312 protein-coding genes, 8 tRNA genes, 7 rRNA genes and 7 pseudogenes (1 of these 334 running past the window's edge) are annotated in these 357691 nt (G+C 40.8%); 180 read left to right on the top strand and 154 right to left on the bottom strand.

All coding sequences use genetic code 11. The features are described 5' to 3' along the window. Positions 1 to 131 precede the first annotated feature (131 nt). Both gppA and rhlB read right to left on the bottom strand, forming a co-directional pair. Complete coding sequence (gene gppA / locus AC6H44_RS15980; RefSeq protein ID WP_500736712.1) at positions 132 to 1625, bottom strand: guanosine-5'-triphosphate,3'-diphosphate diphosphatase; 1494 nt, start codon at positions 1623 to 1625, stop codon at positions 132 to 134. Positions 1626 to 1669: 44 nt separating this feature from the next. Beyond that, on the bottom strand, positions 1670 to 2947 hold the full coding sequence (gene rhlB / locus AC6H44_RS15975; RefSeq protein ID WP_500736711.1) for an ATP-dependent RNA helicase RhlB: 1278 nt from the start codon (positions 2945 to 2947) through the stop codon (positions 1670 to 1672). 91 nt (positions 2948 to 3038) lie between these two features. Here rhlB and trxA point away from each other — a divergent pair, with 91 nt between their 5' ends. Then, the gene (gene trxA / locus AC6H44_RS15970) at positions 3039 to 3365 is read left to right on the top strand and encodes a thioredoxin TrxA (RefSeq protein ID WP_500736709.1); all 327 of its coding nucleotides are present in this window, start codon (positions 3039 to 3041) and stop codon (positions 3363 to 3365) included. A gap of 188 nt (positions 3366 to 3553) precedes the next feature. Then, positions 3554 to 4813: a transcription termination factor Rho gene (gene rho / locus AC6H44_RS15965; protein ID WP_500736708.1), complete on the top strand. Its 1260-nt coding sequence runs from the start codon at positions 3554 to 3556 to the stop codon at positions 4811 to 4813. A 71-nt stretch (positions 4814 to 4884) separates the two neighbouring features. Here the strand turns inward: rho and AC6H44_RS15960 are convergent, their stop codons facing one another. Next, on the bottom strand, positions 4885 to 7707 hold the full coding sequence (locus AC6H44_RS15960) for a tetratricopeptide repeat-containing hybrid sensor histidine kinase/response regulator (RefSeq protein WP_500736706.1): 2823 nt from the start codon (positions 7705 to 7707) through the stop codon (positions 4885 to 4887). A 167-nt stretch (positions 7708 to 7874) separates the two neighbouring features. Here AC6H44_RS15960 and AC6H44_RS15955 point away from each other — a divergent pair, with 167 nt between their 5' ends. Beyond that, on the top strand, positions 7875 to 8456 hold the full coding sequence (locus AC6H44_RS15955) for a DNA-J related domain-containing protein (protein WP_500736704.1): 582 nt from the start codon (positions 7875 to 7877) through the stop codon (positions 8454 to 8456). Between the two features lie 8 nt (positions 8457 to 8464). Here the strand turns inward: AC6H44_RS15955 and dbpA are convergent, their stop codons facing one another. Together dbpA and AC6H44_RS15945 are read right to left on the bottom strand one after the other, a co-directional pair. Next, positions 8465 to 9853, bottom strand: a complete 1389-nt coding sequence (dbpA, locus tag AC6H44_RS15950) for an ATP-dependent RNA helicase DbpA (protein WP_500736703.1) — start codon at positions 9851 to 9853, stop codon at positions 8465 to 8467. Positions 9854 to 9921: 68 nt separating this feature from the next. Continuing rightward, on the bottom strand, positions 9922 to 10107 hold the full coding sequence (locus AC6H44_RS15945; protein ID WP_500738454.1) for a hypothetical protein: 186 nt from the start codon (positions 10105 to 10107) through the stop codon (positions 9922 to 9924). A 142-nt stretch (positions 10108 to 10249) separates the two neighbouring features. Here AC6H44_RS15945 and AC6H44_RS15940 point away from each other — a divergent pair, with 142 nt between their 5' ends. Continuing rightward, entirely contained in the window at positions 10250 to 11191 is a 942-nt protein-coding gene (locus AC6H44_RS15940) for a tetratricopeptide repeat protein (RefSeq protein WP_500736702.1), read from the top strand. Between the two features lie 15 nt (positions 11192 to 11206). Here AC6H44_RS15940 and AC6H44_RS15935 read toward each other — a convergent pair whose 3' ends face one another. Then, a complete protein-coding gene (locus AC6H44_RS15935; RefSeq protein WP_500736700.1) occupies positions 11207 to 12127 on the bottom strand; it encodes a DUF808 domain-containing protein in 921 nt (306 codons plus the stop codon). A 191-nt stretch (positions 12128 to 12318) separates the two neighbouring features. Between AC6H44_RS15935 and AC6H44_RS15930 the strand changes: the two genes are divergently transcribed. The 5 genes from AC6H44_RS15930 (at position 12319) to AC6H44_RS15910 (ending at position 17795) form a co-directional block, all read left to right on the top strand. Next, entirely contained in the window at positions 12319 to 14349 is a 2031-nt protein-coding gene (locus AC6H44_RS15930; RefSeq protein WP_500736698.1) for a methyl-accepting chemotaxis protein, read from the top strand. A 71-nt stretch (positions 14350 to 14420) separates the two neighbouring features. Beyond that, positions 14421 to 15887 (top strand): 4-hydroxy-3-polyprenylbenzoate decarboxylase, encoded by a 1467-nt coding sequence (ubiD, locus tag AC6H44_RS15925; RefSeq protein ID WP_500736697.1) that lies wholly within the window; start codon positions 14421 to 14423, stop codon positions 15885 to 15887. Positions 15888 to 15973: 86 nt separating this feature from the next. After that, positions 15974 to 16687 (top strand): NAD(P)H-flavin reductase, encoded by a 714-nt coding sequence (fre, locus tag AC6H44_RS15920; protein ID WP_500736695.1) that lies wholly within the window; start codon positions 15974 to 15976, stop codon positions 16685 to 16687. Between the two features lie 130 nt (positions 16688 to 16817). Continuing rightward, complete coding sequence (mntA, locus tag AC6H44_RS15915) at positions 16818 to 17210, top strand: type VII toxin-antitoxin system MntA family adenylyltransferase antitoxin (RefSeq protein ID WP_500736694.1); 393 nt, start codon at positions 16818 to 16820, stop codon at positions 17208 to 17210. A 171-nt stretch (positions 17211 to 17381) separates the two neighbouring features. After that, positions 17382 to 17795 carry a CBS domain-containing protein gene (locus AC6H44_RS15910; protein WP_500736693.1) on the top strand — a complete coding sequence of 138 codons (414 nt, stop codon included), beginning with the start codon at positions 17382 to 17384 and terminating at the stop codon, positions 17793 to 17795. 47 nt (positions 17796 to 17842) lie between these two features. On the opposite strand, the gene add is transcribed toward AC6H44_RS15910, so the two are convergent. The 8 genes from add to cyaY form a co-directional block, all read right to left on the bottom strand. After that, positions 17843 to 18844, bottom strand: coding sequence for an adenosine deaminase (gene add / locus AC6H44_RS15905; RefSeq protein WP_500736691.1), 1002 nt, complete (start codon positions 18842 to 18844; stop codon positions 17843 to 17845). A gap of 121 nt (positions 18845 to 18965) precedes the next feature. Continuing rightward, complete coding sequence (locus tag AC6H44_RS15900) at positions 18966 to 21632, bottom strand: ATP-binding protein (protein ID WP_500736690.1); 2667 nt, start codon at positions 21630 to 21632, stop codon at positions 18966 to 18968. A gap of 52 nt (positions 21633 to 21684) precedes the next feature. Next, the gene (locus tag AC6H44_RS15895) at positions 21685 to 22794 is read right to left on the bottom strand and encodes a heme biosynthesis HemY N-terminal domain-containing protein (protein WP_500736689.1); all 1110 of its coding nucleotides are present in this window, start codon (positions 22792 to 22794) and stop codon (positions 21685 to 21687) included. Beyond that, positions 22791 to 24629: a uroporphyrinogen-III C-methyltransferase gene (locus tag AC6H44_RS15890; RefSeq protein ID WP_500736687.1), complete on the bottom strand. Its 1839-nt coding sequence runs from the start codon at positions 24627 to 24629 to the stop codon at positions 22791 to 22793. Before AC6H44_RS15890 ends, AC6H44_RS15895 begins: the two co-directional genes overlap by 4 nt. Then, positions 24629 to 25567 carry a hydroxymethylbilane synthase gene (hemC, locus tag AC6H44_RS15885; RefSeq protein ID WP_500736686.1) on the bottom strand — a complete coding sequence of 313 codons (939 nt, stop codon included), beginning with the start codon at positions 25565 to 25567 and terminating at the stop codon, positions 24629 to 24631. Before hemC ends, AC6H44_RS15890 begins: the two co-directional genes overlap by 1 nt. A gap of 26 nt (positions 25568 to 25593) precedes the next feature. Continuing rightward, positions 25594 to 26496, bottom strand: a complete 903-nt coding sequence (locus tag AC6H44_RS15880; protein WP_500736685.1) for a DUF2914 domain-containing protein — start codon at positions 26494 to 26496, stop codon at positions 25594 to 25596. Between the two features lie 23 nt (positions 26497 to 26519). Then, positions 26520 to 27176: an alpha/beta hydrolase gene (locus AC6H44_RS15875; RefSeq protein ID WP_500736684.1), complete on the bottom strand. Its 657-nt coding sequence runs from the start codon at positions 27174 to 27176 to the stop codon at positions 26520 to 26522. After that, the gene (cyaY, locus tag AC6H44_RS15870; protein WP_500736683.1) at positions 27173 to 27496 is read right to left on the bottom strand and encodes an iron donor protein CyaY; all 324 of its coding nucleotides are present in this window, start codon (positions 27494 to 27496) and stop codon (positions 27173 to 27175) included. Before cyaY ends, AC6H44_RS15875 begins: the two co-directional genes overlap by 4 nt. Positions 27497 to 27642: 146 nt before the next feature. Between cyaY and lptM the strand changes: the two genes are divergently transcribed. The 7 genes from lptM (at position 27643) to AC6H44_RS15835 (ending at position 32656) form a co-directional block, all read left to right on the top strand. Next, the gene (gene lptM / locus AC6H44_RS15865) at positions 27643 to 27822 is read left to right on the top strand and encodes an LPS translocon maturation chaperone LptM (RefSeq protein ID WP_500736682.1); all 180 of its coding nucleotides are present in this window, start codon (positions 27643 to 27645) and stop codon (positions 27820 to 27822) included. Further along, positions 27823 to 29076 (top strand): diaminopimelate decarboxylase, encoded by a 1254-nt coding sequence (gene lysA, locus AC6H44_RS15860; protein WP_500736680.1) that lies wholly within the window; start codon positions 27823 to 27825, stop codon positions 29074 to 29076. It begins immediately after the preceding gene. Positions 29077 to 29140: 64 nt separating this feature from the next. Continuing rightward, a complete protein-coding gene (gene dapF, locus AC6H44_RS15855; protein ID WP_500736678.1) occupies positions 29141 to 29971 on the top strand; it encodes a diaminopimelate epimerase in 831 nt (276 codons plus the stop codon). Then, positions 29968 to 30579, top strand: coding sequence for a DUF484 family protein (locus AC6H44_RS15850; protein WP_500736677.1), 612 nt, complete (start codon positions 29968 to 29970; stop codon positions 30577 to 30579). Before dapF ends, AC6H44_RS15850 begins: the two co-directional genes overlap by 4 nt. After that, the gene (locus AC6H44_RS15845) at positions 30576 to 31520 is read left to right on the top strand and encodes a tyrosine recombinase XerC (protein WP_500736675.1); all 945 of its coding nucleotides are present in this window, start codon (positions 30576 to 30578) and stop codon (positions 31518 to 31520) included. Before AC6H44_RS15850 ends, AC6H44_RS15845 begins: the two co-directional genes overlap by 4 nt. Before the next feature lie 10 nt (positions 31521 to 31530). After that, entirely contained in the window at positions 31531 to 32244 is a 714-nt protein-coding gene (locus AC6H44_RS15840; protein WP_500736674.1) for an HAD-IA family hydrolase, read from the top strand. Positions 32245 to 32299: 55 nt separating this feature from the next. After that, on the top strand, positions 32300 to 32656 hold the full coding sequence (locus tag AC6H44_RS15835; protein ID WP_500736673.1) for a HopJ type III effector protein: 357 nt from the start codon (positions 32300 to 32302) through the stop codon (positions 32654 to 32656). Positions 32657 to 32673: 17 nt separating this feature from the next. Here AC6H44_RS15835 and AC6H44_RS15830 read toward each other — a convergent pair whose 3' ends face one another. Together AC6H44_RS15830 and AC6H44_RS15825 are read right to left on the bottom strand one after the other, a co-directional pair. Beyond that, positions 32674 to 33093 carry a GNAT family N-acetyltransferase gene (locus tag AC6H44_RS15830; RefSeq protein ID WP_500736671.1) on the bottom strand — a complete coding sequence of 140 codons (420 nt, stop codon included), beginning with the start codon at positions 33091 to 33093 and terminating at the stop codon, positions 32674 to 32676. 41 nt (positions 33094 to 33134) lie between these two features. Next, a complete protein-coding gene (locus AC6H44_RS15825) occupies positions 33135 to 33440 on the bottom strand; it encodes a DUF6482 family protein (RefSeq protein ID WP_500736669.1) in 306 nt (101 codons plus the stop codon). 99 nt (positions 33441 to 33539) lie between these two features. Between AC6H44_RS15825 and AC6H44_RS15820 the strand changes: the two genes are divergently transcribed. After that, complete coding sequence (locus tag AC6H44_RS15820) at positions 33540 to 34229, top strand: pseudouridine synthase (RefSeq protein ID WP_500736668.1); 690 nt, start codon at positions 33540 to 33542, stop codon at positions 34227 to 34229. Here the strand turns inward: AC6H44_RS15820 and AC6H44_RS15815 are convergent. Next, a complete protein-coding gene (locus AC6H44_RS15815) occupies positions 34219 to 34602 on the bottom strand; it encodes an MAPEG family protein (protein WP_500736666.1) in 384 nt (127 codons plus the stop codon). The genes AC6H44_RS15820 and AC6H44_RS15815 overlap by 11 nt on opposite strands. A gap of 321 nt (positions 34603 to 34923) precedes the next feature. Between AC6H44_RS15815 and AC6H44_RS15810 the strand changes: the two genes are divergently transcribed. After that, positions 34924 to 35805, top strand: coding sequence for a DMT family transporter (locus tag AC6H44_RS15810; RefSeq protein WP_500738449.1), 882 nt, complete (start codon positions 34924 to 34926; stop codon positions 35803 to 35805). A 39-nt stretch (positions 35806 to 35844) separates the two neighbouring features. Here AC6H44_RS15810 and AC6H44_RS15805 read toward each other — a convergent pair whose 3' ends face one another. Both AC6H44_RS15805 and AC6H44_RS15800 read right to left on the bottom strand, forming a co-directional pair. After that, positions 35845 to 36162: a DMT family transporter gene (locus AC6H44_RS15805; protein WP_500736664.1), complete on the bottom strand. Its 318-nt coding sequence runs from the start codon at positions 36160 to 36162 to the stop codon at positions 35845 to 35847. Further along, entirely contained in the window at positions 36162 to 37694 is a 1533-nt protein-coding gene (locus AC6H44_RS15800) for a GNAT family N-acetyltransferase (RefSeq protein WP_500736662.1), read from the bottom strand. Before AC6H44_RS15800 ends, AC6H44_RS15805 begins: the two co-directional genes overlap by 1 nt. A gap of 379 nt (positions 37695 to 38073) precedes the next feature. Between AC6H44_RS15800 and ycaO the strand changes: the two genes are divergently transcribed. The 5 genes from ycaO (at position 38074) to folX (ending at position 42688) form a co-directional block, all read left to right on the top strand. After that, a complete protein-coding gene (gene ycaO / locus AC6H44_RS15795; protein WP_500736660.1) occupies positions 38074 to 39834 on the top strand; it encodes a 30S ribosomal protein S12 methylthiotransferase accessory factor YcaO in 1761 nt (586 codons plus the stop codon). 232 nt (positions 39835 to 40066) lie between these two features. Continuing rightward, positions 40067 to 40903 carry an NAD(+) synthase gene (gene nadE / locus AC6H44_RS15790; RefSeq protein ID WP_500736658.1) on the top strand — a complete coding sequence of 279 codons (837 nt, stop codon included), beginning with the start codon at positions 40067 to 40069 and terminating at the stop codon, positions 40901 to 40903. 125 nt (positions 40904 to 41028) lie between these two features. After that, on the top strand, positions 41029 to 41748 hold the full coding sequence (gene folM, locus AC6H44_RS15785; protein ID WP_500736656.1) for a dihydromonapterin reductase: 720 nt from the start codon (positions 41029 to 41031) through the stop codon (positions 41746 to 41748). 25 nt (positions 41749 to 41773) lie between these two features. Further along, positions 41774 to 42328 carry a GTP cyclohydrolase I FolE gene (gene folE / locus AC6H44_RS15780; protein WP_500736655.1) on the top strand — a complete coding sequence of 185 codons (555 nt, stop codon included), beginning with the start codon at positions 41774 to 41776 and terminating at the stop codon, positions 42326 to 42328. 3 nt (positions 42329 to 42331) lie between these two features. Continuing rightward, positions 42332 to 42688: a dihydroneopterin triphosphate 2'-epimerase gene (gene folX, locus AC6H44_RS15775; protein WP_500736653.1), complete on the top strand. Its 357-nt coding sequence runs from the start codon at positions 42332 to 42334 to the stop codon at positions 42686 to 42688. Here folX and AC6H44_RS15770 read toward each other — a convergent pair. From AC6H44_RS15770 to AC6H44_RS15745, 6 genes and pseudogenes are all read right to left on the bottom strand, one after another. After that, entirely contained in the window at positions 42662 to 43105 is a 444-nt protein-coding gene (locus tag AC6H44_RS15770) for a YqaA family protein (protein ID WP_500736652.1), read from the bottom strand. The two genes, folX and AC6H44_RS15770, sit on opposite strands and share 27 nt — an antisense overlap. A gap of 77 nt (positions 43106 to 43182) precedes the next feature. Beyond that, entirely contained in the window at positions 43183 to 43548 is a 366-nt protein-coding gene (locus tag AC6H44_RS15765; protein ID WP_500736650.1) for a DUF4870 domain-containing protein, read from the bottom strand. Positions 43549 to 43680: 132 nt separating this feature from the next. Continuing rightward, positions 43681 to 44190 (bottom strand): annotated as a pseudogene (locus tag AC6H44_RS15760) (prolyl oligopeptidase family serine peptidase); the annotation flags it as partial. Positions 44191 to 44210: 20 nt separating this feature from the next. Then, on the bottom strand, positions 44211 to 45416 hold the full coding sequence (locus AC6H44_RS15755) for an IS4 family transposase (protein ID WP_500735106.1): 1206 nt from the start codon (positions 45414 to 45416) through the stop codon (positions 44211 to 44213). Between the two features lie 91 nt (positions 45417 to 45507). Further along, a pseudogene (locus AC6H44_RS15750) lies at positions 45508 to 47178 on the bottom strand (S9 family peptidase); the annotation flags it as partial. Between the two features lie 129 nt (positions 47179 to 47307). Further along, the gene (locus AC6H44_RS15745; protein ID WP_500736649.1) at positions 47308 to 50775 is read right to left on the bottom strand and encodes a S8 family serine peptidase; all 3468 of its coding nucleotides are present in this window, start codon (positions 50773 to 50775) and stop codon (positions 47308 to 47310) included. 224 nt (positions 50776 to 50999) lie between these two features. Here AC6H44_RS15745 and AC6H44_RS15740 point away from each other — a divergent pair, with 224 nt between their 5' ends. Next, complete coding sequence (locus AC6H44_RS15740) at positions 51000 to 51470, top strand: DUF2721 domain-containing protein (protein WP_500736647.1); 471 nt, start codon at positions 51000 to 51002, stop codon at positions 51468 to 51470. A gap of 77 nt (positions 51471 to 51547) precedes the next feature. After that, the gene (locus tag AC6H44_RS15735) at positions 51548 to 52000 is read left to right on the top strand and encodes a c-type cytochrome (protein WP_500736646.1); all 453 of its coding nucleotides are present in this window, start codon (positions 51548 to 51550) and stop codon (positions 51998 to 52000) included. A 46-nt stretch (positions 52001 to 52046) separates the two neighbouring features. On the opposite strand, the gene AC6H44_RS15730 is transcribed toward AC6H44_RS15735, so the two are convergent. Continuing rightward, positions 52047 to 52703, bottom strand: a complete 657-nt coding sequence (locus tag AC6H44_RS15730; RefSeq protein ID WP_500736644.1) for a cytochrome b/b6 domain-containing protein — start codon at positions 52701 to 52703, stop codon at positions 52047 to 52049. A 101-nt stretch (positions 52704 to 52804) separates the two neighbouring features. Between AC6H44_RS15730 and AC6H44_RS15725 the strand changes: the two genes are divergently transcribed. The 3 genes and pseudogenes from AC6H44_RS15725 to AC6H44_RS15715 all read left to right on the top strand — a co-directional run. Further along, positions 52805 to 53506 (top strand): AzlC family ABC transporter permease, encoded by a 702-nt coding sequence (locus tag AC6H44_RS15725; protein ID WP_500736642.1) that lies wholly within the window; start codon positions 52805 to 52807, stop codon positions 53504 to 53506. Next, positions 53506 to 53805: an AzlD domain-containing protein gene (locus tag AC6H44_RS15720; protein ID WP_500736641.1), complete on the top strand. Its 300-nt coding sequence runs from the start codon at positions 53506 to 53508 to the stop codon at positions 53803 to 53805. The genes AC6H44_RS15725 and AC6H44_RS15720 overlap by 1 nt, the downstream gene beginning before the upstream one ends. Positions 53806 to 53826: 21 nt before the next feature. Further along, a pseudogene (locus tag AC6H44_RS15715) lies at positions 53827 to 54003 on the top strand (glutathione peroxidase); the annotation flags it as partial. Between the two features lie 75 nt (positions 54004 to 54078). Here AC6H44_RS15715 and AC6H44_RS15710 read toward each other — a convergent pair. Further along, positions 54079 to 54264: a PA3496 family putative envelope integrity protein gene (locus AC6H44_RS15710; protein ID WP_008108975.1), complete on the bottom strand. Its 186-nt coding sequence runs from the start codon at positions 54262 to 54264 to the stop codon at positions 54079 to 54081. Between the two features lie 387 nt (positions 54265 to 54651). Between AC6H44_RS15710 and AC6H44_RS15705 the strand changes: the two genes are divergently transcribed. The 5 genes from AC6H44_RS15705 (at position 54652) to AC6H44_RS15685 (ending at position 57423) form a co-directional block, all read left to right on the top strand. Continuing rightward, on the top strand, positions 54652 to 55449 hold the full coding sequence (locus tag AC6H44_RS15705) for a YggN family protein (RefSeq protein ID WP_500736639.1): 798 nt from the start codon (positions 54652 to 54654) through the stop codon (positions 55447 to 55449). A 753-nt stretch (positions 55450 to 56202) separates the two neighbouring features. Continuing rightward, the gene (locus tag AC6H44_RS15700; RefSeq protein WP_500736638.1) at positions 56203 to 56343 is read left to right on the top strand and encodes a hypothetical protein; all 141 of its coding nucleotides are present in this window, start codon (positions 56203 to 56205) and stop codon (positions 56341 to 56343) included. A 223-nt stretch (positions 56344 to 56566) separates the two neighbouring features. Beyond that, positions 56567 to 56657, top strand: a tRNA-Ser gene (locus AC6H44_RS15695). 53 nt (positions 56658 to 56710) lie between these two features. Next, positions 56711 to 56803, top strand: a tRNA-Ser gene (locus AC6H44_RS15690). A 134-nt stretch (positions 56804 to 56937) separates the two neighbouring features. Next, entirely contained in the window at positions 56938 to 57423 is a 486-nt protein-coding gene (locus AC6H44_RS15685) for an RNA-binding protein (protein WP_500736637.1), read from the top strand. On the opposite strand, the gene AC6H44_RS15680 is transcribed toward AC6H44_RS15685, so the two are convergent. Next, positions 57407 to 58531 carry an aminotransferase class V-fold PLP-dependent enzyme gene (locus AC6H44_RS15680; RefSeq protein ID WP_500736635.1) on the bottom strand — a complete coding sequence of 375 codons (1125 nt, stop codon included), beginning with the start codon at positions 58529 to 58531 and terminating at the stop codon, positions 57407 to 57409. The two genes, AC6H44_RS15685 and AC6H44_RS15680, sit on opposite strands and share 17 nt — an antisense overlap. A gap of 1 nt (position 58532) precedes the next feature. Beyond that, positions 58533 to 59702: a PrnB family protein gene (locus AC6H44_RS15675; RefSeq protein ID WP_500736633.1), complete on the bottom strand. Its 1170-nt coding sequence runs from the start codon at positions 59700 to 59702 to the stop codon at positions 58533 to 58535. A 204-nt stretch (positions 59703 to 59906) separates the two neighbouring features. Between AC6H44_RS15675 and AC6H44_RS15670 the strand changes: the two genes are divergently transcribed. Further along, positions 59907 to 61046, top strand: a complete 1140-nt coding sequence (locus tag AC6H44_RS15670) for a GNAT family N-acetyltransferase (RefSeq protein WP_500736632.1) — start codon at positions 59907 to 59909, stop codon at positions 61044 to 61046. Here AC6H44_RS15670 and AC6H44_RS15665 read toward each other — a convergent pair. Then, positions 61023 to 61613, bottom strand: coding sequence for a DUF938 domain-containing protein (locus AC6H44_RS15665; RefSeq protein WP_500736631.1), 591 nt, complete (start codon positions 61611 to 61613; stop codon positions 61023 to 61025). The two genes, AC6H44_RS15670 and AC6H44_RS15665, sit on opposite strands and share 24 nt — an antisense overlap. 202 nt (positions 61614 to 61815) lie before the next feature. Here AC6H44_RS15665 and AC6H44_RS15660 point away from each other — a divergent pair, with 202 nt between their 5' ends. The 3 genes from AC6H44_RS15660 to AC6H44_RS15650 all read left to right on the top strand — a co-directional run bounded on the left by AC6H44_RS15660 (position 61816) and on the right by AC6H44_RS15650 (position 64223). Continuing rightward, a complete protein-coding gene (locus tag AC6H44_RS15660; RefSeq protein WP_500736629.1) occupies positions 61816 to 63195 on the top strand; it encodes a class II fumarate hydratase in 1380 nt (459 codons plus the stop codon). A 97-nt stretch (positions 63196 to 63292) separates the two neighbouring features. Further along, complete coding sequence (locus AC6H44_RS15655) at positions 63293 to 63811, top strand: hypothetical protein (protein WP_500736628.1); 519 nt, start codon at positions 63293 to 63295, stop codon at positions 63809 to 63811. Between the two features lie 10 nt (positions 63812 to 63821). Further along, positions 63822 to 64223: a hypothetical protein gene (locus tag AC6H44_RS15650; protein WP_500736627.1), complete on the top strand. Its 402-nt coding sequence runs from the start codon at positions 63822 to 63824 to the stop codon at positions 64221 to 64223. 15 nt (positions 64224 to 64238) lie between these two features. Here the strand turns inward: AC6H44_RS15650 and AC6H44_RS15645 are convergent, their stop codons facing one another. From AC6H44_RS15645 to AC6H44_RS15585, 13 genes are all read right to left on the bottom strand, one after another. Next, complete coding sequence (locus AC6H44_RS15645) at positions 64239 to 64424, bottom strand: hypothetical protein (protein WP_500736626.1); 186 nt, start codon at positions 64422 to 64424, stop codon at positions 64239 to 64241. 64 nt (positions 64425 to 64488) lie between these two features. Next, on the bottom strand, positions 64489 to 64809 hold the full coding sequence (locus tag AC6H44_RS15640; RefSeq protein ID WP_500736624.1) for a hypothetical protein: 321 nt from the start codon (positions 64807 to 64809) through the stop codon (positions 64489 to 64491). Then, entirely contained in the window at positions 64806 to 65444 is a 639-nt protein-coding gene (locus AC6H44_RS15635; protein WP_500736623.1) for a hypothetical protein, read from the bottom strand. Before AC6H44_RS15635 ends, AC6H44_RS15640 begins: the two co-directional genes overlap by 4 nt. A 70-nt stretch (positions 65445 to 65514) precedes the next feature. Further along, a complete protein-coding gene (locus tag AC6H44_RS15630) occupies positions 65515 to 66207 on the bottom strand; it encodes a PspA/IM30 family protein (protein ID WP_500736622.1) in 693 nt (230 codons plus the stop codon). A 30-nt stretch (positions 66208 to 66237) separates the two neighbouring features. Further along, positions 66238 to 66651 (bottom strand): YjfI family protein, encoded by a 414-nt coding sequence (locus AC6H44_RS15625; RefSeq protein ID WP_500736621.1) that lies wholly within the window; start codon positions 66649 to 66651, stop codon positions 66238 to 66240. Between the two features lie 80 nt (positions 66652 to 66731). Beyond that, positions 66732 to 68453 (bottom strand): polyamine aminopropyltransferase, encoded by a 1722-nt coding sequence (locus AC6H44_RS15620; protein WP_500736620.1) that lies wholly within the window; start codon positions 68451 to 68453, stop codon positions 66732 to 66734. 4 nt (positions 68454 to 68457) lie between these two features. After that, complete coding sequence (locus AC6H44_RS15615; protein ID WP_500736619.1) at positions 68458 to 69357, bottom strand: DUF350 domain-containing protein; 900 nt, start codon at positions 69355 to 69357, stop codon at positions 68458 to 68460. 25 nt (positions 69358 to 69382) lie between these two features. Beyond that, entirely contained in the window at positions 69383 to 70315 is a 933-nt protein-coding gene (locus AC6H44_RS15610; protein WP_500736618.1) for a CHAD domain-containing protein, read from the bottom strand. A 596-nt stretch (positions 70316 to 70911) separates the two neighbouring features. After that, positions 70912 to 71026: ribosomal RNA gene (rrf, locus tag AC6H44_RS15605) — 5S ribosomal RNA — on the bottom strand. 170 nt (positions 71027 to 71196) lie between these two features. After that, positions 71197 to 74184: ribosomal RNA gene (locus AC6H44_RS15600) — 23S ribosomal RNA — on the bottom strand. A 303-nt stretch (positions 74185 to 74487) separates the two neighbouring features. Further along, positions 74488 to 74563, bottom strand: a tRNA-Ala gene (locus AC6H44_RS15595). A 111-nt stretch (positions 74564 to 74674) separates the two neighbouring features. Beyond that, positions 74675 to 74751: transfer RNA gene (locus AC6H44_RS15590), tRNA-Ile, on the bottom strand. 76 nt (positions 74752 to 74827) lie between these two features. After that, positions 74828 to 76363: ribosomal RNA gene (locus AC6H44_RS15585) — 16S ribosomal RNA — on the bottom strand. Positions 76364 to 76986: 623 nt separating this feature from the next. On the opposite strand from AC6H44_RS15585, the gene AC6H44_RS15580 reads away from it, so the two are divergent. Continuing rightward, positions 76987 to 77526: a gamma carbonic anhydrase family protein gene (locus AC6H44_RS15580; RefSeq protein WP_500736617.1), complete on the top strand. Its 540-nt coding sequence runs from the start codon at positions 76987 to 76989 to the stop codon at positions 77524 to 77526. 19 nt (positions 77527 to 77545) lie between these two features. Here the strand turns inward: AC6H44_RS15580 and AC6H44_RS15575 are convergent, their stop codons facing one another. Continuing rightward, positions 77546 to 77800, bottom strand: coding sequence for a DUF1488 family protein (locus AC6H44_RS15575; RefSeq protein WP_500736615.1), 255 nt, complete (start codon positions 77798 to 77800; stop codon positions 77546 to 77548). Continuing rightward, a complete protein-coding gene (gene aroE, locus AC6H44_RS15570) occupies positions 77797 to 78621 on the bottom strand; it encodes a shikimate dehydrogenase (RefSeq protein ID WP_500736613.1) in 825 nt (274 codons plus the stop codon). Before aroE ends, AC6H44_RS15575 begins: the two co-directional genes overlap by 4 nt. A gap of 52 nt (positions 78622 to 78673) precedes the next feature. On the opposite strand from aroE, the gene AC6H44_RS15565 reads away from it, so the two are divergent. Continuing rightward, positions 78674 to 79111, top strand: coding sequence for a group II truncated hemoglobin (locus AC6H44_RS15565; protein ID WP_500736611.1), 438 nt, complete (start codon positions 78674 to 78676; stop codon positions 79109 to 79111). A gap of 101 nt (positions 79112 to 79212) precedes the next feature. After that, positions 79213 to 80817 carry a methyl-accepting chemotaxis protein gene (locus tag AC6H44_RS15560; RefSeq protein ID WP_500736610.1) on the top strand — a complete coding sequence of 535 codons (1605 nt, stop codon included), beginning with the start codon at positions 79213 to 79215 and terminating at the stop codon, positions 80815 to 80817. A 46-nt stretch (positions 80818 to 80863) separates the two neighbouring features. On the opposite strand, the gene hemF is transcribed toward AC6H44_RS15560, so the two are convergent. The 6 genes from hemF to AC6H44_RS15530 form a co-directional block, all read right to left on the bottom strand. Continuing rightward, complete coding sequence (gene hemF, locus AC6H44_RS15555; RefSeq protein ID WP_500736608.1) at positions 80864 to 81781, bottom strand: oxygen-dependent coproporphyrinogen oxidase; 918 nt, start codon at positions 81779 to 81781, stop codon at positions 80864 to 80866. A 1-nt stretch (position 81782) separates the two neighbouring features. Continuing rightward, positions 81783 to 82346, bottom strand: a complete 564-nt coding sequence (gene tsaC, locus AC6H44_RS15550) for an L-threonylcarbamoyladenylate synthase type 1 TsaC (protein ID WP_500736607.1) — start codon at positions 82344 to 82346, stop codon at positions 81783 to 81785. Positions 82347 to 82369: 23 nt separating this feature from the next. Beyond that, a complete protein-coding gene (locus tag AC6H44_RS15545) occupies positions 82370 to 82945 on the bottom strand; it encodes a DNA topoisomerase family protein (protein WP_500736606.1) in 576 nt (191 codons plus the stop codon). 91 nt (positions 82946 to 83036) lie between these two features. Then, positions 83037 to 83510 carry a DUF494 family protein gene (locus tag AC6H44_RS15540; RefSeq protein WP_500736604.1) on the bottom strand — a complete coding sequence of 158 codons (474 nt, stop codon included), beginning with the start codon at positions 83508 to 83510 and terminating at the stop codon, positions 83037 to 83039. Between the two features lies 1 nt (position 83511). After that, positions 83512 to 84603, bottom strand: a complete 1092-nt coding sequence (gene dprA, locus AC6H44_RS15535; protein WP_500736602.1) for a DNA-processing protein DprA — start codon at positions 84601 to 84603, stop codon at positions 83512 to 83514. Positions 84604 to 84631: 28 nt separating this feature from the next. Next, positions 84632 to 85753, bottom strand: coding sequence for a LysM peptidoglycan-binding domain-containing protein (locus AC6H44_RS15530; RefSeq protein ID WP_500736600.1), 1122 nt, complete (start codon positions 85751 to 85753; stop codon positions 84632 to 84634). Positions 85754 to 85872: 119 nt separating this feature from the next. Here AC6H44_RS15530 and def point away from each other — a divergent pair, with 119 nt between their 5' ends. The 5 genes from def to AC6H44_RS15505 all read left to right on the top strand — a co-directional run bounded on the left by def (position 85873) and on the right by AC6H44_RS15505 (position 92446). Next, the gene (def, locus tag AC6H44_RS15525; RefSeq protein ID WP_500736599.1) at positions 85873 to 86379 is read left to right on the top strand and encodes a peptide deformylase; all 507 of its coding nucleotides are present in this window, start codon (positions 85873 to 85875) and stop codon (positions 86377 to 86379) included. Between the two features lie 28 nt (positions 86380 to 86407). Then, on the top strand, positions 86408 to 87361 hold the full coding sequence (gene fmt, locus AC6H44_RS15520) for a methionyl-tRNA formyltransferase (protein WP_500736598.1): 954 nt from the start codon (positions 86408 to 86410) through the stop codon (positions 87359 to 87361). Next, on the top strand, positions 87354 to 88649 hold the full coding sequence (rsmB, locus tag AC6H44_RS15515; protein WP_500736597.1) for a 16S rRNA (cytosine(967)-C(5))-methyltransferase RsmB: 1296 nt from the start codon (positions 87354 to 87356) through the stop codon (positions 88647 to 88649). Before fmt ends, rsmB begins: the two co-directional genes overlap by 8 nt. A gap of 75 nt (positions 88650 to 88724) precedes the next feature. After that, entirely contained in the window at positions 88725 to 90101 is a 1377-nt protein-coding gene (gene trkA, locus AC6H44_RS15510; RefSeq protein WP_500736595.1) for a Trk system potassium transporter TrkA, read from the top strand. A 356-nt stretch (positions 90102 to 90457) separates the two neighbouring features. Further along, the gene (locus AC6H44_RS15505; protein WP_500736594.1) at positions 90458 to 92446 is read left to right on the top strand and encodes a TonB-dependent siderophore receptor; all 1989 of its coding nucleotides are present in this window, start codon (positions 90458 to 90460) and stop codon (positions 92444 to 92446) included. Between the two features lie 61 nt (positions 92447 to 92507). On the opposite strand, the gene AC6H44_RS15500 is transcribed toward AC6H44_RS15505, so the two are convergent. From AC6H44_RS15500 to AC6H44_RS15470, 7 genes are all read right to left on the bottom strand, one after another. Continuing rightward, the gene (locus AC6H44_RS15500) at positions 92508 to 92723 is read right to left on the bottom strand and encodes an EF-hand domain-containing protein (RefSeq protein ID WP_016900039.1); all 216 of its coding nucleotides are present in this window, start codon (positions 92721 to 92723) and stop codon (positions 92508 to 92510) included. 63 nt (positions 92724 to 92786) lie between these two features. Continuing rightward, complete coding sequence (locus tag AC6H44_RS15495) at positions 92787 to 92999, bottom strand: EF-hand domain-containing protein (RefSeq protein ID WP_500736593.1); 213 nt, start codon at positions 92997 to 92999, stop codon at positions 92787 to 92789. A gap of 529 nt (positions 93000 to 93528) precedes the next feature. Continuing rightward, the gene (locus AC6H44_RS15490) at positions 93529 to 93666 is read right to left on the bottom strand and encodes a hypothetical protein (RefSeq protein WP_500736591.1); all 138 of its coding nucleotides are present in this window, start codon (positions 93664 to 93666) and stop codon (positions 93529 to 93531) included. Between the two features lie 31 nt (positions 93667 to 93697). After that, positions 93698 to 95149: a TrkH family potassium uptake protein gene (locus AC6H44_RS15485; protein ID WP_500736590.1), complete on the bottom strand. Its 1452-nt coding sequence runs from the start codon at positions 95147 to 95149 to the stop codon at positions 93698 to 93700. A 93-nt stretch (positions 95150 to 95242) separates the two neighbouring features. Then, a complete protein-coding gene (locus AC6H44_RS15480) occupies positions 95243 to 95857 on the bottom strand; it encodes a YigZ family protein (RefSeq protein WP_500736588.1) in 615 nt (204 codons plus the stop codon). A 97-nt stretch (positions 95858 to 95954) separates the two neighbouring features. Next, positions 95955 to 97277, bottom strand: coding sequence for a Xaa-Pro dipeptidase (gene pepQ / locus AC6H44_RS15475; protein ID WP_500736586.1), 1323 nt, complete (start codon positions 97275 to 97277; stop codon positions 95955 to 95957). 117 nt (positions 97278 to 97394) lie between these two features. Then, positions 97395 to 99281 carry a transglycosylase SLT domain-containing protein gene (locus AC6H44_RS15470; protein ID WP_500736584.1) on the bottom strand — a complete coding sequence of 629 codons (1887 nt, stop codon included), beginning with the start codon at positions 99279 to 99281 and terminating at the stop codon, positions 97395 to 97397. Between the two features lie 299 nt (positions 99282 to 99580). On the opposite strand from AC6H44_RS15470, the gene fadB reads away from it, so the two are divergent. The 3 genes from fadB (at position 99581) to tusA (ending at position 103395) form a co-directional block, all read left to right on the top strand. Further along, on the top strand, positions 99581 to 101740 hold the full coding sequence (gene fadB / locus AC6H44_RS15465; protein ID WP_500736582.1) for a fatty acid oxidation complex subunit alpha FadB: 2160 nt from the start codon (positions 99581 to 99583) through the stop codon (positions 101738 to 101740). Positions 101741 to 101744: 4 nt separating this feature from the next. Next, a complete protein-coding gene (gene fadA / locus AC6H44_RS15460; protein ID WP_500736581.1) occupies positions 101745 to 102914 on the top strand; it encodes an acetyl-CoA C-acyltransferase FadA in 1170 nt (389 codons plus the stop codon). 241 nt (positions 102915 to 103155) lie between these two features. Further along, the gene (gene tusA / locus AC6H44_RS15455; RefSeq protein WP_500736580.1) at positions 103156 to 103395 is read left to right on the top strand and encodes a sulfurtransferase TusA; all 240 of its coding nucleotides are present in this window, start codon (positions 103156 to 103158) and stop codon (positions 103393 to 103395) included. On the opposite strand, the gene AC6H44_RS15450 is transcribed toward tusA, so the two are convergent. The 8 genes from AC6H44_RS15450 to dnaA all read right to left on the bottom strand — a co-directional run bounded on the left by AC6H44_RS15450 (position 103329) and on the right by dnaA (position 113572). Then, complete coding sequence (locus AC6H44_RS15450) at positions 103329 to 103781, bottom strand: REP-associated tyrosine transposase (RefSeq protein WP_500736579.1); 453 nt, start codon at positions 103779 to 103781, stop codon at positions 103329 to 103331. The two genes, tusA and AC6H44_RS15450, sit on opposite strands and share 67 nt — an antisense overlap. Before the next feature lie 97 nt (positions 103782 to 103878). Continuing rightward, a complete protein-coding gene (locus tag AC6H44_RS15445; RefSeq protein ID WP_500736578.1) occupies positions 103879 to 104328 on the bottom strand; it encodes an early set domain-containing protein in 450 nt (149 codons plus the stop codon). A 73-nt stretch (positions 104329 to 104401) separates the two neighbouring features. Next, the gene (glyS, locus tag AC6H44_RS15440) at positions 104402 to 106471 is read right to left on the bottom strand and encodes a glycine--tRNA ligase subunit beta (RefSeq protein WP_500736577.1); all 2070 of its coding nucleotides are present in this window, start codon (positions 106469 to 106471) and stop codon (positions 104402 to 104404) included. 2 nt (positions 106472 to 106473) lie between these two features. After that, positions 106474 to 107376, bottom strand: a complete 903-nt coding sequence (gene glyQ, locus AC6H44_RS15435) for a glycine--tRNA ligase subunit alpha (RefSeq protein ID WP_500736576.1) — start codon at positions 107374 to 107376, stop codon at positions 106474 to 106476. A 141-nt stretch (positions 107377 to 107517) separates the two neighbouring features. Beyond that, complete coding sequence (gene gyrB / locus AC6H44_RS15430) at positions 107518 to 109944, bottom strand: DNA topoisomerase (ATP-hydrolyzing) subunit B (RefSeq protein ID WP_500736574.1); 2427 nt, start codon at positions 109942 to 109944, stop codon at positions 107518 to 107520. A gap of 12 nt (positions 109945 to 109956) precedes the next feature. Beyond that, positions 109957 to 111051: a DNA replication/repair protein RecF gene (gene recF, locus AC6H44_RS15425; RefSeq protein ID WP_500736572.1), complete on the bottom strand. Its 1095-nt coding sequence runs from the start codon at positions 111049 to 111051 to the stop codon at positions 109957 to 109959. A gap of 15 nt (positions 111052 to 111066) precedes the next feature. Further along, entirely contained in the window at positions 111067 to 112170 is a 1104-nt protein-coding gene (gene dnaN / locus AC6H44_RS15420) for a DNA polymerase III subunit beta (RefSeq protein WP_500736570.1), read from the bottom strand. Positions 112171 to 112183: 13 nt separating this feature from the next. Further along, a complete protein-coding gene (gene dnaA / locus AC6H44_RS15415) occupies positions 112184 to 113572 on the bottom strand; it encodes a chromosomal replication initiator protein DnaA (RefSeq protein ID WP_500736569.1) in 1389 nt (462 codons plus the stop codon). A gap of 506 nt (positions 113573 to 114078) precedes the next feature. Here dnaA and rpmH point away from each other — a divergent pair. The 31 genes from rpmH (at position 114079) to creD (ending at position 149805) form a co-directional block, all read left to right on the top strand. Next, entirely contained in the window at positions 114079 to 114213 is a 135-nt protein-coding gene (gene rpmH, locus AC6H44_RS15410; protein WP_008112968.1) for a 50S ribosomal protein L34, read from the top strand. 7 nt (positions 114214 to 114220) lie between these two features. Continuing rightward, on the top strand, positions 114221 to 114646 hold the full coding sequence (rnpA, locus tag AC6H44_RS15405) for a ribonuclease P protein component (protein ID WP_500736567.1): 426 nt from the start codon (positions 114221 to 114223) through the stop codon (positions 114644 to 114646). Positions 114647 to 114772: 126 nt separating this feature from the next. Beyond that, a complete protein-coding gene (yidD, locus tag AC6H44_RS15400) occupies positions 114773 to 115048 on the top strand; it encodes a membrane protein insertion efficiency factor YidD (protein WP_500736566.1) in 276 nt (91 codons plus the stop codon). An 8-nt stretch (positions 115049 to 115056) separates the two neighbouring features. Continuing rightward, positions 115057 to 116691 (top strand): membrane protein insertase YidC, encoded by a 1635-nt coding sequence (gene yidC, locus AC6H44_RS15395; RefSeq protein ID WP_500736565.1) that lies wholly within the window; start codon positions 115057 to 115059, stop codon positions 116689 to 116691. 131 nt (positions 116692 to 116822) lie between these two features. Next, positions 116823 to 118187 (top strand): tRNA uridine-5-carboxymethylaminomethyl(34) synthesis GTPase MnmE, encoded by a 1365-nt coding sequence (gene mnmE, locus AC6H44_RS15390; RefSeq protein ID WP_500736564.1) that lies wholly within the window; start codon positions 116823 to 116825, stop codon positions 118185 to 118187. Positions 118188 to 118577: 390 nt separating this feature from the next. Continuing rightward, positions 118578 to 120191 (top strand): IS1634 family transposase, encoded by a 1614-nt coding sequence (locus AC6H44_RS15385; protein WP_500734997.1) that lies wholly within the window; start codon positions 118578 to 118580, stop codon positions 120189 to 120191. Between the two features lie 714 nt (positions 120192 to 120905). Beyond that, positions 120906 to 121355, top strand: coding sequence for an FMN-binding protein MioC (mioC, locus tag AC6H44_RS15380; RefSeq protein WP_500736563.1), 450 nt, complete (start codon positions 120906 to 120908; stop codon positions 121353 to 121355). 428 nt (positions 121356 to 121783) lie between these two features. Then, a complete protein-coding gene (mnmG, locus tag AC6H44_RS15375) occupies positions 121784 to 123673 on the top strand; it encodes a tRNA uridine-5-carboxymethylaminomethyl(34) synthesis enzyme MnmG (RefSeq protein ID WP_500736562.1) in 1890 nt (629 codons plus the stop codon). A gap of 15 nt (positions 123674 to 123688) precedes the next feature. Then, complete coding sequence (rsmG, locus tag AC6H44_RS15370) at positions 123689 to 124309, top strand: 16S rRNA (guanine(527)-N(7))-methyltransferase RsmG (protein WP_500736560.1); 621 nt, start codon at positions 123689 to 123691, stop codon at positions 124307 to 124309. A gap of 14 nt (positions 124310 to 124323) precedes the next feature. Next, on the top strand, positions 124324 to 125109 hold the full coding sequence (locus AC6H44_RS15365; protein ID WP_008112117.1) for a ParA family protein: 786 nt from the start codon (positions 124324 to 124326) through the stop codon (positions 125107 to 125109). A 20-nt stretch (positions 125110 to 125129) separates the two neighbouring features. Continuing rightward, the gene (locus tag AC6H44_RS15360; RefSeq protein WP_500736558.1) at positions 125130 to 126056 is read left to right on the top strand and encodes a ParB/RepB/Spo0J family partition protein; all 927 of its coding nucleotides are present in this window, start codon (positions 125130 to 125132) and stop codon (positions 126054 to 126056) included. Between the two features lie 142 nt (positions 126057 to 126198). Beyond that, entirely contained in the window at positions 126199 to 126579 is a 381-nt protein-coding gene (locus AC6H44_RS15355; RefSeq protein ID WP_500736556.1) for an ATP synthase subunit I, read from the top strand. A gap of 15 nt (positions 126580 to 126594) precedes the next feature. After that, positions 126595 to 127452, top strand: a complete 858-nt coding sequence (gene atpB, locus AC6H44_RS15350) for a F0F1 ATP synthase subunit A (RefSeq protein ID WP_500736555.1) — start codon at positions 126595 to 126597, stop codon at positions 127450 to 127452. 53 nt (positions 127453 to 127505) lie between these two features. Then, positions 127506 to 127748 (top strand): F0F1 ATP synthase subunit C, encoded by a 243-nt coding sequence (gene atpE / locus AC6H44_RS15345; RefSeq protein ID WP_006793954.1) that lies wholly within the window; start codon positions 127506 to 127508, stop codon positions 127746 to 127748. A gap of 41 nt (positions 127749 to 127789) precedes the next feature. Continuing rightward, positions 127790 to 128260 carry a F0F1 ATP synthase subunit B gene (gene atpF, locus AC6H44_RS15340; RefSeq protein WP_013466265.1) on the top strand — a complete coding sequence of 157 codons (471 nt, stop codon included), beginning with the start codon at positions 127790 to 127792 and terminating at the stop codon, positions 128258 to 128260. A gap of 16 nt (positions 128261 to 128276) precedes the next feature. Further along, the gene (gene atpH / locus AC6H44_RS15335) at positions 128277 to 128810 is read left to right on the top strand and encodes a F0F1 ATP synthase subunit delta (RefSeq protein ID WP_500736552.1); all 534 of its coding nucleotides are present in this window, start codon (positions 128277 to 128279) and stop codon (positions 128808 to 128810) included. A 14-nt stretch (positions 128811 to 128824) separates the two neighbouring features. Then, positions 128825 to 130366, top strand: a complete 1542-nt coding sequence (gene atpA, locus AC6H44_RS15330; protein ID WP_500736550.1) for a F0F1 ATP synthase subunit alpha — start codon at positions 128825 to 128827, stop codon at positions 130364 to 130366. 59 nt (positions 130367 to 130425) lie between these two features. Next, a complete protein-coding gene (atpG, locus tag AC6H44_RS15325; protein WP_500736549.1) occupies positions 130426 to 131286 on the top strand; it encodes a F0F1 ATP synthase subunit gamma in 861 nt (286 codons plus the stop codon). Between the two features lie 33 nt (positions 131287 to 131319). Beyond that, positions 131320 to 132705, top strand: a complete 1386-nt coding sequence (atpD, locus tag AC6H44_RS15320) for a F0F1 ATP synthase subunit beta (RefSeq protein WP_500736547.1) — start codon at positions 131320 to 131322, stop codon at positions 132703 to 132705. 13 nt (positions 132706 to 132718) lie between these two features. Continuing rightward, the gene (locus tag AC6H44_RS15315; RefSeq protein ID WP_500736546.1) at positions 132719 to 133141 is read left to right on the top strand and encodes a F0F1 ATP synthase subunit epsilon; all 423 of its coding nucleotides are present in this window, start codon (positions 132719 to 132721) and stop codon (positions 133139 to 133141) included. A 641-nt stretch (positions 133142 to 133782) separates the two neighbouring features. Continuing rightward, positions 133783 to 134988, top strand: a complete 1206-nt coding sequence (locus AC6H44_RS15310) for an IS4 family transposase (protein WP_500735106.1) — start codon at positions 133783 to 133785, stop codon at positions 134986 to 134988. Positions 134989 to 135384: 396 nt separating this feature from the next. Beyond that, positions 135385 to 136533, top strand: coding sequence for a group II intron reverse transcriptase/maturase (gene ltrA, locus AC6H44_RS15305; RefSeq protein WP_500736545.1), 1149 nt, complete (start codon positions 135385 to 135387; stop codon positions 136531 to 136533). Between the two features lie 338 nt (positions 136534 to 136871). Next, a complete protein-coding gene (gene glmU / locus AC6H44_RS15300; protein ID WP_500736544.1) occupies positions 136872 to 138230 on the top strand; it encodes a bifunctional UDP-N-acetylglucosamine diphosphorylase/glucosamine-1-phosphate N-acetyltransferase GlmU in 1359 nt (452 codons plus the stop codon). A gap of 143 nt (positions 138231 to 138373) precedes the next feature. Further along, positions 138374 to 140158, top strand: a complete 1785-nt coding sequence (locus tag AC6H44_RS15295) for a choice-of-anchor I family protein (protein ID WP_500736543.1) — start codon at positions 138374 to 138376, stop codon at positions 140156 to 140158. A 665-nt stretch (positions 140159 to 140823) separates the two neighbouring features. Then, positions 140824 to 142357: ribosomal RNA gene (locus tag AC6H44_RS15290) — 16S ribosomal RNA — on the top strand. 299 nt (positions 142358 to 142656) lie between these two features. Further along, positions 142657 to 145644 (top strand): 23S ribosomal RNA (locus tag AC6H44_RS15285). Positions 145645 to 145778: 134 nt separating this feature from the next. Further along, positions 145779 to 145893, top strand: a 5S ribosomal RNA gene (gene rrf / locus AC6H44_RS15280). Positions 145894 to 145955: 62 nt separating this feature from the next. Continuing rightward, positions 145956 to 146070: ribosomal RNA gene (rrf, locus tag AC6H44_RS15275) — 5S ribosomal RNA — on the top strand. A gap of 213 nt (positions 146071 to 146283) precedes the next feature. Then, positions 146284 to 146964 carry a response regulator gene (locus AC6H44_RS15270; protein WP_500736542.1) on the top strand — a complete coding sequence of 227 codons (681 nt, stop codon included), beginning with the start codon at positions 146284 to 146286 and terminating at the stop codon, positions 146962 to 146964. After that, on the top strand, positions 146951 to 148432 hold the full coding sequence (gene creC / locus AC6H44_RS15265; RefSeq protein WP_500736541.1) for a two-component system sensor histidine kinase CreC: 1482 nt from the start codon (positions 146951 to 146953) through the stop codon (positions 148430 to 148432). The genes AC6H44_RS15270 and creC overlap by 14 nt, the downstream gene beginning before the upstream one ends. A gap of 77 nt (positions 148433 to 148509) precedes the next feature. Continuing rightward, positions 148510 to 149805: a cell envelope integrity protein CreD gene (gene creD, locus AC6H44_RS15260; protein ID WP_500736540.1), complete on the top strand. Its 1296-nt coding sequence runs from the start codon at positions 148510 to 148512 to the stop codon at positions 149803 to 149805. Positions 149806 to 149833: 28 nt separating this feature from the next. Here creD and AC6H44_RS15255 read toward each other — a convergent pair whose 3' ends face one another. The 6 genes from AC6H44_RS15255 to AC6H44_RS15230 all read right to left on the bottom strand — a co-directional run bounded on the left by AC6H44_RS15255 (position 149834) and on the right by AC6H44_RS15230 (position 155705). Beyond that, positions 149834 to 150055, bottom strand: coding sequence for a hypothetical protein (locus AC6H44_RS15255; protein WP_500736538.1), 222 nt, complete (start codon positions 150053 to 150055; stop codon positions 149834 to 149836). 167 nt (positions 150056 to 150222) lie between these two features. Then, entirely contained in the window at positions 150223 to 151428 is a 1206-nt protein-coding gene (locus AC6H44_RS15250) for an IS4 family transposase (RefSeq protein ID WP_500735106.1), read from the bottom strand. A gap of 88 nt (positions 151429 to 151516) precedes the next feature. After that, positions 151517 to 151813 carry a hypothetical protein gene (locus AC6H44_RS15245; RefSeq protein WP_500736537.1) on the bottom strand — a complete coding sequence of 99 codons (297 nt, stop codon included), beginning with the start codon at positions 151811 to 151813 and terminating at the stop codon, positions 151517 to 151519. A 37-nt stretch (positions 151814 to 151850) separates the two neighbouring features. Next, positions 151851 to 152669 (bottom strand): LysM peptidoglycan-binding domain-containing protein, encoded by an 819-nt coding sequence (locus tag AC6H44_RS15240; RefSeq protein ID WP_500738448.1) that lies wholly within the window; start codon positions 152667 to 152669, stop codon positions 151851 to 151853. Positions 152670 to 152955: 286 nt separating this feature from the next. Continuing rightward, positions 152956 to 154272 (bottom strand): sensor histidine kinase, encoded by a 1317-nt coding sequence (locus AC6H44_RS15235; protein WP_500736535.1) that lies wholly within the window; start codon positions 154270 to 154272, stop codon positions 152956 to 152958. Positions 154273 to 154274: 2 nt separating this feature from the next. After that, positions 154275 to 155705, bottom strand: a complete 1431-nt coding sequence (locus AC6H44_RS15230; protein WP_500736533.1) for a sigma-54-dependent transcriptional regulator — start codon at positions 155703 to 155705, stop codon at positions 154275 to 154277. Between the two features lie 224 nt (positions 155706 to 155929). Between AC6H44_RS15230 and AC6H44_RS15225 the strand changes: the two are divergent. The 9 genes and pseudogenes from AC6H44_RS15225 (at position 155930) to AC6H44_RS15185 (ending at position 167725) form a co-directional block, all read left to right on the top strand. Next, positions 155930 to 157183, top strand: a pseudogene (locus tag AC6H44_RS15225) (efflux RND transporter periplasmic adaptor subunit). Positions 157184 to 157194: 11 nt separating this feature from the next. Next, positions 157195 to 157899 (top strand): ABC transporter ATP-binding protein, encoded by a 705-nt coding sequence (locus AC6H44_RS15220; protein ID WP_500736531.1) that lies wholly within the window; start codon positions 157195 to 157197, stop codon positions 157897 to 157899. A 1-nt stretch (position 157900) separates the two neighbouring features. Further along, complete coding sequence (locus AC6H44_RS15215) at positions 157901 to 160297, top strand: ABC transporter permease (RefSeq protein ID WP_500736529.1); 2397 nt, start codon at positions 157901 to 157903, stop codon at positions 160295 to 160297. A gap of 83 nt (positions 160298 to 160380) precedes the next feature. Continuing rightward, a complete protein-coding gene (locus tag AC6H44_RS15210; RefSeq protein ID WP_500736527.1) occupies positions 160381 to 162795 on the top strand; it encodes an ABC transporter permease in 2415 nt (804 codons plus the stop codon). Positions 162796 to 162887: 92 nt separating this feature from the next. Continuing rightward, positions 162888 to 163913 carry an ABC transporter permease gene (locus AC6H44_RS15205; RefSeq protein WP_500736525.1) on the top strand — a complete coding sequence of 342 codons (1026 nt, stop codon included), beginning with the start codon at positions 162888 to 162890 and terminating at the stop codon, positions 163911 to 163913. A gap of 17 nt (positions 163914 to 163930) precedes the next feature. Further along, a complete protein-coding gene (locus AC6H44_RS15200) occupies positions 163931 to 164212 on the top strand; it encodes a hypothetical protein (RefSeq protein WP_500736524.1) in 282 nt (93 codons plus the stop codon). A gap of 63 nt (positions 164213 to 164275) precedes the next feature. Further along, positions 164276 to 165481, top strand: a complete 1206-nt coding sequence (locus AC6H44_RS15195; RefSeq protein ID WP_500735106.1) for an IS4 family transposase — start codon at positions 164276 to 164278, stop codon at positions 165479 to 165481. Positions 165482 to 165526: 45 nt separating this feature from the next. Beyond that, the gene (locus AC6H44_RS15190) at positions 165527 to 166630 is read left to right on the top strand and encodes an ABC transporter permease (RefSeq protein ID WP_500736522.1); all 1104 of its coding nucleotides are present in this window, start codon (positions 165527 to 165529) and stop codon (positions 166628 to 166630) included. A 102-nt stretch (positions 166631 to 166732) separates the two neighbouring features. Next, entirely contained in the window at positions 166733 to 167725 is a 993-nt protein-coding gene (locus tag AC6H44_RS15185; protein ID WP_500736520.1) for an REP-associated tyrosine transposase, read from the top strand. A 147-nt stretch (positions 167726 to 167872) separates the two neighbouring features. Here AC6H44_RS15185 and AC6H44_RS15180 read toward each other — a convergent pair whose 3' ends face one another. After that, on the bottom strand, positions 167873 to 168400 hold the full coding sequence (locus AC6H44_RS15180) for a sugar O-acetyltransferase (RefSeq protein ID WP_500736518.1): 528 nt from the start codon (positions 168398 to 168400) through the stop codon (positions 167873 to 167875). Positions 168401 to 168560: 160 nt separating this feature from the next. On the opposite strand from AC6H44_RS15180, the gene AC6H44_RS15175 reads away from it, so the two are divergent. Next, positions 168561 to 169322 (top strand): DeoR/GlpR family DNA-binding transcription regulator, encoded by a 762-nt coding sequence (locus tag AC6H44_RS15175; protein ID WP_500736517.1) that lies wholly within the window; start codon positions 168561 to 168563, stop codon positions 169320 to 169322. Between the two features lie 114 nt (positions 169323 to 169436). Beyond that, positions 169437 to 171257: a glutamine--fructose-6-phosphate transaminase (isomerizing) gene (gene glmS / locus AC6H44_RS15170; protein WP_500736515.1), complete on the top strand. Its 1821-nt coding sequence runs from the start codon at positions 169437 to 169439 to the stop codon at positions 171255 to 171257. A gap of 506 nt (positions 171258 to 171763) precedes the next feature. Here the strand turns inward: glmS and AC6H44_RS15165 are convergent. The 5 genes from AC6H44_RS15165 to AC6H44_RS15145 all read right to left on the bottom strand — a co-directional run bounded on the left by AC6H44_RS15165 (position 171764) and on the right by AC6H44_RS15145 (position 175810). After that, on the bottom strand, positions 171764 to 172771 hold the full coding sequence (locus tag AC6H44_RS15165) for an RES family NAD+ phosphorylase (RefSeq protein ID WP_500736514.1): 1008 nt from the start codon (positions 172769 to 172771) through the stop codon (positions 171764 to 171766). Between the two features lie 13 nt (positions 172772 to 172784). Next, on the bottom strand, positions 172785 to 173714 hold the full coding sequence (locus tag AC6H44_RS15160; RefSeq protein ID WP_500736513.1) for a sce7725 family protein: 930 nt from the start codon (positions 173712 to 173714) through the stop codon (positions 172785 to 172787). A gap of 27 nt (positions 173715 to 173741) precedes the next feature. After that, the gene (locus AC6H44_RS15155) at positions 173742 to 174632 is read right to left on the bottom strand and encodes a sce7726 family protein (protein ID WP_500736512.1); all 891 of its coding nucleotides are present in this window, start codon (positions 174630 to 174632) and stop codon (positions 173742 to 173744) included. 195 nt (positions 174633 to 174827) lie between these two features. Beyond that, positions 174828 to 175358 (bottom strand): PIN domain-containing protein, encoded by a 531-nt coding sequence (locus tag AC6H44_RS15150; protein ID WP_500736511.1) that lies wholly within the window; start codon positions 175356 to 175358, stop codon positions 174828 to 174830. After that, a complete protein-coding gene (locus AC6H44_RS15145; protein WP_500736510.1) occupies positions 175358 to 175810 on the bottom strand; it encodes an excisionase family DNA-binding protein in 453 nt (150 codons plus the stop codon). Before AC6H44_RS15145 ends, AC6H44_RS15150 begins: the two co-directional genes overlap by 1 nt. A gap of 254 nt (positions 175811 to 176064) precedes the next feature. Here AC6H44_RS15145 and AC6H44_RS15140 point away from each other — a divergent pair, with 254 nt between their 5' ends. Then, positions 176065 to 177363: a DEAD/DEAH box helicase gene (locus AC6H44_RS15140; protein ID WP_500736509.1), complete on the top strand. Its 1299-nt coding sequence runs from the start codon at positions 176065 to 176067 to the stop codon at positions 177361 to 177363. 81 nt (positions 177364 to 177444) lie between these two features. On the opposite strand, the gene AC6H44_RS15135 is transcribed toward AC6H44_RS15140, so the two are convergent. The 4 genes and pseudogenes from AC6H44_RS15135 to AC6H44_RS15120 form a co-directional block, all read right to left on the bottom strand. Then, positions 177445 to 179670, bottom strand: a complete 2226-nt coding sequence (locus AC6H44_RS15135) for a tetratricopeptide repeat protein (protein ID WP_500736508.1) — start codon at positions 179668 to 179670, stop codon at positions 177445 to 177447. Continuing rightward, complete coding sequence (locus AC6H44_RS15130) at positions 179657 to 180817, bottom strand: ATP-binding protein (RefSeq protein WP_500736507.1); 1161 nt, start codon at positions 180815 to 180817, stop codon at positions 179657 to 179659. The genes AC6H44_RS15135 and AC6H44_RS15130 overlap by 14 nt, the downstream gene beginning before the upstream one ends. A 163-nt stretch (positions 180818 to 180980) precedes the next feature. Continuing rightward, positions 180981 to 182366 (bottom strand): 5-methyltetrahydrofolate--homocysteine methyltransferase, encoded by a 1386-nt coding sequence (locus tag AC6H44_RS15125; protein ID WP_500736505.1) that lies wholly within the window; start codon positions 182364 to 182366, stop codon positions 180981 to 180983. 32 nt (positions 182367 to 182398) lie between these two features. Next, positions 182399 to 184812: pseudogene (locus tag AC6H44_RS15120) on the bottom strand (TonB-dependent receptor). A gap of 112 nt (positions 184813 to 184924) precedes the next feature. On the opposite strand from AC6H44_RS15120, the gene AC6H44_RS15115 reads away from it, so the two are divergent. The 3 genes from AC6H44_RS15115 to AC6H44_RS15105 all read left to right on the top strand — a co-directional run bounded on the left by AC6H44_RS15115 (position 184925) and on the right by AC6H44_RS15105 (position 186840). After that, positions 184925 to 185341, top strand: a complete 417-nt coding sequence (locus AC6H44_RS15115; RefSeq protein ID WP_500736503.1) for a MerC domain-containing protein — start codon at positions 184925 to 184927, stop codon at positions 185339 to 185341. A gap of 73 nt (positions 185342 to 185414) precedes the next feature. Further along, a complete protein-coding gene (locus tag AC6H44_RS15110) occupies positions 185415 to 186245 on the top strand; it encodes an alpha/beta hydrolase (RefSeq protein ID WP_500736501.1) in 831 nt (276 codons plus the stop codon). A gap of 70 nt (positions 186246 to 186315) precedes the next feature. Then, a complete protein-coding gene (locus AC6H44_RS15105; RefSeq protein ID WP_500736499.1) occupies positions 186316 to 186840 on the top strand; it encodes a P-loop NTPase fold protein in 525 nt (174 codons plus the stop codon). A 2-nt stretch (positions 186841 to 186842) separates the two neighbouring features. Here AC6H44_RS15105 and AC6H44_RS15100 read toward each other — a convergent pair whose 3' ends face one another. After that, positions 186843 to 187976: an ISAs1 family transposase gene (locus AC6H44_RS15100; RefSeq protein ID WP_500736497.1), complete on the bottom strand. Its 1134-nt coding sequence runs from the start codon at positions 187974 to 187976 to the stop codon at positions 186843 to 186845. Between the two features lie 51 nt (positions 187977 to 188027). Between AC6H44_RS15100 and AC6H44_RS15095 the strand changes: the two genes are divergently transcribed. Then, positions 188028 to 189047 (top strand): KAP family P-loop NTPase fold protein, encoded by a 1020-nt coding sequence (locus AC6H44_RS15095; RefSeq protein WP_500736496.1) that lies wholly within the window; start codon positions 188028 to 188030, stop codon positions 189045 to 189047. Between the two features lie 107 nt (positions 189048 to 189154). Here the strand turns inward: AC6H44_RS15095 and AC6H44_RS15090 are convergent, their stop codons facing one another. The 3 genes from AC6H44_RS15090 to AC6H44_RS15080 form a co-directional block, all read right to left on the bottom strand. After that, positions 189155 to 190057, bottom strand: coding sequence for a homocysteine S-methyltransferase family protein (locus AC6H44_RS15090; protein ID WP_500736494.1), 903 nt, complete (start codon positions 190055 to 190057; stop codon positions 189155 to 189157). 166 nt (positions 190058 to 190223) lie between these two features. Then, a complete protein-coding gene (locus AC6H44_RS15085) occupies positions 190224 to 190469 on the bottom strand; it encodes a DUF3297 family protein (RefSeq protein WP_500736493.1) in 246 nt (81 codons plus the stop codon). Positions 190470 to 190492: 23 nt separating this feature from the next. Beyond that, on the bottom strand, positions 190493 to 190708 hold the full coding sequence (locus tag AC6H44_RS15080; protein ID WP_500736492.1) for a hypothetical protein: 216 nt from the start codon (positions 190706 to 190708) through the stop codon (positions 190493 to 190495). A gap of 80 nt (positions 190709 to 190788) precedes the next feature. Between AC6H44_RS15080 and AC6H44_RS15075 the strand changes: the two genes are divergently transcribed. The 6 genes from AC6H44_RS15075 to AC6H44_RS15050 all read left to right on the top strand — a co-directional run bounded on the left by AC6H44_RS15075 (position 190789) and on the right by AC6H44_RS15050 (position 199523). Continuing rightward, on the top strand, positions 190789 to 192378 hold the full coding sequence (locus AC6H44_RS15075; protein ID WP_500736491.1) for an alkaline phosphatase: 1590 nt from the start codon (positions 190789 to 190791) through the stop codon (positions 192376 to 192378). An 11-nt stretch (positions 192379 to 192389) separates the two neighbouring features. Continuing rightward, entirely contained in the window at positions 192390 to 194183 is a 1794-nt protein-coding gene (locus AC6H44_RS15070; protein WP_500736490.1) for an alkaline phosphatase, read from the top strand. 117 nt (positions 194184 to 194300) lie between these two features. Further along, positions 194301 to 195026: a hypothetical protein gene (locus tag AC6H44_RS15065; protein WP_500736489.1), complete on the top strand. Its 726-nt coding sequence runs from the start codon at positions 194301 to 194303 to the stop codon at positions 195024 to 195026. 301 nt (positions 195027 to 195327) lie between these two features. Beyond that, positions 195328 to 195984 (top strand): ABC transporter ATP-binding protein, encoded by a 657-nt coding sequence (locus AC6H44_RS15060; protein WP_500738446.1) that lies wholly within the window; start codon positions 195328 to 195330, stop codon positions 195982 to 195984. Continuing rightward, positions 195977 to 198406, top strand: coding sequence for an FtsX-like permease family protein (locus AC6H44_RS15055; protein ID WP_500736488.1), 2430 nt, complete (start codon positions 195977 to 195979; stop codon positions 198404 to 198406). The genes AC6H44_RS15060 and AC6H44_RS15055 overlap by 8 nt, the downstream gene beginning before the upstream one ends. A gap of 7 nt (positions 198407 to 198413) precedes the next feature. After that, positions 198414 to 199523 (top strand): lipocalin-like domain-containing protein, encoded by a 1110-nt coding sequence (locus AC6H44_RS15050; protein WP_500736487.1) that lies wholly within the window; start codon positions 198414 to 198416, stop codon positions 199521 to 199523. Positions 199524 to 199552: 29 nt separating this feature from the next. Here AC6H44_RS15050 and AC6H44_RS15045 read toward each other — a convergent pair whose 3' ends face one another. The 5 genes from AC6H44_RS15045 to AC6H44_RS15025 form a co-directional block, all read right to left on the bottom strand. After that, complete coding sequence (locus AC6H44_RS15045) at positions 199553 to 200443, bottom strand: DUF4097 family beta strand repeat-containing protein (RefSeq protein ID WP_500736485.1); 891 nt, start codon at positions 200441 to 200443, stop codon at positions 199553 to 199555. A 199-nt stretch (positions 200444 to 200642) separates the two neighbouring features. Next, complete coding sequence (locus tag AC6H44_RS15040) at positions 200643 to 201485, bottom strand: DUF4198 domain-containing protein (RefSeq protein ID WP_500736484.1); 843 nt, start codon at positions 201483 to 201485, stop codon at positions 200643 to 200645. Positions 201486 to 201521: 36 nt separating this feature from the next. After that, positions 201522 to 202025, bottom strand: a complete 504-nt coding sequence (locus tag AC6H44_RS15035; protein ID WP_500736482.1) for a DUF2271 domain-containing protein — start codon at positions 202023 to 202025, stop codon at positions 201522 to 201524. Then, the gene (locus tag AC6H44_RS15030) at positions 202025 to 202657 is read right to left on the bottom strand and encodes a PepSY-associated TM helix domain-containing protein (RefSeq protein ID WP_500736481.1); all 633 of its coding nucleotides are present in this window, start codon (positions 202655 to 202657) and stop codon (positions 202025 to 202027) included. Before AC6H44_RS15030 ends, AC6H44_RS15035 begins: the two co-directional genes overlap by 1 nt. Positions 202658 to 202934: 277 nt before the next feature. Further along, entirely contained in the window at positions 202935 to 203417 is a 483-nt protein-coding gene (locus AC6H44_RS15025) for a MarR family winged helix-turn-helix transcriptional regulator (RefSeq protein ID WP_500736480.1), read from the bottom strand. Between the two features lie 376 nt (positions 203418 to 203793). On the opposite strand from AC6H44_RS15025, the gene AC6H44_RS15020 reads away from it, so the two are divergent. The 4 genes from AC6H44_RS15020 to AC6H44_RS15005 all read left to right on the top strand — a co-directional run bounded on the left by AC6H44_RS15020 (position 203794) and on the right by AC6H44_RS15005 (position 209684). Further along, the gene (locus tag AC6H44_RS15020; RefSeq protein WP_500736479.1) at positions 203794 to 204648 is read left to right on the top strand and encodes a D-hexose-6-phosphate mutarotase; all 855 of its coding nucleotides are present in this window, start codon (positions 203794 to 203796) and stop codon (positions 204646 to 204648) included. Positions 204649 to 204663: 15 nt separating this feature from the next. Then, positions 204664 to 205209, top strand: a complete 546-nt coding sequence (locus tag AC6H44_RS15015) for a PH domain-containing protein (RefSeq protein WP_500738445.1) — start codon at positions 204664 to 204666, stop codon at positions 205207 to 205209. After that, positions 205199 to 206746 (top strand): PH domain-containing protein, encoded by a 1548-nt coding sequence (locus AC6H44_RS15010; protein WP_500736478.1) that lies wholly within the window; start codon positions 205199 to 205201, stop codon positions 206744 to 206746. Before AC6H44_RS15015 ends, AC6H44_RS15010 begins: the two co-directional genes overlap by 11 nt. A gap of 112 nt (positions 206747 to 206858) precedes the next feature. Then, on the top strand, positions 206859 to 209684 hold the full coding sequence (locus tag AC6H44_RS15005) for a TolB family protein (RefSeq protein ID WP_500736476.1): 2826 nt from the start codon (positions 206859 to 206861) through the stop codon (positions 209682 to 209684). A gap of 81 nt (positions 209685 to 209765) precedes the next feature. Here the strand turns inward: AC6H44_RS15005 and AC6H44_RS15000 are convergent, their stop codons facing one another. Further along, complete coding sequence (locus tag AC6H44_RS15000) at positions 209766 to 210899, bottom strand: PepSY-associated TM helix domain-containing protein (RefSeq protein WP_500736475.1); 1134 nt, start codon at positions 210897 to 210899, stop codon at positions 209766 to 209768. A 272-nt stretch (positions 210900 to 211171) separates the two neighbouring features. On the opposite strand from AC6H44_RS15000, the gene AC6H44_RS14995 reads away from it, so the two are divergent. Together AC6H44_RS14995 and AC6H44_RS14990 are read left to right on the top strand one after the other, a co-directional pair. Continuing rightward, the gene (locus AC6H44_RS14995; RefSeq protein WP_500736474.1) at positions 211172 to 211786 is read left to right on the top strand and encodes a PQ-loop domain-containing transporter; all 615 of its coding nucleotides are present in this window, start codon (positions 211172 to 211174) and stop codon (positions 211784 to 211786) included. Positions 211787 to 211858: 72 nt separating this feature from the next. After that, positions 211859 to 212647 (top strand): PhzF family phenazine biosynthesis protein, encoded by a 789-nt coding sequence (locus AC6H44_RS14990; protein WP_500736473.1) that lies wholly within the window; start codon positions 211859 to 211861, stop codon positions 212645 to 212647. 54 nt (positions 212648 to 212701) lie between these two features. Here AC6H44_RS14990 and AC6H44_RS14985 read toward each other — a convergent pair. Next, a pseudogene (locus tag AC6H44_RS14985) lies at positions 212702 to 213946 on the bottom strand (DUF5117 domain-containing protein); the annotation flags it as partial. 191 nt (positions 213947 to 214137) lie between these two features. Between AC6H44_RS14985 and AC6H44_RS14980 the strand changes: the two are divergent. The 3 genes from AC6H44_RS14980 (at position 214138) to AC6H44_RS14970 (ending at position 220645) form a co-directional block, all read left to right on the top strand. Beyond that, the gene (locus AC6H44_RS14980; RefSeq protein WP_500736472.1) at positions 214138 to 215316 is read left to right on the top strand and encodes an efflux RND transporter periplasmic adaptor subunit; all 1179 of its coding nucleotides are present in this window, start codon (positions 214138 to 214140) and stop codon (positions 215314 to 215316) included. Positions 215317 to 215330: 14 nt separating this feature from the next. Continuing rightward, positions 215331 to 218462: an efflux RND transporter permease subunit gene (locus AC6H44_RS14975; RefSeq protein ID WP_500736471.1), complete on the top strand. Its 3132-nt coding sequence runs from the start codon at positions 215331 to 215333 to the stop codon at positions 218460 to 218462. Between the two features lie 110 nt (positions 218463 to 218572). After that, entirely contained in the window at positions 218573 to 220645 is a 2073-nt protein-coding gene (locus AC6H44_RS14970) for a S9 family peptidase (protein ID WP_500736470.1), read from the top strand. An 82-nt stretch (positions 220646 to 220727) separates the two neighbouring features. Here the strand turns inward: AC6H44_RS14970 and AC6H44_RS14965 are convergent, their stop codons facing one another. After that, complete coding sequence (locus AC6H44_RS14965) at positions 220728 to 221201, bottom strand: Dps family protein (protein ID WP_500736468.1); 474 nt, start codon at positions 221199 to 221201, stop codon at positions 220728 to 220730. Between the two features lie 372 nt (positions 221202 to 221573). Between AC6H44_RS14965 and AC6H44_RS14960 the strand changes: the two genes are divergently transcribed. Further along, positions 221574 to 221729 (top strand): hypothetical protein, encoded by a 156-nt coding sequence (locus AC6H44_RS14960; protein ID WP_500736467.1) that lies wholly within the window; start codon positions 221574 to 221576, stop codon positions 221727 to 221729. Here the strand turns inward: AC6H44_RS14960 and AC6H44_RS14955 are convergent. Both AC6H44_RS14955 and AC6H44_RS14950 read right to left on the bottom strand, forming a co-directional pair. Next, positions 221726 to 222328 (bottom strand): PGAP1-like alpha/beta domain-containing protein, encoded by a 603-nt coding sequence (locus AC6H44_RS14955; RefSeq protein WP_500736466.1) that lies wholly within the window; start codon positions 222326 to 222328, stop codon positions 221726 to 221728. The two genes, AC6H44_RS14960 and AC6H44_RS14955, sit on opposite strands and share 4 nt — an antisense overlap. 20 nt (positions 222329 to 222348) lie before the next feature. Further along, a complete protein-coding gene (locus AC6H44_RS14950) occupies positions 222349 to 222885 on the bottom strand; it encodes a YaeQ family protein (protein WP_500738444.1) in 537 nt (178 codons plus the stop codon). A 388-nt stretch (positions 222886 to 223273) separates the two neighbouring features. Here AC6H44_RS14950 and AC6H44_RS14945 point away from each other — a divergent pair, with 388 nt between their 5' ends. The 6 genes and pseudogenes from AC6H44_RS14945 (at position 223274) to AC6H44_RS14920 (ending at position 233270) form a co-directional block, all read left to right on the top strand. After that, positions 223274 to 224824: a type I restriction-modification system subunit M gene (locus AC6H44_RS14945; RefSeq protein WP_500736464.1), complete on the top strand. Its 1551-nt coding sequence runs from the start codon at positions 223274 to 223276 to the stop codon at positions 224822 to 224824. After that, positions 224821 to 225960, top strand: coding sequence for a restriction endonuclease subunit S (locus AC6H44_RS14940; RefSeq protein ID WP_500736462.1), 1140 nt, complete (start codon positions 224821 to 224823; stop codon positions 225958 to 225960). The genes AC6H44_RS14945 and AC6H44_RS14940 overlap by 4 nt, the downstream gene beginning before the upstream one ends. A 1-nt stretch (position 225961) precedes the next feature. Beyond that, positions 225962 to 227011: a virulence RhuM family protein gene (locus AC6H44_RS14935; protein WP_500736460.1), complete on the top strand. Its 1050-nt coding sequence runs from the start codon at positions 225962 to 225964 to the stop codon at positions 227009 to 227011. Continuing rightward, positions 227011 to 227982, top strand: a complete 972-nt coding sequence (locus AC6H44_RS14930) for a Fic family protein (protein WP_500736459.1) — start codon at positions 227011 to 227013, stop codon at positions 227980 to 227982. The genes AC6H44_RS14935 and AC6H44_RS14930 overlap by 1 nt, the downstream gene beginning before the upstream one ends. A gap of 156 nt (positions 227983 to 228138) precedes the next feature. Next, positions 228139 to 229092 carry a ribosome biogenesis GTPase YlqF gene (ylqF, locus tag AC6H44_RS14925; protein WP_500736458.1) on the top strand — a complete coding sequence of 318 codons (954 nt, stop codon included), beginning with the start codon at positions 228139 to 228141 and terminating at the stop codon, positions 229090 to 229092. A 726-nt stretch (positions 229093 to 229818) separates the two neighbouring features. After that, a pseudogene (locus AC6H44_RS14920) lies at positions 229819 to 233270 on the top strand (PAS domain-containing hybrid sensor histidine kinase/response regulator). Positions 233271 to 233285: 15 nt separating this feature from the next. Here the strand turns inward: AC6H44_RS14920 and AC6H44_RS14915 are convergent. Continuing rightward, complete coding sequence (locus AC6H44_RS14915; protein ID WP_500736456.1) at positions 233286 to 233948, bottom strand: response regulator; 663 nt, start codon at positions 233946 to 233948, stop codon at positions 233286 to 233288. A 97-nt stretch (positions 233949 to 234045) separates the two neighbouring features. Next, entirely contained in the window at positions 234046 to 236334 is a 2289-nt protein-coding gene (locus AC6H44_RS14910) for a TonB-dependent receptor (RefSeq protein WP_500736455.1), read from the bottom strand. Positions 236335 to 236601: 267 nt separating this feature from the next. Here AC6H44_RS14910 and AC6H44_RS14905 point away from each other — a divergent pair, with 267 nt between their 5' ends. The 6 genes from AC6H44_RS14905 to fusA all read left to right on the top strand — a co-directional run bounded on the left by AC6H44_RS14905 (position 236602) and on the right by fusA (position 243552). Then, the gene (locus AC6H44_RS14905; protein WP_500736454.1) at positions 236602 to 237903 is read left to right on the top strand and encodes a GntP family permease; all 1302 of its coding nucleotides are present in this window, start codon (positions 236602 to 236604) and stop codon (positions 237901 to 237903) included. A 9-nt stretch (positions 237904 to 237912) separates the two neighbouring features. Then, a complete protein-coding gene (locus AC6H44_RS14900) occupies positions 237913 to 239094 on the top strand; it encodes an E22 family MetX-like putative esterase (protein WP_500736453.1) in 1182 nt (393 codons plus the stop codon). 4 nt (positions 239095 to 239098) lie between these two features. Beyond that, complete coding sequence (locus AC6H44_RS14895) at positions 239099 to 239860, top strand: 3-hydroxybutyrate dehydrogenase (RefSeq protein WP_500736451.1); 762 nt, start codon at positions 239099 to 239101, stop codon at positions 239858 to 239860. An 8-nt stretch (positions 239861 to 239868) separates the two neighbouring features. Then, positions 239869 to 240576, top strand: coding sequence for a CoA transferase subunit A (locus AC6H44_RS14890; protein WP_500736450.1), 708 nt, complete (start codon positions 239869 to 239871; stop codon positions 240574 to 240576). Between the two features lie 10 nt (positions 240577 to 240586). After that, on the top strand, positions 240587 to 241249 hold the full coding sequence (locus AC6H44_RS14885) for a CoA transferase subunit B (protein ID WP_500736448.1): 663 nt from the start codon (positions 240587 to 240589) through the stop codon (positions 241247 to 241249). Positions 241250 to 241467: 218 nt separating this feature from the next. Then, complete coding sequence (gene fusA / locus AC6H44_RS14880) at positions 241468 to 243552, top strand: elongation factor G (protein WP_500736447.1); 2085 nt, start codon at positions 241468 to 241470, stop codon at positions 243550 to 243552. A 140-nt stretch (positions 243553 to 243692) separates the two neighbouring features. On the opposite strand, the gene mdoH is transcribed toward fusA, so the two are convergent. Next, complete coding sequence (gene mdoH, locus AC6H44_RS14875; protein ID WP_500736446.1) at positions 243693 to 245657, bottom strand: glucans biosynthesis glucosyltransferase MdoH; 1965 nt, start codon at positions 245655 to 245657, stop codon at positions 243693 to 243695. After that, a complete protein-coding gene (locus tag AC6H44_RS14870; RefSeq protein ID WP_500738443.1) occupies positions 245629 to 247182 on the bottom strand; it encodes a glucan biosynthesis protein G in 1554 nt (517 codons plus the stop codon). Before AC6H44_RS14870 ends, mdoH begins: the two co-directional genes overlap by 29 nt. A 169-nt stretch (positions 247183 to 247351) precedes the next feature. Here AC6H44_RS14870 and AC6H44_RS14865 point away from each other — a divergent pair, with 169 nt between their 5' ends. Beyond that, entirely contained in the window at positions 247352 to 248557 is a 1206-nt protein-coding gene (locus tag AC6H44_RS14865; RefSeq protein ID WP_500735106.1) for an IS4 family transposase, read from the top strand. A gap of 309 nt (positions 248558 to 248866) precedes the next feature. Here the strand turns inward: AC6H44_RS14865 and AC6H44_RS14860 are convergent, their stop codons facing one another. From AC6H44_RS14860 to AC6H44_RS14805, 12 genes are all read right to left on the bottom strand, one after another. Then, on the bottom strand, positions 248867 to 251530 hold the full coding sequence (locus AC6H44_RS14860; protein WP_500736445.1) for an ExeM/NucH family extracellular endonuclease: 2664 nt from the start codon (positions 251528 to 251530) through the stop codon (positions 248867 to 248869). 127 nt (positions 251531 to 251657) lie between these two features. Further along, positions 251658 to 252668 carry a porphobilinogen synthase gene (gene hemB, locus AC6H44_RS14855; RefSeq protein ID WP_500736444.1) on the bottom strand — a complete coding sequence of 337 codons (1011 nt, stop codon included), beginning with the start codon at positions 252666 to 252668 and terminating at the stop codon, positions 251658 to 251660. A 3-nt stretch (positions 252669 to 252671) separates the two neighbouring features. Further along, positions 252672 to 254540, bottom strand: a complete 1869-nt coding sequence (locus AC6H44_RS14850; RefSeq protein WP_500736443.1) for a sensor domain-containing diguanylate cyclase — start codon at positions 254538 to 254540, stop codon at positions 252672 to 252674. Continuing rightward, the gene (locus tag AC6H44_RS14845) at positions 254540 to 255325 is read right to left on the bottom strand and encodes a TatD family hydrolase (RefSeq protein ID WP_500736442.1); all 786 of its coding nucleotides are present in this window, start codon (positions 255323 to 255325) and stop codon (positions 254540 to 254542) included. Before AC6H44_RS14845 ends, AC6H44_RS14850 begins: the two co-directional genes overlap by 1 nt. Then, positions 255325 to 255837, bottom strand: a complete 513-nt coding sequence (locus tag AC6H44_RS14840) for a hypothetical protein (protein ID WP_500736440.1) — start codon at positions 255835 to 255837, stop codon at positions 255325 to 255327. The genes AC6H44_RS14845 and AC6H44_RS14840 overlap by 1 nt, the downstream gene beginning before the upstream one ends. A 1-nt stretch (position 255838) precedes the next feature. Beyond that, on the bottom strand, positions 255839 to 256579 hold the full coding sequence (gene tatC / locus AC6H44_RS14835) for a twin-arginine translocase subunit TatC (RefSeq protein ID WP_500736438.1): 741 nt from the start codon (positions 256577 to 256579) through the stop codon (positions 255839 to 255841). 45 nt (positions 256580 to 256624) lie between these two features. Beyond that, positions 256625 to 256957, bottom strand: a complete 333-nt coding sequence (tatB, locus tag AC6H44_RS14830; RefSeq protein ID WP_500736436.1) for a Sec-independent protein translocase protein TatB — start codon at positions 256955 to 256957, stop codon at positions 256625 to 256627. Between the two features lie 5 nt (positions 256958 to 256962). After that, entirely contained in the window at positions 256963 to 257223 is a 261-nt protein-coding gene (tatA, locus tag AC6H44_RS14825; RefSeq protein WP_500736435.1) for a Sec-independent protein translocase subunit TatA, read from the bottom strand. Between the two features lie 77 nt (positions 257224 to 257300). Next, positions 257301 to 258902 carry a ubiquinone biosynthesis regulatory protein kinase UbiB gene (gene ubiB, locus AC6H44_RS14820; RefSeq protein WP_500736434.1) on the bottom strand — a complete coding sequence of 534 codons (1602 nt, stop codon included), beginning with the start codon at positions 258900 to 258902 and terminating at the stop codon, positions 257301 to 257303. 17 nt (positions 258903 to 258919) lie between these two features. Next, the gene (locus AC6H44_RS14815; RefSeq protein ID WP_500736433.1) at positions 258920 to 259579 is read right to left on the bottom strand and encodes a ubiquinone biosynthesis accessory factor UbiJ; all 660 of its coding nucleotides are present in this window, start codon (positions 259577 to 259579) and stop codon (positions 258920 to 258922) included. Positions 259580 to 259591: 12 nt separating this feature from the next. Continuing rightward, positions 259592 to 260347, bottom strand: coding sequence for a bifunctional demethylmenaquinone methyltransferase/2-methoxy-6-polyprenyl-1,4-benzoquinol methylase UbiE (ubiE, locus tag AC6H44_RS14810; RefSeq protein WP_500736431.1), 756 nt, complete (start codon positions 260345 to 260347; stop codon positions 259592 to 259594). A 107-nt stretch (positions 260348 to 260454) separates the two neighbouring features. Beyond that, entirely contained in the window at positions 260455 to 261414 is a 960-nt protein-coding gene (locus AC6H44_RS14805) for a diguanylate cyclase domain-containing protein (protein WP_500738442.1), read from the bottom strand. A 344-nt stretch (positions 261415 to 261758) separates the two neighbouring features. Here AC6H44_RS14805 and AC6H44_RS14800 point away from each other — a divergent pair, with 344 nt between their 5' ends. Then, the gene (locus AC6H44_RS14800; protein ID WP_500736429.1) at positions 261759 to 263537 is read left to right on the top strand and encodes a DUF885 domain-containing protein; all 1779 of its coding nucleotides are present in this window, start codon (positions 261759 to 261761) and stop codon (positions 263535 to 263537) included. Between the two features lie 77 nt (positions 263538 to 263614). Further along, positions 263615 to 265096, top strand: a complete 1482-nt coding sequence (locus tag AC6H44_RS14795; protein WP_500736427.1) for an FMN-binding glutamate synthase family protein — start codon at positions 263615 to 263617, stop codon at positions 265094 to 265096. A 42-nt stretch (positions 265097 to 265138) separates the two neighbouring features. Here the strand turns inward: AC6H44_RS14795 and mtnK are convergent, their stop codons facing one another. Continuing rightward, positions 265139 to 266356 carry an S-methyl-5-thioribose kinase gene (mtnK, locus tag AC6H44_RS14790; RefSeq protein ID WP_500736426.1) on the bottom strand — a complete coding sequence of 406 codons (1218 nt, stop codon included), beginning with the start codon at positions 266354 to 266356 and terminating at the stop codon, positions 265139 to 265141. A 132-nt stretch (positions 266357 to 266488) separates the two neighbouring features. Here mtnK and mtnA point away from each other — a divergent pair, with 132 nt between their 5' ends. Next, positions 266489 to 267517, top strand: a complete 1029-nt coding sequence (gene mtnA / locus AC6H44_RS14785) for an S-methyl-5-thioribose-1-phosphate isomerase (RefSeq protein WP_500736425.1) — start codon at positions 266489 to 266491, stop codon at positions 267515 to 267517. Here mtnA and AC6H44_RS14780 read toward each other — a convergent pair. From AC6H44_RS14780 to AC6H44_RS14765, 4 genes are all read right to left on the bottom strand, one after another. Further along, complete coding sequence (locus AC6H44_RS14780; RefSeq protein ID WP_500736424.1) at positions 267514 to 268578, bottom strand: RelA/SpoT domain-containing protein; 1065 nt, start codon at positions 268576 to 268578, stop codon at positions 267514 to 267516. The genes mtnA and AC6H44_RS14780 overlap by 4 nt on opposite strands. A 138-nt stretch (positions 268579 to 268716) precedes the next feature. Further along, the gene (locus AC6H44_RS14775; protein ID WP_500736423.1) at positions 268717 to 269259 is read right to left on the bottom strand and encodes a 1,2-dihydroxy-3-keto-5-methylthiopentene dioxygenase; all 543 of its coding nucleotides are present in this window, start codon (positions 269257 to 269259) and stop codon (positions 268717 to 268719) included. After that, positions 269256 to 269942 (bottom strand): acireductone synthase, encoded by a 687-nt coding sequence (gene mtnC / locus AC6H44_RS14770; RefSeq protein ID WP_500736422.1) that lies wholly within the window; start codon positions 269940 to 269942, stop codon positions 269256 to 269258. Before mtnC ends, AC6H44_RS14775 begins: the two co-directional genes overlap by 4 nt. After that, positions 269939 to 270556, bottom strand: coding sequence for a methylthioribulose 1-phosphate dehydratase (locus tag AC6H44_RS14765; RefSeq protein WP_500736421.1), 618 nt, complete (start codon positions 270554 to 270556; stop codon positions 269939 to 269941). Before AC6H44_RS14765 ends, mtnC begins: the two co-directional genes overlap by 4 nt. 90 nt (positions 270557 to 270646) lie before the next feature. On the opposite strand from AC6H44_RS14765, the gene AC6H44_RS14760 reads away from it, so the two are divergent. Genes AC6H44_RS14760 through AC6H44_RS14750 form a run of 3 tightly spaced genes read left to right on the top strand, consistent with a single transcriptional unit; the run spans position 270647 to position 274033 of the window. Beyond that, a complete protein-coding gene (locus AC6H44_RS14760; protein WP_500736419.1) occupies positions 270647 to 271789 on the top strand; it encodes a methionine aminotransferase in 1143 nt (380 codons plus the stop codon). Further along, positions 271777 to 272550, top strand: a complete 774-nt coding sequence (locus tag AC6H44_RS14755) for an amidohydrolase (protein WP_500736417.1) — start codon at positions 271777 to 271779, stop codon at positions 272548 to 272550. The genes AC6H44_RS14760 and AC6H44_RS14755 overlap by 13 nt, the downstream gene beginning before the upstream one ends. Before the next feature lie 58 nt (positions 272551 to 272608). After that, positions 272609 to 274033, top strand: coding sequence for a mannose-1-phosphate guanylyltransferase/mannose-6-phosphate isomerase (locus AC6H44_RS14750; RefSeq protein ID WP_500736415.1), 1425 nt, complete (start codon positions 272609 to 272611; stop codon positions 274031 to 274033). 130 nt (positions 274034 to 274163) lie between these two features. Here the strand turns inward: AC6H44_RS14750 and AC6H44_RS14745 are convergent, their stop codons facing one another. From AC6H44_RS14745 to AC6H44_RS14735, 3 genes are all read right to left on the bottom strand, one after another. Further along, on the bottom strand, positions 274164 to 276320 hold the full coding sequence (locus AC6H44_RS14745) for a response regulator (protein WP_500736413.1): 2157 nt from the start codon (positions 276318 to 276320) through the stop codon (positions 274164 to 274166). Between the two features lie 69 nt (positions 276321 to 276389). Continuing rightward, a complete protein-coding gene (locus tag AC6H44_RS14740; RefSeq protein WP_500736411.1) occupies positions 276390 to 277046 on the bottom strand; it encodes a helix-turn-helix transcriptional regulator in 657 nt (218 codons plus the stop codon). Positions 277047 to 277258: 212 nt separating this feature from the next. Further along, entirely contained in the window at positions 277259 to 277630 is a 372-nt protein-coding gene (locus tag AC6H44_RS14735) for a histidine triad nucleotide-binding protein (RefSeq protein WP_500736409.1), read from the bottom strand. 92 nt (positions 277631 to 277722) lie between these two features. Here AC6H44_RS14735 and AC6H44_RS14730 point away from each other — a divergent pair, with 92 nt between their 5' ends. Further along, entirely contained in the window at positions 277723 to 278316 is a 594-nt protein-coding gene (locus AC6H44_RS14730; RefSeq protein ID WP_500736408.1) for a DUF2057 domain-containing protein, read from the top strand. A gap of 47 nt (positions 278317 to 278363) precedes the next feature. Here the strand turns inward: AC6H44_RS14730 and AC6H44_RS14725 are convergent, their stop codons facing one another. Beyond that, positions 278364 to 280205 (bottom strand): M1 family metallopeptidase, encoded by a 1842-nt coding sequence (locus tag AC6H44_RS14725; RefSeq protein WP_500736406.1) that lies wholly within the window; start codon positions 280203 to 280205, stop codon positions 278364 to 278366. Positions 280206 to 280347: 142 nt separating this feature from the next. Between AC6H44_RS14725 and murB the strand changes: the two genes are divergently transcribed. The 8 genes from murB to tuf all read left to right on the top strand — a co-directional run bounded on the left by murB (position 280348) and on the right by tuf (position 284894). Further along, positions 280348 to 281358 (top strand): UDP-N-acetylmuramate dehydrogenase, encoded by a 1011-nt coding sequence (murB, locus tag AC6H44_RS14720; RefSeq protein ID WP_500736404.1) that lies wholly within the window; start codon positions 280348 to 280350, stop codon positions 281356 to 281358. Further along, positions 281355 to 282347, top strand: a complete 993-nt coding sequence (gene birA, locus AC6H44_RS14715) for a bifunctional biotin--[acetyl-CoA-carboxylase] ligase/biotin operon repressor BirA (RefSeq protein ID WP_500736402.1) — start codon at positions 281355 to 281357, stop codon at positions 282345 to 282347. The genes murB and birA overlap by 4 nt, the downstream gene beginning before the upstream one ends. Beyond that, positions 282344 to 283042, top strand: coding sequence for a type III pantothenate kinase (locus tag AC6H44_RS14710; protein WP_500736400.1), 699 nt, complete (start codon positions 282344 to 282346; stop codon positions 283040 to 283042). The genes birA and AC6H44_RS14710 overlap by 4 nt, the downstream gene beginning before the upstream one ends. A gap of 125 nt (positions 283043 to 283167) precedes the next feature. Then, positions 283168 to 283243 (top strand) — tRNA-Thr (locus AC6H44_RS14705). A gap of 39 nt (positions 283244 to 283282) precedes the next feature. Next, positions 283283 to 283367, top strand: a tRNA-Tyr gene (locus AC6H44_RS14700). A 46-nt stretch (positions 283368 to 283413) separates the two neighbouring features. Further along, positions 283414 to 283488, top strand: a tRNA-Gly gene (locus tag AC6H44_RS14695). 11 nt (positions 283489 to 283499) lie between these two features. After that, positions 283500 to 283575, top strand: a tRNA-Thr gene (locus AC6H44_RS14690). A 134-nt stretch (positions 283576 to 283709) separates the two neighbouring features. After that, complete coding sequence (gene tuf, locus AC6H44_RS14685) at positions 283710 to 284894, top strand: elongation factor Tu (RefSeq protein ID WP_500736398.1); 1185 nt, start codon at positions 283710 to 283712, stop codon at positions 284892 to 284894. Positions 284895 to 285127: 233 nt separating this feature from the next. On the opposite strand, the gene AC6H44_RS14680 is transcribed toward tuf, so the two are convergent. From AC6H44_RS14680 to AC6H44_RS14645, 8 genes are all read right to left on the bottom strand, one after another. Next, positions 285128 to 286321 (bottom strand): dipeptidase, encoded by a 1194-nt coding sequence (locus AC6H44_RS14680; protein WP_500736396.1) that lies wholly within the window; start codon positions 286319 to 286321, stop codon positions 285128 to 285130. A gap of 60 nt (positions 286322 to 286381) precedes the next feature. Continuing rightward, positions 286382 to 286627: a YheU family protein gene (locus AC6H44_RS14675; protein WP_500736394.1), complete on the bottom strand. Its 246-nt coding sequence runs from the start codon at positions 286625 to 286627 to the stop codon at positions 286382 to 286384. After that, positions 286624 to 287628: a hydrolase gene (locus tag AC6H44_RS14670; RefSeq protein ID WP_500736392.1), complete on the bottom strand. Its 1005-nt coding sequence runs from the start codon at positions 287626 to 287628 to the stop codon at positions 286624 to 286626. Before AC6H44_RS14670 ends, AC6H44_RS14675 begins: the two co-directional genes overlap by 4 nt. Before the next feature lie 896 nt (positions 287629 to 288524). Next, positions 288525 to 288902 carry a hypothetical protein gene (locus AC6H44_RS14665; protein ID WP_500736390.1) on the bottom strand — a complete coding sequence of 126 codons (378 nt, stop codon included), beginning with the start codon at positions 288900 to 288902 and terminating at the stop codon, positions 288525 to 288527. A 267-nt stretch (positions 288903 to 289169) separates the two neighbouring features. Then, complete coding sequence (locus AC6H44_RS14660; protein WP_500736388.1) at positions 289170 to 289643, bottom strand: RES family NAD+ phosphorylase; 474 nt, start codon at positions 289641 to 289643, stop codon at positions 289170 to 289172. After that, the gene (locus AC6H44_RS14655) at positions 289643 to 290086 is read right to left on the bottom strand and encodes an Xre family toxin-antitoxin system antitoxin (protein ID WP_500736386.1); all 444 of its coding nucleotides are present in this window, start codon (positions 290084 to 290086) and stop codon (positions 289643 to 289645) included. Before AC6H44_RS14655 ends, AC6H44_RS14660 begins: the two co-directional genes overlap by 1 nt. A 431-nt stretch (positions 290087 to 290517) precedes the next feature. Then, entirely contained in the window at positions 290518 to 290931 is a 414-nt protein-coding gene (locus tag AC6H44_RS14650) for a TIGR02444 family protein (protein ID WP_500736384.1), read from the bottom strand. Beyond that, entirely contained in the window at positions 290915 to 292840 is a 1926-nt protein-coding gene (locus tag AC6H44_RS14645; protein ID WP_500736383.1) for an ATP-binding cassette domain-containing protein, read from the bottom strand. The genes AC6H44_RS14650 and AC6H44_RS14645 overlap by 17 nt, the downstream gene beginning before the upstream one ends. Positions 292841 to 292974: 134 nt before the next feature. Here AC6H44_RS14645 and AC6H44_RS14640 point away from each other — a divergent pair, with 134 nt between their 5' ends. Next, on the top strand, positions 292975 to 293178 hold the full coding sequence (locus tag AC6H44_RS14640) for a YheV family putative zinc ribbon protein (protein WP_500736381.1): 204 nt from the start codon (positions 292975 to 292977) through the stop codon (positions 293176 to 293178). An 11-nt stretch (positions 293179 to 293189) separates the two neighbouring features. On the opposite strand, the gene AC6H44_RS14635 is transcribed toward AC6H44_RS14640, so the two are convergent. Beyond that, entirely contained in the window at positions 293190 to 293405 is a 216-nt protein-coding gene (locus AC6H44_RS14635) for a SlyX family protein (protein ID WP_500736379.1), read from the bottom strand. After that, positions 293392 to 294390 (bottom strand): WD40 repeat domain-containing protein, encoded by a 999-nt coding sequence (locus AC6H44_RS14630; protein ID WP_500736378.1) that lies wholly within the window; start codon positions 294388 to 294390, stop codon positions 293392 to 293394. Before AC6H44_RS14630 ends, AC6H44_RS14635 begins: the two co-directional genes overlap by 14 nt. 196 nt (positions 294391 to 294586) lie before the next feature. Here AC6H44_RS14630 and fkpA point away from each other — a divergent pair, with 196 nt between their 5' ends. Then, complete coding sequence (gene fkpA, locus AC6H44_RS14625; RefSeq protein WP_500736376.1) at positions 294587 to 295339, top strand: FKBP-type peptidyl-prolyl cis-trans isomerase; 753 nt, start codon at positions 294587 to 294589, stop codon at positions 295337 to 295339. A gap of 66 nt (positions 295340 to 295405) precedes the next feature. Here the strand turns inward: fkpA and rsd are convergent, their stop codons facing one another. Then, positions 295406 to 295876 carry a sigma D regulator gene (rsd, locus tag AC6H44_RS14620; protein ID WP_500736374.1) on the bottom strand — a complete coding sequence of 157 codons (471 nt, stop codon included), beginning with the start codon at positions 295874 to 295876 and terminating at the stop codon, positions 295406 to 295408. Positions 295877 to 296380: 504 nt separating this feature from the next. Between rsd and hemE the strand changes: the two genes are divergently transcribed. Next, positions 296381 to 297445: a uroporphyrinogen decarboxylase gene (hemE, locus tag AC6H44_RS14615; protein ID WP_500736372.1), complete on the top strand. Its 1065-nt coding sequence runs from the start codon at positions 296381 to 296383 to the stop codon at positions 297443 to 297445. A 125-nt stretch (positions 297446 to 297570) separates the two neighbouring features. Next, on the top strand, positions 297571 to 298776 hold the full coding sequence (locus AC6H44_RS14610) for an IS4 family transposase (RefSeq protein WP_500735106.1): 1206 nt from the start codon (positions 297571 to 297573) through the stop codon (positions 298774 to 298776). Positions 298777 to 298861: 85 nt separating this feature from the next. Here the strand turns inward: AC6H44_RS14610 and AC6H44_RS14605 are convergent, their stop codons facing one another. Genes AC6H44_RS14605 through AC6H44_RS14595 form a run of 3 tightly spaced genes read right to left on the bottom strand, consistent with a single transcriptional unit; the run spans position 298862 to position 301831 of the window. Continuing rightward, complete coding sequence (locus AC6H44_RS14605) at positions 298862 to 299224, bottom strand: DMT family protein (RefSeq protein WP_500738441.1); 363 nt, start codon at positions 299222 to 299224, stop codon at positions 298862 to 298864. A gap of 29 nt (positions 299225 to 299253) precedes the next feature. Further along, on the bottom strand, positions 299254 to 300684 hold the full coding sequence (gene sthA / locus AC6H44_RS14600; protein ID WP_500736370.1) for a Si-specific NAD(P)(+) transhydrogenase: 1431 nt from the start codon (positions 300682 to 300684) through the stop codon (positions 299254 to 299256). A 13-nt stretch (positions 300685 to 300697) separates the two neighbouring features. Beyond that, positions 300698 to 301831 (bottom strand): acyl-CoA desaturase, encoded by a 1134-nt coding sequence (locus tag AC6H44_RS14595; RefSeq protein ID WP_500738440.1) that lies wholly within the window; start codon positions 301829 to 301831, stop codon positions 300698 to 300700. A 130-nt stretch (positions 301832 to 301961) separates the two neighbouring features. Here AC6H44_RS14595 and fabR point away from each other — a divergent pair, with 130 nt between their 5' ends. From fabR to leuD, 5 genes are all read left to right on the top strand, one after another. Beyond that, on the top strand, positions 301962 to 302573 hold the full coding sequence (gene fabR / locus AC6H44_RS14590; RefSeq protein ID WP_500736368.1) for an HTH-type transcriptional repressor FabR: 612 nt from the start codon (positions 301962 to 301964) through the stop codon (positions 302571 to 302573). 402 nt (positions 302574 to 302975) lie between these two features. Next, positions 302976 to 304529: a 2-isopropylmalate synthase gene (leuA, locus tag AC6H44_RS14585; RefSeq protein WP_500736367.1), complete on the top strand. Its 1554-nt coding sequence runs from the start codon at positions 302976 to 302978 to the stop codon at positions 304527 to 304529. After that, positions 304526 to 305602 carry a 3-isopropylmalate dehydrogenase gene (gene leuB / locus AC6H44_RS14580; protein ID WP_500736365.1) on the top strand — a complete coding sequence of 359 codons (1077 nt, stop codon included), beginning with the start codon at positions 304526 to 304528 and terminating at the stop codon, positions 305600 to 305602. The genes leuA and leuB overlap by 4 nt, the downstream gene beginning before the upstream one ends. Positions 305603 to 305677: 75 nt before the next feature. Then, positions 305678 to 307078, top strand: coding sequence for a 3-isopropylmalate dehydratase large subunit (gene leuC / locus AC6H44_RS14575; RefSeq protein WP_500736363.1), 1401 nt, complete (start codon positions 305678 to 305680; stop codon positions 307076 to 307078). Further along, positions 307078 to 307677, top strand: a complete 600-nt coding sequence (gene leuD / locus AC6H44_RS14570) for a 3-isopropylmalate dehydratase small subunit (RefSeq protein WP_500736362.1) — start codon at positions 307078 to 307080, stop codon at positions 307675 to 307677. Before leuC ends, leuD begins: the two co-directional genes overlap by 1 nt. A gap of 97 nt (positions 307678 to 307774) precedes the next feature. On the opposite strand, the gene AC6H44_RS14565 is transcribed toward leuD, so the two are convergent. Next, complete coding sequence (locus AC6H44_RS14565) at positions 307775 to 308791, bottom strand: Abi family protein (RefSeq protein ID WP_500736360.1); 1017 nt, start codon at positions 308789 to 308791, stop codon at positions 307775 to 307777. Between the two features lie 261 nt (positions 308792 to 309052). Here AC6H44_RS14565 and AC6H44_RS14560 point away from each other — a divergent pair, with 261 nt between their 5' ends. Further along, complete coding sequence (locus AC6H44_RS14560; protein ID WP_500736358.1) at positions 309053 to 309649, top strand: hypothetical protein; 597 nt, start codon at positions 309053 to 309055, stop codon at positions 309647 to 309649. Between the two features lie 64 nt (positions 309650 to 309713). On the opposite strand, the gene AC6H44_RS14555 is transcribed toward AC6H44_RS14560, so the two are convergent. Next, positions 309714 to 310094, bottom strand: a complete 381-nt coding sequence (locus AC6H44_RS14555; protein ID WP_500736357.1) for a hypothetical protein — start codon at positions 310092 to 310094, stop codon at positions 309714 to 309716. Between the two features lie 95 nt (positions 310095 to 310189). Here AC6H44_RS14555 and AC6H44_RS14550 point away from each other — a divergent pair, with 95 nt between their 5' ends. After that, on the top strand, positions 310190 to 310633 hold the full coding sequence (locus AC6H44_RS14550) for a tellurite resistance TerB family protein (RefSeq protein WP_500736355.1): 444 nt from the start codon (positions 310190 to 310192) through the stop codon (positions 310631 to 310633). A gap of 16 nt (positions 310634 to 310649) precedes the next feature. Here AC6H44_RS14550 and AC6H44_RS14545 read toward each other — a convergent pair whose 3' ends face one another. After that, positions 310650 to 311219 carry an NADPH-dependent FMN reductase gene (locus tag AC6H44_RS14545; protein ID WP_500736353.1) on the bottom strand — a complete coding sequence of 190 codons (570 nt, stop codon included), beginning with the start codon at positions 311217 to 311219 and terminating at the stop codon, positions 310650 to 310652. 114 nt (positions 311220 to 311333) lie between these two features. On the opposite strand from AC6H44_RS14545, the gene AC6H44_RS14540 reads away from it, so the two are divergent. Continuing rightward, positions 311334 to 312230 carry a LysR family transcriptional regulator gene (locus AC6H44_RS14540; RefSeq protein ID WP_500736351.1) on the top strand — a complete coding sequence of 299 codons (897 nt, stop codon included), beginning with the start codon at positions 311334 to 311336 and terminating at the stop codon, positions 312228 to 312230. Positions 312231 to 312306: 76 nt separating this feature from the next. On the opposite strand, the gene norR is transcribed toward AC6H44_RS14540, so the two are convergent. After that, a complete protein-coding gene (gene norR, locus AC6H44_RS14535) occupies positions 312307 to 313893 on the bottom strand; it encodes a nitric oxide reductase transcriptional regulator NorR (protein WP_500738439.1) in 1587 nt (528 codons plus the stop codon). A 400-nt stretch (positions 313894 to 314293) separates the two neighbouring features. Here norR and AC6H44_RS14530 point away from each other — a divergent pair, with 400 nt between their 5' ends. Together AC6H44_RS14530 and hmpA are read left to right on the top strand one after the other, a co-directional pair. Beyond that, on the top strand, positions 314294 to 315526 hold the full coding sequence (locus AC6H44_RS14530; protein ID WP_500736349.1) for an NnrS family protein: 1233 nt from the start codon (positions 314294 to 314296) through the stop codon (positions 315524 to 315526). A 21-nt stretch (positions 315527 to 315547) separates the two neighbouring features. Beyond that, positions 315548 to 316729 carry an NO-inducible flavohemoprotein gene (gene hmpA / locus AC6H44_RS14525; RefSeq protein WP_500736348.1) on the top strand — a complete coding sequence of 394 codons (1182 nt, stop codon included), beginning with the start codon at positions 315548 to 315550 and terminating at the stop codon, positions 316727 to 316729. 8 nt (positions 316730 to 316737) lie between these two features. Here hmpA and AC6H44_RS14520 read toward each other — a convergent pair whose 3' ends face one another. Together AC6H44_RS14520 and AC6H44_RS14515 are read right to left on the bottom strand one after the other, a co-directional pair. Further along, positions 316738 to 317391, bottom strand: a complete 654-nt coding sequence (locus AC6H44_RS14520; protein WP_500736347.1) for an endonuclease — start codon at positions 317389 to 317391, stop codon at positions 316738 to 316740. Positions 317392 to 317648: 257 nt separating this feature from the next. Beyond that, positions 317649 to 318854, bottom strand: coding sequence for an IS4 family transposase (locus tag AC6H44_RS14515; protein ID WP_500735106.1), 1206 nt, complete (start codon positions 318852 to 318854; stop codon positions 317649 to 317651). Between the two features lie 115 nt (positions 318855 to 318969). Here AC6H44_RS14515 and AC6H44_RS14510 point away from each other — a divergent pair, with 115 nt between their 5' ends. Further along, positions 318970 to 319350, top strand: a complete 381-nt coding sequence (locus AC6H44_RS14510; protein WP_500736346.1) for a hypothetical protein — start codon at positions 318970 to 318972, stop codon at positions 319348 to 319350. Position 319351: 1 nt separating this feature from the next. Here the strand turns inward: AC6H44_RS14510 and AC6H44_RS14505 are convergent, their stop codons facing one another. Next, positions 319352 to 319795: a PaaI family thioesterase gene (locus tag AC6H44_RS14505; RefSeq protein ID WP_500736344.1), complete on the bottom strand. Its 444-nt coding sequence runs from the start codon at positions 319793 to 319795 to the stop codon at positions 319352 to 319354. 62 nt (positions 319796 to 319857) lie between these two features. Continuing rightward, entirely contained in the window at positions 319858 to 321471 is a 1614-nt protein-coding gene (locus tag AC6H44_RS14500; RefSeq protein ID WP_500736343.1) for an IS1634 family transposase, read from the bottom strand. A gap of 290 nt (positions 321472 to 321761) precedes the next feature. Here AC6H44_RS14500 and AC6H44_RS14495 point away from each other — a divergent pair, with 290 nt between their 5' ends. The 6 genes from AC6H44_RS14495 (at position 321762) to AC6H44_RS14470 (ending at position 328264) form a co-directional block, all read left to right on the top strand. Beyond that, positions 321762 to 322967 (top strand): IS4 family transposase, encoded by a 1206-nt coding sequence (locus AC6H44_RS14495; protein ID WP_500735106.1) that lies wholly within the window; start codon positions 321762 to 321764, stop codon positions 322965 to 322967. A 126-nt stretch (positions 322968 to 323093) separates the two neighbouring features. Then, a complete protein-coding gene (gene lexA, locus AC6H44_RS14490) occupies positions 323094 to 323711 on the top strand; it encodes a transcriptional repressor LexA (RefSeq protein WP_500736342.1) in 618 nt (205 codons plus the stop codon). Between the two features lie 378 nt (positions 323712 to 324089). Further along, complete coding sequence (coxB, locus tag AC6H44_RS14485) at positions 324090 to 325238, top strand: cytochrome c oxidase subunit II (RefSeq protein WP_500736341.1); 1149 nt, start codon at positions 324090 to 324092, stop codon at positions 325236 to 325238. Further along, complete coding sequence (gene ctaD, locus AC6H44_RS14480) at positions 325231 to 326823, top strand: cytochrome c oxidase subunit I (protein ID WP_500736340.1); 1593 nt, start codon at positions 325231 to 325233, stop codon at positions 326821 to 326823. The genes coxB and ctaD overlap by 8 nt, the downstream gene beginning before the upstream one ends. Further along, on the top strand, positions 326823 to 327353 hold the full coding sequence (locus tag AC6H44_RS14475) for a cytochrome c oxidase assembly protein (protein WP_500736339.1): 531 nt from the start codon (positions 326823 to 326825) through the stop codon (positions 327351 to 327353). Before ctaD ends, AC6H44_RS14475 begins: the two co-directional genes overlap by 1 nt. A gap of 35 nt (positions 327354 to 327388) precedes the next feature. Further along, positions 327389 to 328264, top strand: a complete 876-nt coding sequence (locus AC6H44_RS14470; RefSeq protein WP_500736337.1) for a cytochrome c oxidase subunit 3 — start codon at positions 327389 to 327391, stop codon at positions 328262 to 328264. Here the strand turns inward: AC6H44_RS14470 and AC6H44_RS14465 are convergent. Beyond that, entirely contained in the window at positions 328167 to 328475 is a 309-nt protein-coding gene (locus tag AC6H44_RS14465) for a DUF2909 domain-containing protein (protein WP_500736335.1), read from the bottom strand. The genes AC6H44_RS14470 and AC6H44_RS14465 overlap by 98 nt on opposite strands. A 12-nt stretch (positions 328476 to 328487) precedes the next feature. Here AC6H44_RS14465 and AC6H44_RS14460 point away from each other — a divergent pair, with 12 nt between their 5' ends. The 13 genes from AC6H44_RS14460 (at position 328488) to AC6H44_RS14400 (ending at position 340923) form a co-directional block, all read left to right on the top strand. Next, positions 328488 to 329228 carry an SURF1 family protein gene (locus tag AC6H44_RS14460; protein ID WP_500736334.1) on the top strand — a complete coding sequence of 247 codons (741 nt, stop codon included), beginning with the start codon at positions 328488 to 328490 and terminating at the stop codon, positions 329226 to 329228. Next, positions 329218 to 329712: a transmembrane cytochrome oxidase associated protein gene (locus AC6H44_RS14455; RefSeq protein WP_500736333.1), complete on the top strand. Its 495-nt coding sequence runs from the start codon at positions 329218 to 329220 to the stop codon at positions 329710 to 329712. The genes AC6H44_RS14460 and AC6H44_RS14455 overlap by 11 nt, the downstream gene beginning before the upstream one ends. Positions 329713 to 329724: 12 nt before the next feature. Beyond that, positions 329725 to 330714, top strand: coding sequence for a COX15/CtaA family protein (locus AC6H44_RS14450; RefSeq protein WP_500736332.1), 990 nt, complete (start codon positions 329725 to 329727; stop codon positions 330712 to 330714). 12 nt (positions 330715 to 330726) lie between these two features. Beyond that, positions 330727 to 331656, top strand: coding sequence for a heme o synthase (gene cyoE / locus AC6H44_RS14445; RefSeq protein ID WP_500736331.1), 930 nt, complete (start codon positions 330727 to 330729; stop codon positions 331654 to 331656). After that, positions 331653 to 332270, top strand: a complete 618-nt coding sequence (locus tag AC6H44_RS14440) for an SCO family protein (RefSeq protein ID WP_500736330.1) — start codon at positions 331653 to 331655, stop codon at positions 332268 to 332270. Before cyoE ends, AC6H44_RS14440 begins: the two co-directional genes overlap by 4 nt. Positions 332271 to 332432: 162 nt before the next feature. After that, positions 332433 to 332705: an STAS domain-containing protein gene (locus AC6H44_RS14435; RefSeq protein WP_500736328.1), complete on the top strand. Its 273-nt coding sequence runs from the start codon at positions 332433 to 332435 to the stop codon at positions 332703 to 332705. 8 nt (positions 332706 to 332713) lie between these two features. Beyond that, the gene (locus AC6H44_RS14430) at positions 332714 to 333076 is read left to right on the top strand and encodes a response regulator (protein WP_008465588.1); all 363 of its coding nucleotides are present in this window, start codon (positions 332714 to 332716) and stop codon (positions 333074 to 333076) included. 14 nt (positions 333077 to 333090) lie between these two features. Next, the gene (locus AC6H44_RS14425; protein ID WP_500736327.1) at positions 333091 to 335184 is read left to right on the top strand and encodes a chemotaxis protein CheA; all 2094 of its coding nucleotides are present in this window, start codon (positions 333091 to 333093) and stop codon (positions 335182 to 335184) included. Continuing rightward, positions 335166 to 335645, top strand: coding sequence for a chemotaxis protein CheW (locus tag AC6H44_RS14420; protein ID WP_500736325.1), 480 nt, complete (start codon positions 335166 to 335168; stop codon positions 335643 to 335645). Before AC6H44_RS14425 ends, AC6H44_RS14420 begins: the two co-directional genes overlap by 19 nt. Before the next feature lie 38 nt (positions 335646 to 335683). Further along, positions 335684 to 338383 carry a methyl-accepting chemotaxis protein gene (locus AC6H44_RS14415; RefSeq protein ID WP_500736324.1) on the top strand — a complete coding sequence of 900 codons (2700 nt, stop codon included), beginning with the start codon at positions 335684 to 335686 and terminating at the stop codon, positions 338381 to 338383. A gap of 68 nt (positions 338384 to 338451) precedes the next feature. Then, positions 338452 to 339282, top strand: coding sequence for a CheR family methyltransferase (locus tag AC6H44_RS14410; RefSeq protein WP_500736322.1), 831 nt, complete (start codon positions 338452 to 338454; stop codon positions 339280 to 339282). Continuing rightward, positions 339266 to 339883 (top strand): chemoreceptor glutamine deamidase CheD, encoded by a 618-nt coding sequence (gene cheD / locus AC6H44_RS14405; protein WP_500736321.1) that lies wholly within the window; start codon positions 339266 to 339268, stop codon positions 339881 to 339883. The genes AC6H44_RS14410 and cheD overlap by 17 nt, the downstream gene beginning before the upstream one ends. Before the next feature lie 8 nt (positions 339884 to 339891). Further along, positions 339892 to 340923 (top strand): protein-glutamate methylesterase/protein-glutamine glutaminase, encoded by a 1032-nt coding sequence (locus tag AC6H44_RS14400; RefSeq protein ID WP_500736320.1) that lies wholly within the window; start codon positions 339892 to 339894, stop codon positions 340921 to 340923. A 3-nt stretch (positions 340924 to 340926) separates the two neighbouring features. On the opposite strand, the gene AC6H44_RS14395 is transcribed toward AC6H44_RS14400, so the two are convergent. Beyond that, positions 340927 to 341952, bottom strand: a complete 1026-nt coding sequence (locus AC6H44_RS14395) for a polysaccharide deacetylase family protein (protein ID WP_500736319.1) — start codon at positions 341950 to 341952, stop codon at positions 340927 to 340929. Here AC6H44_RS14395 and AC6H44_RS14390 point away from each other — a divergent pair. Then, positions 341932 to 343266, top strand: coding sequence for an MATE family efflux transporter (locus AC6H44_RS14390; protein ID WP_500736318.1), 1335 nt, complete (start codon positions 341932 to 341934; stop codon positions 343264 to 343266). The genes AC6H44_RS14395 and AC6H44_RS14390 overlap by 21 nt on opposite strands. 4 nt (positions 343267 to 343270) lie before the next feature. On the opposite strand, the gene AC6H44_RS14385 is transcribed toward AC6H44_RS14390, so the two are convergent. Next, positions 343271 to 343540 (bottom strand): hypothetical protein, encoded by a 270-nt coding sequence (locus AC6H44_RS14385; RefSeq protein ID WP_500736317.1) that lies wholly within the window; start codon positions 343538 to 343540, stop codon positions 343271 to 343273. A 13-nt stretch (positions 343541 to 343553) separates the two neighbouring features. Then, on the bottom strand, positions 343554 to 344129 hold the full coding sequence (nfuA, locus tag AC6H44_RS14380; protein ID WP_500736315.1) for a Fe-S biogenesis protein NfuA: 576 nt from the start codon (positions 344127 to 344129) through the stop codon (positions 343554 to 343556). Positions 344130 to 344275: 146 nt separating this feature from the next. On the opposite strand from nfuA, the gene AC6H44_RS14375 reads away from it, so the two are divergent. After that, positions 344276 to 346825, top strand: coding sequence for a M14 metallopeptidase family protein (locus AC6H44_RS14375; protein ID WP_500736313.1), 2550 nt, complete (start codon positions 344276 to 344278; stop codon positions 346823 to 346825). Positions 346826 to 346837: 12 nt separating this feature from the next. Here the strand turns inward: AC6H44_RS14375 and AC6H44_RS14370 are convergent, their stop codons facing one another. Beyond that, a complete protein-coding gene (locus tag AC6H44_RS14370) occupies positions 346838 to 347521 on the bottom strand; it encodes a ComF family protein (protein WP_500736311.1) in 684 nt (227 codons plus the stop codon). A 57-nt stretch (positions 347522 to 347578) separates the two neighbouring features. On the opposite strand from AC6H44_RS14370, the gene bioH reads away from it, so the two are divergent. The 3 genes from bioH (at position 347579) to AC6H44_RS14355 (ending at position 349581) form a co-directional block, all read left to right on the top strand. Further along, positions 347579 to 348316 carry a pimeloyl-ACP methyl ester esterase BioH gene (gene bioH, locus AC6H44_RS14365; RefSeq protein WP_500736310.1) on the top strand — a complete coding sequence of 246 codons (738 nt, stop codon included), beginning with the start codon at positions 347579 to 347581 and terminating at the stop codon, positions 348314 to 348316. Between the two features lie 92 nt (positions 348317 to 348408). Then, positions 348409 to 348717 carry a hypothetical protein gene (locus AC6H44_RS14360; RefSeq protein WP_500736309.1) on the top strand — a complete coding sequence of 103 codons (309 nt, stop codon included), beginning with the start codon at positions 348409 to 348411 and terminating at the stop codon, positions 348715 to 348717. Positions 348718 to 348723: 6 nt separating this feature from the next. Further along, complete coding sequence (locus AC6H44_RS14355; protein WP_500736307.1) at positions 348724 to 349581, top strand: putative metalloprotease CJM1_0395 family protein; 858 nt, start codon at positions 348724 to 348726, stop codon at positions 349579 to 349581. A 62-nt stretch (positions 349582 to 349643) separates the two neighbouring features. Here AC6H44_RS14355 and AC6H44_RS14350 read toward each other — a convergent pair whose 3' ends face one another. From AC6H44_RS14350 to greB, 4 genes are all read right to left on the bottom strand, one after another. Continuing rightward, entirely contained in the window at positions 349644 to 351968 is a 2325-nt protein-coding gene (locus AC6H44_RS14350) for a Tex family protein (protein WP_500736306.1), read from the bottom strand. A 168-nt stretch (positions 351969 to 352136) separates the two neighbouring features. After that, positions 352137 to 352715: a CBS domain-containing protein gene (locus AC6H44_RS14345; protein ID WP_500736305.1), complete on the bottom strand. Its 579-nt coding sequence runs from the start codon at positions 352713 to 352715 to the stop codon at positions 352137 to 352139. Between the two features lie 56 nt (positions 352716 to 352771). Further along, the gene (locus tag AC6H44_RS14340; protein WP_500736304.1) at positions 352772 to 353077 is read right to left on the bottom strand and encodes a hypothetical protein; all 306 of its coding nucleotides are present in this window, start codon (positions 353075 to 353077) and stop codon (positions 352772 to 352774) included. Positions 353078 to 353201: 124 nt separating this feature from the next. Beyond that, positions 353202 to 353675, bottom strand: a complete 474-nt coding sequence (greB, locus tag AC6H44_RS14335; RefSeq protein ID WP_500738438.1) for a transcription elongation factor GreB — start codon at positions 353673 to 353675, stop codon at positions 353202 to 353204. A gap of 183 nt (positions 353676 to 353858) precedes the next feature. Between greB and ompR the strand changes: the two genes are divergently transcribed. Further along, positions 353859 to 354578 carry an osmolarity response regulator transcription factor OmpR gene (gene ompR / locus AC6H44_RS14330; RefSeq protein ID WP_500736302.1) on the top strand — a complete coding sequence of 240 codons (720 nt, stop codon included), beginning with the start codon at positions 353859 to 353861 and terminating at the stop codon, positions 354576 to 354578. 5 nt (positions 354579 to 354583) lie between these two features. Continuing rightward, positions 354584 to 355900, top strand: coding sequence for a two-component system sensor histidine kinase EnvZ (gene envZ / locus AC6H44_RS14325; protein ID WP_500736301.1), 1317 nt, complete (start codon positions 354584 to 354586; stop codon positions 355898 to 355900). Positions 355901 to 356045: 145 nt separating this feature from the next. Here the strand turns inward: envZ and AC6H44_RS14320 are convergent, their stop codons facing one another. Beyond that, positions 356046 to 357023: an ion channel gene (locus AC6H44_RS14320; RefSeq protein WP_500736300.1), complete on the bottom strand. Its 978-nt coding sequence runs from the start codon at positions 357021 to 357023 to the stop codon at positions 356046 to 356048. Positions 357024 to 357287: 264 nt separating this feature from the next. Then, positions 357288 to 357691, bottom strand: partial view of a TonB-dependent receptor plug domain-containing protein gene (locus AC6H44_RS14315; RefSeq protein ID WP_500736298.1) — the 3' portion only. It continues 1684 nt past the right edge of the window; only the last 404 of its 2088 coding nucleotides appear in the window; its start codon lies off the right edge, out of view — the gene reads right to left on this strand; it ends in the stop codon at positions 357288 to 357290.

Here is a 357691-nt window from a genome sequence, read left to right as displayed (position 1 = left end):
TCGCATTATAGGGAGATCCAAAAACAGATCAACCCTTTTTTGAAGAAAACTTAAAAATAACGGCTGTTCGAACAAAATTACAACTAAACGCTTATTTTAAACACTAAGTACTATGATAAAAAGCGGTTTGCTTAGCTTACTTTGAGTTTCCAACCGCACTTTTTCTGATATTTAATCTCTTGGTTTAGCTCACTTGCCATTAACGGATGACTTTTTAACCAATCATTTTCAAATTGAATCGCTAACTCTTCATTTTCAGCAATTATCTTAAAGTTAGGTAAGACATCATCTTGTCGACGCATAGATAAAATAACAGCGATACGTAATAGTCTTACAATATATGCTGTCATCGTGCTATTAACACCTAGGTGATCTAAGCATCCTTTTTGAAGATCTGAACGATGACAATTCGCAATCGCAACGATCGCTTTATGCTCTGATTGTGAAAAACCGGGCATATCGGTATTCTTTAAAATATAGCCAGTATGTTTGTGATACTGCTTATACTCTATTAACAATCCAATTTCATGGAGTTGCGCAGCCGCATGCAATAGCGGCAATCCACCTAATGCTTTAATAGGCCAATACTCATTAACCTCATTGGCTAAAAGCAGTGCTAAGCTAGAAACCCGTAACGCTTGCTTTTGATCAACATGATAACGATTCATAAAGCCATCAATAGTTCGTTTACGAATGTCGGTATTATGCAGCTCTGGTAGCATACTGTACAAAACACCTTCACGTAATGCACCACCCGCAAGGCCCATCTGCTCTATTTCAAGTGACTCGAATAAGGCAATTAAAATAGCAAGTCCAGATACAAACACTAAACGGCGTTCTTCGCTTAATCCGGGTAAATCGAGTTCAGCTATAGCTTTATAAGCAATAGATTGTTGTTTAATGGTGTATAGCTTTTCCAGAGTAAGCATTTCATTTAAATTTTGTGCCACCATAATTTCTTGAATAGCTTGAACTGTACCTGACGCACCTGAGGCAAGTTGCCAACCAGTCGCTTTAAACTCGGGCGCTATTTCATCAATAACACACCGTGCTGCTTTTATGGCAGCATTAAAGTTTGCTTCATTTAACTGGCAATCTTTAAAATAACGCTCCAAGTAGGTTACACATCCAATATTAAGGCTTTTATAATGGCGTGCTTCGAAGCCTTGGCCAATGACAACCTCGGTACTCGCACCACCAATATCAATAACTAACTGTTTACCTGTGCATGAAGAAGTGTGCGCAACACCTTTGTAAATAGTTCGCGCTTCAAGTTCACCACTAATAACATTAACTTTATGCCCTAATATTTCTTCAGCACGCAGCTTAAAGTCGTTGGCGTTGGTTGCTAGGCGAAGTGTTGCAGTGGCAACAATGGTGATGTTTTGCGTGGGAATATCTTGCAAGCGCTCCGCAAACAAGGCTAAGCACTCCCAACCTCGTTGCATTGCCTCTAGACTTAATAAGTTATTATCATCAAGCCCTGCTGCGAGTCTTACTTTGCGTTTAACACGACCTATTGTTTGCAGGCCACCAGCCATTGACTTGGCAATAAGCATATGAAAGCTATTTGAGCCCAAATCAATAACTGCATAAACATTTTTTTGCGGTTTAAGTTGCCCCACCGTTCAAAAACCTCTAGTTACAAATACAATGAAACTACGGTCAGTTAAGACCGTCCTTTTTGGTAACCATTATTTGGGCGACGTCCGTTGTTATTACTACGATTACGTGGACCTGTAGAAAAATTACGTTTTCTGTGAATAGTTGGCTTAGTTAAATCATCTAGCAACGCACTTTTATCATAATGTGATAAAGGAATGCTGTGCTCGATGTACTCTTCAATTTCATGAAGATTATAAGCATACTGCTCACACGCAAAGCTAATTGCATGGCCTGAAGCGCCTGCGCGGGCTGTACGACCAATACGATGCACATAATCTTCACAATCATCGGGCAAGTCAAAGTTAAATACATGACTTACCTCTGGAATATGTAAACCACGCGCTGCGACATCAGTGGCGACTAAAAAGTCTAGTTCGCCTTTACTAAATTGTTCAAGTATTGATTGGCGTTTCTTTTGATTTACATCGCCAGTAAGCATACCCACTCGATGCCCATCCGCTTTTAACCACGCATAAACAGTTTCACAACTGTGTTTAGTATTTGCAAAAACAATGGCTTTCTCTGGCCATTCTTCTTCAATTAAGGTTAATAACAGCTTAATTTTATCCTCTTGTGAAGGATGAAATAGCTCTTCTTGAATGCGTTTACCCGTTTTTACATCGGGCTCTATTTGCACATGCTCTGGATTAGTCATGTGTTCAAACGCAAGCTCTTGTACACGGTACGACAGTGTTGCAGAGAATAGTAAATTTAAACGTTCTGAGGTATCTGGCATACGACTGAACATATAACGAATATCTTTAATAAAGCCTAAATCGAACATGCGATCAGCTTCATCTAGCACGACTACCTCAATTTCATTAAGGGTGTAACAGCCTTGCTTGTACAAGTCGATAAGCCGGCCTGTAGTACCAATTAAAATATCAACGCCTTTTTCTAGTTGTGCACGTTGTTTTTCGTAATCTTCGCCACCATATACTAAACCTAAGTTAAGATTACAGTGCGGCGCTAAAATTTTTGCATCTTTGTGTATCTGAATCGCAAGCTCCCGAGTAGGGGCCATGATCAGGGCTTTTGGGTGTTTACTAGGTGCTTTGCTAGATTGTAATAACCGATGGCATGTGGCAGTTAAAAACGCCAGTGTTTTGCCTGTACCCGTTTGTGCTTGGCCCGCAATATCGCGCCCTTCACAAATAAAAGGTAGGCATTTAGCTTGAATGGGTGTGCAATATTCAAACCCATTTTCGGTTAAACCGGCGACCACTTCCGGTGCAATAGCAAAGTCTGAAAACTTTTTATCGGTCAAATGTGTCTTAGTCATAGCGTTTAAGCATAACGTTTAAACTTGCAATAAGAAACAAGAGTGTTTAAATACGCACTAAATATTTCGCCTAACTAAACCGGAGAGCGCAATGAGCGAGAAAATAATCCAAATTACCGACGATAGCTTTGAAGCTGATGTATTACAATCAGATAAACCTGTACTAGTAGACTTTTGGGCTGAATGGTGCGGACCATGTAAAATGATCGCCCCAATTCTAAGCGAAGTTGCTGAAGAATTTGATGGCCGTGTGACTATTACAAAATTAAATATCGACCAAAATGCGGGCACCCCACCTAAATTTGGTATTCGTGGTATCCCTACACTTCTACTTTTTAAAGATGGTCAAGTGGCTGCAACTAAAGTTGGCGCACTATCAAAAACACAATTAGTTGAGTTTTTAGACAGCAACATTTAAGTCAGTGTGGACGTAAAAAAGGGCATTTGGCCCTTTTTTTCAATTTATTTTACATAAACACTGGACGCTGAGGTAATCACCTGCTAGTTTATAAAGCCAACTAATCCTTAGTTATATTCAACAAACCTCACTCAACAATCTAATAAAGCGATTCTGAGTATGACAACTGTAATAAAGAACCCACCAATATGCATTTACGCGAATTAAAAGACAAGTCCATAAAAGAGCTTGTAAACTTAGCTGAGTCCATGGGGCTCGAAAACGTAGCCCGCTTAAGAAAGCAAGACATCATTTTTGCTATTCTTAAAAACCACGCCAAAAGCGGAGAAAATATCTTCGGTGGTGGTGTACTAGAAATTTTGCAAGATGGTTTTGGCTTTTTAAGATCATCAGAAGCTTCTTATTTAGCTGGCCCAGATGATATTTACGTATCTCCGAGTCAAATTCGCCGTTTTAGTATGCGTACTGGCGATTCTATTTCAGGTCTAATTCGCCCGCCAAAAGACGGCGAGCGTTACTTTGCCTTACTTAAAGTAAACGAAGTTAACTTTGATAAACCTGAAAACTCTCGCACTAAAATCCTTTTTGAAAATCTAACCCCATTGCATGCAAACGAACGTTTTCGCATGGAACGTGGTAACGGCAGTAAAGAAGATATTACGGCGCGCGTTTTAGATTTGGCATCACCTATTGGCCGAGGTCAACGTGGTCTGTTAGTAGCACCGCCAAAAGCGGGTAAAACAATGTTGCTACAAAATATTGCCCAATCAATCACGCATAATCATCCTGATGCAACATTAATGGTTTTACTTATTGATGAACGCCCAGAAGAAGTAACTGAGATGCAACGCCTGGTAAAAGGTGAAGTAATTGCATCCACGTTCGATGAACCCGCTTCTCGTCACGTGCAAGTTGCAGAAATGGTTATCGAAAAAGCAAAACGCTTGGTTGAACATAAAAAAGACGTTGTTATTTTGCTTGATTCAATTACCCGCTTAGCGCGAGCTTATAACACCGTTATCCCATCATCTGGGAAAGTATTAACGGGTGGTGTTGATGCTAATGCACTGCATAAGCCTAAGCGTTTTTTTGGTGCTGCACGTAACGTTGAAGAAGGCGGCAGCTTAACCATTATTGCAACAGCACTTATCGACACGGGCTCAAAAATGGATGAAGTTATCTATGAAGAGTTTAAAGGGACAGGTAACATGGAATTACACTTAAACCGTAAAATTGCGGAAAGACGTGTTTTCCCAGCTATCGACTTTAACCGTTCAGGTACTCGTCGTGAAGAGTTGCTAACCAAACCTGATGAGCTTCAAAAGCTGTGGATTTTACGTAAAATAGTCCATGACATGTCAGAAATTGATGCGATGGAGTTTTTAATCGATAAACTATCAATGAGTAAAACCAATGATGAGTTTTTCGATTCAATGAAACGCCAATAAGCATATACTCAATTCACCTCTAGGTAGCTTGAGTATAAGTAAAAAAGACACTAATCAGTGTCTTTTTTACTTTAACTGCATTGTTTAAATAATCGCTGTAAGTTAGATACCTGTGAAGTTATCTGTGACTTATTAATTTGTGGCCGCAACAATTCATCATCTAATGCTTTTGCCGCGAATGCTATTTCGTGTAATCCAAACATTTGCGCAGCACCTAAAACCCGATGACTATCTTTTTGCAGCGCCTTATAATCTTCGGCTTTAAAATGCTGTTCAATAAGCTCACTTTCTACAGACAAACTTTGTTTAAAACTAGTTATTAAATCACTCATATCAACATCTATGTTTTCAGTCGATAATTCATCGCTTTGAAAGCTCAAGTATTTAGTTAAAACAGCATAGAAAGATTCTTTATCTATTGGCTTTGCTAAATAATCACTAAACCCAAGTGATAAATAATGATCAATTTCATGGCTCATCGCATTGGCAGTTAATGCTAAAATAGGTTGCGTATAACCACACTTTTTAAGTAGTTCAAACGCGGCAATACCATCCATTACTGGCATTTGAATATCTAAAAGTACCAGATCAGGGTATAATTTTAAGCTTTGCTCTACCGCTTGTTCACCATTTTCAACGGCAATAACTTCGAGCCCAATAGAGTGTAAATAGCGGCTGATCAGTTTACGATTATCACTGTGATCTTCAGCAAGTACCACTTTGCCCGATAATAATCTATGTTCATTATCCAGCTTAACGTGCACGTCATCATGACAAATTTGCTCTGCTACCTGAATGCATGGCAAATAAAATGAAAACTCACTGCCTTTTTTATATTCACTCTGCACACTTATATAGCCACCCATCATTGCTGCTAGCTGCTGTGATAGGCTCAAACCTAACCCTGTACCACCAAAACGCCGACTGATACTGTTGTCGGCTTGGCTGAAACATTCAAAGATAAATTTAAGCTGCGATGAACTCATGCCAATGCCAGTATCTTTAATTAAAAAAAGTAATCCTTGCGGTGTTTTACTCACACTGATTGTCACTTGGCCCTTGTGAGTAAACTTAATGGCATTGGCACATAAATTAATAAGAATTTGTTTTACTCGGGTTGCATCTAGTCGCGTAAAGTAGTTATCGTCTAATTGACAATCTAAAACTAGCGACAATCCTTTCGACTTTGTTTGAGCACAGAACATAGCATGAATATCATCTATCAGCTGCACCATATCAAAACAGGTAATGTTAAGTTCTAGCCGATTTGCTTCGATTTTACTCAAATCCAACACATCATTAATAAGGCTTTTTAAATGCTCACTTTGACGTTGGATCACCCTAAGCTCATCTTGTAATTTTTCAGGCTCGTATAAACCACTAATCAGGTCGTCCGTTTGTGCCAAAATAGCCGTTAACGGGGTTCTAATTTCATGACTAATATTTGCCAAAAACTGACTTTTAACCTCATTGGCTTCACGCAGCTCCTGTGCAACACTTTGTAGTTCTTTGGTACGTTGCTCTACTTGCTCGGTTAGCTTTAACTTCGCTTGTTTTTCTGTGCGGCGCTTATAAACAGCAGTCACTGTAATTAAAATGAGTATCGCCACTATCGCTAATAAAAATGTAAGCTGTGATCGCTTTGCTATTTGCAACTCTTGTAAATATTGTTGTTGTTTTAATTGTTTGATTTCCTGGTTTAACTGTTTGGATTCAAACTGGATTTGAAACTGACTCACCGCTTTTGATGCTTCTTGAGTATTCACGCTGCGCTGATAATCAACATACTGCTGATGCAAATCAAAAGATCTTTCATAATCACCTAAGCTGGCATAAATTAGTGCCTCAATCCCTAACCCATCTTTTATCCGCATGCCATTATTATACTCTTTAGCTAGAGTAATTGAGCGCTCAGAGGTTTCCTTAGCATTTTGTGTATCGCCTTGAACAAATTGTACAGCCGATAACACATGCAAAGCAGCCGCTAATAATGATTTATTACCCGCCTCTAACGCAAACTGTTGACCTGCATTTGCATGATATAAGGCTACATCAAATTTATTTAATTTAAGATTAATAGAAGCTAAATTAGTGTGCTTAGTAGAAAGCTGAAAGGCATTATTAATACTTTGATAATACCGAAGAGCAAGCTGGTTATAATGTAATGCAAGTTGATATTGCCTGGACTCAGTGTACGCTACCCCCATATTGCCATAAACTTGGGCAACACCATCTTCATCGCCAAGCTCTTGAAAAACTTTTAAAACCTCACGGTACATCTCCAAAGCAGAGTCATAGCGAGAAAGTCGAATATAGATGCCAGCAATATTATGTAATATATCAGCCTTATCTTGTGCACTTCCCTCTTTCTCATAAATGACTTTTGCTTGCTGATAGTAATCGAGCGCCAACTCCATGTTATACATATCAAAATAGGCTAACCCTATATTACTGAGTAAGTTTGCTTGTTTGATTGGGCTTTTAAGCATAACGGCTAAATTTAAAGCACGATTATAATCAACCACTGCTTGCTGCACTAAACCTTGATAATAAAGTACCACGCCTTGCATTTTAACTGCGCGAAAATGCAATTTTGGCAACTCCCTTACCGTGCTATTGGCCTCTAGTAACTTGAAATACTTTAGTGCGTTTACTAAATCATTTTCAGAAAATGCTAATTCAGCTAAATCACTATAGATAGCAACTCGCTGAGAGTTAGGAAGATCAGCGCTAGACAATATATTGGTTGCTAGGCGATGTTTTTCAGACCATGTTTGCTCAAGACTAAATTGATCAAATAAACGGCTCTGATCATTTGATAAAGCGTAATTTGATACACTACTCAATACTGCCATAAGGCCAATAAAGCAGCTATGCTTTAACAAAGTCAGCATAAAATATCCTTAAATCCTTACTAGCTATGAAAATAATTTCCAAAAATTGGAAAACATTTAATTTAAACCGAGTTAAACAGAGGCACTCACGCCAACCTTTTGGGGTTTAATGTTACTTGGGTGTATGATAATTTATTTAAGATACACTAATTATTAGATTGTAAACAATGCTTAACCCACTGATAGATGAGATTTTTGAACTATTAATGAATAAAAAAGTGTGGATGGTTCATACTTTAGCATCTGAATTAAAGCAACGTGGGCTAATAGATACATTAGCCGCTGATCCTGAACGCGATTTGTTTAAGCGTAATTTTTTAATTATGAATGCACTTTATCAGTTGCAACAACAAGTCATGCCAAAACAGCAACTTCTAGTTAAAAGTCTACACATTGAGCTGGTGAGCGACCCCAACAATAATCAGCTAAGCCCTAATGATCCTTTGCGTGAGTATTACCTAAATTGGCAAAATTTTGAGACATCCACGGCAGAAGTTAAGACCTTATTAGATAGCTTTTGGCAACGCTTTAATAAACCAAAACAAAATGAAGTACCTCTAAACGCACAGCAACAACAGCAATTGCTGGCTAGGTGGCAATTAACACAACCATTTACATTAAAAGCATTACAGAAACGTTGGCGACAACTCGCTGTGCAACATCATCCAGATAAACAAGGAGGAGATAACGAAGTGTTTAGACAATTAAAAATAGAGTATGAGCAACTCAAAGCAAATTGCTCATCTTAAATATAAAATTAGCGCGTCAGACGACGAGCGCGAATTTTACGTCCTTTAATATTGCCTTCGGTTAATTTACGCAGTGCTGGCTTAGATGAATTACGCTCTACAGCAACAAACGCAACGTTATCAAGTACATTAATTTTACCTACTTGACGCCCTGCAATACCGTCTTTTCCGGTTAGTGCGCCTAAAATATCACCCGCGCGTACTTTTTGCTTTTTACCCGCGTCAATCATCAATGTCACCATTTCAGGTTTGTAAGGTGGTTTATCAAGTAAATTATACGATGGCATAGGCTCAGGTATAAAATCACGCTCATAATGATCACCTATTTGAGCCACTTTAAATTGCTCAGCATCACCATAAATTGAACACGCAATGCCCTTTTTGCCCGCTCGTCCTGTTCGCCCAACACGGTGAACATGCGTTTGTGGATCGTGGGCCAAGTGATAGTTAATCACCATGTCCATATCATCAACATCTAAGCCGCGCGCGGCAACATCGGTAGCCACTAAAATAGAGGCGCTCTTATTTGAAAAATGAATCAAGGTGCGCTCTCTATCTCGCTGCTCTAAATCACCGTGCAACGCAACAGCACTAAAGCCTTCGTCAGCTAAATCGTCACATACTTGCTGCGTTTCTACTTTGGTATTACAAAAAACAATACAGCTTTGCGGCGTAAATTTAAGTAATAGTAATTTAAGGGTTGGATAACGCTGTTTGTTATTATCCATTTTATAGAAGTATTGCTTAATAGTGCTTTGTTCTTGTTGCTCTTCTACTTTAATCATTTCGGGATTGCTCAAAACACGTTTTGCAATCGCTTCAATTGATTTTGGAAAAGTAGCACTAAATAGCAAAGTTTGACGATTTGTTGGTATACGCTCAATTATGGCATCGAGTGTATCTTGAAAACCCATATCCAGCATTTGATCGGCTTCATCAAGTACCAGTGTTTCAACATCATCTAAACGCAATGTGCCTTTGCGAATATGGTCGTCCACTCGCCCGGGTGTACCCACGATAATATGCGCACCATGTTCAAGCGATCCAATTTGTGGACCAATTGATACTCCACCACATAACGTTAATATTTTAATATTATGAATACCACGTGCTAATTTACGCATTTCAACCGCCACCTGCTCTGCAAGCTCACGGGTTGGGCACAGCACTAACGACTGAATACGAAAGCGTTTTACATTTAGTTTGGCTAAAACGCCCAGACTAAATGCCGCTGTTTTACCTGAGCCTGTTTTAGCTTGGGCAATAATATCTTTGCCACTTAAAACTGGTGGTAGGCTTTGCGCCTGTACAGGAGTCATTTGGGTGTAGCCAAGGGTCGATAAATTATCAACTAACCCAGAAGGTAAGGCCAACGATGAAAAAGCAGTTGCAGTCACAGTAAATTCCATAGCAAAAAAATAACTTGAGAAAAGTCTCAATAAATATGCAGCTAATAATAGCAGAATTAACAATTAGCAACCATTAACAACGCACTTTTAGCAAGCACCTCTGCAAATGTATTTGCCAACACCGCAAATATAGAGCGTATTGAAGTAAAAGGCAGTAATAAAACAAAAATATACCCGTGTTGATGTTGGCGCAACATACGCACTAAGGTAAGTAATACAGATATTAACCTGCGTTTAAACATTGAAAACTTATTCGATTAAAACAACCATTAAACCAAAAGCACTTACTACAGAGTAACTGACATAATTACTTACAGTTTGCTGCTTTAACTAATACGCTCATTGTTTTAACTTAAAAAGAATTAAAACAGGGAGCGTATTTTCATGCTACTTTTCAATACCAGTCAGTCTTTTCCTCATTTTACACAAATACAGTGCTGTCCTAATTGCAAAAGTAACAGCTATCACTTGGTTAACCAAAGCCGTTTTTTGCGCTTTACTATTTTTCCCGTATTTCCACTAAAACTGAGTTATAAACGCGAATGCTATGAATGTGGGCATTGTGAGCCTATAAGCATTAAAAAACTACCCCTGTTCGAAAAGCTAAGCCTACCCAAATACTGTATTGGATTAGTTTTATTACTGTGGGTATTATTATTTTTTTATCAAAAACACCTTAATGCTGAGGCGCTAAAACAAAGTTATTTAACCAACCCCAAAGCCTATGATACCTATTTAGTAAAAGCCGATAAATTCACTCATGAACCGTGGACACTGACTAATTTAAAAGTAGCGCAAGTGCTGAGCTTTGATCAGCAATTTATAACGTTTCAAGTAAGTAATTATAGCTATAAGCGCAGCAGCGCCATAACCACAGCAATGCGTGCAAGTTTATTAGTGCAGAGAGATTACTTTTCATCTAAAACCATCACCCTACCTCGTAATGAAATAAAACGCTTATACAAGGATGACATTATATTCGACGTACTGCGCCCCTATGCAAATAGTTTATATGGTGGATTTGTGATGTTTCCGCCACAACCAAAACCTTTATATAAAGGAGTAAAGCTCGATAAAAATAATCAACAAGGAATTATGTACCACAAAGATGGGCAATACGATGAGGCGCTAGAAAGCTTTACACTTGCAGCGCAAACAGGTTCTCAATGGGGACAACTAAATCTGGCGCAAATGTATCGCGATGGGCAAGGCACAGAGAAAAACGCCCCACAAGCTATTTATTGGTATAAAAAAGCCATTGCTCAAGGTAATAGCAAAGCTAAGCTTGAGCTTGAGCAATTATGTAAAAGTGCACAGTGTGAATAACGTAAAATAGCGCGATTACGCCGCGCTACGATGGGTTTTAAAGAGCTTTGTATAGGTTATATGCATAACAACAATAACCAAGCCCGCAACTACACCAAGTAAGCCATCAAATACTAAAGGAGCTAGCATCTCACCTGCCCCACCTAAGGTTGACTGCGCGTAATGTGTGATATCAATCTGTGTATGATGCAGTAACTCAACACCATGCACTAAAATTCCACCCCCCACTAAAAACATGGCGATTGTACCTGCAAAGGCTAAAAACTGCATAAGTCGGGGAGCTGCTGCAAGTAGGCCTTTACCCAGTAATTCTTTAAATTTATTTGCAGAGAGTTTTGATTGGTTAAGTAAATACAATCCAGCATCATCAAGTTTTACAATCCCAGCTACCAATCCATAAACACCAATTGTCATGATGATGGCAATAACACTTAGCACCAGTGCTTGATTCATTAACGTAGCCCCAGCCACAATACCTAAGGTAATTACAATAATTTCAGCGGAAAGAATAAAGTCAGTACGAATAGCACCTTTTACTTTTTGCTTTTCATATTCAACTAAATCTAACTTTTCATCATCATCTATCGTTTCCTCATGGTGAGGTAAAAAGCGAGCAAATACTTTTTCAGCGCCTTCAAAACATAAAAATAAACCACCTATCATTAAAAGTGGCGTAATTAACCAAGGCAACCACACACTAATTAATAACGCAGCCGGGACTAATATCGCTTTATTTAAAAACGACCCTTTTGCCACCGCCCATACTACCGGCAGTTCCCTATCGGCAGTGACCCCTGTAACTTGCTGCGCATTGAGCGCCAAGTCATCTCCCAGTACCCCTGCCGTTTTTTTAGTCGCAACTTTACTCATGGTCGCAATATCATCAAGTAAGGTCGTTATATCATCAAGTAATGTTAAAAGGTTAGTGCCAGCCATGATATTCCCTAGCTAAAGATAAGAGCTCAAACATAACGTAAAGCCTTATTTTCACCAACGGTTAATTTAGCTATGCCAATAATTAATGGTAAAAGTATCACTGCACAATCAATTAACCATTAACTAACACCAAGTTAAAAACACTGCTACAATAATCAAAGTTTTACTGCCTTAATATTGTTGATAAAGTTATGCGCTCTCTTGCTATTAAACATAAAATAATTTTAGCCTTTTCATCCATTGGGTTGTTAATGCTTACTAGCAGTTTGTTTTTTTACTGGTCGTTAAATCAAATTAGCACAACTAACTCGCGCATAGAAACACTCGCCGTTCCGGTACAACAAGCGAGTAAAGATCTTCGCTTGTCACTACTTTCTATCACTAAATTTAACGCCATTGCATACAGCCAGACCACTCTTAATTTAATGCAACAAAATAAAAACCAAGCCCAGGCTGAGCAAACACAGTTTTTTGGTAAGTTAGAAATACTAAAAGAACAAGTAGCTGAACAACAAGGTATGCAAACACTGCTTATTGCCATTAATAATAACTTTACCCAGCTAAGTACAATAAGCGACGAAATGTTGGCCGCAAAAGAGCAGCAATTTAAAGCACAAAATACCACTGCAATACTCACAAATACGTTTAACGAACAGCTTCGCGAACTCAGTAATCGCTTGCTTGATATAGAGCTTATAAACGTAACAGCTGATCAACAATCGCTTTTAAACTCCCTATTTGGTACTGCGACTCGAATTGACGATTTATTATTTACTTTAAACAATAATGTAAAAGGCATTGGACAGATTATTACCTCAGAAAATATAAATGCCCATCAACAAGATACCTCTTTTTTACTTGATAATATTAAATCTAATCTTAGCTACTTAGAGCAACAAGCTACCCCAATTGCAAGTAAACTCGATGCCAATGAGCTTACAGCTAGGTTTAATGATTTAAGTAATTTGTTAAATAATTCAGAGGGGCTTTATGCTCAGCAAAATAAAGCACTTGATAGCAAAGCAAAAGTTAATCAGCGATTTGAAAGCTTTCAAAAAGCCTTTATTACCATTGAAAACCAGTTAATTAAACTCAATAAGCTTGCTGATACGCGCTTTAATACCCTACAAGAAAGTGCAAAATCGGCAATTAATACCGGCACTAGCTTAGTGATTACACTTGCTTTTGTTTTAATTATGTTATTAATTATTATTTCGGTATTTACCACGAACGCCATGTTAAAACCGCTTAAAAAGGTAAATAAAGAGCTTGCACGCATAGCCTCGGGCGACTTTTCAAAGCGAAGTAAACCGCACAGTAAAGACGAATTTGGTACCTTACTGCATAATACTAATAAACTATGTGATGACTTAACTCACCTAATAAAAGCGATTAGTAACGATGCCTACGAACTAGATAATTCAGCCATTCAAACCAGTGAAAAAGGCCAACAAATGACCATAGTTGCTAAGCAACAACTGGAACGCAGTGCACAAGCAACCACATTAGCGCAGCAAATGCTACAAAGCTCACAAGCCGTATACGAGCAAGCGCAGAGCACCTCTGATGAAATTACCAATGCTTCTCAATTTGCAAATGATGTTAACGCCATTGCAAACAACAATAGCCAGAGTATTGAAGCACTTTTAAGCCGCTTAGATAAAGCAGTCAGCAGCACCGAAGAGCTTGCACAATACACCCAACTGATTGGTGCCATTGTCGATACCATTAGCAGTATTGCAGAGCAAACTAATCTACTGGCGCTTAATGCGGCCATTGAAGCTGCAAGAGCCGGTGAACATGGTCGAGGGTTTGCCGTAGTTGCCGACGAAGTTCGATCGCTCGCGGCCCGCACACAAAGCTCTACCAGCGAAATTACTACCATGATCAACACACTGCAGCAACATACTCAAACAACCCAAACTGAAATAAATGATGGTCAACAACAGGCTAAGCATTGCGTTGAAAACAGCACTGAACTAAATAGTGCCGTTGAGCGTATTAAAAGCACGTTGGTGTCGGTAAATACAATGAGTAAAGAAATTGCCCATGCCTCGCATGAGCAACTTGAAAATAGCACCGATATCCAGCAAATAATGGCTAAGGTAACCGATCAAGCCACCTTAAATGCCAACAATGCAGCGACCCTAGCAAGCGAAAGTGAGGACGTTAATCAACTTGCACACTCTTTAAAAGGTGCAGTAGAACGCTTTAAGTTTTAAGTGTAAATAATGACTTAGCTTGCATGAACTGGGTATAATACTTTTAACTTTTTGCTAAGTAACGGCCCACAATGAAATACAAAGATCTACGCGATTTTATCGATTTACTTGAAAAACGAGGCGAATTAAAACGCATCAGCCAAGAAATCGACCCGTACCTTGAAATGACCGAAATTGCCGACCGTACACTGCGTGCTAAAGGCCCTGCCTTATTATTTGAAAACCCTAAAGGGTATAATATACCTGTTTTAGCAAACTTATTTGGTACACCTAAGCGTGTAGCAATGGGCATGGGCCAAGAAGATGTCAGTGAGTTGCGTGAAGTCGGTAAGTTACTGGCCTTTTTAAAGGAGCCTGAGCCACCTAAAGGCATTAAAGAGGCGCTAGGGCAAATTCCGGTATTTAAGCAAGTACTCAATATGCCTGCCAAAGAAGTTAAAAAAGCGCTATGCCAACAAGTGATTTTACAAGGTGACGAGGTTGATTTAACTAAACTCCCTATTCAACATTGTTGGCCTGGTGATGCGGCACCTTTAATTACTTGGGGCTTGACCGTTACCAAGGGGCCTTATAAAAAACGTCAAAACTTAGGGATTTATCGTCAGCAGTTACTTGGTAAAAACAAAATTATTATGCGTTGGCTATCGCATCGTGGTGGCGCGCTTGATTTTCAAGAGTGGTGTAAAGAACACCCTGGCGAACCCTACCCTGTTTCGGTAGCATTAGGAGCAGATCCGGCCACTATTTTAGGCGCTGTTACCCCTGTTCCTGATACATTAAGTGAATATGCATTTGCGGGATTACTACGCGGTAGCAGAACGGAAGTAGTAAAGTCGGTTTCTAACGATTTACAAGTGCCTGCAAACGCCGAAATTGTCCTTGAAGGTCATATTATGCCAGGAGAAGTGGCACCTGAAGGCCCGTATGGCGATCATACCGGTTACTACAATGAAGTAGATGACTTTCCAGTAATGACGGTCACCCACATGACCCATCGTAAAAACCCTATTTACCACAGCACATTTACAGGCCGCCCACCAGACGAGCCTGCTATTTTAGGTGTTGCATTAAACGAAGTATTCGTGCCAATTTTGCAAAAACAGTTCCCAGAAATCGTTGATTTTTATTTACCGCCAGAAGGCTGCTCGTACCGCATGGCCGTAGTGACAATGAAAAAACAATACCCGGGGCATGCTAAACGCGTAATGATGGGGGTATGGTCGTTCTTGCGCCAATTTATGTACACAAAATTTGTTATTGTTTGCGATGATGATATAAACGCACGAGACTGGAACGATGTAATATGGGCTATTACCACCCGAATGGATCCTGCGCGCGACACCACCTTAATTGAAAACACGCCAATAGATTATTTAGACTTTGCATCGCCTGTCTCTGGCCTTGGCTCAAAAATGGGCATGGATGCAACCAATAAATGGCCTGGCGAAACAACCCGTGAATGGGGCGAGCCGATTGTAATGAACCAAGCCACTAAAGATCGTGTTGATGAACTTTGGGATAGCTTAGATATTCTTTAACGGCGATGCTTTAGGCTATAAACTCACTCTGCGGATATGCTACTATTGCTCAAATAAAGTGCTTATCCGCTAATTTAAGGTAAAACATGCAAACATTACATGCTGAAGTTGTCTCTATTAACCCACTAACCGAATTTGTTCACAAAGTCATTTTAAAACCCGCACAAAGCGTTACTTTTGAAGCTGGTCAATATTTACAAGTTGTGCTAGGCGAGAAAGACAAGCGTGCTTTTTCAATTGCTAGCCGCCCTTCACAATGTGATGAGCTAGAACTCCATATTGGCGCATCTGCAGTTGATTCATATGCAATGCAAACTTTAGAGCATCTTCGCCAAGCCCATGCTGAGAAAACTCAGGTGTTGATTGAAGCCGGCTTAGGCATTTCACAGTTGCGCCTCCAATGCGAACGACCAATTATTTTACTCGCTGGCGGCACTGGGTTTTCATACGCAAAATCTATGGCTGATCATTTAAGTGAAATCGGTTGTGAGCGTCCGGTATTGTTCTATTGGGGTGTGCGTGAAGAGTCAGCCTTGTATGCCCATACTGAAATGCAAACATGGGCCGATAGCCGTGAAAACTTTACTTTTATACCAGTAGTGGAAAACCCAACAGCTAGCTGGACAGGCCACACAGGCTACGTACATAAAGCCGTCATGAGCGATATAGTGTCTCTTGCTCCATACGATATTTATATGGCAGGGCGTTTTGACATGATAGGTATTGTACGCGATGATTTCCTAGCACATGGTGCAATACGCGAAAACATGTATGCCGACGCCTTCGCGTTTATCAAGTAACTGAAAAAATATAGAGTATTTAAAGCGCTAAATAGCGCTTTTTTATATTGACTTACCCCGACTAAATATACAAATCCCATACATTAAAGTTATACTCAATTTACTTAATAAATATAATCAGTGCCATTTTATGACTTCAGCAATTGAGCAGCGTATCGTGACTTTTTTACTTAAACAGCTTGAAGGCATAAAGCTGATCTATTTATTTGGCTCGCACAGTAAAGGAACAGCCAACAAAAATAGTGATATTGATATCGCTATTATGTCACTACAACCTTTAGATAATGTCCTGCGTTTTAATATTGCTCAACAACTTGCAATAGAGCTAGATAGTGATATTGATCTCGTTGACTTAAATTCCGCGTCAACTGTATTGCAGATGCAAGTTATAACCTCTGGTAAAAAATTATTTGGTGAATCTGCATTTGATATTGCATACGCCGCGCAAATTTACAGTATGTATGGTCGCCTGCAAGAAGACAGACAAGCAATTGTTGATGATTTCATAAATGAGTATAACTAATATTAATAACCATCTCTCAGACTTTGAAATATATAGTAAAGAAGTTGCCCAGCAAACATTAATTTAAAGCTGCGATTGTTATTACCTATCAGCATAATCAGCATAAACAATTTCCTAAAATTCAATATATAAACCATACTTTGTATAGAACAACGAGCGGGAGAGACCCAGATGCTAAATACAAAAGTAAAAGATTTTATGCAACACAAGTTGCCTCATATCACCCCGAATACAGAAATGACCACTGCTATTGCAGAACTACAAAAATTTAAACTGCTTGGTGCACCGGTATTTGACGATAATAAGCTGCTAGTTGGCTTTATTTCTGAGCAAGAGCTGCTAAGACCCCTAATGCAAAGTAGTTATTTTTGTGACGGTATGGTTAAAGTATCGCAATTAATGCAAACCGAGGTTGTGACTGTGGGTGCGGATACGAATATTATGGAACTTGCAGAACAAATGAAGCCAGGTAAACCAAAAAATTACCCAGTGGTTGATGGTGCTGTGGTGGTTGGTATGATCAGCCGAGGCGATATATTAAAAGCACTTTATAACAATTATGTGAGCTGTAAAACGCACATATAAATAAAAAATGCCACTGTGGTAAGTGGCATTTTTAATAATTTAAACAATTAACGCAGTGCAACTTTGGCTTTAAGCGCTTGTTTATCTGCGTCAGTTAAATACGCAATTTCAAGTGCATTAGCTTGGGCTTTTTCCATATCGGCTTGTGATAAACCAGCTTTTGGCGCGGCAATTGTGTATTCGTACTCAATTTCAATCCCTTCAACGGCTGGGTCATCGGTATTAATGCTGGCTAAAATTCCATGGTCTAAAAACTGTTTAAGTGGGTGTTTAGTTAAATCGTTTACTGTACTGGTTTGAATGTTACTGGTTAAGCACGATTCAATACCAATGCGGTTATCGCGTAAATAATCCATTAGTTTTGGATCTTCAATCGCTTTAACGCCATGGCCTATTCTGCTTGCGCCCAGCTCGTTTAATGCTTGCCAAATACTTGATGCACCTAAGGCTTCGCCGGCATGTACAGTAACCGCTAAATAGGCATCACGTACTTGTTTAAAATGATCAACAAATAATTCACCAGGGAAACCAATTTCATCACCAGCTAAATCAACCGCCACTAAGTTATTTTTAAAGGCAAGCAATGCATCCAGCTCTTGCTGACACGTTTTAACCCCGTAAGTACGAGACAAAATACCAATTAGGTTGGCTTTAATATCAGTGTCCTTTGTTGCACTTTGAATACCATCCACCACGGCTTCAACTACGCCTTGCGGGTGTAACCCTTGGCTTTGAGCCATGTAATAAGGGCTAAAACGAAGTTCAACGTAATCAAGCCCTTGCGCTTGGGCATCTTCAATGTTTTCTATGGCAATTCGTTTACAGGCATCGTAGTCACCCAATACGTTGACCCCCCAATCAAGCTTTTGTAAAAATGCCATTAGGTTTGGCTCAGGATCAATAACTTGAACATGGGGAGTAAGTGCTTCAACATTGTTTGCTGGCAACCTAATATTAAATTGTCGACCAAGTTCTAGTATGGTTTGCGCACGTACATTCCCATCTAAATGACGGTGAATATCTAGCAAAGGTATTTTTCTATTGATCATAATAGCTACTCGGTTGAATTAAAATTGCGCGAATGATACGCAGGTATCGCCATATTTCAAGTGTAGAATAGTTAAATGAGCGCTTTAAGGTCTTATGTCTGCCTTTTATGGAAAAAATGACCTAATGTGGCAAATAAAACCACAGCATTTTGAATAACGTATCGGCATCAATAGGCTTTGTAAGGTAATTATCCATACCTGCATTAAGCGCTTTTTTAATATCTTCTTCATGTGCATTAGCTGATAGTGCGATAATGGGTAAATCTAAATACCCTAACTCACTACGAATTACTTGTGTCGCTTTTAAACCATCCATTTTAGGCATTTGTACATCCATTAATACGAGGTCGTACTTATGCTCACTTAACATTTTTAAAGCTTCAAGCCCATCATTGGCAATATCTACAACTCCTTGTTTTGTTTCTAAAATAGAATGAGCGACGTGTTGATTTAACGGGTTATCTTCAACGAGTAAAAGCCGGTAGTTTGTAAGTGAAATATTACTTATATCCACTTTATCGAACTGTTCTAGGTAGTGCTTTACTTTTGGTAGCGGTGAATGAAGCGGTAGACTAAAAGTAAATGTTGAACCATGCCCTTCACAACTTTTTAAATCGATTGACCCTCCCATAAGCTCAACTAATTTTTTACAAATACTCAAGCCCAAACCTGTGCCACCGTATTGGCGTGATGTTGAGTTATCTACTTGAGAAAATGGGTTAAATAACTGTTTTTGCGCTTTTTCACTAATTCCTATACCCGTATCATTAACGCTAAAATAGGTCATTTTAGATGATTGCCAAATTTTTAATCTTACAGAACCTTCAGGGGTAAATTTAACCGCATTGTTAAGTAAGTTAAGCAATACTTGTTTTAAACGGATTGGATCGGTGTTAATAACCAAAACAGTGTCATGCTCATAGTCTAACTGAAGCGATAAAGACTTACTGCTTGCTTCAAACTGCATTAAGCCTATTACCTCTTGCGCTAAAGACTTCAAATCAACAGACTCTTGTATTAATTCTAACTTGCCTGCTTCTATTTTCGAAAAGTCGAGTACATCATTAACCACTCTTAATAATACACTCACAGCGCTATCCGCTTGCTCAATATAGGTTCTTGCCTGCTGCCAATTGTTTTGCTGCAGCGCTAAATAGTGCATTCCTTTAATGCCATTTATCGGTGTTCGTATTTCATGGCTCATATTAGCTAAAAACTGGCTTTTAATTTCACTCGCTTCATCGGCTTTTTGCTTTTCTTTTCGTAGAATCAACGTTTGTTTCGCTACTTGTTCACGTATGCGAATATTCGTAGAGACCACTGAAATTAAAAACATAATGAGTAACCAAACAAATAGCATGCCTACAATCTGTGCCAACCAATAGATTAACCATGTTGATTCAGCCTTTGGCAGATATAAGTCGACTTGCCATAAACGATGACCAATTAAAAGTTGATATGTTTTTAATAACTTCATTGATTGATGTTCTGCAAAATAAAGTTCTTGCTGGCTTTTCTCTGCATTTATATCGGTAAAGCTAATAGCAACTTGCCCACTTGCATCAAATGATAATGACTTCGAAAGTTTATTTAAACTCACCAGTGCAATCACAAATCCCTTAAAATCGCCCTCAATAGCGGGCTCGGCAAATACTGGAAAAATAAATAACACATCAAATTCGTCATTTTCAGGTATCAGCTTTACGGGTTCACTTAACACTAGCTGATTTAGCACTCTAGCCTTATTGAGAGCATCATACATATGTGTATTTGAGCCAAGATCAAAGCCTATAATATGCTGCATATCTTTAAAGGAATAAATATACTTTATTGGGTAGTAAACATCCCTAGAGCGTGCTTTTTGCCATTGACCATTGGCCGATTTTTGTTTTATAGGTACGGACTCATCCCATTCAGAAAGCGTATTAATACCGCTTTTATTAATTTTAGGCGCCCATTTAAGTGCTAAAATTTCATCATTAAAGCTTAGCTGTTTAGAGGTAAATTGATTAAACTCATCAACACCAACATGCTCATTAGTTGCCATAAAGGCCGCGAGTAAAGACAAATGAGCAGCCACTTTATCTAACTTTTGATTAATTGCGTTTTGTGTCACGAGTAGTTTAGCTTCTTGTTTTTGAATGTCTTTTTGTTTTTTAACACTCGCCGCACCATAAAAACTAACACTAAGAATGGCGTAAATAAGCAATGCGGGCAAAATAACTTGCAGTCGATGACGCAGCAGAGAATAATTAAACGCAGCCAACACTAAAGGAGTAAAAACAAGTACACCAATACTATCGCCCACCCACCAAGTAATAAAAGTGCTGAGCACCTCAGATAGACTAATTAAATTATTAAAAACTAATAAACTTGTACCTGTAGCCGCTGCAATCACACAGCATAAAGGACCACCAACTATTAGGCTTTGTATACTTAGTTTAAGTGAAGATAAATTCGGAGGTGACTTTATGACTTTGGTAATAACAAATGCAGCCAGCCATGCCTGAAAAAAAGCAGCAATGCTAACCCCAAGAGCTTGAAGTAATACGGGCCAATTTAAAATATCAGCGGCGCTGTCTAAATGAATTAAATTAACACAAACAGCACCGACAAAAATCCCCACATATGCGCGTTGTTTCCACAATAGAAAGCTTGCTAGCGCAATACCTGCCGGAGGCCATGAGGCAACGGCATAACCATCAACGGCAAATAAAAGATTACTTAAATAACCGCTAAAAAAATAAGCGCACGCAAGGCTAAATGAGAGTGTAAATGCATTTTTCATAGCCTTCGCTCCTGCGCTTTTGCTTATTTATTGATTTATAAAATATAATCCATTATTGGGAGAGCACAAGTGCCTTGTCTAATTGTGCGCTGTGCTTATAGCTTAGTATAGCTTGTTGTCGATATTGTGACTTATTATCGCTATTGAGCGCTTTGTCAAACACACGGGCAGCTAAATCATAGTCACCTTGTGCATTAGCTAAACATGCCAACGCTAATAATAATGCGTTATTATGTTCATCTTTTTTAAGTCGTTCTTGAATGCTTGATTGTAGTTTATAAGCATTACCTGGCGCAGCTTCACTTAAAATGTTGGCCAGCTCATTGTAATGCTTAGTGTGCTTGAGTAATTTAATTAACTCACTTTCAATACTTGCCAACTGCCCTGTTTTGGCCATTTGAGTTAAATACGCAGAATGCGCGTGCACTTGTAATTTTTTACCCAATTGCTCGTATTTAACTGTTAACTCATCACTTGCCCAAGAGGCAAAGTAAGCTAAAAACACTTGCTGCCACTGCACATCACTCAAGGCATTTTTACGTAATAAGCGCGGTAAAAAATCTTCAAGTAGTGTAAAGTGTTGTTGTTGCACTAACACTTCGGTGTACAGTTTTAGATCAAGTACCGTGGCTTTTTTAGATTCAGCAGCAACGCGTATTTGCGGTTCAATAACACGACTATCGCCACTGGCTAACCATAACTTAGCCGCTTTGAGCTGTTGCTCAGGGCTTATTTCAAACAAATATTCAAGCGCTTTATTGGGTTGATTATTTGCCAGCGCCGCTTTTGCAAGTAACGCTAAACGTATATCGTCAAATTTATCTGGCACGCTATTGCTCGATAGCGCATTTTCTACTTGCTCAAAATCATCGTTGATAACACTCCACAATGCTTGCTCTATAGCGGCATGTTTGCGCTCTTGGCTACGTGCAAAAAAACTATGCTTGGTATTTCTATAAATAGATAAACAGTAACGCACTAACTTATACATTAAATACAAGGCTGCTGCGCTCAGTGCCGCCATAATACAAAACGAAACAATCGTGCCCTCTATAGTGGTGTTATTAAATGAAATAAGCACATACCCTTTTTCATCTAACACAAAGGGGGTGATCGCCAGCACCAATACAATAGCGACAATGAAAATAATCAGTCCTATCATTGTGCCCACTCCTTGACTTGCTCAGTACTTTGCAATGTCACTTCAGGGTTAAAGTTAAGTGGCTCTTTTTCAAGGTTTGCTAAGGTTTGTAATACCACTTTTGTCGTGGCATCATCTTGCTTAAAGTATTCATTAAGCAAACGTTTTATATCATTTAACGCGTTAAAATAAACACTTGCCTGCTTACTAAGTAGGGCGTCTTGCGCCTGAGTAATCGTAAGTTTTATGCGTTGGGTAATTAAATGGCGCTCTCTATCGGTCAATAGCGGCTCAATTAATATGCCATCGTGATGACGAATAGTGATAAAACTATCAACTATTTTATTCCAACTATTACGGATGTTTTGCTGCCAATCACTCATATCTTCAGATAGCGCATTTTCATCGCTTATAACCGCTTCCTCTGGCAAATTAACCGCATTAAATACCAAGTTATCAATATTATTTTTTACACTATTTAATTGTAAATAAATAGCTTCTACTGCAACGGGTTTAATGGCATCGAGCATTTGTATATCTTGAGTAATTGCTTGGCGCAACTCAAGCGTACCAGGATGATCGCTTAATAATGAATTTAAACGCTTAAGCACCGCACTCGTGCCCGCATAATCTTGCTCTGCCCACAGTTTAAACTCAGCCATACGTTGTAAGCTGGTTACTTCTTGTGGATTTAATATATTGCCACTTTGTTGTACTTTTTGCAGCGCGGCTTTTAATGCTTGTTGGTTTTTTACAGCGTTTTCATTGAGTGCCATAGCAATTTGATCTTCGCTATTAATTAACGCTTGTTGCAAATTCAGCTGCTCAGATTTTAGCGTTTGCAACTCTTGTTGGAGTACTTTATTTTGTTCAGTTAGTGTATTAACCGCTAGGCTCTGTACTTTACCGGCATTCAGTTTTTGATAAAATTCATAACCCACACCGCCGGCAACAAGCAACGAAATCACCAACGCAAGGCTGCCCACTTTACTCACTTTTTGAGGATTATTTTGCTTTTGATTATTCGCTTTTACGGGGTCACTCTTAGCGGTATTGGAGGTGTTATTTGCTGTTGGCTGTGGCGTTTTTTCTACTTTTGACGTTACTGACTGTTCGCTCATTTTGCTACCTTGCTGATTTATGCAGGTAAACATAGCGTGATCGCTCGCTCCTGCGGCAGTATGTATATGTGTCGAATTTATTTTTTGCTGTTGTAAATAAGCGCCAATGCGCTCACTTGCAACATAAAACTCGCACCGTTGTAACCATGTTAATTGTGCCGCCGTAGAGGTATTAAATATAGCATCAACTGCGGCATTACTTGTAATGACTATACCGTGTACATTTTGGCTTTGCCAGTGGTCTATCCAGTTAGCGGATTGTTGTTCAACTGGCTCGCGCTGATACACCACACAATTATTTAAAAAGGCACCGCGCTGTTTTAAGGTTTGTGCGATTTCAGGTCGCCCGCCAACCCCTTTAACTAACACAATATTAATGCCATCAACCTCAGCTAACGACTTAAGCGCCAGTAACCCATCAGAGTCATGTTGTTTTGGCAGTGCGGCACGTACCCCAAACACTTCGTAAATAGTATCGGCTGTTTGTTGACCCACCCCATAAAACTGCGCCTTGGTATTAATTGCCGGTTTAAGTGCGCTCAGTGCATGCACTGCATCTTGTGAAACAAAAATAATTTTGTCGGCATTAAGCAGTGGGGTTAGCTCAACGCTTGCTGGCGTTAAATACGTTATTTTTAAAACAGGAAATAAAGACGCTTGATAACCCGCCTGCTCAAGTTGCTGTGCAAGGGCTGCGCCTTTTCCTTCGGGCCGAGTTATCAAGATATGTTTCATTATGCGTCTCGATATACGTCGGCAAGGATTTTATCGGCACCTTGTGCTAAAAGTTTTTTAGCCAGCTCTATGCCTAATTTTTCCGCATCATCAACGTGCCCGCTAATTTCATCGCGTAAAATTTCGCTGCCATCAATCGCGCCCACTAAACCACGTAAATGCACTTGCTCACCATCAACCAATGCATAGGCACCAATAGGCACTTGGCAGCCCCCTTCTAAGTGGCGGTTCATTGCGCGCTCGGCATTAACACGAATACGTGTTTCACTGTGCTCCAGCGGTGCTAATAAGGCTTTAGTGACTTCATCATCTATACGGCATTCAATACCTACAGCACCTTGGCCATTAGCAGGTAGAGACACTTCGGGTTCAATAAAGTCACGAATACGTTCGCTCATTTCTAAACGAATTAGCCCAGCCGCTGCGAGTATAATGGCATCGTATTGGCCGCTGTCTAGCTTAGCTAAACGTGTGTTTACATTGCCTCGTAAGTCACGGATTTCTAAGTCAGGGCGCAACGCTCTAATTTGGCATTGGCGACGTAAGCTTGAGGTGCCAACAATCGCGCCTTGCGGTAACGCATCAATATTGGCAAAATTATTTGATACAAATGCATCACGTGGGTCTTCACGCTCACAAATAACGTGCAACTCTAAATCATCTGGAAATTCTACAGGAACATCTTTCATTGAATGCACTGCAATGTCTGCTCGCCCATCAAGCATGGCTTGCTCAAGCTCTTTTACAAACAAGCCTTTACCGCCAATTTTAGCCAGTGGCGTATCTAAAATAATGTCTCCTTGAGTCGACATTGGCACCAGCTCTACACGTACGTCATTATGAAAATGCTCTAGCTGTGCTTTTACAAATCCAGCTTGCCACAGTGCCAATGCACTTTTACGAGTGGCAATGCGAACTAACTTTGTTTTTTCAGTCATAAAATATCCATTAATAATTATTAGATTTAATCAGCTAAAACTCTAAATTCTTTTTGCGCAATCAGTAGTCCGTGTTCATCAACCACATCAACGCGCCATTGCCCCACTTGGGAGTCCATAATATTTTTAGTTGAGTACGTTCTATAGCGCACAGATGTGATTTCAAGCGCAACCTCCGCCATGACCTCACCTTCAAATAACCACACATGTTTAACTTGCTGACCTTGTAAATTTTTAAGCTCACTAAAAAATGACAGCGACCCTTCAAACTGATTTAAACGGACATCGGCAGCAAATACATTGGTTGGTTCACGATCATTGACACTGCGCGTCAGTACCGCACGACTGATAGTGGCTGTATCTATTTTTGCTCCAATGGCGACACTCGCAACCTGTGCTGAAGCAGCAAATTGTTTTTGCTCAGCCGGTTTTATACTGGCAGTTTTGGTTTCAGGCACTTGAGTATGCATTGCCGCAATAGCTACTTTTTCAGGTGCAGCAGTGATTGTTGGCTCTACTTCTTGCTCAATAATACTTTGTTGAACTTCAAGCTCTGGTAATACTTGTTCAGTAATCGGAGCTAATTTTTGCTCACCTGAGGAAAGGGTTTCAAAATCGGCAATTGTGGCTGTATTTACCGGTTTTTCATCAGCATCCGTTGCTTTTTCACTCTCTGCTGATGCTACATCATCGCTTAGCGATATCATTGCCGTTGGTTGCACAGTTAAATCGAGCTGCTCATTAAGATGCGGCGCTCCTTGTTCAGCATTCACAGCGCTAGACAGGCCGTAAATAATCGCTGCAGAGATCATAATCACCAACATAGAAATACTCACAATCCGACGCCAATGCCAATCATAGCTCACGCTGGGTTCGCTAACTTGTGGTTCACGTTTTACATTTGCTGTTATTACTATTTTTTGACTCATTTTGACCCTCAGCGGCTGCTAAACTAACTTAGGCGAGACATTAACCATTGGCGCACAGCGTGTAACTCTTGAGTACAAACCTCGTGCCCCATTGGGTATTCTTGCCAGCTTACATCCATGTTATGCGATGATAATACGTCAAACGCACTTCTACCCGCGCTATGCGGCACAACGCCATCTTGGCTACCATGAGCCATAAATATATTTAACTGTGTTTGCTTTGCTTCCTCTGCCAATTTATGCGGCACACACATATAGGTTGATAGCGCCATCACACCCGCAAGCTTGTACGCTAAACGCGGGGCTAAATGAAGCGATATCACCCCACCTTGTGAAAACCCCGCTAAAATGATTTTGTTAGCCGGTATGCCGCCCGCAATTTCTTGGGTTATTAGTTGCTCAACTTTTGCTGCAGACTCCCTAACCCCTTGTTCATCTGCACGTTTGTCTAAATCCATCGATTTAATGTCATACCATGAGCGCATTTGCATACCGCCGTTAATTGTAACGGCCTGCATAGGCGCATGCGGAAATACAAAGCGCACCCCTAATTCACTGGGCAAGTCAAGTTGCGGGGCAACCGGTGCAAAGCCATCACCTGAGTCACCCAAGCCATGTAACCAAATAACCGTGGCTTTATGTAAACCTTGCGCTGGATACTCTACAAACTCTAAACTCATAGCGATGATTGCCACTTAATTTCTTGACCCGCTTGACGTGTTGACGCTTCATTAATGAAGCGCCAAAACTCGGCGCCAGAGCGATTATCAATCCATTGACCATCACGCATTTCAAAATGATGGCCATTAAATTTTGTTGCCACCCACACTTGGTGCAAAGGTGCTTGCTTATTAATCACAATTTTACTGCGATCTAGAAAAATAATTTCTAAAATACCTTGAGCCGATTCATAATCTAAATCGGCTTCACAATCATCAATTTGTTCTTCAATAGTGAACATAAGCGCTTCTGCTAATTGGTGATATTCGTGATCAGTCATGGTTATTTCCTTTACAGGCGAGGTGCCTAAATAATGGTGCATGTTTGTACAGCTAGTGTAACAGGAATAAAATCATCCGCGAATAGCTGCATTTTTTAGATATTCTGTTACTCTGCGATTATAAAGCCAGCAACCGTATTAATCTAATGAAAGCGACATATACCTTACAATTAAAACAACTATTAATCGGCACTATTTTGTTGTGTGCGTTAGCTGGCTGTGGCCAAAGCGGCGCGCTGTACTTACCAGAGCAGCCTGCTGAACAAACTCAGCCAACAAACACCCCTAATAAGCAAACACCCGTCGAGCAACAACAGGAGCAGTAAATGGATTTTTTTAATTATAAAAACAATCAACTATTTGCTGAAGATGTCAGCGTAGCAACCATAGCCCAACATTATGGTACACCGTGTTATGTGTATTCAAGAGCCACCCTTGAACGCCATTACTTAGCGTTTGCTAATGCAGCTAAAGATCATAAAAGCCTAGTTTGCTACGCCGTTAAAGCAAATTCAAATATTGCAGTATTAAACATACTGGCAAGACTCGGCGCGGGTTTTGATATTGTTTCTAAAGGAGAGCTCGCACGTGTTATTAAAGCCGGAGGGGCTGCCAATAAAGTGGTGTTTTCTGGGGTTGCCAAAACCGCTGACGAAATTGCTTATGCGTTAGAGCTAGGTATTAAGTGTTTTAATGTTGAGTCAATCTCAGAACTGGAACGCATTTCAGAAGTGGCTTGCGAGCTTAATTTAAACGCACCAATCTCTATTCGCGTTAACCCTGATATTGATGCTAAAACACACCCGTATATTTCCACTGGGCTTAAAGAAAATAAATTTGGTATTAGTATTGAAACTGCGTTGAGTGTTTATCAACATGCGGCAGCATTACCAAACTTAGATATTGTGGGTGTTGATTGCCATATTGGCTCACAGCTTACCCAAACCAAACCGTTTTTAGAGGCGCTAGATAAACTACTGGTATTAATTGATGAGTTAAAAAATACAGGCATTGAACTGAGCCATTTAGATATTGGCGGAGGGCTTGGGGTAACTTACGATAATGAGCAACCACCACACCCAAGTGAATATGCAGCCCAAGTAACGGCTCGGCTTGTCAATTACCGCCATCTCGAACTAATTTTTGAACCTGGCCGTGCCATTGCTGCTAATGCCGGTATTTTAGTGACTCAAGTTGAGTTTATTAAGCAAAATCAAGACAAGTATTTTGCGATTGTTGATGCGGGTATGAACGACATGTTAAGGCCGTCACTGTATCAAGCATGGCAAAAAATCATTCCGGTCTCTGTGCGTGATGATGAAACCCCGACCCATAATTATGATGTGGTTGGGCCGGTGTGTGAAACAGGTGACTTTTTAGGTAAAGATCGCCCTTTAGCACTAAAACAAGGGGATTTATTAGTACAACGTAGCGCAGGAGCCTATGGTTTTACTATGAGTTCAAATTATAACTCACGTCCACGAGTTGCCGAAATAATGGTCGATGGTGAACAACATCATCTTATTCGCCAGCGCGAAACCATCGAAAGCCTATACCAAGGTGAGAAAATTTTACCATAAACGTTTTTGTTACCTAGCTGCTCTGTGGCATGATTGGCACAGAGCAAAACCGAATTAGAGCGCTATGTTAGTTAATTTTTCCAAAATGCACGGCTTAGGTAACGACTTTGTGGTGATTGATAATATTACACAAAACGTTTTCTTATCTCGTGATCAAATCAAAAAGCTGGCCGATCGCCATTTCGGCATTGGGTTTGACCAATTACTCATGGTTGAAGCCCCTTACTCACCCGAACTCGATTTTCATTATCGTATTTTTAACGCTGACGGCCACGAAGTTGAACAATGTGGTAATGGTGCCCGTTGCTTTGCCCGCTTTGTGCGCATGAAAGGCTTAACCAATAAACATAAGATTAGCGTTTCAACCAAATCTGGTAACCTCACCCTGTATATTGAAAAAGATGGCCAAGTGACCGTTAATATGGGGCACCCTAATTTTGAGCCGAGTAAAATCCCGCTCAAAGCAACCAAGCGTGAGCTTACCTATATTATTCGCGCACACGAACACACTGTATTTAGTGGCGCCGTATCTATGGGCAACCCTCACTGCGTAATGGAAGTAGACGACATTGAAACTGCGCAGGTTGATATACTTGGTCCATTACTTGAAAACCATGAACGTTTTCCACAGCGCGCCAATATTGGCTTTATGCAGGTTATTTCTCAAGAACATATAAAACTCAGAGTGTGGGAGCGTGGCGTAAACGAAACGCTGGCCTGCGGTACGGGCGCGTGTGCCGCTATGGTGGTTGGCTTCATCCAAAACAAACTCACCAGCACAGTGCAGGTTGATTTACCTGGTGGTAGCTTACAAGTTCGCTGGAGTGGCGAAGGCCATCCTGTGCGTATGACCGGCCCTGCCGAACATGTATTTGATGGACAAGTTGCTCTATGAGTGAATTAACTAAACAGCAAGTAATAGATTACTTACAGCAATACCCCGATTTTTTAGTGCAGCATCCAACGCTATTAGGACAACTTGAGTTAAAACAGCAAGTTCAAGGTGCGACTTCGTTAGTACATATTCAGCAGCGCCAACTACGTGAACATAATACTCAGTTAAAAAATCAAATCGAGACAATGACTAAACATGCGATTCAAAATGAGCTTGTGTATCGTTTGTTCAGCCAATGCCATCGCCAGCTGTGGAGCAATTACGATTTTAATACTCTGGCGAGTAACTTACGCAATATCATTTGCATGAGCCCAACGATTAATGAGTGTAGGTTAGTTCGTTACAATAGTGTTTATGAAGAACTCGTGCAACATCGTCTCTCAGATAGTAATCATTATTTAGGCCGCGTAAATCAGCAAGAAAGCGATTTACTCTTTAACAATGAGACCCAATCAAGTGCACTTTATTTAATTGGTGAACCCAGTAATCCTTATGCCATTTTGGCGTTTGGTAGCCATGATGAAAACCACTTTGAGCCCTCACAAGATAACTTATTTGTATTAGATTTTGTACGCTCATTACAAATACGGTTACTGGAACTAGCATGAGCGACAACGCGCCAAATATAAGCGACTTAAGCGATAGCTGGCGTACACCCATCATGTTGTTTAGTGATTACCTAAAATTTGAGCGCCAGTACTCGGCGCACACAGTTAATCAATATGTTAGCCAATTAGGCTTTGCCGCCTTGTATTTTAATAAGCTATGCGACACTTGGTTTGCGGTACAAAGTGAGCATATTCGCCGCTACAGTATGGCACTGCGCGCAAAACAATTAAGTGGCAGAACAATCAGCTTAAAGCTAAGCTGCATTCGCAGTTTATATAAATTTTTAAAAGCAAAAAATATTGCTGAGCAAGCGCATTACCACAATCCTGCACAAGGAATAAAAGGCCCTAAATTTGCCAAGCCTTTACCTAAAAATCTTGATGTTGACCAAATGGCCCGCTTACTCGAAATACCCGATGACGATCCACTTGCCATCCGTGATAAAGCCATGATGGAACTGATGTATTCATCAGGATTGCGCATTAGTGAGTTAGTGGGTGCCAACATACAAGATATAAGCCCCAGCAATGGGGAAATACTAGTACGCGGTAAAGGCGCAAAAGAGCGCCTAATACCGGTAGGCTCAAAGGCGCTTGCGGCATTAAAAAATTGGTTAGCAATTCGCCCACTATTTGTTGGTTTAGATGAACACGCGGTATTTTTAAGTAGTAAAAAAAACCGTATTTCTGTGCGTCAAGTGCGTTTACGTATGCAGCAATGGGGCATTAAGCAAGGTATAAGTTCACAGGTGCACCCGCATAAGTTACGCCACTCATTTGCATCGCATATTTTGGAATCGTCTGGCGATTTACGCGCAGTACAAGAGCTACTTGGCCACAGCAGCTTATCAGCTACCCAAGTTTATACACATTTAGATTTTCAGCACTTGGCTAAGGTGTACGACAACACCCATCCACGAGCTAAAAAACGAACCGATTAGGATAGTAATCATGATCCGATTTAATCGCGCAATTTCTCCTTTTTCTGTACTAAGTTTTGACCTAGACGACACCTTGTACGACAACCGCCCTATAATAACAGCGGCGGTCAACGCGCAAAATGATTACTTAAATACCTTGCCTGGCTATAAAAAACAGGGGCCGCAGTTTTGGCAGCAATACCGTGAAATAGCAGCTTTGCAGCAACCAGCGCTCATTGATGATGTAACCCAATGGCGTAAACATACTTTGTGTTTAGTTTTGTCTGAGCTTGGTTATAATGACGATGAAATTGAGCACCATGCAAACTGTGCCTATCAGGCATTTGCTGATGCGCGAAGTAATATTAAGGTCGACAAAGACGTGCTGAGTCTGCTCGATAAATTAAATAAACATTACAGGTTAATCGCCATTACTAACGGCAATGTTGATATTGAACGATTTAACTTAAAAGGTAAGTTTGAGTTAGTACTGCAAGCAGGCTTACACGGTAAAGCAAAACCCCACCCGACCATGTTTGATCAAGCGGCAATACAATTAGGCATTAAAAACAGCGATATTTTACACATTGGCGATAGCCTAGATAGTGATGTGCAAGGCGCTAATAACGCCGGCTGCCAGTCTGTATGGTTAAATAATCAAGCACAGGCTTGTGCCTACAAAGGGCTGGCTGACATTGAAATAACCAACATCCATGCATTAACTCATTTAATTGGCAAATTGTAATCTATACTTGGTTAGTTATTAACTTAACGACATACCACAACAACAAGGATAACGCATGACACTTACCGACTATTTAACCACGCTCGCGAATGAACCTAAAAGCATCAGTTTTGCTGATACCATGGCCGTCATTGATGCGCATTATGCTTTTAGTGCCTGTAATTTTAGTAACCATGGACTATTAAGCTCTGCGAGTGAAAATAATGGTTCATGTAAAATTTTTGCGTTTGCCAAGCTAAACGGTCTTAGCAAACAAAATACCTTGGATTGCTTTGGTCAGTTTTATCGTGAGGACGTATTAAACCACCCAGATGCGCACGATCATATGAATATTCGCACCTTCATGTTGGCTCCCGAAACAACCCCATTTTTAGGTATTAGTTTTGACGGCACGCCGTTAATGGCAAAGTAATAAAACTCAGAGTTGCGTTATTGAGCCGCTACTAGCGGTTTTTCCATAAAGTAGCGAGTGCCATGGAGTGGGTAATTATTAAGTTGGTATTTAACTTGATAACCGCGCTTTTCGTAGAAAGGTTTTGCTTGAAAATCTAAGGTGTCGAGCTGGGCTTGAACGGCCCCAAGTTCAATTGCCGCCTTTTCAAGTGACGTTAATAACGAATTAGCTAAGCCATTTCCACGTACAGATTCATCACACCATAACCAGCTTATTAGCAGCCAGTTACCAAAAACATGACCACTTATACCGGCAATTAATTGACCTTGTTTATCGAGGTATTTAAATCCAAGCGCTTGACGTTCTGCGTCAAAGTGAAGAGCATTAAATTCAAGCATGCTAGAACGCAGTGCTTGGTTTAAATGCTCAGAATTATCAGAGTGTAATAGGTGCATTGGGCTATCCCAAATAGACCTATGTTAGCAAAGTATAGATGTTAATACAGGTTGTTTTGCCCAAAAGGAACTTCCAACATATTACTGGAAATTTTTTCGGGTTGCCCACACATCTCATCATAAGCGCTAGTATGCCTGAGCATCATTTGTACGTAGGCGATGTCTTCAAATCGCTTTTGAATATGCAGTGGGCTGCGCGCCTTAACAAATTCGCCATCACTTTCTTGTACGTAATATTCAACGTTATTGATAACCACAGACACTTGGTACAAGGCCATTTCCAGTGAATGAACCACCACTTTTTGTAATGGTTGATGTTTTTTTAATTCTGAAAACTGAATACCCATATTAACCTGCCCAATGTTAAATTAACTGTCCAAGTAATCAATACGCAGCTTTGCTATAATCGCGATCAATATTTTTTTGTTTGTTAATTACACGGCATTATGAATACAAAAATTCGACTCGCTAAATATATTGCTCATGCCGGTATTTGCTCACGTAAGCAGGCCTCGCGTTTAATTGATGAAGGTGTGGTAACTGTAAACAATCGCCCAGCGAATCATATAGATCACGTTGATGACCAAGACACAATAATAGTGAACGAAAAAGAAATTAAAGGCCCAGCCGATTTAGTCTACTTTGCCTACCACAAACCAGTCGGGATTGACTGCAAACTCAATCAACATGACTCAAGCAGCCTTATTCATCATCTACCACAATTAACACGGGTATATCCTATTGGTCGCCTTGATAAAGACTCCCGTGGTTTACTTATTTTGACCAACGATGGGGATTTTTGTAATCAGCTGATCCATCCTCACTTCCACCAGCCTAAACATTATTTAGTCACCGTAGATAAACCTTTAAATAAGACCTTTTGTGCAGAAATGGCAGCAGGCGTTCCAGTCGACAAGCAAATGACCTTACCGTGTGAAGTAACTAAAATAACCGATAATCAGTTTAGTATTATTTTAAAACAAGGACTCAACAGGCAAATTCGTAAAATGGCGCATTACTGTGGCTATACAGTCATTGACTTACACCGCGTACAAATAGGTGAATTGGCATTAAATAACTTAAACTTACCAGAAAACCACTTTATAAAAATCAATAAAACCGACGTTATAAACTGACGGCGATCATGCCAATAGCAGTTCCCATTCCCACCAGCCAAGTTATCGAGCGAATAATATCGAGATTTAAGTAATAAAAAACACAAAATAAAATACGCGCAACAATGTGCGTCATCGCTAATGTCTCGGTTACTGCATTTACATTATTTGTGCCCAACACTGCCGCAAGCGCGACTGCAAACACCGCTAACGATTCAAAACAATTTTGATGCGCAGCCAATGCCCGCGCACCTAGCCCTGTAAGTTGGGTTTGTTGTTGGCGCGGGTGTTTATTATCGTATCCACCAAGCTTATTCATTGCCATCATCGCGGGAATTCTTGCAACATAAGGCATGATCACTGCTATTAAGGCGCAAACCAATAAAGTTGTCATTATGTTTCTCTCATTGATATTGATGATTTAAAATAGCATAGTGAGTACGAAAAAGCCGCCGAATATAAGTAACATACATTTGACGACCAACAGTATACTCATACTACCTCACGATACAGAACTCAGCGTTTCACAAAGGCATAATATCAAGGCGTTACTTTGTAACAATGGCAGCGCCTTTTAAAAAATAGCAGCAATGAAAGCGAGTGCGTCTGGGTGGCAAATTATCGCCGATGATGAATATTCATTATACCCTCTTACTATTCGCTTTAGCGTCATAGTATTGCTAAATTAACACTTTTTTCTTTTGAGTGATTTATGATGATTTGGATTTTGCTCACTATTTTTGCCGCATTTATGCAGTCATGGCGTAATGCGCTACAAAGCAAATTAAGCACTCATGTAAGCATTGCTGGCGTTACACTCGCCCGCTTTATTGTCGCAAGCCCTATTGCTGCACTCTATTTATATACGCTTTATTATTACCACGATGCACCTCTCCCTTCATTTAACTCTTTATTTATTAGCTATATTATTGGCGCCAGCGTGGTGCAAATTATTGCTACAGGGCTCATGGTAAAGTTGTTTAAAATGAATAATTTTGCTGTAGGTGCTGGCCTTGCTAAAAGCGAAGCACTTATGGCGGCTATATTAGGGTTACTATTTTTTGGTTCGGCGCTTTCATTTTTAGGTTGGATTGGTGTATTTATTGGCGCACTCGCTGTATTGCTATTAAGCGGCATTGCTAATGTAAAACATTTTAACCTAAAAACAGCATTAACTGGACTTGCCTGTGGCACCTCGTTTGCGTTGTCATCGTCATGGATCCGCGAAGCGAGCTTAAGCTCGGGTATCGACTTTCCTTATGCGCCAGCTTGGGTGCTATTACTCATTATTAGCTTACAAACACTGATGTTATGTATATATATTGCTTTGAAAGAACGCCATACCTTTAAGGTTATGTACCAGTATAAAAGAATGACCAGTGCAGTGAGTGTATTTAGCTGCTTGGGGTCGATTGGTTGGTTTAGCGCCATGAGCGTAGAGCATGTCGCCTATGTAAAAACGCTCGGTCAAGTAGAAGTATTTTTTACCATGTTAATCTCGATTTTATGGCTAAAACAGCCGTTAAAACGCCAAGACAGCGCAGGGCTATTATTGATTGCAGTGGCTGCTATATTGGTTATGCTGCCGAGCAGCTAAAAAAACGCAGGTATAAAACCTGCGCTTTTTTTATAACAATTAATGACTAATTTTTAAGGTGATCACACCACATATAATCATTAATACGCCGGCAATACGGCCAAACGTAGCGGCATCGCTATAAAATAATATGCCGACTAAAAACGTCCCCGCAGCGCCAATGCCTGTCCATACTGCATAAGACGTTCCCATGGATATTTGCTTTTGCGCCAACCACAACATAAAGCCACTGGCCACCATAAACATAATTGCAATTGCAATCCCCTGCCATCGAGTATCTGGGTTTTGTGATATTTTTAAGCCTATTGGCCAACCAATTTCAAGCAACCCAGCGATAATTAAGTACATCCACGCCATTAAACATCTCTCTTTTTCAAGATCACTTCGTATAAATCACTGCGGCGATCTTTTAAATTACGCACAGTACCTTCACTGTGAAGTATTTTTAATTTATCCATATCCAAGTCGCTAAATAATAACATTTCGGTATTAGTGGTTGCCTCATTTAGTGTGGCATCGTGTGGAAATGAAAAATCCGATGGTGTAAGTACAGCCGATTGTGAGTACTGTACGTCTAGGCTTTCTACCTCAGGTAAATTACCTACAGAGCCGGCAATAACCACATAACATTCGTTTTCAATAGCGCGCGCTTGAGCACAGTGCCTTACCCGTAAATAACTATTTTTAGTATCAGTCCAAAATGGTACAAATAAAATATCGAGGCCTTGCGTTGCCAAAATGCGCGATAACTCGGGAAATTCAACATCGTAACAAATTTGAATACCCACGCGCCCCGCATCGGTTTCGAATACCGCTATTTTATCACCCCCTTGAATCACCCAGTCATTTTGCTCATGGGGTGTGATGTGAATTTTACGTTGTTCGTCTATTTTGCCACTGCGATGACATAAGTAACTGACGTTATAAATTTTGTCGTCTTCAGCAAGTGGCATTGAACCGGTAATAATATTTGCGTTGTACTCTATTGCCATTCGTGACATTGCATTTTTAAATGTTTCCGTGTGCTCGGCTAAATAACGAATAGCTTCGGTTTGATTGTTTTGCTCGATTAGCCCCATCAATGGTGCATTAAAAAACTCGGGAAACAATATAAAGTCGCTTTTATAATCAGACACGGTATCAACAAAGTATTCAACTTGCTTTAGCATTTCTTCAACCGATTCAACACAGCGCATTTGCCATTGCACCGCCCCAACCCGCACAATAGATTTAGTTGATTCAATAACAGTATCTGTTGGTTCAAACATAATGTTATTCCACTCAAGCAGCGTGGCATAACCTACCGACTCCTGATCTTCAGGTAAGTATTTTTTCAATAATCGCTTAACCTGAAAACCGTTAGCTAGTTGAAAGCTTAGTATGGGATCGTACAGCTCTTTTTGATTCACCTTAGCAATGTATTCCATCGGGGTCATTTCACTGCTGTGATTATAATAACGTGGAATACGTCCACCGGCTAAAATGGCACGTAAGTTATACTGACGACACAACTCTTTACGTGCATCATAAAGACGACGCCCTAAACGCATACCTCGGTACTTTTCGCTTATGGCTACATCTAAACCGTACAGTGCATCCCCTGCTGTATCGCTAAATACACGGTCGTGGCCGTCGGCAATATCTTCATAAGTATGAGGGTTTGAAAAACGCGCATAATCAACTTGTACACTCAAAGCTAAGCCCACCAGCAAACCGTCATCCACAATCCCTATTTGCCCTTCAGGAAACTGATCGATGAGTCTAAAAATAGTGTGGCTTGGCCATGCGCCGCCTAAGTCGGGATATGCTTCATCCATCAAGGTTTTAATTTGTGGGTATTGTTCTCGAGTTAAATTACAAATTTCAAGATGGGTTTTTTCTGCCGTCATACACAACTCCTGGGGCATGTAAAAATCAAAAAAGCTGAACACATGCTCAGCTTTATTATTGGTTTATGTTTTTCGTTCGCATTGTACGCTATTTTAAGTTGCGATAAAAAAGCGCGGTTACGCACTCTTTAGGTAACCAGTTAGCATATTCAAGGCCAAGTTCTAACAATGGGTCTGCTTTAAGCATAACATCTTTGCTTATTTAGCTCACGCTGTGTTCAACGTTAGTCGCTCGAGACGATTTCAATAAACTATTATTAGCATATATTCATAATCGTTCTATTAAAAACATGCTCAATAGCGGGTAAAGGGTGAAATAAACATCAAAATCCACGATAATGCTCAGTCCATGTATTGTGCAGACCTAGTTGAGATCAAAATGACTGAAAAAACATTTATTAAAGGTAAAGACCGCGATTTAGAATCGTCTATCTCTACCATGCAAAACAAGCTAAAAGCGCTGAATATTAATATTGAAGAAGCACTGTGGCTTAACCCTGTAGCAAACTGTTATTCAGTTCATATAAAAGATAGCGACTGCGGTGTGATGTTTACTAACGGTAAAGGGGCCACTGATAAAGCCTCAATCGCCTCTGCGTTAGGGGAATATTTTGAGCGTTTAAGCTGTAACTATTTTTTTGCTGACTTTTACTTAGGCGAAGAGTTTGCTAATGGTGACTTTACCCATTACCCGAATGAAAAATGGTTTAAAGTAGAAGACGATGAAATACCCCAAGGCATTATGGATGAAAGCTTATGGGATTATTTTGACCCAGAGCGCGAATTAACCGCGTCACACCTTTATGACTTTAATTCTGGCAATTTTGAGCGTGGTATTTGCACTGTGCCATATACACGTCAACGTGATAATCAAGATATTTATATTCCAGTAAATGTAATTGGTAATATTTTTGTATCCAATGGCATGAGTGCTGGTAATACGAAATTTGAAGCCCGCGTTCAGGGATTATCTGAAGTATTTGAACGTGCTATTAAAAACCGTATTATAGCCGAAGGTATTAGTTTACCAATCGTGCCTGAAGAGGTGGTAAAACAATACCCTAAAATTCATGAGGCCTGTGAAGAGCTTCGCAGCCATGGCTTTCATTTACGTATTGCAGATGCCTCACTTGGTGGTAAATACCCAGTAATGAGCGTCACGCTTATAAACCCTGTTGATGGGTCAGTGTTTGCCTCTTTTGGTGCGCATCCTTCATTTGAAGTGGCACTAGAGCGCACCGTTACTGAACTACTACAAGGCCGTCGCTTAGATCAACTAGACGTATTCCAACCTGCTACATTTGATAATGACGAAGTCGCCACGCCTGAAAACATTGAATTGCACTTTATTGATTCAAGCGGTTTAATTTCACATGACTTTTTCCGCGCTGAAGCAGACTTTGAATTTGTACACTGGGACTTTAGTGGCTCCACTGAGCAAGAATATAACTTCTGTACAGATTTAATTCATAGCATGGGCCACGATATCTACATAATGGATTACACCCACTTAAACGTGTATGCATGTCGTATTTTAGTGCCGGGCATGTCTGATATCTATCCAGTAGATGAGCTAATTTGGCGCAATAATAATGAAGGGGCTAAATTTCGCGAAGACTTCTTATCGCTTGATCAATACGATAGCGAGCAATGGATGGAAATCTACAACAACCTCGAAGAAGCAGGCCACAGTGATATTACACGCGCGGCTGAATTCATTGGCTTAGCAACCGATGCTGACACCCCTTGGCACACACTGCGTATTGGTGAACTTAAAGCACACTTATGCTTAGCGGCGGGTAATGAAGAGGCGATTGACTGGGTTGATTGGATTTTGCATACCGGTCAAGTAAACGAAGACGCCATGCGCCACTTTCGTTGCTTAAAAGCGATATTAGAGATTAAGTACGATGACGAGCGCGAATATGCAAGCTATCAAGATGCACTTGGGCTTATGTTTGGCGCTAATAATGTAACACTTGCCATTGAAATTGCTGAAGGGCGCAAATTATTTAACGGCTTAACTTTCCCTGGTTTATCACTTGATAGCTTTAAAAAACACGCAGCCTTACTTGATGGCTACCGCAAATTACATGTGGCAAAGCAGCAACACTGGGCACGCGAAGTAAGCGACTCATAATAGTTCTAAACGTTTAATTACCAAAATAAAATGGCGCATACTTAATTGCGCCATTTTTGTTTAGTTGAACTATGCATGCCAAATAATAATGAACTATTCGCTGAAATTGACGAACTAAAAGCTCAAAATAAACAAATAAAAGAGTAGATAGGGCTTTAATTATGAAATGTGACATCACATAATAACCATTCTTTAATTGGGCATTAAAATTTTTTAATTTAAGGAGCGAGCTATGCGCGCCGAAATTATGGCTGAAATGAAAGTTCAGCCTAGTATTGATGTAAACGCGGAAATGAAACGTCGCGTAGATTTTATTAAAGCCCGTTTAAAAGCAGCATACGCGACCTCACTGGTGCTAGGTATTAGTGGTGGCGTAGACTCATCAACCTGTGGCCGACTATGTCAAATAGCGATTAATGAGCTAAATCAGGAACAACCAGATACACAGTATCAGTTTATTGCGGTGCGCCTACCTTATGGCATTCAAACTGATGAAAACGAAGCGCAGATGGCTGTTGATTTTATTCAGCCAAGTCAGCGGATGACAGTAAATATTCAGCCAGCAACCGATGCACTGCATGAGCAGACAATGGCGACCTTAGCAGGCAATAACCAGCCACTGCCAACGCAAGATAAAATTGACTTTATTAAAGGCAATGTTAAAGCACGCCAACGCATGGTCGTGCAATATGAAATAGCAGGGTTTTGCCAAGGTTTAGTGGTGGGTACCGATCATAGTGCCGAAAATATTACTGGCTTTTACACCAAGTTTGGTGATGGTGCCTGCGACCTAGCGCCTTTATTTGGCCTTTCAAAACGCCAAGTACGCGCACTCGCAACAGCATTAGGTGCTCCTTCGCTGCTAGTTGAAAAAGCACCCACTGCAGATTTAGAAAGTGAACGCCCAGGCCTGACTGACGAAGAGGCGCTTGGCTTAAGCTATGAGCAAATTGATGACTTTTTAGAGGGTAAGCCCGTTTCAAAACATGTTGAGCAAACACTGATTGCTATTTATCAGCGAACTCAACATAAGCGCCAGCCTATTCCAACCATTTATGATACTTTTTAAATCAATACTATAAGTGTAATTTAACTGATCGAGCCGTATATATATTACGTAAAATAAGCGTAAAAATGAACGGCTCAAATTTAACTATTAGCCGTAATGCTTGCCAACAGAGAGTTTACTATTTTATGACACCCCCTATTTTAATTACGGGTGCGGGACAGCGTATAGGCCTTGCCCTTGCACAGCACTTTATAGCCCAAGGGCAAGCGGTCATTATCACTTATCGCACCCGCCATGCGGCTGTTGACTCTCTAGAGCTGCAAGGGGTTACCTGCATTTATGCTGATTTCAGTACTGATGCAGGTATCAATGCCTTTATTACATTACTTAAACAACAGACAGAATCACTCAAGGCAATTATTCACAATGCATCTAGCTGGGATTGTGAGGCGAACAACTCTCAATTTGAGCAGTTGTTTGATAATATGATGCGTATTCATGCAAAAACGCCTTATTTAGTAAACTTACATTGCACTGATTTACTGCTGAACTATCAAAACAAATTTAATCTACCAGCTGATATTATTCATCTCACTGATTATGTAGTGGAAACAGGCAGCCCTAAACACCTTGCTTATGCTGCCAGTAAGGCCGCGTTAGATAATTTAACCAAATCATTTAGCGCTAAATTTGCACCAAAAATAAAAGTAAACGCTGTCGCTCCATCGCTCATTATTTTTAATCAGCATGACGATGCGCAATATCGAGAGAAAACATTAAAAAAATCATTAATGGGCATAGAACCTGGATGCCAAGAAATTATCAATAGTATTGACCTACTACTTAATAGCCGTTACATCACAGGCCGCGCTTTACCTGTTGATGGTGGTCGCCACCTAAAGTAAGTCACTTAAACGAGCAGAGAAACTTATGCATAACGAATTAAAAGAAAGCTACCAAAAAATTATAACCGCAGTGGGTGAAGATGCCGAGCGCGAAGGATTGCTAGACACGCCTAAACGTGCAGCAAAAGCAATGGAGTACCTTACTCAAGGGTATCGTCAAACGCTTAACGAAATCACTAACAACGCAGTGTTCACCTCTGACGCTGATGACATGGTGTTAATACAAGATATAGAGCTTTACTCTATGTGTGAACATCATTTATTGCCTTTTATTGGCCGTTGCCATATTGCTTATATTCCTGATGGTAAAGTGTTGGGCTTATCTAAGTTTGCCCGTATTGTTGATATGTTCTCACGTCGTTTTCAAATTCAAGAGCAACTTACCCATCAAATTGCCAAAGCAGTAGAAGAAGTTACTGGCGCAAAAGGTGTGGGCGTGATTGTTGAAGCAAAACATATGTGTATGATGATGCGCGGGGTGGAAAAGCAAAACTCAAGTATGCGCACTTCCGTAATGCTAGGCAACTTTAGAGCCGACTCAAAAACGCGTAATGAGTTTTTACAGCTGATTAAAGGGTAATGTATGGCAAACGCAATTATCAATGTAACTAATTTACGGCTGCGCACGTTTATTGGCTTTAACCCTGATGAACGTGAAAAAAAGCAAGATGTGGTGATCAATTTAGAAATTCACTACCCCGCTGTTAAAGCCTGCGAAACAGATGAAGTGGATCAAGCACTTAACTATAAAGTAATCACTAAAGAGGTTATTAGCTTAGTAGAACAAGGCCACTTTTTATTGTTGGAAAAGCTAGTTGCTGAAATTCTTGCTGTTTGCCACTCTCATCCTAGCGTGAACTATGCCAAAGCACGCGTAGATAAACCCCATGCACTGCGCTTTGCCGACTCAGTTTCACTGACTCTCGACTGGCACAAATAACCCAACGGCGAGGGCTACCACCAGTAAATAGCGTAGCCCTTTACCAATTGTTACCAGAATTAAAAACGTACTAAAACGAACTTTAAAAACGCCACCAATAACAGTTAATGGGTCACCTATTATTGGCAGCCATGCAAACAATAAGCTATATACGCCATATTTATTAAATTGTTTTTGGGCTTTTTTAAGTCCTTTTTCGGATACAGGAAACCATTTTTTATCTTTAAAACGTAACGCCTGTGTCCCGAGCCAATAGTTAACACAACTGCCCAGTACGTTACCTAAGGTTGCTGCAAACCAAATTAACCATAAATTAGCGTTACCTTGCATGATAATGCCCGCCATTAACACTTCTGAAGAGCTAGGTAATAATGTAGCCGAAATAAAGGCGGTAAAAAATAAGGTGATATACAGCATGATGCCCTTTTGGCTAACAAATAAACCCAGCAATTAGCTAGGTTTAAGCACTTTATTTAGCTTAAATAACAAGGTGGTTACTTTATCAGGTTGAAACTAAAGGGGTAGTTAAATTCCTTACCATCGTTAGCTTTAACGCTGGCAATAATAATCATCACAAACGAAAAAATGACCACTATTGGTAATAATATTAAACCAATCACAGCAAAAACAAGTAAAAAGCAAACGAAGTAGGCAATAGCCATAGTGATCTGAAAATTAAGCGCTTTTTTGCCATGTATATCAACAATTGGCATCTCATCTTTTTTAATTAGCCAAATAATAAGCGGGCCTAATATTGAACCAAATGGCACAATAAACCCTGCCAATGCACTTAAGTGACACAACATAGCCCATGTTCTACCGTCTTTGCTAATAATTTGAACCTCTTGATTTTCTTCCATTACATGCTTCCTGTTGTTCTAAGCAATATAGATTATTACTATTTTAGCCCAATGCCAAGCAGCTTAAGTATGTAGCAGTATAAACAAAAAAAGCGCAGCATAAAGCTACGCTTGCTATGTAATCACTTACTATTATTTATTTATACCGGCTAAATCAAGCATAAATGCGTAATTGAGAGCGGCATCTTCTAAGCGCTTAAAGCGGCCTGATGCACCACCATGCCCCGCTTCCATATCAATTTTAAATAATAGTTTATTATCATCAGTTTTATAGTCACGAAGCTTGGCTACCCACTTTGCAGGCTCAAAGTATTGCACCTGTGAATCATGTAAGCCCGTTGTCACTAACATATTAGGGTAATCTTGTTTACTCACTTGATCATACGGTGAATACGATAGCATGTAATCATAGTACTCTTTTTCATTTGGATTACCCCACTCGCCGTATTCGTTGGTTGTTAGCGGAATACTTTCATCTAACATGGTGGTTACTACATCAACAAACGGCACCTGCGCAACCATGCCTTTATAAAGTTCAGGTGCTTGGTTTGCCACCGCCCCCATTAACAAGCCGCCGGCACTGCCACCTTGAGCAAATATTTGCCCCTTAGCGCCATACCCGTGTTCAACTAATGATTTAGTACTGAGAGATCCCCACGAATTTAGCCTAAATTATCAATTTGTATAGTCAGAAGTGACAACTGGCTATACACATAAATAATGAACTGCCCATCAGGCTCATACCTAGGATCATCAACCACTTCTTTGCCAAGATAAATATAGGACAATACTCGTCGTTTTTTCTCTGTATTCGCTTGTAATGCCGCATCCCCTTGTTGTGCCGACACGGTGTACCCTATGCACCATAAGACAAACAACATTAACGCCGCTATGAGCAATAAATTATCAAACCTTTCTGCGCTTCTTGAATTTGCAAAGGCTAAACTAATGCCAAGTTTTGCATTCTTAGTGTCTCTGAAACTTTCTTCTATTTGCATACGTTGTTTATATAAAGTCACAATCCGTTGAGGCTTATCTGTAAATTGTGTAGGTAAATTAAACACAAGTAGCCAAGGCTCTTTGGCCTTTTGTTGTTGGTATTTAACCGTTGTACATTGAGATTGCCCACCCCGTTTTTTGATTTTTTTACGTCCCTTGTTTTTCCCTCTAAACAAAACACCTTGGCACGCGAAACGAACTGTTTTTCCGTAGTAAATCTGTGTCAGAAGGTGTGGTTTATCTGTTGCTTGCTCAAACCATGATTTACAATTTCGCCATGTCTCAAGGTCGCTAGATAAGGTCACATTGCCTCTGACGCGCCCAAGCCAATACCAGCCTTTATCTTCTATGGCTTTAAACCATGGCGTTCTAAAAATAGCATCAGATAAAATAATAGGCTGACAATCTGCAGGTAAACACTGTGCCAAGCTATCGAGTAAGTGTTGATGAGCCGCTTCGGTATTTAATTCGCTTTCAGGATACACTTTTTCATAGAGCGTTAACGCTCTTCCCCCCATTGGTATGCTTGCCCTGAGCACTTGAAATATTTCGCCGCCATTAATAGGTGACCAGTCAACGATAATAAGTGGGTGTTGTTGCTGGCCTACTAAGCATTCGGTCATATGTTCATAGAAACAAAGACGTTCTTGATGCAGGTTAGCATTACCAATCAAACGGTCTGCGCGTTTAATATCATGTTTTTTATCGGTATTAGAAAATGATTTTAATCCGCGGCCTAGGTAAGTGACAGTAACGCGCTGGTCACGCAAGCCTGAGTTAACAAACGTAAAGACTGTATTTAAACGTGTTTTATGAATTTCAGGGTAGGCAATGGCAATATCTTTGTGTAATATTTCGGTGGCTTTCATGATTATGAGTGAGTTTTTTTATAGTGAAAAAATTTGATCACAAATAATCATGAGAGTCTACCATTAATTTTTATTTTGTGGGGATTCGTCAGGATTTAGTAACATCAACAAAATCGTTAAAGGTATTCTTTTTAGTCAGTAATTTACCTGCATCATACCAAGGGCGGCCCAGCATTTGCGAACCACGAATATGCGCAATGGCAAATACAAAGCCTCGGTCAAGTAAGCTTAAACGCGCACTAGAAAATGTAGGATCCATTGTTGCACCATAGGAGCCGTATGCGTATTGCAGCAACGGGTTAGTGCCATCTTTTTTAAACATGTCTTTACGATAGACTAAGCTAACAGGGACTTTTACTCCATCACGAGCTGTTACAAACAGTCGCTCAGATGCGTAGTTGTCAGCACTGAAATCACCCAATACTTTTTGCTGCTTGAGTAATGTTTTATCACCCGTAGCTAAGTTAACATCGTACGATGAGCCCGGCGTTGTCATGCTAGTATAATAAACACGCAACGTATCACTGTTTATTTCATTATTACCGTAAGCACTGACAGTGTAAGCACTGTCGTTAAAACTTAGCGGTAATTCTTTACCTGTTTTTAAGTGACGAGCAATCAATGTTGATTGCCCCATTTCTCGCTGCTGATAAACCAAATAGTCGTTAAATAAATCAATCCCTTCGAGTTTTACATCATCGCGAGCAGGGATCACCGTTTGCCAGTTCGCTTTATTATGCACCTGCTCTTGCGTCGCTTTCATTAGCTGAAAGTTTACGGCATTTAAATTAGTCACAATGTAATAGGTGTCTTTGAGCTTAGCTATGCTGTACTCATGATTTGCTTGGCGTTCAACCAAACGTTTTGGCACTGCTTTTGGTTCGTCTGCGTTAATTAACGACACGCCTGAAGCATTAGTGCTGCTGTGCCATATGTATATTTGTGAACCATCTTTACTTTTACTAATTCCCGTATAATAGCTACTGTCGGCTTCTTCATAAACAAGCTCATCTTCTGACTGAGACGTCCCTAAAGTATGACGAAACACTTGATAACCGAGTAACGTTTGTGAGTCTTTTTTAATGTAATACAAGGTCGTATTATCATTAGCCCAAACAACACTGCCGCTGGTGCCTTCTAAAGTATCTGCTAATAATTTTCCTGAACTTAAATCTTTCACTTTAATGGTGTAAACACGGCGGCTCAATGTGTCTTCACCGTAAGCCATTAATTGCGTATTTGGACTGACATTTAAACCACTCACCGCAAAATAGTCATGGCCTTTAGCCAATTCATTTACATCTAAAATAACTTGAGAATTGGTGCCTGAAAAATCATCGCTGCGTAAATAGGTTGGGTATTCATTGTCACCACGAGTTTGAGAAAAATAATAAAACGTTCCTTTTTTAACTGGCACAGAATCATCATCTTTTTGAATGCGTCCTTTAAGCTCTGCAAATAATGACGCTTGCAACGCTTTTGTGTGCGCAAGCATTGCATCGGTATAAGTATTTTCAGCCTCTAGGTAACTAATAACCTCAGGATCTTTTCGCTCATCATCACGCATCCAGTAATAATTATCTGTGCGAGTATCACCATGTATCATCATTTCATGTGGTATTTTTTTAGCCATTGGTGGTATTACTGAGGCTTGAGAAGCCGCACTTTTAGTCACCGCTAATTGCTCTACGTCAGGCGTTTGATTACATCCCCCTAAAATAGCTAACGATATAAAGGTAAGAATAAATGGAGTATGTTTCATTAGATTAAAATCTCTGTTGTTTTTATTTTTATCAAATATACCGAATATTTAATACTTCGGGAATTTAGTTTGTGAAGCTATGTAAAAAGGGAGCCGAAGCTCCCTTTAATTAACATATAAGAGATTAAATTACTTTTGCTTACGGCGACGCATAAATGCAAATGGCGCCACTAATAATGTTAACCAAGCTAGTGAACCTGAAGAGCTTTTCTTAACAGGCTCTGGTGTTACAACCGGTGGTGGTACTACTTTTGTGATACTGATAGTAACCGTCGCAGGCTCTGATACATTACCACGCACATCAATGGCAACAACGTCTATTTCAGCCGATGTATCACCCGCTAATAAAGTGGTATCTGCAACCACAATTTGACCTTCAGCATCAACAGCAAAGCCAAGGTTTGTATTTGATTGTACGTAGTACTCTGAAACAGCTAAATCCAACGCTGACTCTTCAATAGTAAACGTACCAACAACCGTTCCGTTCGCTGCATCTTCAGAAACACTAAATTCACCACCAACAAGCTTTGGCGCTTCAACAGCAGGGAGCTCTAAGTCTTCACTGGCCATTACTTTAATAATGTTAGTGCCTGAATCTTGCGATAGTGCAAAAGGTCCACTTGCAGAAACAACCGCTTTCTCACCTGGTTTGATTGAAGTAATAGCTTCACCCGTTTCAAGCGAAGTAATTTGCACAGCAGGCTGTACACCAAACACTGTTGAACCTGTTACGCTGTCTGTTTCACTGAAAACACCCGTTTGATAGCCAGGATAACCTACAGATACCTTAAAGTTCATTGGCTCATCAATAAGCGACTCATCGATATTCATTAGCTCAGAGCAACCAGAGAATGTAATTGTATCTTCACCCGCTGAATGATAAAGCGGAGTTACCCACATTAATGAATCATTACCTGCACCATCTGTGGTACCAATAACCGTTCGGCTTCGTCCAGGAAATGCTGTTGTACGGCCTCTATCGTTATAGTTTTGCATTAACTGATCGGATACACCGTCATTATCAGTGTCAATTTCCAATCTGTAACCTGCTTGGAAGGTATGCGTTAGCGGGTCACGTAATTGAATTGAAGAAGTAATAAATATACCCGAATCACAAACTTCAGAGTTAAATGCTGAAAAGGTAGTAGAAAGAATATTAAACTCAGCATCTTCAATTGATTTTTCAGTACCTGTTGCAATTATGCTCTCAGCTTGCGGTGTAATCTCTGTTTGACCCGTATTTTCAATAACCAATGCAACTTCGTTATTAACAATTTCAGGTGAGTAACTCAGCTCAGTCGCAGCTTTTGGCATGGCGTGATATACAAGGTGTAAATCGTGGTCGCTATCTGTAGATGTATCATTAAATACTAATGCACCATCAAACTCAACAGATGTTAGCGCTGCGCTTCTTGCTGCAATTTCTTCGGCGCTAAATGGGTTTTCTAGCTCCCATGCAGGTAGTTTACTTGGATCAACCGTCATCGTAATATCAAAATTAATCACTTGACCGGCAGGAACAGTTATAGAGTCAGGGAAATCCCAGCTAACCGCACCTGTATCGATGTCATTTTGATAACGCGCTTCGGTTCGAAGATTGTAAGTTTTTGCATCTGCAGAAAAGTTTTTAACGGTTACGGTTTTAGTAATTGAACCCGTTTCCGCTAGGCTCACTAAACCATAAGAAAGAGCTGCTTGCTTAGTATTAAACTCACCATTGTGAACCCATGCTGCAACTGGTAAATTAACTGCCTTCGCCACATCAACTAAACCCGCTCCTATCATACTAATAGGTGCAAGCTCTGAATCAGGGTTAATAGCGAGTGGCTCATTGGTTACGTTTAAATTAGCCGCATTCATAATAGTTGCTTTAATCTCAAACGCGTTGCGATCTGGGTGTGCTTCACGAATCATTGCAACAGCACCGGCTGTAATTGGGCCAGAAAAAGAGGTGCCCGATACTGGGGTTGTGCCTGTTTGTGTACCTGCAGCAGCCACATCAATACTTGTGCCTGGCGCTGTAATTTCTGGTTTTAATAAACCATCCATTGAAGGACCACGAGATGAGAATGTTGCAACCGCTCCTATTGTCTCTTTAAATTCAACGCTAATATTAAATGTAGCCGGACCACCTGCCGCTAACTGTGCCTTTAAAGCCTCACCTGCCGCAAAATTAATACCTACATTTTTAATAGTAACGGCTGCATCAAAACCACCCATAGATGCAGGTGTACCATCATCGACGTTGTTAGCAATCATTACAAATTCAGCACCATTAGCCTGAGCATGTAAGACTTTATCCGTAAAGTCACATGCACCTCGGTCAATTAATACTGCTTTACCAGTAAAATCTACTTCCGCAGCGAACGCATCACAACCATTCTGATTTGCTTCAGGGTAAACTAAGTCAATATCGGCACCCGAAATAGTATATGCCTCTTGAGGACCAAAACCTGATGGCTGAATGTTACCTTCAACACCCGCAACAGTACCTGTTGCAACACCAATTTCAGTTGTTGGATGAGTCATAGCGCCAACAGATAGTGCATTAGGTGTTGTGCTTGGGCCACCAATACGGAATGGGTTATCACCATCATTACCAGCAGAAATAACCATATTTACACCTAATTCAACCGCACGTTGAATTAAATATTGTGTACCACCGCCAGTGTAAGTGTCACCAAACTCACCACCCAATGACATGTTCATCACATCAACACGGTCTGAAATATCACCGTCGCCATTAGGATCCATTGCAGCTTCAAGAGCCGCCGCTTGTGCATCGCCAGGACAACCGCCGCCACATACTGAATATGCGTATAATTCAACCTCGGGTGCAATACCATTTACTGAGTTTGCAGAAGATGTACCGTGGTTTGTTGGATCGCCTGTTGATGGCGAATTAGCGGCATCATTTTCAATTGGATCCGCATCATCACGAATAAAGTCATAACCGCCTTGCACAATACCTTGTGGCCATGAAACGGATGTAGGGTCAGACTGCGCTGCTAAATATGCTGCAACAGTGCCTTCACCACCAAATGCTTTGTGTGTGTAATCGATACCGGTGTCAAGTACTGCAACACGTTGACCTTTACCGCTTACAATACCATCAGTAATAAGTGGTTTAGCATTAATATAATCAGCGCTTGCTGCAACATGCAGTTCACGGTCAAACATAGGCAACACTTTAGCAACGCGCGGATCTTTTGCTATTTCGGCCAAAGCCTCTGGTGTAGCCTGAACAATTAAGGTAGGCGCTAATATTTTAGTATTGCCTATTACTTTTGCATTAAAATCTAAGTTACTTAGTTCTACAGCCATCGTATTTTGTAACTGCTCAACTTGTGCTGTTATTTCTCTATTACTTGATACCTGATAAGTACCGGCTGCAACCGCATCAACAGCTGTATTTGCTCTTAAAACAATCATATGTGAAGAAGGTGCTTTTTTTTCAGCTACAAGCTCATTTACTCGCTCTGCTTGTTTATGGTTAATTGTCGCGTTTGGTAAAGTCACTGCATTGGCAAGCGTTGCCACAAATGCACTTGATACAGCGGTAGCGATTGCTGTTCTTTTAATTATATTTTTAGACATTGTTTCCCCTAGGATAGGTTATGTATTATTGTAATGATTAATTTTTATTTAATAATGCTGGCTAATATAAATCGTTAACCTTTGCTTAAGCAACGTTATTGCTACATTTAAGTTACAAAAAAGATAGGGGCTATCAAGAAAACCTATTAAGCAGTTGATTTTAAAATTAAAATCAACAAATGATAAATTGTAAAAGTTTGTAAATAAAAGATTTTGAGAAAATAATGAACAACGACGTAATTAATATTTTAACCATGGCTAAGGTCATCCAAACAGCGGTTGCACCCGTTTTTTTAATTACCGGTATTGCCGCAACACTGGGGGTTTTATCAAACCGTTTAGCACGTATTACAGACAGAGCAAGACAACTAGAGCGTAAATTAAAAGTCAGTACGGATGAAGAGTTTAACTTATCTTTGACTACCGAGCTGAGAGCTCTGCTTAAACGTTCTCGCTTTATACACATTGCATTTAGCTTAAGTGTGCTCAGCGCGCTGCTAGTATGTGCCGTAGTTATGTTGTTGTTTTTATCACACATTCAGTCAATAAATTTAGGTGTCACCATTGGCAGCTGTTTTGTCGGCGCCATGGCATTGCTGATTTGCGCGTTTATGTCACTACTAGGCGAGGTATTTTTAGCAACCCGCAGCATGCGCCGAGGGATGATATTTGCTGATATTGATATAAACGATTAAGCCGAATATCTGAGCTTAATTTAAAAACTAACTAATATACAAAGATAATCAAATAACCGTTACAGGAGTAAGATAGAGTGAAATTAAAGCAAATATTTATTGGGGCATTACTGTCAACATGCGCGCTAAGCGTATCTGCAAATTCGGCATTTAAAGAGCCAAGTGATGCAATTAAATACCGCCAAGCTGCATTTTCTATGCTTTCAGTACAAATTGGCGACATGGGCGCCATGATGAAAGGCAAAATACCGTTTGATGCTGAACAATTTAAACAACGTGCAAACAATGCCGCAGCACTTGCAAAAATGCCATGGGAAGCATTTTATACAGGTACCGACAAAGGTGATACATCGGCATTACCGGCTGTATGGTCAGAAAACGATACCTTTATGAAAAAAGCGACGGCATTTCAACAATATGCTGATGAACTAGCTATTGCAGCTCAATCTGGCGATAAAGCAATTATTGGTAAAGCATTTGGCGCATGGGCTAAAGGCTGCAAAGATTGCCACACGCAATTTAAAGACTAATAACACTGTGTATTAAATAAAAATGGCGCTGCATTAGCGCCATTTTTTAACTCAATAAATAACGTAAATGCTCACTTCCCCACGTAGTCATTAATATAACCAGTAAAATAATAAAAATACCCCATGCAAGCCATGGCGACTTGGTATTTGGCTCTGAGCTTTGCGTTGTTAGTGTTTTATTGCCGGTGATCATGGCTTTAACTAAAGGCTTGCCCTTTATCTTATAAGCAATAATAGCCACAACGTGTAAAATAATCGCATAAAACAAAATATCAAAATTGCTACGGTGTAACCAATTGGTAAAATCAATGGTATCACTCGATACATACTGTGCTAATGGGCCGTCAGTTAAAATGCCATCACTGCTCATCAGGCCACTAACTAACTGGGTAATAATTAATACAAAAAAGAGCAACACCATATAACTACCAGACGCAGAATGACCCACATCATCTAGTTTATCGCCCCTAAAATAAGTAAATACCGTTTTAGGGGAATACAGTAATGCTTTTATTTTAGCGGTTTTGCTGCCTATGAGGCCCCATATAACCCGCGTTGAGATAAGCGCTAAAGTAAAAAAACCTGCTAAAAAATGAAGCTCTATCATGCCCTCTTCTATACTAAAATAAAGTACGGCAATACTCAGCACTAATAACCAATGAAAGCTTCTTAAAAAACCATCCCATACTTTTACTTTGAACATTGCACCTTCCCTAAAAAAAACAGTATCATCTAAAACGCTAACTATTTTAGCATTTTAAGGTATCCTAATGAGTCTTTCTACCGTCACACAGAGTAAAACACATGCAGTCAATTAAAAAACCATTATTAAAAGGCTTTTTAGATATGTTGCCATTGTGCTTGGCGGTTATCCCTTGGGGCATCTTATGTGGCTCATTAGCCATACAAAATGGCTTTAGCCCGTTTGAAACTCAAGCCATGTCGCTACTGGTATTTGCAGGTTCAGCGCAACTGGTTGCGATTGAGTTGATAGCAGGCAACACGCCACTACTCACTATTTTGTTTACTACATTTATTATTAGCTCTCGCCATTTTTTATATGGTTTGGCAGTACGCCATAAAGTAATTGAACAGCCCATGCGCTGGCGCTTACCTGTCAGCTTTGTGTTGACCGATGAGCTATTTGCCTTTTCGCACCACCCTCGCGCCTATCGTACTAAAACGCGTTTAATTTACGCACTGAGCGCAGGTTTTAGCTTTTATATTGCGTGGAATATTTGGACTCTTATCGGTATTATTGCCGGTACTATGCTGCCAGATCTCACCAATTTAGGGCTCGATTTTGCAATTGCTGCAACCTTTATTGCTTTAGTGATCCCAGGAATAAAAAACTTAGCCACACTTGTCACTGTTATCGTAGCAGGCATAAGTGCCACCCTATTTAAAAGTACAGGCTTTGAGCTGTGGTTAGTATGCTCAGCGCTATTAGCAATGAGCGCAGGCTATACTGTTACCAGAATAACAAAAAATAAGGACGCCAAGTAATGATGATAACTATTTTACTTATGGCGTGTATTACTTTTTTTACCCGCTATTTATTTTTACATCGCGCTCTACCATTTAAAGTAGGGCCTAAAATGCAGCAATTTTTAAGCTTCAGTGCGCCCGCTGTTTTAACCGCTATTTGGGTGCCAATTGTATTTATAAATGACGAAGGCATTAATCTAAACTGGCAAAATCCTTACCTTAGTGCAGCGATAGTGGCGATTATAGTTGCTTATAAAACGCATAATATTTATCTAACTACACTGGCTGGCATGGGGCTATTTTTAGTTTTAAATTAACAAAAAAGTAATGGCGGTGTTCGCTATTTAAAATCTGTATTACCCGGATTTTTAACACGAAAAATTAAGTGGAACTTTACCAAGTTTTTGATTGCCGCAGACGGCGCACCAATTAAACGCTACGCACCTTTTACTAAACCTGAAAAGCTGGAAAAAGTGATTAAAAAAGCATTGCTGGCCGCTAAAGTTTGCGACTAAAAATTATAAAGAGGCTTAAAGCCTCTTTATTACCAACTATATAAAACCAATATGTTGGTATCAATTTATACTAGCTCAATCAATGTAATCGTTTAAGTCATCTTCACCTAGGTTTTTACGCAAACGTTTTTGCTCCAGGTAATCCTCTAACTTTCTTTTTACCTTTTGCTTTTTCTTGTCGTGTTGATTACGCCCGACCATTTCGTATTCGTCTTCAACAAAATCATCATCTAGCGCATCATAACTAAATGTCTTACCCACAACCCACTCCATAAAGTGTTTGAGACCAATCACGGATACTTGTATCGCGATAATTGGTGAAATTAAAATGTTCGACATAAATTTACTGTACAAATTTACGTCAAAATAAAGCCACATCGCTATCTTAAATAGTCTCTGTGTCAGTATTGTGAATAAGTAGCGCTAAATTTGAATTGTGGAAAGTGAGAGTTTTTTATCGTATCGATAAATTTTACTTATTAGTATTTAATTATTGGTTATTTTGACCAAATTTTAGCTTTTTAAATGACTGTGCTTTCAGCTTCAAAGCACCTTTAAAACCACAACTCACTGTTTTTAAATACTAAAAACTATTGGCACCAAATTTGTTATAAGTTAATTATCATCAACAAAAAACAGAGAATAAACATGAAAGAATTATTATTAGTTAGCGCAATTATGTGCAGCCCCGTCGTAATGGCTCATAACGATAACAGCGCCTCAATTTCATTTAGTAACGACGAGTGTAAAGTTGAGTTTAAAAATGATGTACGCATCAAGCCAAATGAATTGGAAATTTTTACAAACGCTGATCAGCGTATGTTATTTACTACCCAAGGTAAGTTGTCCATCAATGGCGAACACATAGCATTAAATAGTACACAGCACCAAGCATTGCTCGACTACACCGATAATTTACGCGCAAAATTACCTGAGGTAGCTAATATTGCACTTGATGGAGTTAAAATTGCAGGCGTTGCATTAAAAGAAGTCGCCAATGCATTTAATATTGATGGTCTCGATAACATTTCAACTTTAATGGACGATATTCAACAAGAAGTAGAGGGTACATTTTATCAGCAGGGTGCATTTGTAATGGGCCAGCAAAGCTTTACTCAGTTTGGTGAAAACTTTGAACAGCAGTTTGAACAACAAATAGAAACGGCCGTTGAGTCGGCCGTGATGCAATCAATGGGCAGCATTTTAGTGGCCTTAGGCTCTGAGCTAATGGGTTCAGGTGGCGACATGCAAGCGTTTGAAGAGCGCATGGAAAATATGGGTACACAAATAGAAGAAAAAGTAGCGCACCATACAAAAAAACTTGAGCAACGTGCAAATACACTGTGTGATGACTTTGTTGAAATCGCACAACAAGAAACCCAACTTGCTGCACAAGTGCCTGCATTAAAAGGCTATGAGTTATTCACTATAAAACAGCAGCACTAATAGAATAATACGCTACATTGACATTAATCTCCCTTTGCGGCATGTGCTTTTAAGCTATGCCGCATTTTGCGTTTTTACCCCCACCAGCACCATTTAACTCAAATAATAGTATGTTGAGCGGATCTGCTCTTGCTGTGCAGAGCCATTTTGTGGCTTTATAGTAAAAAATAAAATCTTCACTTGTCTTATATGGCTTAAAATATCGTACGAGCTAATGTTTATAAGCCCTAATTGCAACCCATTAAAACCACCTCTTTTAAGTTTTATATCCCTGAGGCGGTTCAATCCCCAGTTAGAAGCGCTTAAATACGCTACTAACTCCAAAGTGCCTAGTAACCTAGGCACTTTTTTTATAATTTAAACACTCCGCAACACTATTTTTTATAATTTATTTAATGCTCTTCTCTGACAAATAATTAACCAGCTATAAATAGCATGTTAAATCTTTGAGCAAAGCAAAATAAAACCTAATAAATACAAAATAATTTAATCTGAATAACTATTCAAAAAATTCTTTTTATAAACAAATTAAAATTAAAATAATCGAAAAACACCCATATAAAAGCAATATAGCCAATTATTAAAATGAATAAATATACAATTTTAAAAAAATAGTCATTAATATAGTAAGTTAAAAAACCTTTCGGATTAAAAAAACTAATACTTCACCAGTAATTTTTATCGCTTTATTTTTAACCAGCCCACGGGCAAAATGTACATGTTTTCAACAGACACAACCTTGGAGCGAATACAATGACCCCAATTAATACATTAAATCAAACAGCCACAACTCACGTTGCAGTTAAACCAACTAATCGCAAAGCGAAAATGTTAGCTAAACTTAACCGTTACGGAAAAAAATTAGCACTTGGCAGTGCCATTCAATACAAATAATCACCAACCATGATTTTTGTATTGTTGCAGCAAACACCCAACCACTGAAGAACATCCCTTCTTTAGCTCCACTTGTTTGCTGCAAACCCCTTCAGAGTTACAAAATCATCTTAAACTTCCATAATTTATAAAAAAAACCTTATTTACGCTCGCTTTTTAAGCAAACGATCTTTTTGCTATTTACACAGGCAACTCTCCTAAGTATTATCCTGCATCACGACGTGGAGAGATGGCAGAGTGGTCGAATGCACCGGTCTTGAAAACCGGCAGGGGTTTATAGCCCCTCTAGGGTTCAAATCCCTATCTCTCCACCACTTATTTGTATTAATTGGTTTTTTCCGATTGATAGCATGCTGAATAATGCGTCGGAGAGGTGTCCGAGTGGCCGAAGGAGCTCCCCTGCTAAGGGAGTATAGAGTTTGTAGCTCTATCGAGGGTTCGAATCCCTCCCTCTCCACCATTACTAATTATAAGCCACTTAGTTGTGGTTTTTTTGTGCCTAAAATTTAGCGCACGTTAATAAATTAAACAAATTGTAAGCTCTTACAACTTAGTGCATTATAAATGGCACTTTAAACCAGCTTAGGTTTAACCATGGCAAAGCGACTATTACTACTGTGTTGTTTGAGTACCTGCAGTGTTAACGCTGCAAATGAAGTGACCGTTTATAAATGCATCATTAAAGGAGTAGCTACTTTTAGTCAAACCCCTTGTGCAAAAGACGCTCAAGTGATCACACTTACAAACGTCAACATCATGCAAACGAATACATCACATGAAAACACACAACTTGCCGATACTTCTGTTGCAGACTATCTTGAAGTGCAGCAAATAGAGCGCGATATTAAGCAGCTTGAACTTAAAATTAAACAATACCAACAACAATACACAGAAAAAAAACAGCAAATCGATTACATTACCCAAGATAAAGCAAATCGCTTAGGGGCCCGCTCAATTGCAGATGCGATTGCCACTGAAACGGCGGCACTTAAACAAAAATTTGATCCGCAAATAAAGCAAGCGCAACAGCAAATAACAGCACTTATTCAAAAAAAGCAACAGCTTAGTCAGCAGCCTTAAGCACATTTTTTACGGTATCTATTAAGGTTTGTATTTCTGACGACGTATTATAAATATGCGGTGAAACACGCATACCAAGTTTTCGCACATCTACGCTTATTTTTGTGGCTTCTAGGGCTGCTAATACAATCTGCTGATGCTCAGCAAAATCTAAAATAGCGGTACCGCTACATTGCTCTTTAGCGCTAGGTGATATTAAAAAAGCGCCCAATTGCTGCTGAATTAACTCAAGTAACATCAAGTTGTGCAATCTCACTTGCTCAACGCCAAATTCAACAATGGATTCAATACTATGAGCGGCAATAATATAAGGAAGTACCGAGGGCGTACCGCCCCAAAACTTAAGCGCTTTAGGGTGATATTCAAAATGCGAAATATCAAACTCAAAGGGGTTTTGATGTGAAAACCAGCCAACATCTTTTGGTTCGCACTGTGTTATTTGCTTTGGATTTACCCATAAATAAGCAGCTCCAGGACCGCCGCATAGCCACTTAACACTTGAGCCAATCATAAAATCAGCATTTAACATCGTTAAATCTAATGGGATCACACCTGCAGATTGCGCCACATCAATAATTGAGAGTGTATTCGTGACTTTACTCAGCGCCACAATATCGCTTATGGGCGCTTGCACCCCGGTATTTGAATAAACATGGCTAACAAATACCCCATCAATCTCTGAAGTTAAATAACGCTGCCATACTTGTATATCACTCAAGTCTTCATCCTCAGGGATGTAGCGTATTTTTGCACAGTCAGGCAGTGCTTTTTGCATTACAAACCCCATACTGGGAAAATCAGCCTGCGCCATTAATACCGTACACTGTGGTTTATTAAATATAGGGTGTGACATCACCAATTTAGTTAAACCACTGGATAAATTAACCTGAGGGCAAAATTGCTCACTGGGAGCATTAAACAGCTGCCCTAATGCATCAGTAAACTGCGTAACAGCAGGCAGCCACTGTTGCCATGGCTCTTTTACACTTTCTTGCCAAGGAGTAAAAAAGTGTTCAGTGGCATTTTCTAAGCTCGTTTTTAATGGGCGGCCAACAGAGTGGCTTAATAAATAACAACCCTGTGGCATACAAAAATCATTTTTAGCCATATTAATTAATCCACTGTTTTAGCGTGTTTAAATCATCAAAACGCGTATTAATATCGTCACGCTTAGCCGCTGCGCGCCTATCTCTTAACTTAGCTAATGAATCGAGCAGTACCGGTAAAGGAGGTCCACTGGCGGTTACTTTACTCATATGCTGTTGCTGCATGTGCTGTGATGGCTGAGCAATAAACTTTTCTACCAGCTGATTATGATGACCGATAGCGGTGTTGCCATGTAATTTACACACTTGAATAAATAGTTTGCCATTTTTTTTAAACCACGCTGTGTGTTTATATTGCTCAGCCTCTAAAAAGTCATCCATTAAGCTTTGCATACGCATGGCTTCACGCAGTATTTGTTGATCCTCTGGCATCATATATAAAAACTTATCCACCAGCATTTGTGAGTAACTCGGCTCATTGGCACTGCAAAGCCCTAGCAGCATATCGATAACATTAATACCGGCAAAATCGCCTGCATTTGCACCACGATAAACTTCTTTTCCTACTCTGTATGGCTTGTAATACGGGCGCACGCAATTAAAAAAGCGCTTGGTGTCTAGTTGTGTGTACAAGGCATTATTCGACGCTATTACATCCATTAATGCCTTTTTAACCACCTCAAGTAGTTCGGCTGTAACGGGGTGAGAAATACCCAAGGGCAATATCTTTAATAACGCATCGCTCGAGCGCTTATACGCTAAAATGCCTTGGGTGTTGTAATCTAAAAAAAGGGCTTCATCATCAAGATTTGTAAAGCGTTTATAGGTACCATTAATGGCTTTATTATGGGTGGTTAAATGCGCGGTGGCAAAACGAGGCGTTACTCCAATAGAAGCGCCAATGTGCATAGCAAGTGCCGATGCCTCTATCAACGGTGAAGTACTTTCTCTGCTTGGCTCTGTAATTTCATGCCGACGACAAGCCGCCATAAACAAACCAACATTACCAAGCAAATCGAATGCACTATCAAACCCCTCATCAGTATTACCCTCGGCCAATAAATTACTGATAAATGCATTGCCCTGCTCTTTCAATGCCTGCTTTAAATTATCACCCACGCCTTCTACATTCGCCTTATCGGCTTGTTGCCAATATAACTGCTCTAATTGAGAGTTTAAGATAACAAACTCAGATCTAATCCAACCATCAAACTCAGTAGTGTAAGAACTCATGACTATATCCTGTTATTATTATTTGTTAACAAAGCGCTCAGCCAGTAATAGTATTGTTAATCAATATCTTGCAAAAACACTTAAACGCGATAAGCTCATAGACTTTCTACCTTAGCACTGAAAGAACAAATGAAAAACACGCCGCGTATTTTAATAACAACTCTTTTACCCTTTAAACTCAACATATAAATTAGGCCTGTCATTATGAGTTACTTTTCACACCAATGGTTTAATAGCATCGATCAAATTGATGCAACACAGTGGCACTGTTTTTTTGGCAATGAACCTTTTACTCAGCATGCTTTTTTATATGCATTAGAGCAAAGCCAATGCGTAAGCGCTCAAACAGGTTGGCAACCCCATCACTTAGCTATTTATGAGGACGATATACTCATTGCGCTTGCCCCAGGTTATTTAAAAGAACACTCCTATGGAGAATATGTATTTGATTGGGCATGGGCTGAGGCTTATGAAAATAATGGCCTAGATTATTACCCTAAATGGTTATGCGCAATTCCCTTTAGCCCCATTGAAGGGCAAAGAATAAGTATTGCGCATAGCAACCCAAAGTTAGTGTATCAATACATAACAGAGCAACTTAATATTCACAGTAAAGAACAAGCATGGTCAGGCTGGCACGTAAACTTTTGCGATAAAACGCAAGCCACAGCGCTTAATGATGCAGGTGCCATGCTAAGAACCGGCGTGCAGTTTCAATGGTTCAACAACAACTTTAAAGATTTTGACGACTTTCTAAAAACCTTTAATGCCCGTAAACGCAAAGCCGTCAAAAAAGAACGCGCTAAAATTACAGAGCAAAACATCAGTATTGAATGGCTTAAAGGCGAGCAAATTACCACCGCCACTATGGAGCTTTTTTGTGAGTTTTATCAACGAACTTACTTGAAACGTTCGGGCCATTTAGGCTATTTAAACAGTGAGTTTTTTGGTTTGTTACAGGCTTTAATGGCTGACAAATTACTCATTATGCTAGCCAAAAAAAACCAACAAGTGATTGCTGCAACATTAAGCTTAATTGGCGAAAACACTCTTTATGGCCGCTATTGGGGTGCCAGTGAAGACGTTGATTCACTTCACTTTGAGCTGTGTTATTACCAAGGAATTGAATACGCGATTAAGCATAATATTCACTGTGTTAATGCTGGCGCACAAGGGGAGCATAAAATAGCACGTGGTTTTCAACCTGTTACCACTTTCTCAACCCATCACATTATTCATCCTGAGTTTAATAATGCGATTAGCGACTACTTAAAACGCGAACGCCAGCATATACATATTTATAAACAGCAATGCACTACACTATTGCCGTTTAAAAACGAGTAATTGATTATTAGCTGGCATGGCATTATCACTCACCAACGAAAGCCCCGCATCTTTAGCTAGTTGCGCAACCGCTTCAAAATCGCGAATACCACTGAGAGGATCGCGACTTTGCAATAAACTATTAAACTCGTTATTACTGGAACTAGTAAATTCCCCTTTATATTTAAAAGGCCCATACACACATACAATTCCTTGCCCGTTCAAATGCAGTTTTACCGCGGCAAAAAAACGCGTAATTAATTCCCAGCTCACTATGTGAAAGGTATTTGCTGTATAAATTGCATCAACCTTGCCCACTGGCCAAGCCTCGTTAAGATCAAGCAATAAAGGCGAATGCAAATTTGCAAGTTGCACCTCGTCATGCCACAGCTTTATTCCTTGATGGTTAACCTCACGATCGCTGGTATACCATTGTAAATGTGGTAATTGTTGGGCAAAAAAAACACTGTGCTGACCAGTCCCTGAGCCTATTTCGAGTACCGATGCTGCATTTTTCAAAGTAGGTTTTAACACTTCAAATATGGGTTTTTTATTATTTTCACAGGCTTGCGAGAATGGTTTGGTCATGTTGATGCACCTAAATTACAAATCAATGCACAGTAGTAGAACAAATTTCAGCTATTTTGTCGTGAATAAATTAACCATGAAAGTAAATATGAAACAGGCCACATTTTCATTTTTGACTATACCGTTGTAAATAACAATAACAGCACCATATCTTTTTATATTGCGCAGTTTAATGTCGCACATTCTCTTTTTAGGAGTACTCATGAGTAACTTTAGAACAGAATCAGATAGCATGGGCACACTCAACGTCCCTAAAGATGCACTTTATAAAGCACAAACCCAACGCGCCATTAATAACTTTACGATTAGCAGCCTCACTATGCCTCAGCAGTTTATTATTGCCTTAGCATATATAAAGCAAGCAGCTGCGCTAGCTAATCTAAAATTAGGCCATTTAGATAAAACCAAGGCAAACGCAATCGACCATGCCTGCCAAGAAATTATTGATGGCAAGCATTATGAGCACTTCCCCGTTGATGTTTTTCAAACTGGCTCAGGCACTAGCTCAAATATGAATGCTAATGAGGTCATTGCAAGTTTAGCCTCAAAACACGCCAACCAAGCTATTCACCCAAACGACGATGTAAATATGGGGCAAAGCTCGAATGACGTCATTCCCACGGCCATTGCTTTAAGTAGCGCAATAAGCGTTAAGAAAAAATTACTGCCCGCATTAGCAAACTTAATAGACGCCTTAGAGCAAAAAAAAGCAGACATTGGCCATATAGTCAAAACCGGACGCACACATTTAATGGATGCCATGCCAGTGACCTTTGAGCAAACACTCAGCGCATGGCAATCGCAGGTAATGCATGCAGCCAGCGGTATTGAAGATGCTTTAAAGCGTGTATGCAAGCTAGCACAAGGTGGTACAGCAGTAGGAACGGGTATTAATGCCGACCCGCAATTTGCAGCGCTATTTGCTCAAACACTAAGTGAAAAGGTAGAGATTCAATTTACCCCCAGTGATAACTTTTTTTATAATATTGGCTCGCAAGACGCGATTGTTGCTTTATCTGGGCAATTGAAAGTCTATGGCGTTGCGCAAATGAAAATAGCCAACGATTTACGTTGGATGAACTCAGGGCCGCTCGCAGGACTTGCCGAGATAGAGCTTGAAGCATTACAACCCGGATCATCAATTATGCCAGGCAAAGTAAACCCGGTGATCCCAGAAGCTGCGGCAATGGCTAGTGCGCAAGTAATCGGTAACGACGCAACAATTACAGTAGCAGGCCAAGCTGGTAACTTTGAGCTTAACGTAATGCTCCCGGTAATTGCTTATAATATTCTGCAAAGTACAGAAATACTTGCTAACAGCGCGCAGGCATTAGCAGATAAAGCAATTGCTAGCTTTAAAGTTAATCAAACCCAAATTGACAAAGCATTAACTAAAAACCCAATTTTAGTGACGGCACTCAACCCTGTGATTGGCTATGAAAAAGCAGCAAACATTGCCAAACAGGCTTACCAACAAGCCCGCCCAATTATTGATGTAGCTGAGCAAGAAACCGGGCTATCTCGCTCAGAGTTAGAAAAACTACTTAACCCAGCTAAATTAACCCAAGGTGGATTAATGTAAAATAACGCTTTAATATATTGATAGTAGAGTTTTTATTGCCGTAATAAATGCACCGTGTATGATAGTGATGAATAATTCATCACTCTTGGGAACGACCATGCGTACTTTATTACTCGCTCTACTTTTACCGCTTTGTTTAACAGCGTGCCTAGAAACAACCTCAACTAAAGCTGAACAAACTAAAACTAATGCGGCAGAAAATACCTCTACACCTATTTCGCAGCAAACGCTACCACAAACAAAAGTGGAGCATAAAGGCGCACAGCAATTACCTATTGATGCTACAAAAGAGGTGTCACTTGATGATATTAAGGCGGCAAAAAACAAACTAAACAGCCTCATAGCTGATAAGCAATGTGCAACTAGCTCGCAGTGTAAAGTAAATGCAGTTGGTAGCCGTGCCTGTGGTGGACCAAGTGATTATATTGTGTACTCTACTCAAAGTGCATCGCAAGAACAGGTATCAGCTTTAAGTGATACCATTACTTTGCTTGAAAGCACTTTCAATGCGCAAAAAGGGATGATCAGTATTTGCCAACATTTAACTGCACCCAATACTCAGTGTGTTGAAAATAAATGTGTTAAACTTGAAGGCTCTGCGGTAAGTGTATTTTAAGGATTCGATTATGAGTGGTTTGTTATCCGTAATTAAATTATTAGCAGTCGGCGCTACTATGAGTATGCTGCTTAGCGGTTGCAGCAGTACACTAACACCAAGTGCAACCCAAAACGCTAACGTCTCGGCTTTAAACACCCAGCTAAGCGAGCTTATAAATAACAAAAGCTGCACGGCGAGTTATCAATGTAAGGTGTTAGGTGTGGGCTCTCGTGCCTGTGGGGGGCCCAGTAAGTATGTTGTATATTCAACATTAAACAACTCTCAAGAGCACACCGAGCAATTAGCGCAAAAAATAACTCAACAAGAGCAACAAAATAATGCACAACGTGGAGTAAATGAGTGCTCGCCAGTGCTTGAAGTACACTCTTTGTGTATTGATAACCAATGTAAAACCGTTAATTACCGGTAGCAGCTGGTTTCGGTGTTAATAAAATAATGATATTAACACCGAAATAATCACCACCATAAAAATACACACGCCGGCCTTAAAAATGTATTCCAGTGGCATTTTTTTCTGTACCCAATAAGCATATATAAAACGCACAAAGTAACTTGCCGCCGTGCCAAATAAAGCAAACATAAGTAAGTAAGCAATCAATATAATATTCACAGCAGCACTTCTTTAGAAAATAATAACCCCAGTGTAAGTATTTTGCATAAAGAAGGCAAAAAGCTTACTTAGCCTTTTTTGTATGCTTAATGAGTAGCTCTGCCACCTGTTGCTTTACCGCTCTTTTATCATCTACTGCAACTGCAAATCGGCTAGCCAATTGCGCTATTTCGTCATCATTTAAATTAAATGATAATCGTTGTCGTGTTTTTTTTGACTTTACATCTAAACCTAAGATTTTGCGGATCATATCCGATGGCGTGAGCTCTTGATCAATGGCTTGTTTTTTTATCGACTTTTGCACTTCACTGCTAAGGTCAAATGCCATTTGCGTCGCTCTTACGGCTTGCTCTTGGCGTAACCACTTATCTTTAGCATCGCTCACTGCGCATCTCCAGGAAACAGATCGACTATATCAGTGATAGGGCGAGTTAAAGTAAGTGACACTTCCGTTTCCCCACCGTCCCAAATTTCAATATTAAGACCATGGCTTTCATCACTTGATTCGAGGCAGATCATTTCACACGGCTCACCACCTTCTTGCTCATACTGAGGCAGTGCTTGATTACGATAATCTTTATTATGGAAATAACACACAAACGGGGTTTCAGTTTGTTGGTAGCTGTTACCTAAAAACTGCATATAACGTTCTGGAGTATTTTTCACTTCAATAAAAGTTAACTGTTCTTCATCAAAAATACGCGCAAATTCATCAAGGGTGAAAATTTCGTCCACTTCATCGCGCTGAATTTTTATTGAAAAATTAGCCCACTCTTCACCATCACTGCGCTCAATTTGCAAAAATATAACTTTACCAGCATCACTTTCAAGTACTAGCTCATAGTCAGCACTATGCTGATATTGATACGTTTGTACATCCGTAACACGCAGCGTTTGCCCTTTTAGCCAACTTGGGTAAGCAAACGAATCAATTACGGTAAACATATCACCGACTCTCAGTTCACTTGGATGATTTAATTGACGTTCAGGGACTTTTTTTGATTTAAAGAAGTTAAACATAGACTGCCTCATAAGCAAAAAAGGTAACCAAACATTGCTCGGTTACCTTTTTAATAATCGTAATATCGCGTTAGCCGTTTTGCTTAGCTTTAATACGCGCTAGAATATCTGCACTTTTTGGACTGCTGTCACCAATTCCGGCTTCAGCCATTTTTGCTTTTAAGTCATCGCCGTTAACATCAGCCTCAAGCTCTTTGGCAGCTCCTAGCTGATCACTACGATCTTGCTGACGTTGCTTAATACGCTCAAGTGACTGACGAGCCGATGTCATAGATGAGCTATTGGTGTTCAACGTGCTATTTACAGCCATAGTTGCTTGCTGAACACTTTCTGTGGTTTTAACCATAGTAAGCTGACGCTGGTTCTCTTTAATTGATTTTTCAGCATCTTTTACTTGCTGCTTTAAAGTTACAATATGGTTGCTAAAGCCCGCTAATACTTGTTCGTTTTCAGCCTTTTCAGCTTCAAAATCACCAATTTTCTCAGCAATTTCTAACGCTAACGCCTCATTACCTTTTTCAAGTGCTTGGCCTGCATACGCTTCGTGCTCTGCAATTGATGCATCTACCGCGCTGATTTTACGCTTGGTTTGCATTTCTTTAGCCATTACTTCTGTTAAGCTTTTTTTAGCGCGGTGCAGTGCATTTTGTGCATCGGCGATTTCTTGCTCAAAAATGCGAATACCATTGGCATCCACAATTGCTTCGCCTGCTTCACGCGCGCCACCACGTACTGCTGTAAATAATTTTTTTAAAATACTCATAATCTTAACTCCACGTAAAATAGCTAGCTATTAATCGTTTAAATAAATGGTTACGGCTTCTAGTGCATCTATAGCGTTATCAGCTAATGTCACTAGTTCGTGGGTAACATCATCTAATGATGAATTTACCGACAGTGCACCAAAAATCGCATATTTATTATCGATCTTAGCAAATGCACTCAGTGGAATTGGCACGTTTAAACGTAATAATGTTTCGTTTAACTCGTTGCGTAATTCACTCTTTACTTCATCTTCGTCAAACAAGTAGCTAATACATAGTAGCTGCTCTTGTGTTTGCGTAACAAAAATTGGAAGCTCGTCATTTCCATCAACAATGACTTGTAAAACATCTTGCTCACCTGGATTGGCAATCAAGAAAGACTCAAAGTTAGCACCCTCAGTTTCAAAAGACGCTAATTTTATTGAAAGTTCATTTAATTCCATGTCTCTGCCTTCTTGTCGTTTGACATATTATGTCTGAGTTAAGATTCGCACAGCTGACATATTATGTCAACCATGTTTTATTAATTTTTATACAATTCACTTTCTTCTTGCCAAGCTGCTCGGTAATAGTCATATAAGCGACCAGTTCCTAGTCTATTGATTTCAATGTCGTTCACTTGTTCAAAATAGTTATTAGGAAATGCAAAACTCGCTAATAAATAGTTTTTACTAATCCACCGAGATGGCACTGGCATATCAGTTATATTGTTAATACGTGCACTAGCTGATTGCCCCATTTTAGTAGCAATAGTCCACCCCCACTGACCAAACGAAGGAATATTTTGCTGATACTGCTCTACATGATCAAAACCCGCAGCCTTCACCGTTTTAGCAATACTTAAAAATGCCTTTTTAGCATGAAAAGGTGATGTTGACTGTACCGCCATAGCCCCGTCAGGCGCCAATAATTGGCGTACATGATTATAAAAGTAATCACTGTACATCTTATTTAAATCGGGGTGATTTGGATCTGGCAAATCAATTAAAATAGTATCGAACTGCTTAGACTGATCCAATAATTTTTCAACTTCTAAAAATGCATCGCCCACAATAATATTTGCTCGCGGGTCATGCATCGATTCATTATTGAGTGCTAAAAGCCGCTGACTAATATCCTCAGGAGCTTTGTATTGGCTGTCTTTATGGCCAAATAAATTCAGTAGCTGCCCATCTAAGTCAATTAAAGTAACTTCTTCAACTGGCCACTTTAATACATCACGCATAGCCAGTCCGTCACCGCCACCAATAATCAAAATACGATCATGTCGATTAGATGCCAGCATCGCCGGATAAACGAGCATTGAGTGGTATATTTGCTCGTCAATACTGGAAAACTGCAAGCGACCATTTAAATATAAATCAGTGATTGGCTGTGGCTGGTTTTTACTCAAGCGTTCAGTTAACACAACATGTTGATACTTCGTCGCTTGAGAATAAATAACCTTATCTTTGTAAAGTACGTTGCTTAGGTTATCCATCCAGTTACTACCAAACTGCAAAATGAAAGCAAATAAAACCAGCAGTAATATATGGCAAACCAGTAGCAACTTAGCAAAACGTACATGGCTATGGTAGCGCCATAAAAAGGCAAGCCCAGCAATAATATTAAATAATGCAGTCCAAGCGGCGGCTTGCATTATTGGCATTGCTAACATAATACTCACCCAAATTGCTGCACCAATACCAGCACCAATATAATCGGCGCCGTAAATAGTACCGGCGTTGTTTTCTAAAAAACGCCCATAAACATGCTGGCGGATTCGTGCAATAAGCGGAATTTCCATACCAATAAACAAGCCAAGCACAAAGCCGAATACATAAGGTAAAAACCGTGACCACGTTTGCAACTTTTGAAATACAAAGCCATTGAGTATTACATCTGGAGGTAAATTAAAGATATTTGAGAACAAATGAGGGAGTGAATAACTCACGGCAATAATACTGGCAATAGCTAAAATACTGCCCATGCCAATTAAGGCAACAATACTCTCAAGCCATGCAAATGCAGTAAAAGCATCTTTGAACCATCGCGCTAAAAACGCACCAATCCCCATCGCCACTATCATTATTCCGATCATGGTATATATGGCACTTTCAACAGAGCCTAGTACTCTGCCAGCATAATGAGAAAGTAAGTATTCGTAAATAAGGCCACACCCAGCGAGTACGGCCATAACTGTAATAAGTAATATATCATGCCCAAGTAAATTAAATTTACTTGGGGAAGCTTGAGTTGATGACACGTGATTATGCACCCAGTAGTGTGGCCATAGTGATCCCGACAGCAAATGACACAGCGGCAGAAATAGCGGCAACACCTACGTTTTTTTGACGATTCACTTCATCTGAAATATTACAGCCAGAAAGAATGATTTTAATAGTCACTAAGTGCAATAAAATGAAAGCAACCAGACAAATAACAGCGCTTAGCGCCCAGTAAAGTAAACTTGCATTAATGTTATCGGCTACATAAGGGGCAATACCTGTTGCAGCAGTCATTGCTAATGCGCTACCAATTAAAAAGCCTGCATAACGAATGCCTACGGCTAAATTACCATCAACAATAGCTTGTTGTAGGCAGTCGCCCCCTTTATTTGTGCGCTTAAATAACTGTACTCGGTATTGGCTTACTAAAAGCAATACCACACTACCAATCACAAACGCGGCAATAACAATAGGAATGCCATGCCAGCCCTCTGTAGCGACCCATAAAAGTGCAGAACGAATCACCACAGCAACACTTACTACATGGCCAAAATCAATAATTGATGCAGTAACATTACCTTTGACTATTTCGCTATGTAGACTCACTTTACGCAGTGCAACTTTGTCTTGGAAAAAATGGCCCAGCTTTATAAGTAAAATAGCCAATGCACCATAACCTAACATTAATAGCGCTTCTTTTTGTAACGTGGCAGCAAACGCCCCACTACTAACACCCATCAATACAATCGCAAGCGCAACCAAACCAGCGGCAAAACTGATTCCAAATGCAAAGTTATCACGCTCTGTAATTTCATCATTGGCGTGTAAATTAGACACCCAGCCTTTGATGTACTTTAAGCTAACAAAAAGTAAGATGATGATTGCAAAATCCACTGCCAATGCCTGCAAAGACCACATAGTTATTCCATTAAATTCATACATATTATTCTAACTCCAACGTTATTCTTTACTTACCACGACTCACGCCACGCGAGGTTCTGCTACTGCTGTTACGAACCGACCCTGAATTATTACTGTAACTACTTGCTCTTGAGTAACTGCTGCGACTCTTAGGCGGTGTGTAACTGCTACGACTTAAACCTGATGCACCGGCCTTTTTACTCGCATAAGGGCTAGTAAATTGCTTGCCTTGGCGTTGATAAGTTTGTCGTGTGCGTGCATCGAGAGCACTCTGGCTTTTTATTTGTTTAGGGCTTGAGTAACGCTCTCGGCCGTAGTCGTTATAGTAACTATATTTTCTACCTCTACTCCAACCACCATAATCGACACGGCCAACTACATCACCAAGCATCCGGTACATACCATACCATTGCCAAAAACTGATGCCATTGCTATTGGTTTGCCAATTCCCGTAATTAGGGTTACCTACCATTTGGTTACCAACACCTTGCCCTTCAGCTTGTTGGCTTATAGCACCAACTCGTGCCAAAGAACCATTCGACATATCTGCAAGCATATTAATGGGATCGGTTAAGGCATCAGAAAATAACGTCGGCTTTGCCGCTTCACGCAATAAATCAATATTGTATAACGTATCTTCATAAGGAGGGATTAAGTAATTACCCTTAATATCATCAAGACGTTTGGTTAAACCACTATAGAGTGCTCCCTGACGTGTGGCATCAAGACTCACTACATCAACAACCTTACTTAGATCAGGTTGCTGTTGTTTAAGGATACGACTGTATTCTTTAAGAATAGTCGCATTACGTATACTGCCATTATCAAGCGCTTTACCAAGCTGAGTAAGCTCGACATCGGCCTTTTTAATAGACTCTTGAATTGTTTGTTGTAGTTGCTCTTCTTTAGATTGACAACCAATCAGAGCTGTAAACAAACAAAACAGGCTGAGAAGTTTCCAAGCTTTTATATTCGACATTCATGTCACCTGATTTACTAAATTAACCTCACTAGTTTTACACAAGACAGTTATTAAACCAACAATGAAATTGCAACAAGATGATGATTTAGGAACTACTTCAGAGGTGTAAGGTAAATGGCTAAGATCAGTAAAGAGCCACAATGCAAATAGGATACTATCATTGTGTCGGGGCGGCCTTGTGCGAGGCTCGCCGTCGCGCTGTTTTGTTTGATGTATAGGAATACAAATGCCGTGGAGCACAGGATGTGCAAGAGCAGCCACTACTGAGTTCGGCATGGGCTCTTGGCTATTTTTATTAAATCCTAGACGGCAAAAAACCCGCTACATTGCTGCAACGGGTTTCTCTTATTTGGAGCCTGGTAATGTCGTAGTGCCCACAGCGGTAGAGAGTCACATAGCAAATGGGATACTATCATTGGTCGGGGCTCGCCTTCGAGCTGTTTTGTTTGATGTATAGGAATACAAATGCCGTGGAGCACAGGATGTGCAAGAGCGGCCACTACTGAGTTCGGCATGGGCTCTTGGCTATTTTTATTAAATCACAAACAACAAAAAACCCGCTACATTGCTGTAACGGGTTTCTCTTATTTGGAGCCTGGTAATGTCCTACTTTCACATAGCAAATGCTACACTATCATCGGCGCTGTTTCGTTTCACTACTGAGTTCGGCATGGGGTCAGGTGGGTCCAAAACGCTATTGTCACCAAGCAAATTTGGTATTAATCCGCTCTTTCGAGCCAATTAATTAAAATTTGAAAATGCTGATAATTGTTTTCTTACCGCTGAAAGCTTATCGCTTGCAGCTGCTAGTAAATCTACTTTAGTTATATTAACTTCTGCGCTTGTTTCACTATCACATAAAACGCGTTTGGCGTTGTATGGTTAAGCCTCACGGGTAATTAGTACAAGTTAGCTTAACATGTCACCATGCTTCCACACCTTGCCTATCAACGTTGTAGTCTTCAACGGCCCTTCAGAGACTTTAAAAGTCTAGTGAGAACTCATCTCGAGGCCTGCTTCGCGCTTAGATGCTTTCAGCGCTTATCAGTTCCGAACGTAGCTACCGGGCAATGCCATTGGCATGACAACCCGAACACCAGCGGTTCGTTCACTCCGGTCCTCTCGTACTAGGAGCAACCCCTCTCAATTCTCAAACGCCCACGGCAGATAGGGACCGAACTGTCTCACGACGTTCTAAACCCAGCTCGCGTACCACTTTAAATGGCGAACAGCCATACCCTTGGGACCGACTTCAGCCCCAGGATGTGATGAGCCGACATCGAGGTGCCAAACACCGCCGTCGATATGAACTCTTGGGCGGTATCAGCCTGTTATCCCCGGAGTACCTTTTATCCGTTGAGCGATGGCCCTTCCATTCAGAACCACCGGATCACTATGACCTACTTTCGTACCTGCTCGACGTGTCTGTCTCGCAGTTAAGCTGGCTTCTACCATTACACTAACCGTACGATGTCCGACCGTACTTAGCCAACCTTCGTGCTCCTCCGTTACTCTTTGGGAGGAGACCGCCCCAGTCAAACTACCCACCAGGCACTGTCCGTAACCCCGATTCAGGGGCCAACGTTAGAACATCAAAACTACAAGGGTGGTATTTCAAGGTCGACTCCAACAAAACTAGCGTCTCATCTTCTAAGTCTCCCACCTATCCTACACATGTAGGTTCAATGTTCAGTGCCAAGCTGTAGTAAAGGTTCACGGGGTCTTTCCGTCTAGCCGCGGGTACACAGCATCTTCACTGCGATTTCAATTTCACTGAGTCTCGGGTGGAGACAGCGTGGCCATGGTTACACCATTCGTGCAGGTCGGAACTTACCCGACAAGGAATTTCGCTACCTTAGGACCGTTATAGTTACGGCCGCCGTTTACCGGGGCTTCGATCAAGAGCTTCTCCGAAGATAACCCCATCAATTAACCTTCCGGCACCGGGCAGGTGTCACACCGTATACGTCATCTTGCGATTTTGCACAGTGCTGTGTTTTTAATAAACAGTCCCAGCCACCTGGTCACTGCGGCTCCAATTAGCTCAGGGAGCAAGTCCCGTCACCCATCGGAGCGTACCTTCTCCCGAAGTTACGGTACGATTTTGCCTAGTTCCTTCACCCGAGTTCTCTCAAGCGCCTTAGTATTCTCTACCTGACCACCTGTGTCGGTTTGGGGTACGATTCGGTATAATCTGAAGCTTAGAGGCTTTTCCTGGAAGTATGGCATCAGCAACTTCATCACCTTAGTGACTCGTCTCGTGTCTCAGGTTTAATGTTTGTCCGGATTTACCTAAACAAACGCCCTACTCACTTTCACATGGACTACCAACGCCATGCTTGCTTAGCCTGCTCCGTCCCCCCATCGCAATTATACCAAGTACGGAAATATTAATCCGTTTCCCATCGACTACGCCTTTCGGCCTCGCCTTAGGGGTCGACTTACCCTACCCTGATTAACATGGGATAGGAACCCTTGGTCTTCCGGCGTGCGGGTTTTTCACCCGCATTATCGTTACTCATGTCAGCATTCGCACTTCTGATACGTCCAGCATGCCTCCCGGCACACCTTCAACCGCTTACAGAACGCTCCCCTACCACTTGAGCATACCCCGAAACTATCTCTATCATCATCGACTCACGTTTAGGTGACGCTTGAACGCTGGGCGCTTCGCGCTGTCAACGTTAATCAAAATAGCTTGGGTGGTATGCTCAAATCCGCAGCTTCGGTGCATAGTTTAGCCCCGTTACATCTTCCGCGCAGACCGACTCGACCAGTGAGCTATTACGCTTTCTTTAAAGGATGGCTGCTTCTAAGCCAACCTCCTGGCTGTCTGGGCCTTTCCACATCGTTTCCCACTTAACTATGACTTGGGGACCTTAGCTGGCGGTCTGGGTTGTTTCCCTCTTCACGACGGACGTTAGCACCCGCCGTGTGTCTCCCGGATAGTACTTTACGGTATTCGGAGTTTGCAAAGGGTTGGTAAGTCGGGATGACCCCCTAGCCTTAACAGTGCTCTACCCCCGTAAGTATTCGTCCGAGGCTCTACCTAAATAGATTTCGGGGAGAACCAGCTATCTCCCGGTTTGATTAGCCTTTCACTCCTAACCACAGGTCATCCCCTAACTTTTCAACGTTAGTGGGTTCGGTCCTCCAATTGATGTTACTCAATCTTCAACCTGCCCATGGCTAGATCACCGGGTTTCGGGTCTATACCTTGCAACTATTCGCCCAGTTAAGACTCGGTTTCCCTACGGCTTCCCTAATCGGTTAACCTCGCTACAAAATATAAGTCGCTGACCCATTATACAAAAGGTACGCAGTCACCTAACAAGTAGGCTCCTACTGCTTGTACGTACACGGTTTCAGGTTCTATTTCACTCCCCTCACAGGGGTTCTTTTCGCCTTTCCCTCACGGTACTGGTTCACTATCGGTCAGTTGGGAGTATTTAGCCTTAGATGATGGTCCACCTATATTCAGTCAAAGTTTCACGTGCTCCGACCTACTCGATTTCACTTAAAATGCGTTTTCATGTACGGGACTATCACCCTGTATCGTGGCGCTTTCCAGCGACCTTCCATTAACACATAATAAGCTTAAGGGCTGTTCCGATTTCGCTCGCCGCTACTCTCGGAATCTCGGTTGATTTCTTTTCCTACGGGTACTTAGATGTTTCAGTTCTCCGCGTTCGCCTCGTTAACCTATGTATTCAGTTAACGATACCTGCAAGCAGGTGGGTTTCCCCATTCGGAAATCCTAGTCTCAAGTGCTTTTTACTAGCTTGACTAGGCTTATCGCAAGTTAATACGTCCTTCATCGCCTCCAACTGCCAAGGCATCCACCGTGTACGCTTAGTCACTTAACCATACAACCCAAACGGGTCTTTGTTGTGTGACAGTTTAACTTCGCCAGAAGTTAATATTGAATACTAAAGTAGATACCAATCAACAAACGAAACGTTCATTAAATGGCACTGAATGATACTGCTATCATTCTTTTTTACTTTTGAAAACTCTGTACAAATAACAATGTTATTCATACGAATTTTATTATCAGCTTTTCCAAATTTTTAAAGAGCAGAGAATCAAAAACTTCTCAAAATTAAACACACTTTATTCTCAGGTGATGTTGCTACCCGATGAAGAATATTTATTTTTAAGAAGTAAAGTGGTGGAGCTAAGCAGGATCGAACTGCTGACCTCCTGCGTGCAAGGCAGGCGCTCTCCCAGCTGAGCTATAGCCCCACATATGCTGGTCTTACTGTTTGTATACCGACTTTGTTTCCAGACAAGGCATGGTACAACGACGTTTAGTTCACTAAACGAGGCGTGCCATAACGAAGTATGGGAGCAAAGTGGTGGGTCTGAGTAGATTTGAACTACCGACCTCACCCTTATCAGGGGTGCGCTCTAACCAGCTGAGCTACAGACCCAAACAATAAGTGTTGTTCTCTTTACAATTAACAATCATCTGTGTGGACACTACGAACAAATAAGTTCTAAATCGTATAAGGAGGTGATCCAGCCCCAGGTTCCCCTAGGGCTACCTTGTTACGACTTCACCCCAGTCATGAATCACTCCGTGGTAAACGTCCTCCCTAAGGTTAGACTATCTACTTCTGGAGCAACCCACTCCCATGGTGTGACGGGCGGTGTGTACAAGGCCCGGGAACGTATTCACCGCGTCATTCTGATACGCGATTACTAGCGATTCCGACTTCATGGAGTCGAGTTGCAGACTCCAATCCGGACTACGACGCACTTTAAGTGATTCGCTTACCTTCGCAGGTTCGCAGCACTCTGTATGCGCCATTGTAGCACGTGTGTAGCCCTACACGTAAGGGCCATGATGACTTGACGTCGTCCCCACCTTCCTCCGGTTTATCACCGGCAGTCTCCTTAGAGTTCTCAGCATTACCTGCTAGCAACTAAGGATAGGGGTTGCGCTCGTTGCGGGACTTAACCCAACATCTCACAACACGAGCTGACGACAGCCATGCAGCACCTGTATCTCAATTCCCGAAGGCACAGCAAAATCTCTTTCGCCTTTTGAGTATGTCAAGTGTAGGTAAGGTTCTTCGCGTTGCATCGAATTAAACCACATGCTCCACCGCTTGTGCGGGCCCCCGTCAATTCATTTGAGTTTTAACCTTGCGGCCGTACTCCCCAGGCGGTCTACTTAATGCGTTAGCTTTGAAAAACAAGTCCGAGGACCCGAGCTTCTAGTAGACATCGTTTACGGCGTGGACTACCAGGGTATCTAATCCTGTTTGCTCCCCACGCTTTCGTACATGAGCGTCAGTGTTGACCCAGGTGGCTGCCTTCGCCATCGGTATTCCTTCAGATCTCTACGCATTTCACCGCTACACCTGAAATTCTACCACCCTCTATCACACTCTAGTTTGCCAGTTCGAAATGCAGTTCCCAGGTTGAGCCCGGGGCTTTCACATCTCGCTTAACAAACCGCCTGCGTACGCTTTACGCCCAGTAATTCCGATTAACGCTCGCACCCTCCGTATTACCGCGGCTGCTGGCACGGAGTTAGCCGGTGCTTCTTCTGTCAGTAACGTCACAGATGTGAGGTATTAACTCACACCCTTTCCTCCTGACTGAAAGTGCTTTACAACCCGAAGGCCTTCTTCACACACGCGGCATGGCTGCATCAGGCTTGCGCCCATTGTGCAATATTCCCCACTGCTGCCTCCCGTAGGAGTCTGGGCCGTGTCTCAGTCCCAGTGTGGCTGATCATCCTCTCAAACCAGCTAGGGATCGTCGCCTTGGTGAGCCATTACCTCACCAACTAGCTAATCCCACTTGGGCCAATCTAAAGGCGAGAGCCGAAGCCCCCTTTGGTCCGTAGACATTATGCGGTATTAGCAGTCGTTTCCAACTGTTGTCCCCCACCTCAAGGCATGTTCCCAAGCATTACTCACCCGTCCGCCGCTCGTCAGCAAAGTAGCAAGCTACTTTCTGTTACCGCTCGACTTGCATGTGTTAGGCCTGCCGCCAGCGTTCAATCTGAGCCATGATCAAACTCTTCAATTAAAAGTTTTTTCTTCCCACTCAATTAAGATATGAGACTGCTCAATGAATTCTGAATTTATTTAATATCTTTCGATATTGAATTGACTGTGCCGAAGCAACTTATAAATAAGTTACTTCTGTTGGTCACTCAGTTTCTCTTTCGAGAAAACACATTGAGACTCTAAATTTTTTGCCTTACTTAGTAAACTAAGCTTGGCTGTTAGAACTCAATCTGTACGAGTGCCCACACAGATGATTGCTTTATATTGTTAAAGAACGTTGCGACGTTGTCGCTAGGGATGCGTATATTACATCCTTTATTTTTCGAGTCAACACTTAATTTTAAACTTTCTTGCGATGATTTAAACTTAAGTTTTACTTAACTCTCTGATTAGCTTGTGCCTTGCTATGCGTTGTCTGCTGCGCATGGCCTCTGCCGTCTCAGTGGGGTCGCATTATAGGGAGAACAGATTTTTACGCAAGTACTTTTTAAAGAAAAACTAAAAAAACACGCTGTTCGGTCAGTATCTGAGCTAAAACAGATAAAACAGCTAGTTTTATAATCAAATCAGGCTTTGCTGGTACTTAAATAAGCGCTACTGTTACACTGAACTATTCACATTGTTTAATTTAAAGGTGCATATATGGCAATACGTTCTTATAAAGGAATAACTCCTGCGTTTAATGATTCTGTTTATATAGACGAGTCGTCGGTATTAGTCGGTGATATCACCCTAGGTGATGATAGTAGTGTATGGCCACTAGTTGCTGCCCGTGGTGATGTTAACCATATTCGTATCGGTAAGCGTACTAATATACAAGATGGCAGTGTTTTACATTTATCAAGGGCGACTAAAAGCAATCCTGAGGGTTACCCGCTTATTATCGGTGATGATGTTACCGTAGGTCATAAGGTAATGCTGCATGGCTGCGTTTTAGGTAACCGTATACTCGTGGGCATGGGCGCCATTATTATGGATAACGTGATTGTAGAAGACGAGGTGATTATTGGTGGTGGTGCTTTAGTACCTCCTAATAAGCGTTTAGAGTCAGGCTATTTATATGTAGGTAGTCCAGCGAAACAAGCCCGCCCTTTAACAGAGCAAGAGCTGAGCTTTTTAAAAGTGTCTGCCGATAATTATGTGCAGCTTAAAGATGAATACTTAGCCGAAGACGCGAATTAACCACAGCTTTTTTGCTTAATTAAGTAAGTAAACTCACTTCTATTTGCCCTGCCGAGTTATAGCTTTCGTCTTCGATTAGCTGCTCGGCACGTTCTTCATAATCAAAACGGTATTGCTCAAAATAACGGGTTGCATGACTCTCATCGGCTAAATTTAAACTACTGACAGCAATTATACACTCAACAAGCATGCCATTAACTTGTGCGAAAAACACTAATTGATGTGTTGGCTCTCTAAATTCGAGTCGGTCTATAAACTGTATTGCTTGATTCACTTAAGTACTCCCTGCTTTAGTGCAGTAACAACGGGAACAATGTCCGGCATTTTATTTCGCCATACATAATAAGCTTGTGCGGCTTGGCCTACTAACATGCCACTGCCATCTAATAGCTTAGCCGCTTTATTGTGTTCGCTCACCCAATTCATAAATAGCGTATTTTGCGTTGCATAAAACATATCGTAAGCCATTTCACATGCGCTTAAATGCTTAGAGCTTAGTGCAGGTAATTCATTATTCATACTGCTCGAGGTTGAATTTATAACCAACTGATAATCAACTTGAGGAAGTTCGTCAAAACCATACCCCGAAACATTGCCGTGCCCGATAAAAAGTTTTGCCAATGTTTGGGCTTTATGTGCCGTACGATTAACTATAATGATTTCTTTAGGCTGTTGCTCGAGTAAAGGTAAAATAACACCACGAGCAGCGCCACCCGCACCAATGATGAGCAGGCGTTTACCTGTTATTGTTATTTTATTCGCTAGTAAATCATTCACAAAACCTATGCCATCGGTGTTATCACCGAGTAAGGTACCATCATCGCGCTTTTTAAGGGTGTTTACTGCGCCTGCAAGTTTAGCCACTGGGGTTAGTTCATCGGCTAAAGCAAATGCCTGCTCTTTAAAAGGAACAGTGACATTTGCACCTTTGCCCCCTTGCTCAAAAAAAGTAGCGACTGTTTTTTCAAACTCATCGATAGGTGCTAAGATTGCGCTATAGTCGATTTGCTCTCCCAATGACTTAGCAAACTGCTGATGTATGCTGGGAGATTTTGAATGTTTGATTGGATTTCCAAAAACCGCATATTTGTCCATTTTAAACAACCTCTTCGCAGTTTTAGTACTGCCTATTAACGATGATAAAATTATGATTAAAAGATTCTTTTCAAGATCAAAGCCGTCTAAAACTACACAAGCACCTACGCCAGATAAAACCCCGTATGAAATCATCGGCGGAGAAGCGCCCACTCGTGCAATTGCTAATAGATTCTACAACATAATGGCCAGTGATGAATACGCTAAACCATTATATGATATGCATCCTCAACCATTAGATAGAATTCGCCAAGTATTTTTTGAGTTTTTATCGGGTTGGCTTGGTGGCCCAGACTTATTTGTAGAAAAACACGGCCACCCGATGCTGCGCAAACGCCACCTGCCGTTTCCTATTGATCAAGATTTACGTGATCAGTGGATGTATTGCATGAATAAAGCCTTAGACATAGAAATTGATAACCCCGTGTTACGCGAAGGGTTACGCCAGTCACTAGCCCAGCTTGCCAGCCATATGATTAACCAGCATTGATCTATCTCGTTTTTTAACTAGGGTTATTTGCGCTAAGTCAAAACCTGCTTTTCTAAAATAGAGATAATACCCTATCAAATAGTTAGAAAAGCGTGGCGCGTGTGAAATCAATCCAACATAAAATTTATGCTTTGTTAGCGTTAACCGGCATTATTGTACTCATAGCCAGTATTTTTAGTAGTGCGAGCCAACAGCGCACACTTGCACAAGATACGGTGGCAGAAAATATCAAGCTACTTGCCGACAATTACTTCGACTCAATAAACACCATGATGCTAACCGGTACAATGGCTAACCGTGAGCTCTTGAGTCAAAAGCTGCGTAAACATCCTAATATTGAAGACGCCCATATTATTCGCTCTGACATAGTCAATAAGCTGTATGGACCAGGCAATAAAAACCAAACAGCGAGTAATAATAGCGAACGCGACGCGCTGCAAGGTAAAGAAAGCTTATTTATAGAGCAAAGCAATAATAATCGCAGCATGACCTACTTACGCCCTATGTTTGCTAGCACAGACTACAAAGGTACAAACTGCTTAGGCTGCCATCAAGCGCAAGAAGGCGATGTACTGGGCGTGGTAAAAATTAGCTATTCCTTAGCTGATATTGATAGTGAGGTAACTTACAACACATTAATAACCACCAGCCTACTTTCTACTATTTTTATTATTGCCTTTGTGCTGCTTGGAATAGTGTTTAGAAAAATATTTATAGTGCGGCTTAAAAAGCTTGGCCATGCAATGCACTTAGCTACTACCAATAAAGATTTAACCTTACGCATTGAAGATAATGCCGAAGATGAACTGGGCTGGCTTGCCACTAGTTTTAACCAAATGATTGCCACATTTAAAGATAATATTACTCAGGTGTCTCACTCTTCAAAAGTATTAATCCACTCAGCAGAGAAAATTTATACCTCGGCCGATACCACTGAGCGCGCTATTTTAGAGCAAAAGAAAAGCACCGACTCGGTAGCCGCAGCAATTAATGAACTAGAAGGCTCATCAAACGAAGTAAGAAACACCACTCAGTTTGCCCAAGAAAAGTCTGAAAATAGTAACGAACTAGCACAGCAAAGTATGCAGGTCGCAGAGCAAACAGAGCTCAGTATAAATCAGTTAGCAGAAGATGTACGCCAAGCAGCACGCCAAGTTAGCCAACTACAAGAGCAAACCCTAGAAGTGGGTAAAGTGCTCGAGGTGATCAGCAGTATTGCAGAGCAAACAAACCTGTTAGCACTTAATGCCGCTATTGAAGCCGCTCGTGCAGGAGAAGCTGGCCGAGGCTTTGCCGTTGTTGCTGATGAAGTGCGTACCTTAGCCACGCGTACTCATGCATCAACCGATGAAATTCGCCGCACAATTGATAAGCTGCAATCAGAAGCAGCGCAAACCGTTAAAACCATGGGGGAATCCTGTGCAGAGGCAGACGAAAGAGCGCAACAAGTACAACAAGTTGCACAGGCTTTAAAAGATATTTCTGGGCAAATGAACGAAATAAATGAGCTCAATATTCAAATAGCCGATGCAACGCAGCAACAAAACCTAGCCGCCGAAGAAATAAATAGGAGCGTAATTGGTATCAGCGATAATGCAGAGCAATCGTTAGTGGATGCGGATGATAATCAAAAAGTCAGTGAAGAGTTACTCACTCTAGCTCGCTCACTAGATGAGCAGGTACGCAGTTTTAAACTTAAACAATAATCTTAAAAGCCAGTCAATTAATAGTTTATTGACTGGCGAACAATTTCTAGGCCAGAGCTAACCAATCACGTGGCTTTAAGAAATCGTTATATAGTAATGCCTCTGCGCTGTCTGCGGCTGGTGTATAGTTGTATTCCCAGCGTGCCAAAGGGGGCATCGACATTAAAATAGATTCTGTGCGACCACCGCTTTGTAAACCAAACAATGTGCCACGGTCCCAGACTAAATTAAACTCAACATAACGACCACGGCGGTATAATTGGAAGTCGCGTTGCTGCTCGGTATATTCATCATTTTTACGACGCTCAATAATAGGAACGTAAGCATCTAAAAAGCCATTACCCACCGATTGCATAAATGCAAAACTTTGTTCAAAGCCTAACTCATTTAAGTCATCAAAAAACAAGCCGCCCACACCACGCGTTTCATCACGATGTTTTAAATAAAAGTATTCATCACACCATTTTTTATATTTTGGATATACATCATCGCCAAATGGCTGACACACATCGTGCGCAACTTGGTGCCAGTGCACAACATCTTCGAGTACTGGGTAAAATGGGGTTAAATCAAAACCACCGCCAAACCACCAAATAGGCTCTTCACCTTCTTTTTCAGCAATAAAAAATCGTACATTGGCATGGCTTGTTGGTACATGCGGGTTTTTAGGATGAATTACCAACGACACACCACATGCATGAAAACTTCGCCCAGCAAGCTCTGGCCTGTGCGCAGTAGCAGAGCCTGGCATTGAGGCACCAAATACATGCGAATAATTAACCCCGCCTTGCTCAATCACATTACCATTGGTTATAACGCGAGTACGACCACCGCCGCCCTCTTCTCGCTGCCAGCTGTCTTCAACAAACTGTGCTTTTCCATCAGCCGCTTCTAAACCTTGGCAAATGGTATCTTGCAAAGCCATAAAGTAGGCTTTTACTTGTTTTAATAATTCGCTTTGCATATTAACCTCTGAATACATTGCCGGTCATGGCATCTTTAATGGTACTAGGTTGCGTATTACCGCCTAATGGTTGATCAACATAAAAACTAACCTGCTGTGCAAACTGCTGCTGCGCTTCAACAATACTTGTTAGCGTTGCTTGACCGGTTAAGTTAGCACTTGTTGATACTATTGGTTTACCAAACTGTTGGCATAAATGCTTTACCGTTGGGTGATTTGTTACCCTAACCGCAATAGTATCAAACTGTCCTGTTAACCACTTTGGCGTAGACTTCGCAGCAGGCATTACCCAAGTGAGTGCACCTGGCCAACTTGAAAAAATATAGGCGCGTTTGTCCATGGGCAGCTTAGCGTCATCGACATATTTTAATAATTGACCGTAATTGTCAGCAATTAAAATAAGCCCCTTTTCAACTGGGCGTTGTTTAATACTCAATAAACGTTCCACCGTCTGCTGATTGTCAGGATCGCAACCAAGGCCATAAACAGCTTCGGTCGGGTATAAAATAACATCACCATTTTCTAAGCTTGTTATTGCCGCTGATAAAGAAGAAAAATCAGACAAAATTGTCTCCAGAAATATTTACGTTATTCTGTGGCTGCAAATTTATGCATACAGCTTTTTTGTGGGCATTGTAACACAACCCCACTTGCAGTTTTTTTCTCAGTAACAATAGGCCAGTCACATTCTGGGCAAGCCTTGGCTACTGGCTTGTGGTTTAACGTGTATTTACAGCTTGGGTAACCGTCGCAGGAATAAAATACTTTGCCAAATTTATTACTGCGTGAAACTAAATGCCCCTTTTTACACTTAGGGCAACCAACCACAGGCTCTTCACTTGGCTTATCGGTATTTTCACTAGCAATATAATGGCACTCAGGATACCCAGTACAGCCAATAAACATACCGTAGCGGCCGTTTTTCACCACCAGCGGTTTGCTACATTCAGGACACTCGCTATCCTCAAGTACTTTAATCTCATTACTATCATGATGGGCAAGCGGGCGAATATAATCGCATTTAGGGTAGCTAGCGCAGCCTAAAAAGGGACCCGACTTACTATTACGAATAACGAGTTCTGAACCACATTGCGGGCATATCTCATATTCTTTTTCTAAGGCATGTTTATTCGCCGAGAAAAGTGAATGATCGATTTTACTCATGTAAATCCTAGTGGTTGGTGAATTTTCGCCTAATATACCCAAAACCTCTAAAGATACAAGGTATGGTAGAAGGTTTGTTTGTCCTTAAAACTTAATGCAACACCTCGCCGGGTATATCAAAAATCAGATCCTCCATTTGCGCATATGCCTGCTGAGAATCAGGAGCATTAAATAACACCATAAGAATTAACCATTTTAAATCTTCTAGTGTGATTACTGAGTTATCAAGCGCGGCCAGACGATCCATCACCATCTCACGAGTGGTACTATTAATTACTCCAGTTTGTTCAACAAACATTAAAAAACCACGGCATTCGGTATCGAGCACTTGGCACTCACTGTCGGTAAAAATACGCACTACGTGCTGTGGACTTGCTAATAAATAAGGCGACTCATCAGTGTATTGCAGTGCGGCAAGCTGATCTAACCAATCAATGGCTTTATTAATTTCGGGTTTGTTAAACCCGGCGCGCAGTAACTCATCAGTAAGTTTGTTTTGCTCAACAAATACATCGCTTTCACTGTGAACATAATTTTCGAATAGATACATGAGAATATCAAACATATTATCCTCCAGTGCTTAATTTAATGTAGCCGTCTAATACCCGTTCTATTTGATCGTCTAATTCTAAATCAAGCAATCGCGCTTGTACTTTATCAATTGGCCACTGCACTCGACGCATAATGTCGTCAACACTGGTCACCTCAAAACCAATACTGTTAAGCACCTCGCATTCTGAGGGTGTTGTATTGGTTAACTCTTTATAGTTTAGACCAGAAGGGTATGAAAAGTTCATCTCATCGAGAATATCAGTGACGTTTTCCACCAGCTTAGCACCCTGCTTAATTAAAAAGTGACTGGCTTGTGCCAAGGGGTTTTTAATAGAACCGGGCACTGCAAAAACCTCTTTATTTTGCTCAAGCGCATAACGTACCGTAATGAGTGAGCCACTTTTAATCTCGGCCTCAACAATTAAAACGCCTAAAGCAAGCCCTGAAATAATACGATTACGCCTTGGGAAATTATGCGCATTGGCGGCGGTGCCTGGTAAAAATTCACTCACTAACAAGCCTTTTGCTAATACTTGCTCTGTGAGTAACTTGTGGCGTTTAGGGTAATAAACATCAACCCCAGTACCCAGTACGGCAATCGTTTTACCATTTCCTGCCAGTGCCCCTTTATGAGCGGCTCCATCAATCCCTCGAGCCATCCCAGAAGTAACCGTTATACCCGCAAGCGTTAGCTGATGCGCAAACTCAGCGGCTATTTCAAGCCCCGTGGTGGTTGCATTTCGACTACCAACAATTGCAATTTGTGGTGAAGACAGCAAGCTGATATCTCCTTTGCAAAAAAGTAATAATGGCGCACTGGCTATTTGTTTTAGATGTTCTGGGTAAGCGGAGTCAAAAATACTGATAACAATAATATTGTATTGGCTAATCAGCTGCTCATAATGCGCAACTTGCTGCCAATTAGTGTTAAGTAAATTACTAGCTTGGTTAGCCGTTAAACCTAAGGTAACCAATTGAGTGTGAGGTAAAGAAAACAGCGACTCTAAGCTGAGTTGCTTAGCAAGGGCTAGTAACGTTTTAACTCCTAACCCTTTGCACAAGTAAAAGGCAAGCCAATGGCTTAGCTTACCATTTGATTGATCCATGTTCCCTCCTAGAACACCGACTCGCTACTTAATGAATTACTGCCATATCTCCAATGCGAATTGGGTGCTGGTTTTTAGTGATAAGTGCATAACTAACTTTGTCATACACTTTAAAAATAATTATTTCACCAACTTTTTCTGCTGGCATTTTCCAAGCAACGCTATTTTCATCATTTTCGGTGCCAAACAACTCACTAGTAGCCGATACCAGTTTTTCTAAACGGCTCGAATCTTCGGTATAACGCGGACCTCTGGCACCATCAATCACTTTAGGTGATTGGCGTTCAATATCCAGTACATGACCCACTTCAACTTGCTGCTCTGAGCCTAAGTTTAGCACCACCACATCCATCGTGCTAAATTCTCTCACTTCACGAGGTGAGGCTATTACATGGCCCTGTATTGGCTGAGTTGGACGATGCATATTAAAATACACTGGCAACATCTGCCCTTCCATTGCAGGTAATAAAAAATCTCCTTGTTTAATTTCACGTTTTACTGATTCAACTCTTACTGAGGCAGGCTCGCCATTGGCCATACCACCCGCCCTAAACGCACGTGCCATGCCCATATAAGACGCACGAATAGCTAACTCTTCACCCGTATTAGGGTCGGTATAAGGCGCGCCTTTATGATAAATAGCGTATGCCTGATGGCGCTTTAAGTTACCTTTTACATATAAAATATGGTCAATAGTTTGGGTTTTAGTGTTTTCGTTTGCACCCAAGATGTAAGGCTTTTCTTTTATGGTATCGCTATTAATAGCTTGCTCAAATGATAAATACGGTTTGATCACCTCAAGCGGTAATGTAGTAATAGCGTCTTTCCCTTTTGGTGTAATTCGCCCCGTAGGTGATAGCTTTCGATACGCTTTATTAATGACTAAACGGGGATTACCGTCTGTATCGTAAATTAATGCTAACGCATCACCTGGGTAAATAAGATGAGGATTGTCTATTTGCGGGTTCATTTGCCACAGCTCAGGCCATAGCCACGGCTCGTTTAAATATATTGCTGAAATACCCCAAAGCGTGTCGCCTTTTTTTACAACATATTGTTCAGGCGCATTTTTTTTTATAGTTAATACATCTGCTAGCACAGGAAAAGTAGCACCTAATGCAAGGATTATTGCAATTAATGGAGATTTCATTGAGCTTCCTCATAGTGTTTTTTTATTATTATCAACCAAAACCTGTTAAAGGGGAACGTGAATGGCTAAAATAAGGACATACAATACCCTAAATTAAAGCATAAGTGTAAAAGGTAACTATGGCTAGGCTAGAAGTTTTAAGATTCCCAGATGAACGTTTACGTACGATCGCAAAAGAAGTCACTGTAGTAGACGATAAAATACGTGAAATTGTCAAAGATATGTTAGAAACCATGTACGATGAAAATGGTATTGGACTTGCTGCAACCCAAGTTAACATTCATCAGCGTATTGTGGTGATCGATGTATCAGAAGAGCGCGACCAACCACTGGTACTTATCAACCCGCAAATTATCAAAAAAGATGGCTCAACCGTGAGCGAAGAAGGCTGTTTATCTGTTCCTAATTCGTATGCAAACGTTGACCGTGCTGAGACCGTAACCGTTGCTGCACTCAACGAAGAAGGTACAGAGTTTGTTTTTGATGCTGACGAATTACTCGCTATTTGCATTCAGCATGAGCTTGATCATCTTCAAGGTAAATTGTTTATTGATTATTTATCTCCATTAAAGCGCCAACGCATTCGTAAAAAGCTTGAAAAAGAAGCGAAGTTAGCTGCGCAATAAGCACCTTAGTAAATAATTAGGAAACTCAGTGACACAACCATTACGCATTATATTTGCCGGTACGCCGGACTTTGCTGCACGCCATCTGCAAGCACTCATAAATAGTGAACACCACATAGTGGGGGTTTACAGCCAACCAGATCGTCCAGCGGGTCGCGGAAAAAAACTAAAAGCAAGTGAAGTAAAAGCGCTCGCACTAAAACATGATTTACCCGTTTTTCAACCGCAATCACTCAAAACAGATGAGGCACTTGAGGAATTAAACAGCCTCAATGCCGATATCATGATTGTGGTTGCCTACGGTTTAATTTTACCTAAAGCCATTTTAGCTGCCCCACGTTTAGGGTGTTTAAATGTGCATGGGTCTATTTTACCGCGCTGGCGTGGTGCCGCGCCGATTCAACGCGCTATTTGGGCAGGCGATCAGCAAACCGGTGTAACCATAATGCAAATGGATGAAGGGCTAGATACTGGCGATATGCTGCATATTAGCCGCTGCCCTATTGATAATACTGAAACCAGTGCAAGTTTATACACTAAGCTTGCAGAACTGGGACCTGATGCACTAATAAATACTATAAATCGTTTAGCCAACGGTGATATAACACCTATGCCACAAAATGATGCCGATGCCAATTACGCTAAAAAGCTCTCTAAAGACGAAGCTAATATTGATTGGTCAATGGATGCCGAGCAAATTGAGCGTAATATTCGTGCCTTTAACCCATGGCCAGTATGCTTTACCCAAATGCGTGGTAATACGGTAAAAATATACCAAGCAAATGTGGTTGAACAATCAGGCGCAGCGGGCACTGTATTAGCAAGTGATAAAAACGGTATCGTTGTGGCCTGTGGTAAACACGCTTTATCTATTAGTGAATTACAACCACAAGGCAAAAAGCCAATGGCAATTAATGATTTTTTAAACGGCCGTAGCGATTGGGTCACACCCGCCACCGTATTAGGCGAACATAATGAGTAATGTAAGCAATGTCAGAGCGCTCGCCGCTGAAACTTTATATAACGTGGTTGATAAAGGCGCATCGCTTAATCAAGAACTCCCTTTTGCAAGCCAAGGCTTATCACCTAAAGATAAAGCTTTACTGCAGCAAATTTGCTACGGGGTATTACGTTACTTACCTAGCCTAGAAAATTATTGCCAGCATTTAGTAGAGCAACCACTTAAAGGTAAGCGCCGCATTTTTCAGTTTTTGTTGTATGTTGGCATTTACCAACTACAACACATGCGTGTACCGCCGCATGCAGCAATTAGCGAAACTGTAAACGCGTTACAACAATTACGCGCTCTTGGTTTAAAAGGGCTTATTAACGCCATTTTACGAAGCTTTCAACGTCAACAAGTTGAACTTGAAGAAAAAGCCAAACATATTCCGGTGTGCCTATATAACCACCCAAACTGGTTTATAAAGCAAGTAAAACAAGCCTACCCAGATAACTGGGAAGACATTTTAGAAGCAAATCAGCAGCAAGCGCCAATGTGGCTGCGAGTGAATCAATCACAGTTTAGTACGCAACAATACAGCGAAATGCTAACCGCTAACGATATTGAACATACGCTTAATCCAGACTTTATTGATGGCATTAAACTAAGTAAACCCCGCGATGTATTTTCACTTCCTGAATTTGATACCGGTGCCTGCTCAGTGCAAGATGCGGCAGCGCAGCTTGCTGCACGCTACCTAGACCCACAAAATGGTGATGTCATACTCGACGCCTGTGCAGCGCCTGGTGGTAAAACCTGTCATATTTTAGAGCTTGCCGATACTGATGTGCTTGCCCTAGATAGCGATGCCACACGGCTAGAGCGTGTTAAACAAAACTTAGAACGCATTGGTTTGGCCGCCGACTTACAATGTGGTGATGCATCGCAACCTCACACTTGGTGGGATGAAGAACAGTTTGATCGTATTTTGTTAGATGTTCCCTGCTCTGCAACCGGCGTAATTCGTCGTCACCCAGATATTAAATGGTTACGTCGCGCTTCCGATATTAACGACTTATCGACCCTCCAAGGCGATATACTTGATAGTATTTGGCCATTATTAAAACCAGGCGGTACATTAGTGTATGCAACGTGTTCGGTACTTCCACAAGAAAACCAACAACAAGTTGCTAAATTTTTAGCTAATAACGACGATGTAGAACACATTCCTCTACACAGCGAAGACACTAAAACCACACCAGGCTTGCAGTTATTACCGGGTGAGAGTGACGGTTTTTACTACGCTAAATTAGTTAAAAAAGCCTAGGCAATACATTTAGCTACTTCAGTTTAGAGGTAGCTAATATTTTGATGTAATTAGTATTAATAATACGGGTTCATAATGAAAATAATCATACTCGGTGCTGGGCAAGTTGGCGGCACACTCGCAGAAAACCTAGTGGGTGAACAAAACGAAATAACCGTAGTTGATACCGACGGTAACCGCTTGCGCGAACTGCAAGATAAATACGATTTACAAGGTGTTGCAGGCCATGGCGCTCACCCTGATGTGTTAAGCCGGGCCGGGGCTGAAGACGCAGATATGATTATTGCCGTAACCAGCTCTGATGAAGTCAACATGGTGGCATGTCAGGTTGCCTACAGTATTTTTAATACGCCCACCAAAATTGCCCGTATTCGCTCTGAACAGTATTTAAAATACCGCGAAAAATTATTCCATAATAATGATTTACCTGTTGACCATTACATTGCTCCAGAAGCACTCGTTACTAAGTATATTCGCCGCTTAATAGATTACCCTGGTGCATTGCAGGTGCTGCAATTTGCTGACGGCATGCTCTCTCTGGTGGCTGTAAAAGCGTATTATGGTGGTTTGCTGGTTGGCTATGCCCTATCCACTCTAAAACAACATATCCCCAATGTGGAGACCCGTGTAGCCGCTATTTACCGCCAAGGTAAGGCGATAAAACCGTTAGGCACCACAGTAATAGAAGCCGACGATGAAGTATTTTTTATTGCCGCGACCAAGCATATTCGTGCAGTAATGAACGAGCTACAAAAGCTGGAACGCTCATACAAAAAAATTATGATCGCTGGTGGCGGTAATATTGGTGCAGGCCTTGCCCGATCACTGGAAAAAAACCACAGTGTTAAATTATTAGAGCGCAGTAAAGAGCGAGCAGAGCAACTTTCTGAAATGCTCGATAACACCGTTATATTTTGTGGCGACGCCTCCGATCAGGAACTCCTTTCAGAGGAACACATTGAACAGGTTGATGTGTTTATTGCTGTTACCAACGATGATGAAGTGAATATTATGTCGGCCATGCTAGCAAAACGCATGGGGGCACAAAAAACCATGGTGCTTATTCAACGAGGCGCCTATGTTGACTTAGTTCAAGGTGGCGAAATTGATATTGCAATTTCACCCCAGCAAGCAACTATTTCTGCGTTACTAACTCACGTACGCCGTGGCGATATTGTAAACGTGTATTCGTTGCGTAAAGGGGCGGCAGAAGCCATAGAAGCAGTTGCCCATGGTGATGAAAACACATCTAAAGTAGTGGGTCGCGCTATTGCTGATATTAAATTACCAGCAGGTACGACCATTGGCGCCATCGTACGTAATGACGATGTGCTCATTGCCCACGACGATACAATTATTTTATCAGGGGATCACGTGATTATGTTCTTAATTGATAAAAAACACATTAACGTGGTTGAAAAGTTATTCCAAGTAAGCGCAATCTTCTTATAAGCAAGCCCTCTCCTTTTTATACACAGTAATTTTGTAGGTAAAAAGGAGAATAACCAAATCTAAATGAAAATCATTATCAAAACCATTTACTAATAAAGAAAAATCCTTTAGTCTCTCCTTGCGCGATTATCAAGCAGAAACATCTACTGATGTGAAAAGTTAATTTCACGTTTTTAAATAAAAATGGATTTCAAATGATACACCTACTCTCAAAGAAAACGTCCCTGATAACTCATTCCACCCTAGTTGGCATTTTACTCTCAACAGTTTCGACTCAGCCGCTCGCCAATACGAACAAAGAGATCGAAAGATTGACCGTTATTGGAGAGCAGACAAAAGGCTATAAAGTTAATTCCATGAGCTCTGCAACAGGCCTTGAGCTAACGCACCTGCAAACGCCGCAATCAGCCATAGCCATTACCAGCGACTTTATGGCAGAGCAACAATTAAACACCACAATTGAAGCGATAACCAGTGTAACGGGCATTAATGCTCGAGAAGCTGATAATGGTAAGTTTTCTATTTCAGCTCGGGGCATTAGTGTCACCAGTATACTTTATGATGGCATAGCAACCACCTATGATACTCGCTTTAATTATGGCGATAACCTAACCGATACCGCAATTTATGATCGTATTGAAATAGTTAGAGGGGCTACGGGGTTAATGCTAGGCGCAGGTAATCCTTCTGCAGCAATTAATTTGATACGTAAACGCCCGACAGTAAATACTCAAGTAAACTTTAGCGCTTCACTAGGCTCATGGGACTACTATCGTACGATGATAGATGTGTCGGGGAGCGTAAATGATAGTAAAAGTATAAGGGGACGAGCCGTTATTGCTTATCAAGACAAACACTCTTATCAAGATCGCTTTTCGCAAACTAGTCGCACATTATATGGCATTATTGAAGCTGATCTTTCCAACAGCACCTTGATGACTCTTGCTGTTGATAATCAATCGACAACCCCTAAAGGAACAATGTCGGGTGGTTTGCCTATTTTTTATAGTGATGGCTCCCGTACAGTTTATGACAGAGGCGCTTCAACAGCTCAAGATTGGGCGTCTTCTCAAACCGATGCGCTTAATGCATTTATTCGCCTTGAGCATTACTTTAACGCTAATTGGCAGCTAACCGCTAATTATGTCTATGCTGATAACGACCTAGACTATGATGTGTTTTGGGTAAAAGGAGAACCAGATCCTATAAATAACCTAGGAATGATACCGGGCTCCATAAACTATATTGATGCAAACAGAACGCAGGATACCTATGAGGTCGAACTCAATGGTCGGTTTAATTGGCTAGGTCAAAGCCATCAACTTTTACTTGGTTATAATAACCAAGAACAACAGTTTTCGACCCCTTATTATGCTAGTCAACAAAGTGACTATATTATTGGCGACTTTACTGACTCTGATTACAGCTTTGCGAAACCAACGTGGCAGTCAGAAGCAGCTTACGGCTCTTATGGTACAACTAAACAAGATGCGCTTTATATCGCCACACAATTAAATGTAACTGATGCTTGGTCTTTAATTGTTGGAAGCCGGTTAAATCAATGGCAAACCAATCAAGATAATTTTGGTAGCATGCATGATTATAAAATTAGTGATGAACTAACTAATTACTTTGGAGCGACTTACGAACTAACACAGAGCTGGGCTTTGTATGCTAATTACACTGATATTTTTACACCACAAAGTCGCGTTGATAAACGCGGTAACTATTTAGATCCCATTAAGGGCAAAAACTATGAGCTTGGTATAAAAGCATCTGTACTTGATGAACGTTTAGACATTTCAGTCTCAGGATTTAAAATTTATCAAGATAATATAGGCGAATACACAGGAGACACTATTGCTGAAACACTTCAGGCTATCTACCAACCCGTTGACGGCACATTAACTAAAGGCTACGAGCTAGAAATCAATGGGAAATTAACCGATCACTGGAACGCTTATTTTGGCTATACCCATAGTAAAGGCGAAAAGCCTGATAACACGGTGTTAAATACCACAAACCCAAAAGATCAATTTAAACTTTTTACTAGCTATCAACTGGCAGGTGTATTCAATACTTTAAAAGTTGGCGGAGGCTATCGCTGGCAAAGCAGTAGTTATGATGAAGTTAAAAACCCTATTTATGGTCCCGTTGAAGTGAACCAGCCCAGCTATGGCATTGCAAGCCTAATGGCAAATTATCAAATGAATGAGCAATTATCAGTTAGCCTAAATATCGATAACTTATTTGATAAGCATTATTACAGTCAAATAGGGTTCTATAACCAATATCGTTATGGCAAGCCAAGAAGTTTCTCTCTTCAACTTAAATATGATCTATAGAACAAATAAAAAAAAGCCGCTGACTATTAAGCGGCTTTAGTGGAGTATGATGGGTTAATACTTATTGTACTCTTGCAAACTCTTCTTTAGAAAGTTCACCATTTCCATCGGTATCTAAATCATCAAAAATGTTCATTAGTTGTTTGTTTGCGGCTGCTTCCTGCTGGCTAATTACACCATCGCCATTACTATCAAAAGAGGCAAAGTCTACTGCTGCGTAAGCCGCTGATGATGACGCTAATACTAAAATCGCAAGTGTTGTGTTTAATGCTTTCATAATAAGTCTCCTATAAGAGGGAAATCCTTTTCTGAACTTCCTGTAAAACGAAAAAATCAAAAATTAAAAGTTTGCAAATTCAGCTTTAGAAAGCTCACCATTACCATCAGTATCAAGCTCAGTAAATGCGGCAGTTAAATCAGCGTTTACAGCGGCTTCGCTTTGGCTAATAGCGCCGTTACCATCAATATCAAGCGTGTCAAAGTCGCTCGCTGCAAACGCGGCTGATGAAGAAGCCAATGCGATAAGTGCTAACGTTTTATTAATGCTTTTCATAATCAATCTTCCTTCAAAGTTTATGTTTTGTGCGATTAAGTGTTTTACTTTAAATCACGTTTCGTTCAATACAGCCTGACTATTACAACTTCGATGCCAACAATTAAAAGACTTTAACTTTCAATAACTTAATGTAGAGCTGGCTTTGAATAGCGTTATTTTATTCGCTATTTTGTTGCTTTTTAGCAACAGCAGAACAGGCAATAAAATTAAAACAATAAAAATCATAGGGTTGAGTTTAAGGAAAACACCACACAGTCGGTGAGCAACCGCTAAAAAAGAGGATTAAATAAACAAAAAGGAGGAGGAATTGAGTTTAATTTTGTTATAAACAAAAAATTAGAATAAAAAAACAGCTTTAACCCACTGTTTTTAATTGATTTATAAAATAAATTAAAAAAGACTTTTAAAAATAACAACACAACACCGCTATTTGTTGCAAAAGAGCGAAAATGTCAGGGCTTATCGACCTTTTAGGATTGTAATATATTCAACTTGGAAAAATAACGGGCCCTAAACTATTTCAACTTCAAGCGCTAGGGTCAATAAAATGCTCGCCCATCAGCGTTTTCATTTGCTCTTCATGCTTTGTATTTTCATCAAAAACGACAATGCAACGCATACCTTTAATATTATCGAGCTGTTGGGTTGTTTTAATATCAAACATAACACCCGTTAACGAAATATCCTTTATAACGTTATCCACGCCAAAATGTTGGAGTAAATAACACGAGTAAGGTAAATATTTCTAAACGGCCAAATACCATTGCTACGGTTAATATCCATTTTGCAGCATCGGTAATAGCACCATAATGAGAAGCGACATCACCCAAACCTGGACCCAAATTATTTAAACAGGCAGCTGTTGCTGAGAATGCTGTTATATTGTCTAATCCGGTGCCCATTAACGCTAACATAATAATAATAAAGACTAGCGCATAAGCAGAAAAAAAGCCCCACACCGCTTCAACTACTTTGTCGGGTAAAGCTTTACGCCCGAGCTTTATTGAATATATAGCTCGAGGATGGACTAAGCGATTTAGCTCTCGCACCCCTTGCAGGTAAAGCAAAAACACCCGTACTACTTTCATACCACCGCCGGTTGAACCCGCACAGCCACCAATAAAGCTCGAAAAAATAAGTAAAATAGGTAAAAACAACGGCCAAGCAGAAAAGTTATCTGTGGCAAATCCTGCGGTACTGCTTATAGATACCGCTTGAAACAATGCCTGATCGAGGGTTTCATCGCCATTGGCATAAACATCATGAGACGATAAAACGGTAAAGCAAATTACCACCAGCGCGAGCTGAATACATAGGAACACTTTAAATTCAGGATCGCGAATGTAGACACTAATATTACGACTCGCTACAGCCGCATAATGCAGTGAAAAGTTAATGGCGGCGATAATTAAAAAGAACACACAAATAAAGTTAATTACAGGGCTATCAAAATGCCCTATAGACGCGTCATATGTTGAAAAACCACCAATAGCCACCGTAGAAAAAGCATGACAAATTGCATCAAACCAGTTCATACCAGCGCTCCAATACGCCAAAGTACAAGCAAGGGTGATAGATACGTAAATATACCAAAGGTGCTTTGCAGTATCGGCTATACGTGGGGTCATTTTAGAGTCTTTTACGGGGCCCGGAATTTCAGCTCGGTACAACTGCATGCCACCTACGCCAAGCATTGGTAGGATTGCTACCGCTAATACAATGATCCCCATCCCACCAAACCACTGTAATTGCTGGCGATAAAACAATACCGATTTAGGCAAGTACTCAATGCCAGTAAGCACAGTAGCCCCGGTGGTGGTTAAGCCAGAAAAGGCTTCAAATACGGCATCGGCTAAAGAGAGGTTGGGTTCTTGTAAAAAGATCAGCGGTAACGACGCAAACGCCCCTAGTACCAGCCAAAATAAAACCACAATTAAAAAGCCTTCGCGCGCTTTTAGGTCGCCATTTTCATGCCTATTAGGGTAATAAGCCATTAAGCCAATAATAACGCTAAATATAAAGGCCAAAACAAACGGCACCCCTCCACCATCTTTATAAATTAAAGACACGAGTGCTGGTGGCACCATGGTAATACTAAATAGCGCGACCAGTTGGCCAAGAATTTTTATGATGGTACGAAATTGCATTGAGCGTATCGCTTTTTTATTAGTAAATTAAAGTAACTACTTTATGACTCGAAATTTAACCTTTACCCACTAAACGGGATGAGTGTAAGATTATTACTGTTTGATTATTAACTCAACTGCGCCGTGACTTAAATCAAAAATATCTTTGATTGCTTGCTGCACCTGGCGACTATCGATGGTAATAATCCACTCGATATTTGCAGTAAACTGCTTGTCAATATTAAGTACCTGAAAGTTGGTTTTTAAATGCTGCTCTATTACGCCTTGCATGTTGTATTCACTAAAACCTACCAGCTCAACACTTGGCACTTTTACCATAGTTTGTAATTTTGCTAAGGCATTGTTAAGCGAACCACCATAGGCGCGCACCAGCCCGCCTGTACCAAGTTTTATCCCACCAAAATAACGTGTTACCACGGCGGTCACTTCACCTAAGCCTGAGCCCACTAACACATTGAGCATAGGTTTACCTGCCGTGCCATTTGGTTCGCCATCGTCAGAAAAACCATAAACATGGCTACCGCCTGGGTTACCTGCAACATGTGCCCAGCAATTGTGGCGTGCATCACTGTATTTTTCTTCAATATTTTTAATAAACGCTTTTGCTGAGTTTAAATCGGGCGTGTGACCTATATGCACAATAAAGGTACTTTTTTTAATTTCTTCTTGATGAAACACAGCTTCGGCTGGGTATTTATATTCAGACATAGCGCTTACTTAGGCTTTAATTAAAAAAATGGGGCCAAAAGGCCCCTTTATATGCGTTTATTTTAGCGCGTATTGGTTAACTCGTCTTTATAAGGATTTAGTCGAGTAATAAATTACGCGTCATATTTTCTAGGCTATCTTCGTGAACAATAATATTATCCTCGATACGAATGCCGCCAAATGGTTTAAACGCTTCGACTTTTTCCCAATTAATAAACTGCTTATTGTCTGTTTGTGCTAAATCGCCCAATAAAGAGTCAATAAAGTACAAACCTGGCTCAATAGTAAATACTTGGTTTTTCTCAATTAAGCGAGTGCAACGTAAAAATGGATGGCCTTCTGGTGGCGCTTGATGCGCGCCTGTTTCGTCACGCATAAAGCCACCCACATCGTGAACCTGTGCACCTAAGTGATGCCCTAACCCATGAGGGAAGAAAGTTGAGGTGATTTGACGCTCAACAATTTCAGCAGCAGGTAGCTTAACAATATCAAAATCACTTAATAGCTGAGCAATACGGTTATGACAATCAATATGCAGATCGCCATACAGTACACCCGGTTTTAAGCTTTTTCCTAACTCAATTTGATGGGCTGTCATAGCGTTAACTAAATCAGCAAACTCACCTTGCTTTTTAAAGTCGTAGGTACGGGTAATATCAGCAGCGTAACCATTAAAATTAGCGCCCGCATCAATTAAAAACGAATTATGTGCTTGCGGTGCTTTTGGCTCAAAATGGGTGTAGTGCAAAATAGCGCAGTTTTCGTTAAGTGCCACAATATTACCATAAGGCATTTCATTTTCGCTTTGACGCGTTGCCATTAAGTAAGCTTGCTGAATATCGAACTCGCTACCACCATTAAAAAACGTATCACGCGCGGCTTTGTGGCCATCAACCGCAATAAGGTTAGCATTACGTAAGCACTCAAGTTCATACTGGGTTTTATAAGCACGGTGGTAATGAATGTAGTTAAGTACCGGCTCAGGGTTCATAATATTAAAACCAAGCGCTTGTGCTACTTCGAGGTATTCACCAATGTAGGCAAATTTAGCTTTATCGTAAGGAAGTAGCTTTTCAACCTGATCAGGTTGTAATAATAATTCAATATCAAAGTATTCAGCCCAAAAATCTCTTGGTTCATCAGGTACTTTGTGCCAAAAATCAATTGGTCGGTAAAAAATAAGCTTTGGTTTATCACTGCCGTTAACCACAATCCAGCAATGCGGATTATCTATAACCGGTAACCATGCTTTAAAATGAGGGTTAACTTTAAACGGGTAATACATATCATCTAAAAATTGGCGCTTAGCTTGGCCTGAATGAATGACTAATCCTTCTAACCCTTCTTGTTCACAAATAATGCGTGTGCGCTGCTGTAATGTTGCAATGTGTTCAGCAAATAATACGGCTAATTTTTCCATAATAAACCCATCTATTAAATTTAACTTGTTTTGAGTTTACCACTTATACACAAAGCGCTCAAAAAAGAGAGGCAATTAACCTGTAAAGCCTCCCTCTAGGGTGTAGCACTATTTTTACTACCCACCCATTTTCATCTCAAGTATTGGCGTAAATAAATTACCTTCACGACCAAGACGAGTGTGATAAACCTGTCGATACGCATATACATTTTTTACATAGTCTCGGGTCTCTGCATAAGGAATAAGCTCAACCCAGAGTTCAGCCGGCATTGCTTGCTCAGGCAGCCAACGTTTAATTCTATGATAACCTGCATTGTAAGATGCAGTGGCAAGCACCTCATTCCCCTGGTTCTTCTTTCTTAAATATTGTAAGTATCGGGTCCCGAGCCGAATGTTTGTGTTTGGTTGATACAAACGATAGTTAGACACATTGCCCTTGTTAATATATTTTGCCGTACTTGGTAATAACTGCATTAACCCTAATGCATTAGCTCGTGATCGCGCAGTGGGTGAAAACGAGCTTTCGCGACGAGCAATGGCAATACTCCAGGTAAAATCAATTTTACTGCGTTTACTATAACGCTCAAACATATCTTGAAACGCAAAGGGAAAACGTAAATCAACATAATCCCATGCTTTTATTTTTGCCAAGGTAAATATCGTACTATCAAACCAGTCAAGCTCTGCGGCTAAAATTGAAGCCGCTAGTTTTTCATTATCATCAGAGGTATTGGTTAAATAATTCCATTCACGACGAGCCGCCGTAAAACGCTTCAGCTCATATAATGCTTTGGCACGCTTAAAACCTGGTGCATTACTTACTTTGTTAAGCAGTCGCTTACTAACATTGACTGCTTGCTCATTTAAATCTACCGGCAAACCTAAGCGTGCGGCAGCTAAAAAGCCATAATAATCTCGGTTAGCGGCCACGTTAGTCCAAATAGCCTTGGCTTTTTTATGCTCAGCACGTTTTTCATAACTATAGGCGAGCCAATATTGCTGCCCTAAACTGAGATTTTTTTTCCCCGTAAAAAATGCAGCAATCCCTTCCCAATCTTGCGTTTTAAGCATATTAGCTAACTGCCATTGCATTAATTTTTGGTCTTGACGCTCTTTAGGCACTTTATTTAGATAAAAACTTGCTTGGCTATGGCCACTAGAGGCTAGTGAAAGTGCAAAAGTATAATATACGTCTGCTTTTTCATCATCGGAATAGTCAAACATACTCTCAATTTTTTGCCATGCTTTTAATGCCAACTCCTTATCACGCCAAATTAAACGTTTGATACCATAAAGCGCTATCTCTCCTTCTTTGGCGGTTTTGCGTTTATAGCGGTAAAGGCCTGCGGCAGCACTGGGGTCGCGTCTTACTTTTGAATATAAATCGGCTAGGTAGCGCTCATTAGCTGGTAACAATGTTTTTAAATAGGGCAATAAGCTATAAGACCCGCCTTGTGCAGCTAAAGTAATGCGCTGCCAAACAACATCGTCCGTTAAATACCCATCTTGACGCCAGCGTTTAAACAGCTCATCACATTCACTTGGCTGTGACTCTCCTACCGTCCATAAATCGGTAACTTGGTTAAATATAGCTTGTTCAGGCGCCCCTAAATTAAGCTGATAAATTAATTGAGTACAAGTTAACGCACTGTCCGATGTCTCACGATAATTTTTTATGAACGCCGCTTTGTTCTTTTTTCTTTTTAAGTAAGTTAGCCACGCTTTTCGCACTGGCCATTCCAATGGCGTATGCTCATAAATAGTGAGAAAATTTTCTATCTCTGTTTGGTACTTTAAACTGGGGTAACGTTGCCAATAAGCTTTTTCAACATACGGCTTAAGCGGATGAGATAGCGAGTCTACTGCCTCTTTAAAGTTTTGATAATTGCCATAACGTGCCTGTTTTTCGGCATCTAAAAATGCAGCATTGTCGTTATTAGCATAGGCAGAGGAAAACGAGAGTAATAAAGTCGCTGCCGCTACACTTAATACATATTTTTTCATAATGTCCTTCAGGGCATAGTAACCTTAGAGGCTGACTTAGGTGTGGTTAAGAGTAGATAAACGACCGCGTTTATACCGCAACCCTATTTACGTTGATAAAACTCACGTTAACTACCAAAACAGCACCATAAAATAAATAAAACTTTCAAATCCACCTTAACATCAAATCAGCTATATTTTAACCAGCTGTTTGTAACCGAGATAAATTTTTCGTTGCATTTTTAATTTAAAGCAAGCACACTGGACTGAATATGAACTCATCGTACCAGTCTTAGTTCATCAACTAGGGAGAATAATAAATGTTATATAAAAGCGATTCCTTTGAAGTTAGCTTCGTGAAGGAAAACATCGCCGAGTTTAAGTTTTGTGCTACAGGTTCTGTAAACACATTATCTCAACAAACTCTTTCAGATTGTGCGGCAGCATTAAAAGAATTAGCCGCGAATACTGATATCAAAGGCATGATTTTTACCAGTGATAAAGAGCACTTTATTATTGGTGCCGATATCTTCGAATTTTTACCTACTTTTACTAAACCTGAAACAGAATTAGTAACGTGGATCAAAAACGCAACTGACGTTTTTGATGCAATTGAAGACTTACCATTCCCAACACTGAGTGTTATAAACGGCTTGGCGCTTGGCGGAGGGTGTGAGTGGGCACTTGCTACCGATTATCGTGTTGCAAGCGATACAGCAAAAATGGGCTTGCCTGAAGTTAAGTTAGGCATTATGCCTGGTTTTGGTGGTACAGTGCGCCTTCCGCGCATTATTGGTGCCGATAACGCGATGATGTGGATCACCACAGGTAACGAAAATCGCGCTACTGACGCCCTTAAAGTGGGCGCGTTTGACGCAGTAGTTAGTGCTAACAAACTTCAAGAGTCTAGCATTGCAACGCTAGAATTAGCGATTGCTGGTAAACTAGATTGGCGCGCAAAACGCGACATAAAGCTACAACCGCTTAAATTAAATCGGGTTGAGCAAGGTATGAGCTTTGCAATGGCAGAAGGTATGGTAATGGGTAAAACCAAAGGCCACTATCCTGCTCCAATTATGGCCGTTCGCACTATTAAAGCAGCAGCAAATTGTACCCGCGCCGACGCAATGGCGATTGAAAATGCCAACTTTGCAAAACTTGCACGCACCAGCGAAGCAGCCGCTCAAACAGGTATATTTTTAGCGGATCAATACATTAAAGGTAAAGCTCGCAAGTTTGCTAAACACAGCGATGTAGAAATTAAACAAGCCGCAGTATTAGGCGCAGGTATTATGGGCGGCGGTATTGCATACCAGTCTGCTTATAAAGGTACACCTATCATAATGAAAGACATTCAACAGGATGCGCTTGATTTAGGTATGGGTGAAGCATCTAAGCTATTAGGTGCAAAAGTGAAGCGCGGCCACATGCCAATGGAAAAAATGCTCGCAACACTTAGCAAAATTAAACCAACGCTTAACGATGCAGACCTACAAAATGCCAACATTATTGTTGAAGCGGTAGTAGAAAATCCTAAAGTGAAGCAAGCGGTACTTGCTGATCTTGAAAAGAATATGCCAGAAGGCACAGTGCTAACGTCAAACACGTCAACAATTTGTATTGACCTACTTGCCGAGGCGTTGGAAAAACCAGAAAATTTCTGTGGTATGCACTTTTTCAACCCAGTACCAAAAATGCCATTAGTGGAAATTATCCGTGGTGCAAAAACCTCAGATAAAACCATTAACGCCGTGTTTGATTACGCTCTTAAACTAGGTAAGTCACCGATTGTTGTAAACGATTGTCCTGGCTTTTTTGTAAACCGCGTTTTATTCCCATACTTTGCAGGCTTTAGCAAATTAGTGGTTGAAGGCGCTAACTTTGCAAAAGTAGATAAAGTAATGGAAAACGTATTTGGTTGGCCTATGGGCCCGGCTTACCTACTAGATGTTGTAGGTATTGATACCGCTTTCCATTGTACTGGTGTGATGGCTGACGGTTTCCCTGAGCGTATGGCACGTGCAGAAAAAGACCCTGTAACTGTTTTTGCTAACGAAAAACGTTTTGGTCAAAAGAACAAAGCAGGTTTTTACAAGTATGAAACAGATCGTCGCGGTCGTCTTAAAAAGTCGCATGATGAAACAGCGATTGAGCTACTTGCACCAATTACAGACGCACCAAAAGAATTTGATAAACAAGAAATCATTGACCGTTGTATGATACCGATGATCAACGAAGTGCTGCTTTGCTTACAAGAAGGCATTATTGCTTCACCTCAAGAAGCTGATATGGCGCTTGTATACGGTGTTGGTTTCCCTCCATTTAGAGGCGGCGCGTTCCGTTACTTAGATCAAACAGGGTTAGCTAACTTTGTGGCAACTGCCGACAAATACGCTCACCTAGGTGCGATTTACCAAGTATCAGAGCAAACTCGCAAGTGGGCTGAAGAAGGCCGTGTTTTCTATAAGGTGGAAGGTTAATATCATGAATAATCCAGTAATTGTAGATTGTATCCGCACACCAATGGGTCGCTCAAAAGGCGGCGTATTTAAAAACAAACGTGCGGAAGATTTAAGCGCTCATTTAATGAAAGGCTTATTAGAACGTAATCCGGCAGTTGACCCTGCGTCAATTGACGATATTTATTGGGGCTGTGTACAGCAAACACTAGAGCAAGGCTTTAACGTTGCTCGTAATGCCTCTCTTCTTGCCGGCATTCCACACTCAGTGCCAGCAACCACAGTTAACCGTTTATGTGGCTCGTCAATGCAAGCATTGCATGACGCTGCTCGCGCTATTATGACTGGCGCTGGCGACACTTACCTAATTGGTGGTGTTGAGCACATGGGTCACGTACCTATGACGCACGGTAACGATTTTCACCCAGGCTTAGCAACATCAATTGCACAGGCTGCGGGCTCTATGGGCTTAACCGCTGAATACCTAGCAACACTTCATGGCATTAGCCGTGAGCAACAAGATGAGTTTGCTTACCGCTCTCATCAACGTGCTCACGCAGCCACGGTTGAAGGCCGTTTCCGCCGCGAAATTTTAGCAATGGAAGGTCACGATGCTGACGGTTCACTTATCCTAGTTGAAGATGATGAAGTAATTCGCCCAGAAACAACGGTTGAAGGTTTATCTCAACTTCGCCCAGTATTTAACCCTGCATCAGGCACGGTGACAGCGGGTACATCTTCAGCACTTTCTGACGGCGCATCAGCTATGTTAGTGATGAGCGAAGAAAAAGCAAAAGAATTGGGCTTACCAATTCGCGCGCGTATTCGCGCTATGGCCGTTGCCGGTTGCGATCCATCAATTATGGGTTACGGCCCAGTACCAGCAACTAAAAAAGCATTGGCACAAGCTGGCATTACTATTGATGATATTGACGTTGCTGAACTTAACGAAGCTTTTGCAGCGCAATCATTACCCGTACTTAAAGATTTGGGTTTAGCCGATGTGGTTGACGAAAAAGTGAATTTAAATGGCGGCGCTATCGCACTGGGTCATCCGCTGGGTTGTTCAGGCTCACGTATCAGCACCTCACTTATTCATTTAATGGAAGATAAAAACGCAAAATACGGTTTAGCGACTATGTGTATTGGTTTAGGCCAAGGCATCGCAACTGTATTTGAACGTGTTCAAGACTAATTAGTGTTGAATATGTAAAACCAGCTTGGTGATTAAAAAGGCGAACTAGCGCAAGTTAGTTCGCCTTTTTTATGCCACCAGCAATGGGGATTTTCTGCGGTTTATATTGTGTGATCGGGTGTAGTAAATTATTTTTAATAAAGCCGATTGATTTACACTCAGCAAAACAGTTAACCAACCGGCTGAATTACGCTAAACTATCCAACCTAACCAAGCCACGACTATTTTTACAGGTAATTTTATGAGCTTTGATAACCCCGATCACCGATTAGATGCCATCGGCCTGCGCTGCCCAGAGCCTGTAATGATGATACGCGCTGCTATTCGTAAAATGAGCGACGGTGAAACACTGCTAATTATTGCAGACGACCCCTCAACCACCCGTGATATACCCAGCTTTTGTACCTTTATGGATCACACGCTAGTGGCCAAAGAAGTTGAAGAATCACCGTATAGGTATGTGGTGAAGAAAGGGTTGTAGTGAATGTAATTTATATGATTCTCTAAATCTTGCTCATCCCGTATTTTGTGCTCCCAATAACGCCGCTGCCAAATTCCCCGCTCACCTTTTGCTATTCGACTATTGTTACAGAACTCTGTTGGGGAAAGTTTTCGAGAGAATCCTGACTTGATGAGTCGCCAACGCATTGCATAATTATCATCGTCTTTAGGTAATTGCCAAATAGCGTGGAGGTGATCGGGCATGATAACTATCGCAATAGTTTTAACTGGATGCTTTTTCACAACTTTTAAATAAACACGACGTAATAATTCTATATGCTCAACGAGCAATGGCCGAGTTCTATCTTCTAAATTTACCGTAAAAAAGTAACATGCGCCGGATTCTAACACTCGTCTATAACGCATGAGGACTTGCCTAAATAATTAAAAAGAAGCTAAAAGTATAGACGGGTTTTAAGAGTACATGTTGGGTTTCGTTTCACTCAACCCAACCTACGGAAATTTACTTCTTAGTTATTGTCACTTTCGGTTGATCATAGTCACTAAAATCAATACTCACGATATAGGTGCCTTTTATAGCTGGCGTATAGCTAAAGTAGTTATAAATGGTATTACAGTCGGCACGGGTTGATTGACCAAGTGTTAAGCTTTGCCCTGCTGGCTGTGAATCGCTGTAACCACAATTAAAACCTTCACTAAAATCTGCATCGGCTATTTTAAATTCGTACACTTTACTTGGGGTCGAAAACTTCACTTGTGCTTGGTAAAGCGCAGGGCCAACTTGTTGAAATTTGTATTGAGGTTCTGCATCCCATAATGTGAAGTCCCCTCTTAAATAAATGGTGCGATCTAACTCAGTTTGAGGTAACACATCATTAATTGAAATTTGGCTGGTACAGGCACTCAGTAAACCAACCAGTGTTAACGTTAAAATTCGTTTCATTGGGGTCATTTTTTATATCCTTTGCATACAGTGAATACTAAAAAGCCAGCATTATGCTGGCTTTTTAAATAGCTATTAGCTGTTATTTTTGTAGTACAGAAATATCTGCAATTTCTAAAAACAAACCACTTAGCTGACTTAAAAGCGCAAGACGATTTTGCTTAACCGCTTCATCGTCGGCCATTACCATGACATTGTCAAAAAAGTTATCAACACTGTCACGAATGCCTGCTAGTTGGCTTAATGCCTCTTGGTAGTTTCCGTCGCTATATAGTGGCGCTAAGTCAATGGCAAATTTTGCCACTTGAGAAGCCAGTACTTTTTCTGCGTCATCAGTTAATAAACGCTGATCAACATCACCTTGCGTAGTAATATTGTTTTTAGCCAGAATATTACTTACACGCTTATTAGCCCCTGCAAGCGATTCTGCGGCGTCTAATGTACGAAAATGACTTACGGCTTTAACACGGCGTTCGAAGTCTACAGGCTTCGTTGGGCGTCGCGCAAGCACGGCTTGAATTACATCGACTTCAATACCTTCATCTTGATACCAAGCACGGAAGCGCCCTAGCATAAAGTCAAACACATCGGTTGATACATTTAGATTAGTCAGCTTTTCGCCAAACAAGGTTTGCGACTTAGCAACCAGGTCTAAAATATCAAGCGGTAGCTGTTTTTCTACCATAATACGCAGTGCACCAATGGCCGCACGACGAAGTGCAAATGGGTCTTTATCACCTTTTGGTGCTTGGCCTATACCAAAAATACCCACCAGCGTGTCAAACTTATCTGCAATAGCAACTGCGCAGCTGATCAAATTAGTTGGTAAGTTGTCACCGGCAAAACGAGGCATGTATTGCTCGTTTTGTGCTACTGCGACTTCCTCTGCTTCACCATCGTGACGAGCGTAATGCATTCCCATTACACCTTGTACGTCGGTAAACTCCATTACCATTTCGGTCATTAAATCGGTTTTACTTAATAAGCCAGCACGCGCTGCTAGTGCTTTGTCGGCACCAAGTTGCTCTGCAATGTAACCAGCCAATTCACTAATACGCTGTGACTTATCTTTAAGCGTACCAAGTTGTTTTTGGAACAATACACTATCAAGAGATTCTAAACGGCTTTCAAGGGTTTTCTTTTTATCGGTTTCAAAGAAGAACTGCGCATCAGCTAAACGCGGGCGCACGACTTTTTCGTTACCAGAAATAACCACACTGGGATCTTTACTTTCGATGTTAGAAACAAACAAAAACTTATTTAAAAGTTTGCCGTCTTGGCCTAATAACGGGAAGTATTTCTGATCGTCCTTCATGGTATAAATTAGTGCTTCAGCAGGTACATCTAAAAATGCTTCTTCAAATGTAGCTGTTAACGTTACTGGCCATTCTACCAGTGAGGTAACTTCTTCAAGTAAATCTTCATCCATAGCTACAACGGCATTAACTGCTTTCGCTGCGTCTTCTATTTGCGCGCGAATTTGTGCTTTACGCTGTTCGTAGTCAGCTATAACGTAAGCTGATTTAAGTACGTCAAACACATCATCAGCATGGTTAATGCTAATTTTTTCTGGATGATGAAAACGATGGCCTTGTAGTTGATTGCTCACTTGCTTACCGAGTATCTCACCTTCTATTAGTTCACTACCGAATAAAATAGTTACCGTATGCACTGGGCGAATAAATTGTGTTTTATTTGCGCCCCAACGCATTGGTTTAGGAATAGGTAACTTAGCGAGTGCTTTGCTTATAGCGTCAGTCATTAACGTTTTGGTTTCTTGCCCTGCTACTTTAGCAATGTGCAATAACCATGCGCCTTTATCGGTTTCGAGTGTTTGCGCATCTTTTACTTCAATTCCACAACCACGTGCCCAACCCATAGCGGCTTTAGTTGGGTTGCCCTCAGCGTCAAATGCCGCTTTAGTTGCTGGGCCGCGTTTTTCAACTTCTTTGTCTTGTTGTTTAGCGTCAAGTGCTTTTACTTGTAAACCTAAACGACGAGGCGACGCATACCAGCTAACACCTTGGTGACCTAGTTCTAAGCTTTCTAATTCTGCTGTTAAATTTGCAGCAAAGGCTTCGGCTAATTTACGAAGTGCTTTTGGTGGCAACTCTTCGGTGCCAATTTCTACTAATAAATTTTCTGCTGACATGCTTACTTATCCTTACACAGCGGGAAACCGAGTGCTTCACGTGCATCGTAATAACTTTGTGCACACGCTTTTGATAACGCACGAACGCGTAAAATATAACGTTGACGCTCGGTGACTGAAATAGCATGACGTGCGTCTAATAAGTTAAACGCATGCGATGCTTTCATTACTTGCTCATAAGCAGGCAGTGGTAAGTTTGCTTCAATTAACTTTTGGCTTTCTGCTTCGCACTTATCAAACTGTGCAAATAAGTCTTCTACGTTTGCATGTTCAAAGTTATAGGTTGATTGCTCAACTTCATTTTGATGGAACACGTCACCGTAAGTTACGCGTCCAAATGGGCCATCTGCCCATACTAGGTCGTAAATGCTATCTACGCCTTGAATATACATTGCTAAACGCTCTAGGCCGTAAGTAATTTCACCCGTTACCGGTGAGCATTCTAAACCGCCCACCTGCTGGAAGTAAGTAAACTGCGTTACCTCCATGCCATTTAACCAAATTTCCCAACCTAGGCCCCACGCACCTAATGTAGGTGACTCCCAGTTATCTTCTACAAAGCGCACTTCGTCAGTTAGGGTATCAATACCTACAGCAGCTAAAGAACCTAAGTAAAGCTCTTGAATATTGTCTGGTGATGGCTTTAACACAACTTGGAATTGGTAGTAATGTTGTAAACGGTTTGGGTTCTCACCGTAACGACCATCGGTAGGACGACGACACGGTTGAACGTATGCGCTCGACATTGGCTCTGGGCCAATTGATTTTAAAAATGTTTGCGGGTGAAATGTCCCTGCGCCCACTTCCATGTCAAGTGGTTGAATAATGACACAGCCTTGCTGTGCCCAATAATCCTGTAAAGCCAGGATCAAACCTTGAAAGGTTTTAACGTCATATTTTTGCATATTTGGCTTTTTACTATCTGAGAAGTAGCGTGAAAATTACCCTCAGTATACCTTGTGCACACTCAGGTTTTAAGCAGTTTGTGCAATTGAAAAAATAAAAAAGGAGCCTAAGGCTCCTTTTATGTAATTACACTAATTTAATTATACGTCTAAATTAACCACACGCAGTGCATTAGCTTCTATAAACTCACGACGAGGCTCAACTTGATCGCCCATTAAGGTGGCAAATAATTGATCTGCAGCAACAGCATCTTCAATCGTTACTTGCAACATGCGGCGTGCGCTTGGATCCATGGTGGTTTCCCACAGTTGGTTTGGATTCATTTCACCCAATCCTTTATAGCGTTGAATATAGATCCCACGCTTAGATTCTGCGATCATCCATTCTAATGCATCCACAAAGTTATCAACAGGTTTTGTTTTTTCTCCACGTTGGATATAAGCACCCTCGGTGATGATGTTTGCTATATTTTTACCTGTTACAGCAATACGTTGGTAGTCTTTTGAGGTAATAAAGTCATAATGAAGTACATGCGCTTTATCCACACCATGCTGACGAATATTCACAACCGGATAATATAAATTACGCTCTGTATCATGCTCAGTTCCTGCATGGAAAATTGTAGCATCTTCATCACGTACTATTAAGTCATCAACCAGTTCTTTAGTCCAAGCAATGACCTTAGCTTCATCTAAAAGGTGTTCTTTTTTCAGTTCACTTTGGTAAATCAAACGATTCATAACCGTGTTTGGATATTTACGCTTTAAACGCTCAATAACTTTAACGGTATTTTGATAATCATGAACAATCGCTTCTAATGCATCACCATCAACGGCTTCAGCATTTTCACCTGTATATAAAGCAGCATTGCTAAGTGCTAAAGAAGTTAAGTAATCAACTAAAGCAGGATCGTCTTTTATATAACGCTCTTGCTTGCCTTTTTTCACTTTATAAAGTGGTGGCTGAGCAATATAAATATAACCGCGCTCAACAATTTCAGGCATTTGACGATAGAAAAATGTCAGTAGCAAAGTACGAATATGTGAACCATCGACGTCCGCATCGGTCATGATAATAATACGATGATAACGTAATTTTTCAGGATTATATTCGTCACGACCAATACCACAACCTAAAGCAGTAATTAGCGTTGCCACTTCTTGTGAAGACAGCATTTTATCAAAACGTGCTTTTTCTACGTTTAAAATTTTACCTTTAAGCGGGAGAATTGCTTGGTTTTTACGATTACGACCCTGCTTGGCTGAGCCGCCAGCTGAGTCACCCTCCACTATGTATAGTTCAGATTGTGCGGGATCTTTCTCTTGGCAATCGGCTAATTTACCTGGTAAACCAGCTAAATCCATAGCACCTTTACGGCGTGTCATTTCACGGGCTTTACGCGCTGCCTCACGCGCACGTGAAGCGTCAATGATTTTACCAACAACAATTTTTGCATCAACGGGATTTTCTAACAAAAACTCAGTAAACTTCTCTGCCATCGCTTGCTCAACTGCAGATTTCACTTCACTAGAAACGAGTTTATCTTTTGTTTGTGATGAGAATTTTGGATCTGGCACTTTAACACTTACAACCGCAGTTAAGCCTTCACGTGCATCATCGCCGGTTGCATTACTGGTTGTTTTAGCTTTTTTATTAAAGCCTTCTTTTTCCATGTAATTATTAAGCGTACGCGTTAATGCAGATCTAAAACCAGCTAAGTGAGTCCCCCCATCGCGTTGTGGTATGTTATTTGTAAAACAGTAAATGTTTTCTTGGTAAGCGTCATTCCACTGCATTGATACTTCAACACTAATACCATCTTCTGCACGTTCATGAGTAAAGTGGAACACCCCTTTATGAATAGGTGTTTTATTACGGTTTAAATACTCAACAAAGGCACGAATACCCCCTTCATATTTAAAGTGTTCTCTTTTATTCTCTTCGCGTTCATCACTTAAAATAATACTTACGCCTGAGTTCAAAAACGATAGCTCGCGTAAACGCTTAGCTAGAATATCGAAATGATAATCAAGGTTTGTAAATGTTTCGCCACTTGGCCAAAAACGTATTTCGGTACCGGTTGATTGAGAATCACCAATTACAGCCAATGGTGCGTCAGGAACACCCATGGTATAACACTGCTCATGCAATTTACCTTCACGACGAATAGTTAGTTTTAACTTTTCTGATAATGCATTTACAACTGATATACCTACGCCATGCAAGCCACCTGATACTTTATAAGAGTTATCATCAAACTTACCACCAGCATGGAGTACGGTCATAATTACTTCAGCTGCAGATATCCCTTCCTCTTCATGTATAGAAGTTGGTATACCACGGCCGTTATCTTTTACAGATACCGAACCGTCTAAGTGAATAGTGACATATATATCATCACAGTGACCAGCTAAAGCCTCATCGATAGAGTTATCAACGACCTCAAACACCATGTGGTGCAAGCCCGTACCATCATCGGTGTCCCCTATATACATTCCAGGACGCTTTCTTACTGCATCTAATCCTTTAAGTACTTTAATACTCGACGAATCATAATTCTCAGACATGGTTAATCCCACTTATCTTGTTATTAGGTTGCCATGTTTCACGTGGAACATTTTTAGTTCTCGTTTCATGGGTTCCACCACAGCAGAAATACTTTCAGACAAAATTGAAGAAATAAATATTTGAGAACTGCAATGTGTCAATAACTGACCCACTTTCCCTTTTGCATCTTCGCTTAACTCTGAAGGTAAATCATCTATTAGCAATATAGATTGCTTATCGGTCTCTGACTCAATTAAACTATTTTGCGTTACTTTTAACGCATACAACAACAGCTTTAATTGCCCGCGTGAAAATATATTTTCAACACTGCTGCCAGCGACACTAAAACTAAAATCAGCCTTATGAGGGCCCTTACTAGTAAAACCTTGGCGAGCATCTCGCTCAAAGCTTTGCTCTAAAGCGTCACTAAGAGATTCGCTATCTTTCCAACCCGCATTAAAGCTGATTTTTAAATCGCGTATTAGCGTTAATTCTGCACACATTTTATCAAAAAACTGCTGCTTAAACCTAGTTATATACGCGATTCTTAATTTATTTATTTGTTCAGCCAGTCTAACAAATTCTTTGTCCCAAAACTTGATTTGGTCAAAATAATTCTTAGGCTTAGATTTCAGCAATGCATTACGTTGTTTAAGCACTTTATTAAACGATTGCCACAAGAAAAAAAACTCATGATCCACGTGGAACAAACCTAAGTCTAAAAACTTTCTGCGTTCTTTAGGGCCTCCAAAAAACAGCGAATAGCTTTCAGGTGTAATTACTTGTACCGGCATCAGCTGAGCAAGTTCAGAGACTTTACGGCTCGCTTTACCCTGTATTTTTAAGTTAGTTTCGCCTGCTTGATTTTTGCTTATTCCTATGGGGATCGATAAATCGTATAACGATTTTCGGCCATGAATAACAAACTGATCTTGCTGGTGAGCTATAATGCTTTTGTGTTTAGAAGTTCGAAAAGATTTGCCGTGAGAAAGGTAATATATCGCCTCTAAAAGGCTGGTTTTTCCGCTGCCATTTTCACCATAAATTATATTAACGCCGTCAACGGGTTCTAGCGTCAGCGCCTCAATATTACGAAAATATTTGAGGCTCAAATGACTTAAGCTCATTATGTATTAATAATCTTATAAACGCATTGGCATAACAACGTACATCGCTTCTTCATCACCAGCACCTTCTATAAGCGCACTGCTATTTGAATCTGCAAGTGTAAATAATACATCTTCTGTTTTTAATGTATTTAATACATCAAGCACGTATGACACATTAAATCCTATTTCTAGGTCATCACCCTCGTACATAACCTCGACAACTTCTTCAGCTTGTTCTTGCTCTGGGTTATTGGCGGTAATTTTTAGTAAACCGTTTGATAAATTTAAACGCACACCACGAAACTTTTCATTAGATAAAATAGATACCCGTTGAAATGCATTACGCAACCATTCACGATTAGCCGTAATTACCTTATCTCCGCCGCGTGGTAAAACACGTCGGTAATCAGGGAATCGACCATCAACTAATTTACTGGTAAAAGTAAATTCAATATCAATAATACGAATATGGTTGGCACCAAACTGAATTGTCACTAATTCTTGATCGGCAACCATCAGGCGCATAATTTCCTGCACACCTTTACGCGGTATAATTAATTGACGCTGCGTATTTAATGACTGCCCAAGTTGCTTTTGAGCAATCGCTAAACGATGCCCATCAGTGGCTACTGTTTTTATATCGTTGTTATCAACTTCAAACGACATGCCGTTTAAGTAATAACGCACATCTTGGTTTGCCATTGAAAAGTGTGTGCTTTCAAGTAATTTACGCAACTCTAAACGCGTTAGTTGAAACTCAACCTCACCATCCCACTGCTCTAAATTAGGAAAGTCTTCGGCAGCCAATGTAGCCAAAGAAAAACGACTTTTACCACTAGTTAAAAGTAATTGATGGTCTTGCAAGCTCAAAGTAAGGTCTGATCCATCCGGTAAACTTTTACAAATATCGAGTAATTTTTTAGCCGGTAGCGTAAGCTTAGTATCAGCGATATCATCACCAACAAACACACTCGCCACTAACTCAATTTCAAGGTCGGTCCCTGTCATCGAAAGCTGGCCATTTTCTACCACGAGTAATACGTTAGATAAAATAGGTAACGTATGCTTACGCTCAATAGCACCCGATACTTGTACCAATGGTTTTAAAAACTGTTCTCTTGATATTGTTATTTGCATAATAAAGTCAGCCCTAAGATGACAATGTTCTTATTAAATTTTGATAATCTTCTTTAATTTCGTGGCTTTCGTCACGTAATGATTTAATTTTTCGACAAGCATGCAATACTGTTGTGTGGTCGCGCCCACCAAAAGCGTCTCCAATTTCAGGTAAACTATGATTAGTAAGCTCTTTAGAGAGTGCCATAGCGACTTGACGAGGCCTTGCTATGGAGCGACTACGGCGCTTGGAGAGTAAATCAGACACGCGTATTCTATAGTATTCTGCAACCGTACGTTGAATATTGTCTATAGTGACTAGTTTATCTTGCAATGCTAATAAATCGCGCAGTGCTTCTTTTACAAAGTCGATAGAAATTGGGCGGCCGGTAAAGTTTGCATTAGCAATCACTCGGTTTAATGCACCTTCCAGTTCACGTACATTCGAACGTAATTTTTTAGCAATAAAAAACGCCACTTCGTGTGGTAAATTAATTTTACTTTGTTGGGCTTTTTTCATCAAAATAGCAACGCGAGTTTCAAGCTCAGGCGGCTCAATCGCGATAGTTAATCCCCAACCAAAACGTGATTTAAGGCGGTCTTCAACCCCTTCAATCTCTTTTGGATAGCGATCTGAGGTTAAAATAATTTGCTGGTTACCTTCAAGTAATGCATTAAAGGTATGAAAAAATTCTTCTTGCGAGCGCTCTTTATTGGCAAAAAATTGAATATCATCAATCATGAGTGCATCAACACTACGGTAATAACGCTTAAACTCTTCTATCGCATTGTTTTGCAGTGCTTTAACCATGTCTTGAACAAAGCGTTCTGAATGCATGTATACAATTTTTGCATCTGGCTTATTAGCCATAATGCCATTGCCTACCGCATGTAATAAATGCGTTTTACCTAAACCCGTTCCACCATATATAAAAACAGGGTTAAATGCAGAGCCTGGGTTGTCTGCTACCTGAGTGGCGGCCGCTTTTGCTAATTGGTTAGACTTACCTTCAACAAAACTATCAAAAGTATAGTTTTCTTTAATATTTGATTTATATATTGATTTAGGTGCAGGCTCCACAACCGGTTTTTGTTCTCGTGGTTGTTGTTTTGCCGTTGCTTGCGTGCTTGACGTTGATTGTGTTTCAACTACTGACGAGACTTGTGCATTTAATAGTGGCTTGCTGCCAACATCAAAGCGTAATTCTGGGGCTTCTACACCACAAATTTCAATCAGTAGTTCATTTATTCGATTTAGATACTTTTCTCTTACCCAATCAAGTACAAAACGATTAGGTGCATAAATCGTCAAGGTATCTTCGGTACTTTCTGCTTGTAGTGGTCTTACCCACATACTAAATTGCTGCGAGGGCAATTCATCTTGCAATACATATAAACAACTTTGCCAAACCGACAGATACACAGTAAAACTCCCAGAGATATAATTTTTATTCCCGCACATCAATAATGATTACAAAATCACACCTATATTGCGTTTAAATGGCCCAATAAGCAGCCCAAGACCCACTATTATGAATGCACTTTATCCACAAGTAAAAGATTGATTTTTACAAAATTGTTGATATCGATGTATAAACATAGTAACAAGCTGATTTAAGTAGCTTTTTATTTTAAAGCTTGATTAGCGATCATAACAAAACTGGTCACAGATCGCGACAATAATTTATGATCTAATTGACTTTTCCCATGCTTTTATTCACTTTTTATACAGGGGCTGTGGAAAACTTCTTATTTATGATGATCCTATAAGATCATGAAAAATGATCATAAATAAACATGCCTCACGATGTGTATTATGATTGACTTTTCAACACTTCATCTATAATATCTCGCGCTCGCAATGGCACCTGTGTCAGGATCGCGACCTGCATAGGATGTTTTAACTTTAACCGATCGGATGAGATTGTTATGAAAAGAACTTTTCAACCTAGCGTTTTAAAACGCAAACGTACACACGGTTTCCGTGCTCGTATGGCAACTGTAAATGGCCGTAAAGTATTAGCTCGTCGCCGTGCTAAAGGCCGCAAAGTTCTTTCTGCTTAATATATAAGTGGAAGACTTTAGCTTTGGCAGGGAGTTACGTCTGTTAACTCCCTCGCATTACTCTCGCATATTTAACGAACCCGCTCGGGCTGCAACTCCTTTCTTTACCCTATTAGCAAAACCAAGTGATCAATCTACACCAAGATTAGGGCTTACCGTTGCTAAAAAACGAGTAAAAAAGGCATGTCAACGAAACCGTATTAAACGTCTTGCTCGCGAAAGTTTTCGTTTAAACCAACATACTCTCGATAATATTGATATTGTGTTGATGGTTAAAAGTGGCATTGATGAACAGTCTAATGAAGAACTAACCAAACAGTTAACAAAATTGTGGCGTAAAATTAATGAACGCTGCAAGCCTGGTGCCCCTAAACCGCCACCATTTAAGAAACGAGTAAACAAATCAGCTAAATCACCTAAACAAACCCAATAGCAATAGAATTATAGGGTTAATTAAGGTATCTTTAGCTCACCTTTTAATCATGCGTTTAAAATCTCATAGTGAGTCTTTAAATACATGGTATCTATTTACTAAACATAATGTAGGGGCATGAACAACATGAGGTTATTTAAACCACTTGCTGCTTTACCAACACGTTGTTTAGTTTTATTTATCCGCGGTTATCAAAAGTGGATTAGCCCGCTGCTAGGTCCGCATTGTTGTTTTAATCCAACCTGCTCTAGCTACGCTATTCAAGCAATTAATTTGCATGGTGCAGTAAAAGGCAGTTGGCTCACAGTTAAACGCATATTAAAATGCCATCCTTTACATTCAGGTGGAGACGATCCCGTACCTGAAAAATTAACCCGTATTAACCACCAACACGAGAAATAAGAGCTGTTATGGAATCGCAACGCACGTTTTTATTCATCGGCCTGATGCTAGTGTCGTTTTTATTATTTCAAGAATGGAATAATGACTACAACGCGCCAAAAGCCGATCCTAGTGCCACTACACAGACACTAAAAGAAAATTCACCAGAATCAGATGATTATATTCCAACGTCATCGGACTCAGGTTTACCTGCTTCAACAACTTTAGCCAAACGTTCTGTTATAAAAATTAAAACAGACGTTTTTAAAGTTAAAATCGACACCAAGGGTGGTGATATTGTTGAATCAGATTTACTCCAGTATGAAGAAGTAAAAGGCGAAGAAACGCCTTTCATGCTACTTGGTGAGTTTGATGGTAATCAATACTTTTCACAAAGTGGTTTGATTGGTTTAAATGGTCCTGATGCATCAGCAAATGGTCGTCCGACTTACCAATCAGAACAGACATCTTACACTTTAACCGGTGATGAGCTTCGCGTTCCTCTTCAGTTTATAGATAGCAACGGTGTAAGCTTTACTAAAACATATGTATTCAAAAAGGGTCAATATGATGTTGGCTTAGAATATAAAGTTAACAACACCACCAGCACGCCTATCCAGGTTCAGCTTTATACACAAATTAAGCGCACCGTCCAGGACAAAGGGAGTTTAGTTGATCAAAACTATTTAGGGGCTGCCTATGGAACTGATGAAGAAAAATACGAAAAGTATAGTTTTTCAGATATGGCTGATAAAAACCTAAACATAAATACCCAAGGTGGTTACGTTGCCTTTATTCAGCATTACTTTGTTAGTGCTTGGGTACCTATGCAAGATCAAGCTAATACACTTTATAGCTTAATTACTAAAAGTAATGCCGCTATTATTGGTGTGAAAGACGAAGCGGTAAATGTTCAAGCAGGGAGTGAGCAAATACTTACTGCTACTTATTACATGGGCCCTAAAGAGTCAGACAAACTTGAAGCGATTCATCCAAATTTAGATTTAACCGTAGATTACGGTTGGCTTTGGTTTATTTCTCAACCTTTATTTGTACTGCTAAAATGGCTATACAGTATTTTAGGTAACTGGGGTGTAGCAATTATTGCCATCACAATTATTGTTAAATCGTTAATGTACCCACTTACTAAAGCGCAATATACATCAATGGCTAAAATGCGTGCATTACAGCCTAAAATGAAAGCGCTAAAAGAAAAGTATGGTGACGACCGTCAAAAATTCGGCCAAGCGACCATGGAAATGTACAAAAAAGAGAAAGTAAACCCTATGGGTGGCTGTTTCCCTATTTTACTACAAATGCCAATTTTCTTAGCCTTATTTTATGTATTTTTAGAGTCTACCGAACTACGTCATGCTGAGTTTATATTTTGGCTAACTGACCTTTCTGCGAAAGACCCGTTCTACGTACTACCTATTTTATTTGGTTTAAGTATGTTTGTGACGCAAAAATTACAACCAATGACAGTAACCGACCCGATGCAGCAAAAGATGATGACCTATATGCCAGTTATTTTCTCTGTATTCTTTTTATGGTTCCCATCTGGTTTAGTACTTTACTGGTTAGTATCTAACCTTATTTCTATTGTCCAGATGTTGATCATCTATCGTGGCATGGAAAAGAAAGGTATTAAAGTAAGGGGCTAACTTAGCAACTACTTATATAAAGGCGACTTAGGTCGCCTTTTTTATTGCCAATTTTATAACAGCATTCGCGAGTACCTATTTGATAGGTTACAATAGCGCCATTACGTTATTTAAGTTGGCAAATAAACCGCATGATCAATCACGATACTATTGCAGCACAAGCAACCGCCCCAGGCCGAGGTGGTGTTGGTATTATTCGCGTTTCAGGAAACCTAGCCAAACAGGTCGCTGAAAAAATAATAGGCAAAATCCCTAAAGTTCGCTACGCCGACTATGTGCCATTTAACACCCTTGCAGGCCAGCAACTTGACCAAGGTATTGCGATTTACTTTGCCGGTCCTAACTCATTTACCGGTGAAGACGTACTCGAACTGCAAGGTCATGGCGGTCCCGTTGTTCTTGATATGCTACTTAAAGAAATAAGTAAAATAGAGGGTGTGCGTTTAGCTAAGCCTGGGGAATTCTCAGAGCGTGCCTTTATGAACGACAAGCTTGATTTAACTCAAGCAGAGGCCATTAGCGATTTAATTAATGCAACCAGTGAGCAAGCAGCTAAAAGCGCTCTGCAATCACTTCAAGGCCAGTTCTCTAAACATATAGAGACCTTGGTTGAAAAAGTCATTCACTTGCGTATGTATGTGGAAGCGGCTATTGACTTCCCCGACGAAGAAATCGACTTTTTATCTGACGGGAAAGTCGCTGGTGATTTAAATGCCATTATTGAACAACTTAATAATGTAACTAATCAAGCCAAACAGGGCAGCATAATGCGCGAAGGCATGCGAGTCGTTATTGCGGGTCGCCCTAACGCCGGTAAATCGAGTCTACTTAATGCCCTAGCAGGGCGAGAAGCCGCCATTGTAACCGAAATAGCCGGCACAACCCGTGACGTATTACGAGAGCATATACATATTGATGGTATGCCACTGCATATAATCGACACCGCAGGCCTGCGCGAAAGCCCAGACAAAGTTGAGAAAATAGGTATTGAACGCGCATGGGATGAAATAAAACAAGCCGATCGCGTGCTGTTTATGCTTGATGGCACTGATACCAAAGATACCGACCCACATGCTATTTGGCCAGAGTTTATGGCCAAACTACCTGCTGGCATGGGCGTGACTGTGATCAGAAATAAAGCCGATTTATCGGGTGATGAAGTCGGCATGAGTGAAAATCAGCAATACCCTGTGATCAGTCTAAGCGCTAAAAATGCTGATGGTATAGAGTTAGTTCGTACTCACTTAAAAGCATGTATAGGTTTTGATGGCGCCACAGAAGGTGGCTTCATGGCTCGTCGTCGTCATTTAGATGCACTGGAGCATGCAGCTCATCATTTATATACCGGTAAAACACAATTAGAGATGCACGTGGCCGGTGAAATCCTCGCTGAAGAACTACGTTTAACACAAAACTACTTAAACGAGATCACTGGCGAATTTACCTCTGATGATTTGCTTGGCAAAATATTTAGCTCGTTTTGTATCGGTAAATAATAGAATTAGTAAGTAACTATAAAATTATTAAGGGCGCTTAGGTGCCCTTAATAATGCCTAATATTTATAAAAACACCTCATATAGCTGTGTTTTAATTATCCACATTGAACATAAAAAAAACTTAGAATAGCAGCTTATATTGGCCTAAATTTGCCTTTAAAAATGTACTTAAGGGGTGAATGGGATCAAAAATCACATCAAATAGCAGATTAAACACCTCCATTTATAGTACAAAAGCAAGCCTAATTATGCTTATTTATCTGTCATTCCGCACCCTAAATCTGAATTAAATTAGTTCATTAAATGAGCGGTTGATCGAATTTTGTTAAAAAATACTTGACGGCGATCTCTATATTTGATCTATTACTCTCTTTTGAGAGCGCGTATTTATGTCTATCCCTTATGCCCAAAAACTCGAACACCACGGCTTAGTTGCTGGATTTTGTCACGATCTAGGTTTTGTCGATATGATTGATAACGCACTCGGTGGCGTGGCGCCTGAGCGCAACATCAGTTGTGGTCAATTAGTGTTGGCTATGGTGCTAAACGGCCTAGGTTTCACTGGCCGCACACTGCATATGTACAGCGAGTATTTTCAAGGCAAGCCGCTTGATAGATTAATTGGTGAAGGCGTAAAGTCCGAGCACATCAACGACGATGCGCTTGGTCGCTGTTTAGACACCTTATATGAATACGGCGTATCGAAGCTGTATCAGCAATTGGGTGAGGCGGTGGTAGAGAAATTAGGGTTACAAACCGAAGCTTTACACCTTGATTCAACAAGCTTTCATTACGATGGCAAAGCGACAAGCGAGCCTGATGATGACGAACCAAAACCTATCCGTATCGCGAAAGGTTATTCGCGCGACCATCGCCCTGAGCTCAACCAAGTGATACTCAATCTTATCTGTGAGAACCAGTCAGGCATTCCGGTTTATATGAAGCCTGCCAGTGGCAACAGCAATGATATGGAAGGCTTTAAACAGATTGTAAAGGCACATATTGGCAGTTTAAAAGCCGCGCAAGCCAGCCGCTACTTTGTGGCCGATGCCGCCTTGTATGTGCAAGAAACCATTAAAGATTTACATACTCAAGGCCAACTGTTCATTACGCGGGTACCGCAAACCCTCAAAGAAGCTAAAACCCTTGTTAAGCAAGCGCCTAACTTGAATTTCACCCCTATCTCACCTGGCTATGAAGGCGTGAGTTATGACAGTGAATACGGGGGGGTGAAACAAAAATGGCTACTCATTCGCAGTGAGCAGGCGTATAAGCGAGAGCAGCATAACCTGAACAAGCGTATGCTAAAAGCCGGAGAAGTTGCCCGCAAAAGCTTTAAAAAACTGTGCCAACAACGCTTCGTTTGCCAAAATGACGCACAAAGCGCCCTTATAAAATGGCGAGGTAAACAAGCGGTATGTGATGTGGATGCAAATGTTGTTGAAGTAGCCATTTTTAAGGGAGCAGGACGCCCTAAACTCGGACAATCTCCTGAGCGTATCGAATACCAGATTACGGGTGCATTATGCACACCTCTGGCATCCAGAAAAGCCGCTTTACAACAACTGGGTTTGTTCATTATTGCCACCAATGATGTTAGCGACCATCTTGACATGGCAAACTTGCTGAGCAGCTACAAAGCGCAGCAGAATGTAGAAAAAGGCTTTCGATTCTTGAAAAGTCCCGACTTCCTTACGAGCGCTATTTACCTGAAAAAGCCTGAGCGCATTGAAGCGTTACTCATGGTAATGACTTGCTGCCTAATGGTGTACGCGGGGTTAGAGCATCAAATTCGCAAAACCTTGGTCGAGAAAAACTGCTACTTCCCCACAATGAAATACAAGCCGGGCCAACGCCCCACGGCACGCTGGGTGTTCCAGTGCTTCGAGCATATCATCATAATGTATTGGCCTGATAAGCCACCCATGGTGGCGAATATGCAGCCGCGCAATCAAACCATTGTTGATTGCTTGGGTGAAAAATATCAGCGGATTTATTCTTAAAATGGGTGCGGAAGATCGGATTTATCACTCTAAACGTTCATCTGTAGCATTGGCTATCCAACTTAGAACATTAATATTTATCGAGCCATAAAAATAAAATGTACCTAAGATAAACTTTTGATCACCAACAACACCCGCAAAAAGCAGTTAAATAGTCTGTTTAAATCACCCAAATTTATTTTTTTGTAGATCAGTTATCCACAATTAGCTGTTTTTTTGCCTCAGCAAAAAATTAAATGCCTTTAAAATGACAATATAGGCTGTATTTAATTAAAAAAGGGCTGTTTATAAACAATAATAATGGTTATTTAGTCTATTCTGACTAAATAGATCATTTTTTAAAATTATTTTCGATCCCTATTTTGGGTTATCAACAAGCTTTGTATCCACACTAAGATCAACAAGTCAAAATTTGCTTATTTATGAGCACTAAAAGTTAATCCGCAATATAAGATCAATAACTTAGCAAGCTACTTTTAATCTAAGCCAATAGTTAAGCAGAGCTTTACCCAACCTTATCAACAACTTGATCAGAAGATTACATTTGAATATATTTTGTTAAGCCATTAATAATCAATTACTTAAATAGTAATTTTAACTCTAGGCTTAAATAACGACAAAAATAGTTATACAAAATAACACTCTTAACTTTACTGTTATGTTCACTAAGATATTATAGGCAGTAATTAAAACTTATTAAGATCATCATTATTCATGAGTTCAGTAAATATTATCGTTGGCAGCCAAATGGGATCCGCTGAGTACGTTGCAGAGCAATTAAGCGATGCACTTAACGAACAAGGCATTAAGACTCAAATACATGATCAACCTGAATTTAATATAATAGATCAACAAAATACTATTTGGTTAATTTGTACATCAACTTATGGCGCAGGTGATTATCCAGACAATTTAATTAGTTTTGTGAATGATGTATCCCAAGCAGATGATCTTTCTCATTTGAGGTATTCGGTTATTGCACTTGGCGATACCAGTTATGACACCTACAACCTTGCAGGACGCAATATAGATGCACTTTTGAGTCAAAAAGGCGCAGTAAAGGTAGCGCAGCGGTTAGAATTAAACATTCTTGATGAAGCGCTGCCAGAAGATACCGCTTTAGCTTGGTTAAACTCATGGATAGTACAAACAGGTTTAAAATAAAAAGATCAAGTAAAAAGTTATAAATAAAGTTACCCACAATTTACTAATAATTTACCAGATTTTGTGGATAAACACTGATTAAACTGCTTTTTTAGCTATGCTTATCCATGGGATAAGATCGTGTCCAGATCGACTTGTGCATAACACCCTGTTTTGATCAGAGCTTATTTGCCTGAAGATCCGATCATACTAACACCTTTAGATCCGATCTAATTGTATGTTTTTAATGATGATCTAAAGCTTATCAACAGAAAACCCGATCAGTAGTAGTAATAGTAATAAAAGATCTCTTTGAAAGATCCTTTATATTATTAGAGATCACTTACTTAGATCTTGAGCACTGTTTAATCATTTATCTTCTGCTAATTTCTAGGTAGAATACGCTCCCTTTTGAAGTTTACTGGTTTGATTTAAGTAGGATCCCATTAATGATTTTTCACGAAAATTTTGACGTTATCGTAGTAGGCGGTGGACATGCAGGCACTGAAGCCGCATTAGCAGCTGCCCGTATGGGGATGAATACCCTGCTGCTAACTCACAATATGGATACACTTGGTCAAATGTCATGTAACCCAGCAATTGGTGGCATTGGCAAAGGTCACTTGGTTAAAGAAATTGATGCCCTTGGTGGCGCAATGGCTCAAGCGATTGACAAAGGCGGGATCCAATTCCGTACGCTTAATTCTTCTAAAGGCCCTGCTGTACGAGCTACTCGTGCTCAGGCAGATCGTGCGTTGTACAAAGCAGCTATTCAAACCACACTTCAAAATCAAGAAAATTTAAAGATTTTTCAACAATCATGTGATGATCTTATTGTTGAAAACGATCGTGTAATGGGTGTAGTTACGCAAATGGGTTTACGTTTCAGTACACCGAGCGTAGTACTGACCGTAGGTACATTTTTAGGGGGCCAAATTCATATTGGTCTTGAAAACTTTAAAGGTGGCCGTGCAGGCGATCCTCCTTCGATTGCATTAGCTGATCGTTTACGTGAACTTCCATTTAGAGTGGATCGTTTAAAAACAGGCACACCACCACGTATTGATGCCCGGACTGTTGATTTTTCTAAAATGCAAGAACAACCAGGCGATGCACCCACACCGGTATTCTCATTTATGGGTAAACAAAGCGACCACCCACAACAAATTCCGTGTTACATCACTTACACGAATGAAAAAACACATGATGTTATTCGCAAAAACTTACATCGCTCACCTATGTATTCAGGTGTTATTGAAGGCATAGGCCCACGTTACTGTCCATCAATTGAAGATAAAATTGTCCGTTTTGCAGATAAAGATAAGCATCAAATATTTGTAGAGCCAGAAGGCTTAACCTCATACGAGTTATACCCTAATGGTATTTCAACCAGTTTACCGTTTGATGTGCAGTTAGACATTGTGCAATCGATTACTGGTTTTGAAAATGCACATATTTGCCGTCCTGGTTATGCGATTGAATATGACTTTTTTGATCCGCGTGATTTAAAACAATCACTAGAGACAAAATTTATTGATGGTTTATTCTTTGCCGGTCAAATCAATGGCACCACGGGTTACGAAGAAGCTGGAGCGCAAGGTTTAATTGCCGGTTTGAATGCGGCATTACAAGTGCAAGGTAAAGAATCGTGGACGCCACGTCGTGATCAAGCCTATGTAGGTGTACTAATTGACGACTTAACAACACTGGGCACGAAAGAGCCGTACCGCATGTTCACAAGCCGTGCTGAATACCGTTTATTATTACGTGAAGATAACGCTGATATTCGTTTGACAGAAAAAGGCCGCGAACTAGGTTTAGTTAACGATGAACGTTGGCAAGCATTTAACGAAAAAATGGACGTGATCGCCAAAGAGAAACAGCGTATTAAAGATACTTGGATCCACAAAGATCACGCCATGGTTAACAAAGTAAATGAATTACTTAAAACCCCACTTGTACGTGAAGCTAACTTAGAAGAATTGTTGCGTCGCCCTGAAGTGCGTTATAACGAGTTAATGGCGATTGAAGGGCTGGGATCTGAATTTACTAACCAGGCCGCTTTAGAGCAGGTTGAAATTCATACTAAATACGCCGGTTACATTGTGCGTCAGCAAGATGAGATCAATAAGCAGCTTCGCCATGAAGAAACAATTTTACCCAAAGAGTTTGATTATAAAACCGTCTCTGGTTTATCAAACGAGGTTGTTGCTAAGCTGATTGAGGCTCGTCCAGACACTATTGGCCAAGCCTCGCGTATTTCTGGTATCACCCCAGCGGCGATTTCGCTATTATTAGTGTATCTGAAAAAGCAAGGCTTGTTGCGCAAAACAGCGTAACGGTAAAGGTACAGTGTGTTACAGCAACAATTAACAACTTTGTTAGCGCAAACTGATATTGCGCTAACACAAAAACAACAGCAACAATTCGTCCGCTATGTCGAATTATTAGATAAGTGGAATAAAGCCTATAATTTAACCTCAGTACGTTTACCTCAAGAAATGATGGTTAAACATATAATGGATAGCTTAGTTGTTGCGCCTCACTTGACCGGTCATCATTATATTGATGTTGGTACTGGTCCTGGCTTACCAGGTATTGTATTGGCTATTGCCTTACCTAATACGCAATTTGTATTATTAGATAGTTTAGGTAAACGTGTACGTTTTTTAATGCATGTTAAACATGAGCTAGGCCTTGATAATGTCACTCCTGTGCAGTCAAGAGTTGAAGAATATCAGCCAAGTGTTAAATTAGATGGCGTACTAAGTCGTGCATTTGCATCGTTACAAGATATGATTGACTGGTGCTGGCACTTAATTGATCATTCAGGTAAGTTTATTGCGCTTAAAGGGGTGTTTCCAAGTGAGGAATTAGATTCACTCCCTGCTGGTGTTAAGTTTGAGCAAAAAATTGCATTACAAGTACCAGATTTAGATGCACAACGACATTTAATTATTCTTTCTAAAGACTAGGGATCAGAGACACTGTGGCAAAAGTCATCGCATTAGCAAATCAAAAAGGCGGAGTGGGTAAAACGACCACTGCCGTTAATCTCGCTGCATCTATGGCTGCAACGAAACGTAAAGTGCTGTTAATAGATCTCGACCCGCAAGGCAATGCAACCATGGGCAGTGGCGTCGACAAGTATGGCGACGTGCCTACTATTTATGACTTGCTCATAGAAGATAAGCCTATTGATGAGGTAATTATTAAAGAAACCTCTGGTGAGTACCATATGATTGCTGCAAATGGCGATGTAACCGCTGCAGAAGTTAAATTAATGGAATTATTTGCCCGAGAAGTACGCTTGCGCAACGCACTTGAAAAAATTCAGGATCAGTATGAGTTTATTTTTATAGACTGCCCGCCTTCTTTAAATATGTTAACCGTTAATGCCATGGCTGCCGCTGATTCTATTTTGGTGCCTATGCAGTGTGAATATTATGCGCTGGAAGGATTAACCGCATTAATGGATACGATTACGCAACTTGCGAAGTTAGTTAATCCTAACTTACAAATTGAAGGCATACTACGTACTATGTACGATCCGCGTAATCGACTAGCAAACGATGTATCAGAACAATTAAAACAACATTTTGGCGATAAAGTATACCGTACGGTGATCCCACGTAATGTTCGACTTGCTGAAGCGCCCAGCTTTGGGGCACCAGCAATGTACTACGATCGAGCATCAAGTGGCGCGAAAGCGTATTTAGCGCTCGCGGGTGAAATGCTACGCAGAAAAGAAAAAACAACTCCCGTTGTCGCCTAACTTTGAGGTAAAAAAATAACATGTCTGCTAAAAAACGAGGTTTAGGCCGAGGACTCGATGCGCTTTTAAGTTCATCTAAACCTGCGCCAAGCGAAAGCAAGGAACACGACAGCGCTAATTTAAACAGCAAGGTTGGCGATGTGGCTCAGCCTAGTAACAGTGAATTACAAAAACTTCCCATAGAGTTTTTACATTCAGGTAAATACCAACCACGTAAAGACATGTCGGAAGAGGCACTTGAAGAGCTTGCCAGTTCTATACGTTCACAAGGGATTATTCAACCCATAGTCGTGCGCCCTGTTGCACATAATAGCTACGAAATTATTGCCGGTGAGCGTCGTTGGCGCGCTGCGCAAATTGCCAAACTTGATTTAGTACCCTGTATTATTAAAGATGTACCAGATGAAGCGGCCGTAGCCATTGCCTTGATTGAAAATATTCAACGTGAAGACTTAAACGCCATGGAAGAAGCGATTGCACTTAATCGTTTATTGAGTGAGTTTGAACTAACCCATCAACAAGTCGCAGATGCCGTCGGTAAATCTCGTACAACAGTCACTAATTTACTGCGTTTAAATAATCTTAACAATGATGTAAAAACATTGTTAGAACATGGTGACATTGAAATGGGCCATGCACGTTGTTTATTAGCGCTTGAAGGCGAAGTGCAATCAGATGCCGCACGCTTAGCTGTTGCTAAAGCATTAACCGTTCGTGAGACCGAAAAACTAGTACGCTCTATTTTAGAGCCTGCTCCAGAAAAAGAAATATCAGAAAAAGACCCTGATGTTAAACAGTTAGAGCAACAACTTGCTGATAACCTAGGGGCAAAAGTTGAAATAAATTACAACAAAAAAGGTAAAGGTAAGTTGGTTATCTCTTACACTAACCTTGATGAATTAGACGGTATTTTAAATCGTATTAATCAAGACTATTCCCACCATTAATTCATTGGATGTCTAAAAAGCGACATTTACAGTGATTTTGTGTTACAAAGCGCTTACTCAAGTTGCAAAACTGGCAGGATTAAGTATAATTTCGCCAGTTTTCATGCCCTGATAAGTAGAACGTCATAAAGGTTAATTAAAAGTGACTAATAAGTTAGCAGGCCCATATAGGCTTGCCGCATTAAAATTAATTTGCCTTCAGGGATTGGTAGTCTTTTTAGCTGCACTAATAATTTTTATAGGTTGGGAAACCAATGCCGCCCTTTCAGCACTAGCTGGTGGTGCAGTCGCAGTATTTCCTAACCTTGTATTTGCACTTTATGCATTCAGATACATGGGGGCAAGTCGTGCAAATCAAGCGTATGCTTCGTTAAAACGCGGCAACGGACTAAAATTTATGCTAACAATCGTTTTGTTTGCACTGATACTTAAATCTTACACGGTCATTTTGTTGCCGTTTTTTTGTGCATATGTATTAGTGTTGTTTACAGGATTGTTTACACCCGTTTTTTTTAAACATTAACTTTTGGGATATAACATGGCTGCAGAAGAAGTTACTCTATCTAGCCATATTCAGCACCACTTAACCAATGCTAAGATGTGCTCGACCGACGCTGGTCTTGCCTTCAATAAAGCATGTACGGATAGTGGTTTCTGGACATGGCATGTAGATACCCTCGCATGGTCTATCGGACTAGGTCTAATATTTTTATGGATCTTCCGTAGTGCCGCAAAAAAATCAACTCTGGGTGTACCTGGAAAATTTCAATGTTTTATTGAAATGATTGTTGAGTTCGTTGGTGACAACGTACGCGATACTTTCCATGGTAAAAGTAAGCTAATTGCACCATTAGCATTAACAATATTCGTGTGGATATTTTTAATGAACTTAATGGATTTAATCCCTGTTGACTTCTTACCTGCATTTGCTGGCTTTGTTGGTGAAACTGCGTTTGGTATGGATTCACACGACGTATACATGAAAATTGTACCAACAACCGATATCAACATGACCGCAGCCCTTGCGCTGGGCGTGTTCATTCTCATGATTGGTTACTCAATTAAAATTAAAGGTATCGGCGGTTTTATTAAAGAACTAACACTTCACCCGTTTAGTTCAAACAATACAGCTATGCAGATTCTTTTAATTCCGTTTAATTTATTACTAGAACTTATCGCATTGGTTTCTAAGCCGTTTTCACTGGCTCTGCGTTTGTTCGGTAACTTATATGCAGGTGAGTTAATCTTCATCCTTATAGGTGCTGTAGGTTTAATGCAATTACCGTTGCACTTTGTGTGGGCCGTATTCCATATCTTAGTAATCGTACTGCAAGCATTCGTATTTATGATGCTTACAATCGTATACCTAAGCATGGCAAGCTCAGATAATCACTAATTACTATATTTACAATTTTACTTTTAATTACAATTGAAACTTTGGAGAAATAAATGGAAGCTTTAGAACTAGTAACAGGCTTAAAATACATCGCAGTTGCACTACTAATTGGTTTTGGTGCAATCGGTACAGCTGTTGGTTTTGGTAACATGGGCGGTAAATTCCTTGAAGCATGTGCACGTCAACCTGAGCTTGCACCATCGCTACAAGTTAAAATGTTTATCCTTGCTGGTCTAATCGATGCTGTAGCAATGATTGGTGTTGGTATCGCGATGGTATTGTTGTTCGTACTTTAATTTTATTTTTTGAACAGCTTACTATTTAAGGAGGAGCGGTTGTGAATTTAAACGCCACTCTTATCGGTGAATTAATTGCGTTTACGGTGTTCGTATTATTTTGTATGAAATACGTATGGCCACCACTAAACGGTGCAATTGAAGCTCGCCAGAAGAAGATCGAAGATGGTTTAGCTGCCTCTGATAGAGCCGAAAAAGACTTAGAACTTGCGCAACACAAAGCTGCAGAACAGCTTAAAGATGCAAAGGCTCAAGCGGCTGATATCATTGAACAAGCTAAAAAGCGTGCTGTGCTAATTGTTGACGAAGAAACAGTTCGTGGTCAGCAAGAGCGTGAAAAAATTATTGCTCAAGGGCACTCTGAAATTGAATCAGAGCGCAACCGTGTGACAGAAGAGCTACGTAAGAAAGTAGCTACGCTGGCAGTGGTTGGCGCAGAAAGAATTTTAGAGCGCGAAATCAATCAAGCCGCACATAGTGACATCGTTGAAAAACTTGTCGCTGAGCTGTAATTAGGAGGGTATGAGCATGTCTGAATTGACTACTATCGCTCGCCCATACGCTAAAGCGGCTTTTGAACTTGCCGTTGAAAAAGGCACCATTGAAAGCTGGAATGACATGTTGTTCTTTGCTGGCCACGTTGCCAGCAATGAACAGGCATCTACCATTTTAGCTGGATTGCCTACTGCTACTGCACAAGCTGAGTTATTTATTAACTTATGTGGTGAGCAGCTCAACGAACAAGGTCAGAACCTAGTGAAGGTGATGGCTGAAAATGGACGTTTGATTGCACTGCCTGAAGTTGCCCATTTATTTTCTGCATTAAAAGCAGACTATGAAAAAGAAATCGATATTGATGTGATTTCGGCAACGCCTCTCGCTGCAGCGCAGCTAGAGTCACTGGTAGCGGCACTTGAAAAACGTTTCGCACGCAAAGTTAAGCTGAATTGTAGTGAAGACGCTACAGTTATCGGCGGCCTTATTATCAAGGCGGGCGATACTGTAATTGACGGCTCTTTACGCGGTAAATTAAATCGCTTAGCCACAACACTACAATCGTAATTGGGAAAAAGAGCATGCAACTTAATTCCACTGAAATTTCTGATCTGATCAAACAACGTATTGAGAAGTTCGAAGTTGTAAGTGAAGCTCGTAACGAAGGTACAATTGTATCTGTTACTGACGGTATCATTCGCATCCACGGTCTAGCTGACTGTATGCAAGGTGAGATGATTGAGCTTCCTGGCAACCGTTATGCTATCGCACTAAACCTTGAGCGCGACTCAATTGGTGCAGTAGTAATGGGTCCTTACGCTGACCTTACAGAAGGCGTAAAAGTATATACCACTGGTCGTATTTTAGAAGTACCTGTTGGTCGTGGTCTACTTGGTCGTGTTGTTAACACACTAGGTGCCCCTATCGATGGTAAAGGCGCTTTAGATAACGACGGTTTTGAACCAGTAGAAAAAATTGCACCGGGTGTAATCGAACGTAAATCAGTAGATGAGCCAGTGCAAACTGGTTATAAGTCTATCGATGCGATGATCCCAGTGGGTCGTGGTCAACGTGAGCTTGTAATCGGGGATCGCCAAACAGGTAAAACTGCACTAGCAATCGATGCCATCATCAATCAAAAAGACACAGGCGTTAAGTGTGTGTACGTGGCGATTGGTCAAAAAGCATCTACTATTGCTAACGTAGTACGTAAATTAGAAGAGCACGGTGCACTTGCAAATACTATCGTAGTTGTAGCATCTGCTTCTGAATCTGCGGCACTTCAGTACTTAGCACCGTTCTCGGGCTGTACTATGGGTGAATACTTCCGTGACCGTGGTGAAAACGCATTAATCGTCTATGATGATTTGTCTAAGCAAGCTGTTGCTTATCGTCAAATTTCATTGCTACTTAAGCGTCCACCAGGTCGTGAAGCATACCCAGGTGACGTATTCTACCTTCACTCGCGTCTTTTAGAGCGTGCATCACGTGTAAATGCTGAGTACGTTGAAAAGTTCACCAATGGTGAAGTGAAAGGTAAAACAGGTTCATTAACGGCATTGCCTATCATTGAAACTCAAGGCGGCGACGTTTCTGCGTTCGTACCGACAAACGTTATCTCTATCACCGATGGTCAGATCTTCTTAGAAACTGACTTATTCAACTCAGGTATCCGTCCGGCAGTAAATGCTGGTATTTCGGTATCGCGAGTTGGTGGTGCTGCACAAACTAAAATCGTTAAGAAACTAGGTGGCGGTATCCGTTTAGCCCTAGCTCAGTACCGTGAATTAGCTGCGTTCTCGCAGTTTGCGTCTGACCTTGATGATGCTACTCGTGCTCAACTTGAGCATGGTGAGCGTGTAACAGAGTTAATGAAGCAGAAACAGTATGCGCCAATGTCTGTTGCTGAAATGTCTTTGTCGTTATTCGCAGCTGAGAAAGGTTACTTAAAAGACATCGAAATCCCTAAAATTATGGATTTCGAAGCGGCTTTACTTTCTTATGCAAATAGCACATACGCAGAGCTTATGGCTCAAATCAATGAAACTGGTAACTACAACGCCGAGATCGAAGCGCAGCTTAAAGAACTTCTAGAGAAGTTTAAATCTACGCAAACTTGGTAATTTAGTTATTAATGGTGTGCTTTAAATCCTAAAGCACACCTTGATTCGGAGAGAGAGTCATGGCCAGCGGAAAAGAGATTAAAAGCAAGATCGGCAGTATTAAAAATACTCAAAAGATCACTAGCGCAATGGAAATGGTTGCTGCGTCTAAAATGAAAAAGGCGCAAGAACGAGTGGCTTCAAGCCGTCCATACGCTGAAAAACTACGTAAAGTGATTGGTCGTGTTGCTCAAGCAAATCTTGATTTTACTCACCCGTTCTTAGTAGAACGTGAAGTAAAACGAGTTGGTTATATTGTTATCTCTACTGACCGCGGTCTGTGTGGCGGTTTAAACTCAAATGAGTTTAAAAAAGTCGCATTAGAGATTAAAGCGTGGAAAGAAAAAGGCATTGATGCTGATTTCGCTACTTTAGGTAGTAAAGCTGCGAGCTTTTTTCAACGTTTTGGTGGTCAAGTACTTGCTAAAAAAGCAGGTCTTGGAGATAAGCCTTCTGTACAGGATGTGATTGGTCCGGTAAAAATAATGCTAGATGCATTCTCTGAAGGTAAAATTGACCGTTTATTCCTGGTATATAACAACTTTGTTAATACCATGAAGCAAGAGCCAATAATAGATCAGTTACTCCCTTTGCCAAAAGCTAAAGAAGAAGTATCTACACATGCATGGGATTATTTATATGAACCAAACCCAGAGGCTATTTTAGAGTCTTTATTGGTGCGTTTCATTGAGTCTCAGGTATACCAAGGTGTAGTTGAAAACGCTGCCTCTGAACAGGCTGCCCGCATGGTTGCAATGAAAGCTGCAACGGATAATGCCGGTGACCTTATGGATGAGTTACAGCTTGTATATAACAAAGCTCGCCAAGCAGCAATCACACAAGAAATTAGTGAGATTTGTTCTGGTTCAGCAGCAGTTTAATGCTTCAGGCAAAGATTAACGAGAGGAATAGACATGAGTTTAGGTAAGGTCGTCCAAATTATCGGCGCCGTTGTGGATATCGAATTTCCACAAGACAGCGTGCCAGCCGTATATGACGCGCTAAAAGTAACAGATGGCGATTTAGCTGGTTTGACTTTAGAAGTTCAACAGCAGCTAGGTGGCGGTGTGGTACGTACTATCGCACTAGGTACTACTGACGGTTTACGTCGTGGTGCTGCAGTAGCAAACACAGGCGAAGCAATTCAAGTTCCAGTTGGTACTAAGACCCTAGGTCGTATCATGAACGTACTTGGTGAGCCAATTGATGAAGCAGGCCCAATCGGTGAAGACGAGCGTATGTCTATTCACCGTGCAGCACCTACTTATGAAGAGCAATCAAGCTCAGTTGAACTTTTAGAAACGGGTATCAAGGTAATCGACCTTGTCTGTCCATTTGCTAAAGGTGGTAAAGTGGGTTTATTCGGTGGTGCCGGTGTTGGTAAAACCGTAAACATGATGGAACTTATCCGTAACATCGCAATCGAGCACAGCGGCTACTCAGTATTCGCAGGTGTTGGTGAGCGTACACGTGAGGGTAACGATTTCTACCATGAAATGAACGATTCAAACGTACTTGATAAAGTATCGCTTGTATACGGTCAGATGAACGAGCCTCCAGGTAACCGTTTACGCGTAGCGTTAACCGGTCTTACTATGGCTGAGAAGTTCCGTGATGAAGGTCGCGACGTTCTTTTCTTCGTAGATAACATCTACCGTTACACACTTGCGGGTACAGAAGTATCAGCATTGCTTGGTCGTATGCCATCAGCGGTAGGTTACCAGCCTACACTTGCTGAAGAAATGGGTGTACTTCAAGAGCGTATCGCATCGACTAAGACGGGTTCAATTACTTCAATCCAAGCGGTATACGTACCTGCGGATGATTTAACCGATCCATCACCAGCAACAACGTTTGCTCACTTAGATGCAACAGTGGTACTTTCACGTGATATCGCATCACTAGGTATCTACCCAGCGGTAGACCCTCTTGATTCATCTTCACGTCAGCTTGATCCATTAGTAATTGGTGAAGAGCACTATGGTATAGCGCGCGGCGTTCAAACAGTTCTTCAGCGTTACAAAGAACTTAAAGACATCATCGCGATTCTAGGTATGGACGAGCTTTCTGATGAAGATAAGCAACTTGTATCTCGTGCACGTAAAATCCAGCGTTTCCTATCTCAGCCATTCTTCGTGGCAGAGGTGTTTACAGGTGCGCCAGGTAAATACGTGTCACTTAAAGACACAATTGCCGGCTTCAAAGGCATTTTAAACGGTGAGTTTGATGATATGCCAGAGCAAGCGTTCTACATGGTTGGCTCTATTGAAGAAGCTCAAGAAAAAGCCAAAAGCATGTAATTAGGAGGGTAGTATGGCAGCTATGACTGTACATCTTGATGTAGTAAGTGCTGAGCAGAAGTTATTTTCTGGTTTAGTTGAGTCTATTCAAGTATCTGGTAGTGAAGGTGAGCTAGGTGTTAACGCCGGTCACGCCCCGCTACTAACTGCCCTTAAACCTGGTATGGTACGTTTAGTTAAGCAATTTGGTGAAGAAGAGCTCATCTACATTGCTGGCGGTACACTAGAAGTTCAACCGAACATAGTGACCGTACTTGCTGATACAGCCGTTCGTGGTGAAGACCTAGACGAAAAAGCGGCAGAGCAAGCTAAACGTGACGCTGAAGAGCAAATGGCACGTGGTGGCTCTGCTGATTTTGATTACAATCAAGCAGCAATGCAACTAGCTGAAGCCGTTGCTCAGCTACGCATTATTCAGCAATTACGTAAAAAGTAAGCCTATCTGGTTTTTAAAAGCCCACTTTATGTGGGCTTTTTTGTTTGCCCAGCGAAGCTGGCAAACCCGTCAGGTTGAAAGAAATCTGAATCACCCCGACTGAGGGGAAGATAATCCGAATCGTAAGGGCGTTGCTGGCCAACGGCAGGGTCTGAAGGAAGCGATAGGAAGTTAACAGTACACAACGCAAGTGAACCTGTTTCGGCAGTGTAGGTGGGTAAGCGTGCAAAATAGCGCAAAGCCCGATACTCAGTCAGACCTATACTGTGCTTGAGGGTGGGATTGTTAACAGGGAGCCAGCACAGTAACTGGGGAAGCCTGGCATCTAAACTTAGTGTAAATAAGTGGCCTAAACTCAAGGGGAAACCCAAGGTTTAACGTCGGTGTGAGGTGGCAGATGAACCCGTAGTAGTGAGTAAGGCTAGGCCGATGAAAGCCAGTAATGGTGTGGAGGGCAAAACCAAGCCGACTATCAGCAGTGTGTCTGATAGGGTCAATTTAAATCAAAAGTTTTAATTGATTGCGAAGGGGGGAAGTATTCTTTAAGAGCTGACGAATCCCCACAAAATAAAAATTAATGGTAGACTCTCATGATTATTTGTGATCAAATTTTTTCACTATAAAAAAACTCACTCATAATCATGAAAGCCACCGAAATATTACACAAAGATATTGCCATTGCCTACCCTGAAATTCATAAAACACGTTTAAATACAGTCTTTACGTTTGTTAACTCAGGCTTGCGTGACCAGCGCGTTACTGTCACTTACCTAGGCCGCGGATTAAAATCATTTTCTAATACCGATAAAAAACATGATATTAAACGCGCAGACCGTTTGATTGGTAATGCTAACCTGCATCAAGAACGTCTTTGTTTCTATGAACATATGACCGAATGCTTAGTAGGCCAGCAACAACACCCACTTATTATCGTTGACTGGTCACCTATTAATGGCGGCGAAATATTTCAAGTGCTCAGGGCAAGCATACCAATGGGGGGAAGAGCGTTAACGCTCTATGAAAAAGTGTATCCTGAAAGCGAATTAAATACCGAAGCGGCTCATCAACACTTACTCGATAGCTTGGCACAGTGTTTACCTGCAGATTGTCAGCCTATTATTTTATCTGATGCTATTTTTAGAACGCCATGGTTTAAAGCCATAGAAGATAAAGGCTGGTATTGGCTTGGGCGCGTCAGAGGCAATGTGACCTTATCTAGCGACCTTGAGACATGGCGAAATTGTAAATCATGGTTTGAGCAAGCAACAGATAAACCACACCTTCTGACACAGATTTACTACGGAAAAACAGTTCGTTTCGCGTGCCAAGGTGTTTTGTTTAGAGGGAAAAACAAGGGACGTAAAAAAATCAAAAAACGGGGTGGGCAATCTCAATGTACAACGGTTAAATACCAACAACAAAAGGCCAAAGAGCCTTGGCTACTTGTGTTTAATTTACCTACACAATTTACAGATAAGCCTCAACGGATTGTGACTTTATATAAACAACGTATGCAAATAGAAGAAAGTTTCAGAGACACTAAGAATGCAAAACTTGGCATTAGTTTAGCCTTTGCAAATTCAAGAAGCGCAGAAAGGTTTGATAATTTATTGCTCATAGCGGCGTTAATGTTGTTTGTCTTATGGTGCATAGGGTACACCGTGTCGGCACAACAAGGGGATGCGGCATTACAAGCGAATACAGAGAAAAAACGACGAGTATTGTCCTATATTTATCTTGGCAAAGAAGTGGTTGATGATCCTAGGTATGAGCCTGATGGGCAGTTCATTATTTATGTGTATAGCCAGTTGTCACTTCTGACTATACAAATTGATAATTTAGGCTAAATTCGTGGGGATCTCTCAGCTTTAAGAGTATGAAAATCAGGAATATCGACGTATAGGTTCACATGTATTTCGACGGAAATAGGCAAGAGATGACGGCTAAGCAGGAATGTGGACGCTGAGAATTAAAGGCCGAGCACGGGAGTAATGATTGACCACTTAGGCAGATTGCCACTGGGCTAGCACACCTAATGTCATCATGAAGGACACCACTATACATCAATGTGAAACGACAGACATACCGCAAGCAAAGGCAATTGATGACAGTTTACTACAGCTTGTATGGGCAATTATTAGATATTAATAACCTGTACAAGGGATTCAAAAAAGTGAAAACAGCAAAAGGAGCCGCCCCTTTTTATTGAAGAAAGTGATGGGCAGTCCATAGCCGCGTTCGCCTTGAATTTAGAAGAAAACTTGAAACAACTGCAACGAGAACTGCAAAGCAAGCAGTATCGCGCGCAGCCGGTCAAACGGATAGAAATACCGAAAGACGATGGCGGCGTGAGATTGCTGGGCATTCCAACAGTTCGCGATCGCATAGTACAACAAGCGCTATTGAACATTCTCCAACCGATCTTCGACATCGACTTTCACCCATCAAGTTATGGGTACAGGCCGAAACGAAGCTGCCATGATGCCATCAGCAAAGCCACGGTATTTATTCGTAAATATCAGCGTGAGTGGGTGGTTGATATGGATCTGTCGAAGTGCTTTGACCTGTTAGATCACGATTTAATTATTAGCAGCGTCAAACGCAAAGTGACAGACGGTAGCATTTTAAAGCTGCTCAATCAGTTTTTAAAAAGTGGGGTAATGATAGGCAATCACTGGGAAGCGAGTGAGGTAGGGAGTCCACAAGGAGGGGTTATCAGTCCATTGTTGGCGAATATCTACCTAGATGCGTTCGATCAAGAAATGAAAAAGCGAAATCACAGAATAGTGAGGTACGCCGACGACATTTTGATCTTATGCTGCACAGAAAAAGCAGCGAAACATGCACTCACTGTAGCAACTCAGATACTGGAGAAAGACTTGAAGTTAACAGTCAACCAAAAGAAAACCCATATAGCGCATAGCAGTGAAGGGGTAAAATTTTTGGGAGTGGAGATAGGGTGTAATTGGACACGGATCCAAGGGTCAAAACTCAAAGGCTTTAAACAAAAAGTTAAGCGATTAACAAAACGAAATAGCGGCATGAACTTAGTTGAAATAATAAAAAGACTAAACCCAGTGGTGCGTGGTTTTGTAAATTATTTCAGTATAGCCAATTGTAAACGAGCATTAACTCAGCTTGCGGGGTGGTTAAGACGCCGATTAAGGGCCATTCAGTTAAGGTTGTGGAAAAATCCAGCGAGATTGCATAAACGACTAAAACAATTAGGGAAAAAGCCGCCATTTAAGTTTATAAAAATGAACTCATGGCGAAACTCCCTAAGTCCATTATCGAGTGTAGCAATGCCAAACCAATGGTTTGAAGAGCTAGGTTTATATTCAATGGAAAAAGTAAGTACAGGATGGCTTGCTCAATCGGCGTTTAGTAAATAAGCCGAAGGGATAGAAGAATACAGGAGCCGTATACGAGGTCCGTACGTACGGTTCTGTGAGAGGGATGAGGCAAAAGCCTCACCCTACTCGATGTGCCTAAGGCTAAATTTTCTAACCGAACTGTAAATAAATAGATCGTTATATTCATTATCACTTATATCTGCAAGCTAACCTCGCTACAATAACCCTATTCTATTAGATGTTATTTTGCTTAAGTTAAGATTCAGTAGGTGTTGTTTAGCCTACTGAGTATTTGCACATGATGTGACTTACGAAATCTACTTAGCAAAACGCCTATTTTTATTAAGCTAAAACAACGAAAAAAGGAAATTGTTTTAATGTCTCTGACTACAGTAATTCTTGCTGCGGGTAAAGGTACTCGTATGCGCTCTGCTCTCCCTAAGGTCTTGCATAAAGTGGCAGGTAAACCTATGGTGCAACACGTTATCGATAATGCCAATGCGCTAGGTGCAACCTCTACTAACCTCGTTTATGGTCACGGCGGCGAACTATTACAACAACAACTAGCCGATAATAACGTAAACTGGGTACTGCAAGCCGAACAGCTCGGTACTGGCCACGCAGTGGCACAAGCAAACCCACATATTAATGATGACGACACCGTATTGGTTTTATACGGTGACGTACCTTTAACGAAACAATCAACACTTGAGCGCTTATTAGCAGCAACCCCTAAAAATGGCTTAGCCGTGCTTACTGTTAATTTAGCAAACCCAAATGGCTACGGCCGCATGTTACGTGTTGATGGCAAGTTAGTCGGTATTGTTGAACAAAAAGATGCAACTCCAGAACAGCTACTTATTAATGAAGTAAATACCGGCATTATGGCGGTTAATGGTAGGCTTTTAAAAACATGGTTAGGTAACTTATCTAACAATAATGCCCAAGGCGAATACTACCTAACAGACATAGTTGCTATGGCGCACAGTGAAGGCGTAGAAATTAAATCAGCACAGCCAGATCATCCAATGGAAGTTGAAGGTGCAAATAACCGCGTACAACTTGCAGGATTAGAGCGTGCTTACCAAGCATGGCAAGCAGAAAAACTCATGTTAAATGGGGCAACCCTTGCCGATCCTGCTCGCATTGACGTGCGTGGTAACGTTAAAACAGGTGAAGATGTCCTCATCGATATTAATGTTATTTTTGAAGGTACAGTAACCTTAGGTAATAACGTACAAATTGGCCCTAACTGCGCACTTAAAAACTGTAGCATCGGCGATAATGTTGTAATTAAAGCTAATACGCTAATTGAAGATGCATCAGTTGCAGCTAAATGTACTCTTGGTCCATATGCCCGCCTTCGTCCAGGTGCAATAATGGAAGAAGACTCGCACATTGGTAACTTTGTAGAGATGAAAAAAACCCGTTTAGGTAAAGGCTCTAAAGCAAACCACTTAAGTTACTTAGGTGATGCTGAAATTGGCGAAAAAGTGAATATTGGCGCAGGCACTATTACCTGTAACTACGATGGTGTGAATAAAGCCAAAACCATTATTGGCGATAATGCCTTTATTGGGTCTAACTCGTCTTTAGTTGCTCCTGTAAATATAGGTGCAACAGCAACCGTTGGCGCAGGCTCTGTTATTACCAATACCGTAGCGGATGATCAGCTAGCCGTCGCTCGTGGCAAGCAACGTAATTTAGATGGCTGGAAACGCCCAGTTAAAAAATAATAACTACCATCATTGGTTTTTACATTTAAAGCGAGTTTTATAACTCGCTTTTTATTGCCTAAATATAATTAAAATAAAAATGCCACATTGCTGTCATCCCTGTGTGTTGATATTTAATTAATACAACACTAAGGAAAACAATAATGTTAAACAGATCAATAATAGCCCTTTCTTTGCTATCATTATTAACTGGCTGCTCACTAGATGGTGATGACGGCCAAAATGGCGCACAGGGTATACAAGGTACAGCGGGTAATAATGGCGAAAACGGCGTTAATGCAAATTCAGCCCTAAATATCAATCTTATTGGCCGTGCAGTACTCAATGCACAAAGTCCCCAAGGCGCTGCTGAAATAGTCGCCTATCAAGCTTCAAAAAAATGGATTTATGCCATTAATAGCTCTGGTGATGAGGCTGTTGTGAATATCATTCCTGCCGATACGTTCGATACCGCTGCATTAGTAAAAGATAACGAAGGTATTGTAAGCGCAACCAACCTAACCTCTGCTATTGCACTTTCACTCAACGTAAATACCCCAGGGGATGCAAACAGCATTGCAATTGATGCAAACAACCAATTATTAGCGGTAGCAATGACTGCAAAAACTACGGGAGATGCAGGTCAAATTGCTTTTTATGATATTAGTGGCGAGCAACCCATATTTATTAAAAATGTAACTGTAGGTGCCCTCCCCGATATGGTGGCATTTAGTCACGATGGCGCAAAAGTAGTGGTCGCTAATGAGGGGGAACCTAATGGCGATTACAGTATTGATCCCGAAGGCACTATTAGTATCATTGATATTAATAATGGCACTATTGCAGATACCGCTTTGAGCATAAACTTTCAAGCATACAATAATCAGCAAGCAGAATTAAAAGCACAGGGCTTAGTGTTTGCCAATCCTACAGGACGTACTATTAATGGTAATTTAATTAATACCACGGTCGCGATGGATTTAGAGCCAGAATATGTGAGTATTTCCAAGGATAATAAATACGCTTATGTCTCTATTCAAGAAAATAACGGTCTAGCCATCATCAACCTTGAAGATAATTCCCTTGAGCTAAAAGGACTCGGTTTTAAAGATTGGTCAAACTTAAAATTTGACGCATCAGACAAAGACGGCGGTGTTAATTTTAAATCATTCCCTGGTTTATATGGCATGTATCAGCCAGATACAATTGCAAGTTTTAGCTGGAAAGGAGCCAGCTTTATTGTATCTGCCAATGAGGGTGATGCACGCGAATACTTTTTTGATGCCAGCGATGAAGCTGATTGCATAGCTAAGGGTGGCCTTAATTATGACGCTAAAGATGGGTGTTTGGCATATATAGATGAAAGCCGGGTGGAAGATTTAACGCTCGCAGCTAACTTCGATTACTTAAATAACGATGATAACGACATTGGTCGTTTAAAAGTCACTACAGTAAAAGGTGATAAAAATAACGATGGTCAATACGAATCACTTTATGCCTATGGCGCACGCTCATTTATCATTTGGGATAGCAATGGGCTGGTGGTATATGACTCAGGCGATCAAATTGCACGAGTAACCGCTTCTGTTCATGGCAATGCGTTCAATAATAACGAAGATGAAAACAAAGGCGATACACGCTCAGATGATAAAGGGGCAGAACCCGAAGCGCTAACATTAGGTAAGGTTGGCGATAGACTATTTGCCTTTGTTGGTTTAGAGCGCATGGGTGGGATAATGGTGTTTGATATAACCAATCCTTATGATGTGAAATTTCAAGACTACTTTTATAATCGTGGTTTAGAACCAAGTGCAGATATAAGTGGTGACCTTGCTCCTGAAGGAATGACATTTGTTCCTGCAGCGCAAAGTGCAACAAACGAAGCACTGCTTATAATCGGTAATGAAATCTCAGGCTCAATTGCCGTATGGGAAATAACAACTCAGTAATTAGTAAAGCTTTAAGTAAAAGCGATGTAGTGGTTATCTATAAATCGCTTTTACTTCCTCCCCTCTCAATAATCATGCTTTGTGTGAATGCTTTTTAATCAAAAATAGCCCTGCAGCCCTTTGTTTGTATGGTTATTGTACTAAATTGAAATTAATTTAATAAAACTGAAATAAAGCATTGACCCTCTCCAGAATATCCTTATAATGCGCATCCACTGACCCGGCAGGCAGCAATGAAAAGCGCTGAACAAACGGTAAGTGAGTCGAGTTAAACTTAGCTTTTAAATCTTTTAAAAGAAACTAAAAATTAAGTGTTGACAAAAAAATAGGAAAGCGTAATATGCGCAGCCCTAGCGAGATAAAGTTTAACTTTAACCGCAACCGGTTAACCGGTAGCTCTTTAACAATATAAAGCAATCATCTGTGTGGGCACTCGTACAGATTGAGTTCTAACAGCCAAGCTTAGTTTACCAAGTAAGGCAAAAAATTTAGAGTCTCAATGTGTTTTCTCGAAAGAGAAACTGAGTGACCAACAGCAATAACTTACTTAGGTTTTACTTAAGAAAAGAATTGCAGCACAGTCAATTCAATATCGAAAGATATTAAATAAATTCAGAATTCATTGAGCAATCTCATCTCTTAATTGAGTGGGAAGAAAAAACTTTTAATTGAAGAGTTTGATCATGGCTCAGATTGAACGCTGGCGGCAGGCCTAACACATGCAAGTCGAGCGGTAACATTTCTAGCTTGCTAGAAGATGACGAGCGGCGGACGGGTGAGTAATGCTTGGGAACATGCCTTGAGGTGGGGGACAACAGTTGGAAACGACTGCTAATACCGCATAATGTCTACGGACCAAAGGGGGCTTCGGCTCTCGCCTTTAGATTGGCCCAAGTGGGATTAGCTAGTTGGTGAGGTAATGGCTCACCAAGGCGACGATCCCTAGCTGGTTTGAGAGGATGATCAGCCACACTGGGACTGAGACACGGCCCAGACTCCTACGGGAGGCAGCAGTGGGGAATATTGCACAATGGGCGCAAGCCTGATGCAGCCATGCCGCGTGTGTGAAGAAGGCCTTCGGGTTGTAAAGCACTTTCAGTCAGGAGGAAAGGGTGTGAGTTAATACCTCACATCTGTGACGTTACTGACAGAAGAAGCACCGGCTAACTCCGTGCCAGCAGCCGCGGTAATACGGAGGGTGCGAGCGTTAATCGGAATTACTGGGCGTAAAGCGTACGCAGGCGGTTTGTTAAGCGAGATGTGAAAGCCCCGGGCTCAACCTGGGAACTGCATTTCGAACTGGCAAACTAGAGTGTGATAGAGGGTGGTAGAATTTCAGGTGTAGCGGTGAAATGCGTAGAGATCTGAAGGAATACCGATGGCGAAGGCAGCCACCTGGGTCAACACTGACGCTCATGTACGAAAGCGTGGGGAGCAAACAGGATTAGATACCCTGGTAGTCCACGCCGTAAACGATGTCTACTAGAAGTTCGGAGCCTCGGTTCTGTTTTTCAAAGCTAACGCATTAAGTAGACCGCCTGGGGAGTACGGCCGCAAGGTTAAAACTCAAATGAATTGACGGGGGCCCGCACAAGCGGTGGAGCATGTGGTTTAATTCGATGCAACGCGAAGAACCTTACCTACACTTGACATACTCAAAAGGCGAAAGAGATTTTGCTGTGCCTTCGGGAATTGAGATACAGGTGCTGCATGGCTGTCGTCAGCTCGTGTTGTGAGATGTTGGGTTAAGTCCCGCAACGAGCGCAACCCCTATCCTTAGTTGCTAGCAGGTAATGCTGAGAACTCTAAGGAGACTGCCGGTGATAAACCGGAGGAAGGTGGGGACGACGTCAAGTCATCATGGCCCTTACGTGTAGGGCTACACACGTGCTACAATGGCGCATACAGAGTGCTGCGAACCTGCGAAGGTAAGCGAATCACTTAAAGTGCGTCGTAGTCCGGATTGGAGTCTGCAACTCGACTCCATGAAGTCGGAATCGCTAGTAATCGCGTATCAGAATGACGCGGTGAATACGTTCCCGGGCCTTGTACACACCGCCCGTCACACCATGGGAGTGGGTTGCTCCAGAAGTAGATAGTCTAACCTTAGGGAGGACGTTTACCACGGAGTGATTCATGACTGGGGTGAAGTCGTAACAAGGTAGCCCTAGGGGAACCTGGGGCTGGATCACCTCCTTATACGATTTAGAACTTATTTGTTCGACGTGTCCACACAGATGAATGTTTATAAATCTCGCTGCGCGATGCGAAGCAGATTTTATTGCTCTTTAAAAATTTGGAAAAGCTGATAATAAAATTCGTATGAATGACATTTGTTATTTGTACAGAGTTTTCAAAAGTAAAAAACAATGATAGCAGTATCATTCAGTGCCATTTAATAAACGTTTACGTTTGTTGATTGGTATCTACTTTAGTATTCAATATTAACTTCTGGCGAAGTTAAACTGTCACAAAACAAAGACCCGTTTGGGTTGTATGGTTAAGTGACTAAGCGTACACGGTGGATGCCTTGGCAGTTGGAGGCGATGAAGGACGTATTAACTTGCGATAAGCCTAGTCAAGCTAGTAAAAAGCACTTGAGACTAGGATTTCCGAATGGGGAAACCCACCTGCTTGCAGGTATCGTTAACTGAATACATAGGTTAACGAAGCGAACGCGGAGAACTGAAACATCTAAGTACCCGTAGGAAAAGAAATCAACCGAGATTCCGAGAGTAGCGGCGAGCGAAATCGGAACAGCCCTTAAGCTTATTATGTGTTAATGGAAGGCTGCTGGAAAGCGCCACGATACAGGGTGATAGTCCCGTACATGAAAACGCATTTTAAGTGAAATCGAGTAGGTCGGAGCACGTGAAACTTTGACTGAATATAGGTGGACCATCATCTAAGGCTAAATACTCCCAACTGACCGATAGTGAACCAGTACCGTGAGGGAAAGGCGAAAAGAACCCCTGTGAGGGGAGTGAAATAGAACCTGAAACCGTGTACGTACAAGCAGTAGGAGCCTACTTGTTAGGTGACTGCGTACCTTTTGTATAATGGGTCAGCGACTTATATTTTGTAGCGAGGTTAACCGATTAGGGAAGCCGTAGGGAAACCGAGTCTTAACTGGGCGAATAGTTGCAAGGTATAGACCCGAAACCCGGTGATCTAGCCATGGGCAGGTTGAAGATTGAGTAACATCAATTGGAGGACCGAACCCACTAACGTTGAAAAGTTAGGGGATGACCTGTGGTTAGGAGTGAAAGGCTAATCAAACCGGGAGATAGCTGGTTCTCCCCGAAATCTATTTAGGTAGAGCCTCGGACGAATACTTACGGGGGTAGAGCACTGTTAAGGCTAGGGGGTCATCCCGACTTACCAACCCTTTGCAAACTCCGAATACCGTAAAGTACTATCCGGGAGACACACGGCGGGTGCTAACGTCCGTCGTGAAGAGGGAAACAACCCAGACCGCCAGCTAAGGTCCCCAAGTCATAGTTAAGTGGGAAACGATGTGGAAAGGCCCAGACAGCCAGGAGGTTGGCTTAGAAGCAGCCATCCTTTAAAGAAAGCGTAATAGCTCACTGGTCGAGTCGGTCTGCGCGGAAGATGTAACGGGGCTAAACTATGCACCGAAGCTGCGGATTTGAGCATACCACCCAAGCTATTTTGATTAACGTTGACAGCGCGAAGCGCCCAGCGTTCAAGCGTCACCTAAACGTGAGTCGATGATGATAGAGATAGTTTCGGGGTATGCTCAAGTGGTAGGGGAGCGTTCTGTAAGCGGTTGAAGGTGTGCCGGGAGGCATGCTGGACGTATCAGAAGTGCGAATGCTGACATGAGTAACGATAATGCGGGTGAAAAACCCGCACGCCGGAAGACCAAGGGTTCCTATCCCATGTTAATCAGGGTAGGGTAAGTCGACCCCTAAGGCGAGGCCGAAAGGCGTAGTCGATGGGAAACGGATTAATATTTCCGTACTTGGTATAATTGCGATGGGGGGACGGAGCAGGCTAAGCAAGCATGGCGTTGGTAGTCCATGTGAAAGTGAGTAGGGCGTTTGTTTAGGTAAATCCGGACAAACATTAAACCTGAGACACGAGACGAGTCACTACGGTGATGAAGTTGCTGATGCCATACTTCCAGGAAAAGCCTCTAAGCTTCAGATTATACCGAATCGTACCCCAAACCGACACAGGTGGTCAGGTAGAGAATACTAAGGCGCTTGAGAGAACTCGGGTGAAGGAACTAGGCAAAATCGTACCGTAACTTCGGGAGAAGGTACGCTCCGATGGGTGACGGGACTTGCTCCCTGAGCTAATTGGAGCCGCAGTGACCAGGTGGCTGGGACTGTTTATTAAAAACACAGCACTGTGCAAAATCGCAAGATGACGTATACGGTGTGACACCTGCCCGGTGCCGGAAGGTTAATTGATGGGGTTATCTTCGGAGAAGCTCTTGATCGAAGCCCCGGTAAACGGCGGCCGTAACTATAACGGTCCTAAGGTAGCGAAATTCCTTGTCGGGTAAGTTCCGACCTGCACGAATGGTGTAACCATGGCCACGCTGTCTCCACCCGAGACTCAGTGAAATTGAAATCGCAGTGAAGATGCTGTGTACCCGCGGCTAGACGGAAAGACCCCGTGAACCTTTACTACAGCTTGGCACTGAACATTGAACCTACATGTGTAGGATAGGTGGGAGACTTAGAAGATGAGACGCTAGTTTTGTTGGAGTCGACCTTGAAATACCACCCTTGTAGTTTTGATGTTCTAACGTTGGCCCCTGAATCGGGGTTACGGACAGTGCCTGGTGGGTAGTTTGACTGGGGCGGTCTCCTCCCAAAGAGTAACGGAGGAGCACGAAGGTTGGCTAAGTACGGTCGGACATCGTACGGTTAGTGTAATGGTAGAAGCCAGCTTAACTGCGAGACAGACACGTCGAGCAGGTACGAAAGTAGGTCATAGTGATCCGGTGGTTCTGAATGGAAGGGCCATCGCTCAACGGATAAAAGGTACTCCGGGGATAACAGGCTGATACCGCCCAAGAGTTCATATCGACGGCGGTGTTTGGCACCTCGATGTCGGCTCATCACATCCTGGGGCTGAAGTCGGTCCCAAGGGTATGGCTGTTCGCCATTTAAAGTGGTACGCGAGCTGGGTTTAGAACGTCGTGAGACAGTTCGGTCCCTATCTGCCGTGGGCGTTTGAGAATTGAGAGGGGTTGCTCCTAGTACGAGAGGACCGGAGTGAACGAACCGCTGGTGTTCGGGTTGTCATGCCAATGGCATTGCCCGGTAGCTACGTTCGGAACTGATAAGCGCTGAAAGCATCTAAGCGCGAAGCAGGCCTCGAGATGAGTTCTCACTAGACTTTTAAAGTCTCTGAAGGGCCGTTGAAGACTACAACGTTGATAGGCAAGGTGTGGAAGCATGGTGACATGTTAAGCTAACTTGTACTAATTACCCGTGAGGCTTAACCATACAACGCCAAACGCGTTTTATGTGATAGTTTAAGCGCAGAAGTTAATATAACTAAAGTAGATTTACGATACTCTTTATTATCAGAATTCCAAATTTTAGTTAGTGCGTATTAGTACGAACTAACACCAAATTTGCTTGGTGACAATAGCGTTTTGGACCCACCTGACCCCATGCCGAACTCAGTAGTGAAACGAAACAGCGCCGATGATAGTGTAGCATTTGCTATGTGAAAGTAGGACATTGCCAGGCTCCAAATTCAGTTGCAGAACTTTAACCTTAAAAATTATAATAAGAAAATTGAAAAGAATTTTCTTGGTGACAATAGCGTTTTGGACCCACCTGACCCCATGCCGAACTCAGTAGTGAAACGAAACAGCGCCGATGATAGTGTAGCATTTGCTATGTGAAAGTAGGACATTGCCAGGATACTAATTAAACAAACCCGCTTCAGAAATGTAGCGGGTTTTTTGCGTTTATCGCTTAATTAGCGAGAGTAAAGTTAGCTAGAGTAAAGAGGCGAAGTACTTGACTACCGCGTTTAAAAATTCATTCTGATAAAACTCGCAAACTCTTGACTGCCTCATAAGTTACTGCAACTATAAACCTTGCTAATTAGGTTGTAGTAAAGGAATGAATTGCATGACAATCGCGCAGGTTGTGATCATTGAAGATGAAAAAGCGATCGCTGATACACTAATCCATACTCTAGAAATAGCTGGTTTTGCTGTGCAGTGGTTTGCTACCGCGGGTGAGGGGCTTGAGTATATTAAAAACAACATGCCTGCCCTGCTGATTTTGGATGTTGGTTTACCAGATGCTAATGGTTTTGAGTTGTGTAAACAGATAAGGGAGTTCTCAGCGCTACCTATTATATTTCTTACCGCCCGTAATGATGAAATAGATCGTGTGGTGGGATTAGAAATAGGCGCTGATGATTATGTTACTAAGCCATTTAGCCCACGAGAAGTGCTTGCACGGGTTAAACTTAGAATCAGACATAGCGAACCTGAGATTAAAGCAACTATCTCCCCAAAACCAGTCTCAGGGCTTTATGCTGAAAATTTTGATTATCATTTCCAAAACCAAGCGCTGGCTCTTACTGCATTGGAATTTAAATTGCTGAATAAGCTAATTAGTCATCCTCGCCAAGTATTCTCCCGTGAACAATTATTGCTGTCGGCGCAAAATCACCAAGATGCAATTTATGCCCGTAATGTAGATAGTCACATCAAGGCTATTCGTAATAAACTACGCGCGGTATCGGCTCCTGAATGTATTCATACCAAACGTGGTTTTGGTTATTACTATGAATCCAGCTAAGCCAACAAAAACAGTATTTGCTCGTCTTAAACGATGGCCTAAGATCCCGCTTGGATTGAGGCTGTTTTTGCTCTACTTTGTGCTAGTGATTTTAACCGCTTACTTGGTTAGCTCGACAGTTATGAGAGAGATCAAACCAACGGTACGCCAAGCAAGTGAAGAAACGCTGGTAGACATGGCAAACATGTTGGCTGTAATGGCAAGCAACCCGCTGGCGAACGGGGATATCGCACAGAGCGCTTTTGCTAAGCAAATTAACTTTTATAGTTTACGTGACCCAAATGCTGCTATTTGGGGAGTTGCAAAAAAATCAGTTAATCACCGAGTTTATATAACCGATCAACAAGGGGTTGTGGTGCTGGACTCATGGCAGCAGGATGTTGGTAATGATTTCTCTAAATGGAATGATGTTTACCTCACCTTACGTGGTGAGTACGGGGCACGTTCAACTGCATTAGACCCCAACGATCCGCTATCAACAGTCATGCATGTTGCGGCGCCTATTATCTATAACGATGAAATAATTGGCAGTGTTACAGTTGCTAAAGCAAACCGCTCGGTACAGCCATTTATTGATATTTCCAGGTATAGGGTATTAACTTGGTTAGCGTTAATGAGTGTACTCGCACTTATAATTGGTGCGTTAATCGCGTGGCGAATTAATACTGCGTTATATAAGCTGGCTGACTACGCTGATAAAATGGGCCGCGGTGAAAAAACCAATAAACCCACCTTTAGAGTTTTTTATGAATATAGCTTACTCAGTGATGCGCTTGAAAATATGCGTCGTCAGCTCGATGGTAAGCGTTATGTAGAAAATTATGTGCAAACCCTAACGCATGAGTTAAAAAGTCCATTGTCAGCGATCAAAGGAGCCAGTGAAATATTACAAACGCCTACCACGGTGGATAAACAGCAATTGTTTGCTCAGAATATTGAAACCGAAGCCACGCGCATGCAGCAATTGATCGATAAGTTGTTAGCACTAACAAAACTTGAACAACTCCCAGAGCTTGAACAACGGCAATCAATTGATTTACCAGCTTTACTTGAGCAGATAAAAGCCTCCTTTATCAGCAGGCTAATGACCAAAAAAGTAGAGGTAAGCGTTGTATGTGATAGCAAAGTCGCTTTTGTGGGAGATCAATTTTTAATACAGCAAGCCTTGTATAACTTGTTTGAAAACGCGCTGGATTTTGTATATGAACAGGGCAAGATCAATATTACGGTCACGCAAACCGCAGGGGAGCTTTCTATTAACGTCGAAAACACTGGCCCGAATATACCTGATTATGCGTTAGCGAGAGTAACCGAACGCTTTTACTCGCTCGCCAGAAGTAACGGACAAAAAAGTACCGGACTTGGACTTAATTTTGTAGAACAAGTAGTTAAGTTACATAAAGGCAAGCTAATAATAAATAATACCGCGCAGGGGGTGTCTGTTCAGCTGTTTTTACCAACTCCATAAAGACTCCACATAAGCACCATTTAAACTCCATGTTGGTTGATTACACTGTGGCTATACCAAACACGGAGTAAATAACAATGAAACAAAAACTGGAAACCAAATTGGTGATTATCATAGGCCTAATTGTACTATTACTAGTGCCTATTTTTATGATTCAAAGCCTGATTGATGAGCGTGCAGAGTTACAGCAACAAGTGCAAGCTGATATTGCCAAAAGCAGCAGTGGTGAGCAGCAAATAATAGGGCCGTTTATCCAAGTACAGTTTATAGAAACTCATACCGTGGAGGGCAACACCACTGAACTGTTGAAAACGCTGTTGTTGTTACCTGAAACATTAACGATAAACAGTGAATTATCTTCTTTTGAAAAATACCGAGGTATTTATAAGGCGTTGCTGTATCGCTCAATGAATCACTTTGCAGGCCAATTTAATACCGAGGCTTTAAAAGAATTAGCAGGTAAAAAGATAAAACAGGTGCATATGGTGATGGCGATTAAAGATATTCGCGGTATTGGTCAAGGCAGTGCTATGCGCATAAATAACCAAGAATATGTGCTGCAGCCTGGTACTAAGCTGGCGCAATTGCCTGAAGGCGTGAATATTGAACTCGATTATAGTGCTTTACTTGCGCAGCAAACGTTGGATTATCAAATTGATTTAAATCTACAAGGAATGCGTAAACTGGCTATTGCCCCTATCGGCAAAGAAACCAGTCTTAGCATGCAAGCCGATTGGCCACATCCAAGCTTTGTTGGTGACTATTTACCTATCGACTCAAGTATTTCAGAGCAAGGCTTTACTGCCAGCTGGCAAACAAACTACTTTGCTACCAACTTAAAAGAGCTGTTTCAGCATTGTGTTTTTCAAAATCAGTGCGAGCAATTTAAGCAACGTAGCATGGGAGTTAACCTTGTTGATGGTGTTGATCATTACTTAAAAAGTTATCGCGCCAGTAACTACGCAATTTTAGTGCTGATATTGGTATTTGCCAGCTTCTTTTTACTCGAAGTGCTCCGCAGCGAACCCGTTCATCCGGTGCAGTATGGCTTTGTAGGCTTAGCGTTGGCCGTTTTTTACTTATTGTTGATATCGCTTGGTGAACACCTTGGTTTTAACCTTGCCTACTTACTATCAGCATTAGCTTCTTCATTATTACTGAGTATTTATGTGGCTGGCATGTTGAAAAATACTAAGCATGGCGGGCTATTTCTGCTTGGTATACTGTTTTTATACAGTTTACTTTACGGGCTATTAAGTGCAGAAGATTACGCATTGTTGATGGGCAGTTTGCTGGTATTTGTAGTGCTGAGTTTGATTATGATGCTGACCCGACAAGTTAACTGGTATCGTGGTAAAACGAGCGAAGAATAATTTTAGGGAGAGTGAGCCTCCCTTTTTATTATTCGTTGAGTGCGCAATGCTCTACCTCGTTAACCGTACCGCGACCATTACTGATATAGCACTGCTCAAGCAATGAGCAATAGCAGATTTCTGTTTTTATATTAAAGCGTTGTTTATCTACTTTTTGCCATTGCGTATTATTAAAGCTGGTTTTATTAAAGGTGAGCAAGCTAATACTTGCGCCAGCGGCTAATAGCCTATTTTTACTCTTACTGGTCATTACCCAATCAGCAGAGTGTTCAAGTGATTTTTCTTGCAGTTCTATAAGCTGTTTTTCATAGGCATATATATCAAAGCAGCAATCTTTTATAAGTGAGTAAATGTCTACGTAAGATTGTTCATTATAAAAATATTTTACATATTTAATGCTGAGAGATCCCCACGAATTTAGCCTAAATTATCAATTTGTATAGTCAGAAGTGACAACTGGCTATACACATAAATAATGAACTGCCCATCAGGCTCATACCTAGGATCATCAACCACTTCTTTGCCAAGATAAATATAGGACAATACTCGTCGTTTTTTCTCTGTATTCGCTTGTAATGCCGCATCCCCTTGTTGTGCCGACACGGTGTACCCTATGCACCATAAGACAAACAACATTAACGCCGCTATGAGCAATAAATTATCAAACCTTTCTGCGCTTCTTGAATTTGCAAAGGCTAAACTAATGCCAAGTTTTGCATTCTTAGTGTCTCTGAAACTTTCTTCTATTTGCATACGTTGTTTATATAAAGTCACAATCCGTTGAGGCTTATCTGTAAATTGTGTAGGTAAATTAAACACAAGTAGCCAAGGCTCTTTGGCCTTTTGTTGTTGGTATTTAACCGTTGTACATTGAGATTGCCCACCCCGTTTTTTGATTTTTTTACGTCCCTTGTTTTTCCCTCTAAACAAAACACCTTGGCACGCGAAACGAACTGTTTTTCCGTAGTAAATCTGTGTCAGAAGGTGTGGTTTATCTGTTGCTTGCTCAAACCATGATTTACAATTTCGCCATGTCTCAAGGTCGCTAGATAAGGTCACATTGCCTCTGACGCGCCCAAGCCAATACCAGCCTTTATCTTCTATGGCTTTAAACCATGGCGTTCTAAAAATAGCATCAGATAAAATAATAGGCTGACAATCTGCAGGTAAACACTGTGCCAAGCTATCGAGTAAGTGTTGATGAGCCGCTTCGGTATTTAATTCGCTTTCAGGATACACTTTTTCATAGAGCGTTAACGCTCTTCCCCCCATTGGTATGCTTGCCCTGAGCACTTGAAATATTTCGCCGCCATTAATAGGTGACCAGTCAACGATAATAAGTGGGTGTTGTTGCTGGCCTACTAAGCATTCGGTCATATGTTCATAGAAACAAAGACGTTCTTGATGCAGGTTAGCATTACCAATCAAACGGTCTGCGCGTTTAATATCATGTTTTTTATCGGTATTAGAAAATGATTTTAATCCGCGGCCTAGGTAAGTGACAGTAACGCGCTGGTCACGCAAGCCTGAGTTAACAAACGTAAAGACTGTATTTAAACGTGTTTTATGAATTTCAGGGTAGGCAATGGCAATATCTTTGTGTAATATTTCGGTGGCTTTCATGATTATGAGTGAGTTTTTTTATAGTGAAAAAATTTGATCACAAATAATCATGAGAGTCTACCATTAATTTTTATTTTGTGGGGATTCGTCAGTATTTAATGATTGCAGGGCCGGAGCCTGAATTTGTTACTTTAAGGGCGATTTCATGTGCTTTTTCTTGATCATTGAAATTACCAGATATCACTTCCAACCAGGGCCAAGTTGCGGCTTTTACTTGTCGCTCGGCGGCACTTGCTTGTAAGTAGGTGGCATAAAATGATGCGGCTGAAATAACAATAGCACACAGTGCTAGAATTAAATTGAGACGTTCGTTAGTGAACCAAGCTTGCGGTGTACTGCTTGTTACAGGCACAGGTTGTGACTGTTGTGAGTTTTGATCATCCATATCGTTTAGTTTTTATTTTTATGAGTGTAATTAATTACTATAATGTATGTGTTTGATAAAGTGTAGATAAAAATACGGTTAGCTTCTCACCTACTTTTAAGCGGTCGCCTGAAAGTCTGTTCCATTGTTTTAGCTTAGTGATGCTGACTTTGTAATGGTTGGCTATTTTCCACAAGCTTTCGCCAGATTTTACTTTGTGCTCTATTTGCGTATCGGCTAACTGCGGCAGCACTAACTTTTGACCAATACGTATGGTACTACTTTTTAAATTATTGAATACTTTAAGCTGACTCACACTCACTTTGTAGCGCTTAGCAATAACACTCAAACTATCGCCACGTTTAACTGTGTAATGTTGCCATTGGCTGTAATCGTTGCTTTTTTGATTTGCGATCATGGTTTCAAATTGAGCTTTCTCACTGGCAGGCACGACGAGATGCGGCGCATCAATAATCGCAGGGAAGCGAATAACCCCGTAGTTTAAAGACTCTAACTGTTGCCATTGGGCTTTATTATCTAAAATAACGGAGCCAGAAATGGCCACTTTGGCTATCGCATCTTTATTTGCGATTGCAGGGAACGCCATCTTTTGGCTTTTTAATAATTGCGCCGCAGCAAGTAGCTTAGGTACATATTGACTGGTTTGTTTAGGTAATTTTAAATTAAAAAAGTCAGTGGGTTTGCCTTGCTTTTTATTGTTGCTGATCGCTCTAAGTACACGGCCTTCACCTAAGTTATAGGCAGCAATGGCGTGATACCAATCACCATCAAAGCGTTTGTATAAGTACTCCATAAAATCAAGCGCTGCGCGAGTGCTGTCGATCACATCTTGGCGACCATCGTACCAAGGGCTAATTTTTACCTTAAAATACTTAGCTATTTAAAATAACAATCAATGGCAAAAAGCGGATAAATCGATTTGAAAACACGTACTAAGCTACTCCGAAAAAATAAATGCGGCTAATCTAAAGCAGGCTAGCTTAACATAGGGTGAGTTAGATTTGAGCGGAAAAAGAATGTGAACTGCTCTTTATCGCCGTAAACGACGACCTACAAGATATGCTGTGAAATTATGTAGGTCGTGCTTTAGCGCGTACATATGGCGGTTTTAATTAATTGTCGCCGTAAACGACGACCTACTTTTAACCAAACACACATCTAAAACATGCGCCTTGTGGTTTTGGTAGATAAATTAAATCACCGCCGTGGTTGAGCATAATTTGCCTTGATAGGCTCAAGCCAATGCCGGAGCCTTGTTGCTTAGTGGTAAAAAATGGCACGAAGATCATATCAACTACATGTTCGCTAATGCCTGGGCCGTTATCGCTGACTTCTACATAGAGTTGTTGGCTGGCGTTTTGTGCCAAGCTGAGTTTGATGTTTGGCTGAGTGGGGCTTTGCGGGTTATATTTTTTGTTGCTGCTTAACACTTCGAGGGCATTTTTTATCAGGTTTACTAATACTTGCTCTATTTGAGTGCTATCTAGCATTACCAATTGTTGGCTTTGAATTGTAAGTTCTATATTGATCTCTAATTCACGTGCTTGTTGCTGATGCAAGGTGACAATGCGCGATAGCATATCGGCTAAATTTTTAGGCGCTAGATTAGGTTTAGGTAAGCTGCTAACTTGGCGAAAACGGGCAATAAAATCACCTAAATGTGCTGTTCTTGATGCTAACGTGCTTAGCGCAAGTTGTAAGTCTTGTTTATCTTCAATATCAATAAAACACAATTCTTGTGGCAATAAGGTGGTGCATGTATTTGCTAACGATGAAAGCGGGGTGATAGAGTTGGCAATTTCGTGAGTCAGCACTTTAGTTAAGCGTTTATAAGCTTGTTGTTCTTTAAGTTGTAATTGATCATGGATTGATTGCAAGCTCACTACGCGGCGCACTTTGCCTTGTATTTCGGCGATACTGAGTTGAATAGAAAGCGTGTCGTGCTGCTCGCCATTTTGCCAATAGGTGGTGCTGCGAATATTATGACTGGCGTTTAAAATTAGCTCGCCAACAGCGCCTAACTCTTGCAAATGCTGAAAGCTTTTACCCAGTAGTTTGCTCACCGCTGGGTTTGATTCAATCACTTTGCCGTTGTCGTCACACACCATCACGGCTAAATCAACATGAATAAGCAGTGCTTGTAAAAATTGCGCTTGTTGCTCGGCATTAAAGCGTGCTGTTTGCATTTGCGTTTTTACTTGTTCAAATTGCTTAAGCATTGGGTTTTGTTGGCCAAGTCCTAAGGTGCTATCGCCATTGGCTAAAGCGCGGATCACCATTTCGGCTTGTTTTTGTTGGCGCTTAAAGAGCGTAAAAATATGCGCTATCAAGGTCGCAGTGACTAATATAATTAACAGTGAAGTTGCTGAAAGCCCATTATTTTGTAATAGATAACTAACGAGTACGCAGGCGCTAATAAGTGCGGCAATATTAATAGCTAATAATAAATGAGGGCGCATTGCTATAGCCCATACTTTTCAAGGCGGCGATACATAGCGCCACGGGTTAAACCAAGCGCTTTGGCGGCATGGCTAACATTCCCTTGATGATGCTTAAGGGCTGCACGTACAGTACGTTGTTCGAGTATGTCTAAATCAAAGGTATCGTACTGTGGCTGATTGTTTAGAACCTCTGTGTTTTGACAGTTATTGTAAGTATCAGTGCCAGCGCTAAGTGCTGCTGTGTTACCAACCACTGAGCTTATATCGAGTTTATCCCCTTCAGTTAAAATAACCGCTCGCTCAATAGCATGAGCAAGCTCGCGGACATTGCCAGGCCACGCATATTGGCAAAGTGCGTTCATATCATCATCGCTAATGGTTAAGTCGCGTTTATATTTTTGCGCAAAGTGTTTTAGATAGTAATTAGCTAATAATGGAATGTCATCACTTCGCTCGCGTAAAGCCGGTAAGCGAATTTCAACGGTGTTGATCCGGTATAGCAAATCTTGACGAAAGCGCCCGTCAATAACCGCTTGTTCAAGGTTATCGTTGGTGGCACAGATTAGGCGGATATCAATATCAACCGCTTTGCTGCCGCCAACTGGTGTTATTTGCCTATTTTGTAGTGCAGCCAGCAATTTGGCTTGATGCTCTAGGGGTAAATTACCCAGCTCATCTAAAAATAAACTGCCGCCTTGGGCAAGTTCAAACTTACCAATGCGGTCGCTTTTGGCATCGGTAAACGCGCCTTTTTTATGACCAAATAACTCACTTTCAAATAAATTCTGTGCCACGGCGCCCATGTCCAAGCTCATAAAGGTTTGGCTATGGCGCATACTCGCTTGATGAATGGCATGCGCGGTGAGCTCTTTACCTGTGCCACTTTCGCCGGTTATCAGTATATTGGCATCAGTTTGTGCGGCTTTTTCTATGGTACTAAATACCTGCTGCATGGCCGCGCTTTGACCTAAAAACTCAAAGTTTGGGGTATTTAAGGCTTGGTTTAACCCTTGCTTTTGACGCGTTAATTTACCCACTTGTTGTTTATCTTTAGCGTGTGAAAACGCGGCTGCAACGCCACCAAGTAACTGTTCATTTTGCCAAGGTTTAGCAATAAAGTCAGAGGCACCCGCTTTAATCGCATCTACCGCGAGTTGAATATCGCCATAGGCGGTCATTAGTAAAACAACAATATTAGCGTCTTGCTCGATGATTTTTTTTAACCAATAAAAGCCTTCTTTGCCGCTGATGGAGTCCTGGGTAAAGTTCATGTCGAGTAAGATCACATCAATTGGCTGATCAACTTTGCGTTGCTCGTTAATGATGTCTGCAATATCAAATGGGTTGTCAGTGGTTTTAACGCTTTGGTAATGCTGTTTTAGCAATAGCCGTGCGGCGATGAGAATATCGGGGTTGTCATCAACAATTAACAGTGAGCCTGAGTGTTTCATGATTGTTATTTTTATAGGGTTTTATTTAGCCTAAAACAAAAAAGGAACAGTGTCCATAAATGGACGCTGATAAAATAACAAAGTGTTCTATTAACGGACACTAACACCATAAAAATAGTTAAATAAAATATTAACCTATTGAATTTATTTATTAAATAAAGTTGGCATAGCGTTTGTAATAACTATTGGTAATTAGTTATTAAACCTGTATCAAGGTGGCCAACATGGACAAAAAAATAGAACGCTCATTTACCCAAAAGTATTTAAAAAAATTCACTTTTGCTGCGCTTGCTTTAGGAGTTGCAGCGGCTGCATACGGCTTTACGCAAAGCAGCGATACAGGCCGTAGTCAGAATATTGATCGTAGCAGCCTTACGATTAGCACGGTTAAACAAGGTGCATTTAAAGATGCCTTGAGCTTACGCGGTCAAGTAGTACCAAAAACCAGTATTTATCTTGATACCATTGCCGGTGGGCAAGTTGAGGAGCGCTTAGTAGAGCAAGGCGAATATGTTGAGAAAGGTCAACCGCTAGTGCGCTTAAGCAATACCAACTTACAACTTGATGTAATGAGCCGTGAAGCACAAGTAACTGAGCAGCTTAACTTTTTACGTAATACGCAAATGACCATGGAAACCAGCCGGTTAAATTTACGCCGTGACTTATTAGAAATCGAGCTAAAAATTACCCACCTGACCCGTCGTTTAAAGCAAACTAAACCTTTAGTTAAAAGTGGCGTACTAGCGCAAGAGCAACTTTCAGAAATAGAAGAAGATTTAAATTATTACCAAGCACGTAAAGAGCTCACTTTGGAGCGTCAAAAGCAAGAAAACTCAATTCGTGAGGTGCAAGTGGCATAGCTTGCAGACAGCGCTAAAATGCTGGAACAGAACCTGCAGTTTGCGCGTCGAAACCTCGATAATTTATTAATCAAAGCGCCGGTAGCTGGTTATTTAAGCGAGCTTGATGTGGAAATTGGCGAATCTAAAAACAGTGGCGCGCGATTAGGGCAAATCGATATACCTAATGAATACAAACTGGTTGTTCGCCTTGATGAATTTTATTTAAACCAAGTACAGCGCGATATGTCGGTAATGATTGAACTTGAAAGCGGCACAGTAAACGCCAAGGTGAGCAAAATTGATAGCCGCGTACAGCAGTCGCAATTTCAAGTTGAAGTGGATTTACCCAGTAACACCAAAAGCATTAAGCGCGGCCAAAGCATTGATATTGAGTTAATGCTGGGGGGCGACAAAAACAATGCCTTATTACTTAAACGTGGCGCCTTCTTTACCAACTCGGGCGGTAACTGGGTTTATGTTATTGAGCAAGGTGGCGATAAAGCAGTGCGTCGTGATATTCGCTTAGGCAAAAAGAATCAACACTATTTTGAAGTACTCGAAGGGCTAAACGCGGGGGATAAAGTAATTACCTCTAGCTACAGCAACTTTGATAAAGCACAACAACTACAATTTTAAGGATAATAACAATGATCAAACTAACTAATTTAAGCCGCGTATTTCGTACTCAAGATGTTGAAACTACAGCGCTGAGTAATATTAACTTAACCGTAAACGAAGGCGATTTTTTAGCGATTATGGGGCCGTCTGGCTGTGGTAAATCAACCTTATTATCTATTTTAGGTATGCTTGATTCACCTACTACAGGGTGCTTTGATTTTGCCGGAACTGACATCGCAGGGTACAGCGAAAAGCAACTAGCTGAGCTAAGAAAAGCATCAATCGGTTTTGTATTTCAAAGCTTTAACTTAATTGACGAGCTAACTGTATTTGAAAACGTAGAGCTACCATTACAGTACCAAAAAATATCAAAAGGCGAACGTAAAGAACGCGTTGAAGCTATTTTAAAACGCGTAGGTATTGATCACCGCGGTGAGCATTTACCCCAGCAATTGTCGGGTGGTCAGCAACAACGGGTAGCCGTTGCCCGTGCCTTGGTGATTAACCCTAAACTCATTTTAGCCGATGAGCCAACCGGTAACCTCGACTCTAAAAATGGCGATGAAGTGATGGCGATGTTGCGCGAGCTAAACCGCGAGGGCACCACGGTAATTATGGTTACGCACTCAGAAAAAGAAGGTGCCTATGCTGATCGTTTAGTACGCCTACTGGATGGCCAAGTGATGCTTGATAAAGCAAATGTTATGCAGCAAAGCACTGTTGAGGTTGCTTAATATGTTTATTAATTATTTAGTGACAGCCCTACGGGCATTTAAACAGCAAAAACAGCATTTTTTACTTAACATTATTGGCTTAAGTGTTGGTTTAGCTGCGGCTATTTTAGTGGCCATGTTTGCCTTTAATGAAGCCTCTTATGATAAGCAGCAACCGAATGCTGAACGCGTGTATCGTGTTAATCAGTATTTTACATCCTTAGGTGTTGGCGGGCCGATGACCAACAAAGACCTTATGAATACATTTAAAGATATGGCTGAAATAGAAGACATACTATCATTAGAACCTAGTCCGCCAGGTGCTGAATTTGTTCGTGATGATGTGGGTTATAAGTTAGAAAGTATTATATCGGCAAGCAGCAATATAGCTGATTTTGTGAATCTTGACTTAGTTGCAGGCGACTTAGCCAAAGTACTCACTACACCAAATATGCTCGCATTGAGTGAGCAGTACGCAATACGTATTTTTGGCCGTACAGACATTGTTGGTGAAACCTTAATACAAGATAATAAACGTTGGCAGATAGGGGCGGTATTTGCTGATTTACCTGAAAATACGCACTTCTTTTTTCAAGGGTTAATTAAAGAGTTACCAGCCGATACTGAATATCAAAACATGAATAGTGCCTCTTATATTCGAGTAAAGCCAGGTACTGATGTTGAAAAGTTGGCAGAAACTATTGAGCAACGCTACATGAAAATTGCTTACGAAAACCCAAATTTAGCAAAAATGACATTACATCCGCTAACGTCTATTCATTTAACTTCCAACTCTAATTATGAAATGAAAAAGAATGGCTCGCTTTCAACGCTGCGTATTTGTATTGGTTTGAGTGTTTTATTGATACTTTTAGCTGCGTTTAATTTTATTAATATGAGCATTGCACAATCGGCAAAGCGCGCCAAGGAAGTGGGCGTACGTAAAGCACTTGGCGCGAGTAAACCACAAATTATTTGCCAGTTTTTAGTAGAGTCATTACTTATCACTATTATTGCTGCATTAATTGCCTGTATGTTGGTTGAATTACTAACACCGGCTTTTAATCAATTAGTCGATAGACAGTTATCCCTTAATTATGACTCTACGTTAGGTGCTGCAATTGCTGTTGCTGTACTGTTAATCGGCTTGCTTGCCGGTATTTACCCTGCCATGTTTATGTCGGCGTTTAGTGCAAAACGAGTGCTCAGTGGTGATATGCAGCGCGGCCGTACAGCCATCGCAGTTAGAAAAGGTTTGTTGGTTGTACAATCAGCATTATCGGTTGGCCTAATTATTGGCGCTTTATTACTGCAACAGCAGTTGGCTTATTTACAATCACTACCAGTTGGCTATACCAAAGAGAGTAAATTGATTATCAGTGATATTGCTGCCAAAGACATATTGAATAAAAACAATACAGTATTACTGAGTCGTATCAACGCGATTGATGGCGTAAACAAAACAAGCGTTATGGATATTGATGTAACAGGCTCATATAACTCGTCTCGCACATTTACGGCCGACAACGGTCAATTTACCAAACAAAGCTTACCTATTATTGGCGCCGGTAATGACATAGCCAAAACATTGGGCCTAACATTGGTCGCTGGCCGAGATTTTAGTGCAAAAATGGCTGCTGATTGGTTTAATGAGGTTAGCGAAACTAAAGCAACCGCCTCAGCCATATTGACTGAGTCGCTAGTAAAACAAGCTGGTTATGCAACACCAAGTGATGCAATTGGCAGTACGTGGCGTGCCAGTGCAGGCAAAGGCCAAGATTTAATCTTAACTGTTGTTGGGGTGGTTAAAAATATTAAAGTGGGTAGTGTTAAAGACGCACAACCTTCTACCATCTTAATTTGTGGCTACACCAGCAGTTGGGCAGGTCGCATTATTGTTGATATGGACTTTGCGAAAATACTCCCTATTAAAGCGCAGCTTTCAAGTATTTTGCAAGAGAATCTCGCAATTCGCGACCCACAAATAGATATGCTGAGCGAAAACTACCGTGCGCTTTATCGTAATGATGAACGTGCAACCGAGTTTGTCACTTTATTCTCTGGCTTAGCCGTATTTTTAGCGTGCGTAGGGACCTTTGGTTTAGCGTCATTCTCGGTATTACGCCGCCAAAAAGAAATCGCTGTACGCAAAGTGCTTGGCGCATCACGTATCAGTATTATGAATCTTCTGGCCAAAGAGTTTTTGATTTTAGTTGTGGTGAGTGTAGCCATAGCATACCCGCTTACTTATTGGCTGGTGGGCGATTGGCTCGCAAACTTTAACGAGCGTGTTGATCAAGCTATCTGGGTTTATCTAATTGCCGCTCTGAGTGTTGCTGCGATCACTTGGCTGACTGTTGCAAGCCTCGCTTTCAAAGCAGCTAGCACCCGTCCATCGTTAACTCTTCGTTATGAATAAATAAAGTTTATTAGCCAAAACCATGGTCTATCGGAGTAACAGGTAGGCCATTTTGGGTGAGAACAAGATCTTATAGGTTAGATATGTTGATATCACATGTAACAACAGCATTTAGAGTATTCAAGCAACATAAGCTTTATTCGTTATTGAGTGTCTTTGGGTTGAGTATTGGTCTTGCCACAGCTCTGTTAGTGGCGTTATTCGCAGAGTATGAATTGTCGTTTGATGAAATGCAGCCCGATCACCAGCAAGTTTATCGTCTGCATGTTGATGTAAAGGTACCGGGCTTAGAAGAGATCCCATTAACGGTTGTAAGCATTGCGCAAACAGTGTTTTCACGTAGTGATGTAAGCGACTTATTGGTGCTGGCAGATGTGGTCGATAGTGATTTATTTACTGATCATATTAAAGTGGCTGGGCAAGCGTTTAAGCTGCGAAATGTATATGGCACTTCGGCCAATTTACGTGATTTTATTCATCTTGATGTGATGGCTGGCAATCTTGAACAAGCGCTCTCAGAGCCCAATCAAATAGCCTTGAGTGCAAGTGAGGCTGTAAGGTTATTCGGCAGTGTTAGCAATGCGTTCGAACAAACCTTATTGATGGGCGAGAAAAGTGTCACTGTGCGTGCTGTTTTTAATGACTTACCCGATAACAGCCACTTTTTGTTTCATGCTTTAGTGTCTGTTGATTACACCGAACATAATGAAATTTCGAGCTACATTTACCTTAAAACTCAACGAAATGCTGATTTAAAAGGCATAGAAAAGCAGTTAGCTAGAAGTCTTATTGAAAAATATCAATTAAAGAATAGCCAGCTTGAATATCGTTTAGTGTCGATGCGAGACGTGTATTTTAAAGCCCATTCTCCCTTTGAATTTAAACCCGGTGGGTCGGCTTTTTTAGTGAACTTGAGCCTGGTATTGAGCGTGTTACTACTCGCCATTGCCGCAGCCAATTACATCAATATTGCGGTGTCGCAATTGCTTTACCGCAGCAAAGAAATTGCTATGCGAAAAACCTTGGGGGCGAGTAAGCGACAATTAATTCTGCAATTTTTGTTAGAAGCTTTGCTAATGCTGGCCTTTGCTACGGTGTTAGCGTTGTGTTGGGTTGAGGTGTTATTACCAAGTTTTAGTGACTTTGCAAACCGCCCATTACAGCTAGTTTGGGGCTGGTCACAATTGCTAGCTGTATTGGGATTGATACTTTTATTGGCTTTTGTATCAGGTGCTTATCCAGCTTTATGCGTCGCACGCGCTCCGCTTAAAAGTTTACTTGCAGGGCAATTGCAAACAGGTCACATGGTGCGTAAAGGCTTGTTAGTATTTCAAGCTGCTATGGCGATGGCTTTAATTGTTTGTACGTTAGTGAGCTTGCAACAGTTAACGTTCTTGCAAAGCTTGTCGGTTGGTTATGATGTGACAGATCGCATTGTGATACACGATTTAAACAGCAAACAATTGATGGCAAAAGAGCACGCGATACTCAATGAGATCCGTGCGCTGCCCGGTGTAGTGCAAGTGACCACCACAGACACAGATTTAACCGACAGCATTCTTGAAAGCTTTTATTTCCGCTGGCCAAACGGCTATGAAGAAAGTGAACTGCCACCGACTATTGGCACAGGTTTTCATGCCGTGGAAACCTTGGGTCTGACACTACTTGCTGGCCGAGATTTTTCACCGCAATTTAAAAGCGATTGGTTGTATTATACCAATGAGGAGTCAAATACGCAGCAGGGCGAAGATGCGCCTCAGGCAATGGCCATTTTGGTGACCGAACAAATGGCCAAACGTGCTGGCTATGAGAATGTGAGTGAGGTGGTGGGGCTGCAAGTTCAAGGGCTTTATCGCAATATCAATGCAACCATTGTTGGCGTGGTAAAAGACATTAAAGTGGGCTCGGCAAAAGGCGATTGGCTGCCTGTGTCATTTTCAGCAGGGTATAGTTCGCAATCAACCGTTCGATTGGTGGTCCACACTGAACAAGCAAATTTACCCCAATTATTGAATCAGCTACGTCAGCTTTTAAAACAGTTTAATTTAACTGCCGAACCCCAATTTAGCCTAATGCAACAAGACTTAGCCAAAGTTTATCGTGTCGAGCAAGACTTGTTTGTGCTTATTCGAAATTTCTCTGTGCTGGCCATACTTTTGAGTTGCTTAGGTTTATTTGGACTAGCGGCATTTGCAGCGAAACGTCAGCAAAAGCAATTAGCCATGCGAAAAGTATTGGGCGCAACCCGTTTAAATTTAGTTAATCTACTTGCCCGTGAGTTTTTAATCATAGTGTTCGCAGCGGCTGTAATTGCTTTACCTCTAGCTTATTGGCTAATGGATAACTGGTTGGAAGGTTTTAACGACCGTATTGAGCAAACCATTTGGGTATATGGCTTGGCAGGCCTCATTGTGGGTGCGTTTACTTGGCTGACCGTTGCCAGCCTTGCGTTTAAAGCCGCTAGCACTCGCCCTTCGCTGATTTTGCGTTATGAATAATAAAAAGTGATGTTTTAGATGAAAATGTTAACGCTGCCAAAGTATCGAGTTAAATTTTGGCAGCGTAAAGCAAGTTGAAAAGGATGATCATTTTGGAACAATTAATTACCTCAATAAGAACAAAAGCGACTCGATTATTTTGGCTCCACTTTGTTAGTTATAGTGCTGGGTTAGCAGCAGTAATATTGTTGGCTTTGTTTGTAAAGCATGAGCTTTCTTATGATAGTAATCAGCCGGATAAACAGCAAGTTTATAGGGCGCACGTAGATTTTACAAGTTTTGGCTTCGATACATTAATGCCGATGCGGGATTTAGCGGTGGCGCAAGCACTGCTAAACGATACTGATGTTGAAGCTGTGTTTGGTTTAATACCTGCTGAATTTATGGGGTATGTAGGTCACCACTTTAATACAGAAGTAAGTCATGTAGGCACAAGTAATGGCGACACTAAAGTGAAGCTAAAAAACGTTTATTTTGCGTCAAATAATTTATCGCGATTTATTAATCTAGATGTGACGCGCGGTGATATAGATGTGGTGTTGAATACGCCTAATCAACTTGCGATCAGTGAATCTGAAGCTATCAGGCTGTTTGCTGGTACTGATGTGATAGGTGAGCGGCTAAGTGCAAATGAACAAAACTACACAATCGGCGCTGTATTTAAAGACTTACCAACACAAACTCACTTTGCGTTTGACGTACTCACCGCTTTCCCCACAGCTCTTGAAAAACAACCTCATGGTTATGTTTATATAAAAACAGCAGTCGACACAGATATTACTGCACTTGAAAATAAGTTGTTTGAGCAGTATTTAACAACAAAATCAGCAGAGCACAAAACAGTGCAATATAAATTAATAAACATCACTGATATTTATTTAAAAGGTCGCTCAACTTATGAAATGAAAGCGCCTGGGTCAATTACTACGGTTGCCATTGCGTGCGGGCTTATTTTCATTATTTTTTTGCAAATAACCAGTAATTTTATCAACTTTAATTTAGTCAGTGTTGGCAGGACTGCCAAGCAAATAGCGATTAAAAAGGCGATAGGTGCCAGTCGAGGTCAGCTTTTTCGGCTATTTATAGTTGAATCAATTGTGCTCACTGGTTTTCCGTAGTGTTGTCTTTGGCATTTGTGGAGTTGAGTCATGATTATTTTAACCAGCTCGTTGAGTCGCATATCTCGTTTGTGCTTAATACATCAATGGTGTTGATGGCTATTTTGATAACTTGTGTAATAGGTATATTTAATGGCGTATATGCAGGCTTAGTGGTTGCAAATGTTGATGTAAAATTATTAGTAAGAACACATTATCAGTATCATTTGGGGTTACTGGTCAAAGGTATACTGAGCTTTCAAGCAGGTTTAGCCACTTTCATATTTATTGCTGACGAATCCCCACAAAATAAAAATTAATGGTAGACTCTCATGATTATTTGTGATCAAATTTTTTCACTATAAAAAAACTCACTCATAATCATGAAAGCCACCGAAATATTACACAAAGATATTGCCATTGCCTACCCTGAAATTCATAAAACACGTTTAAATACAGTCTTTACGTTTGTTAACTCAGGCTTGCGTGACCAGCGCGTTACTGTCACTTACCTAGGCCGCGGATTAAAATCATTTTCTAATACCGATAAAAAACATGATATTAAACGCGCAGACCGTTTGATTGGTAATGCTAACCTGCATCAAGAACGTCTTTGTTTCTATGAACATATGACCGAATGCTTAGTAGGCCAGCAACAACACCCACTTATTATCGTTGACTGGTCACCTATTAATGGCGGCGAAATATTTCAAGTGCTCAGGGCAAGCATACCAATGGGGGGAAGAGCGTTAACGCTCTATGAAAAAGTGTATCCTGAAAGCGAATTAAATACCGAAGCGGCTCATCAACACTTACTCGATAGCTTGGCACAGTGTTTACCTGCAGATTGTCAGCCTATTATTTTATCTGATGCTATTTTTAGAACGCCATGGTTTAAAGCCATAGAAGATAAAGGCTGGTATTGGCTTGGGCGCGTCAGAGGCAATGTGACCTTATCTAGCGACCTTGAGACATGGCGAAATTGTAAATCATGGTTTGAGCAAGCAACAGATAAACCACACCTTCTGACACAGATTTACTACGGAAAAACAGTTCGTTTCGCGTGCCAAGGTGTTTTGTTTAGAGGGAAAAACAAGGGACGTAAAAAAATCAAAAAACGGGGTGGGCAATCTCAATGTACAACGGTTAAATACCAACAACAAAAGGCCAAAGAGCCTTGGCTACTTGTGTTTAATTTACCTACACAATTTACAGATAAGCCTCAACGGATTGTGACTTTATATAAACAACGTATGCAAATAGAAGAAAGTTTCAGAGACACTAAGAATGCAAAACTTGGCATTAGTTTAGCCTTTGCAAATTCAAGAAGCGCAGAAAGGTTTGATAATTTATTGCTCATAGCGGCGTTAATGTTGTTTGTCTTATGGTGCATAGGGTACACCGTGTCGGCACAACAAGGGGATGCGGCATTACAAGCGAATACAGAGAAAAAACGACGAGTATTGTCCTATATTTATCTTGGCAAAGAAGTGGTTGATGATCCTAGGTATGAGCCTGATGGGCAGTTCATTATTTATGTGTATAGCCAGTTGTCACTTCTGACTATACAAATTGATAATTTAGGCTAAATTCGTGGGGATCTCTCAGTATTTATTGTATTTGTTATTGCTCAGTTGCAGCTTGAGTTTGTTGCGAATATGGATGTGGGCTATCAAACCCAAAATAGACTCATTGTTAAAAACATTCCAACTACACAACTTTTTGATAAAGATAACACACGCGTAATATCAGCAATTAGTAAGTTACCCGGAGTTACATCAGCTGCGGCTACCGACATAAATCTTACTGAGCAAGTGCGCGGCGGTGTACAACTAACTTGGCCAAATGGGCAGGTAGTTGATGGGGTTGCTCCTTCAGTGGTAACAACCTTTGATGTGGTTGAAGCATTGGGGCTTAAGTTGTTAGCGGGTAGAGATTTTAATCGCGACTTTCAAAGTGATTGGTTTGAAAAGCAGCCGGATGGCTCTGAGCACGTTGCGTTAATTGTCACTGAGTCTATGGTGCATTTAGCGGGGTATGAGTCAATGCAACAAGTGATAGGTATGACACTCAGTAATGCAGATACTAACTTAAGTGCCACGGTTGTGGGTGTTGTTGCTGACGTGAAAGTTGGCTCAGCTAAACATAAAATGACACCGCTTTCTTTTAACCTAGGCCGAAACTACTTGCCAAATGGTTATGGCAATATTGTTATAAAGTTAAGCGATGATGCTGTATTTGAGAATTTAAAAAGGCAGATCCCTACGTTATTAAAATCGCGCTTTGCCATTCTTGATGCGGAAGTGAGTCGGTTTGAGGATGATTATGCAAAAAATTATAAAAATGAGCATAGGATAACAACCTTATCAAAATGGTTATTAGTCCTAAGTACTGCTTTAACAATTATTAGCCTTGCCGTATTAGTATCTCAAACAGTGCTTTCACAACAAAAAGAGTTGGCGATTAAAAAGGTTCTAGGGGCAACTGTCACCCAGTTAGTAACAGCAGTAAGCGTGTCTTATTTAAAGCTAGTGTCATTGAGCTTAGTCGTAAGTATACCGCTAGCTTACTGGTTAACAGCTAATTGGTTGAATAGTTTTAATGACCGCATAGGGCAACCACTTTGGGTTTATGGTTTAGCTGCATTAGTTGTTGCTGCAATTACTTGGCTCACGGTTGCAAGCCTCGCCTTTAAAGCCGCCAGTACGAGGCCATCGCTGACGTTACGGTATGAGTAATTCTGCTTTATTGCTATAACATTCGTGGCGGAAATTAATTTTTATTCCGCAAATCTATTACTTTAATCAGTGAAAACATTATTAATTCACAAGGAATAAAAAGTGCTCGTAAACTATTTTAAAACGGCGATTGGTGCCGCTAAACGTCAACCGTTAATCTACAGTCTCAATCTATTTAGTTTAAGTGTGGGTTTAGTCGCTGTTTTTTTTATGGCGTTATACATTAATTATGAGTTTAGTTATGACCAGCAATGGCAAGATAGCGAGCATGTTTATCGAGTTGAACTACATAATAACCAACAAGGTACTCACTCAGCCTTTGTTAACGCATTGCTGGCTAAAAGCTTTGAGAGTATTACTAATATTGAATCGGTACAAAAGTTAGCGCCAATGGATTATTGGTTTGAGCAGCAGGTCTCTATTAATAATAAGTCGTTTAAATTAACTAAAACGATAGCCGCAACACAGAATATTACCGATATATTTTCATTCACTATGCTTCACGGAGAATTATCTACAGCATTAAGAAAGCCAAACAGTATTGTTTTATCAAAATCGGAAGCTATCCGTTTATTTGGTGAAAGTAATGTTGTGGGTAAGCGCTTACAACGTGATGCTATTTCTGCTTTAGGAAAAGGAATTTATCAAATGAGCTGGAGTAAATTAAAAAAAGGGCGTGTATCAATTCAATCAGGCGAATACTTCATTACATTTACATGCCACCGCAGAGAAGGGATATTTAGTAATTCCGATCATGCTAATGCCTTTTGTAGATGTATTGCGAGTAATGAGCTCAAGTATCAATGCCGTTGGTTAACTTGGGTTTTAATGCCTGACCATTTCCATGGTTTATTACAGCTTAAAAATAGTGAATTAGGAACTGTTGTAGGCCATTTAAAAGGCGTATCAGCTCGGGAAGTTAATAAAGTACGAGGTTTAAATCAGCCTGTATGGCAAAGAGCGTATTATGATCATGCGCTGCGAGAAGAAGAAAATAGGGTTGAAATAGCAAGGTACATTGCTGCAAATCCTTTGAGGCGCAAGTTGGTCACTAGAATTGGTGATTATCCGTATTGGAATTCAGTTTATTTATAAGGTTTCTTTCGCAGAGCATTGTCGCCATAAATGACGACCTACAAGGTTGTAGAAAGATGTGGGACGTGCTTTAGCGCGTAAAATGTAACTTAAGAGTTTACGTTATTGTCGACATAAATGACGACTTACAGGGCGGGCTTTAGCGTGTTAAATATCCTTGAGCTTTATCGCCGGATTACCTGCAATAACAGTATTTGCTGCAACATCTTTGGTTACTATTGACCCAGCGCCAATAACAGCATTATCGCCAATGGTAATACCTGCTAATACAATAACGCCTGCACCAATCCACACGTTATTACCTATGGAGATTGGTGCCGTAAAGTTTTCTTTATTGAGCCGCTCAGTTGGGTTAACTGCATGAGAAACCGCCAAAAGCTGAACATTGGGGCCAATTAAGCAGTCACTACCAATCGTAATCACACCTTCATTAATTGGTGCATCTAATACAGTGCAGTTAATGTTTATAAAAGTACCATCACCAATTTGCACTTGTGAGCCATAATCACAATGAAAGCCCGCCTCTATAATCACCCCTTCGCCACATTGTGCAAATAAGCTCTTAATTCGTTTTGAATTGCCTTTACTGGGGCTTTTATTAAATAATCGGCAAATTTCGTGCACAGCTTTACGCTGCGCTAGATTCTCTTTACTAATACTATTAAATGACTGCATATCAATTTTGTTTAACTTAAATAATGGTGCCTAGCTTAACCTACTTTAAGCATGATGATAATTTGAATAAAACTGTGCTTTTTTACGCATTCACTTGCCATTTATGTTGTTTCGTTTAAAATCCCCTAACTTTCGAAACGAAACTTAAATGGTTTACTTAATGACAAAACGAAACACCCAGCAACGTCGTCACCTTATTCTTACTCAAGTTAATGAGTTAGGCGAGGTAGCCGTAGATAGTTTAGCTGAGCAGTTTCAAACCTCTGAAGTAACCATTCGTAAAGACTTAACAGCGCTTGAAAAAAGTGGCTTATTACTGCGCCGCTATGGTGGCGCGATTGCGCTGCCGCAAGAAATTGTAAGCGATGAGATTGATTCAAAACGTAAAGTGGCGATTGCAAAAGCGGCAGCAGCACTCATCAAAGATCATAACCGCATTATTATCGACAGTGGGCGCACGACTGCGGCAATGATCCCCGAGCTGGGTAATAAGCGCGGTTTGGTGGTGATGACCAATGCAATTAAAGTGGCTAATCGCTTATTGGCGCTGGAAAACGAGCCAACACTGTTGATGACCGGTGGTACGTGGGACCCGCATTCAGAGTCGTTTCAGGGGCAAGTAGCGGAAAACGTTTTACGCTCATATGATTTTGATCAGCTATTTATTGGTGCTGATGGCATTGATGTTGAGCGCGGTACTACTACCTTTAATGAGCTTGTGGGCTTAAGCCAAGTTATGGCGGGCGCTGCCCGAGAAGTAATTGTGCTGGTGGAGTCAGAAAAAATCGGCCGAAAAATCCCTAATTTAGAATTAGCTTGGCAGCAAGTCACCACATTGATCACTGATAGCAACTTGGCGCTTGATACCCGCCAAGCAATACAGGCGTGTGGTGTGCAGTTAATTTGTGCCGAGGTTGAATAGCAATTTTCAATTTAGTTAAAGGCAAACCGACAACATTTGCTTTTATCTTTTAATCATTATGACAACACATACAAACCCAAAGTTAACGCTTTGGCATGTGCAAAAGGAGAAATTATGTGTGGAATAGTTGGGGCCGTTGCAGAACGCCCAGTAAATAAAATTTTAGTTGAAGGTTTAAAACGCCTTGAATACCGTGGTTATGACTCAGCAGGTGTTGCTTTACTTGAAGGTAGTACATTAAACACAGTTAAGGCCGTAGGTAAGGTTGTAAACTTAGAGTCAGCGCTTGAACAAGCAGGTGTTAGCGGCCACACAGGTATTGCACACACTCGTTGGGCAACTCACGGTGGCGTAACAGAAGCTAATGCCCACCCACATGTTTCAAATAGCCAATTAGCGCTTGTACATAATGGCATTATTGAAAACCACGCAAGCTTACGTGAAGCACTTAAAGGCGATGGTTACGAGTTTTTATCAGACACCGATACCGAAGTCATGGTGCATTTAATTCATCAGTTACGCCAGCAACACACTACTTTATTAGCGTCTGTTCAAGCAGCAGTGAAACAGTTTGAAGGTGCGTTTGGTACCGTGGTATTTGATAAAGAAAATGACAACGAAATTATTGTTGCTCGCTCAGGCAGCCCATTAGTTATTGGCTTAGGCCTTGGCGAAAACTTTATTGCCTCAGACCAACTCGCATTATTACCGGTAACGCGTACCTTTATCTACCTTGAGGAAGGAGATGTAGCGCGCATTACCCGCGACACCGTGGAAATTTTTGATGCCGATGGTAACGCGGTTGAGCGTGAAGTCATTGAATCAAACATCACCCAAGATGCATCAGGTAAGGGCGAATACCGTCACTACATGCTTAAAGAAATTTACGAGCAGCCACTTGCGGTACGTAACACCCTTGAAGGACGTTTAAACGACGACCGTGTTGCCATTGATGCCTTTGGCGAGGGCGCGCAGCAAATATTTAAAGATGTAAAACACGTACAAATTATTGCCTGTGGTACGTCATACCATTCAGGTATGGTTGCCCGTTACTGGCTTGAGCAATTTGCAGGTGTTAGCTGTAATGTAGAAATTGCCTCTGAGTTTAGATACCGTCAGTCGTTTGTACACGAAAACAGCTTATTGGTTACTATTTCACAATCGGGTGAAACCGCCGATACATTGGCCGCACTTCGTTTAGCAAAACAGCAAGGCTACATGGGATCAATGACCATTTGTAACGTACCAGGCTCATCGCTTGTGCGTGAATCTGATTTGGCCTTTATGACCAAAGCGGGCGCTGAAATTGGTGTTGCCTCTACAAAAGCATTTACCACGCAACTGGTTGGTTTGTTAATGCTTACTGCATCTATCGCGCAAGAAAAAGGCCTAGATCAAAGCACGATTGTTAACGCCATTAAATTGCTTCCAGCTAAATTAGAAGAAATACTACTATTGGCTGATGGCATTGCTGACCTTGCAGAAGAGTTTGCCGACAAGCACCATTCACTGTTTTTAGGTCGCGGTTCGCAATACCCAATTGCAATGGAAGGTGCGCTTAAGCTTAAAGAAATTTCCTACATTCACGCAGAAGCCTACGCAGCAGGTGAGCTTAAACACGGCCCACTCGCATTGATTGATGCTGACATGCCCATTATTGTTGTAGCACCAAACAACGAATTGCTTGAAAAGCTTAAATCAAACGTAGAAGAAGTACGTGCTCGCGGCGGCATCATCTATGTATTCGCTGATAAAGATTCACACTTTGAATCAGACGAGACAATGCGTGTGATCAACGTAAACCATGTCGATGACGTGATTGCCCCTATTGTATATACAATTCCACTACAGTTACTTTCGTACTATGTAGCGGTCATTAAAGGCACTGACGTTGACCAACCACGTAACCTAGCAAAATCGGTTACAGTTGAGTAAAATCAACAGGTTGAGAGTTACCTGTTAAAGATAAAAAAGGCGCTTGATGCGCTTTTTTTATTGAGCTCAATTTATGGTTTTGTCGTATTGATTTTAGTGATCACTTCCGGGTATGCGTAGGAGCGAGCTTTAGCCGCGAATGTTTAACTCCCATACTTCACATTATACACTTTATGATTATATTGCTTACGCGTATTCATTAATTCAAGATTGTTTATTTTCAGTAAGTAATGAAAAATAAGTATAAGGAAATGTATAAATAAACAGAAAAACTATGTACCTAATCTAGCTTGTGTATAATTTTTTATAAAATGTAAACACCTCGCCATTGGCGTTATCGTTGTACTACATTGCGTTTATTAAAGGCACTGACGTTGAGCAACCTTGTTCCTGGTCTAAATTAATTACTGTTGATTAAAATCAAAAGGTTATAATTTTGTTGATCTTTTCTAAGGCTTTCTGTGCTTGAAATGGCGATCTAGCTAAGGTCTTTTTATAGAAAAATATTAGCAAGCTACATGCGTAATTTTTGTTTCACTTACTTTAACTTTTATTACTTCATGACATTCAAGATGTGACTCGTTAAATATGGCATAATTATCGCTGTCCCCCAACGAGCTTTTATAAATCACACCGTCATATTGTTGAGATTTTATAAATTCACAGAGATATTGGCTAGATAAATACTCAAGAGGAGCCTTGTCTTGTGAGACAGGTTTAGTTAACTCAACTCCTAGAGTTTCAAGTAAAGCTAATCCTTTATAGATATTCTTGAGGCTATCCTCAGAATACCTAAACGGTACAAGGGTTTGACGTGGGTTTCGCAAATCAACCAGTTTTAAACTGTTTAAGTTATCAAACCTGGCTATAGCTAATCTTTCACCATTATGAGGCCTTACTTCTGATACCACAGTGTTTTCTGTAGATGCTACATATAGGTAGGATATACCAAATGGGTTAGCCCTACCATGACTAGCAAGTTCAGGTGGTGGAGCCCCCATATTTTCCGGGGCATAAATTTCATCGCCACTTTTTATTATTCTAGCTCTATAAAAGGTTTGATTTCTTGCTTCTATCACAAAAGATAAGTAGCTCATTAAAGATGCAAGTTCATCATGGTTAGGGAAAGATTTTGGAAAAAAACGATTATTATGCTTTAACTCTTTTTTAAATGAACTCCAATCTAATACATCCTGTTGTTCAACCAAAGGTACATAATTCCATTCAAGATTATTATCACCATACTTTGCATTTCGAAGAAGTTCTAATAATCTATCATTATCTATATTTTTAAAGAGGAGCCAATCATCTCTTAATAGTTCGATGATCTTTTTACCATCAGGGTTAACTATATAAAGGTCAAGAATCGGTGTAAGTAATTCATGTAAATGGCCTATATCTATAAGTCTGACATTATCAGACCCACAAATATTGCAGTCACCAATTTTTTCTGACTGTACAGCAATACTTTCTTTAATAAACTCGTTCTTCAAGCACTCTTCACAAAATTCCATTTTAAAGCACCCTTTAACTAAAGAAGTCAGCGATTAGCTCAATATGATGCTGCATCGATAGTTTTTTTACATAACCTAAACCAGGGAAATGCTGCCTCTCAGCCAGCTTCTGAAACTCTTTATGGGCATTAGATTGAAAAATATTAGGATCATTATCTTTAACTAACTTACCCAAAGCTTCTAAAAATTTACCACCAGGATCTGCAGGAGAGTCTTTTCTATCTGATACATAATGTTTTATAAACATATCACTATCATCATCTTTATCAAGATAGGTTAGGTGTATAGCAACAGCATATGCTGGCCCACCAGATTCTGAGTACTCGTCACCGTTAATTAAGAAGTCACCGAAACCATTCATTCCTTCATCTTCATACATAATATGAAGGTCTGAAAAATGTTCTTTCTCTGGATGTTCTCTATTTGCTCTTTTTTTGAAACCGTCCCGAACCAAAATCCTTATATCATCTTGAAAAATCTTTCTATATCTTTTCTGGGGAGCATCTTCAATGAATACATGAGCTATATTATAAACTTTCTGACTGAGTAAGCTTTTTAATGGTTTGCTTTGAGTAAAACCATAATGGATAAGAGTTATATTTTTATCAGCGTAGGTTTCCAAATACGTTGAAACTTCTTCTAATGTTAAATATTCATCAAGTATGATTGCTATTCTTACTTTAGGGTGAGATAAGATTTCTTCTGAACTTAACCTTTCAATTAATTCAGTGGTATCATTTTCAAGATCACCGCATGATGGATTAATAATAATAGAAAACTCACAACTCTCATCAAGTAATATGCGTAATGACTTTACTAATGGGTTAAGATTGCTTTTAACTGGTTCGATAATTGGATAAACATCTGAAGCTGCAATTAATTTAGCATTTTCCCTTAGCATAATTAATTCATTTTGCTTGCCTCGGAGGTAGGGGTAATACATTGACTTTCCTTGATTTATCCTAATTGCTTAAATTATGCACTCTCCTAAAGCAGATGACAAATTATTTATTTGCTTTTTCGTAAAGTCATTACAAATCATAGTTGCTTTTAAAGACTTAGGTGCTTTGAGCACGAGCTTTTTATCTAATTTACTTTTTGCTCTTAATTTTAGTGCTTTCAGTACAAGCTTATGAACGATAACTACTGGTATTTTTATAAACAGTTTCTTACACTCTCTATAAAGCAATGTATTAGGGGCTTCAGGTATATATCCATAGTATGTTTTTATGATAGAGGAATATTCATTTTTCCTTAACGAGTCGAATATGACATCCAGGTTTAGATTGTTTATGTTGGATTCAGCCTTTCTCAATACCTTTAAAGTATCTTTACTTGTAAACTCAATTAAGCCTACGCTTTTTGGAATATAGGTTTCGAGCTTAGATATATGCTTTCCATCAGCAACCACACTTACGAATTCTGCAAATTTTAAATAGTCGCAAAGCTGCTGTTCTAAACGCTCTAGCGAATCAAGTTCAGTTTTTATTTCATAGATATGACTTGTTCCATTTAGTATCATTGCATCAGCTTTACTATTGGCAATTCTGAATTCGGAAAGCATCGAGGCTGTATTTATAGAATGCTTTCCTAATAAAATTTTATTTGCGATAGAGTTCTTGTAAAGATATTCATTACGATAAAATTTCGAAAGTTGTTTATAAGCATAATCAAATAGTTCACTTAGAGATTCGAATTCATTGACAGCAATATCTAGTTCTGAAGTAAGAGACTTTAGTGTTGGGGAGTGACCTTTATTTGCCAATTCATTAAAAATTGATGCAGAAAAAATACGAGCAAGGCTACTACTTGTAACATTTCTTGAATCTAAAATTTTAATTGGTCTTATGGAATTCTTCATTTCTGTCACTTTTTTAGTTTTCTATTAATTACTATACTATATAATTAAGTGATTTGGGAGTGGAAGGACTTTAAAATAACATCAACCTTATGATATTAAAGGTTTAAATTAAATTAATAGATCGCGCCTTTCTTTAATCTAGGCTTCCTCAAGCGAAGTGCTTTTAAATTCTCTTTGAGCAAAATTACTCAGCCACTACAAAGTGATGCCAAAACTACTTGCAGCTCGAAACTCTTCTTGCGTCATGGGTGGCTTTTTCAATGAACTTCGTTGCTGTTGAGCGGCTTTTACGCAAGCGCTACTGTCTAATTCGAACATATCACATAAGAATTCATCAGGGTGGATCGCTGTTAAACCGAGCGGCTCTAGTTCTTGTGCTGGAAAGTCTTTTAAATTAAAAGTAATGATAGATTCTGCTTGGCCTTTAATGGCTGCTGCAACTATATGCCTATCATCTTGATCGGGTAAGCTTAGCCCATTAATTAAAGGCTCATAGCCTTCAACTAAACAATCAGGAACGTTAGCATTCATGAGCGTTTTGATTCTTTCAAGTGCTTTATGCTCAATACTTGGGTTGTTCTTAAGCAGGTTACGAGTCCATTCATCATGTATTTGCTCTGTCCATCGAGCTCGGAATAAACCTGTATTGGCTAAATACATCAAATAGCTACGAAGTGGAGCGGGGTACATAACACATGCGTCTAAGATTACAGTATATGATGACATTAGTAGCCTATATCCATTTCTTGATCTAATGCAGATAATTCAGCAAGTGATGCTAAACGCTGTTCTTCTAAGCGTTGTTTATATTGCATAAGATCGGCAAAAGCGACTTTCCTACGATTCCCCGTGCGAGTAAATGGAATTTCTTGTGAATCAAGGAGTTTTATAAATGTTGGGCGTGACATGTTTAGCATATCAGCACCTTCTTGCGTTGTTAGCTCTGCATGAATAGGAGTGATGCTAACGGAGTTGCCTTGTCCTAGCTGAGTAAGTACTTCGATCATCATATTTAATGCGCTTGCTGGAATTGTTACTTTGTGAGATTTACCTAGTTGATCAACCACATTAATTCTTTGCGCCTCACCATTGGCTTGTATTACGGCTGATAGCTCTTGGCTACCAAGTTTAGCGAGTGCTATTTCTTCAGCACTGGGTAATTTTGTAGCTGTGTTCATTTTTTCTCTCTTACTATTTCCGAGTGCAAATTGTACAATGCAGTAAGTATCCGAAATATTCGCAAGAAAGTCAACATTCGAAATATTCGAAAATAAAATTACAGACGATGAACAACACAAACCTGCTCGTAATTTGTTACTCGAGGCGCTCAGCGGCCACCTATAAACACATTTAAATCACTAACCCCTACTTAATACGTGCTAAATACGCTAAAATTATGGGCTACTTTTTTAGCAATAAGCCCGTAATAACTATGACCTCAGCCGCAAGCCCTAGCACGTTTACCGAACTTGGCCTTATCCCAGAGCTTCTAGCTCGTTTAACTGATTTGCAATACACCCAGCCTACACCCATTCAGGCTAAAGCAATCCCTAGTGTATTAGCGGGCAGTGACCTTATTGCAGGGGCGAATACCGGCTCGGGTAAAACAGCAACCTTTGCACTGCCTATGCTACAAACGCTGTTTTTGGAGCAAGGTGCTAAAAAAGCTGCTAACAAAGGTAATTTTGTATCAGGACTGATTTTAGTGCCAACGCGCGAGCTGGCAACGCAAGTGGCCGATAGCGTTAAATCGTATTCTGCTAACTTTAATGGTGCGATTAAAACCGTTGCGGTGTTTGGTGGGGTGTCGGTTAATACCCAAATGCAGGCACTGCGTGGTGGTGCCGATATTATTGTCGCAACGCCAGGGCGGTTACTCGACTTAATCTCAAGCAATGCGATTAAGCTCGATAAAGTAACTACGCTTGTGCTTGATGAAGCTGATCGCATGTTAAGCCTTGGTTTTACCGAGGAGCTAGCTAATTTGTTGGCGCTTATGCCTGTTAAAAAGCAAACTATGTTGTTTTCAGCGACGTTTCCTGAGCAAGTTAAACTATTAACCCAAGAGCTGTTAACTAATCCGGTTGAAATTCAAGTGCAAAACAAAGACGAAAGCACGCTTGTGCAGCGCGTATTTACGGTAAATAAAGGCGAGAAAACCACGGTTTTAGCGCATTTAATTAAGCAGCAGCAATGGCGCCAAGCGCTTATTTTTGTCAATGCGAAAAAAGATTGTGAGCACTTAGCCAGCAAGCTTGAAAAACGCGGCGTGAACGCGCAAGTATTCCATGGCGATAAAGGCCAAAGTGAGCGTACTCGGGTAATCGAAAAATTTAAAGCCGGCGAAATTGAAGTACTTATAGCTACCGACATAGCTGCCCGTGGTTTAGATATTGAAAAGCTGCCTGTGGTAATAAACTTTAACCTACCGCGCAGCCCTGCCGATTATATGCACCGTATTGGCCGAAGTGGCCGTGCTGGTGAAGTGGGTTTAGCGCTATCGTTAATTGATTATGAAGACTTTCATCACTTTAGAATTATTGAGAAGAAAAACAAACTCCGTTTAGAGCGCGAAGAGGTTGCAGGTTTTGCCGTAAACCAAGCGAACCTTGATGCCGCTGAGGCGCTTAAAAATGAAAAGCCCATGGCCAAACCTGAAGGCACAGGCAAGAAAAAGAACAAAAATAAAGCCAATCAAGAAGATGATGTGTGGAGTGGCTGGCGTCGTTAGTAAAACTATTTTTAATGGCGATAGAAAACGAAAAAGACGCGTCGGCGTCTTTTTATTGAGCTTATAAAACTTAGATAACGCTTAACTCAGCGCGTATTTTTTCTCAAATTCAGCCACCTGCTGCAAAACCTCAGCAACACTCTCTTGCAATTCACCGCCCATTTTAGTCAGTTCATGGGGGAAGTCATCTTGCATCAACGTCATTAAGGCATACCAAATTGCTTTAAATTTGTCTTTTAAGGCATAACCGTTTAATTCTAGTAGTTCTTTTGCTTTATAAAGCTGTTTTTTGGCGATAAGCAAGGTGAGGTAGATCACGGCTGCACCATCGTGGATCTCTACATCATCGGTTCTGTTATTATCGAGCAATTGCATAAATAAATCATAACTTTGCGGTAGCTTTTCAGCCCATAATAAAACTACTGAATAAAGGTATGTTATGTACTCACTTGGCTGCTCTTCATAAGCTGTTTTAATCAGTTCAAGTGCTTTTTCGTGCTCATTACCTAGCTGAAAATAAAGCGAGGCTAGTTGCATCACGGAACCGTTTACATCAGCATCAATAGCTTTTGTATAGTAATCTTTTGCTTTATTAAATAGTTGTTGTTCTTGGTATAAAAATCCTAAGTGCAAAAGTGCGCTTTTTTGATTAAGTTCTAATGCTTGTTGGTAACTTTTTTCCGCATTAGCAAATTGTTGTTGATCTTGATATAAAAAGCCTAGATTAACAAGTGTATAAGAGTTTCCCTTTTCTATCGCTTGTAAGTAATACTCTTTTGCTTTGGGGAATAATTTCTTTTTATGATACAGATAACCAATGACCCCTAAAACGTTAGCGCTATTTTTTTGTGAATTAATGAGGAGTCTAATTGCTACATCGACCTTATTTTCACCAGCTAATTGAAGGGCTGCTCTTATAGTTTCTTTGTCTGATGCTGAAATGTCATTAACGAAACTAGAGTTTTTTGAAGTTAAATAGGTTTTGGTGCTTTCCTTCATTTCATGCTCGGTATTTATATCTAAACCAGCATAGCTGAGCGCTTCACACATGTGGTAAACGTACGACTCTTGCATTGTACCGCCGCGAATAGCGCTCATAAAATCTTTGGCTCTACGTTCAAGATCCGTAGGGTTGCACCACGAGGTTAAAAAGTTAACTAACCATTCTACTTTTTGACGATCTTTTTTACGGCCAAAACGCATTAAATACCAAATATTAAAAAACCGTTCTTCAATTTTATAAATTTTATTTTTACCTATAGAAATAGATTCTACGATGCCGTATTTAGTTTCGAGTTGCTTAAGCTGAGCGGATACGGTTTTACTTTCTAAGCGGGTTTTTTTGGCAATATCTTTAGTGCTGATGCCGTCCCAGTTCATTGCTATGGTGTGCGTTATATCTTGTAAAGTATCAGGTAGGTCGTCCATGCGGTGTTTATACAAAGGGGTGGCATCATCGAGTATTTTTAATAAGTCATCAAATGCATTACCGCCATCATCTACAAAAATATCAAATAACATCACCATTGTTCTTGGTACACCGCCAGTTAAGCGGCGTAAAGTTTCTATGCGCTCGGGGGTGTTTTTAATAATGTGAGCTATTTTTTTCTTTTGTTGTTCATCGCCCATGCTGGCAAGAAAATCAAAACACTCTTGTTTATTTAAGCCGATAAGTTTAATAATTTTGAAAAATTCGTAAAACGGTTTTCCGTAGTCAAAATGCTGCTCGAGCATTTTAGTTGAACCGCCAATGATTTTGAGTGTTGGCGATGTGAGGAGTATTTCTCTGAGTCTGCGTTGTTCTTTTTCTTTTAATTTGCCTAGTAGCTCGTCAATGTTGTCTATCAACAGTAATAGCTTTTTATTTTTCGCTTTTACTGCTTTTTCTAAGTATGAAAAGCTTTTTAGTTCGTAATCGGCATCGTCAAAATGGCTTTCCATATCATCATGTATGGTGGCAAAGTCATTCTCAGCTGTGCATTGTAAATAATCAGCAATTTCTTCCCATAAGCGACTAAGTGAACGAATTTGATATTGTTCTTCTGAGAATTTTATAGGAATTAAAAAGTCAGCTAGCGTTGGCTCAGCTTGTACTGCGAGTTTTATTTTTCTTAAAAGAGTTGTTTTGCCCTGACCTCGCTGGCCGACAATTATAAAGTGTTGGCTAGGAACTGTGTAATCACTGTTTTTTATGTCATCGTAAATGTCGTCAAAATCATGATTGCGAACAACAAACTTAGCTAAAAATTCTTTTTCATCAATTTCATCAGGCGTGTATTTATAGCGTGAGTAATTAGTTTGCGACATTTTTGTTCCACCACATTCTTAAGATTGGAGAGTTAAATTGATAGGTTTTATTATCGTCGTTGTAGTTAATATAGCCATCGTATACTAATGAGTGCAGGCAATCTTTTGCTTCATTGCCGTTTAAGTTATGTTTGCTGGCAATATTCATGATATCGAGAAAGCTAGTCTCTTTTTGGTTGGAAATAGCATTCAGTACTTCTTTACAAAATAAATACTCATTGTTGCCTAATGCGGTTTTGAGTTTACTTTGCCAGCTCTCAAAGTGATTACGGTTATCTAATGCGTTATGAATTGCTTGGTCAATAACAGCTTGATCAAGCTTTAGCTCTCTTCGGTATATTTTTTTAATTTCTTGTGTGATTAGTTGGATATAAAATGGGATCAGCCAATGTATGGTATTAAGTAAATAAGCAATATCCGTTTTATTGATTTTAATCTCAGCACTTTTAAACAGTGCGATAGTAAACTGCTCTGCTTCGGGAAAAGTTAAAGGCGGGACTTTTATATTGTTTAAATCGTTAATGTGTTTAATTGCGTCAATTTTGGATACTACGCTTTCTAAACCTATTGAGCCTGCGTAGATAAAGGTCACTTTTTGTGAAAACTTTTGATCTTGTCGTAATTCTCTATGGGCTTTTAGTAAGCTGATAGCGTTTTTAGGTTCTTCGTACTTTATTATGTTTTCAATGGTTTGAGCAAACTCATCAATCATAATAATGAGCTTTTTATCATGATCTAAATCTTTTATTAACCTGTGAAAAGCCTGCTTGTGATCTAGCACTTTGCCATCACCGAACTCAACGCCGTCCATAGTTATCGAAGTTATTTTTATGCCTTTAATTTTATCCATGAAATTTTTAGCTTTTGTTTTTAGGCTGGCAATGAAGTCTTCTTCCATTAGTGCATTAAAAACTTTTGACCAAAATTCTGCCTCAGAATCAGCGGACTCTGTATCAATATAAATGGGGATATAACTTGCTTTAGGTTCATCAACTATTTTATACATTATTGATGTTTTACCTACACGGCGAGGGGCGCATAAAAGAATATGACTGCCGTTGTCTATTGCTTCCCAAATGTCTGCAAGTTCATAGGGTCTATCCCAAAAGTTCGTACTTCTCGCAGCTTGACCAACAATGTTTTTCATAACACACCTAATGACAAATTATATTTTGTCAGACTAGTTGGCAAATTATAATTTGTCAAACTTAATGGCAAATTATAATTTGCCATCTTAAATTCAAGTGAAGCTATTTTAAATTGTATATTTTGTGGTGTTAGCCCAAAACGTTACTAAACACGCTACGAACTTAATGTTCGTGGTCGTGCTCTTCCTCTTGTGCAATACCTAACCACGTGATGGCCGCTAGTGGGAAGGTAAGTTCAAGTTCACCTTCAATTTCAAGGTCTTCTAAATGTACTTTTACTTCGTGCTGAGCAATCGGATCGGCGACATAAGCAAAGTGACCATTTTGCGCCACTGTCATACTAAACTTCATACCTTCAGGCATGCTTGTTATGTCTTCTTCTGTAATGTCGACTTGTCCTTTAAGCTGCCAATGAACGTGGTCGTCATGTGCATGTGCCTCAAGCACGTTTAAAAAGCCTAGGCTGTCTAAAACTAAAAAGTGCTCGCCATTTGCTGAGAAAGAGTAAGAAACAGCACTTGCACCATCGGCTAGTTGCCATTCTAATTTTTCCATTTCAGACTCTGCAGGATTAATGCTTACCAAAATACCAGAAGCGATACCTATAAAGGTATCACTGTGCTCATGGCCGTATAAAGTACCAATTCGTAAGTCGCTAATAGCATCAATGTTTGCAATTTTTTCAGCTTCGTACTCGTCGTCGTGTTGATGAGCTAGTAACACGCCATCGCTACAACCAAATGCTACATAGTCGTGGTTTTGTGCTGCACCGTGTAAATCAGGGCAAGTTACAGATAGTGTTTGCTCGAGTTCGTATTCGCCATTATGCAGGTGATAAACCCCCACTTGATCCGGCAGAATTTTAGCGTTTGATGTACTCTGTGCATCATCGCGACGAATGGTTGCTAATAAGTGCTCGCCACGCGGCTGGGCAACACCGTGCATATTAATGTCGTAACTAATATCTGGTAGGGTATCTGTTGTATTTGTGATGTCGTTATCAGTTAATACTGCAACTGATGCAGCCGCACCTGAGTCTGCATCACCATCGTAAAATATGGCCAATTTACCATCGTGTTTAACAAGGTGTGTTGGACGGCTGCCACTGGTTAATTCATAACTGCTAAAAACGGGGTTTTGTTTGTAATCGTGTTGGTGATCACCGTGATCCTCACTCCATAAACCACCGTCTATAAAACCGAGGTAATCTTGGGCGCGGCTAGCAATTACTGCATAACGAAAATCAGCTGATGACGACAGCGTATTTGAATTATTTACTAAGCTAAATGAATCGAGTAATACATTGTCGTCTAAGTCAAAAATACTGGCTTGATTGTTATCGCCCGCAAGTACGGCAAGTCTCCCTAATGAATCAATTGTATATTCATCGCCATGGTCGTGATCACCACCATCACCGTGATCATGGCCATCATCAGGCACTTCTATTGGATCTTTTTCAACAATGTTTGTTTGCGCATCGCCACACGCGGTGATTAATGTACTGCTAATTGCTAGTGCAATAAGTTTTAATTTGAATAGTTTTGTCATGTTTATTTCCTTTATTTATAATTTTTTAGCGCTTAAAAGTAACCGCGAATACCCAATGCAAAGCTGCGGCCTGGTCGTGGGGCTATATTCTTTAAAAATGAGGTATGAACACGTGCTTCGGTGTCTGTGAGGTTGCTACCTTTTAAATAAACGGAAACATCTTGATTTAGTACTGACAAGTCATATGAAACGCTAGCATCAACAAGGGTGTAGCCGTCAGTGGCTGTTTCTTCTGATGCTGTACGGTCTTGTTCTTGATAACGAGTTACGTGCAGATGTGCGCTTAATTTATCTGTTTGATAGCTTAGTTCGCTGCCAAAACGAAGCGGTGGTGTACGGGGTAAATCGTCGCCGTCTTTGAGGCGGGCGCGAACATAGTCTGAAAACAAATCTACTTTAAATTCATTGGTTAATTGCCATGCAAATTGCGCTTCAAAGCCGTGTAAAAATACGTCATCTGTTTTGAATAAATAAACGGGGAGCTCTGATGAGTGGTCGTGTTCGTCACCATGATCATGCGAATCACCGTGGTCGTGGCCACTTTGTGCGTATAGGCCTGTGTCGATTTGGTAATAATAGTTGTCTACTTGGTTGTAAAAGGCGTTAAAAATAAAGCCAATATCGCCTTGGGTTTTACGAAAAGTTAAGTCAATGTTATTGGCTGTTTCTAGGTCAATCGTTTGCTCAGATAAACCAAAATGGCCGTCTGCATGCACATCAAATAGCGCGCCTACTTCATAAGTGCCGGTGCCAATGTGAGGGCCGAATGATAATAGCTCAGATACCGAAGGAGCACGTTCTGAGCATGATACTGATAGCCCTAGGTTGTAACTAGGTGCAAAGTCCCACACTATGCCTGCAGATAAACTAACCGGTGTAAACTCGTGCTCTACGTCAAATACGCGAGTGATGTCAGCGCGCTCTTCATGGCCGTGATCATGGTTATCGTGGCCATGAGCACCACCTTCATCGTGCGGATGGGCGTCAATGTTGGGTAGCAACACGTTATCAGCATCGATGGTTACCCGTTCAACTCGGCCACCTAATTGCACTAAAAAGTCACCAAAGTGTTTTTCTTCCATTAGTGCTATAGCAAAGCTTTGTGTTTGTGACGGCGGAGTAAAGGCTTCTGAGCCTTGTGCTTCTACATCGCTTTGTTTGTAATGAAAGCTAATGCCGCCATTCCACTCGTTAAATGGGTTATGCATTAAGTCTAAGCGTAACTCATTGGTTTCATTTTTAAACGTGGTGCCCACTGCGCCATGTTCAATCTCAGCGTGCTTGTAATCAGTAAAACCAGCACGCAGATTAATTTTATTAAGCCACTCATTATCTAAGTTATATTCACTGAGTAACTGTACTTTCGTTTGCTCAAGATCTGCGTATACGCTTTCCTCAGCGCGATGATCTTCTTCGCCACCATGGGTGTGGCCTGGAATACCGTATTGACGATTAAATTGCTCTACGGCTATACCTACAAAACCTTGGTCAAATAGATAGCTAGTACCTAAGGTAAAGCCGTCAGATTCTTCATTGCTGTTTGCAACTTTATACTCGTTGTTATGCTTTTCATGGTCATCGTGTGCTAATTCAGCGGCCACGGGTATTTCGTAATCATCGGCTTCACGCCAAAATGCGTCGGCATAAAACGCAAACGAATCAGTCCCTGTAGTAGCGTTAAACGAGGCTACTTTTTGATTATCAACAGAGTTATGTTCTAGGTTCCATTCAACGCCAGTGGTGCTGTCTGTTGGTATGCGATTATCAACCACATTAACAACACCACCAATGGCACCGCTGCCATAAAATAATGTTGCGGGACCACGTAATACTTCGATTTGTTGTGCGGTAGACGCTTCTGATGCGACGGAGTGATCAGGGCCTACGCGTGAAACATCACTGACATCAAGGCCATTTTGAGTAATTAGAACACGCGGCCCGCTTAAACCACGAATTACCGGCGTGCTAGCTACTTTTGCGTGAAAATTAGTATTCACTCCTGGCAGCTTTTCCAGACTATCCCCCAATGTTGAGGCTTGCTGACGCCTTAGCGTTTCACCAGATAGCACGCTGACAGGAGACGCTGATTCCATCGCCGACATATGAATAGGCGTCGCTTCAATATCAATTACTTCAATAGGTGAGCGTTCAAGTGTAAAGGTAATTTTTTTACACCTTGGCCATCGCTGATTCGAATATCTTTATGATGATGGGCAAATTTTTGCGCCGCAATATGGATTTCATTTTTACCGCTCGTTAATTGTTGAAAAAAGAATTGTCCGTTTTTATCTGTAATAGTTGTAAAAGCGGTGCCGTCAACGCTCACAGTTGCACCTGAAACAGCATTTCCTTTGTTGTCTACCACTAAGCCTTCAAGTGATTGCGCAATAGCGCTCATAGGTAAAACTGCCGCAACGAATAGGGCAGCTCGCGAAATTTTATACATATCACAACTCCAATGTTATATTATTGCATTATGTTATAATGTATCATTTAAAATATCAATTGTTGTTAATTAAAACAAAAAGTAATGCGTTAATTTTAAAGAGAGATTAAAAATGAAGTCGACACAAAGTGTAATGGATAAGCTTGCTATAGGGCTTTCGTTAATGTGCACGGTACATTGTTTTGCAACACCGATTATTTTAGCGCTGTTGCCAAGCTTTGCTGTACTACAAATAAATGGTGAACAGTTTCACTTATGGATTCTTGCTGCCGTACTGCCAACAAGTTTATTAGCTTTGAGCTTAGGCTGTAAAAAGCACAAACGTATACGTTATATGGCGTGTGGAGTTGTTGGCCTAGCTTTTTTGATAATTGCAGTATTGCTAGGTCAAGAAGAGGCCGAAAAAGCACTCACTTTAATTGGCTCCGCTTTTATCGCACTAGCCCATTGGTTTAACTACCAACAGTGTTTTAAAAAGAATAACGAAAAATGCCCCTGTTCAGGTGATAAATTAAATCAACTTATTTAACACTGCCAGTGTTAAACATAGCGACTATGTGGCATTGTAATTATAAATATCGTTTTTTAGGTAAACTAATCTAGTGAATACTGCTTTAAAGCTTTTGCTGTTACTTTGTGTTTTCATCTGTTTTAAATTAAGCGCAAATACCCCCTACGAGATCCCTAGAAGTACTGTTGTAGAGCTTACTGAGCCCTCAACTAAGCGTGTTTATTCTATTTTTATTCAATTGCCTAAGTCATATGCAAAGCAGCCTAATAAAACGTATCCTGTTATTTATTTAACCGATGCGCCGTATGCATTTCCTATAGTTGCCGGTGCCACACGGTTTCCAATGAATAGCGACAAGATGCAACAGGCTATTATTGTGGCGATTGGCTATGAAAAAGGTTCGAGAGGATCTAATAGTCGAATTAGAGATTATACACCGACTCAGGCTCAAAATTGGAAGAAGCAAACGGGTAATGCCAAAGGGCACGCTACGTTTTTGCAAAGTACAGTATTTACTTTTATCGAAAAAAATTACCGAGCAAGCAACACGCAGAGAACGTATATAGGTAATTCGCTAGGCGGCTTATTTGGCGCCACTATTTTATTTACGATACCTGAGCTATTTAGCAATTATATTATTGGCAGTCCGTCGGTTTGGTTTGATAACAATGCACTGCTAGCCTTAAAAGCGAATAAGCCCCAAATGCCAATAAAGGTTTATGTATCTGTTGGCGCAAAGGAAACCCCAGCCTTTGGTGAAGGACAAAATATGGTTGAGGGCGCAGCGCAACTTGTGCAAAAAATTAATGCGCTCAATAGTGAAAATATAAAATTAAAAAGTGTTGTTATTGAGGGGGCGCAGCATGCCACCGCATTCCCAACCACAGCAATACAAGGGCTTGATTGGGTATTGGGTATATAACTGTAAAACGACAGTTCTATATTAATTCGTTTTACTATGTAGAATTCGCAAAAATCAATAAGGAAATCATATGTCGGTTGAATTATGGTTAGATGATAGGTTGAATCGAAAACGAGAAGGACAGTGGCTTGTTCAGTTTTTAACGAGTAAGTACTCAGTAACTGAGGCTGAGCATAGCAAAAACTATGTCTTAAATGTTAATGCGGAGTGGGGCTTTGGTAAAACGTACTTTCTCCATAATCTTGCAGAAGAACTAAAAGCCAAGCAGCATGTTGTTGTGTGTTTTGATGCATGGAAAAATGACTTCTCTGAAAATGCTTTACTCAGTTTTATTGCAGAAATAAACGAAGAGTTGACTAATCAAGGCTTACTTAGTGCTACAGATGGTAAATTAGCAGGTATTGAAAGATCAATGAAAAATGCAGCACTTCCTTTGCTCGGTGGCTTTTTTACTAAACAGCTTTTTGGTATGTCTCTTCAAGGCGTTGAGGCTTTATTTGAAGAAGAGCAAGAGAGTGACGATTTATCAGCGAAGACGACTGGACAGTCGGATTTGTCAAAAGATATTACTACCGTTGCAGGGCAAACGGGTTGATTTTATACAGTTAGCCCAACGGTTAGCACTTTCATCATATAAACATTATCCCAACCCGCTTTCAACCGCTTGCTTTTCACTCCAACCTTTGCACTTTTTTCGTTCTTCAATAGATTAAGTGCTATTTTATTAATTAACGCGATGTTTTGAGCTGCATACCCACTGCGTAAACGGTTTTGGTCTTCATTAAAGCTAACGTCGAGTTGCCAATGTAATTTATTCTCCACATGCCAATGACTACGGATAGCATCAGCAATAAATGCAGCATCTTTATCTTTATGGCTACTAAGGTAATACCGCTGCTCATTCGAACTTACACCATTTACCTCTCGTGTTGAACATATTACGGCAATACTTTTTAAGCTTTTCCATCGTGGATGTCGTGCTACCAGCCAATCTACTTCTGTCGTTAACCAAACCTCTCTATTTTCTATTCGCCCGTGATCACCATTTAGTGAACGATGCACGCTGTGTGGGATATTTTTAAATTGCGTGTTGAGCTGGGTATCTAAATGTAGTTTAACGTCATCATAAATCTCCCCTTGATTCCCCTTAAGTCCAAGCACATAGTTACCCTCGTTAGAGATTATTTGCTCACCGATTTTATACTGGCATCCCATGGCATCTGTTGTAATTGTCGCTCCTTTTATGTCAAGGAGCTCAAGCAAAATGGGGATAGCGGTTATTTCATTCGATTTATCAGCAACCTTAACTTGTCCTAAACAAAAATTATTCTCAACAGACCATGCACTGACTAAATGAGTTGCGGGCATACCTGAGGCTTTATCTAATGTACGGCGCATTACTTTACCATCCAGAGCAATCACTCCTTCTTTATTCTTACTTATTTCAGTGACCCATTTGGTAAATGCGCTGTTAAATTCAGTTGGGTTGAGGCGATTGAGTACGTCATTAAAAGTGTCATGACTAGGAATACCATTTTTCAGGTCTAAAAATTTCCGTAACCACTTTACTTTTGACTTTCCGTATTCTTCTATCTCGTTAAAATTATTGCAACCGCTGATAATAGCGCAAATAGTGATACTCAGAATATTGATAAGTGGATGGCGGACACTGGCAGAGTTTCTTGGATCGGTTAGTTGATTAAAAGCTTGGCTGATAGTCGTTTCTTTCATGTTTCGTACAGGCAAAGACTATTATAAACCACGATCATTAGGATCGGTCAAATGATCAAAAAGTACTTGTATGTTTTTCACCCGTTTGCCCTGACTACCGTTGCTTCTTCGATCTCTACGAAAGCAGCTGAATTAGCACTGAAAGAGTACCAGACCACAAAAAGTGCTATAGGTTATTTTAGGGAAAATCTAAGGTTATTAGTGGAAAGGTTAGAGGGTGAAACTTCATTTAAAGCTCCTTTATTTATTTTGATTGATGAATTAGATCGTTGTAAACCTTCTTATAGTATTCAATTATTAGAGACTATTAAGCACTTATTTAATGTTGAAGGAGTCTACTTTATTGTCGCTACTGCTTCAGAGCAATTAAGTCATTCTATCAATGCTGTATACGGTGAAAAATTTGAATCTAAACGTTATTTAAATCGGTTTTTTGATCAAGAGTACTCATTAAAAAGCCCAGACAAAAAAGAGTATTGTAATTTTATTTGGTCAAAGTACTTGCCCGATGAAACAGTATTTATCCCCGTTCTCCAAGATGATAATAAATCAGAAGGTACTATAAATATTGGCCTGCTAAGTAAAGTCGCTGAGCACATGAAAGCTGGTTTGAGGGACATCGAACAAGCAGTTAAGCTTTTATATTCTATTCAATTAACTCAGGGGGAAACTGATTACCTCTTCTCACTACCTTTGTTTTATATAACTTTATTAAAAATTAGACACCCCGAAATTTATCCGTATTTTAAGAACGAGTGGCAAAGAAATATATTTAATCAAAGTGCAAGTCAGAAATTCCCAAACTTTCAACGTGAAAACTTTGACTTGAATACGGTTTATAAGGGCATAGTTGATTATAAAATAGGCGAGTCCATGAGATTGTTCTGTGATCCCAACACTAAACTTCATACTTCAGATTCAGCTCCTCAAGCACGAGGTGTAACTGCAAAAGGTGCAAAAGATTATATAGAAAAAGGGCTTTATGATGCGAATAAAGTACGAGAGTCTAAGTTGATTAAAGATTTATCAAATTACGTAAATATTGTTGAGCAAGCAGGTCAGCTCTCTTAGTTTTAAAAGTAGGTAGCTGAGCTAGTTAATTATTAATTTCATAGCTTTTACTTTATATTTATTTGGCACCATGTTCATGGTGACATGAGTTACTCAAATTGAGTTGTTTAAACGCTTTTAAGTTCTTTTTTCCATTTTACCAGCGCTGCTATGAATTCGGGGCCAATACCACAGCAGCCACCTATAATTGTTGCGCCAAGGCTATGCCATTGTTTAGCAAACTCTACGTATTCAGCAGGGGATAAGTCGCGGTAACCTTGCGAGCCTTCATTGGCTTTGTAGTCGCTGGCAATGGGGGTAAAACCATTCGCAAACGCCCCTAAATTAACGCGTTTATTTTGCTGTTTTAGCACGCGATTAGTGTCGCGCAATGCTTGCTCAATAACCTCAGGGATAGAGCAGTTAAAAAATATACCCGCTATGTTATGCTCGAGTAGTGCAGAGATGGCATCACATACTCGTTCACCAGAGCGCAATGTCGCTTGTTCGCTTACTTCATCACTTAATGTAAATGCGTAATAACATGGTTTGTTTGAATCTTTAAGTACGCTTGCCATAACCCGCGCTTCTTCAATGTTTGATATGGTTTCGCCAATCCAAATATCTACATATTCGTCTTGTGCTTTATACAGGGTATTTAAAATAGTAAATGCGCGATCACTTTGGAAAAAATCAGCACGATACGAGCCAAAGGCAGGAGGCAGTGAGCCGGCAACGAGTACCGTTTGCTTTGCGTTTTGAGCCACCTTTTTTGCAATAACAGCAGCTTGCTGTGCAAGTGCAGCACCTTGTGCTTGGTATAGCGTTTCACCTAAGTGAAAAGGTACACAGGCATAGCTGTTAACGGTAATTATTTCAGCGCCAGCATCTATAAAACCTTGGTGTGCTTGGGTTACAAATTGCGGTGCTTCTATTAGGGCTTGTGCACTCCACAGTGGCTGTGAAAACGGCGCACCCATGCGCTTAAGTTCACGGCCCATGCCGCCATCTAATATTGTTAACCTGCTCATAATGGACTTCTATACGTCTAAATAATTAAAGCTATTCAAACATACTTTTTTAAAATTCATAATGAAATTTCATCAAGTTGAGTATTAAAAAAGTTCAATATGCTTTAAACAGGCACAAAAAAAGCGACTACCCAGTAAGGTGTCGCTTTTCTTTACAAGTAAGCTATTACTTGTAAAACGCTTCTACTGTGCCTTTTACTTTCATAAGTAATGGCTGGCCGCGACGATCTAGCGCTTTAGGCGCTGCTACTTTGATCCACCCTTCGCTGATGCAGTATTCTTCAACGTCAAAACGCTCTTTACCGTTAAGTGTAATACCAATTTCATGTTCAAATACTTGTTCTACATAAAATTTGCTACGTGGGTTAATAGAAAGTTGATTAGGTAATGCTGGTTTGTTTGTATCAGTCATATTGGTGATCTGCGTTGAATTAATTATGCGCTATTGTAGGCAATAGCTGGCTTATGCTCAAGCACGACATGTATAAACTGAGCGGCTTTTAATTTTATCGTTATATGTTTGAGCTTATTGCCCGAGCGGTGCTGTGAGCCAGCTCTATAAAAGCTTTTTAAATCCCATCCCCTTTCACTTTTTCCGCGTTTTATTGCAGCCGTCATTTTTTCTTCATCAAAATTCCCTTTGTTAGTCATATCTGTTTTTTATAGTGCAGTGGTTGATGTTTTTGAGCTCACAGTTTTTAAAAATAACCACTACATAATGGGAATTACGGATGAAAATTAAAAAAGTCGCTGCGGCAATCGCACTAACCTGTGCGTTTAGTGCCGTTAGTCATGCCAATGTTCTACCGCAAAGTCAAAAAGACAGCAGCTGGTACAGTGCTGCGCAAGCAAAACTAATAACAAAAACAACGCAAGCACAGGCAATTAAAAACACCAAAGCTAAAAATGTTATTTTATTTGTAGGCGATGGTATGGGTATTTCTACCTTAACGGCAGCGCGCATTTTACAAGGCCAACGCAATAATCAGCTGGGCGAAGAAGGCTATTTAAGCTTTGAGCAGTTCCCTTATTCTGCGCAAGTTAAAACCTATAACGTTGATGCACAAACAGCCGATTCTGCAGGCACCATGACGGCCATGATCTCAGGGGTTAAAACCGACGTGGGTGTTATTGGTGTTGATGAAGATATTGAGCGCGGTGAGTGCTCAACGGTGGCTGGCAACGAGTTACTGACAGCCACTGAGCTGGCTGAAATTAAAGGCCTAGCAACAGGTGTTGTCTCTACTGCCCGTATTACCCATGCAACGCCTGGGGCAACGTATGCTAAATCGGCAGACCGCAACTGGGAAGATATTTCAGATATGCCAGAAGCGGCAGTTAATGCTGGCTGTGAAGATATTGCCTCACAGCTGATTAATTTTGAAAAAAACCTAGAAGCACGTTTTGTTGGAACCGACGTTGATGGCTTAGATTTTGTCATGGGGGGCGGTCGTCGTCACTTTTTACCTAAAGATGTATCGGCAAACTCAAATGATGCAATGAGCGCGGTAGAGGGCGATCGTACCGATGAACGTAACCTCGTTACTGAATGGCAAACACACTACCCTAATGGCACTTATGTAATGGACCAAGCTGGGTTTGATGCCATCAGCGACGATACAACTAAAGTATTTGGTTTATTTAACGAATCGCACATGCAATACGAAGCCGACCGTGCAAACGATATAGCAGGCGAGCCGTCGCTTACCGAAATGACGATTAAAGCGATTGATGTGCTTGGTAAAAACGAAAAAGGCTTTTTCTTAACGGTTGAGTCGGGGCGAATTGACCATGCGCACCACGCGGGTAGCGCATACAACGCACTTAACGACACCATTGAGTTTGCAAAAGCAGTACAAGCTGCGGTTGATAACACCAATCCTGAAGAAACCCTTATTTTAGTTACTGCCGATCACAGCCATGTATTTACTATTGCAGGTTACCCTAAACGCGGAAACCCAATTTTAGGTAAGGTGGTTGGTGTTGGCCAAACTACACCAAAACTTGCCGCCGACAATATGCCATACACCACAGTCGGGTATGCAAATGGCCTCGGTTTTAGAAACTTAATTGATGAAACGGATGCGGATGCCAGCTATCAAACAGCCGCGGTTGCAGGACGTGTTGAGTTAAATGGTGTTGATACAACAACGCCAGGTTTTCATCAAGAAACCACTGTGCCACTGAGCTCTGAAACCCATGCAGGCGAGGATGTTTCACTGCATGCAACCGGTCCTGGTGCTCACCTTGCTCAAGGTGTTATTGAGCAAAACGTGGTATTTCATTTAATTAATCAAGCTCTTGAACTAACTCAGCAATAATGGCGGCTCACATGAATAAATTAACAGTACTTTCTTTAGCAGTAATGGTCGCATTAACGGGTTGTGCTAGTGATGACGACAAAAACAGCAATAATATTTTAGCGGTTGATAAGCAAATCGCAGTAGGCTCAGCACAGTGTATTAATGGCGGCATAGAAACACAAAGCGGTGTTGATACCAATACAAACGGGCAATTAGACACAGGTGAAGTAACGCATACTAATTTGGTGTGTAACGAGCCTGCCACGTCACTGACTAATGAACAGCTCTTTTCATTAACTAATAATGCATGGTTTAGCGATGCACAAACAACACTTGCAAGTGCGCAAGATGCTACAAGCAAAGTGGTGACTGAATCAGGAAAAGCCAAAAATGTTATTTTGTTTGTTGGTGATGGTATGGGGATTTCTACCGTAACGGCGGCGCGTATTTTAGCGGGGCAATTACAGGGTGAAATGGGAGAAGATCACCAATTAAGCTTTGAAACTATGCCGTATTCTGGTTTTGTAAAAACCTATAATGTGGATGCACAAACATCAGACTCTGCGGGCACGATGACAGCAATGGTATCAGGGGTAAAAACCGATGCTGGCGTAGTAGGAATTGATGAAAACGTTGAACGCGGTAATTGTGCATCGGGTAAAGGGCACGAGCTTATTACCTCATTAGAGCTTGCAGAAATTGCCGGTAAATCCACGGGAGTTATCTCTACTGCGCGTATTACCCATGCAACACCTGCGGCTGCGTATGCTAAATCGGCAGAACGTAACTGGGAAGATATCTCAGATATGCCAGCGTCTGAGGCTGAAAATTGTGAAGATATTGCCTCACAGTTAGTAAACTTTGAAAAGAACCTAGAAGCACGGTTTGCTGGTATTGATGTAGACGGGATTGAGGTAGTGATGGGCGGTGGTCGTCGTCACTTTTTACCTAAAGATGCCGCGTTTAATTCAGCAGATGCGGTGAGTGCTGTAGAGGGCGATCGTACAGATAATCGCGACTTAACCGCCGAGTGGAAAACACAATATCCAAATGGTACTTATGTCATAGATCAAACTGGCTTTGATGCTATTAGCGAGAACGCCACTAAGGTATTTGGTTTATTTAACGAATCACACATGCAATACGAAGCCGATCGTGGCAATGATATTGCAGGCGAGCCTTCATTATCACAAATGACCGAAAAAGCAATTAATGTTTTAAATAACAATGATAAAGGATTTTTTTTAACGGTTGAGTCGGGTCGTATTGACCATGCGCATCATGCGGGTAATGCATACAACGCACTTAACGATACTATTGAACTTGCTAAAGCGGTAAAAGTGGCGATGGAAAACACCAATCCAGAAGAAACACTGATTGTGGTTACGGCCGATCACAGCCATGTATTTACTATTGCAGGTTACCCTAAACGGGGTAACCCAATATTGGGTAAAGTGGTAGGTGTGGGCCAAACAGAGCCAAGTTTAGCAGCCGATGATATGCCGTATACCACGCTTGGTTACACAAATGGCAGTGGTTTTAGAGACTTAGGCAGCGAGACAGATGCGGATGCAGGGTATAATTTTGCCCCCCTTACGGGGCGTGTTGATTTAACCAATGTTGATACAACCACACCAGGCTTTCACCAAGAAGCACTTGTACCGCTATCATCAGAAACTCACGCAGGCGAAGACGTGGGAGTGTATGCAATGGGCCCAGGGGCGCATTTAGTAACCGGCACTAATGAGCAAAGCTTTTTATTCCATGTAATGGACTTTGCTGCTGATTTTGTAAAAGTAGCCGATGAAAAAGTAGCGCAATAAATTAAGTTATTAAATAAATGGCCCGCATTATTTTGCGGGCTTTTTGTATCATAAAAATACCATTATTAGGCGTTATGTTAGAGCCATAAAGTAATGTTTAACCAAGAGATTACCCCAATGAAAAATATATTATTTATACTCTCAGCACTGACTAGCACGAATGCATTAGCCCAGCAGTGCGATATTAATGCTGCGCAATTAAAAGCGGATTATAAAATTACCAATAATTATAAAATGCAGCAAAGCACTCAACAAAATACCCAGTCACTCACTCTTTGGCGAGACAATCAGCAGGTGGCGCACCAAGGTGAAACACTAACCGAACTTTGGCAGCAACTTAGTAATAATCAGCTTCGGCCTATTCGCTACTTTAATGCTCAGCAGCGCGGCATTGAATACCAACCTTCGGAGGTGCGTGGTGTACAAAATTGGAGTGCTAAAAACCAGCTGGTGGATAATCAGTTAATTGCAAAAATGACCCTAGTAAATACGCAGGGCGAGGGTTGTAATCAAATAAAAAATTACGAACTTAATGAGGGCGATAACCAGTTTAAATTAGCGTTTTTACCGCAATCACAATTAGTAAAAACCTTTAGCGTAACCAATAAACAAGGCCAATCAGAAACAGTACTTAGCCTTAATAAGGTTGTTAGCGACGAGCAAGCAATTACGGCACAATTTGCTAAGTGGGATCGTTTTCAAACCACCGATTATGCGGACATTGGCGATAACGAAAGTGACCCATTTTTAGCAAAAATGATTAACCTAGGTTTTATAGAGCACGGCGCGACAGGTTTTTATAATCCTCAAGGTGAGGCTATTCAAGGTGGGCATCATCACTAGATTTTAGCGTTTTTAAATGAAGTAGCTCATAGCTGAAAGAATGACAGCCGGCTATGAGCTACAAGTAACACTTTACAGAGCAAGGTGGCTAATTAAATTCATAATGAATGAATTAGAAATTTAATAAAAAATAACCCAGAGCTAAACCCTGAAAACTTATGGACAAAAGTGTTTAACATGTAAGTAAAGTTCATTTTGCTGGAGGCAGGCACAAAAAATAAGCGCCTAAGTGAGCGCTTTGCTGTTATGGTATCGTTTAAACAATGTACCCAATTTTTGCTACTGGAATAATTTTTACTTTATGATTGCGCTAAACAATGTGTTTTTTACCCGCCAAGATGGTGGTTTAAAACGCACCATTATTAATGATTTATCGTTAAATATTATGCCTGCGGCGCAAATTGCGTTATTAGGCGATAGTGGCTCGGGTAAAACGACATTGTTAAATTTATTAGCGGGTTTACTGTCACCTGATGCAGGGACTATTACCGTTAATGAACAAAACATTAGTGAGTTTAATGCAAACCAGTTGGCTCTTTATCGGCGTAAAATAGGTATTATTTTTCAGCATTACCAGTTGCTTAGCCCGTTAAATGTGAAGGACAACATGTGCTTTCAAGCAAGGCTTAATGGGTTATCTCCTAGTGAAGATGAAATACACCAAATGAGTGAACGGCTAGGTTTAGGCGGTAAGCTTGGCGCTATGCCTGATCAACTATCGGGCGGTGAGCAACAGCGGGTTGGGATTGGCCGAGCGTTATTAAATAAGCCTAAGCTACTATTGGCCGATGAGCCTACAGGCAACCTTGATGCCGCTCGCTCGCACGATATTGTTGCGCTATTAAAAAACCTGTGCGAAGAGCAGCAAATAATACTGATTATGGTTACCCATAGTCTGCGATTAGCTGATCAATTTACCTCGCAATTGTTTTTAAAAGATGGCCAAATTAATGGCTGAACTTAAACTTATTTTAACAACCTATGGGCAGTTTTATCGTCGCCATATTGGGCTATTATTACTGTTTTTTATTGGTTTTAGTTTAGGTGCAGCGCTACTTACTGCAATACAGGGCTTAAACTTAGAGGCCGGTAAGCGCTATCAACAAACTACTGCGTTAATTGCAAACCCAGTGACGCATTTTGTACGCCCTGTACTTGGTGAGAACAGGCTGCCCAACAGCATGTGGTCGCGTATTAGGGCGGCTGGCTTTACTCAGGTTCAACCGGTTTTAGAAGGCATAATTGAAACCGATAAGCAGCAAAAACTCATGCTTAGAGGCGTCAATTTATTGCAGTGGCTTACACAAGATGCGAGCAGCTCTTCCTCATTAACAAACAATAGTTATTCTGGGTTTGAACAGCTACTAAATACTGTTTATGTCGATCCTAAATTAATGCAGCGGCTAAATTTAAAAAACAGCCGTATTAATATAAAAATGGGCGATACCACCCGCACGTTAGCGGTAAGCGAATTACAAGGTTTAGGCATGACAATGCTGGTGGATATTAGCCTTGCTGATCAGCTATTGGGTACAAAGGGTAAAGTAAATTATTTAGAAATTAGCGGGCTAACGAGTGCACAAACGACACAGTTACAGGCATTAATAGCTGACAAAGCCCGCCTTGAAGCTGCACAAGAGCAAGCATTCGATGCGCTATCTGAGGCGTTTTTCTTTAATTTACAAGCATTAGCATTTCTAGGTTACGTAGTGGGGGCTTTTTTAAGTTTTAATGCAATTAAGCTGGCGTATAACGCGCGCGCTCACTTACAGCAGCAAATGTGGGTGTTGGGTTGTCAAAGGTCGGCGTTAATTAAGGCACTGGTTATTGAGTTAACATTGCTTAGCTTTATCGCTGCTGTATTAGGGGCAATACTTGGTGCTGCATTGGCAAATGCCTTAATGATGGATGTGTCGGCTACCTTAAGAGGGCTTTATCAATTAGACAGAAGTTTTGTGGTAAACCTAGACAGCAGTATGATTGCCAGCGGTTTTGTATTGAATATTGTTGTTTTATTGGGGTTTTTAGCCAGCCAGTCGGCCCGATTAAGTACTTTTTTAGCGCGTGTTAAATGGCCAATGTTAGCGTTAGTTATTATTGCAGCAGGTTATTTAGCATTAACGGCAAATACTAAAATGAGCGCCTTGTTGCTATGTGTTTGTGTGCTGTTGCTATTTTTTGTCATTGCACCACCGATAGTTAAAGCCGTATTTAAACTGCCGTGGCCAACACGAAATCCCATTATTCAATGGTTAAAAGCCGACAGCATAGTGCAGTTACCTGCGTTATTAAGCTCAGTACTCGCTATTTTAATGGCAATGGGAGCAGCGGTCGGTATACAAATTATGGTCGGTAGTTTTAGCGACACCCTAGACACACACCTTGAGAAGCGCCTAAGCGCCGATTTATATGTCAGGCCTGAGCAAAATATGCAAGCGTTACAGCAGTCATTTATGGCACTTCCTGAGGTAGAAAAGGTGGGTGTATATTGGTCAGCTAATAGTGAGCTTAAAACATCTAACACCATGATTGCTGTTGATGTGATGGCTTTTGGTGCAAACGCTGAGTATAACCAACATCTTAGCCTTTTAAACAATAACGCACTTACATCAGCTATGTTTGAAAAAAATAAAGCCGGTGTTATTGGTTGTTTAGTAAATGAGCCTGCCTTATTACAGTATCAAATAAAGCTGGGTGATGTAATTAGCCCTAAACAACATATTAACGCGTTTACTTGCCAAGTGCGAGGGGCTTATTACGATTACGGTGAGCAAGGTTTAAATGTGGTGGTAACAACCAGCGCATTGTTAAATAGCGGCTTAAATTATACTCAATATGGTTTATCGCTGTGGCTAAAACCTGCAACTGACGTAGGCGCAGTGGCAGAACATATTCAAAAAGTGCATCAATTAGATAGCCAGCAAGTGATTGCTAATCAGCAGTTTAAACGCTTTGCTAAACAACTCTTTGGTAAAACCTTTTATGTTACTCAAGCACTTAATTTATTTATTATGCTGATTGCCTTGTTTGGTATGTGGGTGAGCTTTTTGACTTTAGGGCGAGGGCAACTACAGCCCATGGCGGTATTACAAACGCTGGGTGTCACCCAACAGCAATTATTGGGGGCAAAAGTACTGCAAGCCGCACTGATTATTTTAACCACCTTGTTATTAGCTATACCACTGGGGCTTTGCCTTGGATGGGTGTTATTAACTTACGTGATGCCAATTGCGTTTGGGTGGACAATGGCCATGACCGTTAATTGGTTGCAGTTAGGGGGCTTTACCCTACTGGTGTTTGTTTTAGCCTTGTTTGTGAGTGCTCTGCCGCTGATAAAACTAACGCGCAGCGCCGTTGCCGATAATGTCGCCAAGCTATAGGATTTACATGAACACACTCAACATAGTACTCGCTTTTATTATGTTCAGCACATTAAGTGCATGCCAGCCTGAGGTAGAACAAGTTAATAGCAGTAAACCGGTACATGCTGGGTTTTCGCAGCAATTTGGTGAAGCTGTAAATAAACGCCAAGGGCTGAATTTTCCAAGTGATCACGGGGCACATCATCAACAAGGTATTGAGTGGTGGTATGTTACTGCTAATTTAAAAGCTGATAATGGCGACACCTTTGGCGTGCAATGGACCTTATTTAGGCTCTCAGTTAATGAGCAGAGCGCGGTCACTGAGCCGTCACCGTGGTGGAATGGGCAACTTTATTTTGCACACTTTGCAATACAAACCGATACCCAGCACCGGGCATTTGAAAAATATGGCCGCTCGGGACAGGTAAATATTAGCGCACAGCCATTTGAGGCCCGTTTAGATGATTGGCAGCTAGCCAGTAAGAAGGCAACATTTTTACCGCTTAACTTAACCGCACAGCAGGGAAATTACAGTGTAAATTTAGCGTTGGCTAACAGCCCATTAATAAAACACGGCGAGCAAGGGTATAGCCAAAAAACACATCAAGGGCATGCCTCGTATTATTATAGTTATCCGTTTTTACAAGCTAAAGGCGACATTACATTTGCGGGTAAAACCTATAAAGTAACCGGCGATGCGTGGTTAGATAGGGAGTGGTCTTCAGCATTGATCGATCCTAGTCAAACTGGTTGGGATTGGTTTAGCATTCAAGCTGATGATCCTAAATTAGGTGGTTTGATGGCGTTTTGTATCCGTAATAGCCAACAAAATTACGATTATTGCAGCGCATCGCATATTACCCGCGATGGGCAAGTACGTGCCATTGCAAATGACGATGTGAGCATACAAGTATTAAAAACGCAGGAGCTTAAATCTAAAACCCAACAACAAACGTCAACCAGTAAAACTTACCCAATCAAGTGGGCGCTCAATATTGAGGGGTTTGAATCTATAATAATAGAAGCGCGCAACCCTGATTCACGTAATCAACTGAGCATCCCATATTGGGAGGGGCGAATTAAAACCCAAGGTGGTTTTAAAGGAAAAGGGTATGCAGAGCTGGTGGGGTACTAAAAGCACCCCGCACTCAGTTTAGATAATGATTAGTCTAGTTTTACTGGGCCATTAATATTGTCGATGCTCAAATCACCTGAGCCGGCGTCAATGATGGTTAATCCCTTAGCATGGTTAACACGAATACTGCCTGAGCCATCCTCAATGGTGACTAGACCATTTACTTGTTCAACATAAATATCACCCGATCCATCTTCAATCGTTAAGTAACTACCTAGCTGTTTAGCAGAGATACTGCCTGAGTTATCGTCTATATCTACGCTGCCAGTGATGTTAGTCAGGGTTATATCACCCGAATCATCTTCAATAGTCATATTGCCAGCAACGTTACGCACAGTAATACTGCCAGAGTCATCACTGATCTTGATATTACCAGTCATGTTTTGCAGGTTGATATCACCTGAATCATCATTAATAGTGACGTGATGACCTTGATCTATACGAATGCTCCCTGAGTCGTCATCTATAATGATATTACCTAGTACACCAGCAATATCTATATCGCCAGAGTCATCGTCAATCTCAAGGTTAAATGAGCTTGGCACAGTAATAACTAAATCAATACTGGGTGAATTACCTTGATATACCACTATTCCTGACGGACTATAATTTTTTGCTATAAGTACGGCTTTATTGTCTTTTTGTTCCAGAGTAAGTATGTAAGGGTCATCACTTTTTGCCGTATAAATAGTGGCATCTACGCTGATGTCGGTGGCAGTGCTTGAGCCAATGACTTTAACCGAACCGGCTTCACTTTCAATATCGAGTTGCTGTAATTGTGACGCTGATATTGAGCGTTGTTGCTGTTGTTGAATATTGGCTGACGCGGTTGAAACATGCACAATACAGCCACTGAGAAACAATAGGCTAGTGGCAATAGGAAGAGCTTTAGTAAGTAAAGGAAGCGATTTGTTGATCATTATTTGAGTACTCGTTTTTAGTTAGACATTCCATATAAGCGAGTAGTAGCAAAAACGAAGCCAAAAATTAAATGTTTGTATTATATTGGTTTTTATTCCGGATGTGAAATTTTTTGACTATAAAGTGGTGTATAGTGCTAATTAGTAGTGGAACTGAAAAGTGGTTAGCAGGCGCTAACCACTCGCTTATAAGCGCTAATTATTCAGGTGCTACATCTAAAGTTGTGAATAACGAATAACGTACGCTGTCGATGCCTTTTTCGGTTGCATCTTCGCTCACACCGCCTTCAATTAGGTATAAACCCGGATGCTGCCAAGTCACACTAAAGAAGCCGTCTTTGTCGGTAGTGACTTTTAACTCGTTACGTTCGTTACGATAACGAGTATCTCCTTTAAGGATTGCCAGTTCTACGTTGGCAGCAGGTTTACCATTTTTTAATAATTGAAAACGCGCTTCTTCACCAACAAATAAATCATTAGGGTGAGTTGGACCGCTGATCTCTAAGCCTTGACCAAGTAGTGCCGGTTTTGAAGTACCATTACGGCTAACAAAGGTGTCTACAGTGGCAATCGATTTTGTGGTTTTAATATCGGTTGCGCCCGCTGGAATATCTTTACTGTTTTTAGGGCCAAACACACGGCCACGTTCGCCTTTGGCATCTTTATAAAAAGTCATTAGGCGTGGTTCTTGGCTCATCGTAATATGATAAGTACCTTCTCCAGTTAGTTTGACTGCCGCTGAATTTTTACGTTGCAGGTAATATGCACGAATTTTATCGCTAACTGGTTTGCCATCAGGGCCGATTGCCATGATCAGGTTATCATCATATTCTGCGCCTTTTTGCTCTGGGCGATAGGCTTTGTCTGGCGCAAAAATTTCATTGGAAATACTGGCATCGATCATCACATAATGTGCTTTATCGCCTGACAGAGAGGTGTGCGAAGGCACTAACCAGCGTGCATGTGCATTGGCATAGCTAGATGCAAGAGCAGTGAAAGTAATTGCGCCAATCAGCGCGCTTTTAAGTAAATTGATTTTCATAACCTTTCCTTATTTAAATTGTTTTAGCAGCTACATTTACTGACTTTTAATGGTGACAAAGCTTTGAGAAAATTCATTGGTACCATCAAGGGTGATTTTGCCGTCTTGATTAAGATCGATTTCTAGACGGGTGTAATCACGGCCACCTTCTTCACGCACAACCTCTAAATTAAGTAAATACTTGCCTGCGGCTACGACTTTGCCATCTAAATCTGTGCCATTCCAGTTAATGGTGTAAGTACCAGGGCGTTTTGTGGCACCTGTTACACCGTCAAAGTTAGCATCACTTTTGCCCGCTTTACGCCACCACTGACGTAAGTCTTTAAACCATTCTGCTTTTTCCACCCATAATGCCACTGTGGTAACATGTTTGCGCTCAGGCGTTTCTAGCCACACGGCTACATACGGGCGGTGATAAGGTTGCACGTCTAAATCCGGTAGAGTAAGTTCAATTTCAAGCTCTGCGGCATGTCCGTGAGGTTGAAACAAAGCGGCTGTAAATAAAACAACAGCGCTAATTAAGGTATTAAGCTTTAGCATTAAGACACTCCTTTTAGTTGCGGAACCCAGCATAAATAAATGACCGCTGGTGTTGCGACCCCAAGCACTGTTAGCCATATTCCTACTAAGCGTTTTTTTCTATTTTGAAATAAAATAATCATCCCGGTGATAGCAAACAAAATCATTAATACGGCTGATATATCAATCACCCAGCTCCATGCTTCGCCGCTATGACGACCTTTGTGTAAATCGCCAATTAAGCTTAAAATACCGCCGGTTTGATACTCGAGGCTCAGTTCACCACTAATAAAATCAAGCTCTGCGAAAGCAAAACCTGCAGGCAGTGGGTAGTCGAACATCACCAGTGCATCCTCTTTTTCCCAATCAATGCTTTTTACTTTGTGCAGCCCATAATGTTTGGCTAAATAAGCCTCTATTTGTGGGTAAATAATCGGTAAGTTGTTTAATTGTGTATTTGCTTGAGCAAGCAGATCATCCGAGATTACGGCAGTAACTTGGCCATTTTTTTTATCGTTTTTTAACCAGTCAACGTGGTTGAGCACTATGCCGCTTACACAAAATAGAATAAGTAAAAAGAACAAAGCGGTAGAAATATAAATGTGTAAAGCACGGCTCATATTATATACAGCACGTTTGTTAACAAATGACATAAAAGTAATAGGTTTATTTTATTTATACGGATGATAATGATTTGCATTAATCATTACAAACTTATTTACCTAACTTTACACTTATGGGTATAAATTAAATGCATCAGTTTTGGGGATGGGGGCTTAGAAGTTAAAAGGCAAAGCACAAACGCGGCACAGATCGGGCAACGCTAAAATTAAAAATAATATAGTGGGTACAACGCTTAAAGCATCGTTAATAATACTGCACAACGTATAGCTGCCCAATATTTTTATTCCGATACTTTTGCTATTTCGTTTATTCTTTAGTTGTTTGAAATAAGGCGCCAACTTCTAAAAGAGGGGAGGCATCTAATTTATCTGCATCCATCATAGCTGCAACACGCTGCATTGATGAAAGGAGTAAGCTTTGCTCCCATTCAGCAAGGGCTGAAAATTTTTCGATAAAGTGCTCTTGCAATGGCTGGGGGGCTTTTTCGAGTAGTTCTTTGCCTTGCTCTGTAAGGTACAAGCTGACTCGACGTTTGTCCATTTGACTGCGCACGCGAGTTACTAAATTTTTACTTTCGATTCGGTCAAGAATATTGGTGACCGTGGCGGGGCTTAGGTTGACATTTTGTGCAATACGGCTGGCGGTAATGCCGTCAGTTTGAGACACTTCGTGCATAATGAGCAGTTGTGGTCCTGTTAACCCTGCGGTTTTATTAAGTTGCTTTGAATGTAAGTCAATCGCACGGATCACCTTGCGTAAAGAAACGAGTAATTCGTCATATTTTTGCATTTGCTTGTCTCATGGAGGGCGAATCATTTACCGTAACTTTAAATGTTACAGATCAAACAAATTGAATTCAAATAATATATGTCATTTACCTAAGTTATTAATGGGATTTATTAATTAGAGTAGTAATTAATATGAAGTTATTAATCTTTATTTTATTAGAAATTGACCGTATTTTGCTTGCTTAGGCTGGGTACCTTAAGCCCAGAAAGATACGCATAACTAAAGTATTAAGCTTTCGCTTTTTTTAAATTAGAGTTATAGCAACTTTTTTTAGTAACTAACTCAATTTAAATAACTATTGTGTGTGGCTTATGTTTTAAGCATGCTTTATTGTTTGTATATTAAGTATTACTCAGTCAGTGTTAAAGGAAAAAAGATGCAATTATCACCCTCAGTATGTATTGAGCGTACCAATAATGGTTTAGAATTTATCAGTGTAAATAGCAGTCAATGTAAGGCAAAAATATTTTTACAAGGTGGTCAAATAACTGAGTTTACACCCAAAGGTAAATTGCCATTGTTATGGGTCTCAAGGGATGAAACCTTTACTGAAGGGGAGAGTATTCGTGGTGGTATTCCTATTTGTTGGCCTTGGTTTGGACAACATGAAAACAATGAGTTTCCGGCGCATGGCATTGCACGCACACAGGTTTGGCAAGCAGATGAAGTGAACGAAACTCAAAGTGAAGTGACAGTAAGCCTTAAGTTACCAATGAGGCAGATAGATGCTAACTTTTGGCCATATCAGTCATCTTTACGGGTTGAGTTTATTTTATCTGAGCAGTTAGAGGTACGTTTAACCACCTGTAACTTAGGCAACGTGCCATTTGGTTATACGCAAGCTCTGCATACTTATTTTCCAACTGACGATATTAATAACACTCGTGTGGCAGGGCTACAAGGGGCGCAATATAGTGAGTTTGGCCAAGGCCCTTATAAACAAAATGAGGTGGTCGACTTTACGCGTGAAACCGATATGGTTTATACCCAAGCGGCTGCAATTCAAACAATAGAAACACCCCAAGGGACGATCAGTGTAAGCAGAGAAAACTCGCGCTCATGCGTGCTTTGGAACCCATGGATTGAAAAGTCAACGCGGCTATCACACTTTGCTGATGATGAGTATCAAACTATGTTATGCCTAGAGGCTGCTAATGTACTCGAAGATGCAGTGATGCTTGAGCCTAAACAAAGTCATACGCTAGTGACAACAATAAAGTGGCTTAGCTAAGTCAATCATGTGCAAATGGAGCAAAGTGTGTTTACTAATCAACAAATAACCGACCTACCGCAACATCAAAGCATTGCTTTTGAACCGCTTGCAGATAAGGCGTTACTGCATGCACAATTAAACTGGTTAGTGTTTTATATTCCGTTTAGCTTAGTGTTAACCGCTGTTTGTTATTTCAATTCAAATTTTTCAGATATGGCGCAAGGTTACTTATTGGTTGGCGTACCGTTATTAGTTTTGCTGTCAATGATTTACAGCATGCTCAGTATAAAACGACAAGGCAGTGCGCTGCGTACTCATGACATTGCTTTTAAAAAGGGCATTATTTGGCAGCAGGTGACAATTTTACCCTTATCGCGAGTACAACATATTGAAATACATCGTGGGCCAATAGAACGTAAACTCGGTTTAGCAAGTTTAAAACTCTACAGCGCCGGTGGTATGAGTGCCGATTTACAAATAAGTGGTCTGAGCGATGAAAAGTGCAAAGACATTCGCCAGTTTGTACAAAGCTATCGCCATGATGAAACCCATGACGAGGGGCTAGTCAGTGAATCTTGATGCTTCGCAACAAACATCTTCTGCCCCTAATTGGCAAAAAGTTTCACCGTGGGCGTTGGTTTACTTTGTTATGCATTTTAGTGTGCGTTTTATCAAAGATGGCTTATTTAATTTGCTGCCCGTATTAGTGGTGTTTGTCACTCAGGTAGAAAACAAGCTATTTTGGGGGCAAGTTGCGGCGGTGGTGGCCTTGACTTCATTACTTGCTTATTGTTTTTTGTATTATCGTAGTTTTCGGTTTTGTATTACAGACGATCATGAAATTTTATTAAACAAAGGGGTGTTTAAAAAAGAGCGACTCACCTTAAAGTTTTCACGAGTACAAAATGTAAATGTGGTGGAACCTTTTTACTTTAGCCCTATTGGCTTAGTTAATTGTATTTTTGATGCCGCAGGCAGTGTGGCCCAAGAAGCGGTATTGCCAGGCGTCACTAACGACTACGCGCAGCAAATGCGTAAACGTGTGTTTGCCTATAAGGCGCAGCAACCATCATTAGATATCGCTGATACAGTGCAAACTGCTATTGAAGCGCAAAGCGAAAATAGTTTATTCATTTCAAATAAAGAAATCGCTAAGTTTGGTTTAATGTCCAACATGGCTATTTTAGCGCTCGCGGCTATTGCTCCTTTTATGAATGTAGCTATCGATTTTTTAGAGCAGCAGTTTATAACCAAAATAGAGGGATTTTATCAGCAAGAGCTTGGGATGATGGCTAATGCTGCGGTATTTGCGGTGATTACGTTGGTCATTGTGTTAGTGTTTATTGCTGTGTTTTTATCGGTGGTGATGTCGCTTATTCGTTTTTACAATTATCAATTGTATTTTAAAAATAAAAAATTTAAGCGTATTGCTGGATTGTTAGAGCGCCATCAATTATCAATTAGTTTAGACAAAGTGCAATCAATTGTTATTAAGCAAAACCTGATTGCAAGGCTATTAAAACGCTTTACTGTTGAATGCTTGCAAGCCAGCAGCGGTGGCACAGCGAGTATGGCAAAAAAAAATAAACAAACCTTAGTGTTACCGGTACTTACGCAGGTGCAAGTTGATAGTGTGTGTCAGTGGATTTATCCATGGTTTAATAGTAAAAAGCTGGTATTTAAAGCGGTAGAGCGAGCGCTGTTATATAAAAATATGCTGTTTTATGCCTTGCTGCCGAGTATTGTTTCTGGGTTTTTAATCACTTCGATGCAATTTAATATATTAATTTCATTCGCGTTATTTTTGCTGTTAGGCATGTTCGTTTTTTTATCGTATAAGCGTTATGGCTATTACCTTCATCAACAAGACGGGCGTTTTTATATGGTGTTACGCAAAGGCATGATTGGCGTGCATTATCGCGTATTTGAGCTGTACAAAGCACAAAGTACCCGCGGGATTAGCACCTTTTTTATGCGTCGTTCTGGTTTGAAGAGCCTGTATATACAACTTGCGGCGGGCGGCGTTTATGTGCCTTATTTAAAACAGCAAGATGCTGACTTTATTATTGATTTTACGCTTATGCAGGTAGAGTCAGACCCTCGTAGTTGGATGTAATTTATCTCAGGCTGTAAATACATATTTGACACGCTTTATTACACTTTTTTACTGCCTGTTTTTTCCGTTTAATAATAATCTAGTGCATTAAGGAATTATTTTAGGGAATTTTATGAAACAGACACTGCTGGCATCTGCTTTATTACTTGCTTTTCCAAGTTTTGCAGCAAATTGGCAAACCATTCATACCGAGCATTTTAATGTGCACTTTAGTAGTGAGCATACTGATTTTGCCAAATCGACGGCGGTGGAGCTTGAGATCGTTCGCACTAAAGTGCTTGAGCAACAAAACCGTGCGCTTGATAAAACAGTTGATGTAGTGGTGTTTGACCCACTTAATGCGGCTAATGGATTTGCCTTGCCGACCTCTAATAACCCCGTTATGGCACTTTTTACCACGCCGCCACAGTCTGACACTGTGATATCAAATTCATCAGGTTGGCAACAATTACTCATACTCCACGAGTACATTCACTTAGTTCATTTAGCCCAGCCTACCCGTAACCAATGGCAACAAAAAATTAGAGGGGTGTGGGATCTTTACGATTTAACCTATGGCGACACACCACGCTGGGTTGCTGAAGGGTATGCCACCCTTATTGAATCTAAAATGACTGGTCGAGGGCGTTTGTTTGATAACTATTCTGAGTCAATACTTAGAGAGTTTGCCCAACAAGGGGCGTTGCCAACTTATGGACAATTAAATAGTGATGAAGGCTTTATGGCCGGCTCTATGGCGTATTTAATGGGAAGCCGGTTTTTATATTGGCTAGAGCAAACATTTTCTGAGCAAATACTTGATAGTGTATGGACCCGAATGCAGGCGGTTAAGTCGCGTGACTTTGATGAGGCATTTGAAGGTGTGTTTGGACAAAGTGCGGCTAAGCTGTATCGCCGTTTTATAGCTGAATATACCTATAAGGTCATGCAGCAAGAGCAAGGGGAGCAATCGCTCAATAGTGAACTATGGCTTGAGCTTGATTTATACGCAAGCCATCCAGCTCTTTCACATGATGGCAGTAAGCTTGCGATTGTTGAGCGTGATGCAAAGCGTAATACCAAGCTTATTATTTACAGCACCAGTGATAACGCTAAGGCACAACAGCAATTTACTAAGGCGAAAAAGCAATTGCTTGAGGACGATGCTAAGGATATTCCTGATACTGTACCCAGTGTATTTAAGCGCGAACAAAAACACGTACTTAATCAAATAAACCGGGCAGGTATAGCAAACCCTCAATGGGTAAATAGCACTACACTTTATTTTAATGCCTATAGCACTGAAGAGACGGGTATTTATAATCGGGTGTCTGATGCATTTAGCTACGACATTGAAACTGGCAACGTAGAAAAGCTGACCGAACTTGCAGGGCTAAGACGCTTTAGTGCCACAAGCGACGGTGAGACTTTGTACGCAGAGCAAATACGCGATGGTTATTCTGAATTAGTAAAAGTTGATATAAATACTGATGCCATAACGCCTTTGTTCAAAAAAAGCTTAAATACCGCATACGATTACCCCACGCTTAGCCCCAACAATAAAAAATTAGTATATTTATCAGCCTCTTTGAATGAAAACTGGCAAATGTATATACAAGATGTTGACAGTGGTATTAGCCAGCCTGTGCCTATGCCAAACGGGTATCAATATTTAACCCAACCTAGTTTTAGCCAAAATGGCGAATCCATCTATTTTGTCGCGGGTTTAAATAACGCCACTGATATTTACAATTATCATATAACAAATAATACCCTCACACGTTTAACTAACGGGCAAGAAGCGGTTGCACACCCGATTGAAATGGAAGATGAAACACTGCTTTATTTATCAATTAATGCCGACGGCCCTGATATAAAAAGCCTAGCAAATACCCGTATTAAAACCACGGTGACCGATTTAGCGATTAATAACAAAGCCCCGCTATTAATGGTTAATGAGCACACGTTGCCTGAGGCTAAAGTATACACCCAAGAAGTTGGCGAACAGCGCGATTATACGGTACTTGATCAGCACGCAACCTTTGCGTTGGGATCTCAGTATTATTCTGCATCGACCAGCTTATTAAGTATGGGTATTAAAAGCAGTGACTTATTAAAGCAGCTAGACCTGCAAGCTGGTTATAGCATTGATTTAAACGATAGCGTATTACATGGCGGGTTTGTAAATGCTAAATATAATGCGCTTGATATTAAGTTTAAACTCGCTTTGTTTGACTACAGCTTAGATACCTCACGCCAATATCAAGTTTTAAGCCAAAGCAATTTAAATAATAAAAGAGATGCCCGTGGCGGGTTTGCAGCAATGCACTATCCACTAAAATTTGGCCAATTAAGTTTAACGCCTGTGCTGGCTTATAACTACACCGATTACAAACAAAGCCATACCCGTTGGGCGAGTGTAGGCTTTGCTCAAAGTTGGCAATATGACCGCCAAACTTTTGCTATAGGGCAACGTGTAAATGCCCGTTGGTACGAAGGACGAGATGAAAACAATTGGCAGGGTTATGACCTAGACGCCAGTATATTTGGTAAGGTATTTAGCGCTCCTTTATACATTAATTTCACACAAAAACAGCGAGACGATGTACGCCTTGCGCTAGGGGGATTTAGTTCAAATATTATCAATCAAAACTATAGTAGTGAGTTTGTGTTTGCAGCTGATCTGCCTTTTTACAGTGCTACTGCCGAGCGTTACCAAGGGTATGGCGGCGGGGTTACTTATAAAGAAGGTATGCCGTGGCTTTATTATACTCAGCATCAATTAGGTGGCAGCGTTTATGCACAAAGTTACGGTTTAAAATACCAAGGTGACTTTAGCTTTGGCATGGGGTCTGCGGGCGTAAACGATTTAACTTTTAATGCTGGGTTGTCGCGTGTTGAAGGCGACAGTTTTGAAGATGAAATGCGTGCATGGTTAAGCTTTTACTACTCACTGTAAACGCCTATTTAGTTCGGCTATTCACTTTTTAATAAACCACTTCATTATTTAGATTAACCCTGTAATGAAGTGGCGTGATTATCAAGCATTCGCGCTTCGTCGTTGCATGACACGATTTTTGTGTGAATGCTTTTTACGTTTGCGGCGGGTAAGCCATAAATAACACCCCGTTCCAGCAAGCCATACAGGGCTTAGGCCAACAATACACCAGAGTATTTTACCAATTAGCCCTGCAAAATAACCAAAGTGTAACTTTCTAAAGCTATCTATTACTTGCCAGCCAGCGCCTACTTCACGAATATCCCAGTTAGCCATATGCTCGCCAGTGTGTTTATTATAAGTAACAGTATTAGCGTATTCACTGGTTAACGGGTTATTAGTATTTACTTCGCCGTAGAGAGTAATGTTTTCATCGGGTTCGCGTGGGAAAACTAAAAAAGTAGTGTTAAAAGTGGGGATTTGTAACTTGCTGTCATTAAGAATATGTTCAAAAGAAATGTCATCACTGTATAAATTATTTGTAATTATAAAGTGCTCTTCCTCTGCATGCTCTATTACTTCGTGATACCACACCGCACCATTAAAGTAGCCCCCCGTGATTGCTAAAACAATCAGGATTGGGGAGCCTAACACGCCGGTCATTTTATGAATGTCACTGAGTACTATTTGTAAGGTTGCACGCCAGCGTACACTAAATAACCGTTGCCAAAATTTACGGTAAATAATTAAGCCGGTAATACCGAGTGTTAATAAAAATAGGGCAAAAAAGAAGCCTAATACTGTGCCAGTTTGCCCTGGTAAGCTTTTTAAATCATTAAGTAAAAAGGTGTAATGAAGTTCTAAAAACCAGTCTGTAAAATAATGAGTCGTGCTTACCGGCTCTGATAAAATCTCTCCTGTATACTGGTCTAGGTGCAATTTATACCAATCGTCAGTTCCACGTTTTACCAAATAAAGCCTGTCAGCAGTGGTATTATTAAATAGCTCCCAACTGCCTATTACATATTCAGGAAAAGCAGCTTCGGCTTTATCAATTAGCGAGTCCATAGGTAATCGCTTGGCATGCTGTTGAACTACAAAGTGCTTGTCGGGCATGAGTAAACCGTCTATTTCACTTTTAAACACTAAAACACTGCCAGTTATACTAATAACAATTAACGGAATAATGGCAATTAGCGCCAACCAACTATGAACTTTAAACAGTGTTTTTCTCATTGCCAACGACTTATATGTTAATTTAACTATACGATTATGATAACAGTTATCATTTGTATTGCAATTAATGAAAAGGCGGTGTTGTGAAGTTTTAATAACGATTTGTGTATACTCAAGTTGCCACCCAGTAAAACGAAAGTGAGTGTCAAGCTTGTATAAAACCTAGTCAGCTCTACAATGCGCGCCTGTAAACAAAAGCTTTAAAAAAAATTGTTTGAAAAATGTTTTTATTTGTTTTTTTATTAACACTTATATAACGAGCGAGGTCTACTTTGGCACATTACCTGCCTATTTTATCATCATTTATTTTAGCATTTAGTTTTTTGCCACTTCTAAATAAAATTCGTAAGAACCGCAGTGTGTCGGGTCTATCATTATTAATGATGACCTTTGGTGTGGCGCAAAGTATTTATTTTATTACATTTAATCTTTTTTTTGAGCGTTACTACATGGTATTGCCGTTTGTAGTGACAGGGTGTTTAAGTGGGTTGATTTTATATTATTTTGCTCGATATAACGCCAAAACTAGAGAGCGGATTCAGTTGAGCGCGATGCTAGGCTTTTCATTGTTGCCGTTTTTACTACTAGCTAATCCACAACTAGAGACCGCCAATGTTCTCACATGGCTTACTTTTGTTGGCTTGATTATGAGTTCGGTGCGCGTTATGCCACAAACCTATAAAACACTCAAAAGTGGTGATATTAGTAACTTGAGTTCTCGTTACTTTAGTTTACAGTTTATCGCGGGTGTTTGCGGTTTATTTGCAGAGCTTGCGATGACAGCACCTAGTACGTCGCATATTTTAACGTTTGTGATGATTTTACTGACTAATGCCGCGCAACTTAGCTGTATTGTGTATTATAAAACGCGGCCTGTTGTAGCTTAAGAGATAAATTTAATACTCTTTTTGCTCAATTTGTGGCAGGTTTATAGCACTTACAAATAAATTGAGCAAAAGATGCAACTGACTATCCATCAAGTAGATGCTTTTACTAATGAATTATTTAAAGGTAATTATGCAGCGGTTATTGATTTAGACACTTGGCTTGCCGATGAGCTAATGCTAAAGATTGGCGCAGAAAATAATGTCTCCGAAACGGCATTTACTTGTCGCCAAGCTGATGGCAGCTACGCTATTCGTTGGTTTTCACCGTTAATGGAAATAGATTTTTGCGGACATGCAACTCTCGCCGCGGCATTTGTGTTGTGCGAGCAGCACAATTTATCGCACATTCGTTTTTACGCTGCAGCGGTGGGAGAGTTAGTCATTAATAAAAATAGCGATGGTAGTTTTGCCATGACCTTTCCAAAACAAGCCCCTTTTGCTGTAACAGATATCCCCGTTGAACTACTCGCCGGCTTGTCTATACAACCTGTTAAGGTGTTGAAAAACCAGCAAGCTTACTTTGCTATTTATGATAATGAGCAAAATGTGCTAAACCTTAAAACAGACTCTGCGTTGCTTAAAACAGTGTACCCGCTAGATGTAGTGGCGACAGCACCAAGCGCAGAATACGACTTTATTTCGCGTTATTTTTGGCCAGCAAGTGGTGGTGATGAAGACTATGTAACGGGTTCTATTCATACTGGCCTTGCGCCATATTGGGCGCAGCAGCTGGGGAAAACCTCGCTTAATGCGTATCAAGCCTCTAGCCGTGGCGGGCAGCTGCAATGTGATGTAGGTGATCATACAGTGACTTTAACAGGGCGGGCTGTACGCTATATGCAAGGCACAATTTATCTTTGAGAAAGTGTAAAAAAGGCCGCACTTGCAAGTGCGGCCTTATTGCTGCGTACTTGGTTACGCTTCGAGCGCTTTGCTGATGAGGCGGTCGATATACTTTTTATGTGCTTTGGTCGCTGTGTCTGCGCCCCAAGGTGTGCTGCTGTTTGCAATTTGAGTTAACTGATACAGCGCGGCGGTTTTTGCTAAGTTATCGTGCTTACTTGCTTTTTCAAGCCCTGCAACCGCAATCAGCTGGTTAACGTATTCAATCTGTAAGTTGTGGCTGATTGAATTAGCGGTTTTGCTATCAACAAAAATACTCGCCGTTAAATCCTCCATAAATTGCGTTAGGTTATATTCATTACCATATAGTGCGGTATCTGAAATACGCAGTAGTACCGCTGGGTGTAGCAATTGCGCCAATACGCTTTTTTGCATGTTTAAAATCATGTTGTGTGGCTTAGGGTCTTCGTTTTTACCATAATGATTAAACCCGCGACGCTGTTGCTGCATAAAGTTATACAAAGGTTGCATGCTTTGCAGTACATTGTAGTTAATATCGCCTGCGTCCCAATCGGCATCGTCGGGTTGTATTTTTACTTCTAGCGCATTTTTAAAACCTGCTTTTTCGAATGACGTATTCCAAGCAAGTGCGGCGTCACGTACTGTATCTCGCCACTCAATGGGCGTGGTGTTTTCTATCCACCAAGTGATGGGTTTTACTGGCTCTGAAAGTGCGGCATTAGGATCTTGCTTTTGTAAATCCCAGCGTTTAATGACATCTTGGTAAGGCGCCCAGTCAGTGGAGGTCATTTTATCAAATTGATTAGTAAAATAGCCGATGCGGGCATCGTCAAAGCGCGGTTGATAATTGTTATTTGGTAATGCAACAAATGAGTGCTGCACTTTTACAGAGACACTGCGCGGGTCGCTTACGGCACTGGAACCTCGTACTGTAGGGCTGCTATTTGTAAATACATAATCGACGACCACATCTAAGTTGTTAGGATAAGGGCGTTGTTTGATAATGCGCGATTTTTTATCGTCCAACTTACCCACTTTAAAGCGCTTTTTAGCGTTTTTATCGTCAGGGTTAGGAGTAGGTGATACTTTGTGTAGCGCTTCACTTAAAAATAGTTTATTAACATTAAAGGCTATTTTACCGTCTTCGTGTTTTTCAATTTTTATACTTGCAAGCACAGCTTCGCTAATATTTGCCTCACTGGCTTTAGCAAGGGCGCTATTTTCATTAAATAAATAGCGTGGGGTTTTGCTAATTATGTCTATGCGATCAAAGTATTTTCTAAATTCAATAAGCTTTATGATTTATAATGGTAAAAAATTGTAACAATACATTTTTAAAGTACATGTTCGGCGTTGAATTAAATCGTTTTTAGAGGCTAAATGGGATTGCCATTACTTTTTTGTAACAGTTGCTTACAAATGTCACGTTAATGTTTCATTAAGCTTTGGTATCATAGTGCTAATAGTAATTTGGGAGTAATAAACAGATGCAAGGTAATGTACTTAGATGGGCTTTTCCATTTGTCGCATTGGCATTAGGTGTGGCGGGTTTTTTTGCAATTAACGCGATTGCAAAAGAGTCAGAGAAAAAAGAAGTCATCGACACTCGTCCAACCGTACAGGTTGAAGCCGTTTCAGCTAATGATCATCAAGTAATAATTAATAGTTATGGTGAAGTGCAACCACTAGAAAACACGCAACTTTCAGCGCAAGTATCGGGAGAAGTTACCAGCTGGCACCCAAACTTTGTAGCGGGTGGAATTGTGAGTCGTGGTGAAACCTTATTTACTATTGAAACAGATAACTACGAAGCGGCCGTGCTGCAAGCCGAAGCAGAACTTGCCCGCGCGCAAGCGATGTTAATTGAAGAGCAAGCGCAAGCCAAAGTAGCAGAAGACGAAGCAAAACGATTCCCAAATAAAGCCCGCACCGACTTATTTTTACGTAAACCTCAAGTATTGAGTGCCCAGGCATCGGTTAAATCTGCACAAGCGGCATTAAAAAGAGCGCAACGTGATTTAGCTAACTGTGAAATCACTGCACCATACGATGCATTAGTAATTAGTCGTAACGTGGGTGTGGGCCAGTTTGTTAGCATGGGCGCGCAAGTTGCCGAACTTAATAATATTGAAACGGCTGAAGTGATTATTCCTATTGCTGGTTTTGACAGTGTATTTTTACCGGATCGCATTAAAGGAGTAACGGCAACCGTTATTAAAACAGGATTAAATGGTTTTACTCGCCAAGCAGTGATAGACCGCGATTTAGGGATTGTAGATAACGCCACGCGTATGAGCAGCTTAGTGATTAGAATTGAAGACCCCTATGGCCTGACCAATCAACAGCCAGCAATTAAATTTGGTACCTATGTACAAGTAAATTTTGCTGGCACTATGCTTAATAATATCTATCGTTTACCGCAAGAGCTTGTTAATAATCAAACTGTGTGGATAGTAAACGAGGAGCAACAGCTTGAACCACGTAAGGTAAAGGTCATTCGTGAAGAAGGAGAGTACTTTTATATTAGCGATGGTTTAAAGGCCGATGATCAGCTTGTTGTTACCTTACCTGAATACCCACAAAAAGGCATGGCTGTAAAAATAGCAGGGCTTGGTGAATCAAATAATACAGATGCTGCAGAGCGCGCATCAAGCGAACAATTATAAAGGTAGCATGAGTTATGAATAACACCGAACTACCCGATAACACCAAGCAAACTGGGTTAATTGCTTACTTTGCCAATAATTCAGTAGCAGCCAATTTAATGATGTTATTTATTATTGTAATGGGAATAATTAGCTACTTTACTATTCAACGACAAATGTTCCCTAATATAGAAGTTAACTATATTAGTATATCGGCAAATTACCCAGGGGCGTCGCCACAAGAAATTGAAGAAAGCATACTAATCAAAATTGAAGAGTCGTTAAAAGACATCACAGAAATTAAAAAAGGAGTGTATCGGGCCTTTCGTAATGGCGGCTCTGCGAGTCTTGAAATTAACACCGACGCTGAGCTCACCGATGTGCTCGATAAGGTAAAACTGCGTGTTGATGGGATTGCTACATTTCCTGCAGGTATGGAGCCGGTCACCATAAGTCAAATAGAATTTCGTCAAGATGTTATTGGCATGACGTTGGTGGCCGATTTACCATTGACCGAACTCAAACCCATCGCTAATAAAATTGAAAGTGAGCTGCTGCAACTATCGAATGTATCCTTGGTGGTTAATGATGTGCCACTAGATGAAATTGCCATCGAGATAGAACCCGATACCCTGCGCCAATACAATTTAACGCTTTCTGATGTGGCGAATGCAGTGCGTCGTTATTCAGCTAACTTTTCTGCTGGGCAGCTAAAAACAGATGCCGGGGTTATTTCTGTTCGGGTAGAAAATCAGTTTTATTCAGGTGAAGAATTTAGGCAAATTCCGGTTAAAATTGGTGCCAATGGCGCTAAAGTATTGCTACAAGACATCGCCGTTATTAAAGATCAATTTGTTGAAGGCGAACGTTACTTTAAGTTTAATGGTGAAAACGCCGTTTATTTATCAGTAAAAGCCACTGAAGAGCAAAATATTATTCCAGTAGCTGATTCAGTAAAAGCGTATATTGATCAAAAAAATAAAGAGCTGCCATTGGGTGTTCGTATAGAACCGCTAATGGATTTTACTTATTATTTAAACGCGCGCTTAGACATGATGAAAGCCAACTTGTTTCAAGGGGCTATTTTGGTGGCGATCATGCTTTCATTATTTTTACGCTTTAAACTGGCATTATGGGTAATGATTGGTTTACCCGTGTGTTTTTTAGGCGCGATGATGTTGATGCCGTTATTTGGTGTCACCATTAATATTGTCTCTTTGTTTGCTTTTATTATGGTGCTTGGGATTGTGGTGGACGATGCCATAGTCATAGGGGAAAGCGCCTACACCGAAATAGAGAAAAAAGGCGGTGGTGTTGTTAATGTGGTTAATGGTGCTAAAAAAGTCGCCACTCCAGCCACTTTTGGGGTACTAACGACTATTGCAGTATTTGCGCCATTTACGCTTTCAAGTGGGCCTGAAAGTGCCTTCTTCTATGGTATTTCAGTGGTAGTTATTTTGTGTTTAATATTTAGCTTGATTGAATCTAAGTTGATATTACCTGCGCATATCGCCCATACGCACTTCTCGCCTATTAATCCTAATGGCTGGCGCGCGCGCTTTAATACGCGCTTTTTTGGTTTTGTAAATGGCCCGTATAGGCAGTTTATTGTCAGTTGTATAAAGTGGCGATGGACAGTGTTATTTAGTTTTATTGCGCTACTAATTTTCACATTTGCGTTAATATCGTCTAAGCAAGTACGAATGATCCCATCACCTAAAGTGCCGCATGATTTTCCACAAATTAATGTGCAAATGAATGATAATGTATCTGATATTCAAACAATTAATGCCATCCGTCAAATAGAAGCGATGGTATTAGAGGTCGACAAGCAAACTGCTCGCGAAGAAGGTCAGAAGATGATTCGCGATGTGTTGGTATTTAATCAAGGCCGAACAGAAGCGCAGTTATTGGCACCGCTGGTTGATGAAGAGTTGCGCCCATATAATGCTTTTGAGCTTTCTCGTCGCTGGCGTGAAGCCATGCCAAACATTGCGGGCGTTAAGTCGTTGACTATTCAAGATGATGTTGGTGGTGGCGGAGGAGGTGGTGATGGCGAATTTGGCTATTTACTGTATGGCTCAGATATCGATACGCTTAATGATGCAGGTCGTCGCTTTATACAACTATTACAACAGCAAAAAGGCTTATTTGATATAAGTTCTACTATTGATCCTGCCAGTAAAGAAGTGCAAATGAGCTTAAAACCTGTTGCTTATGATTTAGGTTTAGACTTAGCATCGATTGCTAATCAGGTGGGCGCAAGTTTTTACGGCGGTGAAGCACAGCGTGTTATTCGTCGTGGTGAAGAAGTGCGGGTAATGGTGCGTTACCCAAAACTTACCCGCGAAGCGTTTTCATCACTTAAGCATGCAGTGGTTACCACGCCTCAAGGTAAAGAGGTATTGCTTGGCGACGTAGTTGAGCTTACTGAAGTGCCCGGCATTAGTTATATTCGCCGTGAAGGTGGTTATCGAACGGTTTATGTATATGGCAATATAGACGAAGAGGTTATTGAGCCTGGCGAAGTGGTTAAGCAAGTCAAAGAAAACCTTCTACCACAGTTGCTGGACGAATATCCGAGTGTTAAGTCAGAGCTAGGTGGTGCAATAGAGGAACAGCAAGCGCAAACTGATGAACAGTTACTGTTTTTTATCGGTGGTATGATTTTAGTTTACATATTGTTGGCCGTACCGCTTAAAAGTTACTCACAACCTTTGATTGTTATGTCGGTTATTCCATTTAGCCTAACCGGTGCAATTTGGGGGCATTTTTGGTTTGGCTTAGATATTAGTTTAATGTCGGGTTTTGGTTTAATTGCTGCCGCTGGGGTGGTTATTAATGACTCATTAGTGATGACAGATTTTATTAACCAAGCGCGTCGTGCTGGTATTAGCATTAAAGATGCGGTTATTGAGGCGGGCTGTGCTCGTTTTAGACCCATACTACTTACCTCAATCACAACCTTTGCGGGTGTACTTCCAATTATGTTTGAAACCAGCTTGCAAGCTAAGTTTGTTATCCCAATGGCGGTAGCGCTGGGTTTTGCGGTTATGTTTGCAACCTTGATCACGCTTATTTTGGTGCCGTGTTTGTATATCATCCTAACTGATATGAGTGCCTTACCAAAGCGCCTGTTTGCTAGTAAAAAACTTAAAGTAAGTTAATTTTAAACACTGTGTATTTACAACATAAAAAGCCAATCATGAAGTCGGTTGGCTTTTTTATTTTTATGATAAACTAGCCGTCATTGTTATTTTTTAAGCGGTATTTTTTTGTGTCTTCTTCTTATTATTCTTTAAGCTTATTGCCTGATTTTCCTATTGCTAAAAAGCATGCTCATGCGCTTACTACTCATGGTGAAACGCGCGTGGATGACTATTATTGGATGCGCGATGATGAGCGACAAAATGCCGACATACTTGCTCATTTAGCACAAGAAAATAGCTATTGTGATGCACAATTGGCCGCAATAAAGCCATTACAAAATACATTATTTGAGGAGCTTAAAGGGCGTATTGTAAAAGATGACAATACGGTACCGGTAAAAGATGGACAGTATTGGTATCACTCAGAGGTTCGCGGAGATGATGAGTATGCGCGTCATTATCGCAGCAGTAGTATAGCAACCACAGATAAAGAGCTACTACTTGATGTAAATGAACTTGCTAGCGGGCATGAGTTTTATGAGTTAGGGGAAGTGGCGCTAAGTCCGAATGAGCAGTTAATGGCGTACTCACAAGATACCGATGGCAGGCGTATATACACAGTATGGTTTAAAAATTTAAACAGTAATGACATGCTCGACGATGTACTCGAACATACCGAAGGGCAAGTTGTTTGGGCGAACGATAATAAAACCGTATTTTATGTAAAAAAGGATTTAAAAACCTTATTGGGTTATCAAGTTTTTAGACATGAATTAGGGACTGAGCAACACCGCGATGTGTTGGTATACGAAGAGCAAGACAGCAGCTTTTTTATGGGGTTAGGTAAAAGTCGTGATGAAAGCTTAATTATTATTGATTTAGCCAGCACAGAAACTAATGACATGTGGATACTGGATGCTAATCAACCACAAGGCGAGTTTACTGCTTTAATACCGCGTGAAGAAGGCCATGAATTTGATATCGATAAACTTGGCGACACTTTTTATATTGTGACTAACTGGCAGGCTAAAAACTTTAGGCTGATGACAGCAACCAGTAATACCATTGCCGATAAACATCAATGGCAAGCACACACTTCTCACCGTGAAAACGTATTATTAGAGGGCGTTGAGTTATTTAACGACTTTGTTGTACTGAGTGAGCGTGAACAAGGCCAAGTGCGATTTATTGTGGTTAATAAAAACGGCGAGCGAATGAACCTTGAGTTTGATGATCCGTGTTATTACGCTGCAATAGCCATGAACCCTGAGCCGAATGTAACCCAGGCACGCATTTATTATTCGAGCTTAACAACCCCTGGTTCACTCTGTAATGTTGATTTAACCACAGGTGAAAAAACCTTACTTAAACAACAAAAAGTACTCGGTGATTTTAACCCAGAAGACTACCAATCAGAGCGGTTAATGATAAGCGCTCGTGATGGGGTAAAAGTGCCGGTATCTTTGGTGTATCGTAAAGAGAGCTTTAAACAAGATGGTTCAAACCCGCTGTTTCAATATGGGTATGGTGCGTATGGAATTACTATAGATCCGAGCTTTTCAAGTACGTCACTCAGTTTACTCGACCGTGGCTTTGTTTATGCGATTGCACATGTACGGGGTAGCGAAATGCTAGGGCGCTCATGGTACGAACAAGGAAAAAAACAGCATAAACAAAATAGTTTTGATGACTTTATAGATGTAACTAAAGCATTAATAGAGCAAGGTTATGCAGATAAAAATAAAGTGTTTGCCTCTGGGGGCAGTGCGGGCGGTTTATTAATGGGAGCGGTTGTAAACCAAGCACCCGAACTTTATTGTGGTGTTGGTTGCCACGTTCCCTTTTTAGATGTGCTCACTACCATGTTAGATGAAAGCATACCGCTTACAACCAATGAATATGATGAATGGGGTAACCCAAATGACCCTCATTTTTACAACATTATTAAAGCCTACTCGCCGTATGACAATATTAGCGCGCAGCCTTACCCCAATATATTAGTCACCACTGGCTTGCACGACTCACAAGTACAGTATTGGGAACCAATGAAATGGGTGGCAAAAATGCGTGAATATAAAACCGATGATAATATTTTAGTGTTTAAAACCGACATGGATGCAGGGCATGGTGGTGCATCTGGGCGCTTTAAAAGCCTAGAAGAAAAAGCACTTGAAATGGCTTTTTTTATCGCATTGTCATAGCGCTAGCACAGCTTATAAATAATCGTTACAAAAAAGCCTCAGTAACAACCGAAGCTTTTTAATTTTAAAAATAATTTAAAACTTAATCTAGATAGGCTTTTAACATCCATACCAGCTTTTCTTGCTCGGTAATATAATCACTCATTAATGATGCTGTTCCTTCATCGTCAGCTTCACCAGCTTGAGCTAAAATATCACGCTGCATTTTTATTAAGCTGCTGTATCCGGCAAGTAAGTTTTCAACAGCGGTTACGCCATCGCTAATCCCTTTAGCTTCTTTAATTTTACTTACTTCTAAGTAATCTGAAAACGCATGCAGTGGTGCGCCATCAAGGGTTAAAATACGCTCTGCGATTTCGTCTACTTTCAGTAACAATAAATTATAAATTTCTTCAAACTTTAAATGTAATTCAAAAAAGTTTCGGCCTTTGATATTCCAATGAAATCCGCGTGCATTCATATATTGAATTTGGTAGCTACTCAATAACGTATTCAGCGACTTAATTATATCTTCACTTTTTGAACTGTTTAAACCGATTGCATTTACTTGCGACATATTTCGCTCCTTTAGTAACCGTTTTCATGTATTAATATAATTATTAAAACATAACAAAAATTAGTACGGTTGGTAATTATATTATAGATCTGGGGACGATTTATAAAATTACGGCCCTCTGTAGTATAAACAATGCTGATAAACGGCAATTTATGATCTAAAACAAGCTTTTAGCAGGCGCAGCTCATACTTATTTTATTTATTGATTTAGGTCAAAAAACACGCATAAGTAAAGTGCATAATGAGTTTAACCCAACTTGATAGAAAGTATTTTATCGAGTTTAAGAGGTTACTTGATACTATGCGGAGAGAAAAATGGAAGCTAAAACACGTTAACAAAATAAAGCTGAGCTAATTAATATAGGTATTGCGTTGGTCGCGTTTGTTGTTGGGCTAGTCGCACATTTAGCCGGTGCAAGCTTTGCAAACTTTGATACCTTTGGCTACATTGCAGCACCTATGCCACTGGTGCTTGCCATCCTATTTTTGATTGGTTATAAAATAGCCGTCGTTGCTGAAGAGGGTTAGTCCTCACTCAAGCGCTCAAGAATATAGTTAACCACTTGACGAGAGTAAATCATGCTGGTGTGGCTTAAATGAAATACTTTGTGTTCAGCCATACCTTTGAGCTTAGTTTCATCTAATAGCACTGTGCCATCAGAGCGGCTGCCCTTTATAATAAGTGGCATTAAGCCAATGGGTAAGTCGCCGGCAATACTGTATAATTTGGCTTTAAAAGGCCAGTTAACGTTTTTAGATAATAAAAACTCAACGCTGTTTTTTAATAATAGTTCGAACCCTTTTTGTTGCATTTTTTCGGCAATATGACTGCCAGTATGTGGCGTGCCTAAAGTAATTACTTTTTCAACGTAATGACTTGCTGCTGAGTTTGCTTCTAAGTAGGCCCGTGCAACTAAACCTCCCATAGAGTGGCATACCAACGCTGAAGGCTGGTTGCCGATAAAGTCATCAATTTGTGCAAAAATAGCACCCTTATTAGGGTCTCGTGTGTTATACGTTAGGTTTAAAACGTCAACGCCCGATTCCTCTAAACGCGAGCATAATGGGCGCATAACTAGCCCAGACATATACAAGCCATGTAAAACAATAACGCGTTTAACCTTCATAAGCCTCCAGATCGTTATAGTTACATTAATTGCTGAGGTTTTATTTCAATATTGGTGTTGTCGGTATTAACCCAAACTTCGCCATCTTGAATGGTAATAGCTAATTTTATATTACGATTAACCAACGCAGCTAATAACTGAGTGGCAGCATAATCAAGACTAAAAATACTTAAATTTTTAAACTCGTATAACTTAGGTTGATGCTTTTGCCACCAAATAGTTTGATTGTTCTCGCCATAAGTATATAGCACCACCTTTTTAGCTTTATTACAGGCCTTCTTAAGGCGTTTTTCATCAGGTAGCCCAAGCTCTATCCAAAGCTCTATCTCTTCACTGTAATTAATATGCCAAAGTGCAGGCTCATCATCGACAGATAAACCTTTAGTAAACTCTAATCCATCACAGCTATTAAGTGCAAATGCTAGTAAGCGGATCATCAACCGCTGCTCGGTTTCTGATGGGTGTTGTGCCAAGGTTAAATTAAAGTCTTGGTATACGTGGCGGTCCATATCGCTAAGCGATAATTGCGCCTTCATAATAGTCGATTTGAGAGCCATAATATCTAATATAAAAAAATTTGCGCCAGTATAGCGCATTAATACCCAAACCACCTCAAGATACAGCGCTCAGCGTTTCATTACAGCCCAAAAAAGGATGACTCTGCAAATAGGTTTTTTTAAGTGGTAACAGCGCAGAGAGTCAGCGCTCATGAAACGCCCAAGGGTTGGTTTAAAAGCGATTGATTGGATAATGGACAGAATTGGTGGAAGGGAAGCGTAAGGATAGTAAAACTATTTATAAAGTGAAGCAGCAGATTGATTATATAGAATTTGTGGTAGTATTATTTGAATTAAAAAGTAAGTGAGATAAAGCTCGTTTTGGCTTTATCTCACTTACTAAAATATGCTGTTTAATATTAAATAACGCACTTTACGAGAATAAAAAATGACAAGTAACCAACAACGTGCCGAACTTCAGCGCCAAATATGGGCAATTGCCAATGATGTGCGCGGCTCAGTGGATGGGTGGGATTTCAAACAGTACGTACTTGGCACCTTGTTTTACCGTTTTATCAGTGAGAACTTTGTAGACTACATCACAGGCGAAGATGAGAGCGTTGATTATGCGGGCATGGTCGATGGTGATGAAAACATTAAGTTTGCTAAAGAAGATGCAATTAAAACCAAAGGCTATTTTCTTTACCCTAGCCAGTTGTTCAGCAATGTGGCGGCCAATGCACACAAGGACGAAAATTTAAATGCGGACTTGGCGGCTATTTTTGCTGCCATCGAAAACTCAGCCAATGGCTACGATTCAGAAAAAGACATCAAAGGCTTGTTTGCTGATTTTGATACGACCAGTAATCGTCTGGGTAATACCGTAGAGGCAAAAAACAAACGCCTAGCCGCTGTGCTAAAAGGTGTGGCAGGGCTTAACATCACCCAGTTTGAAGACAACGAAAACGACCTGTTCGGTGATGCTTACGAGTTCCTGATTTCTAACTATGCCGCGAATGCGGGTAAATCCGGTGGCGAATTTTTCACCCCTCAGCACGTTTCAAAACTGATCGCGCAGCTGGACATGTACGGCCAAACCAGTGTGAATAAAATCTATGACCCTGCGGCGGGCTCGGGCTCGTTGCTGTTACAAGCCAAAAAGCATTTTGATGCGCATATCATTGAAGATGGTTTTTTTGGACAAGAGCTCAATCACACCACCTACAACTTAGCGCGTATGAACATGTTTTTGCACAACATTAACTACGACAAGTTTAATATGCAGTTGGGCGATACTTTAACCGAGCCGCACTTTTTAGACGACAAACCGTTTGATGCGATTGTCTCTAACCCGCCTTATTCAGTGAAATGGATTGGTAGCGACGACCCAACCCTAATCAACGACGACCGTTTCTCGCCTGCTGGTGTGCTCGCGCCTAAATCAAAAGCCGACTTTGCCTTTGTGTTGCATGCGCTAAGTTACCTATCAAGCAAAGGCCGCGCGGCGATTGTTTGCTTCCCCGGTATTTTTTACCGTGGCGGTGCGGAGCAAAAAATTCGCCAATATCTGGTAGATAACAACTATGTTGAAACGGTAATTTCACTGGCACCTAACCTGTTCTTTGGCACCACCATTGCCGTGAATATATTGGTACTGTCTAAACACAAAACAGACACCACCACGCAGTTTATTGATGCCAGTGGCGAGGCGTACTTTAAAAAAGAAACCAATACCAACGTTATCACCAATCAGCACATTGAAGACATTATGAAAGTGTTTGCCAGCAAAGAGAACGTGGATCATTTTGCCAAATCCGTTGATTTAGATGTTATCGCAGGCAACAGCTACAACCTTTCGGTAAGCAGTTATGTGGAAGCTAAAGATAACCGCGTAGTCACAAACATTACTGAACTCAATCGAGATCTAAAAACCACTGTTGCAAAAATCGACCAACTTCGTACTGATATTGAAGCTATTGTTGCGGAGATTGAGGCATGAGCAATTTTAGCGTCATGGAGAAATTGTTGAATGGTGTTGATGTGAACTGGGAGCCTTTAGATAAGGTATTTAATATTTATGCTGGAGGCGATGTGCCTAAAAATGCATTATCTGACATTGAAACTGAAGAATTTAATATCCCAATTCTTTCTAACGGAATTGGTGATAAATCTCTTTATGGGTGGACAAACCAAGCCAAAATTGAAAAGCCAAGCCTAACAATATCAGCAAGAGGAACAATTGGATGGACTAGTTATAGAAATCGGCCATTTTTTCCTATAGTTCGTTTATTGGTGCTGACACCTAAAGTTGAATTGAACCTGAAGTATGCCTACTACTTTATGAAAATGATTGAAAATAATTATAAAGTTGCTCCGGCAGGTATTCCTCAACTTACAAAACCAATGCTTAAAAATATTTTGATCCCCATCCCATGCCCAAACAACCCAGAAAAATCGCTGGCAATACAAGCTGAAATAGTGCGTATTCTAGACGCATTTACCGCCATGACCGCCGAGCTTAACATGCGGAAAAAGCAATACAACTACTACCGTGACCAGTTGTTAAGTTTTGAAGAGGGTGACGTTGAGTGGAAGGCACTGGGGAAAATCGCAGAAATAAATACTGGTCAGAAACCATCTGAAATCTTGGATACAGAGGCGGAGTTTGATTACATCAATGCTGGGACAACTAGGTCTGGATATTGTGCTCTGAGTAATTGTGAGGGCGATACTGTGACGACCCCATCAAGAGGGCAAGGTGGTATTGGCTTTGTTGGTTACCAAAATAAGTCATTTTGGTTAGGTTCTCTTTGTTACAAAATACGGTCTATAGATAACAAAGCGCTAATCAATAAGTACCTTTTTTATATTCTTCAGTCGAAAAGTCAGCTGTTATTAGGATTAAAAAAAGAAGGTGGTGTTCCAGCAGTGAATAAATCTGATTTAGCTAAGTTAGAAGTTCCAGTTCCTTCTGTTACAGAACAGGAGCGAATTGTGGAAATTTTAGATAAGTTTGACACGTTAACCACTTCAATCCAAGAAGGTCTGCCCCGCGAAATCGAGCTCCGCAAAAAGCAATACGAGTATTATCGTGACCTGTTGTTGAGCTTTCCGAAATCCGATGAGGCGGCCTGATATGAGCAAGGATAAAACGGATTTAACCGCAATGCGCTCCTCGGCCGCCGAGTACCTTACCTTTATTGCCGCAACCGGTGAAGGCGGCGTTGAAGCGATTTACGCCGATGAAGATATTTGGCTAAGCCAAAAAATGATGGGTGTATTGTACGATGTAGAAACTAATACCATTAACTATCATCTTAAAAAGATTTTTTCCGACAGTGAATTAGACGAAGATTCAGTTATTCGAGAATTTCGAATAACTGCCAAAGATGGTAAAAAATACAACACCAAGCACTATAAGCTGACGGCGACCATTGCGGTTGGTTATAAGGTGAACTCAGAGCGTGCGGTGCAATTCCGTAAATGGGCGACTGAGGTGCTTAACGAATACACCATCAAAGGCTTTGCCATGGACGATGAACGTCTAAAAAATGATGGGTCGATATTGGGCAAAAAGTATTTTGAAGAGCAATTAGAACGCATTCGTGAAATTCGCTTGAGTGAGCGTAAATTTTATCAAAAAATCACCGATATCTACGCAACGTCAATCGATTATGATGTGACTGGGCAAGTCACCAAGCGCTTTTTCGCCACGGTGCAAAATAAATTGCATTGGGCGATTCACGGTCAAACCGCGGCTGAGGTTGTTTATCATCGCGCGGATGCGGGAAAAGAGAATATGGGGCTCACTTCGTGGAAAGTCGCCCCGCAAGGCAAAATTCAAAAATTTGATGTCGGTATTGCCAAGAATTATTTAACTGATAATGAATTGGCGCAACTACAAAGGCTGGTCAACGCCTATCTCGATTTGGCCGAAGACATGGCATTGCGACAAATACCCATGACGATGGCAGATTGGGAACTTAGGCTTAATCGCTTTATCGAAGCCACTGACCGCAAAGTGCTGCAAGATGCGGGCAAAGTCACGGCCACTATTGCAAAAGCCTACGCTGAAAGCGAGTTTGAAAAATACCGTGTTATACAAGACAGATTGTATGAATCTGACTTTGATCGAGAAGTGAAAAAGCTACTTGGGCAAGGTAGCAAGAATAAGGATATAGAGTAATGGCTTACCAACCGCCTTTTACCATCACCACTGATATTTTGAATCTGGTGGCGCAAATCAGCCAGCAGGTGGGTGAATTAAACGCCAGCCAGCTCAATGCCTCTCCACAACTGCGCAAGCAAAACCGCATTAAAACCATTACCGGCACGCTGGCGATTGAAGGCAATACGTTAACTGAAGAACAGATCACTGCCATTGTTGAGGGTAAGCCCGTGCTGGGTAGCGTGCGCGAGCTGGCCGAGGTAAAAGGTGCGATTGCGGCGTATGACGCACTGCCTACCTTTACACCTAGCGCCATTGACAATTTACTCACGGCTCACGGTTTAATGCTGTCAGATATTCTTGTGAATGCGGGTGAGTTTCGCAGTAAAGGCGTAGGCATCCATAAAGGGGGTGTGGTGCACCACGTTGCACCGCCTGCCCATCAAGTATCCGGTTTAATGGCTGATTTAATCCAATGGCTTAAGCAAACAAAAGATCACCCATTGATTGCCAGTTGTGTATTTCATTATGAATTTGAGTTTATTCACCCGTTTGCCGATGGTAACGGTCGTATGGGGCGCTTATGGCAAACGCTGATTTTATCTAAGTGGCATCCATTATTTTTATCTTTACCGCACGAGAGTGTGATTAAAGACCATCAGCAAGCGTATTATCACGCTCTTGAACAGGCGGATAACCAAGCGGATAGCACGCCGTTTATTCATTTTATGTTGTCGGTTATTCAGCAAGCGCTCGCGCAAAATACCTCTGTAAACGCCCCTGAAAACGCCCTCCTAAATTTATCTGGCCTCAAAACACCTGAGGCTATTTTAGCATTACTGAGTAGCACGCCTGAGCTGACCCGACAACAACTCGCGGATACCTTGAATAAAGACGTGAGAACCATTGGCCGCGCAATTAGCAAGTTACAAAAAGAAGGCAAATTAACCCGAATAGGCTCAGATAAAACCGGCCATTGGCAAGTGTAATGGTTTTATTTATACGAGAAGTTTAAAGGGATTATGTAGTAAACTACGCACTATTAGTTGAGGTGATAAATCGAAATTATTCACTCAGTACCCCGCATAGCACTTATTTAAGTAAAGCATGGTGTTATGGGTTGAAATAAAAGGTTTAAAAATCAAATGAGTAGATCAGGAATACAGTGGTTCCCTGGGCACATGAATAAAGCCCGAAATGAAATTAAAGAAATAATGCCACAAATGGATGTGATCATTGAAGTGCTTGATGCGCGCATTCCTTACAGTAGTGAAAACCCAATGGTGGCGACGTTGCGTGAAGGTAAGCCGGTCATCAAAATTCTTAATAAAGCCGATTTAGCCGATCCTAAAATGACGCAAATCTGGAAAGACTATTTTGAGCAAGAAAATGGCGTTAAAGCGATTGCGTTTGGTAATGATAAAGCAAACGATGTTCATCGCATTAATGAGCTGTGTAAAAAGCTGGTGCCACACAAAGTAGGTGCCGATAAGCAAATTAAAGCCATGATTATGGGTATTCCTAACGTGGGTAAGTCTACGTTAATTAATGTGTTAGCGGGTCGTATAGTGGCTAAAACCGGTAACGAACCGGCAGTAACTAAAGCGCAGCAACGTATTAAGCTTGATGATGGTATTATGCTTTACGACACACCGGGTATGTTGTGGCCAAAAGTTGAAAACGAAAACTCAGGCTACCGTTTAGGTGCAACCGGTGCGATACGTGATACCGCACTGGAATACGAAGAAGTGGCAAGCTACACCGCTGAGTATTTATTAAAAGCCTATCCTGAGCTGTTAAAAGCACGCTATAAAATAGCTGAATTGCCAGAAAGTGATTGGGAATTTGTTGAAATGGCCGGTAAAAAACGTGGTTGTATTCGCGGTGGTAATCAAATTGACACCTATAAAATGTCGGAAATTCTAATTAACGAATTACGTGATGGTATAATTGGTCGTATCACTATGGAAACGCCTGCCATGCGTGAAGAAGAAGAGGTGATGGTTGCAGAATTACGCGCTGCGGCTGAGGCTAAAAAGCAAGCTAAAGAAGAAGAGAAAAAACAACGTCGAGCACGAGCACGTAAAAATCGGCGTTAATATTTACATCTGTAAATTGTAGACATAAAAAAAGCCCGAAAGGGCTTTTTTAGTTTCATATCTACCGTCACCGATATGAGCAATGTAGCAAGTAAGTAGGGCAGAAACGTGTCATAAACAGCAAGGGGCGTTGTGGTTTATAACACGAGTCCATAGCAGTTAACGTGCGCTACACGTGGGATGAAAAATCAATTTTTATAGTAAAGAAGCAATACACACCTTTCTAATTGATATTAATTATCGTTTAGATTTATGATGCTGTCAACATCTAAATAGAAATAATTCTTATTAACTTTTGCTTTAAAGTAAGCAGAGTGAGCATAGCCTATAAAGCTATCATAGGAATTGTAGGCATAAAAAAAGCCCGTTAGGGCTTTTTAGTATCATATCAACCGTCACTAATATGAGTAATGTAGCAAGTAAATAATGAGCGGTTACCTGTATTAATATCAAGGGGCGTTGTGATTAATAACAGGTAACCTTAGCTTTAGCGTGAGCCACACGTTGTTTCAGGGTCGAGAAACAAATGAACTTTTGTCACAAGAAGTATGCTTTGTTCTTGTTGGTATTGATTATCAGTTAGATTTGAAATGCTGTCAACACTTAAATGCAAATAATTCTTATTTTACTTTTTTGTTTGTTTATAGCACTAAAGTAAGTGCTGATTTTTGCTACAAATTCTCTTATGCTAAGTTAATTATTATAGAAATAACAACAAGAAAAAATATGTTTTCTATTTGGTTTATTAGTCTTATTGCGGTGGTATACCTAGGGATACTATTTGCAGTTGCGGGGTGGGCAGATAGGCGAAAGGTGCTTCCCTTTAAAGGTATGATTTATGGTCTATCGTTGGGCGTGTATTGTACTTCATGGGCTTTTTATGGCACTACTGCGCAAGCTGCGAGTAATGGCTGGTGGTTAGCACCAACCTATGCGGGCACAATTATATTATTTATTTTTGGTTGGCAGTTATATTGCCGTATCGCGCACATTTGCCGACAACAAAAACTCACCTCATTGGCTGACTTTATTGCTACGCGATATGGGCAGTCGTCAAGTCTGTCTGGGCTGATCTCACTTATTTCAGTAATCGCGATTGTGCCATATATTTCTCTTCAGCTCAGTGCGACTGCACAAAGTATTAATTTACTAACCGATCGTGCCCCCACCCAAAGCAATCAAGTGTGGGCAGACAGTACTTTTTATATTACTTTGTTACTGGCTTTATTCGCGATTTTATTTGGTGCCCGAAGGCTTAAACCCAGCGAGCATAACCCTGGATTAATCGCCAGTATTGCCTTTGAATCGATAGTAAAACTACTGGCTTTTATTGGGGTTGGTTTATATGTGTGTTTTGCTTTATTTGATAGTCCTGCAGCAATTTACCAACAAGCATTGGACTTAAATATACCCAATCAAATAGCGGCAACTCAAAGCCCTGTGTATGTATATGTTGCGCATATGTTTTTAGGGATATTAGCAACGCTGTGCTTACCACGTCAGTTTCATATGAGTTTTATTGAAAACAACAATAATAATGAACTGGCCACGGCTCGTTGGTTATTTCCGCTTTATTTATTAGCCATTAATTTATTCATATTACCCATTGCTTATGCGGGGTTAGTTTACTTTAACGGTAATGGCGTAGGCCAAGATACCTTTGTATTAGCGTTACCAATGGCGGCAGATAATAGCGGAATTACCTTACTTGCCTTTTTAGGCGGCTTTTCGGCGGCGACGAGTATGGTAATTGTGTCGTCAATTGTGTTATCGGTGATGATCACCAACGACTTTATTAATCAGTTTATTTTACGTCGTTCACAATTAACCTCAAGCAGCCGAGGGCTTGATAAAAACCATTTGCTGCATGCACGTAAAATAGTGATTGTGTTGATATTATTACTCAGTTACTTCACTCATAGGGTTCTGGCAGAGACCACCACGCTGGCCAGTGTTGGCTTAATGTCGTTTACCTTAGTCGCACAGTTTGCCCCTGCGATGGTCATTGGTTTATGGTGGCGACATGCATCATGTCGCGGTGCACAACTAGGGATTTTAAGCGGTTTTATAATTTGGGGGTACACTTTATTATTGCCGAATTTAGCCAGTGGCTTAGGCAGTCAACATAGTTGGTTAGTTGAAGGGCCTTGGCAAATAGCATGGTTAGCCCCTACTGATTTATTTTCATTGGGTTTAGAAAGTATAAGCCAATCACTACTGTTGTCGTTAGGTGCAAATACATTGATGTATTTGTTAGTGCCATTTTTAGCCGAGCGACCCTTGCCGAGCGCCTTCAAAGTAATAAGTTTATTTCGCAATTAAACGACTCACGATTAAACACCACGTTACAGCCACTCAATTATGAAGACCTAGGCGCGTTATTACAGCGCTTTGCTGAAAAAGAAGCGAGTCAGTCTTTGGTACAGCAGTATTTTCCTCACGATAAAAGCCAATGGAAACGTATCGCTAATATTGAGCTTGAGTTATTGGTTGAACGTGAAATGTCAGCCGTTATTGGTGGCGCATCCGCACGACTAATTTTAGATGTAGCTAAAAATGAGCAACGTCAGCCTTTAGAACAAGTCGCTGAGTTTGTAGATGAAGCAAGTCAAGTATTGAAATTTAACCGTGATTTACTGCAATCTACCATCGAAAATATTCAGCAAGGTATTAGCGTAGTGGATAGTGAGCTGCGTTTGGTGGCATGGAATCAGGGGTATAAATACATGTTTAATTACCCTGATAGCGCCTTGTATATAGGTCGACCGGTTGCCGATATTATTCGTTTTAACGCCGAACGAGGTTTATTTCGTGGTGAAGATATTAATACTGAGGTTGATAAACGTTTAGCTTATTTAAAACAAGGCAGCGCATATAAATATCAGCGTGCACATAACGATGGTCGGGTTTTTGAAATGCAAGGCAATCCCTTGCCTGGTGGCGGTTTTGTAACAACTTACACGGATATTAGTGAGTTTGTTAAACAGCAAAAGGCACTCACCGAAGCGAATGTCAGCCTTGAAGAAAAAGTAGCGACACGAACGGCGGCGCTTACTCAAGCGAATGAGGCGCTTTCTAAAGCTAAACAGCAGGCTGAGCAAGCAACAGTAAGTAAAACACGGTTTTTTGCAGCGGCCAGTCACGACTTATTACAACCATTTAATGCTGCAAGTTTGTTTTGCTCATTAATGAACGAAAAAGCCCAAGATACTGAATTACGCGAGCTTGCGATGAATATAAAAAACTCATTAGGCATTGCCGAAGAGCTACTTTCAAGCATTTTGGAATTAACTAAACTCGACTCGGGCTCGTTTAAAGTGCAATTAACGGAATTTAACGTGAGTAGTTTAATAGAGCCACTGCGTAATGATTATTTAGCACTTGCTCAAGAAAAAGGCCTTCGTTTTATTGTTGAGTCGTGTGAAGCGCGAATTTACACCGATAAAGCATTACTTAAGCGTGTATTACGAAACTTATTAAGTAATGCGATTCGTTACACTGAGCGCGGTGAAGTAAGACTAAAAATACTACTTGAAGATCAGTTGCAACTGTCATTTATTATTGAAGATACGGGTATAGGCATTGCTACCAGCGATCAGCAGAGTATTTATCAGGAATTTAAACAACTAGGTGAAAAACCCAATGCGGAAGGACTTGGTTTAGGATTATCGATCACTAAACGTATTTGTGACTTACTCGCGATTCCGTTAGTGATGGGGTCGCAACTAAATAAAGGCACACAATTTACATTGAGGATGCCATGTAAACCTAGTTTAAAAGTGCAACCCGAGCAAAGCCGTACTGCCAATCTTGAAACTGAACTAGGTCGTTTAACTATTTGGCTTGTTGATAACGACCGCAATGTGCTTGAAGCACTCAAACAGTTGCTAAAAAACTGGGGCTGTGAAATTGCCACCGCCACTAACTTAATAGAGCTTGAGCAATTAAAAATGACCCATGACCTACCGCAACTATTAATAGTTGATTACCAGCTGGACGATGGCGTAACTGGGCTTGAAGTTATTAATTTAGCTGGTCTTGATGCATTGCCAGTCATTGTTAATACCGCAAACCATGATGAAGGCATTCGTGAGCGGGTGCTTGATGCAGGCTATCCTTTATTGTATAAACCGCTCAAAGCACCCGCACTCAAGCGGATGATAAAGCGACTGACTTAGGGCGTGTACGCTATGTTAGCTGGCTTCTAATTTACCAATTTGCGATAGCTGATTAAATAAAATACCTGCTTGGGTGCGGTTATAAACATTGAGTTTACGCAAAATAGCGGATACATGTTGTTTGATAGTGGTTTCTTGAATCGACATTTCAAAGGCTATTTGTTTGTTTAATAATCCATTGGCAATCATTGCTAGTACACGGTACTGCTGTGGTGTCAGCTTTTCGAGGTTACGGGCAAAGCTGCTTTGTTCGTCATTAATGATTACTTCGGTTAAATCAACATCGGGTGGTAACCAAGTATCACCATTGAGCACATGTTCTATGGCTTCGCTAATTACATCGAGTGATGATGATTTGGGAATATACCCTGCAGCGCCTAAGCTCATGGCTTGTTTTATAATAGTGGGGGTTTCATTGGCCGACACCATAATAATTAATATATCAGGGTACTGATTGCGTAATTGCGATAAGGCTTGCAAACCGTTTGCGCCTGGAATGGTTAGATCTAAAAAAATTAGCTCTATTTCAGGGTGCGAGTTTAGTAAGCTAAATAGTCCGTCTATATCGCTGGTCTCTTTTATGTGCTCTTCAGGCACCGAGGTTGCCGCCGCTTGACGCAGTGCACTTCTAAATAAAGGATGGTCATCAGCAATTATAGTATTCACAGCACAAGTCATTTCAAATAGTCTCCAATGTATTAAGTTATAAGTGATTTTGCGATGTGAAACAAGGTTTGTCTGTGGGGAGGCAGACAAACCTTAGCCATACTAAACTTTAAAAACGATAGCCCACGGTTAGTGATACCGTGCGAGGGTCACCGTAATAACCAATTAAGGTATTATCACCACCTAAGCCTGGCGTGTATTTACTGGTATCGGTTGGATCTGCTGGGTCGGGTGCTACAAACTGGTAACCCCCAATCATGTACTCTTCATCGGTTAGGTTTTTACCATAAATACCTGCAGTCCAGTGTCCGTCTGGGCTATACCACGTAACGCCAATATTTAATAACCCGTAGGCGTCTTGAGTGAGTAAGCTGTCTTCTTCAAACAGGGCGTAATCACCTCGATGGTAGTAATTACCGTTCATAACAAAGTCACCCATATCTGTGTATAAGCGGTAGGTAGCGCCTAAATTAAAAGTTAAATCGGGAGTGTTTGAAACACTAAAACGCTCTGACTTATCAAATGTTTCACCTGTTTCAGGGTCGGTATCAATCACTTTGTCAAAGCTACTGTCGATATAGCCAATTGATGCATCGAACGTTAAAGCATCGCTGGCCACGTAGTTGAGTTCTAATTCAATTCCATCAGATTTAGACTCGCCAATATTACCTAAGCGTTGATTTAAATCGGCGGCACTGTCACCGGGTAATACCGAAATATACTGACGATCTTTGTGATCTAGTGTAAATACAGTGACATTAGCGCGTAAATTATTATTCCATTCGCTCTTCATACCCATTTCGAACGAATCAACTATTTCAGGATTTGCCGCTTTCTCAGGGACACTTGCACGAGGATTGAATGTGCCTGATTTAAAGCCTTGTGAGTAACTAGCAAAAAACATAATGTCGTTACTATATTGATATTCCACCCCTGCACGAGGGGTAAAACGTGACCAGTCTTCACTATCATCAAGTACCGTTGGTACTAATTGTCCCTCAGGGCGAACATAGCCTGGGATCCAGTCGGATTCGGGGTAAACTATGTCAAAAATAAGGCCGTTATTCACAATCGCGTCTTTGCTATCTTTGGTATAGCGGGCACCAAGCGTCATTGACCACTTATCGTCAAAGTCATAACTACCTTGAATATAAGCGGCTTTACTGGTTGAGTTACTGCAACCGCTTACTTCTCGAGTTAAACCTGGTGCACCTAAACTTTGACCAAGTACACCAAGAATTGCCTGAAATTGGCCACATGATTCTGCGTCATAATAGTACAAACCTGATACTAGCTTGTAACTATCACCCCCATGGTTTAATTGTAATTCATGTGTAGTTTGTTCATCGTCGTAAATAGCTGGCACATCAAAAATTGGTAAAGAGGTATTATCGAAGTCAATATTGGTTGGCGAATAGCTTTCTCTTGTTGCTGCAATATATTTAATACTGGTATTTGCGTTCATGTCCCAACGAGCTGTTAAGCTCATACCTTCAAGTTCTACTTTGTTCCATGTAGGTAAGCTAGTGTAAGAGTCATATACACTATCGGGTACGGGGGCATTAGTTAATAAACTAGGGAGTAAGCGATAGCCACCTTTAGCATTTGAGTCATCATCGGTTTTATCCCACGCTAAACGAAAAAATAGTTCATCGGTTGGGGTATACTCTAAAGTTACTCGAGCTGCGGTAACGTCTTTGTTGTAGTTTTCGCGGTCTTGGTTATCAAGCGCCGACGTTAAAAACTCACCATAGCCGTCTCTATTAAGTGTGGCAACCCCAAACCCAACATAGAGCTTTTCGTCAATAAGTGGGAGCTGTCCAGTTACTTTCAAATCTTTTTGGCCATAACTTCCTACCGTGCCTTGTATGTTTAAAGTCGCATCACCGCTCATTTCTTTAGTGACATACTTTACTGCACCGCCAATGGTGTTTTTACCGTAAAGTGTACCTTGTGGTCCACGTAATACTTCAATTTGTTGTACATCTAATAAGTCAAGTACTGCCCCTTGAGGGCGTGCTATATATACATCATCAACATAAATACCTACACCAGGTTCATAACCCCATAGTGGGTCTTGCTGGCCGACACCGCGAATAAACGCAGTAATTGTAGAGTTAGTACCACGGCTTGATTGTAATGTGGTATTGGGTGAAAACTGTTGAACTTCGGTCATTACGCTAATGCCATTCTCAGCCAGCTCTTGCGCGCCAATTGAGGTCACTGCAACGGGTACTTCTTGTAAGTTTTCAACGGTTTTACGCGCAGTGACTTCAATACGCTCTAATTCGCCTTTTTTCATCATGGAAGATTGTTCAGCGCTTACATTACTGGCGCTAAATAAGGCCAGAGAAACCGCAAGTGTAACGGGTGTGATATTTTGTTTGAGCTTTTTCATGGTGTGTTCCTGTTGTTGTGTACTCGTTATTAATTATTTACTTGTCTGCTCATGTCACCTGCATTTAATGTAGAAGATAGTGTTTAAAAATGAATTAGTACCATAGTGCTATATGTTTTTAACAGCTTGACTTATATAGCTTTTAAGCCAGATTTAAAGTGTATAGTACCTTAGTGTTATGTCTTTATTTGCGCCAAGTGATAAAACTAACAACAGTTACTGCGATGTCACCTCATCTGGGTAATAACAATAATTATAGGAATGTCTATGCTGAGCATGATAGGGCTGTTAGGCGGTTTAATACTGCTGATAATTTTAACTTTGCGTGGGGTCAATTTATTTATTGCTGCGCCAATCTGTGCGCTGTTGGTAGCATTAACAAGTGGAATGGCTATATTTCCAGTGACTGCCGACAGTAATTTTATTAACGCTTATATGGATGGCTTTGCTGGATTTTTAAGTGCATGGTTTTTTATGTTTTTACTGGGCTCCTTGTTTGGTAAATTTATGGAAGATACCGGCGCAGCAGATAGTGTTGCAAGCTACATTGTTGGTAAGTTAGGCATGAAGCACGCGGTGCTGGCTGTGGTTATTGCGTGTGCAGTACTAACTTATGGCGGGGTAAGCGTATTTATTGTGGCGTTTTCGGTTTACCCGATGGCGCTTAGTTTGTTCAAAGATGCCAATTTACCACGGCGCTTTATTCCTGCCACATTAGCGTTTGGTTCAGTCACTTTTACTATGACCTCAGCGGGGTCGCCTGAAATTCAAAATTGGATACCGATTAAGTACCTTGGCACCTCACCTTATGCTGCATGGGAAGTAAGCCTAGTGGTGGCAATATTTATGGCATTAGTCGGCTATTATTGGCTTAATAAAATGATTAAAAAAGCGGTTGCTAAAGGTGAGTGCTTTGATGCTAGAGACGACGATCCAATTGTTTTAGAACGCGCGCGTCCTCATCCAATTACTGGCGTTATTCCTTTGCTGGTGGTGCTACTTTTATCATTTATGTTGCATGATGTTTTGCAGCAAACTGCCTTGATTGTGGCGCTGCTTGGTGGTGTTTTAAGTATTGTGATCATCAATTATAAGTATTTCCATGATATGGCAAACGCTATCAATATGGGCACAACCGGCGCCTTAGTTGCGATAGGTAATACCGCCGCGGTGGTCGGTTTTGGTGCTGTAGCTAAAGTATCACCAGCGTTTATTGCTGCTGTCGATGCGATGACCCATATGCCAGGTAATGAGCTGGTGGGCGCTGCTGTTGCAGTGAGTGTAATCGCTGGGTTAACTGGATCAGCATCGGGCGGACAAGCGATTGCTTTGCCACTTGTCGCGCCAGGGTATTTAGATATGGGGGTAAATCCAGAGCAATTACATCGAGTAGTTGCTATTAGTTCTGGTGCACTAGATAGCCTGCCACACAACGGCTACGTGGTTACAACCATCCGGGCTATTTGTAAAGAAACACATCAACGGGCCTATTGGCCATTAGCCGCATTGACCGTGATAATTCCGTTAATTGGAGTCACACTCGCGCTGGGCTTATTTATCACTTTTTAAGGAATCGTAATGAAAAAAATATTAATAGTAGGATTGCTTTTTCTATTTAATAGTACCGCGTTTGGCGCTGATACAGCGACGCCACTACTAGTAGAAAAACAACATTTCAGCACTGAAAATTTCACAACGGTCTCGGGGACAACGTTGCCTCAAGTTGATATTGGCTGGGAAAGCTACGGCGAACTCAATGAAGCTAAAGATAATGTGATTTTAATTACGCATTATTTTTCAGGGACATCTCATGCAGCGGGTAAATATTCTGTCGACGATGCGGTAGCCGGTTACTGGGATGCGTTAATTGGCCCAGGAAAAGCCATAGATACTAACAAGTATTTTGTGATCAGCTCAGATACTTTAGTGAATGCAAATTGGCATGATCCACATGTTATTACCACAGGGCCTGCATCAATTAACCCTGCGACAGATAAACCTTATGGCCTAGATTTTCCAGTGGTCACTATTACCGATTTTGTTAATGTACAAAAGCGCTTACTCGAAAGTTTAGGTATTACTAAATTACATGCTGTAATGGGCGCATCAATGGGGTCATTTCAGGCATTGGAGTGGGCAACGCGCTATCCTGAACAGGTTGAACGACTTATTCATGTTATTGGTGCAGCAACCATGGACGCATGGACAGTGTCAGCCCTTGAAAAGTGGGCACTGCCAATTCGTTTAGATAAAAATTGGCAGCAAGGTAATTACTACGGCAAGGAGCGCCCATTAGATGGACTTGCCGCAACCATGCTTAATATTACTCAAGATGCCATGCATCCAATTATTTATAACGCCAGCTTCCCTGATTTTAACGTACTTGATGAAGGCGCGTTAAAAGACATTCGTACTCTTCCTAAGCTTAGTCAAATACTTGCCCAACGCGCAATGGCACGAGCAAAAACTCAAGATGCTAATCATGTATTGTATTTAGTCAGAGCATCTCAATTGTTTACAGCTGGTATGGAAAGTGATTTAAACACGGCGTTAAAGAAAGTGAGTGCTAAAACCTTATTACTACCTGCAACCAATGATTTGCTGCTACGTCCTGAGAATATGCGTACTGTATACGAGTCTATGAAGTCATTAGGAAAAGATGTTCAGGTTTCTGAAATTGAAGGTGGTTGGGGTCATTTGGATGGTATTTTTTCAATCTCGTCTAAGGCAAAGCTGATCAGTGAATTTTTAGAGGAGTAGCAGTATGAGTAAAAACGTATTAATCACTGGCGCAGCCAGTGGAATAGGACTTTATATTGCTGAGCAATTAGCGCTTGCAGGGCATACTATTATTGTCACCGATCTGAATGAGCAAGTCGCTCAAAAAGCAGCGCAAACAATAGTTGAACAGGGCGGTAATGCTCACGGTTACGCACTTAATGTGGCAGATAGCCAAGCGATTGAAAATTTTTTTAACACCTTTACGCAACCTGTGGATGTATTAATTAATAATGCAGGTATACAGCATGTAGCAAAATTGGAAGACTTTCCGGCAGATAAATGGCTACTTTTACAACAAGTGATGTTGGTTGGCCCCGCCATGATGAGCAAAGCGGTATTACCTCGCATGCGTGAACAAAAATTTGGTCGGATTATTAATATTGGTTCTATTCATGCCATGGTGGCTTCCAAATATAAGTCAGCCTACATTGCCGCAAAGCATGGCTTAATTGGCTTTGCTAAAACCATGGCGCTAGAAACAGGGGATGCCAATATCACCATTAACACCATTTGCCCTGCGTATGTAAAAACGCCTTTAGTGGAGCAGCAAATTGCAGCACAAGCGAAAGAGCATGGTATTTCAGAGCAACAAGTGATTAATACTATTATGTTGGCACCTATGCCAAAAAAAGCATTTATAGGGCTTGATGAAATACACCATACCGTGACATTTTTAATGGCAGATGCCGCACGTAATATTACTGCACAAGCGATCGCCATTGATGGTGGCTGGACAGCACAGTAGGAGGTTATATGGCAGGTTTTGATAAAGTAGTAACAAGCTACAGTGACGCTATGACAGGGCTTGAAGATGGCATGACTGTAATTGCTGGTGGTTTTGGCTTGTGTGGTATTCCTGAAGGCTTGATTGCACAAATTAAACGCCAAGGGACACGTAATTTGACTGTAGTGTCTAATAATTGTGGTGTTGATGGTTTTGGGCTTGGATTACTACTTGAAGATAAACAAATTAGTAAAATGGTCGCTTCTTACGTCGGTGAGAACGCACTTTTCGAGCAGCAACTACTTAATGGCGAGTTAGATGTTGAACTAACGCCACAAGGGACGCTAGCCGAAAAAATGCGTGCAGGCGGCGCCGGAATTCCAGCATTTTATACCGCAACGGGTGTAGGTACGCCTGTGGCTGAAGGTAAAGAAACCCGTTCAATCAAGGGGCGCGAATATTTATTAGAGCCCAGTATTACTGGTGACTTTGCCATTGTTAAAGCGTGGAAAGCGGATCGCTACGGTAATTGTATTTATCGTCATACAGCGATGAACTTTAATCCTATGGCAGCCACCGCTGGTAAAATTACGGTACTGGAGGTAGAAGAGATTGTAGAGCCCGGCGAGCTTGAACCAAGCCAGATTCATACGCCCGGTATTTATATCGATCGTGTTATTAAAGGTGAGTTTGAAAAGCGTATTGAAAAAGTCACTACTCGAGTGGCAACCTCATAAGGAGCGAATAATGGCATTAACACGGGAACAAATAGCAAAACGTGTGGCAATGGAATTACAAGATGGCTACTACGTTAATTTAGGAATTGGTATACCGACGTTGGTGGCTAACTTCGTACCTGAAGGTATTGAGGTGATGCTGCAATCGGAGAATGGCTTATTAGGGATGGGGCCTTATCCAAATGAGTTACAAGTCGATGCTGATATGATCAATGCCGGAAAAGAAACGGTCACTGCTGCAAAAGGGGCTGCCATTTTTAATTCGGCTGAAAGCTTTGCCATGATCCGTGGCGGGCATGTTGATTTAACAGTGCTCGGTGCGTTTGAGGTTGATCAAAACGGCAATATCGCCAGTTGGATGATTCCGAATAAGTTAGTCAAAGGTATGGGAGGGGCAATGGATTTAGTGGCCGGGGCAAAAAATATTATTTGCACTATGACCCATGCTAGTAAACATGGCGAATCAAAGCTATTGAGTGAATGCAGCCTACCGTTAACTGGCGTTGCGTGTATTAACAAAGTGATCACCGACTTGGCCTTATTGGAAATTAAAGATGGCGCATTTCATTTATTGGAATGCGCACCTGGGGTGACAATTGACGATATTAAGGCCAAAACAGCGGGAAAATTAATCATTAGCGATCAAGTTAAAACCATGTGTTTTAATGAGTAGTTTATTGTCAATACAAATGGACGAGGTTCTAGTGACTTGTGCAGTTTAAACAAGCTGTAAAGCGCTTGCTTTAAAGTGAGGCCCTTATCTCAAAATATCTTTAAAGCAAGTTTTTTATTAAATTGATTGCATTTTAAGCGACTTCTATGGTGATGTTCGCTTTAAGTGATGTTATACTCCCGCCGAATAATTTATCGACTTTATTAAGAGTAAAATTAATGGCAGATTTATCGAAGTACAGAAACATTGGTATTTTCGCGCACGTTGATGCGGGTAAAACCACGACTACTGAGCGTATCCTGAAGCTTACAGGTACTATCCATAAAACTGGTGAGGTTCATGATGGTGAATCGACTACCGATTTCATGGAACAAGAAGCTGAGCGCGGTATCACTATCCAGTCTGCGGCGGTAAGCTGTTTCTGGAAAGATCACCGTTTCAACGTTATCGATACTCCTGGACACGTTGACTTCACCGTTGAAGTTTACCGTTCACTTAAAGTATTAGATGGCGGTGTGGGTGTATTCTGTGGATCTGGTGGTGTTGAGCCACAATCAGAAACTAACTGGCGCTATGCAAATGAGTCAGGTGTTGCACGTATTATTTTCGTAAATAAATTAGACCGTATGGGTGCTGATTTTTTCCGTGTAACAGCGCAAGTACAAAAAGTACTTGGTGCTACTCCACTTATCATGACGTTACCAATCGGTATCGAAGATGAATTCTGTGGTGTTGTTGATGTTTTAACTAAAAAAGCATACATCTGGGACGAAACGGGTCTTCCAGAAAACTACACTATCGAAGATGTTCCAGCAGACATGGTAGAGAAAACTGACGAATACCATGAAAAGCTTATCGAAACTGCTGTAGAGCAAGACGATGACCTAATGGAAGCGTACATGGAAGGTGAAATGCCTTCTTTAGAAGATATCAAGCGTTGTATCCGTAAAGGTACTCGTGACCTTGCGTTCTTCCCAACATTCTGTGGTTCAGCGTTCAAAAACAAAGGTATGCAACTTGTACTTGACGCAGTTGTTGATTACTTACCAGCACCTACAGAAGTTGATCCTCAGCCTCTTATGGATGAAGAAGGTAACGAAAACGGCGAGCATGCAATCGTATCTGCTGACGAACCTTTCAAGGCGTTAGCGTTTAAGATCATGGATGACCGTTTTGGTGCATTAACATTCGTACGTATCTACTCTGGTAAGCTTAACAAGGGTGACACTATCCTTAACTCGTTTACGGGTAAAACTGAGCGTGTTGGCCGTATGGTCGAGATGCAAGCAGATGAACGTAAAGAGCTTACTTCAGCGCAAGCGGGCGATATCATCGCAATCGTTGGTATGAAGAACGTGCAAACTGGTCACACTCTGTGTGATCCTAAGCACCCAGTAACACTTGAGCCAATGGTATTCCCAACGCCAGTAATTTCGATTGCTGTACAGCCTAAAGATAAAGGCGGTAATGAAAAAATGGGCGTTGCTATCGGTAAAATGGTTGCAGAAGATCCATCTTTCCAAGTTGAAACTGATGAAGATTCAGGCGAAACTATTCTTAAAGGAATGGGTGAGCTTCACTTAGATATCAAAGTTGATATCCTTAAGCGTACTTACGGCGTAGACCTTATTGTTGGTCAACCACAAGTTGCTTACCGTGAAACTATCACTCGTGAAGTTGAAGATAGCTATACGCACAAGAAGCAGTCTGGTGGTTCTGGTCAGTTCGGTAAGATTGATTACCGCATCAAGCCTGGTGAAGTTGCTTCAGGTTTCACGTTTAAATCATCAGTTGTTGGTGGTAACGTACCTAAAGAATTCTGGCCTGCAGTTGAGAAAGGCTTTAAGTCAATGATGAACGAAGGTGTTCTAGCTGGCTTCCCAGTACTTGACGTTGAAGTTGAACTTTTCGACGGTGGTTTCCACGCCGTGGATTCATCTGCAATTGCATTTGAAATCGCAGCTAAAGGCGCTTTCCGTCAGTCTATCCCTAAAGCGGGTGCACAACTTCTTGAGCCAATCATGAAAGTTGACGTGTTCACACCAGAAGATCACGTAGGTGACGTAATTGGTGACCTTAACCGTCGTCGTGGTATGCTTAGCGACCAAGAAGCAGGTTTAACTGGCGTTCGCATTAAAGCAGACGTACCGTTATCAGAAATGTTCGGTTACATTGGTTCACTACGTACAATGACATCAGGTCGTGGTCAGTTCTCTATGGAGTTCTCACACTACGCACCATGTCCACAAAACGTAGCTGACACTGTAATCGCTGCAGAAAAAGAGAAAAAAGCAGCTAAGTAATTAGCACTTTAACGCTTTAAAAAAACCCGCACTTGCTGCGGGTTTTTTATTACCTGAGGGTTATCAAGCTTAAGAGTGAAAAAGCGCAGCCATAAAAAAGGAGCAACTAAATGTTGCTCCTTTTGTTACTTATTATGATATTAATTTAGCTTATTAACTGTTTTTATGATGAGTGCTTTGAACTTTTTACGATGTGATTCACTACTAAAGCTCTGAATAGGCATAGTCACTTTATGCTCTTGAGGTAATTGCGGTATCACTTTTGAATAAAGCCCTTCAGCTGGAACCGTTATCTCTTTGAGATGAGTTTTAAGTGCGACTAATGTTGTATTGTTATCTACTTCACTTGGGCAAAGAAAAATCCCCCACTGCCTGAGCTTAACGCCTAGCTTGATACTACTTGAGTAACGCACAATCGGTGCGCCGAGTATCAGTCCAACTAAAATAGGAGACAACCACCAAAAAAAGACTGGTGTAAAGTAATAAGCAACGCTGCCCCATGCAATGGCAACAAGCGAAGAAAACAACGTATAAGCAAACGCTTCTTTCCATGGCACCATTCTGCCTTCACGCGGTTGAGCATCCCATTTTACTTTTTTACCTAAAAATACGCAGACGACAAAATACGCATGAAATACCATCATCAATGGTGCCACAATAATGGCAAAAACGGTTTCAATAATAGATCCTAAAATAAGCTTTAATGCACCACCAAAGCGTTGCTTTCTATGCACTAGGGTAACGATTACACCCATGAGTTTAGGCAATAATAAAATAATGATAGTTAGGTAAAGTAATGAGTCAATGAGTTCTGTTTTAGCTATTTGCCACGTTGGGAATAGCTGATACGCACGATTAAAATAAACATCGCTATTTAATGCCCGTGTTACTGCATCTACTGTGCTTAGCGCCAGCATAGATAACCAAATGAGGGAGGAGATATAGGCAGTTGCACCCAGTAAAAAGTGCAGTTTGCTCATTAGCTTTAGTCTTGCTGATGACAGCAAACCTAGGTGTTGAATATTACCCTGAACCCAGCGTCTGTCGCGTACAGCATAATCTAATATATTACTGGGAACCTCTTCGTAACTGCCTTCAATATCAGCGAGTAATAATACGTCCCAATTAGCGCTATGTAATAGAGACGCTTCCACAAAATCATGGCTTAAAATTTCTCCACCAAAGGGCGCTTTTCCCTTAAGTGTTGGCAAACCACAGCAGTCAATAAACGCACTAACACGAATAATGGCATTATGCCCCCAGTAATTGGCTTTATCGGTCTGCCAAAAAGCAGAGCCGGTAGCTAACATTGGACTATAAAGAATCGAAGCAAACTGTAAAAAGCGTCCAAAAAAGGTATCTTGGCGCACAGGAATAGGGATAGTCTGAATTAACCCCGCTTGAGGATTATTCAGCATACTGGTAGTGAGCTCTAGCATGCATTGACCAGTCATTACGCTGTCGGCATCCAATACAATCATATGCTCGTATTGGCTACCCCAGCGTTCACAAAAGTCGGTTAAATTACCCACTTTACGATGCTTGTTATCTTCACGCCGACGATAAAATACCTGTTTTGCTGTATCACCAAGGCGCTCACATAAGGCATGCCATGCGCTTAATTCATTGTTCGCGATTTGTGAATCTTGAGTATCACTTAGTAAATAAAAATCAAAGTGCTTTAATTGCCCAGTCGCTTTTAACGATTGTAAGCTCACTTCAAAGCCTGCAATCACTCTGTGCGTATCTTCGTTATATATAGGCATAACCACAGCCGTTTTTTGCTGTGATAGTGCTTCATTGTTAATGGAGATCGGTTTTATTCTTCTAAGTGTGAGCGGATCTATACGAAATAGCTGAAGTATAAAACCAATACAGCCACTACAAAACGCGGTGACTATCCACGCAAAAGTAATAGAAAATAGTGCCAGCAATGCATACTCAAGCAAGGTCATGCCATTTGAGTTTAAAATTTCAAACATAATTGAAATGCCATAGCCGGAAAGACCAATAGCAGCAACAGCAAATAACCATACGCGAAGTGCTTTAAAAGGCATGGGTGTGCCAGTACTTTGTTTACTTAATGTCATTTGGATACCAAACATAGCTCCATACCTCGCTCACTGCTTTATTACGTAGCTTTAGCGATAAACGCATATCTACAGGATCACTATCTTGGGGGGCGACTTTAAAAGCAACACGCCAACCTAATGATTTTGGTAATTTTTGCACTGTAATATCGCGGGCTTCACCGGTGGTAAGCTGAAGGTCTGCGCTAAGTGCTAATTTTGCTGATAATTGATTGATATCAGGGCCGGTAAAGTCAACAGTAAACTGGCGATGGCTTTTTGGTGGTGGGTTATCTTCACCAGGTAGTGCGGCACTGCCGATGCGCGTTCTGGTTACTTTAGCCAAATTATTTTGGCTTAGATACTCATTATAAGTGGTCATCTTATAGCTAAATTTTAATGTTTCTCCTGCTTTGAACGGCTTTTCAGGAACCCAATAACTTACAATATTATCGTTTGTTTCAGTGTCTGTTGGAATTTCAACCAGCTCAACACGGCCATTGCCCCATTCACCTTGTGGCTCTATCCAAAGGCTAGGGCGGTCATAATAATGCGCTTCTATATCTAAGTAATTTTTAAAGTCGCGGTCGCGCTGGGCAAGGCCAAAACCTTTTGGATTTTCATATGAAAAAGAGGTTACACTGAGTTGGGATGGGTTATTAAGCGGACGCCATATCCAGCTACCTTCTTGAGATTGAGTTAATAAGCCGTCAGAATCATGTACTTCAGGGCGATAATCATCAAAAAACTTAGTACTATTTTCACCGTGATAAAACATACTCGTTAATGGTGCTATACCAAGCTTTTTAACATCTTTACGGGCAAATATTTGCATGTCGACTTTAACACGTGTTTGTGTGCTTGGGTCTACTTCAAACTTATATGCCCCGGCAACGGAGGGACTATCAAGTAAAGCAAAAATAGTAATATTGGTTTGCTCTGGTGTTGGTTTTACTAACCAAAATTCTTTGAATAAAGGAAACTCTTCACCAGATGTTTGCGCAGTATCAATCGCCAATCCCCGTGCTGATAAGCCATAAACTTGATTAGGTCCAACTAGGCGAAAATAAGAAGCGCCCTGAAACACCATGATCTCATCTTTATAGTCATCGTTATTTAGCGGGTAATGTAGCCTAAAACCAGCATGTCCTAGTTGTGTACCTTTAATACTTTTTGCTATTTCATCTTTTAGGTGTGCAGCTGTTCCATCATATTGATAAAACGCTGTGCTAAATGCTAGGTGACTGCGTTTTGCATCTTGATCAACAATATTGATTTTGACTGGCGTTTTATATAAAAAACCGGGGTGAAATAATTGTAGCTCATAAAGCCCTTCATCTTTCCATACCGATTGCTCTTGCTTGAAGCGGATTGAACGGTAGTCTTGATAATCAATATTATTAAGCGCTTCTAATTGTATCTCTTTAGGTGCAATGTAATCTTGCTCAGCAAGTTTTTTAGCGCGTGCACTTATCACATTAAATAAACTGCTTTGTGGTATTGCCGCTTCAAGCGAAGTTGCAGCAATGGCACCATTAGTCCCCAGAAGTGAAAAAACCATCAACATACTAAACAAAGGTTTTTTAACACCCCTTTTACAAGTAAATATAAGATGGATGCGCTCTTTCATTTTAAATCCTGACGAATCCCCACAAAATAAAAATTAATGGTAGACTCTCATGATTATTTGTGATCAAATTTTTTCACTATAAAAAAACTCACTCATAATCATGAAAGCCACCGAAATATTACACAAAGATATTGCCATTGCCTACCCTGAAATTCATAAAACACGTTTAAATACAGTCTTTACGTTTGTTAACTCAGGCTTGCGTGACCAGCGCGTTACTGTCACTTACCTAGGCCGCGGATTAAAATCATTTTCTAATACCGATAAAAAACATGATATTAAACGCGCAGACCGTTTGATTGGTAATGCTAACCTGCATCAAGAACGTCTTTGTTTCTATGAACATATGACCGAATGCTTAGTAGGCCAGCAACAACACCCACTTATTATCGTTGACTGGTCACCTATTAATGGCGGCGAAATATTTCAAGTGCTCAGGGCAAGCATACCAATGGGGGGAAGAGCGTTAACGCTCTATGAAAAAGTGTATCCTGAAAGCGAATTAAATACCGAAGCGGCTCATCAACACTTACTCGATAGCTTGGCACAGTGTTTACCTGCAGATTGTCAGCCTATTATTTTATCTGATGCTATTTTTAGAACGCCATGGTTTAAAGCCATAGAAGATAAAGGCTGGTATTGGCTTGGGCGCGTCAGAGGCAATGTGACCTTATCTAGCGACCTTGAGACATGGCGAAATTGTAAATCATGGTTTGAGCAAGCAACAGATAAACCACACCTTCTGACACAGATTTACTACGGAAAAACAGTTCGTTTCGCGTGCCAAGGTGTTTTGTTTAGAGGGAAAAACAAGGGACGTAAAAAAATCAAAAAACGGGGTGGGCAATCTCAATGTACAACGGTTAAATACCAACAACAAAAGGCCAAAGAGCCTTGGCTACTTGTGTTTAATTTACCTACACAATTTACAGATAAGCCTCAACGGATTGTGACTTTATATAAACAACGTATGCAAATAGAAGAAAGTTTCAGAGACACTAAGAATGCAAAACTTGGCATTAGTTTAGCCTTTGCAAATTCAAGAAGCGCAGAAAGGTTTGATAATTTATTGCTCATAGCGGCGTTAATGTTGTTTGTCTTATGGTGCATAGGGTACACCGTGTCGGCACAACAAGGGGATGCGGCATTACAAGCGAATACAGAGAAAAAACGACGAGTATTGTCCTATATTTATCTTGGCAAAGAAGTGGTTGATGATCCTAGGTATGAGCCTGATGGGCAGTTCATTATTTATGTGTATAGCCAGTTGTCACTTCTGACTATACAAATTGATAATTTAGGCTAAATTCGTGGGGATCTCTCAGTTTTAAATCCTTAATAAAAAATATGTTTACGGCTAAGATTAACGTCTGTCTCAGTTGCAATGATGTATTTTGACTTTTTGAAGAGTAAGCTGTGTTAACGTTACTTTAAATCAGGTATCGACAATATCAATTCTTGTATAGATCATAAGTACCGCTTGCTGAAGCTTGTCTGAATTACATTTGTATATAAAATAAAAAAGCCGCAGATGCGGCTTTTGGGTTGTTACCAGTATGTAGCAGATTGCGGCATTGAGCTTTTAATCTGCTAGTGAGATTTAATTATTAACTAGTTAATCAACATACTTGGTTGCTTTATAAGTGAGCTTTACATTACCAAAAGGGATAGCGCCGTTTACACGTACTCGCCATTTTCCTTCGTTAGGATTAGTAAATGAACAGCTTTCACTATTACCGAAGCTTATTGAAGCACAGTCTTTTTTGAAAATAGTCGGGTTTCTTTTATGGCGCACAAACAAGTTTGCATCACCCCAACCGCCATCAAGGCTAACCGTTAGCTCGTCATAACCTTGAGGGATTTCAAAGCTGTAGCTTTTCCACCAAAACCACCCGCCAATATTATTAATTTCACCAATAATAACTTCAGGTTCTGGTTCCGGCTCTGGGGCGACTACGGTAGAGCGAATATCAACAATAACAGGGTCGTGATCTGACGCTCTGTATGGACCTTGTGCATACAAGCTTGATTGTTGAGCATCAGTCTTAAACTCAAGGTTATAATCAAGCGAGATAGGTTCATCAGCATTTATGTGCCAATCGGTTGCACTGACTACTTTTGCTAATAAGCTTGGACTGGCTAGGGCGTGATCTAAACTACCCGCTCGGCCAGAAAAACTATAAGAGTAACCTAAGGTGTTGCCATCAAGCTCAGCAACCGCATTTTTAAAGCCTTTATCAGCTAATGCACGGATAGGATCTTCCATTGCATACGCATTCATGTCGCCAATTAAAATGATATCTTCATCATCAACACCGGTGGGTTTACCATTTAGCCAATCAGCAAATGCATTTGCGCCAGCTGTTCGAATTTCGTTCCAACATGCTTGGCCGTCGTTTTGGTCTGCATTACCACCCGTTGCACTACCACAACCACCTTTAGATTTTAGGTGAGCAACGGCAACAGTAAATACCTCTTCTGTTTCTAAGGATTTAAAGCTTTGCGCAATGGGTGCACGATTGCTGTAGTCAAAAGGCGCGTCAGTTGTAATCGCCGCCGTGCCCACTTGCTGCACTTTATCAGCACGATAAATAAGTGCGGTAGTGATGGCATCAGTGCCAATTTTATCAACACCAAAATCTACGAATGCATATTGATTTTGCGTATCGGCGTCATTCAGTGCTTTGACTAAGCTTGCAACGGCACTAAATTCGCCAAAGCCGTCATTTTCAATCTCCATTAAACCAATTACATCGGCTTGCATAGCACTGATAGCGCTGACTAATTTTGCTTGTTGGCGAGTAAACTCAACGTCGCTATCAGCACCTCGACTGGTTGGAAATCCACCGCCTTGGCCATCACCATTAAAGTAATTAAGGACATTAAAGCTGGCAACACGTAAATCAGCTTCTGGAGCAAGCTCAGGCGCATCTTTGCGTGGATTTGAGGCAATAAATTGCGGTATCACTGTAGGATGAATGCGATAAGTACTAAAGCTGTAACCTAATACACCCGTAACTGTGTTTACAGTATCACCCGTGCGTAATGTGTTTTCAGCCGTCAAGCCTGGTACTGGATAGGCAATGGGATCTCTGTTTTGCTTGGTAGAGCCATCGTCAAGTAAGATTTTTTTCTTCACGTTCTCAGCTTCAACTGCGTTTGCCGCTTCACCAGGTAAAGCTATTTGAGTGCCTTGGTACAAACGCTCAGTAGCAAGCTCTAATTCACCGTAGCGACCTAATCCAAAGTTGTTAGTCACAATTAAAGGCTGATTTAAATTGATAAGCATACCTTCGTAGGCTTCTAAATCATTAATATTTTCCACTGGCAATGATATCAGTGTTGGCGTGGTCGATACGCCAGTACCGCACACCGCGATTTGACTAACATCACCAATTTGTGTGGCATCAAAGTATTCTGCAACACTTCCTTTAACGCGCACATGATCGCCAACAGTTACATTGGTTGTAGCATAATAGACGAATACACCTTCTGAAGTGAGTGGGTTATTATCAATATCAGCCGCTAAAGAAGTAACAAAAAACCCTTTTAACTGGTCATCTTCTTGCAGGTCTGCAGTCACAACCCCTTCAAACTCAACCACGGTATTAACGAGTGGACTGGCATTGCCGTCACCTTGAATGTCGTTAATAAGTGTTCTTTGTGTGCCACATTCAAGTGGCGTGCCTGGTTCAGGCTCAGGTGCTGGGTCGGTACTGTCTGCGTGAAAGCCTAAACCACTAAAATCATCTTTTTGAAATTGTAACCATTGCTCACTTGGATTAAATTCAGCGGTGGCATCTGTTCGTCCATTGGTTATAGTGAGTTTGCGGCGTAATGTTTTATCTTTTGTTGCGACACCGTCAAGTGACCACTGCCCGCCGTCTGGACGAAATCCAACTTGTCCAAAGCTATCTATTACCAGGGTGTTTTGGGTTAGTACGAGGGTGTCATCGCCATTAAAATTAGTAACCGCACTGGTTATATTGGCTTTTTCTTTTAGTTCAGCGTTTGCATTTGCATTAACAATGACATAAGTAGCATTAGCACCAAGTTGACCCGATAAACTAATCGTATTATTGGCATTGTCACTGCCATTTGAATACAAACTTAGGCTATAACCATCAAGCGAAATTTCATTTGTTGACGTGTTATACAATTCTATTGCTTTATTATTACTACTGCCTTCAACATATTCAGAGATAATTAAATCAGCATAAGCTGGCGTACTAAGACTCGCAAATATAAGTGCTAAAGGTGTTATTTTTGTTTTTAACATTATTATTTTTCCCGTGTTTTTGTTTCCCTAATGGGACGCTTAGTGTAAGGAAAAATAATGACAAATAGAATACAAAATGTTAACAATATAAGAGTTTAAGTATAAAAAAGGGCTGTAAAGCCCTTTTTTATACTTTATTTAAATACCGAGCAGCTTGCTTTGCAAAGTAAGTCAGAATGCCATCTGCCCCCGCCCGCTTAAATGCTAATAAAGATTCCATAATAGTGGCTTCTTCGCTCAGCCAGCCGTTATCAATAGCGGCTTTATGCATCGCATATTCACCACTTACCTGATAAGCAAAGGTAGGCACACCAAATTCGTCTTTCACACGGCGTACTATATCAAGGTACGGCATACCCGGCTTAACCATTACCATGTCGGCGCCCTCTTGCAGATCAAGGGCGACTTCACGAATCGCTTCATCAGAGTTAGCCGGGTCCATTTGGTAGGTTTTTTTATCCGTACCTTTTAAGTTTCCCGCTGAACCGACTGCATCTCTAAATGGACCGTAGTAGCTTGATGCATATTTGGCTGAGTAAGCCATAATACGCGTGTGAATAAAGCCATCGGCTTCAAGGGCTTCGCGAATTGCGCCAATACGGCCATCCATCATGTCTGATGGGGCAACAACATCAGCCCCAGCTGCGGCATGAGATAAGGCTTGTTTAACTAATATCTCAGTGGTTACGTCGTTTATTACATAGCCATTATCGTCAATAATGCCGTCTTGTCCGTGAGTAGTAAATGGGTCAAGTGCCACATCAGTGATCACCCCAAGCTCTGGAAAAGTGTCTTTTAATGCACGGACTGTTCTTTGCGCTAAGCCGTCATCGTTATAAGCTTCTTCGGCGAATAATGATTTTTTATCTGCAGGCGTAACAGGGAAAATAGCGATTGCAGGCACGCCTAAATCGACTAATTCTTTAGCTTCTTCAAGCAATAAATCAATGGATAAACGCTCAATGCCTGGCATAGAATCAATGCTTTCACGGCGGTTTTTACCTTCAAGCACAAAAACAGGGTAAATTAGATCATTAACACTTAGCTGGTTTTCAGCCATAAGGCGGCGAGAAAAATCATTGCGGCGCATTCTACGCATGCGAGTATACGGGAAAAGGTCTAGACCAGATTGGGCCATAAGTTATACGCTCCTACTATGAGTTGAAAAGTTAACCACTTGATTGCGGCCATGTTGTTTTGCTAAATAAAGCGCCTTGTCGGCACACTCAGTAAATATTTCTGGATGGTTTATATCATCAGCAATTTGAGTATAAACACCTGCACTAATAGTAAAGTCGATGGTATTTCCTGCAACGTTAATGGTTTCATGTTCAATGGCTTGACGAACTTGCTCTGCAATAGCAATTGCACCATCATTGCTGGTGCTGGGTAGTAAGATCACAAATTCCTCTCCACCATAACGTGCTACTTCGTCAAGCGGGCGATTTAGTTGTTTTTTCATTATCTCAGAGACAATTTTAATGACTTGATCGCCTACCAAGTGCCCAAAAGTATCATTGATTGGTTTAAATTTATCGATATCGAGCATAATAATACTTAGTGGTGTTTGCTCACGACGTGAGCGACGTACTTCCATGATTAATTTTTTATCGAAAAAGCGTCTGTTTTTTATTCCTGTTAAAGCATCTTCTATGTTCAATTGTTCGAGCTCACGGTTTTTATCTTCTAGCTCTCTAAGCGTGACCTGTAATTCAAACGTGCGTTCCTCGACTTGGCTTTCAAGCTCTTCACGGGTAATTTCTTGCAGCTTAAGTCGCTCATTTAACAACGCATCTTGTGCTGCATTTTTTGCAATCAATGCTTGCTGTGTTGTGACTTGCTCATCGCGTTGTAATATAAATAGTTTTATTACGGTGTAGCTTAAACAAAAAGAGCAACCTAAGCATGCTGCAAAAGTGATTATTAAACTAACCCTAGTGACTGTGTATAAACCAGTTAGTATCATTGCAAAATGTATAACTACAATTAGAAAGAATACGAGGGCGAACAATAGCCCTTTATTGGGGGGGGTAGGTTGCTGACGAAGATAAATTAGCGTTGTTATTATATGATAACTAAGAATAACGGGTACACTTAAAATGGTAAATAAAGTCATATTTGCAGTAGGTAGTAACCATATAAGTGCAATTATTAGCGTATATAGCGCAGTAATAGCGGTTTGCCCTGTTAACCATTTAGATGTGATGGGTTTGCACACTTGACGCTGTAAAGGTAGAAAAAATAGCGTAATTAAAGTAAGTGAAATAGGCAGCATTAATTGGTGTAAAGCTGCTAAATTAGGCGGTGTATAACGAAAGCCAACTCCCCCTAAATAAGCTAAAAATAGGCTGAGCATGGCAGTGATAACACCCGCAGAGGCAAAATAACGTTTACGTGTAAAAGCAAATAAAATCAGACTACTTACCGCCAGTGAAAAAATAAATCCTATGAGTAATCCATAGAGTAAATTCATCATACTTTTATGGGCAAGTAGCGCATCTTGCTGCCACAACGTTAAAGGCACACGAAGTCCAATACCCGCGCTATTATTTACCTTAATAAATACTGTGGTTTCGCTATTTGCGGGAAGTGTCAGCGTGACCAATAACGATTCGCTTTTTATCGCTCTTTTTGATAATGCTAATGTATTGCCCATATCAGTGGTTGTGAGTAATGTTTCACCCATAAAGTGAGCAAGAGACACATCATTTAATAGCGGATTGTTTAATAACAAAACGGGCGTTAATAATTGATTAAGATGATTTTTAATCTTAAATTGAATCCATAAAGGGCGAGACTCAAAGCCTAAGCTAAGTGGCCTATTAGTGAGTTTATGCCAGTTTTGTAAGTTGCTTTGTCGTGCATTTTCTAATGAAGTTGGGGTAAACGAATAATAAATTGAGGTTATTTCTTTTGAGCTAAATTCACTATTTATCTCGATTGCATTTGCAGGCAAGTAGGATGTAAAAAACATCACGAGTGTAGCCATCAAAGTGCCAAGCGTTCGCATTACTTTGTCTCTAAGCTAAATAAACGATTAAAGTTTTCAGTGCTGTGTTTTGCCAGTTGATTTGCTGCAATACCGTAAAGCTGAGCAAGCGTGTCACAAATATAATGCAGCAGTGCTGGCTCATTGCGCCTTGATTTTGGCTTAGGTTTAACCGTACGCGGAATCAAAAATGGGGCATCAGTTTCTATTAATAAACGTTCAATAGGAATGCTTGGGATTAATTTTTGTAGCGCTTTACCGCGTCGTTCGTCACATACCCAGCCGGTAATACCAATATAAAGCCCTAGGTTTAAATAACTAACAAGCGCCTTTTCATCACCGGTAAAACAATGCAGTACACCACGCACTTTAAATTCTTGTAAAATAGTGAGCATATCGTCACTAGCATCACGTTCATGTAAATAAACAGGCAGGTCTAGTTTTTCAGCAATAGCGAGCTGGCGACGCAAAACAGCACGTTGTACATCTCTAGGAGAAAAGTCGCGATTGTAATCTAGGCCGCATTCACCAATGGCAATTACTTGCTCATTTTGGGCTAGGGTAGTGAGTTGTTGCTCAAGCTCAGAGGTTGCTGTTTTAGCATCATGAGGGTGAATACCGGCGGTAGTATATTGATTATAGCGTGTAGCAAGTGCTAATGACTCCTCACTTTTGCTAATATCGCAGCCAATAAAAAGCATGCGACTAACGCCCGCCTCTTTTGCTCTTGTGAGTACATCTTGATGCTGACCATCAAACTGATGATTAGTTAAATTTACGCCAGCATCAATTAACTCGTACTGCATTACTGAGTACGTTTTACACGAATGGAGCGGTTTTGATCAGATTTTTTAAGCAAAAACGAGTTAAATACACCGCGACTAATAATGACGGTATCACCTTCATCTAATCTTAAGCTATCTGAACCAATTTGGCGCCATTGCTGATTATTTTCTAACGTAATAATCAGCTCGCCATAGGGTGCTTTTTCCAGTGATGAAATGGTTGAGCTAATCGATTCATCACTATTTTCAGTAATATTTTTATGCTCTAAGCCAAATTCTTGTTTTTTGGCGGCCACCGGTGCTGTTACAACGTTAGATTCATTTTTTTTGCTTGCTTGTACGGGTGGGTTGCTGCTGTGGTCACCTGTTGGTTGAGCTAACGACTTCCCCGCAATGGTGTTGTCGTAACATAGCAAACGGTTAAAATCGTTTTCAATAAAACTACAGGCTTGTAAAGCTTGCTCATTAATAGGTGTGACGGCAAGCACCGGTGCGCTTAATAATGCCAGTAAAGACAATAACGACTTGTTCATATTATTCCTCAGATTCTTGTTGTGGTTTTGCGGTATAAAATTTCGCTAAAATTAAACCAAGCTCAAATAAAAGCAGCATGGGTAATGCTAATAAAGTTTGTGAAAGTACATCAGGTGGTGTTAAAAACATCGCTACGACAAACACACCAACCACAATGTAGGGGCGTTTCTCTTTAAGGCTTTGCGTGGTCGTTGCACCACTCCAACAGAGCAACATAATTGCAACTGGAATTTCAAATGCGATACCAAACGCAAAAAATAGTTTTAATACAAAACCTAAGTAACTCGTTATATCTGGTGCTAGGGTCATCATTTGTGGCCCTACACTAGTGAAAAACCCTAAAATAATCGGCAGCACCACAAAATAACAAAAAGCGATACCACTATAAAATAAGATGATGCTGGACGCCAATATCGGCATTAACATTTTTTTTTCATGTTGATATAAACCAGGGGCAATAAACCCCCAGATTTGATGTAAAATCCAAGGTATCGCCGCAAATAAAGCCACAAACAGCGTTAATTTAAACGGTGCGAAAAAGGGCGCGGTGACATCGGTTGCAATCATAGTGGCCGTACTAGGTAAATGAGCCACCAAGGGAGCCGCTACAAAGGTATAAATATCGTTCGCAAAATAAACGAGGCCAATAAAAATCACTAAAATACTTAATAATGATTTAATCAGTCGGTTGCGCAGCTCGATTAAATGCGCAATTAACCCTGATTTCACGTCCTCAGTCATTATTTTTTATACCATGAATTAAGTATAAATAAGAGAATGTTAAGTTCACTTTGAGTCATCTGTTTGTTGATTATTAGTTGTTTGCGTGTGATCTTTTTTATAGCTGTGAGTAACTGATTGCGCAGCTTGTTGCAACTCAGAGACCGAGTTTTGTAAATCAGGACTAAGATTTTTGAGGCCTTGTTGTTCTGCTTTTTTCAGGTTTTCGTGTAGTTCGTGTACGCGCAATTCTTCACTCACCTCAGCTTTTACTGAGTTGGCCATAGCTTTTGCGGTTTTAATCCAGCGACTTACCGTTCTTATAGCAACAGGTAAACGCTCAGGACCTAGTACCACTAAGCCAACAATAAATACTACAACAAGTTCCCACATTCCCATGCTGGTTAAACCTTGTTGTTGTCTTTAGTTTTTTCAGTTGCACTTGAATCGACGGGGGTTGATTCTGCTGATTTTTGAATGTGTTCAGTTTTATTTTCGTCCGCTTGTTTTTCAGCATTTTTATCATCAGACATAGCTTTTTTAAAGCCTTTAACTGCGCCACCTAAATCACCGCCAATACCGCGAAGCTTTTTTGTACCAAATAAAAGTACAATGATCGCCAGTACAATTAATAATTGCCAAATACTAATACCACCAAACCCCATGGTTTTCTCCTGCTTTAAAGCTATAAAATATTAAGTTAACTCTGATTATACGCCCGCAGCGGCAAATAGCACTTAGTTTATGCGTGGCGCCAAGCCACGATAAAGCCAATCACAGCGCAGCTTAGGCCAATGCCTGCGGGCACTAAGTTGCTTTGTAAATAAAATAAGGCGGAAACTATCATTGCGGCACTACTAAAAAGCCCTAAAACCAATGGCTTATGTGAAGCTCCTGCTGTAGGCGTTTGAGTATGCTGTGTACGTTTTAAATTTTGATAAATTAAGTCGGGCAACTCAGGCATTTTTTCTGCCCAAAACGGTAAGTTTGCATACATTTGCTTTAGCACCGACAGCGGCCCCATTTGTTGTTTAACCCAGTCTTCTAAAAATGGTTTTGCTGTTTTCCACAGATCAAGTTGAGGATAGAGCTGACGGCCTAAGCCTTCAACATACAGCAAGGTTTTTTGTAATAGTACTAACTGCGGTTGTACTTGCATATTAAAGCGACGAGCCGTGTTAAATAAGTTAACCAGTACGTGACCAAAAGAAATTTCCGCCAGAGGCTTATTAAAAATAGGCTCACAGACGGTACGTATAGCAAATTCAAACTCTTCAATACTGGTATCGGCTGGCACCCACCCTGAATCAACGTGCAGCTGCGCTACTTGGCGATAGTCGCGATTAAAAAAAGCAATAAAGTTTTCTGCTAAGTAGCGTTTATCTTCTTTGTTAAGCGTGCCAACAATACCGCAGTCAATGCCTATGTATTTAGGATTATGTGGGTTTTCGCGAGACACAAAAATATTGCCCGGGTGCATGTCAGCATGAAAAAAACTATCTCGGAACACTTGGGTAAAAAATACTTCTACACCGCGCTCTGCCAATAATTTCATATTGGTATTTTGTGCCATTAGTGCGTCAGTATCTGACACTGGGATCCCGTAAATACGCTCCATAACCAACACATTGTTGCGGCTGTAATCGCTGTAAACCGTGGGGATATAAAGCGATTCTGAGCCTTCAAAATTACGCTTTAACTGAATACCGTTAGCGCCTTCACGCATTAAATCGAGTTCGTCGAGTAATGTTTTTTTGTATTCTTTAACCACCTCTACAGGGCGTAAGCGTTTGGCTTCATTAATTAATTTAGCAACGACCTTCGCTAATTTCTCCATTAACGCTAGGTCAGCATTAATTTGTTGCTCAATATTAGGACGAATAACTTTAATAACTACGTTTTGTGACTTACCTTGCGCGTCAATAAGCGTTGCAGTATGAACTTGAGCAATTGAGGCGGATGCCAGTGGTGTTTGTGAAAATTCACTAAATAGCTGGCTAATATCGTCTATTTCTAATGCTTTTTCTATGATTTGTTGTGCGAGTTCACCTTCAAATGGTTCTACCTGATCTTGTAAAAAGGCGAGCTCTAAAGCAATGTCATACGGTAATAAGTCGCGACGGGTTGATAGCATTTGGCCAAATTTAATCCACACTGGGCCAAGTTGTTGTAGTGCTAAACGAAGTCGTAAGCCAGGGGGTTTATCTTGGTGTTGATTGCGTAACCAAAACAGGCTGCCACGCACAACTTTAGCGAACCAAGGTACTTTGTGTTTAGGTATCAGCTCATCAAGTCCGTAACTAAGCAGGGTTTTAGTGATGTAATACAATCTGGCAGTTGACACAAAAGATCCTTAGCTCGTTAAAGGGCTTTAATTAGGGCGTTAATACGTTGTTCAATGGCGGCGACTTGGCTTTTTAGGGCTCTATTTTGTTGTTTAAATTGCTCAAGTTCTAATGGGTGAATGGTGATTGCTAATTCGTCTTGGCAAGCACTAATAAAGGCGCTGTCGAGTTGAGATTTCGCTTTCTTGCCTTGCTGCTTGAGTGATTGTAAGTGTAGGTAAAGCTGCTGTGCTGGGGCATCGCCTATATGCTTTGCTAATTGTTCAGGCCAATCAATATCTAAGCTTGAAAATGCGCCGCTGTAGTGTTGAGCTATGTTTAAATCCCCTTGCAAATCTAGCTTATCTTGACGGATAAGTTGGGTTAGCATGGCTGGGTTTTTAAGCGCTAATAACGTATTTATATCAGCACTGATCATACAATCAGCGTCGGCGCCCTCTAATGCGGTGTACAGATGGAGTTGCTGATTGGCATAGGTAATAGTTATTTTTTGCTGCCAGTCTCTAATTTCAATTAAAAGGCGCTGATTTTCTACCGTTTTTAGTTTATCGATTAAGCGCGGGTCTAATTTAAGCGTTTTGTTTAATACTTGCTCAATTAGCGACAGCACTAAGCTCGGTAACATAAAAAAATTGCTTGCAGTCGATTGTTTTTTACTGTGTTCTTCAAGCGACATAAATTACCAGCCTTAGTATTTAAAACCACGATGAAGTGCAACAATGCCACCGGTTAGGTTTTGATAACTGGTTTGTTCAAACCCTGCTTCGATCATCATTGCTTTGAGTGTTTCTTGATCGGGGTGCATGCGAATTGATTCAGCTAAGTACTGATAGGATTCACTGTCGTTAGCAACCAACTTACCCATAGTAGGTAAAATATTGAACGAGTAAAAGTCATACGCTTTGCTTAGCAATTCTTGCTCTGGTTTTGAAAACTCAAGAATTAATAAGCGCCCGCCAGGTTTTAAAATACGGTACATAGAGCGCAGCGCTTTGTTTTGGTCGGTTACATTACGCAGACCAAAGGCAATTGTTATTAAATCAAAGCTATTATCTGGAAAAGGCAGTGCTTCAGCGTTCATTTGTACGTAATCAATGTTGCTTACTAAGCCTAAATTATGAAGTTTTTCGCGACCTACTTTTAGCATTGAAGAGTTTATATCACCTAAAACCACTTGACCGGTGTCGCCAACAAGCTGGCTAAACTTTGCAGTTAAGTCGCCCGTACCACCGGCTAAGTCTAATACATGATGGCCTTTTCGGATGCCAGAGCTGGCTATAGTTTGACGTTTCCATAAACGGTGAATACCAAAAGACATGAGATCATTCATTACGTCATACTTTGTCGCAACAGAATGAAATACATCGGCAACCATAGACGCTTTTTCGGTTTCTGCAACAGTTTTGTAGCCAAAATGCGTGGTCTTTTCAGGGTTCTCGTTCATGATTAATCTCTATCGTGATAATAAAGACTAGTGTACTTGATTGTACACCAAAGGTGCAATTTGAATATGATTTATCAGTTAATTTTATTGTGTGATCGGCGAACAGTTTACTGAGATGTGGGTGATTTAAAAGCCACGTTTGAGGCACGTTTAACAAGCTGGTTAAAGTCGCCTTGTTGCTGTTCAATAATCCCTAATGATAGCGAGATTTGGGGGAGTTTTAAATCGTTTTTTGAGCTTATAAAGCGCAGTTTCTCAACGCCACTTGTTACTTTCTCTGCTATAAGTTTGGCTGTTTCAGGCTCTATATCTGCCAGTAAGACAATAAACTGATTTTTTGCCGAGCGCCCAGCTAGGCCACTTTGAGAAACATACTTTTGCACCTGTTTGGCCACTTTGTTTAAGATTACCTCACCAATCACGTCGCCAAAGTTTATAATAAAATGCTCTAAATTATTAATTTGAATAGAAATAGCTGAAATGGATTTATCTTGTTTTAACCATAATTGTGTTTGTTTAGTTAAATAGTGGCGTTTGTATAAGCCGGTTTGCGGATCAATAATGTGTTGTTTGCGTAAGGTGTTAAGCTGTTTTTTAGTTGCCTCATGTAATTTTTTTGCCTGACTTAGTTGTAGCTTAAATTGTGTTTGTTGCGTTAGTAATAGCTGAGTTTGTTCATTAAGTCTTTGTAAAGCAAAACGGCTGTTGGCAATATTATTTTCATCGAGAGCGTGCATACAGTCATTAACATGACCGGCAAACTCGTTTAGCTTTTTTTCTGTTTGTTGTGCGTTTCGAGACAGTGAATTGATCACCCCATTGACGTTTTCAATCATGGCTACTTCGGTTTTATGCCCCTGATTTAAATATTCAAAATAGAGCTGTTCAACAAATAACTCATCAATATTTTGATGGGCATCTATCGCATCATCAATGGCATTATTAAGCGCAAAATGGATTTTACTAATGTAGGTATATACAACTTGAAAGTTCAATGGGGTAGGAGGCAAAACATGATGCTCTAAAAACATACATACTTTTGTCATTTTTTCTTGTGCTATAGCCATGGAATCATGGAACATCATTTGCAATTACCAACCAAATACGCATTAAATGCTGATTTATAAAACTCATCCGATGAGGCAATGTGCTTCCAGGCACGGATACAATAATCTTTATATCTGTGATTTAAAAGTAAAAACGAGTCTTAGTTGGTTAAAATGGCACTATTAATGGTGTGACCGTTGTTTTTCTGAGCAGTTAACTAATTTAGCTTATTGCTAAGTATCAGTTTAGGTTGATTAAATGACTTACGAGCGTATATTTTGAGCCGTTGGTCGTATATCTATTTGCTATTTATCTAGCCTAAGATAAGTTTATGCTATCTGTCACATCATTAAGCTCGATACCTATGAATTTATCTTTTTCAAAAAAAATGCGTCTTTCTTTATTAAGTGTCACGTTAATGTGCTCGTTAAGCGCTTGTCAGCTCACAGCGATTAACGCGGATCAGCAATTTACCCAAGCAGCTAAAAATATCGTACAACATCGTCAAGATATTAACCCTTACAGTAACCCAGAGGGCGTTGATGGCTATTTATTACCTAATTTATCGGCTGAGTTTTTAGCGCAGCAATATAAAAACAACACGCAGTTACTCGCTGATTTAGATGCAATAGATATAAGTAAGCTCAGTGACGAAAACCAAATTAACCACAGCATTATCCGAGCGCAAGTGCAAAATAGTGTTGATGAGTATGTGTTTAATGCGCATTACATGCCTTTAACGTCAGAATATGGGTTTCATTCAAGCTTATCGTTTATTGTTAATAGCGTTGACTATAAAACCGCACAAGATTATCAAAATTATCTAAAGCGATTACAGCAAGTGCCGCGTTTTTTTGAGCAAAATATTGGCTGGATGCGCAAAGGGTTAGAGGTTGGTTTAACTCAACCCAAAGGGGTATTAATTGGCTATCAAGACTCGATTACTGCTTACATTGTTGATGACGTCACTGAATCTGAGTTTTATAAGCCATTTTTAAACAATACGGCAGGTTTAAGTGATAGTGAATTTACAGCGTTACAGCAACAAGCTAAAGCAGTTATTAGCAGCCAAGTTATTAATGCCTACAAAAATTACTTAACGTTTTTTAATACCGAATACTTACCAGGCGCTCGCAGTGATATTGGTATTTCATCAACCCCAAATGGTGAAGCATTTTATGCAAATCGTGCTAAGTATTACACTACGACGCAAATGACTCCAAAAGAAATACACGCGCTGGGTTTAGCGGAGGTGGCGCGTATTCGTAGTGAAATGGAAGCAGTTATTAAAGAGGTGGGTTTTAAAGGCACATTTGCAGAATTTATCCACTTTTTACGTACCGATCCGCAGTTTTACGCCACAACGCCTGAGCAATTATTAAAAGAGGCCGCGTACATTGCCAAAAAAATGGATGCGCAATTACCTAAATTGTTTCATACCTTACCGCGTAAACCTTATGGCGTAGCGCCGGTGCCTGCCAATATTGCGCCTAAATATACTACTGGACGCTATTCAGGTTCGAGCCGTGACGACCAAGCTGGTTTTTATTGGGTGAATACTTACGCGTTAGATAAACGACCACTCTATGCTTTAGAAGCATTAACTTTGCACGAAGCTGTGCCAGGTCATCATTTACAAATATCACTCAATGCCGAACTTGAAAGCTTACCTAGCTATCGCCGTGATGCTTATTTATCCGCGTTTGGTGAAGGCTGGGGACTCTATTCAGAGTACCTAGGTGTTGAAGCCGGTTTTTATCAAGACCCATACAGCAACTTTGGGCGTTTAACTTACGAAATGTGGCGTGCTGCGCGCTTAGTGGTTGATACGGGAATGCATATGTATGGCTGGAGTCGTGAGCGGGCAATGAACTTTATGGCCGATAATACGGCTTTGTCGCTGCATAATGTAAAAACAGAAACCGACCGTTATATTTCGTGGCCTGCACAAGCGCTGTCTTACAAAATCGGTGAGTTAACAATTAAGCGCCTGCGCGCAGAGGCCGAGCAGGCTCTTGGTCAGCAGTTTGATATACGTGAGTTTCATCATCAAATATTGCGTCATGGTTCCGTCCCTCTATCGGTGCTTGAGCAGCAAATACGTTTGTATATACAAGCAGAGTTAGCAAAAATAAATAGCTAATAAGGTATTATTTTGAAACTATAAAAGTGTGGTGTTAGTTAATGACACCACACTTTTTTAGCATCTAGGGGTCAGTAATGAGTAATTTTATAATGTTTAGTATCGATGTATTCGCCAGTTTATTTATTGTTACGCTGGGATTACTGGTTGTATTAATTGCAATTTTGTATGTTCGAGATATTACTCAAACAAAGCATGCAATTAGGCGTAATTACCCAGTGATTGGACGTTTTCGCTACTTTTTTGAGCGCCAAGGTGAGTTTTTTAGGCAGTATTTTTTTGCCCTTGACCGTGAAGAAATGCCCTTTAATCGCGCCGAGCGTAGCTGGGTATATCGGGCTGCTAAAGATGTTGATCATACGGCCGCTTTTGGTTCAACCCAAAGCTTAGAAACGACAGGCACAGTAATGTTTATGAACTGTGCATTCCCTACCTTAGATGAAGAAGCCTTAGCACCGAGTAATGTGACGCTTGGGCCTTATTGTAAATTTCCTTACACTACTAATTCGCTATTTAATATATCGGGAATGAGTTTTGGTGCACTATCTAGCCCTGCAGTGCGAGCGCTCTCGAAAGGCGCAAAACTAGCGGGTTGTTGGATGAACACCGGTGAAGGCGGGTTAAGCCCTTATCATTTAGAGGGCGGTGCCGATTTGGTTTTTCAAATTGGCACGGCCAAATATGGTGTGCGCGACCAACACGGTAACTTAAGCACCGAAAAGTTAAAAGCCGTTGCCGCGCATCCATCAGTTAAAATGTTTGAGCTGAAAATGAGCCAAGGTGCCAAGCCAGGTAAAGGCGGTATGTTGCCAGGGCGAAAAGTGAATGCTGAAATCGCTAAAATAAGAGGTATACCCGAGGGACAAGATTCAATTAGTCCTAATGGGCACCCTGAAATAAAAAATCCAAACGACATTTTAGATATGCTCACCACCGTTAGAAGTACAACAGGTAAACCCACCGGCTTTAAAGCGGTGATTGGTGAACATACGTGGTTAGAAAGTTTGTTTGCAGAGATAAATCATCGGGGTATTGAGTCTGCACCCGATTTTATTACTATAGATAGTGCGGATGGCGGTACCGGCGCAGCACCACAATCTTTATTAGATTCGGTGGGGTTACCGCTTAAAGAAAGCCTTCCTTTAGTTATACAGTTATTAAAAAAGCATGGCCTAAGAGAGCGAATTAAAATTATTGTTTCGGGCAAATTAATTGTGCCTTCCAAAGTAGCATGGGCTTTAGCATTGGGGGCGGATTTTGTGGTGTCTGCACGCGGGCATATGTTTGCATTAGGGTGTATTCAGGCGATGCAATGTAATAAAGATACCTGCCCAACCGGCATCACTACTCATAACGAGCGTTTACAGCGTGGTTTAAATGTTGAGGATAAAGCGCAGCGAGTCGCGAACTATAATAAATATATTCATTACGGTACGGGGCTGATTGCACACTCGTGTGGTGTCACCAGTGCCCGAGAGTTAAAGCGTAAACATGTGCGTATAGTGCAAGCAAGTGGCCTTTCTGAGCCGCTTGATAAAATGTACGAGCATTATCAGTGACTTAAAGCCACTAGGTAATAGAATCTAGAATTTGATATAAACTTAATTTAGTTGGCTTATCAATAAAGAGAAAAACTCCTCTTTGCTATTGCAGGTATGGGCGTTGAGTACTAGCTGTTCACCTAGTGCTAAAGTGTGGCGTTGTACGTCTAAACGCGCTTGTGCATCTGCAATACCATCGATGTCAGCAACGTGTGCTAAGCCGATGGTACGGCGAATAAGCTCGGTGCCGCAGTAGCCAATCGCATCTTGCAATACTTGTTGCATAAAGTACTCGCCATAACCGGCGGCTTTTAAATTGTTATCTGTGGTTTGCTCTGCAATTAATGTTAGCCACTGTTGCTCAAATAAAGTGTAACTCTCTTGTAAGCACGTTAATAAGTGGCTGTGGAAGTTACGACGGCTTACAAACTCACTAATACGGGTATTTTGCGCACAGTAGTTTAATAATAAATTGCCGATAAATGAGCCGATATCAAAGCCAACTGGGCCAAAAAAGCCAAATTCAGGGTCGATCATCTTAGTGGTGTTTTGATCCACAAAAATACTGCCGCTATGCATATCACCATGTAGCAATGTTTGTGGGCACGATAAAAATTTAGCTTTAAGTTTTGCGAACGCCAAATGGAGTGCGGCATTATTTTGTAATTTATTGACCGTACTTTGCAGTTCACTTGGGTAGTTATTACGCTCATGTTCACGCAGAATATCGTTAAAAAATAAGTCTTCAGTAATTTGGCACAATTCAGGATTAGTGAATTGGCTGATCTTGGCTTTTTTATCTTGCGCGGTTAGGTAAAAGTCTGAGTTATAAAAACCGGTGTGGCTTAAGTAGTGAGCCACATGTTGACCTAATAGCGGAAATTGCGCTGCGTTTATTTGTGCGCTACGCAAAATTTGTAAGTGACCGAGGTCTTCTAAAATAGTCAGTGCTTGCTCTGGATTGTGGTGCAGTACTTTTGCCGTGTAGTCAGGACTTAATGCGCCATGGTTGAGTAAGACTTCAGCTTCAATGCGTGCTCGGTCAAGCGTTAATGGCCATGATTCACCCACACAGCGAGCATAAGGCAAGGCTTGCTTTAAAATAACGCTATTATTTTGCTCGTCGCTTATTCTAAATACGAGATTTAAATTACCGTCACCAAACTCATACGCCGTTAACATTTGGTCAGGATCAAACAAATCATAGCCATCTTTAGTTACAAGATTTTTAATATAATCAATTGCATGCTGCGCATTAAAAGCAACGTATTCGGCCATCGGTGTACTCTCAAAAGATGATAAAAAATAGCATTCTATACCTTTAACCGTTTAGATGTCTATGCTTCTTGGTTGTGCGTTTTAAAAACTACTGTAAAATAACCTCAGCCTAACGATTATTCAGGATCAATCATGCAAGACCTTATTGCGAGTAGTTTAAAATATCAAAACAATACACTCAGCGTATTAGATCAATACTTATTGCCGCATCAGCAGCTATGGCATGTGTGTGATGATGTAGCCACTATGAGGGATTTAATTCTAAGCTTAAAAATACGCGGCGCACCGCTGATTGGCTTAGGAGCAAGTTTGCTAGTAGCCCATTTGGCAGAGCAAGGCACAGCGCAAGCTACATTAGCCAAGGCAATTGATCAGCTTGAAGCCACTCGACCAACCGCAGTTAATTTAATGCATTGCATGGCAAAGTTACGTATTGCGTTACAACAAGATGATTATGTAACGGCAATCGTAAGCGCCGCCGTAACCTTGTTTAATGAAGATATCGCCTTATGTGAAAGCATGGCAAACCATGGCGCTGCATTGGTTAACAGCGGTGATAATATTCTTACTCATTGCAATACCGGGGCGTTGGCAACCGCAGGGATTGGTACCGCTCTGGGGGTTATTTATAAAGCGCAGCAACAACATGGTGATATTCATGTATGGGTTGATGAAACCCGGCCGTTACTGCAAGGCGGGCGTTTAACTGCGTTTGAACTTGAGCGCTGGCAAGTGCCTTACACCTTGATTTGCGATAATACGGCTGCGAGTTTAATGGCTGCTGGCAAGGTTGATAAAATTTTTGTCGGTGCTGATCGTATTGCCGCCAATGGTGATTTTGCTAATAAAGTGGGCACTTATAATTTAGCGGTGTTGGCACATTTTCATAACATCCCATTTTATGTCGTCGCGCCATTAACTACTTTAGATGTAAATACAGCATGTGGCGCAGACATTGAAATAGAACAGCGTAATAGCGCAGAGGTGCGTGGCGTTAGCGGCAGTTTTGGTGAAGCGCTGTGGGCACCGACAAATGCGAATGTATATAATCCCGCATTTGATGTAACCCCCGCAAAACTAATTACTGGATGGGTGTTAGATACAGGTGTTTATAATCAACAACAAGTGTTAGCTGGTAAACTGAAAGATTTTAACAGTTAACCGAGTAATATACGGCTAAATTCTGAAAGAAACTCAGAAGTGTCATTAAGGTAGTTGGGATAGGCTTTTTCGATAGATTTTAAGTCATTTCCCGCTACTAATAATACGTTGTTGTGAGTTTGTCGCTCTTGCTCTGCATAGTGCGTTAATGCTTCTTGTTTCTTACTGGCTGCGTACAAAAAGACCCGACCCATTTGAGTTTCGGTATTGTGAACAAGTAAAGCAAAACCGGTATCTTTTGATTTATTTTTAATCTCGTCAACTTGAAACGCACGGTTAAACGCATCGAGTTTATGAAATGCTGCGAGCTTTTTATTTAAAGCCGCTAATTCATCAATAAAGCTTTGTGATTGTTCAGCACTTAATTGATTTGAGCCATCTTTAACGGCAAGAAATTCACCCATGATAAAAAATAATCGCTGCCAATCTGAATCGGCGGCTTGTGGGTTGGTTTTCAGTGTTTCTTTTTCAATAATGTCGACGATTTCGACTGTAGTTGCCCATAAATGCTGGAGTCGAGTACGTAATTGAACTTCTATTTGAAAGCCTTTGTAATCGTGAGACTCTAAACTGTTATAGCTTTTATAGACACGATGAATGCCCCTATAGCCAGTGGCTTTAGGATGTTCAATATAATCATATGACTTAACGCTATGGACTGTGCGACTTGAATCTAAACTCGTATTGAGCTTATACAGGCTGTCTAAATTGTCTAAAATAACTCTGCAACCACCTATGTCGTGCATGCGTTTAAGGTTGATTGCATTTTCACTTTTGCCGTCTAATGACTCACGTTGCAGCTTATCAATAATTGTCGGCAAGCGTTTTAAGCGACGTACAATTGTAGCAGAATCAAGCAGGTTGAGTTTTTTTACGTGTTTCCATACTAAATTTTTGATGATGGTCAGCGGGTATAAATGAGCCGCGCGATAGTTTTGAATGACTTCGGTAGCAAATTCAAAATCGCCTTCTTGTTTACGAAAAATACGGCCAGCTTTTTCAACTTGCTTACGAGAATATGCAAGTTGTTGTTTGGACTTTTGATATTGTTCGTTGACCATTTCACGTTCACTTAATTGAGTAAAACTAACACTGAAAATATACTACAGAGTTAAGTTGTTTAAGTCATCTTTGATATGAGGTTAGCCACATACACCCAGGCATTTATACCGCTGCTAAATTCCTTTATTAATAGGTGTTTAGTCAAGCAAAGGAAATTGCTTGGCAATCTCAGACTCAGTGCTTTGGGCTACCCAACCTTCGGTGTTATTGAATAAACGAATGGCAGTAAACTCAGGATCGCTGCCCATATCAAACCAATGCGGGGTTAGCTCCGGTACTGAAATTAAATCACCCTGCTGGCATAGTACTTGGTAAACCTTGTCGTTAATGTGCAGGCAAAATAGCCCTTGGCCTTTCACAAAAAAGCGTACTTCGTCTTCGCTGTGGGTGTGTTCAAATAAAAACTTAGCACGAAGCTCCGTGGCTGATGGATTACCTTTTGCTAATGAAATTACATCAACCGTTTGATAACCACCTTGCTGCTTCAAGCGCTCAATATCCTTGCTGTAGGCATCAATAATATCTTTATGGCTGGTATCGGGGTTAATAGCAGCGCTTGCTTGCCACTGTTCAAAACGAACATTTACTTTATTAAGTTCGGTGGCAATTTGTGCCGCATCTTGGGTATCTAATAAGACGTTGCTGGCGTTACAATCAGCAAAAATAGTCAGTTGGCTCATGCTAAATGCCCCGCAGTAAATTGACTAAAATCGTTAATATAGTTATGTGCGGGAGAGCTTGCTTGACCATCGCGAATTAAGTGCAAGGTGTTTAAACCTGCTGCTTTAGCGGCGTCCAATTCAGCGGCTACATCACTTAAAAATAATACTTCATTAGCGGCAAAAGGTAACTGCGCAATGATGTTCTTATAAGCGATGATTTCTTGCTTAGCGCCCACGTTAGTATCAAAGTAATCTGTAAATAAGGAGCGAATATCACCAAAGTCAGAGTAGTTAAAAATTAAATGCTGGGCTTTTACTGATCCTGATGAATACACATATAGTTGCTGGCCGGCTTGTTGCTGCGCGACTAAGAACTGGTAGGCATCTGGGTATAAATGGCCGGTAAAATCACCATTTTCATAGCCAGTTTGCCAAATTAGACCTTGTAACTGTTTTAATGGGGGGATTTTTTTATCGTCACGGATCCACTCAAGTAAAGTGTCAATTACCACATCAATACTGGCATCTGGCTGTTCAATTATCGCTTTTACGGCATTAATTTGCTCTGCTACCGCACTTTGTGTTTGCTGCGTTTTTACAAACTCAGCAAGTTGTTTCGCGGCATACGGAAACAGCACCTCTTTAACAAACGAAATGCGAGTAATGGTGCCTTCAATATCGGTTAGCAGTGCTTTGATCATGATTCTAATCCTACTAATTTTAAGCGTTCTAATTCACATGCAAATAAGAATTCAAGGCCTTCTAATTGACGGCGTACTTCACCAATAGTACGACCCACTACATACAAACCGTGGCCGCGAATAAGCACACCGTGCTCAATAGGGGTGTGCAAGTGGTGATCGCTCACTAATAGGCTGAGGCGGTCAATGTCTTGGTCGTTATCAAAAATTGGCATGCTTAAGGTATCTAAATGCGACGTTATGCCAGTTAATGACTTTTGCATTTCGTAACCGTGTAAATCTAGACTATGGCCTTTAATGATTCGAGATAATACCGTTGCGGCGACAGAATGAGTGTGTAAAACATAATTAGCGCAAGGAATGAGTTTATACATGCTTAAATGCAATTCAGTTTCAGCCGATGGTTTGGCGGCGCTAGCACTGCGATTACCTGCATGATCCAGTTCAATAAAGGTATGCGACCCTAATTGTCCTTTGTCAAAACCGCTGGCAGTCACTACAAAGCCAGTATTGGTTCGTGCTGAAAAGTTACCACCTGTGGCAGGTACCCAACCACGTTGACTGATCGATTTTCCTGCTTCTATAAGTTCTGAAATAGCGGTATTGTTATGCATACATTCCTCTAGCTAATTTAGACGGCTATACTTCTGTTAACAGCAATGATAGCATCGCTTAGGGCGCAAAACCATCATTAAGGGTAACCAGTGTTTGAAAGTAAATTGCCAAATTTAGGCACCAGTATTTTTAGTCAAATGACCGCTTTAGCAAATCAATTTGCAGCGATTAATTTATCGCAGGGTTTTCCCGAGTTTGATGCGCCTGAGCTACTTAAAAAACAACTTAATCACTATGTGCTTGAAGGTGTTAATCAATACTCGCCGTCAAGTGGTGTACCGCGCCTGCAGCAGCAAATTGGCCAGTTAGCAAAACGCAAATATGCGGCTGAAATAGATGCCGCCCAGCAAGTAACAGTAACCTCTGGGGCAACCGAGGCGCTGTTTGTTGCCATTCAAGCGCTGGTACGCGAAGGCGATGAAGTTATTGTGTTTGATCCAGCCTATGACTCATACCAGCCAGCGATTGAATTGGCCGGTGGTAAGTCAGTACATATTGCTTTGCACGCTCCGAGTTATGCAATTGATTGGCAAATAGTTGCCAGTACAATAAATAGCAAAACTCGGGCTATTATTATTAATACCCCGCACAACCCAAGCGCTAAAACGTTAAAACAGCACGATATAAATGCTCTAAAAGCCTTAATAGTTGAGCATGACTTATACCTGATAAGTGATGAAGTATACGAGCATATTACTTTTGATCAGCAACCACACTTAAGTGTGCTGGGTGATGACGAATTGTTTGCTCGCAGCTTTGTGATCTCAAGCTTTGGCAAGACTTTTCATAGCACAGGCTGGAAAATGGGCTACTGCATCGCACCCGCTGCACTTGCGGTGGAGTTTCGTAAAATTCACCAATACGTGACTTTTTCAAGCTTTACGCCCGCACAGCATGCACTCGCCGATATGTTAGAGCAACAAGGTGCGCATGTGGATGCGCTGAGTGAGTTTTATCAACAAAAGCGCGATGTGCTCAGTAATGATCTACAAGATAGCCGCTTTAGCATTTTACCCAGTGAAGGCAGCTACTTTTTACTGCTTGATTACAGCGATGTATCGGATTTAAATGACGTAGAATTTTGCCAGTGGTTAGTAGAACAAGCAGGCGTTGCAGCCATTCCTCTGAGCGTGTTTTATCAGCAACCAAGCAACGATAAAGTGATTCGCTTATGCTTTGCCAAACATGACGCCACGTTATTGCAAGCCGCGGAGATTTTATGTCAACTTTAACTATTGCCCTAATACAAACATCGCTTAATTGGTTAGATAAAGACGCCAACTTGGCACATTTTAGCAATAAAATAGCTGATATAGATAAATCAGTAGAGCTTATTGTATTACCTGAAACCTTTGTCACCGGCTTTGCTATTAACCTTGATTGTGCTGAGCCTGAAAATGGTTTGGTGCTTAATTGGATGATCGCTACAGCAAAATCAGTTAATGCAGTAATCGCTGGATCGGTTTTAGTGCGGCAAGGCAATAAAAAAGCCAATCGCTTTTACTGGGTTTGGCCCAATGGTGAAGTGAAATATTACGACAAACGTCATTTATTTTGTTTAGGTAACGAGGGCGAGTTTGTAGTTGCAGGACAAACGCGTGAAGTGTTTGAGCTCAATGGTTTTAAAATATTGCCGCAAGTATGCTACGACTTACGTTTTCCGGTGTTTCAGCGCAATAATAATGACTACGATGTGATGGTGAATGTCGCCAACTGGCCCGCGGCAAGGCGCCATGTGTGGGATACCTTACTAATGGCACGGGCGATGGAAAACCAGTGTTATGTGATTGGCGTTAATCGTATAGGTGAGGATGGCAATGGCGTTGCACATAATGGTGGCACTGCCGTGTATGACTTTAAAGGTGAGTCACTGATCAAAGCGAATGATGACCAGCAAGCACTACTAACAATCACGTTAAATAAAGCGCCGCTTAATGAGTTTAGAGCTAAATTTCCGGCGCATTTAGATGCAGATGCTTTTACATTGGTATAAATTAGCGCCTAGCCAATAAAGTGCTAAAATAGCCGCTGATATTTTTATTGGCGGCTTTATGAATACAACCCTTATTACACCGGTAATTTTAGCTGGCGGCATTGGCACACGGCTTTGGCCGTTATCGCGCCAAGCAATGCCTAAGCAGTTTTTATCTTTGCTTGATAATGAAAACCAGCAATCGTTACTGCAAAGCACGTTAGAGCGAGTTGTAACTGAGGGCTTTAGCCCCGCTATTTTAGTCTGTAATGAACAGCATCGATTTATTGCCGCAGAGCAAGCAGCATATGCAAAGCCCGATGCCATACTACTTGAGCCAGAGAGCAAAAATACGGCACCGGCCATTGCCCTTGCGGCGCACTATGCTTTAAAAAATAACATTACGGGCCCTTTGTTGGTGATGCCAGCGGATCATTATATTGAAGATTTTAACGTATTAACTGCCCAGTTATCTGATGCGGTTAAACTTGCTGAGCAAGGTAAGTTAGTCACATTTTCAATTACACCAACAGAGCCACACACAGGTTATGGTTACATAAAACAGGGCGCAGCAATTAAAGATACCTGTTGCTTTGAAGTTGACCAGTTTAGAGAAAAACCTGATTTAGCAACTGCATCAAGCTATTTAGCTGAGGGCGGTTATAGCTGGAACAGTGGCATGTTTTTATTCACTGCCCATGCTTATTTGCAAGAACTTGAACGCTTTGCGCCTAAAATTGCTAAAAGTGTTGCCAGTGCGACTGATTTTAAACAAGATTTAGGTTTTATCAGAGCAAATAATAATGCACTCAAATCTTGCCCAAATGACTCTATTGACTACGCTATTTTAGAGCGCAGTAATAACGTGGTAGTGATGCCCGTGGCATTAAACTGGAGTGATGTAGGGAGTTTTTCTGCACTGGCAGCGCTGTGTAAAAAAGATCCACAGGGTAATAACCAAAACAAAGAACATATCACCCAAAACAGTAATAATAACTTGGTTATCAATGAAGATGGGCACACAATTGCTACTTTAGGGGTGAGCGATTTAGCGATTGTACACACTTATGATGCCACCTTAGTTGCAAAGCAAGATTCGCTTGAAGGTTTGCCTTTATTACTTAAGCAATTGGCAGTTACGCAAAATCATAAACTGGCGCATCACCAAGTGGTTTACCGCCCTTGGGGAAACTATCGTACGCTAGTAGAAAGTATCGGCTTTAAGGTTAAAAAAATTACCGTAAAAAGTGGCGCAAAACTCTCAACCCAGCGTCATCAGCACCGTGCCGAGCATTGGGTTGTGGTGTCGGGCATTGCTGATATCTGTATTGACCAGCAAAGCTTAACGTTGACCCACGACCAATCGTGTTATATTGGCGCAACACAACTGCATAGTTTAGCGAATAATCAGTCTGAGCCACTCATTGTTATTGAAGTGCAAACCGGTGCCATATTGGATGAAAGTGATATAGAGCGATTTGACGATATATACGGCAGAAAATAATAGAATAAATAGTGAAAATGCTTGATTATTTGTCACTGTAGTAAAACTTGGAAGCCCGAAGCCCGAAGCCCGAAGCCCGAAGCCCGAAGCCCGAAGCCCGAAGCCCGAAGCCCGAAGCCCGAAGCCCGTATTACCCTAGCCCTTGGCGCACATGCTTCAAATACGCTTCTAAACTGTGTTGCCACAATATGCTGGCTTCATTTAATGAGTTATTCAGTGGTTTTTTATCAAGTAAGCGCCGTTCTATTTTTTTAAGGGCTAGTCCATAACTGTTAAAACCAAGCTGCATAGCGGTACTGGCTTGACGGTGTAATAGTTTAATACACTGCTCGGGGTCTTGTTCTAAAAAGGTTTGGCAACGGCTCAGCTTGTTGCGCGCAGAAAGAATAAACTCATTGTAAATAGAAGAAACCTCATCAATGTTAAACGAGCTTGTAAGGGTTTCTGTTGCTGTTTCATCGTATAAAGTATCAATCAGCTCGGCGGTAATACTCGCCGTTTGTGTTGACTGTGAATCACTCAATGCTTGGCGTAGTTTTTCTTGCTTTAATGGTTTACCTACAATGTCTTTAATGCCCAGTGTCAGGTATTCTTTTATTTCATCAGGGCTCAAGCTGGCGGTAAATGCCAGCACCGGGGTGCGCTGATTTTTATGCTCTACTCGCTTGAGTGTTTTTAGTACTTGTTGCCCGGTTAAATCGGGTAAGTTCATGTCAAGTAGCACCACATCAAAGTGGTATTTTTTCATTAACTCAATGGCGCTTTTGCCATCTTTGGCGAGCTTAATTTTATGCTCGTCGTCTGCCATAAACTCAACGGCTATTTTTTGGTTGAGATCTAAGTCTTCAACAAGCAACACATCAAGCCCGGTTAAATAGTCCTTACTTTGATGACGTTGCTCTACAAGACTAAGCTCACCAATAGCTAGGGTCATGTTAAAGCTAAATACGCTACCGACTCCCAGCTCGCTGGTGATTTTTAACTGGCTATTAATTTTATCTAATAGGCGACTCGTTATAGCAAGCCCAAGACCTGTTCCGCCTTTTTCTTTGCCAGCACTGCTTTGAATATAAGGCTGTGTTAAATAGTCAATTTCATCTTTTTCAATACCTGGGCCTGAATCAAGTACGCTTACTTTAAGGGTATGATCGAGCTGGGTTTCATTAATTAAATCAATTTGTACTTTTACTGTGCCGGTATCGGTAAATTTAATCGCATTACCCACGAGATTAATAATAATTTGTCTGAGCTTTTGTTGGTCGCAGTAGTAACAGGCTTTATCAGGGATATTGCATGCAAGCTCAAATTTAAGTTGCTTTTGCTCGGCCAGAGGGCTTAACAGCAAGCACAAGTTTTGCAGCCAAGTTTTAAACTCTATATCTTCTTCGTACAAGGCTTCGTCGTGTTGATCGAGACTTGCATATTCGAGTACTTTATCAACCAGTAAGTTGAGTGACTCTGCTGAGTTGATAATGGCTTCGCAATAGGCTTTATTACGGCTGTCGCTAGTTTGATTTAGCACCAGTTGCGCACTGCCTAAAATACCATTGAGTGGTGTGCGTATTTCATGGCTAATGGTGGATAAAAATAGTCCGCGAATTTCTAAATCTTTATGTGCTTTTTCTGTGAGTTGATTAAGGCGTAATTCTCTGCGTTCATTACATAATAATGCCATTCCTGCGGCATAAAACATAGGCGCAATTACATTATTTAAAAATAATAGATAGTTAAACCATGGGTTTAAAGTCACATCTTGTTGCTCAATATCACTCATAAATAAAGTGCGAGTGATTGAGCTAGATGCAACGAGCGTTAAAATAATAATGTAAACAATGCTACCGTTTGGATAGGGCTTACGCGCGTATTTAATAAACACAAATAATAAGAATGAAGCTTCTAGAATGTGTTGGAGATCACAAACATATACGCGCGATCGTATTGAAGGCTGTAAAAATGTAAAGTAAGTAAGCAATAAAGCGCTGATTGCTGTTAATACACAAACTAATTTAAAGCCATGGCCTCGATAATTTAAAAATTGACTCAGTGATAGGCAGTGCACTACAGATGCCAGAAACATCATATTATTTGCAAGGGTAAGTGCAACTTCATCAGGGAGTTTAGTTATAAGTGCAAAGCCAGCAATGGCACAGAGCATTAATAAAGGATATGAAATATAGAGTAATGTGCCGGGGACTTGCTTATTAGTGCGCCACGTTAAAAAGTTTAATAGTGTCATCACTGTCATAACGGCGATACTGGCAAAATAAAGCGTAAATGAGTCGAGCATTAAGGCCCCAGCAGCGTTTTTTTAAGAAGGCACTCAATGTGCCTGTATTCAATTTTTTAAAAACAACGATTAACGAATTTCGTCAGGAATGTTTTGTTGTGCCCAAGAAAGTAATTCAATACGGTTACGACACTTAGTTTTTCTAAATGCGCTATATAAATGCGTTTTAACTGTATGCGGGCTAATGCTTAACTCTTCGGCAATTTCTTTATTTTTAGAGCCATTGCTCATTAATGAAATAATTGCCTTTTCACGTTTAGTGAGTTTAACTGGCTCAATATCACCATCGGTGAGTTTGTGCAGCGCATCTTTATTAAATTGCAACATACGATTAAGCGCATTACACATAATATCACGGCGATACCAAAGCTGATCTTCCATTAATAAGCGAATACCTTTCATGAGTACATCGGCGTTATCGGTAGTGTAAAACACACCACGGATACCACTGAGTAACGCGCGATTAGCAAGCTCTGGGTTTTCATCTAAATTAAACAACACAATGTCGCATTTAATGCGTAAATTAACGAGTTGTTCTTTTAGTTTTGTCCAGGCATCTTTACTTGATGCCTCAATAAACAATAAGCGCGTACCTACCGGAACATCTAAAATATTTGTGCCTGTAGTAACATCAAGGCCTTGTGTTTTTAATAATGGCTCTAAAACGTTAATACCAATAGTGTTAATTGGTTCTTCATCTAACAACAAAAAGGCTGAACTGCTCATGTTTTTTTACTCTTTTATAAAGCTGGCTAGTTAATTTTACCATGATTTCCTACACACCTTTTGTACTAGGGAATCACAATTTCACTGGCGAAAAGGTGCGATTTACGATTATTTAAACATAAAATGTTGCAAATAAGTAATTGTTTTTTTGGTATATAAGAAAAATGCCGTATTTTTAATAGTTTTTTTCAAACTCAGTATTTAATGAGTCGCTACAGCGCAACTTTTTTAGTGTTTTGATATGGAGGCCAGCCCATTTGTTTACCTGCGAGCATATGCAAATGAATATGGTAAACGGTTTGCCCGCCATGTTCGTTGCAGTTCATGACCACTCGGTAACCGTCTTGGGCAAAATTAAATTGTTTGGCAAGTTTTGCGGCTACCAGATATAAATGGCCTACAAGGTGTGAGTTCGCCTCGGTTACATCATTTATAGTGGCAATGGCTGTTTTAGGAATAATTAACGCATGAAAAGGGGCTTGTGGATTAATATCTTTAAATGCAAGTGCGTCATCGTCTTCATAAATAATATCAGCCGGAATTTCACGGTTAATAATTTTAGTAAAAATAGTCTCTTGGCTCATAATAATGACTCTAATTTGTTTTATTAATATATGTGTCACTAATGACAAATTTTGCTGGCAGTGTCAAACTGAAATCAACGAAAGGAGTAATTATGCGTAAATCATTATTATTAGGCAGCATCGCTGCGCTTTTTATAAGTACACCGAGTTTTGGAGAAAACATTCATTTTCCTGAGGAGCTTATTCCTTTACAAGTGGATGAGAGAATCATTGAAAGTTCGCTCTTTAGTCGTGTTGATAATGTTGAATTAGCACCGGGTACTTATCAGCTAAAACTCAAATACACAGATTTATATGATTTAGGTTATGACGATCATGAAGTGATTGAATCAGCCCCTTTTTGGGTGAATGTAACCATTGAAGCAAGTAAAGAGTACACCTTAGTATTTAATCGTGCTGAAAACGCCGTGGCAGCCAAAGTATTTGCAGGGGCACCACAAGTGAGCTTAAAAGCAAAAGACAGTACTTTGGCTAAGCCGTTAAATATTATTACTGAGCGACAAATAAACAATGCGCAGTTTGATCAACAAATAGCTAAAAGTACTGCTAGCCCGCAAACGCCAAGTCGTTCAATGACCGCAGTTAATAATAGCGGGGCGGTAAGTGCAGCGGCGATGCTCGATTTTTGGTGGCAACAAGCAACACCTACCGAGCGACAAACGTTTTTAAATAAAGTAACAAAATAGAAAAAGGGCCAAATTGGCCCTTTGTCTTTTATTGGTAAGGTTATTATTTATTCAAATAACGCGTCAATGGTGCCTTGTGCAAGTGGGTGATAACCCGGGCGTGCTTTTAAGTACACGCTTTGCGCCCAGTCTTTTTTACCGTTAGTAATAAGTGATTTGTATAAAGGCACTATAAGCTTGCGGCGGCCAATACCCGATAAATGTGTATCAAGCGCAGGGTAAATAGGTTGGTAACCGTTTCCTACCGCTAGCATGTACCATGCAAATGCGCGTTCTGCGTTTGTTGATTGGGTTAAGTTAAACTCGCCGTCTAATTCAGTCATTTTCTCAATGCTTAAATCGCGTGGTAAGTTGTTTAAAAAGTGTAGCCACTCATGCACTGTCCAATTTGCCGTTGGCAGTTGTGCGGCGGTTGTATCGCCTTTTAACCAGCTTGCTGTTGCAGTATCTACTTTATTGAACGCGTCAGAGGTTGGGTTTGGTGCATCACTTGGTAAACCAGGCTCAAAAATCCACTCGTTTACTTTATCCATGCTCACTACACCGGGGTATTTTTCAATTAAGTTAGCTTTAATATAAGTAACAAATTGCGCCGTGGTTAGTGATTTAAACGCAAACTCATTAAAGTAAGTTTTAACAAAGTCATCAAATTTTTCACGGCCATATTTGTTTTCTAGGTAGATTAAAAATAGCTGACCTTTTGTATAAGGTACTGAGCTAAACGCATCATCTGGGTCACGGCCATTGAGTTTTAAATTAAGGCGTGTGTCGGGTGCATCAATGGTTTTAAGTTGTGCACGCAGGCCTGCCGCATCAAGCGCTTGCTCCATAACGGCGCGGTCACGACCAAACACTTCTTCCATAATGCGGTTTTCAACGTAAGAGGTAAACCCTTCGTTTAACCATAAATCTTCCCATGTGGCGTTAGTCACTAAGTTACCAGACCAAGAATGAGCAAGCTCATGCGCAATCAGGTTTACTAGGCTTTTATCACCGGCAACCACCGTTGGGGTAATAAATGATAAACGCGGGTTTTCCATGCCACCAAATGGAAAGCTGGGCGGTAGCATCAATAAATCGTAACGACCCCAGGCATATTCACCGTACATGGCATTGGTTTTATCGATCATCGCTTGGGTGTCGTTAAATTCGGCAACGGAGGCATCTAAAATTGTTGGCTCAGCAAAAATACCGGTTTGCTTAGACATGGCTTTAAACTCTAAGTTGCCCGCACCAATGGCAATTAAATAAGGTGAAATTGCTTGTGGCATAGTGAAGTGATAATCACCATCTTTATAAAGAGCATCTTTATTATCGGCACTCATTACGGCGCGAATATCTTCAGGGGTATGAATACGCGCAGAATAAGTTACCCGCATTGCTGGGGTATCTTGCACTGGGATCCAGCTGCGGGCATGAATTGCTTGCGATTGGCTGTACATAAACGGGTGCGTTTTACTGGCTGTTTGCTCTGGCGTTAACCATTGTAAGCCTGAGGCTTCTGGGCGGCTGTTATAGTAAATACGCACTTTTTGTGCTTGGCTTTTAAAGGTGATGGTTAGTTTTGAGCCTTTAACATCATCGCGGTTAGCAAGGTTAAAGCTGGCTTTATGCCAATTACCATTTGCTGTTTGATACATCACTTTATCAATATCAAGGTCGCGGGTATCAAGTACGAGCTTTTTGCTTTTGGCATTTTGCCACTGTAGCGTATGTTCAACAAAACCCTCTAACTGCTTGTCGGCAAAGTCGATGTCTAAATCAAGGTTTAAATGCGTGGTAATAACATCATCAAGATTGGCGTAGGAATTTTGATCAATAGCGTTTGCCATTACTTGCGAGCACATACCAGCCATAGCGAGACTTAAAAAAAGAGGTTTGATTTTCATAATTACCTTAAGTACAAATAAAAAAGTACCGGTTTTATAACATGATTGCCACAGTGGGTTGAACAATTTTTACAAGCTGATGCGCAATTTGCGATGTTGGGTTAAACTAGAGCGATTAATTACTGGTAGCTTTAGGACCCTTGTGGCGTACTCATTACAACCCCTACATACATTTGCATTAAGTAGCCAATGCCAAAACTTTATTGAAATTACCGACTCAGCGCAGCTTAAAACTCAATGCTTTAACCTCCCTTTTTGTTTGCTGGGCGAGGGCAGTAATACTATTTTTTTAAGTGACTATGTTGGTACGGTTATCAAAATGGCAACCAAAGGGATTAATATTACCGAGCGCGAACATTACTTTTTAGTCAGTGTAGCTGCAGGTGAAAATTGGCATCAATTAGTAACTTACTTGCTTAAACAGGGTATTGCAGGGTTTGAAAACCTAGCCCTTATACCCGGTACTGTAGGTGCTGCACCAGTACAAAATATTGGTGCCTATGGCGTAGAAATAGCGCAATTTATAGAAACAGTTGATTATTTTGATATTAATAGTAGCAGTGTTCACTGTTTAACTAATTCGCAGTGCGATTTTGCTTATCGCGAGTCGGTATTTAAACACGCACTAAAAAATAAAGCGGTGATCACCCAAGTGCATTTTAAGTTGCCTAAAAAATGGCAGCCTGTACTTAGTTATGGGCCGCTACAGCAACTACAAAGCCCAAGTCCACAGCAAGTGTGTGAGCAGGTTATACATACGCGTAATAGCAAACTTCCAAACCCTTATAAACTCGCTAATGCGGGCAGTTTTTTCAAAAATCCGATTATTACTGATGCTGAACTAGCGCCGTTACTTGTGCAGTTTCCTGAATTACCTCATTACCCACACGGAACTGGTCATCATAAAGTGGCTGCAGGGTGGTTAATAGAACAAGCGGGGCTTAAAGGGCATCGTATTGCCGGTATCGAGGTGCATAAGCAACAAGCGCTGGTACTGGTTAACCATGGCCACAGTAAAGGGGATGATTTAATTAGCATGATTAACCATATTCAAAAAATTATTTTAGCGCGTTATAACATAAGTTTAGAGCATGAAGTGCGGTTAATTGATCAGCACAATGAGTGCCGTATCTCTTTGGAGCAACCAGTATGAAAGCACCAGATGGCAATAAATTGGCCATTTTAAATGCATTAAACAAGGGGGGCTTTATCTCTGGGCAAGCAATAGGGGATGAGTTAGGAATAAGTCGCGCTGCTGTGGGTAAGCATATTCAAAGCTTACAGGCCATGGGATTAGATGTGTTTAAAGTAACGGGTAAAGGCTATAGCTTAAACAGCCACGTTGGTTTACTTAACCAACAGAGTATACAGCAGCACTATGCTGAGTTAGGCGCTAATAGTGCAAACATTGAAGTACAGCCAATCATTGATTCAACCAACAGCGAGCTAATGCGCCGCATTCAGGCCAAAACAGCGCTGCAGTCGGGTACGGTAATTGTGGCTGAAATGCAGCAGGCAGGGCGCGGGCGTCGAGGCCGAGTATGGCAATCTCCCTTTGGTGCCAATTTATATTACAGCTACTTTTGGCGCTTAGATGACGGGTTACAAGCGGCTATGGGTGTATCGATTGCCGTTGGCTTAGCCGTTTATGATGCGATAAAAGCACTTTTCGGTATTGATGTAGAGTTAAAGTGGCCGAACGACATAGTCATAAACCAACAAAAGCTCGCTGGTGTATTAGTTGAACTAGACGGGCAACCACAAGGGCCTTGTCAGTTAGTGATTGGCATTGGTATTAATTTAAATATGCCACAAAGTGCAAGTCAGCACATTGACCAAGCATGGACCGATTTAAGTCAGCATACCCAGCAGTTAAATAAAAATCAGCTGGTGGCCTCATTAACTTACTGCTTAGAGCAACGCTTAGCGCAATACAGGGATGATGGTTTACACACTATGCATCAACAATGGAATACTTTAAATGCGTTTGCAGGTGAACAGGTAGAACTGAGTACTGGGCACCGAAGTTGGCGTGGCATTTGTGAAGGGATTGATGCGCATGGCGGTATACGTATTCGCCAAGACGGAGAAGTAAAAAGTTATTATGGCGGTGAAATATCACTTAGAAAGGCACACACATGAGATTGTTAATTGATGTAGGTAATACTTCACTCAAAGCAGTATTGTGGCAAAGCGCGCAAATACAGCCATGCAATATCAATAATATTCCATGGCCGCAAATAACGGTTGTTGTTTATGCCTGTGTTGGTCGTAGTGAATTACTTAACCAGTTATTAGCACAAGCAAAAACGCATAATATCGCGTGTTTTGAGGCTGAGGTAAGTCGCGTACTCGGTTCGTTACACTGCGCATATCAACAAGTGGGTAATTTAGGCATAGATAGATGGCTTGCGCTAATTGGTGGCTATACACTTTATCCTAATACGGCTGCAATCGTTGTTGATGCGGGTACTGCCACCACGATAGATGTGCTTAATAGTCAAGGGCAGCACTTGGGAGGCTGGATATTACCCGGGCTTGATTTAATGACCTCCTCACTCACTCAAAATACTCAGCGAGTGTTTGATGATGCAGACACGCCATTTACTAATGAGCTTGGAAAAAATACCCCTAACGGATTAAAAAACGGTGCCTTAGTGGCAACTATTGGCGCAATTGAGCAAGCAAAGCAGCACTTAAATACACAAAATTATGTGTTACTTTTTGCTGGTGGTTATGGCGGGCTTTTACAAACGTATTTTTCACAGAGTATTTTCGACTCAATGCTCGTAATGAAAGGCTTAAATTACTGGTACGAGTTAGCTAAAAAAAATTAAAAGCCATAAAAAATGGCTTTTTGCATGAATTGTGAGCGTTTAAAGCATTAAATTACATTTTTTTTAATTTTTTGGTTGCATCCCAATAAACCTTACTCTAGAATCTCGCCCCGTACTAAAGCAGTGCCGACTTAGCTCAGCTGGTAGAGCAACTGACTTGTAATCAGTAGGTCAACCGTTCGACTCGGTTAGTCGGCACCACTTTCCTTTTACCGAAAGTGCTTAGTAAAGAATTATCGTGGAGGGGTTCCCGAGCGGCCAAAGGGATCAGACTGTAAATCTGACGGCTCAGCCTTCGCTGGTTCGAATCCAGCTCCCTCCACCACTTTATTCTAGACGGTTAGAGGTAGTTTAAGAACAGGTTCCTTAAAGCGGGCATCGTATAATGGCTATTACCTCAGCCTTCCAAGCTGATGATGCGGGTTCGATTCCCGCTGCCCGCTCCAATTATGATGATGCTGATATAGCTCAGTTGGTAGAGCGCACCCTTGGTAAGGGTGAGGTCGGCAGTTCAAATCTGCCTATCAGCACCAGTCATGCGAATCGCCTTAAACACTTCCTTTATCTGTCAGAAAAACTATTTGAAATTTGAAAAAATTAACTTAATCTACCTATGGTGGATTATTTTCATATGTAATCTAGATACACAAAACTGATAGGTTCCGTCATGGCAAAAGCAAAGTTTGAACGCGTAAAACCGCACGTAAACGTAGGTACAATTGGCCACGTTGACCACGGTAAAACGACACTAACAGCAGCAATCACTAACGTACTTGCAAAAGTATACGGCGGTGTTGCTAAAGATTTCGCATCAATCGATAACGCTCCAGAAGAGCGCGAGCGTGGTATCACAATTTCAACATCACACGTTGAATACGATACGCCTACTCGTCACTACGCACACGTAGATTGTCCTGGGCACGCCGATTATGTTAAAAACATGATCACCGGTGCTGCTCAAATGGACGGCGCTATCTTAGTAGTAGCTGCAACTGACGGCCCTATGCCACAAACACGTGAGCACATTCTACTTTCTCGTCAAGTTGGCGTACCTTACATTGTTGTGTTCATGAACAAATGTGACATGGTTGATGATGAAGAGCTACTTGAGCTAGTAGAAATGGAAGTACGTGAACTTCTTACTGAATACGACTTCCCAGGTGATGACTTACCACTAATTCAAGGTTCTGCACTTAAAGCACTTGAAGGCGAAGAGCAATGGGAAGCAAAAATCATTGAGCTTGCAAACGCACTTGATTCTTACATTCCAGAGCCAGAGCGTGACATCGATAAGCCATTCATCATGCCTATCGAAGACGTTTTCTCAATCCAAGGTCGTGGTACAGTGGTAACTGGTCGTGTTGAAGCGGGTATCATCAACGTGAACGACGAAGTTGAAATCGTAGGTATTCGTGACACAACTAAGTCTACGTGTACTGGTGTTGAGATGTTCCGTAAGCTACTTGACGAAGGTCGTGCTGGTGAGAACATTGGTGCACTATTACGTGGTACTAAGCGTGAAGATGTTGAACGTGGTCAAGTACTTGCTAAGCCTGGTTCAATCAAGCCACACACTACATTCACTTCAGAAGTATACGTACTTTCGAAAGATGAAGGTGGTCGTCACACGCCATTCTTCAAAGGTTACCGTCCACAGTTCTACTTCCGTACAACTGACGTAACAGGTGACGTACAGTTACCAGAAGGCGTAGAAATGGTAATGCCTGGTGATAACGTTAAGATGACAGTCACGCTAATCGCGCCAATCGCGATGGATGAAGGTCTTCGTTTCGCTATCCGTGAAGGTGGCCGTACTGTAGGTGCTGGTGTTGTAGCAACTATCGTAGAGTAATAATTAACGTCTAAGTTAATTGTTGGAAAAAGGTCACTTAGGTGGCCTTTTTTAATGCCTGAAGAAAAGTGATTAGTTTTTGGCTATCAGCTTTTAGTAACTTGGTGTTAAATTATATTTAAGACATAAAAAAGCACGACTTTAAGCCGTGCTATTATTTAAACTCTTTGACAACTGACAACTGACAACTGACAACTGACAACTGACAACTGACAACTGACAGCTTTTACAGCTTAGTGTTTTGCCGCATACGCTTCAGCTTGTTTCCACACTCTTAGCGTATTGCCACTTAAAATCTTTTTAATATCGCTATCGGTATAACCTCTGTCCATTAATCCTTGTACTAGGTTAGGGTAACTAGATACATCTTTTAAACCGATAGGCAGTGAGTCACCCACACCGTCGTAATCAGAGCCAATACCCACATAATCAATACCAATTAGCTTAACAACGTGATCAATGTGATCAAGTACTTGTTCTAAACTTGCAAATGGGAAGGGGTTTTTAGCACGATACATCGCATCAAAGTCTTGTGCGACTTTTTTGCCTTCGTCAGTAATCGTTTGTTTTTTACTTTTAAATTGATCGTACCAACTTCCTGCCTTTGACGTAACAAAGCTTGAACCAAAGTTAATTTGAATAACTCCGCCATTCTTTTTAAGGGCTAACAGCATGTCATCATTCATATTACGCTCAAAGCCCGGCGTGTATTTACGTAGCGACGAGTGTGACGCAATAACGGGGGTTTTAGATAACTCAATCACTTGATAAAACGCATCATCCGAAATGTGCGATACGTCAATCAGCATCCCAATATTATTCATTTCCTTTACCAGCTCTTTACCAAATGGGCTCAGGCCTTTCCATTTACGGCGAATATCATAAGACGAATCGGAAATATGGTTGCTTTGTGAATGGGCAAGGGTGATATAGCGTACACCACGGTCAAAAAAGTGCTGTAGGTTTTTTATATCGCCTTCAATGGGTGAGCCGTTTTCCATGCCCATAGCAAGTGACATTTTACCTTGCTTAAATTGTGTTTCGATATCGTTTGTAGAGCTGGCAATGGCAAACTTATCCGGTGCGCGAAAGGCAATTGCCTCCATGCCATCAATAAGTTGATTCGCTAATTGAAAGCTTTTACCTTTGCCTTCAAATTCTAAATGAGCAGGTATATAAATCGACATAAACGGCGCGTTTAAACCGCCTTTTACTGCGCGAGGATAATCAAAATCGCCGCCATCAGTGGCTTTGGTCACATCGGCCCATTTGTCGTGAATACGGTACGGCACATCGATATGGGTATCAATTAAAATGGTATCGTGGGCAAGCTTAATTGCTTTATCTGAGGGAATAATGGTATTTGCATTGATTGGGCTGCTGAGTGCTAGTGAAATAGCAACAACTACTGAGCTTAGTTTTATCATTGCTAATGGCTCTTTTTGTTTAAAAAGCCATTGTGTATTTTTGTAACGCTGGTTACAAGTTTACTCGTTGAATTGCGCTTCACTTTGCAGTGCTTTAAATTCGTTCTTAGATATTATGGTGACCGACTCGTGCAGCTCAGAGAAAAACACCATGGCCTCACCGGTTTTTAATTGCTGATTAACCTGAGCTACTTTACTTTGCATACTAAACTCTTGTTCGCCGTAATCTGTACCTTCACGTAAAACGTAGCTTTCAATTAGGTTATACAGTGTGTCTTTATCAAGTTGTTCAAAAGGAATAATCATAGTCGCTTTTTATCCGAATTTAGGCCGTTATTATTAACAACACATTGCTTAAAATAATCAGGCACCACGTGCTCTAACCAATACACAGGCTTAAACGGGTTGCTGCCGCTAATAAAACCAACATGGCCGCCCTTATCTGAGACACGCAGCGTAACATGCTCGCTCACATCTTGACTACGTGGCACCGCCTTAATCGACAGCATAGGGTCGTCTTTAGCATGAATAATTAATGTGGGTGTAGCAATATCTTTTAAGTACGGCATGGCACTGGCTTTTTTGTAATAATCGTGTGCATTTTTAAAACCGTGTAATGGCGCAGTAAGCTGATTATCAAACTCCAATAAATCGTCAATTTTCATTAATTGTTCTGTGGTTAATGAAATTTTTTGTCTTATTTGTGGCAGTTTGCGTTGCATCGATTTTTTCATTCGATCGAGTAAGTATTTTTGATAAATTTTCCCTAGGCTTTTACGAATGACATCACTGGACGATGATAAGTCATAAGGCGCAGAGATAACCGCAGCGGCGTTTAGCGGGCAGTGAGTGTGCTCTTCACCTAAATATTTAGCAAGCACATTCCCCCCTAGCGAAAAACCGACTGCCACAATCGGGCGATTTGGAAATTGTTGTTTTAAATGGTTTATAAAAAAAGCTAAGTCGGCAGTATCACCACTGTGATAGGCACGTGGAAGGCGGTTTACTTCGGTTGAGCAGTTTCTAAAATGCATTAACACCACGGCAAAGCCTTGCCTTTTTAGTGCCTTCATCATGCCTTTGGCATAAAAACTATTTATGTTGCCTTCAAGGCCATGAAGTACCACTGCTAAGGGAAAATTTTCGTTATGCGGGAGTGACCAAGCAAGCTCAATAAAGTCGCCGTCGGGCGTATCGAGTTGCGCAAGTTCGTAGCGAGTATGATGAAATGGGCGGAAAAAACGCGGCATTATGGTTTGAACGTGTCGGTTGGTCATCCACCATGCGGGTTTGAACTGTGAAGTCATGTTTGTACTACGCACTCTACAATAAACGAAGCGCTAGTGTAACAAAAAGAATAAAAAGCGCCTAATCAGTAAACCGATAAGGCGCTTTGTGCGTCGTGCTTAATGCTGTTCTTTAATATCTGCATCGTGTACTTTTTTCATGAAAAAATACACAAAGAAGAGGCATAAACCAATAACGACGCCTAAAAACCCAAATGATAAAAATAATACTGGGTCGCTAAAAAAATCTCTAAAGAATACGTCCATAATTGCCTCCTGATGTCTATGGGGTAATCATAGGCTGGCTTTACAGGGCTTGATATGATCCAGATCAAGCTATTTTCCTAAGTTACATAGCAGTGAGTTAGAAGTTGATATGGATCATATTTTAAGCGGGAGTTAAAAGGGAAAAGGTTTCAGGTTAAAGATATTAGGTAGTGAAAGTTCACGACTAGGCACTATTTTTTACTTTAAAAGCGCTGCGTCATTATTGATCCTGTAGGTCGTCATTTATGGCGATAGTCTTTAGTTATAAAAATTGACGCACTAAAGCACGACCTAGTGCAACCTCAGCATTTATTAACCTCTTTGTGAATATCTTTATACACAAAGAGAACATAATGAACAGTAAATGAGGGTGGCTCAGACTGCTGAACGCTGACAGCTAGTAACGGATAGCTTATAAATACAGCGCACTATTACTTGGTGTTGTACATGCTACTAACTCAAATCCATTAACTGCATTAATTAGCATGTGCTGTTGTTGCTCGGGCTTTGCGTACAAAGAGCAGGCAAATTGCTAAAAATCGTTGCTATTTAGCAGGTATATCGGCGAATGCCTGCTCTTTTTAACATATTAATTTCATAAATATTAATTTTTGAAAGAAATATTACTCGAATAATACTTCTCTAAAGAATCAAACATCTTTTGATATAAATTGCCCAGCTTTATAGCTAAACAAATCTTTGCTCGTTCCATCTTCAAGGTATTCAAAAAGGGTATGTTTTTGCGTATTTTCTTTTTCTTCTAATTGCTCTTTTGTTATCGTTTTTCCGACTTCTCCTGTGCCTAAGCCTAATTGCTTAGCGTAGTCGTTCATTTCCTCCCTCATTTGAGGAAGTAGTTCGTTTTTTATCTGCTTCGCAGCATTAGCATAACGTTCACGCTCTTCAGGAGTTTTAGCGTTAGCTGCAATTTGCTCACATTCACCTACAGCTTTAGTCAATCCCTGAACATCACCTACACGTGTGTTATAGCCAAAAAACATATTCATTAAGCCATTACCAATATTCATCTTATATTCTCCATATAACAGATAAGTTAAATGTACCTAAGATCGATATATATTACAAGTGAGACTAATACACTGAGTTTTACAGCTTCTAAATCGCAAAAATAGACAAAAAATAAACGTAATTAAAATAGTAACACTATGCAAACAGTGGTTAAAAAGAGGGCAGGCATGGCACAAGTTAAGAAAGAGTTCACTCCAGTTCAAAAGAAATACCTGTTGTTTTTATGAACGGCAAACAAGTCAGATAATCTTTGGTCAATTTCTAGCTTATAATTTACTAGCAAGGCGATTTGGATATACAAAATCAGAACAATCGATGCATTTTATTTGACTCGCATCGGCATGCTGAGGGTTAATAATAAAGTTATATTCCTCTGCGCAGAGGCTTGATGGGACTTGAAGTACTGCAGACTCTTTGTTAACTAAAAACTCGTTACCAGTAGATTGTGTATCCGCGGCATAAGGATATGCATTCCAACCACAAGGTAGCTCACCTTCAACCAGGCGTAGTATTTTTAATGTGTCTGGAATTTGAATAATAACGACACTTAAGTCCTTTTTAAGTATTTCTTGAGAGTCATTTACAAGGCGTTCAAGCATAGCCAATGATCTTGTAGAGGCGGTATACACAATTGGAGCACCTGCATAATGCCACCGCCCCTCTGCAACCATACCACCTAATCCTGAAAGACAATTACTCGGGTTGTTATACTCCATTGGCCCTATCCGGTACACTATCATTACGCTGTAAACCCATACTGCAATCCATTAATAACACGGCGAATCAATTCGCGACCTCGAATAGAATTCATAAGCGCGCGCGGAGGCTGATTATCAAATTGCATATGGGGCGTATTTAACCATTGATTCCAGTTATCGACATTGCCAAAATAAGCCGTACCAAAACTTGATAGTCTGGCTACTTCTAGTGTGTTTTCACTGATCTGCTTATTTAATGGCTTTTCTTTATTGCGAAGCAAAGTACGCTCGGTTGTCCCTATTGCTTTTGCTATAACACCCATATCCCAGTGCATTAAAGTAGCAAATGCACGCAAACCCGCTGTAGTTATGCCCATTTGCGCGGTAGTAATTTCCGCAAGAGGATTTGAGTAAGCAGTTAATTTACCAGCTGTTACCACATTGAGAAAATCTGGTTTTGTACTTTTTTGTTGAGTTTTTTTCATTTTCAACCCATCTTACTTTAGACGATTGTCTTTAATTGTAGTGACAAATGTCTTTTGTCGCAATATGAAATTTAACAGATACTCAAACAAGCTTTAGCCCTTTAGCTTAGTGCTTTCTTCTAAATCGCAGCGATTCTCACCCTCTTTGTGAATAAGTCACTTTAAGGCTTTTTTGCATAAAGAGAACAGAATGAGCAGTAAATGAAAGTAGAACAAATTTATTTAGCTGAATCCATAATCAACATAGCCTGATTATTGATCCTGTAGGTCGTCATTTATGGCGATAATCTTTAGTTATAGAAATTGACGCGCTAAAGCACGACCTACGTCAACCTCAGCGTCTCTTAACCTCTTTGTGAATATCTTTATAAAATGCACAGTAAATGAGGGTGGCTCAGACTGCTGATCGCTGACAGCTAGTAACGGATAGCTTATAAATACAGTGCACTATTATTTGGTGCTATACATGCTACTAACTCAAGTCCGTTAACCGCATCAATCAGTATTTGCTGTTGCTGTCTTTCGAGTTTGAGCTCGGCGCTCAGTAATTCTTGTCGAATGTTTGCGTAATCGACTATCTCTTGCTGATTTGCTTTTAAATAGCCTCGAGCGCTGCGCAGTGGCTTTAATACCTGAGTATCAAATTCATTGGCTGTTTGTTGCAGCGTATTTAATTGCTCGGCGTTAATGCTTAAATTTAACGAGTCCAAGTAATAAAGTAATAAACACAAATTAACGTTTTTACCTTGCTGGTTTTGTAAGTCCAGCAAGGAGTGTTGTTGCTCGGGCCTTGCGTACAAAGAGCAGGCAAACTGCCAAAAGTCGTTGCTATTGAGCAAGTTCATCGGCGAATGCCTGCTCTTTTTGTTCCATCTCTTCAAGAGCCATGAGTAGCTCCTCTTCGATATCATTTACTTTCGGTGTTAATGTCGCTTGTTTTGCCAGTAACTCTTTGAGTTTTGCTTTGTTGTCATCGTTATAAAGCTCGTTATCGCCGAGCGCAGCCTCGATCTCAGCTAATTCGGCTGAGTGCTTATCAAGTTGCTTTTCAAACTTTTCAATCTGCTTTTTAAGGGGTTGAATTGCCTTTCTAAACTCGGCCTCTAAACGTTTTTGCTCTTTACGATTAACTTGAGAGTGAGCTTTTGGCTCGTCGTCGGTGTCGCTTGTTTTAGCCGCTTCTTTATTGGCATTGAGTAGCCATTGATAATACGCATCTAAGTCGTAGCCAAATTGAGTAACTTCGCCATTATCAACTAAGTAAAACTCATCGGCGGTGTTTTTAAGCATGTGACGGTCATGCGATACCGTGACCATGGCGCCTTCAAAGCCTTGCAGGGCCATAACCAGTGCATGGCGCATTTCTAAATCAAGGTGGTTGGTAGGCTCATCCAGTAACAGTAAGTTAGGCTTTTGATAAACTAACATAGCCAGCACTAAGCGAGCTTTTTCACCGCCTGAAAAAGGGGCAACAGGGTCGAGTGCTTTATCGCCAACAAAGGCAAAGCCGCCTAAAAAGTCACGCAATGATTGTTCGCTGGCTTTAGGATTTAAGCGTTGCAAGTGAGTGACGGCACTGGCTTTTAAATCCAGTGACTCCAGTTGATGCTGCGCAAAATAACCAATGTTTAATCCCTGATGCTGAAACACTTCACCCGCTTGCGGTTGTAAATCACCAGAAAGCAATTTAATGAGTGTTGATTTACCGGCGCCATTTCTACCAAGTAGCGCAATACGGCTACCTGGCACTAAGTTAAGTTTAATGCTGTTTAAAATGGTCACATCGCCATAACCGGCTTTAGCTTTATCGAGTGTCATCAATGGGTTTGGTAGTGCCGTAGGCTCGGAAAATTCAAAATCAAACGGGGAGTCGGCATGAGCGGGGGCGAGTTTTTCCATACGTTCAAGCGCTTTAACACGGCTTTGTGCCTGTTTAGCTTTACTGGCCTTGGCTTTAAAGCGAGTAATAAACTGCTCTAAATGGGCAATTTGCTCTTGTTGTTTTTCAAACATAGCTTGCTGTTGTAACAGGCGTTCGGCTTTTTGGCGCTCAAACTGCGAGTAATTACCCTTGTACACATTGATCAGCTGCTTATCAATATGCCAAATTTGATCAACCACGGCATCTAAAAACTCACGGTCATGAGAAATAAGTACCAGTGTGCCGGTGTAGGCACGTAAAAAGCGCTCTAGCCAGTACACGGCGTCTAAATCAAGGTGGTTTGTTGGCTCATCCAATAACAGCAAGTCAGCATCGCGAATAAGCGCTTGGGCTAAGTTTAAGCGCATGCGCCACCCCCCTGAAAACGCACTTACTGGATTTTCTATTTGGTTATTGGCAAAACCTAAGCCATGTAATAGCTCACCGGCTTTGGCTTCAATGCTGTAGCCTTTAATATTTTCAAGCTGGATATGCACTTTTGCTTGGGTGTCGCCATCGTTGGTTTGCTCTGCTTCACGCAGTGCAATACGCAGTGCATAGTATTCAGGGTGACCTTGCAGTACGTAATCTATGGCGCTTATTTCAAGGGCGGGGGTTTCTTGTTTTACTGAGGCCAGTGACCAGTCTTTAGGAATACTGCAATTGCCACCATCAAGTTGCAGCTCAGATTTTAATAAACTAAATAGCGTTGATTTACCACAGCCATTGGCGCCTACAAGCCCTACTTTATGCTCTGGAAATAATGTAGCAGATGCATTTTTTAATAATGCTTTGCCACCACGAAGTAGTTCTATTTCTGAGATTTGAATCATAAATACGTTACTTTACACTGTGCCTTAATTGAATTACGGCTATTATAACACGGATCGTATTAGCGATATCAATCGTATCTACAAAGACAAGAGTGCGATAAAATAGTGTTAGTAAAAACGGTAGGAACAGCGAAGTGAAACATAAAAAACGATTTATAGCAGGTGCAACGTGTCCTGAGTGTAAAGCCATGGATATGTTAATGCTTTACAAAGAGCACGACGTAGAAAAAGTTGAATGTATGCAGTGTGGCCATAAAATGGCTCAACCAGAGCAGGCTGTGCAGGCATCTACACGCCAATTTGAACAAATCATTGGCGTGTTTAATCCGGGCGACTAAACCTAAACAGTTTAGTAATGCGGTGGCGGTGGCTCCGGCATATCCGACATCATAGGTTGCGATGCTTGCGACTCTTTAAGTTTTTCAGCCAGTAACTCAGTTTGGCGCTTTATTTTTGCCAATTGTTGCTGGTGAACTTTTATTTCATCATTTAAAATTTCAATGGTTTCGTCTTGAAAAGCCACTTTGGCCTCAAGCTCCATTAACCGATGTTCAATTGTGTTCATGTGGTTCTCGTATAATAAAGCGCTCAGCGATTCCGCTTGAGCTTTCAGTTAACAATGATTTACCGTTATCCGTGAATGTTACATCAAGCACGACTGCTGATTTTGGCTTGCTGCCTTCTCGTGGAGTCACCTGCCATGTTTGAATTTTTTCACCACTGTTTAATTGCCATAAATCCACTCGCTTATTGGGTGAACCGGTGGCTAATAAAGTGCCTTGGTCGTTAAAGCGCACTGCGGTAAAAATTTTCTGACGCGCAATATACGCCAGTTTACTCACAAGATCACCTGTAGTCAGCTTCCATACATTTGCTTGTGCCATACTGTCGGCGGTAAAAGCATAACGCCCTTGAGGATCTAAAGCGACTTTCGTTACTCGAGTTGGATGATTAAAACGTTGCAGCACCTGTCCACTTTGGGTATCCCATAAATAGGCCACGTAATCGTTTGAACCGCTTAGTGCGTAGCGTCCGTTAGGTGATAAATCAACGGTATTTACTTTGTCTTGGTGGCCTAAAAATTCAATGCGTCTGCCTGTGTTAAGGTTTATAAATACCACAACGCCATCGCTGCGGCCATACACAACACTGTTGCCTTGATTGCTAATGGCAATATCGCGAATGCTGGCTTTTTGTATTTTATAAAAGCCGTTATTTTTGCCGGTGGCAATATCCCATACGGCAAAGGTCGTTTTTTCAGCGGTGACCGCTACGCTGTTATCAAAAGCAATGGCTACTGCGTAAACTAAGCTGTCTTGTGATTGTTGTTGAAACCATTGGTATTTAAGGGCGTGCTGTTGATTATCCCATAGTGCGACCCCATGATTGATAGAAGACACTAAACTGTATTGTCCATCATGTGATAACGCAGATGAAAAGGCGCCTTGTTTTGTGTGCTCAAAACTAGCTACGGCTTGTTGTTTTTCATCGCTACATGCAATTGTTAATAAACAGCAGGTGGCAATTAAAAAAGTACGAAATAACGACATTTTACAGGTATTTCCTCTTAACTCTTAGTGACTGAGAGGTTAGACTAGGTCACGTTAAACGCCTAGGTTGTTTGTCTAATCACTGGATATGTTTTTAGTTTAGCCATTAAACAAGCAGCCTACCATGTAGGCCGTTAATCTTTAACTAGTAATATTACAATAAATGACAACTGCAAAGTGTGTCGGAGATTAAAAAATGAGAAAGACGATTAAATTGTCATTGATTGCAGCGTCAGTTTTAGCGCTTACAGCATGTAATCAAGAAGCAAAAAAAGAGCAAGCTGAAGTTAAGCTAGACACTGTAGCGCAGCAACAAGCATACGGTATTGGTGCGTCTGTAGGTAACTTTTTAAATAAAGACCTAACAGATAAAAAAGAAATTGGTATTGAATTAGACCAAGCGCTATTAATGCGTGGCTTTGAAGATGCACTTGCGGGTAATGCAAAAATTGACGAAGAAAAAATTCGTGAAGTATTAACTGCATTAGATGAATCAGTGCGTACTAAACAAGAAGAAAAAGCCAAAGTAGAGTCTGAGAAAAGCAAAGCAGCGGGTGAAAAGTACCTAGCTGATAATGCTAATAAAGAAGGTGTGATGGTTACTGAGTCTGGTTTACAGTACGAAGTAATGAGTGAAGGCGACGGCGAAAAGCCAGTAGCAACTGACGTGGTTAAAGTACATTATAAAGGCACGCTTTTAGACGGTACTGAATTTGATAGTTCTTACTCACGCAACGAGCCAACAACGTTCCCACTAAACCGTGTTATTCCTGGTTGGACTGAAGGCTTACAGCTTATGTCTGTAGGGTCTAAGTACAAGTTTACTATTCCTTCAGATCTTGCTTACGGTGACCGCGATTTAGGTAAAATTCCTGCTAATTCAACATTAATTTTTGAAGTTGAATTATTAGAAATTCAAAATGATGCCGACACTGCCGCCGCAGAATAAGCATTATTGTTTTATAAAACACAAAAGGGACCACGGGTCCCTTTTTATTGGTTATTTAATCACTGATCAGTCGGTGTGATTAGAATACAAGTTATCAATTAGCTCATCTTCTAGTTCAAAGCGGGCTTCTAATGCTTCACCAATAACGGATAGGTCGTTATCAAACCCTGCTAATAAATCTTCTGCATCGACTTCTGCGTATTTGTCGTTGAAATCCAGCGCTATATCTGTTGTATCTGTAATACGCGGATATATTTTGTTGGCTAGCTGCTGACTTTCTAGGCCTTTGTTTTCGCAAGCTTTAGCAATATCGTCGTAAACTTCAAAATGTCCAGCCGATAAGTAATCCATTAAAATTTGGCAAAATGCTTGAATTTGTGATGGCTCAGGCAAAGACTGATTCTTTTTTTCATAAGGTGAAAAGCCTGCAATTTTACAGTAAAGCACAATAAGTTGTTGGCGTTCGTTTAACCAATTGTCAATGACCGTATGGCTACCTCCCCACTTTTGTTGAGCTTTTTCTACACGCTTCAGCATAATTCTTCTCCTAAGCTGGGTTGGATTTTTAATTTAAAATAAAACTTATATTATCCAAGATATATTTAATTGCTGTATATATCAACAAGTAAAATAGATGTAATAGCAGAGGTGGGTTTATTGAGGGTGACAAGTGGTAATATTTATTAAAGGCAAGAAAAAACCACCTTTTACGGTGGTTTAATTTCTTTATTAGACTTGTTTATACAAGCATTCTTATTTTTATTAGAGATTTTTATTATTTTTTATATTAACTATTGTTGTTATTGTTATGTTAACGCGGGACAAACAGTACCAAGGTTTTTTATATGTTGCAAATAGTTTAACAAAAAATTTTTGTTATTAACGTTTGTTTGGTCGTTTTATGTGCAAAAGTGGCTAAAAGCTAAAAACGACTTGATCTAGCCCTCGTCTATGATGATTTAATCGCTTTGCGATAGAGGGGGGAAGAATATGGTGGTACAATCTTGCATAATTTCTAAAAGCCCTAGGATTCTATACGCTATGAGCGAATTAAAAAACGACCGTTATTTACGTGCCCTTGCCAAGCAACCTGTTGATGTCACGCCCGTATGGATGATGCGTCAAGCGGGACGTTATTTACCTGAATACCGAGCTACACGTGCACAAGCGGGCGATTTTATGAGCCTGTGTAGAAATGCTGAGTTAGCGTGCGAAGTGACACTTCAGCCACTGCGTCGTTACCCATTAGATGCCGCTATCTTATTTAGTGATATTTTAACTATTCCAGATGCAATGGGATTAGGCTTGTACTTTGAAACCGGTGAAGGCCCTAAGTTTGAGCGTCCAATTTCATCGCTAGCAGACGTTAAAAAAATCCCTAAGCTGGATCCAACCGATGAGCTTGGCTACGTAATGAACGCAGTCAGCACAATTCGTCGTGAGCTTAAAGGTGAAGTACCGTTAATTGGGTTTTCGGGCTCTCCTTGGACATTAGCCACTTACATGGTTGAAGGCGGTAGCAGCAAGGTATTTGGTAAAATCAAAAAAATGGCGTTTGCCGAGCCACAAATGCTGCATTTATTACTCGATAAACTAGCTGATTCAGTGATTGATTACTTAAACGCGCAAGTAAAAGCGGGTGCACAATCGTTAATGATATTTGATTCTTGGGGCGGCGTATTGAGCCCGCGTGACTACAATGAGTTTTCACTGCAATACATGCATAAAATTGTCGATGGTTTAATTCGTGAAAATGATGGCCGTAAAGTGCCTGTAACGCTGTTTACCAAAAATGGCGGCCAATGGATAGAAGCCATTGCTGCAACAGGCTGTGATGCAGTAGGCCTTGATTGGACTATTAATATTGGTGATGCTAAACGTCGTGTTGGCGATAAAGTGGCACTGCAAGGTAATATGGACCCATCAATGCTACATGGTACACCCGATCGTATTCGCCAAGAAGTCGCAACAATTCTTGAAGATTTTGGACCCGGTGAAGGGCATGTGTTTAATTTAGGCCACGGTATTACACCTGATGTTGACCCTGAAAATGCCGGTGTATTTATCAATGCCGTGCATGAGTTTAGTGCGCAGTATCATGAATAAGTAATTTACGATTAACGTGTCGTTATTTTAAACCTGACGAATCCCCACAAAATAAAAATTAATGGTAGACTCTCATGATTATTTGTGATCAAATTTTTTCACTATAAAAAAACTCACTCATAATCATGAAAGCCACCGAAATATTACACAAAGATATTGCCATTGCCTACCCTGAAATTCATAAAACACGTTTAAATACAGTCTTTACGTTTGTTAACTCAGGCTTGCGTGACCAGCGCGTTACTGTCACTTACCTAGGCCGCGGATTAAAATCATTTTCTAATACCGATAAAAAACATGATATTAAACGCGCAGACCGTTTGATTGGTAATGCTAACCTGCATCAAGAACGTCTTTGTTTCTATGAACATATGACCGAATGCTTAGTAGGCCAGCAACAACACCCACTTATTATCGTTGACTGGTCACCTATTAATGGCGGCGAAATATTTCAAGTGCTCAGGGCAAGCATACCAATGGGGGGAAGAGCGTTAACGCTCTATGAAAAAGTGTATCCTGAAAGCGAATTAAATACCGAAGCGGCTCATCAACACTTACTCGATAGCTTGGCACAGTGTTTACCTGCAGATTGTCAGCCTATTATTTTATCTGATGCTATTTTTAGAACGCCATGGTTTAAAGCCATAGAAGATAAAGGCTGGTATTGGCTTGGGCGCGTCAGAGGCAATGTGACCTTATCTAGCGACCTTGAGACATGGCGAAATTGTAAATCATGGTTTGAGCAAGCAACAGATAAACCACACCTTCTGACACAGATTTACTACGGAAAAACAGTTCGTTTCGCGTGCCAAGGTGTTTTGTTTAGAGGGAAAAACAAGGGACGTAAAAAAATCAAAAAACGGGGTGGGCAATCTCAATGTACAACGGTTAAATACCAACAACAAAAGGCCAAAGAGCCTTGGCTACTTGTGTTTAATTTACCTACACAATTTACAGATAAGCCTCAACGGATTGTGACTTTATATAAACAACGTATGCAAATAGAAGAAAGTTTCAGAGACACTAAGAATGCAAAACTTGGCATTAGTTTAGCCTTTGCAAATTCAAGAAGCGCAGAAAGGTTTGATAATTTATTGCTCATAGCGGCGTTAATGTTGTTTGTCTTATGGTGCATAGGGTACACCGTGTCGGCACAACAAGGGGATGCGGCATTACAAGCGAATACAGAGAAAAAACGACGAGTATTGTCCTATATTTATCTTGGCAAAGAAGTGGTTGATGATCCTAGGTATGAGCCTGATGGGCAGTTCATTATTTATGTGTATAGCCAGTTGTCACTTCTGACTATACAAATTGATAATTTAGGCTAAATTCGTGGGGATCTCTCAGATTTTAAACACTAAAAAGCCCGCTTATCACTAAACGGGCTTTTGTATTCAGTCTTTTAGATTTTTTTCAGTATAAATAAGCAATTATCTGTGGCCGAAAGATAAAAAATACTGCGGCCATCAAACACAATCCAGCCCATACAAAGTCCATTCTAAAAGGCTCATTCATATAAAAAATAGCAAAAGGTACAAACACACTTAAGGTGATCACTTCTTGAATTATTTTTAATTGCCCTAAATTAAGTACCGTGTAGCCAATTCGATTAGCGGGTACTTGAAATAGGTATTCTAACAGTGCAATTGCCCAACTAATTAACGCTGCAATAATCCAAGGCTTGTGATTTAAATCCTTAAGGTGCGCATACCAAGCAAAAGTCATAAATATATTGCTAATGATCAGCAAGCCAATTGACCAAATAACCGGGTGAATTCCATACATCATGTATTTCTCTAGAAAACTTATTTAAATAACCGGTTTAACCCATTTAATGCCGCAACGCGATAGGCTTCTGCCATGGTTGGGTAGTTAAAGGTCGTATTTACAAAGTAGTCTATGGTGTTGCCGCCATTTTTTTGTTCCATTATAGCTTGGCCAATATGGACGATTTCTGCAGCACGCTCACCAAAGCAATGTACGCCTAACACCTCTTTGGTATCAACATGAAAAAGCAGCTTAAGGCTTCCCACTTCAGTACCAGCTATTTGTGCGCGGGCTAAATGTTTAAATTGAGCACGTCCTACTTCATAAGGGATTTTAGCTGCAGTGAGCTGCTGCTCGGTTTTACCTACTGAGCTCATTTCTGGGATAGTATAAATACCCGCAGGGATATCAATAATTAGTTTTTCTTCACAGTTACCACATGCAATAGCATCAGCCGCAATTCGTCCTTGATCAAATGCCGCACTGGCAAGGCTTGGGTAACCAATTACATCGCCCACGGCGTAAATGTTTTCAATCTCAGTTTGGTAGGTTTCATTTACGGCTAATTGTCCACGATTATTGGCTTTTAAGCCGACAGCTTCGAGGTTGAGAGTATCGGTATTACCTGTGCGACCATTGGCAAATAAAATACAGTCAGCTTTTACGCGTTTGCCTGATTGTAAGTGCATGATGATGCCATCATCACGGGTTTCAATCCGATCAAACTCTTCGTTGTGACGAATAACAATACCACTATTCCAAAAGTGGTAGCTAAGCGCATCAGAAATCTCAGCGTCCATAAAGGCTAATAAGCGATCGCGATTGTTGATCAGGTCAACTTTTGCACCTAGCCCTTTAAAAATAGAAGCGTATTCACAGCCAATAACACCTGCACCATAAATAAGTACGCGTTGAGGGTCATGCTCAAGGCCTAAAATAGTATCACTGTCGTAAATACGTGTATGGGTAAAGTCAACACCTGGTGGACGGTACGGACGAGAGCCTGTTGCAATCACAATTGTTTGTGCAGTTAGTCGCTCAGTTGAGCCATCTTTACGTTTGATTTCAATCGTGTGCTTATCTACAAAGCTGGCATCACCTTGAAACATATGAATACGATTTCGCTCATAAAAACTACTTCGTAGATTGGATTGTTTTGAAATTACCGAACTGGCATGGCGTAAAATATCGGGAAAAGTTAACCGACTAGGGCGTTCGCCAACATTGAATAAAGGGTTTGCTTTATATTCAATATAGCGGCTAACAGAATGACGAAGTGCTTTAGAGGGGATGGTTCCCCAGTGAACACATCCACCACCTACCGAAGCTTGGCGTTCAATAACCGCTACTTTTTTGTTGCTTTTAGAGAGATTCATAGCGGTCCCTTCACCGCCAGGACCCGTGCCAATAATAATTGCATCATATTGGTAGTTTACGGGTGCTTTTTTCTGTTTTGATTGTTTGGCCACAGCCACTCCTATTTTAATTAAAAGAGGCTTTTAATAACCTCGCATTAAGTGCCAGCCATGCCTGCTTTTGGTTTTCCCAGGCGGCCTCAAGCTCGTGATATTGTGCCATTAATGCTGACTCTTCACACTGCTTTGCCATATTATTTTTTTTAGCTTCCAGTACTTTTTTTTGTAATGAACAATAGTTTTGCAACTTTTTGAGCAGCAAATCGTACTCTTGTTGTAACAACGTAAGCTTATCTTGCGCCAAAGGCAATTTTGCAAGGCGATGTTGTGTTTTACTCATTAGTGTTTCAGCTTTGGCTTTTTCTATACGCTCTACAGGTGTGCGTTTTAACTTGCTAGCTAAACCAATGGCCGCTAATGAACGGATTATCCATTTAGTGGGGTCATAATGAAACCATTTAATGCCGTTGCGGTAATCGCTGGCAAAAATATGATGAAAGTTATGATAACCCTCGCCATAGGTAAATAGTGCCAAAAAGCCATTGTCACGCGCAGTATTTTTTTCTGTGTAAGGGCGAGAGCCCCAAATGTGCGCCACTGAGTTAATAAAAAAGGTAAAGTGTTGACTCAGCACCAAGCGTAGTAAACCGACTAATATTAACATACCCCATACATCACCGAGCATTAAACCTAGCACTAAAGGTAGGCCAATATTCATTGCTATTGCTAGCTTTAAATAATGTTTGTGTTGCCACATCACAACCTTATTGCGCTGTAAGTCTCGACAGTTGCTGTAATCGTTATAGCTGTCGCCTTGGTAATCGCGAAGCATCCAGCCGATGTGGCTATACCAAAATCCATTGGTAGCAGCGTACGGATCTTTAACTGGGTCATCAACTTGACCATGATGAACGCGATGATCGCTACTCCAGTGCAGCGCGCTATTTTGGAGCGCAAATGCGCCACCCAGGGCAAAAATAAATTCAACCACAGGGTGGGCATTATAGGTTTTATGCGCCCATAGACGATGATAACCTGCGGTAATAGACAGGCCCGCAAAAAACATGCAGGCTACAAAAGCAACCCACTGTGTGCCTGTAAAGCCATAATTAAACCCATACCAAGGTACAAGTGTAATAGCAGCCAAAAATGTCAGGCTAAAGAACAGGACATTGGTCCATATAATTGGTGGTTTTTTCATCATTTTCATTTCTCAGCGTACAACTGTAAGCTAAAATAATATTTCAATCTGCTGCCGTCAAGTATTAGACTACATTATAGGTCATTTTTTTAATTAAAAATTTATTACAAATTTATACAGGGAACTGTTGATGTCGGGCGTTAGAGCACAGCAGAAACAAAAAACACGACAAGCACTTATTGAGGCTGCATTTAACCAGCTCAGTGCTGATCATAGCTTTTCTAATTTAAGTTTGCGTGAAGTAGCACGCGAAGCAGGTATTGCGCCCACTTCTTTTTATCGTCATTTTAAAGATATGAACGAGCTGGGTTTAACCATGGTTGACGAAGCAGGTTTAACCCTGCGTCAGCTTATGCGCCAAGCGCGTAGGCGAATAGCCAGTGGCGGAAGTGTTATTAACACCTCAGTGATAACTTTTATGGAATTTATTGATAACTCAAGTAATCAGTTTAGGCTTTTATTGCGCGAACGCTCGGGTACTTCAAAGGCATTTAGAGCGGCGGTAGCGCGGGAAGTAAAGCACTTTATATTAGAGCTCGCACATTATTTAGAAAGTGAAACACCCTGCGATGCTATTCATGCGTACATTCAAGCAGAAGCTATGGTGACTTTAGTTTTTAATGCTGGCGCCGAAGCACTCGATATTGAAGGCCAACAACGCGACGAGCTAACTGAGCGCGTAATTTGGCAGTTACGCTATATTACCCGAGGTGCTTTAATTTACGTTCGTGCTGAAAAATAAACGATAAAATGAAAAAAAGTTAAAATAAGCGCTGTATTTTACAGTGCTTATTAATTTAAACATGCTCCAAGTTTAAATGGGTTTTTATATTCATTAAATGTTTGTTTTTTGAATTTAAATTTCATTAAATATTCCTAGGTATTACTTTTTTGGTGTTTTTATGCTTGCGTCTAGTGAGTTGCGATGATAGAAATAGTTTCCATTGAATACACACACAAGAAAGCAGATGCAAACTAGTCGCTCGATTACATTAAACCTAAACCTCTTACTACTATGGCAAGTGAGCGGGGATTAGTGTGTTTGCATTGAGTTAAACATTAAAAGCCCCGCAACTGCGGGGTTTTTTTTATCTCGCTGCAAGGGGGGATCGAAATTTGGTTAATACAGAAATAAGGGGCAGTTATGCAACAGCAAGATAAAGTATGGATTTTTGATACCACCTTACGTGATGGCGAACAGGCACTTAAGGCAAGCCTTACGGAAGACGATAAAATTCAACTAGCGCATACTATTAGCCGCCTAAATGTGGATGTAATGGAAGTGGGTTTTCCGGTTTCGAGCCCTGCGGATTTTCGCTCAGTACAACGCATTGCGAGAGAAGTGAAAGGTCCTATTATTTGCGGTTTGGCTCGCTCGGTTGCCAAAGATATTGAAGCCTGTGGCGAAGCACTTCGCACAGCCCAGCAAAGTCGTATTCATACTTTTATTGCTACCAGTCCGCTGCATCTTGAACACAAGTTACGTATGAGTTTAGATGATGCAACCGCCATGGCGGTTAAATCAATTAAGCTTGCCCTTAATTATACTGATGATGTGGAATTTTCATGTGAAGACGCTGGCCGCACACCGCATTGGGATTTATGTAAAATTGTTGAGCAAGCAATTAACGCCGGTGCATCAACCATTAACTTACCCGATACAGTTGGTTTTGTAACGCCAGATGAATATGCAGCGATGATCCGCCACTTAATGAATAACGTGCCCAATATTGATAAAGCGCGGTTAAGTGTGCATTGCCACAATGACTTAGGGCTAGCGGTTGCCAACTCTGTTGCAGCGGTGCAAGCCGGTGCACGGCAAATAGAATGTACTATTAATGGGATTGGTGAGCGTGCGGGTAACTGTTCACTTGAAGAAGTGGCGATGATCATGAAGATGCGCCAAGACCACTTAAAAGTATATACCGATATTCGCAGTGAAGACATCTATCGCGCCTCACGGCAAGTGGCGAAAATTTGTAATATGCCAGTACAGCCTAACAAAGCGATTGTTGGCGAGAATGCGTTTGCCCATAGTTCAGGTATTCACCAAGACGGTGTATTAAAAGCGCAAAATACCTATGAAATTATGTCACCTGAAAGTGTGGGTGTACCTAGTAATCAATTGAATATGACTTCACGTTCGGGGCGTCATGTTATTGAGCACCGCCTTGAAGAATTAGGCTATCAGAAATCTGATTACGATATGGATAGCCTATATGAAAGCTTTTTAACCCTTGCTGATCAAAAAGGTACAGTGTACGACTACGATCTAGAAGCGATGATCTACTTTAACCAAATCAGTGATAAAGACGACAAATACCAATTAGAGTTTGTCAACTCAACGTCTAATTCGCAATCAGTGGCAAGCTCTACTATTGGTATGACGATTAATGGTGAGTCTAAACAAGAAGCAGCCACAGGGAATGGCCCTGTAGAGGCATCATTCTTAGCGATTGAACGTTTAACCGGTATGGCTGTTGAAATGATTGAATTTAATCTAGAAGCCACCGGGGAAGGTGCCAGCTCACTAGGTGAAGTAAATATAATCGCTAAATACGATGGCCGCCCATATCACGGTGCAGGTATTGCCGCCGATGTAGTAGAAGCGTCAGTACGTGCCATGATCCGCGTTTATAACTTAATTTATCGCGCACAAAAAGTGTCTGATTTAAAACAACAAAGGAAAGCAGGATGAGTCAATCACATTACAGCGTTGCCGTATTAGCAGGCGACGGTATCGGCCCAGAAGTAATGGCAGCAGCAGAGCAAGTATTGGATGCTGTAAGCAGTAAATTTGGTTTTACATTGACTCGTTACCCACATGCTATTGGTGGTGCTGCGATCGATCAATTTGGTAAAGCATTGCCTGATAGCACATTGGCTGCCTGTGAAAATGCCGATGCAATTTTATTTGGTTCTGTGGGTGGTCCAAAGTGGGAAAACTTACCGCCAAACGAGCAACCAGAGCGTGCCTCATTATTACCTTTGCGTAAGCACTTTGGCCTATTTTGTAATTTACGCCCAGCACAATTATTGCCAGCGCTTAGCGCTGCATCGCCACTGCGCGCAGATATTAGCGCACAAGGTTTTGATATTTTATGCGTGCGCGAGCTAACAGGCGGTATTTATTTTGGTGAAAAAGGCCGCAGTGGCGAAGGGGCGGATGAATTTGCTTTCGATACACAAACGTATTCTCGCAAAGAAATCGAACGTATCGCACGTTTTGCCTTTGAAGCAGCAAAATTACGTAATAACCATGTTACCTCGGTAGATAAAGCCAACGTACTAGCATCAAGCGTATTATGGCGCGAAGTGGTAACCGAAGTAAGCAAAGACTACCCAGAAGTGAGCCTAGATTATATTTACGTTGATAACGCAGCAATGCAGCTAGTGAAACAGCCAAGCCAGTTTGACGTACTACTGTGTGATAACCTATTTGGTGATATTTTATCTGACGAATGCGCAATGATCACGGGCTCCATGGGTTTACTACCTTCCGCAAGCTTAAACCAATCAGGATTTGGTTTGTACGAACCTGCGGGTGGCTCTGCGCCAGATATCGCCGGGAAAGGAATTGCTAACCCAATTGCGCAAATTTTAAGTGCCGCGTTAATGCTGCGCTATTCACTTGGCCAAGATGAAGCGGCGCGCAGCATTGAAAAAGCAGTTGCCGAAGCGGTCGAAGCAGGTGTTGGTACACCGGATATCTACCCAACTGCGGGTTATAGCACGCAAGATGTTGCCGCAGCGATTGTCGCTAGAATATAAAGCAGCACTTATTTAAACAATTATTCACTCGCTGCACCGTCACGTGGCGAGTCAAACAAATTAGGGGATCAGCAAGTGGCCCAAACGTTATACGATAAAATTTGGCAAGCACATGTCGTTGCCAGTATTAATGAGCAAACCGACTTACTTTATATTGACCGTCATTTAGTACACGAAGTGACATCGCCGCAAGCTTTTGCTGGCCTGCGAGAAAAAAACCGTAAAGTACGCTGCCCTGAAAAAACCATTGCCACCATGGATCATAATGTATCGACTAAAAGCCGTTCATTAGATGCTGCCAGTGAAGTATCAAAAAACCAATTGATGGCGCTTGATGCAAACTGTAAAGAATTTGGCATTTTGCTCTATGACTTAAACTCAGTAAATCAAGGTATTGTGCATGTTATTGGCCCTGAGCAAGGGATTACTTTACCTGGCACTACCATTGTGTGTGGCGATAGCCATACCTCAACCCACGGTGCATTTGGTGCATTGGCACACGGTATTGGTACTTCTGAGGTTGAGCACGTATTAGCAACGCAAACCCTACAGCAGAAAAAAGCTAAATCGCTAAAAATTCAAATTAATGGCGTACTGCGACCAACTGTTACCGCAAAAGACTTGATCATGGCGGTGATTGGCAAGCTAGGTACCGCCGGTGGTACGGGTTATGTCGCTGAATTTTGTGGTGAAGGCATTGCAGCACTGTCAATGGAAGCCCGTATGACATTATGTAACATGAGTATCGAAATGGGCGCAAAAGCAGGTTTAATCGCACCGGATCAAATTACCTATGATTACTTAAAAGGTCGCCCATTTGCACCAAAAGGCGCTGATTTTGCTGATGCTGTTGCCTACTGGGAAACGCTAAAAACAGATGCAGGCGCACAGTTTGATCTAGTTGTTGAACTAGAAGCCAGTAGCATTCAGCCGCAAATTACCTGGGGTACTAATCCTGAGCAAGTGATTGGTGTTGATGAATGTATTCCAGATCCAGACCAAGAACCTGATTTAATTAAAGCTGATGCTATTCGCAGCGCGCTTAAATATATGGGTTTAACAGCGGGTGATAAGTTATCATCGGCTACCGTAGATACGGTATTTATTGGTTCATGCACCAATAGCCGTATTGAAGATTTACGCGCCGCCGCACAGATTGTTGAAGGTAAAAAAGTGGCCGCCGGTGTTGAAGCGTTAATCGTGCCTGGCTCCGGCTTGGTTAAAAAACAAGCTGAAGATGAAGGCTTAGCCGATATTTTTAAAGCGGCTGGCTTTGAGTGGCGTGAACCGGGTTGCTCAATGTGTTTAGCAATGAACGATGACCGCTTAGGCGCAGGTAAACGCTGCGCATCTACTTCCAACCGTAATTTTGAAGGTCGCCAAGGCCGAGGCGGGCGCACACACTTAGTAAGCCCCGCAATGGCGGCAGCAGCAGCCATTCATGGTCACTTTGTTGATATTAGAGGAGAAGCCTAATGAGCATCTATTTTAGTGGCTTAATGGCCCCACTTGATAAAAACAACGTCGATACCGACCAAATTATTCCAAAGCAGTTTTTAACCTCAACCAGCCGAGACGGCTTTGATGCCGCGTTATTTTATGATTGGCGCTATTTAGATAACGGCGAGCCAAACCCTGAGTTTATTTTAAACCGCCCATGCTACCAAGGCGCGCAAATATTACTAACTCGCGATAATTTTGGCTGTGGTTCATCACGCGAGCACGCGCCATGGGCATTAAAGCAATATGGTTTTGAAGTGATTTTGGCGGAAAGCTTTGCCGATATTTTTTTCAATAACTGTGGCAATAACCAAATGCTAGCCATTGCATTACCCGCACAAACATTGGAAGAGTTATTTGTACTGAGCGAGCAACACGACGATATTCATATCGACATCGATCTTGAAAATCAAACGCTTACCAGTAACAAGTTTGCCCCAATCAATTTTGATATTCGCAAAGACGTAAAAGAGCGTTTATTAAGCGGCTTAGATTTTATCGGCGTGACCGAAACCCTCAACCCACAAATCGATGCCTTTGAAAAGCAATTAGCCGCAGATAGACCTTGGCAGTAGTGGTTTAAAAGTTATTACTACAATGAAACGCGGATCAGGCCGCGTTTCATTATTAGTCTTAACTTGAATAAATTAACCAGATATGTAGCATCATTTTTTAAAAGCTTCGGTTAAAGTCTTTTCCTAGCACTAGCACTGTATTTCCTGAGTGAGTAACTCTTATTAATTCATTGTTATTTATATTGTAAATAGCTTTTTTAAGTCCCCAACCACCTTTGTTAATTGGTAAGTTGTTTGAAATTTTATCTGGTGCGACGAAGCTATTTAATCCATTGATGCTACATAGAGATCTGAATCTTGCATCACTTTGGTTTTGGATAAAATCGCTTAATCTCTCTGAGCTCATCCAGCCAATTAACTTCAATATATCCTCGTAATGTTTAAGTAAAAGTGAGCAACTAGCTTTAGCACCAAATATAGGTTGATTATAATCAGGTTTCCCAGATAATGGATCTTTATAGAAAAACTTCCAGATAGCTTCATGGTGAGTCAATCGGTTTCGCAGCTCTCTAATACTTTTAAATTCGTTTTCAATATGTTCTCTAGATACATTATTAGTAGCGTTTGGAAAGACTACATTTAGTAGGTTTGGCCATAAAAGCATTTGTGAATTTTTGTCCTCATACTCTTTAGATAAGAAGTTTGTCCAAAAACCAAACTCTAAGCTAGAAATAACTCTTCCGGGAGTAACTGTTTTACCTTCTTTTTTTAGCCGCTTAGATGCGTCAATTACTTTCTTCTCTTCCCAGAGATAATTAGTGATCAACCGTTCGCCATCAGGTCCTAATACATACCCAGTCTTATCAACTTGTTGAGAGCCTCTGGCTTTTTTTGTATACCTATCATATGACTTGATTTTTCTTTTACCCATATATTTTGTAAAAGAGAATATCCAATCAGGTCCGGTGCTATATACACCTTTAGCTGCTGGTGGTGGGAAAGCTTCAATTGCACCAACAATGGCGTTTCGTAATGTAACTTCGAGACATTGAATTGCCGGTAGAAGGGCTCCCGCAAGTGCTTTATTCCAATGATATGCAGCTAATTCATCTTCTTTTTTTAATTTGAGATGCTTAGAGTATATCGACAGTCTTTCTTCCGTTATGTATTTCACTACGATTTAAACCTATAAATTGTTGACAATGCATTATACCATCGTTAGTATTATATGCATTAAGGCGGAGTAGCCTCAGAATTTATTTTGAGGTCTCATGCGAAAAAAGTAATCGGAAAAGCCACCCTTTGGGTGGCTTTTCTCGTTATTAAATAAATTATTTTTCCCATCAGCTTCAAATAGAAACCAGACTCACCAATACTACTTCCTTTGCTTTTATAAAAACGCTAAGCTGCTCTTTTATATTTTTTGGAACATGCTATGAAATTATTAACAGTTGCAGCGCTAATACTTGCATCAACCGCTGCATTAGCTCGCCCAGCTCCTTTAGTATCTATTCCAAGTCATGACGGCTTTTTCGATAGTATTGCTGCTCACTGCGGTAAAGCTTTTGAGGGTAAAGTAACGGTTGATAATGCCATTGGACCAAGCTCGTTTGCGGGTAAAAAATTAGTCATGCATGTTCGCAAATGCACTGAGAGCGAATTGCAGGTGCCGTTTCATGTCGGTGATGACGCTTCGCGCACGTGGATCATTACTAAAACCGGCAGTGGTTTGAGCTTAAAGCATGATCACCGCCATCAAGATGGTACTGACGATGTATCAACTATGTACGGTGGCCACACAGTTGATGCGGGTTTTGCGAATATGCAGTCATTCCCAGCAGATCAGTATTCAAAAGAGTTATTTGTCAGCCAAGGTATACCGCAATCGGTAGGCAATACATGGCAAATGTATATTTACCCTGAAACGTTTACTTACCGCTTAATTCGCCAAGGACGCGAATTCCGCGTTGATTTTGATTTAAGCAAACCAATTACACCACCTGCTGCGCCATGGGGATATGGCGTTAACTAGCTTTTTATCAGTAAACCATTGGCTGTTTTAATATTCAGTGGTATTACTGATAAATACCGAGGTGTTATTTTTTTGAGGTTTTTTCTGCGGGCATTTCACATTGAACAAACACACTAAGCGGTGGCTGATAAGCGCGAGGTTTGGTTGGGAAACGTTGGTACTCTTGAATGCCCTCGGTCACTTTTAACATAAAGGGATGGTCGCGACATAAGCGATTGGCGTGGCGCAACAAAAACACACTTTGATTTTTAAAATGCGAATAGTCATCAGACTGTATTTCTAGGTGGTAGTTGTTGGTGTCTATTTGAGTTTGCTTGTAATGTACTTTTTCATCGAAGTCATAAAGTCGCTGCATTTCACTTTGTTCAGCTGATACACTCATGCACGCTGTTAAAATCACCCCGCTAATAATTCCATATAAATAACGATTGGCTTTTCTACTCATAAACCTTTAACTCCATCTTAATTTTGGGTAGTGTGATCAGCCTACCTACTAAACCCGTTATGATACAAGTCTAACACCCAAAAAGGGGAAATGTGATGTTCAAGCAAATTAAACAGCTTTTTTCTACAATTAACCAGCAAACGTCTGATATTGAACAACATGATTTAAAAACAGCCGTAGCCGCATTGTTAATCGAGGTAATGCGAGCCGATAATGACCTACAAGCGAATGAGCAAAATACCTTAAGCCTGACATTAAAAAAATATTTTGACTTAACCGATGAAGCTGTTGATGAGTTAGCCCAGCAAGCAAGTTCAAGTTTAGATGACGCTATTGACTATTTTCAGTTTTCTAAACAAATTAATAATCAATGCAGCGCACAGCAACGTATTGAAATTGTAGAATTACTTTGGCGTTTAGCGTACTCAGATGGAGAGCTTGATCCACAAGAAGAATATGTTATTCGTCGCGTTGCCAACTTATTGTATGTCACCCATGAAGACTTTATCGCCGCTAAATTAGCAGCGACAAAGCTTTAGTCAGTAGTGTAACCACTTACTTATTGAGTTTGCTAGTAACGCTTACGAGTTGCTGCGCAAGGCCTGCTACTTTTTCAGCCGTCACGGGGTCGCTAATGCGGCCTGTTTCATCTAGTACAGTATGAATTGCTGGTACTGCTAATTGGTCGGCCAGTACTAGGCTACCAATGCCTGATAAAATATCGCGTACATGGTTTAAGCCACGTAAACCACCCAGTCCACCCGGTGACGCTGCGTATAACGCGGTTACTTTATTTGCAAATGCAGGCTCTGCACCTTGTTCGGTGCGTGATGCCCAATCAATGGCATTTTTTAATACAGCAGTAATAGAGCCATTATATTCAGGGCTTGCCAATAATATACCATCGGCTGCGCGTAGTTTGTCTTTTAATACCTGTGCGCCTTCTGGTGTGCCTTGCGCTTCGATGTCTTCGTCAAACATGGGTAAGTTTAGATCTGCCAGTTTAATCATTTCTACTTCTGCACCGCTTTCTAATGCAAAGCGGGCTGCTTCATTGATCAATTTTTGGTTAAAGCTGTCTTTACGTAAGCTGCCTGCTAAGGCAATAATTTTTGGAGCTGTCATACGCTTATCCTGTCGTTGTTTTGATGTGATTACTTTAACAAATAATTACTTGCAGAAAAGCCAAATAAACGCAAAACTTGTGTGCGTATATGCACAGTTTAAAGAGTATTTATCATGGCTATTCAATTTGATGATTGGCAAGATCTAAAGGTCGCTTTTGAGGTGGCGCGGTTAGGCACTTTAACTGCCGCAGCTGAAGCGTTAAATGTTCATCATAGTACGGTGCTCAGACGAATAAATAATCTAGAAAAAAGCTTAAATGCACGTTTATTTCATCGCCATGCTAGAGGCTATAAGGTCACTGAAATTGGCGCTAAGTTATTTACTACAGCGCAAGCGATTAATGGTGAATTAGAGCGTTTGCACAGCGATATTATTGCCGCAGATAGCACCTTGCAAGGCAGTTTGTTACTCACCACAGTCAGTGGCTTTATTGATGTGCTCAGTGAGGTGTGTGAGCAGTTTCAAATGTTGCATCCGCAAGTGCAATTACAAGTGATTATGGAGCAAAAGCGTTTACGTTTAGACCATGGCCAAGCACATATCGCCGTAAGAGCTGGTCCTAGACCTGATGAAGGGGATTATATTGCCCAACATTTAGTGGCACTAACTTCAGGGCTTTATGCGTCAAAGCATTACATTAGCCGTCATGGGCTGCCACAAACATTAACACAATTTTCATTGCATAACTTTGTATCGGGTGTGGCTGGGTATAATGCCAAAGTGCCTTATTTTGCATGGATTGATGAAAATATTCCCCCGTCGCAAGTTAAACTTAGGGTATCAGAAACCTCAGAAGCTACTCGTGCCATTGTTAAGGGGTTAGGTATTGGAGGGGTGCAACATGATGTGGCCGCACAATACGCTGATTTAGTTCCGGTATTACCTAACGAGCTAAGTTGGCCGACTGATTTGTGGTTAGTGACACATCATTTAGTGCATCGAACCGCTAAGGTTCAAGCGTTTAGTCAGTTATTAAAAACCTATTTTCAAATAAATAAAGCAAGCTAATGTGGCATTATAAAAAATTAGGGGTTACTTGCTGTAAAGCTCCTAATTTAGACGAACTGACGATTTTATAGCTACTTTATAACGACTTTTTGATTGAAATACCTAAGCGCCTTGCTAAGCGAACTAAGTTTGCACGGTCTACTTTTAAGGTGCGTGCTGCACTTGCCCAGTTATAATTATGTTGCTCAAGCTGCTGACTAATTAAATGATGGATAAAGGTATCGGTTGCTTGCTTAAGTGATAAGTTTTGCTCTGCTATGCTGGTATTACTGTCTATAGTACTTTTTGCCGTATTAGCAGATAATGGTAACTGTGTTGCATTACCAGCGCTAAGGTTTAGCTCACAGTGCTCAGGTTTTATAGTAATAATAACCTGTTGCCATTGGCTTTGCTTGGCCTTTAGTGCTGCGCGGCTGATCACATGTTCCAGCTCTCTTACGTTACCTGGCCATTGATACTGAGTTAATATTAATTGTGTATCGACACTTAACTTAAGTTGTTTTATTGCTAATTTTCGGGCAGTTTGCTCAACAAAAAAACCAGCTAATAAAACCACATCATTTTCACGCTGGCGTAACGGCGCTACAGTTAATGGGTAGACACTTAATCTATGATATAAATCGGCTCTAAAGCGTCCTTCTGCGACTTCTTTTTTTAAATTACGATTAGTGGCCGCAATAACTCGCACATCAACGTACTTTACTTCGTCTTCACCTACTGTTTGTATTTCGCCACTTTGTAATACCCGTAGCAATTTACTTTGCAGTACCAGTGGTAGCTCACCAATTTCGTCTAAAAATAAAGTGCCGCCGTGCGCTAGCTGAAACTTACCTTGGCGCGCATGATCCGCCCCAGTAAATGCGCCTTTAGCATGGCCAAAAAACTCACTTTCGGCGAGGTTTTCAGCAAGCGAAGCACAGTTTAAATGAATAAGTGGTTGCTCCCAGCGTTTAGAGTGTAAATGAATATTTCGTGCAACCAGCTCTTTACCTACGCCGGTTTCGCCTAAAATTAACACACTAAAATTAGAGGCGGCGACAAGTTTTATATCATTTTTAAGTGCTTGTACTGCTGAGCTTTGACCAATGATTTCGCCGCCATCACGGGTGAGCGCTTCGCGGTTAAGTTCTTGCACTAAGGCGCTGGAATGCTGGGCATGTAATTTATAATGAGCCAGTTGTAATGCCGTTTTAAAATGTGCACTGCATAGGGCTTGTAAGGTGCTAAGTGTTTGCGCACTAAGCGTGTTAAAAGCATTGGCATTAAGGCTGTCAAACGTAATCACACCTAACAACTGTTGTTGATCAAATAACGGCAAACCTAAGCAAGCGTGTACAGGAATGTCGCCAATTTTTGCTAGCAGTAAGCCGTCGTAAGGATCGGGTAATGGACAGTCATGGGCAAATTGCAGTGGTTGCTGAGTATTACAAATAGCTTCTAGACGCGGATGTTCACTAAGCTTAAAACGCCGCCCTAAGCTATCTGGCATTAAGCCTTTAATGGCAAGCGGCTTGAGCTGCTCACCTTGTAACTCAAGCAATGCGCTGGCATCACTGGCAATTACTGCTTCAAGGGTAGTCAGTAATTGCTCAAAACAGTTTTTATCTAATGTGCTTTGAGCTAGTTTTACCGCCACGGCAGTAAGGTTAATTGCGCTGCTCATGTCAAAATGACTCATATGTGTTTTTTAGTTTGATTTAAAATAGGTCATAAAGACATAAAAAGCAAAGGCTAATAAGTTATAGTATTGAAATATATGTACTTATTTTATTGGCGCGATATATGCAGTAGGGTAGTTAAGTACATTAGTTGTTGAGTTTGTTATGAATACATAAGTTATACATAATCCAAACTACAAAACTGAGACCGCTTGTTTACTGAAAAAACGATTGCTAGTGGCAAACTCATTATCAACAGCTGGTTGTGCAATACTATGCCGATTACTTTTCTATACCGGTGCAAATTTCGGCGCATATTAGCACTATTGTTATAGCTGCTATTTTAAAAATTAGCTATGTGCTGCGCTGTATCGCACTACATGGCATGGGTAAGGAAGTTCGTTAATGCGACCTATTAATTTATCTCAGCCGGTACCGGCTAATATTCGCTTTTACCAAGTAACGCGATGGCCATTATGGATGCTGCCATTTAGACCCTATTTTTTAGCTGCAGGTTTGTTGGCTTTTAGCTCAATAGGCTACTGGTTATTAATTTTAACGGGGAGTGCAACTTGGCAGTTAACCATCCCCGCCACATTATGGCATGCTCACGAAATGTTATTTGGATTTGCAGGTGTTGTTGCGGTCGGTTTTTTACTTACCGCCGCGCAAACTTGGACTGGAGTACCTAGCATTAATGGCAAAAAATTAATGCTCTTAACACTGTTATGGCTTGCTGCTCGAGGTGCATTTTTTGTGTCTTTGCCTGTTTTTACACAATTTAATTTATATGCGGTGTTGGTGTTACAGCTTCTATGGTGGTTAGGAGTTATTGCCGTATTAGCTAATATGTTATTAACCGCTAAAAGCAAAAATAACTATCAATTTTTAGTACTATTGGCGGCGCTGTGTACGTTAAATATTGTTTACTTAGCCATGCTGATTGAACAAAAAATACAGTTTGCGCTTGTCATTGTTGATACTGCAGTATTACTGATGACCTTATTGATAGGCATAGTAGCAGGGCGTGTATTACCATTTTTTACCAGTAAAGGACTCGGTTTAACAGCACAGGTACGAACAGCTAAAGTGGACTCAGTATTACTGTATGTGAGCGTTTTTAGTATTGCGGTGTTTTTTCTTAGTCAGTTGTTTTTTAATCAGCTAAATCCAGGTTGGGCACTTGCTGTGGTTGCTGTGCTGCATTTAATCCGCAGTTTTTATTGGTGGGATAAAAAAGTGCTTAGCGTTCCTTTGTTATGGTCTTTGCATTTTTCATACTTAGCATTAGGTGTAGGTTTAATGTTGGTAGCCGTGAGCTTTTATAGCAGCGTTATTTTATTTAAAGATGCATTACACCTTATTACCATAAGTACCATAGGGATGATGATTTTAGCCATGATGACACGTGTTTCTCATGGTCACACAGGGCGTTCTTTGGTTATTCCACATTATATAGCCGTTGCTTTTGCTTTGGTGTTAGTGGCTGGGATTATTCGTTCTTTACTGCCTTTTATTATTGGGCCACACCTTGCTTGGCAAATCAGTGCTGCACTGTGGTTGCTGGCATTTTTATTATTTTTAATTCACTGCACACCTATATTAACGCGGCGTCGTGTTGATGGGCGTCGTGGTTAGTTCCTCTTTGGGAAAACCAAAATGTTATCTGAAAAAACTATCGAGATTGTAAAAAGTACGGTTCCTTTGCTTGCAGAATCAGGCACGGTGGTCACCGATTATTTTTATAAGCGCATGTTTAGCCATAACCCTGAACTTAAACATATTTTTAATATGACCAATCAAGAAACGGGTCGTCAGCAATTTGCATTATTTAATGCATTGGCTGCTTACGCGCAAAATATTGATAATTTAGCTGTATTAAAAGAGGCACTTGCGCGTATTAATCATAAGCACACCAGCTTGAATATTTTACCCGAGCATTACCCTATTGTAGGTGCACATTTAATCGGCACGTTAAAAGAACTTATTCCGGATCAATTTACTGCTGATGTTGAATACGCATGGCGAGAAGCTTATAACCTGCTGGCTGATATTTGTATTACCGAAGAGGCAGCGTTGTATGCACACAGTAAAAATAACCACGGTGGCTGGGTGGGCACACGGAAGTTTGAAATTACCCATAAACATGTTGAGTCTGAATTTGTAACCAGCTTTATCCTCACGCCTGTAGACGGCAAAGCCGTTATTTCCCACAAGCCAGGACAGTACATTGGCATTAAAGTTAAGCCTGAGGGCGCAGAATATGAAGAGATCCGCCAGTATTCTATTTCGCAAAAGAGCAATACTAAAAACTATCGTATTAGCGTTAAAAAAGAGTGCCAACCACAGCCTGGCGTGGTGTCTAATTATTTACACTCACTAGAGCAGGGCGCACGAGTAGAGTGTTATCCGCCAGCAGGTGATTTTATTTTAAAAAATGAGGCAACTCCAGTTGTACTTATTTCAGCAGGTGTTGGCCAAACCCCAATGATGGCGATGTTGCAAACGCTACTGAGTGATAAGACTAACCAAGCGATTAGTTATTTGCACGCATGTGAAAACAGCCGTGAATTTTCATTTAAAGAGTATTTAGCGCAGCAAACGGCAATGTCTCCACAGCTAAAAACATACACTTGGTTTAATCAAGGTGGCGAGGGATGTGATTTCACTGGGCTCATCGATTTATCGGTGCTTGAGGCATCACTGCCTATTAGCAATGGTGCATTTTATTTATGTGGACCAGCATCATTTATGGCTTACGTAAAAGGCCAGTTACTTGATTTAGGAGTGCAAAGCTCAAACATTCACTACGAAGTATTTGGACCACACCAAGCATTATAAACATAAGCTTACAGCTTTTTACTGTGGGTGTTTGCGGCATAAGCTTGTTGTTGCCACGCATTAAACAGCTTTTGTTGTATATTTGATATTTTTAAACCATAGGTTTTTTGCATGTAAGCGTACGCATCGGCAATGCGTTTACGTGCATGAACAGGTGGCTCAATCACACGTTGTTTAAAATTAACCTTAACTTCACAGCGACCATATTGGTTAGCGGTTTGGGTTAACATGCCAAAACGATAATTTGAGCGATCGGCGTTAATTTCACCGATTGCAGGGGCTAAATTGTTTATATCGGCTTCCATCATACGAAACTTAGCACTCACCTTGCGGCAGTTTTTACGCCCACCATTTTGCCAGCATTGTAACTGGTGACCAAATTCCCAAGCCGGTACAATATGTTCCCATTCAATTCGCAGTGCACGTTGATTTACTTTGCCTGAGCGGGTGAGTGTGTTGCGGGGCACGTAGCCACAATGGGCGGGGTCGGGTAGCAACTTTTTGCCTTGTTTTTTTATATCGCAACCACAATAAATACTTTTAGCGTTTTCGGGAAGGGTACTAATTAAATGCTTTTTGGCACTCGAAAAACGCGTAAATTGTTCGCCCATTGCTGAAAAACAAACACAGCAAGCCAACAAAGTTAAAATAAACCGAATCATATCCATCACATACGTGAACTGCAGGAGCGGCTAGTTTAAGGCTTAGAATAAAAAAGTAAACTGTCACCGGCATGCTTTAATTTTAATTTGCGTATTTTGTATAGGGCGTTTTTTAGGAGTAAACCGTGGGCAATATTCAGAGGCTAACGCTAAAAACGCGTTAATGCAGTGATTCCTACGTTGTTGATTTGGTATAACAGTAAAACTGCGTTAAAGTTTGCAAGGTAATCAATAGAGGCTGAGAGATCCCCACGAATTTAGCCTAAATTATCAATTTGTATAGTCAGAAGTGACAACTGGCTATACACATAAATAATGAACTGCCCATCAGGCTCATACCTAGGATCATCAACCACTTCTTTGCCAAGATAAATATAGGACAATACTCGTCGTTTTTTCTCTGTATTCGCTTGTAATGCCGCATCCCCTTGTTGTGCCGACACGGTGTACCCTATGCACCATAAGACAAACAACATTAACGCCGCTATGAGCAATAAATTATCAAACCTTTCTGCGCTTCTTGAATTTGCAAAGGCTAAACTAATGCCAAGTTTTGCATTCTTAGTGTCTCTGAAACTTTCTTCTATTTGCATACGTTGTTTATATAAAGTCACAATCCGTTGAGGCTTATCTGTAAATTGTGTAGGTAAATTAAACACAAGTAGCCAAGGCTCTTTGGCCTTTTGTTGTTGGTATTTAACCGTTGTACATTGAGATTGCCCACCCCGTTTTTTGATTTTTTTACGTCCCTTGTTTTTCCCTCTAAACAAAACACCTTGGCACGCGAAACGAACTGTTTTTCCGTAGTAAATCTGTGTCAGAAGGTGTGGTTTATCTGTTGCTTGCTCAAACCATGATTTACAATTTCGCCATGTCTCAAGGTCGCTAGATAAGGTCACATTGCCTCTGACGCGCCCAAGCCAATACCAGCCTTTATCTTCTATGGCTTTAAACCATGGCGTTCTAAAAATAGCATCAGATAAAATAATAGGCTGACAATCTGCAGGTAAACACTGTGCCAAGCTATCGAGTAAGTGTTGATGAGCCGCTTCGGTATTTAATTCGCTTTCAGGATACACTTTTTCATAGAGCGTTAACGCTCTTCCCCCCATTGGTATGCTTGCCCTGAGCACTTGAAATATTTCGCCGCCATTAATAGGTGACCAGTCAACGATAATAAGTGGGTGTTGTTGCTGGCCTACTAAGCATTCGGTCATATGTTCATAGAAACAAAGACGTTCTTGATGCAGGTTAGCATTACCAATCAAACGGTCTGCGCGTTTAATATCATGTTTTTTATCGGTATTAGAAAATGATTTTAATCCGCGGCCTAGGTAAGTGACAGTAACGCGCTGGTCACGCAAGCCTGAGTTAACAAACGTAAAGACTGTATTTAAACGTGTTTTATGAATTTCAGGGTAGGCAATGGCAATATCTTTGTGTAATATTTCGGTGGCTTTCATGATTATGAGTGAGTTTTTTTATAGTGAAAAAATTTGATCACAAATAATCATGAGAGTCTACCATTAATTTTTATTTTGTGGGGATTCGTCAGCAATAGAGGGTAAAAACGAGATAATGTCGGAAATTCAATTTTTAAATGTAGATCTAGAGCTTGAGTCAAAGCAAGATATTAGTGTATTAGTTGCAGATTTAAAAAAGGTCGCAACTATTTTACATTATGATAAAGACGAATACCGCCAACTTGCGCGCATAGAGGTCGCAGGTGAAATAACCACGCCAGATAAAGCGATTAATCACTTGTGTGAGTTAATTGAGTCGTGTTCACGTAATGCATTAAAGCAATGGTTAAGTTGCTCACGCAGAACGTTTGATATGGGGTTTGAGTCGGGTACTTCGCCAAAATGCTTTAACCAAGCCTTGCATGCAGATACCTTGTTACGTATATCTGCAATTGGTGCTGGTATAGAAATTACTATTTACCCTCTGGAAAAGTAATTTAGGCTTTTCGCTCGACGACGGCTGCGGTCATGCGTGATACGCAGCAAAGTTCATTGCGGCTATTGGTTATTTTAATATCCCAAACTGAGCTTCGCTTGCCTATATGATAAGCTCTGGCAGTGGCCGTTAATGTGCCATTGCGTGATGCTTTTAAGTGACTTGCACTGATCTCTTGTCCTACGCAATAAAACTTAGTGAAATCGACTATAAAATTAGCGGCATAACTTGCTACTGTTTCAGCAAGCACTACATTTGCGCCACCATGCACTATGCCCATTGGGTTGTGATGCTCAGGAATCGCCGGCATAGTCGCGACTAAGTAGTCATCACCAATTTCACTGATTTCTATACCCATAGTTTTCATCAATGTTCCTTGCCCGTTAATGCCCTGATCTAATTGTTTACAAAATTCCAATGTAATTGGTTGGTGCCAAATACCCATGCTAGCTCCTTGGATAAGTAATTGAGAATTAAAATGTATAGATCCGATCTTCCGCACCCATTTTAAGAATAAATCCGCTGATATTTTTCACCCAAGCAATCAACAATGGTTTGATTGCGCGGCTGCATATTCGCCACCATGGGTGGCTTATCAGGCCAATACATTATGATGATATGCTCGAAGCACTGGAACACCCAGCGTGCCGTGGGGCGTTGGCCCGGCTTGTATTTCATTGTGGGGAAGTAGCAGTTTTTCTCGACCAAGGTTTTGCGAATTTGATGCTCTAACCCCGCGTACACCATTAGGCAGCAAGTCATTACCATGAGTAAGGCTTCAATGCGCTCAGGCTTTTTCAGGTAAATAGCGCTCGTAAGGAAGTCGGGACTTTTCAAGAATCGAAAGCCTTTTTCTACATTCTGCTGCGCTTTGTAGCTGCTCAGCAAGTTTGCCATGTCAAGATGGTCGCTAACATCATTGGTGGCAATAATGAACAAACCCAGTTGTTGTAAAGCGGCTTTTCTGGATGCCAGTGGTGTGCATAATGCACCCGTAATCTGGTATTCGATACGCTCAGGAGATTGTCCGAGTTTAGGGCGTCCTGCTCCCTTAAAAATGGCTACTTCAACAACATGTGCATCCACATCACATACCGCTTGTTTACCTCGCCATTTTATGAGGGCGCTTTGTGCGTCTTTTTCGCAAGCGAAGCGTTGTTGGCACAGTTTTTTAAAGCTTTTGCGGGCAACTTCTCCGGCTTTTAGCATACGCTTGTTCAGGTTATGCTGCTCTCGCTTATACGCCTGCTCACTGCGAATGAGTAGCCATTTTTGTTTCACACCCCCGTATTCACTGTCATAACTGACGCCTTCATAGCCTGGTGAGATAGGGGTGAAATTCAAGTTAGGCGCTTGCTTAACAAGGGTTTTAGCTTCTTTGAGGGTTTGCGGTACCCGCGTAATGAACAGTTGGCCTTGAGTATGTAAATCTTTAATGGTTTCTTGCACATACAAGGCGGCATCGGCCACAAAGTAGCGGCTGGCTTGCGCGGCTTTTAAACTGCCAATATGTGCCTTTACAATCTGTTTAAAGCCTTCCATATCATTGCTGTTGCCACTGGCAGGCTTCATATAAACCGGAATGCCTGACTGGTTCTCACAGATAAGATTGAGTATCACTTGGTTGAGCTCAGGGCGATGGTCGCGCGAATAACCTTTCGCGATACGGATAGGTTTTGGTTCGTCATCATCAGGCTCGCTTGTCGCTTTGCCATCGTAATGAAAGCTTGTTGAATCAAGGTGTAAAGCTTCGGTTTGTAACCCTAATTTCTCTACCACCGCCTCACCCAATTGCTGATACAGCTTCGATACGCCGTATTCATATAAGGTGTCTAAACAGCGACCAAGCGCATCGTCGTTGATGTGCTCGGACTTTACGCCTTCACCAATTAATCTATCAAGCGGCTTGCCTTGAAAATACTCGCTGTACATATGCAGTGTGCGGCCAGTGAAACCTAGGCCGTTTAGCACCATAGCCAACACTAATTGACCACAACTGATGTTGCGCTCAGGCGCCACGCCACCGAGTGCGTTATCAATAATATCGACAAAACCTAGATCGTGACAAAATCCAGCAACTAAGCCGTGGTGTTCGAGTTTTTGGGCATAAGGGATAGACATAAATACGCGCTCTCAAAAGAGAGTAATAGATCAAATATGGGGATCGCCGTCAAGTGTTTTTTAACAAAATTCGATCAACCGCTCATTTAATGAACTAATTTAATTCAGATTTAGGGTGCGGAATGACAGATAGATACTACAATTTATTAATACTGCAATGCGCCGCTGATAATTACATTTATTAGCGGGCTTTTAAAGCTGACGAATCCCCACAAAATAAAAATTAATGGTAGACTCTCATGATTATTTGTGATCAAATTTTTTCACTATAAAAAAACTCACTCATAATCATGAAAGCCACCGAAATATTACACAAAGATATTGCCATTGCCTACCCTGAAATTCATAAAACACGTTTAAATACAGTCTTTACGTTTGTTAACTCAGGCTTGCGTGACCAGCGCGTTACTGTCACTTACCTAGGCCGCGGATTAAAATCATTTTCTAATACCGATAAAAAACATGATATTAAACGCGCAGACCGTTTGATTGGTAATGCTAACCTGCATCAAGAACGTCTTTGTTTCTATGAACATATGACCGAATGCTTAGTAGGCCAGCAACAACACCCACTTATTATCGTTGACTGGTCACCTATTAATGGCGGCGAAATATTTCAAGTGCTCAGGGCAAGCATACCAATGGGGGGAAGAGCGTTAACGCTCTATGAAAAAGTGTATCCTGAAAGCGAATTAAATACCGAAGCGGCTCATCAACACTTACTCGATAGCTTGGCACAGTGTTTACCTGCAGATTGTCAGCCTATTATTTTATCTGATGCTATTTTTAGAACGCCATGGTTTAAAGCCATAGAAGATAAAGGCTGGTATTGGCTTGGGCGCGTCAGAGGCAATGTGACCTTATCTAGCGACCTTGAGACATGGCGAAATTGTAAATCATGGTTTGAGCAAGCAACAGATAAACCACACCTTCTGACACAGATTTACTACGGAAAAACAGTTCGTTTCGCGTGCCAAGGTGTTTTGTTTAGAGGGAAAAACAAGGGACGTAAAAAAATCAAAAAACGGGGTGGGCAATCTCAATGTACAACGGTTAAATACCAACAACAAAAGGCCAAAGAGCCTTGGCTACTTGTGTTTAATTTACCTACACAATTTACAGATAAGCCTCAACGGATTGTGACTTTATATAAACAACGTATGCAAATAGAAGAAAGTTTCAGAGACACTAAGAATGCAAAACTTGGCATTAGTTTAGCCTTTGCAAATTCAAGAAGCGCAGAAAGGTTTGATAATTTATTGCTCATAGCGGCGTTAATGTTGTTTGTCTTATGGTGCATAGGGTACACCGTGTCGGCACAACAAGGGGATGCGGCATTACAAGCGAATACAGAGAAAAAACGACGAGTATTGTCCTATATTTATCTTGGCAAAGAAGTGGTTGATGATCCTAGGTATGAGCCTGATGGGCAGTTCATTATTTATGTGTATAGCCAGTTGTCACTTCTGACTATACAAATTGATAATTTAGGCTAAATTCGTGGGGATCTCTCAGCTTTTAAAGTATCTTATTTTGTCTTTTTAAGGTATTAATTTATATTTGCGATTTTTAAATAACTGTATATACTCACAGTTAATTGTACTGTATGGAAAACCAGTTGTATGCGACCATTAACGAAACGCCAAGCGCAAATACTCGAACTTATCAAAGTGTTTATTAAAGACACTGGTATGCCTCCTACACGTGCCGAAATTGCACAAACACTGGGTTTTAAAAGTGCGAACGCTGCAGAAGAGCATCTAAAAGCATTGGCTAAAAAAGGTGTGATTAAAATGAAGCCGGGCGCAAGTCGCGGTATTCAACTTGTTGAAGAAGGAGAACCCGAGCAACTGGGCTTACCTTTAATTGGTCGGGTTGCTGCAGGTGAGCCAATATTGGCGCAACAGCATGTAGAAAGCCACTGTAAAATTGATCCTTTAATGTTTAAACCCGCGGCTGATTTTTTACTGCGCGTTAACGGTATGAGTATGAAAGACATTGGCATTATGGATGGTGACTTATTGGCTGTTCATCGAACTCAAGTTGCTGAAAATGGTCAAGTTATTGTTGCTCGAGTAGGTGACGATGTAACGGTTAAACGCCTAGAAAAAGCGGGTAGAAAAGTATTTTTACACGCTGAAAATGACGAATTTAAGGCTATTGAAGTCGATTTAAAAAATGAGTCATTCAATATTGAAGGCTTAGCGGTAGGCGTTATTCGTAACGCTGACTGGATGTAATACTAAAGCATAATTTAGCGTTTAATGTTAATTAGGCGCTGGATTTATTTTAATCATGATATTTTTATATTTTTTCTGCTGTTATTTCAACAAACCCCTTACTAAACCTTACTCTCAGATTAATTACCTCATTAGTTACTCTTTTTTTTTGCTACGCTTTTTAAAACAAACACTGTTTATTTTTTATACCAAACTTGCTTATTGTTTATTTTTTAACTACTTATTAAATGGCTGGACTAAAAAAAACTCACAGCAAATTAGTTTTGAGAACACACATTTAAAAATCCAGCTCCATGTAAAAAATAAAAATAACGAATAGGCGTTTAAGCCGTATGCCTCTTCGCTTTGCGTCAGCAATAGCATTAAAGGAGCCTTCACATGGGTAAGCTTAGTTCTTCCTTGTGGCTTATATTATTAGTTTTTTCGCAAAATGTGCTTGCTAATAGCCAATATAATATGCGTAAAGGCGTAACTGATATAAGTAATAATGTATATCAACTGCACATGACTATTTTTTTAATATGTTGTGTGATTGGGGTGATTGTGTTTGCCATTATGTTCTGGGCACTCATTCATCACCGTAAATCTAAAGGGGCGGTTCCAGCCCAATTTCATGAAAGCACCAAAGTAGAAATACTATGGACTGCGATTCCTTTTGTCATATTAATTGTTATGGCTATTCCTGCGACTAAAACCTTGATTGCGATGGAGGATGCTAGCAAAGCCGATTTGACCATTAAAATTACAGGATCACAGTGGAAGTGGCACTATGAATACATGGGAGAGGATGTTGAATTTTATTCAATGCTGGCAACCACTCAGGATGAAATAACTAATTTATCTGATAAAAACCCTAATTATTTACTCGAAGTAGATAAACCACTGGTGCTTCCTATTAATCAAAAAGTGCGTTTTTTAATGACCTCGGATGATGTAATTCACTCATGGTGGGTGCCTGATTTTGCCGTTAAAAAAGATGCTAATCCCGGTTTTATTAACGAAACCTGGACTAATATTAATGAGGTCGGTACCTACCGTGGGCAGTGTGCAGAGTTGTGTGGGAAAGATCACGGCTTTATGCCCGTTGTGGTAGAAGCAAAAACAGAAGAAGACTTCAAAACGTGGTTAGCTGAGGCTAAACAAGCGAAACAAAAGGCGGCTGCTGAAAATGCTGCATTGCTTGATCAAACTGTACCAAAAGAGGAGCTGATGGCGCTTGGTGAGCAAGTTTATATGGCGAGCTGCGCGGCGTGCCATCAACCAACAGGCTTGGGTTTAGCGGGAGTTTTTCCGGCGCTTAAAGGTAGCCCAATAGTCATAGGTGATATCAAAGGACATATTGATATTTTGCTTCACGGTAAACCAGGTACTGCTATGCAATCTTTTGCCAAGCAATTATCCATAAAGCAAATAGCCGCCGTTATTACTTATAAGCGCAATGCGTGGGGTAACGATACCGGTGAAGTAATTCAACCAAGTGAGATACAAGCGGCAATAGACGCTGATGAGGAGGTAAATAATGAGTAGCATTGCGGAACAATCAAACACCAATGAGGCTCACCATGCTCATCAACCTGCTACAGGTTTTAAACGCTGGTTATTTACGACTAATCATAAAGATATAGGCAGTTTATATTTAATTTTTTCACTTACCATGTTTTTAATTGGTGGGGCTATGGCCATGGTGATTCGGGCTGAGTTATTTCAACCAGGTTTGCAGCTTGTAGATCCACACTTTTTTAATCAAATGACCACAGTGCATGGGCTAATAATGGTATTTGGTGCGGTTATGCCTGCCTTTACTGGGCTTGCTAATTGGATGATACCATTAATGATTGGCGCACCAGATATGGCGCTACCTAGAATGAATAACTGGAGTTTTTGGATTTTACCGTTTGCCTTTTTAATTTTATTAGCATCATTATTTATGCCCGGTGGCGGCCCAGCATTTGGTTGGACATTTTACGCACCACTATCAACTACATTTAGTAGCGACAGCACGGCTTTATTTGTTTTTTCAGTTCATATAATGGGGATTAGTTCGATTATGGGGGCCATTAATGTTGTTGTCACCATAGTCAATATGCGGGCTCCCGGTATGACGTGGATGAAACTCCCTTTGTTTGTTTGGACATGGTTGATTACTGCTTTTTTACTTATTGCGGTAATGCCGGTACTTGCTGGTGCTGTTACTATGGTGCTCACCGATAAATACTTTGCAACTAGCTTTTTTGATGCCGCGGGTGGTGGTGATCCAGTGATGTTCCAGCATATTTTTTGGTTTTTTGGTCATCCTGAAGTTTACATTATGATTTTGCCTGCCTTTGGTATTATTTCTACGATTGTTCCTACATTTTCACGTAAAAAATTATTTGGTTATGCCTCTATGGTATATGCCACTTCTTCGATTGCACTATTAAGCTTTATTGTGTGGGCGCATCACATGTTTACCACAGGAATGCCCGTAGCTGGTGAGTTGTTTTTTATGTACGCCACTATGCTGATATCGGTGCCAACGGGGGTAAAAGTATTTAACTGGGTAGCGACTATGTGGCGCGGCTCAATTAGCTTTGAAGTGCCCATGCTGTTTAGTATCGCATTTATTGTATTGTTTACTTTAGGGGGCTTTTCGGGGTTGATGCTAGCGATTACACCTGCTGATTTCCAGTATCATGATACCTATTTCGTGGTTGCACATTTTCACTATGTATTAGTCACAGGCGCGGTATTTTCGATTATGGCGGGAGCTTATTATTGGCTGCCAAAATGGACTGGGAATATGTTCAATATTACCTTGGCAAAATGGCATTTTTGGTTGTCGTTAGTAAGCGTTAATGTGTTGTTTTTCCCAATGCACTTTGTGGGCTTGGCAGGTATGCCCCGCCGTATCCCAGATTATGCGCTGCAGTTTGCTGACTTTAACGCCATTATTAGTATTGGTGGGTTTGCCTTTGGTTTATCGCAATTACTGTTTGTTGTGGTTGTGTATAAATGCGCAAAAGGGGGCGACAAAGTGCCTGCAAAAGTTTGGGATGGTGCACAGGGGCTTGAATGGGAGGTCGATTCGCCAGCACCGTATCATACTTTCTCAACACCGCCGGACATAAAATAATGACTCATCTGCCGCTTTTAAAAAAGCTCGTGCTTGTTTGCATTGCAATGTTTGCGTTTGCATTTGCCATGGTGCCTTTGTATGACGTGTTTTGCGATATAACGGGGCTCAATGGTAAACCCTCGTTAGAGCAAGCACAGCAAAGTACCTTGGTCACTGAAAACAGAAAAGTAAGCGTGAGTTTTACCACACATGCGCAAAGTGGAGCGCCTTTTGAGGTTAAATCTAAAGAATACAGTGTGGATGTAAAGCCCGGTGAAATGCGTGAGGTTATGTTTAGCGCAAAAAATAGCAGCAATACGGATAGAGTAATGCAGGCAATACCATCGGTGGCACCAGGTAAAGCAGCTAAATATTTACACAAAATAGCCTGTTTTTGTTTTGATCAGCAACCGTTAAAAGCGGGTGAGGAGCTAGAATTTAAACTACTTTTTTATGTCGATACGGAGTTACCTGATGATGTAGAGGAATTAACTTTGTCTTATACCGTATTTGATATTAGCGAACGGCTAGTAGCGAGCAATAACTAGCTTATAAAACTAGTGAAAAACTAGGAGCAAATAAAATGAATCAAAAATATGAACGTTACTATGTACCGGATCAAAGTCCATGGCCAATTGTTGGTGCTGTTGCGTTATTTTTTATTGCAATCGGCGCGGCATTCACAGTAATGGAAATGGGTAAAGAAAGCGGTAGCGGTGTTTACTTACTCTGTGTAGGTATTGTTATATTGCTTTATATGTTGTTTAACTGGTTTAAAAATGTGATTCAAGAATCGCATCAAGGTTTATATTCTGCACAAATGGATCGTTCATTTAGGCAAGGTATGAGCTGGTTTATTTTTTCAGAAGTGATGTTTTTTATGGCCTTTTTTGGGGCGCTTTTTTATGCCCGCATGTTTTCTGTGCCTTGGCTTGGCGGCGCTGACAACAACGCAATGACCAACGAAGTGCTATGGCCCACTTTTGAAGCTATGTGGCCATTGTTAAATACCCCAGGGGGCACCACTACACAAGCTATGGGCTGGCAAGGATTGCCGCTTATTAATACCCTTATCTTATTAGTTTCATCGGTCACTTTGCACTTTGCTCACGTGGCGATGGAAAATAACAAACGCACCCCACTTAAGGTTTTTTTAGGCGTGACTATTTTATTAGGTGTGTGTTTTTTAGGGCTGCAAGTAGAAGAATATATTTATGCTTATAACGACCTTAACTTAACGCTTGATGCTGGCATTTATGGTAATACTTTTTATTTGTTAACCGGTTTTCACGGCATACATGTCACCTTAGGGACGATTATTTTATTAATCGTCTTTCTACGTATTTTAAAAGGGCATTTCACTAAAAATAAGCACTTCGCCTTTCAAGCTGCGGCATGGTATTGGCATTTTGTTGATGTTGTTTGGTTGTGTTTATTTGTATTTGTGTATGTGCTTTAGTGATTAAAGGTGACTGATTTGCTGTAATAAAACCTAATTTTAATGCGGCAATTACCATCACTAATAGCACGACAGAAAATAACACCCGACGCCCTAAAAAGTGCGACATTGGATGTCCGTTTGTTTTTCCTGACACCATAATAAATAAAGCACGAAATAAATTAAACACTATAAATAATAACAGTAGCACAATAATAACTTTAATAATCACTGGATTTACCTTATGCGGTTAGTTGTATTAAACAAACAAAAGTTTAGCTCAATAATGACAGTTTGCCTGGTTGTTGTTGTGGTACTGGTTTGTATGCGTTTAGGGTTTTGGCAGATACAAAGAGCAGAGCAAAAACAGCAGCAACTCAATGCGATCGAAAAAATACAACAGCAAGGAGTGATGAGCTGGGAGCAATTGCAGCAGCTACCAAAAGAGTGGAACAAAACCGGTGTATTAGTCTCGTTAAGTGGCTATTTTGATACCAACAATTATTGGCTGCTCGATAACCAAATTTATAACGGCCAGGTTGGGTATGATTTACTGGCGTTATTAAAGCTAGCCAATGAGCCGCGCTTTTTGTTAGTGAATTTAGGATGGGTAAAAGCAGCCATCGCCAGAGATAGCTTGCCAAATGTTGCAATACCCAGTGGTAAATTTACGTTAACAGCTCAAATTAAGGAAGATAATTTAAGTGGTTTTACTTTGGCTAATAGTCATACCCAGTTAGATTTAGCCAAACGGATTCAAGTTATTGAACTGCAAACACTCAGTAACCAATCTCAGCGACCTTTGATGGATTTTATGGCTTACCGCCAAGGCCCAGCTGATGAAATTGCTGCCCCTCATTATCAAGCTGTTGTTATGAGTCCAGAAAAACATTATGCCTACTCAGTACAGTGGTTTTTAATTGCAATTGCCTGTGTGGTGGTCGCTATTTTTGCAAGCAAAAAGAGGATAAATAATGAAAAATAAACCCCTGTTACTGTTTGTTGTATGTTGTGCCATTCCGTTAGTTTTAGCCTACAGCGCATTAAAACTAGATTGGCTGCCAACAGCAATTACAAATCATGGTGAATTCTTAAAGCGTGAAATTAAACTAGAAAATTGGGCGCAACATAATCCTAAACAATGGACCATAGCTTTAAATTATTCAGCACAGTGCAAAGCGTCTTGCGCTGAACAATTAGCTGCGCTAGACAATTTATATGTTGCCCTTGGCAAAAACCAACACAAAGTTGATATGGCTATTATGGGACAGCCTGAGGTAGTTACAACGCGTTGGCATGTTATTGATGAGCAACAGCAGTTAAAGCCCGCTAGTTTGTATTTAATCGATCATATGGGGCTAATTGTACTGGAGTATCCATTTAGTTCTCAACCACAAGAAAACCGTTTGATCCAAAAAGGATTGTTAAAAGATTTAAAAAAATTACTTAATTACGCTCGTTCAAGCTAAGTAGAGGATGCTATGTATAAAAACTATAAAAATTTGGTATTAGCAACGGGTTTATTCGCATTAGTTGTGGTGGCTTTGGGCGCATATACACGTTTAAGTGATTCAGGATTAGGTTGTCCTGATTGGCCTGGTTGCTACGGCTTTTTAACCGTACCTAAACACGAAGCTGATATTGCGCAAGCGATTCAGAGTTTCCCTGATATGATGTTTGAAAAGGCTAAAGCATGGACTGAAATGGTGCATCGTTATTTTGCAGGCACGCTTGGGATACTCATTTTGATACTGTTTATCCTAGCCTTTGTAAAACGCCATTATCCGACCACCCCTGTTAAATTGCCTATGGTACTGCTATTGCTTGTTATTTTTCAGGCAGCATTAGGGATGTGGACTGTCACCATGAACTTGCAACCTCTTATTGTAATGGGGCATTTACTCGGAGGGTTTAGTATTTTAGCGCTATTAACGCTGTTGTATTTACGCTTAACAAGCCCGCCTATTGCGGGCGGTGATGCAGGTGCAAAGCCCCACTTTAAGTTAAGTTTGGTGGCATTAACGGTGCTAATTTTGCAAATAGCTCTCGGTGGCTGGTTAGCGGCTAATTATGCCGCGCCACATTGCAATGGCTTACCGCTGTGTAGTTATGCCCAGCCATTTTCACTCAGTAGTGTTTTTCAGCTCCCCCTTGAGCACAGTAATTATGAATTTGGTGTGTTGTCGCAACAAGCGCGTATGTCTATTCATTTACTGCATCGTATATGGGCCTTAGTTACCTGTATTGTTTTAGCCTTAGTGATGTGGCGTATATACAGTCATGCGTATTCACAAAAAATTAAAAGTTGTGCTGTGAGCGTGTTGGTGGCGTTATTTTGCCAAATTGCTTTAGGGTTAGCCGTTGTACATTTTCACTTTCCGCTCAGTGTGGCACTGGCGCATAACTTAATGGCTGCCATACTGTTATTAACTATGGTTAGATTATGTTACTACCTAAAAGTACGCATATAAAGGAGAGTGGTTATGGCACTTACAATTAATAAAAAAGCAATTCGGCCTGTTTATAACGTACCGCTGTTTACTAAAAGCTACCACTTAATCCAAGATTACTTGGCGATTAGTAAGTTTAAAGTAGTGGCCATGCTAGTGTTAACCGCATGGGTAGGTTTAGCACTGGCCCCTGATGTTGGCAGAGGTGTTGGGGTTCAGTTTATCAGTTTATTAGGGATTGGGTTGCTCTCAGCCGCCGCCGCAGTCATCAATCATGTGGTTGATAGTGAAATTGATAGTAAAATGGCACGCACGCGCCATCGTCCTGTAGCCAAAGGACGTTTAAGCAAATTACATGCGCTAAGCTTTGCGGCTGTGATTGGTGTTGCTGGATTTATTATGCTGATGCTGTGGGCAAATACGCTCACAGCAATACTCACCTTATTTGCACTTGTTGGTTATGCGTTTATTTATACGTCGTTTTTAAAGCGTGCAACGCCACAAAATATAGTGATTGGTGGCTTGGCAGGCGCCATGCCACCATTACTGGGCTGGGTATCAGAAACCAATCAAATGGCGGCAGCCCCGTGGTTACTGGTAATGATTATATTTACTTGGACTCCACCGCATTTTTGGGCCTTAGCTATTGCGCGTAAAAGTGATTATGAACGCGCTAAAATTCCCATGCTACCAGTGACTCATGGTATCGACTTTTGTAAAACGTGTGTGCTGGCATACTCGGTGTTACTGGCTGTTGTATGTGTGCTGCCTTACTTGATAGGCATGTCGGGGCTTATTTATTTAAGTGGGGCATGTATCCTCAATATTGTATTTATATACAAAGCGCTTAATTTAAAATTTGCCGCTAAAGAAGGTACTGCAATGGATTTATTTCGTTTTTCGATTGTGCATTTAATGGTACTCTTTATCATCTTATTTATAGATAAATGGTTAGTAATATGAAGCTGTTATGGTTTGGTTTAGTTGTTTTTTTGGTGCTGTTTTTACCAGCATGCGGTGAGAAAAAAAATCTACAAGATCTTGATGCGTTAGTGTATGAAACCGCAAAGCCGTTATCTGATTTCTTACTGAATGATCAGCAAGGGCAGCCAGTAACCAAGCAGCAGTTTTTAGGCCAATGGAACTTAGTGTTTTTAGGGTATACGAGTTGTCCAGATATTTGCCCTATGACACTTGCTAAGCTCAATAATGTTTATGAAAATTTACAAGCACAATATCCATTGCAAGTATGGTTTATATCGGTTGATCCTAAACGTGATACCGCCCAAAAACGCAAAGAGTACATAAACTATTTTAATCCTAACTTTCTAGCGGTATCGGGTGAGCATAAATATTTATTTCCATTTGTTCGTGAGCTCGGGTTAATTTACGCTATTAGTGATAATAATCAGCCTGAATATGCCGTTGATCACAGTGCATCTGTTGCTTTAATCGATGGTGATGGCGCATTAAGAGCCATTTTCAAGCCTGAGTTTAAGCAAGGTGATGTGCCATTAGTTAATACCAAAAAACTAACAACAGAATTCATCGAAATAGCAAACTACTATAAAAACTAGTTGTTACACGTTTAGCTATTTTAAGGGGGCTTTATGCCCCTTTTTATGTTTTTTATTTACTGATTTTAATTAATTGGTTATTTTTTAGCTGTTTTTATGGCGTTTTTCTTATCTCGGTCTAAGCTTTTGTTATGGATTGAGTTGATAGGGAAAAGCTTAAAAATGCTTAAACTTCCAAACGAGCTTTCAATTGTTCAAGTTGACGTTTTACACCAAGATTTATTAAGTGAACTTAATAACAGCCGAGATATTTGTCTAGATGTTAGCGATGTTATGTTTGCTGATACAGCCTCAGTTCAACTTCTTTGCGCCCTACAAAAACACCTTCTTACAATCAATCAAAAAATTGCCTGGGTTGGAAGCAGTGAAACATTAACCAATGTCATTAAACAACTCGGTTTAAGTGAATATTTAGCATTGGAAAGTATTAACTAGAGGTTTATATGAAAAGAATTTTAGCTGTCGATGATTCTGCATCAATGCGTCAAATGGTGAGTTTTACGTTAAAAACAGCGGGATTTGATGTTACCGAAGCCAAAGATGGCAGCGAGGCATTAGCAATTGCCAAGCAACAAGGTTTTGATGCAGTTATTTCTGATGTAAACATGCCAATTATGGATGGTATCACGCTTATTAGAGAATTAAGGGGATTACCAGATTATAAGTTTACACCGTTGCTTATGTTAACTACAGAATCGGGAATGGATAAAAAAGTAGAGGGCAAGGCCGCAGGTGCAACGGGTTGGATTGTAAAGCCTTTTAATCCAGAGCAATTATTAGCCGTGCTAAAAAAAGTAATCCGCTAATCTAGGAGTGCGCTGTGAGTATTGATTTAAGTCAGTTTTTTGAAGTGTTCTTTGAAGAGAGTTTTGAAGGCCTCGATATTATGGAGACTGAATTACTCAACTTAGTGCCAGGTGAAGAAGACTTAGAAACTATTAATACTATTTTTAGAGCGGCACATTCAATAAAAGGCGGCAGTGCGACTTTTGGGTTCAGTTCAATCGCAAACTTTACCCATGTGATGGAAACATTACTGGATCAAATTCGTGAAGGTGAACTTAATATAAGTAGTGAGCATATTAACCTGTTACTTAAATCAATTGACTGTTTGAGGTCGTTGCTAAGTTCATTAAAAGTACAAGAAGAGCCCGATTTAACTCAAGCAGACTCTTTACGAGAAGAGTTTGAAAAATTACTGGGAATGCCTAAAGTTAGCGCTCAAGTTGAACAGGAAGACGCTGAACACGTTATTGTCAATACTTATCAAATTGACTTTAAACCCCACTTTCATCTATTTAAAACAGGTAATGAGCCGTTATTTATGATCAGCGAATTAGCTGAACTTGGTGAATTGGAGGTACAAGCTTTTACCGATGCCATACCTGACATTAAAGATTTAACGAGTGATGAGTGCTTTTTATATTGGCGATTTTTTTTAAATACCCCCCGCGATGAGCAAGCAATTAAAGAAATTTTTGAATGGGTAGAGGACGACGCAGATATTAAAATCGAGTTGTGTGGGGGGATATTTAATAATGCTAAAACCGAAGAAGTAAAGAGTGTGATTAACGAGCCCATGAGTGAGGTAGAGGCTCCACAACTAACTGAACAGCCCAAAGCGAATAAAGTAAAGGCACCTATCAATGCGCCCAACGCAAAAGCCGCACCTGAATCAACCTCTATTCGTGTTGGCATTGATAAGGTCGACTCATTAATTAATATGGTCGGTGAGCTGGTTATTACACAAGCAATGTTAAATCAGCTTAGCGAACAAGAGATGACGCCGACTACGGTCACTTCACTGCAAGAAGGATTAGCTCAATTAGCACACAATACCCGCGACCTTCAAGAAAACGTAATGCGTATTCGCATGCTGCCGATTAATTTTGTTTTTAGTCGATTTCCACGCTTAGTGCGTGATATTGCGCAAAAGCTAAATAAAGAAGTGGAGTTAAAGTTAATCGGAGAGCAAACAGAGTTAGATAAAACAGTGATGGAAAAAATATCTGATCCTATGGTGCATTTAGTAAGAAACTCATTGGATCATGGTATTGAAACCGTTGAAAAGCGCCTTGCGGCAGGTAAAAACCCGGTTGGCAAGGTAACGTTAAATGCTTTTCATCAAGGCGGCAATATCGTCATTGAAATCATGGATGATGGCCAAGGGCTAAATACACAAAAAATCAAAGAAAAGGCTATTGCCAACGAGGTGATAGCCGCTGATAGTGAATTAACTGACGATGAAATTAACGAGCTTATTTTTATGCCAGGGTTTTCTACTGCGGATGAGGTCAGTGATTTATCTGGGCGTGGAGTGGGTATGGACGTGGTTAAACGTAACATTCAATCTTTAAATGGGTCAGTAGAGGTGACATCCGCGGCAGGTATTGGCTCAACGTTTACGATTCGTTTACCCCTGACATTGGCTATTTTAGATGGCCAGTTAATTAAAGTAGCCCAGCACACTTACATTATTCCACTTATTTCAATCGTAGAATCATTACAAATTGATATCTCTAAAGTAAGTCGTGTCGGTAAAGATTTAGATGTACTAAGACTACGTGATGAGTACATTCCTATTTTGCGTTTATACGATATTTTTAATCACCAAAATGCGATTGAATCGTTGGATAAAACGCTCTTGGTGGTAGTGGAAAACGATAATCAAAAAGTAGGGGTACTGGTTGATGATTTACTTTCGCAACAGCAGGTGGTTATAAAAAGCTTAGAGGCTAATTACCATAAAGTTGATGGTGTGTCGGGGGCAACGATTCTTGGTGATGGGCGCGTATCGTTAATTTTAGATATCAATGGCTTAATTAAGCTTTCAGGATTAAAAAAACCAGGCAGCCTGACATTAAGCATTGAGCCATCGCCTATTTTGGAGGGGTCATGTTCTGTGAATCAGTAGACAGTAATATTGAACTGCAACGTAAAGAAGGTGTGAAGCAGTTCTTGACCTTTGTTATGGCACAAGAAGAGTATGCAGTAGATATATTAACAGTACAGGAAATCCGCAGTTGGGAAGACATAACTGCATTACCTAATGCACCTGAATATGTGAAAGGCGTAATTAATTTACGCGGCACAATTGTACCAATTATTGATTTGCGATTACGTTTTGGTCTACCTGTTATTGATTACGGGCCGCTAACAGTCGTGATTATCGTAAAGGTTGAGTTTGAACAAGAAAGTAAAGTTATGGGTATTACGGTAGATGCAGTAGCCGATGTGTATAGCATTGCCGAGCAGGACGCTAAAGCCGTTCCGAGTTTAACCCAAACTAATGAAAGTGAATATATAGCAGGGCTCGTTAGTGTAGGTGAAAAAATGATCGCACTGATCAACTTACAGGCAACAATGAGTATCTAACGCTAAATAAAGCAATTAACTTAAAGGTGGTGAAAAGCATGGGATGGTTTAGTAATTCAACACAGTCTGAATCAAATAATGATTTGATTATAAATGCATTGCATAAATCATTAGCAATCATTGAGTTTGAACCCAGTGGTAAAATAATTACAGCAAATACTAACTTTCTGCGTGTAATGGATTATTCACTCGTTGAAGTTCAAGATCAGCACCATTCTTTATTTGTTAGCCCCAGTGAAGTGCAAAGCAATGAATACCGTTTGTTCTGGCAACGCTTGAGCGCAGGTGAATTTATTGCTGATGAGTTTAAGCGTTATGATAAAAATGGCAAGGAAGTGTGGATCCAGGCTACTTATAATCCAGTTATAGACTCTAAGGGACAGGTAATTAAAGTGGTTAAATTTGCGACAGATATCACTAAACAAAAATTAGCAGCCGCAGAAGCAGCGTACCAAGTGGCTGCAATTAATAAGTCGCAAGCGGTAATTGAATTTAACTTAGATGGAAGCATTATTGACGCGAATGAAAACTTTCTAAATACAATGGGCTATCAGCTTAATGAGATCCAAGGTAAATATCATCGTTTATTTGTTTCTTCACAATATGCTAATAGTCCAGATTACCAAGCTTTTTGGAGCAAGCTTGCTCGAGGTGAATATGATAGCGGCGAGTATTTAAGATTCGACAAGCAGGGCCGTGAAGTTTGGCTTAGCGCCTCTTATAACCCTATTTTTGATATGGACGGTCGAGTATTAAAAGTTGTTAAGTACGCCACGGATATAACAGAGCAGAAAGCGCTGGAAAAAACGTCCAGGAAATCCGCTGATTTAGCTAATGCATTGAGAGTATGTCAAGCTAATATCATGACGGTTGATAATGATTTAAACATTATTTTTATGAATGATTGTTTAAAAGATATGTTTAAAGCACGTCTTAAAGAGCTACAAACAGCACTTCCTGATTTTTCGGTTTCTGGATTGATGGATGCTAAAGTCCACGATTTTCATAAAGAGTTAGCTGATAACCAAACAGTACTGAAGAGTTTGGAAGACCCTTATCAAATAACTCTCAAGCTGGCTGGCCTTATTTTTGATCTTACAATTTCTCCATGGGTAGATCGAGATGACAAGCGCTTAGGGCTTATTGTTGAATGGCAAGATATGACAGATGAGTTAGCTAAGGCTGAAACCGAGCATAAAAGAGCCCAAGAAAATTTACGTGTCCGTCGTGCACTAGATACTGTAGCCACCAGTACTATGATTGCAGACGCCTCAAATGTAATTATATATATCAATGATGCAGTTAAAAATATGATGAGCGTTGCGCAAAGTGATATACGTAAAGATATCCCTCATTTTGATAGCAATAATTTACTCAACCAAAATATTGATATTTTTCATAAAAGCTCTGAACACCAGCAAAACATGTTAGCTACACTGACAGACACCCATAGCACTGAAATTAAACTCGGCGATAGAACATTTGGTTTAGTTGCTAACCCCATCATTACTCCTAAAAATGAACGTATTGGTACGGTTGTTGAGTGGGAAGATAGAACAGCAGAAGTCGCTATTGAAAAAGAAATTGCCCAATTAGTGATTGCCGCCAGTAAAGGTGATTTAAATAGCCGAGTGGCTGAACAAGGTAAAGATGGTTTCTTTTTACGTTTAACCAAAGGTCTAAATAGCCTCGTAAAAGTGGTTGATGATGCGATTGCAGATACAGGCGATATGCTCGATGCAATGGCAAAAGGCGATTTATCTAAGCGAATAGAAAAAGAGTATCAAGGATCATTTGAAAGACTCAAAAAAGATGCAAATGCGACAGCTGATAAATTAACCGAAGTCATTAATCGAATTAGCTCATCGGCTAATTTAGTAGCCAGCGGTGCAGAAGAAATTTCACAAGGAAATGCTGATTTAAGTCAACGTACTGAAGAGCAGGCATCATCGTTAGAAGAAACGGCCTCAAGCATGGAAGAGCTGACCAGTACGGTTCGTCAAAATGCAGATAATGCCAAAGTAGCGAATGATTTAGCCGAAGAAACCTGCGATAAAGCAATCAAAGGTGGCGAGGTTGTTCACAAAGCAGTGACCAGTATGTCTGCCATTAATGACTCTAGTAAACGGATTGCTGACATTATTGGCGTTATAGATGAGATCGCATTTCAAACAAACTTACTAGCACTGAATGCTGCTGTCGAGGCTGCCAGAGCTGGCGAGCAGGGGCGTGGTTTTGCAGTGGTTGCTGGTGAGGTACGTAACTTAGCACAGCGTTCTGCTGGTGCTGCCAAAGAAATTAAAGAGTTAATTAGAGACAGCGTTGGCAAAGTTGCTGACGGTAGTGCACTTGTGAATGAATCTGGTGTGACGTTACAAGAGATTGTTGTGTCGGTAAAACGGGTGACGCAAATGATAGCCGACATTACTCAAGCCTCTGAAGAACAAAGCGCAGGTATTGAGCAGGTAAACAAAGCCGTATCTCAAATGGATGAAATGACCCAGCAAAATGCGGCCTTAGTTGAACAAGCATCAGCAGCGGGAGAATCAATGGCAGAGCAAGCTAATGAAATGCGTCGTTTGCTGCATTTTTTCTCGTTAGGAAAGCCAGATATGGCGGGTGTATCACCGATTATTCGAGCACCAGAAATAGCCCATAAGCAGAAAAATAGCTTTATCAGCAATAAGAGCAAAGGTGAAAACTTTGTAGATTCAGCTGAGGAGTGGGAAGAATTCTAAAGCTCAATTAGTCAGGCTCACGCAGTGTAATAACTGTGAATCTCTTTATTTTTAATTGAGAGCATATAATGAAAGAGTTTTTATTAACTGATAACGATTTTAAGGAAGTGGCTCAGTTAGTTTATAACGCATGCGGTATTGTATTAGGAGAGCATAAACGAGAAATGGTTTATTCGCGTTTAGCAAGACGAATTCGTGAGCGAAAATTAACAAACTTTGCAAACTACCTTGATTATTTAAAAGAGCACAAAGATCAGGAGTTTGATGCATTTATCAATGCAATTACCACCAACTTAACTGCTTTTTTTCGTGAAATACATCATTTTGAGTTTATAAAAGAGCAGTTCATACCAACGCTGTTAAAGACGAATAAACAAACGAAGCGCGTTCGGATTTGGTCTGCTGGTTGCTCGACCGGTGAAGAGCCCTACAGTTTAGCAATGACGTTGCAAGATGCTTTTCCAAATGATTGGGATGTAAAAATATTAGCGACCGATCTAGATTCTAATGTGTTGGCAAAAGCGCAAAGTGGGATTTATACCGCGGCGAATGTAAATGGCCTTGATAATACTCTGCTTAAGCGTTGGTTTTTAACCAGTAAGGATGGTCAAAGCTACAAGATTAAACCAGTACTACAACAGACTATTTCATTTAAGCGTTTAAATTTGCTTCAAGATTGGCCAATGAAAGGGCCTTTTGATTTGATTCTGTGCCGAAACGTAGTTATTTACTTTGATAAAGAGACAAAGGATCAGCTTTTTAACCGTTATGCCCATATTTTGAGTAACCAAGGCTATTTATTTTTAGGGCATTCAGAAACGATGGGTAAAGAGCATGTCTTATTTAAAAACTTAGGAAAAACCATGTATCAAAAAGTTGTCCATGCACACACAATTTAAACCAGTACTGGCGGGTTTTGAACATATTAAACGCTATTGGGATGCGACACGCAATCAGGTTGTAGCCAAGGTGTTGCCAGGAGAGTTTTATGTGTCTAAAAACCACGAGTTAATAACCACTGTACTTGGGTCATGTATTGCGGCATGTGTTTATGATGACAAGTTGGGTGTTGGCGGAATTAATCACTTTATGCTGCCAATTCAAAAAGGTGAGCGAATTGATCAGGCTCATAGCTTAAGTTGTCGTTATGGCAATTGGGCCATGGAGTATTTAATCAATGAGGTACTCAAAAGTGGCGCTTCTAAAGCAAATTTAAAAGTAAAATTATTTGGTGGAGGCAAAATTATAAGTGCAATGACTGATATAGGTATTGGTAATATCAGTTTTGCCAATGCTTATATTACAGAAGAGGGGTTGAACTTAGTGGCGCATGATATGGGCGGCCCATGGCCTCGTAAAATATTTTTTAACCCTCATACAGGTAAAGTGCAAGTTAAAAAGCTACGAAACTTGCACAATAACACGATTGAAAAACGTGAAGTGCGTTATTTGCACAACCTTAAACAGCAGGCTAACGCGGCAGATATAGAGCTCTTTTAAGGATAACTATGATTAGAGTATTAATAATTGATGACTCTGCACTGATCAGACAATTACTGACAGAGATACTGCAACAGGCAAAAGATATTGTGGTAGTAGGGTGTGCACAAGACCCATACGAAGCCCGAGAGATGATCAAAAAATATAATCCGGATGTACTAACATTGGATGTTGAAATGCCAAAAATGGATGGTATTAGTTTTTTAAAGAACTTAATGCGCCTGCGGCCTATGCCAGTAATTATGATTTCAACACTCACTCAAAAAGGCTCACCAGTTACGCTTGAAGCACTCGAGCTTGGTGCAGTCGATTTTATCGCTAAACCAACAATTAATGTTCAAGAGCACCTGAGTCATTACGCAGATAGGGTCCAGCAAAAAGTGAGGGTGGCTGCTAGTGCGCGAGTTCGAGGTTTTAAGCAAACATCATTAATACAGCAGCCAATAGCAGTTAATGCTGAGTTTTTAGTGAATAAGGTCATTGCAATTGGTGCTTCAACGGGTGGTACCGAAGCAATCAAAGAAGTATTAATTAAGATGCCAAACAATTGTCCACCGATTGTGATAACTCAGCATATTCCTCCTATTTTTAGTGCATCATTTGCAGAGCGAATGCAGCGTACCTGCACTATTAATGTAAAAGAAGCGCAGCAAGGCGATAAGTTGGAAGTGGGTTGCGCCTATATCGCCCCTGGTGGACTGCATTTACGTATTAATAAACAAGGAAGCACCTTATATTGTCAGCTTGATGATGGTGAGACCGTCAACAGGCACAAGCCTGCTGCAGATGTATTGTTTAACTCATTACTTGAAATTGGCGCTAAGCACATTGTAGCGGCACTATTAACCGGTATGGGCAGTGATGGGGCTAAAGGTTTACTCGCGTTAAAGCAGCAAGGTGCTTACACTTTAGCGCAAGATGAGTTTTCTTCAGTTGTATGGGGAATGCCTAAAGCAGCAATTGATATGGGGGCTGCAAATGAGGTGGTACCGCTGGAAAAAATGACCCAGCGGCTATTAAACCAAGTAATTAAAAAGTAAAATTTAGTTGATCACCCAAGGCTGTGAAAACCAATAATAACTGCCTGCTTTTTTTATTGATGGAGCGGTACAGTTAAAGCGCGAACGGCCTTTATTAAGTAACTTTGGTGATGTCACCTCAACCGTATTATCATTTAACCAATTTAAATTTGCTTGGCCAACGCTTGATACATAACAGGCAAATTGGCTTTTATGAAAATCATCAGTTTGCAACGTGATAGTCAACGACGGTGGATTTTGTGTGGTGATACTATCTTCATAAATGAGTTTATTGATAGTAAAAGCCATTGAATTTAGCTTGGTAATGAGTGTATCTAGCTTGCTATAAAAACCAGATGCGGGAAAACGCGGTAAGCGGCTAAAGTTAGAATGTTGATTTAGTGCACCAGAGTGCTGGCCAATGCCAATAAAGCCCAGCTCAGTAACTAATGCCTGTAGCTCATTATTAAACTCTCCGTATGGGTAGGCAATATACTTATAATCGTGGCCTACTTCATCTTTAATGCGTTGTTGTGAAATAAGAATATCGTTTTTAGTGCGTTCACGCCATTGGCTTGGTGTTTCACTTTCATATTTTTTATGCAGATAGTTATGCTCAGCGCTATGATTGGCAATGATAGCGCCTTTTTTGGCAAGCTCTCTGAGCTTATCCCATCCCATGACATAACCCACTTTTTCATCAATTAGTTTAGGATTTACAAAAATAGTGTACGGATAACCAAACTTCTCAAGAATAGGTGCAGCTTGTTCGTAGTTATTGTTATAGCCATCATCAAATGTAATCGCGATCGTTTTATCAGCTAATGATTTTCCTTGCTGCAATGCACTAATCAGCTCATTTAAAGGAATAACGTTAAAGTTATGCTCTTTTAAATAGTTTAAATGTTTAGTAAATGTGTCAGCGCTGATGCTCGTTACAGCCGGAAGGGTTTCACTAACGTGATGATACTGTAAAATAACAGCAGCTTGCGCCCGTAAAGACAGACTAATTAGGAACAATAATACTAAATGAAACAGTTTCTTATACATAATAAAGCACACCATAAAAGTTTGTTGTTGTTAGCCGGCCCAATGATATTATCAAATATTACTGTGCCACTGTTAGGAATTGTTGATACTGCGGTAATTGGACATTTAGGAAGTGCTCATTATTTAGCGGGCATTGCCTTAGGTTCTACCGTGATCTCCATTTTATTTTGGTTAGCAGGTTTTTTAAGAATGAGCACCACTGGGCTGGTGGCACAGGCTTACGGTAAAAATGATTTAACTCAATTGGCAGCCTTACTTAAACGCAGTTTATTGTTAGCCGCAAGTGTGGCTTTTATTCTCCTTTTACTCTCACCACTCATAAAACATGCAATAGCCTATTTATCTGCTGCCAACAGTGATGTGCTTAATGAAGCCTATCGGTATTTTAGTATTCGTATTTTTAGTGCCCCAGCGGCACTATGCAATCTAGTTTTGTTAGGCTGGATGTTGGGCGTTCATTACGGACGAGGGCCATTTTACTTACTATTAGTGACGAATATTACCAATATTGTGCTCGATATTTATTTTGTGGTCTATCTTGATTGGGCGGTTGCAGGGGCTGCTTGGGCATCACTTATTGCTGATTATATTGCACTTGCTTTTGCTTTGCTGTTGGTGACTCGATTGGCTAAAAAGCAAGGAATGAATCTAGCTGTTGCCAATTGGTTTAGTGTAGGCAAAATGGCTGAACTACTGAGCTTAAATCGAGACATTTTCATTCGCTCTTTGGTACTGCAGTTATGCTTTAGCTTTATGACTTTTTATGCCGCTCGGATTGGCGAAACCACACTGGCGGCCAACGCCGTACTGCTTAACTTTTTAATGTTAGTTAGTTTTGCACTTGATGGTATTGCTTATGCGAGCGAGGCAAAAGTAGGTCAAGCAAAGGGACAAAAAAGTGTCGAAAAAATAAGGCTGTGGGTAAAAATAAGCGTATTTTGGGGGATGCTATTTGGCGTTTTGTATAGTGTGTTTTTTATCGTATTTGGCAGCGCGATTATAAAACTATTGACTAATGTGCCAGAGGTTATTGAAGAGGCCACTTACTACTTACCTTGGCTAATAGTGCTGCCGATTTTAGCTATGAATAGTTTTTTGTTTGATGGTGTTTTTGTGGGGTTAACACGTGCAAAAGCAATGCGAAACAGTATGCTGCTTTCGGCAATGATCGGTTTTTTTGGTGTGTTTTGGTTATTTCAGTGGTGGCAAAATAATGGCTTATGGTTAGCAATGAGTTGTTTTATGCTCATGCGTAGTGTAACACTTATTGTTAAATATCAACAATTAAAAGCTAATAATCAATTGCTTGATTAAACCATCATTTCCACAGATCGGGATCATTATTTTTGGAGGGGATATTTTTTAAAACTTGAGAAAAGCGATTGGCAAAAATACCTGCATAGCCCCAAAAGGCAAAAAATAATGCCGGCACTAAAAATATCAAGCCGATAACTTGTAAACCATAGTGACTATAATAACCCACAGCAATAAGTATCGCACCTAGCACAAACAGTGCTAGGCCGCGAAAAAAGCGCTTTAAACTCAACTCAGGATCGCTCCCTAAGCGGTAAATCAGTGGCTTTAGCATATTGGGTTAATACTTAGTAATAAGAGTGCTCGCCAGCTTCGTGATCGGTTATGTCAGCCACACCGGTGATCTCATCAAACTTAGCAATCATTTCTTTTTCAATGCCTTCTTTTAGTGTGACATCAATCATAGAGCAACCATTACAACCACCACCAAATTGAAGCACAGCAACACCAGCAGCGGTGATCTCTACTAAACTTACTTGGCCGCCATGATTTGCAAGTTGTGGGTTTACTTCTGTTTCCAGCATGTGCTGGACACGTTCATTTAGGGTTGCATCTTCGCTTAGTTTACGTGCTTTAGCGTTAGGGGCTTTTAGCGTTAACTGAGTGCCCATTTTGTCAGTAACAAAATCAATTTCAGCCTCGGCTAAAAAAGGTGCGCTTTCAGTATCAACAACGGCATCAAAGCCATTAAAGTTTAGGCGAATATCGCTTTGCTCTACCGCGTCTTCTGGGCAATAAGAAACACCACACTCCGCTTGTGATGTACCAGGGTTAACAACAAACACACGAATATTTGTTTGTTGAGATTGATCTGCTAATAGTTTAGCAAAATGCGCTTGTGCTGTTTCGGAAATAGAAATCATAAAACCGTCTATACTTGACTAAATTACTCGGATACTGCATATCATACTCCGCTCATCGTGTTGCGGCTAGTGTTGAGCGTAAAAAGTTGGCATCTATTTTAAGCAATGCTAGCGTGCAATTAACAAACATTTTTAGAGTGATTTATATGCGGTTTATATTAACAATAATGGTGATACTAGCCAGCTTTTCAGGTATGGCAAAGCCTCTATCTTATTATTTTGAGCAACAGTTAGAATTTGATCCAAGTATTCCAACCCCTGAAGACGTATTGGGTTATCAGGTGGGTGAATGGCATGTAAGGCATGATCAACTTGTACGCTATATGGAAATTTTAGCGCAAAAAAGCGAGCGAATTAATTTTGAAATAATAGGCCGTACCCATGAGCAGCGCCCACTGGTCATGCTCACTATTACCGCAGCTAACAAACTAAAAAATAGTGAACAAATTCGCCAAGCACATTTAGCTCGCCTAGCTAATTCAAACAATACATCAGCAGAGGGGCCAGCCATTGTTTGGATGGGTTACAGCGTTCATGGTAATGAATCATCCGGCAGTAATGCGGCGTTACTCGTGGCTTATTATTTAGCCGCAGCCCAAGGTGATGAAATAAATAATCTACTTAACAATACCGTTATTTTGCTCGACCCTTCACTTAATCCCGATGGGTTAGCGCGCTTTGCTAATTGGGCTAATAGCAACCGAGGTATGAACTTATCGTCAGATCCGCAAACGCGTGAGCACGTAGAGAGCTGGCCAAGTAGCCGCACTAACCATTACTGGTTTGATTTAAATCGTGATTGGTTGTTACTGCAGCACCCTGAATCGCGTGCCCGTATTGCTAAATTTCATCAGTGGAAGCCAAATATCTTAACCGATTTTCACGAAATGGGACCAAACAGCAGTTACTTTTTTCAACCGGGTATTCCAAGTCGTAAACACCCCATCACACCCGATGAAAATGTAACGTTAACCAAAGCCATTGCAAATTATCATGCAAAAACATTAGATGAAAACAACGCGTTATATTTTACACAAGAAAGCTTTGATGACTTTTACTATGGCAAAGGCTCTACGTATCCTGATGTAAATGGCGGTGTTGGTATTTTATTTGAACAAGCCAGTGCTCGTGGTCATATCCAGCAGACCATTAATGGCCCACTAACCTTTGCTTTTACTATTAAAAACCAGCTTTTAACCAGCTTATCAACATTTAAGGCGGCGATTGATAACCGCCAAGCTTTGCTTGATTACCAGGCTGACTTTTATAATAAAGCAGTCGATTTAGCTAAAAGTGAAGACTATCAAGGTTATATTGTTCAAGGCAGTGAAGACAAAACACGTACTAACGACTTTTTGAGTATACTCAAACAGCATCAAATTGATGCGTTTGCAGTTAAAGAGTCATTAAAAGCAGAAGGTAAAAATTTTACCCGCAACAGTTATTTTGTCCCGCTTGCACAACCACAATACCGATTAGTTAAAGCTATTTTTAGTGAACAACAAAACTTTGCCGACAATACCTTTTACGATGTGTCGGGTTGGACATTGGCTCATGCGTTTAATTTGTCGTTTGCTAAAGTAAAAAGTCGTTGGGGATTAGAAGTAGAAAATACAGCGTGGCAAAAAGCAAAACAATCCGCTTTCACCGCGCTTACTAAAAGTTACGCCTATGGATTTGCATGGGATGATATGCAAGCACCAAAAATGCTTAATAGTTTATTACAGCAAGGTATTAAAGCACGTGTTGCATTAAAGCCATTAACCGCAACATCAACGAGTAATGAGATAAATTTTGATGCCGGCAGTATTATTATCCCTGCAGGATTGCAAACAGATGCTGATTGGGTAGCAAAGCTAAGCCAAGCACAAAGCCAATTTGGTATTGAAATTAAGCCAATTACCACAGGCTTAACCAGTAAAGGTGCCGACTTAGGCTCACGATCTATGGCGGTTGTTTCTGCGCCTAAGGTGTTATTGGTTGGCGGTAAAGGAGTTAGCCAATATGAAGCAGGTGAAGTGTGGTATTACCTTGATCGCTTTGTTGGTGTAGCCCCAACAATTGTTGAAATGAATCGTTTAGGCGCGTTAGAGTTTAGTGATTACAGCCACATTGTGTTAGCGCATGGCGATTATTCGAGCTTATCTGATGCCGATAAAATAGCGATTAAAAGCTGGGTAAAAAAAGGCGGCGTTATTTGGGGTCACAAAGGGGGAGCAAAGTTTCTAGCCGACCAGCAACTATTAAAAGCAAGCTACTTATCACGCAAAGATGTTGCCAGTGCATTTGATACCCAAGGTTTAAAATATGCTGACAAAGACCATTTAGCGGGTCGTCAGCGTATTGCAGGGGCTATCTTTAATACTGATGTAGATACCACGCATCCACTGACGTTTTCATTGACGCGTAATACACTGCCAGTGTTTAAAAATAGTACCTGGTTACTAGAAGCCTCGCAAGCGCCGTTTGTAAATATACTTACCTACACACAACAGCCGCTACTTGCCGGTTTTACCGATGCTGTTAATGTAGAGCAAGTGGCCGGTGGGGCTGCGCTAATGGCTCATTCTTATGGCCAAGGCAGTGTGATTGCGATGACAGATAACCCGGTATTTAGAGGTTATTGGTACGGCACCAGCCGATTATTAAGTAACGCTCTATTTTTCGGTCATACCTTTCGCGTCAGTGGCAACTAAGTTCTAAGCTCTTTATAAGGGCGTTAAACAGGTGGTAAATGCCCAGACTTGTTTAGCGCCCGCTTCTTTTAGCGATAAAGTCGCTGCATTGAGTGTTGCGCCTGTGGTCATAATATCATCAATAATGACCACCGTTTTGCCCTCTAAATTAGCCGAGCACGAAAATGCCTGCTGTAAATTTTTTATCCGCTTTGTTTTGCTCAGTTGTGACTGCGCCGAAGTGTTTTTATTGCGTATTAAAGCATTATCCAATACCTTAAATGAAGACAAACAAGGGCGCCATACTTGGGTTACCTGATTAAATCCTCGGCTTAAAAAGCGCGCTTTGTGCAAAGGTAAAATAATAAATGCATCAATAGTTAACGGTTGTTTAGCAGCAAAAATAGCAAGCTGCTTTTTAATGACTTGTTGCAGCGCTTTTTTGTAATGAATTTGATTATTAAATTTGAGCTGTTTAAGCCATAAATCAAAAGGGGGCTGATAAAAAGCGCACGCAAACAGTTTATCAAACTCACAGTTAGGAAACATTGCTACAATATCGGGGCGATAAAATAAATTATCATGCTTAACCAAATCCAGCAAAGGCAGGTCATCTAAACAAAACTGACACAGTCCTTTTGCGCTGTTAATTTGACTTTGGCATAGCACGCAATGCGAGGGAAACAGCCAATCAGCTAGGCTCTTTATTCTCCTCATTACAAATTTCCTTTAAAGCGCTATTATAGATTTAAGTTTGGTTAAGGTTAGGCGAATATGCAAAGTGAATTAGTGTTGTTACACGGTTGGGGAATGAACCAACGGGTTTGGCAATTAATAAAACCAGAATTAGCGTTTTTATATTCAGGCAGTGTACGTTGTTTAGACTTACCTGGTTATGGCGAAAATAATGTCTCTTTACATCCTTACACATTGCATAATGCTGCAAAGCAGGTCAGTGAAAAATTGAAGTCGCAATCGGTGCTAATGGGGTGGTCTTTAGGGGGATTATTTGCCATTTATATTGCCAAACATTGGCCTGAAAAAGTCTCTAAAGTCATTTTGGTTGCCTCAACCCCCTTTTTTGCAGAGCAATTACCATGGCCAGGTATTAAGCCAAAAGTATTAACTCAGTTTAAGCAGCAGTTATTACAAGAGCGTGCTAAAACCATAGAGCGTTTTTTAGCAATACAGACAATGGGCAGTGAGTCGGCTCGAGATGATGTAAAGCAGCTAAAACAATTATTAAGCCAGTCAAGCGCTCCAAATAACGAGGCTTTAAGTGCAGGGCTAGACATATTGCAAAATGAAGACTTGCGTGAATTATTTGCCCAGTGCCCAGTTGCTATTAGCGGTATTTTTGGCCGGTTAGACTCACTCGTTCCTTATAGGGCAATTGAGAAAATGGTAGCACTTAATACTGACTTTGAATACGAAGTGTTAGATAAAGCATCACATGCGCCGTTTATATCGCATAAAAATGAATTTTTATCTGTCGTTAAATCAATGCTTTGAAACATAGTGTTAAATATTTGCGTTTAAAGCTTTATTTTGGGCGATTTTTGAACGATAATTAAACAATATTTACTAGCTGGAGGTTTATTATTATGCCAATTGGATCTGTGTTTAACAGTGGAGTGGAAGGGTTTAATAGAGCCAGCCAAGGTATTGAAAAAGCCAGCGCTGAGATCAACCGTGCGAGCATAGAGCAGCAAGATGATTCTCAACTAGCGCAGCAACGTCAGTTAGCGGCTGCCCGCCCAGAAGAAGCTGTAACCGCGCCAGTATCTAAACCTGCTCGTATTGATGATGCGTTAGTAAACTTAAAAGTTGAAGAGTTTAACGCTAAGGCTAACACGCAATCAATTCAAGCTGCAGATGATGTACTTGGTACCTTAGTTGACATTAAAGTGTAATTTCTCATGAATATCGTCACGCCGTTTCCGTCGATTAATATAAACACTGCTAATGTTTATACAGAGACGGCTCGGCGTGACAATCAGCTACGTGAAGTCATTCCCCCAGCCGCTGCAAACACCGCCGGTAGTACTGAAAATAAAGCGCAAAGTGATGCAGAAAAAGCTAAACTACCTGGTAACAGCGATAGTTCAACGTATACTGCAAGCGGCAAAATTACAGATGAAAAAACCATTGCGCAACGCGAAGGTAATGCTGATGGTGATCAAGATGATGCCGAGCAAGAAAAACAGCAAACTGCAGAAGACGTTAGTGAGCAAGAAGAGCTGCAGCTTGAGCAAGAACTGCAACAAATTAAAGAACTCAAAGCCCGCGATACCGAAGTACGTACCCATGAGCAAGCGCATGCCGCTGTAGGTGGGCAATATGCAGGTTCTCCTAGCTACGAATACCAAAGAGGCCCCGACGGCACCAATTATGCTGTTGGTGGCGAAGTCCCGATAGATGTTGGGGTTGTTAATGGCGATCCGCAAGCAACCATCGATAAAATGCAAACGGTGCGTGCTGCAGCACTGGCACCAGCAGAACCTTCAGGTGCCGACAGAGCGATTGCGGCAGACGCCACTCAAAAAATAGCCGCTGCACAAGTCGAGCTGGCAGCACCTGATAACGACGATGATAAACAGCAAAATGGCAGTGTAAGTGCTGCATTTTCTAATAGTGAAAGTTCAGAAGTAAAAACCGCTAAAAGCGAAGAGCAATCGCGTGATGTTGAAGTTGAAGCGCGCGCAGGGCGCATTGCTAATTTTTATCAACTGGCAACATCACCCGCTATTCAAAGCGAGTTTTCAGCGCAAATTTAAGCTATGTAAAATATAAAAAAACCGCTTAAGCGGTTTTTTTGTTTTTAAATATACGGTTTTAACTATTTTTTCACTTTTGCATTTGCGAAGGCGTCTGCAAATGCATTCCCCATCATCGCATTGCCTGTATCGCGTTTAGGCTTAGGTACACGTGCTTGGTTTGTATTATTGCTGCGAGGTTTTTGCGGTGCCGCGGGTGCTGTTTTATTGCTTGTGTCTATGTCGTCATCTAAACGCATAGTAAAACTGATACGTTTGCGGGCTGCATCTACTTCAACCACTTTTACTTTAACAATATCACCGGCTTTAACCACTTCTCGCGGGTCTGAAATAAACTTGTTAGTAATGGCTGAAATATGCACTAAGCCATCTTGATGAACACCCACGTCAACAAAAGCGCCAAAATTAGCAACGTTAGAAACCACACCTTCTAAAATCATTCCTGGTTTTAAATCGCTAATTTTTTCAACGCCCGCTTTAAACTCTGCGGTTTTAAATTCAGGACGCGGATCGCGACCGGGTTTATCAAGCTCGCTAATAATATCGGTCACGGTTGGTAAGCCAAATTTATCGTCAATATAGTCGTTTGCAGCGAGTTTATTTAAAAACTCACTATTACCAATTAGGGTGTTTACGTCTACTTGATTATGCTCACAAATACGTTTAACGATTGGATACGCTTCAGGGTGAACTGATGAGTTATCTAACGGATCGCTGCCATTATTTATGCGTAAAAACCCCGCAGCTTGCTCAAATGCTTTTGGCCCTAAGCGTTCTACTTTTTTCAACTGACTACGTTTTGTAAATGACCCATTTGTATCACGGTAGTTGACAATGTTTTGCGCTAAGGTTTTGTTTAAACCAGAAACACGGGTAAGTAAAGGCACTGAGGCCATATTTAAATCAACACCCACACTGTTTACACAGTCTTCTACTACAGAAATTAGGCTTTGGCCTAGTTGGCTTTGCGATACATCGTGTTGATATTGGCCTACACCAATGGATTTAGGTTCTATTTTAACCAGTTCAGCCAGTGGATCTTGAAGACGACGTGCAATAGACACCGCCCCGCGAATTGATACATCTAAATCTGGGAACTCATTAGCGGCAAATTCAGACGCAGAATACACCGATGCGCCGGCTTCACTGACCATAATTTTATTCAGTTTTAGCTCAGTGTTTGCTTTGATCAGTTCGCCAACCAGTTTATCTGATTCTCGCGAAGCGGTGCCATTACCAATCGCAATCAGCTCCACTTTATGTTGGCGACATAATTGTTCAAGTGTTCGCAGTGATTTATCCCAATGATTTTGTGGTGCATGTGGGAAAATTGTTTGTGTAGCGAGCAGTTTACCTGTGCTATCAACCACAGCAAGTTTACAACCTGTACGTAAACCCGGATCTAACCCTAGCGTAGTACGTGGGCCTGCAGGTGCTGCCATTAATAAGTCTTTTAAATTTTTCGCAAATACATCAATAGCGCCGGTTTCGGCTTTTTCACGCATGGTGGATAAAAATTCATTTTCTAAATGCAGCCCAAGCTTAATTTTCCATGCCCATTGCACCACGGTTAATAACCACGCACTGGCAGGTTTATTTTTAATATCTAGACGGTAATGGTCGCTGATCATGTGAGCGCATAATTGGGCTGGATTTTCAGCACTCGGCTCAGGGTTTATGGTTAACTGTAAAATGCCTTCATTACGCGCTCTTAGCATGGCTAATGCACGGTGAGAGGGGACTTTTTTTAACGCTTCTTGATGTTCAAAGTAGTCTCGGTATTTTGCACCAGCTTGTTCTTGACCTTCAATAAGTTTGCTTTCAATAGCGCCATTTTGGCTAATATAACTTCTAAATTTAGCGAGTAATTTAGCATCTTCAGCAAAGCGCTCCATTAAAATAAATTTAGCGCCATCGAGGGCCGCTTTTGTATCGGCAATCGTTTTATCGGCATTAATATAGTGAGCGGCTTCAACCTCAGGATCGAGCATTGGGTCGTTAAATAATGCATTAGCAAGAGGTTCTAAACCGGCCTCAATAGCGATTTGACCTTTGGTACGGCGCTTTGCTTTATAAGGCAAGTATAAATCTTCAAGCTCGGTTTTACTTTGCGCTGCTCTTATATCAGCTGCTAATTCCCCGGTAAGCTTATTTTGAGATTCTATCGTCGATAAAATAAAGCCACGGCGCTCTTCAAGTTCACGCAAGTAAGATAAACGTTGTTCTAGTAGGCGTAGTTGGGTGTCATCTAATCCGCCGGTCACTTCCTTTCTATAACGGGCAATAAAGGGGACGGTTGCGCCCTCATCAAGTAACTTTGTTGCTGCAACCACTTGTTGCTGCTGTGCATTTAGCTCTGTTGCTAAACGTGCAGAGATATCGCTCATGCAAAAACCTTTTAATACAAAAAATGAGACCAGCTAATAAGTTAACTGACGCGTTAATGATTTGAATAATATCACAGGGGAGGGTAATGAAAAGCTCTTAAAGCAAGCTAATTTGCTTACTTTAAGATGCCATAGTTTGGGTTGGGACTATACTATTAATAAACTGGTTTAGTGAGGATGCTCTACACTCTCGAGCACTTCGCTAAATGTAGTTGCTATTGGGCTAATATGCACTGGAATTTGCAGCTTACGAGCTATATCACGTGCTGAAACTAAGCCGCAAATATCGTTATTAGCTGCTGTAACTAATAAAAACATAGCCCCTTTATGTTGCATAGTTTGTAGTACATCCCCAATACATGAGTAACTTAGACTTTTCATACTAATTCCCATTAAATTACTCACTGGAGTCATTAAATAGCGTAGGCTAATCTCATTGCGCGGTAAGCCTAAGCGCTGTGCTAAAATCATGATTTTTGAGCTTTGCAAATCAGCACTCGCTACAATACCTATCAGTTTTTGTTGCTCATCGGTGACTAAAATAAAATCAGAGCGCTGGTGAGTTAATTGTTTTAAGGTTTGCTCAATCGTGGTATCAAACATTGCACGCATCGGGCTTGTGTCAGTAAAGCTCGTCACCACTTGTGTGGCTGGTGAGGTTAAATCAATGACAACCTTATCAGTAAACGTGTTTACAATAGTGCCATGAGAAATATCTTGAATACGGAGTTCTTTAAAGTTAGACATACTATCCACCTAAATAATTTATAAAATTTAATAATGTTTAAAAGCAAGTTATTAAACTAAATAATGGGTGGCGCTCTTTGATGTGCGTGGCTATAAGGTGTGGTTAAAATAGTGCTTTCATAATGAAAGTGGTGCGTTAAAGGAAGTGGTTGAATTTCTCTAAGCGCGATAGTACCAACATGAGAATCTGTGTCGGTGTCGAGATTTGCTTGGTCAGGAGAGTCACAAACAATAAATTCAGCTGGCGTAAAACCAGTATCAAGACTGTCATTTTTAGGTGTGCCATGCAATGTCAAACTCACACTCATAAAGAGTGTAAACAATAGGGCATGTTTTAGTATGCGCGCTGTAATGTTTGACATCGTGGTGACCTTAATTAACTACGCTCAAATTAATACAATATTATTTGAGCGATTTCATTTATAGCTTACTCAGATAATATAAACAATAAAAAGTTAATATGATCTGAATCAAAACTTAGCCGTTTTATTTTTGGTAGGTAATACTATTTACAAACCATAGCTTAACACCTTGAGGGGTCATGACCTCAAAATCATCGTCTACTTGTTTTTTTAATAGCGCTCGCGCCATTGGTGAGTCGATAGAAATGTAATCGTTGCGGTCATAAATTTCATCGGGGCCAACAATTCTAAACTTTTTACATTCACCGGCCTCATTTTCTATTTCTACCCAAGCACCAAAAAAAACCTTGCCCTCTTGTACGGGTGAGTAGTCAACAATTTTTAAATCAAGGATGCGTTTTCGTAAATAGCGCACCCGACGGTCTATTTGGCGTAATAAACGTTTATTGTACTGATAGTCTGCATTTTCAGAGCGATCACCTAAGCTTGCAGCCCAACTCACAATTTTAGTCACTTCTGGACGTTTTTTATTCCAAAGATGATCATGTTCTTGCTGCAGTTGTAAATAACCTTCGCGAGTAATTAAATTAGTTTTCACGCCATGTTCTTGTTTAGTTTTCATGTGTGGCACGGTATTAAAATAAAGGCAGCTTGTCGAGATAAAATAGTGATGAAGGGATTTGAAATGTTCAATAACAATCTAAGCGCTTAATTAGTTTTTTATTCTTAAGTTTTTCATTTATATTAACTATTAATAAATTATAAAAATAAGCAACAGATTATGGGACAAGAGACAATAAAAGTATTAGTGGTTGATGATGATAAACGGTTGCGCAGTTTGCTTGAGCGCTATTTGGTAGAGCAAGGGTTTATTGTTAGAACCGCTGCCGATTCTGAGCAAATGGATAGGCTTATTGAGCGTGAGAATTTTCATTTAATGGTGCTTGATTTAATGCTGCCCGGAGAAGACGGGCTCTCTATTTGCAGGCGGTTACGTCAAAAAGAAAACCAAATCCCTATTGTTATGCTCACCGCCAAAGGTGATGAAGTAGACCGCATTATTGGCTTAGAGCTCGGCGCTGACGATTATATTCCTAAACCGTTTAACCCTCGTGAGCTATTGGCGCGTATAAAAGCAATATTACGTCGCCAATCAAAAGAAGTACCAGGGGCGCCCTCAGCAGAAGAAAATTTGATTGAGTTTGGTAAATTCACTCTAAATTTAGCTACCCGTGAAATGAGTGAAGGCGATAACACCGTATCGCTTACAAGTGGTGAGTTTGCAGTGTTAAAAGCGTTAGTGTCCCATCCTCGAGAGCCGTTAAGTCGTGATAAATTAATGAACTTAGCCCGAGGCCGTGACTATAGTGCATTAGAGCGCAGCATTGACGTGCAAGTGTCGCGTCTGCGCCGCATGATAGAAATAGACGCGGCTAATCCTCGCTATATTCAAACTGTATGGGGCTTAGGTTACGTGTTTGTTCCTGATGGTGAAAAGTAACAGTTATGGGAATGTTTCCGCGTAGTGCGTTTGGGCAAACCGTTTTTTTAGTGGCAGCCTTGTTGCTTATTAATCAAATTGTATCTTACATCACAGTGAGTTTATATGTGGTTAAACCCACTATTGAACAAGTTAATTTGATGCTCGCTAAGCAAATTAAAACGGTGTTTATTGATTGGCAAGAGGGTGTTGAAGTAACCGATGAGGTTTCAGAAAAGTTTTTCGAAATAACCGGTATTGAGGTGATGACGCAGCGTGAAGCAATGCGCAATGGCTTAGGGCAAAGTCGTGAGTATTCAGGGCTATCGCGAAGTATGTCAGAGCAGTTGAATGGGTTTTCTCGGGTACGCATTAGTCAAACCGATCCACTTATTTATTGGGTGGAAGCACCGCAAGCCCCTGGTTATTGGGTTAAAGTCCCCTTAACCGGATTTAAAGAAAGTAATCTCGAATTTCTCACTTTTTACCTATCTAGCATAGGTTTTTTAAGTGTATTAGGCGGTTGGTTATTTGCACGGCATTTGAACAGACCGTTAAAAGCACTACAACAAGCGGCAATAAAAGTAGGGGTGGGTGACTTTAGCACTAAATTACAAGAGCAGGGGTCGAGCGAGGTGATTGAGGTTACACGCGCCTTTAATCAAATGTCGCGGGGCATTGCTGCTCTTGAAAATGACCGTCGATTACTCATGGCTGGGGTGTCTCACGACTTACGCACGCCGCTTACCCGTATTCGGTTAGCTACAGAGATGATGGTTGATGAAGATGATTATTTGCGCGAAGGTATAATTTACGATATTGAAGATATGAACGGCATTATTGATCAGTTTATCGAATATTTGCGCCACCATAAGCGTGAAGAGCAAACTTATGAAGATATCAACGCGCTGGTTGGCGAAGTGGTGCAAAGTGAGCTTAAACATCAACGGGTGATCACGTTTAAGCCTTATCCTAATATGGGTAAAATTCCGCTAAGCAGTGTGGCTATTAAGCGGGTGGTGACCAACATGATTGAAAACGCCATGCGTTACTCGCAAGGGGATATTGAGGTGCAAAGTTATTTTAATAGCAATAAAAAGTACGTCATTATTGCGGTAAACGATAATGGCCCCGGTATTCCTGAGAGTGAATTAGAATCTGTGTTTGAACCCTTTAAACAAGGTGATGCTGCACGAGGCAGTGAAGGCAGTGGTTTAGGCTTAGCTATTATTAAACGTATTATTGATATGCATGGTGGCAAAGTGAAGCTTGAAAACCGGCCAGAAGGCGGCTTAAGTGCAAAGATATATTTGCCAAAAAAAATACCAAACTCTGCACAGTAACCGATGCAGAGTATATTTTTAAATAAATTATTATTCTGCGCACCGTTAATCAACTTAGGTGGCGACCGCTGTTGCCTTTGTTTTAATGATGTGTGGTTTTAAAGCACAAATATATTCAGCGCTGAGAGTTCACTTTGAATGAATTCTAACGCGTCATTTTTTTAACGAACACCACAACAAATAGTGCCATGGTAAAACTGCCCAAGAAGGCTTCTAATGCAGCGATAAAACGAGCAATACCGACAGGAGATATATCGCCATAACCTAAAGTGGTAAAGGTGACGACACTAAAATAGATCGCGTTGAAAAACTCTAATAAGTAAAATGTCCAGCCTGTTACATCATCATAGATCGGGTTTGCGGAGGTGACACCTAAGAAAAAATAAGCCGTTGCACTGGCTAGAATGACGAACAGCGAAAATAACACCACTCTTAACGGCTCTTCCCCATAACCGCAAAATAAATCAACGGTTTTCGACAACATTCTCTGCAGGCTAAACTTGGGTATTTGATAACGTCTAAAACGCATTTCTTTTTTAAAAAACACCCCGGCCATTTCGAACAAGCCTTGCTTTTCACATTGCTTACGAATTCCTCTACTTACTTCCTCAGCTTCTTGCCATAATGCACAAGCCTGCTTGTACTCTCTTTTTTTTAAGGCCTCTTTAGCTTCTTGCTCTTGTTTTAGCTCCTCTCCCCATTGAATATTTTCAAGCCTAGCGCGAGAAAGATCAGCGCCTAGTAAATTAACCTTTTGCAGTTGGGCGCAGTGAAGGTTGGCACACACTAGTTTGCTCTTCATCAAAGAAGAGCCTCGCAGATCCAAGCCAAAAAAGTGAGCATTGGTCAGATCAGCTCGATAAAAATCGGCGTTTCGACATTGATAACCAGTTTTACTGCCCTGGTTGACTAGGTTGAGGTCGGCTAAATTTGTTTTGGCTAGCTGAAACCCATCTAAAGGTTTACCTGCTGCCGCCCATTGTTCAACTTTAGATTTGATGTTGTCATTACTTTTATCTATTTTAGGGTCGTGCCAATAACAAAGGCCAGACTCACCACTCGATTGATCACAACACCAACCATCAGGGTTTTGATAGCAGCACCGACCTAACTTTGACTTCATTTACAGCCTCTTTTGTCATCGTGACATAAAAAATAAGTGTAGGAGATCATGATGATGTTTCCATCCAATGTGAGATTTAATAGTGAAATTATGTAAATATGTATACTGACTCTACATGTGCGCAGCGGTATATTTGGGTGATTTAAGGAGGCAATATGGACATAATCGTTTCAGGCAGTGGCGTTAATCCACGGAAGAATATAGGCACTGCAATAAACAGTGCCAAAGAGGTTAAACGATGCAGTTTTTAAATTATAAGGGCGCTTAAAAGCGCCACTTTAATCGCGCAAATACATTGCGGTATGTTGGTTCTTGAGTACGAGTAAGGGTTTCAAACACACCTGCGCCATCAACAATTTGCTCAACTCGATCCTCGGTCTGACCTAAAAGATTAGTGATGCTTATTGTCATATCAATATCTTCAGTTATTTGATTTTTAATCGATAAATCCAGCCGAGTTCGTTGTTCAATAGATTGCTCTACAAAACCGTAATTAGTCAGGCGCTGTGTTTGATTAATTGCAGCTACATGATTTGCAGAAATCCCGAATGTTGTTTGCCATGGTGTATAAAAAAAGTCGGCCCCTATGTTTGCTATTATATCTGGTTGGTTGACAAATCGTCTTGGCTTACCGCTTGCCTGTTCGACACGAGAGTCTGCATAGGTCA

Source organism: Pseudoalteromonas sp. TAP-3C, assembly GCF_059888565.1.
Note: the sequence above shows the minus strand (reverse complement) of the source record. Positions and strands in the feature narration are given on the sequence as shown.

Excerpts from the sequence above, each read along its gene's own strand:
- ylqF (WP_500736458.1), top strand. The coding sequence starts at position 228,139 with ATGAGTAGATCAGGAATACAGTGGTTCCCTGGGCACATGAATAAAGCC.
- AC6H44_RS15060 (WP_500738446.1), top strand. The coding sequence starts at position 195,328 with ATGATTGCGCTAAACAATGTGTTTTTTACCCGCCAAGATGGTGGTTTA.
- AC6H44_RS15245 (WP_500736537.1), bottom strand. The coding sequence starts at position 151,813 with ATGGATGATCAAAACTCACAACAGTCACAACCTGTGCCTGTAACAAGC.
- envZ (WP_500736301.1), top strand. The coding sequence starts at position 354,584 with ATGGGAATGTTTCCGCGTAGTGCGTTTGGGCAAACCGTTTTTTTAGTG.
- glmU (WP_500736544.1), top strand. The coding sequence starts at position 136,872 with ATGTCTCTGACTACAGTAATTCTTGCTGCGGGTAAAGGTACTCGTATG.
- AC6H44_RS14510 (WP_500736346.1), top strand. The coding sequence starts at position 318,970 with ATGTCGGAAATTCAATTTTTAAATGTAGATCTAGAGCTTGAGTCAAAG.
- atpA (WP_500736550.1), top strand. The coding sequence starts at position 128,825 with ATGCAACTTAATTCCACTGAAATTTCTGATCTGATCAAACAACGTATT.
- AC6H44_RS15040 (WP_500736484.1), bottom strand. The coding sequence starts at position 201,485 with ATGAAAATCAATTTACTTAAAAGCGCGCTGATTGGCGCAATTACTTTC.
- AC6H44_RS14355 (WP_500736307.1), top strand. The coding sequence starts at position 348,724 with ATGAATATCGTCACGCCGTTTCCGTCGATTAATATAAACACTGCTAAT.
- AC6H44_RS15745 (WP_500736649.1), bottom strand. The coding sequence starts at position 50,775 with ATGTCTAAAAATATAATTAAAAGAACAGCAATCGCTACCGCTGTATCA.
- AC6H44_RS15960 (WP_500736706.1), bottom strand. The coding sequence starts at position 7,707 with ATGCTGACTTTGTTAAAGCATAGCTGCTTTATTGGCCTTATGGCAGTA.
- mdoH (WP_500736446.1), bottom strand. The coding sequence starts at position 245,657 with ATGTTTGGTATCCAAATGACATTAAGTAAACAAAGTACTGGCACACCC.
- AC6H44_RS15445 (WP_500736578.1), bottom strand. The coding sequence starts at position 104,328 with ATGACCCCAATGAAACGAATTTTAACGTTAACACTGGTTGGTTTACTG.
- AC6H44_RS14815 (WP_500736433.1), bottom strand. The coding sequence starts at position 259,579 with ATGTCGCTTGAAGAACACAGTAAAAAACAATCGACTGCAAGCAATTTT.
- tatC (WP_500736438.1), bottom strand. The coding sequence starts at position 256,579 with ATGACTGAGGACGTGAAATCAGGGTTAATTGCGCATTTAATCGAGCTG.
- AC6H44_RS14800 (WP_500736429.1), top strand. The coding sequence starts at position 261,759 with ATGAATTTATCTTTTTCAAAAAAAATGCGTCTTTCTTTATTAAGTGTC.
- AC6H44_RS14460 (WP_500736334.1), top strand. The coding sequence starts at position 328,488 with ATGCGGTTAGTTGTATTAAACAAACAAAAGTTTAGCTCAATAATGACA.
- AC6H44_RS15805 (WP_500736664.1), bottom strand. The coding sequence starts at position 36,162 with ATGGCGTGGATGTACTTAATTATCGCTGGGTTGCTTGAAATTGGTTGG.
- AC6H44_RS15310 (WP_500735106.1), top strand. The coding sequence starts at position 133,783 with ATGAAAGCCACCGAAATATTACACAAAGATATTGCCATTGCCTACCCT.
- AC6H44_RS15165 (WP_500736514.1), bottom strand. The coding sequence starts at position 172,771 with ATGGAATTTTGTGAAGAGTGCTTGAAGAACGAGTTTATTAAAGAAAGT.
- AC6H44_RS14345 (WP_500736305.1), bottom strand. The coding sequence starts at position 352,715 with ATGTCTAACTTTAAAGAACTCCGTATTCAAGATATTTCTCATGGCACT.
- AC6H44_RS15815 (WP_500736666.1), bottom strand. The coding sequence starts at position 34,602 with ATGACAACTTTATTGGTTTGCGCCTTAATAGCAGTGATCATGCCTTAT.
- AC6H44_RS14455 (WP_500736333.1), top strand. The coding sequence starts at position 329,218 with ATGAAAAATAAACCCCTGTTACTGTTTGTTGTATGTTGTGCCATTCCG.
- atpD (WP_500736547.1), top strand. The coding sequence starts at position 131,320 with ATGAGTTTAGGTAAGGTCGTCCAAATTATCGGCGCCGTTGTGGATATC.
- ctaD (WP_500736340.1), top strand. The coding sequence starts at position 325,231 with ATGAGTAGCATTGCGGAACAATCAAACACCAATGAGGCTCACCATGCT.
- AC6H44_RS15480 (WP_500736588.1), bottom strand. The coding sequence starts at position 95,857 with ATGTCTGAATATAAATACCCAGCCGAAGCTGTGTTTCATCAAGAAGAA.
- AC6H44_RS14930 (WP_500736459.1), top strand. The coding sequence starts at position 227,011 with ATGGCTTACCAACCGCCTTTTACCATCACCACTGATATTTTGAATCTG.
- ycaO (WP_500736660.1), top strand. The coding sequence starts at position 38,074 with ATGACTGAAAAAACATTTATTAAAGGTAAAGACCGCGATTTAGAATCG.
- recF (WP_500736572.1), bottom strand. The coding sequence starts at position 111,051 with ATGAGCTTAAGTCATTTGAGCCTCAAATATTTTCGTAATATTGAGGCG.
- AC6H44_RS14560 (WP_500736358.1), top strand. The coding sequence starts at position 309,053 with ATGAAATTATTAACAGTTGCAGCGCTAATACTTGCATCAACCGCTGCA.
- AC6H44_RS15810 (WP_500738449.1), top strand. The coding sequence starts at position 34,924 with ATGATTTGGATTTTGCTCACTATTTTTGCCGCATTTATGCAGTCATGG.
- AC6H44_RS15005 (WP_500736476.1), top strand. The coding sequence starts at position 206,859 with ATGAAACAGACACTGCTGGCATCTGCTTTATTACTTGCTTTTCCAAGT.
- AC6H44_RS15845 (WP_500736675.1), top strand. The coding sequence starts at position 30,576 with ATGAGCGACAACGCGCCAAATATAAGCGACTTAAGCGATAGCTGGCGT.
- leuA (WP_500736367.1), top strand. The coding sequence starts at position 302,976 with ATGCAACAGCAAGATAAAGTATGGATTTTTGATACCACCTTACGTGAT.
- AC6H44_RS14900 (WP_500736453.1), top strand. The coding sequence starts at position 237,913 with ATGAAAAAAATATTAATAGTAGGATTGCTTTTTCTATTTAATAGTACC.
- AC6H44_RS14665 (WP_500736390.1), bottom strand. The coding sequence starts at position 288,902 with ATGAATATTGGTAATGGCTTAATGAATATGTTTTTTGGCTATAACACA.
- glmS (WP_500736515.1), top strand. The coding sequence starts at position 169,437 with ATGTGTGGAATAGTTGGGGCCGTTGCAGAACGCCCAGTAAATAAAATT.
- cyaY (WP_500736683.1), bottom strand. The coding sequence starts at position 27,496 with ATGACTGATCACGAATATCACCAATTAGCAGAAGCGCTTATGTTCACT.
- norR (WP_500738439.1), bottom strand. The coding sequence starts at position 313,893 with ATGAGCAGCGCAATTAACCTTACTGCCGTGGCGGTAAAACTAGCTCAA.
- atpH (WP_500736552.1), top strand. The coding sequence starts at position 128,277 with ATGTCTGAATTGACTACTATCGCTCGCCCATACGCTAAAGCGGCTTTT.
- mnmG (WP_500736562.1), top strand. The coding sequence starts at position 121,784 with ATGATTTTTCACGAAAATTTTGACGTTATCGTAGTAGGCGGTGGACAT.
- mtnK (WP_500736426.1), bottom strand. The coding sequence starts at position 266,356 with ATGGCCGAATACGTTGCTTTTAATGCGCAGCATGCAATTGATTATATT.
- lptM (WP_500736682.1), top strand. The coding sequence starts at position 27,643 with ATGAAAGCGACATATACCTTACAATTAAAACAACTATTAATCGGCACT.
- yidC (WP_500736565.1), top strand. The coding sequence starts at position 115,057 with ATGGAATCGCAACGCACGTTTTTATTCATCGGCCTGATGCTAGTGTCG.
- AC6H44_RS14750 (WP_500736415.1), top strand. The coding sequence starts at position 272,609 with ATGAATACAACCCTTATTACACCGGTAATTTTAGCTGGCGGCATTGGC.
- AC6H44_RS15030 (WP_500736481.1), bottom strand. The coding sequence starts at position 202,657 with ATGTCATTTGTTAACAAACGTGCTGTATATAATATGAGCCGTGCTTTA.
- AC6H44_RS15635 (WP_500736623.1), bottom strand. The coding sequence starts at position 65,444 with ATGTTTAACTTCTTTAAATCAAAAAAAGTCCCTGAACGTCAATTAAAT.
- glyQ (WP_500736576.1), bottom strand. The coding sequence starts at position 107,376 with ATGCAAAAATATGACGTTAAAACCTTTCAAGGTTTGATCCTGGCTTTA.
- AC6H44_RS15700 (WP_500736638.1), top strand. The coding sequence starts at position 56,203 with ATGACCCCAATTAATACATTAAATCAAACAGCCACAACTCACGTTGCA.
- AC6H44_RS14515 (WP_500735106.1), bottom strand. The coding sequence starts at position 318,854 with ATGAAAGCCACCGAAATATTACACAAAGATATTGCCATTGCCTACCCT.
- folM (WP_500736656.1), top strand. The coding sequence starts at position 41,029 with ATGACACCCCCTATTTTAATTACGGGTGCGGGACAGCGTATAGGCCTT.
- AC6H44_RS14370 (WP_500736311.1), bottom strand. The coding sequence starts at position 347,521 with ATGAGGAGAATAAAGAGCCTAGCTGATTGGCTGTTTCCCTCGCATTGC.
- AC6H44_RS15180 (WP_500736518.1), bottom strand. The coding sequence starts at position 168,400 with ATGCAGTCATTTAATAGTATTAGTAAAGAGAATCTAGCGCAGCGTAAA.
- AC6H44_RS14360 (WP_500736309.1), top strand. The coding sequence starts at position 348,409 with ATGCCAATTGGATCTGTGTTTAACAGTGGAGTGGAAGGGTTTAATAGA.
- AC6H44_RS15175 (WP_500736517.1), top strand. The coding sequence starts at position 168,561 with ATGACAAAACGAAACACCCAGCAACGTCGTCACCTTATTCTTACTCAA.
- cheD (WP_500736321.1), top strand. The coding sequence starts at position 339,266 with ATGCACACACAATTTAAACCAGTACTGGCGGGTTTTGAACATATTAAA.
- AC6H44_RS15485 (WP_500736590.1), bottom strand. The coding sequence starts at position 95,149 with ATGCAATTTCGTACCATCATAAAAATTCTTGGCCAACTGGTCGCGCTA.
- AC6H44_RS15900 (WP_500736690.1), bottom strand. The coding sequence starts at position 21,632 with ATGAAAAATGCATTTACACTCTCATTTAGCCTTGCGTGCGCTTATTTT.
- creD (WP_500736540.1), top strand. The coding sequence starts at position 148,510 with ATGAAACAAAAACTGGAAACCAAATTGGTGATTATCATAGGCCTAATT.
- AC6H44_RS14915 (WP_500736456.1), bottom strand. The coding sequence starts at position 233,948 with ATGACTTGTGCTGTGAATACTATAATTGCTGATGACCATCCTTTATTT.
- AC6H44_RS14890 (WP_500736450.1), top strand. The coding sequence starts at position 239,869 with ATGGCAGGTTTTGATAAAGTAGTAACAAGCTACAGTGACGCTATGACA.
- AC6H44_RS15505 (WP_500736594.1), top strand. The coding sequence starts at position 90,458 with ATGAGCTCTGCAACAGGCCTTGAGCTAACGCACCTGCAAACGCCGCAA.
- AC6H44_RS14765 (WP_500736421.1), bottom strand. The coding sequence starts at position 270,556 with ATGCATAACAATACCGCTATTTCAGAACTTATAGAAGCAGGAAAATCG.
- tatB (WP_500736436.1), bottom strand. The coding sequence starts at position 256,957 with ATGGGAATGTGGGAACTTGTTGTAGTATTTATTGTTGGCTTAGTGGTA.
- hemE (WP_500736372.1), top strand. The coding sequence starts at position 296,381 with ATGAGCGAATTAAAAAACGACCGTTATTTACGTGCCCTTGCCAAGCAA.
- AC6H44_RS14670 (WP_500736392.1), bottom strand. The coding sequence starts at position 287,628 with ATGACTTCACAGTTCAAACCCGCATGGTGGATGACCAACCGACACGTT.
- fre (WP_500736695.1), top strand. The coding sequence starts at position 15,974 with ATGCAAACATTACATGCTGAAGTTGTCTCTATTAACCCACTAACCGAA.
- dprA (WP_500736602.1), bottom strand. The coding sequence starts at position 84,603 with ATGGATCAATCAAATGGTAAGCTAAGCCATTGGCTTGCCTTTTACTTG.
- AC6H44_RS15090 (WP_500736494.1), bottom strand. The coding sequence starts at position 190,057 with ATGAGCAGGTTAACAATATTAGATGGCGGCATGGGCCGTGAACTTAAG.
- dnaN (WP_500736570.1), bottom strand. The coding sequence starts at position 112,170 with ATGCAAATAACAATATCAAGAGAACAGTTTTTAAAACCATTGGTACAA.
- AC6H44_RS15155 (WP_500736512.1), bottom strand. The coding sequence starts at position 174,632 with ATGAAGAATTCCATAAGACCAATTAAAATTTTAGATTCAAGAAATGTT.
- atpB (WP_500736555.1), top strand. The coding sequence starts at position 126,595 with ATGGCTGCAGAAGAAGTTACTCTATCTAGCCATATTCAGCACCACTTA.
- AC6H44_RS15765 (WP_500736650.1), bottom strand. The coding sequence starts at position 43,548 with ATGGAAGAAAATCAAGAGGTTCAAATTATTAGCAAAGACGGTAGAACA.
- AC6H44_RS14660 (WP_500736388.1), bottom strand. The coding sequence starts at position 289,643 with ATGATAGTGTACCGGATAGGGCCAATGGAGTATAACAACCCGAGTAAT.
- AC6H44_RS14805 (WP_500738442.1), bottom strand. The coding sequence starts at position 261,414 with ATGGCTATAGCACAAGAAAAAATGACAAAAGTATGTATGTTTTTAGAG.
- AC6H44_RS15070 (WP_500736490.1), top strand. The coding sequence starts at position 192,390 with ATGAATAAATTAACAGTACTTTCTTTAGCAGTAATGGTCGCATTAACG.
- rsmB (WP_500736597.1), top strand. The coding sequence starts at position 87,354 with ATGAGTAATGTAAGCAATGTCAGAGCGCTCGCCGCTGAAACTTTATAT.
- AC6H44_RS15255 (WP_500736538.1), bottom strand. The coding sequence starts at position 150,055 with ATGACCAGTAAGAGTAAAAATAGGCTATTAGCCGCTGGCGCAAGTATT.
- ompR (WP_500736302.1), top strand. The coding sequence starts at position 353,859 with ATGGGACAAGAGACAATAAAAGTATTAGTGGTTGATGATGATAAACGG.
- rsd (WP_500736374.1), bottom strand. The coding sequence starts at position 295,876 with ATGCTGAAGCGTGTAGAAAAAGCTCAACAAAAGTGGGGAGGTAGCCAT.
- AC6H44_RS15675 (WP_500736633.1), bottom strand. The coding sequence starts at position 59,702 with ATGAGTTCTTACACTACTGAGTTTGATGGTTGGATTAGATCTGAGTTT.
- AC6H44_RS15945 (WP_500738454.1), bottom strand. The coding sequence starts at position 10,107 with ATGTTTAAACGCAGGTTAATATCTGTATTACTTACCTTAGTGCGTATG.
- AC6H44_RS15065 (WP_500736489.1), top strand. The coding sequence starts at position 194,301 with ATGAAAAATATATTATTTATACTCTCAGCACTGACTAGCACGAATGCA.
- AC6H44_RS14955 (WP_500736466.1), bottom strand. The coding sequence starts at position 222,328 with ATGAAGGTTAAACGCGTTATTGTTTTACATGGCTTGTATATGTCTGGG.
- cyoE (WP_500736331.1), top strand. The coding sequence starts at position 330,727 with ATGGCACTTACAATTAATAAAAAAGCAATTCGGCCTGTTTATAACGTA.
- tatA (WP_500736435.1), bottom strand. The coding sequence starts at position 257,223 with ATGGGGTTTGGTGGTATTAGTATTTGGCAATTATTAATTGTACTGGCG.
- AC6H44_RS14350 (WP_500736306.1), bottom strand. The coding sequence starts at position 351,968 with ATGAGCGATATCTCTGCACGTTTAGCAACAGAGCTAAATGCACAGCAG.
- atpG (WP_500736549.1), top strand. The coding sequence starts at position 130,426 with ATGGCCAGCGGAAAAGAGATTAAAAGCAAGATCGGCAGTATTAAAAAT.
- AC6H44_RS14610 (WP_500735106.1), top strand. The coding sequence starts at position 297,571 with ATGAAAGCCACCGAAATATTACACAAAGATATTGCCATTGCCTACCCT.
- hemF (WP_500736608.1), bottom strand. The coding sequence starts at position 81,781 with ATGCAAAGCGAATTATTAAAACAAGTAAAAGCCTACTTTATGGCTTTG.
- AC6H44_RS14910 (WP_500736455.1), bottom strand. The coding sequence starts at position 236,334 with ATGAAAAAGCTCAAACAAAATATCACACCCGTTACACTTGCGGTTTCT.
- AC6H44_RS15050 (WP_500736487.1), top strand. The coding sequence starts at position 198,414 with ATGAACACACTCAACATAGTACTCGCTTTTATTATGTTCAGCACATTA.
- AC6H44_RS14745 (WP_500736413.1), bottom strand. The coding sequence starts at position 276,320 with ATGCTCGACTCATTTACGCTTTATTTTGCCAGTATCGCCGTTATGACA.
- AC6H44_RS15720 (WP_500736641.1), top strand. The coding sequence starts at position 53,506 with ATGATGATAACTATTTTACTTATGGCGTGTATTACTTTTTTTACCCGC.
- hemB (WP_500736444.1), bottom strand. The coding sequence starts at position 252,668 with ATGGCCCAATCTGGTCTAGACCTTTTCCCGTATACTCGCATGCGTAGA.
- leuD (WP_500736362.1), top strand. The coding sequence starts at position 307,078 with ATGAGCATCTATTTTAGTGGCTTAATGGCCCCACTTGATAAAAACAAC.
- AC6H44_RS15490 (WP_500736591.1), bottom strand. The coding sequence starts at position 93,666 with ATGTTTGATATTAAAACAACCCAACAGCTCGATAATATTAAAGGTATG.
- AC6H44_RS15220 (WP_500736531.1), top strand. The coding sequence starts at position 157,195 with ATGATCAAACTAACTAATTTAAGCCGCGTATTTCGTACTCAAGATGTT.
- AC6H44_RS15655 (WP_500736628.1), top strand. The coding sequence starts at position 63,293 with ATGCGTACTTTATTACTCGCTCTACTTTTACCGCTTTGTTTAACAGCG.
- AC6H44_RS15075 (WP_500736491.1), top strand. The coding sequence starts at position 190,789 with ATGAAAATTAAAAAAGTCGCTGCGGCAATCGCACTAACCTGTGCGTTT.
- AC6H44_RS15055 (WP_500736488.1), top strand. The coding sequence starts at position 195,977 with ATGGCTGAACTTAAACTTATTTTAACAACCTATGGGCAGTTTTATCGT.
- AC6H44_RS15630 (WP_500736622.1), bottom strand. The coding sequence starts at position 66,207 with ATGAGTATTTTAAAAAAATTATTTACAGCAGTACGTGGTGGCGCGCGT.
- AC6H44_RS14410 (WP_500736322.1), top strand. The coding sequence starts at position 338,452 with ATGAAAGAGTTTTTATTAACTGATAACGATTTTAAGGAAGTGGCTCAG.
- fkpA (WP_500736376.1), top strand. The coding sequence starts at position 294,587 with ATGAGAAAGACGATTAAATTGTCATTGATTGCAGCGTCAGTTTTAGCG.
- AC6H44_RS15385 (WP_500734997.1), top strand. The coding sequence starts at position 118,578 with ATGTCTATCCCTTATGCCCAAAAACTCGAACACCACGGCTTAGTTGCT.
- AC6H44_RS15470 (WP_500736584.1), bottom strand. The coding sequence starts at position 99,281 with ATGAAAAAATATGTATTAAGTGTAGCGGCAGCGACTTTATTACTCTCG.
- AC6H44_RS15680 (WP_500736635.1), bottom strand. The coding sequence starts at position 58,531 with ATGGCTAAAAATGATTTTTGTATGCCACAGGGTTGTTATTTATTAAGC.
- AC6H44_RS15025 (WP_500736480.1), bottom strand. The coding sequence starts at position 203,417 with ATGCAAAAATATGACGAATTACTCGTTTCTTTACGCAAGGTGATCCGT.
- AC6H44_RS15125 (WP_500736505.1), bottom strand. The coding sequence starts at position 182,366 with ATGACAAAACTATTCAAATTAAAACTTATTGCACTAGCAATTAGCAGT.
- AC6H44_RS14545 (WP_500736353.1), bottom strand. The coding sequence starts at position 311,219 with ATGACAGCTCCAAAAATTATTGCCTTAGCAGGCAGCTTACGTAAAGAC.
- atpE (WP_006793954.1), top strand. The coding sequence starts at position 127,506 with ATGGAAGCTTTAGAACTAGTAACAGGCTTAAAATACATCGCAGTTGCA.
- AC6H44_RS14945 (WP_500736464.1), top strand. The coding sequence starts at position 223,274 with ATGACAAGTAACCAACAACGTGCCGAACTTCAGCGCCAAATATGGGCA.
- AC6H44_RS14435 (WP_500736328.1), top strand. The coding sequence starts at position 332,433 with ATGCTTAAACTTCCAAACGAGCTTTCAATTGTTCAAGTTGACGTTTTA.
- AC6H44_RS15215 (WP_500736529.1), top strand. The coding sequence starts at position 157,901 with ATGTTTATTAATTATTTAGTGACAGCCCTACGGGCATTTAAACAGCAA.
- AC6H44_RS15730 (WP_500736644.1), bottom strand. The coding sequence starts at position 52,703 with ATGTTCAAAGTAAAAGTATGGGATGGTTTTTTAAGAAGCTTTCATTGG.
- AC6H44_RS15020 (WP_500736479.1), top strand. The coding sequence starts at position 203,794 with ATGCAATTATCACCCTCAGTATGTATTGAGCGTACCAATAATGGTTTA.
- gyrB (WP_500736574.1), bottom strand. The coding sequence starts at position 109,944 with ATGTCTGAGAATTATGATTCGTCGAGTATTAAAGTACTTAAAGGATTA.
- AC6H44_RS14530 (WP_500736349.1), top strand. The coding sequence starts at position 314,294 with ATGCGACCTATTAATTTATCTCAGCCGGTACCGGCTAATATTCGCTTT.
- AC6H44_RS14935 (WP_500736460.1), top strand. The coding sequence starts at position 225,962 with ATGAGCAAGGATAAAACGGATTTAACCGCAATGCGCTCCTCGGCCGCC.
- AC6H44_RS15160 (WP_500736513.1), bottom strand. The coding sequence starts at position 173,714 with ATGTATTACCCCTACCTCCGAGGCAAGCAAAATGAATTAATTATGCTA.
- mtnA (WP_500736425.1), top strand. The coding sequence starts at position 266,489 with ATGCAAGACCTTATTGCGAGTAGTTTAAAATATCAAAACAATACACTC.
- birA (WP_500736402.1), top strand. The coding sequence starts at position 281,355 with ATGAAAGCACCAGATGGCAATAAATTGGCCATTTTAAATGCATTAAAC.
- AC6H44_RS14440 (WP_500736330.1), top strand. The coding sequence starts at position 331,653 with ATGAAGCTGTTATGGTTTGGTTTAGTTGTTTTTTTGGTGCTGTTTTTA.
- fabR (WP_500736368.1), top strand. The coding sequence starts at position 301,962 with ATGTCGGGCGTTAGAGCACAGCAGAAACAAAAAACACGACAAGCACTT.
- fadB (WP_500736582.1), top strand. The coding sequence starts at position 99,581 with ATGTTATATAAAAGCGATTCCTTTGAAGTTAGCTTCGTGAAGGAAAAC.
- AC6H44_RS15840 (WP_500736674.1), top strand. The coding sequence starts at position 31,531 with ATGATCCGATTTAATCGCGCAATTTCTCCTTTTTCTGTACTAAGTTTT.
- AC6H44_RS14395 (WP_500736319.1), bottom strand. The coding sequence starts at position 341,952 with ATGTATAAGAAACTGTTTCATTTAGTATTATTGTTCCTAATTAGTCTG.
- rhlB (WP_500736711.1), bottom strand. The coding sequence starts at position 2,947 with ATGACTAAGACACATTTGACCGATAAAAAGTTTTCAGACTTTGCTATT.
- glyS (WP_500736577.1), bottom strand. The coding sequence starts at position 106,471 with ATGTCAGCAGAAAATTTATTAGTAGAAATTGGCACCGAAGAGTTGCCA.
- AC6H44_RS14430 (WP_008465588.1), top strand. The coding sequence starts at position 332,714 with ATGAAAAGAATTTTAGCTGTCGATGATTCTGCATCAATGCGTCAAATG.
- AC6H44_RS15085 (WP_500736493.1), bottom strand. The coding sequence starts at position 190,469 with ATGACTGATACAAACAAACCAGCATTACCTAATCAACTTTCTATTAAC.
- AC6H44_RS14775 (WP_500736423.1), bottom strand. The coding sequence starts at position 269,259 with ATGAGCCAACTGACTATTTTTGCTGATTGTAACGCCAGCAACGTCTTA.
- AC6H44_RS15825 (WP_500736669.1), bottom strand. The coding sequence starts at position 33,440 with ATGGGTATTCAGTTTTCAGAATTAAAAAAACATCAACCATTACAAAAA.
- AC6H44_RS14975 (WP_500736471.1), top strand. The coding sequence starts at position 215,331 with ATGAATAACACCGAACTACCCGATAACACCAAGCAAACTGGGTTAATT.
- AC6H44_RS15910 (WP_500736693.1), top strand. The coding sequence starts at position 17,382 with ATGCTAAATACAAAAGTAAAAGATTTTATGCAACACAAGTTGCCTCAT.
- AC6H44_RS15450 (WP_500736579.1), bottom strand. The coding sequence starts at position 103,781 with ATGCGTTATAGACGAGTGTTAGAATCCGGCGCATGTTACTTTTTTACG.
- AC6H44_RS14540 (WP_500736351.1), top strand. The coding sequence starts at position 311,334 with ATGGCTATTCAATTTGATGATTGGCAAGATCTAAAGGTCGCTTTTGAG.
- AC6H44_RS14475 (WP_500736339.1), top strand. The coding sequence starts at position 326,823 with ATGACTCATCTGCCGCTTTTAAAAAAGCTCGTGCTTGTTTGCATTGCA.
- AC6H44_RS14555 (WP_500736357.1), bottom strand. The coding sequence starts at position 310,094 with ATGAGTAGAAAAGCCAATCGTTATTTATATGGAATTATTAGCGGGGTG.
- AC6H44_RS15115 (WP_500736503.1), top strand. The coding sequence starts at position 184,925 with ATGAAGTCGACACAAAGTGTAATGGATAAGCTTGCTATAGGGCTTTCG.
- AC6H44_RS15145 (WP_500736510.1), bottom strand. The coding sequence starts at position 175,810 with ATGAACACAGCTACAAAATTACCCAGTGCTGAAGAAATAGCACTCGCT.
- AC6H44_RS15080 (WP_500736492.1), bottom strand. The coding sequence starts at position 190,708 with ATGACTAACAAAGGGAATTTTGATGAAGAAAAAATGACGGCTGCAATA.
- AC6H44_RS14500 (WP_500736343.1), bottom strand. The coding sequence starts at position 321,471 with ATGTCTATCCCTTATGCCCAAAAACTCGAACACCACGGCTTAGTTGCT.
- AC6H44_RS14375 (WP_500736313.1), top strand. The coding sequence starts at position 344,276 with ATGCGGTTTATATTAACAATAATGGTGATACTAGCCAGCTTTTCAGGT.
- AC6H44_RS14885 (WP_500736448.1), top strand. The coding sequence starts at position 240,587 with ATGGCATTAACACGGGAACAAATAGCAAAACGTGTGGCAATGGAATTA.
- AC6H44_RS14680 (WP_500736396.1), bottom strand. The coding sequence starts at position 286,321 with ATGATAAAACTAAGCTCAGTAGTTGTTGCTATTTCACTAGCACTCAGC.
- AC6H44_RS14400 (WP_500736320.1), top strand. The coding sequence starts at position 339,892 with ATGATTAGAGTATTAATAATTGATGACTCTGCACTGATCAGACAATTA.
- fadA (WP_500736581.1), top strand. The coding sequence starts at position 101,745 with ATGAATAATCCAGTAATTGTAGATTGTATCCGCACACCAATGGGTCGC.
- trkA (WP_500736595.1), top strand. The coding sequence starts at position 88,725 with ATGAAAATAATCATACTCGGTGCTGGGCAAGTTGGCGGCACACTCGCA.
- AC6H44_RS14990 (WP_500736473.1), top strand. The coding sequence starts at position 211,859 with ATGCAACTGACTATCCATCAAGTAGATGCTTTTACTAATGAATTATTT.
- lexA (WP_500736342.1), top strand. The coding sequence starts at position 323,094 with ATGCGACCATTAACGAAACGCCAAGCGCAAATACTCGAACTTATCAAA.
- AC6H44_RS14635 (WP_500736379.1), bottom strand. The coding sequence starts at position 293,405 with ATGAACACAATTGAACATCGGTTAATGGAGCTTGAGGCCAAAGTGGCT.
- AC6H44_RS15820 (WP_500736668.1), top strand. The coding sequence starts at position 33,540 with ATGAATACAAAAATTCGACTCGCTAAATATATTGCTCATGCCGGTATT.
- yidD (WP_500736566.1), top strand. The coding sequence starts at position 114,773 with ATGAGGTTATTTAAACCACTTGCTGCTTTACCAACACGTTGTTTAGTT.
- AC6H44_RS15725 (WP_500736642.1), top strand. The coding sequence starts at position 52,805 with ATGCAGTCAATTAAAAAACCATTATTAAAAGGCTTTTTAGATATGTTG.
- AC6H44_RS15500 (WP_016900039.1), bottom strand. The coding sequence starts at position 92,723 with ATGAAAGCATTAAACACAACACTTGCGATTTTAGTATTAGCGTCATCA.
- coxB (WP_500736341.1), top strand. The coding sequence starts at position 324,090 with ATGGGTAAGCTTAGTTCTTCCTTGTGGCTTATATTATTAGTTTTTTCG.
- AC6H44_RS15130 (WP_500736507.1), bottom strand. The coding sequence starts at position 180,817 with ATGAAAAACATTGTTGGTCAAGCTGCGAGAAGTACGAACTTTTGGGAT.
- AC6H44_RS14730 (WP_500736408.1), top strand. The coding sequence starts at position 277,723 with ATGCGTAAATCATTATTATTAGGCAGCATCGCTGCGCTTTTTATAAGT.
- AC6H44_RS15610 (WP_500736618.1), bottom strand. The coding sequence starts at position 70,315 with ATGTCGAATATAAAAGCTTGGAAACTTCTCAGCCTGTTTTGTTTGTTT.
- AC6H44_RS14340 (WP_500736304.1), bottom strand. The coding sequence starts at position 353,077 with ATGTCAAACATTACAGCGCGCATACTAAAACATGCCCTATTGTTTACA.
- AC6H44_RS14795 (WP_500736427.1), top strand. The coding sequence starts at position 263,615 with ATGAGTAATTTTATAATGTTTAGTATCGATGTATTCGCCAGTTTATTT.
- AC6H44_RS14420 (WP_500736325.1), top strand. The coding sequence starts at position 335,166 with ATGTTCTGTGAATCAGTAGACAGTAATATTGAACTGCAACGTAAAGAA.
- AC6H44_RS15135 (WP_500736508.1), bottom strand. The coding sequence starts at position 179,670 with ATGTCGCAAACTAATTACTCACGCTATAAATACACGCCTGATGAAATT.
- AC6H44_RS15770 (WP_500736652.1), bottom strand. The coding sequence starts at position 43,105 with ATGCTGTATATCACCTTATTTTTTACCGCCTTTATTTCGGCTACATTA.
- AC6H44_RS15740 (WP_500736647.1), top strand. The coding sequence starts at position 51,000 with ATGAACAACGACGTAATTAATATTTTAACCATGGCTAAGGTCATCCAA.
- AC6H44_RS14905 (WP_500736454.1), top strand. The coding sequence starts at position 236,602 with ATGCTGAGCATGATAGGGCTGTTAGGCGGTTTAATACTGCTGATAATT.
- mnmE (WP_500736564.1), top strand. The coding sequence starts at position 116,823 with ATGATCAATCACGATACTATTGCAGCACAAGCAACCGCCCCAGGCCGA.
- lysA (WP_500736680.1), top strand. The coding sequence starts at position 27,823 with ATGGATTTTTTTAATTATAAAAACAATCAACTATTTGCTGAAGATGTC.
- AC6H44_RS15875 (WP_500736684.1), bottom strand. The coding sequence starts at position 27,176 with ATGAGTTTAGAGTTTGTAGAGTATCCAGCGCAAGGTTTACATAAAGCC.
- tuf (WP_500736398.1), top strand. The coding sequence starts at position 283,710 with ATGGCAAAAGCAAAGTTTGAACGCGTAAAACCGCACGTAAACGTAGGT.
- hmpA (WP_500736348.1), top strand. The coding sequence starts at position 315,548 with ATGTTATCTGAAAAAACTATCGAGATTGTAAAAAGTACGGTTCCTTTG.
- AC6H44_RS15660 (WP_500736629.1), top strand. The coding sequence starts at position 61,816 with ATGAGTAACTTTAGAACAGAATCAGATAGCATGGGCACACTCAACGTC.
- AC6H44_RS14780 (WP_500736424.1), bottom strand. The coding sequence starts at position 268,578 with ATGGTCAACGAACAATATCAAAAGTCCAAACAACAACTTGCATATTCT.
- mtnC (WP_500736422.1), bottom strand. The coding sequence starts at position 269,942 with ATGATCAAAGCACTGCTAACCGATATTGAAGGCACCATTACTCGCATT.
- AC6H44_RS14965 (WP_500736468.1), bottom strand. The coding sequence starts at position 221,201 with ATGTCGCAAGTAAATGCAATCGGTTTAAACAGTTCAAAAAGTGAAGAT.
- add (WP_500736691.1), bottom strand. The coding sequence starts at position 18,844 with ATGATCAATAGAAAAATACCTTTGCTAGATATTCACCGTCATTTAGAT.
- mioC (WP_500736563.1), top strand. The coding sequence starts at position 120,906 with ATGAGTTCAGTAAATATTATCGTTGGCAGCCAAATGGGATCCGCTGAG.
- AC6H44_RS14725 (WP_500736406.1), bottom strand. The coding sequence starts at position 280,205 with ATGAAAATCAAACCTCTTTTTTTAAGTCTCGCTATGGCTGGTATGTGC.
- AC6H44_RS15045 (WP_500736485.1), bottom strand. The coding sequence starts at position 200,443 with ATGATCAACAAATCGCTTCCTTTACTTACTAAAGCTCTTCCTATTGCC.
- AC6H44_RS14740 (WP_500736411.1), bottom strand. The coding sequence starts at position 277,046 with ATGAGCAGTTCAGCCTTTTTGTTGTTAGATGAAGAACCAATTAACACT.
- AC6H44_RS14645 (WP_500736383.1), bottom strand. The coding sequence starts at position 292,840 with ATGATTCAAATCTCAGAAATAGAACTACTTCGTGGTGGCAAAGCATTA.
- AC6H44_RS15495 (WP_500736593.1), bottom strand. The coding sequence starts at position 92,999 with ATGAAAAGCATTAATAAAACGTTAGCACTTATCGCATTGGCTTCTTCA.
- AC6H44_RS14865 (WP_500735106.1), top strand. The coding sequence starts at position 247,352 with ATGAAAGCCACCGAAATATTACACAAAGATATTGCCATTGCCTACCCT.
- AC6H44_RS15890 (WP_500736687.1), bottom strand. The coding sequence starts at position 24,629 with ATGAAACATATCTTGATAACTCGGCCCGAAGGAAAAGGCGCAGCCCTT.
- nadE (WP_500736658.1), top strand. The coding sequence starts at position 40,067 with ATGCGCGCCGAAATTATGGCTGAAATGAAAGTTCAGCCTAGTATTGAT.
- AC6H44_RS15150 (WP_500736511.1), bottom strand. The coding sequence starts at position 175,358 with ATGTCATCATATACTGTAATCTTAGACGCATGTGTTATGTACCCCGCT.
- pepQ (WP_500736586.1), bottom strand. The coding sequence starts at position 97,277 with ATGGAAAAATTAGCCGTATTATTTGCTGAACACATTGCAACATTACAG.
- AC6H44_RS14385 (WP_500736317.1), bottom strand. The coding sequence starts at position 343,540 with ATGCTAAAGCCACTGATTTACCGCTTAGGGAGCGATCCTGAGTTGAGT.
- AC6H44_RS15000 (WP_500736475.1), bottom strand. The coding sequence starts at position 210,899 with ATGAGAAAAACACTGTTTAAAGTTCATAGTTGGTTGGCGCTAATTGCC.
- ubiD (WP_500736697.1), top strand. The coding sequence starts at position 14,421 with ATGAAATACAAAGATCTACGCGATTTTATCGATTTACTTGAAAAACGA.
- AC6H44_RS14845 (WP_500736442.1), bottom strand. The coding sequence starts at position 255,325 with ATGCAGTACGAGTTAATTGATGCTGGCGTAAATTTAACTAATCATCAG.
- AC6H44_RS14505 (WP_500736344.1), bottom strand. The coding sequence starts at position 319,795 with ATGGGTATTTGGCACCAACCAATTACATTGGAATTTTGTAAACAATTA.
- AC6H44_RS15210 (WP_500736527.1), top strand. The coding sequence starts at position 160,381 with ATGTTGATATCACATGTAACAACAGCATTTAGAGTATTCAAGCAACAT.
- trxA (WP_500736709.1), top strand. The coding sequence starts at position 3,039 with ATGAGCGAGAAAATAATCCAAATTACCGACGATAGCTTTGAAGCTGAT.
- AC6H44_RS15250 (WP_500735106.1), bottom strand. The coding sequence starts at position 151,428 with ATGAAAGCCACCGAAATATTACACAAAGATATTGCCATTGCCTACCCT.
- def (WP_500736599.1), top strand. The coding sequence starts at position 85,873 with ATGGCTAGGCTAGAAGTTTTAAGATTCCCAGATGAACGTTTACGTACG.
- AC6H44_RS15545 (WP_500736606.1), bottom strand. The coding sequence starts at position 82,945 with ATGAGTAAAATCGATCATTCACTTTTCTCGGCGAATAAACATGCCTTA.
- AC6H44_RS15940 (WP_500736702.1), top strand. The coding sequence starts at position 10,250 with ATGCTACTTTTCAATACCAGTCAGTCTTTTCCTCATTTTACACAAATA.
- AC6H44_RS14470 (WP_500736337.1), top strand. The coding sequence starts at position 327,389 with ATGAATCAAAAATATGAACGTTACTATGTACCGGATCAAAGTCCATGG.
- folX (WP_500736653.1), top strand. The coding sequence starts at position 42,332 with ATGGCAAACGCAATTATCAATGTAACTAATTTACGGCTGCGCACGTTT.
- mntA (WP_500736694.1), top strand. The coding sequence starts at position 16,818 with ATGACTTCAGCAATTGAGCAGCGTATCGTGACTTTTTTACTTAAACAG.
- AC6H44_RS14675 (WP_500736394.1), bottom strand. The coding sequence starts at position 286,627 with ATGATTATTCCTTTTGAACAACTTGATAAAGACACACTGTATAACCTA.
- AC6H44_RS15615 (WP_500736619.1), bottom strand. The coding sequence starts at position 69,357 with ATGTATGAATTTAATGGAATAACTATGTGGTCTTTGCAGGCATTGGCA.
- AC6H44_RS15800 (WP_500736662.1), bottom strand. The coding sequence starts at position 37,694 with ATGACGGCAGAAAAAACCCATCTTGAAATTTGTAATTTAACTCGAGAA.
- AC6H44_RS15565 (WP_500736611.1), top strand. The coding sequence starts at position 78,674 with ATGATTAAAAGATTCTTTTCAAGATCAAAGCCGTCTAAAACTACACAA.
- AC6H44_RS15895 (WP_500736689.1), bottom strand. The coding sequence starts at position 22,794 with ATGATAGGACTGATTATTTTCATTGTCGCTATTGTATTGGTGCTGGCG.
- AC6H44_RS15015 (WP_500738445.1), top strand. The coding sequence starts at position 204,664 with ATGGAGCAAAGTGTGTTTACTAATCAACAAATAACCGACCTACCGCAA.
- AC6H44_RS14735 (WP_500736409.1), bottom strand. The coding sequence starts at position 277,630 with ATGAGCCAAGAGACTATTTTTACTAAAATTATTAACCGTGAAATTCCG.
- AC6H44_RS14390 (WP_500736318.1), top strand. The coding sequence starts at position 341,932 with ATGAAACAGTTTCTTATACATAATAAAGCACACCATAAAAGTTTGTTG.
- AC6H44_RS15530 (WP_500736600.1), bottom strand. The coding sequence starts at position 85,753 with ATGAAATCTCCATTAATTGCAATAATCCTTGCATTAGGTGCTACTTTT.
- AC6H44_RS15360 (WP_500736558.1), top strand. The coding sequence starts at position 125,130 with ATGTCTGCTAAAAAACGAGGTTTAGGCCGAGGACTCGATGCGCTTTTA.
- AC6H44_RS15235 (WP_500736535.1), bottom strand. The coding sequence starts at position 154,272 with ATGCGCCCTCATTTATTATTAGCTATTAATATTGCCGCACTTATTAGC.
- AC6H44_RS15665 (WP_500736631.1), bottom strand. The coding sequence starts at position 61,613 with ATGACCAAACCATTCTCGCAAGCCTGTGAAAATAATAAAAAACCCATA.
- AC6H44_RS15930 (WP_500736698.1), top strand. The coding sequence starts at position 12,319 with ATGCGCTCTCTTGCTATTAAACATAAAATAATTTTAGCCTTTTCATCC.
- AC6H44_RS14895 (WP_500736451.1), top strand. The coding sequence starts at position 239,099 with ATGAGTAAAAACGTATTAATCACTGGCGCAGCCAGTGGAATAGGACTT.
- AC6H44_RS15100 (WP_500736497.1), bottom strand. The coding sequence starts at position 187,976 with ATGAAAGAAACGACTATCAGCCAAGCTTTTAATCAACTAACCGATCCA.
- AC6H44_RS14520 (WP_500736347.1), bottom strand. The coding sequence starts at position 317,391 with ATGATTCGGTTTATTTTAACTTTGTTGGCTTGCTGTGTTTGTTTTTCA.
- AC6H44_RS14940 (WP_500736462.1), top strand. The coding sequence starts at position 224,821 with ATGAGCAATTTTAGCGTCATGGAGAAATTGTTGAATGGTGTTGATGTG.
- AC6H44_RS15850 (WP_500736677.1), top strand. The coding sequence starts at position 29,968 with ATGAGTGAATTAACTAAACAGCAAGTAATAGATTACTTACAGCAATAC.
- aroE (WP_500736613.1), bottom strand. The coding sequence starts at position 78,621 with ATGGACAAATATGCGGTTTTTGGAAATCCAATCAAACATTCAAAATCT.
- AC6H44_RS14840 (WP_500736440.1), bottom strand. The coding sequence starts at position 255,837 with ATGAACAAGTCGTTATTGTCTTTACTGGCATTATTAAGCGCACCGGTG.
- AC6H44_RS15230 (WP_500736533.1), bottom strand. The coding sequence starts at position 155,705 with ATGAAACACTCAGGCTCACTGTTAATTGTTGATGACAACCCCGATATT.
- fusA (WP_500736447.1), top strand. The coding sequence starts at position 241,468 with ATGGCAGATTTATCGAAGTACAGAAACATTGGTATTTTCGCGCACGTT.
- AC6H44_RS15755 (WP_500735106.1), bottom strand. The coding sequence starts at position 45,416 with ATGAAAGCCACCGAAATATTACACAAAGATATTGCCATTGCCTACCCT.
- AC6H44_RS15650 (WP_500736627.1), top strand. The coding sequence starts at position 63,822 with ATGAGTGGTTTGTTATCCGTAATTAAATTATTAGCAGTCGGCGCTACT.
- AC6H44_RS14630 (WP_500736378.1), bottom strand. The coding sequence starts at position 294,390 with ATGTCGTTATTTCGTACTTTTTTAATTGCCACCTGCTGTTTATTAACA.
- folE (WP_500736655.1), top strand. The coding sequence starts at position 41,774 with ATGCATAACGAATTAAAAGAAAGCTACCAAAAAATTATAACCGCAGTG.
- AC6H44_RS14860 (WP_500736445.1), bottom strand. The coding sequence starts at position 251,530 with ATGTTAAAAACAAAAATAACACCTTTAGCACTTATATTTGCGAGTCTT.
- AC6H44_RS15935 (WP_500736700.1), bottom strand. The coding sequence starts at position 12,127 with ATGGCTGGCACTAACCTTTTAACATTACTTGATGATATAACGACCTTA.
- AC6H44_RS15195 (WP_500735106.1), top strand. The coding sequence starts at position 164,276 with ATGAAAGCCACCGAAATATTACACAAAGATATTGCCATTGCCTACCCT.
- AC6H44_RS14870 (WP_500738443.1), bottom strand. The coding sequence starts at position 247,182 with ATGGTTTTTTCACTTCTGGGGACTAATGGTGCCATTGCTGCAACTTCG.
- AC6H44_RS15685 (WP_500736637.1), top strand. The coding sequence starts at position 56,938 with ATGGCAAAGCGACTATTACTACTGTGTTGTTTGAGTACCTGCAGTGTT.
- AC6H44_RS14495 (WP_500735106.1), top strand. The coding sequence starts at position 321,762 with ATGAAAGCCACCGAAATATTACACAAAGATATTGCCATTGCCTACCCT.
- AC6H44_RS14450 (WP_500736332.1), top strand. The coding sequence starts at position 329,725 with ATGTATAAAAACTATAAAAATTTGGTATTAGCAACGGGTTTATTCGCA.
- AC6H44_RS15835 (WP_500736673.1), top strand. The coding sequence starts at position 32,300 with ATGACACTTACCGACTATTTAACCACGCTCGCGAATGAACCTAAAAGC.
- AC6H44_RS15580 (WP_500736617.1), top strand. The coding sequence starts at position 76,987 with ATGGCAATACGTTCTTATAAAGGAATAACTCCTGCGTTTAATGATTCT.
- AC6H44_RS14710 (WP_500736400.1), top strand. The coding sequence starts at position 282,344 with ATGAGATTGTTAATTGATGTAGGTAATACTTCACTCAAAGCAGTATTG.
- AC6H44_RS14320 (WP_500736300.1), bottom strand. The coding sequence starts at position 357,023 with ATGAAGTCAAAGTTAGGTCGGTGCTGCTATCAAAACCCTGATGGTTGG.
- AC6H44_RS14595 (WP_500738440.1), bottom strand. The coding sequence starts at position 301,831 with ATGAAAAAACCACCAATTATATGGACCAATGTCCTGTTCTTTAGCCTG.
- rho (WP_500736708.1), top strand. The coding sequence starts at position 3,554 with ATGCATTTACGCGAATTAAAAGACAAGTCCATAAAAGAGCTTGTAAAC.
- AC6H44_RS14755 (WP_500736417.1), top strand. The coding sequence starts at position 271,777 with ATGTCAACTTTAACTATTGCCCTAATACAAACATCGCTTAATTGGTTA.
- AC6H44_RS14550 (WP_500736355.1), top strand. The coding sequence starts at position 310,190 with ATGTTCAAGCAAATTAAACAGCTTTTTTCTACAATTAACCAGCAAACG.
- bioH (WP_500736310.1), top strand. The coding sequence starts at position 347,579 with ATGCAAAGTGAATTAGTGTTGTTACACGGTTGGGGAATGAACCAACGG.
- AC6H44_RS15140 (WP_500736509.1), top strand. The coding sequence starts at position 176,065 with ATGACCTCAGCCGCAAGCCCTAGCACGTTTACCGAACTTGGCCTTATC.
- AC6H44_RS15955 (WP_500736704.1), top strand. The coding sequence starts at position 7,875 with ATGCTTAACCCACTGATAGATGAGATTTTTGAACTATTAATGAATAAA.
- AC6H44_RS15270 (WP_500736542.1), top strand. The coding sequence starts at position 146,284 with ATGACAATCGCGCAGGTTGTGATCATTGAAGATGAAAAAGCGATCGCT.
- rpmH (WP_008112968.1), top strand. The coding sequence starts at position 114,079 with ATGAAAAGAACTTTTCAACCTAGCGTTTTAAAACGCAAACGTACACAC.
- AC6H44_RS15880 (WP_500736685.1), bottom strand. The coding sequence starts at position 26,496 with ATGAGTCAAAAAATAGTAATAACAGCAAATGTAAAACGTGAACCACAA.
- AC6H44_RS15830 (WP_500736671.1), bottom strand. The coding sequence starts at position 33,093 with ATGCACCTATTACACTCTGATAATTCTGAGCATTTAAACCAAGCACTG.
- AC6H44_RS14650 (WP_500736384.1), bottom strand. The coding sequence starts at position 290,931 with ATGAACTTGCTCAATAGCAACGACTTTTGGCAGTTTGCCTGCTCTTTG.
- hemC (WP_500736686.1), bottom strand. The coding sequence starts at position 25,567 with ATGACTGAAAAAACAAAGTTAGTTCGCATTGCCACTCGTAAAAGTGCA.
- AC6H44_RS14415 (WP_500736324.1), top strand. The coding sequence starts at position 335,684 with ATGGGATGGTTTAGTAATTCAACACAGTCTGAATCAAATAATGATTTG.
- AC6H44_RS14850 (WP_500736443.1), bottom strand. The coding sequence starts at position 254,540 with ATGCGAACGCTTGGCACTTTGATGGCTACACTCGTGATGTTTTTTACA.
- leuB (WP_500736365.1), top strand. The coding sequence starts at position 304,526 with ATGAGTCAATCACATTACAGCGTTGCCGTATTAGCAGGCGACGGTATC.
- AC6H44_RS15625 (WP_500736621.1), bottom strand. The coding sequence starts at position 66,651 with ATGGAATTAAATGAACTTTCAATAAAATTAGCGTCTTTTGAAACTGAG.
- AC6H44_RS15670 (WP_500736632.1), top strand. The coding sequence starts at position 59,907 with ATGAGTTACTTTTCACACCAATGGTTTAATAGCATCGATCAAATTGAT.
- ubiE (WP_500736431.1), bottom strand. The coding sequence starts at position 260,347 with ATGAACGAGAACCCTGAAAAGACCACGCATTTTGGCTACAAAACTGTT.
- AC6H44_RS15295 (WP_500736543.1), top strand. The coding sequence starts at position 138,374 with ATGTTAAACAGATCAATAATAGCCCTTTCTTTGCTATCATTATTAACT.
- AC6H44_RS15705 (WP_500736639.1), top strand. The coding sequence starts at position 54,652 with ATGAAAGAATTATTATTAGTTAGCGCAATTATGTGCAGCCCCGTCGTA.
- dapF (WP_500736678.1), top strand. The coding sequence starts at position 29,141 with ATGTTAGTTAATTTTTCCAAAATGCACGGCTTAGGTAACGACTTTGTG.
- AC6H44_RS15315 (WP_500736546.1), top strand. The coding sequence starts at position 132,719 with ATGGCAGCTATGACTGTACATCTTGATGTAGTAAGTGCTGAGCAGAAG.
- AC6H44_RS15035 (WP_500736482.1), bottom strand. The coding sequence starts at position 202,025 with ATGCTAAAGCTTAATACCTTAATTAGCGCTGTTGTTTTATTTACAGCC.
- AC6H44_RS14655 (WP_500736386.1), bottom strand. The coding sequence starts at position 290,086 with ATGAAAAAAACTCAACAAAAAAGTACAAAACCAGATTTTCTCAATGTG.
- AC6H44_RS14980 (WP_500736472.1), top strand. The coding sequence starts at position 214,138 with ATGCAAGGTAATGTACTTAGATGGGCTTTTCCATTTGTCGCATTGGCA.
- AC6H44_RS15095 (WP_500736496.1), top strand. The coding sequence starts at position 188,028 with ATGATCAAAAAGTACTTGTATGTTTTTCACCCGTTTGCCCTGACTACC.
- AC6H44_RS15105 (WP_500736499.1), top strand. The coding sequence starts at position 186,316 with ATGTCGGTTGAATTATGGTTAGATGATAGGTTGAATCGAAAACGAGAA.
- AC6H44_RS14950 (WP_500738444.1), bottom strand. The coding sequence starts at position 222,885 with ATGGCTCTCAAATCGACTATTATGAAGGCGCAATTATCGCTTAGCGAT.
- tusA (WP_500736580.1), top strand. The coding sequence starts at position 103,156 with ATGAGCTTTGATAACCCCGATCACCGATTAGATGCCATCGGCCTGCGC.
- creC (WP_500736541.1), top strand. The coding sequence starts at position 146,951 with ATGAATCCAGCTAAGCCAACAAAAACAGTATTTGCTCGTCTTAAACGA.
- AC6H44_RS15540 (WP_500736604.1), bottom strand. The coding sequence starts at position 83,510 with ATGTTTGATATTCTCATGTATCTATTCGAAAATTATGTTCACAGTGAA.
- nfuA (WP_500736315.1), bottom strand. The coding sequence starts at position 344,129 with ATGATTTCTATTTCCGAAACAGCACAAGCGCATTTTGCTAAACTATTA.